The sequence below is a fragment of the Brevibacillus sp. FSL L8-0520 genome, assembly GCF_037963895.1.
Lineage (GTDB): Bacteria > Bacillota > Bacilli > Brevibacillales > Brevibacillaceae > Brevibacillus > Brevibacillus borstelensis.
This window is the reverse complement of record NZ_CP150171.1, coordinates 710,001-1,170,000: the sequence shown is the minus strand read 5'-3', so window position 1 is coordinate 1,170,000 and position 460,000 is coordinate 710,001. Positions and strand designations below refer to the sequence as shown.

Genomic DNA, 460,000 nt, shown 5'->3' with positions numbered 1-460,000 from the left:
AAAGAATGCGTTCCTGGGGCAACTGGAGCATGGGAATCGGCATTTTGTCGATGTATACAGGCTACGCGTTTTTCGCGGGATATCTCGATTTTATCCCTTTCCTGGGAACTTTGTTGAAGGGTTCTTATGTATTTATGACTCTCCTTTTAATCATCGGTTTTTTGCTGACTATGGGGGCGACCGTTATGTTTATGATTTCCGGAATGGTCTCCACCTCGGCACCGCAAGTGGAATGCCCCTCCTGTAACAAGGTAACAAAGATGCTCGGAAAAGAAGACGCTTGTATGTTTTGTGGACAGCCTTTAAAGCTGGACGATGAACAGCCTCAGCAAAACCACACCTGAGGGGCTCGACACGAAACAAAACATCACAAAAAACCACCCGTCACAGTCAAGTGATCCAGGTGGTTTTTCGCATTTTTCACCGCTTTCCTCTTATTCCGCCGCATTCAAGCTTGCATCGATCGCTTCCCAGATAGCCGGCTGCTCATAGCCCCGCCGCCATGAGGCTACCCCCGCGAGATCGTATTTCTTTACAAGCTCCATGCGCTTTTTCATCGACGAGACATCCTCCATCCACATCTTGTAGACAGCTCCGTCAGCCGGGTCCTTGTATTCAACATAGAGCTGACCGGTTGCTTCATCCGGTTTTGGCGTCAGCTTCCTCTCTTGCACCCATTTCTCAGCCGTCGGCATCGACAATGCCTTTGACGTTACTTTAATGCTGCCATCCTGCTGTTTGGCCTCTTTCCACAAGCGCGTATAGAATGGAACGCCCAGCAGCACCTTTTCCGCCGGCACTTCTTCCAAGACTCCCTTCAGTCCGTTTTCGGTCCACGGCAGTGAAGCGACGGAACCGGCCTTCGGACTCGATGCCCAGTGCTCGTCATAGGTCATCACAGCCATGTAGTCTACGACTTCGCCCAAAGCCTTCCGGTCATAAAAGCGAGACCACATGTCACTGGTCGATTTAATCGTGACATCCACAGAGACGACCAGCCCCTGCTGATGAAGGTATGGCGTCAGCTCCCGAACGAATTGGACAAGCTTGTCCTTTTCCTCGATGTAGACATTTTCAAAATCGAGATTGATCCCATCCAAATCGTACAGATAAGCGTAGTGAAGGATTTGGGAGATGACCTTGTCACGTTTTTCATAACTGGACAAAACGGACCGCGTCCAATCCGGATTAAATCCGTTGGTTACAAGCCCCCACACCTGATAACCCCGCTTGTGGGCCCATTGGACGTACGCAGGATCAGCCTTGTTAATCAGTGTTCCTTCGGCATCGCTTAGCTCAAACCAGGTCGGGGATACGACATTCACGCCTGGCATGCTGCCGATCTCGGCCGTATTCGGATTTCGCTTGACGACTTGTTCCCAGGTGAGATTGACCTTTTTCCCTTTCGGTGTCCATAAAACAGGCAAGGATTCTGCCGGCTGTTCCAAATTGACCTTTCTTACATCCCCTTGCTCGACGACCTTCTTGGGCAAATAACCGGATATGCCGTCAGCGGACAAGACCTGGTACCACTCCTCTTCTTGTCCCAGCACGTCCACTACGGCTCCTCCCGGCAGTTCTGCCAAATAAGGGGAACGATGCGTCGGCTCTAAACGAAGCCGGACCTTCTCTTCATCCTTTAGTACATGTGCCTGCTGGATTTCGTACTCGTTTTTCTCTACGCGCAGCACCCCGCTTGTCTCATGCCGCGTAAAGGCATACGGATACAGCTTTTCCAGAGGGGCAAGCGGGATGTAGCGGTGGCCGCCAATGATGGAGACTGGCACCTGCAAATCCACCGGCTTCTTGTTCAAATAGGCCACCAATTGGCCGCTCTGCATGCGGAGAACCTTGTCCTTGGTTGTAATGATCAGCATCTTGGTCGGCTCTTCCCAATGAATGTGCGGGTCGAGGCGCTCCTGGATAAATTCAAACGGCAGCAAAATCTGATCGCCTTCCATTGCATACGGCTGCTTAAAAGGCTCGCCCTCGAAGACGATGGGACGTTCGTTTCCTAAATAGGGCAACACCTGTTCATTCGACGGCTTCAGTTCAAAATACCAATACCCAAACCCGGCAGCCAAAACCAGGAGCATCAAAAAAAGGAGCGGAGCCCTGCGCTTTCGTCTCTTGCGTCGTCTCGCTCGTCTATCCAAGGCTACTTCCAGACTCATCGACTACTCCCTCCGCTCAACCGCTTCTTGACTTGACCATATGTATAACATGCATTGACGGCTGTATTCCTCTTATCGTACCTTCTGTTCACTCTATTCACAACCTTCGAGAAACTGGAAATGGCTAAAACCTTCATTCAAAGATGACGTGGCAATCGCCAAAAGGTTACATGTCTCGCCCTAATTTGCATAAACATCTCAGCGCAACAAAAAAACACCCTCTCTCCAACGAAAGCCTGTTGGAAGCAGAAGGTGTTCTTTGAGCGACACATTCCTCAATGCGTCTTCTTTTGACAATCTTCGCATACCCCGTATACCTCCATCCGGTGTCCGGTTACACGAAATCCAATGGTTTTTGCGGCCGAAGCCTCGGCATCTCGGAGATAAGGGTAGTGGAAATCCCGGATCGAACCGCATTCCGAACAGATCGCGTGGTAGTGATCTTCCTCCACATTGGCGTCAAAGCGGCTGGACGCATCTCCGTAGGTAAGCTCGCGCACCAGACCCGCATCCTTAAAGACGCGCAGGTTATTGTAAATAGTCGCCACGCTCATATTGGGGAATTTCCCCTCCAGAGCCTTGTAAATCTCATCAGCTGTCGGATGGGTCATCGTCCCCAACAAATAGGATAGAATGGCATGACGCTGAGGTGTCATCCTTACCCCGGTGTTCTTTAGGATTTCAACAGCTTTTTCTACACGCTGTGACATTGTGCTACACCTCACAGTCTTTCGCACGATGAATGTACATGGTTTGTCAAACCCTTTGATTAGAATTACTTTAAATTAAGTGTACTTCTAATCAAGGAAAACTGTCAATATACATTCACCGGAAATCGGAATCGATGATTCAGACATTCATCAGCCCTGCGATGCTGCCGTTTTTTTCGCCGCCGGCTTCTTTGCCTTTTCCTTCGTGCCTGCTGTTCCCGCCGATTTTGACTTGGACGCCGTTTTTTTGGCGGTGGCAGCTGTTTTCGCCGTCTCTTTTGTCCGCGATGACTTCGCCTTCTTCTCTTCGGCCAGGGCGTACCTGCACATGTCCTTCAAAGGACAGATGCTGCACTGTGGAGTACGAGCGGCACAGATGCGTCGTCCATGCCAGATGAGCCAATGATGGGCATCCGACCACTTTTCCTTGGGGATCCGCTTCATGAGCTGACGCTCCACCTCGTCCACATTGTCGCTTTTGGCCAAGCCGAGGCGATTGGCAACCCGAAACACGTGTGTATCGACTGCGATGGCTGGAACTCCAAAGGCGTTGGACAAAACGACATTGGCGGTCTTTCTGCCTACGCCGGGAAGCGCCTCCAGCTCCGCATGGTTTTGCGGAACCTCGCCGTTGTACTTTTCGTAAAGGATCCGGCAGGTCTCCAGGATGTTTTTACTTTTATTTTTATACAATCCCAGCCCTTTTATATGCTCCTCCATTTCCTCTTGTGTCATGTGGAGAAAATCTTCCGGTTTATTGTGTTTTTGAAACAAGGGCGCAGTAATCTCATTTACCCGTTTATCTGTGCACTGGGCTGACAGGATCGTCGCAATCAACAGCTCAAAAGGCGAGGTATAGTTCAACTCACAGTGAGCATCTGGGTATGTTTGGTAAAGTATTTCCAAAATGTCATCTACGGGTACTTTGCGTTGAGCCAAAGCTTGGACCTCCTCTCTTTCTATTAGTATTATACGCTCTTTTGTCAATCCACCGGGAGAGCGCATCAGCAATGGAGCAAGCTGTCTATCTGGTGTACAATGGAACCTGGGAGTTTTTTACTTTAGGGGGGATATGGATGAAAGTGTTCCTGACGGGCGGTACCGGCTTTGTAGGAAAGGGTATTTTGGCAAAACTGGCAGAAGACGGACATGAGGTCGTTTGCCTGGTTCGTCCCGGTTCGGAGGAAAAATGGCGCAAGCAAAACCAGGCAAGTGAAAATGCTAGAGTCGCCGCCGGTGATCTGTTCGACCCCGATTCACTTTCCCGGGCGATGGCTGGCTGCGACGCCGTTATCCATCTGGTAGGCATTATCCGTGAACAAAAGCAAAAGGGCATTACATTTCCCCGGATTCATGTGGAGGGGACCCGAAATGTTTTGCAAGCCGCCAAGAAAGCAGGCATCCGGCGCTTTGTTCACATGAGTGCGCTTGGAGCGAGAGCCAATGCGACGAGCGGGTACCATCAGAGCAAATACGAAGCAGAACAGCTCGTGAAGGGCAGCGGCATCCCTTACGTCATTTTCCGTCCCTCCGTGATCTTCGGTCCGGGAGATGAATTCGTCAACATGCTGGCCGATCTTGTCCGTATGCCTGTGACCCCCGTGATTGGAGACGGCTCCTATCTCCTGCAGCCCGTTGCCAGCCAGACAGTAGCAGATGTATTTGTCCAGGCTCTCTCCCGAGAATCTGCTGTCGGACGAATTTTCGAGACGGGCGGACCGGAACCAGTCTCCTATGGAGCGATTCTCGACGCTATTGGCGAAGCCATCGGCAAGCGCAAAGTACGGAAAGTGCATATTCCGCTGGGATTGATGAAGCCGGTCATTAATCTGATGGAAGGTTTCTCCTTCTTCCCGATCACCAATACCCAACTGACGATGCTGCTGGAAGGAAACGCATGCTCGGATACGGAATCGCTGTACGACATATTTGACACAGAGAAAATTCCTTTTTTGCAAGGTATCAAAGCGTACTTGCGCTAAAATGTTAGCGGAATATCAACGGAGATGTTCAAACCTCCTTCCCGCCCGAGAAGACATAAAATACGGCCGGCCACCCCGAACTAAACCGAGGGCAGGCTGGCCATCGTGCTCCTCTCCCCTTTTCAAGATCTCTAACCGCTTTTGGTTCCTTTCATTACCTGGCCTTTTATACTCCATGAACCTTCCGGGTTTCAAGAATTTGCCCGATATGATGCAAAGCATGTCCCATGAGCGGCTCGATCCGCTGGCGAACGGATACGATGTGTCCCGATGACAGAGAGACCGTTCTGTCCATCGCGTCGGGCAGGTGCTTCAACAGGCCGCCGATATGAGAGCGGATCGCGCAAAACAGCTCGACCTCCGCTTGTATGCTGCGATGGGCATAATCCAATCCGGCCGCCCATACGTCAGGGTCGTAAGCATTCCCGTGAAATACCCTCCCTGGCTCCGCCAGAGCGAACTTCACCATCGCCAGCGAGGTTGCGTCCGAGTCTACCATATGTAAAACGATTTGGCGAATCGACCATTTTCCGGGAGCACGGGACAAGTCAAGCTGCTGATCGTTCAGTCCCTCCAGCGCTTTCTTCAGACGAGTCGGGGCTTCGTCGTAAAAGGCTATGATCTGCCCGTCACTCAGATTCCGCCCGCCCCAGAATGTGATCACATAGCCTTCCGGATCAGTCACACTGAGACGTTCCCAGCCCCATTCCGTTTCTACCCATTCCGCATTGTGCTGCTTTTGAGCCAGTACCCGATCGCGATATTCATAAAATGACGAAGGTGCGGAAAGATAGAAGCTCTGTCCAAGGATTGGCTGGTCAAACACTTCCGTCAAATACAAAGAAAGGTCTTTTTGCTCTGTTCCCGCCAGTAAAATCCGCTCACCGCCAGGGGCAATCAAAAATGTCAGCTGCTGCTCTCCCTCCACCTGCTCAACGTCAAATCCCATCAATCTGCGGTAAAATTCCAACTGTTCAGTAAATTTATTCGTCCGCAAGCACTTGTCCGCTTTCTGAAACATACGAATCCCTCCTTTTCAAAAATGGATTGCCTCGGGAAATGTCTGGTTCCCTTTCATGGCTTTAGAAAAGGGATGCAAGCTGCTCTGGATTAGAGAGCAGCCTCATCGGAATTTGCATCGGAATATACGTTACAAGCATGCTGCGACGTCCATCATTTTTGTATCGGACTAGAGCAGAACGCTGCCCGAAAAGCAAGCCGGAATCGGAACCCCGGCGCAAAAGCTTGGTTCAGAAGTCTGGATCGGGAGCCTGGTTCAAAAGCTTCGGTCGAAGCCTACTTCGGAAACCCGGTCGAAAGTATAGTTGAAGTATGGTCAAAAGCATGGTTCGAAAACTGGTTCAGAAGCCCGGACTGGAAGCCCGCATTGAAAGCCTGGACAGGTACACGCCGCCCTTCTCTATTCGTGCAATTGAAGCTCTTCATGCCCTGTCTCGCGATTGACATACCTCGCCACGACAAATAAATAATCGGACAAGCGATTCAAATATTTCACGACAGCGGCGTTTACCTCTTCCTGGTTTGCGACCATTACTGCCTTGCGCTCAGCCCTGCGGACTACGGTGCGGGCTATGTGAAACGCGGCGGCAGCCGGATGCCCGCCCGGCAAAATAAAGTTGGTCAGTTGAGGCAAAGCAGCGTCAAGCTTGTCGATTTCCCCTTCCAAAAAGAGTACATCCTCTTCCTGGATCGGCCATCCCACCTGTTTTCCCACAGGGGTGGCAAGCTCCGCTCCAATGTGAAACAGCTTGGTTTGAATGACGTGAAAAACTTGACGAAGTTCCTTCCATTCGTCCCCGGCAGGCAGGAGAGAAAGTGCAAGGCCAATGCTTGAATTGGCTTCGTCACATGTTCCGTACGCTTCTACGCGATCCGCAAACTTCGGGACGCGAACGCCAAACACCAGTGACGTTTCGCCCTTGTCCCCTGACTTTGTATAAATTTTCACCGTCAGTCCCCCATTCTTCTTATTTCCCCGGAAATCGACACGGGGACATCCCGCTTGCGCTTTATCCATTCGCTCCCTTGAAAGCAGTTCGGTCGCTCGAAAGAAGTTCGCTCCCTTGAAAGCAGTTCGGTCGCTTGAAAGAAGTTCGCTCGCTTTAAAGCAGTTCGGCGACTACTATCAATTCGCTGCTGGAAGAATCGAACGGCTTTTTGTCAAAGGAGCCGTAACGCTGCGTCACCTTGAACCCATTGAGCCGAAGCAAATGGTGCAGCTCGGCGGGGAAGATGTAGCGCAGCGTAAATCGCCCGACAACTCTTTCGGTCACGACACCGTCCGGTGAAGTCCGTTCATAAGTCCGAGTCACCTCGGATAGCTGCTGGAAATGGTCGTAGCGTGTGTAGTCCCACATTGCAACCTCTTCTCCCGTTTCCAATCGGAAAGTGCCGCGGAGCGACATCTTTTCGCTCTCCTCATACAAATGGCTGATTTTGGGCACAAACACATTAAAAACCAGCTTTCCTCCAGGTGCCAGGTGCTTTCGGATGCAAGCCAGCGCCTTCATCTGTTCCTGGATATACAGCAGATGCAAAAAGGAGCGAAACGGGATCATAATCAGTGAAAACGTCTTTTGCAGATCAAAGGAGCGCATGTCTCCCTGGATCAGCCGAAGGCGATCCGCTACACCGTGTTTTTCCGCCTTTTCCTGCGCTCGCTTCAGCATCTCGGACGACAAATCCAGCCCGGTGACGGACAATCCTGCTTCTGCCATCGGTATGCTGGTACGGCCAGTCCCGCATGCCAGATCCAGCACCTCGCCACCTGCATGACGAGCCATATCGAGGTAAAACTCCACGTCACCTGCCATGCCGCGCTGTGTCAAGTCGTAGTAGTCGGCCCAGCGGTACATATCACTCATAGCAAAGTCCTCCTATGCTTGCAGCTCTTCAGACTGGATGTAGGCCAGGACCAGTTTTCCCGTATTCTCCAGCGCCTCTTTGTGTGTTCTTTCATGGGAGTGAGAAGCGTCCACGCCCGGACCGATCAGGCCGTGAACGATGTCGTATCCGGCTCTCAGCGCCGCGCTGGCGTCCGAGCCGTAATACGGATAAATATCGACCTGGTAGTTGAGACCCTGCTCCTCGGCCAGGCGCACCAAATGCTTGCGCAAGCCGTAATGGTAAGGGCCGGAGGAATCCTTGGCACAGATGGACACGCAGTATTCATCTGTCGTCTGTCCGTCTCCGATCGCCCCCATGTCGACAGCCAGATATTCGACCACTTGTGCCGGAACGCTGGAATTGCCGCCATAACCGATTTCCTCGTTGTTGCTGATCAGGAAATGCGTCGTATACGGAAGCTCGATGCCGCTTTCTCCGATATGCTTGAGCACCCCGAACAAAATCGCTACGCTCGCCTTGTCGTCGATATGGCGCGATTTGATAAAGCCGCTCTCGGTAACTGTTACACGCGGGTCAAAGGAGACAAAATTGCCTACGCTGATGCCAAGCGCAGCCACGTCTTCCTTTGTTTTTACTTTCTCGTCCAGCCTGACTTCCATGTTGCTTTCGTTGCGCTCCATTTTGCCAGCTTCCCGGCCATACACATGTACAGATGCCTTGGTCGACAAAATGGTGCCGGTAACAAGTCGGCCGCTGTCTGTCTCAATCGTGCAGTGCTCCCCCTCAATGGCATTGAATTCAAAGCCGCCGATCAAAGCGAGCTTCAGCCGGCCATTGCTCTTGATTTCCTTTACCATCGCGCCCAAGGTATCGACGTGAGCCGTCAGCAGACGATGCTTTTCCTTGTTTTTGCCCGGCAGCGTCGCCAGTACCGCTCCTTTGTTGGTTTTTACATAGCTGACGCCCAGTCGATCGAGCTCGTCTGCCACCCAGGACATCACCTTGCCCGTATTTCCCGATGGGCTTGGCGTGTTGGCCAGTTGGCAAAACGTTTCTACCATATATGCAGTGGACAAAGTCATTATTTGTTCCCCCATTGATTTATTGGTTGTCCCCCGGATTACGGCCTGTGCAGCTCTTCCCGGATAAACGCGAGCACCTCCTGGACGTGCCCTTTTACCTTAACCTTGGGCCAGACCTTGGCGATGTTTCCTTCCGCATCGATGACAAAGGTCGTCCGCTCGATGCCCATGTACTCGCGCCCGTACATCTTTTTCAAGACCCATACGCCATATGCTTCCGCGATCTGATGGTCAGTGTCGGCAAGCAGCGGAAAAGGAAGTTCGTGCTTGGCGACGAACTTGTCATGGGATTTCACATCGTCGGGGCTAATGCCCAGTACGACCGTATTCAGCTTGGCAAAATCGGGATGATAATCCCGGAAATCGCATGCTTCTGTCGTACATCCCGGCGTCATGTCCTTTGGATAAAAATAGAGCACCACATTTTTTCCGCGAAAATCAGCCAGAGAAAGCTCCTGACCGTTGCTCGCCTTGAGGGTAAAATCTGGTGCAGCTTGTCCTGCAGCGACCATTTTTGATCCCGTCCTTCCACTAAAAACTGCTTTTCATTTGGTCTCATTTTACCACAAGCTTACAGCTACTTCATCCGCTTGCACGTTGCGCTTTTGCACAGAAAACGATAATATGGATGGATAGTAATGATAAAGAAATATAAAATTTGCGTAGGTAGCTGGATGGTGAAGAATGGCGATGAAAGAATTTTTTAACGTAACAGACCCGGAAGCCCTCAAATCCCTTGCTATACCAGAACGTGTAAAGATTTTGGAATTGTTTGAGGATCTTGAGCCCCGTACAGCCAAGCAGATTGCAACCGAGCTCGGGGAAAACGCCGCCCGTCTTCACTATCATGTGAAAGAACTTGTGCGCGTAGGCTTGTTGCAGCAGGTAGACACGAGAGTAAAAGGCTCGATCGTGGAAAAGTACTACGAGCCTGTAGCCAAAGTCATTCAGGTGAAGCTGCGGCTGATGATCGAGGAAAACGCACAGCAGCTGAGCGATATCATGTTTACCCCTTTCCGCACGACGGAAAAGGATCTGGTGCGTACGCTCAACCGGTTTGTAGCCAGCGACGTGGATGTGCGCAAGGAGTACAAGGATACGTTCGCTTACAACCTGACTGAATTTTATTTAAGCCAAGAAGAAAGAAATGAATTGGTTGCCGAGATTAGCGACCTTCTCCAAAAGTACAAAGGACTGAAAAATGAAAACGGACGACGGAAGTTTAAGTTCTTTGATGTCTTGTTTCCCGTTACTCCTCCTGACCCGAGTGAAGACGACGAGGACGACGACTTTGAAGACAACGAGGCATGAAAGAACTCATCTTCGCATAAGACTGAACGAACAATCAGAAAACGCAGCAGTATGCTGAAGCTGACCAGTATGCAAAAACAACCATGAAAACCATCCGCTGTGATGGTTTTCTCCATTTTTGACCAAGGAGGCTTACGATGCGCACCATTCTATTCGATTTCGACGGGACCGTAGCCGATACGCTGCCGATGATTTTCAATTCCTTCCGCTCTACCTTTCAGCACTTTCTTCAGCGCCACTACACGGATCAGGAGATCGTCGCGATGTTTGGCCCGCCTGAGATGGGGATTCTGGAAAACATGATTGCCAGCGAGCAATTGGCGGATGCCGTGACCCATTTTTACGACTTCTACGCAGCCGAGCATCAGCGCGTGTCCAATCCGCCGGAAATGATCCGGCTGCTCGACCGCTTGCAGCAAGCCGGCATTTCGATGGGGATTGTCACAGGAAAGGGCAGACGAAGCGCAGATATCTCTCTGAAAGAGTGGGGGCTTGCCCCTTATTTTGATGTGGTGATCGCCGGGGATGAGGTGACAAATCCGAAGCCCGATCCGGAGGGGATTTTGCTTGCGATGGAGCAGCTTGGTGCAACGCCCGAACAGACCATCTACGTCGGCGACAGCAACGCGGATATTATAGCCGGGAAGGCTGCCGGACTGGTGACAGTAGGAGTCACCTGGCTTCCGGTCACGCAAAAAACGGGAGGCTTTCAGCCGGAACCGGATTACGAGTTTACGGATACGGATGCGTTTGCGGAATGGGTATTGGGGCGTCAAAAATAAGACGCCCCCTTTTTCATTTCGTATTTGTTGGTCTAGCTTGGCCGTAAGCGTTCTTTCGTCGGGTTTGATTTTGGCCTGATGGCCTTGCCTTAGTAAGCCCGGGCAAACCAGACCGTGTGCATCGCCTCTTTGCCGCAGCAGATGCATGCGGATTTTTGTGCAGGCGGCTCGAACGGGATGTTGCGGGAGGTGAACTTGGTCTCTTCCTTTACCTTTGCTTCGCAGCCATTGTCGCCGCACCAGCCCGCAAGCACCCAACCCGCGATGCCGTTTTCTTTCTCGGCGGTCTCCGCGTGCTGCTTCAATTCTTCGAGCGTGTTGATCTCCAGATGCGAATGGGCATTGCGGAATTCGACTGCCCGCTGGTACATGTTTTGCTGGATTTCCTCAAGCAGGTTTACGACCGCCTCTACTGCATCCGCAAGCGGAGCCGTGATCTTTTCCCCGGTATCGCGGCGGGCCAGAATGACCTGACCGTTCTCGACATCGCGCGGACCGATTTCCAGACGGATCGGAACGCCGCGCATCTCCCATTCGTTGAATTTCCAGCCGGGAGTCTCCTCGCGCAGGTCAGCCCGGACCCGTACGCCTGCCGCTTTCAACTGATCAAAGAGCGGATCGAATGCTGCCATCACCCTTTCACGCAGCTTTGGCGGTCCAACCGGAATCATCACGACCTGCGTAGGCGCTACACGAGGCGGCAGCGACAGCCCCCGGTCGTCCCCGTGCACCATGATCATCGAGCCGATCAGGCGGGTAGAGGTCCCCCAGGATGTCGTATGCACGTATTTGAATTGATTGTCGCGGTCCAAGTACTTGATCTCGAAGCCCCGCGCAAATTTTTCTCCCAAATAGTGCGAGGTGCCGGCCTGTACGGCCTTGCCGTCCTTCATCATCGCTTCGATGGAGTAGGTGTCGACAGCTCCAGCAAACCTCTCGCTCGGCGTCTTTTGCCCCTTCCAGACCGGGATCGCGAGCAGTTCCTCCACGACCTCGGCGTAAATGTCCAGCATCTGCATCGTTTCCTGACGGGCTTCCTCCTCTGTGGCATGGGCGGTGTGTCCCTCCTGCCACAAAAATTCGGAGGTGCGCAGGAACGGCATCGTCCGCTTTTCCCAGCGGAATACATTTGCCCACTGATTGATGAGTACCGGCAAATCTCTGTAGCTTTGAATCCATTGACTGTACATATGGCCGATCATCGTCTCCGAGGTCGGCCGCAGCGCAAGGCGCTCCTCCAACTGTTCCCCCGCAGCTTCCGTAACCCATGGCAGTTCCGGGTTGAAGCCTTCTACGTGCTCTTTTTCCTTCTGAAAAAAGGATTCGGGAATCAGCATCGGAAAATAGGCATTGCGGTGGCCGGTTTCCTTGAACCGCTTGTCCATCGCCTCCTGGATCCGCTCCCACAGCTCAAATCCGTCCGGCTTGAAAACGATACAGCCGCGCACAGGCGTATAATCCATCAGATCCGCTTTTTTGATCGTGTCGATGTACCAGCGCGAAAAGTCTTCAGACTGCGGCGTGATTTCTTTGACAAATGCTTTTCCTTCTTTCAATGCCCTTCACTCCTTCATGAGCTTCTTTTCAAAAACGCAAAAAACCCCCATCCCAAAAAGGGACGGGGGAAACTCTCCCGCGGTACCACCCTGATTGACCGCTGCTGCCACAAGCATCTGCGATCCGCTCTGACCCGTTAACGGAGGGAATCCGGCATGGCTCGTCGCCAGCAGCTCCAGGATGGGGAGCAGGTACATTTGTGCATCGACCTTTCAGCCAAGGGCCGACTCTCTGCGCCACATTCGCTACCTGCGGGTCCTTTCACAGCCATTTTCGCCTGTTTCTTGGGCAATATGGTAGCAGACCCGCCGGGCAATGTCAATTTCTTGCATAAAGGCTGAGTCTCGGTGCCAGCTTCACGTAGAGCGGATAAGCGACTACGGAGACCATGATTCCTTTTATCAGGTTAAACGGCACGATGCCGTACAGGATCAAAGACCATACGCTCTCAGCCTGGAATTGCGCGACCAGCTGCTCCAGCGACACCTGATACAAAGCCGCATAGGCGGGCAGCAGGAAGTAGGCGTTGGCTACCGCCATGACAGCCGTCATCAGTACAGTACCGATAGCAAGACCGGCCATGAAGCTCATTTTCCCCTGTTTCATCCGCTGCAGCCAAACCGCTGCGACGATGAAGCTCGCACCCGCCACTACGTTGGCCAGCTCGCCGATCAAAAGGCCGTCCGTATTTTTAAACAGCATGTGCAGCGCATTCTTCATCACTTCGACGATAACGCCTGCCATTGGGCCGTAGAGCAAGGCGCCGATCAATCCGGGCAGCGTACTGAAATCGAGCTTCAAAAACGTAGGCATGAGCGGCACCTGAAATTCCAGGTACTGCAAGACAAATGCGACCGCCGCCAGCATGGGAATCGTCACCAGCCGCTGCGTCGCTTGCGATGTGGGAATCGCGGTTCCTTTCATCTGTACCATCTCCTCATTGGTTTCTTCCTTCTTGAGGAATGGCAACAGCATACACCCGGACGTGCCCGCGTTCGGTCCTTGCACAGCAAAAAGCCCTGAGAAACAACATCTCCTCAGGGCTTTGGCACACATGCAAAGACAACGAAACAGACCTGTGCTCTTAAAAAAGGGTACGTAAACAGAAGGGCCGAAAAGCGGCACCCAGCCCGTCGTGCAATACCCATGCACAAGCAAACAAGCACGCACAGCGTACGTACTGTCGTCATCCTTCTCCCATCCAGACTGTACTGTCGGCTCTGGATTTGCACCAGATCCTGCACTCCGGAAGCTTTCGCATCGCGGAGGCTCGCGGGCTTACGCGCTTTTGGCGCGATCACCGCCGGTCGGGAATTTCACCCTGCCCCGAAGGAATGTATGTGATTTTACATGGATATTATACAGTGCCGCACTCGGATTTGACAATGCTGGAAGTGTTCCCTGCTATGGTCGTTGCGAATCTCCTGCGTAGCTCCCATCGCTTTTGGGAAACCTGCCGCAAATTTCGGCTATCATTTGCGGAGCAAACATGATCAGCCAGGGGAACATAGCGAGGTAGAAAGAAAGCAATTTTTCCCAATACGACAAAAGCATGCAAAAACCCTCCCCCAAGACGGAGGAGGGTCAGGCAGCAAGCCGATTACGACCCTGCTCCGCTGTATTTGCGCACACCCCAGTTCCAGACGACCAGTCCGATGCTGAAAAAGACGATTCCCACGACGGGAGTAAACGCCGCATACGCGTACCACGTTTCCTTGCGGAGAAAATACGCCGCCGGATACACGCCGACAAAGGCAAAGGGCAGCACGTACGTGAGCACAAACCGGATTACCTTGTTGTACACGTCGACCGGGTAACGCCCATACTGCTGAATATTCCAGATCATCGGCGAAATCCCTGTCCGGGAATCGGAGAAAAAGCTGATGGCCGCAATGGCCGTGTAGACCCCGCCATAGATCAGCATGCCGCTGACGACGAGACCGACAAACAGGAACGGGTCGTACCACGTAAAGGACAAATCCAGCTGAATAGCCGCATAGCCCATAATGATCAAACCGGTGATGACGCCAAAAATCCGGTCCGGTGCGATCGACTCAAGACAGACCTGTGCGAGATTGTGCAGCGGCCTGGTCAGGACGCGGTCCATCTCTCCGCGAATAATGTACCGCTCGTTGAAATCCCAGAAGCCGAAAAACATCGAAAACAGCGCGTACGGGATGAGGAAAAAGCCGTAAATGAAAATAATCTCGTCGCGCGTCCAGTCATTGAGCAGCGGCACGTGCTGAAAGACGACGACGATAAACACGAGGTTGATCAGCTCATTGATCAGATTGGACACGAGCTCCCCGAAAAAATCAGTCCGGTACGCGAGACGCGTTTTGAAATACTGTCCCAAATAAGTGGCAAAAATGCCCAAGACATGCTTGATTTCACCCATTGCTTCTTATCCTCCCTGCACGACCAGCTTGGTCTGGGCTCTGCGCCACAAGACGAAGATCGGGATGAGAATGACCGCGACCCAAATCGCCTGGAATCCGATCATTTGCCACGCGCGGGACGCCGGTATAGCCCCGGTGAAGATGACGCTGGGATAATAGTTGATCGCCTGAAACGGCAGATATCCCATCAGCGTCTGGGCCCAGCCGGGGAAAAAGCTGATCGGCAGCACCAGGCCGGAAAGAAGGTCGACGACTACCCGCTTGGCCCGCATCATCCCGTCATTGCGGAAGAGGAAAAAGGTAACGAGACCGGTCAACAGATTCAACTGCGTGTTGATGACAAACGCGAACATCAGGCTGAGCAGATACATGCCCCACGCTTCGGGCGTGCTCGGGAATTGAAACGGAATGAACAGGCTGATCAGGAAAATGCCCGGCGCGGCGAAAAACAGCATGCGGAAAATCCCTTCGCCGAATGCCTGCGCCGTCTTGACCGAGAGATAATTGTAGGGGCGGATCATCTCGATCGCCACTTTTCCCTCCCGGACCTCCTGCGCCATCTCCATGTCGATGTTATTGAAATAAAACGCCCGCGACATCCAGGCGATGGCGACATACGCCGTCATCTGCTCTACCGAAAGACCGCCGAGCTGCTGCTGTCCGCCGTAAATCGCCCCCCAGAGGAAGTAGTACGCCCCGATGTTGATCGCGTAGATGATGATGCCGCTGTAGTAGTTGACGCGATACGCCAGCAAGGTCAGAAAGCGGATGCGGATCAGTTCCAGGTAAAGCTTACCCATGGCTGACTACCTCGCTGTCTGTAGAGTAGATATTGCGGACGATGTCCTCCGTGCTCGCTTCCATAATTTTGACGTCGCTGATGTCAAACGAGGCCATCACGGTGGACAGGACGAACGGCAGCATTTCCTGGCTGCGCGACACTTTTACGCGCAAAGCAAAGTCGTTTTCCCGAATGATCTCACAGGGCAGCTCGCCGAGGACAGTCCGCAGCTCTTCGGCTGACGTCCGCTTTTTGAACTGAAAGGCCACTTCCGTCCCATTTCCCCATTTTTCCTTCAGGTTTTCGAGCAGCCCGTCAAAAATAAGCTTGCCTTTGTCCATGACCAGCACTCTTTTGCACAGCGCTTCGATGTCGGTCACATCATGTGTGGTCAACAGAATCGTCATATGCTCGGTATCGTTTAAATTTCGCAAAAACTCGCGAATCTTTTGCTTTACGAGTACGTCCAGACCGACCGTAGGTTCATCCAGAAACAGCAGGCGAGGCTTGTGGATCAGCGCCGCCGCCACCTCACAGCGCATCCGCTGGCCGAGGCTCAGCTTGCGTACAGGCTGGCTGACGAACGAACCGATGTCGAGCTCCTCGATCAAACGGTCGAGCCAGCGCTGTCCTTCATGCTCTTCGACCTTGTAGACGCTTTTCAGCAGACGGAAGGACTCCAGCGGGGACAGGTCCCACCAAAGCTGCGAGCGCTGGCCAAACACGACGCCGATGGAGCGCACGTAGTCCTCCCGCTGTTTTTGCGGGATAAAGCCGTTGATGACGATCTCCCCGCCGCTCGGGTTCAGGATGCCCGTCAGCATTTTGATCGTGGTCGACTTCCCTGCCCCATTTTCTCCGATCAGGGCGAACATTTCCCCTTCTTCTACGGAAAAGGACAGGTCGTCGACCGCTTTGACCGTCTTGTATTCCCTGCTGAACAGGTCGCGAAACGCGCCTCCCAGACCGGCGCGGGCTTGATGAATGCGAAACTCCTTTTGCAAATGGTTGACTTGAATCATGATTAACCGCCCTTTTGTCGCTTTTGAGTAGGATTCCACTGCTTAGTGTATATGAGCAGGCTGATTTCTGCAAAAATCAATGTGCTGCCAACTGCAACCTTCAATCTAAAGCCTTGGAAGACCATACGGCTCAGTCGCAGGCTCGTTCTCGGGAAGGCAAATGACGACACCGGTTTTGTCATCGGCAGGCTTGAACCGCGGGTAGGCGATGCACTCCGGATCGCTTTTCTCCAACTGGACCAGTTCATCTGTATACGCCTGCAGCCCTTTTTCCAGGATGGGACAGACCGTTTTCTCCCAACCGATGCTCCCTTCTCCGCGCGCGGCCGGCCAGAACAGTCCATCTGTCAGCAGGAGCACTGCCTTCAGGCCGATCCGGTTGATCCTCCCGTACTCCAGAAAGTCTCCGCTGAGCGGCTCGCCGTTCAGCACGCCGTATCCTCCCGGCGTATTTGCCTGATAGCGGTTGTGAACGAGGATGTCGCGAACGCTTTCAATCAGTTCAGCCCTTGTGCTTAAGCCTTGGCGAATGCCTTCTTCCCACTTTTCCATCGCGGCTGCTTCCAGGTGATTTACCTGCAGATGAGTCAGGACGCGGATCGAATCGTCGGCATACACGGCAAAGATCATGCAGTCTCCCGTCTGGGCATAGTGAAGGTGTGTCCCATCGAGCTTCACTACGGCGGCGGCTGCACCCCACAAAGCTTCCTTTTGGCTCAAATCGATTTCTTCGGAGATCATATAATCCCGAAGGCGCTCGTTGGCTGCGAGCAGTACAGACGGCAAGTCGGCGTCTTTTCCGACAGCCGCCAGATGATCGTGAACGATCCGGGCCGCCATTGCCCCTCCACTCTGCCCGGTCCTGGTGACAAACGGCACCAAAGACGAAACTCCGTCAATCACGGCAAATATCTGCTGAGCCGTGTTTATCAAAAAACGATCCTCATTATTGCCGCTGTAACCGGGTATGGACAACGCTTCGACGTTCATTCGCCCTCTTCCCTTCCGCTCTTGTTTTTACAATCCGTCCAAGCCGGAACAAGTCGTTATCAAAGGCTGGCTTGGAAGCTGACAGGCTGAATTGTATCACTTTTCCAAATACGGTTCCAGCTGCAGCTCTGCCGATTACGCCAACCTTCAAGTGTGATAAGATGAGGATGGACTTATGGACGAAAAGAGGGAATGAACATGAACCGCGAAAAATCTGCCCGCCTGCATGAACAGGCGATGGACGTCATCCTCGGCGGGGTAAACAGCCCCTCCCGCTCTTTCAAAGCTGTCGGCGGCGGCGCTCCTGTCACGATGGAACGCGCGCAGGGAGCCTATTTTTGGGATGTCGACGGAAACCGCTACATAGATTACCTGGCTGCATACGGTCCGATCATCACGGGCCACGCCCACCCGCATATCACAAAAGCCATCTCGGAAGCGGCTGCAAACGGGACGCTGTACGGGACCCCTACTCCTTGGGAAATCAAATTTGCGACGATGATTCGCGAAGCCATCCCGTCGATGGAACGGATTCGCTTCAACAACTCCGGGACGGAAGCGGTGATGACCTGCATCCGCGTGGCTCGTGCCTATACAGGCAGAGTCAAGGTAATCAAGTTTGCCGGCTGCTATCACGGCCACTCCGATCTCGTGCTGGTCGCTGCGGGTTCCGGTCCATCCACACTGGGCATTCCCGACAGTGCGGGCATCCCGCAAAGCATCGCGAGCGAAGTGATTACCGTACCGTTCAACGACACGGAGGCGTTCAGAGAGGCGATCCGCGTCTGGGGAGCGGAGACGGCATGCGTGCTCGTCGAACCGATCGTCGGCAATTTCGGGATCGTCCCGCCGAAACCGGGCTTTTTGGAAAGCGTAAACGAGATCGCCCACGAGGCAGGTGCGCTCGTGGTTTACGATGAAGTGATCACGGCCTTCCGCTTCTGCTACGGCGGCGCGCAAAACCTGCTCGGCGTTGAGCCGGACTTGACGGCTCTGGGAAAAATCATCGGCGGCGGACTGCCTATCGGCGCTTACGGCGGGCGACGCGAGATCATGGAGCAGGTGGCACCGCTCGGCCCTGCTTACCAGGCCGGGACGATGGCCGGTAATCCTGCCTCGATACGCGCCGGTATCGCCTGCCTGGAGGTACTTAAGCAGCCAGGCGTATACGAGGAATTCGAACGCCTCGGAGCCTTGCTTGAGGCAGGAATTCGGAAATCGGCAGACGCCCACGGCATCAAGGTGCAGGTCAACCGCGTAAAAGGAGCGCTCGCCGTATACTTTACGGACCATCCGGTATATGACTACGATACGGCCCAGGCGGCAGATGGCGAACTGTTTGCCCGATTCTTCCGGCTCATGCTGGATGAAGGCATCTGCCTGGCACCATCCAAGTACGAAGCGTGGTTTGTCACGACCGCCCATACAGAAGCGGATATTCGGGACACGATCGCGGCTGTGGATCGCTCGTTTGCCAAGCTCTAAGATCGTAGATGTTGCTGTCGCAGCATGCGGTTCAACCCCGTATCATACAACGCAGCGGTGCCAGCGGGAATAGGCAGGTGCCGGAGAGAATAGCCCGATGCTTGCGGGAATAGCCCGGTACTTGCGAAATAGCCCGATCTTGGTTGTATAGGTCTCCTGCCGGGGAAGATTTTCCTGAACGAAAACCGCAGCTTCCTCCACATACTAAGCGGGACAGCATACCACCGCAGGAGGGATTTTACGTGTCCAAAGGGGAAAAAACCTACCCGCAAGCGCCGGAAAAAACGTTGGACCCCAAAATGAGCTCCAAGATGATGGAAGTCGTCGGCTTTCAAAATCCGCGAAAGACGGAGCACCACAAAACGCAAGACCACGACCGCTAGCATTTCATACCGCAACGCAAAAAGCATGCTCTGCCGCGGAGCATGCTTTTTTCCTTTTGAAAACGCTATATTCCATGAATAAAAATACATTTTTTATCGAGAAAAAACATTTTATTCTAATTAAAACGCTTACATTTACATGATTATCCAAACCCCGATTGTGTACTCCATTCATTCATGTTATTCTTAGCACTACTATTTTGAAGTTTCCGACTATTGGTAAAGGAGGTGGAGGGTCAGTTCGTCTGACCGCAACCATGAGAAACTACCTGCAAAGAGAAGCAATCGAAACGTTTCAAAACTATCACAGGATTGAGCACGATAGCTGCGGAATCATCTGTGTCATCGAAAAAGCGGGAGCCCCTACGCGAGCTAACGTGGATGAAACCATCCGGTCGCTGATTCAAATGGAGCATCGTTCCGGATTTATCGACGGGGAAGGAGACGGCTGCGGCATCCTGACGGACATCCCTCGTGCCCTCTGGTCCACATACCTCCATCAGGCAGGGCTGGACGGCGGTTTTGCCTACGACAAACGATTCGCAGTGGCCCATCTCTTCGTGCCTCAAGCCAGTCATGACCCTGAGGAGGTTCAAAGGCAGGTACGGCAGCTTTTCGCCGAGTATTCCATCGACATTATGCTTGAGCGGGTACAAGAGGTGGACTCTGCCGCTCTCGGGAAAAACGGCAAACGCGACGAACCGCTTTTCTGGCAATTGGCCTTGTCCTCCCAAGAGGAATTGACTGGCTACCCGTATGCCCAGCGGCTGTTTGAATTGCAGATCGCCATCGAGACGGCTCACCATGTTCATGTCGCTTCGCTCAGTCCGTACACTGCCGCGTACAAGGTAATGGGCGCCGCCTCCATCCTGCCCCGCTATTTCCGCGATCTGGCTGATGATCGCTTCGCGTCGTCCGTGACGATCGGACACAATCGCTACTCGACCAACACCCTGTCCAACTTCTTCCGTGTCCAGCCGTTTTCGCTGCTTGGCCACAACGGAGAGATCAACACCATCAGCAAGCTGGAGGAGGAGGCGCTCCTGCTCGGCGTTCCGCTCGTAGACGGTGGAAGCGATTCGCAAAATGTCAACCGGACAGTCGAAACCTTCATCCACCGTTATGAACTCAGCCTGTTTGAAGCGATGGAAATTGTCTTCCCTCCGATCCATCACGAAATGAAAAACCTGCCTGTCCATCTGCAGGACCTGTATGCCTATCTGCGCCAGGCCTGGGGACATTTTGCCCAAGGTCCGGCCGGCATCGTGTCGCGCTACGGAAATGAGTGCCTGTTCAGCGTCGACGCGCTTGGCCTGCGGCCGCTGTGGATGGTGGAAAGCGCAACCTCCTACTACTTCTCCTCGGAGCAGGGAGTCATCCCTGTCCACCAGATGACGGCCGAGCCGAAGTCCCTGGCCCCTGGCGAAAAGGTGGGCGTCCTTCTGCACCCGGATCGGGAAGCGGAAGTCGTGCCTCACCACAGCCTGCAGCAACTGGTCCATGACCGTTTCACGAGCAAGGTCAAGACGGATGGCTGGCGGCAGCATCTCTATTTCGCATATGAGGCAAATGCGCTCGTCTCCGAGCCGGATGCAGAACCCCCTGCCTCGTCGGTGTACAGCGCATTCGGCTGGGACCGGGAGCAAATCCAGTTGGTCGAGCAGATGTCTGCCAACGGCGTCGAGCCGATCCGTTCCCTCGGACATGACGGCCCCCTCGGAGCTCTGTCCAAGGAGCGGCAAAACCTGGCCGATTACCTCAAGGAGAGCGTTGCAGTCGTCACCAATCCGGCGATAGACCGCGACCGGGAAATGGAGCACTTCTCTACCCGCGTCGTCGTCGGCTCGCGCGTCCCGCTCTCGGCAAAGCCGGTTCCCGGATTGCGCCTGGAGCTGCCTTCTCCCGTACTGTTTGAAGGCCAGTCGCTGCAGGCCGCCGCTGCGCAGCAGGGCACCTTCTCCTTGGAGCAGGTCCTCCACTATTTGAATAACCACCCGTCCAGCATTTCGCTGGTGTCCACTTCTTTTTCCAAAGAGGAAGGGCTGGAAGGCGGTCTGAAGCGAATAAAGCAGACGGTTGTGCAAGCTGTGCAGGACGGTGCAGTGCTGGTCGTTCTGGACGATACGGAAACGCATCGCAGCGACAAGTTCTGGATCGATCCGCTGCTGGCGGTGGCAGCCTCTGACCAGGCGCTGAAAGCCGTTTTTCTCGAAGACGGAGACAATTTGCGCCGCCGCGCCTCTCTCGTGCTGCGCTCCGGCTCGATCCGCTCGCTGCACGATCTCGCTCTGGCAGTCGGCTTCGGTGCGGACGCGGTGTCGCCGTATTTGATGTTCGCCACAGCCTTTGCCAAGGATGGGGTGACATCGGCAACAAACTTGTACAGCGCGTTGAACAAAGGGCTGGAAAAAGTAATTTCCACCATCGGCATTCACGAGCTGCGCGGATACGGACGATTGTTTTCTTCTATCGGTCTGCGCCAGGAGCTTGCTTCCGCCCTGTCCATCATCAATTTCTGCGGATCGGCCGAGTCGGGGCTTTCCTTTGCCGACCTGGAAGCGGACAGTATCCAGCGCTCGCGCGATTACGCAAGCGAGACGGCCCGTGAAGCCAAGACCTTCCACATCTTCCCGCGCCTGTGGAAGCTGATCGGACAGGTCGCGGCGGGAGACATTCCCTACGCCGACTACGCGCAAAAGCTGGAGGAAAACGAGCGGGAGAATCCGATCGCTATTCGCCATACAACCGACTTCGCCTTTGACAAGAACGCTCGACAGGAGCAGGGCAGGGTCGAAGCGGAACAGGTGGATCTCAGCGTAGGCAGCCATTCCCTGCCGTTCCTGATCTCCTCCATGTCCTTTGGTTCACAGAACGAGACGGCATTCCGCGCCTATGCCGAGGCAGCGGAACAACTGAATATGATCAGCATGAACGGGGAAGGCGGCGAGATCAAAGACATGCTCGGCCGCTACCGGAAAACACGCGGAATCCAGGTTGCTTCGGGCCGTTTCGGCATCAATATCGAGCTGGCAAATGCGGCAGACATCCTGGAGATCAAGATCGGCCAAGGCGCCAAGCCAGGCGAAGGGGGACACCTTCCCGGCTCCAAGGTAACAGCCAAAATCGCCGCTGCCCGCAATGCGACGATCGGCTCTGACTTGATCTCTCCGTCCAACAACCATGACATTTACTCCATCGAAGATTTGGCGCAGATGATCACCGAGCTGAAAACAGCCAATCACGAAGCAAAAGTATGCGTGAAAGTGCCAATCGTCCCCAATATCGGCACGATTGCCGTCGGGATCGCCAAAGCAGGTGCAGATTTCATCACGCTTTCCGGTTTTGACGGTGGTACGGGAGCGGCCCGCGTCCACGCCTTGCAGCACGTGGGACTCCCTGCGGAAATCGGCGTCAAAGCCGCTCACAACGCACTGCTGGAGGCGGGATTGCGCCACAAGGTGGAGCTGTGGGCGGACGGCGGCGTGAAAAGCGCCGCTGACGTCGTCAAGCTGATGCTGCTGGGGGCAAACCGCATCGGATTCGGCACACTGGCTATGATCGCAGTCGGCTGCACAACCTGCCGCGGCTGCCACCTCGATACATGCCATGTCGGGATCGCCACGCAGATTGACTCGCTCGAAGAAGCGCATGAAAAAGGTCTGCGCCGCTTTGTTCCCCGCCAGTTTGATATGGCGGTGGAGGGCCTGAAAAACTTCTTTACCCTGTTCGGCGAAGAGGTCCGGCGGATTACAGCCGCACTCGGCTTTAGCCGTACACAGGATCTGGTCGGACGCTCCGATCTATTGGTGCAAAGCCGTCTGCTGGAGAAGATCGACCTTTCGTCTTTGCTTGCGCTCCACCCGCAGTTTGGCACTGCCGAAAGCGTTGACGCGGAACAAGAGGAAAGCCGTGTGCTCGTAGCTGCCGGTGCCCACGCAGGAGAGGCGCAGGGGCGCTATTATCAGGCGGATAGGCCCATCCAGGAAACCTTCAGCAGCGTTCTCTCCGGGCAGCGGGTCCTCGGCAGCCGCTGGTCGGGGGCACGGGTGAAAGACCATCTGGACGGAAGCTATGCCTCCCTGCCGGAGGTGTCGCTTCACTTCACCCACGGCAGCGTTCCGGGCAACGGTCTGGCTGCCTACAATGCGCAGGGCGTCAACATCCGCGTCCAGGGCGGTGCACAGGACGGGGTAGGCAAAACCAGCTTTGGCGGCCGCGTCTCGATCCTCAAGGCAAAGGGATTGAACGGCGCTTACATCAACGGCTCAGTGGGCAAAAGCTTTTGCTACGGGGCACAAAAAGGGCTCTTTATCGTCCAGGGCAACGCCGACTCCCGCGCCTGCATCCGCCTTTCTGGCGCCGACGTGGTCTTTGGCGGCGAAATCACCCAGCCGATCAGCGACCAGCTTGGAGGCATCGGGGCTCGCGCCAACCTGAAAGGCTTTGCCTTTGAATACATGACAAACGGCCGTGCTGTGGTGCTCGGTGATCCAGGGCCGTGGATCTGCGCCGGGATGACCGGAGGCGTCGTCTACGTGCGGCTTCAGCCGGAGCTCGGCTTTGACCGCGACGCATTGGAGCGCCGAATCGCCAAAGGAGCCAAAGTGTTTTTGTATCAGCTCGACGACAAAGGGACGAGCGATGTTCAAGAGCTGCTTTCCGCTTACAAGGAAGAGCTGCTCGCTACCGAGCAATATGAAACAGCCAGCCGCATCCAAAAGCTGATCGAGAATCCGGCGGACAACTTCCTGATGATTTCGCCAAAGAAAGAGCAGGCCGATCCGTCTGTCTCGACCGAGTGACGCTCCGCCATACCCTTTATTCCCAACTCTTCCCCTGCCAGGGAGGAGTTTTTCTTTTTTGCACATATAAACGTCCATTTATATTGTCAAAGATAGTCAGAGATTGTACAATAGAAGGAAAGATGCGATCATGAACTGATCATGTCTTGCATGTTTCAAGGGTCAACAGCAATTTTCCGACAGTCAGGCAGCTAATGGCATTCGCCTCGGCCAGGGAAACACGCTCCCGGGAGAAGCAGGGATGTTTTGCACAGAAAAATGAAACTAGCGCCCGCCATAATCGTAGATGTAGGTAATGGGCACAATAGATGGATGCTTTTATTCATGGAAAAATTCATTATGAGAAAATGAGGAGTGATCACTTCATGCTGTTGTTTCACCCCATGGATTTCCTGATTTTCATTGCCTTTGGTCTTTCGCTGTGGGCCCAGTTCCGCGTGAAGGGGACCTTCAACCGCTTTGCGGATGTGCCCGCATCCTCTGGTCTGACTGGGGCCGAGGCTGCCCGCCGAATGCTGGACGAAAACGGCTTGACCAATGTCCCTGTCGAACACATTCCCGGTACGCTTACCGACCATTACGACCCGATTTCCCGTGTCGTTCGTCTGTCCGATCCGGTATATATGGGCAATTCGATTTCCGCTATCTCGGTCGCCTGCCACGAGGTAGGCCATGCGGTCCAACATAAGGTGTCCTATCCGATGCTGGTTGCCCGCCATCGCATTTTCCCTGTCGTCAACCTGGTATCCGGCGTTGCGCCTCTGCTGCTGTTGGCCGGCTTCTTTTTCAAGGCTGCCAATCTGCTGCTTCTGGGGATTTTGTTCTTCTCCGCAGCAGTAGCCTTCCAGCTGATCACACTGCCGGTGGAATTCAACGCCAGCAGCCGCGCGAAAACGATGATGGTGAAAATGGGCTTCATCCGCAACAACGAAGAAAGCGGCGTAAACAAGGTCCTCGGTGCCGCAGCCCTCACTTATGTGGCGGCAGCTCTGATCTCTGTGCTGGAACTGGTCAAGTACGTCATGATCTTTACCAACACGAGAGAGGAATAACCAGCGCTTTGACTTGACGCCTATGACGCGTTAGGCTTTGACCGTTGCGATCATTCACTCAAGGTACAGCTCCCTTTTTCGGGACTGTACCTTTTTCATTCCCGATTTGTTAGGATAGGATTGGAAGGAAGGGAAGCAAAATGGTCATCGGAATTATCGGATTAGGAAACATTGGGCAAATGCTCGTCAAAGGTCTGTCCAAGAGCCGGGTTGTCTCCCCCAGCGATATGATCGTCTTTAACCGCAGCCGGGATAAGGCCGCGGAATTGCAGCGGCTTTATCCGTTTGAGCTCGCCGCTACCGCCCAGGAGACAGCAGACAAGGCAGACATGCTGTTCATTTGTACCAAGCCTCTCGATGTGCTGCCCGTCCTGCGGGAGCTGACTCTCCCTGCAAGGCTGCATCTCGTCTCCGTAGCTGCCGGCGTCAGCCTGCAAGACCTGGAGACGGTACATAGCGGCCCTGTCAGCAAGGTAATCCCGACTGTCACCTCGGAAGAGCTCCGCGGGGTGTCCCTGTTTGCAAGCAACCGCCTGGTGAACGATACGCAGCGAGATAGCCTGCGGCTCCTGCTCGACGCACTCGGCACGGCTGAAGAGGTTTCCGAGGAAAGCATCGAGACCGCGACAATCCTGACAAGCAGCGCTCCCGGGCTGATCGCGGGCATACTGGAAGCCTTCGCACAAGCCGCGGTGAGGACATCCCCTGAGCTTGGGATTGATACCGCACGGCGGATGCTGACAGAAACACTGGCCGGCACCTCTCTGTTGCTGAAAGGCCAGGAGCTTGGATTTGACCAGCTCATTGAGAGAGTCGCTACAAAAGGCGGCATTACCGAGGAAGGTCTCGCTGTTTTGGGGCGGACGCTGCCGCAAGCTTTTGACGACCTTTTTGCAATGACAAGCGAGAAGCACGCCTTGTTAAAACAGAAAGTACAGGCACAAATTATCGATCGCAAAGGAGAACAGTGATGAAAGTCGGATGGATTGGACTTGGCAACATGGGCATTCCGATGGCGAGCAATCTGCTGGCGGCCGGGTATGACGTTTGTGTATGGAACCGGACTCCCGCAAAGGCAGAGCGGCTTGTGAGCCTTGGGGCTGTCATCGCCGAGTCGATGGAGAAATTAGTAGAGAATTGCGACATCATTTTTACGATGGTAAGTGACGACGATGCCGTTCGATCCATTTATACAGGAGCTGGCGGATTGCTGTCTGCCGCTGTCCGGGGCAAGCTGGCTGTGGACATGAGCACCGTTTCGCCGGAGACCTCCCGTTTTCTCGCACAGAAATGCCGGGAAGCCGGTCTGCGTTTTCTCGATGCACCCGTTTCCGGCAGTGTGGGGCCAGCAAAGGAAGGAAAGCTCGTCATCATGGCAGGAGGAGAGCAGCAGGATTTTGAGCAAGCGAAGCCTATGCTGGACAAGCTGGGAAAAACGGCTCTTCACCTCGGACCGAACGGAGCCGGAACCTCGGCCAAGCTGGCGATCAATCTGCTGCTTGGCATTACTGTGCAGGGCGTGGCGGAAACGCTGCTGTTCGCACGTGGAATGGGCATCACTACCGAACAGATGCTGACGATCATCTCCGAGAGCGCTGTCGGAACGCCGCTCATACGCGGGAAGGCCGCTTCCATTTTGGCCGATGACTATCCGGCTGCTTTCGCTTTGAAGCACATGGCCAAAGATTTGCGCCTGGCACGCGAAGCGGGAGTCTCTTCCCCTCTGGCAGAGTCTGTAGCAGCCAGCTACCGGACCGCACTGGAGGAAGGTATGGGGGATCTCGATCTGATGGCGATCCTCCGTTTTCTCGATCCGGAGAAAATCGAGTAGGAGGGGGCGACTAACCCCCGTCCTCTCACACCACCGTACGTACCGTTCGGTATACGGCGGTTCACCAAGCTTGACGAATTTGAGAATATCGTTGCACTAAGCTTTTCAGCCCTTGTTGTTGCCAGTAGGCAATGCCGAGGGCTTTGTGTATATGCGGAGATTTTGTGGTACGCCATGCACCCTTGCGGGTATTTGCAATTTCAATGGCTTTTACGTGAGATATGCCAAGAGAACGAAGTTCTCGATATCTGGTTCTCACGCGTTTCCACTGCATCCACAAACAAAGACGGAGCCTGCGCCTTGTCCATTCCTCAATGGATTGTAGAATGCCCTTCGCGTCTGCAAGGGCGAAATATCCAATCCAGCCCATGAGGTACTGATTTATTCTTTCAATCCGCTTCTCCATCGAGATGCTCCACACCGGATTCGTGATCGTGCGGATTTTCTCTTTTAGCTTGAGGAGGGATTTGGGGTGGATGCGAATCCTTGTCTGTTTTGCAAAGGTAAAACTAAAGCCCAAGAATTTTCGTTTCCATGGTCGGTCTATCGCGCTTTTCTCCTCATTTACTTTTAGCCTTAGTACCTTCTCCAAGTGGTTTTGAATACTCTTCTTTACTCGTTCCCCTGCCCGTTTTGTTTTCACGTAGATATTACAATCGTCTGCGTAGCGGCAGAAACGGTGGCCTCTCTTTTCGAGTTCCTTGTCCAAATCATCAAGTAGGATATTTGCCAAAAGTGGGCTTAACGGCCCACCTTGCGGTGTTCCTTCACTTGATGTTGTACAGACGCCATTTATCATGATCCCCGCATTCAAGTAGGAACGAATCAGTCTTAAAATTCTCTTGTCCTGAACTTTTCGAGCCACACGGCTCATTAGAATATCATGATTTACGCGATCAAAGAATTTCTCTAGATCGATGTCCACCACGAAACGATATCCTTCGGAGATATACGCTTGCGCTTTCCTTACTGCCATGTGAGCGCTACGTTTTGGACGGAACCCATAGCTAGATTCCGAGAAGGTGGGGTCGAAGATCGGCGTTAACACTTGGAGGATGGCCTGCTGAATAAAGCGGTCTACCACGGTGGGAATGCCTAATAACCTTACACCACCGTCAGGTTTCGGGATTTCGACTCTGCGAACAGGTGAAGGTCTATAGGTTCCCCTTTCCATCTTCTCGCGGATGGCTTGCCAGTGTTCACGTAGATAATCGCGTAGTTGTTCGGTTGAAACACCATCGACTCCACCGACACCTTTGTTTTCCTCCACTCGTTGGAGTGCCATCCGTAAGTTTTCCCGTGATAAGACTTTTTCCAGCAAATCCATAATGATGTTCCTTCCTTCGCACATGCGGACTCCGTGCTTGCTGTACGATACTCAGCCCTCTTTTGTACCCTCGGGGCTTCACCCCTGCTCTTCAAAAGTAGTTCCTTGACAGAATTCTGCTTCGACGTACCGTATCAAAAGACATGGATCGCATGCTGACTTGATGTTCGGCCCTTCCCCATTCAAGCGTCCTCTACTCGGGTACTATGGCCTCTGCTGACTTCTGCATGTTCAGCGTCTCCTTACGGAGACGGTTACCAACAGTTGAAGGCGTTTCATGCAGACCTCCCCAGGTAAGAACGATAACTTTCATCCCATGTACCTGCCCAAGTTTACTACTGTATCCCTTGGCTGTATGGGGCTTTGTCTTGTTTGGCAGACTCGCCCGGATACAACAGCCTCAAATTGGGTTCGTGTACCTCAGGTCGGGATTTTGCCGCCGGCTTCCTTCAGATTCGACCTCGCGGTCGACACCCTTGCCTTGAGCTAACGGTTGGTACAGCCAACCCCCGTTCGGGACTTTCACCCTATAGCTATCGCCCATGCTGGGCGCACCAAGAAAAGGCCCTTTAGGACAAGGGCCTATTAAACAAGGGCCAACTAGCAACGGTTCCATCAAGTCAACACGCTGGAGACAAGTAGCAGGAGAACAAGGAGAAAGAATGCAGCGAGAAAGGAATAGCCAAAGACTCTCAGCCATTTCGGCATGGAGCGCATATCCACTGGCTTTGGCGGTCCCCCTCCTTCTGCTGCCTGGGCCTGTTCCAGCAGCGGATTGACAGGCTGATCAGCTATCGGGGGATTGCCTGCAGGCTGACTCTCATGTATTTTGGTCTTTCCCGTCATCCAGACTCACTCCCTTAAAAAAAAGCTGGGGCAAACACCTCAGCTTTTTCTATTTTTCACTCCATTCGGCTTGAGCGGAAAATGCTCCATTTCTTCGCAGCTTTATTCCGACAACAGCCGATGTGCCGAGCAGGACAAAGGCGAGTATATATACGGAGCGGACACCGGCCAAATCGGCAAGTCCCCCCATGATCAGTACGGATAAACCAAACGTAACCGAGTCCAATGTTCCCTTGGCTGACAGTACGAGCGGCAGGGAAGCAGGCGGAGACGCTTCCTGCAGCATCGTTTGCTTGGCTACCTGCTGGAGCTGGTAAAAAGGGCCGAGGGCAAAGGACAAAAGAAGCGCACTCCACGCCCATGTGCCAAGACCGAACAAAAGCGTGATCAGCCCGGAGAACAGCGTGCCTGTCAGAACAGCAGCCAGGAGCCGCGTGCGCATGCGATCAGCGCAAGCCAGCACTACAGCTCCGCCAGCGACCGAGCCCAGCATGTAGGCAGCATTGATGTATCCCCACCACTCTTCGCCTCTCTCAAGTACCGTATGAACGTAAGGAAGCAGGATGGCGGCCATCCAGACGGCTCCTGCCAAGCCTTCCAGCACTTCCATCTGCACGAGCAGCCGCAGCGGCCGCTGATTTGTGATCAGACGCCAGCCAGTCGTCCAGGACTGGGCTGCGTTATCATGCTCTTGCACAGCGCCTTTCAACGCTTTGTCGGGGTTGTCGGGTGTGGTGGCGGTGGATTTGTCGACGCTTTTTCCAAGCGGCCAAACCGCAAGCGTAGCTGCCACATAGGCAAAAAACGTTCCCCACAGCACATGCGCATATCCGAGCATAGCCACCAGCAATCCGCCAGCCGCCCAACCGGCAAACTGCAGCGTCTGGTCAGAGGTCGCCATCAGTCCATTCGCCCTTACCAGGCCGTCGCGCGGCACCAATGACGGAACCATGGCATTTCGCGCAGGGGAAGCCCAGCCGTCCAAAAAGGCGTTGGCAAAGACAAAGCCAAAAACAAGGAGCAATTTTCCCGTACCGAGCTGCTGGTCCGCCGCACTTGCATAACTGAGAAACAACGCGAGCAGGCCGAGCAGTATCGTTTTCAACCCTTGCGAAGCAAGCAAGGCCCCAGCCAGCGTGACCCGCCTGAAGAGCAGCGGCGCGAGCAATCCGCTGAGCGTTTGTGCCGCGACAAAGAGAATCGGGACAGCCCCCGTGTAAAGAGCCGATTGGGTCGAGACGTACACGGCTGATACGACTGCCACCACGTAAAATACATCGCCAAGATTGGCCAAAGACTGCCCGGAAAACAGCAGCCAATACCGTTTTGTGAACATGACAAATAAACCTCCTGTCGGTCTTCCAAACAAATTATGCTTTTGATAGCTTCTGTTTGGGTGAACAAGCCGACAAGAGGTTTACAATGGAGGAATACTCCTTTCACGAACAGTGTTATGTAAATCAATCTTACTTGATCAGGTCCCTTCCTGCAAGACTTCCTTTTTCCGGAAAAAGCTGAAGTATACCCAGCCTGCATTGATGAGCAAAAACGCACTGGTCATCCAGAAAACGCCGTTGATGCTCACGTAGCCCGCCATAAAGCCGCCGATCATCGGCCCCAGCATGCTTCCGATGCTGACAAAGCTGTTATTGTATCCGTAGACCCGGCTGACCATATGAGTCGGGGTGGCACGGCGGAGCAAGGCATTGACCGATGGGAGCAGTCCTCCGAGCGACAAGCCCAAAAGGAAGCGCAGCAGCACCAATTGCCATACGGCGGTGACAAAGCCTTGAGGGATGAACAACAGTCCGGCAACCAGCAAGCAGCCGAGAAGCACTTTTTGCGAGCCGAATCGGTCGCCAAAACGGCCCAAACGAGGAGCTGCCAGCACATTTGCCGTTCCCATCGCGGCTTGGACGATCCCCGCCCAGAGGGCTACGTTGCCCGCACTGCCCAAGAGAATACCGATGTAGACTGGCAGGATGGGGATGATGCTAAAGAGAGCAAACTGAATCATGACCGTCACAAAAAACAGAACAGGGAGCTTCTTGGATGAAAAAATCATGCGAAAATCATCGCGCAGACTGGTCCGCTCCTTTTCTTCCGGCGGAACGAACGTCTCTTTTACCGTAAAGGTGATCACGAGTGTAGCCAGTAAAAGCAGGGAGCCTGTAACGACAAATATCATCCGAAACCCGATACGTGGTTCCAAAAGCCCGCCAAACAGCGGACCCATGATGGACCCTGCTGTAATAAAGGATTGCAGAAGTCCCTGAGCCCAGCCAATCTGCTCCTTCGGCGTTGAAGAAGCGACGAGGGCGGTACTCGCCGGGATAATACCGCCAACCATCCCGTTCAACAGCCTGAGGCCAAGCAGCATCCACAGGGAGTTGGCAAAGCCAGTCGCTGCGATTATGATGGACATGAAATAGCCGGAGCGCAAAATCATGATTTTGCGCCCGTACTTGTCAGCCAGATTGCCCCAGATCGGAGAAACGAGACCAGCCGTCAAAAAGTTGGCGCCAAAAATGACTCCTGCCCAGGCAGTCACTTCATGAGGGTCTTCGACGCCAAAATCCTGTTGGATGTACAACGGCAAAAACGGCATGATCATGCTCATTCCCATCATCACGACAAAAAGAGCCCCGCACAGTACGTATAAGTTGCGTCGCCAAGATTCCATTGGCGCTTCCCCCCTCCTTCTTACAAGGCCGGCTGCTGCTCGCCGGGAGTGCCCAGATCCTGCACGTGCCACAGATTGTGATACACGCCTTTTTGCTCCAGCAGCTCTTCGTGGCGACCCTGTTCCACAATTCGTCCTTCTTTCATCACGACGATCTTGTCCGCGTGGGTGATCGTCGACAATCTGTGCGCCACAATGATTGTCGTCCGTCCATTAGTCAGGCGGGCGAGCGACTCCTGGATCATATGCTCCGACTCCAGATCGAGCGCCGAAGTCGCTTCATCCAGGATGAGAATGCCCGGGTCCCGCAAAAAGACGCGGGCTATCGCGATCCGCTGCTTTTGCCCCCCGGACAGCTTTACACCACGCTCGCCAAGCTCCGTGTCATAGCCCTCCGGCAGGTCCATGATAAAGTCATGCGCATTGGCAGCCTTGGCCGCTTCGATCACGGCTTCCTCCGTTGCATCCGGATTGCCCATCATGATATTTATGCGTGCCGATTCGCTGAACAAAATATTGTCCTGCAGCACCATGCCGATATGGCTGCGCAGGTTTTGCTGCTTGACGTCCCGAATGTCGACGCCGTCAACGGTAATGCGCCCTTCCGTCACATCCCAGAAGCGGGGCAGCAGGCTGATCAAGGAAGACTTGCCTCCCCCCGACATCCCGACGATGGCTACTGTTTCGCCAGGCCGAATCGTCAGGTTTATCTTTTCCAGCACCAGCGGCCCTTCATCCCGATAGCGAAACGAAACGTCTTCAAAGCGAACCTCCCCGCGAATTCTGCCTGTCTCCGGATTGACGGGGAGCACACCAGCATCGGGTTTGTCTGTAATATCATAGGATTCATCAATAAATTCAAACATCCGGTCCATCGAAGCCACGGCTTGCGTCAATGTCGTCGAGGAGTTCACGAGACGGCGCAGCGGTGTATAGAGACGGTCCAGGTATGCGTAAAAAGCGACCAGTGTCCCGATCGACATCGTGCCGTTGATGACCTGATAGCCCGCATAAGAAATGACGAGCAGCGGGGCGATATCCGTAATCGTGTTGACAACGGCAAACGTATTTGCATTCCAGCGTGTCAGCGCCAGCGCCTTCTTCAGAAAATGATCGTTCTCTTTGGCAAACTGTTTGTTTTCATGCTCTTCGAGAGCAAAGCTCCGAATCATCGACATCCCGTTGATCCGCTCGTGCAGATGGCCTTGCAGATGAGCCAGCGCTGCCGATCTTTCCCGCGTCAACTGACGCAGCCTTTTGTAGAAATACTTGACGGAAAATCCGTACAGCGGGAAAACGAGGATGGACACTACCGTCAACTCCGCGTCCATGTAAATCATCACCCCGAGCGTCATCCCGATGGTGATCAGATCCAGCCACAGATTCATCAAGCCCGTATCGATAAAGCTCTTCGTCGACTCGACGTCGTTTATGACCCGCGAAATGACCTCGCCCGTCTTGTGATTGTTGTAATAGCGCATCGACAGTCGCTGCAGGTGATCAAACAGCTGGTTGCGGATGTCAAACAAAATGCGGCTGGACACCCATTGGGCAAAGTACTGACGATAGTATTCCACAGGGGCGCGGATTACAGTAAAAACGAGAAACGCTCCTGCCATCAGCCAAAACAGATGTGTCAGCTTTTCCGACTGGGGCATCGGACTGGGCAATAGATCATCGATTACATACTTGATGATCAGCGGCAGGAGCAACGGTATGGAAAACTTGATGATGCCGATAAAAATCGTCCCGATAATTTGCTTGGCATACGGCTTTACATACTTCATGTAGCGACGGATACTCAAAGCCCGTTCCTCCTTTTACATGCTCCGTCTAATCGAAAACCTGCCGGATTTTATTTTTGCCATTCATAGAAAACCCGAAAGCAGGCCGCCAAACAAGGAAATCCCTCCCCCGTCAATCGGGAAAGGGATTATTCCTCGTCCTCACGCACCAAAAGGTAGCGCTCATACCAGCGTTGGACAAATCCGTTTTGAAAAGGGCCTCGTCTCAGACGCACCCATTCCAGCACCTCCCGCAATGCGCTTTGTACGCGCTCAACGACTACAGGCGGATAATTCATCTGCTTGCCGTGCAAGAGAAACTCCTCTTCGTCGAGAATCGTGTACGTCATATCGGGAAACACCTTTACGTCCAGATCGTAATCGATGTAGCTCAAGAGATTCCCCTTCAGGCTAAACGGGGAACCGATGTTGCAATAGTAGTAAATCCCATCGTCCCGAATCATGGCGATGGTATTAAACCACTGCCCGCGACCAAACGTGCAGATTGCCGGCTCACGTGTACGCCACTCCCGGCCGTCAGACTCTGTCACTTTTACTCGATCGTTGCCGCCAATCACTACTGCATCACTGGTGTGGATTAGTGTCGTCTTATCCCAGATGCGATGCAGGGAGTGGTCGTGTTTATAGCTTTCAATGCGGATAATGGAGCCCGGAGCTGGCGACATGACCCTCCCCTTTCTTCTCTTCTCTATCTGAATGGGGACAGCCTCCCTTAGGAAGAGAGCTTTTTGGAAAGTGTAACATATTTTTGCATCTCATAGCCAAGTGAATGATAAAAAGGAAGTACTTCAGGATTGCCTTGATTCACCATAATCAGGACGCGATTGACCCCACGCTGTTTGAAGCGCTTCTCGATCGCCTCCACCAGTTTCCGGCCTATACCTGCACCCTGCAAGCGGGGGAGAACTGCCAAACGGTAAAAATAAGCCCGTGTCCCGTCAATGGTACCGACAACCACACCGACCACTTCACCCTCTTTTTCTGCTACCATTACCAGATCGCTGTCCCATGCAAGCTGCTTGGCCAGATCATTCAGCGACTCTGCTTCTTGTTCCTCCAAACCGGTTTCTTGCCAAATGCGAGTAATTGCGGAATAGTCACCGAGCCGAAACGGACGAATCAGCATAAGTTGCCTCCTTCGATGCCTTCTTTTTCTATTGTACACCAAAAAGGACAAGTTTGTCTCCGTATGAAGATGCAAAAGAGGGGTGGAGGCTTGCTTGCCTTCCGATCCCCTCTGGCTTTTTTTGAATTATGTCAGCAGAGAAATGCCTCCATCGACAATCAGGGTTTGTCCCCGAACCATCGATGCTTTGTCGGAAAGAAGGAACATGACCGCATTGGCCAGGTCCTCCGGTTCCACGATCCGTCCCGCAGGCGTGCGCTTTGCAGAATCCGCGAGAAGTTCCTCCCGGTTAGGGAAATGGCGCAGCGCGTCCGTATCAACCGCACCGCCCGACACTGCGTTTACGACAATGTTGTGCGGCGCCAATTCTACTGCGAGATAGCGGGTGAGCGCCTCGACAGCCGCTTTGGATACGCCCACCGAAGTATAGTTGTCCAGAACGCGGATCGAACCCAGGCTGGAAAGGCTGACGATCTTTCCGCCTTCGCCGGTCTTGATCATCAATTTCGCCGCTTCCTGGGCGCAGAACAGAAGCGCTTTGCTGTTGATATCCATCGTCCAGTCCCAGTGGCTCTCCTCCAGCTCCATCAAAGGACGCAGCACCCCGGAGGCTGCATTGTTCACAAATACATCGAGACGGCCAAATTCACGGTCGATTTCCGCAAACAGCTCTTTGATTTTTTCTACATCCCCGACATTGGCTTTGACCAAATGGACGCGAACCCCTTTTGCCTCCAGCTCTGCTGCCGCTTCCCGGGCGGCGGAACGGTTCCGCAAATAGTTCAAGACGAGATCATAGCCCTGTTCGGCGAGCTGCAATGCAATCGCTTTGCCGATCCCGCGCGTTCCCCCTGTCACCAGTGCCACCTTTTTTGTTGTATTCATAAGGTTACCCTCCTGCTACACCAACTATTAATATCAGGTACTAAATATTTCGTACTTATTATACATCTCCGCTTTGGCAATTGCCACCCGTCAAAAGACATAACGACAGAAGCCCGCTCCGTCCGGGATGGAAACGAGTCAGGTCAGCCATACTACGATAAGAACGGTTTGAGCGGAAAGGGGACTGTATTTCTATGTATATTGGCCGAGATTTGTCCGAATTAACGATGACATCGCTGGACGACTGGGAGTTGAATGAATTGCTTTACTACCACCACTCGATGTCGCAGTTGACTGCCTATCTGAACGCAGAAGGAACCTCCATGCACGCCAAAATCATCAAAGAGCTGGAATCCCGAGGTCCTGTCGGCGGAGACGGCGGAGGCTGGGATCATTCTTCTGCCCCCATTTACGACTAAACGAAGGGAGGTCAGTTTCAGTGAAAACCAGGAACCGACAGCTCGGCGCCATTATTGCGATCGTCGCTTTCAGTCTCGCGGCAATGATCGGCTTGATTTTCATGTTTTGGGTCTAAACCTGGCGCCCGTGCAGCAGCTAAAGCTTTTCGGCTGGCAGCAAGCAGAAAAGGCCGAGGAATCCCCGGCCCTGCATCTTTTTTATGTCTGAAAGCGGGCGACCTGCTCCTGCAGATGAGCCGCCATTTTCTCCAGTTCCACCGCAGCCAAGGCGATTTCCTCCATGGATGCGAGCTGTTCCTCCGCTGCTGCAGACACGCTTTGTGTACCCTCTGAGCTGAGTAGAGACAGCTCCGCTATACTGCGAATGGATTCGCTTACCTGACGGGTACGGGCGGACATGCGCTGGGTCGCTTCGGAAACCTCGCCGATTTGTTTTGCTACTTCCCCGACAGATATACGGATTTGGTCAAAGGACTGTCCAGCAATGGAAACCTTCTCGATCCCGGCAGTCACCTCTTCACGGCTTCGCTTCATCACTTCGACGGCTGTTTGCGTCTCTGACTGGATTGACTGGATCAGCATGGCGATTTGCTGGGCGGAATCCGACGACTGTTCCGCCAGTTTGCGGACCTCATCAGCCACGACGGAAAAACCGCGTCCAGACTCGCCTGCCCGTGCCGCCTCAATCGCAGCGTTCAAGGCGAGCAGGTTCGTTTGCTTGGCAATATTGGCGATCAGCTCCACGATGCTGCCGATTGCCTGGGAACGGCCGCCCAAGCTCTGTATCACTTCAGCCAAGTCCTGAATGCTTTGATTGGAGGCTTTCATCTGCAGAACAGCTTCCTGAACCGATTGATCGCCCTCGCTGGCAAGCCGGGCTGTTTGCCGGGCGGCAGAGGACACCTGGCTCGCATAGCTGGCAATTTGGTCGATCCCTTGTGCAAGCTGCTCCGAAGCTTCCGAGCTTTTCTGTGTGTGCTGCACCTGCTGGTCCCCTCCGACGGCCATCTCCTGGATCGTCGTGGCGATCTGCTCCGTTGCCTTGCTCGTCTGGTCTGCACTGGCTGACAGCTCCTCTGCAGACGAAGCCAATTGCTCTACCGAATGTTTGATCGTGGCAAGCAATGTTCGCAACGATTGCGCCATGTGGTTAAAACTGTGGCCAAGCTTGCCGAATTCGTCTTCGGCTTCAACGGTTACCTGCTGGGAAATGTCTCCCTGACCCATGCGTTCTGCTGCTGCAGTCAAGCGCTTGAGTGCGCCAAGCATCCTTCTTAAAATGACAAAGACGAGCACGCTCCCGAGAGCCAGCGCCATTGCCGTAATCCACAGCGTCTTCTGAAAAATCGGGCTGGCTACCCGATCGGCCTCTGCCTGATACATCAGCCCCATCAGCTTCCAGCCAGTTTGACGGTTCGTCACATAAACAGCACCTGCCGACTCACCAGCGTCGGCAAGATCAAACCGCCCCGTCTCTTCCGCATACAAGGAGTCCATCCACGGCTCCTTGTTTTCGTCCTCTGGCTTGAGTGAAGGATGGACGAGAATGCGGCGGGCTTTGTCATAAATGGCGACGTATCCCGTCTCGCCGATCTTCGCTTGCTTGACAGTCTCCTCCAAAGTACCGAGGTGCAAATCCATCCCGATTACACCCGAGCGGTCTGTCAGAGCCTGTGCAATACCGACGACGATGCTGCCTGATGCCGCATCTACATACGGATCGATGATAATCGGCTCATTCGGATTTGCCATGGCCGCCTGATACCAGGGCCTCGTTCGCGGATCGTATCCATCCGGCAGCTTCGTATCCGATCCCATCAGCATAATGCCGGTCTTTGTCCCGATGTATATCTCGCCCACCTCCTTATGGGTGGAAAGAAAGCTTTTTAATCGTTGCTTCAGAGCGGCAAGCTGGCCGGGTGCCAGTTGACTTTCCCCTGTTGTCTCGGCAAAGAAATGAATCGACTGCTCTTGTGCCGTAAGCATTCGCTCAAGCAGCTCGTCAACCAGCCGCACGTTTTCGTGAGCTGCGCTCAGCAGCTGCTCTGCGAGCTGTTCCTTTGCGCTCTGATACGATAGCAGTCCCAGTACGAGTGTCGGGATCATCAGTATCGCTGCAAATGTCGCTATCAATTTCGTTCTGACCGATGTCTTCCTCTTCCGCAATGGCGAACGCCCCTTTGTCTCTTTTGTCCTCTTCTATCTACCCTTTTCGTTGAAATGAAAAACTGGATAAAAATACTAATTACCTCCATATATTTTGTAAGCATATATAAAAAATTTGATCTGACTGAAATTGCTGAATTTGTTGTCAGAATTTATTTTCTTTTATTTTTTTGGCAAAAAGTCCTTTACAATGAGAAAAATTTGCCATATTCTAAGAGTACGATTTTTATCAACCATTTTAAGGAAGGAGGCAAACAACATGATGATGGTAACTATCGCAGCACTCGATCTAGCATTGGTTTCCAAAACTTCATATGACAGCGCCTCCTGGACGAACGAATCGTAGCATTGTAAGAACTGCCTTTCTTACTCATACCCTATTCGTTGCATACCAGACCGCAGGCGTTGTAGCTTGTGGTCTTTTTGATTCCCATTTTCTTCGTTACAAAGACCGTAGGCCCTGGCCCGCGGTCTTTTTATATCCATTTTCCCCTTGAGAGGAGGTGATTCGAGATGGTAGTCAACTTTTTGTTCTTCACGATCAAAATCGAGCGTAACAACGCTGCACAGCGCATGGCTGAGTACAACTGTGAACGCTACTTGCAAGAACGCGCAGACGCGCAAGCGATGCAAGCTGCCCAGTACCCTGATTTTGCGATTCGCGGGTAAGACTTTGAAAGGATAACCAAGGAGGGATGTCAGATGAGAAATAAAATTCGCCGTCAGAAAATGAGATTCACAGGAGTCAAATCGATAGAAGGCGGCTGACTGACTATATTCGTCCCTGTAGGAGGGGTAGCACCATGTATATTCCAATGATTTTCTTCAGCATTATCATCGAGAAGCGTGTATTGTCTCCAGAGGAAGTCGAGGCGCGTTACCAGCAGGAGCAATTCATCCGGGAATGGGAAGAGAAGCGCTTGCTTCAGGCGGCCCAGTTCCCTGAATACTGCCGCTGGTAAGCCATAAATAGCGAAAAAAAGCGACCATCAGCGGTCGCTTTTTAGCTTTTCCACAATTTTTTGATGGGCAACAGGGAGCGCGAGGGACGAGATCTCTTCCAGGGTAACAAAACGGGCATCGGAAGGGAGCTCCCCTCCGTCAATCCAGTCGCAAAGCCATACCTCCATGTTCCAATGCAGATGCGAGAACGTATGCTGCACCTCCATCAATGGCTCAAGCACCTCCGCATCCTGGCCAAAACGGCTGCTCAAGCCATCCAGCAGTGTTTGCTGCTTGACTGACGGCGCGTCTGCATCGGTTTCCACCATCGGAAACTGCCACATCCCGGCAAGCAGCCCCTGCTCCGGCCGCCTGTTCATCAATACGCGATCCCCGTGCCGGACAACGGCTACCTGCAGATTGACGGGGCGCGGCGGTTTCGCCTTGCCTTTTACCGGCAGTTCTTCCTGGACGCCTTCGCGACGGGCCAGACAGTAATCAAACACCGGGCACGTCAAGCACTGCGGAGTCCTCGGCACACACACAAGCGCGCCCAGCTCCATTAGCGCCTGATTGAAATCTCCCGCTCTGCCTTCGGGTATGACCTGTCTGACGAGATGCTCGACTTTTATCCGCGTTGCCGGTTTGGCAATGTCATCGGTCATGAGCAGCAGACGCGAAAAAACGCGCATGACATTGCCGTCCACGGCCGGCTCCGGTTTTTCGTAGGCGATACTGAGAATCGCGCCCGCCGTATATGGACCGATTCCTTTCAGTGTCGCGATTTCTTCGGGCTTGTCCGGCACGACGCCGCCGTAGCGGGTCTTGACCTCCCGGGCAGCGCTTTGCAAATTGCGGGCACGCGAGTAATACCCCAGCCCTTCCCATGCCTTCAGCACCTCTTCCTCAGGTGCGTCGGCCAAAGCCTCTACGGTCGGGAACTTTTCCATAAAGTTTTGGTAATACGGTTTTACCGTTTCGACTCTCGTTTGCTGCAGCATGATTTCCGAAACCCAGATCCGGTACGGGTCCCGATTGATTCGCCAGGGGAGATCACGCTTCTGGCCGTCGTACCAGGCCAACAGATCGCGTGAGAATCCAAAAACATGAAATTCCTCGGGTAGTGTATACGTCAATGCTTTTTTTTGCTTTCCTGCCATACTTGTCTGCACAAACTCCTTTTCTCACGCCAATTGGACAGGCTGAAACGCCCATACGTGCAATTTGGCTGCCCCTCCCGCTATACAGGCGCAGAAGTCCTGATCGGCAAGTCGCCATGCTTTTATCGCTTCGTATTGTTCGACACTCTCTACATGAAAGGCTTCGACGTACAATCCGGGCTGGTCATATCCTTCCCAGCAGCGGTATTCACGCGCTCCCTTCTCGCCGATTCTGTCCGGCATTTCTGCCAACAGGCGAAGATACTGGTCGCGCATGGATTCTTCGATTTTGTATTCGATGAAAACGATGAGCACGTTGTCCCTCTCCTTTCCGGTCCCTTTCATCATACCTGCCCATTTCCAAAGGAACAAGGATACTTTTTTTCAGCCGAAAAGGGAATTTTCCCATCTAACACGCTATAATAACTGATAAGAAACCTCAATGGAGGCACTCTCAAGATGCGCTACCGCGTTTGATGCGGCAACATATTTTTGCCCGAACGAAAAGGAGGGAGCATCCGCACCTCATGGATACTGCAACGCACTTTGCAATGGGCTTCGGCTTGGCCGGTCTCGCCCATCTTGATCCTGTCGTGGCTTCGACACCGGGATTGGCAGAGGCGGTCATGATCGGAACCGTCATCGGTTCACAAGCACCTGACTTGGATGGATTCACCCGTATTCGAGGAAGTGCCGCTTACATCCGCCACCACCGTGGAGTCTCTCACTCCATTCCGGCGCTGTCTATCTGGACAGCCGCGGTCTTCGCCCTCGTGCAGGCCATTTCCCCGCAAGTTCATTGGCTGCACCTGCTCGGCTGGATTTTTGTCGCTGTCTGTCTCCACGTATTCGTCGATCTGTTTAACGCCTACGGAACAAAAGGGTTGTATCCGTTTCACAACAAGTGGATCGCCTGGAATGTCATTTTTATTTTCGATCCGTTTATCTTCGCCGCCCATGTGACCGGCCTGATGCTGTGGGGCGCGGGGGCTGATCCGGGACATGTTTTCTTATGGGTGTATCTGTCGCTTATTCCGTATTACTTCTGGCGCTGGCAAGTGAACAAACGAACGACCGAAGCGGTTCGCGCATACATCGGCAAAGCGGGAACCTACACAGTCATTCCTACGCTCTCCTGGAATCAGTGGACGTTTGTCGTCCAGACAAATCAGCATTGGTACGTCGGGGAAGTCCACGGCGGCGAGGTCAGTATCCTGGATGTTTTCACCATCAAGCCGGAGAATGAACTGATTGCCGTCGCCAAGACTGACAAGAAGGTACAGGCGTTTCTTTCCTTTGTGCGTCATGCGCATGTCGAGACCAGAAAGCAGCCGTTTGGCTACGAAGTAAGATGGTTTGATCTGCGTTATCGGGCCAGGTATTCCGGAAAAAGCCATTATATGTTCGTAGCCGTGGTCTATTTGGATAACGATATGAATATCCGCGACTCGTTCGTGGGCTGGATTCATCGCGGGGAAGAGCAGCTTGCCAAAAAGCTCGATCCGGACAAAGAAATTCAAATGGGATAATCGTCAAGCAAAGCGCTTGCTCTCGGGCAGGCGCTTTTTATTTGCCCAATCTGACCCGATGCAAAAAGAATAAATTGACCCTTTCCGAAAGGTCAGAATCCTCCTATCATGGACGTACATCCTACATCGAACGGAGGAGATCCTTTGTTTCCCATCCGCTATTCCAAACGCACAGTTACTGATCAAGACCAAATCGATGCCTTTCTCACGCAAGCCAGGATCGGCCACCTCGGTCTGACTGACGGAGAAGAGCCTTATGTCGTTCCGCTGAATTTTAGCTGGCTAAACGGCAATATCTACTTTCACGGAGCAGATTCCGGCAGAAAAGTCGAGATGATCGCCAAAAACGCCCGCGTCTGTTTTAGCGTTTGCGACGAATACGGAACGATCGCTGATCCGGTGCCGGCTCTCACCGACACAGCCTACATGAGTGCCATGGTTTTCGGCAAGGTGGAGCGGGTCGAGGAGCCGGAAGAAATGCGCGATGCCCTGCAAGCCATGCTGGACAAATACGTTCCCGGCTACTACCCGGAGCCGCTTTCCTTGCAGCATGTAGTGAAGTACCGCTCTTCGATGGGAAGCGTCGCAGCCGTTTTTCGGATCAAACCCGATGCGATCACCGCGAAAGGAAATCCGCTGCCGGAGAAGAATGCCTTTTATCCCGGCCGTACCCGGCAGATGGATGTGTAAACAACACCTCTACATCAAAAAGACACGTCTGATCCCCGGGCGCCGCGACCTGTAAGCTCGGTCGCCGCACACTGCAGGACAGCGTGTCTTTTTTGTCATTCATAAACATCTATCGCGTAGGGCGATTCATCCATTACCGTACCGGCAAGTCAGCAGGGGCGCTCATTCCGGTAGCAATCGCCAACCGGTTCCAGGAGTTGATCGTGTTGATAGCCATCAGCAGGGAGACGGTTTCCTCCTCGCTGAAATGCTTCTGTACGTTCTGGAACACCGCTTCCGGAACGCCCTCTTTTGCGATCAGCGTAACGGCTTCCGTCAGAGCCAGTGCCGCCCGCTCTGCTTCGGTGTACACATCCGCTTCTCTCCAGGCATTGAGCAGATAGAGGCGCTGCTCAGTCTCGCCGTTTTCTCTCGCTTCACGAGTGTGCATGTCAAGGCAGTATGCGCAGCCGTTCAACTGGGACGCCCGCGTTTTCACCAGCTCCAGAAGCTTGTGGTCCAACCCGCTGCTGCGGACGAATTTCTCCATTTGCAGCATTGTTTGGAAAGCCTGGGGATTTGCCTTGCGATATTCCATTCTCGGTTTCATTGCCATCGATCCTCTCTCTTGTGATTTCTCGTTCGTACTTGAAACGAGAAACCCCTCGAGTTTGTGACCGGTTTTTCGAGATTTTTTTATTTCGCCCCAAATTTCCAGATGACATGGCTGAGGCTGCCATAGCGAAAGCTGATATGCTCCCTGGCTGCCGTTCGGTCTTCATCGGCAGCGCCCATCGCATAGAGCAGGGGAACGAAATGCTCGCTTCCGTGCAAAGGAACAGCCTGCCGGGCATACGGAGCAAGCGTATCGTAGCGGAACAAGGACTCCAGATCCCAAGCCTCGATCCTGTCCCGCAGCCATTCTTCAAACGCAACGGCCCACTCGTCTCCCTCCTCCGTATCGGAGCGCATACTCATGTAGGCAAAATTGTGTACCGTTCCTCCGCTGCCGATGATCAAGACACCGTCCTCGCGGAAAGCTTGCAGGGCTTTGCTAATCGCATACTGCTCTTCCGCTGAAAGCTGCGGATTGACCGAGAGCGAGACGACTGGAATATCTGCTTCCGGGTACATCATCCGCAAGACGACCCATGCCCCGTGATCCAGCCCGCGGACCGGCTCTGCCGTTGCCGGAATGTTATTCTCTGCGAAAATGCGCAATGCCTCGGCAGCCAGAGCGGGATCGCCTTTGGCCGGGTACTGAATTTCATACAGCTCACGAGGAAAGCCGCCAAAATCGTGGATGGTAGCGTTGAGCTTTGTCGTCCCGACAGCCTGAACGCGGCTCTCCCAGTGGGCGGAAAAAATCAGGATGGCCCTCGGACGAGGCAGTTCCTCCCCCAGTTGCTTCAGTGCTTCCGTATATTGATTCCGCTCAATCGCAAGCAGCGGCGCTCCATGAGCGAGGAAAAGCGATGGCATTTTCATGGTGCAAGACACCTTCCTTTTGTACACTTAATTACCTTTAGTAAGTATTATATCTCATTCCTTCCATACTTTCTATCCTTTCCTTTGCAGGCCGCTTTCCGACAGAGACCAAGTGTCAAATCGATCAACTGTCCCGGCATGTTTGATTTGCTTTTCTATTCCACGATGACGATCATCCCTGCGGTCGCCTGTACGGGGTAGGATTCGGCGACAGGCCCGTCGAAAGAAACCTCCACCCTGGTTCCCTCCCGCAAGTCATCCAATGTCGCCGGCACGAGCGAATCCCCTTGCTTTTTCAGCAGCTCCGGCGACTTTCGGAGAGAGACAGAGGCTTTATCATAGGGCGTTTTGCCGCTTTGGGAATCCGCCTCAACCATGATCGCGACAATCCCGGTCGGCTGAGCCGGATCGATACCATTGGGAGTGTCCTTGCTCGATACAGACGCGCTCGGATCTGCTGATTGATCCGGCTGCCCCCCGATCGGTCCGGTGATGACAGCGGTGACGGTTCCTGCGATGTCGATTTGCTTTTCTGCCTGCGGCGACTCGCCTGGCAGCATTTTGCCCGCAGCAACCACTGAACCCACCACCACCAGCAATAGCCCCAGCGCAATCCCTACCTGCTTCAACATTTTATCCACGGTGATCAACGACCCTTTTCGCTTATTTTTTCTATTCCTATGGCTAAGACGATGGCAGTTGACGTTTCGTTGCGAAGGCGAGGAAACAAACAAAAAAGGCATGCCGGTTTGTCCGACATGCCTTTTGTTCGTAAGCAGTAATGCTATCGCGTTGATTTCCGCTTAGCGGGCAGCTTCAAAGCGCTTGCTGACTTCGTCCCAGTTTACAACGTTCCAGAATGCACCGATGTAGTCAGGGCGTTTGTTTTGATACTTCAGGTAGTAAGCATGCTCCCAAACGTCCAGACCGAGGATTGGCGTTTTGCCTTCCATGATCGGGCTGTCTTGGTTTGGAGTGGAGGTGATGGCCAATTTGCCGCCATCTACGATCAGCCATGCCCAACCGGAACCGAAACGGGTAGTTGCCGCTTTCGCGAATTCAGCTTTGAAGTTGTCAAAGCTGCCGAATGCTGCGTTGATCGCATCTGCCAGTGCTCCAGCAGGTGCTCCGCCGCCGTTCGGGCTCAGGATTTGCCAGAACAGAGCGTGGTTCGCATGACCGCCGCCGTTGTTGCGTACAGCAGTGCGGATCGCTTCTGGCAATGCATCCAGGTTGCTGATCAGCTCTTCTACAGATTTCGCTTGCAGGTCAGCGTGGCCTTCCAATGCAGCGTTCAGGTTGTTTACATAAGTAGCATGGTGGCGTCCGTGGTGGATCTCCATGGTTTGCGCGTCGATGTGAGGCTCCAACGCATTGTGTGCGTAAGGCAGTTCAGGAAGTTGATGTGCCATGATAACATTCCTCCTCAATGGTATGTAGTTCAAGCTCGCTTTTTATTATAATGCAAACCGCTCACTTTTACAACAAATCGGTATGCTAAGTATCGTAATCTTCAAAATCCCCCTATATCAGTAAATAGTATCTTGCAATGTACAAAAGCCGTGCTAGACTTGGATTATTCATGAACCCAATTCAACAAGCAAGGTGATCTTCTATGGACTTGGACTTATCAACGATTCTGTTTCTTGCCTTTTTTGGTTTTGTCGCTGCCTTTATCGACAGTACCGTGGGCGGTGGAGGCTTAATTTCGCTCCCTGCACTGCTTGGGCTTGGCATTCCGCCGTATTTGGCTTTGGGAACAAACAAGCTGGCAGGCACCATCTCCTCGGCCACCAGCTCCGTCACCTTTATTCGCATGGGTAAATTTGACAAGAAACTGATGGCGATCCTGTTCCCCGTTTCGCTTGTGGGCGCCTATTTCGGGGCGAAAACAGTACTGTTTGTCCCGCAAGAATTTCTCAAGGTGCTGGTCATCATCATGATGGCCGCAATTTTTGTCTATACCCTGCTGAACAAGCGGTTTGGCGAAAACACCACGTTTAAGGGATACACCAAGTTTACGCTCGGTCTGGGGATTCCGGTCACGTTTTTGATCGGCTTTTACGACGGCTTTTTCGGACCCGGCACCGGATCGTTTTTCGTCTTTCTGATGGTTCTTCTCTTTGGCTATGATTTTGTCATAGCCGCCGGCAATGGGCGCATCCTGAACCTGGCCAGCAACATCGCGGCTCTGCTGGTCTTTATGCTGGAGGGCAAAGTGATTTTCATTACCGGGCTGACCATGGGTGTGGCGATGCTCCTGGGGGCCACGCTGGGTGCCCGTGTTGCGATCAAAACAGGTGTGCGCTACGTTCGTCCCTTGTTTTTGCTGGTGTCCATCACCTTGATTACCAAGATGGTCTATGAGTTGTTCTTTACAAGCTGAAAAATGGATAGGGCAGCCGAGAAATCTCTGGCTGCTCTATCCATTTTTTGTACTGCGTATGCTCCTGTCAGCTCTTTTACGGCTACTCATTTTTCCCCTTGCGCTGCTTTAGGCGCAAGATGATGCCGTCAATCAACAAACCAAGCCCCGCTCCGTAAAAAGGAAAAGCAAAGCGAACTCCTTCACTGATCGGAAGCCCTTTTAAATAAACAACGACGACGCCGACAATGAAGCCGATCATCGTATAACGCAGACGGGTCGGACCCATGTCGACATCCCCTTTGCCAATTACTTGCCAAACTTTTTAGGCATCTTCATGTTTTTCATGTTGCGGCTCATTTGCTTCAGTTGTTTTTGATTCAGGTTAACGCCCATGGAACGAGCCATCGCTTGTAATTGTTTGTCATCCATCTGCATATTTTCCACCTGCTTGCGCAGATAGTACGTGCCGCCGAAAAATCCTCCGGCAAGGCCGATAATCAATGTCACGATCGGGATTACCCAGTTGTACCAAGCCATCAATACATTACCATCCTCTTTTGGGAATTAAATCTCTCCTATTGTACCACAACTGCGTGCTCTGTACATCGCCGCCCGGGGAAAATGAGCGAACTGTCCTTCGGCATGTTCGCACCTTTTCGCATATGCTGAAACAGGAGGTGACTTTATATGACCCCCATTTTGGTGATAGACCCGGGGCATGGCGGGATCGATCCGGGCGGCGGCTCCAATCAGCTCTTTACAGAAAAAGAGAAAAATTTGCAGATTTCCCTTTACCAATACTCGAGATTTCAGACCCTGAACATTCCTGTTGCCATCACCCGAACCGGCGATACCACCCTGACGAGCGATGATCGCGCCACTCTGGTCAGAAACAGCGGTGCCCGCTATTGTATCTCCAACCACGTCAATGCCGGTGGAGGACGGGGTGCGGAGGTTATTTACTCGATTTACTCCTCCCCTACATTTCCCCGTCTGATCCTCGATGACCTGGAAGCAGAAGGGATGCCGGGCCGCCGCATCTTTACCCGCACACTCCCCAACAACCCGAGCAAAGACTACTACTTCATGCACCGGGAGACCGGCAGTGTGGAGACAGTGATTATCGAATACGGCTTCGCCGACAATCCGCTGGATGCGGAAAAATTGGACCGGGATTGGCGAGAGCTCGCAGAGGGCGTGGTCCGTTCCTTTTGCGAATACACCAACCGTCCATACAAGCCGCCAACCCAGACAAATCCAGGAGACGGAGGAGGAGCAAACGTGCCTGAATGGAAGCAAGAAGCGATAGATTGGATGTTTAAAGAAGGCTTGCTTACAAACGAAGATTGGCGCCATGAGCCGGATAAACCGCTGCCTCTGTGGGCGGAAGCGGTCATCCTGAAACGGCTGTTCGAAAAATTGCGCACACCTTGAGCAAGGAGGGATTCTGATGGGTTTTGACCTCGGTCTGATCATTGCGCTGGCTTTGGCCGCCGCTGCAAGCATGTCGGATTTTCTCCGCATACCAAAAAAGCTGCGCGGTTGGGTCGCCATGGTGCTCATCCTCGGTCTTTACATGGTCAATCAATGGATCTACAGCACGGGATTCGACTGGCGAATTGCCTTGCTGGAAGGCGGGACGGCTGCTCTGGCCGCTGTCGGCATCCACTCGACTGCCAAAAATACGATGCAGCAGGTCACCTTGCTCCGCAAGCGAAACGGTCAAAGCAGCCCCCCGGCAAAGGAGCAGGGGGAGACAGCCGCCTCACCCGGGTCAACTTCAGCCGATTGGAGAGTGTGACTCATCCAAACTCGGCCAAATAGCGTGTCAACGGCGTTTCTGCCAAGCCTGAGTAGTTTTCACGTGCTGGTACGCTCACAATCTCGTCCTCCGGGAAGCGATAGGCGGTAAGCATCCCTCCAAACACGCATCCCTGGTCGATATTGAGCGTGCCATTCTTTCTTTCCGGCTCGGGACGAGGATCATGTCCCCAGACGATAAGCGGCTCGGCTTTTACCCGTTCGGCTGCCCAATCCCTGCGGATCGGTCTCCCGTCGGCCCCTGTCCCGGCTACATCTCCGTACCGACAATAGCTCTGGATGGAAGGAGATTCTTTTCCGATGTAATCATCGCGTATCCCCGCGTGAACCGCAACGAGGACTAGCCGTCCCTGATAGTGCACCATCATGTGCGAAGGGGAGGAAAACAGGAGTCTCCTGCTCTGCTCCTTTAATTGATCGGCCCTCCTGGCCCCGTACTCCCGTTCGAATATTTGAAACTCGTCAGCTACCTTCTCGTCACCATGCGCCAGCATGACAGGGCGTCCATCCAGCCAGCGGGCAATTTTCCACCCGTGGTTGCTGTCCACCATCTCCGCCAGGCCCGCTGCCACATGCCGGATGAAAAACTGCAGCATCTTGATCGATTGTGGCCCGCGGCTTGTAATGTCTCCGAGAGAAAGGAGCTTCCGGCCCTCAGGATGCCGGTGGGTCCCGTCGTGACAACGTTCATATCCCAAGCGCTGCAAGAGTTCCATAAACTCGTCGTAACAAGCATGGACATCGCCGACAATGTCGACACCCTGATCGGCAGCCATCATCCTGGAGCGTGTACGCGGTTTGTGCCTCATAGCCCGTTCTCCTTTCCGCATCTTCTACATTCTATGATTGCCAAATTCAAGCAAAAAAACTCACCCAAGGGGGTGAGTCCGAATTAGCGGAAAACGGGATAGCCTATGGAAATAGAGGAGAAGGGCAAGCAACTAATCCAGATGATGCGTATGTACGTAGATGGCCGCCTGTGTGCGGTCCTCGACGCCCAGCTTGGACAGGATGTTGCTGACGTGGGTCTTCACGGTCTTGATGCCGATGATCAGTTCGTCCGCAATCTCCTGGTTGGACTTGCCTTGGCCGATCAGCTTCAATACTTCCAGCTCGCGCGGCGTCAACTGTTCATGCGGCTGCGCTTCTTGTCCATGACGGAAGCGGGCCATGATTTTGCCGGCGACGCGAGACTCCAGGACCGGCTCGCCTGCGGCTGCCGCCCGGATCGCCCGGGCAATTTCGGCTGCACGCGAGGTTTTCAAGAGATAACTGAACGCTCCTGCCTCAATGACGGGATATACCTTTTCATCATCAATGAAGCTGGTCAAGACGATGACTTTGCTAGCGGGGCAGGTTTCACGTACCCGCCTGGTCGCTTCCACGCCGCCGATCCCCTCCATCACGAGGTCCATCAAAACCACGTCCGGCTGCAGCTCGACAGCCAGCTTCACTCCTTCTTCACCGCTGGATGCTTCGGCTACTACTTCAATGTCGTCTTCAGTAGACAGATAAGCAGCCAATCCCATTCGCACCATTTCATGATCGTCCACGAGCAATACGCGTATCATGTCAGCTCTCTCCCTTCCATTTCCGCTTGCAGCATGATCGGGATGCGCACCTCGATCTGCGTCCCTTTTCCGACTGCCGAGTAAATATCCAGCGAGCCGCCGAGCTCTGCCACCCGCTCCCGCATGCTTCTCAATCCGTACGAAGTCAGCTTCTCTCCCTCCGGATCAAAGCCGACGCCATCGTCTACGATGCGCAGCCTGACTTGCCCCTTCAGCGTAAACAGCTTGACCGCGATGTGGTTGGCACGGGCATGCCGGAGCGTGTTGGAGAGTGATTCCTGCAAAATGCGGAACAGATGGTCCTCGATTCCGCTCGGCAGGTTGTCCACTTCTTCGATCTCCCAGCTAATTTCCATCGCATTTTTGCGGGTCAGCTCTTCCAGCAGATCTTCAATGGCTTCCTTCAGTGCCTTGTTCTGCAAAGTCGCCGGGCGGAGGTGCAGCAGGAGCGCCCTCATCTCCGCCTGCGCAGCCGCGGCCATTTCTTCCACCAGCTCGATCTGCTGGGCAGCTCGCTGCGGATTTTTTTCGATCAGTCTTTTTAAGGCTGCAGTGGTCATCGCGATGGCAAACAACTGCTGGCTGACCGCGTCGTGCAGCTCGCGGGCCAGTCGCTGCCGCTCTTCGGTGACCGCTGTATGCTTCAATTGTTCCGCCAAAGCGGCGTTGTGATTGGACAGCCGTTGCAGGGAAGCGACCTGTTCTTCCCACTGGGCCGCCAGACGGTTCAGCTGCCAGCCCAGTTCACCGATCTCGTCCTCGCCCAGCTCAGGGACGCGCGAAGACAATATGCCGCGCCCCAGGCTGGTGGCTGCCTCCCAAAGCACCTGCAGTCTCTTTTTCAGCAAATTCCCGAAAATGTAGCCTCCGACCAACCCGACGACACTTGCTGTCAGGATCGCGAATGCAAACGAGGCCAGTTGTGTTTTCCAATCCAGCTTCTCCGGCAAATAGAGATGCAGGTAGGTCGCAAGCCATCTCGTGACGTCCGGGTCCCCGGCCACCACGCAATACAGAATCAAACTGCACAAAAAGGAGGCGGTAACCGCTCCTACGGCCAGCAGCAAACCGTAGCGCACGTACTGCCATTGGATACTTGCCAACCGCTGTCGTCGCATTTGTCAGTACCCCCTAAATGTACTTGACTTTAACATCGCCGACGAGCAGCGAAATCTGTACATGGATTTTTTGCGCTTCCTGTTCGTACTGTTCGGAGCGGATCATCACGCTGCGATTGATGCCCCCCTGCCTATGGCCAAACACTTCCAGATCGCCGATGCGCACCTCCGCAGATACGGCTACTGGCATGTCTACCGGAACGTAAATAGTGACGTCCCCCACCCAACCGTCGACTATCAGAAACGCTTCATCATCCATCAGCATCGCCCGGGACAGATCTATGACAACATTCCCGACTCCGTGCCAGATATGCAACTGGCTTAGCTCAAAGCGGCCGGATGTCAAGTGAAAATCACCGATCAGCGAACTGCGGGAATCTTTGGGCGACAAAATGCTGCCAGGGCCCGCGGATGAAGCAGTCCATCTGCTTCTTTCCGTTCCAAATGGATTGCGGTATCCCGCTTTCTGTCTCCAATGCCCTGATTGTTTGCCTGTTGCCGTATCTTCCGCTGAAGCAAAATTCGGATCAGCATCGGCTGCTTCGGCAGCCTCCGGTATTGTCGGCCGGATTCCTTTGTCAGCCGAACGCCCACGGATCAGCCGAAATCCAAAGTAAATGAACAAAAGCGGGATTACAAGCTGGAACAGATCATCCATGCCGATATGAAGCCACATGTCCAAAGCAATCATGATGCCGAGCCCGGCCAGCAGGCCTCCCCGAACACGCTTGTGATTTCCCCACATCTGTACGCCGAAATACACGAGAACCATCGGCCACAAATCAAAGAGGCCAAACGTGATTATATGCAAGCTGTCAAGAAAAAGGCCAATTCCTGTCAAAATGATCAAGACACCGACCGTCATTTTTTGTAAGCGGGACAATTTCACAAAGGTCTCCTCTCTTACGCCCCATGTCGGCTAATTTCCTACACTTCCGTCACGGCAAGTATAAATAAACGCAGGCGGAATATTCAACGGCGTAAATGTGGTTTCTACCCGCTGAAAGCGCGTCTGCAGCTCAGCTTTCAGTTGGAGGGAGTATTGAAACGTGATGAACAGGCCACCCGGAGCAAGGGCAGACTGGACTTCATCCAAGATCCCCGTCCGCAATTCCGCGGGAAAGTTGGCAAACGGAAGTCCGGAGATAATGGCATCAGCCTTGCCAATCCCGGCCTTACTCATGTACTCTTGCAGCTTCAGTGCCTCATCCCACATCGTGATGCCGGGAAATCGGCGAGTCAGCATTTCGCGAAACAACGGATCTCTCTCCACCAAAATGTATTTGGTATCGAGCCTTTTTTTCTTTAGAATGCTTTCCGTAAAGGCGCCTGTTCCAGGCCCCAGTTCTATAATCACGTCAGACTGATTCCAGTCCACGCTGCACAGCATCTTTTCGCATAAAAAACGAGAGCTGGGAATGATGCTTCCTACACGTCCTGGCTCCGCAAAAAATCGACGTAAAAAGACCATAAAGTCTGCCAAGGATAGAACCTCCTAGGGGAAAAGCAGCCTGCTTGGACAGGCTGCCTGGTTGCCACTTCCTATTCTACACGAGATGCCTGATTCCTGTCGTTACTCCTGAACTTTCGCAGGCTCGGCATCCTTTTTGCTTTGCAAAGACGCTTTGATTTGGGCCAGCTCCTCATCCAGATCATTCTTTTCAAGGGACTCGAGAGCTTGCTCCAAACCAGCGCTGGTCTGGCGCCACTGGCCGCTCAGATTGGCTTCCGCTTCCATCCGCAGCACTTTTTCTTCCATCCGGGAAAAGCCTTTGCCGGCAGATTGATTGCCCATGCCGACAATTGCATGGTTCACTTGTTTTTGCGTTTTCGCTACTTGCGCTCTTGCCATCAGAGTGAATTTTTTCGCTCTCATTTTATAAAATTCTTCTTTCAGCTCGGCCAGCTTCTCGCGCATTTGCTGAGCGGCTTCCGATGCTGTCAGATAAAGGGCTTCGTATTCTTGGGCACGCAGTTCGTATTGCTTCTTGTCGGCCAAAGCCCGGCGCGCGAGCAGGTCTTCCCCTTCGGTCAGCGCCAGCTTTACTTGACGATCGCGTTTTTCCGCAAGCGCCACTGCCTCTTCCCATTGCTGGTGGAATTTCTTCTCCAGGGCCACTTGCTTGGCTACTGCCACTTCTACTTGTCCGATCTCCACTTCCATGTCACGCATGTACTGATTGAGCATAACCACCGGATCTTCCATTGAATCCAAAGCGTCATTCACAGAAGCCACCGTCAAGTCACGCAGTCGTTTAAAAATACCCATTTTTTAGTCCTCCTTATCATATCACAAGAAATTTGATTGTCATGTACCTTGCACTTTTCAGGTTTGTTTCATCACTTGTCATCGATATCAAGGTTGTTGCTTCTTGGCTATTCTGTGCTCCCAGCTGTCCAGAGTATCCTCTTTCAATACCTGCCTTGCCCACTGCCTCTCCCATACTGTTGGCATGGAATCATGCGTCTTGTCACTGCGTCGGATAAAGCGGTACCCGAGGTAAATCACTCCGATAGCCAGTACGACATTGAACAGTAAATGCAGCTTGCCGATCAACATTAACAGCCCGAACAGAAAGATCAGTATCCCCCAGAAGCGGGAACCGGAACTGCCAATCACTTTACGGGCTCCGTATAACATGATCAGCCCGGGGATCAGCACACCGAGGAAATCGCCGCCGTCGATGCCGAGTTGGTCCAATAAGACAAACCCTCCGGTCAGCAGCAATGCGAGTCCAAGGAGCACCTTGCCAGACCGCTCACTCATGAAATGCTTCCCTCCAATCGACTATTTGTTGGTGTGTCAACCTTATGCCTTTATTCTAGACGGGGCCAGTGTTCGACATAACGGGCGAGCGGTTGGTTTTTGCCTCCGTCCCTGGACGGATAAAGTGTCGTCCCCCAATCGGACAAGGGTCCCTCCTGATTAGGTTCAGCCCTTTTCCGGCGTGGGGTGAAGCCGTCTTGTAGCGGGAGAGTCCGACACATCGTTTCCATTACTTATAGAAGAAAAACATCGCTTGCACGGTACTGCCGAAACGTTACAGCTTATGACAAAATATTGTGACGAAATCGTGAACAAGCATGGGTATAAAAAGGAAAAGTGGGACAAGTGTTGAATTGTGTGGAGGTGCGTGTAAAAAAACATCGAAAAATAGCCGAGTTCCGCTATGCGGAAACGGGGGACCCATTATCTTTGGGGTGAATGGCTGCGCTCTCGCAGTCTAGGGAATTCCTTTCGACCGAACCCTTCAGCTAACCTCGTAGGCTCAGGAGAGGAGCAGTATCTTTTGCGCAAGACAGTAGTTTCTTTGCTTATTGCCGGGTTGCTTGCGATGGGTGCCAGTGCGGCGCATGCTCAGGAGGGAACCCCCCTGATGAATGTCGTCAATGATCTGTACGGTGTCCCTTACAAGTCTTCCGGTACCACGAAAAAGGGCTTTGACTGCTCCGGTTTTACACGCTATGTGTTTGATGCGCTAGGTGTAGATTTGCCTCACAATTCTTCTTCTCAGTACCAAGTCGGCCAACCGGTTAGCCGCAAAGATTTGCAGCCCGGCGACCTCGTCTTCTTCAAGACGAATGGAAGAAGCATTTCCCACGTAGGAATCTACATCGGCAATGACACGTTTGTGCACTCGGAATCTGGCAGAGGCGTCGTCAATACCAAATTGAGCGACCCTTACTACTGGAGCAAACGCTATGTAGGAGCCAAGCGAATCGCTGCTCCGGCACTCCAGGCGAAAGCCACCGACACTCCTCCAGCCAAGAAAGCGGTACAAGCGGCTTCCTTGCCTGAAGCACAACCAGAACAACAAGCGAAAGCGCCCGAGGCAGCTCAACCAGAGCAACAGCCTGGGCAGCAGGCAGCAGCTGCAGCTGAGACACCAGTTGAGACACATACAGTGCCACAGCCGGAACAACAGCCGGAAGCGCAGCCTAGCAAGTAAGTGCAAGCAATCGAGTAGGAGGGGGCGACTAACCCCCGTCCTCTCACACCACCGTACGTACCGTTCGGTATACGGCGGTTCACCAAGCTTGACGAATTTGAGAATATCGTTGCACTAAGCTTTTCAGCCCTTGTTGTTGCCAGTAGGCAATGCCGAGGGCTTTGTGTATATGCGGAGATTTTGTGGTACGCCATGCACCCTTGCGGGTATTTGCAATTTCAATGGCTTTTACGTGAGATATGCCAAGAGAACGAAGTTCTCGATATCTGGTTCTCACGCGTTTCCACTGCATCCACAAACAAAGACGGAGCCTGCGCCTTGTCCATTCCTCAATGGATTGTAGAATGCCCTTCGCGTCTGCAAGGGCGAAATATCCAATCCAGCCCATGAGGTACTGATTTATTCTTTCAATCCGCTTCTCCATCGAGATGCTCCACACCGGATTCGTGATCGTGCGGATTTTCTCTTTTAGCTTGAGGAGGGATTTGGGGTGGATGCGAATCCTTGTCTGTTTTGCAAAGGTAAAACTAAAGCCCAAGAATTTTCGTTTCCATGGTCGGTCTATCGCGCTTTTCTCCTCATTTACTTTTAGCCTTAGTACCTTCTCCAAGTGGTTTTGAATACTCTTCTTTACTCGTTCCCCTGCCCGTTTTGTTTTCACGTAGATATTACAATCGTCTGCGTAGCGGCAGAAACGGTGGCCTCTCTTTTCGAGTTCCTTGTCCAAATCATCAAGTAGGATATTTGCCAAAAGTGGGCTTAACGGCCCACCTTGCGGTGTTCCTTCACTTGATGTTGTACAGACGCCATTTATCATGATCCCCGCATTCAAGTAGGAACGAATCAGTCTTAAAATTCTCTTGTCCTGAACTTTTCGAGCCACACGGCTCATTAGAATATCATGATTTACGCGATCAAAGAATTTCTCTAGATCGATGTCCACCACGAAACGATATCCTTCGGAGATATACGCTTGCGCTTTCCTTACTGCCATGTGAGCGCTACGTTTTGGACGGAACCCATAGCTAGATTCCGAGAAGGTGGGGTCGAAGATCGGCGTTAACACTTGGAGGATGGCCTGCTGAATAAAGCGGTCTACCACGGTGGGAATGCCTAATAACCTTACACCACCGTCAGGTTTCGGGATTTCGACTCTGCGAACAGGTGAAGGTCTATAGGTTCCCCTTTCCATCTTCTCGCGGATGGCTTGCCAGTGTTCACGTAGATAATCGCGTAGTTGTTCGGTTGAAACACCATCGACTCCACCGACACCTTTGTTTTCCTCCACTCGTTGGAGTGCCATCCGTAAGTTTTCCCGTGATAAGACTTTTTCCAGCAAATCCATAATGATGTTCCTTCCTTCGCACATGCGGACTCCGTGCTTGCTGTACGATACTCAGCCCTCTTTTGTACCCTCGGGGCTTCACCCCTGCTCTTCAAAAGTAGTTCCTTGACAGAATTCTGCTTCGACGTACCGTATCAAAAGACATGGATCGCATGCTGACTTGATGTTCGGCCCTTCCCCATTCAAGCGTCCTCTACTCGGGTACTATGGCCTCTGCTGACTTCTGCATGTTCAGCGTCTCCTTACGGAGACGGTTACCAACAGTTGAAGGCGTTTCATGCAGACCTCCCCAGGTAAGAACGATAACTTTCATCCCATGTACCTGCCCAAGTTTACTACTGTATCCCTTGGCTGTATGGGGCTTTGTCTTGTTTGGCAGACTCGCCCGGATACAACAGCCTCAAATTGGGTTCGTGTACCTCAGGTCGGGATTTTGCCGCCGGCTTCCTTCAGATTCGACCTCGCGGTCGACACCCTTGCCTTGAGCTAACGGTTGGTACAGCCAACCCCCGTTCGGGACTTTCACCCTATAGCTATCGCCCATGCTGGGCGCACCAAAAATGAAAGCCAGGGACGTTAGGTCTCTGGCTTTTTCTGACGAAATTTAGTACCTGGTGTCAATAGGAAGTAACACCCGCTATTCTTCATTATATGTCCTTTTTCCTGCCGGAACACGCTGGTAACGTTTGGTTTCTTTGTCCTTCACCAGTCAAACCGTGTTATGATAGGAGAGAATACAAATATTCAGGAGATTTGAGGTTACTGGGGGAGTACCTGTGAAAGACCATATTTTGCTTGTAGACGACAATCAGGAAATCATAGAGCTTCTTGAAGATATTTTGGAAAACGAAGGGTATGAGGTCACTTTTTCAGAGAGCGGGGAGCATGCCCTTACTTTGTTGAAGCAAGGCTTGAAGCCCAATTTGATTCTTTTGGACATCATGATGCCGAATATGAGCGGCTATGAGCTGTGCTCGCAAATTCGCCGCGAATCGGACCTGCCGATCCTGTTTCTCAGTGCGAAAGGAAAAGCGGTCGACAAAGTCGTCGGTTTTGAAATCGGCGCCGATGACTATATCACGAAGCCATTCGACACGGAAGAGCTGCTCGCCCGCATCCGGGCGCATCTGAGAAGGTACGAGCGGATTCGCAAGCATACCGAAGAGCACAGCGAAAAGGACCCATCCGGCTCCTCCATTACCGTTTTGAAATTTAAAGGACTGGAAATCCACAAGGAAACGTACTCGGTGTATGTAAATGAAGAAAAAATTGACCTTTCCACCAAAGAATTTCAGTTGCTCACCTTTCTGGCCGAAAATGCCGGCATTGTGTTTACCCGCGAACAAATTTACGACCGGGTATGGGGATACGGCTACGGCTCCCTCAATACTGTGACGGTTCATATCAAAAATTTGCGGGAAAAGCTGGAACGGGAGCGGCAGTACATCAAAACGCAGTGGGGGACGGGTTACGTTTTCATCGGGGAGAAGGTGTAGATGAGCATCCGCAACAAGCTGTTCCTCTCGTTCTTCGCACTGATTGCGCTGAACCTGTTCGTTTTCAAGTTTGTCTTCGAGGATATTATTGTCGTTCAACTGAAAACGGATCGCCACAATCAATATCGCTATGAAAAGGAAACGGCTGAAAAGGTTCGCGTCAATCAGCTGCTCAGCGCCAGCAATTTCAAGGACCCGACAGACCGCAGCGAGTTGGAAAAGCAGTTGCCGGAGGATTTGGTATACAAAATGTTAGTCAAGGACGCCAACGGCAACACGATCTTCATCAAGACATCCCAGGCATACAATTTGAAAAATCCGCCGAGGAAAATAAAAAAGGAAAATACCGATCTGAAGGTTGTGGCGGAATACCATTTTCAACACGAACCGCCGAAAAAAGGCGAAACCATCATCTACTTCTACACAGATGACTCCGATATTATGGCAACAAAAGGGGTCAGCATGATGCTCTGGTACATCTACGGGAGCATTGCCCTGGTCGGACTTGTCCTGCTCGGCTTCTTCGTCCGCTGGATTCACCGGCCGGTAAACGAGCTGTCCCGCGTAACGCAGGAAATTCGCGAAGGAAAACGGCTGGTTTCGTTTACGTACCATTCAGAAGACGAATTTGGCCGTCTGTTTCGCTACTTCTCCGACATGGTCGATCAGCTCCGGTTTTCCGAAGAGCGTCAATCCGAGCTGATTTCCGCGATCGCTCACGATTTCCGGACACCGCTGACAACAATCAAAGGATACGCCTCCTACATCGCCTCAGGGCGGGTAACCGATCTGGAACGGATCAAGAAGCAGATGAAAAAGATCGAACAGAAGACGGACGATCTCGACAAGCTGCTCGACGAACTGCAGGACTTTACCCAGCAAAGTACGGAGCTGAAGCTGAACCTGAGCCGCATCCACGTCAAGAGCTTTGCAAAAGGAATCATTGAGGACTACCTGGTCAAGATCAAGGAATCGGGACTAACACTCCAGTGGAAGCTGCGCATCTCCAATGATCTGTACATCGAGGCGGACGAGACCAAGCTCCGCCGCGTACTGGAAAATCTGTTAAACAACGCCATTTACTACAACAAGCCGAACGGATCGATCCTGCTCACCTGCGACCAGCGGGAGGGGCATGTGCTCTTTTCCGTGATCGACAAGGGTGAAGGCATCTCGCAGGAGGATTTGACCAAAATCTTCACCAAGTTTTACCGCGCGGAAAAATCGCGCAATCGCAACAATGGCGGAACCGGCCTGGGCCTGACGATCTGCCAAAGCATCGTCCAGCGACACGGCGGTTCGATTTCCGTCAGCAGCGAGCTGGGGAGGGGGAGCTCTTTTTCCTTTACGATCCCCTTTTTCCAATCTTAATTTATATAGATTTATTCTCAGTTAATATATCCTTTATAATTGTCTGGTAGATTATCTTGTATAGCATGTTGCTTTCAGTGATAAATAACCCCAGTTCGGTATCTAACACCTTAGCGGAAATTGCAAAAATGGTGGGCAGATGCCTTTTTTTTATGCAAAAAGACACGAACCGTCAATGGTCCGTGTCTTTTTCTGTGCCCTTTCGTTATTGCGACCGCGCCTCCAGCCTCATCATCAGACCGCCTTTCGGGCGAAGGGTGACAAGCGGCTCCGCTTCCACGGGCTTGCCCGGGTCGGCGAGCTGAAAGCGATACTTCTGTGCGAACGTAGCGAGCAGCAGCGCGGCTTCCATCAGGGCAAAGTTGTTCCCGATACAGATGCGCGGACCTCCGCCAAACGGAAAGTAGGCGTATTGCGGGATACGCTTCAGCAAGTCCCCCTCAAACCGTTCCGGGATGAAATCCTCCGGCCTGTCGTAGTACTTCTCGCTTCTGTGCATGACGTACTGGCTCATCATGAGCGTATCTCCGGGCTTGTACGTATGCCCCCCGATCTCCACTTCTTCGGCGACTTCCCGGTTGATCGTCCAAGCCGCCGGGTACAAGCGCAGCGTTTCGCTGATAATCTGGTTTACATACTTCAGATTCGGAATATCCTCTACCGTGGGCAGCCGTCCTCCCAACACCGCGTCCAGCTCGGCCCAGAGCTTTTTTTCCGCCTCAGGGTTGGTCGCCAGCAGATACCAGATCCAGGACATCGTGTTGGCTGTCGTCTCATGGCCTGCGACAAAGATGGTCATGACTTCGTCTCTTACCTGCTCATCCGTCATTCCTTTGCCGTCATCCTCATCTCTTGCCGCCAGCAGCATCGCCAATAGGTCAGTGCGCCCCTGATCTCCTTCACGGCGGCGCTCTTCGATGATGTTGTAAATCGTCTTGTCGAGCAGCTCGGCTGACTCGCGGAACTGCCGGTTGCTTGAGGTCGGAACGGTGAGCGGAATGTCGATGAAGGACGACGCTTTCGTCGAGACGTATTTCAGGCCCACATCGATGGCCCTGGCGATCTGGTCGGCGCCTTCCTTGAGACCTTTGCCAAACATCGTCTCTGTGATAATCGCCAGCGTCACTTTCATCATGTCTTCATGCACATCGCGTACATCTCCTGCTTTCCAGTCATCCATCAAGCTTATCGCCTGCTGGACCATGGACTCGCCGTAGGTCGCGATCCGCTCGCGGTGGAATGCCGGCTGCATCAGCCTGCGCTGGCGTATGTGCTTCTGTCCTTCGCTGGTGAGGATGCCGTCACCGACGACCGCCCGGGCGACCTGCAAGCCTTTTCCTTTGCGAAAATGGGCCTGCTTGCTCACCAGAATTTCCTTGATCATGTCCGGATTGCTGATCAAATACACATGCCGCGAGGGGCCAAAGCGAAAGTGGGCCACATCGCCGTGTTCTTTCGCAGCTTCGCGCAGGAAGCGGAGCGGGTCCCGGCGAAAGGCGAGCAGGTTGCCCGAGATCGGCAGTCCTTTTGGGCCAGGTATGGTGGTTATATTCACGATCATTCCCCCATTCTCAGTCGTGTTTTTCCCAATACTGTTTGTAGTATCCAACCAATCTGGCCGTTTATACCATGAGTGCCATGTCTGAGAGAAATGACTGTCGATGTTGCTGTCGGAGGAGGTCTCGCAACCACCGAGGACACGGACAATGGACTGAACTGCCGTAAACCATCAAAATGTGGATACAAGGATTCGGGCAATAAAAAAAATCGCCCGAACTCGGCGAGCGATTTGGATTGTTTCAGGATAGCGGTCTGCTGTGTGCCTGAAGCAGATTTGAGGATACGAGCCGCTCTCGCACCTTGATGCCGATCCAGGCAGCCAGGACGGCTTTGACGACACCTACCAGCAGGAATGGTACGGCTCCTCCGGCAAAAGCCTTGTCCCACGGAATGTCCAGAACGTACTTGAGCTGGACCGACCCGAAGATGAGCGTAATAATCATGCCGACAATATTGGCGACCAGAGCCCATGTAAAGGTAAAACGCGTTTTTTCGAGAATGAGACCAGTGGCAAAAGCCGTAAAAATAAAGCCAAAAATGTAACCGCCGGTTTTGTCCACCAATACCTGTGGTCCACCGCTAGCACCTGAGAATACAGGAAGGCCTACTGCACCCAGCAGGACGTAGATGAGAATCGCTACGGTCCCCCACCTGCTCCCCAGAATCGTCGCGGTAAAGCCGACAGCCAGCGTCTGACCCGTAATCGGAATAAGCGGCAGCGGAATCGTAATTTGCGAAAAGACAGCCGTTACAGCGGCAAAGATGGCAGAAAGCACCAGCCATTTCAATCGTTCGTTTCTCATGATAGCCTCCATTTTGTCAACTTAAAAATAAAGTGCGTTAACAAAATGATACTGCCTGTTTTTCTGCTTGTAAACAGTTACTTCACGATCTTTTCGCAAGGACGGCATGCAGTTGTGTGAGCGATGCGATTGTATGATCCACCAAGCCGCGGAGATCCTCGATGTTGCCCTCGTCGATTTTGCGATGAAAGTCGAGTGTGATCTGGTTTTCGTACTGTTTGGGCGGCCAGTGGAGCTGATACTCGTCCAGCTTGGCTTTAATGGTTTGCGTTATGTACGGCCGATTCCCCCAGATATCATTCAGCATCTGCGCCACGGCTTCTGTCTCCCGCTGCACATCGGTGACTGTCATGAAAAAATGGATGCAGATCGTACAGCCGATATGCTCTGTCAAAGGCTGCTCCAGCTGTTCGGCCGCAATATCGGCAAGCGACGTACGCAGCTGCATCTGGGCGAAGACACCCTTTGCCTCCCCGAATTCGTCTGCCAGCCGAAAATCGATCTGAAACTGCCTGTGGAACGTCGCCAGATCCATGGTGTCCGAACGCCCGATAATCGTGATGCTGCCTTCAAAGTCCCTGTCGTACACGGCTCCTTCCAGCACCACTTTGATATTGTCAAAAACAAGCGGGTGAAACATGTCCGCTCCTCCTTTTCCCTTGCACCTCTTTCTCCATAGAGTGCCCCTAAATTCTTTTCATTGCAAGCGAAGTCTCAAGTTCAAGAGCATGCCAGCTTTACGCTCTGTTATAATAAGCTCATTCATCACTGCGATCCCTGAAAAAGAGAATCCGTTGTTGTGAGGAGGTTTTTTCATGAATGCATTCGATACCATGCTGGACCGGTATGCGTCATTGGCGGTAAAAGTCGGCGTAAATGTGCAGCCTGGACAGACTCTGGTGATCACCGCTTCCCTTTCCTCCGCCGATCTGGTGCGAAAAATTGCACGAAAAGCGTACGAAGCAGGGGCAAAAGACGTACATATGGAATGGCGCGATGACGAGCTGACACGGATGAAGTACGATCTCGCACCGGACGAGGCCTTTCATGAGTATCCGCTGTGGAAAGCAAAAGGGATGGAAACGATGGCAGAAGAAGGGGCGGCCTTTCTCAGCATCATCGATTCCGATCCGAATCTGTTGAAGGGCGTTCACCCCGAGCGTCTGGCTGCCGCGAAAAAGTCAGCCGGTCAAGCGTTAAACAAATTCCGCAGCTATACGATGAGCGATCAGGTGAGCTGGTCCGTGATCGCCGCACCGAACCCTGCCTGGGCGGCGATGGTCTTCCCCGACCTTCCCGAGCAGCAGCGAATCGTGGCGCTCTGGCAGGCCATTTTCCGCGCTACCCGCGTCGATCAGGACGATCCGGTTCAGGCCTGGAGAGAACATCAGGAGAATCTGAACCAAAGAGTCGAATATCTCAATGCGAAGCAGTACTACGCCCTGCACTACAAGGCGCCGGGTACCGACCTGACGATCGAACTGCCAACATCTCACATCTGGATCGGCGGAGGCGGCGTAAACGCCAAAGGGGTCCCCTTCATGGCCAATATGCCGACAGAAGAGGTTTTCACCGCTCCGAAGAAGACGGGCGTTTCCGGTGTCGTACGCAGCACGAAGCCGATCAGCTACAACGGAAATCTGATCGAGAATTTTTCGCTCACCTTTGAAAACGGTCGGATTGTCGATTTCTCTGCGGAAACGGGCTATGAAGTATTGCAGCAGCTGATCGAGATGGACGAAGGCTCCCATTATCTCGGGGAAGTCGCCTTGGTTCCGCATCAGTCTCCGATTTCCCAGTCAAATATGATCTTCTTCTCCACGCTCTTTGACGAAAACGCCTCCAACCACCTCGCGATCGGGAATGCCTACCCCGTCTGCATCGAGGGAGGAACCAGCCTGTCGCCTGAGGAGCTGGACAGGCGAGGCATCAACACCAGCCTGGCTCATGTCGATTTCATGATTGGATCAGATGAAATGGACATCGACGGTATTGCTGCCGACGGTACGAGAGAGCCTCTGTTCCGCGGCGGCAACTGGGCCTTCTAGCATGTTTTTAATCGGAATATTGGTCGTAGTCGCGATCGTGGCAGAAATTTTCCACCGGTTGAATCCGTGGAAAAAGCCGGAGCCGCCCTACGAAGAGCTTATCGAAAAGATCAAGCAGGCTGACTGGTACCAGGAGCTGTGGCAGGATGAAGCGTGCCGCCACGTGCTGGAAACTGATCCTCACGTACTCGCTTATTACTCGGGAACGTATGAAGCAAAACGGCTGCTCGAAAATCGCGGTTTTCAGCTCGGCTTGATCGATTACGTCAAGGAACAGGCAGAAAAAGTCGTTTTGAACAAAAGGTAGCGAAAACGAGAAGACTTGTCTTCCCCAAACCGATTTGAAAAAAAGATGGATAGAGTCGACAGAGACATTTCTCTGCTGCTCTATCCATTTCTTTGCAAGCGCTGAATTCTTTCTATATACAATATACATGGCAGTTGCTCCTCATATGCTATCGCGGGGCTGCCTATTTCTTTGTGTGATAATACAGGTATGCATCGTGTGTGGCCTTTTCCTGGCAAGCAAAGCACTCTGTCATATAAGACTCGGCCTGCTCGACCATCGTTTGGCCGCAAGCTGCGCAGCATTTCGATTCGAGATTGCGAAAGAACGTTGTGATTGGCGTCATGACCATAACCCCCCGATTTTGTTCGTTGAGGTTATTGTATTATAACAGCACTTGTTTTATAAAACTTTGTTATAAAACATTATGCTGTATTATCACAGACTTGCTCGCTCTCGCTTCTGTTTGCTCCTGTTTTCTCTGTATTAGCACTTTTTTGACTATTCCTTACTGTATTACAACAATTGTTTGTACCATAATTTCAGGCATCCCGGGCCTAGATCAGCAGATTAAACAGATACGGATCATGGGTAATTTCCACATAGCGGATGCCGTGCTTTTTCATCCGATCGATCAAGGGCTCGTAATCCTCCTGAGACTTCAGTTCGATCCCGACCAGTGCAGGGCCGTTGTCCTTGTTGTTCTTTTTTGTGTACTCAAACCGGGTGATATCGTCATGCGGCCCCAGTACCCCGTCGATGAACTCGCGCAAGGCTCCGGCACGCTGCGGGAAGTTGATGATGAAGTAGTGCTTCAGCCCCTCATACAACAGCGAGCGTTCCTTGATCTCCTGCATCCGGTCGATATCGTTGTTGCCGCCGCTGATGATGCAGACGACGTTTTTCCCTGCGATTTGCTCCCGGTACAGATCAAGAGCCGCAATCGGCAGGGCTCCGGCTGGTTCCACGACGATGGCATTTTCATTGTACATCTCCAAAATAGACGTGCAGACCTTCCCCTCCGGAACAAGCACGATGTCGTCCAGCACTTCCTTGCATATTTCCCGCGTAAGCTGTCCCACCTGCTTGACCGCCGCTCCATCCACGAACTTGTCGATTTCGTCAAGCGTAACCACATCATCGTGGGCCAGCGCTTCTGTCATGGAAGCCGCTCCCGCAGGCTCCACGCCGATGATCCGCGAGGACGGGCTGATTCCTTTTACATACGTTCCCACACCTGCGGCAAGCCCTCCGCCGCCGATGCTCATGAAGACATAATCGACAGGCTCGTCCATGTCGTTCATGATCTCTGCCCCTACCGTCCCCTGTCCGGCCACTACGTACGGATCGTCAAACGGGTGGACGAAGGTCATGTTTTCCTGCAGACAAAATGTCATGGCTTCCGCAAACGAGTCGTCAAACGTGTCTCCGCCCAAGACAACATCCACGTAGTCTCCGCCAAACAGCTTGACCTGTGTTACCTTCTGCCTGGGCGTCGTGGCCGGCATGAAAATCGTGCCGCGAATCTGCAGCAGTTGGCAGGAATAGGCCACACCCTGCGCATGGTTGCCTGCGCTGGCGCAAACGACACCCCTTTGGCGTTCTTCGTCGGACAAATTGCGGATGAGATTGTACGCCCCTCTGATTTTGAAGGAACGGACTACCTGCAAATCCTCTCGTTTCAGATACACATGACAGCCGTACCGTTCCGACAGCCGCTTGTTTAGCTGCAGCGGCGTTTTTGCGATCACATCCTTCAGTACGTGATTGGCAACGATGATATCTTCCATACTTACTGTTTTCATGGTCTTGCTCCTCTCCTGGTGCACACCCTGTTTCTTTTTCGAAAAGAAGAAAGCCCCCGCCGTCGGCCAGCTGTGCAAAAATTGCGCACGACTGGCTGAGGCGAGGGCATCGCGGTACCACTCAGCTTCTCTGTTTCCTTGCGAAAAACAGACTTTGAGAGTCTCCGGTGAAATCTAGAGACTCCGCCGGATAACGGTGGCGGCTTCCGTTGTCCTTTACTCGAATCGCATCCGCGAAACTTTCAAGAACACAGCTCCAAGGTGATTTTCACAGCAAGCTGACGTCCATCCTTTCAGCACAGGGGGATGGCTCTCTGCGCGTCGCCTTTGCTCCTACTCTTCCTTTTCTACGCTTCTTTTCGTCCTTACGTAATATTTTAAATTAGTTAAAAATTATAGATTTTTGTCTGCTCTTTGTCAATAGGATGTGCTTATTTCAAGGGAACAGGTCTATCATGAGTCCGAGCAAAAGGGAGCCACTCAAAAGGGCTCAACTTAAAAGGCTCAACTTAGAGGTCGCAACCAGCTTTTTATAAAAAGCGGAGAATGCTTGCCGCATCCTCCGCCTTCTTGTGCGCTCAGTTGCTTCCGGGGTTTCCCCTCGGTTTGCTTACACTGCCTTGCTATTTGCTTACACTGCTTTGCATCTTGCCTACACCGCTTCGCAATTTGCTTATGCGGCTTCACAATTTGCTTATACGGCTTCGTAAATCGTTTCGTAGCGCTTGCCGATTTCTTCGTCGGTCAGGCCTGCTTCACGCAGACGATTGATCAGAGCGGTCGCCCAGATTTCGCAGCGCTGTGCCATTTTGGCGTACTTCTTGGCTTCCTTGGTCTTGCGCTTGGAACGGTCTTCCCCGTTGGACTTCAGGTTGTCTAGGATGAACAGCATATGCATGGTGTCGTCCTCGCCCAGGCCGGTCCAGTTGTCGTTCAGGAACGCTGTCACCTTTTTATAGTAACCGTCAAACTCTTCAAAGGAAATTTCCGTGTCCATATTCAAGTATTCCTTCATTTTGTCAAACAGCTCTTGCATCCTCCGTCACAACTCCCTCAATTTTCTCTGCCCTATTATAGCAAAAAGAGAGAGCGCACGAAAGCTGGCATTACTTGTCAAGCTGGATGGGAACTTCCCAATTGAGGTCGCGGTACTGACGTTCCTGAATGCCGTAGGTGATGGTCAGCTCCTTCGGCTGCTTCTCGAGGCCGCTTATGAATAGAGCACTCTTGATTTGCACGCGTCCGTCTTTGTCGCGGGTATACTCTCCGTCGCCGTTGTCCATGCTCATACGGTATACGTTGCCTTTGTCGTCTGTTGCCTTCCAATCGGTAATATATACGATGTCATTCGGCAGGGTTGCTTCAAACTCGATGATTCCGCCTTTGCCACGAGACTCGTGCCTTCCGAACCTCTCCTTTTCTTCCGTCGTCTTCAGGTGGAATTTGCTGAATGTAAAGGTGCTTCCGCTGTTTTTAACCGTCACCGGCTGTTTGCTTAATTCATCGAGAGAAATCTTGGCCTCAAAGGACGCCGGTTCATTCAGATAAATCGAGTGAAGCTTGAAGGTCAGCTTTTCATGGCCTGTAAACGGTGCAAAACCGTCCCACCACACCCTTCCTTGTCCTTCGCCTTTTCCTTTGCCTTTGCTGGTGTTGCGCACCTCATTTTTTCTAATGCCGTTCAAGGTTTCGAACATGGTATCATCCCGACCTGCGATCAGATTCCCCTTTTCGTCAAGAATTTCATAGGCCAGACCGTAATCAGTCAAGTAGTACTGCATCAGTTCTCCAGGAGTTAACCGCATTTCCTTCCTGGGCCCCTCAGGCGCATCATTCCAGCCTTTCTCCTCGATCAGCTTCCTATACTCCTTGTTTTTCTGTTCGTTCCAAGCCGTCTCTAGGGTAAGCAGACTGGCGCTGGGAACGGTCATGATGTTATCCAGCTTGATGACGACCCCCTGCGGCGAAGTATACTCCTGATTGATCACTACCGTTTTCGCCACTTCTTTAGCCTTTTTCATATCGATGGGAATATCGAGCTTCCACGAGCCTTCGGTGTCCATGATTTTATTGAACTCAACGCCGACCCTAAGCTCGTCTGGCACTTTCTCTACTGAGTCAAATATGTCATACAAATCCTGTCTGACAAGCATGTAATCCCCGTATTTCCCACGTGCCCAGCCATCTCCCTCGGGATTCAGGTCGTTGCCGGCCTTGTCTGTAAGCGTAAAGCTCTCTTCGTAATTGCCCGCCTTGAAATCCAGCTTCTTTCCATCCTTATCGACAATCTCAAAGATCAGGGCAATGCGCGTCGGATCGGCGAGCACTTCCTTGACGGTCACGGTGTAGCCTTTATCCGTTACCTGCTTGTTGATTTGCTGGGCGTAGCCCTCGACCGCTGCTTGTTTCAAGCCCCCGTCCACATCTTTAACAGTATTGAACAAACTGTTTACGTAATTGGCAAACGTCGGCGAAACCATCGTTCCGAATGTAACGGCAGCCGTAAGACCGGCTACGGCAATCGCTGTCTTCTTCATAATATCCATGCTCCTTTTTTTCCACGTTTTTCTTTTGTTCCTGCTTTTCTCTTGCCTGGCAATATCCTCCATGACCAGCTCTGTAAAGCGAGGAGAGAGCAGCTCCTCTGCCAGCAGTTCTTCCGCTTCTGGCGTACCCTCCATGATGTGAGCCAATTCTTCCTGACAAGGGATGCATAGATCGACATGCTGCTCCAGCCTGGCTGATTCCAGCGGGGAGAGCTTCCCGTCGAAATACGGCTTCAACTGGTCAGATTTGTGACATTTCATACAAGGAAGTCCCCCCTTTCTCCAAGCTCTCCCGCAGCTTCTTCTTCGCCCGGTGAATCCGCATCTGGACAGTCGTCATCGGAAGCGCCAGCGCCTCGCTGATCTCCTTGTAGCTGAGCTGGTCGATGTAGCGCAGCACGAACACTGACCGGTATTCCTCTTCCAAGTCCATAATCCGGCGGAGAAGCACCTGTTTCTGCTCTTTTTGCAAGAAAGCTTCCTCCGGCGTCTCCATTTCGATCAGTTCCACTTCTTCGCCAGTGGTTTTAACGGTGCGCTTCCGCCGTCTGAGTTCATCCAGACAGTGGTTGGCAGCAACACGGTAGAGCCACGCTGAAAAATTGCGGTCCTGTTGAAACTTGCCTAGTTGGAAATACGCCTTCGTAAAAACCTCCTGGGCCAAATCCTGGGCATCCTGCTTCTGTCCAATCATCCGGTACAGGTAGGCAAATATTTTTCCTTTATACTTGTCGACAAGTCGTGTATAGGCTTGCTGGTTTCCCCCTAGCACCAGACGAACGAGCTCGTTATCGTCCTGCATGTTTTTCTTTTCCTCCTATGCAAAAGGCTTGCTGCGCAGCGATTGCCTTTTTGCCAAAACAGGTCTGCAAATTTTCCCTAACGGAAATGCCGCTGTTCCAGACGCCATTGTCCCGCTGGCTTCCGATAACAAATTGGCTGATCCCTTTTTGCATCCAGGTTATCGTCGCCGCTCCTCAGGCATGCGGCTGATACTGGCAGACTGTTTGGCTGTGTTCATGAAGTATAACGAACGTTTTCATCCTTTTCTTTCAAATCTTAGGGAAATTTTTAGGGAGGCTCTTGAACGAGTATGCTTTCTGATGTTTTAACGTTAGGGGGGAGTAGGAGGATTACAGCAGGTGGAGGCAGTTCGCTTGCCGGTGCGGAAAGACAATAACAAAAAAAGAGGGACATCACGCCCTCTTTTTCGTCGAAATTTGATATTCACGCGGGAGGGGAGAAATTTTACAACTCCCCCCGCAATTTCGCTGCCCTATTCTTGCAAAAAGAGAGCGAAAGCTTGCCTTACTTGTCAAGCTGGATGGGTACTTCCCAGTTGACGTCGCGGTACTGGTGTTCCTGAATTCCGTAGCTGATCGTCAACTCCTTCGGCTGCTTTTCCAAGCCGTCTATGAACAGAGCGCTTTTAAACTGCACGCGTCCGTCTTTGCCGCGGATGTACTCACCGTCGCTGTGGTCCATGCTCACACTGTATACGTTGCCTGCCTCGTCTTTTGCTTTCCAATCGGTGATGTAGACGATGTCCTTTGGCAGGGTTGCCTCAAACTCGATGATCCCGCCTTTCCCCTCCGACTTGTACCCTCCGATCTTTTCCTCTGCTTCCGTTGTCTTCAGGTGGAATTTGCTAAAGGTAAAGGTGCTTCCGCTGTTTTCAACCGTCACCGGCTGCTTGTTCAATTCATCGAGGGCAATCTTGGCCTCGAAGGAAGCCGGTTCATTCAGATAGATCGAATGGAGCTTGAAGGTCAGCTTTTCATAGCCTGTAAACGGTGTAAATCCGTGCCACCACTCCATTGTTTGGCTATCGCCCTCTCCTCTTCCTGAACTTATGCTGTGTACGCTATTTTTTTCAATACCGTTCAAAGTCTTGAAAAACGTATCATCCCGACCGGCGATCCGATTTCCCTTTTCGTCGAGAATTTCATACGCCAGATTATAGCTAGTCAAAAAGTCTTGCATAATCTCTCCAGGGGTTAACCGCATTTCCTTCCTTGGCTCCTCTGGCGCATCATTCCAGCCTTTCTCCTCGATCAGCTTCCAATACTCCTTGTTTCTCTGCTCGTTCCAATGCGTCTCCAGGCTGAGCAGACTGGCGCTGGGCACGGTCATGATGTTGTCCAGCTTGATGACGACTCCCTGCGGGGATGTGTACTCCTGATTGATCTCTATCGTTTTTGCCACTTCTTTTGCCTTCTTCATATCAATAGGGATATCCAGCTTCCATGATCCTTCGGTGCCCCGGATTTTATTGAACGCAAATCCAACCGTAAGCTCGTCAGGTACCTTCTCTGCACTGTCGAATACGTCACGCAGGTTTTTGCTAATAAGCATGTAATCCCCGTATTTTCCCCATCTCCAGCCATCTCCCTCGGGATTCAGGTCTTTCCCGGCCTTGTCCGTAAGCGTAAATTCCCCACCGTATTCGCCTGCCTTAAAGTCAAGCTTCTTTCCATCTTTATCGACCATTTCAAAGATCAAAGCGATACGCGTCGGATCGGCGAGCACTTCCTTGACAGTTACAGTGATGCCTTTGTCTGTCACTTTCTTGCCTACTTCCTGTACGTAGCCTTCGGCCGCCGCATTTTTCATGCCGCCGTCCGCTTGATTTACGGTATTGAACAAACTGTTTACGTAATTGGCAAACGTCGGTGAAACCATCGTTCCGAATGTAACGGCAGCCGCAAGACCGGCTACGGTAATCGCTGTCTTCTTCATAATATCCATGCTCCTTTTCTTCCAATTGATTGGTTTATTCAAGGCAACCTGCATTCGTTCATCCTGCGCCTGAAAGGGAAATGGAAGATGCGCAAGCTTGTTTGCCACTTCCTCCGTGAACGCATCCGGCAACGGCGGGATGTCCCCCAAAACCCGGATCTCTCGCAGTTCTCCTCCGATCTTTTCCAACTCGCTTTGGCAATAGCTGCATTCTTCAACATGACGTTCTACCAGCAGGCTCTCCGAGTGAGGCAGGTCGTCGCTCAGATATGCCTTCAGTTGATTAGACTTCACGCACCTCAACAGGACCACCACCTTTCACGGGAATCATATACTGTCGCAATTTTTTATGTGCCCGAAAAATCCGCATCTGCACCGTCGTTACCGGAATGGACAGGACTTCTGCAATTTCCTTGTAGCTTAGCTGCTCTACATAACGAAGGAGCAAAATGACCCGATGATCGTCCTCCAGTGCCAGCAGTTTCTCGTGCAGCACTTCATGTTGCTCTTTGGCCAGCAAAATTCGTTCAGGTGTATTCTCATGAACCAGTTCGCTTTCTTCCGCTGTTGTCGCAGGCAGGCGCTTTCGCTTTCGCAGCTCATCCAGACAATGATTGGCGGCAATCCGAAACAGCCAGGCAGAAAAGCGGAAGTCCGGCCGATAATCGCCAATTTTGCAATACGCCTTGATAAATACCTCCTGCGTCAAGTCCTGAGCATCCTGCGAGTGGCCGATCATTCTGTACAGAAATGCGTAGATTTTCCCTTTATAGCGCTCGACAATCTCTGTGTACGCCTGTTTGTTTCCCCTTCGAAGCTGTTCGATCAGCTCCCATTCCTCCTGCATGTGGTATCCTCCCATCCAAAAAGGTGACTGCGCAGTTTTTAGCCTTTTTGTCTGTTCATCAGCTATAACGGATAAACCGGCATTATCTTTCTCCCTATTTCCATCATTTTTTTCTGCAATGGATCAAATAAGTACGAAACAGCTTCCTCCCTCCCGAGGAAAAAGCCATTCTTGCCCTGCCTGCTTGCCAAGCTTGGGTCAGAGGGCTGAGACAAGGTATAATAGAATCATCACAAAGTAAGGAGAGCTGCACCCCATGAAGTCACCTGGCAAGCATCAGAATAACACTCGTCCCAGAAATGATAAACAACCGGACGCAAAACTCGCGGTCGGCCAGCAGATGACCCTGACGATCAAAAGTCTGGGCATCAACGGAGAAGGCATCGGCTATTTCAAGCGAAAAATTGTGTTCGTAGAAAAGGCGCTGCCAGGTGAGGTAGTCCATGCAGAGGTAACCGAGGTAAAGGAAAAATACGCAGTCGCCAAGCTGCTGCGTGTCGTAGAAAAATCGCCGGCTCGCGTCGAACCGCCCTGTCCCGTGTATGAACAGTGCGGCGGATGCAGCCTCCAGCATATGGACTATCAGGCACAGCTCGCCTCCAAACAGGAGCTGGTCATCGAATCGCTGCGAAAGTACGCCCGTCTGGAAAATCCCCCGGTAGCCCCGACAATCGGTATGGACAACCCTTGGGGCTACCGCAACAAGGCACAGTTTCAGGTCGGCAGACAGGACGGAAAGCTGGTGGCCGGACTGTATCAGACCGGGTCTCATCAGCTTGTGGACCTGGAGACCTGCCAGGTGCAGCACGAAGCTACTACGATCATTGTTCGCACGGCAAAAAAGGTCATCGAGGAACTGGGAATCCCCGTCTACGATGAACGGAAGCGGACGGGCGTGATCCGGACGGTGGTGGCACGTGTGGCGTTTGCCACCGGTGAAACGCAGCTGACGCTTGTGACGGCCACACCTGACATTCCGCGAGTCAAGGAGCTCATCCTCGAGCTGCGGACGCGCCTGCCTGAGCTGGTCAGCATCGTGCAGAACGTCAATCCGAAAAAGACTTCGGTCATCTTTGGCGATACGACCCGCGAGCTGTGGGGGCGGCCGTCCATCGCCGAAAAGCTGGGCGAGCTTTCGTTTGACCTGTCGGCCCGGGCCTTTTTTCAGCTGAATCCGGAGCAGACCCGCAAGCTGTACGACGAAGTAAAAAAAGCCGCCGGACTGACCGGCAGCGAGCTTTTGCTGGATTTATACTGCGGGACGGGAACGATCTCGCTTTGGCTGGCCCCGTATGCACGTGAGGTTCAGGGTATTGAGCTGATCCCCGAGGCGGTGGAGGATGCCCGGACAAACGCCGAGCGCAACCGGGCCCAGAACGTACAGTTTCATGTAGGCCGCGCCGAGGTGCTGATGCCCAAGTGGGCCAAGCAAGGGATAAAGCCGGACGTCGTCGTGGTGGACCCGCCTCGAACGGGGCTGGACGACGCTTTGATCCGTTCGCTGCTGGAGGTACAGCCGAAGAAGCTTGTTTATGTATCCTGCAATCCGTCTACACTGGCGAAGGATATTGCCAAGCTGTTGGCCGAGTATGAGCTGGTGCAGGTGCAGCCGGTGGATATGTTTCCGCATACGGCGCATGTGGAGGCGGTATCTCTGTTGGTGAAAAAAGAAAATGGGAGATGGATCGGCGGGAAAATGCAGAGGGGGAACCAGCGTCAAAATATCAAAGGAGGCAAAATATGATGAAAATCATTGTCACCAGCATATTCGTAGACGACCAAGACAAGGCACTCGAGTTTTATACTGAAAAGCTGGGCTTTGTAAAAAAGCATGACGTTCCCGCAGGAGAATTTAGGTGGATAACGCTTGTTTCTCCCGATGTACAAGACGGTACCGAGCTTGTACTCGAACCGAACAACCACCCTGCCGCCAAAGAATACCAACAGAAAATATTTGCCGATGGCATACCAGCAACAATGTTTGGCGTTGCAGATATTCGAAAAGAGTACGAACGATTAATGGAAAAAGGTGTGAAGTTTACAATGAAACCGACAGAAATGGGCGAAGTCACAATAGCTGTTTTCGACGATACATGCGGCAACCTGATTCAGATCTTGCAGCAGTAACTTCATGACGAAGCAACCTGAATAAATAGGAAAGCACTTCAGGCGTGTACGCTCTCGTGCTTTCCTATCAGACGTAAATATTATGAGGGAAAGTATCCCTTTTTAAATATTTCGTACCATTCATTCAATTCATCGCCTTTTAATACACCCAATCTTTCTAAAATATGCCTTGAAAACTCCAATGCACCGCTTCCATTCGCAGTGATGAGATTCTCGTCACGGACAGACTGAGCATCTACATAATGTTGATCTCCTCTGTAATTCGGAGCTCCTTGCTTCAAATAGGGTAGCGTATTGCCTGTATGTCTATGATTATCCAAATATCCGTGGTTTCCCAAAAAAGTGGTCGCATCGCAGATCGCTGCGACAGGAATATCCTTGCTCACACAATAGTCAACCATTACTTTTGCTTGCTGATTCTTTGCTTCTCTCCATCCCGTTCCGCCAGGTATGATTAGCATCGCAATATCGAGATTCGGATTGAATTCTTCTACGCTGTAATCTGGAAGGACCGTTAACCCTCCCATCGAAACCTTGGGCTCCCGATCAATCGCGATTGTCTTTACACGATATCCTGTTTCTGGCTTGTTTAGCTCTGAACTGACGTAGCTTGCCTCCCAGTCGGCAAAGCCATCCGTTATAAAAATCAACACTTCCTTCAAAGTGATTCCCTCCTTGTAAAGTTCTGTACAAATTGATTGTAAACCAGCTTCACTGACAAGCATGGTCAGGAAAGATAAGTTTTCTCTGAGCCGATGTCATTCCTCTTTTCCAGGACTGGAGACGCTAGATTCTGCTGCGCCCTGCTATCCATAATTATAGGCGAGCTTGAACGCGATATTGGACGTCAAGCGGTTTTTGGCTTGTCTTCTGCCCCTTGACGGTTCAGCGCTGAAGCGGTAAAGCGAGATCAAACTCCTTCTGAAGACCGATGCCAAAATACATCGGACTTCGGATGCAACTTTTCCCACTTGGTGTATTGTGGAAGTTAATGGAAGAAAGTGTATCCCAGCTGATCGCAGAGGCAGCGCCCTAGTTGTCGTCATGTTGCGTCCAGGATTCAATAAACCCGATACGAGGAGATGTCATACGTGAAAAAGTTAATCCAATTCAAACAAGTAACGAAGGAATACAAAGTAGGAGAAGTGAACATCAAGGCGCTGGATGGTGTTGATTTTTCCATATCCGAGGGAGAATTCGTCGTTATTTTGGGTGCAAGCGGCGCAGGCAAAAGTACGATTTTGAATATTCTCGGCGGTATGGATACGGCTAGCTCAGGTCAAGTGTTTGTTGGCGATCAGGAAATCACAAGATTGGACGAAAAAAAGCTGACACAATATCGCGGCGAGAAGGTTGGCTTTGTCTTTCAATTCTATAACTTGATTCCGAATTTAAACGCGCTGGAAAATGTTGAATTTGCCACTGAAGTATGCAAAAACCATCTGGATCCGAAAGATATTTTGCATAAAGTCGGATTGTCGGATCGTATCCAAAACTTCCCTTCCCAGCTCTCTGGAGGAGAACAACAAAGAGTGGCTATCGCTAGAGCCGTGGCAAAAAATCCTTTGCTTTTACTCTGTGACGAACCAACCGGAGCTTTAGATTATGTGACAGGCAAGTCCGTCTTGAAGCTGCTTCAAGATTTGAACAGGGAAACGAAAAAATGCGTCGTTTTGGTCACACATAATTCGGCCATCGCGCCTATGGCCGATAAAATTATCAAGGTGAAAAGCGGAAGGATAGAAAGTGTTGTGATTAATGAAGAAAAACAAAGTGTAGAAGGGATTGAGTGGTGATTTATGAAATTATTTGTAAAATTATTCAGGGATATTAAACAATCTGCCGGGCAATTTTTGGCCTTTGTTTTGCTTATTGCCGTAGGAGCTTTTTTCTACGCGGGGCTGGCAACCTTGAGCGATAATCTTAGCGCATATACAAAGGTTTACTTTAAAGAGCATAATATCAGCGACTTATACGTATATTACCGTCACATTTCCAAACAGGAGGTGGCTGGTTTAAGCAAAGTCGAAGGCATCAATAAAATGGAAGGCCGCTATACATTTGAGGCCACGCAATCCTTTGAAGATTATAAAGCCTCATTAAAAATTCATTCGATCCCTGCAGATAATGAAATCAATACGCCTGCGATGATTGAGGGCAGCATCCCGTCCAGGAAGGGGGAAATTTTATTAGATTCTCATTATGCCAACGAACATCAGTATCGTGTCGGGGATGAAATCAGCATACGGACGAACGATAAAAACTTGAAGCTTACCATTAGCGGCTTGTGCGAGAATGTTGAATATGCAAAAAAGAACGAAATACAAGACCATAAATCATACGGAGTAGCTTATATTGCCGAAGCGACCATACCTGAAGTCGCAAATGGCTTTTTCTATAATGAAATCATGATTGATGCCAAGGATGGTTACGATATCAACAAAATAGGCGAATCCATTGAAAAAAAGTCCAAACAGCTGACTTACGTAAACCAAGTAAGCAAAGAACGGACCTTCAGTTATTCGCAGCTAAATGCCACGATACATAATAATTATTTGATGAGCAAGGTTATTCCTTTGGTTCTCTTTTTGATCGAAGCGATTATCTTGTTTCTAACCATGTCGAGAATGATCGATTCTCAAAGAAATCAAGTAGGCATTATGAAAGCTTTGGGAGTGAAAAACAGTAGCATCATGCTTCACTACATGGGATACCCTGTGCTGGTCGGTATTCTAGGCTCCATACTGGGCTGGGCCCTTGCTGCTTTTGTATTTGTTCCGTTCGCAGCTGCGTCGAATGCAAAGGCCTACTCTCTGCCCGGCATTCAGTTTTCGCTTTCTTTTTATTCTGTCATTCCTCCTCTGATGTTCTCCTGCGCTTTTGGGATGCTCTCTTGTTACATAAGCGGCAGAACCATATTGAAGGAACGTGCGGCTCATGCGATGCGTCCGAAACCGCCGAAAACGATGAAAAAAATACTCATAGAAAGAATACCGGGTATTTGGAGTCATATCCCTTACAGCTACAAGCTTATTTTGAGAAATATATTCCTGCATAAACAAAAAGCGCTGGCGAGCTCAGTGGGCGTTGTGGTAAGCACGGTTTTATTGATAACCGCTTTCGGTACGCAAGCGGCTTTGCAAAAAGTAGCAAATCAAATTGAAGATGTGTATACCTATGATGTCAGAGTAGATTATAAAACGGGAGTATCTGCGAATTCTTTGAAACTGCCCTCCGGCATAAAACACAGTTATTTTTTATCCACCCTTCCAGTTGAATTCAGAAAAGGCAATGAAACAGAAAAGGCTGCTTTAGTTGTGACTGAAAAAGAAAACAATCTGATTCATTTCTTTGACGAAAATGACAATCGGATATCTATAGAAGATAATGGCGTGCTGGTCCCCAAATCTTACGCCGACAAATATCATATTTCAGAAGGGGATCTCATCCAAATCACGTTTATTGCACCAGAGCTTGCAAATAAAACGGTAAACATGAAGGTCTTACAGATATCTACACAGTATTCGAATCCGTCGTTTTATATCACACCCGATTATGTAAAGAGTTTTGAGCTAGATTACAGCCCCACATCACTTTTGGTTGAAGCAAATAGCCCGACAGATCTTATCGCCATCCGCAACTTCTTTGAACAAGATCCTCAAGTAGATGCCATATCGGATAAGACGGATCTAAAGAAATCAGCTCAGTATATTTTGAAACAAAACAGTTTTATCTTTATCATGTTTATCATTTCTGCCGTCATACTCTCCTTTGGCGCCATCTATTCGATATCCTCCATAAACATTTATGAAAGGAATCGTGAGCTTGCAACGCTAAAGGTATTAGGCTATCCAAAAAAGAAAATAAACAGACTTATCTTCTTGGAAAATATCATCCTGACCACATTTGCGGTCATTGTTGCCTTGCCGATAAGCGGCTATGTGTATGCCATTATTGTGAAGGCATTGTCCAGCACCCACCAGCAAATCCCGGATAAAGTAAATATCTTTGTCATGTTGGTTTCGATAATCCTTGCCATCTCCCTTACCATTCTGTCTAACTTGCTGCTCAGGAAAAAAATTACAAAAATAAATATGATTGAATCGTTAAAAAGCATAGAGTAAAACTGCGGTATAGCCAAGCAGAGAAGCTTCGCTCCGGGCTGTATTGTCATTGTTCAGCCATTACAGCCCCCCGGTTTTGCTCCCCCCACTGCTTCATCTGGAGAATGATCGGCGTCAACGTTTGACCTAAGTCGGTTAAGGAATATTCCACCTTGGGAGGCACCTGCTGATGAACCTCCCGGTGAATGATGCCATCCTCTTCAAGCTCGCGAAGCTGCAGCGTAAGCATCCGCTGGGTGATATTCGGGCAGATGCGCCGAAACTCATTGAATCTTTTGGGCCCGTCAATCAAATGATTTGACACTCCCCATGCCTAAAGGCAGGGGATTCTTGGGTAGTCACTCCTAACGGAGTGAAATTCACCAAGCTATCCCTGTGTGTCCCACAGTTCAGTTAGCTATGCCAACAGTCGAAGTCCTTCTTGCTCAATATTGATGGCTGCGTTTTCGTCACGATCATGCTTCGTACCACATTTCGGGCAAGTCCATTCTCGCAAGTTCAGGTTTTTCACGTCTTTGTTGCGGTATCCGCAATTTGGAGTGGAGCAAAGTTGGCTGGAAGGGAATTGCTTCCCGACGATGGAGATCGTTCTACCATACCATTCCGCCTTATACTCCAGCATCGTGCGAAATATAGACCATGAAGCATCCGCAATGGATTTTGCCAGCTTGTGGTTTTTGACCATATTTTCCACCTGCAAGTCTTCCAAACAGATCACTTGGTTTTCGTTAATCAGCTTGGTTGACAGCTTATGTAGGAAGTCATTGCGGGTATTTGCAATCTTCTCATGCAAACGAGCTACTTTGATGCGTGCTTTGTTACGGTTTTTACCGCCTTTTTGTCTACGTGATTGAATTCGTTGCCACTTCGCCAGTTGTTTTTCATACTTACGATAGTACTTGGGATTTGCTACCTTCTCACCAGTAGACAGAATGGCGAAATCCTTGATACCAAGATCAACTCCTACAGTCTGTTCGATTTGCGGATGTGGTTGAATATCAGTCTCGCACAATACCGACACAAAATATTTTCCCGAAGGATTTCGTCTGATCGTAGCCGATCGGATACGTCCCTCGACTTCTCTTGATTTTGCAAACGCAACCCATCCAAGTTTAGGGAGTTTGATGCGATTTCCTTCCACTTTGATATTCATTTTGCATGTGTAGGATTGTTTCGGGTTCTTCTTGCTTTTGAATTTGGGATAGCCTTTTTTCTCTTTGAAAAACTTTTTGTAAGAAGAATCCAAATCTTTCAATGTGGATTGCAGGGCAGTCGAATCCACTTCCTTCAGCCATTCGATCTCTTTTTTTAGTTGTGTAAGCATGGCAGAGCATTCGTGGTAGTTGAGCGTTTTCTTTTCCTGTTTATAAACATTTTTCCGTTTTGCAAGGAAGTGATTGAATACAAAGCGAGTACAGCCAATTGTTTTATTGATGAGCATCACTTGTGCTTTGTTTGGGTATAGACGAAATTTGTACGCTCTGTGCATATTCAATCACTCCTTTCCTTTTGAGACGCAATGTATTTCGTAATCACATCCAGTTGAACAGTTCCAACGGTGGCAACAAAGTAGGAGTTTGTCCATAGCGAAGGGAGCCTGCTTTTGAGATGTTTGAATTCCGTTCGCAACACTCTGGATGTATAGGCCTTCAAATGTTTTACGACTCGGTGAATTCCGAATTGTGGGTCACACTTGATGAGTAAATGGACGTGGTCAGGCATGATTTCCATTTCAAGTACGTAGCTCCATCGCCTTTTCAAGAAACAGCTCTTTTAATCGAATGTCTACAGGCTCTATCAAAACCTTTTTACGATACTTTGGACAAAAGACAACGTGATATTTACAGTCAAATACGATATTGTGGTTGCTTTTCACTGATCTGCTCAAAACCATCACCTATGGTTAATGATACCACATCTCGTTAGATATATGGTACACATCTAACAACGATGTAAAAAAGAACTATTTTTTGCTTGTTCTTAGCATCCCCTAACGAGGATACAGAGCAAAGTTCCTTATATCCCCATAGCTAAAGCAAGGAGTTTTACGGCACGAATGATAATCGACTGTGAAAAGATGGATATCCAAACAGAAATGGAGTGGATGGTTGCATGAATTAAGAACAAATTTTGGAGGCATATCGCTTCCGGCACGCCTGCAAAGAGCTCGATCCCGGACGGAAAATTTCCGAGGAAGATTTCGCTTTTATACTGGAAACAGGACGCTTGTCCCCGAGCTCTTTCGGTTTTGAGCCCTGGAAATTCGTCGTACTGCAAAATCAAGACGTACGGGAAAGGCTGCTGCCGGTCACCTGGGGAGCACAGCGGTCACTTCCAACAGCGAGCCATTTTGTCATTATCCTTGGCCGGACGAAGGAGGATCTGCTGGCGGATTCACCATACATCCAGCATATCATGAAGGACGTGCAGCAGCTGCCTCCGGAAGTTGTTCAGCGCAAAGGGGAGATTTATCACAATTTCCTGGAGCATGACTTCCATCTCCTCGATAATGAAAGGGCTATGTTCGAGTGGGCCTCCAGACAGTGCTACATCGCTCTCGGCAATATGATGACAGCCGCCGCTCAGATCGGCATCGACTCCTGCCCGATTGAAGGCTTCGATAAGGATAAGGTCGAGCAGGTTCTGCGTGAAATCGGCGTCATGGAAGACGGCCATTTTGGAATCGCATGCATGGTGGCTTTCGGCTACCGTGTCCAGGAACCACGCGAAAAAACACGCAGGCCTATCGAAGAAGTTGCGCAATGGGTACGCTAAACAGGGAATTGCACAAAATAAAAACGACCTTGGTCTATCATGGTCGTTTTTATTTTGGATTTCCGTAATCTCCTGTGAGCTGTTCGGTGAAAATAATGCCATGGGAACAGATTTTCTTTGTAACAAATGCAACAGATCAGCCGAAGCAGCCACGCACTTTATTTTCTGTGACAGCAAGTAACCATCTTATACAACACCGATTTATCCAGATTAGGGAAAGCTGGCACGTTCTGCCGTTGACAAATATTTATGCCTGCACTATTATTTGATGCGTCAACTATTGACATGGTCAACGATTGGCTGCACGTGTTTACGGGGAGGTGTTTTGTTGACGGATTCAAAAGAAACTTCCATTATTGATAAACTTCAAAATCTCTACCTCCTGCTAAGCGCCCAATTTGGAAATTGCACAGGTGTCAGCCCGTCCCGGTTTCGGCTGCTTCAACAGCTCTACCATGCCGATGAATTCAGCCAGGCTGCTCTGCAAAAGGAATTGCAGATCGACAGTGCGGCAATTACCCGGCATCTGAAGCAACTGGAAGCCGACGGCATTGTCGCTCGCCGGATGAACCCGAGCGACAACCGGGTCACTTTGGTCCGCCTCACGGATCATGGGCGGAAAGAAATCGTCCTTTACCGAAAGGAAATGGAGCGTTTCCTGGCGCAAATGCTCCAGGATTTCAGCATGGAAGAACAGCAGCAGCTTTCCCGGATGCTTGCGCGCATGCAATCCAACATACGAAACTACACAGAAGGGGAATGACAGATGAACACTTCAGTACTCAATAACGATTTTCAAGAAATCGTCACCGGACGCCGTTCCATTAAAAGATACGATCCCACCGTCAAAATCAGCCGCGAAGAAATGACGGAAATTCTCAGGAAAGCCAACATGGCTCCTTCCTCTGTCAATTTGCAGCCTTGGCGTTTCCTGGTGATTGACAGCCCTGAAGGGAAGGCGAAGCTTGCTCCCCTCGCCCGGTTCAACCAGACCCAGGTAGAAACATCATCTGCCGTGATTGCCGTCTTTGGAGATCTCGACAGCTTTGCCTATGCCGAGGAGATTTACGGAAAAGCCGTGGAGCTTGGCTACATGCCGGCTGATGTCAAAGAAAGACTGATGGAATCCATCACCCAGTATTACGCCAACATGACTCCCGAGGTCAATCTGCAGACCGTCCTGATTGACTGCGGCCTGGTATCCATGCAGCTGATGCTGGTCGCCCGCGCCCACGGATATGACACGAACCCGATCGGCGGATACGAAAAAGACAAGATTGCCGAAGCTTTCGGGCTCGATCCGAAGCGCTACTTCCCCGTCATGCTGATCTCCATCGGGAAAGCGGCCGATAGCGGTCACCCGTCCTACCGTTTACCGGTGGACAAGGTCGCAACCTGGAAGTAACGAATAAACGACACGCTGAGAGGATGAACGCACCATGATCATCATTCACGCCACCATGCACGTAAATCCGGAGAAGACCGAGACATTTTTGCAGGAAATCCAGCCGCTGATCGAAGCCTCCCGAGCGGAAGCTGGAAACATCTCGTACAACCTTTATCAATCCGCGGAAAAAGAGAATACCTTCTTGATGGCCGAAGTCTGGAAGAGCCCTGACGCGGTCGCTTCCCACAATCAAAGCGATCACTTCAAAGCCTTCACAGCTAAAGCCCAGGAATTTCTCTCAGCCCCGTTGCAAGTCGACCTGTATCAGGGAGAGCCGTTACAGACTTCCCGCTAATCAGTTCAAAAGGTCCAGCCCGCTTGATGGCAAGCGAGTTGGACCTTTTTTCTAATTTGGCAAGCGAGTTGGACCTTTTTTCTAATTTACAAAGTGTTACAGTGCCTACGTTGGGGGATTTTTCTCCCTTCATCTCCATCCGCAAATCCACAGCTTTTGCCGCCGCAATCTCTTCATCCGTCAGGGTCGTCGGTACGCCATGTTGTCTCAGAAGATCGTAAGGGTCGCCCGTTCCCTCACCTCGCAGCACAGCCTTCAGACTATCCTCGACCTGCTCAGCACCACTCTTCACCACAGCCTGTACCGTTTCCTGCCCGGTAGAATACGCTTTGTTTAGTCCAATCGATCCGCCGGTCACCAGCAGCGCCCCGATGGCCGCAGCAATCACGGCTTTGCGGTAATTCACCTTTTCCCCGCGCGCCCGGTCATCCATCACGCTAACCGCAAAGCCTTCGCCAGCCCCCGCCGTTTTGCTCCGCAGGACCGTCGTTGCCAAGCTCCGCGAGATCGCACTGCCGATTTGCCGGAAGCCCTGGCTGATTTGCGTGCCTGCTTTTCGCGTGAACCCTGCGATTGCCCGGACGGGTGCCGTGTTTTTCACGGTCTGGACCGAGATAAAATAAGAAAAGTTAATATAAATCGAGTAGGAGGGGGCGACTAACCCCCGTCCTCTCACACCACCGTACGTACCGTTCGGTATACGGCGGTTCACCAAGCTTGACGAATTTGAGAATATCGTTGCACTAAGCTTTTCAGCCCTTGTTGTTGCCAGTAGGCAATGCCGAGGGCTTTGTGTATATGCGGAGATTTTGTGGTACGCCATGCACCCTTGCGGGTATTTGCAATTTCAATGGCTTTTACGTGAGATATGCCAAGAGAACGAAGTTCTCGATATCTGGTTCTCACGCGTTTCCACTGCATCCACAAACAAAGACGGAGCCTGCGCCTTGTCCATTCCTCAATGGATTGTAGAATGCCCTTCGCGTCTGCAAGGGCGAAATATCCAATCCAGCCCATGAGGTACTGATTTATTCTTTCAATCCGCTTCTCCATCGAGATGCTCCACACCGGATTCGTGATCGTGCGGATTTTCTCTTTTAGCTTGAGGAGGGATTTGGGGTGGATGCGAATCCTTGTCTGTTTTGCAAAGGTAAAACTAAAGCCCAAGAATTTTCGTTTCCATGGTCGGTCTATCGCGCTTTTCTCCTCATTTACTTTTAGCCTTAGTACCTTCTCCAAGTGGTTTTGAATACTCTTCTTTACTCGTTCCCCTGCCCGTTTTGTTTTCACGTAGATATTACAATCGTCTGCGTAGCGGCAGAAACGGTGGCCTCTCTTTTCGAGTTCCTTGTCCAAATCATCAAGTAGGATATTTGCCAAAAGTGGGCTTAACGGCCCACCTTGCGGTGTTCCTTCACTTGATGTTGTACAGACGCCATTTATCATGATCCCCGCATTCAAGTAGGAACGAATCAGTCTTAAAATTCTCTTGTCCTGAACTTTTCGAGCCACACGGCTCATTAGAATATCATGATTTACGCGATCAAAGAATTTCTCTAGATCGATGTCCACCACGAAACGATATCCTTCGGAGATATACGCTTGCGCTTTCCTTACTGCCATGTGAGCGCTACGTTTTGGACGGAACCCATAGCTAGATTCCGAGAAGGTGGGGTCGAAGATCGGCGTTAACACTTGGAGGATGGCCTGCTGAATAAAGCGGTCTACCACGGTGGGAATGCCTAATAACCTTACACCACCGTCAGGTTTCGGGATTTCGACTCTGCGAACAGGTGAAGGTCTATAGGTTCCCCTTTCCATCTTCTCGCGGATGGCTTGCCAGTGTTCACGTAGATAATCGCGTAGTTGTTCGGTTGAAACACCATCGACTCCACCGACACCTTTGTTTTCCTCCACTCGTTGGAGTGCCATCCGTAAGTTTTCCCGTGATAAGACTTTTTCCAGCAAATCCATAATGATGTTCCTTCCTTCGCACATGCGGACTCCGTGCTTGCTGTACGATACTCAGCCCTCTTTTGTACCCTCGGGGCTTCACCCCTGCTCTTCAAAAGTAGTTCCTTGACAGAATTCTGCTTCGACGTACCGTATCAAAAGACATGGATCGCATGCTGACTTGATGTTCGGCCCTTCCCCATTCAAGCGTCCTCTACTCGGGTACTATGGCCTCTGCTGACTTCTGCATGTTCAGCGTCTCCTTACGGAGACGGTTACCAACAGTTGAAGGCGTTTCATGCAGACCTCCCCAGGTAAGAACGATAACTTTCATCCCATGTACCTGCCCAAGTTTACTACTGTATCCCTTGGCTGTATGGGGCTTTGTCTTGTTTGGCAGACTCGCCCGGATACAACAGCCTCAAATTGGGTTCGTGTACCTCAGGTCGGGATTTTGCCGCCGGCTTCCTTCAGATTCGACCTCGCGGTCGACACCCTTGCCTTGAGCTAACGGTTGGTACAGCCAACCCCCGTTCGGGACTTTCACCCTATAGCTATCGCCCATGCTGGGCGCACCAAAACCAGGTCAATTATAGTGGTATCTGACCATAATCGACCTGGTTGATGTAACGATGTTAAGTTAAAAAGAGCGTGCCTTTTATTCCTAGTTGCACATTCAAAATTACACAAATTTCCTAAAGGTATAATAACAGAATGTTTTATTCGGTACAGCAAAGCACCAACTCATATTTTCAAGTACACATTTGTCTTTATTTATAGTTCATAAAAATTGATTTCTATTAGGTTTTCCTTCCTGATAAATTTTTCCCAACGAGCAAATATAAAGATAGTAAAATTGGAACTTAAGAATTTATTCAACTCATTCTTGGTGGATTATAACCCTCGAAGGCTATTTTTCGAGCTATGTTACGGGTTTCTTCATCAACTAAAAAACTATAGTAAAGACCATTTTTTTCAATAACGAAATATTTCCCAAACAACTTATCTTCTTGAACCAAAATTACAAGGTTTTTACACCATGGGTAATTTTCATTAAGGCTAAGAGGTTTGGAATACATACTTCTTCGATCCCATATATGCACTCTTTTATACTCCAATTTTAACCAATTAACAATATTAAGCAGGACACCTCTTAGCATATCACTGCCTATCTTCTCTTCTGCTGTTTCTAATAATGAGGATTTTTCACCATTTTTTAGGTAAAATAGCATACTCCGAACAAATTCATCCAATTTTTATCACCTACTCGTACGGATTATATGGTTTATTTTTATAATTAAGATATATGTGCATTAGCATGTCTTCAATTTTCTCAAACTCAACTTTCCCACCTGTTGCTTTCTGGAACTGACGTTCATAAAACCATGCACGTTTTTCCCATTGCCATTCTGTCTTCGTTCCTTCAAACCCATACATATTTCTGAAATCAAGAGCATGCGTTCCCTCATGTACTGTTTCACTTAACAAGCTACCCGAACTTTTCCGAAGATATATCTTATCACCTACTGCCAATGCCAATTCTTCCCCAAAATACCTGTCAAATAGCTCATCTCCAAGTATGCTAACTTTAATGTCTCCATTTTTAATAGCCTGAGCAATTTTAGTAGACTGAGTGGTGGTCCCCTCAAGCGCTTTAATGATATTATTCTTGTTTATATTGTCTCCCGTAGGAGCTTTCGCTCCAATCTTGGCAAGATCAACTTGCCGCTCGACCCGCAGCATCCCCTCCAAACTATCCTCGGCCTGCTCAGCACTGCTCTTCACCATAGCCTGCGCGGTTTCCTGCCCGGTAGAATACGCTTTGTTTAGTCCAATCGATCCGCCGGTCACCAGCAGCGCCCCGATGGCCGCGGCAATCGTCGCCTTGCGGTAATCTACCTTTTTCCCGCGCGCCCGGTCATCCATCACGCTGACGGCAAAGCCTTCGCCAGCCCCCGCCGTTTTGCTCCGCAGGACTGTCGTTGCCAAACTGCGGGAGATCGCACTGCCGATTTGCCGGAAGCTCTGGCTGATTTGCGTGCCTGCTTTTCGAGTGAACCCTGCGACAGCCCGGACAGGTGCCGTCTTTTTCACAGTCTGGACGATGGACTGCATTTTGCTGCCCGTCGTCTTCGCCACGGTACGCAAGCCGCTTCCCACGTTGCTTGCCAGCTTCCCGATGCCTTTCCCCGTATTTCGTCCGAGGCTGGCCACTGCCCGGTACACACTGCTGTTTTTCACAGCATTTCCTGCGCTGCTGACAGCACTTCTTACATTCTTCGCTACAGACGCTGCGCTCTGGGCCAGGCGCGTTTGCCCGATGCGTGCTGCAACAGCTCTCAGAGCGCCGCCTGCTTGCTTCGCTGTGCTTGCCAGAGCGCTGCGAAGAGCATTCCCCGCCTTGCCTGCCGCGCTCGTTGCCGACCGTACCGCATTTCCTGCTTGGGTCCCCAAGCGGGCTGCGGCACGGCCAACCGAGGTTTGCCGCACCCATCTGGCTGCCGCCCCTGCCGCTTGCGCTCCTTTGCCAACGGCGGTCCGGACAGCGCTGGTAGCCCGGCTCGTCAAAGCGGATGCTTTGCCAAGGGCATTTGCCACCGGTTTGAGGCGAGCGACTGCCGTAGCCGCCTTTCCAATTAAAGCGCCAGCACCAAAGCCCGCTGCCGACAGTACGCCGCCAAGCGCCATTTCCCGCAGCAGCTCATCGCCGCGCATGCCAAAGGCGTACCCGATCACACCGGATATCCCTTCGCCGACCAGGATCGAGACGCCAAACGGCAGCAGCGGCGGAAAGAACACGCCGCCCACGGTGAGGGCGACACCTGCTGTCGTGACCAACACGACCTCCCAGTGGTCCGCAACCCATTTTCCTGCATCGACGACCGCGTCTACGACGGTAGTTACGACGTCCTTCACAGTATCTACGACGGTGTCAATAGCGTCCCTCACTGTTTCCTTTACGCTGTCCACGGTGGACTCCCAAAGCTCCAAGCCTTTGTCGAGCGCTTCGGAGGCTCCGCCGATCAGCCAATCCCAAAAGCCTGGCTTGCCCTCTTTTGCTTTCAACTCATTGCCTTTCCCATCGGAGTCGCCGCTTTTTGGGTCATGATCGCTGGCTGTGGGGTCAAAAGGAGTGCGGGTGTTTTCATGGGTCGGAGTACCGTGCTCTGGGTCTCCCCCTTTCCCCAGGTTGTCTCCGTCTCCACCTAGGTCGTCTCCGCCTTTGCCTAGGTCGTCTCCGCCTTTGCCTAGGTCGTCTCCGCCTCGGCCTAGATCGTCTCCACCCTTGCCCAGGTCGTCTCCACCCTTGCCTAGGTTGTTTCCGCCTTTGCCCAAGTTGTCCCCATCCCCGTGCAAATGGCCCGGTATCCGCCCGTCCCACATACTTTCCGCATATGTCGCGTACATGATCCTGAATCTCATCAGTTCGTCGGGAGGTGCCCCAGCTCTTGCTGTTCCGCCCGAAATCGCATCATTTCGCTCATCTGCTCGCAGCATGTTTGGCTTTGGCTTGTCTGCTGCATACGTGGCCAGCGGCAGGCAAAGAATCATTGCCAGAATCAATAACAAATAGTGCTTCCGAATCACCAGTGCCCCTCCTTTTCCCTGCCGGACATACCTCTTCCGCAATCGTCTCTTTTTCATATGGTAGTATTTGGATGGAGAGGCTACATCCAGCAAAAGTACGAAAAACTTGTAGGCACTATGGATTAGGGGGGACAACGGCTCCCTGCAAATTATCATATGTTTCCGCTCAACCCTCCTTGGTCATCTCCAGACAGCAAAAACGATAGTTCTCTCGCAAACCTATAGTTAATACCTATCGAATTAATAAAAGTTTAATATTTTATCTATACCACTCGCAGGGGTAGAATAAGTGGAAAAATCTGATTGGTCACGGAGGACTCCACATGGACACAAATACTGCTCGAAATCGTGCGGAATTGTCGGGAAAGCTGACCAATGTTTTAGATTCGCGGTCATTGGCAACATCCCACAGAAGGCTTGCACAAATCCTGACGGAAGGAATGACCGTTCTTGATGTTGGCTGCGGTACTGGAGCCATTACACGCGGAATCGCCGAAGCGGTAGGTCCGAGTGGACGTGTTGTCGGAATCGACAGCAATCCGGCCCTCATCGAAAAAGCCCGGAAAGCTCATGGCGATACCCCGGGGTTGACTTTTGAAACAGGTGACATTTACACGCTTGCCTGTGAGCAGGAATTTGATATTGTTGCCTCGGCTCGCGTTTTGATCTGGCTGTCTGATCCGCTAGAGGCTTTGAAATCAATGGTATCGGCTGCAAAAATAGGTGGAAGGATTGTGGCTGCCGATTATAATCATGAAAAAATACAATGGGAGCCGCAGCCGCCCGCGAGTATGCTCGCCTTTTACTCGGCATATTTGAAATGGCGTTCCGATGCAGGAATGGACAACGGAATTGCCGACCGCCTTTCAGATTTGTTCCAAGCAAGCGGCCTCAAAGAAATCACGATAACGCCCCAGCATGAAGTCATGAAGCGATCGGACCCGGATTTCCAAAATAGAATTGGCATTTGGGCGGATACCGCTTCAAGCAGAGGCGTCCAGATGGAAAGAGACGGATATATAACGGAAAAGGAATATGTAGCAGCGGAAAGCGAATACCGGGAATGGATAATCCGGGATGCCCAAGCTTTAACGATGTATATGTTGGCTGTTGAGGGAGTAAGGGATAAATAAGCTTCCGCGTTGAAGAAGGATTTTGATGCTGCCTTTCGAGATGTGGCTAAACACGTCGCAGAAGGTTCCCTCTGTGGCGTTGTTTTGTGGTAAAGATCGTTCATGAAACGAAGCCAGTCTCAAACTTTTTTCGTGTTTGGACTGGCTTTTTGTTTGGAAGGATGGAGCAGTCGACGGTGGATTGTCCACTAACCATCATGTTTGAGACTCACTTGAATGATTGCGCAAACGGGCAAATTCATTTAGCAAGACATCCATTCAAATTGAACAAAGTTCATGTTTCAAATCTTATAACTGATGCCTTTGCGATCAAGAAGTTCGGTTTGCCCCCGTTCCACCATGTATTCAATGCCGATCTCCTGCATGATCAGTACCGCGTCCAACAGCTTTCTCCCGCGTTCAGTAAGAAAGTACTCTACATGCAACGGATACCCTTCCGTTTTGATTTTATCGACGATCCCACAAGATTTGAGTTCTCTTAAATGCTGTAACAACATCTTTTGGGTTATCTGGTCGATTTCTCGCTCCAGTTGAGCCAAAGACATATTCCCGTCTTTCAATTGATAGATGATCATTGTTTTCCATTTCCCTTTTATAATGTCGTGAACAATTTCCAAAGGGCAGGTGCATACCTCTCGAATGATCATGGAACTCACCTCTGTGTAATCATATCAGACGCAAAAGATCCTTTCCCATACCCACAAAAAAGTGGGTAATTCATCATTTCATTTACTGAAATTACAATGCTGTTTAGAAACAACTTTAACCTGCGGAAGGGAGCCATGTACCATGAATACAGCGTTGGTATTGGTAGACATTCAAAATGATTATTTCAAAGGAGGGAGAAATGAATTATTCCAACCCGATAAAGCGGTAACTCACGCAGAAGAAGCATTGTCGCTGTTCCGCGAAAAGAATCTGCCTATTGTCCATATTCAGTGCATTCTTCTGGAGAAAGAGGCTGCCTTTTTTCTGCCCGATACCGACGGGATAACCATTCATGAACGCGTAAAGCCCCAATCTGACGAAAAAGTGATTGTGAAACATACGCCAGACAGCTTTTTTCAAACTGAATTGCAAAAACATCTTGAGTCGATGAAAGTAACGCGGTTAGTCGTTTGTGGCATGATGAGCCACATATGTATTGACTCGACTGTGAGAACCGCGCATCGTTTGGGCTATGAAGTGATATTGCTCAGTGAAGCGTGTGCCACCAAGGATTTGGTATGGAACGATACAGTGATTCCTGCAAAAACCGTTCATGATACTTTTATGGCATCATTGCAGGATACCTTTGCCCGGGTAATTGACACTAGCAGCCTTTATGACATGGTTTAAGTTTTTCCATTATAATCGTTCTGCCGCAAATTTGGCAGTCGGCATTCTGACAGCTTTCTTCCTTCTCACTCCGAAAAAAAAGAAAATGGCAAAGCACAGCTGACAAAGCCCGCTCGGAACATACACAAAGAACGGCCAACTGTAAAAAGCTGCGAAGCTGGCCGTTCTTTTTTATGGATTCCCTATGCGCTTTTTTCAATTAACCTGCACAGTGTTAACTGTGGTGACTTTCCGCGTATACCTGGAAGACCACGCCGAACTTGTCCGTGACGATCCCGTAGGCTGGACTGAAATGCGTTTCTTGCAGAGGCATGTTGACTTGACCGCCCTGCTGCAAGGCTTCATACAGTTGCTTTGCTTCCTCCGGGCTGTTCGTTGTAATGCAGATCGTCACTTGATTTCCAACGTTGTGCGGCTGACCCGGGAACGTATCGGAGAACATCAACTCGGATTCGCCAACTTTGATTGTTGCGTGCGCTACCCGGTCCTTTGCCTCTGCCGGCATCGGGAACTCCGGATTTTCCGGCATTTCACCGAAGGTCTGGCTGAAAAGCAACTGCGCTCCCAAAGCAGTTTGATAGAATTGAATCGCTTCCTTTGCATTTCCGTCCATCATCAAATAGGGGATCAGTCGTTTTGCCATCATCAAACAACTCCTCGTTATCCGAATTTTCCTTCTTTTATCTACTACTATATCCGAAGCTCCTTCATTTTAAACGCTCTTATCTTCTTACGTAGCAAAAAGATATTTACAGTCCGATAGTCGCTCGGCCGTATAGTGCAGGCAACTGGAAGGTTTAGGGAAAAACATCTTTGCTAGTCTATCTGTTCGAACGTTCGACGAAACCCCCCCGACTTTCCTGCCTTAAAAAACAGGGGGACGAGCCCCCTGCGTCCATGCCTGTTAGCCACTATTCAAAGGAACGTTCCAGCTCGTCGATAAGCGATCCGATGTAAGCGACAGCTTTACGGATCGGCTCCGGGTTCGACATGTCCACACCGGCATGCCGCAACAGTTCCAGCGGCTTCATCGTTCCGCCTGCACGCAGGACGTCCAGCCATCTTTCCACGGCCGGCTGGCCTTCTTCCCGGATCATCTGGGCGACAGTCGTAGACGCTGTCAATCCGGCAGAGTACGTGTACGGATAAAGGCCCTTGTAGTAATGCGGCTGGCGCATCCAGGTCAAGCGGGCGCCTTCGTCCAAGTCGACAGCATCCCCCCAGAAATCGGAGAGAACCGATCCTTTTATTTCGGAAAGCGAAGCCGCCGTAAGTGCTCCACCCTTTTCTGCCAGGCGGTAGACGCGACGCTGATACTCCCCTTCGAGGGCGTGGGTAACAAAGTTGTGGTAGTACGTCGCGAGCAGTTGGAGCACAATCCAGCGGCGCATTTGGCTTTCATTCGTACCTGCCAGCATATGCTGTCCCAAGAGAAGCTCATTCAGTGTAGACGGCGCTTCGATAAAATAGAGCGACGGCCGGGTATTCATGATTCTTTGGCTCTTGTTCGCCAAGAAGAAATGACCCGCATGCCCCAGCTCATGCGCCAGCGTGAACGTATTGCGCATCGTGTTTTGCCAGGTTATGAGGATGTATGGATGGGCTCCGTACGGGCTCGAACAGAAGGCCCCCGTCGATTTGCCGATGTTATCAGAGCGGTCCACCCATCGCTCCGTCAATCCCCGTTCCATGATCTGAAGGTACTCCGGCCCCATTACCTGCAAAGCATCCAGGATCATTTTGCTCGCTTCCTCGTAGGAGACCGAGGGATGATAATGCGGGTCCAGCGGCGCTTTCAAGTCGCAGAAGCGCACGGTCTCGAGGCCGAGCACTCTTTTCTTGAGTCGGGCGTATCGGCGCATATGTGGAGCAAGCTCGCTGACAATGATATCGAGCTGATTGTTGTACATCTCCAGCGAAACCTTTTGCGGCTCCAGCAGCATTTCCGTGACCGATTCGTACCCTCTGAGACGGGAGAGGGCCACTTGTTTTTTCACTTCCGTCGCGTAGACGGCGGCAAATGTATTTTTGTACTGCTGCAGCGTATGGACAAAGGAGTCGTACGCTTTTTTGCGCAGCTCGGCGTCGGGCGAGAATTCATAACGGGTTTCAAACAAGGCAAACGAAACGGGCAATTCATTCCCTTTCTCGTCTTCTACCGGGGAAAACTGCATATCCGTCAGTTTGCTCATGCTGAAGATGTGATACGGCGCTTCCAGAACTTCTCCGAGTGCAGCGAGGGCTTCTTCCGTTTCCGGGGAAAGCCTGTGCCTTTTCTGCTCCAGAAGCTCATGCAGGCTTCGGCGGAAAGGCTCAAGCCCTGCTTCTTGCTGGATGTAGGCTTCCACTGTTCCATCCGGCAGCCGAAGGATTTCGGAATCGATAAAAGACAAGGCGGCGCTTACCTTTGTCCGAACTGCGGAAAGCTTGGACGAGTTCGCCTGATTGACAGGGTCTGTTCCATCCGCTGATTGCCGCAGGCTGGCAAAAGTCCAGGCCTTGATCAGCTTCATCGAAATCTGTTCCTGGGCTTGCAAGCATGCGAGCAAGACACTTGCCCCTTCTTTCAGCTTCCCTTTGTACGCTGCCATTTCCGCTGCGGCTTTTTCGATTTCTGCCAGCTCAGCCTCCCAGGCTTCGTCAGACGCGAATAAATCCCGGAGATCCCAAGTCAATTCGACAGGCACTTCGGAGCGGGTCGGACGCGTTTCTACCGTTTTTTCCATGTGAAATGTCTCCTTCCGTCAATTTAAACTGCCCATGCAAAAGCGTTAGATATTTTCCCTGATCCTGTCCAAAACAGCCTCCCAATGTTCTTTCATCGCTTCTCTGACCTTCTCGTCAGCGAGGTGCTCCTGATGAAAGCTGATTGTCGTCTTGTTTGCCTCCTTCGCTATTAGGCGAACCTGAACAGTAGAAGGCCGCTGCCACCCTTCTTTCTGCCAAGTAAGGCGGAGCTGCTGGAGCGGTTTGACAATCCGGAATTCACCTGTCCCTTCGTCAGAATAATATTTCTGCCCCGGCTGCAGCATGACACTGATGCCCGCTCCCAGCCAAGATTCCAGCCCTTCTGCCGAGGTGAGAAGCTCCCACGCTTTCTCCTGCGAGACGGGTAGCGTTCTCCTTACGCCAATTTGGAACCCCACCGATTTTGTCTTCCCGACGATTTTCTGGTTCATTTCGCCTTCTCCCGTCTTTTTTCGAATTTTCCCCCAATCATCTCCTCTTTCATTTCCATACAAGGCGTATCCTATCCTGTTTTCTTCCTGCATTTCGCACGATCATTTTCGATTGAACCTATGTTTGGGAGAAAAAGTGGGGTGGCTTACAAAAATGTAAGATTAACGCGGTGTTTTGTAAGAAAGTTCGATTTCACAAGCAAAGCTCCATCTGTAAATTATTAGGTAGGAAAACTGCTGAGCACGCGTTTTCCTAAAAGTTGCGTATTAAGCATGAGTTTAGGAGGAATCTAGTCATGCCCTTTGCGGAATTACATATCGAAGTGTTTCGATGGATCAATGATTTGGGGAAGCATTACGCCGCGCTGGATCCGATCGCCGTCTTTTTTGCGGAATATATGATGTACGTTTTGGCAGCGGGAATGCTCGTGTATTGGTTCACGAGATCGAATCAAAACCGCATGATGGTTATTCAGGCGGTCGCAGCCTTTGTTTTGGCTGAAATCCTCGGAAAGTTGGCAGGGCAGTTTTACTTCCATAACCAGCCGTTTGCTGTATTGTCGGACGTCCATACGCTGATTGAACACGATATCGACAATTCCTTTCCGAGCGACCATACGATCTTGTTTTTCTCCATTTGCATATCCTTCCTGCTCGTTCGCAAAAAGGAAGGGTGGCTCTGGCTTGCAGTCGCTATCTGCGTGTCCCTCTCCCGGATTATGGTAGGCGTCCACTATCCGATTGACGTCGCAACAGGTGCGCTTTTCGGCTGGCTGGCCGCTCTGGTCAGCTATTGGGCTGTACCGAAGCTCTCTTTTATCAAGCAATTGCTTTCGTTTTATGAAAAAGTGGAAGGCCGCATTCTGCCCGCAAAAAAGAAGTCGACGAACTTTTAGAAGCAGATGGGCATTTATGATTGGGCTCCAAAAGCGGGTTGCGTTATTGCAGTGCATCACATAGCATCGCAGCAGCTACTGGCTGCGATGCGCCATAGCCCGGGAGTGATTGAGGAAGGAATGCGGATCGGGGAAAAAACGGTTACGGGCCCTAATTGAATCGTATGTGTCACTGGTCGGTTCTAAACGTTTTTTCATGCTGAATCAGCCATTCCTTTCTCCATATTCCCCCCGCATATCCGGTCAGCTTTCTGTCCGAGCCAATCACGCGATGGCAGGGCACAACGATGCTGATCGTATTTTTGCTATTGGCATGTCCCACTGCCCGGATCGCCTTCTCATTCCCGATGTCGGCTGCAATGTCTTTATACGCAACCGTTTGGGCATAGGGAATTCTGGTCAAAGCCTCCCACACTGTTTTTTGGAAGCCAGTCCCGTCTAGCGTATAGGGAAACGTAAACTCCCGGCGTTTTCCTTGAAAATACTCCTCCATCTGCCGATAGCAGTCCTTCAACACCTGAGGGGTATCATCGCTGGCTGCATACCGCGGCTCGCCTCCCTCACGAAACATGATGGAAAGCACACTGTCATCCGAACTGATCAGCTCCAGCACACCAATCGGCGAATCGTAATCCAGTTTATACAGCTTGCTCATACAGAGACCTCCACAGATAAAAGGTAGCGTATGCTTGCCACCCTTCCCAATTTGCTCCCAAGTCCATGATTTCATCGACAGTAGGCTTGCGCTGCAACCCGAGCCGGGACTTCAATGCGTTTTGCAGTCCGACGTCCGCTACGGGAAAGGCTGCCGGATCAGCAAAGCATTTCATCATGACATAGTCCGCCGTCCACAACCCCACTCCGCGAATGCCCAGCAGCGTTTTCTGCACATGCTGGCGATCATTCATGTGCCGCAAGCTTTCTTTTGTTACTTGTCCCGTCGCCATCGCTTTCGCGACCTCAATGATGTATTCCGCCTTCCTGGTCGTAAATTGCAGGCTTCGCAGCTCATTGATGTCAATAGCTGCGATCTTGTCAAAGGCAGGATACAACCAAAAGACTGTCCCCTCGTAAACAAGCTTTTCTCCAAACTGCTCAACAAATCGCTTTTTCAACGTGTAGGCAAACGGCAGATTGATCTGCTGACCGATAATCGCCCACGTGAGCGCTTCAAATAAATCGGGGATGCGAATGATCCGCAATCCGTAATAGTTTTGGACAAGCTGATGCAATACCTTGTCCTGACGGGCCATTTCATAAAAGCCGCTCAAATTTTGCTCCAAATCAAACCATTCCCATACGTACGCCGCCACTTTTTCACGCACCTGCTCGGACGGGGTTCCCAAGGGAAAATCAACGCGAATCGTCTGACCCGCACACCCGATTTTCAAGAGAACAAGCTCTTGATCGACTTTCACCAGCTTGTACAAATACCCGTCTTTGATCTGATGCAGAACCTCCAGCTCTGATCTGCCCAAGAAAACGAGGCATTCGCCGAAATGGAACTCCCTGGGCGGAAAGAGTTCAATGGAAGATTCATGACAACTCCAATTCATAATCGTTCCCCCTCGCGAAGACGTTGACTATGCAAAGACATAAAAGTACGTGCTAACTCCCGAGCCTGCGATACTCGCTCGGAGAACACTGTTTGACATGGCGAAATGCCTTGTAGAAGTTGGACGGACTTTGAAAACCGACTTCGTAGCAAACTTCGAGGTTCGTAAGCCTTGTGTTGGCAAGGAGGTGTGCCGCTTTATCTACTCTGATTTTCTCCAAGTAGCTGCGGGGAGTTTCCGCCGTGACCTGTTTAAACAGTCTTTCCAAATAGTGCGGACTGACGCCGACGTGCCTGGCTATATCCTGCAAAATAAGCTTTTGCTTATAATGCTCCACTAAAAACGCCTTCACCGCGGTTACCAACTCGATCTGCGGAGAATGCTCGACATCGGGCTGGCATCTTTTGCACGAGCGAAAGCCTGCCTTTTCTACAGCATCGATGTTTTGGTAGAAGACGACGTTTTCTTTTTTCGGCTTTTTCGACCGACAGGACGGACGGCAATATATTTTCGTCGTTTTGACTGCGTTATAAAATAACCCGTCATATGAGCGATCACAGGCCAAAATAATTTCCCACTTCTCGTCAAATGTGAGATTCATATGATTCGTCATCGTTCAACTCCTGCCTTTTTGGGAAGTTTCATGCGACGTGGCACCCCGGCCTTCTTGGGAAGTTTCATGTAACGCGGCACCCCGGCCTTCTTGAGAAGTCTCATGCAAACGTCGCACCTCGGCCTTCGCTCTTAATCAAAACCTCTCAAGGATGCAGCAGATATGAACAACTTTACCAAGGAAGATCATCACATTCATCCTTTTTCTTGCTCTTATGATCGAGCTTTCCTAGGGATTCCCGTTGCAGAAAGAGCTTGCGCTTGAAAAACGACATCAGTGTCGTTTATAATCACAAAAACGACACTAGTGTATATTTTGTTTGCACAAGCGTTTTTTCCCTTTTTACAAACATGATCCCCTACGAAAGGAGGAGTGCTTATGGCTCCAAGAGTAAGCGAGGACTATAAAAATCGAAAAAGACTGGAACTGCTCCGTGCCGCCAAGCAAGTCTTCATGAAAAAGGGCTACACCCGGACAACGATGCAAGACATCATGGATGAAGCCGGAGTTTCGCGAGGGGCCTTGTACGCCTACTTCGACAACATCGAGCATGTCTACCGCGAGCTGCTGCGGCACGAGGATGAACAAGAACTGCACTTCTTCGATCCGGACGATACGTCCACAGCCTGGCAGCAACTGACCAGCTGGATACAAAAACAGCAAAAAGAGATCGAAGCCATCGAACGCTCACTGCTGCTGGCCAATTCGGAGTTTTTTCTATCCACCCACAGCCAACCGGAAAATGAAAGCCGCCGCTATTTGACGGCCCGCTACCAGCGTATGGCCGAAGCGATCGTCGATTTCGTCCAAAAGGGGACCGCCAGGATGGAGCTTCAGCCCCGCCTGCCTGCCGAATCGATTGCTCTGTATTTGATCTCGTTCATCGATGGCTTGATGCTGGACACTTTTCAGTTGGGCCCGGAAAAGACGCGGGTGAGCGCTCAAATCGATGTGCTTTTGTTTTCGCTGAAGGAAATGCTTTGCCCGGTCGAAGAAACAGCAAGCCCTTCATAAAACAGAGGAAAGGAAGAAAGCCTGATGCTATTTGAATCCGCAAGAGTTCGCCTGCGAAAAATGACCCCCGATGATGCAGCCGTCTATCATACATGGAGAAACGACCTTGCTGTCATGCAATCAACCAGTCCGACTCTCGATCTGTTTACATTCGAGGAGACAGCCTCGTTTGTAAACCAGGTGATCTTGGGGTCGCCTTCCGGAAAGAGCTATATCATCGTCGACAAGGAATCGGGAAAACCGGTCGGGATTACGTCGCTGATCAACCTGGATTACAAAAACCGCAACGCGGAATGCATCATCGATATTGGAGAAAAGGAATGTTGGGGCAAAGGCTATGGAAGGGAAGCCTTGCAGCTCCTCCTCGACTACGCCTTTTTGGAATTGAATTTGCACCGGGTATCCTTGCGTGTTTTTTCCTTTAACGAAAAAGCGATCAGACTGTACGAAAGGCTTGGTTTCAAGGACGAGGGCCGCTCACGTCAGAGTCTCTATCGAGATGGTCGCTGGCATGACATTTGCCATATGGGGATTCTTCAGGAGGAATATGTGACGAGCAAGCGATCCGTCCCGGGCAGTTGAAGGCTCCCTCTTTGTGCGTTCGGTATCGTAAGCTCGACTGTCAAGCTACAGTCATTTTCTGCTTGACAAGACACTCTCTGCTGCAGCCTCATTTTATTGAGCAAGACGTTACTGACTACGGCCGCCCTTTTATGAAAGCAGCATCATTTGCGCCGAGAAGCTTTACCTGTTATCATACAATTTAGAAAACGCGAAAGGAGAGTGCCGCTGATGAAAAAAAGATCGCTTCTGTCGTTGTCCAAAGGCATCGGGTACTCGACTGCCGTTTTCTTTTCTGCAGCTAACCAAGGGAGAAGTCTGTCCAAAATTGGATATACATGCGACTCGTCATCCTTTGATTAGCATTTTCTCAAAAGAAAACGCCACGGGTCGCTTCCCTGTGGTTTTCATCGTTTTGCTGTCCGGCATCACAGGGAGTACCTGTGGTGTTTTTTATTTCTTTGAAAAAGGGAGGCCGACCAAATGAAACGAAAAGGCAATCTGATTTTTGTACGACCGTTTGAAGCCGAAGATGCAGAAGCTCTGCTCGACCTGGAACTGCGGAATCGGGACTTTTTTCAAACCTACACAGCTCTGCGCGAACCGGAGTTTTACACGTTGGCAGGACAGCTTGACCGGATAAACAAAAACAATGAAAGGATGGCTCTCGATCAGTATTACTCCTTTGGCATTTTTTTGCTAAAATCAGGAGAATTGATCGGAAGCGTATTTCTGTCAGAGGTTGTACGCGGCCCTTTGCAAAGCTGCTGGATCGGCTATTATCTCGACCAGCAGTACAATGGGAAAGGGTATACGACAGAGGCCGTCCGTCTCGTAGTATCGTATGCTTTCGACGAGCTGAAGCTGCACCGGATTGAGGCCGGCGTCATGCCGCACAACCTCAGATCGATGAAGGTTTTGGAAAAGGCAGGATTCCACAAGGAGGGCATCGCCAAGGAAAACGTGAAGATAAACGGCAAATGGGAGGATCATCAGATCCTTGCGATTGTGAATAAGGATGACAGCAACTGAAGAAGCGCATAGCCGCTAATAGAAAGACAAGAGACATTACCGTGATTGCCTTCCAAAGCAACCCATACAAATAGCAGGACGTGAACCCTTGGTCGATACTAATGACCACCGGGCCGCGTCCCTTTTCTTTTTATACCATCAGTCCTAAGTAAGTAGAACCAATGAAAGGTACTAGGTTACGAAATTTTATGGTTAAAAAAACCACTTCTTTACAGTTATTTTGCCAAATAATGAAGGTTTTAGTATTATTTTGACGAACCATGTAATTTGAACTAGTTTTTTTATGAACAATAATTCCCTCTGCACTACAGGGATGTATTTCAGGAGGAAGGAAATGGGTAATACGAAGTACATTTCAACAACCGCTCTTTCAAAATTAATAAACATTCCCACCAGTGAGCTTTTTTCTCTATTAATGAAAATGGGCTGGATTGAAAGAAAAAATGATACTTGGTGTTTGACGGAAAAAGGAAAAATGAAAGATGGACAATTGAGATCGGACTCTATACGAGGAACCTGGATTGTATGGCCAGAAAACATTCATGAAGACAAGGATTTTCTAGAGTCATTTCATAAACCGGAGACAAAATTTATAAACGCCACTGCATTGAGTCAAATTTTTAACATCTCCAAGTTTCGTATTAATCCGATTCTGTCGGAACTAGGATGGGTAGAAAGAGACAGGAAAGGATGGATATTAACGAATTTAGGCAAAAGCATTGGCGGAAAGCAGTTGGAGTACGAAAAAACCGGAATCCCCTATGTAACCTGGCCGGAGAGCATCCTAAAAAACAAGCGTCTTGTTGAAACCTTTCAGCAATTGATTGGTGAACCTATGGAAGAAAAAGACGAGGTGCAGGAACAAAACGATGTAAGTTTTCGGGAAAAATTTGAAGCGAAGCATCGAACCGCTGATGGCCATTTTGTGCGTTCGAAAGCGGAGATGATCATCGATAATTGGTTGTATATGTCGGAAATCGTCCATGCCTACGAACGAAAATTGCCGATCGAAGAGGATGTGTATTGTGATTTCTACCTCCCCATAGGAAAGGTTTATATCGAATATTGGGGGATGGAAAATGACCCAAAATACCTCGACAGAAAAAAAGCAAAGTTGGACATCTATCAAAAATATGGGTTTCATCTTATCGAACTGACGGATGCAGATATTCAAAATCTAGATGACGTTTTTCCAAAAAAATTACTGAAATTTGGTATACAAGCTTATTAATTTCCCGGGATAACAAACGTTGCTCCCATTGAAGCCTTGATTTTTTAGCAGCTTTCCATTGACGCAATGAAAGTTTGGAGGCACAAACATGGCGTTTACTTATACGCTTCTGATAATTCTGCTGATCATCGCCTTTATTTTGAAGCATCCGTCGGTAAAAGGATTTGTCGGAGAAAAAACTGTGCAACTTCTCCTAAAAAAACTCGATCCAAATGAATATTATCTCGTTAATGATCTACTCATTCCTGGTACAAAAGGAAAAACAACACAAATCGACCACGTTGTCATTTCAGCTTACGGTATTTTTGTGATTGAAACAAAAAACTATAAAGGTTGGATCACCGGTACGGAGAATTCCCAATATTGGACACAAACCATTTATAAAAAGAAAGCACGACTATTCAATCCAATCTGGCAAAACAAAGGACATGTGGAAGCACTTAAAGCTCTCTTATCGGAGTTTGAAAACATCCGTTACATCCCCATCGTAGTATTTAGCGGCAGAGCTACTCTGAAAGTGAGTGTTTCTTCAACAGTCATTTATACTAGTCAACTCGTTAAAAATATCCTTTCGTACAAAGATCCCGTCCTTTCGAAAGCAGATCGAGAAGCCATTGTTCGGAAGCTCGCCGTATATAATTTGCAGGATAAGGATGCGAGAACAAAACACGCCAAAACATTGCAAAAAGAAAATGAAATCCGTAATCAACGTATAAAAAATAATCTGTGTCCCTCTTGTGGCGGAGAATTAGTTGAACGGAATGGAAAATACGGAAAATTTATTGGATGTTCAAACTATCCAAGTTGCAAATTCACCCTCAAAAATCGTGCCTGACGACAGATGATTAACTTGTTCAGTAGCACCGGAAAGGCTGACATCTTATGGCGAAATGGTCAAAAAAAGAATTAACGAATATTGAAAACCTGATACGGGGGATACTCGTTATTTCCTCGGCATCAATTTGCTTTGCCTATAATCTTGGCTACCTATTTTTCTTCGGTTCTATTGGCGTTAGTCTCGTCTTGTCTGTAATCATTGGAAGTTGGTTAGCTAGGGTAAACAATCAAGGAAAAGCAAAAAAAGAATGGGGCAAAGAAAGAACTAACCAAGAGAAATCACAAAACTGAAAAACAATCTCGTAAGCCACTTTCGGATCAAGAGTTGTTAACCGCAGATATTGATTCCCTTTCCGGACCGGACTTTGAAAGATTAATGGAAGCTTATTACCGAGACAAGGGGTATCAAGTAGAAAGGGTTGGAGGTTCAGGGGATAACGAGGTTGATTTGATTCTCCAAGATAAGAAAGGCTACAAGATCGCCGTACAGTGCAAACGCTGGAAAAAGAACGTAGGAAATGACATAGTGCTGCGATTAAAGGCTGGCAAGCAGGTGTACGGTTGCTATGACGCTTGGATTGTCACAACAAGCCATTTTACCAAGACAGCAATAGAAATCGCAGGTCCCCTAAATATTACATTAATTAATGGGGCTCAAGTCCATGATATGATTCGACGTTGGAGAAAGGAAAAAGCAAAAAATATGAGCTGACGTTCGTCACCCTTTCCTTATTGTGGAAAGGGCTTTTTTTTCACTTATACTAAGAACGTACATTCCCACCAAGCTGCTCTACTCATCGCAGATCACAGGAGGAACTTTTCATGCAGCCATATGATTTGCCATTGGACCAATTGCAGACATACCGTCCGGCGCTTACGCGAAAAGACGATTTTGCAGACTTTTGGGAAGCCACCAAAGCGCTTCTGGATCAGGAACCGCTCACCTATGAACTTGCGCCGCTGACACATCCCGCAGACGGTGTTCGCTTGTATCAGCTCAGCTACCGTGGATTTGGAGGTGCAAGGATTCAGGGGTATTTCGCCGTTCCGGACAAGCCGGGCGCACATCCGGGGCTGATTCTCTATCACGGCTATGACTGGTGCTTCGACGGCGGCATCCATGACGTGGTCAATTGGGCGTTGCACGGCTATGCTGCGTTCGGCATGCTCGTCAGGGGGCAGCACAGCAGCGAAGACAACAGCTGGCATTTTTGCGTGATCATTTGAAAAAGTAACGTTTGTCTGCACGGGCCATTTTCACAATCCAGCCAAGCGGCAGGAGGTATTGGCTTTCCATGCAAAACGAGCAGATCGAGAATCCCAGCGTGTTCGCGGCTGTCCCGCAATAGAAGAGGCGAAAACCTGCTAATGAATACTCCAGGTTTCCGCCTCTTTATCCTTTATCCTTCCTCGTCCGCAACCAATTCCTTGGCAAGCGCCACCATCTGCTTCTGCACATTTTCGTCAAACTGATTCCCGTTCACCAAATAACCGATTTGATACATGACCCCGTTGTGGTAGAAATCGATTTCATTTGCCATGGTTTTCACCATTTGGACAGAGCGCTTCTGCTCATCCCAGTCATAGTAGGAGTACACGTAGCCGCCTCCTGTTTGCAGGATGTGATGGTACAGGCGTATATTGTCGTCGCCAATGGTCTCCACTTCAATCCTGTTTCCCATATCATCCGTCCCTGACTTGCGCCCGACGAACCCCACAAAAGGATCGGAAGCTGTTTCCGTCATGCGGACGATAACGAACTCGTTGCCATATCTGCCGTATTCGTCCTTGTCTTTTAAATAGGAGAACTGCACCTGATGCAAATGTCCGCTTTCTTGTCCACTTTGAAAGCTGACGAGATAAGCGTTTTGTTTTCCCACCGGAAAAGGAAGCTTGCCCGGGTCGATGAGCTTTGCATTTTGCTTCAGCTTTTCAGGCAGATACGGAAACACCTGATTGAATTCAACCGGCCGGTAGTACATTGCCTCCGTGTCGCCTCCGTATACATGGTAATGCTCGCTTTGCGCCAGATTGCCCTTTCCCGCTTTGGGCAGCGAGCTGTCCGATTCACACCCGGTAAGGCCAACTGCTAGATACATGCACAGGAATAGCCAAAAAATTTTCTTCACGTCTACTGCTCCCTTTCCTCCCGCTCTTGCAGCGTTTCCACTACCGCTCCCTTGCCCGCGGATTTGTCGATGATGCCTGCGACCCATGCATAGCAGCTTTCCAACTGTTCATCATCGATCAGGTCAGAGCGGTGCTCGAACATGATTCGCACGCTGTCGTTCTCTGCGGCGATGATGTTCAAATACTCTTCGATGGGAGCCCATCCGTCCGCAGGATTCTGATCAGGGAGCACGGGGTAATGATAGTGCTGTAAATCCCCTTCTTCATTCACCCGAAGCGTCCATAGATGGATCGTCGCTGCATATTTGGCGTACTTTTTGATGACCTCTTTGGCCCGGAAATGCGGATCCAGCTTTTCCTGAAAAAAGAGCCGTCCCGTATCCAGGCATAGCTTGATGGCCGGATAGCGCACGAGCAAGCTTTCCAAAAAATCGGCCTCGTACACATACCGATTGAGCGCGTCGAACTCAAGCACCGGAACGAAGCCGTACTGTACGCTTTTCTCCGTGAGCCACTGAAACAGCTCCTCGCTTTTCGCCGCTGTCTCTTCAAAGCTGCAGGCACTTTCATACATGTATTCCGCCGAATCGTAAAATCGCCATTTTTCCCAATCTACCCTGTCGTCCAAGATAACCGGTTTGGGGTAATGAAACAGCACATATTCTGGCTGGACCGAAGCGGATAAATACGCCAGCTCGTTCTCGATATAGGCGTACGCGTTGGCTCGAATTTCATCATCAGAAGACAGGAAAAGCGCGTCTCTCAGCGGGGAGAAGCCGGAGCGAAACGGAAAGTGCACCCCGATCCGAAAGCCCCTGCGCTTTGACTCCCCGACCAGTTTGGCGATATCCTCCGGTGCGGAAAACAGACACGCTTCGATTCCGTAAAAGCCGTCCCGGAAATCACGCTTGTATTTTTTCTCGTCAAAACCTGCGTATTGGCCAATCAAAAAACGGTTCATCACGGTCACCTCATCGCGAGAGATAAGCAGCCTTCCCCTTCATCCCTCTTCTGTGCACACGTATGGATCGAACGGCTTGCCTATCACTTTGGGTGTTGATCACACTACCGTTATTCATCCCTCTCCCGTATTCGACAAGTTCCGACCTTTCCCTTTTTTGTAGAGTAGAGAACTGAAACTTTCGGGCGACCGTATGGTCGCCTTGCTCATTTCAGCTCCCCCTCATCAAACCGTACGTGAGGTTTTCCCTCATACGGCTTTCCGATGTTCTTCTTTCTTTGGCATTCGGCTTACTTTATCCGGCTAATTTCAATAAACTACCCTGCGTGTTTTGTATGACCTTCAGCTTTCCGGCATGTTTATTCCGCTTGCTTCTTTTCTTGTTGCAGAAGATTGTAAGGCGTTCAATCACATACCAGTCTATCCGTCTTGCCCATCGTTTGGCGATGGGCGAGATGAAGTAGTAGTTCTTGAACCCCCTTAGCTTGCGATTTAGCCCTTTCACTAGCTCTTCTAGAGACAGAAACAGTTTGTTCCTTGGTGCAGTGTATTCCTTAATTTTACGTCTCATTTCCTTCATTGCTTTCTTAGCTGGTACATGAGACATAGCAAATACCTTGCTCCCCCCTTTGTTGAACACGGGGAATTTGCGATGGTGCAGCCCAAGAAAGTCAAACCCAGTGGAATTGTCCCAAATATTAACGAGTCTAGATTTCTCTTTACTGAGACTAAGCTCCAGCTTGTTTAGAATAGCCATCAGCACTTGAATGCTTTCCAATGCTTCTTGTTTGGTTCTGCACATGATAACGAAGTCATCCGCATAGCGGATAAGTGTGCCAAGATGGGAGAATTGATTTTCCCAAATGGTGTCCATGTAGTTTAGATAGATGTTTGAAAGAAGAGGCGAGATTACCCCTCCTTGCGGAGTTCCCAGTTCTGTTTCATGGAATTGATCATTTTCCATGACCCCAGCCTGCAGCCATTGTCGGATAAGTTTCAGAACACGTCTGTCGCTGATTCTCATTTCGACCAGTTTCATCAACTTCTCATGGTTGATGTTGTCGAAATACCCTTTAATGTCAACATCTACGACCCAATAACACCTCTTGCTTGCTTTGCGTATCTGTGCAATTGCCTGGTGAGCATTTCTTCCTGGCCGAAAGCCATAAGAACAGTCCCGAAAATCAGCTTCAAAGATCGGTTCAATGACTAGCTTAGTAGCCATTTGGACCACCCGATCCTTGATCGTCGGGATGCCGAGTGGACGTTTCTTGCCATCCGGTTTAGGGATGTAAGTTCGACGAACCGGATGTGGACGATACCGCTTTTCTTTTAAATCTAGATAGATCTCGTTAAGAAAACGGCTCTCCCCATACTCCTCCACAATCTGTGCGATGGATTGTCCGTCGATTCCTCCGCTCCCTTTATTTGCTTTTACTCTCCTCCAAGCTGTCGCTAGAATATCCGGGCGGTAGATTTTGTCATACAAGGCATGAAATCGCCGTTTTGAGTTTGCCTTGGCACAAAGATATAGGGTTGTCCAAAGTTGTCGAGCTTTTACATCGGTGTAGTTAGCAAGTTTACTTGCATTCACTCACTCTTACCTCCTTCGACCCGTGAACAAAGCAGGGCTCCTTCCCTCCATAAGGTTGTGTTGTCCTTATGTTCATCGGTACTATGAACCCCTCCGACTCCCTCTCTGCCATCCACCACTTCCCTTACGGTTATAGGTTTCCGTTTTACGCTCCTGACGGGGCGTGCAGAGTAGGGTCTCCCCAGTTCCGTTAACTACTTTCTCAACATACCGCTCCCCATACCCCGAGGGATTCATAGGTGCTGTATTCCAAGTTCTCCACACCGTCCTTGGCCTTCGCCCATATGAAACAAGCTCGGCTTCCCTTTGTCCACCTCTCGGTGGTCTTTCTTAACGAGGCTGCAGGATTCACTTTATGTTACGGCCTGCTGATTTGCTCGCACTCTTTCGAGTTACTTTGTCACAGGGCTTCAACCTTAGGATTTCTCCACCAGTTGCCTGTCAGCTACGAGGTGACTTGGCTCCTGCCTCGGTTGGACTTTCACCAACTAGCAATTAACGGCTTGCTGGGCACGCTCCATAAAAGAAAGCCCCTGCACTTGTTCGTTTGAACAAATGACAGAGGCTTCAGCCTTCCTTGTTGCATCAATCGCTTTTATACTCGCAGCGCCGCCAGATCGAACTTCGGTACGAGTCCTTCCTCGGCAGCGCGGCCCAACAGCGCCGTCACCGCGGCATAGCCGTCTTCTCCCAAATTTGCCGTGAAGCTGTTCACATACAGATTGATGTGAGCTTTGGCTACCTCAGGGTCCATTTCTTGTGCGTGGCTCATCACGTAGTCTTGAGATGCCTCGGGATGCGCCCAGGCGTACTCGACAGACGCCCGCGTCCACTCCGCCAGCTTGTCCAGGTCGAGCGAACGGCGGGCAATGATCGCACCGAGCGGAATCGGCAGGCCGGTGTCCGACTCCCACCAGCTTCCCATATCAGCGAGCATTGTCAGCCCATACGTCTGATACGTAAAGCGGGCCTCGTGAATCACCAGTCCCGCATCGATCAATCCATCGCGGACGGCGGGCATGATTTCGTGAAACGGCATGACCACGATTTCGCCCACGCCTCCGGGTACATTCTGGGCTGCCCACAAGCGGAACAGCAGATACGCCGTGGAGCGTTCGCTAGGGACAGCCACGCGTTTGCCCGACAGCACGGACGGATCGTTCGTTCCAGCGAGACTGCCTTTCGTCAAAACAAGCGGGCCACAGCCCCGGCCAAGCGCCCCGCCGCATGGCAGAAGAGCATAGTCATCGAGCAGCCACGGAAGAGCCGCATAGGAAACCTTCAGCACTTCCGGCCCCTGTCCGCTTGCCGCAAGTCCGTTGGTAATGTCAATGTCTGCATACATCACATCCAGCTTTGGAGCGCCGGGAACCAGTCCGTGCACCCAGGCGTGAAAAACAAATGTGTCATTAGGGCAAGGAGAAAACGCAATCTTCATCATAGTACCTCCCGAATTACTTTGCATGCGGCTTCGAGCGCCTCAAAGGCCTCTTTCATACGCCATGCCGCCTTGTTTCGCGGACCGACCGCATTGGAGATTGAACGGATTTCCAGGACAGGCAGGCCGCTGTCCTTTGCAGCTATTGCGACGCCGTATCCCTCCATCGCTTCGGCGGCTGCTTCCGGGACTCTGGCCTTCAGCTCAGAGGCGGTAGCCGCTGTCCCCGTTACCGTCGACAACGTCAAGATCGGACCGTGACAGACGGGAAGTCCCGCTGCCCGCAAGGCCTCGGTCAGGCGGGATGCGAGCTTATCTTCGACCTGCACGCGGGCGGAGCCGAAGCCGAGCTCGTCCACGCTGCAAAAGCCATCCGGCGTCTCGGCTCCGAGATCGGCCGCGATAATCTCGGCAGCCACGACCAGAGAGCCTACCTCCGCCTGGCCGACAAATCCGCCGGCGATTCCTGCGCAGATGACCAGGCTGTAACCGGACTCTGCTGTTGCCAGTCTTCTGGCCGTCCTGGCAGCAGCCGCTACGGAACCGACGCCCCCTACCAGGACGTCAAACCGGCTGTCGCCGCCCAGTCCGCGCAAGACCGCTTCTTTTTCAGGCTGAACAGAGACAACCACGAGAATTCTCCCCGCTCCTGCCTCTCGATCGGGTGATGCCCAAGAGTTTTCCGTGTTCTTATCAACATTCATCTGTGTAGCTCCTTCGGGTTGATCCACAGGATCGATAATCGTTCGATATAAAACTCCCATCCTTTACGTTATCTTTATCTCCCTCTTGTGTAAAGGGATCGAGTGCATGGAAATAAGGCCTATTCCTGCCACTGTCTTCTGATGCGAATCCGGGCTTCCGCCGATATGGAAAAAATGGAAGCAGCCTTGCAATTCCATCCGCTTCCAGCTATACTATGAATAACTTTACTGAAATTAAGGGGATGTCTTGATGTCCGCGTTGGTTCTTAACTAATCAAATTTGATAGGGTGTTTTCCTGCTTTCCTTGCAAAAAACCCACATTTTTCGTGGTCTATTTGTGCTGGGAACATGAGGGGATACCCAATTAGTTAAGAACCGGCCATCCCATTCAATATCTTTGTTGACTGCAGACGACCGTGCTCTTATGCGCGGTTTTGTTTGTTTACACGCATGTCCCGGAGGAGCGTTTATTTGTCGTACCCTGCTCCCTGGAATCCGTGTATCGTCAACACATGCCCAAACAGGCAGAAGATGGACGCTGTGTTCATTTTCTGCCTGTTTGTTTTTTTGAAAAATAACGATGAAAAGAGTGATCCGATTGAAAAATTATATAGAACTCGCAAGCAAACGCATAACCCTGCAGGAAGGTGTACAGGCGATCGAACAGCTCCTGCTGGAGTCTTTTGTCAATCCCGGCATCTCTACGAAAGAATTGGCTCGCAAGCTCCTGCTGCCTGTTCCCGTGACGGCTGCAATCAAAAAGGAGCTGATCAAATTGGGCGCGCTTCGCCAGGATCGCGGAGTTTGCTGCACCGAAGAAGGGGCAGAATACGTTCGGCAAAAGTGGGGCTTCGACGGTTTGGACATGGATTTGTACCGCAAGCTGCTGGAGGACTGCGATTGGAAGGCCGAGCTCGCCGACATCCTGTCTCGTCTCTACGAATGGTTCCCTGCTCGTCCGCAGGTAAATGTAGAGATTGACCAGTCCAAATGCACGCCGGAGACCAGCTTGAGGCGGGCGATTCTTTGCCTGAAACATCATGCGCTCATCGGCAGCAGGATTCTGTGCGTCGGCGATGATGATCTGGTGAGCGTATCTCTCGGACTGCTGCTCAAGCGTTTGTTCCCGGAAGCGGTCCAGCACAAGGCATGGATCACCGTCGTCGACATCGATGATCGGTTCCTTGCGTTCATCGCGGACATCGCTTGGCGCGAAGGCCTGCCGATCAGCGGTCACCGTGCAGACCTCCGCAAGCCTCTGTCCCAGAAGCAGCTCGGCACATTTGACTGTTTTTTCACCGACCCGCCCTATACGCTGCCAGGCATGAGCCTTTTCGTTTCACGGGGAATCAGTTTGCTCAAGCAAAAGACAGGACTGCCTATCTTCCTGTCCTTCGCCCATAAATCGCCTGGCTTTATGCTCGATATGCAGCGCGAGTTTATCCGGATGGGGCTGATGGTCAGCGAGATCATTCCGCATTTCAATGAATACGAGGGGGCGGAGATGATCGGGAACAGAGGCCAGATGATCGTACTGAAAACGACTGAGCAGACAACTCCCAAAATAAAAGGAGGCTTCGACGATGCGCTGTATACCGGCGAGGTGAAAAGGACGATGCGGACATACCGCTGCAGGGAATGCAATGGAAGCGTGCAGGTCGGCTTTCAGCAGCGCTTTTCTACGATTGAAATGCTAAAAATGCGCGGCTGCCCGCGCTGCCAGCATCATACGTTTGATCTCGTAAACAAGAAAAGCGTTTGACGGATTGCCTGACGAAAGATAAGAAAAGATAGCTCCACCTCTTCCAAGCATGTCTTTGCCGAAGGGGAAAGCTATCTTTTCTCGTTTTTTAGCCCGACTGCGCGGCGTTTTACGCTTACGCTCGCACAGCCGGGCGTTTTCTTTCTAGATGATCAGCTTTCTTTCTGTTCATCAGCGTTCCTTCTGCTTCTGTTCAGATGCCGCCGGGATTTCTCCCTTCTCGATGACGACAGCATGCCGGTTTCACTTTCTCCCGGAAAGCAGCAAGAACAAAGGGATTCTCATCCGCCGCTCATACGTCTCCTGATGAAGAAAGTTTTCCCTGAGCGGCCGGGATTCCCTTAGCTGTTCTACAGTAAAGCCGGCCTTCTGCAGCCCGAGGAAGTAGTCTTCGATCGTACGATGGTACTTGGAAACTGTTCCACCCATCCAGTGCTGCTGCCTCGGTCCGTTGACAAAATACTGATCGACCAGCCAATTCGTCCGTTGCCCTGCTGTCTGCAGCGTAGACGTAATGACGGGGTGTTCGACAGAAAAAAGAAGTCTCCCGCCCGGCTTCAAGGCTTGATGGATACGGCAATAAAGCGAATCGAGATCTTCGATGTAGTGAAGCACCAATCTGGAGAGCACAAGATCAAAGCGGCCTGCAGGAAATGGCCAATCCTCGATGGTGGAATGGACCACCTTTGCGGGATAGCCATGCAAATTTCCTGCTGCCGCTTCGACCATGTTGTGTGATCCTTCCACCCCCAGATAGTCCGCACATCCCGCTTCCAGCAGTTCGATGCCGAACCGGGCGTCGCCACAGCCAAGATCCAAAACCGACAAGCCGCTCACGTCACCCATCATTTCCCGTATCAGCGGTTTTTCCAAAGTATCGTTGGCATTCTCCTGTCCTTCGCGCCGCGCCATATAGTTTTGAAAAATGCAATCGTCGTCAAAAAAATCAGATCCTCGAAAGCCCACGGCAAGCCCCTCCCTTGTCCGCTCCGGTTTTTACCAACCGTGCATATGCCGGGTTGATTCCCAGTCTCTTCTACTTCCACAGCAGACGCCATCTCCCCTTTTCAAGCACCGCGAGACAGCGGCCGCTGGTCAGGAGATGTTTTTTCGGCAGGCTCCATGACTGCGTATGCAGACGCGAATGATTGTACATACACTATCAAGAGTTTTTTTGAAAGGAGGGCCGGTTTCATGAGCCAAATCACCGATGGCCATCCCGCTCCAGACGGTTTCTACCGAACGATGGGGGAATGGGTAGCCTACCATCTGGCGAGAGGCCGATCCATGGACGGGCTGTTTCAGGAATATTACGCCGACCATGAGAGCGACTTCGCGCTGCCCATTGGCCTGGATCAGCCTGCTCCCTGGGAATTTAGAGAAAAACCGTTTACCAGCCACCCCAGCCCCTTTGTAGGGATCATCCCGGACGGACGGCTCTGGGGGACAAAAGGGGCGGTGGTTACGCCGGAAAACAAGCTGGTGTGGGATGTGTCGGTCGAGCATTCGTCAGAGCCTCCGGAGCAGCATTCTGTTTTTCGCCAATCCTCTCTGCCTGCCCCGCAGCATTATGATGAGACCTGGGCAGTACTTACCTACACCGCCAGCGACAGCTATTTTCACTGGATGCTGGACGTGCTGCCCCGGCTTGATTTGATCCGGAAAAGCGGCCTGTCGATCGACAGGTACGTCTTTAACTATATGTCCATCCCGATCCTTCCCTTTCAGGATGAGACGCTGAACATGCTCGGCATTCCAGCCGGAAAAAGGTTCCAACCGCAAGCGGACAGCCATTGTCAGATAAAGCAAGCAGTCATCCCGTCGCTGATCGGCTATACGTCCCATTATCCCAAATGGGCTGTCGATTTCTTGCGCAAGGAACTGCTGCCCTCTTCCATTGGACAGACAGCGCCGAGCAAGGAAGCGAGCGAGTCTTTCCGTCCAGGTCCATCGGGGGCCCTGAACCACAAGCGTATTTACGTCAGTCGGGCAGATGCATTTCACCGGCGCGTATCCAATGAACAGCAGATTGTCAGCCTGCTTGGGTCTCACGGTTTTGTCACCATTACTCCGAGCGAATACAGCGTGTCCGAACAAATACGTCTGTTTGCCTCCGCCGATGTCATCATTTCCCCTCACGGAGCCAATCTGACCAATATCGTCTTTTGCAAACCGGGGACACTCGTGATCGAGCTGTTTTCACCCGGATATGTGAATCCGATCTACTGGGCATTGAGCAATCACGCACAGCTACGCTATGCCTACCTGATCGGCAGCGGCAGACGATCTCCAGAATCGGTGCACGAGCTGCGGGGGAAGGAAGACTTGACGATCCCGCCGGATTCGCTGCAAAAGCTTTTGAGTTTGCTGGGCGTTGTATGACAGAACAATAAAGCGGGTCTGTAACAAATATGCAAGGAAATTTGCATAAACCGAAAAAGCAGCAAATTTCCGCTGAAGAGTCAAAAAGAAAGCAGGTGATACGTGTGAAAATCCTGTTTGCCACCTATGGCCAAATTCCGCAAGCTGGCAAGCTCCCATCGCCTTTTTCCTTGCTGCAAAAAGAGCTGGAGCAGCGCGGGCATCAAGTCGATGTCCTGGGCCACCATCCTGACATGCAGCGCGTCTATTTGATCTCCCAGACAAGATCGGGTCCATGGACGCTGAATTTGCAAGGCCAATCCGTCCCAAAAGCGCCAATCAAAGAGCGGGTGTACGATGAAGTATTTCGTTACTATCAAAAATATCTGCCCCATGTCCATCCATGGATTCGCTGGAGAGAAATCGAACGGTACACCTTTGAGCTGATCCTGTCCCTCTTTGATCTGGGGAAGTACGATCTGATCCATACCCATGACGCGCTGGCGACAAGGGCTGTTTGGCGGGTAAAGCCTTCTCATGTCCCGCTATTGTATCAGTGCGGCGGACTGCTTCGGCACGATCCGGCGGTGGCGGCGGAAGTCACATCCCCGGACAGTCTGAAAGCGCGGTATGTCGCCTGCGAGGAGTACATGGCTGTCACTTCCTGCAATCAGGCCATCGTTCCCAGCGCATGGCTGAAAAAAGTATGGCAGGAGGAGTTTTTTATACCGGACGGGCATTCAGCCGTGATCCATCGAGGAATGGAATTTGCCCCTTTTCTTCAATGGCTCCAATATGAACCGTATCCTCCCGTCGAAAAAAAGAAAGGTGTGCAGATCATTGCCTGCCCGCCCGGACTGGATTTTCAAAGCGGATCTGCTACGCTGCTGGACGCTCTGGCAAGGCTCAAGCAGCAGCGGGACGATTTTTTGTGCTGGATGGTTGGAGACGGTCCGTGGAGAGGGGAGCTTGAAGCGTATTGCAGGGAAAAAGACCTGACTCGGCATGTGCTGCTTCTCGGCGAACGGACAGACTGGCCATCTCTCTTGGCGAAAACGGATATTGTCGTGTGGCCCGCACCTGCTGTCGACTTCCCTCTTCCGCTTATGGAGGCACAGGTCGCTGGAACAGCGATCGTAGCTTGTGACAGCAGCGTGATCCAGGAAATGGTTCGACACGGCGAAACGGGCTTGCTGTTTGAAGCCGGCAACAGTCTGGAGCTTTCAGAGAGGCTTCTGCAGCTTTTGGACACCCCGGAGCTGGCAAGTCATCTGCGAAACAGCTCCAAGACTTACGGGATGAACGAATGGTCGTCTACCAAGTGGGCCGAGCAGGTCGAGCAGCTCTACCTCCAGATGAAGAGGAAACACCGGGTCGCTGCGCCTGCGGGGGAGAAGAAAAAAAGCCGGGATTCAGTTGCGCAGCTCTTCGCCTTCCGCCTCCGCCACCGCTTGGATGAGGGCGGATGGAATGAGTTTGCACACCGTCTCCCGGCTTCCTATCTCGTTCCTGATTTTGACTTTTTGCGCGTCTTGACCGAAACCAATCAGTTTGACGAGTGACTGGCGCCTTTGTCGGAAGCGCCTTGCCTTCTCATCTGTTCACAGCAGGTGTTGTTTTGGCCGGGGCTGTCGTGCTAGCCGGAGTTGTCGTACCGGCCGCTTTTGGCATGCTGGCCGCAGCACTTCTCGCAATCACGGCGTGGGCATGGGGCTCCAGGTCAAACCAGAAGATCAGGTCTCCCTGGTCCTTCTTTTGCGGAGGCTTTTTCCCGTTTACGTACACCTCCGCACCTCTTACAGCCATCGAAAGCCCGGATATTTTCGCGGGTCCGTCATTGTAAACCCGCACCGTACCGTTTGCATCGTACTCCATCCGCACCTGCTCCAGCGCCAGCCAGTACTTCATCAAATCCCGCACGGTAGTGAGATAGAGCTTTTGCTGATCGCGGAGAGAAGCCATCTTTTTCAGCAATTGATCAAAGCTTGGCTGGATGACCAGCGCTCCTTTTTGATCCCGTTTCAAAATTTTCCCCGCGGCCTTGCCTTGCGGGATTCTGGCGATATAGGCATGGCTGATAAAAACACCGCGATCATTGATTAATTGAAGTAAATTTTGTTCATTGTACCTATACATCGTATTTTCGGGAACGATCGCTGCCGCCCATGAGTAAAACGGGCCTGTCACTGTCGGATGGGCCCAATACAGGGGCGTTCTTCTGCTGTCTCCATTTCTCGTTTGCAACAGGTCAAATGCCTGGTTGACGTTGGTCACGTCCTCCGAGCTGTAGTGCCAGAAATACCGGGTGTCGTACTTTTGCCACAAATCGGCGATATAATAGGGAGTTTTGATGTCCAAGCCTTGAAAGCCAAAGCTGTATTTTACGTAGCCATGATCAATCCAGGTCACGCTATGAAACTCATTTTTCATAAAAGCCAGGATGTTCTCCGCCACATCCCGGTACAGGTGCAAATCGAACGGATAAGCCGTGTGCAGCCCGATTTCTATTCCGCGCTTGTGCAAATCCTTCAAGAACTGCAGGAATTCCTGGTTCTCATGGAGCGCTACATTCATCGGCTGCTGCAGACGGTAATACGGGTTCGAATAAAAGACGCTTTTGGTCACAGGTATCTTGTATTTGACAAAACCACCCACTGCTTTATCCGGGCTCGCAATCTTCTCCGAGCCGTAGTAAGCCGCCCTGTTGCTTGCCAGCGACTGTTCATCCGCATGCTCCGTCCAGACGTGCGTCGCGAGAAACCCATGAGGCTGGTTCATCAGCCGAGGCATCAGTGACGGTTGAAAACCGACTATGAGCGAAAATGTATTGATCCGCTGTTCCTGTGGCTTGTATTCGGAGGCGTGTCTCACCTTCCCGACCTGCTTGCCTACGGTCTCCTCTACGTATCGGTGATCTCCCATATGATCCAGATTGACGACCAGCTGATTTTGGACCGTGTTCAACTCCAGCGACGATACGTGCGGGGTGTGGTACAGAAAAGCCGACTGCTTTCCTTGCCCGAACCGGACGCCTTCCCGGTCCAGCCAGTATTGCTTTTGAAAAGAATGCGTATCTACCTTCCTGTTTTTCCGATAGACCTCTGACACCTTTGGCGCGAAGCTGAGTGTCAGCGCCTCGCGAAAAACCTTGATTTGACGCTTGTATGTAGTCTTCACTTCCACATCGACGACCGGGCTGTTTTGGCGCAGCAGGTAATTCGTTTCTACCTGGGCAGCCGGAGTATCTCCGATCACCTTGACGAGCAGGCCGTCGGGCTTTTGCTCGGTAAGCACCGCTGTCTTCTGATACTGGCGGACAATCGTATGCTCCCGCCGAATAAACATATTGGTATCTATCGGTTTTGACACCGGCGGCGAAAAGGCGAGTTCATTTCCCTGTACGCTTGTTACCTTGGCCTGATGAACGAGCGGCGCATTCAGCCTGCCCGCGAACGATTCCGAGCGAATTTGTATCATGCTTCCCACCGGAATGGCTGGCGGCGCGTCCAGTTTGATTTTGCTGGTCCCAGCGGGAAGCTGCGGAACGAGCAGATTGTAAATGTCCCCGTACTCAGCCACATACTGGACTGAACGAAGAATCTCCTTGCCTCCAGCGTCCGTAATCCTGAGTTGTCCCTTTGCGTCCCACGCAGCTTTGTAATACGGATTTTGAAAAGATGTCTGCCCCTCGCTGGAATGTGTCGTGAATGGACTGAACGCAAACAAAAGCACACATACCAGCCATGCTGTCATTACCTTCCGAATCATTGTTGTACCCTTTCTCCTTTTCTATGGTCTTGCTCCGCTCCATCCTCTCGTCGTTTGGCTAAAATGGCAAACCGGATTTCGAAGCCAAGGTAAGCTTATGCCGCGGGTTCTGTCCACTTTCTCTTTTAAAGCAGATGTTTCCACTAATTTTTGGAAGTTTCTTGCAGAACTTACGAAAATGTCCCTATAATACCAAAAGAATGATAACGTATATCGGGGGTACCTTGTGAAATTTACATTAAAAAAAGCCGCTCTGGAAGAAAAATCAATTATAAGCAATTTGCTTGAGCTGTACAATCACGACTTTAGTGAATATATGGACTTGGATGTGGACGAACAGGGACGATACGGATATCCTTATTTGGACAACTATTGGACGGAACCGGATCGCTTTCCGTTTCTCATCCAGGCCGAGGGCAAATGGGCCGGGTTTGTGCTTGTGAGAAAAATCGCAGACGAGAATCACTTGGGCAGCAGTTATTTTTCCATTGCAGAATTTTTCATTATGCGGAAATATCGCAGGTCCGGGATTGGCAAAGCCATTGCTCACCAGGTATTTCGCATGTTCCCTGGCCACTGGGAGGTTGTTCAGTTGGCTTCCAACGTGCCTGCCCAACTATTCTGGAGGAAAACAATAAGTGAGTATACCAATGGCGACTTTCAGGAATGGGAAGAGCCCGGAAAAGTGTATCAATCCTTCGTTTCACTGGAAAAAGCGGATTGCTCGTAAACGGTTTCACCTGTCAGCCATGCAACAGGTATCGGGTCCGCAATCTGTAGAAAGGGGGCCTGAACGATGAAACTGGACAGACTTCTTGCCATCACGATGATCCTCATCCAGAGGAGGCGTATACCTGCCAAAGAGCTTGCCGACATGTTTGAGGTATCTGTCCGAACGATTTACCGGGATATCGAAGCGATCAATCAGGCAGGCATCCCGATTGTCAGCTATCAGGGAGCCAATGGCGGCATCGGCATTATGGAAAACTACCGGCTCAACCAGCACATTTTGACCCAGGAGGAGCTGGCCTCAGTCACGATGGCTCTGAAAAGCGTTGCCTCGACCTACCGGGATGCACGGGCTGAGGTAGTACTCGGGAAGATTCGCGGCATAGTGGAAAGCACACAGTCCGAGGCGTTCAAGATGATGTCCGAGCAGATCTATATCGATTACAGCCCATGGGGAGGAGATGCTCCGCAAAAAGAAAAGATCACGCGGATCAAGCACGCAATCCAGACATCCAGCCTGCTCTCCTTTACCTATCACAACGTCTCCGGGACGATTTCCGAGCGAATCGTGGAGCCGCACACTCTCGTTTTAAAAGGACGCCAATGGTACCTTTACGCTTACTGTACAAACAAGTGCGAATTCCGTCTATTCAGGCTGTCACGGCTGAAGGAGCCCGTTCTGCTGGAAGACGCCTTTCAACGCAGACCGATCAATCTGGAGGAGCTGCCATGGGACAATGAATGGAGAAAACCGGGGCAAACCGTCCAGCTCGTCCTCCGGTTCGTTCCCCAGATCCGTTCCATCGTGGAAGAAATGTTTGGCGTCGATCACATCCGTATCGACGAACAAGGGTATTGCTGGGTCTCTGAAGCTTATCCCCTCGACGACTGGCTGTACGGGTTTGTCCTCAGCTTTGGTCCCAGGGTAGAAGTCGTAGAGCCGCTCTTTTTTCGGGAAAACATTCAGAAGCTGGCTCACGAGATCGGGAGCGTCTATTCGGGCAGTTCGTCACCGACATGTTCTTCCATCTCGGCAGAACAAAAAGCTGGAGGAAAAAAACGCGACGAAACATGACAGACAGTTGTCAGGTTTGCTTCATTATCATGGAGACATCCCCAATAAAAGGAGGCAGTTGTTCAATGACGAAAACCTTTTGCCAAAGCTGCAGTATGCCCATGGTGGATGCCCACATCCTCGGAACCGAAAAAGACGGCTCCAAAAACAGCGAGTATTGCCTCTACTGCTACGAAGAAGGAGCCTTCAAGCAGCCTGACATCACGATGGAGCAAATGATCGAGATTTGTGTTCCCTTTTTAAAGGAAGAAGGCATGGAAGAAAATGCGGCCCGCGCGATGCTGCAAAAACATCTTCCCGAGCTTGCCAGGTGGAAAACAGTCAGCTAATCCGGGTTTGGTAAAGCCAAGCTTGCAGGCAGGATATCCTCTTCTCAGGCGGAGGGTATACTGCCTGCAACAGTTTGAACATTCCGAACTTTACATGCAGCTAAAATGTTGCCTACAATAAATGGTATAATAAAGCGAAGAGAAAATCTGGACATCCGGGAGGAGTTGCCTTTGGAAGGTGTGCAAGGAAAGTCATCGCATCATCAAAAACTGTCTGTTGCCAAACTTATCAAGCGAATACTCTTTATCCTGATCGGATCCGCCTTATTTTCTGTTGGGCTGGAAATTTTTTTGGTCCCCAATCATATTATTGATGGCGGAATAGTCGGTATCTCCATTATTATCGCGCATCTGTCGGGACTGCCGTTGGGGATGTTTTTATTTCTGTTGAACCTGCCTTTTCTCGTAATTGGCTACAAACAGATCGGAAAAACCTTTGCGATTTCCACACTGCTCGGAGTCAGCACGATGTCGATTGTGAGCTCCCTGCTTCACGATGTGAAAGGAGTCACCGAAGATCCCCTGTTGGCTGCTGTCTTTGGCGGAATCATCCTGGGCATTGGTGTGGGGCTGGTGATTCGTTACGGCGGGTCTTTGGACGGAACAGAGATTGTGGCTATCTTGATCAACAAAAAGACTCCGTTCTCTGTCGGTGAAATTGTGATGTTTTTTAACCTGTTCATCCTGGGTAGCGCAGGACTCGTATTTGGCGTCGATCGCGCCATGTACTCCCTGATGGCTTATTACATCGCATTTAAAATGATCGACTTGACAATCGAAGGATTTCAAGGGTCGAAATCAGTCTGGATCATCAGCGACAACCACAAAGATATCGGTGACGCCATCGTCGCCCGCCTGGGCCGCAGCGTTACCTATTTGAAGGGCGAAGGCGGTTATTCCGGGGATGATAAAAATGTGGTGTTCTGCATTATTACCCGTCTGGAAGAAGCCAAGCTCAAGTTGATCGTTGAAGAAGTCGATCCATCGGCATTTTTGGCAGTTGGCAATATTCACGATGTACGGGGCGGACAGTTTAAAAAACGTGACATTCACTAAATGGCATAGTGTGAATGCAAAAAACGCGGAGGCAGTTCAAAGCTGCTTTCGCGTTTTTTCGTTTTATGCAAGCCTTGCAATTACATTGCTCCCCTTTTCAAGAGCTTGTGGAGTCAGCTTTAGTGTCCACGTTGGGTGCCCTGATCCCCCATATACTTCAGGGTAGTTGAACAGTTCTTCATCCAGAATGACCGGCAAACCGTGCCCGATGAGCGGAATACTGCCTGGCTCGTACCCGGTCAATCCCTTTACCTCATCCATCCGGGTCATTCTTATGCTTTGGTAGCCAAGTTGAGCGGCGAGGGACTGGAAACTTATGCGCCCACGCTTGCCCGACAAAATCAGGGCGACATGTGAATCATCAGCTATTGCGATCAATACCGGTGCAGTCTGCCCCATGTCAATGCCGAAAAGAGCTGCTCCCTCCTTGGCCGAACGAACCGGACGCTCGTGTTCAATCAGCTCATACTCCAATCCCAGCTCTTCGAGGATCGCTTTCACACGTTCCATCTTACACCTCACTATGGGAAATATTGTATACTTTCTGTATAGATGAAAATTGGAGGTCCTGCCATGATTATTCGTTCTCCCCGCCCGGAAGAAACACCTGCACTCAGCGACCTGGCATTTCGCTCAAAAGGATATTGGAGCTACGATGACGATTTTATGGAGGCATGTCGGCAGGAGTTGACGATTACCCCTGCGTTTCTTCAGACCTCCCATGTGTTTCTGGCCGAGGAGGCTGGAAACATTCTGGGATTTTACCGTTTATCCGTAGACGAAACCGGGGCAGAGCTTAGCGATCTGTTCGTAGACCCTGCTGCCATCGGCAAGCGGGTCGGAAAAGCGTTGTGGAACCACTTGATGGATACCGCCCGCTCCCTCAGCATTGACCATTTTCTCATCCACAGCGATCCGTACGCAGAAGGTTTTTATGAAAAGATGGGAGCTGTTCGGATTGGCGACATCCCTTCCACTGTTTTTCCGGACCGTCGACTCCCCTTGATGAAAAAACAAGTCGCCCCCTGACGCCTGCTGCTTTCGCCACATGAGACACGGCAACCAACATGCCCGTGTCTTTTTTGTTCCTACCAGTTTTGAAAGGCGCTTTTGAAATTCCACTCTGCTTTTGTCCTCTTTTCAGGCACCCGCTCAAGCAAAAATAATCTGCGGACATATAGTGTTACTGTTGAAAGGGGGGAGGAGAATGGGGCTCTTTAACGGATCTGACGACTTTACTCTCATCCTGGTACTGTTCATCTTGCTGGTCATCGTAGGCTGCGATTGTGATTGATGATGACCTTTGGAGCAGAAAGTGTGTGCAAAGGGAGAATGAACAGGCTTTCTCTCTTTGCATTTTTTCATTTGCGAATCGAGGTGAAAAGAAGATTTGGCTAGACGAACAAACCAAAAAAGCGACTCATTTTCACCGGAATTTATGGATTGGCTAAAGGGAAAGAAGGTTTCAAGGAGAAGGCTGCAAAGAAATCCCGAACTGTTCGATCAGTATTATCAAGAGTGGTCGAAAACGCAGCGGAAAAATAGGCCGCGAAGACGGTCGCTGTTTCAGCTTCCGAACCTAAACATTGATCTTGGAACCATTCTCAATGGCATGCAAATGGCAACCGAGGTCATGAGAACATTCCAAGGGACAAAACTGCTCAATCATTCGTCCAGAAGCGATGATTAGGCGGGAAAATACGGAGCAGCCATTACCGGCTCATGGAAAACAGGCCAAGGCGATGGAAGCTCTGCATCGCTTCACTTTTCGGAACGCAGGTCTCATGGGATCTGCGTCCTTTACGTTTACTGGGCAACTACGGTCACTGCTTGCTTTTTTCACAACACGCTGCAATTTTTCCGCTCCGCCCCCCCTCCCTGTCATCCTTCCACGGCTGCTGACACCGAGCGTTAAGGAAATGGTAAGGCAGACATTCGGTGCTGATAAGGTTGCTCCTTTACACTGACGGTGAAAGGAGAGTGGAAACCATGTGGGCTATCTGCATTCACGAATTTATCCGACTGTTTCGAAGCGTCAAATCCCTGATCACCATCGCTTTTATTGCCGGCGTATCGTACTGGGTGTCCGATCTGGTCAACCAGGCCGCCGGCTTCATCTCCCAACATGAGCTGACAGAGGGCCATGCGCTCGGCGTTTTTGCCTTGGTCATGCTGTTTGGCCCTTTGTTTGTCTTTGGATTATCGCATGACATGATCAACCGGGAAGTATCCAGTCGGACCGTCCGTTTTTTAGTCACCCGCACTTCCCGCTTCCGCATTGTGCTGGGCAAATGTTTCGGCGTTCTGCTTTTCTGGCTGTGCTGCATGCTGGTCACCTTTGGAACAGTCTTGGCCTCTGTCCATACTTTTGATGTGAAGACCTTCCTGGAGTGCATGTCCATGCTGGTGTACAGCGTTTCGTTGTGCCTGTTGCTTTCTGTGCTGATCGCCCGTCCCAGCTACACCATGTTCGGGGGGATCATTCTCGGTTTATTCCTCCCGATTCTCGGCATCTGGACGCTTGCCTCCAGCCAGCCTGCCGCCAAGTGGATCGGCTATTTGCTGCCTTATGCGTATTTGGAAAAAGGCGAAGCGTACATCGGCGTGATCTGGCTCTATGCGCTTCTCTTTCTCGCCGCCTCTGCCTTGCTGTTTCAAAGGAGGGATTTTTAAATGCCGCTTATAGAGACTGTCCAGTTAACCAAGCGATTCGGGGAACGAACGATTGTCAATTCCGTGTCGCTCACCGTACAGCAAAATGAAATTTTCGGCTTTCTAGGAAAAAACGGAGCCGGAAAATCAACCTTTATCAACATGCTAACCGGTATTATCCGCCCCTCTTCGGGGAGCATTCGCCTGTTTGACGGAGACGGGAACACCGAGGAGTGGAAACGCAGGATCGGTGTACTGCCGGATTACTCCACCTTTTATGATTCACTGACGGCCAGAGATCATCTGTTGTACCTGAGCCGTGTGAAAGGAATACGCGTCACGAAGAAGGAGTGCGACCGCATCCTGGAAGAAGTAGGATTGGCCGAGCATGCCGGGAAGAGGGCCAAGGCTTTTTCCTTCGGTATGAAAAAGAAGCTCGGCATTGCGCAAGCGCTCCTAGGTGACCCGGAGCTGCTGTTTTTAGACGAGCCTACCTCTGGAGTGGATGTGGAGTCCTCGCTTCAAATCCAGCAGTTGCTGCTGCGTTTGCAAAAAGAAGGACGGACGATCTTCATGACCTCGCACAATCTGCATGAGGTCGAAAAAATCTGCACCCGCATCGCGATCATGAAAGCCGGTACGATTGCTGCAGCGGGCAGTCTTTCCGAGCTGCAGGCCAAGCATCGCAGCTGGCGTACCGTTACTGTGCGCCATGCAGCGTTGGCCGACAAGCCGTATGAACTGGTTTCGTTTGTGGAAGGACTGGGCAAACACCTCGAATGGCGGGAGGAGGCTCTTTCCCTTGAGGTCGATGACAAACGAAAGGTGGCCGCGCTGATTCGCGCTTTCGTCCATGCGGGAGTCGATATTTACCACGTCTGCGGGGACGAGCCTTCGCTCGAGCGGATCTTCCTGGAGGAGTAGCTTCTTGGATGGAGTAGCTTCCTAGAGGAGTAGCCAGGGGGCACTGCCCCCTTTTTCGTGACATTTCAGGTGAGGATGTCCGCCAACTGTTCCAACCGCTCCACGACAGCGAGCGGCACGTGGCCGGTAGCCGGCTGAAGCTTGCCCGGATTGATCCAGACTGCGTCCATCCCTGCCTCAATCGCTCCGGCGACGTCAGCTTCCCAGTTGTCTCCGACAAACAGCGTCTCTTTCGGTTTGGCGTCGAAAAGCCGCAATGCCGCTGAAAAAATCCGCCAATCCGGTTTGTGATAGCCGACGACTTCAGAGATGACGATCGTTTCTTTCGGAAAGAGCCTGGACAGGCCGAGCCGCTCCAGCTTGGTATAGGCCATATCCTCCGGTCCGTTTGTCACGATGCCGAGCCGGCAACGTTCGGCAAGCTTGCTCAAGCATTCCTCCACAACCGGAACTGGCGCGATCACCTCAAAGCAAGCCGACATAAACATATTCTGAAAATCATCCATCTCCTCCGGCTTCGCAGCACGTCCAAAGTCGGCAGTGGCCTTCTCCATCCGTTGGTGGCGATACTCCCGCAGCGAAATCCGGTTCTCTGTGAAATCCGGCCACAGCTCGTCGCTGTATGTTTTCAGCTTGCAGTAAAAGTCGTCTTCATTCAGACCCGCAGTCAAAGGATGGCGGCGGATGGTCAGGCGCATCCCCGCCTCCCAGCTCTGCGAATAGTCAAACAGCGTATCGTCGAGGTCAAACAGGATCAGCTTGTATTCTTTTTTGCTCACAGAAATACGGCCCCCTTGCTTCCAGGTTTGCTTCTTTCATTCTACCATTTCGCCCGCACCGGATCGCCGTTTCCTTTTTCCTCCCAGAAAGCTTCTATCTCTCCTGCTCACCCTCCGCAGCCTTTGCCAATTCGCCCAGCCAATCTTCCGGCAACGCTACCGAGCGGCGCGTCTTCGCATCGATCATCACCATCGTCACATCGGCATCGGCTGCAAGCTCCCCCTTCTCCTTGTACAGCTCGTGCCGGATGACATAGCTTTTCTCGCCGATCCCCAGCACCCGCGTCCGCACCTGCACCTGCTCAAGCATGCGAAGCTCCCTGCGGTAGTTGATATTGATGTTCACCACTACCGGCATCAGTCCTCTTCGCTGCAGCTCGTCTAGTGTAAACCCCCTTTGGCAAATCCAGTCAAAGCGGGCCCACTCCATATATTCCAAGTACTTGGCGTTGTTTACGTGCCCGATAAAATCAATATCGGTAGAACGGACAACCAGATCAAACAAGTGCTCCTGCATACTCATCGCTCCCTTCTTTTCCCCTAGTATACCGAAACAAAACAACTGAGTGAACATTCACTCGGAATGTATTTCGGAATATTCCGAAGGATGCGGCTGTATTTTGTTTCAGTCTTCACTATAATAGAGCTAACACAAACGCTTACAGTACGGACACGGAAGGGAAGATGCCGATGTTTGAACAAATGCTGCTGCCTGCACTGCAGATGGCGCGCTCCCGCTACCAGGATGCTCTCGCCAATCTCACCGAGGGCGAGCTGGTCTGGAAGCTGGCTGACGGCTCCCATTCTGTCGGGTTCCTGATCCGGCACATCGCAGAAGTCGAGTATCGTTTTTGCCTGATGTTTTTTGGCCGCCCGCTGCCAAATATGGTAACCTTGGACACGATTGGACCGGTAAAGGATGAGGGTCAATTTACCGACCTTTCCGCTCTGCTTGCATTCCGCGAACAGTCGTATGCATACTTGCTGGAATCACTTCGTCAACTGCCCAGCGAAGCCTGGGACCACCCTGTGGAAGCTCCGATCGGAACATTATCCCCCCGGCAAGCGTTGGGCCGGCTGATCTACCATACAGGGTATCACGCGGGCCAGATCGGGCTGATCCGCAAATACGGAGGCAAACGATGAGTCTTTTGCTTCAAGGAAAACATGTATGGCTTCGGGAGATGACCCCGGATGACCTGGGTGCTGTGCTGGAAGTGTACAACAGTCACCCCGCCTACAATCTTTGGCGAAACGGAACTGCCGCGCTTAGCCTGGCAGAGCTTGAGCAGGAGTACAAGGCGATGCTGGATATTCCTTCCGGCCATTGGATGATCGTAAAGACTGTAGAGACTGCTCAGACCGCAGAAACTGCACAGACCGCTCACGCCGCCAAGCCGGAACCGAAGATTATCGGGGTTGTTCACTTCTCCACAGCTCATCCTTCCCCGGGAAAAGGGTGGATTGGCCTGTTTCTCATTCACCGGGATTGCCAAGGCCAAGGCTTTGGTCGCGAGGCTTGCTCGCTTTTGGAGCAATACTGTGCAGAGCAAGGGTGCTCACAGCTCCATCTCGGCGTAATTGCCGAGGACGAGCAGACTCTCCGTTTTTGGGGAAAGCTCGGCTTTGAACAGTATCGCCAGGTCACGGCTCCCGTCGGACGCTTGACCCAGCCTGTCCTGCTCCTGGCCAAGCAAATTGCGGATTGACCGCGTTCCCCAGCACAGCTTTGTCCTTTAAAGGAGGTGAAACCATGCTCGCACGTCCGCGTTTTGAATGTGATGTACCCGTCGTTCTCCTCACCTAGTCGGAGAGGGAATGTGTGAAATCGTCCCCCCGGCTACGGAAAAGAAACAGTACCATTTTTCCGGGAGGGGCACGTTGATATGAATGCGATGTGGAAACAGCAGTTGTTTGGAGCACTTTGCCTGACTTTGGCAGCAGCCATTTGGGGCGGCGTCTATGTGGTAAGCAAGGTAGTGCTGGAAGAAATTCCGCCATTTACGCTCTTGATTATCCGTTTTGCCATTGCTTCCGTCGTGTTGGGGGTATTTGTAGTGGCACGGCGCGAGTTCATCGCCAAACAGGATTTTCCCATGATTATGGCGATCGCGTTTGTCGGAGTGACAATTTCGATTGGCGCGCAGTTTTTGGGGACCAAGCTTTCGACGGCGCACATGGGAGCGCTGATTACCGCCGCTTCCCCGGCCTTCATCGCGCTGTTTGCCGTCTGGCTGCTCAAGGAGCGCATCCACAAGCTGCAGCTCGCAGGCATCCTGCTGGCTACGATCGGCGTCCTGATTGTGATCGGCATTCCCGACGAGGCGGATGCCCAGTCTTCCCTGCTCGGCAACCTCATTCTTCTGGTCGCCGCGGTGAGCTGGGGGCTGTATACGGTCATGAGCAAAAAGGCGACTTTGCGCTACTCCTCTTTGGCGGTAACGACGTATGTCGCTCTGTTTGGTCTCATCTTTACCTGTCCGGTCATGGTGTGGGAGTTGTCCGTCACAGCGGTATCCTGGGATTTCAGCTGGAAAATCTGGGCCGGTGTCCTGTACATCGGGATTATCTCTACAGCAGGCGCCTTTTACCTGTGGAATAAAGGCTTTGAACTGCTCCAGGCGGGCAGCGGAGCCGGATTTTTCTTCGTTCAGCCGATCGTCGGCGCTGCACTGGGCTGGCTTCTTCTTGGGGAGCATCTCGGCATTGGATTTTTCGCCGGCGCAATCTTTATCTTTTTGGGCGTCGCGCTTTCCAATCTCCAACAATCTGCTGCCAAGCAAAAAGCAGGCACACCCGATTAGGGTGTGCCGCAGGCTGTCGAGAAACCCCACAATATGTTGGAGTTTCTTCTTTCATAACAATAAAATTGAGCACGAAGTGCTGGAAGTCTTAGATAGCACCACACCTAACATGCCTTTGCAAGGTGGAGTGCTATCTTTTTTATATTTTGAACGGTTGCTGTCAGCAACGCTTGCTCTTGGACATTTTCACGTCCGCGCAACCTACAATAGCGAAGTCCATGCAGTTCTTTGGCATCTGCAAAACTTCGCTCTATCGTTTGGTATCTCAACCTGTATAGGTATTTTCCTGACTTACTTAAGCGGTTCTGTCGAACCCATTCTTTACTCTCTTCCCATACATGCCTGGTTATCACCTTTTGGTGATTTTTTGACCGTGTACACATAGTGAGCATCGGACATGCCTTACATATTTCTTTATTTGACTTATACATTCTGTATCCGTTACGGTCAGTTGTCGAATAAGCAAGCTCATGTTTTTGGGGGCAAATATAGACATTCTTTTCGGGATCATATTTAAACCGCCATTTGGCGATAAGGCCTTTAACAGGTGAAAAAGCTCGATGGCCAATGACGGCAAAGATATTTAGATCGTGCAGAGCCTTGCAGATTGGAGTAGTTAAATAGCCAGCATCCAATGCAACGGCTTCAATGGTATCTGTAAACCCAAACTTCTCAATTTGGTGTTGTAGCCGATCTACATAAGGAACAGAATCATGAACGTTACCCGCAGTCACGTGTACATCAGTTATGATATTGTACTTATGATCGACTGTCCGATGATCGAGATAGAAAAAGCCTTCAGGCTTTCCGTCACGAACCATGTAACCACTGTCCGGATCAGTAGTACTCACCTTGATTTCCTTTTCTTCCTTCACATCCTCTCTAGGCTTCAATCCTTTTTTCCGTGTGCTTCACGGTCTTCATTAATGGCTGCTTCTAAATCACTAAGGTAGGCTCGACTAGATTTTTCAATAACATGCTTCTTAAATTTACGTTTGTTCGCATTTGCTTTCAGATGAGTGGAATCACTTATCAAAACACGTCCGCCAACCATGCGATGTTGGATAGCAAGGCGAACGATTTCATCAAAAATCTCTTGGAAAACATTTGTGTTTTTAAAACGAGTTCGACGATTCCAACTGATGGTAGTGTGGTCTGGAACTCGATCTGTTAGTGAAAGGCCAAGAAACCAGCGGTAAGCGATATTCGTCTGAATTTCCTTTTCGAGTTGTCTTTCTGACCGGATACCGTAAAGGTATCCAATGAAAATCATTTTAAATAAAACCACCGGATCAATGGCTGGTCTACCGTTATCTTCACAATAGTATTGGCGTACTTTTTCTCGGATGAAAGAGAAGTCTACATGCTTTTGAATAACTCGTAGCAAATGGTCCTCCGGGACCAACTCATCAAGGCATACAAATTCATATTGCATTTGTTGCTTTTTTTCATTAGAGGAAAGCACAATAATCACCCGCCAGTAAATGTAATTACAAGAATATTATAACACATTAACGCGGTGTCGTCATAAAATACAGGGAAATAAAAATGGCTGTCGACTTTCTCGACAGCCTGAGGCACACCCGATTAGGGTGTGCCGTTTGTTTTTTCCTAGTAGATGGTTCTCTGTTTCGCACTTCCCTGGCGAAGGCTTCCCCAAAGGTAGCCAAGCATTCCTCCGACGATTGCGGGCAGAAGCCAACCGATCCCCTCCGCGTAAAGCGGCAGGTGTTTATACAGCGCAGTTATCGCGTCCATCGGAACGCCGAGCTGCTTCAGTCCATCCGTCAGGCTGACAGCTGCAGTAGTGACGATTGCCCCGATGTAAACCGAAGAATATCCTCTGAATACCCGGTGCAAAAAGGACAGCAGCATCAGCACGATTGCCAGCGGATAGATGGCAACAAGCACTGGTACGGACAAGGCAATAAGCTGGGTCAACCCTACATTGGCTACGGCTGTGCTGAACACGCACAAGACCGCGACCATTGTTTTGTAAGATACAACCGGAAAGCGATCCGAGAAAAATCGGCTGCAGGCAGTCACCAGACCGACCGATGTCGTGATGCAGGCGAGTGTAACAGCCAGGCCAAGCAGCAAAGATCCCATCGAGCCAAACAAGTGTTGGACGACAGCAGTCAGGATTTGCCCTCCGTTGTCCGAGGCACCCAATGTCTTGCTGGTAGCGCCAAGGTAGCCGAGCGCCAGATAAACCAGGGCCAGGCCGGTTGCCGCAATAATGCCGGCTTTGATCGTAGACAGAGACAATTTCGCGCGGTCAGTGATGCCAAGTTCCTTGATCGCAGTCGTGACGACGATCCCGAAGACCATTGCAGCCAGCGCATCAAGGGTCAAATACCCTTCCAAAAAGCCTTTGAAAAACGGTGTCGATTGATATGCTTCGGCAGGTGCTCCCACATCGCCGATCGGATGTGTCACTCCCTGGAAAAACATGACCGCAATAATCAGCAGAAGCGCCGGTGTCAGAATTTTCCCGATGCGATCCACCAATTTCGACGGATGCAGGGAAAGCCAGTAGGTCAGGGCAAAGAAGACCACGGTGCAGATAAACAGCGGTACCCAACTGCCTTTCACCGACTCGGGCAAAAACGGCAATACCCCCATTTCAAACGTAACCGTCCCTGTGCGGGGAAGCGCCAGAAACGGGCCGATCGCCAAGTAAACGACAACCGTAAACAGTACGCCAAATACCGGATGAACGCGGCCAGCCAGTGCGGACAGACTCCCTCCGCCGAGGCTGACAGCCACCACGCCCATCAGCGGCAGCCCCACTCCGGTTATGATAAAACCGAGCATGGCAATCCAGACATTTGTCCCGGCGGATTGCCCCAATGCCGGTGGAAAAATCATATTCCCCGCTCCGAAGAACAAGGCAAATAGCATGAGTCCTATCGATATGGTTTCTTTTTTGGATAATTCTTTCATATTTTCCTCTCCAATTGCCTTTCTTGTTTTTAAATTTTGCGAAAGTTTTTTATAATGTAACTGAACACAGATTATAGTACGTATTAAGATCTTTTTCAAATATATTTTTTTCCAACACACGGACAAACGCTGTCATATCAACAAAAAAGCCTGCATCCGATCAAGCGGCTGCAAGCTTTGCTTCACTGACCGATTTGATGATTACCAGGCTTCTTTCCGCTTCAGAGCCCCGACTGTTTCCCATACGTACAAGGAGACATAGCTGCGCCAGGGTGCCCAGCTCTCCCCGATCCTTCTCATTTCAGCTTCATCCGGTCTTGCCTCCAACTGGTAAACAAGCTGCATCCCGTTTTTCAGTCCGATATCTGCTACAGGAAGCAGATCGGGCCGCCCCATGCCGAACATCATCATGCACTCGACAGTCCACTTGCCAATCCCCCTAAGCGGGGTAAGCGTGGCCATAATTTCCTGCTCGTCCATTTTCCACAGTCCCTCCAGGTCTACACGGCCATTCACGACCGCTCGTGCCAGATCGATGATGTATTCCGCTTTTCTCTGGCTAAACTGCAGGGGGCGCAGTGCCTCCGGCTCCATGACTGCAATCCGGTCAGCGGCGGGAAAGGCATAGTGGAGAGTGCCCTCTGCATCCTGGACGCTTTCACCCGCAAGCTCCAAGAGCCTCTCGGTCAATGTCGCTGCAAAAGCGAGGTTGATCTGCTGCCCGATAATCGTCTTGACCATCGATTGAAACAGGTCGTCATCCAGTACAAAACGCAGTCCGCGAAACCGTTCTGCGAGCGGAGCCAGTTTGGCATCTGCCTGCATAAGCGCGTAGAGTGGAGCCAGATCCACATCTGCACTGAACATATGCCGGATGTGTTTCTCCAGCCCCGCTGCCTCGGCGGCACTCAATGCCGCGCTTGTCTCCCAGGAAAGGCTCGGATGGTCCAGCTCGCCTGTGAAACGGATGCTGGCCAAAATGGGACGGTTGTTTACACGAAATACCCGCTGAAGCGATTTTTGCTCGAAGACTACCTTTATTTGCGGGTCGGGATGGGTCTCAAGCCGCCTTAAAAGCCGCTCAAACGAATAGGGGGCCTTTAGTTGAATGATTTGGCTGCTCACGGGTAGATTACACCTCTCTTTTCAATCCATTGGAAAAATGAAACAGGAGCAACTGGGCATACTATGACAGGCATTTGCCGGACTACTGCCAGAAGGAGAGATTTTGCATGCGCCTTGCCTCTCATGAAGCAGCCGAATTAAACGAACTGCTGATGAGCTGCACCAACTCGATCCAAAGCATGGCCTTGTTCATCAACCAGGCTCAGGACCCGGAGCTGCGCTCGATGATTCAGCGCCATTACTCGGTTCATGTACAAGACTACAACATGAAGGTAGAATTTGTCACACAGCAGATGGGCTCCCGCGATCAATTGAATGTCCCGGCGATTACAGGACAAGCCTTCACACCTGCTCCCGGCCATCAATATCAGCCGATACAGCCCCAAGTAAAGCTTGCTCAACTGGATGACCGCGCGATTGCCACCTCGTATCTGCTGACGTTGAAGCGGGCAGGACGGGAATACGCCTGGTCAGCCTTTGAGACGACGACTCCGCAGCTGCGCATTTTCCTCGAGGATGCATTCCGGATGTGTTCCCATCAATCGTTTGAAGTGTGGCAGTACATGGTCAAAAAAGGCTGGTACGCCGTCACGATGGCACCTCCGCAGGCTGTCTCGACACTCGGGCTGGTGTACCAGCAGGTTCCGTATCATCAGCCGATGGAAGCCTATCAGCAACAGCCATAAACGGCAAAAAACGCACCCTTTGTCCCCTTTTTTGGAGACGGGTGCGTTTTTGCAAAGCAACGATAGCTGTCCGATTACTTCGTGAACATCCCTTTCAAGACAAAAGCAACGTTAGCCGGGCGTTCTGCCAGACGGCGCATGAAATAGCCGTACCAGTCGCTGCCGTATGGCACGTATACACGCATCTTGTAGCCTTCGCGCGCCAGATCGATCTGCGATTGCACACGGATGCCGTACAGCATCTGGAATTCAAATTGCGTGCGCGGAATGTTGTATTCCTTTTCCAGCTTTTTCACGTAGTCGATGATCGCGTCATCGTGAGTGGCTACAGCAGCATAGCAGCCATTCAGCAGGTGCTGCTTGATGATTTTTTTGTAGTTCTCATCCACATCGGCTTTGTTCGGGAACGCTACCTCAGGCGATTCCTTGTACGCCCCTTTTACGAGACGCAGGTTGACCTTTTTCTCTTTTACACCCTCGATGTCAGCAGCGGAATCGTACAGGTACGCCTGAATGACAGTTCCGACGTTGTCGTAATCCTGCAAAAGCTCGTGCAGGATTTCCAGGGTAATATTTTTATGGGCATAGTCCTCCATATCGATCCGGACAAAAATATTTCCGTGGTTCTTGGCATAATCGAGAATGCGGCGCATGTTGGTCATGCACAGCTCGCGGCTGATATCCAGACCGAGACTCGTCATTTTCAGAGAAAGGTTGCAATCGACACCGGACTTGTGAATCGCTTCCAATGTTTTGATGCAGTAGTCAGCCGACTCATTTGCCTCTTCCGTGCTGAATACGAACTCGCCCAAATGGTCCAGCGTGCAGACAAGCCCTTTCTGATTCAATTCGCGGACCTTCTTGATCGCCTCGTCAATCGTTTCACCCGAAACAAAACGGTTGGCTCCGAACCGCAACCCCCATTTTTTCGCAGCAGCATTCAACGCTTTGTTCTTGGAAAGGAACAGGAAAAAGTCCTTCATAAGTTGTTCCATCGTAAATCTGTCTCCTCCTCAACAATACATCTGCGAGATTTTATTAGCATAAACCGTGCCAACACCACAAATTCGAAAAAAAAACAACAATTTCTTTCCTGGTTGTTCACCATTTTTACACATATGTACAGAATGTGTTTATTGTTGTACACTTTTGCTTAGACAAGATCCGACATAAACGTACATGAGAAAATTGAAACCGTTTTCCTATCTCTTAGTGTGGATTGGAAGTGAGGATTTGAAACCGCTGTTTTCATTGGATGCCCCTATTTCCAGCCTGGCAAAGCCCATCGACCCTGCTCTGGTCAGTATACGCGAGGGAATCACGCCGGGTGTAGGTTTGCTGCGGATAAACGATCAGGAGTCGGCCGTGCTCCTCTTGCCGGAAGCGATGTCTATGGCTGATGCCGGAAAAAGACTGTTGGCTGAAGCCGACGACAGCGCCTTTGCGCCCGACATTGTCATCCTCAACAGCGAGGGCCATGTGAGCGGATTTGTGGAAGCCAGGCGCTTGCTTGGAGCCTTCGTCTCCATCGCCGGCAATCAGGCGATCCTGCTCAAAACCTTGCTCGATACGATGAGTGAAGCGATCACGATCGTGGATACCGATAACATCGTCCAGTATTGGAACCCCGCCGCCGAAAAAATTTATGATATCGATCGGAGCCAGGTGGTCGGCACCCGTCTGGACGTGCATTTTGCCAGCGAATCGATCCGTCTGCTGGATGCCCTGCAGCAAGGGGAGACCGTCTATCGCCTCTACCACGTTCCGAGGCCAGACCGCCATGTGCTGATCAATGCCGCTCCCATCCGCCGGGAAAACGAAATCATCGGCGCCATTTCGATCGAGCAGGACATTACCGAACTGGTCCGCTTAAATGAGGAGCTGGCCCATACGACTGCCCACCTGCACAACCTGCAGCAGGAGATGAGCCGTTTTCATCCTGCCGACGATCCGTTTTTTCCGATCAAAGGTCACTCCGCCTCTATCCAGACTGCGATACAGGCTGCCCGCAAAGTGGCGCAGACGGATGCAACGGTCCTGATAAACGGCGAAAGCGGTGTAGGGAAAGAACTGTTCGCCCAGGCGATTCACCAGGCCAGCCGCAGAAGAGACAAACCGTTTATTGCGATCAACTGCGGCGCGATCCCTGCAGCGCTGTTCGAAAGCGAGCTGTTCGGCTATCAGGGCGGCGCTTTTACAGGCGCGGAAAAGAAAGGAAAGCCCGGGAAGCTGGAGCTGGCCCATGGAGGGACGCTGTTCCTCGACGAAATTGGAGAGTTGCCGCTCGAGCTTCAGGTGAAGCTGCTGCGCGCCCTGCAGGAGCGTCAATTTTATCGCGTCGGCGGTACGGAACCGATCACGGTCAATACCCGTATCGTCGCCGCTACCAACCGGAAGCTGGAAAAAATGGTCGCAGACGGGCTTTTCCGCGAAGACCTTTACTACCGGTTAAACGTCTTTACACTGGAAATCCCATCCCTGCGCGAGCGGCGCGAGGACATTCCCGAGCTGGTGCAGATCTTTCTGCACGAGTATGCAATTGCTCACGAACATCCGGTGCCACGGGTCTCCCCCGAAGTGATGCAAGCCTTGTACGACTACAACTGGCCGGGAAATATCCGGCAGCTGCGCAATGTGATCGAGCGGCTGTCCATCCTGCAAGAAAACGGTTTGATCCTATACGATCAGCTCCCCTCCTCGATCAGGATGCAGCAGCTCGAACAGCCTGTCATTCCGCAGCCGAGGTTCTCTTCCGCAGACAATCATCCCATCGCTTCTGCGTCGTATGCTGCATCGCGCCCCGGCTTCGAGCATGGCGGGAGTGAAAAGGAGCGGATTCTGGCTGCATTGGAACGAACCTACGGGAACAAAAAAGCGGCCGCGGTTCTTTTGGGATTTTCCCGGGGAACGCTGTACAACAAAATGAAAAAATACGGAATTGACGAGGGATTCTGAAGTGGAGACGCTCCATTTTTACGATGAAGCTTATGAAGTGTGCCTAAATAGCGAGAGAATTGCCCTTTTGCCAAAGGAGTACGCGCTTTTGCGCTTTCTCTTTACCCGGCGCAATCAGGTCTTCCGCCGCAGCGATCTGCTCGATCTGGTATGGGGACAAGACGAGATGCCGACGGACCGGACAGTGGATGATCACGTTTATCGTCTGCGCAAAAAACTGCATGGGTGGCGGCATCTGTTGACCATCGAGACGGTGCGGGGGATGGGCTACCGGCTCACCTGGAAAGAGCCGAAAGGGCAAAATCTGCTCGAGAACAATCCTGAATTCGCGGGACATGTCAGGCACATGCTGGAGATGTATCACGGTCTCGGGATGGGGGCTGCGATGCAAACGCTGTCGGCAAACAAGGACGTGCTCGGGTTTGAGCTGGACCCGTTCTACGCTGTTTATTTGCGTTTTGTCTCAGGGGATTTCCGGTGGTTTTTGACCACATCGGACCTCCCCTTCAACGAGAAGCTGTTCTATTTGGCCCATCTCTACTTCATTGCAGAGGAAGACTCCGCAAAAGTATTGGACCTCTACAAGCGGATCGTTGACGGCAAGCAGCAGTTGCCAGGCTTGTGGGAAGAAGAGCTTCAGATCAACATGATTTCGCTCCTCGTTGAGGCCAAGCAATGGCAGCAAGCTGCCGACCAGATTCAAAAGGTTGAGAAGATTGTCGCCAGAATTCAGTCGCCTAGCTATACGTTGACCTTTCTGTTTCAGCACATCTGCTATCTGCTGGATCGGCAGGATGTAGCCGGGGCAGAGGAAGCCTTTACGCAAGCAAACGCTTTGCTCGCTGCAAAACCGATGCAGCGCGAGCAGGGAATGCTGGTCATTTTAGAAGGCATGTGGCAATATCTGCAGGGTCTTCCTGAACAGGGGCGGCTGTCTTTGGATAAAGGCATCGAGATTTTGCAGCGGACCCGCTTTATTCCCCACTACCTTTTTGCTGTCCGCAAAATTGACCGCTTCTTTCAAGCCTTCCCAGTCGACAGCGTCTGGCAGCAGAAGTACAAAAAAGAGTGGGCCCGGGTAAGCGAAGAGTACCAATTTCCACTTCTGCGGCGTCAATTAGTCGATGTCTTTGCCCGCCATCTCTGATATTGCTCTGACAATTCCCCCTTATACTAACGTCAAGGAAAAGGGGGAATTGTTCATGATGCTTTTGAAAAACCGCGTATTTGCCAAAATGTTTGCCGCTTACGGGCTTTCTACGCTGGGCGATTGGTTCGATTTCATCGCCCTGTCCATGCTGCTCGGCTACGTCTGGAAAGCCGAACCGATGACACTCGCCTTGCTGCCTCTGGCGTACGCGCTGCCCAGCGTTTTTTTGAGCCAGTTCGCCGGGATTGCCGCAGATCGTTTCGGCAAGCTGAAGGTGATGATCATCACGGACTTGATTCGATTTGGTTTGACTCTTCTGTTGATCCTCGCGCCCAACCCCTGGTGGCTGCTCGGCATCGTGCTGATCCGCTCGACGGCTGAAATCTTTTATGCTCCAGCCCATCAGGCGCTTACCCGTCATGTCGTTTCTGAAGACCAGCTGCTCCAGGCGGCTTCGCTGAACGGGAGCGTGTTTCAGTCGGGAAAGCTGATCGGTCCGCTTTTGGGCGGGATCGCTGCCGCCTTTGTCTCGCCTGCTGTCTGCCTTCTGATCAACGCGCTCAGCTTTTTGGGCTCTGCTGCCTGCTTGCTTGGGATCGGGAGCATACGCGAGTCTGCGCAGGGGGAAACCAACACCGCAGAGCCCCCGGAACATACAAGCTGGATCGCGACCTGGCTGGAGGGCTGGCGCATTCTTTTGCACAACCGTACGCTATTTTTTAGTACGCTCTTTTTTCTCGTTTCGCTCACGGCCATCCAGCTCGTTGACGCGCAGTTTGTCGTCATCCTGCGTGAAAAGGCACCGGGTCAGCCCGAGCTTTTGGGCTATATGATCAGTGCGATTGGAGTAGGAGCTTTGCTTGCCGTGATGTGGCTTTCCCGCTTAAAAGAGATTGTTTCGTACGGCTGGGTCCTCGGCGGAGGCGTGCTTTTGATCGGCGTCATGGTAACGTGGGCCGGCTTGTACCAGCCTGGAAGCGGGGTCTCGTGGCTCTTGCTCGCGGCTTTCCTCGGAGGGATTGGAACAGGTCTTGCCTCCGTCGGCTCCAATTACCTTCGGCAGAAAGAGACGCCAAAGGAAGCGATCGGCCGTGTCACCGGCATTCTCGATTCACTTAGCAGCTCTATTTTTATCGTCGCGCCGCTGCTCGGCGGGGCCCTCATTCAAACATGGGGCGTAAGCCTGAGCTTTCAGTGGACGGGTATACTCATCGGAGGCATCGGCGCAGCTGGCATCCTCCTGCAGAAAGTCATTTGGAAAAGAAAATCGGTGCAAAACGAAAGCCTGCAAGGCTGGGGCTGAGAAAGAGCTACAATCAAAAAAATTGGTCCACCAGGAACCAATTCTGAAGTCTGCTTATTTTATTCCGGAAGGAAATGGCGTCGTTCTTCCAGTTGTCTCTGCAGGATATACTTGCGCAAAGCATGGAAGTAACGCGCTTGAATACGGACGATTTTACAGCCGTAAAAGTAAAAGCCCCCTTCCATTCTCTCGTGTATGACTTGCAGTTCGGCCAGGACCACGCCGTCTTCCCGATGGCGGCCGTACAGTTCTGTGGAAAAGGTGATCGTTTGTTCGCGCGGGATTGGCCGGTCTACGCGCAGGGCCAGTCCCCCCAGACTCAGATTGATCAAGGCCACCCTCTGTGTATGGAGAGAAAATCTGTGTTGTCCGGGGTCCGCTTTATACCTGATCCATCCGCTCATATCAACGTCGAACCTGGGATACCGACGCCTTTGTTCGCGAAATTCGATCGCCGTCGGGGAATGGAAAAGAAACAGGCGATTCTTCTCTTTCGCCACAACGACCGCCTCAAAATTACTGATTGTCTCGTAATTATCGGTCAATAAGCATGGCAACTGATCGCCCACCACTACCTCTGCAATCTCAGGGAAGACGGCTTCGATCAAATCACCTTCTTCATAGATGACACTGCCTTCGAACAATTGCTTTCCTTTTTTTATTTGTAAGAAGCTGTCCATCCGAGTCTCCACCACTTCACGTAAAGATTTGCTGCTTTCTTCCATGCTAACGGAATTCAATCATTTTCAAGGAAAATAAGGTATAATGGGAACATTGACAGATAGGAGGTTACGACCGATGAATCGATATCAATGGGTTACCTTAACGCTGGCTCTGGGCGTAGCAGCCTGCTTCATCGGGGTTGGTGTCGCTATCGGTGAACGCAGCCCGCTGGGTGTCATCGGAGGAATCCTCGGTGCCTGCGCCCTGATGGGGTATGGCTTTTCGTACAAGCGGAAGCACTTGCGTTAAAACCGAGACCCTACCGCCTGACGAGCAGACTATTCACGTAGAACAATACTGAAGGCAACCCCCTGGCCTGTTTCAACAGTTCTCTGGCAATGGTGTATATGCGCGGCTGGTTCCGGTTTACCTTGCGATCAACCAGGTAAAAGGCGACCAGTCCGTCTACGATCATACGGTGAAAATCCGGATTGGGCAAGCGGTCTACGCTTGCCTTTGCTTGCTTGATAAAATGCCGCAGCCGCTCGGTAGCTTCCCGCTCGGAAGTGTAGTAGCTGACAAAATTCAAATCTCCGCCGAGCCGATCCTCTTCCATATCAATCAAGTAATCAAGCAAAATATGTAAGCCGCTGATCCAGGGAAAGTACGCCCCGTTTATCGCAAGAATTTGCTCATCCGGGACATCCTCGTCCGTCGCCAAGCAGAACAGCGCAAAGATGTTGATCGTCGATCCCGTTACCGCAGCGAATTCCTGCCAGTACAGCTCGGAATTCTCTTCCTTGTGCTCATCCCACCAGGCGAGCAGCCGCGCTTCCCGCTGATCGTGAGCAATATGCTTGTACACTTGCAAATCGCTGTATAGACGAGACAATCTCAGAACATGCGGCTTGATTTTCTCATAGCCGGACAGTTGTGCCGTATACCGCTGACAAGCCAAAACCAGCTCCGCGAGAAAACCGCTATCGTCCTTTTCGTCCCGGTATCGATAATAGTCCTGCAGCGGCGCTCCCGGCGTCAGCGCATCCTGCATGGATACGTGAAGCTGCCTAAAGTCCACGGGATCCAGCGACGTACTCCGGTCGCACAGGTTGTCCAGATAGTCGCTGATCGTCTGGTAGGCCACGATTAGCGGTACAATCACTTCGATGTGAGGTACTACCTGTGCCGCGTAAACACATCCTCCCTGACAGTGAAACTTCTTGCTTTCCATGCTAGCCATCGCCTGTTTGCGCAATTCCGGGTCCTCAATTCTTTGGGCCCGTCCATACCAAGCGTCAAACTCCCGCTCCAAAACCGGCTGCACATGGCGATACATCCGATACAGCAATTGCCACGGATGTCGTAGCTCCCTCACGCAATTCCCTCCTAACCGACAACGCGTTTCCGCCGTGTCACATGCCTTTGCTGCCTGATCGGCATGCGCAGGCTCTCTTTCTATTAATAGTGCTATCTTACCATAAATACCGCCATGATCAAAAAGATTGTACTCTTACGCCGCCTCGTTCTTCTATTGTTATCCCAACAAGCGCTTTGCTTCCAGATAAAGCACCAGCATAAACTTTTTTGTGTTGATTTTCGTCGACGACGGGCCGGGCTCGATCTGGTTTTCCAGCTCCCTCATCCGCTTGCGCACTTCGGTAAAATCAAAAAAAGTGGAGGCGTAGGTCTCGAATTTCGGATTCGCGTAGTCAGTCAGTCCAAGTGAGGCCAGATGGGAAAGCGCCTGGTAAATCGCCCGGCGTACCCGTTGCTCCGCCGCTTTTACTTCCTTTTGCAGCTCATAGCCGCTCGCCTGATCGCCCAGCTTTTTTTGCGCGACAGCCAAAAAGATTTCTTTTAATGCAGGGAATTTGTAAACGCCTGTTTGCATACCTTCTTGACGATGGAGATAATCGAGCATTTCCAGCAGGTCCTTGCTTCCGCTCTCTCCGATCATGCCCAGCTCGGTCAGCAAAAACTTGCCAGGTGTCTGGATTGTCTTCTCGGTAAACGGCTGTTCTCGCGGCTCTCTTGCCGCACCGCCCTGGAGCACGCTGAGCGAGCGTTGAATCCCTTCAATGGAACGCTGCAGCAAGATCCTCTCCTGCACTTTTTGCAAGACGCTCAAAACCTCCAGACGGTTGATCGGCTTTGTAATGTAGTATTCGATTCCAAGCGAATACGCCTCCGCGATCATTTCCTTCGACTCGATCTGGGAGATCATGACGATCCTCCCCTCGAAGCCGATCAACTGCCGGATCGTTTCAATCCCGTCGCGGTTCGGCATCAGAAGATCGATCAAGAGAATGTCGACCTGTTTCAATCGCAAAAAATCTCCGTCAATTTGCGAGCCGTCTTCTGCTTCTCCCGCTATTATTCCCAGATCGGCATCTTCGATAATGTGAGCGAGCATCGAACGCACCGCCTGATCGTCATCCGTGATGAAGTAACGCATGCTATCAACCTTTCTGGACCAGATTTGCAACCGGCAAACGGATCGTAAAAACCGTTGTGTACCCGTCCGTTCCTTCCAACAGCTCCACCTGTCCCCGCAAGTTATCCGCGACTTCCTTGACATAGCAAAGGCCGATTCCCGTAGAAGGATTTCCTGACACGTCGTATTTGGTCGTAAAACCGGGCACGAAGAGAAGCTCCCGATTCTTCGGAGTAATGCCGGGACCATCATCCTTTACTGTAAAAAGAAGAAACTGGCCTTCTTCCAGCTTCACAGTGATGGCGATCGCACCGCGCTCGCGGATCGCTTCCACTGCGTTTGCTGCCAGATTGTTTAAAAGGGACAATGTCGTAAATATATGGCAGGCGAGAAAAGGAACATCCACCCGATAGGTCAGCCTGATATCCTTTCCGAGCAGCCTGGCGTACTTTTCGTTTGCCCGCACAATCACTTTCAGCAGTTCGCCCAGAGGCATGTAATCCCGGTCGTTTTCGTCCGAGATGAGCTTGGAGAGGCCTGCATAGATCCGCTGGTTGTCCTTTTTCACTTCGTGCACCTGTCCGGCAATCCGGAGCGCCTGCTTGGCGTAGCCCTTTCCCTGTCCGTCCGTTTCCTTTAGTCCCCGATAGAGCTCATAGCAGTCTCTGGTGATCTCCTCCACATCCTGGAGCGTCTTTTTGAGATGAATGGACTCCTCGTACAGGCTGGAAACGAGCATGAGCATGTGCTCATTTCGAGTGCGCTGCTGCTCCTCCATCCACTTGGCCTGCCGAAGCTGAATCATATTGAAGAAGCTCAGCACGAAAAAGCTGCGGATCAGAGCGATTACGGCGACAGAGCTGATCACTTCCCACTGAAAAACGGCATCCCACTGCGGAGAGCGGAAAGCCAGCTCGACCAAATTGGCGGCGATTTCGGCAACAGTAGCGAGCAAACCGACTGCTAACGGAACATGATGAAGCTGATTGACGCGAAACAGCGCAAAAATAACCGAAAAAGTGACGTAAAAGAAAAAAGCAGGAAGATGCATCTGGAACGATGCGAGCAAGTCAAAAGGCTCATCGGCGATCCAATCGAGTCCCAGCCGAAACAGGATGACCATGCATCCCGTAAGCGGCCCACTTATATAGGAAGGGATTTTCCTCAGCCATAGCAAAAAAAAGAAAAAGGCCGTCGTTCCAAAGCTGATCCGAAAGTCATCCTGAAACGGGTGAAACTTCAGTTCTCCGGCAATAGGGACGGCTATCAGCATCAGCAGCAAAATGTATACGCTTTCTCTCATAATCGTTCGCTTTCTTTTGTCGAATGGTTTCGACATTTATTTTACTATATTTTCGTATAGTTTTTTGTAGTTTTTTATAGGTATGCGCTTACACTGCTTGATGGTAGTACCTTTGTCTTCGCATAAATATTGTATTCTTGCGAAAAAGAGGTACTATAGGAAATGAACAGATATTTTAAATAAGGGGGAATTTTCATGAAAAAACGCAGTCTCCTTCTTTCTCTGACACTGCTTCTGACCATGTCTTTGGTCACAGCCTGTGGCGGCGGTGGCGGAAACAGCGCCCAAGGCGGCAATGGTGGAAGCACCGGCGGAAGCGGTGGCGGAAGCAACGATCCTTCCCAGTTGATCATCGCAACCGGCGGAACCGGCGGAACTTACTATCCTCTGGGCGGCGGTATGGCTGACCTGATCGGCAAAAATGCCGGCGTAACCGCTACGGCGCAAGCAACTGGAGCTTCGGCTGAAAACATCCGCCTCATTCGCGACAAGAAAGCTGATATCGCTTTCACACAAAGTGACATCGCCGATTACGCCAGCAAAGGCGAAAATATGTTCCAGCAAGATGGCAAAATCGATGCATTCCAGGCGATGGGTGCTCTCTATAACGAGACGATCCAAATTGTTGTTTCCAGCGACAGCAACATCGCAAGTGTAGCTGACCTGAAAGGCAAACGCGTATCTGTAGGCGCACCTGGAAGCGGTACCGAGATGAACGCACAGCAAATTTTGGAAGCATATGACCTGAAGTTTGATGATCTGCAACTGCAGCGCCTCTCCTTCGCTGATTCTGCGAAAGCAATCCAGGACGGCAAACTGGATGCGGCATTCCAAACTGCTGGAACTCCAACCGCTGCGATTACCGAATTGGCTGCGACCAAGGGCGTAAAAATCATCCCGATTGACGCAGACAAGATCGATGCGCTGATCGCAAAATATCCGTTCTATGTAAAAACAACAATTCCGGCCAACACGTATCAAACGGTTCCGGAAGAGATCAACACTGTCTCTGTCAAAGCCATGCTCGTCATTCGCGCTGACCTGAGCGAAGATCTGGTGTACAAAGCGACCAAAGCGATCTTCGAAAACACTGACAAGCTCGGCCATGCCAAGGCAAAAGAAATCACCATTGAAGAAGGACTTGCCGGCGTGAGCTTGCCTGTACACCCTGGCGCGAAGAAGTTCTTTGAAGAAAAAGGCGTAAAGTAATTACCCTATGTTTCTGCAAAAACAAGTAGGAACCGGGAAAGGGCGGACGTCGTTCCGCCTTTTCTCCTTACTGTGTCTCATCGCTGTGCTTTCACTGGTTGTCATCCCCTTCTTCCCGTCTCTGGTCATCCGCGACACGGAGACAAACCGGCCGATCTGGAGCGGCCGCATCGAAGAAAATGGCACATTTTCCATACGTTGGACTCATTCCATTCACCGCACGCCCGTGGTAGAGACCTACCTCATCCGAGACGGGCACATCCTTTTATCCGAAATGTCTTTTCAGGATTACGGCATTGGCATGGAAAGCGAACTTGCTCCCGGAGAAAAGCTGATCAGCCAAGACGGCCAGTTTCGCGTTGTCAATATGAATCGCGCCTTCCCTGCCTTGCACCTGTTCATCGGTCAGGTGAGGGCTAATCATACACTGCTTTTCGCTGGAAGGGAAATACCGCTCGCAAGCGTCGACAGGCCGGGAGCGGCCGTTACCATTCAGGTGGAGAAGCGTTCCATTTTGAATGAGATTGGAGGGTACTAGATTGAGCACACAAAATATGAGTCAGCAAGAGATGGACCAGCTAATTGCTCAGTACGACAAGGAATCGGCCGTACGGAATTACATCGGCCCGATGAAATGGATTACCTTTTGTCTGTTGGTTTTGTTTACGGTTTATCAGCTAGTCAGTACGATCTTTTATGCCCTGCCCCCGCAAATCCACCGTCCGATTCACTTGGCCTTCGGTCTGGGTTTGATCTTCTTGTTGTATCCGCTCAGCACGAAAAGAAATAACCATAAGATTGGCATTTTCGGAATACTCCTGGCAGTCATCGCCTTTGTCCTCCCTCTCTATTGGGTATACGATTACGAGGGACTGGTCGTACGTACGGGGAACTTTACCACGCTCGATCTGGTAATCGGCGGTATCGCCATCGTACTCGTACTGGAAGCGGCTCGCCGCGTTGTCGGACTTCCGATCGCCATCATCGCCTCTCTGTTTTTGCTGTACACATACTTCGGTCCGTATATGCCCGGTTTCCTTGAACACCGCGGAAACGATGTCGACCGGATCATCGGCCACTCGTTCTTTACGCTGGAAGGGATTCTGGGCACACCGCTTGGCGTATCATCTACGTTCATTTTTCTGTTCATCCTGTTTGGGGCTTTTCTTGAAAAGACTGGCGTAGGGCAATACTTCAACGATCTCGCCCTCGTCGTCGCTGGGCGCCGCATTGGCGGACCGGCAAAAGTGGCGGTCTTCTCCAGCGCTCTGCAAGGAACGATCAGCGGCAGCTCGGTCGCAAACGTAGTAACTTCGGGGTCCTTTACGATTCCCATGATGAAACGCCTCGGCTACCGCAGTGAATTCGCCGGTGCCGTCGAAGCCGCTTCATCTACTGGCGGACAGATCATGCCGCCAATCATGGGGGCGGCAGCCTTTCTGATGTCCGAGTTTTTGAACAAGCCTTACTTCGAAATTGCCAAAGCAGCTGCACTTCCAGCCATTCTCTACTTCACCGGAGTTTGGATCATGACCCACCTGGAAGCAAAACGCCTCGGCTTGCGCGGGCTGAAAAAAGAGGAATTGCCCGATAAAAAAGAAGTATTGAAACGGATTTACCTGCTTTTGCCGATTTTTGTGATCATCTTTACCTTGATGAGCGGTGTTTCACCTGAGATGTCCGCCATTATCGGGATTGCTTCTACGGTTGTCGTAGGCGCCTTCCGCAAAGAGACACGCATGTCTATTTCCGATATTCTGGAAGCCTTCGCTTCCGGCGCCCGGACGGCGTTGGGGGTAGTTGCCGCTACCGCTTGTGCGGGAATCATCGTAGGTACAGTCACCCTTACCGGTATCGGTCTCAAACTGGCAAACGGTCTGATTGATATGGCAGGCGGCATTCTCTTCCTGACCCTGTTCTTCACGATGATCGCTTCGCTGATTCTTGGTATGGGTACGCCAACGACAGCCAACTACATCATTACGTCGACGATCGCAGCACCTGCCTTGATCCAGATGGGTGTTCCCGATCTCGCCGCTCACATGTTTACGTTCTACTTCGGTATCGTTGCGGACATTACGCCGCCTGTCGCCTTAGCGGCCTTCGCCGCCGCCGGCTTAGCCAAATCAAAGCCGATGCAGACCGGGGTACAATCGACCAAGCTGGCGATCGCCGCCTTTATGGCTCCGTACATTTTCGTCGTCTCACCGCAATTGCTGTTGATTGATACCACCTTTATGGAATCGCTCTGGGTAATGATTACTTCTGTACTCGGCATGATTGGTGTCGGTGCCGGAATTATCGGTTTCTGGATGTCCAAATTGAATCCGTTGGAGCGCATCCTGGCAGCAGCCGGCGGCATTCTGGCTGTTATTCCTGGATTGACCACGGACATTGCCGGTCTCGCTCTTCTGGCAGCAGTCTTCGCTTATTCCATTTACAAAGGGCGTAAAGAAAAGCAGGTTACTGCATCTGCCTAAAAAGCGAATAAACCAACTGCATGTTTACGAAAAGCGGGCTCCTCTTTTAGAAAGGGGGCCCGTTTTTCGTATCAAGTTGAGCATAAATGATCAGGTCTGGCAAAGCTTGATCATCAGCAGCCGTTTTTTATCACCCCGGCATTCTCTCAGGGCTTCATTCTCTACGGCCTTCACTTTCTCATGCCTTGAAAAACGCCTTCATCATCGGCGGGGTTACCACCGTTGTTACTAACACAACGATCACGATGACCGGAAACAACTGCTCCGCCAATAGCCCGCTTTCCAGTCCGATTGCGGCAATGATCAATGCCACCTCGCCTCTGGAGACCATCGCCGAGCCTATGCCAAATGAGCTTCTCCAGTCAAATCCGGCAAAAAAGGCGCCGACAGCCGAGCCAAGCAGCTTTGTCAATATCGCCAAAAGGCTGAGCGCTGCAATGACCCCTATGTAGCTGCCAAGTCCTTCGAAGTCGACCGCGATCCCGATAGAGGTAAAGAAAACAGGCACGAATACCGAGTAACCAATCGTTTCCACCTTTTCGAACACTTCATGCTTGAAATCGGTCAGGCTGATCGCCACTCCCGCGATATAAGCTCCAATAATATCTGCAACACCTGCGTATTCGGCCATTGCGGCATAGAGAAAACAGATGATCAAGCCTGCAGAAATCACCGATTCTGTCACGCGGAGAGGGGCAAATCGTCTTAACAGCCAAGGAACGGCGATCCACCCCAACAAAATGGCGACCACAAAAAAACCTGCCTTTTTGGCAATCAGCATGCCCAGGTTCACTTCGCCTCCGGCCGCACTCATGAGAAACGCCAGGATGATAATCACCAGAACGTCATCGATTACAGCGGCACCCAGAATGGTCATGCCTTCCCTGGACTTTAATTTGTCCATCTCTTTAAGGGCTTGCACGGAAATGCTCACACTTGTCGATGAGAGCAGCAGTCCGAGAAAGATCGCTTCAAAGGTCGACATATCCAGAAACAGTCCGGTTGCATACCCCAGCGAGAGGGGGACGATGATGCCGATAACGCCCACATAGGCGGATGCCTTGCCAGTCCGCTTGAACTCTTCGATATCCGTCTCTAGCCCAGCGAGGAACATAAGCAAAATAACGCCGATTTCGCTGAGCTCATCGATAATTTCCGTGCTTGTGATGATGCCCAAAACCGCAGGGCCGAGGATAATCCCGATCAGAAGCTTTCCGAGAACCGATGGCTGTCCGATTCTGGCAGCGAGATCACCGGCTATTTTCGATGCGAGCAAAATAATCGCCAGCTGAAAGATAATCATGCGTACGACCACCACTCCTCCATGCCTAGCTTTTGAAATCGGGACCATTATTATGTCCAGATTCAGCTATCGAGACTTGGCAAATACAGCAATAGGCAACGCCGCGATTCCAAAAGAAAAACGGGCTCCTTTTTTAGAAAGGGGGCCCGTATCGTGTGAGATATGTTTTTCAAGAATGAGGCGGTGTGGGGATGTCCACCAGTCTCGTCCATCCATTTGCCTGCTCTACTCTCCGCTCTTTCATCAATTTTCCCAGCGCTCGTTTGAAGGCGGATTTGCTCATGCCAAACTTCTCCTTGATGACATCGGCAGGCGTATCATCTGTATACGGCATAGCTCCATCCCGATTGTTCAAATACTGAAGCAGCTTGTCGGCATCTTCTCCGTACTGCACTTCTTTGCGAACGCGCATCGATCCGTTGATCCGTCCGTCTTCGCGAACGTAGCTGACTCGGCAGCGGATGGATTGGCCCAGGCGGAGAGGTTCCGTCATTTCGTCCCTGTGAATGAACATGACGTGTTCTTCCTCGGTGAATAAAAACGCCCCGGCCGCAATTACTTTGTAGACTGTTCCCTCTACCCACTGATTGTGCATTTCGCTCGTCGCAGGTACCGAGATTTTGGTGATTTCTTCCTCTGTGACCGGCTTGGCCAAAAGGCGCCCCAGCTTGTCCCGCTTCAATGTAACCAGCAGCCTGTCGCCGATCCGCGGCCACTCCGCCTTCAGCTTGGGCAGATCATCTGTGAACAGGAGCAAGTGCTTTTCGATGCCGTTGTCCAAAAATACGCCCATCCGCGGCATAATATCCACTACTTCCAGCCAGCCGTATTCATTCAAGCCTACATAGGGCATGTCCATGGTGGCCGCCAGCCGATTCTCGTGGTCATGATACAGAAAAACCTCTGCTGTGTCGCCTATGGAGAGCCTTCCTTCCGCTTCTCTGCGGTGGAGGAACACTTCATCTTCTCCGGCTCGCAGAAAGTAACCCGGCTCGATCTCCCTTTCCACGGTCATGGTCAAGAGCATCCCTGCCTGCAATCCGGCGGGAGGCGTGTAGGCCTTCTTTTTTGCCGCTGAGCTGATCAGCCTGCCGCTCAAATCGCGCAGCGGCCGTTTATTTCGTTGACTCCGCTGGTCTGGACGATTCCTTTGATTCCTTGGGTTTCGTTGGTTCATTTTCGTTTATCCTCGCTTCCGTGCATGTGCACCCTAACTATACCTATTTTCCTTTGGTAAATTCCACAACTTTTTACAACAGACAAGCACGATCCAGTGAAAAGAGGCAAGTCTCCCTTTTTCCCACATACATATGGTGTACAAGGGGGCAGTATTTTGTCCTTTTCCCCCTAACAACAATGTACATGTAAAGGATGGGAGCGAACAGACGATGTTGGTTTTGCTTGAGCATATTTTTCTCGGAATCGTACAGGGCTTAACCGAATTTTTGCCGATTTCCAGTACAGGCCACCTGGTTTTGTTCCGGATGCTGTTTGATATGCAGGAAGCCGGGCTGCTGTTTGATACCATGCTTCACTTTGGCACCCTCATCGCGGTGGTGATCGTCTTTTGGTCCGAGGTTCGACACGTTTTATTGAATCCGACCGGCAAGCTGGCACGATTGCTGTTCGTCGGAACGATTCCTACGGCCGCCATCGGTCTTCTTTTTGAGGACTTCTTTGAAGAAATATCACGGACTGGTTTGACGATCGGCTGGGAGTTCCTCGCTACTGGAGCGATCCTGTGGGCGGTAGAATCCATGCGCAGAGGAACCCGCACCTTTGAACAAATCACCTACGCCGACGCCCTGATAATCGGAACGCTGCAGGGTGCCGCCATTTTGCCTGCCATCTCCCGTTCCGGACTGACTATCGCAGGATCACTGATGCGCGGGATTGCCCGTGCGGATGCGGCCCGTTTTTCGTTTCTCCTGTCGCTCCCGGCTATTTTGGGGGCATCGGGTTTGCAAACGGTGAAGCTGATAAAAACTCCACTGGAAACAATCGATCTCATACCGATGATTGTAGGAACGGGATTTGCTGCAATTGCCGGCTATGTAGCCATTCGCTGGATGCTGAAAATTATCAGCAACGGTTCGATGAAGGGCTTCGCCGTCTACGTATGGATACTGGGAGCCGTCATCCTTGCCATGCAATTCATGGGACATTGATCGGACAGACAGGTGGCCGTGTAACAGGGTCCGACCTGTCTGTCCGACCGCCATGCAGCGCCGCCACACAGCCTTGCAACGGATCGAAACCGCATCAAGCGGCCTGAAAAACGGCATCAAAACGGCCTCGAAACGGCATGAAAAAAGCCGGCCCTAAGCCGACCGACTCCTTCATTTGCTTTCTTCCCTGTCGTCATAACGGCTGGCGACCAGTTTGGCTACAAGCAGGACAATCCCGTAAAACGCCGTGGCTAACAGCGAGGTAGCGAGCCAGGTCGCCGTTCCCAGAAACAGATACAGCAGTGCGTGAGCGGCAAAGATGCCGATCAACCAGACGAACACATTCATTCGGTTTATAAAGGACGCCAGGCTGTGCAAACTACGACACCTCCAACAAGAGCATCTCTTGTTGTTATTGCCGTTCCCGACTGAAGTTATCCCCGCCCATAATCACTTTCCTCATTTCCCCCAACCACCGAAAAGCCCGCCCGCTCGAGGATGTTTGCCAGCACGTCCAGCGGAGTGTGCGCCACCTGGGCGTAAAGTGCCTGGGTATGCAGGTGAGTGGCATTCGGAAAATCCTCCTGCAACTGGGAGCGCAATTTCTTGCCGCTGTCATCCTCGTCCGTAAAGATGTAGATCTCTTCTTCCTCTTCCAATTGCTCTTCCAGATGGGCAGCTTTTTCGGCGCTGTATGACCCGTACGTACAGACGATCAGGACCGGCTCCGCCAATACTTTTCGGAGCCTTTCCCGGTCTGTTTTTCCCTCGACGATAATAGCCCGTTCGTGATCCATCCCGGAGGCCTCCTTTCCCGGTTGTTCCACAAGTTATTTTATAGACTTAGTATACCTTACTTGTGTAAAGCGGGAGCAATATTGCGGCAAAAAGTGGCTGAGTAACGAGGTGATCGGGATGGAAACGTAACAGTGAGATGACCCCCGGAAAGGAATGAGTGCCACATGGCAAAGTGGAAAAGCGCGAAAAACCTGAACCAAAAAGGCTTGGCAGTCACGGGCTTGACGAGCAGCACAGTAGCTGACGACACGCATACAGAAGACAATCAGGGCCATTCCAAAGCGCATAATCAAGCGGATCGTACAAACGACAATCGTCCCATGTAGCAGGGACTGCTGGCTGAAGGAGCCTGACGGAACCTGAATAAACCGATCATAAGCAAAGAAGCCTGCTATCAAACAGGCTCCTTTGCTTTTTCATAAATTACCGCAGTATAGACGCGGCTTCACCCACCTATGCCCAGCAAGCGAACCGTGAATAAAAAGCGATGAGCAGCGTCTGCGGATATTCCTTTACTTTATCAAGGCTGCCTGCTATTCTGATCTGGTAAAAATATTTTGTCTGAATATTCGCAGGACGGAGAGATGGGTGTGGAATCGTCAGCATTGTGGAAAAACCGTTCGTTTCTGCTGCTGTGGCTGGCTCAGCTGACTGCCAATATCGGCGACCAGTGCTACAGCTTTGCCTTGCTGTGGTATCTCCTGCAAGCCACCCAATCAGGGACAGCGCTGAGTCTGCTGGCCATCCCTGAAATGACAGCGGGCTTGTTGTTCTATTTAATCGGAGGCGTACTGGCGGACAGATACAATCCTCGTTCGCTCATGGTCGGAGCTGACCTGGCCCGCATCAGTGTCGCTGTCCTCGTTGGAATCATGACAGCACTCGGCGTCAAGCAGTTCGCTTTTTTCCTGGCCGCCCAATTTTTGATCGGTGTTTTCTCCAGCCTGTTCCACCCAGCTCGTACGGTCGCATTGAAGGCAATCGTCCCTATTGAACAGTTAAGCCGTTCCAACGCCATCCTGGATACCACCTTCCGGACCGTGCGTATCGCCGCGCCAATGACGATCGGTGTAATTGCAGCGTGGGTGCCCTTGTCCACCCTGTTTTTTATCAATGCGTTTGCTTATCTGCTGTCCGCATGCTTCCTCTATGCCCTGGGGAAAATCCCGCGAAGCGGTCAGGAAACGGTGACGAGCCGTTTATCTGCGGGGCAGTACATTCGCGACATCGGATATGGCTTAAAAGAGCTTCAAACCAATCGCTTGTTGTTCGTTATCCTGCTATTCAGCAATATGGGCTTCCTCGTCTGGCAGGTGTGCTGGAACGTAGGATTTCCTTTTCTCGCAAACGAGATGGGGCAAGGCGACAGCAGTATGCTCGCAGTCCTGATCGGCTTCTACGGGATAGGAAATCTGCTGGGCAGTCTCTTTATGGCCCGCCTCCAGTATCAGCGCCACCTGCTGGTCATCATCGCCGGTTGGCTTGTTCAGGCGGTCGGATTTCTTCTGCTGACGCAGGGGCTCGCCCTCCATTGGCTCGCTTTTTTGGCAGCCGCCATCGCGGGCGTTGGCGGACCTTTGATCGGAATCCCCACCGTTACCGCCATCCAAACAAAGGCGGCCGATTCCAACACCGGCAAAATCTATGCGCTGAATATGCTGATGTTCACCGGATTTTCCATGCTCTCCAGCAGCATGGGGGCCCTGTGGCTCGGAACATGGCCCGTCAAAGAGCTATTTTTCGCAAGCGGATTGTTCCTGGCCATTATGTGTGCGCTCGGATTGGCACTTGAGCGGAAGGCCAGACAGGACAAACACCAGTCATTCTCGGCATGAGCCGGGGGCTGGTGTTTTCTTTTTGCAGTTTTCAGAAAAAACGGATTGCATTCTTTTTTCTTATGTCATATAATCTGACACAAATATACAATGTCAGATAAACTGACATAAAAGGAGTGGAAAGGATGGAACCGACATTCGCTTCTCTTGCCTCTGCGATTGATGCTACATGGGTCATGGTCGCAGCCATACTGGTAATCTTGATGCAAGCCGGCTTCGCCCTTTTGGAGGCAGGCTCGACCCGGATGAAAAATGCCGGCCACGTAGCAGGAAAAACCGTGCTCACCTTCGGACTTTGCACGCTTGCGTTTTGGGCCCTCGGTTTTGGACTTACCTTCGGAAACGGCAATGAATTTATCGGGCTTGGCGGATTTTTCTTCGATCCCTCCGGCGAAAACGCTGCTGATTCCTTCAGCAATGCCTTTGCCGCCGACATTCCCATCTCCCTCTTTTTTCTGTTCCAGCTCGCTTTCGCAGCCGTGTCGCTGGCCATCGCCTGGGGCGGCTTTGCCGAGCGGGCAAAGCTCTCCATTTACGTCATTTTCAGTTTTTTGTTTACCATTGTCATTTATCCGGTCATCGGCCACTGGGTATGGGGCGGCGGCTGGCTGGCAGAACTCGGCATGCAGGACTTTGCCGGGTCTACCGTTGTTCATCTCCAGGGTGCCGTTGCGGCTCTGGCGGCCACCATCCTGCTGAAACCGCGGATCGGCAAATACAACCGAGACGGCAGCTCCAACCCGATCCCCGGACACAACCAGGTGTACACCGTACTTGGCGTGATTCTCCTCTGGATCGGCTGGTTTGGATTCAACGCCGGCTCGACACTGGGCAGCACCTCGGGCTTTTTTGCGTATGTCGCATTGACGACCAATCTCGGGGCTGCCGCCGGGGCTGTTGCCGCCATGGCGATCGCCTGGTCCGTCACGGGCAAGGCGGATATTCCGACCATGTTGAACGGCGTCATCGCCGCACTCGTAGCGATTACTGCTTCCTGCGCATTTGTGGAGCCTTGGGCCGCCGTAGTCATCGGTTCTGTGTCAGGTATTCTGACATACTTTACTGCAATCTGGTTTGACAGAAAAGGAATTGACGATCCGGTTTACGCCTTTTCCGTCCATGGCGTGGCGGGTATCTGGGGGACATTGTCCACTGGATTCTTTGCCACTCCCGAATTAGTCGAACAGGCAGGCGTAGGCGCTCCCGGCCTGTTTTACGGCGGCGGCTGGCACCAGCTCGGCGTTCAGGCGCTTGGTCTGGTCGGGTCCCTCTTGTACGTCTTTATCGTTTCGTATGTCATTCTGGCAGCCTTAAAAGCGACTATCGGCCTGCGAGTAACCGAGGAAGAAGAGGTGATCGGTCTTGACCTTAGCGAACACGGGGGATACGGATATCCCGAGCTGCTTCCCGCAGAACATATCTCCTCCTTCAAACGAAACGGCTCTCATTCTCTCACCCGATGATGTCCACCGGATCAGCGAAGCCTCTACTTTTCGCGAGCTTGCCCTCCTGTGCGGGGAGCTGCTGGAAACGTCGCGGCTGGAGGGCATCCGGAGAGCTGCCGAGCTGGCTCCGTTTGCCGTACTCGTCAATCTCATCCACGAGCGTCTGATCCGGCAGGGTGTTCTCCTCGCCGTCCGACAGCTGGCAAAAATGGGCGTAGGTACCCCGCCCGTCCCCTTTGCCTATCTGCAATTCGGCAGCGGCGGCCGGTGTGAACAGGCAGTCGCAAGCGATCAGGACAATGGACTCGTTTATCAATTGCCGCATGGCTTATCGACAAAAGAACGGGAAAATATCGAAGGCTATTTTCATCTTCTGGGAGCCGTCATTGTACAGGGGCTGGAGCAGGTAGGCTATCCCCCCTGCCACGGGAATGTCACATGTGTCTCCGCCCGCTGGCGCGGAAGTACGGAGCAATGGATGGAGCGCCTGGAGCACTGGGCCTCTCACCCTACCTGGGAACATTCCCGCTATCTCCTTCTTTTCAGCGATGCGCGCGTCATTTGGGGGGAGCCTTCCGCCTTCGCCACCGTTGCCGGTTATTACCGGACCCTGCTTACCAACAATCCTCTTCTGATCGAAAGGCTGGTGAGCAATACGCTGTACCATCGCATCCCGCTCACCTGGCTTGGACGGCTGGCGCCTGATCAGAGCGGGCGGTATCAGGGGGCCGTCAATGTAAAGGAGGGCGTCTACCTGCCTTTCGTCAATTGCGTCCGCCATTTCTCCCTCGCCCATGGAATTTACGTCACCTCAACGCTGGAAAGACTGCTTGCGCTGCGTACGCGCAGGATTTGGCCAGAAGCGTTTTGCCGGGATGTCGAACAGCACTTCCGCTTGTTGATGGGACTTCGGCTGATCACCCCCTTGCATTGGAGAGACGGGCAATACGGCAGCAACAGCTATGTCAAATTGGGGGAGCTGTCCCAGGACACTTTGGCGATGCTGCGCCGGGCGATGAAGCTGGCCTTGAAGCTGCACGGGAAGACGAAGAATCTGCTCGATGTCTATCGTCAATAGGGGGGCACCTGCATGGCAAAATGGAATGGCCTCGGCCGCTTGTGGCACCTGAGCGGCCGAACCTGGGGAAAGGGAGTTGCTTCCTGGTGGGAAAACAGCGGAGATCTGGGGGCACATGCCTTTCTGCGTTTTTTGGAAAGAGAACAAGAGCACGCTCGCAAATGTATTGATCTGCCGCTTGCCAATCTGGAGGTCGTCGTGGTGGATCTGGAGACGACCGGCTATGATCCTGACCGCGGTGATGCGATCTTGTCTATCGGCGCCGTTGCCATGCGAGGTGACCGGCTTGTACTGGGCGATTCTTTTTACAGTCTGATCGACCCTTGCCGTCCTATCCCGCCGCACGTCTCCTCGCTTACCGGCATTCGCGAGGAGATGGTGCGTTCGGCACCCGATTTGGCTACCGTGCTGACTCGCTTCTTCCAGTTCGTCGGCGACCGGCCGCTGGTCGCCCATCACTCTCGCCACGAACGCAATTTTTTGCGGGCGGCGCTCTGGAAGACGAGCAGGCGGAAGTTTACCCATCGCTTGCTGGACACGATGCTGCTCATCCGGCTGTCGGGCGAGGTGATTGGCAACGGATCGCTGGACGCTTTATGCGCCAGACACAATATTGTTATCTCCCGGCGGCATCATGCTTACTGCGATGCGTTCGCTGCAGCCTCGCTCTGGGGAATCTACTTGTCGCTAGCCCGCCATAACGGATATACGGATTTGCGGCAGGTCTATGAAGCATTGCGCTAAAAAGAGGGACCACTCTCGTCTCACACCCAGACACGAGAGAAGGTCCCTCTGCTGTTCAACGTCTTAGAACATACACTTGTTACTCGGCAGACTGAGCGTCAATGACCCGGGCTCCCGTCATCTCGACGAGAGCTTGAAAAGAGACCGGCAGCAGCGATTCCGCAATCCCGGCAGCCGTATAGACGACCGGAAACCGCTCCAGAGAGGAGTCGACGAACACCGGCACCTCTGTTTGCAATGCAAACGGGCAGACCGCCCCCACCTGAAAACCGGTTATCTCTGCTACTTCATCAGGCGAAGCCATCTTCGGCTGACCGCCTTCCAGACACTTTTTTACCCGCTTGGGGTGAATTCTCACGTCGCCTGCCGCCACAAACAATCCGTAGCGGTCACTGCAGCGGAACAGGATGGATTTGGCAATCTGGCCTGCCTCCACACCCAATGCCTGGGCTGCTTCCTCCGTTGTGTTCAGCTTCTCCTGAAAGATCAGAGGTTCGATAGCGGGATCATATTGTTTTACAAAACGGGACACGCGTTCCAATGGATTAGACATAAAATACAACATCCCCTTCGGTCACTTGCCCCGGTCGAACGACAGACGCATACACCCCGAAATGATTGTCATGCCGTTTTACGCAAGTTTTTAATACAGCCGGATTCATCTGGAGCGTATCCGGATCGATGTTGACATAATGGCAGCGCTCACAGTGCTTGTTTACCTGCAGGACAACATCGTTGATCTGCAAGTGCTTGCCGATCCATTCGTCCTCGGCAAACGGACGGTCTTCGTCCAATGCGACTACCAGATTGGCCCGGAACCGTCTCGGATCGATACTTTCCCAGCCGATCAGTCTGGCGATTTCCCTCAGGGAAGCGTCCGTCACCAGCAGGATATGGTCTTCCCAGTTCTTCCCGCCTTCTTGCGGCGTGCTCATCAACGGCGTGATCTGGCGATTGGCAGTACGCGCGACATCAGCGAACAGCGCTTCCTCCCAGCCGTACTCCGCCCCATTCGGCGTTTGAATCCGCACCTCGGGATAGGCGTCTTCACCAGACTCGCCCAGCAGACGTGCTGAATACCCGAGCAATCCGGGGATGATATCCGCACTCAAGTATTTTCCGTTGCGGGATTCGTCCAGAAAAGCATATCCTCTGTCACCGTACAAGCCGAATCTGTCCACCAGGCTGGTCTGAAGCTGCTCGCCTTTCATCGCCTTGACAGGATGACGGAAAATGTTCGTTACTGCCCCGACTCTCTTCATCCCCATACTCCTCCCCACAAGCGTTCTTTTTTTATCCGGTGATAAACGATTTTCTCACCCGACTCCAGAAGGTGAGCTTCTTATACCTGGCAAACTTCACTTTCTCTCCCCCTACCCGACAAGTAATCGAGCGGACGTCTTTCCATACCCCTTGCTCCCTGTCCAGCCCAATCATGATCTCCGGGTTCATGACAATCAATTCTACTTCGTGATGATTGGGCAGGACGAGCGAGCTGTTTACCGTCCGATAAGCCTGATTGTTGATAGAAGCAATCTCCGATAACTGAATAGCCTCGATAGAAGGATGCACCAGCGCCCCGTTGACTGCTTTGTTGTAGGCGGTACTGCCTGACGGAGACGAGACGATCAGGCCGTCTCCGCGAAAGGTCTCAAACTCATCCCCGTTTATGTACACACAGGCAACCAACGTAGAGAGCGAGGCATTGCGGATCACCAATTCGTTCAGCGCCCATTTGTCATAGGTGATGCCCTGTTTGGTATGAATCCGGCATTGAACCGTCGGATATTCGACGATAACCGGCTCCGTACGCTGTGTCAGCACCTGTACGAATTCGTCCAGCTCATCGGGGTGCCAATCCGCGTAAAAGCCCAAATGACCGGTATGAATGCCGACATAGGCCGGTTCAAAGCCGTATTGGTGGACGGCCTCCAGAAGCGTTCCGTCACCCCCGATGGACAACACCATATCCGGTTTTTCTTCGGGACTTTCGACGAAACGAAATGGACAGTCCGGCTGCAGCAATTTTTCCCGCAATTGACGGCAAACTTCCCTTGTATAATCATCTTTCCGCAGTACGGTAGCTATTTTCATGGTGCAAACCCTCGCTTTACATAGAACAAAAAGCCTCTTCAAAAAGGCCCTTTGGATATCCTCATCTTGATTTGTCGTTACTAGCCTACGCTCGCTATCACTATATCACAGCTGATGCCGGGATGCATGTTCTTTCCAGCTTTACCATCGGTCTGTCGTGTATTGCTGTCGGCAAAATTCCTGAAGCCGCCGTTTTGTCGCCGGCGTCAGCTCCTCGGGAAGCCCATCCCACGTAAAAAAGCGCATTTCCTCTACCTCGGGGTCACTCGTGTCGCGTTCGTGCAAACGGTATTCCCCGACATGAAAAAGGGCAATGTAATCCCGTTTTCCTTCTCTTTCGCTGTAATACAAATGGCATAGCGACAGCGACTCTGCTTCTGCGCGGCACTCTTCCCACAGCTCGCGTCTCGCCGCATCGGCAAATGATTCCCCTCGCTCGACACCTCCCCCTGGCAAGTACCATCCCTGGACATAGGTGTGGCGAACCAGCAGTACACCCTTGTCCCTGTCTGTCACGATGATGCGCACTCCCAGTGTCAGAGGCTTTCTGAGACGCCAGTACCATCTAAGCAGCGAATGATACCATGCCACGGTCCTCCACACTCCCTGTCTTTGAAAACTTGCTTTCATCTGTCACCATTTTACATTACCTTTCTTCTCCCTGCTATGCGGACAGAAGCAACAAAAAACGTCGGGCCCTTGGAGAAATCGTCACATCGAACAAGAAAACGGGCCAATCGTGTCGATGGCCCGCCGCATGTCTGCGATTCACGCAAATCTTCTTTCCAATTCCCTTACCATGGCTTCCGCTTTTCGCATCCAGTGCTCATCGACTGCGGCATCCTTGTCTACCGGCTCCTGAAATTGATTCATGGCCGCAGACGCAACGGCAGAGTAGTAGCCGATGTCCGATTCAATCCCCTCTCGGTAGACGTGCTTCAGGACAAACGGCGTTCCGAGCTCCAGCCAGGCGTCTTCGCTGTCCAGCTCGCCCTCCTGCACCTGAACGGGAATCCGCAGAAAGACCATGCCCGCTTCGTCCAGCTTTTTATCCAAATAACCCGCATTGTAATCCCAGTTTGCCAAGGTAAAGCCGTCCGGCTCCAGAGCTTCCCGAAAAAAACCATACGTCCCTCTCGTTCCCGGCAAACTGCTTTGAATGGTTTGCATCCAATCCCTGCCTTTCCGACATTTTGCCGTTAGTGTGTGACAAATGGGGGAGAAGTAGTCATTGAAGGACGTTTGGAAAACCTGGCTTTGCCAGGCTTTATGGCGAAGCCTCAGTTGGACCAAAAAAAGCCTCAAGGCGGCTTTGCCTGGAGGCTTTTTGCACTTGGATGCTCACACCTGTACACTCGCCTAGATCAGCGCGATGGACAGCAGAGAGAACAGCGTCAAAGGAATGACTCTTTTCCGGCAGCGGCGACGTGGAATCGGTGCCACGCAGGATGATTCCAACGTTTTTACGACGGGCGGACATGGTACGGGTGGCGGCGGTGGCGGCGGAGCTGGTGCGATCGGTCTGTACGGCGGAAATGGCGGATACGGAGGAAATGGGTACGGAGGGTACGGTGGATATGGCGGGAAAGGACTGACACCCGGGCGGACATCCTCGGCCGGACTGACCCTTTGATCTTTCGGTTTTTCCGTTTCCGCCGGACTTACCCGTGTCGGTCTTTCTAATGGCGCCACCAAGGGAACGCACGGTATGCAATAAGGCTGTACAGGCGGCTGTATGAAAGACTGTACAAAGGACTGTACAAAAGGGAATGGTCTTGTGACACTTTCCGGAGAAACCGCTGTGTAGGGGCTGACCTCAGAATAAGGCATCATTCCGGGATACAGACGGGCGTTCGGTCCCGTCGCGAATGGACTGACTGCTGTATACGGACTTACGCCAGGATAAGGACGACTGTTGGGCCCTGTTTCATACGGGCTTACCGCCGTATACGGGCTAACCCCTGGATACGGTCGGGCGTTGGGCCCCGTTGCATATGGACTGACTGCTGTATATGGACTAACCCCCGGATGCGGTCGGGAATTGGGTCCCGTTGCATATGGACTGACTGCTGTATACGGGCTGACTCCGGGATACGGACGGGCGTTCGGCCCTCCGCTCGCAAATGGGCTGACCGCTGTAAAGGGCGGACGCATATTGGGATCGGCCGGGTCGTACGGGGAACTGTAGGACACTTGCTCTACATCCAACTCATAGCCATCCCAGTCTACTTCCTCCGCCTCGTCGTCATCCACCTCTTCTTCGACTTCCAGATAGACGTGGTCGTTGTCCCAGTCTACGATCTCTCCTTCGTATATCTGTCCATCCAGCGCTTCGATCCGAACCTTTTGCCGGGCATGCTCCTGGCAAACGTTTTGGACCGTATGGCGGATATCCTTGATCATGCTGACAGCGGCAGTGTCAACATGAAACAATTGCTTCTTAGACTCCTCCATCTATTTGACTCCTCCCCTCTGGTGTTTCTTTATTACCATATACGCCAGCCTATGGGGAGGTGTCTATTTTCCAGAGGGGACCAGCCCATTTTCCGATCAGGCCGTACCCATGAGCCTTATCTGTTTGTTGTCGACCCGAGGAACCGGGATGGCAAAAAGGGTTGCAGCGCATCTTCGCGTCCGCTCTCCACATAATCCGCCATCACCTTTGCTGTGACCGGAGAAAGCAAAATGCCGTTCCGAAAGTGGCCGCCCGCAATGGAAACGCCCTGCCATCCCGGTACGGGTCCAAGCAGCGGCATGCTGTCTGCTGTAGCGGGACGCAAGCCTGCCCACGCCTGCTGGAAGGCTGCTGAATGCAGAGCGGGCACATACGGCATCACACCGTCCAATACTTTCGCAAGACCGCTCAGCGTGACATGCCGCTGAAAGCCCGCTTCATCCTCGGTCGCTCCAAGGACGATCTTCCCATCCAGCTTGGGCGTGATGTACCCGGATGTGCCGAAGATGACGGTACGCAAAGGGATTCCGCTGGACGATACCGATGCCACCTGCCCGCGTACCGGTCTGACGGGCACAGCAAAATCGAGCCATTCGGCCATAATCCCGGCCCATGCGCCAGATGCGATCACGGTATGCCCGGCTCGCAGAGGCCCCGTGGTCGTTTCTACACCGACGATCCTGCCCCCTTCTTTTGCCATTCCGGTTACAACAGAGCCGGAAAGAAGCGTCGCTCCCATTTTTTTGCAAGCGGCTACCAGAGCATTCAGCAGCATGCGGTTGTTGATGTGCCCTTCTTCAGGCGAGTAGATCCCCGCGATCGCCTGCTCGGTCAAGAGCGGCTCGACTCTCCGCATCTCTTCCCCTGTCATCCACTCAACCGCATAGCCCGATGCCTTTTGCCACTTGTATTTTTCCAGCAACGCGCCCGACTCCGGCTCGGTAAGAGCTACTGTCAGCAGTCCGGATTTGCACGCCTGCACGTCAATGCCTGTCCTCGCTTCCAGCTCCTCTGCCCATTTCGGATAGAGCTCCAGCGACTTCATGCCCAGCTCCAGCATCGGCCCTGGCTGCGAAAATTCCTTCAGCGGCGCCAGCATTCCCGCTGCTGCCGATGAAGCCTGGCCTCCCCATTCTCCTTGCTCCACTACAGTCACGGCCATTCCTCTACAGGACAATTCATAGGCGAGACTGAGTCCGATGATGCCTCCGCCAACAAGTAAACAGTCGGTCATGCTGCTTCCTCTCCTTATCAAATGGAAAAGCCCACCCTCTCCGGCAGGAAAAGGTGGGCACAACACGCATCCAACGCATCAACGGGCGAAAAAATATCCGCCTGTAACCACTTCCCTGCGCCAGCATGATCTGGATCAGGTGCAAAGGGTCGACGGTCATCGCTTCCGTCCTCTCAGCCCAGCAAGATGGACTCCCCCAGTTACTTTTCATTCTATCAGTTGTCTTCTTCAGTATAGTCCTCTGGCCGCAAATCTGACAAGGGCTGAACTTAATCTTCGTCCTTCACGTCGTAGCTCTCCGGGATCGGCTCATGCTTCTGTTCATCCTCAAACTCCCGGAGCTTTCGGATCTGTTCCAGATGATGCTGAAACTGCTCCTTGTTGATCAGATACTCTTCCCCGTTGTGAACGGCACGGATTCGCCCTTCGCGGATTTTTTCCAGAATGAACGTCTCCGGCAATTCCAGATACTCGGATGTTTCGGCTACAGTCAGGTAGGTTTTAGTCGTCTCCACGAATTCTCGCTTCCAATTCTTCTTTCATTTTTTCAAAGCCGGGCCGCCCGAGCAATGCAAACATGTTGGCTTTGTAGGCCTCTACCCCGGGCTGGTCAAACGGATTGACCCCCAAGAGGTAGCCGCTGATCGCACAGGCTTTTTCAAAAAAATACACCAGCTCACCAAAATGATACGCTGTCAGCCTGGGAATTTCCACTACGAGATTCGGAACACCCCCATCTACGTGGGCCAGCATCGCTCCCTGCAGCACCTTTTGGCGGACGAAATCCATCCCTTTTCCAGAGAGATACTGCAAGCCGTCCAGATTGGCCGGGTCGTCTCCGATGGTGACGTCAACGTCAGATTTATGCACGGTCAAGACGGTTTCAAACAAGTGCCGTGTTCCGCTTTGCAGATATTGGCCGATGGAGTGGAGATCGGTTGAATACTCTGCGGATACAGGAAAAATCCCCTTGTTGTCCTTCCCTTCCGACTCGGCAAAGAGCTGCTTCCACCATTCCGCGAAAAAACGGAACCGGGGTTCGTAGCCGACCAGCACTTCAATCAGCTTGCCCCTTCGATACAGAATATTGCGGACAGCGGCATATTGGTAGCAAGGATTGTCTGCCAGCACCGGCGACAAAAACCGCTCTCTGGCATCTGCCGCTCCTTGCATCAGCTCATCCATATCGATTCCGCCGACAGCGATCGGCAAAAGACCGACGGGAGTAAGAATCGAAAAGCGTCCGCCCACATCCTCGGGAATGACAAAGGTCTCATACCCCTCGCTCTCGGCAAGCTGGCGGAGCGCTCCCTTCGCTCTGTCTGTCGTAGCGTAAATCCGGCTGCGGGCTTTTGGTCGTCCGTACTTTTTCTCCATCCAGCTGCGAAACAGGCGAAAAGCGATAGCCGGTTCCATTGTCGTTCCCGATTTGGAAATGACATTCAAAGAGACTTCTTTTCCCTCCAGCAGCTCCAGAAGATGAGCGAGGTAGACCGGACTGATGTTGTTGCCGACAAAATAAATCTCCGGTACCCGTCGTTTGCCCGCAGGCAGAAGATTGGTGAAGTGATGCCCGAGCATCTCCAGCGCTGCCTTGGCTCCAAGATACGACCCGCCAATGCCGATGACCAAGAGCACATCCGAATTCTCCTGGATTCTCGTCGCTGCCTGGACGATACGTTCCCGTTCACTTTTCTCGCATTTGATCGGCAAGTCCAGCCAGCCGCGAAGCTCGCTCCCTGCTCCCGTCCCCTGATGGAGCTGTATGTGCGAGCGCAATACTTCAGGAGCTAGCTGGTCTAAATCTGTCTGCTCGAAAAATTTGCACGCATGGGAGTAGTCAAAACGAAGCGTCTGGTTCATAGCTCCCTCCCTTGGAAATCCTGCTATGCTCCCTACATCTTATCGCTTCGGCCGGGCAAGGGTTCGACAAAGACAGCGCCCCATTTTTCCTTCACTTCTCCCTGCTCCCATGGTTTTGTGAAATTGTGAACATTCCATGAACAAAAAGGTTACCTTGTTACTTTTTTACTTGCCCCCCGTAAAACAGTTTCGTAAAGAAGGTATACATTATTTGGCAAGGGGATTAGAAGACATGAAAAAACGATGGTGGATGATCGGGTCCGTCGCCGCCGTACTGGTGATCGGAACCGTTAGCGTAAATCTTTTGAGTCCCGGTCAGGCGATGGGCATGCCTGTCCAGATCGGGACAGTAGCCACATCTGCGCTGGAAAGCCGCATCCTGACCTCCGGCAGTGTAGTCGTGGAGGATAAATACAGGGTGTACGCAAATGTGAACGGGACGCTGCGTGAATTCTCCGTCAAAGAAGGCGATCTCGTTAAAAAAGGGCAGGTTATCGGGAAGATTGACACCTCTGACGTAGAGAGCCGACTCCTGGAGCTGGACGCACAGATTGAACTGGCACGAGCGAATCTGTCCAAAGCGCAAGCAGGAAATGAACCGGAAGAGCTGGCACAGGAAAAAGAACGGGTCGCCCAAGCCCAGCGCGAGCACGATGCCGCTCAAAAGGAATACGATCGGCTGCAGCAGCTGTTCGCATCCGGGGCCACTACGCAGCAAGAGGTGGACAAGGCAAAAAGCCAGCTCGATTCTACGCTCTCGTCACTGAACGTCTCCAAGCAGCAGCTGGCATTGAAGCAAAAGGGACCGCGCAAAGAGGAGCTCGCTTCTCTGCAAGCGCAAATCAACAAGCTTCAGGTGGAGAAGGCACAACTGGAGAAGGAGCGCACCCAAAGCGTGTTGGTCGCTCCCGAAAACGGCACCGTCATCAGCCTGGCTGCAGACAACGGCCAGTACGTAAACAAAGGAACGGAGATCTTTACACTCGCGAACCTGAACAACCTGCTCATCCAGGCCGATATCAGCGAGTCCGACGTAAGCAAAATAAAGCTCGGTCAATCGGCAGTCATCGAGGGCAGCTCTCTTGGAAAGCAGAAGCTGAATGCCAAAGTGGTGCGAATCTCCCCGATTGCCGTAACCACGCAAAACAGCTCCGGGCAAGGTGAAAAAACACGCGTCAAAGTCACTCTCCAGCCTGATGGCGACGTCTCGGCTCTCAAGCCCGGGTTTCACGTCGACATCAATATCCTGACGGAGAAAATCGACAATGCCATGCAGGTGCCGATCGAAGCGATTCAACAGGAGGCGGACGGCAGCACATTTGTTTGGGTAGCCGACAATGGCACGGCCAAGAAGGTAAACGTTGAGGTCGGCATGGAAAATGAGCTTTCCTCCCAGATCAAGTCGGGACTAACCGGCAATGAGCAAATCATCCTGAGTCCTCTGGATGCGATCCAGGAGAATGCGCCAGTCACCCCGTCCCCCATGGCAGGAATGTAACTACTTTGCAAAAAAGGAGGTCGGCCCATGCTTTACGTGGAAGGCCTGACGAAAACATATAGGACGGGCGATTCGGAACTGCCCATATTGCGAGGGGTAAACCTCTCCGTGGAAAAAGGGGAATTTGTCGCCATCATGGGACCGTCCGGCTCCGGAAAATCAACCTTCATGAACATGCTCGGATGTCTCGACCGGCCGGATTCAGGAACCTACGTGCTGGACGGCATCGAGGTCAGCAAGCAGAACGACCAGCAGCTTGCTCTCGTCCGCAACCAGAAAATCGGCTTTGTGTTTCAATCGTTCAATCTGCTGCCTCGCTCCACTTCCTTGCATAATGTCGAACTGCCGATGATGTACGCGGGCATCAGCCGCTCCGAACGAAGAAAGCGGGCGATGGAAGCATTGAAGCGAGTCGGGTTGGGCGAGCGGATGAACCACAGGCCGACACAGCTCTCCGGCGGACAGAAGCAGCGGGTGGCAATTGCCCGTGCGCTCGTAAACCGGCCAGCCATTTTGCTTGCAGACGAACCTACGGGAAATCTGGACAGCCGCTCCGGTACGGAGATCATGGCCATGTTTCAGGAGCTGCATGAGCAGGGTGTAACGATCATTCTCGTTACGCACGAGCTGGATATCGCCCAGCATGCAGAGCGCATCGTCACCTTCAAGGACGGTGTCATTATGAAGGACGAGCGCGTGGAAGAGCGCCTGACCGCCGTCCCGTCCGATGAGGTGATTCTGACATGAATTTTTGGGAAGCGCTGCGTACCGCCATCGATGGCATCTGGGCCAACAAAATGCGCTCCGGACTGACCATGCTCGGCATCATTATCGGGATCACATCCGTCATCGCCGTTAACACGCTTGGCGAAGGCGGACAGAGGGCCATCACCAGCGAAATGGAGAAATTCGGGCAAAACAGCTTTAATATCTATACCGATTATGAGAGCAAGGAAGAGCACTCCAATGACGACCTGACAGTGGAAGACGCCGAAACCTTGAGCCGTATCAGTCCCTACATCGAGCGGCTCGTCCCGTACAATCAATCCAACTCGATCGTGAAGGGTCCGAAAAAGGAAGAGCGGGTGAATGTTTATTCGACAACCGCTCACTACCTGGAGATTCAGCCTACGGTAAAAATAAGCAAGGGACGCTTCTTCAGTGAAGCTGACGACAAGGAGCTGCGAGCCGTCATCGTGCTTGAGGATGAATTGGCAAAGAAGCTGTTCGGACAAATGAACCCGCTCGGCCAGCGGGTACGGATGGGAGACAACTCGCTTGTCGTAATCGGCACCTACAAGGAAGAAAAGTTCCGCTTTGACATGAGTCAAACGTACGGCGCCTATATCCCGATCCGCTACGACCTGAGTTTTCAAGAGGAGCCTTTTGTCAGCACGCTGATCGGAAAGGCAAAAGACAAGGAGTCGGTCGAAGCCGCGATGAAGCAGGCTACCCAATATTTGTCCCGCAAGCATCAAAAGGAGAATCATTACCGCTCCTTTAGCATGCAGGAGCAGGTCAATCAGTTCAATCAACTGACCGGAACGCTGACGATTATTTTCAGCGTCATCGCCGGCATTTCCCTGGTCGTAGGGGGAGTCGGCGTCATGAACATCATGCTCGTCTCCGTTACAGAACGAACGCGGGAAATCGGCATTCGCAAAGCACTGGGGGCCCGCCGCCGGGATATCCTGATGCAGTTTTTGATCGAATCGCTGATCGTCTGTCTGATCGGCGGCCTGATCGGGGTACTGCTCGGGCTCGGAGCCGCAGCGCTGGTTTCTTACTTCGCCCAGCTCCCGCCGCTGTTGTCCTGGAACAGCATCTTCATCGCATTTGGCTTTTCCAGCGCCATCGGGATCTTTTTCGGATTGTACCCCGCAAACAAAGCGGCCAAGCTTGATCCGATCGAGGCGCTGCGCTACGAGTAAACTTTAACTTTACTTGCAAACATGAAAAGCAGCTGATCAATCACCTCACGATTGAGCAGCTGCTTTTTTACGTCTGCCAACCTGTATCATCGTTCAACCGGCACAAAGACTGGATCGGCCATCAAAGCTTTCTCATGACAAGGTCGGGGTATCCGCCACGAGCTTCAGGACAAAGAACAGCGTAATGCCGAAGCTGGCTACCGCCCACCACAACACTTTTCCACCGGGTCTGCCCGCTTTGTAGATGCGAAGCAACCGCCAGGTACCCACCGTTACACAGATGACACTGACAAAGAGCAGGATGGTCCCCACGGTCATTCCCCCTTTCCCCTTCTACTAGCTATATGGGAAAAGAGGTGTAAAAATCCCTGTTTATGTTTTCTTCTTCCCCAGACGGGAGAGGATTGCTCTACCCCGCTCCTTGATGGCATCGTCCTTTACGTGAAGCTCCCGGCGCTTCAGCATGCCGTTTTTTGACGTGTCGGGCCGGCCTTCACGCTGATTTTTTTCCTCGGTCATCAGCTGTACTTGCCTCCGCCTTTTTTCTCATACTCTTCCAGGAGCTCGCCAAAGCTTTTGTTTCGCTCCCGCTCCTCTTGCTCACGCCGCTTCCGTTCGGCGGCTGCCTGCTCCGCTTTTTCCAGTTCTTCCTTCATCTGGCGCTCCAACTGCTTCAATTTTCCAAGCGCGTCGTCACTCAACATTTCCTTTACGTTCACACCGTTTTTTTCAGGGGTTTCCGCCTTGGCGAATTTCGGCGCCTGGCGTTCTTGCTTGCGCTGTTTCTTTGCCATACATACGTGCTCCTTTCACAATGCTATGATCGAATCTGCCCGATTGGGCCATACTAAGCCCATGTGACAATAGAGGAGGGCAGACAATGGTACGAAACAAAGCTAAGGATTTCGGGAAAACTGCCGAGATTCGCGGTCCCAAAGCCCAGTCGGAGGCCGTTCGTTCTGATGGCTCCATCAATAGTGAACCACAAGAGAGACTAAAAGAAAACCGGTAACTCCACCAAGGAGGGCACCTGCATGGCTGATCATACTTCCAAAGAGGTAAAAGACGTGTCCCTTGACGGCACGCTCCCCCATCAAATCAGCTCCCCCGACTACAAGGACTCTTCCCGCACCATGCAAAAGCCATTTGTAAACGAGCACGGTGTGGTCATCGGGGACAGCTACTACAACTCCGAGGATTCTCCGCTCAACCAGTGGAGCACAGACACGGACCCATCCGTCATGGCTGGGGACGGCTGGGTCCATCCGACCAACGACATCGGGTGGAACACGACGGAGAACAGGGAGCTGCTTGAGGACGTTCCGCCCAATAGGGCCCGATTCATGCACCCGACACTGGATGTAAGCAAAGGAAAAGATTAGGAATTCGTTTGAAGCTGTCCAAACGTGGACCAAAGAAAACGCCGCCACCACCAGCGGCGTTTTTCCCTTTTTCCAGGCGGAAATTGGCGGAACCGCGTTTTCTAATGGTAAACTAGACGGATAGACAGATGTTTGAGAGGAGTCGCGTCATGAGTATTCACCTGCAAATTCAACCGGCATTCGCCCTCGCCTATCAGCAATACGCCGACTTTCGTCCCGGAGACACGCTTCGGCTGTACGTACGCACCGGAGGCCCGGGAACAGGAGGCCTGTTTTTCGCGATTGAAAAGGACGAGGTCGAGCCAGGCGACGCTGTTTTCGAAGTAGAAGGGATGCGGTTCGTCATTCGCCCGAACGATTTTTGGTATTTTGACGGCGGCGAGCTGCGCTACGACAGAAGATACGGGGAGTACGGCTTCTCCTTTGTCAACCCTCGTCTGCTGGACGAATAGGAAACTTTCCGCTGCTCTGTACGTATGAAAAGGATGATCGGCACTTTGCTTATCCTCCTTTTTGCACATGCACGTTTTTCCCGGAGGGCAGCTTTGAAAACCGTACAGGAGGAAATGGCATGAATAAAACCAGGTCGGCGCTGCTGGCCATCGGCGCTTTTCTCTTGACCAACCTCAAGTGGGTATTGGGTTTGTTGAAATTCTCCAAATTTGGAACCACGCTTTTGTCGATGGCTCTCAGCCTCGGCGCTTATGCGATGTTTTACGGCTGGAAGTTTGCCGCTGCGCTGGTCTACCTCATCTTTGTCCATGAGATGGGCCATGTGATTGCCGCGAGACAAAAAGGAATTGCTACCTCACCGGCCGTCTTTATTCCGTTTGCCGGTGCCTTTATTGCGATGAAGGATCATCCGCGGGACGCGAGCACCGAAGCGTATCTGGCCTACGGCGGGCCGTTGGCAGGCATGCTAGCCTTTCTTCCCGCTCTGCCGCTGTACTGGTGGACACAGGATCCGTTTTGGGCATTGGTGATTTATTTGGGGGCGCTGTTGAACCTGTTCAACCTGCTTCCGGTCTCCCCGCTGGACGGCGGACGCATCGTCTCCGTCTTGTCGACAAAAATCTGGCTGATCGGACTGATCGGACTGGGAGCCATGCTGTTTGCAAGACCGGGACCGATCATGGTCTTTATCTTTATCCTCGGCCTGGTTACCTGGTGGAACCGCGCCCGGGAAGGGTATAAAAAACAGGTGCTGGCATACGAAAAAGAGAAGCTCCACACCCTGCTGGAGACGATGGCCGGCTGGCCGCAGCTTGAATCGACATGGGAAACGCGGGAAAGCCTGAACGCCAAACATCTGGAGGCTGCTAAAAAGAAAGCACCGGAAGGCTTTGCCATTCCCTTTTTGCAGGACGAAAAACGGTTTGCCAAGGATCGGGTACGCCTGGACAAATTGTTCGCGGAACAAACCTGGGAGCTGTTCCGCAAATGGGAGCGGGAACCGATGGAATTCTACGACTACGAACGGACGCAGCCTGTTCCCTCCCGCCTGCTGACCGAGGCCGAAAAACAGGCCCGGGAACGGATTGCCCAGATCGATGAGCTCCTGCACCGTCTGACGACCTATTACGAGGCACCCGCTTCTACCAAGTGGAAGGTACTGGCCGCCTATCTCGGATTGGCAGCCGTTCTGTCGGTCTTTTTCGTTTACGCGCAGCAGCTGCTTCAAATTCGATGAGGCTAAAGAACTCTGTTTTGACCTCTCTGGCCACCCCAGCGCTCAAAAACGTGTGAGCCGGACACCCTACTGCCGTTTTTCGGTCGGAATGAGGGTGAATTGCTCACAATGGACGGAAATCGCCTTTGAGCAAAAAGGGAAAAGGCTGTACCATAGTAGTATACATTCAAAATAATTCCAGAGAGGATGACTTCTTGCTTGGACAGTATTCCGATAGTGCTTAACCTGCTGCTTGTATTGTTTCTGGTTGTGTTGAATGGCTTTTTCGTAGCCGCCGAATTCGCACTCGTCAAAGTACGGCAGACACGCTTGACTCAGCTCGTAAACGAGGGGAACAAGCGAGCCGCTTTTGCCCAGAAGGTTACACAAAAGCTGGACGCGTACTTGTCTGCCTGTCAGGTAGGGATTACGCTCGCATCGCTTGGTCTCGGATGGGTGGGTGAACCCGCGATCGCTCACATGATCGTGGAGCCGCTGCTCGGTTCGTACCAGCTGCCTTCCTACCTTGTGTCGACGATTTCCTTCGGCGTGGCGTTTGCGATCATCACCTTCCTGCACATCGTGCTCGGTGAGCTCGCTCCGAAATCACTCGCTATTCAAAAAGCAGAAACAACTTCGCTGTGGGTTGCTGCACCATTGATGCTTTTCTATAAATTGCTTTACCCGGCTATTTGGGTGCTGAACGGAACCGCCAACAGACTGCTCAAATGGGTAGGCCTGGAACCGGTATCCGAACATGAAGCGGCCCATACGGAAGAAGAGATTCGCTTGCTGGTCAACCAGAGCCACCAGAGCGGCCATATCGATCAGACAGAATTGTCGCTCGTGGAGCACGTATTTGATTTTTCGGAAACCCTCGCACGGGAGATCATGATCCCCCGGATCGATATGGTGTGTCTATATACGACGAATACGTTTGAAGAAAACCTGGAGATTATCAGCACGGAGCGTCACACCCGCTTCCCTGTGGCCGCAGAGGACAAGGACAATCTGATCGGTTTCGTGCATGCGACCGACTTTTACTTGTCTGCCCTGCAGGATGAAACCGCTCGTCTGGAGGATATGCTTCGTCCCTTGCTGACTGTTCCCGAATCGATGGAAATCAGCCATGTGCTCCGTCTGATGCAGAAAAAACGTTCGCAGATGGCGATCGTCATCGATGAATACGGTGGCACTGCCGGCCTGTTGACGATGGAGGACATTTTGGAGGAAATCGTCGGCGACATTCAAGACGAATTCGATACCGACGAACGCCCTGAGCTTGAGAAGCTGGAAAACGGCCTGTCTGTCGCAGGCAAAATGCTCCTGAGCGAACTCAATGACCACTTGCCGTTTGAGCTCGTTTCCGAAGACGTCGATACTGTCGGAGGATGGCTCTACAGCCAGTTGGAAGAGGATATCGCCGTCGGAGCGTCCGTCGAGCTTGAGGATCACGTGTTCACAGTCGCTCAAATGGATAACCACCGCGTCACCCGGGTCACGATCAAACAACTGGTCCGCCCGCAGGCCGAAAAACAGGAAGAACCGGAAATGAGCGCTGTGTAACAGCGACCACGATATGGTTCAATCGCGTTACCATATAAAATAAGTGCCAATCATTCAACATTGCTGAAAAAGCCGACGCCTCCTCTGGGGCTGTCGGCTTTTTCTCTGTCTTTCCGTATATTCTGTCTCTCTTTTTCCGGGACCACGCAATGACCGTGCACCCGCGATGGATTCATGCCTTTCAGCCAACAAAAAACGAGGGGAGCTCCTTCGTCCTCAGCCGAAAGTCGGTTCGTCAAAGTTGATTCTCCGCGTCGCTACAATCCGTACGCCTTCCGCTGATTTCAAGACGCTCGGTCCCTCCGGAAACACTTCGTCCAGCAGGGTCTCCGCCTCCTGGGCGTACTGCTCGCGAGCGACTTCGGCGATCTCTACTGTTTTCTTGCGCTTCCATGTCACATCCGTCTCGTCTGGACCAAACGGGTGTCCTGTCAATGTCAATCGCATGGTTTTACCTCTTTTGCGTGGATGGTTGTTGGCTAGCATACAATTCCACCCCCCTCTCCAGAAATACATTGAATGTATCAAGAAGTGGCTTATTCACTGTCGTAAACTGTTCGAGAAAGTGATCGTACTCGGACTCGGCTATCTGCGTGTGTGTTACGAGATGGAACGTGATCACGTATGTTTTCGCAATGGGGATGGAGATGATGTACTCGTATTCGCCAAGCAGACCAAACTGTCCCTTGCAGCCCATCACTGACTCATTGGACAAAAATGCGGCTACCATCCAGTTCTGGTTCTGCGGGAAAAGTTCATTGTGATCCAGGCGAAAGCGGTGGTCTTCATCGACGTCCCGGGCGTGACCGATCTGAACAAGCTCACGGCCGACCAGGGAAAACAGCGTGGCTGCCGAAGGACTGAACGTCTCCGGGATGTGACAGGAGCCGAGCATTTTATCCAGAATCCGGTTGACATGATTTCTCGTCTCCACGGTATGCTTGCTGTACTTAATCAGTGAATACAAAAAGTGCAATTGTGCCTCTAGTCTCTCTTTTCTTTCAATAATATCACGAATCTCTTGCCTGCGTCCCCATTTTTTGATAATCCGGGCCAGCTCGCCCGTGAAAACGCCCAGCGCGGCAGAAAGATTCCCGTCATCCCGGTCGGCCTCGTAGTCTCCTGCCTGGATGCCGAACAGATCGGTGGGAATGCGGAACATCGTCATCCCGCGAGGCTTTACAAAAAAGGCCCGGTTCGGTCCCAGCTTGCCCATGGACAGCCCGAGCTCAAACAATACATTATCGCGAGCCGTTGTCCACTCCTCTCCGCGCAGACGAACCTGATCGTCGGGGGAAAAGACAAACACGGCAAAATCGGTTGATTCCAAATGTTCCAGCAGACTGGCAAGCGCCGTTTGGTTCAGGGCAAATACGCCCTGTGACCAGAGTGTAACCTGTGCAACGTATGAGAGATTGGCCTGGATCGCTTGCGCCAGAGATAACCCCTCGACCGAGGAGCCGACAAATACCCGCGGTTTTGCACTAGGGCTCATGGTTTTGTACCCCCATCATTTGATTCCATGTCCGTACGCCTATGTTTGCCGTCTCTCTATGTATATTAGCAGACCATCCAGATTCATCCAACAAATTTTCCGGTCCGAGCATATTTTGTTGGCGGAGACAAAACAGACGTTTCAACTTGCTGATTTGGAGGATAACTCCTGTTGGGAGCTGTGCGTGCCGGACGGCGGCCTCGATCACCCCTTTCGTTTTTGTTGAAATGAAAAGAAGCGCATGATATGATACATGTAATTTACTGATATGGAGTTGAAAAGAATGTAATTTTTCTTGCTTATGAAATGAAAACAATAAAGCGAATCATGTTTCGCATCAGGTTGCAGACAAACTCCCTCGCTGAACGAACAGCAGAGGGAGTTTGTTTAATAATTTGATGAAAATACCGAAGGTGTTTTGATCGTTCACCTTTTGGCGACCTGATTTCCATAGCCAGGTCGCCATTTTTTTCAAGTTCATGGCAGCGAAAACAAGCATCGCCTGCATCGTGACCTTCTCCAGTCCTCGTAAGGTCGTCCAACGCATGCCATGCTTTTCCTTCATATCAGCGAATACACGTTCAATCGTTTCTTTCCGTTTGCTATAGATTTGTTTGTTTTCCTCGGTATGCCGGAGGTGGTCTACCTCTTCGAGGTAATCAGCCCAGATGTGGCGACTCACTCTCTTTGTGTAGTCTTTACTTTCCGTGCATTGTTTCAAGAACGGACAACTTCGGCAAACTTGAGAATTTGATCGATAGATACGGTACCCATCCTTGTTTGTTGTCTCATATGTTAAGATTTGCTCGTTCGGGCAGATGTAGCAGTCGAAATATTCATCATACACATATTCGTGCTTTTTAAAAAAACCTTCTTTGGTGCGTGGTCTTGTGTAGGGCATAACGGGGCGAATCTGGTCATCAAGGAGTGTTTTACTGATGTAAGGCGTCTTGTATCCCGAGTCCACTGCCACAGCTTGAGGCTGTGCAAACGTCTTTCGCACTTGATTCAAAACATCCTCAAAAACCTGACTGTCATGCACATTGCCTGGCGTTACCTTGGCACCAAGCACAAATCCATTTCGATCACATGCTGTATGAAAACTATAAGCAAATACACGTTCCTTTTCCCCTTTTACAAACAATCCGCAATCCGGGTCAGTTGTGCTGACTTTCACCTCCTTCTTCGAAGTTTCTGTCTTTTTTTCAAGGGGCTTCTTTCCATGTGCAATACGATCCTGATTGATTTCTTCGTCCAGCAGCTCTTGATATTTCTTCGCTTGTTCTTCAACGATTTCTTTCACGTATTTATGCTTATTCGCACTGGCTTTTACATGCGTAGCATCAATGAAAAGCACATCAGGCTTCACGAATCCATGATGAACCGCCTCCTCCAATATTCGAAGGAAGATCGACTCGAAGAGTTGAGTATCCCGAAAACGGCGAACATAGTTCTTGCCTAGGGTCGTGAAATGGGGAATGGGCTGACTGAAATCATAGCCAATAAACCACCGATAGGCAACATTGGTTTCGATCTCTTTAATCGTTTGTCGCATGGAACGAATTCCAAAAATATATTGGATGAAAGCAATTTTAACTAAGACTACAGGGTCAACACTGGGTCTGCCATTGTCATGACAGTAGAGGCTTTCCACCAAGTCATAGATGAACGAAAAGTCGATTGCATTTTCAATTTTTCTTACGAGATGATCTTCTGGCACCAACTCATCTAGCGAGAATGCAGATATCTGATAACGCCCTTCGGCCTCTTGCTTATTAAGCATAATGCCACCTCTAAAAAATAACTTTTGAAAACGTAACATGTTCTATATTCAACAAAAAAGCCTGCAGACCCTGTTCCTTACGGAACTTTGTCTACAGGCTGAAGCGAATCATGTTTCGCATGTTTTATTTCGTATGTGCAAGAAAGTTACGATATCTTTTCACTCAAATCATATATCCTCATCCGACTCCGAAGCGGGTTGGATTTGCTGTATGTTTTTTGAGCTGCAAGAAGGTAACTTTCTTGCGGCTTTTCTATTTTCCATACAGGGGGATATGTTCATGTCATTGATCAAAGTGGCAAACCTGACGTTTGCCCATGACGGCAGCTTCGATCACATATTTGAAAACGTAAGCTTCCAGATCGATACCGATTGGAAATTGGGATTTACGGGAAGAAACGGCAGAGGCAAGACGACCTTTCTCAACTTGCTGCTCGGAAAATATGAATACAGCGGAACCATTTCCGCCGCTGTCAGCTTTGAATACTTTCCTTTCCACGTCGACAACAAGGAACATCATACGCTCGATGTCATCAACGAGATGATTCCCGACTATCAGAACTGGCAGCTCATGCGCGAGCTTTCACTTTTGCAGGTTTCAGAGGATGTATTGTACCGGCCCTTTGCCACATTGTCCAACGGGGAACAGACGAAGGTGCTATTGGCTGCTCTGTTTCTCAAGGAAAACAGCTTTTTGCTGATTGATGAACCAACCAACCATCTGGACATGGCTGCAAGAAAACTGGTCAGCGACTATTTGGGTACAAAGAGCGGTTTTATTCTGGTGTCCCACGACCGGGCATTTCTCGATAACTGCGTGGATCACATCCTTTCCATCAACAAGACTAACATCGATATTCAAAAAGGCAACTTCTCCGATTGGTGGGAAAATAAAAAGAGACAGGATCACTTTGAGCTTGCAGAAAACGAAAAGCTGAAAAAAGACATCAAGCGCTTGTCCGACGCCGCCAGACGAACGAGCATCTGGTCCCATGAAGTGGAAAAGACGAAAAACGGCACTAGGAATTCCGGTTCAAAGGTGGATAAAGGGTATATCGGCCACAAGGCAGCCAAAATGATGAAACGCTCAAAAGCAATTGAGCAGAGGCAGCAAGCTGCGATCGAGGAAAGGAGCAGGCTCCTGAAAAATATCGAGACCGCAGACAGCTTGAAAATAACGCAGCTGCCCTATCATAAAAACCAGCTTGCCGAGCTCAAAGACGTTTCGATATACTATGGCAAAAAGCTGGTGTGCAGCGATGTCAGCTTTACGATTGAGCAAGGGGAGCGAATTGCCCTGTCAGGCAAGAACGGCTCCGGCAAAACAAGCATTCTCAAACTGCTTTGCGGCGAGAACATCGACTATACGGGGACGTTCAACAAGGGAAGCCAGTTGAAAATCTCCTATGTTTCCCAGGATACCTCGCATTTGCAGGGCAATTTAAAGGACTATGCCCGAATGAACGGGATAGACGAAAGCTTGTTTAAATCCCTGCTGCGAAAGCTTGATTTTTCCCGGGATCAATTTGAAAAGGATATGGCAGCCTTCAGCGGCGGCCAAAAGAAGAAAGTGCTGATCGCCAAAAGCCTTTCCGAGAACGTCCATTTGCACATTTGGGATGAGCCGCTTAATTTTATCGACGTCATCTCCCGCATGCAAATCGAGGAGCTGCTGCTTGAATACGCGCCCACCATTCTGTTTGTGGAGCACGACAGTGAATTTTGCAAAACAATAGCGACGAAGACGATTGAACTTTGACCAAATAGACGGCTTGTCTTCAAAAAACAGGCGGCGGAAACGAGCATCGCTCAGCTTCCAGCCGCCTGCGGCATTTTTCTTTCAAACGTTGATACTAGAATAGCAAAAATCCGAGGCTGATGATGGCTCCTGTGACGAAGAGCATCATCAGACAATAACCCATAATATCCCTTGCCCCGAGTCCTGCCAGAGCGAGGACGGGCAGCGCCCAGAACGGCTGGATCAGGTTGGTCCATGCATCGCCCCAGGCGATGGCCATGGCTACCTTGGCATGCGATACGCCCAGCTCCGTCGCTACGGGCATCATGATCGGCCCTTGTACAGCCCACTGGCCGCCGCCCGAAGGAATAAACACGTTCAGTAGACCGGCGCTCCAGAAGGTAAAGAGCGGGAACGTGGTCGGAGTCGAAATGCTGATGAACCATTGGGAAATGCTTGCAGCCAGTCCCGAAGCGGTCATCATCCCGATAATGCCGGCGTAAAACGGAAACTGCACGACAATCCCGGTCGTGGTCTTGATCGCCTCTCCCATCGCATCGAGGAATTTGCGCGGCGTCCCGTGCAGGAAAATTCCCAGGAACAAAAAGGCGAGGCTGACGATGTCGAGATTGAGCTTGAAGCCCTTTTCCACAAAATAAGAGATCAGATACACAAAGCCGATGGCCGAAATCAGATAGGAAATGATGCGGCTGTTCTCCATCTTTACTGCCGGGCTGTTTTCATCCGCTGCCGGAGCGGCAGTGGCAGCCGTTTCCTCACGCCCCAGGTCTGCGCCCTTGAAGACGATTCTGTCCTTCTCGGCTGGCAGCATCAGTCGGTTGACCAGCGGCAAAATCACCATGATCGCGATTACAATGGTCAGGTTCATCGCGGAAAACATCGTTTCGGACGTAGGAATGACGCCGATCACATCCTGAAGGCTGTGCTTTTCCGTCGCTACCGTGAGCGGAACCGAGCCGGCAAGGCCGCCATGCCAGACGACAAATCCGCCGTATGCGCTGGCTACCAGCAGGCGGTAGTCGACTTTCTCCACACGCTTGGCGATCTCGCGGGCCAACAGAGCGCTGACGACAAGTCCGAAGCCCCAGTTGATCCAGTTGGCGATACAGGAAACCAGCGTGACGAGAACAATCGCCCGTCCCGGAGTCTGGGCCATGGAAGCGACTGCCCGCAGGCCCTTTTTGCAAATGTCTGTCTCGGCCAGTGTATGTCCGGTGACCAGAATCAGCACCATCTGCATGGTGAAGCTGAGCAGTCCCCAGAAGCCGTCTCCCCAGAAGCTGACCATTTCCAGAGGCGATTTTCCGTTGACGACAATACCTGCCACAAAAACGAGAAAAGTAAGAATGACCGCGAATAAAAAGGCGTCAGGCAAATAACGCTGCACCATCCGGACGGAGGCGTTGGTCAACGCTTGAAACACAAGGCATTCTCCTCTCCAAAAAAGATTGATGACTTCTTTGTCAGGAGAATGCAACTGGCGTGCCAGTCTTTTCAGAGAGCCAACCCCACGCCATGTATGCGCTTTCATAAAGCATCTGACATCGAACTGGCTACTTTTTGCGCACTTCGCCTCCATTTTGCACACCGTCTGTCCCGTTCAATCCGTACATCTCCAGCTTGTACAACAGCGCCCGTCTGGAAATCCCCAGCCGTTTCGCCGTTTGCAGCTTGTTTCCCCCCTCCTTTTGCAGCGCTCTGACAATCGCCTCCCGCTCTACCTCCTGGATAATTTCCCGCATCGTCCGATCCTCCCAACGGAGCATGCTCCCCATCCTGCCCGTCTCTGCCGTTTCTGTTTCCTGCAAAGGACCCTCGACGTGCTCAGGCAAAATAGCGGAGCCGCCCGCGATGACCAATGCCCGCTCAATCGTATTCTCCAATTGGCGGACATTGCCCGGCCAATGATAGGACAGCAGCGACTCCATCGCAGCCTTTGACAGATAGCACGGCCCCTTGCCCATCTCCCGCCCGTATTTGGCTAAAAAGTGCTCAGCAAGCAGCGGTATATCTTCTTTTCGCTCCCGCAGCGGAGGCATGTGGATCGGAACGACATTCAGCCGGTAGTACAAATCCTCACGAAACAGCCCCTGGCGGATACGCTCCTGCAAATCGCGATTGGTCGCAGCAATAATTCTCACATCTACGGATACCGGCTCTATGCCGCCCAGCCTGACGAAGGTGCGCTCCTGGAGCACTCTGAGCAGTTTTACCTGCAGGCTTGGACTGAGCTCGCCGACCTCATCCAGAAACAGCGTCCCTCCATCCGCCAGCTCGACCATGCCCGGCTTCTGCCCCGTCGCTCCTGTAAAAGCGCCGCGCTCGTACCCAAACAGCTCGCTCTCCAGCAAATTTTCCGGAATCGCGCCGCAATTGACGGCGATCAGCGGCTTTCCTGCCCGGGGACTGTTGCTGTGAATCGCTCGGGCAATCAGCTCTTTTCCTGTGCCGCTCTCGCCCTGGATCAGGACCGTCGACTTTGTCATACTCACCCGTCCGACCAGTTTGTATACCTCTTGCATGGCCGGGCTGAGACCGACCAGACCGGGGCCCTCCCACGGCTCGTCGAGAGATGCCTCGCTCAGCCGGTTGGCCTGGTCGCTTTCCCGCTGGCGGAGCGCCTGTGCCACTACTTGTTTGACCCGTCCAAGATCGAACGGCTTTTGCACGTAGTCGAATGCGCCCAGCTTGATCGCTTCCATCACGTCCTTGGCCGAGCCGTAGGCCGTCATCATCACTACGCTGGGACAAGCGTCTTCCATCTGCTGCATGTCTCTGAGCCGCCGCAAAGTCTCCATTCCGTCCTGCTCCGGCATGCGCAAATCGAGCAGCATGACTTCAGGGCGGAAGTCTTTCAAAAGCTCCAGCGCTTCTCTTCCGCTGGATGCTTCTTTCGTCTCATATCCCACCTTCCGAAGCGCCGTGGTCAGCGCTTTTCGGACATTGATTTCGTCATCGACCAGCAGCACTCGTTTTTTCATCGCAATGCCTCCTCCTTATTGGCGGGCAGCACCACAGTGAACTGCACGCCCATGTCCACATTGCGGGCGAAAATTTGCCCGCCGTACGCCTGCACGATCCGTTGCGATATGGCAAGGCCGAGCCCGGTTCCCGACTTTTTGGTCGTAAAAAACGGCTCAAACACGGTCAACAGATGCTCTTCCGCGATAGGCGGTCCTTCGTTGGTGATCTGAATGCAAACATGTCCATCCACTGCCTCTGTCTCCACCAGCAGCAGTCCCCCGTCCCTCAATGCTTGCAGGGCATTGATCAAAATATTGAGAAATACCTGCTTGAGCAGCTCGGGTGAAGCCAGAACAGTTGCAGGCGCATCCCGATACACCTTTTGCAAGAAGACTCCTTGGCTGACGGCGCGGCGCTCGATGAGCAGCAGCGTCTGATCGAGCACCTCTCCGACACGCGAGGGCACATGATGCTCTTCATTGGGCCGGGAAAAGAGCAGCAGCTCATCGGCAAACCGATTCAGCCGTTCCACCTCGTCGACGATGATCCCCGTGTATTCCCGACTGTCATGCCCGGCAGGCAGCTCCTCCTCGATGATTTGCGCAAAAGCCTTGATCGAGGTGAGCGGGTTGCGGACTTCATGGGCAATGCTGGCCGCCAGCTCCCCGATCACCGCCAGCCTTTTGGCCTGAGCCAGACTCGACTCCATCCGTTTCCATTCGGTTCGGTCATCCATCACAATGATCGCGCCAAGCACCTGCTCCATCGGACTCTTCCAGATAAACGTGCCGATTTTTACGAACAGTCTGGCTCTGCCCGCGCCCCGAGGGCTCCATTCCGCATCCCGTGTCGTTTTTCCCTCGCCAAGCGCATCGGACAGCGCTTTCAAAATCTCCTCTTCTCCGCGAAACACATCCTCGTAGTCCCGGCCCATCGCCTGTTCCAGACTGACCCCTGTAATGCGGGTCGCCGCTTCATTCCATGCCGTGACGCGGCCGCGGTGGTCCAGTGCGATGACACCGCTCTCCATGCTGTGAATGATCGTTTCCGTATGGCTGCGGCTCGCCTGCAGGTCGCCTGCCATTTTGTTGATCGCCTCGAATATCTCGCCCGGTTCGCCCTTCGCCGGTTTCATCCGAAAGGAAAGGTCGAGACTGAGCCGCCGCAAGCCTTCTTTGATTTCCTGCAAAATGATCTCGCCTCTGTGTATCATCAGTCCGCTGGCTACGGCTGCAATCACACAGCCAATCCCTACGATGGAGTAGATGCCTTGGCGCATTCCGGCGAGCTGTATATCAATGCTTTGCATCAGTTCATTTGCCCATGCGTAGCCGATCACCTCTCCGTTCCGTTCGATCGGATACATCGCATTCATAATTTCGCCGCGCACCTGCGGACCGACGACAACATCGGCTGACCGCCGGCTCATCACCTGTCTTCCCGGATGATCCGGCGCGATGGGCATGCCCACATGCTGGCCCATTTCCCGGCTGGGGCCGTATGTAATGATCGCGTCCAGCCGCCTCGCATAATAGCCGACACCGATGCCCGGATGAGCGGTTGCGATCTGATCGGTTAGCTGCTCAAGCTTCCGGTTCAGCGCTGCGATCTGCTGCTCGCGCGAGGCGTTCTGCAGCCCCTCTTCACGCAATACGTTTTCAAAATCTTGCGACAGGGCAAAATCAAGCTGCTCTGTGATCGCCAGCAGCTTTTTCTCCTTCTCCTGCAAGAGCGCCTGCTCCGCCGCTTTCAACAGCACAACTCCTGTCACGATGATGGGCAGAACGGTAACGGCGATGACGGACACGATAAAGCGGATGCGGTACACATATGACTTCACAATAACCTTCCCGTCCCTCTCTTTTTGTCCCTCTCTATGGTATTCTATCATACAGAAGTTTCGAGAACGTTTTGCAAGGAAAGGAGCAACAGCCATGACACATGTCCTATTTGTTTGCCTGGGCAACATCTGCCGCTCTCCGATGGCCGAAGCCGTTTTTCGCCATATGGTCGCGTCGGAAGGGATGAGCAGCCAGATCTCCATCGACTCGGCGGGTATCGGGGGCTGGCACGCAGGCGAGCCACCCCACAGCGGTACGCGCAAGGTCTTGTCCGGAAAAGGAATCGCCCACGAAAGCCTGAAAGCTCGGCAGATCACCCAAGACGACTTTTCCACCTTTGACTACATCGTCTGCATGGATGAAGAAAATCTGGCGGCTCTAAAGCGGATGGCCCCTCCAGGAGTGCACGTCCACCGCTTGATGGACTTTGCCGCACACTTGCCGGAGAGAGACGTCGAGGACCCGTATTATACCGGACGGTTTGAGTACGTATATCAGCTAGTGGAAGCTGGATGCCGGGGGTTATTGGAGGAAATCAAAAAGAGCGAATCCCCGGCTAGATGAGAGATTTCACTTGGCATAGGTATCGCTTCTTGTCTATAATCATGTGGTAAATCCTGTAACTTCAAGGCTGTTTTTCGGGAGTGGAGTGTTACAGATGAAAAGAGTCTTTTTGGAAGCTGCTTTTTTTCTGGCGCTGCCTCTCCTCGTGTGGTCTTACGGCAGGCCTGTCCTCGGGGACTACAGTGCGATTCTCTTGTCAGGGCTGCCAGGCTTTTGCTATGGCCTTTACGTGCTGTTCAAAGACCGGCGCTTCACGTTTACGGGTGTCTTTTTGCTCGCGACACTGCTTATCCCCCGTTTCCTCGACCTACTTTCCGATTCCCCTGAATGGCTGCTGCGGAACAATATATACACCGATGCAGCACTCGGCCTGTTCTTTTTTCTGTCGATTGCAGTAAAAAGAACCCGCCGCTATGCTCTTTTCTGTTGATGTCGCTGCTTCCATGGGCTATCCCGTTCAGAGCAGCCTGCGGTTATTTCGACACCCGGAGGCATATCGCTGGTTTTTGTTGCTTACCTTCCTTATGGGACTACCGGTCTTTGTCAAAGCCGGGATCCGGGCGCTGCTCATCAGCCGGTTCGGCATCGAGGGCTACGGCGTGTACCTATCGGCGCTATCCCTCGGAAGCTGGCTGACCTACGGCATCATCTTGGCCGCTTACGGATACATTTTCCGCAAGCATATCTATCCATTGGCTGAACGGCTGGAGAAGGAAGGCTACTTCAGCGGCTAACCCCGTCATTTCTTCCTCTGAAACACCATCTAAAACAACGTCCAGGTCTTGAGCTCCAGACATCACATTTACGAGCGGCTTCAGATTGCGAAATGCCTCCATGTAACGGATTAAATCTGTACCCTGTGTCAGTAAAAGGAATGCGTACTGCTTCTTTCTCCCGATCATATCAGGACCGGCAGTGCATATATTGATCCAATACGGGCTCCTGGCCTTTTTTGATCTTTTCCATCTCTTCCATCGAGGAGATCAAGCTGTCAGCCTGTCATACATGACCTCACCGCCTTCCTCAATGCACAAGTAAAATTGTATGATATTTTCCCTATGCACGAACATAATGGACGTCATTTTCCAAGTATTGCAACTGGAACGAAAATCTGTTAGAATTAAACAATCTTACAGGAACGGAGGGTTACGTGTGTTAGACCATTTTTCCCGCTTGCGAACTTTGCGCCACTAAAAAATCATAGTGCTCAAAGGCTCTGCCTGTGTGCAGGGTAATCGGGATTGGTCTGCCTATTTTTCGTAACCTAATCTAACTAAGTTGCAAAATGAGATGGCCTTGCAGCCTCCTCTTTGTACTCATTGTTTCTACACGCATGATCGAATAATTGAACAATTCCAGGTTTTGGTCTTGAAGGCCGTGTCCTCATCGCTTTTTTGCACCTCGCATCGCAGTAGGGATGGTGTGGACGTCAGAGGAATCGTGCCTGTCAACATACCGCACTTGTCGGTGGTTACTGTTCATTTCATTTGATCTCGGCCAATCAGTCAGCCGTCAGGAGTGTTTTTCGCTTTCCGTAAACAAGCGACTCCTCCTGCAGCTGTCCCATCCCTTCCGATTATCCCAAACACAGGCAGCAGCAGCCTGTGTTTTTTCGTTTTGGCGCAGTTCTCGGGCAGCCAAGAGAGCAAGTTTTACTGCCAGACAAGAGCAAAATAAAAGGAGGACTCGCCCTTATGAACCCCATTCAACCAACAAATCATGAAACAGTTGTCGCTGATATGCTGCGTATCGCCAAAAACAACGGTCTTCGGATTGATCCGAGTCGCGTAGAGATCAATGAGTCCGGCATGGACTTTCAAGTCGCATTCGTAACCGATGAAGACGGCAAGCCTTGGGTTTTACGCAAGCCAAGACGGCCCGACGTAATGGACAGAGCGGATAATGAATACAAGGTTCTGCAGCTACTCCAACGTCATCTGGCTGTTGCCGTTCCTAACTGGCGTGTATACACGTCTGAGCTGATCGCCTATCCGTTGCTGGAGGGAACTCCCGCTGCAACGGTAGATCCGGTGTCCAATGGATACGCTTGGAAAATGGAGCACGACCCGCTGCCCGCCGCTTTTGTCAGCTCTCTGGCCCAGGCACTCGCCACCCTGCATGGGGTTGACCATGATCTGGCGGCTTCTGCCGGTATCCGCGTGAAGAGTCCAGCCGAAGCACGAGAGACCTTCGCTAAAAATATGGATGACATCAAGCGCAAGATCGGAGTGTCTGATACGCTGTGGGACAGGTGGCAAAGATGGATAGCTGACGATAGCTACTGGCCTCAGCATTCCGTGCTGGTTCATGGCGACCTGCACCCGCCGCACATTCTGATAAACGAGGGTAATCAGGTGACGGGACTTCTGGATTGGACAGAAGCAGAAGTAACGAACCCCGGAACGGATTTCACCATTTATTACGCGCTGTTTGGAGAAAGCGGACTTGATGTCTTGTTGAACCAGTACCAGGCTTTTGGCGGCCGAGTGTGGCCCCGCATGCGCGAGCATATCGCCGAGCAATGGGCCGCCTATCCGGTGCTGATCGGCATGTTCGCCTTGCACACGGGCAAAGAAGAACACATGGAGATGGCTCAGAGAGCGCTTGGTCTGCTCGAACAAAAACAAGAGTAACCTCACTCGAGAGAGAAGCTCTTTCCAGATTGGTACTGAAGACAAAGAGGATTATAAACAAAGAGACAAAGACCGTTCCCTGCGATCTTTGTCTCTTTCTCTTTTGTGTCAACCTCTTTTGTACCAAAATCTTTTGTGCCAAGGCAGAATCTCTTCAGCCAAACCCCTGGCCCTTTGCTTATATCGCCACGGTTTCGCTTCCGGCAAATACGCTCAGCCAGCTGCTCGTTCTCCCGACCAGCCGCTGGTAGGCGTCTTGCGCCGAAAAAGTATGATCCCCCCGTACGATAATCTCCGTCTCGCAGTGTCCGCTCTTGCGGAGACGAAATTCGCGTTCATAGTGAAAGAGAGAGTCCAGCGGGATGACTTCGTCCCTGTTTCCGTGAAGCAGCAGGACATCGCCGTCAAATTGACCCGCTTGCTGCAACGGGTCGTAGGCATGGAGCGACTGGAAGAATGTCTCCTGCAAGGAGTACCCCCGGTGATCGGTCCGGCCGTATTGCACAGCCTCCTCGTACCCTTGCTCGCCCACAATCCGCACAATATCCTCAAACGGACGCGGGACAGGGGCCCAGAGGATCAAGCCGTCGATGTTCTGCTCCAATGAAGCCGTAATGACAGAAACGGCTCCGCCCAAACTGTGTCCCAGCAGAATAACTCTGCGGGCAGCACGGCCCTGCTCACGGCAGCGTACATAAGCAAGCACCTCACGAGTCTGTCTGACCAAAAGCTCCAGTCCTCCGGCACCGTAATCTCCTTCGCTTTCCCCGCATCCGCCGTAGTCAAATCGGACCACTGTCAGACCAGACACTGCCAGATCGCGGGCCGCTTTGACGAAGAGCCGGTCCACCCCAATCCGGTTGCCCACAAATCCGTGACATATCAACAATGTTGTATCAGCAAGGCTGTCGTCTTTCCGTACCAGCTCAGGCTCATGAATAGTGGCAGCCAGCTCATATTGGTCAAAAGGAATCCGAACCGACCGTTCTACATATCTCACCTGAACTCCCCCTCTTTATTAAAAGTATTCCGATTAATTTACTTTGTTATACATCTGTATTATTCCTTTTTCCTCTTTGATTGTCAAGGCTTCCTGCCTGGTCAGCCAAGCCCTTCAAGAAAAAAGAACAGCGGCGAAAAACCGCTGTCCTTTAGCCAGTTGGTCTTTTGTTTTCATCTACTCGGTCGCCGGCGGAGGGCTGCTCTTTGGCGGCGATGCCAGATCACGCAGGATCGCCACCTCTACGCGCCTGTTTTTCGCTCTTCCCTCCGGTGTCGCATTGGATGCCACCGGATGGTACTCGCCCATCCCCGTCGCGCTGAACTTGGACGGGTCCAAATTGCTGTTTTCGAGCAGGACCTTCAAAAAGTTGACGGAGCGCTTCACGCTGAGATCCCAGTTGGACGGAAATTCGGCACGATGGATCGGAACGTTGTCCGTATGGCCGGTAACCGTCACCTTTTTCGGATGCGGCACCAGCATGGAAGCCATCTCTGCGGCCAATTTGCGGGCCTCCGGCTTGAGGTCTGCTTTTCCGGAATCGAACAGGGCATTGTCCAAAATCGTAATCAGCAGGCCTTCGTCCGTCAGCTGAGTCTGCAGCTTGTCTCCCAGATTGTTTGCCTTGATGTAGTCTTCCATGCGCTGCTGAAGCTTCTTCAGATCCTCCGTCTCTTTGCGGATGGCCTCTTCCATCTTCTTTTCTTCCTCGGTCTTTTCCTTGTCATCCGTCTCCTTGCCCATATGCAAGGTCTGCTGGGGCAGCGACGGGTCGAGCGGCACGGGGCTCGGCTGGTTAAACACGCCGATCCCGCCATTCAGCGCCACATCAAAGGAACGAACCATTTGGTCGAATTTTTTCGCGTCCATCTTGCTGGAGGCAAACAATACGATAAACAGGGCCAGCAGCAAGGTCAGCAGGTCCGCGTAAGGAATCAGCCAGGATTCATCCATGTGCTCTTCATGATTGCCGTGACGTTTGGAATGCTTAGCCATTTACTGCGGCCTCCTCCTCCTTCTTCTCCTCCTTCACTGCTGCACGTTCCTGCAAAGGAATGTAGACAAGGAGCTTCTGCTCGATAGCCGCAGGGGAAACACCCGCTTGAATGGAAAGGAGTCCTTCCACCATAATTTTTTTGATCTCGATCTCGCGCTTGGATTTGCGCTTCAGCTTGGTCGCGAACGGGTGCCACAAAACGTACCCGGTGAAAATCCCCAGCAGCGTCGCCACGAATGCCGCCGCAATCGACACGCCGAGAGCATCGATATCGCTCAGGTTCCCCAGGGCGGCGATCAAGCCGACTACCGCACCCAATACCCCGAGCGTCGGCGCGTAGCTTCCCGCCTGGCTGAAGATCAGTGCGCCGGACTGGTGCCGCTCTTCGATGGCGTAAATCTCTTCATTCAAGACGTCCCGGACAAACTCCGGCTCTCCGCCGTCGATGATCATTTTCATGCCGTTTTTCAGAAACGGGTCCTCGATCTCGTCCGAGGTGTTTTCCAGCGCCAGCAGGCCTTCGCGGCGAGCGATGGAAGCCCAGTTCATAAACTGGTCGATCAGCTCCCGCTTGGACGGCAGCTTCTGTTCGGTGAACAAAATTTTGAAGAGTGCAGGAATCCGTTTGATTTCCGAAAGGGGAAACGCGTTCATCAGAGCCGCAACCGTACCGACGATAATAATCATGAAGGCTGCCGGATTCAGCAAGGCACTCGGACTCGCGTGTTTCAAGATCATCCCGACGACAACTGCAATAATCCCTAATACAATACCGAGCAAGGTCGATTTTTCCATTGTGACACTCCCTAACTACCGTGTTCGAAAAATATCTCTATATATGGTTTCGGTAATTCTGCCGTCGGTTGTGAGAGAAAGTTGCGGAAAATCGGGACAGTTTTGTGAAAAACCTCATCCAAACCATCTGATCAGGCAAATCATCACGAGCAGTCCGACGATAAAGGAAAAGGTAGCGGAGCGCTCATGGCCGTCTCCGTGGCTTTCGGGAATCAGTTCCTTGTACACGATAAACAGCATCGCTCCGGCCGCAAACGCCAGTCCGTAAGACACCAATCCCTCTACGAAGGACGTCAGGTAATACCCGGCAAACGAAGACACAATCTCGACTGATCCCGTCAGAGTCGCGAGCAAAAAGGCTTTAAAGCGGCTGACCCGCTGATTGATCAAAAACAAGGCTACGAGGAAGCCCTCCGGCGCATTCTGGACGCCGATGGCAAAGGCGATCAGGCCGCCCAAGCCGCTCTGTTCGGATGAATAACTGACGCCGACGGAGAGTCCCTCCGGAATGTTATGCAGCGTAATGGCCGACAAAATGAGCAATGACTGCGAGTCCATCGAGATATTCGCCCGCGTGTGTTCGAGATCGATGTGCGGAATGACGCTCTCAAGCAGCGTCAAGAGGATGGTTCCCGTCAACACCCCGAGACAGACGACGATCAAGCGTTCATTTGCCAATGCCTGCGGGATCAGGCTGAACGTAGAAGCAGCCATCATGATTCCGGCTGTAAACGCCAATAAAATATCCCGCCAGCGATGGGTAACCTGTTTAAAGAAAAGAATGGGAAGAGCGCCTGCTCCCGTTGCCAATGCAGATAATAAACTGCCCACTACCAGTTGTTCCATGAATATACCCCCAGGGCCGAGTACGATGATTCCAACATCATATCACGGATGCACAAGTCCGTGGAAAAACTTGCAAATATGCCAAGGTCCTGCACTGCCATCCCTGTACTTATACGACGAAATCCCGATTTTATACATGTCGGGGACCTATCAGTGAACAAAACTAAAAACAGTGCCGTCATCAGACAGCACTGTTTATGATCGTAGTGGCAATGCTTAGTGGCCGAGCGCGAGAATCTGCTCGACGCGCTGGGTTTCATTGAGGTGCGGACATGTATAGCAGCATCGCCCGCCCTCCAGCCGGTATTGGAAGCAGCATTGGTGCCGGATCTGGATCGGCTCTCCCTTGCCCGACGGATGGGGAATCATCGTATAGGAAGTGTCGAGGGGCTGGCCTTTTTTCAGGCCAAACACGGACGGATCGGCTGCTTTGGTCAGGTAGTGATAGTCGTCGGCAATCTGCCTCTTGAGCTCTGCAGACTCCGCCGCATCCTGCCAGCGCTTGTAGTAAAAATGCACAAGGTACGAAGCGTGGGCCCACAGAACATGGGCTTTAACAGAAGTAGCTGCACAAAGTGCCGCAATCAATGGCTGGATCGTACCCGCAAACAGTTCGCGGACGACCTGCTCCCGCCACTGTGCGCGGCTTCCGTCTTCCGGTCTGCTGACGGATTGATCAAGCAGGACAAATCGCGGAATGCTCCAGCTTTTTTCTCCTGTTAACACAACATTGGCAAGAGAAAGCTGCAAGCCCACCGAATCATGGGACATGGCATGCAGAGCGCCGGTCATCAGAGCGAGGAACCGTTTAAAGAAGAGGGATGCCGTCACAACGCTGCCGGGAGATCCGATCTGTTCTCCTACCTGCCGCAGAAACATCATGCTTGTCTCTTTTCGAAGCAGACCTTCGGCTGAAAAGACAAGCGGAGCATTGATCTCATCGGCAAACGAGATGCGGTATTTCTGCTCAAGTACGGCTGTATTCCAATCGGTCCCCATCGGTTCCATCCTTCCACTGTGTTAATTCATGCCGTTATCAATGATTTTCATTATCAGTTACAACTTATTATATGCCTCCGTCTTCTCGGTTACAAGTGTTTGCGAAAAAAACTTGAAGATCTTGCCGATTGTACCTGTCTGCAAAGGCTCCGCCTTCTGTTGTTTTTTGAAACAAGCTGTTATCATCCGGATTTACATGAAAAAGGCCGTAGAGACTTACCGCCCTACAGCCCTACAGCCTTACACCAAACTATTCACCAAACTATTCGCGTTCTATGCAGCAATCTGCATCCATCCAGCTCTTCAACCAACGACTGGCGCTATATTTTAAATGCGGAGACAGTATCCTGCAGCTCCTCCGCCAGCTTGGACAGCGATGTCGCCGAAGCGGCTATCTCCTCCATGGAAGCCAGCTGCTCTTCCGTAGCGGCCGAGACATTTTGCGTGCCGTCTGCCGTGACGTCGGATCCTTCGGCGATCAAGCTGATCACTTCGACTACCTGATCGGTATGGGCTGACACCTGCTGAACTGCGGCGGAGACATCCTGGATCTGCTCGGTGACGTCCTGGATCGAGTACTGGATTTGTCCGAAGGTTTCTCCTGCCTGATGAACGGCCGCGATGCCGGACTGCACTTCCCGATTCCCCGCCTGCATGGAATCGACTGCCCGCACGGTCTCCTCCTGAATCGTATTGATCAACTTGGCAATCTGTGCGGCCGACTGGGAAGACTGCTCGGCGAGCTTGCGGACCTCGTCCGCTACGACGGCAAAGCCTCTTCCGTGCTCACCGGCCCGGGCCGCCTCAATCGCCGCATTCAATGCCAATAGATTGGTCTGTTCTGCAATTCCCGTAATCACTTCGATAATGTGGCCGATCTCTTGGGAATGTTTGCCCAGTCCTTCTACAGCCCCCGTCAGATTGCGTATGGAATCGTGAATGGCGCTCATTTGCTGTACCGCGGCTTGAATAGCCTGATTTCCTTCGCCTGCCAGCTCCGCCACCTGAACAGCTGTAGAAGACGCACTCTGCGCATTGGCCGCGATATGCTGGATGCTGGCTGTCATTTCACGAACCACTCTGGAGCCTTCATCGACGCTCCTGACCTGCCTGTCCGTTCCTGCTGCTACCTCCTGAACGGTCACGGCAATTTGTTCTGTCGCCTTGCTCGTTTGTTCCGCGCTTGCCGTCAACTCCTCGGCAGACGCCGCCACCTGCTCTGATGACGTGCTCACCTGACGGATCAAGGTTTGCAAGCTGGCTGTCATTTCATTAAAGGACTGCGTCAGGCTGGCAAACTCGTCCCGATTCTTGATGATCAACGGTTCCACGCGCAAATTTCCAGACGCCACCTCTTTTACGTTTGCCACCAGCTTAACGAGCGGATTGCGGATATTTCTGGTCAAACCAATCGCCAGAAGAATCCCGCCAGCGAGCGAGATGACAAGCAGGAGCAGTGTATCCCGCATGCCGTCCCGATAAAGCTGATAGCTTTCCGCGACCGCTTGATTGGCCCCCTCGCTGTTTCGTTTCTTTAATTCATCCACGTATTGCTGCCGTTCCTTGAACAGCATGTCGGCTTGCAGGCGTAGCTCTTCCAACCGCTTCAAATCCTCCGGCGTAGCCACGGTGGACACGTCTATTTCCTTCCCGGACTCGACAATGCGATTATTGAACGTCTTATAAACCTCAAGGGTTCTTTGCAGGTTCCCAAAAATTTCAGCATCTTCACTGGTTTGAACCGTCTTTTCGTAATCCTTGGTTTTTTCCTCCACATAGAGAAACTGCTCTTCGATTTGTTTGACGATTTTCTCTTTGTCGGCCGCATTTACTGTGGCATACAGGCTTTGATCGTAGGCGTAGATCGTCTGGAGTGCGGCATTTATTTCCAGCACCGCCTGCAGACCGGGCATCCAGCCGTCGGTAAACTCCGAAACCTTCTCGTTCAGCTTGTGCATTTTGTATACGGCCAAAAAACCGGAAAGGATCATGATGACAAGCAAGATCGAAAAAGCCCCGCTTAATTATTGAAGTGCACCCCTTAGAATGGACATTGGATTAAACCCCTGGTAAATCCGATGAAATTTAAGGGGTGCATTTTTTATGGTGAAAAAGGGGCAAACGTTTAGAAGTTATTCTCACGAATTAAAGGTGGAAGCCATACGACTGCATATCGAAGAAGGATGGACATACCGTCGAATCATGGAGCATCTGGGGATTCCGGACCGCCACCGGCTTAAAGTATGGATGAAAAAATATAAACAGTTAGGCGAATTTGGGTTGATGGATCAACGAGGTAGACGTGAAGAATATGTTGATCAAGATCGATATGTTAAAAAGCTAAAACGAGAGAACTCGATGCTAAAAAAGTGTTTGAAAATCTGGATGCGGGAGGTGCAGCCCATAAGTATGAGGCGATCAAGCAAGTAGCTGGTGAGTATACGACTAGTGAACTTTGCAAGCTGTTTGGAGTCTCAAGAAGTGGATACTATGCATACTTGAAACGGCAACAAGCGGACCGGGACAAGCCCGTGAAAGACCTCATCAAAGTAGTTTATAAGAAGTATGATGGTAAATATGGGTATCGACAAACCCAGCTGTTTCTCTTACGAGATCACGGGGTATGGGTCAACCATAAGAAGGTACTACGTCTGATGCAAGAAATGAAGCTCCGTTCTCGAATACGCCGCAAATATCGAGGTCACTATGCTTCAACCGAAGGTGGACGAGTCGCTGAGAATGTGATGCAGCGGAATTTCAAAGCGGATGCACCTAATCGAAAATGGGTAACCGATGTCACACAGTATCGTGTCGCGGATACGTGGCTCTACCTGTCTGCTATTAAGGATTTGTTTAATAATGAGATTGTGGCTTACCACATTGGAGTTCGCAACGACAATCAGTTGGTCCTACGGACCTTTGAGAAAGCCTTTAAAAAGACGAAAGACGTGACTGGACTGATCGTTCACAGCGATCAGGGATTCCAGTACACGTCCTACGCTTACCACGACATGTTGCCGAAGGTTGGCGCCCAAATCAGCATGTCTCGGAGAGGCAACTGTTATGATAATGCCTCGATGGAGAGCTTCTTCTCGCATCTCAAAACGGAAGGGCTCTACCCTTATGATATCCGAAGTGTGGATGAGGCACAAAGGCGAATTGAGGAATATATTCAATTCTACAACCAAAGTCGACCACAACGAAAATTAAAAAGGCTGACGCCTGTTGAATTCAGACGTCAGCTGTCGGTCTAACGGTCGGGTTTTTTCTTACTGTCCACTAAATGGGGTCTTGACCATTATTTCCCTATGGTCATTTTCATGCAACCACCCGCTTCGTTCGGTTAAATTTTTTGGTTTAGCTTGCTATGTATTTCCCGATTTTTTTACAAATGAAACCAGAGGGAGAAAACTTTCTGAAAGTACCAACAATGCCGCCTCGACCTCGCGATGCATCTGTAGGATAATAGTTTGAAAAACAGTATGAGTCAGCACTGTGGGAAGAGGAGGAAGCCACTGTGAAACACTATGATGTCATTATTGTCGGGGCCGGTTCCATGGGAATGGCAGCCGGCTACTACCTGGCCAGGCAAGGGGTCCATACCTTGCTGATCGACGCCGGCGACCCGCCGCACCAGATGGGAAGCCACCACGGCGACACGCGCATCATCCGTCATGCATACGGAGAAGGCGAGCTGTATGTGCCATTGACGATTCGGGCCATGGAGCTGTGGAAGGAGCTGGAGGAGGCATCAGGAAAGCGCCTGTTTGTACAGACAGGCGTACTAAGCGGCGGTCCTCGCGACTCTCGCTTCGTGCAAAATGTGCAAAAGAGTGCAGAGCGCTATTCGCTTCCGCTGGAGGTTCTCAGCGCGAAAGAGGCAGCTAAGCGTTGGCCGGGGATACACATGCCAGACGATTTCACCGGGTGCTACGAGCCTACCTCCGGTGTCCTTTACAGCGAAGACTGCATCCGGGCCTATCGCCAGCAAGCGCTTCTCCACGGTGCAGAGCTTCTGGTCAACGAACGGGTAAAAGAAATTTCTGCGGCGCCGGATGGAGCGGTGGTCGCAACCGAACATGGCACCTACGCCTGCGACAGGCTGCTGATCAGCGCCGGAGCATGGAACCCGGATGTACTGACTTCTCTCGGCCTTTCCCTGCCACTGACGCCTACGCGAAAAACGGTCTCCTGGTTTGAAGCAGACGAGAGCCTGTACCGTTCCGACCGGTTTCCCGCATTTATTTTTGATTTGCCGGACTCGATCTTTTACGGCTTCCCCAGCTTTGACGGGGCTGGTGTCAAAATCGGGCGCCATGACGGCGGCCAACCGGTGCACCCCGATCAACTCGACCGCACGTTTGGGACGTGTCCTTCCGACGAAGCGGATACCCGCTCGTTTCTGGAAAAATTCATGCCGCAGGCAGCCGGGCCGTTGCGTCAAGGCAAGGTATGCTTGTACACCTTTACTCCGGACGAGGATTTCATCATCGACAAGCATCCAGAGTACCCGCACATCGTCATTGCCGCCGGTTTTTCCGGACATGGCTTCAAGTTTGCAAGCGCGGTCGGAGAGGCTGCCAGTCAGCTGTTGACCAGCGGAACTGCGGTCCATGACCTGTCCCGTTTTGCCATCGGCCGCTGGTAGGCGCCCCATAACAACAACAGGCCGGGAAGAGTCGAAACCTCTACCGGCCTGCTTTCATAACGGCTTTCATAACGGCTTTCATCACAGCTCCCATACTGCCGACCCGATCTCCGCCCTGATTTTCCCGGCTTCTGTCTCCGTGCTTCCAGACATGAAGCGGATTCCCCCGGTATCCTCAAAAGCAGCCAGGTATGCAAAACCAGGCCGCGTCGCCTGGCTCAGCAGTTGGGCGCGTCTCGTCGCTCCGGGTCTGCGCTTGCCGTTCAGATGATGGAGGATCCCCTCCGCGGTTTCGACACCGATCCCATGCCCAAAATATCTGCCATTGCCCAAGTCGACGGCATTTTCCCCCTGCCACTCCGGCTCATCCAGCCGGTACTCGGGATTTTCAAAGTAGAGAATATCCCCTGGCAAAAAGGTGCGCGTTTGCTCTGTAGTCAGCCGAAGATCCTGATCATACCTCCAGTCATAAAGCAAAATGCCTCTGAACAATTGGTCAAAATCTGCCCTGCGAATCGTCTGCAAAACTGCGTGATACAAAATAATGACCATTGCGGTCGCGCATTCAAACGCATAGGCATGGCCGTTTCGGAAAATGTCTTCGATAGCGATGGACGGAGGCACCTCGGGCCGGAGCATGCACCCTCCGTAATCCGTCCGCACCCAAAACCTTTCGTTGCATCTCGTCTCCTCAAAGGTGGCAAAAGCCAGGCCGCTCCGGAACAGCTGCAGGGAGGAAACGACAATTTGATTGCGCAGTCTGAGCTCGTAGCGGAGCAATTCGGCATTTGGATAGTCAAACACTTCCCCCGCCCGAGCCATTCTGTCGACAGTCTCGCGCTGGACGCTGTTCAAACGCCATTCGCTGGCCAATGCCGCCGGGTCGACTGGCATTCCTGCGATACTGATCACGCCTGATATTCCCCCTTCCTGACGCATTGCTACACTGTATGCAGGCTGGGCGGGATTATCACTTTTCTGGCTCGGCGTTGGGAAAAACGTTCGTAGTTCCGGCTGCAGTGGAGGAGATGAAAAAGGGAGAAAACGCTTCAGGTTCGGTGGGACACCGCATGGGGCTGACCTGCCTGGGATTGTGTCCCAAAGACCTTCGCTGTTTTCTCCCTTTTTCATCTCTACAGCGTTTGGTGTTTTCTAGGTTTATGACAGCCGATTGATCCACTTTCCCATGAAAAATACGTCATCGCGGGTGAAGCCTAGCTTTTGATAGAACGCTCCGACTCGCACGTTATCTTGCGCCACCAATAAATTCATCTTATCGCAGCCGACTGCCCTCATCCGCTCCTCCAGCTCGTTCATAAGCAGGCGTCCGATTTGTTTGCCCTGGGATTCTGGATCGACGGCCAGGTGATAGACCCATCCCCGGCGACCGTCGAAAGCACCCATGACGGCACCGATTAACTGGTCTTGCTCGGTGGCTACCAGAAACAGCTCCGGGTCGCGCTGCAGTTTTTTTTCGATCGCTTCCCGGCTGTCGGAGGGCGACAGGGTCAGCCCTGCACGCATCCATAGCTCTACTACCGCCTCATAGTCTGTCATCTGGAAAGAACGAATGTCCATCGTCTCATCACCTTGGTGGAAGATTTGAAATATTGAATGATTATACTACAAATTTTGGCGGCTTATCGGCCAAGGTTTGGAATAGAAGGGACTTTAGACTTTATTCCGCTCGTTTGGTTAATCGTAGATGCGGCATAATAAGGCTCGGGTGATCACAATGGTACGGTTTATGAAGGGAAGCTTGACGGAGATGAGATCATCATCGGTTCTTTTGTGGCAACCACCTCATTCCATACAACCTTGTACAGAATGGAAGACGGACATCTGCTTTTTACTGACCTGAATAAACAACTTCATGGGGCAGATAGTGTTCGCGTAACCGATGACCTTTTCTTTGAAGTGCGTCAAGCGACAGACTCGAGTCCTGACATGTACAAATACAGGAATAAGAAGCTGATTCCTATTTTTTAGCGTGATTTTCTGAGCTATGGGAACTTGATTCTGAAGAGGCAGAAGTCACGGAAAGAGAAATCTAATCCGGTAAACTGGAAGATCGAGATAATGACTGCTCCCCAGCTTTTGAATTTCTCCCCCCATATTGTCGAACATATTGAACAATGTAGTTATCAAGTTCTTGACTTAATTCAATTACAGAATGATGGGAGATGCCTTTTTCCTTTGCAAGGTTGCATAATTGCATTCGTAACTGTTCTATTTGGAATATTAGTTTATTCTGTTCCAATTTCAATTCCCCCAAAATTGGAGTCTTCTCATAGGTTCTAGGACATACTTAGTTTTTATTATAAATTCTGTCGCAAAATTCATTTAACAATCGGATAATTATAGACGTTTTACAAAATTCAACAAAATTCGTCTAATTGATAAAAAAATACCCCATCTCCTAATGAAGTGCACCCCTTAGAATGGACATTGGATTAAACCCCTGGTAAATCCGATGAAATTTAAGGGGTGCATTTTTTATGGTGAAAAAGGGGCAAACGTTTAGAAGTTATTCTCACGAATTAAAGGTGGAAGCCATACGACTGCATATCGAAGAAGGATGGACATACCGTCGAATCATGGAGCATCTGGGGATTCCGGACCGCCACCGGCTTAAAGTATGGATGAAAAAATATAAACAGTTAGGCGAATTTGGGTTGATGGATCAACGAGGTAGACGTGAAGAATATGTTGATCAAGATCGATATGTTAAAAAGCTAAAACGAGAGAACTCGATGCTAAAAAAGTGTTTGAAAATCTGGATGCGGGAGGTGCAGCCCATAAGTATGAGGCGATCAAGCAAGTAGCTGGTGAGTATACGACTAGTGAACTTTGCAAGCTGTTTGGAGTCTCAAGAAGTGGATACTATGCATACTTGAAACGGCAACAAGCGGACCGGGACAAGCCCGTGAAAGACCTCATCAAAGTAGTTTATAAGAAGTATGATGGTAAATATGGGTATCGACAAACCCAGCTGTTTCTCTTACGAGATCACGGGGTATGGGTCAACCATAAGAAGGTACTACGTCTGATGCAAGAAATGAAGCTCCGTTCTCGAATACGCCGCAAATATCGAGGTCACTATGCTTCAACCGAAGGTGGACGAGTCGCTGAGAATGTGATGCAGCGGAATTTCAAAGCGGATGCACCTAATCGAAAATGGGTAACCGATGTCACACAGTATCGTGTCGCGGATACGTGGCTCTACCTGTCTGCTATTAAGGATTTGTTTAATAATGAGATTGTGGCTTACCACATTGGAGTTCGCAACGACAATCAGTTGGTCCTACGGACCTTTGAGAAAGCCTTTAAAAAGACGAAAGACGTGACTGGACTGATCGTTCACAGCGATCAGGGATTCCAGTACACGTCCTACGCTTACCACGACATGTTGCCGAAGGTTGGCGCCCAAATCAGCATGTCTCGGAGAGGCAACTGTTATGATAATGCCTCGATGGAGAGCTTCTTCTCGCATCTCAAAACGGAAGGGCTCTACCCTTATGATATCCGAAGTGTGGATGAGGCACAAAGGCGAATTGAGGAATATATTCAATTCTACAACCAAAGTCGACCACAACGAAAATTAAAAAGGCTGACGCCTGTTGAATTCAGACGTCAGCTGTCGGTCTAACGGTCGGGTTTTTTCTTACTGTCCACTAAATGGGGTCTTGACCACTAATCGAGAGGGGTATCCATTTTTTATAGGGAAACACTATGCTTACATTATTAATTTCAGGGCACCGATCTTCTCAAAGTAATAGATGCTTTGCATATAGGCTTCCATCCCTTCATCAATAAGTCCATTCGTCATGAAATAATTACCTTTTAGCTTGTAAAATCTCCCTAACTCAGAATATTGATAGGGGTCGTTATCGAAAATCTGAATTTTTTTCTCCTCTTCCTCAAGAAAACTTTTAATCGAATTAAGGTCACTCACTTTGCACAGTGCATCAAATAACTCGGTGAGTCTAAATATCCGGTTAACTTCTGTGGTCTCAACCAGACATTCCCTTAACAAGGGAATAGCTTCCTCATATTTGCCTGTTCTTGAATAAACAGTCCCGCGAAAAAATTTAATCCGTTCAATGATAAATCGGTAATTTAGCTTTTCAAATAAATCAAGGTGTTGTTCTAAAGCCCTATAATCTCCCAGGAACATATATGAATTGCAGATTGCCAAGGCTACTCGCTCTTTTAGCTCATTGTGTGTAAGATCTGCGGCGTGTCCCATCTTTCCGAACTCAATACATTTTTCATACTTTTTCATAGCATGAGCATGAAAAGCCATTTTGTAATAAATGGTTACCTTTTCCTCATTACTCAAAAAATCAACATAGTGCAAGATTTCTTCTCCGGTGTTATAGGTCTCTTCTAATCGATTGAAATCATCTCTTTCTATCAGGTATTTGTTCAATAGTCCTTTTGCCAGAAACCGCTGCATTCCACGTTCTCTGGCATACTTTATAATTACGTGGTATAGCGGCAGCTGAAATCTTAGATCTGATAAAGAGGAAACAAAGTTGTACAGTCGTTCCATTAAGGAATAGCTTTCCTCATAAGGTGTCTCAAGAATCCGCTGAGCAACTCTTGCGGCCAGTGGAACATTGAACAACCGAATTGGGTCTGTCAAGATTTTTGTGTAAACTCAATCAACCAATATATGAAAAGGTTTCATCCCCCTAATTGGGCCATTTTTCGAAACCAATAGAGTCAAGGGCGAAAGGCGAAGCGAACCCTTGACGCGTTGGTGGAGAGAAAGATAATCCCTTCGGGGATGAAGCCTTTCATTTGTTAACGGATGTACGGCTGTACCCGATCTTCAAAGAAAACGGATAGCTGTAAGAGAATCTGGCCCCAGTTCTGAACTCGTCCCGTCCACTTTCGTAGAACATCCATGGTTACGAGATATAACATCTTCAAAAGGGCATCATCTGTGGGAAACATGGCTTTTCCTTTTGTCACCTTTCGAAGCTGTCGATGATAACTCTCGATCACGTTAGTTGTATAAATCAGCTTTCGAATCTCTGGAGGATATTTAAAGAAAGTGGCAATCTCGTCCCAGTTATTCCGCCAGGAACGAACCATCAAGGGATATTTACTGCCCCAGGTTTGTTCAAACTGCTCAAGCTCTTCCAACGCGGCTTGCTCCGTTGGAGCTTTATAGATGGGTTTTAGCTCGGACGTGATCTTTTTGAGATCCTTATAGGAAACATACTTGATGGAATTTCGGATTTGATGGATAACACATTTCTGAATCTCCGTCTTCGGATAACATGCAGAGATGGCTTCTGTAAAGCCACGAAGATTATCGACGCTTGTAATGAGAATATCCTGGACTCCACGATTTTTCAGTTCGTTGAGGACATGCAGCCAGAATTTTGCCGATTCATTCTCCCCAATCCAGATCCCAAGCACATCTTTATGACCGTCAAGGTCAATACCAATGACCATATAGGCGGCTTTATTGACGATAGCTCCGTCCTGTTTTACCTTAAAGTGAATGGCGTCAAGGAAAACAACAGCATAAACCGCTTGCAAGGGGCGATTTTGCCACTCTTTGATCATCGGTACAATCTTATTCGTTACATTTGATATGAGCGTTGGTGAGACTTCGATGCCATAGAGCTGCTGCAGATGGTCTTGGATATCGCGTGTGGATACGCCTTTGGCATAGAGAGCAAGAATTTGATCTTCGATCCCTGTAACATTGGATTGATGTTTCTTTACAATGTTTGGTTCAAAATCACCCTCTCGATCCCGAGGGACTTGGATGTCGACATCCCCGTACTCAGAACGGACGGTTTTCTTGCTATACCCATTGCGACTGTTGGTTGTCCGCTTGTTTTTCATGTCATGCTTGGCGTATCCAAGAGAGGACTCGATTTCAGCTTCCAGCATTTCTTGGATTGTGTCTGCGAATAGATCCTTTAACGCTGACTGTACGTCGTCCACTGACTTCATGTTTTTCTCTTTGATCCACTGCTTGATCTGCTCTTTTGACATCATAAAAATCTCCCAACCTTTCTACTCCTAATTGTAGTTTAGAGGTTGAGAGTTTACACAAAATATTTTACAGACTCACCGAATTGCCTCATTAAGCAGTCCAAATAACACCTCAGGACGTTTATCGATTTCAATATAGAGTTCAACAATCTTATCAGTCGGAATATTCAATACCTTAGCTAAGGGCATTGTTATTTTTAATCCCGGACGCCTGGTACTTCCGTTTTCAATCTTTGCAATGACTCCTTTGTGAACACCCGTCAATCTAGCTAGTTGTGAAATACTTAAGTTAGACTGTTTTCTATATTTTTTTAGGACATCTCCGATGGTTGCAAATTCAAGTGTATGTACACTTTCCTTCACGACTGCCACCTTCCAATAAACTGTTCCCATTTCTCTAACAGTCAGTTTTCACCCAAATATTAACATTGGTGCATTTGTTTTGTAAATTGAAGGTTTCTTTTATTACCCAAGTTCAGTAAAGCAAAAGTATAGAAATGAAAACTATCATTCCAATCCTAAAAAATAAAAAGATAGAGCAGCAAGAACTTTCCCCTTGCCTCTCTATCCTTAACTACTCTTATCTTTTTCCATCCCTCACAACAACCACGACTGCACGACAGGGAAAAACACGTACGCCCAAACAACCGTGATCATCGCCCCGGCGATGACCGCCAGCGTGGCGCTGCTTCCCTCGACATCACCGCGCTCGAACGCTTTTGCCATGCCGAGCGCATGGGCGCCCATCCCGTACATCAGCCCGACGGCGAGCGGATGCTGGAGCCGCATGCGCTTGATGATTTTCGGTCCGAGAAAGACACCGGCAAAGCTGGTCAGCATGACAAATGCTGCAGTCAGCTCAGGCTCTCCGCCCAACGCCTTCGATAGATTGACCGCTACCGGCATGGTAATCGAGCGAGGAATGACGCTGACGGCGGCTTCACTCCCCAATCCGAGGAAGAAGGTGCTCACCACCCCGGCCAATACAGCCGACAGAGAGCCGAGCGCCAGGCTGCCGACGATCATCCGCCAATTTGCCGCAAGTATCGGCCAGTTCCGATAGAGCGGGATGGCGAAGGCGACCGTCACCACGTCGAGCATGTCTGCAAAGAACGACGTCGCTTCTTTGTATCTTGCAAAGGGGAGATCGAACAGCAAAACGAGCAAGACGATTCCCAGCGGTGCCAGGATGGCCGGAGAAAAGAGCAGACCCGCCTTTTTGGCGCTGATGCGCTTGGCTCCCCAATACAAGGCGAGGGTAACAGCAACGCTACAGATTTTCCACAGAATCACGCTGCTCGCTCACCCCGCTCCATCGGAACAGCCGCTGGGCCAGAACTCCTGTGGAGATCATCACCAAGGCCGTTCCGCTGACGACCACGGCCAAAACGAGAAGCCCTTTTACACCCAGCATCCACGGGTATTGGACAATGCCCGCAATCGAGGGGATAAAGAACAGAATCATTTCGGACAGCAGCAAAGCCGCTCCCGCTTCCACCCATTTCAGGCGGATCAGGCCCGATTGCAGGGCCGCGAACAGCAGGCCAAGGCCGATCAGGCTGCCAGGTATATGCAGTTGGAAAAACGCTGCTGCCGCTTTTCCCAGCCAGGCAAACACAAATAAAATCAATATCTGCGGCAATGCCGTCAGCCATTTTTTCATCGAGACCACCCCCGGTGCCAGCTAACTGATAGCACCATTGTAAGGGGCCCTCTTGCTATTCGTACAATATATAAACATCATCAAATCTATGCAAAAAAGTTATACATAGGCGTGCTCGCGGACAAATCCGATAAACGCCCGGGCGGCGTGGGACAAATAACGATCTTTGCGGCAGATCAGCGCATACGTCCAATCGATGGGCGGCCAGGAAAGGGCGACGACGTGAAGGCGGCCTTTGTTCAGGCGCTCGGCCACGGACCGCGGTACGAGGGATATGCCCATCTGCGCGGCGACCATCTCCCCGACAAAATCCCACAGCGAGCTCATGTAGGCGACCTTCGGCTCAAAGCCGGCCCGCAAGCACGCTTGCCGGACCACGTCATGCATCGCGTACTCCTCTGTAAACAAGACGAATGACTCGTCTTCAAGCTCCTTCAGATCGACGCTCTCTCTCCCGTACAGCCAGTGCTCCTGGTGCACGATGGCGACCATCTCCTCGGACCGCAGCGGGATTGCCTCGAAGCGTCCCTCGTCCACGGGCAGCACGGTCAAGCCGATGTCGATATGGCCTTGCTCGACCTGTACTTCCAATGGCCTCGCGCTGTACTCCCTCATTTCAAGCTCGATATGCGGGTAGCGCTTTTTGAAGCCGGCAATAGCCGCCGGCAGCAGAAACGCACCTACCGTCGGCAGCAAGCCAAGCTTGACGAATCCCCGCTCCACCTGGCGCAGCTCTTCGATGGAAGCCGTCAAGTCGCCCATGATCTGCAGGACTCGCTGGGCGTACTCAAAGACGAGCTGTCCGGCATCGGTCAATTCGATTTTCCGCTCGGTCCGGTCGAGCAGGATAACATCCAGTTCCGTCTCCAGGCTCTTGAGCATTTTGCTGATGGACGGCTGCGAGACATGGAGCACCTCTGCCGCCCGGGTAAAGCTTTTCTGCTTCGCCACCTCGGCGAAGTACTGAAGCTGCTTGATGTCCATGACAATAGCTCCGATCAGGAGATGGTGAACACTTCATGCTTGCCGGACAGCTCGACAAAGAGGTTCATGCCCGCGATCTGTCCCGCTTTCAGCTTGTCCGCCACCCCGTAATGCTCCACGCAGGTCTTGCATCCGTACACGGGGACTCCCTGCTCCTCCAGCTCCTTTAAATGAAGATGGGCGAGCGATTGCTCTGTCAGGTTGAAGACGCCGCGGTTCATGCAGAAGATGGCGGCCGGTTTTTGCTCTGCCTGTTTGACGTGTACGAGAAAGGTCTCCATCACGATTTCTCCGAGCTCGGGCTCTCCTTTTCCGAATTGGTCGGAAGCGAGCAGGATGACCTTGTTATGCATGGTTTGTTCCTCCTTTTGCAGGTATCGTTGTTACCAGCTTACCATACATGAGCGGTGGATCAGAAATGCTTTGGCTGGTTTTGACCAGTTGATGAAAACGAACATGACAAATTTAACATGCTTGTAAAAAAGACCGCTCCGAAATAGAAAATTTCTACTCGCGGAACAGTCTCTCATTTTACGGATAGATAGTCGCATCACATGCAATTCTTAAAAAAGTTGCAGCAAGTTGACTATAACAAAAAAATTTCAATTTGGTAGTTATCGTTTCAATATGGTAGTAAGGTTTCAATATTCACTACCTTACCTATTCCCTCTCAACTTACAAATCCTCGTTAGCCAACTCATACATTGCCCGCGCATACATCGCGGCGGACTTGAAGAGATCGTCCAGCCCGATAAACTCATCCGGCTGGTGGGCAAGCGACACTTTGCCCGGGAACAGCGGTCCGAAAGCGACGCCGTTCGGAATGTGGGCGGCATATGTGCCTCCCCCGGTGGAGAGCAGCTTGGGCTCTTCGCCCGTGGCGTAACGATAGACGCGCTGCAGCACCTGGATGACCGGATGCAAGCGGTCTACGTGGTGCGGCTTTTTGATGATCGGCGGCTCAACGATGAAGCCGTACTTGCCGACGCTCTTTTCGATCTGCGGCAGGATGCGGCTGTCATCGTCGCAGACGGGGAAGCGGAGGTTGATATGGAAGAAAGACTCGCCCTCCGGCTCGTACTGGATGATCCCCGAGTTGATCGTCAGCGGACCGGTAATCTCGTCCTCGCTGGCGATTCCCAGCGCCCGGCCCCGCCAATCCTCGAACAGATAGGCATCCGTGCAGGCCAAAAAGCGCTGCGCATCCTCCTGGAACGAATAGTCCTTGAGAAAATGAATCAGCAGAAGGCCCGCGTTGATCCCTTGGTCAGGCTCCATCCCGTGGGCTGATTTGCCCTCCAAATGAAAGCTCGCTTCTCCGTCTTCCAGCAGCACCTGTCCGGGGCGGCCGCAAGCAGCCAGATAGGAGCGAAACTCCTCTGCCAGCGCCTCCAGCCTCTCCTCTGGACCTGCTACCCTGGCCCGGGCCGCTTCCGGCACCATATTGGGAACGCCGCCTGCAAAAAACGATGCCAGGAAAAGCCCGGATCGGTCGTTTTCATTTGCCGAGGCGCTTGCCCCTATTTGCCGCAATACCACTCTCGTGTTGATCTGCCCTTTCTCCGCATGGACGATCGGGAAGTCCGCATCGGGCGCAAAGCCGGTCAGCGGCTTCTTCTCCATCACCTTGTAGTGCTCGATGCAGCGGCACTGATTTTCTTCATTGGTCCCGAAAATGAGGCGGATGTTCCGCTTGAGGGCAAGCCCGGACTCCTTGACGATTTTCAACGCGTAAAAAGCAGCCAGCGTCGGTCCCTTGTCGTCGATAGCGCCGCGCGCATACAGCTTTCCGTCGCGGATGGACGGCTCATACGGCGGGCTTGTCCATTCTCCGGTCGCCGGTACGACATCCAGATGGCAGAGGACGGCGATATAGTCGTCATCTGGCGCTCCCGGGCCGTACTCGGCGTAGCCGTAGTAGCCCGCCTCATTTTTTACGCGAAAGCCCTCACGGCTGGACAGCTCGAGCATATAGCTCAGCGCCCGCGCCACCTCGGCCCCCATCGGCTGATCCGGTCCTGCCGTCGACAGGTCGTACGTGCTCGGGATGCGCAAAAGGCCGCCCAAATCCTCCAGCAGCTCCTCTTTTCGCCGTTGTACCTCATCCATCCAGTCCATGCTCTTCACCCTTTTCCGTCTCGTTCCCTTTATCTGTCAGGTCAAGCTTCGTTCTCTCCAGCCGACCGTGTCATCCATTTTCGGCGCCCGCTCATCCAAAAGCCAGCAAGCCGCCTGATGCGTATCCGAGCAGCGCATGTGCTCCGGCTGATACGACAGGCAGATCTCCAGCGCGTACGGACAGCGCGAGGCGAATCCGCAGCCCTTCGGCGGGTCCAAGAGGTCCGGCGGCGTACCCGGAATCGCCATCAACTGCTCCTCTTGCATGTGCAGCTTGGGCATGGAGGCCAAGAGTCCCATCGTATACGGGTGCTTTGGCTGGTAAAAGATTTCGTCCACCGTGCCGACCTCGACGATTTTTCCCGCGTACATCACCGCCACGCGCGAGGCCATGTTGGCGACGACCCCCAGATCATGGGTAATCAGGATGATGGCCGTCCCCGTCTTTTCCTGCAAATCTCTCATCAGGTCGAGAATTTGCGCCTGGATGGTAACGTCGAGTGCGGTCGTCGGCTCGTCCGCGATCAGAATTTTCGGGTTGCAGGCCAGCGCCATGGCGATCACCACACGCTGCCGCATGCCCCCGGACATCTGGTGGGGATACTGCTTGTACCGCGTCTCCGGCTGCGGGATGCCGACCAGCGCCAGCAGCTCGACCGACCTTTTTGCCGCCTCTGCCTTGCTTACCTTTTGGTGCTTCAAAATGACTTCGTCGATCTGCTTCCCGACGGTCATCGTCGGATTGAGCGAGGTCATCGGGTCCTGGAAAATCATCGAGATTTCCGCGCCGCGAATGTCCTGCATCTCCTTTTCCGACAGCTTGGCCACATCCCTGCCCTCGAACAGGATTTCTCCGTTCTTGATCCGTGCCATCGGGCTGGGCAAAAGACGCATCAGGCTTTTGGAGGTGACGGACTTGCCTGAGCCGGATTCGCCCACGATGGCGAGCGTCTCTCCCTTGTCAAGCTCCAGGCTGACGCCGCGCACCGCCTTCACTTCCCCGACATACGTCGAGAAGGACACTTCCAAATCCCTGACTTCCAGTAGTTTGTTCATGTCGCTTCGCTCCTCGTCATGATGCTATTTGCGCATTCTCGGGTCAAGCGCGTCCCGCAAACCGTCGCCCAGGATGTTAAAGGTAACCATGATGGCGATGATCACGATAGCCGGATACAGGAGCAAATGGTACTGCGTATTGATCGCCTGATATCCGTCGTGAATCAGCACGCCCAGTGAAGCCATCGGCTCTTGCAGGCCAAGGCCGATAAAGCTCAAAAACGCCTCGGTAAAGATCGCCGACGGAATCGTAAACATCGTATTGATCACGATAATCCCGATCGTGTTGGGAATCAAATGCTTCAAAATAATTTGCGTATTGGATGCTCCCAGGGAGCGAGCCGCGAGCACATATTCCTGCTCCTTCAGCTTGAGGATTTGCGCACGCACCAGACGGGCCATGTTTACCCATCCGGTAATGACCATCGCCAGCATGATCGTCATGATCCCCGGCTCCATCACCATCATCAGCAAAATGATGATGATCAGGCTCGGAATCCCGATGATGATCTCGACGATCCGCTGCATGACATTGTCCACTCTGCCGCCGATCAGGGCGGAGATGGCTCCGTACGCGACACCGATCACGAGATCAAGCACCGCTGCCAGCACAGCGATCAACAGCGAAATGCGGGTGCCTTCCCAGATGCGGGCCCATTGATCGCGGCCGAACTTGTCCGTCCCCAGCCAGTGATCGGCGTTCGGCGCCTTGTACACTGCACTGTAGTCGGTATCGTAATACGTATAGGACGTCATCCACGGCCCGATGATGGCCAGCACCCCCAAAAGGATCAGGATGATCAGACTGACGATGGCCGCCCGGTTTTTCCGCAGCCTCCGAAAGCTGTCCTGAAAGGCTGTGAGAGGGGGCCGTGAAATTTTTTCCGGTTCTTTCGCGCTGACGCTGGCGGGTCGAAATAAATGGTCCAGACTCGCTTTTTCTTGCTGCTGCATGTTCTCACTCCCCTCCCGAAGCCAGACGGATTCGCGGATCGATCACGCTGTACAACATATCGACGATCAGCATGATGAACACGTAAAACGCGCTATAGAAAATGGTGATACCCATGATCGTGGAATAGTCGTTCATTTTGATTGAATCCACAAACAGGCTTCCGATGCCGGGTACCCCAAAAATGTTTTCGATAACTAGTGATCCGGTCAACAGATTGACGACGATCGGACCTAAAATGGTGACGACAGGAATCAGCGAGTTGCGAACGGCGTGCCGCATGACTACTGCCATATTGGTCAATCCCTTCGCCTTTGCCGTCGTAATGTAGTCCTGCTGCAGTACCTCCAGCATTTCATTGCGGGCAAATCTGGCAATGATCGCGACTACGCCCACGGAGAGTGCGACGGACGGCAGGATCGAGTTTTCGTAGCTGTCCCAGAAAGCGACAGGCAACAGCCCCCACTTGAGACCGACGTAGTATTGCAAGAGTGCTGCCAGAACGAAGTTGGGGACCGAGACCCCCAGCACGGCGATAAACATCGTGAAGTAATCCCAGGCGGAATTATGCCGGTAGGCTGCGATAATTCCCAAGATCAGGCCGATCGACAAACCGAGTACGACCGCCTGCAGACCGATCAGGGCGGATGGCCCGATCCGGTTTGCGATAATGTCTTTGACGGGCATGTTTTTATAGGTAAAAGAAGTACCAAAATCGCCTTGAACGACGTTCGCCAGGTAGCGCACATATTGAACGTACACCGGCTGATCCAAACCGTAGCTGGCGTACAAGAGCTGCCGCTCCTCTACGGGCAGTCTGTTCAGTTTTTCCTCGTCAAACGGCGTACCGGGAAGCTGTTTCATCAGAAAAAATGTAGCCGTCGTGATGACAAACAGGGTGATGAGGAGATACACCAGCCGCATGCCGATATATCGTTTCATGCGTACACCTCCTGTAGCAGAAAGATAAGGAAGAAGAGAAGGGGCTTCTCTTCTTCCCGCAAGTCAAGCTGTTATTCCACAGTTGCGTACTTGTATTCCACCGGGGAACCGTACGGATGGAAAATCAGGTTTTTCACGTGCGGCTTTTGCAGGAAGGAGTTTCCTCTGTAGAACAGCGGAGAAACTACCGCGTCTTCGGCCAGGAGGATTTTTTCTGCTTCCAGCAGCATGTTGATCCGTTTTGTTTCATCGACTTCTTTTTTCGCGGATGCGATCAGCTCATCGTACTTCGGATTTTCGTAGTTGCCGCGGTAAGGCGTATGGTTCGCCCACAGGTCGAGGTACGTCATCGCATCGTCGTAGTCCGCTCCCCATCCGGTTACGCCGAACTGGTAGTTGCCTTCGTCCATTTGCTGGTTGCGTGCTTTTACGGTTTTCGTTTCAACCGTTACGTCAATCCCGAGGTTTTTCTTGTATTCGCTTTGCAGGAAGGTACCCAGGTCCTTGGAAAGGGAATCATCCGGTACCAGAAGCTTCAATTGCGGCGCTTTGCCCAATTCCTTCACGCCTTGCTCCCAGTACTCTTTCGCTTTCGCCGCATCGGCCTTGATCAGATCGCCCTGCAGGTCGCGGAACGATTTGTGGTCGACACCGCTCATCTGGACCGGAATCATGCCGGTTGCCGCTTTGGAGCCGTTGTTTAAGATCACTTGCTCCAAAATGGTCGCATCATAGGCAAGCTGCAGAGCCTTGCGGATGTTCAGGTTAGACGTGCCTTCCCCTTTGGTGTTGAACTGGATGTAGTTGGTACGGAACTCGATGTCTGTCGTATACTCAGGGTCGTTTTTGAAGGTGTCAACGTCTGCAGAAGAGAGCATGACGCGGTCGAGCTCGCCTGCCTTGTAAGCGTTAAGCGCTGTGCTTTGCTCCTTGATGACCTTCAGGTTGATTTTTTCCACTTTTACATTGGCATTGTCCCAGTAGTTTTCGTTTTTCACGAGCGTCGCTCCGGAAGCCGGGTCAAACGAGGTCAGCTTGTACGGGCCTGCATACAGCATGTTTTCCGGTTTCAGTGCGTAATCCGCGCCCTTCTCTGTTACAAACTTCTCGTTGAGCGGGAAGTACAGGATGAAGGTAGTCAGACGCAGGAAGTACGGTGTCGGCTGGTTCAGCGTAACCACCAGTGTCTTGTCGTCTTTCGCATCGATTGCGACAGCATCCGCGCTGCCTTTTCCGGATGCGTATTCAGCGCCGCCCTTTATGTAGTCGGACAGGATGAAAGCATAGCCGCCTTTGGAGGTTTGCGGGTTCATCGCTCCGAGCCAGGCGAATTTGAAGTCGGCTGCGGTGATCGGATCGCCGTTGCTCCACTTGATCCCGTCACGCAGGGTAAATGTATAGGTCAAGCCGTCTGGAGAGACTTCCACGCCTTTTGCCAATGCAGGCTGCGGCTCGTGCTTCTCATCGAGGCGGTACAGACCTTCACTGACGTTGTTCAGCACGGAGAACGAAATGTTGTCCGAGGTAGAGAACTGGTTCAGGTCTTTAATCTCGTTTTCAAAGGAAAGGTTGATAACGCTTTCTTTTTTCGCTTGCTGACCGTCTGCCGCGGGTGCTGTTCCTCCGGGAGCACTGCCCGATCCCTTATCGCCGCTGAAGTTGCATCCCGTGGCGACGAGGCTGACCAGCATCAGTAGACATAGCAAGGATGTGGACCACTTCTTCTTCATTGATCTGTCCCCCTATTTTTGGTGTCAGAAGTATATTTGCATAAAGACGGCGCTTTCACTTTCATGACGAAGCGCTGTCTCATACACGAGTAACAGCATCGCACGGCTCTTTTCTCAAGCGGAGAAAGCCAGACGATCAGCAGGAGAGAAACAGGCCGACTGCCTCATGTAGCCAACTGCCTTAGGGAACCGACTGCCCTAGGCAAAATCGGCTCCGGCCAGCGGGGCGAAGTGCTGCAGCGCCAGAGCGCCCGCGCCGATCACGATGGCTTCTGCCTTCAGCTCCGAAGCGATGATGCGGAAGGTTCCCTTGAACGGCTCCCAGATCACTTGCTCGCAGTGCTCGTGAACCAAATCCACGATTTCGGTGTAGTTCTCGATCAAGTCTCCGCTGAGAATCACCGTATCCGGGTTGTACATGCAGACGATATTGTTGATCGTAATCCCGATGTACAGGGCTGTGCGAGAGACGATCTCCTTGGCCCAGCGCTCGTCGGCACGCGCCGCTTCGAACACTTGGCCGATGTCAGTGATCTCCTTGACGCGCCGCGCTTCGGTGATGAGGGCGTTTTCGTCTACATAGGTCTGCAGGCAGCCGCGCTTGCCGCATTCACACAAATTGCCGTTGGGGTCCAGGGTCGTATGCCCAAGCTCCCCGGCACTGTTCGATCCTCCTCGGAAGATCTCCCCGTCGATAATCAGTGCCGAACCGATACCGGTACCGATCCCGATCAAGGTCGTCTTCGTCGACCCCTTGGCCGAACCGTACAAGTATTCAGAAAGGATTTTCACTTTCAGGTCGTTGTCGATCACCGTCTTGATCCCGAGGATTTGTTCCACCAGAGCTGCAAACGGCACGTTTTTCCAACCGAGCGTACTGGAAAACTGGACAATCCCTTTTTCGTAATCGATCACGCCAGGGACACCGATTCCGATGCCTACGACTTTCTCGGGTGAAATCTTGCATTTCTTGATCAGGCCGGAAATCTCTCGGCCAATCAATGCTGCCGTTTCCTCAGGCGAGGACTCCAATGCCGTGTGAGCGACGCGGTGATGCTCTACCACCGTTTCGCTGAAATCCATCATCCCGAATTTGATGCGCTTTTTTTCGATTTCGACTCCCACGGTATAAACGGCGTCCGCTATGATGTCCAGCTGGACCGCCTTGCGTCCGACACCCGAGGATGTCAAATCCGTCTCCTGCACCAAGCCCTCCTCGCACAGCTCGCTCACAAAGCGGCCGACGGAGGTGGCGCTCATTTTGGTGATCTTGGCCAGTTCGGCCCGGGAAATCGGACGCTGCTTTTTAATGATGTCCAGGATCATCTGCTTGTTGTGCTGCTTGATGACGTCCTGGTCCTGCTTTACGATTTTTTTCATCACGGACATGCTCCTCTTCCACATATTCGCGTTTCAAGGTTTATTTATCCAACAGTGTTATAAATTGTGTGATTAAAGATGGATAATACTCCGATCAAACACGAGGAGCAGACGATTTTTGCTTTATTTCGGTCGGATAGCTTTTTTAATTTCTCCATTGGTGTTAATAATGAGTTTATCTGGCATCCTGTATGAAGTCAACTGTTATTTCCAAATGGTGCGACGCTTTTTATTTTTTTGAAAATGCCTCTCACGCCATCCCTCCCCATACTTGATTTTGAGCCGACCGACCGCGTCTTTTCCTCTCTTGACCGCAGAAAAAACCACCCGGCAAATGCGGATGGTTGGCAAGCCTTATTTGATCGAATTCCAATCGTAGGGCGTTTCCTGATACACATAGTAGTTGAGCCAATTGGAAAACAGCAGGTTGGAATGAGCGCGCCACCTGACCACTGGCGGTAGGCTCGGGTCATCCCCCGGGAAATAGTTTCTGGGAATGGCAATCTCGAGGCCTTTGCTCACATCACGTTCATACTCTTCCCGCAGCGTGCACGGATCGTACTCGGAATGTCCGGTGACGAAAATTTGCCTGCCGTCTTTCGTCGCAACGATGTACACACCCGCCTCCTCCGATTCGGACAATATCTCCAGCTCCGGCACTTTCTCGATGTCCTCCCGCCGATTCTCCGTGTGACGGGAGTGCGGAATGTAGAATACGTTGTCAAACCCGCGGAACAGCTTCACATTCTGCTTGTTCAAGGTGTGCGGAAAAACGCCGAACAGCTTCTCGGGAAGCGGATGCTTCGGAACGCCGAAATGATGGTACAGCCCTGCCTGTGCGCCCCAGCAAATATGCAGTGTCGACGTCACGTTGGCCATCTTCCAGTCGAGAATTTGCTGCAGCTCCTCCCAGTAGTTCACCTCGCAAAAATCCATCTGCTCCACGGGCGCTCCGGTAATAACCATTCCGTCAAACTTCTCGTGCCTGATTTCCTCAAAGGTCTTGTAGAAGGTGGCCAGATGCTCTTCCGGCGTGTTCTTGGAGGTATGGCTGGACGGGTGCAGCAAAACGACCTCCACTTGCAGCGGGGTATTCCCCAAAAGGCGGAGCAGTTGGGTCTCCGTAGTCTGTTTCACTGGCATCAGGTTGAGAATGACGATGCGCAGCGGGCGAATGTCTTGGGTAAACGCCCTGCTCTCCTTCATCACAAAGATGTTTTCATTCTCCAATATCTCTGTCGCCGGCAACTCATCAGGCAATTTGATTGGCATGTTTCTCCCCCTTTCAGTCCGTCACAACGCTGTCGCCAGACAATAATCCGACTAATTCGCCATGACTACTTAAGATTCCTGCTTCACTTTTCCCTGCATTCAAAATGTTCTGTCTCTACTATAGCAGGAAAACGGACCACAGGGGGTACTGTCTTAGGCAGGCATTCGCTTTGGCTTGCATTTTTTCCGCGTACGTCCCTATCGCTTTCATTTCTCCGCCGTCCGCTTTTCATCAGACTCAGACATCCGCAGCCGTCAGTGCACAGATACTCGCTTCCCGCCTGGCTCTTTTTCCGGTGCGGCTGCCCGTCTGAGAAACAGCGAGCAGGCCCAAGCGACGGCAATCAGCGCGAATGCCAGCAGGAACGCGCTTTTCATCCCGGCAAGCATAGCCAGGATTTTTCCCGTAGCATCATTTTGCGCGCCTGACGGACTTTCCAGAAACCGCTTGGAGCCATTCGTCATGACCGTTACGAGAAGCGCTGTCCCGACCGCACCCGATACCTGCTGGAGCGTGCCGATAATCGCTGTGCCGTGGGGGTATAGCGGCGGCGGCAGTTCATTTAGGGCATTGGTCATCACGGGCATCATCAGCATGGAGATGCCCAGCATGAGCAGCGTGTTCAACAGCATGATCATCCCGTAAGAGGTAGACAGCGTAATGATGGCAAATTGCCAGAGCGTATTTCCGATCAGCGCCAAGCCGATGACCGCCAGCCACCTCGCGCCGAATTTATCAAACAACCGTCCGGTGATCGGAGACATGATCCCCATCACCACTCCGCCGGGCAGCATGACCAGACCCGCTTCCAGCGGACTGTATCCCAGCGCGTTTTGCAGAAAAATCGGCAGCAGCATCATCGCCGAGAACATCGCCATCATGACGATCATCATGATCAGCGTCGAGATGCGGAATACCTTGTATCCAAACGCCCTCAGATCCAGCAGCGGCTGCGGAATGACGAGCTGTCTCCATACGAACAGCCCCAAAGAAACGGCCCCGGTGACGATCGGAATGAGGACGCCATTGCCCGTCCATCCCCCGTGACTTTCGCCAGCGCTGCTAAAACCGTACACAATCCCTCCGAATCCGAAGGTCGAGAGAAGAAGCGAGATGACGTCAATTTTGGGATTCGTCGTCTCTGTCACATTCTTGAGCTTGGCATAGGCAAAGCCAATTACAAACAAAGCGATAGGCAGCACACCGTAAAAAAGCACCCTCCAACTGAAATGCTCGACGATGATGCCGGACAGCGTAGGTCCGATCGCAGGGGCAAAGGTGATTACAATCCCGATGGTCCCCATCGCTGAGCCTCTTTTTTCAATAGAGACGATGGCAAATACTACATTGGTCAGCAAAGGAAACAACAGTCCAGTCCCGGCAGCCTGCAGCACCCTGCCGGTTACCAGCAAGGCGAACCCTGGCGAGATCGCCGCGATGAATGTTCCCACTGTGAACAAGCCCATCGCCGACAGGAACAGGCTCCTTGTCGTGAACCGCTGGAGCAAATAGGCGGTAATCGGTATGAGGACTCCGATCACGAGCAAGTACCCGGTCGTCAGCCATTGCGCTTTGCTTGGTGAAATGCCGATGTCGGCCATGATTTTGGACAAGGCAACGTTGAGCAGGGTCTCGTTCAAGATGGCTACGAACACGCCCAGAATCATGACCATGACCACGACAAAATTGCCTCTGCTCCCGAAAGTCCCTCCTGTATGCTGCACTTCGCGTTTTTCCACAATCGCTCTCCTCTCCTTGGCAAATGCGCCCTGTTTCATGGACTCTCTTGAACCGTTGCCGCCCTCCCGCTTCGTTTTTAGAACCTTATTCTAGCCTGAAATGCCTGCACAGATTTCTTACCGATTGCTATGTTGCTGACGGCGGTATGCATGCCCGAAAGCTCTGAAAATACGCTCCACCGAAAGCATGCGGGAAAGAGTCCTGCCAAATGAGGCCAGCGTGGCTCCAATCTGGAAATCACCCTTTTTTTTGCGTATGATAGAGGGTAATGATCTTTTGCTAGAAGGGAGACAAAATGGCCCCCCGCTCAAAATGGTTGATATATAAATGGATTCTCGCGATAATCATCGCTTGCTTGTGCATGTTCCCGGCGACCCCCTCGCCAGCCGATACATTTGCTTCCGATGCAACGGCCAAGTACACGTCCGTAAAAAGCGAAGCCGTCCAGATTGTCAGCTACCGGCCTCATTTTACGGTCAAGTTTTTGAAGCAAAAGCTGCAAGGCTCCCTGTTCATGGACCAGTTGCGGAATTTGCAGCAAACGTACGCCGCCCCGCTCGTGACATTCCTGTTTGTGATCCAGACGCTGCTAAAATGGACCTTGCTAATGCCGATCCGATACGGGTCGATCTTCGTGGGCAGCTCCCCTTTTGGAACGCATTACATTCCAGAGAGGGGAAAAGCGGAACATGAAACATACAAAACAAGATGCCGAAATGATTCGGAGAACCGTAAAAGATTTGAAAATATTTGTCATCTTCATCGGGTTCGTGGTGGCAGGTTTGCTGGCCGCCAAATATTACTTGGGCTAACATGCAAATCCTCCCCTTGTTTTTGGGGGAGGATTCATTCATTGTCACGACGAGCCTATCATCAGAGCAAAAAGGAGTCTGTTCCGTGGAAAAATCACTTTATTTCGTCGTTAGCTGGGCGGACGCTAAGCAGTATTCGGACGCACTGAAAAAGCTTGGTATCGAACATATCATTGAAACGCCTGAAGAGATTCCTTCTCTCGTGCCGGGAGAGCTGGCTTTTGTATTTCCGAGCTTGCCCGTGCGCGTTTACGCCAAAGTCAGGACGCTTTTTTCACATAACGGCAAAAGATATTAATGCTGTGCCTGCCATGTAGAGCGTATTCGTCCTCCTGTTTGCGTCCCTCACACGCCATTCCTCCGCAATCAAAACCAGATTGTCAAACATCCCAAGCCGGTCCCGGCAATGTCTCCCATGATCGCAAATTTGGAACAGAAATCATTTTCCTCCCCCTCTATAATCAAGCCGGGAGGGAAAGAAATGAAGCCATTGCAAACAAGAGATCCATTTCACGTATACATCTATACGTGTTTCCTGTCACAGCTATTTTTCACCTTTGTATTTACGGTGAATCTGCTCTATCAAGTACAAGTCGTGAAGCTCGATCCGTTTCAGCTCGTTCTCGTTGGAACGGTATTGGAACTATCCGTTTTTCTTTTTGAGATTCCAACGGGAGTTGTTTCAGATTTAAAAAGCCGGAAGCTTTCTATCATCATTGGCTATGCGTTGATCGGCATTGGCTTTCTGGTAGAGGGGCTCTTTCCGCATTTTATACCCGTGCTGTTGAGCCAAGTCCTTTGGGGGCTCGGCTATACATGTACAAGCGGCTCGCAACAAGCCTGGATTGCCGATGAAATAGGGGAGGATCGCGCTTCACTTGCCTTTATGAAAGGGGCTAAAGCGAACAGGCTTGGGGAAATCATCGCGATCCCTTTAAGTATGGCCACAGGTTTTTTTATGGTTAATCTGCCGATCGTTATCGGCGGGAGTTGTATGATTGGGCTTGCTGTATTTTTGAGTTTTGCCATGAGAGAAGAAAATTTCAAACCTGCGACTCGCGAGGAACGAAAATCGAGTTGGCAGAGCATCAAGGTGAATATGAATACGATCATTCATTTTACGAAAACAAGCGCGATCATCCGCATCCTATTTCTCATTGCCTTGTTTGTCGGATTTTATAGTGAAGGATTCGACCGGCTGTGGATATCCCAGTTTTTGAACGTATCCCATTTATCGGACGTAATGGATGGTAGTTTCGTGGCGGTAGTTGGCAGCATTCAGCTCATCATCGTGCTCATTTCCTACGTGATCCTGCACTTTGTAAGTCGAAGCCCGATCCATCAGCATCTGCGCCTGATTTATGTATCGCTGTTTATCGGGAGCAGCGTGATTATCGCCTCATTGCTCGGTTTTGCGTTCTCTTCGCTTGGCGCTGTTTTAATCGCATTCTACGTCATCATCCAGGTGACGCGATCTGTGATGCATCCTTTGGAGGACATCTGGTTAAATAAAATCATTCCCGACTCGTCCACGCGTGCGACCTTCTTTTCCGTCAAAGGGCAAGTCGACGCCATCGGGCAAATCAGCGGCGGACCCGTAATCGGCTATATCGCTTCGAGCTTTACCATCAGGACGGCTATTGTGGCAAGCGCCATTCTGTTGACCCCTGTTCTAGTTTTCTACCATAAGCTCTTGAAAAAACGGAAAGGGTGAATCGATCACCCTCTTTCTTTTTCGATAATGGGAATATGGATTTCCATATAGATTTTTTCGTAATCCCAGTAATGGCAGTGTTCATCGTAGTATTCGAAATCAAAGCCGGCTTCATCTATTTCGTAAGACGATTGCGGCAGCCAATCTTCAAGGATGTATTGCCACGTTCCTTTAATGGAGGGGACGAACTGTGCGGGTTCCACGAGCGGCGTCCGAAAGATTGCGTACGTGGTTTCCGGGATGAGAAAGGCCGTCAGTTCCTTTGGAAGAGGGCGATCGTTATCGTAGTGTACGGCAAATAAATACGTAAATCGGTCCTTGTCCTGCTCGTTGCTTATATTGATGCAGTACTCGCCATGCTTTTCAGGGGATAATAATTGATAGAGAAACCGTTCTATCGAGCCATCGGTTAACCCTCGTTGCTGCCAAAATGCCGGGGCGTCCCTCGTATAACGGACATTTTCAAAAGCGCCTTCGAACGCTTTACCCGCTACATAAAACGCGCTCCGCTTCGCGATCTTCGGCTGCATAATGATTCCGCCTGTATTTTTTTCATGGAGGCTTAAGAGATTTAATTTTTGCGGCAGCGATAGCGGACAATGCAGCTTGTATAAGCTTGGAGGGCTGCCAAAGCATTTCTTGAATGCCTTCGTAAAGCCGGAATGGGTCTCGAAGCCATAATCCATCGCGATTTGAATGATCTTTTCGCCGTTCGCCAATTCATACATCGCGTATTGCAGCTTTCTTTTGACAACGTAGTCCATGATCGTGAAACCGGTATGCTTGTGAAAAATCCGATAAAAATGGTAGGGCGAATATCCAGCCATCGCCGCCAGCTTTTCCGGATCGATTTCATCTTTAATATGATCTTCGATATAATCGATTGCTTTTTGAAGCAAGAGTAATTGGTGGATACAAGCACCCCCTTGTAGACATACGATGGGCCCTATTCAGATACCGGGCAATCCGTTCATTGTCTAGAGTATCAACAGCATCGGCAGACGTCCGCGTCCAGGCCGGCTTTCAAAGCGAACTAAAATAAAAATAACAGATAAGCGGCTTGATCGCATCAGGCTGCTTATCTGTCGTAGAACATGTTTCTCTGGCGCAAAAGCAAACTGCTTTTCCTATTTTTTAAACGTCACGATTTCACTCGTATCTCCAAACCGGAGAACAGGCTGGCTCGGCTCCGTCTCGGCGATGATCTTCCCGTGCCGAATCGAGTAACGGACGGTAGCCTGGCGGCGAATCGCATCGTATTCGTCCTGTGCGTTGAGAATGATCAGATTGCCCGGCTTTCCTTCCTCGATGCCGTACTCCGCTTCGATATGCAGCGTCTTCGCGCTGTTGACGGTAATCAGATCAATCGAGTCGACGATTTGCTCGTAGCCCATCAGCTGGCAGGCGTGAATGCCCATGAACAGCACCTGCAGCATATTCCCGGTACCGAGCGGATACCACGGATCGAAAATGTCGTCATGGCCGAAGCAGACGTTGATGCCCTCCTGCACCATCTCTTTCACGCGCGTGATGCCGCGGCGTTTTGGATAGCTGTCAAACCGCCCCTGCAGGTGGATGTTGACCAGCGGGTTGGCCACGAAGTTGATGCCGGACAGCTTGAGCAGACGGAACAGCTTCGACGCATAGGCATCATTGTACGAATGCATGGCCGTCGTATGCGAAGCCGTCACCTTTTCCCCGATCCCCAGACGGAGTGCCTCGGCGGCTACCACCTCGACGAAGCGGGACTGCTCATCGTCGATTTCGTCGCAGTGAATGTCTACGAGACGGTCGTATTTCTCAGCCAGGCCAAAAGCGAGCCGCATGGATTCGACGCCGTATTCGCGGGTAAATTCGTAATGCGGGATTCCTCCGACAACGTCAGCGCCGAGACGAAGCGACTCTTCCAGCAGCTCCGCTCCGTTGGCGTAGGAAAGAATGCCTTCCTGCGGGAAAGCGACGAGCTGGAGATTGACGTACGGAGCCATCTCCTCCTTAACCTCCAGCATGGCGTGCAGCGCGGTCAGGCTGGGGTCTGTGACGTCCACATGCGTGCGAACATGCTGAATCCCCTGTGCCACCTGCCATTTGAGCGCTGTTTTGGCCCGCTCTTTGACATCTTCCTTGGTCAGCGTCTGCTTGCGCTCCGACCAGCGTTGGATGCCTTCAAACAGCGTTCCGCTCACATTCCAGCTAGGCTCTCCTGCTGTCAAAGTCGTATCCAGATGGATGTGCGGCTCGATGAACGGCGGCAGAACAAGCGCCCCACCCGCATCCAGTACTTTTCCTTCGAAACCTGTGATCTCCGTGGCGATTTTGACGATCTTGCCGTCACGGATGGCGATTTGCCACAGCCCTTCGCGTCCGCGAAGCTTTGCGTTGGTAATAAGCACAATCTTTCACCTCTTCATTTTTGTCGCTTGCTTCTGTGTCTGCTTTATTTTACCTGTTTTCCGTCAGATTCGCTGAACGGTGCGCTCCCATGGCTCGCATGACGACGACATAGATCAGCGCCGAGCCGATGATTGCATTGAGCGGCGGAATCCCCGGCACGAATGTCGCGAGCAGGACACCGGCTACCCAGGCAATGATTGCGACTACATTGACGCTGGCAAATGTTGCTGTCTCAAAATGCTTGTACTTCTCCCGGTTGACGAAGAAGTAATCCGCCAGAATAATGGCTCCGATCGGCGGCAGGGTGGAGCCGAGGAAGGTCAGGAAATCGACGAAGTTGTTGTAGAGCCACCAAGCCAAGGCGGTCCCGACCACGCCGTTGAAAATGACCACTTTTTTGATTTTCACTTTGGTAATGTTGGACAGGCCAAGGCCTGAAGCGTAGAGCGCATTGTCGTTGGTCGTCCAGATATTCAAACCGAGAATGATAATGGCCGGCAGAATCATTCCCTGCAAGAACATCACTTCAGAAACATCGGACTGTCCCGTCGCGATGGCCCCGATCGCCCCGAAGAAGAACATCAGCGAGTTGCCGATGAAAAAGGCGATCACAGTCGCGATCACGCTGTTTCGCTTGGAGTTGGCAAAGCGGGTAAAGTCCGGCGTCAGCGTTCCGCCGCTGATGAAAGACCCGACGCAGATCGTCAGGGCTGTCGCCATGGAAATCGCTTGCGCCGGTTGATATTGCAAAAGTCCCTGCAGTCCCCCCACAGAGTTCGCTGCATCAGTAACCGAAATCATGCCCAGTACGGCAATGGACGGACACGCGATAAAGCTCAGTATGGCCAATGCCTTGATGCCGAAATAGACAGTAGCCGTCATCACAATACCGAACACCACGATCAGCAAAAGCGTATCGATTCCCGTCACCTTGTTGACTGGCAAAGCAAACATCGCTACCCCTACGCCGAACCAGCCGATCTGCGTCGCCGCCAGCATGAACGAAGCGAGGTACGAGCCCTTTTCCCCGAAGGCAAAGCGGGCCAAAAGATGCGTGGACAGGCCCGTATCAGCGGCCATATACGCCAATGCCCCGGTGTAGATGCCAAGAATCAGATTTCCTGCAAGTACGGCCAGTACGAACTGGGTAAAGGTAAGCCCCGTCCCGAGCTGACCGCCCGACCACATGCTGGCTGAGAAAAACGTAAAGCCGAGCATCACGACGAGAATGTGCCAAAAACTGCTGCGCTGCGATTTCGGAACCGCTTCGAGTGAATATTCCTTATCGACGGATGAAGTGCTCATCTGTACCACCCCTGTTGTTATTTTGTAGACCGGCACCCAACCAAAAAGAGGCCTCCTGCCGTATTTCCTGACAAGAGGCCTCTTTCACCCACAACGACAGAAAGGGACACAAAGATTCCCAGCCTGCCATCAGCGGATTTCCGACTTACCTTGTCAGCCTCACGGGACTGATTTAAAGGTACCGTATCTAGTTCATTGGAATTATCTGCGATTCTTGTCCATCTGTCAATGAAAACCTGCCGACGAGACCCCGCTAGTTTTTTCACAAGTGTATGCGGACCCTTTCATCGCTATGACAAGAACTTATTTTCCTTTGTCGATATAGCGCTGCATCAGGCTCGCTCTGGTCAGCCAGACCTGGTCACTCAGATGAATCCGGTAATGCTCGGGATTCATCATCCGCAAGTACTCCGGCCAGAACATCTGCAGTTGCTCCTTGTGATGACGGCGGATTTCTGCCAGATCAGGCAATTGATACACACGCTTGCCTTCCACAAAGACAGGGACGAGCAGCGGCTCGGCCACGTAGTTTTCCACCAGCTTGCTCAAGTACGTGTGGCTCGGGTGAAACAGCTTGATCGGCGCCTGCTCCTGGATGTCCGTCTCTGACGGATAACAGAGATAGTCCGCGATCGCTTTTCCGGTGCTTCTGTCGATCAGCCGGTAAATGTCTTTCGCTCCCGGAGTCGTCACTTTCTCCGGGTTGGCCGATATTTTGATCGTCGGGATGTACTCGCCGTCGTCACCTTCTCGGGCGACCAGCTTGTACACACCGCCCAAGGTAGGCTGATCTGCTGCCGTAATCAGCTGCGTCCCCACTCCCCAGGAGTCGACCCTCGCCCCCTGCACCTTCAGGCTCAAGATCGTATGCTCGTCCAGATCATTGGACGCGACGATTTTCACGTCGGAAAGCCCTGCCTGATCGAGCATCTCCCGCGTTTTGATTGAAAGAAAGGCAATATCGCCGCTGTCGAGACGAACAGCCCGCAGCCGTTTGCCCTGCCGCTGCATCTCCAGGCCGATATTGATCGCATGCGGCACCCCGCTCCCCAGCGTATCGTACGTGTCCACCAGCAATGTCACTTGGTCAGGCAGAGCGGCTGCATAACGGCGGAACGCCTCCTCCTCGTTTTCGTGCGACTGGACCCAGGAATGGGCATGCGTCCCTGCCGTCGGGATGCCAAACAGCTTTCCTGCCAGCATGTTTGACGTAGAGTCAAACCCGGCGAGATAGACAGCCCTCGTTCCCCAGAGCGCAGCGTCCGCTTCCTGGGCGCGCCGGATGCCGAATTCCATCAGCAAATCGTCTTTGGCTACCTGACGGATCCGCGACGCCTTTGTGGCAATGAGCGTTTGGTAGTTCATAAAATTAAGCAGCGCTGTCTCCATGAGCTGCGCTTCAAAAATTCTGCTTTCCACGCGAACCAACGGCTCGTTTGGAAACACCAGCGAACCTTCCTTGACAGAATGGAGCGTCCCCGTGAAGCGAAAATTGCGGAGCTCCTCGAGAAAGCCGGGATCGTAATTTTCCTCCTGCTCGCGCAAATAATCCAGATCGCTTTCTTCAAAGCGAAGATCCTCCACGTATTTGACGATCCGCTCCAAGCCCGCAAATACGGCGTAACCGTTTCCAAACGGAAGCTTCCGAAAAAACGCCTCGAAAACCGCTTTGCGATTGTGGGTGCCATTGATCCAATGCGCATACATCATGTTTATTTGATACTTGTCTGTATGTAAAGCCAATCCTGGTGAAAGCAAGCTGCTTCGCCTCCTGTTGTTGCAGCGCCTGTGCGGAAAACCGGCGGACACCGCGGCGCTGGACGCCCTCCTCGAATCTGGCGTATACGAAAAACGCATGAATACTTCTCTCTATTTTAGCCTTTGTCGATGACAAGGTATAGCTTTGAAATGCAAAAGAAGGCCTGCCGGACGACAATGCGCCATCGCATCCGTTCGCCAGCAGGCTTTCGCTTTGATCTAGTTTTGATCCGTCAGCACGATTGGTCCGTCGCTCGTGATCGCAATCGTATGCTCGTACTGGGCTGACAGCTTGCCATCCAGCGTCCGGGCTGTCCAACCGTCCGCGTCAATCTTCATCCGATGGGTTCCTGCATTCAGCATCGGCTCGATGGTTAGCACCATTCCCTCTTTCAGCCGGAATCCTTTGCCTGGCACTCCGACGTGATTGTAGTTGGGCTCCTCATGCAGCTCCCGGCCTACTCCATGCGCCAGCAGATCACGCACGACAGAATACCCGTTTTCCTCGGCATGACTCTGAACCGCGTGCATCACGTCTCCGATCCGGTTTCCCGGCACAGCTTGCGCGATCCCTTTGTACAGGCATTCCTTGGTCACCCGCATCAATCTTTTCGCTTCGTCGGAAACCTCGCCCACCGCATAGCACCAGCAAGAATCTCCTACCCAGCCGTTGTACGTGGCGACGATGTCGATTTTGACGATATCCCCGTTTTTAAGCGGCTTTCTGCTCGGGAAGCCGTGTGCAATGACGTCGTTGACCGATGCGCAGATCGCTGCCGGGAATCCGTTGTAACCGTCCGTGTACGTCCCTCCACCTTGCTGCCTGATCAGCTTTTCGACAAAATCGTTGATCTCCTGCGTAGTGACGCCCGGCTTGATTCTTTTGGCGATTTCCTTGTGGCATGTCGCCACGATCCGGCCTGCCGGTCTCATCTGCTCGATCTCTTCGCGAGTCTTCAAGTAAATCACGCCCGGCTCCTCCCTTTGCTCTCTCCGCTCTCTGAGAGGCGGCGCTCACTTACGCTCTTTCGGATCATCAGCAGCACTCCCTCCGGTGAAAAGTCTGCATCCTTGTGGTACATGGAGATGCCGAAGCATCCGACCATGGTGCCGATGATAAAATTGGCGATTCGGCCGGGATCGGTCCCCGTCGCGAGCGCTTCCGACTGAACCTGCATCTGCGTGATACACTCCAGCAGAGGCTGATACAGGGTATCGTCGAATCTCTGTTTGGCTGTGCGGCGAAGCTGCTCTTCCATTCCCACGAAGTTTTCCGCGGCCCATTTGTAGACGATAAACGCTGCGGGTGCCTCCAGCCACAGCCGCAAAAGCCCGGCACAGAACTCATCCAGCAGTTCCGCCGACTTTTCTTGCCGAGAAAAGAAAGCGCTTGTCAAAGCTTCCGACAGTTCAAAGCCTCTATCCAGCAAATCACTGACGAGACTGTTCTTGTTGCTGTAATAATGGTAGACAGTGCCATAACCGAGTCCCGCTTTTTTGGCGACGTCGCGAATATCAAAGAGAAGGCCTTTCTCAAAATAGATCTGTCCTGCAGCCTCCATGATCTGTTGAATGCGCTTTTCCCGCAACTCTTCACATTGTTCCTTTGTTCGCGGAGACATGGATATCCTCCTTATTTTTAGACCTACAAGTATGTCGATAATAAAATACCACTTTTTGGACTGAGCTGCAAGCGATTTGGCCAGCCAAGTCCGCCCTTTTGAAAAAATGCAATAAAAATCCCCCTGGATTCATGAAAACCGCGTGAGTTTTCGATGAATAGCAGGGGGAAGGAAGTTCTTTTATTTACGACGCCGCAACATCCTTCGCAGCGGCAGCCTCTTTTTGTCCCTCGAGATACTCCGTTGGACCGATAATACCTTTTTCACGATCCTGTTTCTCCAGCTCCAGCGCTTTTGGCACGGACAGCCAGTAGGCCAGACCGATAGCGATCACGCCGGCACCGAATTTCCCGATAATCAGAGGCAGGATGATCGTAGGCTGGAAGTTGGCGGAGAAAGACAGGTGGTCGCCCAGCAAGAACGCCGCACATACCCCAAACGCGATATTGATCACCTTGTCTTTTGGCGGCATGGAGCGAACGAGTCGGAACATCGCCAGGATGTTGGCGATCGTCGCGAGCAAACCGGCGCTTCCCGTCGGGCTCAGGCCCATCCGGTTGCCCATCGCCTGCAGAGGCTTCGCCGCGTATTTCCGCAGCATGTACACCATCGGGAAAGCACCCGCCAGCATGATACCGATATAACCGGCCGTTTCCAGGGCGCGGAACTGATCGGTCGGATCGGCAATGATCGGATCGAAGCCCCAGGAGCCAAATACCTTGGAAAAGACGCCTGTGAAGTATTCCACGATCGAGAATACGAGGACGAGCTTGATGCCTGCATCCATCGTCTTCCCGAAAATCATGAATGCCTTGATCATCAGGTCGGGCAGGAAGCGCAGACCGAGCGCAATGGCGACCACAAACACCAGGATCGGCGACAGATTGATCAGAATTTTTCCGTATCCGATGGCAAAGGCGTAGGTGGATTCCGCATCAGTCGAGATTGTTTCGCGCACCTTGGTATTCGTCATTACGAGGATAGCACTGGTGATAAAGGCGCCGATAGGAACCGTCAAAATCCCGGACATCACGCCAAGCGCCATGTATTTGTGATCCCGTTTGTCGAGCATCGCCAGGCCCATCGGAATGGAAAACACGATGGTAGCTCCCGCCATGAATCCGACGATCATCGCCATGATCCAGCCCTCATAGGAGCTTTTCAGCACGTTGGCCAACTGGTAGCCGCCCATATCGCTGGCCAAAATAGCGGTGGCCGCAAGCGCCGGATCGGCTCCGATCTTGTTGAAAATCGGCCCGCAGACCTTGTCGATAAACCAGGAAATATACGGAATTGAGGCCATGATACCTGCTGCCGGTACGAAGATATAACCGGTGGAATGAAGACCTTCCATAAATTCTTTGCCGAGCCCTTCATCACTGTTGCGGATCGCTGCGATTGCGCCGATCACCGCACAAATCATGATAAAGTAAATGACGTAACTGCCGATTTGGTCCATGTATCAACCCCACCTTTTCTCGCGCGTTCTATCGTCTGTCAGGCATAAAACGATCCTAAACCAGCGTGACACCCCATTTGCCTGCGGGCTTCCCCGGCTGTCGGGGGCTTCCGTCGGCAAGCCGCACGGACTTGGACAGCGGCTGCTTGCTTTCTCCCTCATGGTTCTCCTCCTTCGCAAAGGCATGGGAAAAATTAACAATAAAGGCGCCTAGTAATCTGGTAGCAGATTACCCAAGCGCCTTTGCTTTTTCGTATACACTTGTGAATTGTGAACAAGCGGGACAAAACTGGAACCGCTTACAATCAGGCAAAAAAATAAAAGCGGTACGCATAATTTATACTTCTTCATATACTCTGAAAATTCATCAGTAAAGCTCCATTGCTTTACTCCCATCGTAACCCAATTATATGGGCGGTAAGTCACGATGTCAACACTCGTTTTTTGCCTGACTCACAAACCTCGCCCCCACCATGCCGCCTCGAAAATGATGGGAAAAGCACCCCTGCCAGCTTTTGAAGTGCACCCCTTAGAATGGACATTGGATTAAACCCCTGGTAAATCCGATGAAATTTAAGGGGTGCATTTTTTATGGTGAAAAAGGGGCAAACGTTTAGAAGTTATTCTCACGAATTAAAGGTGGAAGCCATACGACTGCATATCGAAGAAGGATGGACATACCGTCGAATCATGGAGCATCTGGGGATTCCGGACCGCCACCGGCTTAAAGTATGGATGAAAAAATATAAACAGTTAGGCGAATTTGGGTTGATGGATCAACGAGGTAGACGTGAAGAATATGTTGATCAAGATCGATATGTTAAAAAGCTAAAACGAGAGAACTCGATGCTAAAAAAGTGTTTGAAAATCTGGATGCGGGAGGTGCAGCCCATAAGTATGAGGCGATCAAGCAAGTAGCTGGTGAGTATACGACTAGTGAACTTTGCAAGCTGTTTGGAGTCTCAAGAAGTGGATACTATGCATACTTGAAACGGCAACAAGCGGACCGGGACAAGCCCGTGAAAGACCTCATCAAAGTAGTTTATAAGAAGTATGATGGTAAATATGGGTATCGACAAACCCAGCTGTTTCTCTTACGAGATCACGGGGTATGGGTCAACCATAAGAAGGTACTACGTCTGATGCAAGAAATGAAGCTCCGTTCTCGAATACGCCGCAAATATCGAGGTCACTATGCTTCAACCGAAGGTGGACGAGTCGCTGAGAATGTGATGCAGCGGAATTTCAAAGCGGATGCACCTAATCGAAAATGGGTAACCGATGTCACACAGTATCGTGTCGCGGATACGTGGCTCTACCTGTCTGCTATTAAGGATTTGTTTAATAATGAGATTGTGGCTTACCACATTGGAGTTCGCAACGACAATCAGTTGGTCCTACGGACCTTTGAGAAAGCCTTTAAAAAGACGAAAGACGTGACTGGACTGATCGTTCACAGCGATCAGGGATTCCAGTACACGTCCTACGCTTACCACGACATGTTGCCGAAGGTTGGCGCCCAAATCAGCATGTCTCGGAGAGGCAACTGTTATGATAATGCCTCGATGGAGAGCTTCTTCTCGCATCTCAAAACGGAAGGGCTCTACCCTTATGATATCCGAAGTGTGGATGAGGCACAAAGGCGAATTGAGGAATATATTCAATTCTACAACCAAAGTCGACCACAACGAAAATTAAAAAGGCTGACGCCTGTTGAATTCAGACGTCAGCTGTCGGTCTAACGGTCGGGTTTTTTCTTACTGTCCACTAAATGGGGTCTTGACCACTTTGTAACAGGGGTGCTTTTCCTGCCGAGAACGAACTAGTCCGCCTTCTTCAGCAGGTCGATGATTTTCGCTTGTCTGTCCCGCAATACATCAGGCGTCCACTTTGCATGCTGCTCGATAAATACCTTGTTGGCGTGGAAAGCGTCGATCCTCTTTTGCAAATACAGCTTCTTCTTGTCCTCGAAATCGTGATTGCCAAGCGCGCTGTTTTTCTTCTGGCTGATGAGTACGAGATTGGCCAGGCGATTGGTCCAATATTCTCTCTCTTCATCCGTGAAATCCCGTTTCCACTGACTCGAATCAGCCGGGTTTTGCGGCAGCACGTGCTCCACTGTTATGTAGCTGTGTCCGGAGAGATGCACGGTGTTGTCGCTCAAAAGGTATTCGAGCTTCAGCAGCAGATGACGGGCGAACTGCTTTTTGTACACATGTCCTTCAATGTTCCGGACAAATTCATCCTCATCAATCTCGAAGAGCTCTTTTTTCTTGAACAACTCTTCCACCTGATTCGCAGGGGTGCTGTCAATGGCCTTCAAAATGCTGTTCATTGCTTCCAGACGCAGCGTCGGTGTGATTCCGCACACCCAGTCGCCCGTAAATTTATGCTCCAGCTTTTTCAGGAATCGTTCCAGATCGGCGGCACCGAATTTGGAATAGTAGTGCATGAGCGGCGGTATCCAATCCTCCGAGCGAAGGCCGATCCGCATGACAGTGATGAGGTTCTTGTAGCCATTGCTCAGGTTTGAGCCTTGCAGCTCGATGATCTCTTCGTAAATCGCATTGTATCGCTCAATCAGTTCAAACGTGTCTTTCCCCATCCTCAGGCTTGGCTGCTTCGGCGCTTTTGGGTGATAAATGTGGTCGTGGAACTCTTCCAGCAGATTCGCGCGCGCTTTTTCCTGCACCAGAATCGTCCGGATGAACTGGAGAAAGCGGTCAAAATTTTCTCCGTGCTTTCCTTCGATCTCTTCCCAGACCTTGGCGTATTTGTTTACTTCCTTTTCCGATGCGAGAGCCCCGATGTTTTGCGATTTGAGAATGTCCGCGTTGGTCAGGGGAATGCCCCGGTTGTTCAGGATTGTAAACATCCGAAACGCATCTTCCGTATTGTCCGTGGAGACGTAGATAAACAACGCCTTGTTAAAAATGAAGCGTACGAACTGGGGCAAGTCCCCCGCCGCAATTTTGTCCTGCAGTTCGGCACGAAGCACGAGCGTGGCATTCGCCATGTTTTCCAAAGAGACGTTTTCGCTCTCCCGCAAGGCCTGCAGCTCTTCTTCCTTCGCTGTTCCGCCGTGGGCGATCAGATGCGATTGAATGAAGTCTTCTACCTTGTCGCGGATTTTGTATGTAATTCTCATCCTGGCCGGAACGTTCTCCAGCAGGTTCTCTTCCTGATAAATCTTCTTTTGCAGCGTCTGCTTGAATTGATCACTCCCGATCAAATCGCGCAGTACGGCCATCATGATAAAGAAAGTGGTCAGCCGCTGCTGCCCGTCCAGCACCTCGTACTCCGGATAGGAACTCGCCTTGATCCGCTTCAGTACGAGCGACCCCAGGAAGTAATCATTGTCCGGTTTGTTTTCAAACGCAAACACGAGGTCATCGACCAGTTCGGTCAGATTGTCTGTTTGCCATACGTAAGACCGTTGGTACTCGGGAATGACAAACCAAAAATCCTCTGAAAAGATTTTCTGCAGAATCTCTTTATTTGCATCAATCGTCCCTGCCGTCATTTCTGCCGCTCCCTTTTCTATTATTTTCACATACTGCCAGTAGTACTATATTCCTATCATATACGAGCGGACAGCTTTGCTCCAGGTGCAATTCGGCAGGATGCCAAGAAGGGGGCCGCCATTTGCAGCTAAGCTTGAGACCGCGCTTCCCCGAGCAGCTTCTCGACCGCGGGCACTGTGAAGCAAGCCAGGTTTTCCGGCAGCTCGTCCAGTGCAAACCAGCCGATCGCCCCGATGGCTCCGCCCTCTTCCCTGTTCCGCGCCTCTCCTGATACGATGCGGGTCACATAGATAGCGGAAATCCAATGCTCGCCTCGCTCCGGTCGAATCGTTTCCGCCATGCAGAGCAGCCTCTCTACCTGCACGTCCAAATCTACTTCCTCTCTGATTTCCCGCACCACTGTCTGCTCCAACGGTTCGTAGGGATCTACCTTCCCTCCCGGAATGCTCCAGGTCCCTTTTTCCGGTTCGCGGTTTCTGTAGACGAGCAAAAGCCTGTTGTCTGAATCGAGGATGACGGCGCCGACGCCGATCCGGGGTGCTTGTTGGGTCATATCCAATCTCCTGTCCATTTTTTCGAGAACGACTACAGCGGTTCGTTCACTGTCCTTATCAGCCTTATGTATCTTAACTATCTTATCTATACGATATTGTACACTTCACACACGAGCTTTGTCTTTCTTGGGAATCCTCACGTTTATATGAACAAAAATCCTCCAACCATATTTTGGGCAAAAGCTGCTTGACAAAAAATATAACCATCGGTTACATTATAACCATCGGTTAGTAACCGTTGGTTATGAATTTTGTCTTTCTCTTATGAAATGGACTTCGAAAGGGATTGTGATCATATGACAAACAAACAGGAGCAGCGTTCGGAGGAGACCAAGCGATCGATACTGACAGCGGCGGGCAGGCTTTTCGCGGAGCGGGGCTACGACGCGGTGACCATGCGGGAAATCGCCAAAGCGGCGGGATGCTCACATACGACGATCTATATTTACTTCAAGGATAAAGAAGCACTGCTCCACCACCTCGCTATGGAGCCTCTGCAAGCCTTGTTTGCGGAAATGGAGGCGGGCGTGCAAAATCACTTGCTTTCAGCAGACGAAAGACTTTTGGCTGTCAGTACCAGCTTCGTTCGTTTTTGTTTGCTGAATCGAAGCATGTATCCGCTTTTTTTCATGGCGAAGTCCTCCCGCGTGGACGAAAAAGAGCCTTCGCTTGAACTCCAGCATTTGCGAAACCAATTGTTTGGACTGCTGAAAGACGCCGTGATCGCTTGCCTTCCGCCCCACCTTACAGAAGAGCAGTCATGGGCCTATGCCCGCGTCTATTTTTTCACGCTGCACGGCGTGATCGGCACGTATTCCCAGTCGGACGAAACGTTTGACATGCTGATGGAAAGACTCGCTCCCACCTTTGAGCTGGCTCTGCGGGTCGCTCTGGCTGGCTGCAAGCAAATTGCACATGAGGAGGCTGCTGCGAAATGAAAGTGGAGAGAATCTCGGAGCACATCTGGAGCATCCGTTCCTGGATGCTGATTCCCGTACACGTATGGGCCGTAGCGGATGAAGAAGGGGTAACGCTGGTGGATGCGGGGATGCCGTTTATGGCAAAAGGGATTGAAAACGTCGTGGATCAGTTGGGGGCGGGACCTCTCCGGCGAATTCTCCTGACTCACGGTCATTCCGACCATACCGGTTCCGTCAAGGCACTCGTGGAGCGCCGATCCATTCCTGTCTACGCTCACCGTACGGAGATTCCGTACATGGAAGGCCAGCTTCCGTATCCGCGCCGCAAGAAAGCGGAGAAAAATGTAACCCCCGGCCTCGCGCAAGCGCTCGGCGAGAACGAGCATGGACAGTTAATGACCGTAGCCGGTCTGCGGCCGTATCTCACCCCGGGGCATTCGCCCGGACACGTCGTCTACTTTCACGAAGAAGACCAGGTGCTGTTGGCTGGCGATTTGTTTACCTCGAAGAAAGGAAAGCTTCACAGACCAATGCCGATGTTCACGGCTGATATGGGCGAGGCCATTCAAAGCAGCGCGATCGTCAGGGAATTGGCCCCTCGCCGTCTGGAAGTATGCCACGGTGGGCCCGTCATGAATGCAGTTGAACAATTGGATGCGTATATGGAGAAGACGGCGCGGGCCTACTCGGTTGATTTGCGGACTTCTTAAAAAGGGGGAGTGTGAAAAACACTCCTCCTTTTGCTGTCTGGTTGTTCAGGTCTTTCAGACAAGAAGCAGGACTGGGCTCCTCTATCTGCACGCACTCTCGTCGCGTCTAGTCGCGTCTACCCCAGCTGTTTGAGCAGCCAGTCTCTCCGATCGGCCTCGGCCTCCCCGCAGCCTGTGAAAAGATGGTCGCTCTCATACCATTTGACCTCTCGGGGAGTGCTGGCGGCAGCGATATACTGATCCGCCTGCTCCTTGTCGATAAATTCATCATTGTGCACAAATTGAAACAAGACAGAAGCTGGTGCCGTATTCTTTATGTAATGGACCGCATCCAGCGCTTCCAGCTCGGCAAAAACCTGCTCAAACCGCTCCTTGGGCAAAATTTGCCGGACCAGATCGGCTACCGGGTGCCCGCTCGTCCTGTGCCAGACTGTGGACCGGGAGTAGCCAGCCATGAGAACAAAGGCCTTGACCCGCTTTTCCACACCTGCAAAGACACCGCCCCAGGTCGCTCCATAGCTGTGGCCGACATAGCCGATCCGATCCGCATCGACGATGTCCAGGCTGGTCAAAAGGTCTACCGCTCGCTGCAAATCGACCACGGTTTGGATATACAACTCTTTTTTTACCATCATCTCGACGAGCTGCACAGCTCTTTCCGCCTGAGACAGCTCCGAGGAAAGCTCCTGCCGTAAAAACGGAGCGTCAATCAACAAAGAAACGATCCCTTGGGCCGCAAGTCTTTCCGCTTCCGGCAAAAACGAAGAGCGGTTCCCTTGTCCCGGATGCAGAAACAGTACAGCCGGGAGCGGTGTTTGCCCTCTTCCGTCCGGTGTCACCAAATATGCAGGAACCTTCCCTCCGTGGGGGCTGTTGTAGGAAATATCCCGTACGCTGTACCCTTCTTTTTCCGCAACAGAATGTTCTTCCCAACTGAGCGGCAATGTTTTGTCATAGAAAAACATCGTTCTTTCCTCCCTTTACTCAATGAAAGCCCCGGGGCATTTTCGGCGCAGCTCCGTCAAAAACGCATCCCGGTCCTTCGGTGAAATCAGGACTATGCTGCCGTTCCCGTATGAGATTTCCAGCCGTTTCAGGGACAAAGCCGGACTTGAAGCGGGATTGGAGGTTTTTCGCACTGTTTTTATGCTGTCCAGCGGAACTGCTCGGCGAAACGGGCCATAGCGGATGAGCAGCTCCTTGTCCCCGATGACGTAGTACGTGGAGGAGAACAGCCACAGGATAAAGCAGGGAACGGCAAAATGAACGATGAAGAGCACTGCTCTTTCACCCGTGCTCATCAAGCCTCCTGCAAACATGGTCCGCAGTCCCTCTAAAATGACTAACAGCATCGTTCCCACGATCAGTACAGCCAGCCACATATCTACCTTGGAAGGAAATTTCACGTTTTTGCTTTGCCTCCGTTTTTTCATGATGAGGACGATGAGCCTCGCAAGCGCAGTCTTCCACTTATTGTAACATATCGCTCATCCGTTTTTTACCTGATGGCCCATCTCCTGGGTTTGCTGGACTTGACCCTTTGACGTATAGTAATTGATAAGACAGAGTTGTAGATATATTCCGAAAAGAGGTGGAGAGAGCCCTGCTGCGTCTGGTCAGGGATCTCGCAACAAATGAAACTGGTATGCGTGAATTGTAGCCGGGAAGTGGCTTTGGATGCGTTCGATTATCAGTGCGGATGCGGCGGTTTGTTCGACATCGTCCACGATATGAAAGACTTGGATGCCGACCGACTGAAGCGCGTTTTTGACGAACGCCTTTCAGAACGCATGACCCCTTACGCAAGCGGAGTATGGCGCTACAAGGAGCTGATTTTCCCCGAGCTTCCCGAAGAGTTTATCACGACGAAATACGAGGGAAATACCGGGCTGTATTCCTCCGAGCTGCTGCAAGCCTATACAGGGATTCGCAAAATTTGGCTGAAGGCCCAGAGCGAGAATCCAAGCGGCTCCTTTAAAGACAACGGCATGACCGTGGCTGTCTCGCACGGGCGCTCGCTCGGCTATAAGCGCTTTACTTGCACTTCGACAGGCAACACGTCTTCCTCTCTGGCGATGTACGCCGCGCTTGCGCAGGGCTCATCCTACGTGTTTGTTCCGAACAAGAACATCTCGCTGAACAAAGTGCTGCAGACACTGGCCTATGGGGCAAAGGTGATCAGCTTTAGCGGCACCTACGACGACGGCATCCGCTTTTATGAACAGTACAGCAAGGAGCTGGAGCTGTACATTTGCAACTCGATCAACCCGTTCCGCATCGAGGGACAAAAGAGCATCATTTACGAAATCTCGCAATATCTGAAGTGGAGCCTGCCCGACTGGGTCGTTATCCCCGGCGGTGCGCTGAGCAATGTAACGGCACTCGGCAAAGGGCTGCACGATCTGAAAACGCTCGGCTTGATCGACAAGGTGCCAAGGGTAGCCCTGATCCAGGCTGAGGGGGCAAGCCCGTTCCACAAGATGGCGGCTGCCGGAAAGCAGGAGCTGACTCCCGAGCCAAGCCCGTATACCCGCGCGTCCGCCCTCAACATCGGGAATCCGCCAAGCTGGAAAAAAGCGCTCCGTACGCTGGAGCAAACAAACGGCGTGACCTGCTCCGTGACCGACGCGGAAATCCTCGACGCCAAAGCGAAGGTAGACCAGAGCGGAATCGGCTGCGAGCCGGCCTCTGCTGCGACTGTAGCCGGACTGCGCAAGCTGGTCGCACAGCAAATCATCGACAAGGACGAGACAGCAGTATGCATCCTGACCGGCAACATGCTCAAGGATACCGATGCTCTTCACGAATATCATCTCGGCGAAGCCTCGGCGGGCAACTACCGGAACGGCATCTTGTCGGCTGACCTTGCCCTGGAGGACATTCAGCGCCTTCTGTGATTGTCAGCTTGCGATTTACCCTTTGTTGATTGACCCCCGGGTATCGGCTCTCAGGTATTGGCTCACATTTTCCGGGCAATATTGCTCCCGGCTGGCGATCCTTCTTACAAACAGGCAACAAAAAACAGGCGTGCGCGAAATTGCATGCCTGTTTTTCTTTACCTGCGGGCAATGCAGACAAGTACATCTTGAGCTGTAACGCAGCCACGAAGAGTGGTACGCCGACCACTTCGCCGCCTATTTTAGCGGCATGCTCATCGTGACGTTTCTTTCTGTGAAGCCCAGCTTCCGATAAAGCCCGACAGCGTGGTTTTCCACAAAAACGCTCAAGCGAACCTCCGGCAACCCCGCCTCTTTCAACTGCTCGATCGCCCGCTCCATCAACTGCTTGGAGATTCCCCTTCCCCGGTACTCCTCGATCACATACAGCTCGTAGATAAATCCGAACGGAATGTCGGTGAACTGATCCCTGCTCGTCCCGAGCAAAACCCAGCCCATCAGCCGATCTTCCTCTGTCGCGATGAGGTAGTAGCCTCCTTTGGCCAGCAGCGGCTCAACCAGCTGTCTGACCTTCTCTTCTGTCGGTCTCGCTCTCCCGATGGTTCCATCGAACAGCGCTTGCACAGACAACTCCAGAATCGCTGCAAGCTCGTTCCCGGTTGGCTTTCGAATGTCCATTACTCTTCTTTCCTTCCTTTTTGCTTCAGCAAAACTAAGTTAAAAACAATAGATAAACAGCCATAATGCCGCCATCGGCCAGAATATGGCTGACGATCCCTCCTGCCACAGCATCGCTTCTCGCCCGCATGTATCCCCAGATCAAGCCCGCCGCAAATACCGGAACGACCATAAACACGTTATACGGCCAGGCAAACAAAGGAATGACGGACAGGAAGTGATACAAGGTGTAAAACGATGCCGTAAAGAAAATCGCTGTATGCTGTTTGTATGTATTTGCTAATCTATGAAATATGTACCCTCTCCAGTACAGCTCTTCCAGAAAGGGATTCACCGATAAAAGAATCAAAATGAGCCATATGAGATGATCGCCTGAAAAATTCCACTCGATCAGCAGGCTTTGCAGCTTCTCCCGATGGAAAACATGCGAGTGAAAGAAATAACCTCCCAAAAGAATAGCCAAAAAAAAAGAAGATTCCCGTACTCATTCCACTATACATATTTTTCCGTCTAAACACGAGCCCGCAGTCTCTCATCGCTTGCGAAAGCTTCTTTTCCTTCCTCAGCAGCATGTCCACGAGAGGAACCAGCAGGAGCCAGCTATAGAAAAGGACAAACGTAACCGGCACGCTCCCCACTCCCTGCAGTCCAATCAAGATCATGACAGCAGGTCCGCACAACAGCAGCAACAGCTTCATCCCAGCACCACCCATTTCCGCATCAGATGTATCTTCACAAATTTTATCTCCTCAAACAAAAATAAAGCAGTACCAAATTCTTGTGGTACCAGCGCAACCGGTGGAATCAACTTCCGACACTCGACAAACAATAGACGATTTAGTAAAATGTTTATATTAATACAAACGAAAAATAGGATGTGTTTATTTAATGACTGTTTCCGAACGCTTTTGGAATGCGTCACTGGATGAGCTGAAGCGCGGATATGTTCAAGAAGAGGATCGCTTTGTTTGCCTGCTCTGCGGAAAGGCTTTTGAGAAGGGAATTATTTATCCGGAAGATGGTGTCTTGTATGAAACAGAAAGATACGTGCGCCATCATATTGGGAAAACGCATCAATCGGTGTTTGACTACCTGATCAAGCTCGATAAAAAGCTGACCGGTCTAACCGAGCACCAAAACAGCCTGCTTCACCTGTTTTACCAGGGTAAAAGCGACGCCGAGGTGCAAAAGGAGCTGGGCATCGGCAGCGCCTCCACAATCCGCAACCACCGTTTTGTCCTGAAGGAGAAAGAGCGGCAGGCCAAGGTATTCCTCGCATTGATGGAGCTGCTGAAGGAAAAGGACAAGCACGCTCCCGCTTTTATCGACGTGCATCAGACCGCCACCATGGTGGATAATCGGTACAACGTAACCGCGGAAGAAAGCCAGGCCATTTTGAAAAAATACTTTCCCGAAGGCACGGACGGACCTCTCAAGACGTTCAGACTGAGGGAAAAGCAGCGGGCAGTCGTTCTCCGGCAAATCGCCACCAGATTTGAGGCGGATCGCACCTATACCGAGAAGGAAGTCAATGAAATTTTGAAGGCTGTTTATGACGATTATGTAACCGTCCGACGTTATTTGGTTGATTACGGTTTTTTGGACCGAAAAGCAGATGGCAGCCAGTATTGGCTGAAGAAATGACGATCTCCCTGTGCACGTTGTGGCGCTGCATGGCAGTAGTCGACAGAAAGAAAGGAAGGTATTTCCCATGAACCGCAAAGAGGAATTGAAGCAGCAATTTAAAGAAATCAAGACGGAAGCAGGCGTTTATCAGATCAAGAACATTAAAAACAACAAAATTTTGATCGAGAGCACGAAAAACTTAAAAACGATAAACGGCAAAAAGTTTCAACTGAAGGCGGGCAGCCATTTTAACAAACAGCTCCAGAAGGATTGGAATGAGTACGGCGAGGACGCCTTTGTCTTTGAAGTGCTGGAAGTGTTGAAAAAGAAAGAAACGGGCTATTTTGATGAAGCCGACGAGTTGAAAAAGCTGGAGCAGAAATGGCTGGAAGAGCTTCAGCCGTACGGTGAGCGCGGGTATAACTGATGAGACTTTACATGGAGAGACGGGCATGATGGCTTGCTGATCATGCCCGTTTCCATGTAAGGTCGGCACAATAGTTGAATGATCCGGTTAGTTCGTTCTCTTGGGGTCTGTCAAGATTTTTGTGTAAACTCAATCAACCGATATATGAACAGGTTTCATCCCCCTAATTGGGACATCTTTTTCGGAGCCAATAGAGTCAAGGGCGTGAGGCGAAGCGAACCCTTGACGCGTTGGTGGAGAGAAAGATAATCCCTTCGGGGATGAAGCCTTTCATTTGCTAACGGATGTACGGCTGTACCCGATCTTCAAAGAAAACGGATAGCTGTAAGAGAATCTGGCCCCAGTTCTGGACTCGTCCCGTCCATTTTCGCAGAACATCCATGGTTACGAGATATAACATCTTCAAAAGGGCATCGTCTGTGGGAAACATGGCTTTTCCCTTTGTCACCTTTCGAAGCTGTCGATGATAACTCTCGATGACGTTAGTTGTATAGATCAGCTTTCGAATCTCGGGAGGATATTTAAAGAAAGTGGCGATCTCGTCCCAGTTATTCCGCCAGGAACGAACCATCAAGGGATATTTACTGCCCCAGGTTTGTTCAAACTGCTCAAGCTCTTCCAACGCGGCTTGCTCCGTTGGAGCTTTATAGATGGGTTTTAGCTCGGACGTGATCTTTTTGAGATCCTTATAGGAAACATATTTGATGGAATTTCGGATTTGATGGATGACACACTTCTGAATCTCCGTTTTCGGATAACATGCTGAAATGGCTTCTGTAAAGCCACGAAGGTTATCGACGCTTGTAATAAGAATATCCTGGACCCCACGATTTTTCAGTTCATTGAGTACATGCAGCCAGAATTTTGCCGATTCATTCTCCCCAATCCAGATCCCAAGCACATCTTTATGACCGTCAAGGTCAATACCAATTACCATATAGGCTGCTTTATTGACGATAGCTCCGTCCTGTTTTACCTTAAAGTGAATGGCGTCAAGGAAAACAACAGCATAAACCGCTTGCAAGGGGCGATTTTGCCACTCTTTGATCATCGGTACAATCTTATTGGTTACATTCGATATGAGCGTTGGTGAGACTTCGATGCCATAGAGCTGCTGCAGATGGTCTTGGATATCGCGTGTGGATACGCCTTTGGCATAGAGGGCAAGAATTTGATCTTCGATCCCTGTCACGTTGGACTGATGTTTCTTTACAATGTTTGGCTCAAAATCACCCTCTCGATCTCGAGGGACTTGGATGTCGACATCCCCGTACTCAGAACGGACGGTTTTCTTGCTATACCCATTGCGGCTGTTGGTTGTCCGCTTGTTTTTCATGTCATGCTTGGGTATCCAAGAGAAGACTCGATTTCAGCTTCCAGCATTTCTTGGATTGTGTCTGCGAATAGATCCTTTAACGCTGACTGTACGTCGTCCACTGACTTCATGTTTTTCTCTTTGATCCACTGCTTGATCTGCTCTTTTGACATCATAAAAATCTCCCAACCTTTCTACTCCTAATTGTAGTTTAGAGGTTGAGAGTTTACACAAAATATTTTACAGACTCTTCTCTTGTAATGCCCAGAATCGGCGGTGCTGGGGATACTTTATCAAAACTTCCTTTTGAACTCTTTCACTACCCATTTGTCTTTTTCTTTTACTAAAATAATTTGTCCGTAGCTTATTCTTTCCATGCCAACATCATTGATAGATAACGGAGTCTTTGACTGTTTTGTGTAAAGTTTTGCCCCCACTAGAAAACTATGGTCGCTCCCTTCACCATCATCCGAAATGCTCAGCACGATCTGATTGTCTTTAACTACCTCACCATTTTTTCGCAACCACTCTTTTGCAATATTTACTTGTTCAGCATTCTTTTTATCGGCAAGCTTGACTGCTGGCAAAACGTCGTGGATTTCAGAGAATATGGAATCCACTTCATCCATATATTGCAGGATTATTCTTTGGGTTATTTCATCATTTACATTGTCGGAATCTGCGGCTTCGACAGAAGCAGGAGTGGCAGCAGTAGTATTATTATCTCGTGGGATCACTAGATAAAAAACAGCCCCAAGTAGAACAATCAATACTAATATCCCGTACATTTTTTTCACAGTTTCGCGCCTCCCTAATTAAACAATATATAGTGTCAAGGTTACCCTCGACACTATATATTGTTTAATACTCTTCTATATTCCACTTATTTCCGTAAATAAACACGAATTTCATACCTAATTTGTCTGGAGAAGCTCCCCCATAGAGTGCTTTTAGATTTTTATCCTTTTGGTTATTTGTATGAGCACTAATATAAATTTCTTCATAGTCAGTTATCGAATTATCATTGTCGTCATCAACCCGTGTAACGAACATCACGTGCCCTGGTACATAAATATAGTCACCAATTTCAATTAAGTTTGGTTTTTTTGACTCCCGTCCATGTATTCCATAATCCTCATTAGCGTCATTATAAGTTATCCAATTGAAAAAATACTTAGTCCCTGTCCAATTCCAAGTATTTGTTTCCCCTTTTGTATTTGCCCACCAATCTCTTCTCATTGGGTAATCCTTAGAAGAGCTATCTCTGCCTCCTAAGCCATACCAAATAGCTTGGGAAACATAATTTTGACAGTCGGTATCTCCATATGCTTTAAATTGACTATTATTGTAGTTTTTTGTTGATGTTGAATTTGTTGCATCTGTATATTTTCTCGCATAATAAACAGCATCCTCTCGGGCAGATTGGTCAAATCTATCCCACTTATCTCCTGGGACACCTAATACTGATACATTATCAGATGACCTATGTCCTGATACGTTTCCTTCAATTTTCAATCTTTTTTCCTCCCATGTTTGAGGGACATCCGCATCTTCAGCCTGTGACATCACCTCATTTCCTAACTTACTAATACTATTAAAATCTGTTCCAAAGCCGAACAATTCTTTTAAATTATCCGAATAATCATCTTGTGAAATTAGCCACTGGTCATTTTCTTTAACTAATTTCACCTTATGATTTATTTCATTTTCGAATGGCTCTTTTAAAAAGTTGTAATCAATACTTTGATTAAGAGAAAGCTCAACGCTTGCTTCCTTATCCTTAATACTAATTGACAAGATGTCAATTTCATTGTTGAAGCTACTAATTTCAGTCCCATCCTCTTCATGAGAATTAATTAGAAATTCGGAACGATTGATCTCATACTCTAAGAATTTCCGGCTAATAATGTCATCATTATTAAACAATTTGCCCAAATCCTGTAGAGCATCTTTGTCTTTATCTTTAATAGAGGATAGTTCTAAATCAAAATACTCCTGTAGTTTTGATTTAATTTTTGTTTCCTCAGATTCATTCTGAGTTTTTGCAAAAACCGTAACTGGACTTAAAGCAAGTGTCAAAACCATAAGTATAAAGATACTTTTTTCATAAATACTAAGCCTCCTTTGATTCTTTTTTGTTATAATAAAAAATCTACTCTATTTCAAACACCTCCTTTATGAGAACTATAGAAGACATTCGCCCCCTTTACCTAAGTGGTAACTATTGGAAGTGATTAGACAAATTTTACCAACAATAAATCGGTTTTTCAAGTTTATTTTTTGATTTTTAACCCTTATACAACTTTAAAAAATTATTTTTATTCACCAACTTGTATTAGTTTCACTCCCATGAAAAAAGAACGAAACAATACTTCTCTAAATCTGCCTTTTAACATCGAACATCTCCTGCTTTTGTAATAGTCAGTAAAGTTTTTCTACTCTAAGATGGGAAAACTTTTAAAAAGTATGAGTGGACTCTGAAAAACATGTTCTGATGACCCATTGTTACCGTAGCAAACAGCATAGTATAACCGATTAGGAGCTTTTACGAGTAAACAATGAACAATAATCATATATTGACCATTAAAAATTCGAATCGTAAAAAAGCCGTACACGACATGAAAGCAGTTGCGTACGACTTTTTTTATGAGTGCATTCACTTTTCATTTCGACCAAAAGATCACGACCTCTCGAAACTTCACTCCACTTTCTTTACAACCTGCGTAAAGAAGCGCTCCACATAGCTTGCATCTGCCAAAGGATCTCGTACGATTTGGTTCCACTTTTCCTTCTCTTGAAGATCGGCAAAGGAAACCCCGTACCATTTTTCTGCCGCATCTCTCGAGATGGAATAGGCACCATCGGTAAAGCTCATTTGATACGTTTGCAGGTTGTCGATGAGGACAAAATTGGCTGTCGCATTGTAAAGCAGCGCTTGCTTGAGCAGCCTTTCATCAATGTTGGCGGCGTCCAGTTCGAAAATAAGCTCCACCTTGTATTCCTCAGGAAAAAGCTGAAAGGTCTTGGGTATGTCGGAAAGCGGAAGATGGTAGTTCAAGTTGCCCAGATTGCCCGCGTCCCCCATATATTTATGTTTATAGGGCAGGACACTTTCAAAATCATGAGTCAAAGGGTTCTTCTGCTCCATTCTGTACTGCTCTTCCTTTGCTTCTGCTTCAGGCTTCAGGTAGCCTTCTACCATTGTCAGTGAAACGGCGCCTACGAGGAAAAGAATCACAATCCATACGTTTTTGCTTTTCATCTCACTCTTTCACCTCGCATTTCTCCGCCAAATGGGACGCCTTCCAAAACATCAGCGGCACGATAATCAGAAGGAAAGGAGGCGCATAATCCGCGATGAGAAGCCCAAACTGATACGGCCCGTCGATACTGATCGGGCGGCCAAACCAGAGGTGGCTGCCAAATTTGATCGCCGTCGTATACAGGGTCATGATTGCTGCATACAGCCCCCATACAATCCATGCCGCTTTCTTCGTTTTTTCCAATCTGGCAACGTTCATGACAGCGACGGCCTGAAGATCGTGGCTCTTTCTCAGCAAACCCGCAACGTAGATGCCCCCGCAAAGCAGCACCGCCATCGTAGCCATATTGTTGAACCACATGCCCGACAGGGTAAACCGAAGCGGTATCGACAAAATCCAGACGACCAGCATGTAAAGCAGCACGGACTGGGCAAGCTCGACTTTGTAGCGGTTGACATAGATCGGCTGGCTGCCGTCCACGAGAAAATCAACGGTATCCAAGCTTCTTGTCGCACGCGAAAAGGCTTCGGGAAAGGGCAGTCCCTCTTCCATCAAGTCTGCTACCTTCGCTTCCAGATTGCTGATGATCTCCTCTTTCAGCTCACGGGTTTCTCTGCTCTCTTTATGGGCAGCGAACAGTCTGTCTACGTATTCCCGTAATTCTTTCATCGCTCTTCCACATCCTTTTCCACACGAATCAGACGATCGATCAGATTGCGGGCCAGCTCCCATTCCGCGCAATTGGTGCGGTACAGCTCCCGGCCAAGCTCCGTAATGCTGTAGTACTTCCTGCGCCCTCCCTGCGTTTCTTCTCCCCAATAGGACTCGATCATTTTCTGTTTTTCGAGGCGGCGCAGGCTTGAGTAAAGGGTCGGCTCCTTCAGCTCAAACCGGTTTTGGCTTTTTCTATAGATTTCCTTGATGATTTGATAGCCGTAGTTATCGCCCGTCAGAAGCACAGACAAAATGATCGTATCAATACTTCCACGGACTAGATCGCTATTGTTTAAGGTTTCATCCAATCGCACACGCCTCCAATCAGTTGCTGAGTATAGCATAACATATATTACTATGTGTGACAAAGTACATTGGCACAGATAGGCGGTTTTGTTCTTCGCTTCGTTTGATGTTTAGTGCTTATGGTTGGAAAAAGCGTGTTGGACGGGCTTTTTTGAGCCCATCCGGGAAACGAAAGGAATGCTGCTTCCGGTGTCAGAACCATGCCACCAGCCGATTGAAAAAACGGGTTTCCGCCGTATGAACAGTAAGAGATAAGCTGCTCCATTACTACTCAGGAACAAGTTTGTTCGCCATGTTCGTTTTGCTCAAAAAGAAAACCGCCCTTTATTTAGATAGGCGGTTCATGCAGCGCTTCCATACTTGTCGTTACTCTACTGTGATCCTGTCACCTTTACTGGTTGGCTGCGAGATTACCAAGAATTCAATTTCCTCGTTTGAATTGTTACACATTTGATGCGAAATCAGTGGTGCAATCTCGATTCCCTCTTGTTGATTGAGAACAAACTCCTTGTCGCCAATGATCATCGTTGCTGTGCCCGACAGGACAAAGAAAACTTGGCGAGCCTTTTCATGGTAATGCTTTACTTCCGAAGTATTTGCTGGCATCCGTTCGTGGATAACGCTTAGATCCTGGCCTTTCACTAAATGCCAGCCGTCACAATTATCGCCCCAAATATAATGTTCGGCACGGTGTTTGCTTATTTTCATTTGAGCAACTCCCCTCATCCGCTTTTCTTGTTAAACAGATTATAGAAAAAGCTATTCCGACAGTGGATCACATAGAAAAATGCTTCTTGGCGCAGCGGTACGATTCGCTGTTTGCGGCCAAGAAGCATTTATTCTGCATTTTTCCGTATGACCGGCCTGGATTACGGCATCCTAGCCCGAATGGTTATTGATTCTCTGCCGAATAGTATTGCTTCAGGCTGGAGCGGATTCCGGCGGTATCCTTCATCAGCGTTTTTGCACTGAAGAAAATGCTGCCCTGCACTTGCGGGAAGGCTTTGTTGAACTGGAGCTGCTGGATGATGGCGTTGCTCGACGCCCAATCTGTCGTGTTGGTGCCGACCTTGTACGCGCCTTGCCCGATGTAGAGCTTGACCGGCGTACCGTTCGTCTCCATAGACCACCATTGAACCAGCTTGTCATAGGCTGCCGGCTTGTAGCCGATGCTCCAATAGAGCTGCGGAGCCACGTAATCAAGCCAGCCGCTGCGAATCCATGTACGGACGTCGGCATACAGGTTGTCGTAGGAGCTTTGACCGTTTGTATCCGAGCCGGTTGGATCATCTTTTGCATTGCGCCAAATGCCAAACGGACTGATTCCGAACTCCACCTGCGGCTTCACGCTTTTGATCGACGCATACAGGTCTCTGACAAAAGCGTTGACGTTATCGCGGCGCCAATCTCCTTTGGTGGCAAAGCGCCCCTGGTTGTAGGCGGCAAAGGTGGCGGCGTCCTTGAAATCTTCTTTTCCGTACGGATAGAAATAATCGTCCAGATGCACGCCGTCAATATTATAGTTGTTTACGACCTCCATAATGGTGTCGATGATATGCTGCCGAACCTCCGGCATGCCCGGGTTGTAAATCAGCAAGTTGTTGTGAGCGACGACCCAGTTTGGATGGAGCCTGGCTGGATGCTGTGGCGCAAGGGTTTCCTTTGCTACCGTAGTGCTGGCCCGAAACGGGTTGAACCAGGCGTGGAACTTCATGCCGCGCTTGTGCGTTTCTTCGATCATGAACGCGAGCGGATCGTAGCCGGGGTCTTTCCCCTGTGTGCCAGTCAGCCACTTGGACCATGGAACGAGCTTGGACGGGTAGATCGCGTCTGACTCCGGTCTTACCTGGACGATAATGGCGTTCATACCGGTCGCCTTCAGCTCGTCCAGCATGCGGATGTACTCCGCTTTTTGCTGCTCTACAGGGAGGCCCGCTTTTGACGGCCAATCGATGTTGAACACCGTGCTTACCCATGCTGCACGCATTTCTTGCTGCTGACCTACTGCGTTGATTGGTGCGGTGTTTGTTCCGTTCGCCGAAGCGCCAGAACCAGCATTGATCGCAGGAGCTGGAGCTACTACAGAACCATTGCTCACGATGTCAGGCGGTGCTGCAGACAGACCCAGCTGTACATTGCCCGCTGCAGACGCGGCGATGGAAGCGCCTGCCGCCGTTTGCGGCTGAGCTGCTGCAACGACTGGCGTAAGCCCTAACAGCAGTACGAACAAACCCATGAGAAAGCCTTGTTTCTTCAATTTCTAATCCTCCTAACAGCCAAAAAAATTCCCCGATATGTACTATACGAGCTTGTCTGTTTTATCTATCAATCTAGTAGACGCACCAAGGAAGATTTTGTTGCTTGAAATGGCTGAAAAAAATGGATAGAAAACGCGAAGGGTGTCAACATGGAACCAAACATGCTACTTATTTCCCAATTTTCATCAGATTCAGGAAAAAATTGATGATTTTCGCTGGAAGAAACCCGTATACTTCATGGTAATGCGGGCTGCAGGCTCCTATCATGAACTTCCGATTTTTTTTCGCAAGTCGTCACAAAGAGGTGATTTCCTTGATCGAAATGCAGCGAAAAACAAACCGCCTGTTTACCAATGAACTTCCGAAATGGGCCCTCATCGTACATAAGGTGATGATTTCCCTTCTCTTTCTTATTGCCGTCCCCCTCTGCGTACTCAGCCTGATCGCCTTGTTTACCGAGGACGACCTGTCTATTTTTCTGTTCTTGGGCATTATCGGCGGGGGGGTTTTCTGGTTCGGGCGTTTTTGCTACAAAAATTTGCTTCAATATACGCAGCAGCGGTTGATCGTGGAGCTGCGGGAGGACGGGTACTTTACGTCTTTTTCCAACCAAAAAACGAACGAGAAGCAGACCATCTTTCTCCCGTTTGCCGGGATGGAGTACGTTTTGCTGGGGATGGATTATCAGTATGCGGTGAAGGCAACCCCCCGCTCTACTGGCCCCGGCGGCAAAGTTGTTTTTTACCGGGTCGTCAAACTCATGATAAGCGGCATCAGTTCAGATAGGAAGCATGAAGTGGTCAGCTTTCCCATCGGTGATCAGCCTACGCTTGACGAATGGGTGAACGTGTTTCAAGCCAATCAAGTCCCGGTCCTTGTTACAGATAAAGCATTGAGCGCTGTTCCTTATACAAAAGAAGGGATCGATGCGGTACCGAAAGCTCCATACCAGGGTACCCTCCCGTTTCGGATCGGCTCGGAAGCAAAAGAGCTCGACAACGTGTTCCTGACAGAAGAGCAGCAGAAACAGCAGGCGGAGAAAAAGAAAAAAAACCGGAAGAGAATGCGCGGCTTTCTCATCGGCTTGGGGATTTTGCAAATGTTGATGGTCCGTTATTGGTTTATCGATTGGCGCGTTGTAGACGAATCTGTCTTTAGCGATAAAGCGGATGATACCCTGGTCTTGTTTCTCACTTTGATCGGATTGCTTGTGATCAGGTTCTTCACGCAGTCGAGCCGGTGGTTCGACCCGTTAGTTGACATGCTGGTGCTCTTTGGCGGTTTGACTGTCGGCCTTCTCTGGACTCTCGTCAGTGTGTCAGTGCCGGATGGTTTTTCGTTCGCTGTCTACTCGCATTGGCTTTTGAACTGCTTTCTCTACGCGCCGTTTGCCATTTTCATGATCGTTCGGCAGCTCTTGCGCGATCGAAAAGAAAAAAAGCAGCAGCGCGAGCAAGCTGTGTAATGCACAAAGGAAAAAAAGGCTTGTTTGACGTGATCATGCAAGGTATGCCTGCACAAGCAAAGAAAGCTTGCAGAATCACCAAATGCCTTCGGAATTACAGAATGCCTGCAGAATCACAGAATACTCGCCTCTTTTATGGGCAGCCGGTAGCTTTTTACCAAGGTCGGACCGCTTTGAATATCCTTTTCGGGAGCGCGCTCAAAACCGAGGCGTTCATACAGGCTGATGGCAGATGCCATGATGTCTGTCGTGTGCAGATGCAGTGCGGATGCACCCAGCTTGCGCGAACGCCTGACGCTCTCCTTGATCAATTCAGTGGCTACCCCTTTTCCTCTCGCTTTTGGCAGAACCGATAAATAGCGAATAATCGGGGTGTCGATCTGCAGCTCCGGCAAGCCATATGCCTCTTTGGCTGACATGTACAACTGCACGGCGCCAACGATCTCTCCATCGTATTCGGCTACGATGCGCGCGAGCGGACGGTCATCTGCCGCCGACTCGCGCAGCTCTTCCCGATACTCCTCCCATCTTCCTTCCGGCAACAGGTGCTCATACTCTTCATACGCTTCCACCAAGAGCTTCTGAATTGCTTCCCGGTCCCCGGGAGCGGCGACGCGAACACGAATTTGACTTGAACCGCCCATCTGTCACACCCACCCTTCCTCTTTTCGTCCATGCTTTGCCTGAGACCCGCGAAAAAGGAGTCTTCGCTTGGAAGCTGTCGTAATTATAACCATAAATTCATATAGGTTATATAGGAATTATGATTGTAACTATACATGCGCCATTTTTCGGCGTCAATGCGCATTCTAATAAAGTTATTCCATCATAAAATAGAAAGAATTTATAACGAGGCTGACTCAAGCAAATACTTGGGGGAGAGAGTCTCACACTATTTTTCCTGCCAGGAGGTTTACGTAATGGGGGGCCTGCACGTTTATTTGCGCGATCGTGCCGAGCGAACGCCTGATGCGGAGGCAGTCGTTTCCGGCGACAAACGTTTTACTTATCAAGCTTTTTTTGAGCGTGTAAACCAGCTTTCGATGTATTTGCAATCGATTGGAGTGCAAAAAGGAGACCGTTTCGGAATCCTGTGCAAAAACAATCACCCCTTCCCGACGATTCTGTTCGCCGTCTTGCAGGCAGGAGCGGTGGCGATGCCGATCAACTGGCGACTTACCGCCTACGAAATGGAAGGAATCATTCAGACAGGAGCTCCCAAGGTTTTATTTTACGACGAGGAATTTGCCCATTCTCTGTCTCATGTCAAAGGAATGATCGAGTTTGCGATCGCTGTCGAGGCAGGCGGCGAGCTGACCGATGCTTTCGCTTCTATTTTTGAAAATTCTCCTCCTCCCGAGCCCCCTGCCGTTCCCGTTTCGGATGAAGATCTCGCTTTGATTCTGTTCACCTCGGGAACGACCGGGATTTCCAAGGGCTGCATGATTTCCCACGGATGCTACGACGCTTATTTGCGGTGCATTGATCCCGATCTGCGTTCCGGCTTCCGCTTTCTGGCCGTTCATCCGCTCTTTCACATGAGCAGTACGTCCATGATCCTGTTCAACGTCTACCTGGGAAATACGATGGTGTTTCTCGACGACGACGCTCCGGTTTCGATCCTGAAGACAATCGAAAAGGAAAAGATCAACGCGATGTTTGCCTTTCCTTCCGTATACACCTATCTGCTGGAGGAGATCAGGCAAAATACGTGGGACCTCTCCTCTCTTGTCCACGTGGCATCGGGAGGCACGCGTGTTCCTGCCTCGCTCATCCGGAGCTATGCCGAACTGGGGATCCCGATGGGGCAAGGATACGGAAGCACGGAGGCATCCTTCGTCAGTCACTGGAATTTGCAAATGGGGCTGGATACGGCAGAATCCGTGGGCAAGCTCTTTCCCGGCGTCCAGCTGAAGATCGTCCATCCCGACACAGGCGAAGAGCTGCCACCGGGACAAACAGGAGAACTGATGGTGAAAAGCCCCTATATTTTCAAGGGCTATCTCAACAATCCGGAAGCTACACAAAAGGTTTTAATCGACGGCTGGGTACGTATGGGCGATGCCGGCAGACTCGACGAAAACGGGTTTTTGTACATCTCCGGACGGTACAAGGAGATGATTCTCTACGGGGGAGACAATGTATACCCGGCTGAAATCGAAGAAGTGATTCACCAGATCGAGGGCGTGATGGAAGTGGCCGTCATCGGAGTCCCGCATGAGACGATGGGCGAGGCGCCCCGGGCGTACGTAATCAAAAGCGGAAACAGTCCGCTGACGGAGTCGGACATCGTTCGCGCTTGCAAGGAAAAGCTGGCGGAATACAAAATCCCCGAGGTGGTGTTTGTCGCTGACCTCCCTAAAAACGGACTGGGAAAAGTCATGAAGCATGTGTTGCGAGAGCAAGCCCTGTCCGAAATGCCAGTACGTTCCACCTGACGAAAAAACCGTCCCAGACTTTAGAGTGGGACGGTTTTTCACTATGGCAAGCAAACCATATTGGACGTGTGCCTCTCCCGGCCCGCATTGCAGCGCTCCATGGCGGCAGTCGGGCCAAATGGAGCGGTCTCTTCCGGCCTTGCCTGTATATTAATCAGGTATCGGAAAATGGACATAAAACGTACTGCCTTCTTTGCTTGTCTCCACATCAATTCGCGCCTGATGCCGGTTTGCGATGCTGTAGCAAACAGCCAGCCCCAAGCCGGTGCCTTCCGCCTTTGTCGTAAAGAACGGAGTCCAGATTTTGTCCAAAAGGTCTTCCGGGATTCCAGGTCCTTGATCCGCGACTTCCAAAACAGCTTCTCTGCCCTGCACATATGTCTTGATGGTCAAGGTGCCGCCACGCTCCATCGCTTCGAGCCCGTTCAATGCCAGATTGAGGAAAAGCTGGCGAATTTCTTTGCCATCCAAATAAAGCTCGGGACAATCCTCCAGCATCGTCTGCATGTTTTTTCCGCTCAGAGCCGCTTCCGCCTGAACGAGCGGCAGCAGCGGTTCAATCGTATGGAACAAATGCTGCTTTTTCAGATCGCTTGTCTTGTTTTTGGCGAGAGTAAGAAATTCGGTAATGATCGTATTGGCACGATCCAGCTCGGTAATCATAATATCGACGTATTGGAGCGACCCTTTCTCCTGATTTCCTTTTTCCAACTGCAAAAATCCCCGGACAGTCGTCATCGGATTGCGGATCTCGTGGGCAATCCCGGCTGCCATCTCGCCGATCAGATGCAAGCGATCCAGGCGAGCGATCTCTTTTTCCAAATAGACTCTCTCGGTAATATCGGTGACCACGCTAAGGATGCACCGTTCACCCTGAATTTTGATCGTCTCGGTAGACAACAATCCTTCCCGGATGTCACCCGTTCTTGTCATGTACGTAATTTTTTCGTTTCGGATCGCGTCCTCCAGATCGATGGCCCGCTCCCGTTTGCGCAAGTCCCCCGCCAAAACGAGCCGGTCTTCAGAGACATTCTTTACTTCCTGATAATCATAGCCGGTGTAAGCCAGCCAGCTCTTGTTGACATCGATATATCTGCGGTCCTTGCATGACCGGATCGCGATCAGACAGGGGCTCGACTGGAAAATCTTCTGAAACAGCTCCTGCGAGAGCACCAGCTCCTGTGTCCGTTCGCTCACCAGTGCCTCCAGGTGCTGGTAATGCTGTTTCCGCTCAATCTCCAGCTGCTTTCTCTCCGTAATATCCCGAATCGAACAAACGTAGACGTGCTTCTGCTGAATCGTCGCCTTCCTGATCTGCACATCAACCGGAAAGACACTTTTATCCTTCCTGCCGGCAACAGTTTCCACGATATTGTCTACCGGAATCTCATCGGCCCCTCCGAGAGCGGATAGCAAAAGGCCGATCGGCTTTCCGACAACCTCCTCCACCCGATAGCCAAACATGCTCTCGATGATCGGGTTTGCAGATAAAACAATCCTCTCCTGATCAAAGGTAAGAATGGTGTCGGCAGACGTTTCGACGATCGTCCGGGAAAGCGCTTCGCTTTTTTGCAGCTCCAGCATGGTGTGCTGGTGGCTCTTGTTCGCTTCCTGAAGCTCCAGCGTGCGAATGCGGAGCATTTCCCGCTGGTACTCGATCTGCTTCTGCTTCCGGTACAATTGGATAAATCCTTCTACCTTCATGCGCAAAGTGTCCGGGTGAAACGGCTTGAAAATGTAGTCAATCGCTCCTGCTTCGTATCCTTGGACGACGTGCTCGGTCGCCTTGCTGATCGCCGTGATGAACAAGATGGGAATATGCCTCGACAGCTCCCGCTGCTTGATCAGCTTCGCTGTCTCAAAGCCGTTTATCCCCGGCATCTGCACATCGAGAAGGATGCAGGCAAAGTCCTCCTTCAGTACCCAGCGAAGCGCCTCTTCTCCGGACTGGACAGAGATGAGATGATACCTGGGAGAATCAAGCACGGCCTCCAGCGACAGCAAGTTCTCTCTCCGATCATCCACGAGCAGGATATTCACCTTGTCTTCCGGCTCCCCCGCTCCCTCACTTTGCTTGACAAGCATGCTTGCAAAAGGGTCATGGCAATTTGCGATAAAGCTTTTCCGTTCCGAAAACTTCCTCGTAGCAGTTCGCATGGGTTGTAAATACAACTCCTTCCTTATCCCCAAGACCGAGAAAACCATTGGCGCAAAGGCTTTCATAAAATAACTTGTGAACGTGGTTCTGAAGAGTCTCATTGAAATAGATCATGACATTGCGGCAAATAATGACGTGGAACTCATTGAAGGAACGGTCCGTAACCAAATTGTGCTGGGCAAATACCATGTTATCCATCAAAAAGGGCTTAAACTGGACGGAACCATTGATCACGTTGTAGTATTCGGAAAAAGCCCGCTTCCCCCCGGCACGCATATAGTTTTTTGTGTACTGCTGCATTTTTTGTATCGGAAAGATGCCTTTTTTCGCTTTTTGCAGCACCTTTTCATTGATGTCGGTTCCATACAGCCTCGTTTTCGGCAACAGTCCTTCTTCATGCAGCAGAATGGCCATCGAAAAAACCTCTTGTCCGGTAGAGCAGCCAGCATGCCATATTCGAATAAACGGAAGTCTCCGCAGCTCAGGCACAATTTTTTGCCGAAATGCGAGAAAAAAGAGCGGATCGCGAAACATCTCCGTGACGTTAATCGAAAAGTCCGATAACAGCTTATCCATCATCTTCGGGTCATGCAGCACCTTTTCTTGCAGGGCTGAGATCGTGGGGACTTGTTCGATCCGTATCCGGTGCCAAATCCGGCGCCGGATCGATGAGTAGTTGTAATTTCGGAAATCGTATCCATACTGACGGTATATTCCCTCCAGCAGCAGGTTGATCTCGATCTTCTCCAATTCTTCAAATTCGTCTGGTTTCAGATCCGGATGACTTTCGCCAAGAATGGATACTCACTCCTTTCCTTCCATTGGACTGTACAGCCATACTCGCATAAGCGAGATCAGCTGTTCCATTTCAACTGGCTTGCTGATGTAGTCGGAAGCCCCTGCTTCGATGCATCTTTCCCTGTCGTGCTTCATCGCCTTGGCTGTCAGGGCGATGATCGGGAGCTTCTCCATCGAAGGCATTCTGCGGATCGCTTCGATAGCTTCATACCCGTCCATTTCCGGCATCATGATATCCATCAGCACGATGTCGACGTCGGGATTGTCCTCCAGAGCCTGGATGCCTTCCCTTCCATTTTCCGCATAGATGACCGTCATTTTGCGCTCTTCCAAAGCGGCGGTCAACGCAAATATATTTCGCATGTCATCGTCGACCACCAGTGCCTTTTTCCCGATCAGCCCTTCGCCATCAACACTGACAGGCGGCTGATCCTCCGCCGCGGTCATCCCCGCCGCGACTGGCGGCAGGGAATAGGGGTCGGAGCCGGTACTGATTTGCTCCTCAATCGGCAGATACAGGGTAAACGTGCTTCCCATCCCTTCGACGCTCTCCACCTGGATGAAGCCGCCCAACAGCTTGGCCATCTCCCGGCTGATCGAAAGTCCCAACCCCGTCCCTCCATACTTGCGGCTGGTGGTACCGTCAGCTTGTTGAAACGCTTCAAAAATAATTTCCTGTTTTTCCGCAGGTATGCCGATTCCCGTGTCTTGTACCGCGATGGAGACGTACGCAATGTCGTCGATTTCCTCCCGCGATAGCTTGAGGCGAATCTCGCCTTGAGACGTAAATTTAAACGCATTGGACAGCAGGTTGGTGATGATTTGCTGCAGGCGCTGCTCATCGGCCCATAGTTTGTCTGGCACATCGTCAGCAATCTCTACGGAAAACCCGAGTCCTTTTTGAATGGCGAGCGGCCGAAAACCGCGTTCGGCATAAATGGCAATCGACTTGATCGACACCTCGCCTCTGTTGATCTCCATTTTTCCCGATTCGACCTTGGTCAGGTCCAGAATTTCGTTGATCAAGGTAAGCAGGTTTTTCCCTGAGGTAAAAATGGTGGTGGCATATTCCACCTGCTTGTCTGTCAAGTTTTTCTCCTTGTTCTCGGACAGGATTTGCGACAGGATCAGCAGGCTGTTTAAAGGCGTTCGCAGCTCATGGGACATGTTGGCGAGGAATTCGGACTTGTACCGTGATGCCTTTTGTACCTGCTCGGCCTGCTTCTCCAGCTCTTCCTTCACCTTCTCCAGCTCTCTGGCTTTCAACTCGGAATTTTTGTACTGTTCCTCCAGCTTTTCGTTGATGCTGCGCAGCTCTTCCTGCTGCAGCTGCAGCTCCTCGGACTGGCTTTGCAACTCTTCTGTCAACGTCTGTGACTCCTTCAGCAGCTTGCGGACCTGCATGTGAACAAAAATACTGTTGATGGCGGTTCCCATCGTACCGGCGACTTCCTCCAGCAGATTTCTTTGCAGCTCCGTAAACGGGAGAAACGAAGCGAGCTCGAGAACAGCCAGCACTTGTCCTTCGTGTGAGACCGGCACCAGGATGAGCGAACTGGGGGCCGAGCTGCCCAGTCCGGATGAAATCTTCACGTAATGCTCCGGCAGCTTGGAGATCTGGATGACCTTATTCTCCACTGCGCACTGCCCTACCAGCCCTTCGCCTTCCTCAAAAGCAAGGCTCCCGATTTCTTGTGAATCCCTCGCGAAAGTGCCCGCCTTTACAAAACGCCAATGATCGGACTGTCCTTCCCTGATGTAAAATACGCCGTAACTCGCTCCGACCAAGGGGGTAATCTTCCGAATCAACAGCTCCGCCAGCTTATTGATGTCGTGCACGCCTTGATAGGTGGCTGTGATATCGGCGAGCTGTGTCTTCAGCCAGCTGTGCTCCTGCATGGCCAACGTGAATTCTTTTTCCTGCTCGGCATGCTCTTCCAGCGTCTGGGCCATTTCATTAAAAGCTCTGGCTATGTCTCCGATCTCATCCCGACTCGTGACGGGAATGCGCGGGAACTTGTCCGTTGACCTGTACCCGACTGACGAAATAATGGAAGTGATTCCCGTCAGATTTTTGCTGATCCCTCGTATGACCCAGGCCGTTACAGCGCTCCCCGACAGCAGTCCGAAGATCATCAGGTAAAAGGATAGCTTTTTGATAAACTCGTACTGTTCCATGGAGCGGTCGTAAGCGTCGTCCAGGAGCGATTCCTGCAGGGCCTTTACGTTGTCGATCATATGGAATAGCTCGTCCTTCTGACCTTTCATATCAGCGTTGATCAGGGCGATCGCCTCTGTTTTCTGTCCGGCTTCTGCCAGCTCGCTGATCCTTCTGGACAATTGCGTATAGATTTGATATTCGGATGCAATTTGGCTCAGCAATACCTTTGTACGGTCATGTTCCGTTTTTTGCGTGAGGACATCGAATGCGGCGGACGCTTTGCTAATCGATTCTTCCAAAGCCCGCTTGTCTTTATTAATGCTCTGCGGCGTTTCATCGATGACGATCCCGGCTACCAGTCTGCTCATGTTGTTGACATGATTTTGCATATTATTGGCCGCTTTCAGCTTCATGTACCTGTCATCGACTATCTCATTGATGTTTTGAGTCAGGTGTGTCAGCGCATTGGAAATGGTGCCCAAAAGCACCAGCATGAGCACTAGCAAGAAGCCAAAGCCAATCAGCAGCTTCGTTTTATATTTCATGGAAGGTTCCTCTCTTCCTCGAAATGTGTAAAGGTTTTGACAATTTTCTATTCTTCTCTATCACATTAGTGAATCCTTCCAGTCCTTTCAATTCTTCTCGTTTTTTTGTTTCGCAATCCGAAATTGTGCATAAAAAAAGCCAGTTGGTTTCCCAACTGACCTTGTCAAACTTTATTTTGTTCCTTATACGCCCATTTTTCTGCGCTGATTGCTGATTTTCTTTGTTTGCTGGCTCTTCATCATTTGATTGCCCGCCGCTTGATGCTTCTGTTGGCCTTTCGCACCTTGCTGCGCTTGCTTCTTCTGCTCCAGCATGCGCTTTGCGGCTTCGGCCAGACTTACCTTTTTCACTTCTTCTCCTGCTCCGGCAACGCTCGATTTGTCGTTTTGCTCCATCTACTTTTCACCTCAAGGTTCTTGTGCCATATGTCTGAAATTTTACCATCTCCGGGGTAAAAGTTCCAGCCATGTTGCCCTGAGATTGAGCGGATTTTACAATAGCCGCTACTTTAATGACCGGTGCAGGAACGATTTTGTCCGCTCGTGTTTGGCATTGTGGAACAGCTCGTCCGGCGAGCCCGATTCGACGATCTCGCCGTTGTCCATGAAGACGATTTTGTCCGCCACCTCTTTGGCAAAGCCCATTTCGTGCGTGACCACGACCATCGTCATATGTTCCTCGGCCAACTGCTTGATCACCTGCAGCACCTCGCCTGTCAGCTCGGGATCGAGGGCGGAAGTCGGCTCGTCAAACAACATGATGGCCGGATTCATCATCAGCGCCCGGGCGATCGCCACCCGCTGCTTTTGGCCGCCTGACAGCTTGGCCGGATACGCCTCTTTCTTGTCGGTCAGGCCTACCTTCCGCAGGAGCTCATCCCTTTTGCGGCGACTCTCTTCTGCCGGCTCTCCCCTCACAAGCCGGGGAGCCAGCTCAAGATTCTCCTGTACCGTCAGATGGGGAAAGAGGTGAAAGTGCTGAAATACCATCCCCATTTTCGATGTGATGCGCTTGATCCCCTGAGGATTTGCATAAACGCCGTCCTTTACGAGGTACTCGCCTTCCACAGCGATGCTCCCGCCGTTCACCTGCTCCAGGTTCACAAGGCTTCTGAGCATGGTGCTCTTGCCCGAGCCGGACGGACCGATCACAGCGACGACCTCGCCTTTGCCGACCTCAAAGGTAACATCCTTCAGCACATCCAGCGTACCGAATGATTTTTTCAAATTGGTTACTTCGATGATCCCCATTCGTCTCCAGTCCCTTACTCAAATTTGAACCGTCGCTCCAGCGATTTGAAAAACAGTGTCAATACGAAAGCCATGAGCAAATAGATAATGCCGGCTATGAAAAAGGGAGCGATGGTAAAGTCGCGGTTGACGGCGGTCTGCGCGAAATAGAGCAGCTCGGGCACAGCCACGGCATACAAAAGCGCCGTATCCTTGACCAGCGTAATCGACTCGTTGGCGATCGCCGGCAGTGCGACGCGAACCATCTGCGGAACAATAATCTTGGTAGTGGTTTGCCATCTGTTCAAGCCGAGCACCTGGGCAGCCTCATACTGCCCCTTGTCAATCGCCAGCAGCCCGCCTCTGAAAATCTCGGCAAAATAGGCCGCGTAGTTCAGGATGAAGCCGAGACAAGCGGCGACGAAGCGATCCATGACGAGGTAGTCGCCGATGACGGGAATGATCGGCAGCCCGAAGCAGATGAACAGCAGTTGCAACAGCAGCGGCGTTCCTCTGACCACGTATATATACGTGTGGGCAAACCAGGCAAGCGGCTTGCTCTTGCTGTTTGCCATGAGCGTCAGTACAAAGCCGAGCGGCAAAGACGCGATGATCGCGATGAAGAACAGCAAAACCGTCATCTGTGCCCCTTCCAGCATCGGCACCGTAATATTGATTAGATAATCGATGTTCATCTTTGATTGGCTCCTTGCGATACGCAGCCCGCCTTCTTTTTCCCTTGAAGAAACATGACTGCGCGAAATCTTCCGTTCGTACAAATGGCAAAACCGGATTTGAAAAACAATCCGGTTTCCCTATTATTTTAAAACCTTGTCCTCGCCAAACCACTTCTCGGAAATCTTTGCTGCCGTACCGTCCTGGTTCATGGCATCGAGCGCTTTTTGAAGCTGCTCCAGCAGCTGTTCGTTTCCTTTTTTCACGCCGACTCCGTACTCTTCAGGCGCCAGGCTTTCATCCAGCAGTTTGAAGGTGTCTTTTTCCTTGGACATGTAATAGCGCGCCACCACTTCGTCGATGACGACCGCATCGACGCGGCCGATCTTCAAATCGCTCAGCGCCAGTACATTGTCTTTGAATTCCGTGACGCTGTTCAGCTTGTCCTTAATCGCGCTTGCATTCAGCGCATCGGCGGCAGAAGACTGGGCCTGCAGGCCGACCTTTTTCCCTGTCAGGTCGTCCAGCTTGCTGATATCGGATTTCGCCAGAACCGCTACCACCTGCGCATTTTTCAGATAAGGCTTGGTGAACAGCACCTTTTGTTTTCGCTCGTCCGTAATTGTATATCCATTCCAGATCAGATCAATGCGTCCGCTGTTCAGCTCTGATTCCTTCGCATTCCAATCAATCGGCTGGAAGGTCGCCTTGTAGCCCATCTTTTCTGCTGCCGCCCGCGCGTAATCAATATCAAAGCCGACAATCTCGTTTTTCTCATCGCGGAAACCCATCGGCGCAAACTTGTCGTCAATCCCGATCACCAACGTCTTGTCGTCCCCATTGGCGGAATTGGCGCCGGAACATCCGGTGATCAGCGAGAGGATGATCCCGCATGCCAGCCACAGTGCTCCTATTTTCTTCATCTTGTATACCCCCTGAATAATGGACCGTGTTTAGTAGTTATAAACATTTTTAAGTGCTTCACGTTTAAGAGTGTATACTTTATTACGGTAAAATGCTAATTCGATAATATACTAAAATATCTTCTTTTTGCTGTTTTAGTTCTATCATTCTCGTGATTTCTTCCGTTTTCTTTTGTTTTCACCTTTATTGAACTCCTTAAAGGAAAAACTCCCCCATTGATTTACAAGGGAGGAGATGCATTTGCTATTTGTGATTGTGGTTCGACTATCGCCATGCAGCACCGGCCGACAGCTTCTTGCCGGAAAAAAGCAAACAGGCCCGTTACCCGGAAACCTCCTTGGCAAAAGCCAAAGCGCTGCTTGAGGAAGCGGAGCGAGCACGGATCATCGACCGAATCGAGCAGCTGATCCGGGATGAAAACTGGCTCCTGTACGGCTTTCACAAGCAGAAAGAAGCACGCTATCACCCTGCACTGAAAGGATTGTCCATTGAGTCGTTCAGCTGGGTAGACTTTTCGAAATTGTGGATCAAGCGTTGAGGGAGTTGTGGCTTTGCATAGGATAAAAGAACTTTATAAAATTTTACAAATTATGAGAAATGTGCTATTTTCATAAATGGGAAAAATCAGGAAATCAAAAGGTATAATCGGAAGGTGAAAGTATCATGGGGGACAGTGTAGGCGTACTTCACTATACGACCATCGGTGATATGATAAAGAGATACCGTGAACGGGAACAACTGACTATCACACAACTTGCCAATCTATCCGGAGTTCACAAAGGTGTAATTTCAAAAATAGAATTGGGCGACACGAAACGCCCTGAACTCAGAACGATCAAACCCATTGCAAATGTTCTGGGAATCCCCTTTCCGGAAATAGTCGAGCAATACATCGAAGTAGAGCGGCGGGTCGATGTGCTACGTGAGCTTTTATTGGAGGTCATTCGTTTTTCGAACCAGACATTGATTTCAAAGGTGGCTCTGAAACTCCTCGAATCGCCTCTAGAAGATACTAATACTGCAATTGAGCAACTGTACGATCTAGCTGATACCCTTACCGATACTGACTCGAAATTAGCGCTGTTTAAATTGATTGTGAGATACTCTCGCGAACGAGGAATCCCTCTATTTATTGCAAAGGGATTGCTGCAAACCTATATGATCGAGCGCCTTGATCTGAAGCGCATGGACGAATCCTATAAAGATGGAGAAGAGATATTACATTATATTGAGTTTCTTTCCAAAGAACAAAAAATTAATTATTACTTCAGAATGGCGCTCCAAGCCTTTGCAATCAAAAAATACAAGCAATGTATCAAATTATGCGAATCGGGTCTTGCACTGGAAACGAATGATACTGAGCTCAAAGCTAGAGCTTATCTGGCTATGATCAACTCCTACTACTTCCTGGATCAATTTGATGCCGTAGAAAAACATCTGGATGTATTTGAAAAATTTGAGTACGACTTTGTTAGCGACTCGACCAAGATCAATCGTGCCGCTACCAAGGTAAGAAAGAAAGAGTATGACGAAGCGATCCCAATGTTGAAAACGTACTTGTGGGAGCTGGCACAAGAAAACAGAATCCATATGGCGAACGAGTTGCTTGATATTTATTTAGAGACCGGAAACTTGGATAAAATCACCGAGTTAATAAAAAAAGAGAAGGACCTACTGCCAAGAAAAGTAGAGACACCCTACAAGCATTTGTCACTAGGGATATATTACCAGAGAAAAGGCTCCTACCAGGTACAAACCGGATTGATTCCCGAAGGAATGGAAAGCTTCATCAAAAGCCTGAGCATACGGAGAGATTTATGCGCTTGAGGAGATCATGAAATGCATAAATGACATCTTCTCCTTTTTCTCGAAAAATTCCATATCTATTGACATTCAATATGTCACGGAACTAAGCAATGTGTATAATAGTATTACAGGTAAAATTAGGAAGTAGGGAGGAAAGTGAAATGAAAAAAGCACTGATGACTATGTTCTTATCTCTAGCCCTGATGGTAACGGTAGGCTCGTTCACCGCGGGGAAAATTGTCGTTTCCCCTCCTGCCAATTCTGCACCGATTGTTAAAAATGTAGCAGACCCAGGTTATTAATGCGAAACAGTTTTTAGACGAAACGATTGTCGAACGTTCCGTAGAATGTAGGTAAAACTCCCTCGGTGTACCAATAACTGAGGGAGTTTTACTTTATTTTTATATATAGGGTAGAAACCGGGAAAGTAGACGAGAATTGTTGTCCCTCTTCCTGCTAATGTAGTACCGATTGTTGGGCGGCACCTAGGTTATTCATTCAACTATCTTTTTACGGAACGCTTGTCAATGCGTTCCTTTTTGATTTACTCCCTTGTAGATTCTCGTCGAATATTGTAAACAATCACCCATCTCCAATTTTTGTAAATAAATGTGCGACGGCTTGTATACTGGCAAAGAAGATGCATTTATTTCTGTAAAGGGGATGATCCTATGACCGCTCGATGTATCAATGAAAAAATGAAAGAGACATTCCTCATTTCGCCACGCAGAAAAGAAACGTCTCATTTTGTTGCAAGTTTAACCAAATTAGCGAGATGAAAACAGGCAAAACCTCCAAATCTAAAACTGTAAAGAGTGACGATATGGATACAACAGATGAAGTAAAGATTAGTAAAATCATTGAGGACTTAAAAAAACAACTGCTTCATTTGGTCAAAAACAAGGGACTTCAGGATGAAGCCGTCATTGAACTGAGTCAGAAGTTGGACAAATACATCGTGCTGGCTCAACGCAACATGAAAAAGTACAGCCGTCGCTGAAAACTCCCAACCTGCTCCATCACCGGATTGAAAACAGACTGGGAGTTTTTCATCCATTCTTCTGATTAACTTATGAGTTTATATTCCATTGGCCGGGATGTTTTTTCCGTAAAAAATCTCATCCATCTCGATTGTCAAACGATTGGTTATTTCCTCCTGTTGCCGCTCGCTCAACTGCTCCTTTGTCCGTCCGAACAGGTAGTTGTTCAGGTCAAAATTTTTCAGCTTGCATTTTGTATGAAAAATATTCTCCTGGTACACGTTGACGTCGATCATGTGGTACAAGCTTTTTACTTCATCCGGTATGTAATTTTGGATCGAGCTGATGTCGTGATCAATAAACAGCTTGTGGCCGCAAATATCTCTCGTAAAGCCTCTTACGCGGTAATCAATCGTCATGATGTCCGTATCAAACGAGTGGATCAGGTAGTTGAGCGCCTTCAACGGCGAGATTTCCCCGCAGGTAGATACATCAATATCGGCGCGAAATGTGCTGATCCCCTCATCCGGGTGGTACTCCGGGTACGTATGAACGGTAATATGGCTCTTGTCCAGCGACATGACGACAGATTCAGGGAGGGGGCCCGGCGATTCCTCGAATGACTCCTCAGGGACTTCTACGACAGGGCCTTCCGATACAAGAAAAGTCACACTCGCTCCCTGGGGAACATAATCCTGTTTTGCGATATTCAAAACGTGGGCCCCGATAATCTCTGCTACGTTGTTCAAAATCGTCGTTAGCCGGTCGGCATTGTACTGCTCATCGATATACGCCAGATAGGCTTCGCGCTCTTCTTTCGTTTCTGTATAGCAAATATCGTACATGTTGAAGCTCAACGACTTGGTGAGATTGTTGAAGCCATGCAAAGTAACGCGCTGCTCAGGTGTCAGATTCATGTTTTTGCTCCTTTGACTGATCTGATGGCTGCGGTTGATATTCCGTCCAGATTGTGGCCATTGCTGTCTGCCGAAAAAACACATTATTTGGTAGGATACCCCGCCTTACCATGAAAATACCACGATCAGCATGTATGGAGAAAAACCGTACCGGTCTGGTGTCTTTAATGCCTGCTTTATCGGAATCTCCTGCGCCTGACAAGAAACGCCGTAAATGTCATCAGGGAAGGGACAGCCAAAGCAAAGCACAGTGTCGCCAGAACGAGAAACACATTTGACAACAGTGTAATCCCCTGCGCTTCGACAATCTGACGGTAGATCAGGTGGAAAACGATACTGAAAATGACGAAAACCGCAGCGAGCATCCTCCAGACACCGATTACCCGATTGTACTTTTCATACATCGTGTTTTTATCCGAGTAAATCGGCACTGTTCCGGGAGGCGCTGAAAAGATATGAAGTTTCCCTTGCGTGCAAACGTGGGACCAGCCGCCCGCTTCGAACAGCTCAAAGTACTCGTTCTGTTCTGACGGCTTGAGTTCATGGACGTCCAGGCTGTATTGCAGTTTTTGCGCTTCACCCTTCCGGAGCCTGTACCCCAAGAAGGCAAATGATTCAAGCAGCCACCCCTGCTCAGCCATTTCGCCAAGCTTTTTCATTTCCTTTTCCTCGGCAAATGCGAGGCCCATCGAACTCATGTAGCGCGTTTTGCCTGTCCTATTCATGATTGATCCCCTCCGTCGCTGATTTCCATGCTGCTTTCCCGTGATCCACCATCCTGGAACGCCGGTTGATCTCGCCTTCGATGATGGTCCTTCCCTTTTCTGTGGCAGTGTAGGTTTTTCGCCGTTCGTCCTCGCCTTCGCCGAGAACGATGTAGCCTGCTTCCTGCATTTTTTTTATCAGCGTATACAGGGTCGCCGGTCCGATCGTAACCTCTCCCTCTGTCAGCTCCTCCACGTATTTCATAATGCCGTAACCATGCCTGGGAGTGAGCAGGGACAACAGGATATAGTAAGCAGAGTCGGTAAGCTGCTCTGTGGCAAACGTATTATTCCGCGACAAGAAAGCACCTCCTATCGTATATCCATTTTCAATGCATCCATTCAGGATATATCCATTAACGATATAGTAAACCACCGTTTTTTCTTTGTCAATGGACGCCTTGCCAAAAAAAGAAGACACCGGCTCCCGCTCCGGTGTCTGGTCCATACCGTATTCATGAAATATCCGCTTTGGCCGGTTATTTAAACCAGCCCTTCTCCTTGAAATGCATAATCGCTTCGATCCGGTTGCTGACCCCCAGCTTATCCAGGATGACGGAGATGTAATTGCGGACCGTCCCTGTTGTCAGGTACAACTGGCTCGCGATTTGCTTCGTATTTTTGCCGTCGGCGATCAGCAGCAGGACTTCCTTTTCACGCTCGGTCAACGGATTTTCCTGACCGTACGCCTCATCCATCAGCTCCGGCGCGTAGATGCGTCTGCCCGCCATGATGCTGCGGATCGAGCTGGCCAGCTCCTCGCTGGGACTGTCTTTCAGCAGATAGCCGTCCGCTCCCGCTTTTAATGCACGCTCAAAATATCCGGCTCTGGCAAACGTGGTGAGGATCATGACCTTGCAGCCGGATGTCTTCAGCTCCTCCGCCGCATCCAGCCCGCTCTTCACCGGCATCTCAATATCCATGATGCAAATATCCGGCTGATGCTGATGGACGAGCTTCACAGCGTCCTCGCCATTGCTGGCTCTGCCAACGACCTTCATATCCTCTTCCAAATCGAGCAGGGACGCAAGAGCACCCAACAGCATCCGCTGGTCCTCGGCAATGACGATCCGAATCATATCCCCGCCTCCTTTTCCGGTTGTTTGAAGACGTTTGGCACACGCAGGACGATCGTCGTCCCGCCGTCTGAAACAATTTCCATGCTCCCGTTTACGAATTCGAGCCGCTCCCGCATGCCCCGCAGACCGTTTCCGCGGTAGCAAGCCGACTCGTCGGCGATGCCGATCCCGTCGTCCTTCACTTTGACCACCAGATCGGTCCGCGATGGCTCGATTACGACCGAACAGGCTGACGCACTGCTGTGCTTTACCACATTCGTCGCTGCCTCCTTTATGCACATCGAGAGCACCGTCTCGGTCATCAGGGAGGTTTTCGTCAAGTTGGGGTCGCCCTCTAGCTGAAAATCAATTTGGGCCGCTTCGAGAATCTGCTTGATGCGAAACATCTCTTCCTCAAGCCGCGTACCGCGCATCTGGGTTACCATTTCCCTGACTTCCTTCAATGCGATCCGCGCCGTCTGGCGAACTTCATTGATTTCAACTTTCGCCCGGTCCGGGTCCTTGCTGATCAGCTTGCCCGCCAGATCGCATTTCAACCCGATCAAAGAGAGCTTCTGTCCAAGCGTATCGTGCAGATCGCGTGCGATCCTCTGGCGTTCCTCCAGCTTGACCAGCTCCGATATCCGCTTATTGGCGTCCTCCAGCTGTCCCTCCAGCTTTTCCCGCTTGTTCCGGTTGTAGGTGGTGACGGGAAGGAGGATCACGGCGATCATGCTGACAAGCACAAACGGCAGCTGGTTGATCATCTGCGCGTTTTTCATGATAAACCCGAGATTGATCGTGACCACGGTACTGACGAGATGAATCGAGTACAGCGTATAAAAACCGACCTTGTTCTGAATATTCCCGATAAAAAACGCCAGGAACAGCGAGAAATATACATAGCCGAACAGCAGCGTCATCGTGATGGAAATGATGATTTGCACACTCGTCCAGAAGTAGATCAGCCATCCCTTGGAGAGAAACGAAAACACGTAGCAGACAAAGAACACGAGAATCATCACAATTCCGCTCACAACCTCAAGTGTAGAGGAGGAGCGGAAGATGAAATAGAACGGAAGGATATAAAAGACGACCCACACATAAGGGCTAAGACCGGTGTTTTTGTGAAGAATTTGATACCACTTCTGCATGATCGCCCACCTTTTCCACTACACTGTCTACATTAAGTGTATATGAAGAGAAAGGTTTTCGCAGGTTTATTTTCCTTCCAGACTGGGACTTCTTCTTGGCAACGGCTCTGGAGCAGATCCTGTTTTATCCAGCAAGTCCTTGATCTCCTTAAAGCTGACAAACGCCTTGTTGCGCTCATCCCACAGCCGGAACTGAAGCGATTTCAAGCTGGTGGCAAGTGTAATCGTTGTGGCCTTTTGCAGCGGAGGCGTGGCATTATGCGCCTTCTCCAGATTGTAGTTCGGAACTTTCGGACTTAAATGATGGACGTGGTGAAACCCGATGTTTCCCGTGATCCATTGCAATGGCTTGGGCAGCTTGTAATAGGAGCTCCCCTCCACGGCCGCTTTCACGTAGCTCCACTCTTCCTCGTTTTCAAAGTAGGAATCCTCGAATTGATGCTGCACGTAAAACAGCCAGATGCCGAGCAGGCCGGAGATGAAGAAGATCGGGCCTTGGATGAGCAGAAACGCTTGCCAGCCCACCGCCCAAATCATCAGTGCATACAGCGCGATGATGGCAACATTGGTCAAATACGTGTTCATCCGTTCCTTGGCTCTCGCTCCTTTGCGGTTAAAACGGTACTGGAGCACGAAGACGTAGATCGGACCGAGCCCAAACATGACAAACGGATTGCGGTAGATCCGATAAGCGATCCGGAGCCACAGCGGGGACGACAGGTATTCTTCGACGGTGAGAATCCAGATGTCGCCGACACCCCGTTTGTCGAGGTTGCTGCTCGTCGCATGGTGGATCGAATGACTATGCTTCCACTGCTCATACGGACAGAGCGTGATCACACCTGTAATGGTGCCAAGTATATCGTTCGCCAGGCGATTCTTGAAGAACGACTGGTGACAACAGTCATGAAAGATAATGAACGTCCGAATCACAAATCCGGCAGCGATAATCAAAAGAGGAAGCGTCAGCCAATACGAAACGGCCAGGCTTTGATACGCTGCGAACCATAACAACAAAAAAGGAACCAGGGTGTTGAAAAGCTGTCTGATACTCGACTTCGTATCGTTCTTCTCATAGGGGGCGACATTCTTTTTCAGAGTAGCTATGTTGGATTCGTGCATTGCGTATTGCCTCCTCGATTTGACGCTTAGAAAACGTTCAGGAACGTAGGGCGCAAATTTTTCTTACTTTCATTATAGAAAGCGCATCCTGTTCACTGTAGTCATAAACGTCAACTTGAGGATATGACATTTGTCATGGTTTTTCAGATTTTATTTCCTGTTGTGGAATTAATTGCTGGTTTGCGGTTTTGAGCAGAGCCGTTCCTTTTTATTTTTGAGCGAGAAAGCATGCATGACGAAGAGACGCTTGTCTATTTCAGCCTTGTCTGTTCAATGGAGAAGGTATCTGCGCCATGGCTGACGGCGAAAGTCTGCAAAGCGTTCAATACCTGTTTTTTCAGTGGTCCGGTGAATTTTACATGAGGTTCGATTTGCAGCAATTGAACCGTCAAATGGCGGCTTTTTTTATCCAGCCGGGGGTCCATGCGGCCGATCAGCCTGTCTCCCGCCAGTATCGGCATCGCGTAATAACCGTACTTGCGCTTTGCGGCCGGCGTATAAATTTCCCAGCGATACTCAAATGCAAACAGGTCTTCCAGCCGCTTGCGGCTCCATAACAAATTGTCCAGTGGCGGCAGGAAGTAAACGGAAATGTCTTTGTCGTCATCGGCAATCCCGTCCTGCTCTGCTTCGATGTGAGAACAGAGGCGGCCGCTGTCAGAAGCGAGGATAAAATACGGCTTGGCAAGTCCCTCCACCTCTACTCGCACCACGTCACCCGCATGAATACGCCGATCAATCGCCTCCCGCCGTTCGCTTGCACTCAGCCGCTGCCAGCCCAGCCGCGGATCGCTCGGTTCGAATACCCGGTACGCCCGGAAATACTTGTCCAAGAGCGCGCTTAGGGCCTCTCCTTTTTCCATCTTCCGGCCCTGAAGCTCGCCAGGAACGATCCGGCTGGACAGATCAAACAGGCGCTGGTTCCCTTCTCTGTCGACGACTGCAATTTGCGCCGCATCCAAAAGCAGATTGAGGACATGAGACGTCGCCTTTGTTTTGGCGCTCACATTGTCCCAATAGCCGTGGACCCGCAGATCGGATTCAAATGCTTTGGACGGCAGCGGGCCTTCCTCGCCCAGCTTTTGCAGGACGCCGTCCGCAATCGCTTTGAACTGGTCGAGCTGAGGCTGCACGCGCTCGCGCAGCCGCTGGCGAGTCGGTTCAAAGATCGGGTAATCCTCCATCGGAATGATGCAGGCGGCATTCGCCAGGTATTCGAAAAAAGCTCCGGCCCGAAGCAGCTCATCCAGAACCTCTGGCCGGTAGCCGGGAATCCGCGCTGCCAAGACCAGATGTTGATTAGGGCGGACGGCATTCACCGGATCGATCTGTACACATTCGAGACGCCGGATTGTGTCCCGTACGCGGTCTTGCAGGACTTGTGGCGAGTCAATGGGGGTGCCCTTTTCCGTTTCCGGGCTGCCGAGCAGCATTTGCGTCTCCAGCAGAAAACGCCGGAGCGCTCGTTTGGTTGATTTGATCGTTTTCATTAAAGGAACCTCCGAGGCTGGTCATTTCGTTATCCTAGCTCTTTTACCTTCGGGTTTGACAGCTTCTTTTTCTCCGCCACTTCATCCAAAAATTGCGTAAAGGTTGAATGGCCACTGTAAGTTAAAAATAACCATTCCAAAGCTCGGGTCATGGCTATATAAAGCAGTGATACCTCTCGTTCTTCTATTTCTTCCAGCGGGAATGGCATATTTTCGACTGCCACGATAAAAACCGCTCGGAAATCGAGACCTTTGGCACTATCTATGGTAGATATTTTCACTTTGTTTTCTTCACGCGAGAAGTTTCTTTTCGTTTCGGCGTTTTCTGTAACCCATGTGTACGGCAGCCCGTGTTGTTCCAGACTGTTTTTGATCTCATCAATATAGGAGACTCGATGGGTATTTTTCACTCGGTATAATATGGCAATTTCACTATACGGTATATTTTTCTCTCGTGTTAGAAAGTTAATGGACTTGGAAACAAAGTTCATCTCTTCTTGAATGTTTTGAAATCGTTGAATGAACGGTTCTGGACCTTTCCTTTTGGTTGACTGCGGAGGAATGATCTCCACACCTTCTGTCGTCCCGCTTTTTACTTTGTTCTGCAGATGGGAGTGTGCCTGAAAAAAGTTCCAAGCAAATTGCACGATTTGAGCCGTATTTCGATAATTAATCGTCAGTATTTTTGACCGCCCACGAAAATCAAGGCCAACATCTTGAGCCAAACTCGTTTTTCTCCTGAAAATAGATTGGGCGCGATCCTCTACCAGCAACAAAGACTGCGTGGTCGGGTTCAAACATTGGCACAACAATTTCAGCCAATCAGGCTCAAAATCTTGCCCCTCGTCGATTAATATTGCGTCGTACATCGGAAGGACCGCTTCTTTACGCTGCGCCTTTTCCAAAAGGATGGGAATATCAGTGTCGCTCATCTTCAGATGCTGGGTGAGCCATTCATGAAAATTGTAAACCTCTATATTGGCAGCGGAAGGAGTTCCTGGGGCATTCATCATCTCATACAGATCTTCCGGTTCATTCAGCATTTTTTCAATCATTTGCTTTAAACTTTTTGACAATGTAATCCCGTAGCAGAGAACGAGAATTCGCCAATCAGGATGTGCTTTCGCAAGCAGCCTGGCTCGACTAGCCAAGACAAGTGTCTTGCCGCTGCCAGCGACCCCGCGGATTAAACGATGCTTATCTCCCAACTGCTTTGCTAGGTTCTCTTGATGCAAATCCATTGTTTTGATATTGTGCAGAGATAAAAGAAGTTGGTCCTGATGGCGAACCGGTGATGTAAACCTGGCACCAATTCGAACCTCGGGAAACAGGTGGAAACGAATTGCCTGAATGTCTTCATTGGTCAATATATATCTCTTCGTGTTGCGAACAGTGAACATCCCGCGTATTTTCTCCAATAGTATTTCAGGAGAAAATCCGTCCTCATCAGGGTCAACCTCGTCTTGGCAAAGAACAAACTGTGGTTCAATCACATGATAAAGATTATGCTTCAAAAAATACTCCTGTTTTAAGCGGGTAAAAACCGTACCATAGCCGTAGGAAAATTTTAAATATGAGCTGTTGTCCTGTAGCAAATTCCGATCTTTTTTCAAGTGATCAGTAAGCAAACGGGCATTGTCCCTCGCTTGCTTTAAGGGACTTTTCGTTGTGACCATCCCACCGCCCTCTTTGTGCAGTATCCAGTCATCGTTATTTATTTGATAGATGGTGTTGCTCTTGTAATCTTTCACTTCTAAAACTACAAGACCAAGGTCAGGCCCTATTATGACAAAATCCGGCCTTCTTCCCCGTATCTCCGGTTCGTAGTAAACGATATAATCACTTGGTAAATGGTTTTTCAGGCACTCAAATAACATTCTCTCTCCAGCCGTCGCTCCCCTTGGGATTGTTTCCGGTACCATATAAGCCACGATCTGTCTCTCCTAGTACATTATTCCTAATTTCATTTTATTATAGTATAAGTGACAGCAAAGAAGCAGACGAAAATACAGATGAGCCGGAACGGGCCACTGGCTAGTCGCAGAAAAAAACAAAAAACACGAGCCCGCCCAAACCAGCGCAAACTCGTGTCCATTCCGCTTCGCCGCAGCAGGCAAAGCGCTTACTCTTTCACCACAAAATCAATACCGCCCAGTCCGTCCCAGTGTGCGGATACGACGTCACCTGCAAACAGCTGATGTGCGCCTGTAATGCCGCCGGATAAAATGACCTGCCCCGCCCGGAGCTTCTCCCCTTTTCTTGCCAGCATATTGGCCAGCATCGCGACAGAGTGGGCCGGGTGCCCAAGTACAGCGGCTCCCGCCCCCAAGTCCTTCATCTGTCCATTAATCGAGAGAGTCACTCCGACGAGGTCCAGCTCCAGTTCGTCCGGCCTTTTCAGGCGGGAGCCAAAAAAGACCCGGGATGACGACGTGTTGTCAGCGATGACATCGGGAAGCGTGAACTCGAAGTTTTTGTACCGGCTGTCGATGATCTCCAGCGCCGGCAGCACATACTCCGTCGCGGCCAGCACCTGCGCTCCGGTGACGCCCGGTCCCGCGATGTCTTTGCCCAGAACAAACGCGATTTCCGCCTCCACCTTTGGATGAATCAGCTCGCCCAATGGGAGAATGCCGTTGTCGATCGCCATATAATCGAAAATGACGCCGCAGATCGGCTCATGCACGTTCATCTGCTTCATTTTGGCCTGGCTGGTCAGGCCCATTTTCAGCGCCAGTACACTGTGTCCCTGCTCGTTCTTGAGCTTGATCAGCTCTTCCTGAATCAGGTAGCCGTCCTCAACGGACAGCTCGGGATACTCTGCCGTCAATTTCACGATCTCCTGCTTGCCAAGCTCGGCGTCGACCAGCTTTTGCGCGAGCGCTCTGCATACTTGTTCCGCGAGCATGCCGCTTCCCTCCTATCTGCTTTCAACCGCTGCCTGTCGCTTCGCGATCTCGGCGGCGACATCGATGATCATATCTTCCTGCCCGCCGACAGCCTTTCGCGCTCCAAGCTCGATCAAAATGTCGCGGGAATCGATCCCGAAGCGCTTTGCCGCCCGTTCCGCATGCAGGCGGAAGCTGGAGTAGACGCCGGCATAGCCGAGCACGAGCGAGTTTCTCGTAATCTCCTGGGGCACCTGGATCAGAGGCGCCACGATGTCTTCCGCCAGGTCCATCATTTTGTACAGATCGATTCCGGTATGGATGCCCATCCGCTCCATCACGGCAACGAACACCTCTGTCTGCGTGTTGCCTGCCCCGGCCCCGAGGCAGCGGACACTGCCGTCGATGCGGGTAGCGCCTTCCTTGATCGCGGCCAGCGTATTGGCCATCGCCAGAGACAGGTTGTTGTGCGCGTGAAAGCCGACCGGGACTTCCAGGCTTTCCTTGAGCGCCCGGACTCGCTCCGCGACCTGGTCGGGGAGCAGCGCTCCTGCGGAATCGACGATATAGACGACATCTGCTCCGTAGCTTTCCATCAATTTTGCCTGCTCCGCCAGCTTGGCGGGCGGGGCCATATGGGCCATCATCAGAAAGCCGACCGTTAAAAGCCCCAGCTCCTTGGAACGGGCGATGTGCTGTGCCGAAATGTCCGCTTCGGTGGAATGGGTGGCAATCCGTGCCATGCCTACACCAAGCTTCGCGGCGGCATTCAAATCCTTGATCGTGCCGATCCCCGGCAGCAGCAAAACGCCGATGGTCGTCTGCTTGCAGACGGAGACGGCCGCTTCGATCAATTCCATCTCATTTGTACGCGACAAGCCGTATTGCAGAGAAGAACCGGCCAGCCCGTCTCCGTGAGAGACCTCGATAAAGGGCACGTTTGCTTCGTCGAGCGCACGAGCCACACGGACGACCTGCTCGACGGTAAACTGGTGGTTGATCGCGTGACTTCCGTCGCGAAGCGCTACTTCGGTGACGAGAATCTCCCGTTTATCAGTCATTTCTCTTCCCTCCCTTTCAGACAGACGCCGCCCCGACGTGAGGCTTGGCGAATTCCTCCGCCACTTTGACCGCAGTCGCAGTCATGATGTCCAGATTCCCTGCGTATTTGGGCAGGTAATCTCCCGCGCCTTCCAGCTCCAGTACCACCGTTACGCGGTTGCCGTCAAACAGCGGCTCTGTACGGAGGCGATAGCCGGGCACGTATGACTGAATAAAGGCAACGGTCTGCTCGATGGAAGCGGTTATTGCCTGTTCGTCCACCTCGCCCTCCACCAGCGCGTACACCGTGTCCCGCATCATGATCGGCGGCTCGGCCGGATTGAGAATGATGATCGCCTTGCCCTGCTTGGCCCCGCCAATCACTTCCAGACCGCGGGCGGTCGTTTCGGTAAATTCGTCGATATTGGCACGGGTGCCCGGACCTGCGCTTTTGCTGGAGATGGCTGCGACGATCTCCGCATAGCTGACAGGGCAAACCCGGTGGATCGCATGGACGATCGGGATCGTGGCCTGCCCGCCGCAGGTGATCAGATTGATATTGCATTCATGCAGATGTTCTCCCAGATTGACGCTTGGAACGACATACGGGCCGACTGCTGCCGGAGTCAGGTCGATGGCAAGCTTTCCGGCCTCCTTGAGCGCCTTGGCGTGACGGATATGCGCTTTCGCCGAAGTCGCGTCAAAAACGATGTCGGCAAGCTCCGGGGCATTGTCCAAAAACTGCTTCAGCCCTCCGTCAAACACCTCGTACCCCGCTTTTTTCGCGCGCAACAGTCCGTCTGAGTCGGGATCGATCCCGATCATCGCCGTAACCTCCAAATATTTGGAACGCTCCAGCTTCATCAGCAAATCCGTGCCGATGTTCCCCGATCCAAGGATCGCAACCTTTTTCCTGGACATGGCTCTCCCTCCCTTGACACTTAGCTTGTAAACCGGACACCGACTTCGCCCAGATGGGCAATCCTGGCGCGGAACGAATCGCCCGGCTCCGCCGCGATGGCCGCAGACAAAGCACCGGATAGAATCACTTCCCCCGCTTTGAGCGGAATATCGAATTCGGCCAGTTTGTTGGCGAGCCAGGCGACGCATACAGCCGGATTGCCCAATGCCGCCGCGCCCACACCCGTATTCATAACTTCGCCGTTTTTGTACAGCACCATGCCGGCCATGACGAGGTCGATCTGGTCTGGCTTCACCGGACGCCCGCCCAATACGTAGAAGCCGGAGGACGCATTGTCCGCAACGGTGTCCTCCAGCTTGATCTTCCAGTCGGCGATGCGGCTGTCCACGACTTCGAGTGCTGGGACCACATATTCGGTCGCCAGCATGACATCGAGAGCCGTCACGCGCGGGCCTTTCAAGTCGCGCTTCAGAAAGAAGGCGATTTCCGCCTCTACCTTCGGCTGCAGCACTTTTTTGCAGGAGATGTGACCGTGATTTTCCACAGCCATGCTGTCAAGCAGATGGCCGTAGTCCGGCTGGTCTACCCCGAGCAGGGTTTGCATCGCCAGCGAGGTTAGACCGATTTTTTTACCCGTAATCACATCGCCCGCATTCACTTTCCGCCCGACGGTCAAAAGCTGCACGCGATACGCGTCTTCGACCGAAATCTCCGGCTCTATTTTCGTAATCGGCTCGACAGCCAGGCCGCTTCTCTCCGCCTCCGCCAGATGGTCGGCGAGCCGCTTGATTTTTTCCTCGTCCATTGCCGTATCCCTCCCGCACGTTGTTTCCGACCGCTATCTTTTCATCGTGATCGTCTTGGCTTCCGTATAAAATTCGAAGCTGTGCCGTCCGCCTTCCCGGCCGATTCCGCTCGCTTTTGCTCCACCAAAAGGCGTTCGCAAATCGCGCACATACCAGCAGTTGATCCACAGCAGCCCGGACTGCACCTGATCCGCCACGCGGTGAGCGCGTCTGAGGTCGTTCGTCCAGACGACGCCGGCCAGCCCGTAGATGGAGTCATTGGCGATCTGGATGGCTTCTTCTTCTGTTTCAAACGGAATGATGACGATGACCGGACCGAAAATCTCCTCTTGGGCTACCCTCATTTTGTTGTCCACATCGTAGAGCACGGTCGGCTCGTAAAAATTGCCGTCCCCCAGACTGGTGATGCGCTTGCCGCCAAAAGCGAGCTTGGCTCCCTCTGACAGTCCGATCCGGACGTATTCATCCACTGTGGCCAGGTGGCTGCGGGAGACAAGCGCCCCCATGTCGGTATCCGGGTCGAGCGGATTGCCAACCTTGATTTTTTTCACCGCCTGCACAAATTTGTCCAGGAATTGATCGTAGATGCTCTTTTGGACCAAGAGGCGCGATCCGGCCAGGCAAATTTCGCCCTGGTTGCGGAAAATCGCCTCGATCGACCCTTTCACCGCCTCATCCAGATCTGCGTCCGCAAAGACGATGTTGGCTGATTTTCCGCCCAATTCGAGCGAAACGGGAATGAGCTGGCTAGCAGCGTTCCGCATTACGGTTTTGCCTGTCGTGGTCTCCCCGACGAACGATATCCGGCGGACATGCGGGTGTGTGGTCATCGCGGTGCCGACTGTTCCGCCCGGCCCCGTCAGGATGTTCAAAACGCCCGGCGGCAAGCCTGCCTCGTTGGCGATTTCGCCCATCATGACCGCGCTCAGCGGCGTATAGGAGGCGGGCTTGACGATGACCGTATTGCCCGCCGCCAGTGCAGCCGACGCTTTCCACGTCATCTGCATAAACGGCAGATTCCACGGAATGATCAGGCTGGTCACGCCTGCGGGAGCGTATTTGGCGTAGGACATGAAGCCGTTCATTTCGTAATGTTCATGTACGAGATACTTGGCCATTTCGGCGAAAAAGCGCAAATTCCAGGCGGCTCTGGGGATGTCAAAGCCGCGGCTCTCCTTGATCGGCTTGCCGACGTCAAGCGTCTCCACCAGCGCCAATTCCTCCACCCGCTCCATGACGAGATCGGACATTTTGCAGAGAATCTTCGCTCTTTCTTCGACGGGCATCCTGCTCCAGACGCCGCTTTCAAACGTGCGCTGGGCTACCTCGATCGCCTTTCTCACATCCTCTTCGCCCGCATTTGCCACCGAGGCCAGCTTGAGATTGGTCGCGGGATCGAGCGTGTCAAATGTCTCCCCGGAGATCGCGTCCACGTATGCTCCGTCGATAAACAGCTTTGCGTCCTTCAACTTTCGCTGATTTGCCTGTGTAGTCTGACTCATGTGAAAGCCTCCTACTCTTCGATTTCCAGAATCATTTCGACTTCCACCGCATTATTGTGCGGAAGCTGGGCCATCCCGACGGCGGAACGCCCGTGCCTCCCCTTCTCCCCGAAAATCTGCACCAGCAGATCGGACGCTCCGTTCATGACCTTGGGCTGATCCGTAAAATCGGGGGCGCTGTTGACAAACCCGAGGATTTTCACCACCCGCTTTACGCGGCTCAGCTCGCCGATCTCCGCCTTGACGACAGCCAGCAGGTTGAGCATGCATTGCCTGGCTGCCATGTAGCCTGTTTCCACCGACACATCATCGCCGAGCTTGCCGCGGTATTCATCTGTCCCTTGTCCGGCGGTAAACAACAGGCTGCCTGCGCGGACACAGCCTACGTAGTTTCCTGCTGCCTGCCGTGGGGCCGGAAGCGATAGCCCCAATTCCTGCAATCTTTGTTCCGGTGTAGCCGCATGCGTAGTCATCTCCCTCTCACCTGCCCTCGCTCATATTCAGGAAGCGCAGCGCGTTTTCGCCCAGCATCGCCCGCTTCTGCTCCTCGGTGAGCGAAAGCGCATTGTCTATGACCTCGCCCGGAGGAATTTCCCGCAGCAAGAACGGGTAGTCCGACCCCATCAAAATGCGGTCGGCGCCAAAGCGGTCCACCATGTATTGAATGTTCAGCGGATCGTAGTTCAGCGAATCGAAATAAAAGCTCTTGGCGTAGTGGCTTGGCGGCTGCTCGGTCAGCCTCAGATGCGGCCATACCTTCCAGCCCTGGTCCAGGCGGGGAAGAATGTAAGGAAATGACCCTCCGCCGTGGGCAAAGCAAATCTTCAGCCGAGGGAATTTTTCCATCACGCCGCCGAGAATCAGGCTGGCAGCAGCCAAGGCCGTCTCGCTCGGCATCCCCACCGTATACATCAGGTTGTGCCGCGGCATCCGCTCTCGGCCGAGTGTCTCCCACGGGTGGACAAACAGCGGCACCTCCCACTTCTCGCACATTTCAAAGAAGGGAATCAGAGACGGATCGTCCAGGTTGTTGCCATTCACATTCGTACCGATCTCGATCCCCTTGAGGCCGAGCTCATGCATGCAGCGGTCCATTTCACGAATCGCAATCTCCGCATTTTGCAGGGGCACGGTCCCAAGCCCGAGAAAGCGCTCGGGATGCTGCCTGACCGTGTCCGCGATAAAATCGTTTTGGATGCGGGCCATCAGCTCCGCTTCTTCAGCAGGGGCCCAGTAGGAGAACGTGACCGGAATCGGCGAGATGACCTGCATGTCGACCTTTTCCCGCTCCATGTCAGAAATCCGCTTGGCAGGGTCCCACACCTGATCGGTCACTTCCCGGAACACTTTGCCCGCGACCATGATGTTGGCGCCGCACGCGCAGGTCCGCTGCAGGACGGGCCAGCGCTCGCCTTGAAATTTCTCAGCCAGATTGGGGAGGTCTTCCGGAATGATGTGCGTGTGGAAGTCTACTCGCATTTCCACTCACTCGCTTCCGGAGGCATGACGTGCCCGCAATTTTTGCATGTCCGCAGCTCCAGATTGCTGTTGAAGCCGTGAATCGCTTCTTTCACCTGAACCTCGATATTGGTCAGCTGCACGGTGGCGCGATGCATTTCGCTGTCGCACTCGTCGCAGAACCAGACGAAGTCCTCCAGCTCTCCTTCCGCCCGGTTTCGCTCGATGACCAGCCCGATCGTATCGGCTACCCGGTGCGGCGAATGCGGAACGTTGGGAGGAAGCAGGAACATCTCTCCCTCCTTGACCGTAATTACTTCGCGTTTTCCCTCGTAGTTGATGATCTCCACATAGCAGTCGCCCTTGATCTGATAGAAAATCTCCTCCGAGGGGTCCACGTGGAAGTCGCGCCGTTTGTTGGGGCCGCCGAGCAGCATGACCATCAGCTCGGCGTCTTTCCAGATCACCTTGTTGTTGACCGGCGGCTTGAGCTGGTCTTTGTTCTCCTCAATGAACTTCGCCAAATTTATCGGTGCCAGGATGCTCATGCAAATCACTCCCGTTCGCTTTTGATGGTTGCTTTTCAGCGGATTACCGCTGCGCTGACAGATCGGCCGCGCCCTTCAGCGCTTTTTGCAGCAGTACGACTTCTTTTGCCAGATGGCTGATGCGGCTCAGAACATCCTCGTCCACAATCTCGTTTTGCTGATTGAAATGGTCCGGGTGGGCGTAGACGAAGCCCGGGGCCACATAGGCCCGGAAATATCCTGCGATAGGCTTCAGTTGGTTCTCCACCACCAGGTAATGCTGGTACGTCCCGCCATTGGCGACAAATCCCATCACCTTGTTGCGCAGCGCCTGCGGCGGAATGTGGTCAAACAAGTTTTTCAGGGCGCCGGTCAGCGACCCTTGGAAAATCGGCGTTCCAATGATGTAGCAATCAGCCGACGTTACGAGATCAATTACCTTTTTCGTGTCATCGGGATAGGTGGACGGATCTCGCCCATCACACAGCGACATTTTGAAGTCCCTCAGGTCCAGCAGCTCTGTCTCAAGCTCAGGGGCTTCCTTTTTCACTTCTTCCAAGACTTTATGCACGAGGATGCTCGTCTTTGCTCCGATAATGGTTCCGGATATACCCAGCACTTTCACCGGAAACCCTCCCTTCAGGCAGATTCTTTCGGTAGACTTACACTACGTTTGCGGCTTTTGCGGCTTTTGCGGTTTTTACCGCTTTTACCGCTTTCGCCGCTTTTACCGCTTTCGCCGCTTAGTCAGCTCCGCTTGCCCGCTTGACCGGAAGCACCGACTCCGCTGTCTTTTTCCCCTCAAACACACTGAGAGCGTCATCCACAAGGGAAAAAGAACGTTCGCGTTTGTAGTTGTTGTAGAAAATCGCCCTTTTTCGGATCGGGTCGCCCGTGTAATAGCGCTCGTACTGGAGCAGCCGCTGCCCGAACGCTTCGCCGCACAAATCCCAGGCCAGCTTGAACAGTCGGACGCGCTCCGATCCGGAGATGCCCGCCCGTCCGGCGTAGTACTTCTCCATGTCCTCGGCCAGTTCCGGGTGAACCATATCGGCATCCGTCGGAGACATGAGCAATCCGCCTGCGCCGATGATTTGCAGCACTTCGATCGCCCGCGGGTACATTTTCGGGAGCAGTCCGCGAATCGTCTCGAGCGGCACCCAGCCTGGCATCATTTCACCCGAAGGCAGCACATCGCACTCCCGCTCGGCTGTCCGCAGCAGCGCCCGGATGCACTCGACGGACTGAATCAGCTCTCCCAGGTCATTTTGGACGTTCAGATACACGTCTACCCCGATGGAGTCAGCCAGGCGGACCGCCACCTCCGTGGCAAACTGCAGCTTGATCAGCCCTCTCACTCCGGTCTGGTGCGCCGGCTGCTGGGCGATTCCCGTTTTCGGATAGAGCCCGTTCGCCGCTTCCACGTTGTTGTACAAAAAGACGCGATCCCATGGAACCAGCACATCGTGGAAGACGAGCACCGCATCGCTTTCCTCGAACCGCGACGCCAGCGGATGATCGTAGACGGAGCGCTTTCCGTCCTGCATCGGCTCGCGGCACAGGATGCGCAGTCCCGGCGTATCGATCGGGATGGCAAACGCAAGCGCGTAACGCTCGTCGCCTGGCTTGAAGCCGGGGAACGAGTAGATGATCACTTCATCCGTGATCGGCGCCAGCGTGGCCAGCATTTTCGCCCCTCTGACGATCAGCCCTTCCGGTGTCTCTCTGACTGCACCCAAATGCGTAAACATGTCCTGCTGTTCATGCGAGGTCTTGCTCCGGTCATTTTGCGGGTTGATGATCGCATGTGTAAGGAACAGGTCATTGTCGCGAATGTACCGGTAGTAGCTCTTTACATTTTCCGCCCATTGTCGGTTGTACTTTTCCAGAAACGAAGCATTGCTGTACAAGGAAGTCAGAACGATATTGAGAAAATCCGGCGTTCTCCCCATCAGGCCGAACGTTGCCTTGGCGTACGCCTCATACAGATTTCTCCTTGCTTCCAGATCCTCCGCGCTTTTTACCGGGAGGAAGGCGTTGTTTACTCTCTCACCGGTTTCCTCGCAAATGTGCGTGATCTTGTCCTGATACTCCGGGTCATGCTGCATGTCGTACAGATTGGCGATTTCGAGTATAGGCTGCTTGAAAACCGCCTCATCGTACACACTTGTCACTCTGCGCCCCTGCAGCCAAATCTCCGGCTGCCGGGATTGCAAACCTTTGATGTATTCAGCACCTGAACGAATTCCCATAAACAATCCTCCCCTGGCAATGTTGTTTTTTCACCTTGAAACGGATTATAATATCCAATTTTTTCGAAAATTGTAGCGCATTTAACGTTTTTCACCGTTTTTTGGCGGGCAGATGAAAATCTTGGCATCAGCCTGACAAAGGGGGGGTTATTGGGACAAGCCCAATATTTTCGGCACGAACAGGACGGCATCTTCCCAATAGGTGATCACAAACAAAATGGCAATCGCCATCACCAAAAACGGCATTGTCGCTTTTACAAGCCGCTCAAATTTGACCTCCGCAATGGAGGAGACGATAAAGAGTCCCGTACCCACCGGCGGTGTCAACAGACCGATCGTCAGGTTGATGCAGATGATCACGCCAAAATGGATCGGATCGATCTGAAATGCAGTGACGAGCGGCATCAGCACCGGCACCAAAATAATCAGCGCGGCAATGCCGTCCAGGATCATCCCGAGCAAGAGCAGCAGCAGATTGACCAGCAGCAGAAACACAAACGGACTGTCGGACACGGAAAGCATCGTACCCGCGATCAATTGAGGGATTTGCTCAAAAGCGATCATCCAGCCAAAAATGTTGGCCATCGCGATCAAAAAGGTGACCGTAGCCGTGCTGATGACGGTATTGATCAAAATTTGCGGCAGCTTTTTTACGTGCAGCTCCTTGTACAAAAACGTGCCGACAAGGAATGCGACGACACAGGCAATCGCCGCCGATTCAGTCGCCGTGAACGCCCCGCTCAAAATCCCGAAGATGATGATAAAGGGCACCAGCAGCGCTGGCAAAACTTGAACCGTACTTCTCAGCATCTCTTTTCCCGACGCGCGTTTGCTCTTCGGAAAATTGTTCTTATACCCCAAATAGGCGATCAGAGCCGTGAAGCCGATCCCGTAAATAATGCCGGGAACAATCCCCGCCATAAACAGCCCGCCAATCGAGGTCCCTGACAGCGTCCCGTAAATAATAAAGATCATGCTCGGCGGGATAATCGGTGCGACGATGGACGACGCCAGCGTCAAGGCCGAGGAGAATTCCCGGTCATAGCCCTCCTTTTCCATTTCCGGAACCATCACCTTGCTCATCATCGCAGCCTGCGCATTGGCCGATCCGAGAATCGAAGCCAGAAACATGTTCGACACAACTGTCACATAAGCCAGCCCGCCGCGAACATGCCCCACGAACACCTTGGCGAACTGGACCAGCCTGGTCGTGATGCCGCCTCCGTTCATCAGCTCCCCGGCAAGCATAAACAGCGGGATCGCCAGCAAGCCGAAATTCTCCAGACCGGAGTAAAGCCGCATCGGTGTAGATGTGAGCAGTGTTGTGTTCCCCATGAGTAAGAAATAGACGATCGTGATCATGCCCAGGACAAGGGAAATCGGGATGCCCATCAATAAAAAGAGCAGAAACAGCAGGATTACCAATGTGGTCAACGGAATTCCTCCTCTCGGATCAGCTCGATCAGATTGGACAACAGATGGATGGCGGCAAACGTCAAGCCGACCGGCACCGCGCTGAACGGAATCCACATCGGGAGGAGGATGGCTGTCGACTTTTGAAAAGCAACGCCTGGCGACAGCACCCATGTATAGCTGTAATAGAGCATCACCGCGAGAAATACGAGCATCAGGATATGCCCGGCGATGCCTGCCATTTTCTTTACCTTCGCCGTCGCGTACTCAAGGACAATGGTAACGGCGGCCTGAGACTTGTACTTCAGTCCCAGGCTGCCGCCGATAAAACTGCTCCAGATCAATAAAAAGATCGACACCTCCCCCGCCCATGACAGGGGGGCATTCAGCACGTAGCGAAACACGACTGCGAGTGCAACAATGACAGCCATCGCAAACATGAGGACAATGGCTAAATACTTTTCCACCGTAGAAATGAGGTCGCTCAATGCTTTCATGGTCTGTTCCCCTTTGGCTGCCTATTTGCGGAATGTATCGATAAACTCTTGGATGAGCGGGTTGGTCGGTCCGTATTTTTGGTCAAACTCCTTCATGATGGGACCAAACAGAGCCGGATCGATCTCATAGATTTTCATTCCTTTGTCACTGAGCGTTTTTTTGAACTCTTCTTCCTGCCCCGCTCTGGTCGTTGCGGAAAAATCAGCCGCCGCGGCAATGGCGTCGCGAACAATCTGCTTGTCCTCATCCGGCATCTTGTCGAACGTCCCTTTGCTGACCATCGCGACCGCAGGCCACACCATATGATTGGTCACAGCCCCGTACTTCACGACTTCGTAGTATTTGTTGGTGATGGTCGCATCGAGGTCCATATCCATTCCGTCGATCACGCCGGTTTGAACGGCCGAATACACCTCGGGCAGCGGCAGTCCTTCCGTCGATGCGCCTGCAAACTTGTAAAAATCCTGCAGCGGAGGGCTCGGGGTGACCCGCAGCTTCAGTCCCGCCATGTCTTCCGGCTTCAGTACCTCTTTGTCTTTAAACAGCATCACGCGCTGCCCGGCGAATAAATAATCAAGGCCCACCAATCCCTGCTGCTCCAGTGTCGCGAGAATTTTTTTGGCTACGTCCGTATGCCTGGCTTCATTTGCCGCCTTCAGATCAGGAAATGCATAAGGCGTAAACCAGGCAGAAAATGAAGGAGACCTGGAGCTGAGATAGGCCGCTGTAATCAAGCCGAAATCGACCGAACCGGCACCGATTTGCTGAACCATGTCAGCTTCCGTTCCCAACTGGCTGGACGGATATATCTCCAGCTTCATCTGGCCTCCGGAACGCTTGTCCAACTCTTCTTTAAACTTTTCCGCCGCCAAATGCCATGTGTGTGTAGGCGGCGTAATATGGGCCAGCTTGAAGTTGTAGCTCGGCTTGGAGTCGCCGCCTGCTGCCGCAGGCTGATTGGAAGTACCGCTTGGCGCCGCATTTCCGCCGCAGCCTGCAGTCATGACAATCATCAGACAAGCCGTCAAAAGGGATGCCCCCCATTTTTTTACCTTTTTCATTGACTACCCCTCCATTTTTTCATGTACGAACCCATTCATGAATCATTGAACAAGCTGCTTTCGTCTAACCTGCCGGATCGTTTCGCCGGATAGTTCCCTTACCCCCTATCCAATATCGGAATGTTTCGATAATTTTGTGCCCGCTTTCCGTTTCAGGCAAAAAGGACGGTGCTATGATTTTACTAAATGGGAAGCTGGAGTATTGTAAAGCGCTTAACGTTTCAACCACATTTTTTGACAAAAAACGGCTTGATATCGCATCTGAATGTAAACCATTTAACATGATTTCTGTTTTTTTGTTTTGTCCATGCTCCATAGATTGAAAATACTCTTTTTCTTCATCTATAATATCCGTGGAAGGTTCTGAAAATTTAGAATTGGTGTGGCAAAACGATACGGAAAACGTTTTTGGTGAAGGGGTTTGAAGGCAATGAGCCTGTTGGAAAATGTCGTCCGCGTTTCTTCTCTCATGCATAAAATGGTCTTATGCTTTGAAGAAGACTTTACGCTGGGAGTAACGGATCGGGAAAAATTTATAACCTATATTCCTGGAAAAACCCTGCAGTTTGGCTTGTCTCCTCACGCTCCGATCAAGGAGGGCAGTCTTGCCAAGCACATCCTGGAGCAAGGCATGCCCGTCAGCAAAGTCATGGATTCCTCCGTATACGGGATTGCCTATCTGGCCGGCGGACTTCCCATCAAGGAAAATGGAATCATTGCCGGTGTCCTTGTCTTTGGAGTCGGCCTGGATCGACAAAATACGCTGACACAGATCGCCGGGCATTTGTCGTCGATCGTCGAAGAGGTTTCTGCACAATCCATCGAAATGCAGAAAGGCTCTGAAGTCTTATCCTTGCACAGCGAAAAACTGCATACCGTCACGACCGGGATGCTGGAGCAGTTGAAAACGACTTTTACCGTATTGAAATCGATCTCGCAGATTGCCAAGCAGTCCGAAATTCTCAGCCTGAATGCCTCGATTGAGGCCGCACGGGCTGGCGAACACGGCAGAGGCTTCAACATCGTCGCCGGAGAAATGCGCCGTTTGGCAACGATGTCCGGAGATTTTGCCAAAGAGATTTCTCAGAACCTCTCTTCACTCCAAGCAGAAATGGCCTCGATCTCGGAAATGGTCCTGGACTCGAAGAATCTGACCCAGGGACAGACAGAAGGCATAAGAGAGCTGGCTTCGGCCATACAGGAAGTAAACCAGGAAGCCACCCTGCTCCAGCAGATGTCAAAAATTCACTCAAGCTCCCCGACCGGGTAGTCGAAACCGCCAACCGAGCCCGTTTTTCGAGCATCCACAATTCCAATTGTAAGGAGTGTTCGATATGGTATCTCCGTTTGAAACCGATGTGAAATGGGAATCGTTCCTGAAGTACGGGACCCGGCAATTTTGTAAAGGAAAAACGATCATATACAAGCAAGGCACGATGGGAGAAGGTTTTTACTACCTCCATAAAGGTCTCGTAAAAATCATTTCCACAACGGCAAAAGGGAATGACCGTCTGTTAAACATCGTCGTTCCCGGCCAGATCATGGGCGTCCAATCCATGGATCGTCATACGCACTTCACCACAGCCGTTGCCGTAAAGAACTCGGTCGTCTACCACTTCTCCTGTGCCCAATTTCAAGAAATGCTCAAGGCTCAACCTGAATTGCTCTCGCTGTTCACACAAACTGTCAGCCAGAAACTGCGTATTCTCCTTTTTGCCATCAACATGAAAGCGCTTACTTCGGAAGAACAGATCGCCTCCCTTCTTTTGAATCTTTGCGATGATTTTAAGAACTACGAGGTTCCGCTCACCCAGCAAGACCTGGCCGACTGTGCCGGTCTGACGCGGATCACCGTCTACAAGATTCTGAAGCAGTGGAAAGAAAGCGGAATTATCGAGATCAAAAACCGGACCTTTGTCATCCAGAAACCGGAATTGCTCCGCTATCCGTATCGATACACCCAGACGGCGTTGACTGTCTAGCTTCCGCTGTCCAAGGCAGATCACGAGAAAAGGAGATCGCCATGACCAATCTGCGCTACAAATGGGCCCCGTTTTTGATGTATGGCCAAAAGCTGGAGTATAAAAAGAACGCCACCGTCTATCGCCAGGGCGAACAGGGAAACGGTTTTTACTACCTGGATCGCGGCGGTTTAAAAATCATCCTCTTATCCGCGAACGGACACGAGCGCACCATCGACTACGTGCCAACCGGCGGATTGTCTGGCGAGCACGGGGCCTTTAAAGGGCCCTACGTGACTTCCGCCATCACCACCTCCCCTTCCGTTTTGTACTTCTTCTCCGATGAAGCGCTGTCCAATATATGCAAAGATCACCCCCAGGCCGCCGTCCTTTTTACCAATTCGCAAATATACAAGGTTCGGCTGCTGGCTGAAATCATCGCATTCCAGGACTGTCCGGTCGAACAGCAGATGGCCCATTATTTGATCAGACTATACACCGTTCATGAAAATGAAAACGTCCCGATCGATCAAACGTCATTTGCCCGCTACATCGACACCTCCCGCATTACCGTAAACAAGATTTTGCAAAAATGGCGGCAGCAAGGGCTGATCGAGCTTTCCAACCGCGGTGCGATTCGCATTGCAGATGTCGAAAAGATCAGGGAAATTGCTTATAAAACCGGGGAGTTGGAGGGAATGAGCCTTTGGCAGTAGGCCGCTTCCCTCCATAAAAAAACCCCCGGGAAATCGGGGGATTTTCGCTTATGCTTCTTTCGGCAGGACAATTCCTTTGTAAAGCTGTACCGTAATCCAATAGTAAAATGTGTAGATGACCAGGAAAATGCTGATCGGTACCCAAATGCCCACATACGGTTCTTCCAGGATAAACGAGAACATGTTCATCCCTACGAGAACGTGAACCAGACCGATCAGGGCAGGAAACACGAAGACGACGAACAGCTCCTTGTAAATCGAACCGACAAGCCATTCCTGGCGAACTCCGATTTTGCGAAGCATGCTGTAGCGGTCTTTGTCCCGGGTAGCCCCGGACAGGATTTTAAACATCAGGCAGCTAGCCATCATCGCCAAAAAGGCAATTCCGAGGAAGAAGCCCATGAACATCGTCCCGCTCGTAAAGGCATAGAGGCTGGCATATGTGGTGTATTTCGAATAAAGCTGGGGACCCTCGGCTCCAGTCTCATCAGCATACAACCGGGTTTGCCGCTCATCGATTTCTTTCAGCTCCTGCTTGTACTTTAAAAAGTCATCCACCTTGGCGAGCACGACCGAGCGCTCTTCTCCCTGGATACCGCTATACGTCGTTTGATCGACGATGCGGACTGCCTTGCCGTTGATCATCTCGTAGCTGTTGATAAATTCGCCCGTGACCGCTTCCTGCCAGTCAGGGGGCATCGACTCGATGTCCGGCCCCAGGTTTTCCTCAGGATGATCATACACGCTGTACACCTTGGACGGGAGAGACGTTGACACGCGCTTGACCCGGTTGTCCGGATCGTAGTCCTCCAATCCGATCGTGTTGATTAGCGGCGGATCCGCCAGCAAATCGTCCTTCAGGTAGTAAATCCCCGCATCATCCACCTTGTATCGGTACGTGTTTTGTTCCTCGACCGTCATTGCTTTCAAGGCTTCATAGTCTGCAGGCACAGGCTTGTGAATAATGACGTCATAGACTTTTCCCATTTCCGCCATCAGGCTCACGTTTTTCTGAAAAGCCATGCCCCCAGCCATTGCCCCAACGCCGAGCGCGATCAGCATCGCTACCGTTCCGAGCACCTTTGTCAGGTTGTTTACGCGAAAGCGAAGCTGCGCGAATGTGAAAGCATTTAGTTTACGCTCATTCCACACCCGATTCTTTTTCAACGCATTTACAAACACCGGCAGCAGGGTGATGAAAATCAAATAGGTTCCAATGGTGGTAGCTGATGCCGCGATGAAGAGTCCGATTTCCCTGAGCTCTTCCATATGGACAAGCGCATAATAACCTGCTGCGAGTCCGGCAAGGCCGATCAGTGCAAGCAGAACCGTAGCGAAGCCCTTTCGCTGTACCCTGTCATTTTGCTGTTCGGCCCGGATGAGGTCCAGCTCTGTCGTACGGGCCAGCTTGATTGCATTGACCGATGACGTCAGCAGAAAGAGCACCAAAAAGAACCCGCACGTCATCATGATGGAAGGGAGATAGAAGGGCTGGTAGCCTTCAAGCGAGATATCGAGCTGCTTCATCAGCAGGCTCCCTACCCCGCTCGCCAGCCCTGCTCCCGCGATGGTGCCGATGACCAGGGAAATGATCCCGAGCACAAGCGTTTCCAAAAACAGGATTTGGCTGATCTTCCTCTTCTTCGCGCCCAATATCATATACATCCCGAGTTCTTTGCGTCTGAGCGACAGCAAGAACGAGTTGGCGTAAAAGATATAGAAGAAGGTAATGAACGCCAGCAAAACAGAGCCTACATTAAAAACGAGCTGGATCGAACTGATCACCGAATTTTGTTTCGTAAAGTCACCATTCAGCGCCAGCGTCTGGAACATGTAAAAGATCGTAATCGAGATGACCAGACCGATCAGGAGAACCAGATAGTCCTTCATCATTTTTCGCATACTTGAAAGCGAAAGCTTCAACAGCATGTGCATTCCCTCCTAGCGCACATCATGCGATGCACCCAGCTCGGCAAGTACATCCAGGATTTGCTTGAAGAATTGCTGACGGTCTTGTGTCCGGTGAATTTCCGTATACAATTTTCCGTCCTGAATAAAGAGAATGCGCCTGCAATAGCTTGCACTGAAAGCGTCGTGCGTGACCATCATGATCGACACGCCGTGGTTCTCGTTCAGATCGGTCATCGTCTCCAGCAAGCTTTTCGCGTTTTTGGAGTCAAGCGAACCGGTCGGCTCATCAGCCAGCAGAATGGCCGGATCATGCACCAGCGCACGTGCGGCCGCAGCCCGCTGCTTCTGCCCGCCGGAAATCTGGACCGGGTACTTCTGCAATATCTCCTGAATCCCCAGCGTTTGCGCCACCTTGTGCACCTTGGGGGCAATCTCGCTCGAAGAGACGCCTTGCAGCGACAGGGGCAGGGCGATATTTTCATACACCGTCAAGTTTTCCAGCAGGTTGAAGTCCTGAAAAATGAAGCCCAGCTTTTGCGAACGGAAGTCCGCAAGCTGATTCTGTTTCATCTGGGTGATGTCCGTTCCGGCGATCTGAATGAATCCGTCCGTGGGGCGATCCAGTGTGGAAATGACATTCAGCAGCGTCGTTTTTCCGGAGCCGGAAGGACCCATGATTCCGACAAATTCGCCTTCCTGGATAGTCAGCGATACTCCTTTCAACGCATGCGACTGACTTTCTCCTCGATTTCCGTATATTTTTTGAACGTCTCTGACTTCAAGTACAGATGCTTTCACATTTATTCCTCCCAAGCTTATTCCCGAAACTCAAATGGCAGTCGGTTTGCTTCTCGTTGTATTAACTGTAACCAGTTTCCAGACAAGTAGCTATTGATCTACCTTACATTTTGCTTTCGGTTTTGTAAGGAAAACTTTGTTCGAGCTTGGGTGGAGAGATGAAAAAGGAGAAAACCGCTTAAAGTACGGTGGGACACCTGCTCGAGGGTTGTACTGGCCGGCTGCATTCCAAAAGCGGAACCGCGTCCAAAAGCAGCCGGTTCCCGGTGCTTTTCAAAGGTTGGACTCTTAAAAGAGTGTTCCGCTTTTTCCATTTCGCCTAGGTAGGTGTCCCAAAGACTTTCGCGTTTTTCTCCTTTTTCATCCCTATCGCTTTTCGTGTTTTTCTTGCTTTGTTTTAAAGATTATTTCTTTTGTTTTGGGTTTTTTAGCATCCTTGGCTTTGATATCTTTGGCATTTTTGGCTTTGGCATCTTTGGCGCCTTCGCCCTCGGAATCTTCGGCATCTTCTTCTTTGGCACCTTCGGCCATCGGCTTGGGTCAACATACCGGAGCATCGAGTGAAAGAGCTCCCCCCACTGTTGCTCATTTAGAGAAGACACCGCTTGATTCCGCTCCAGTCTCAACGCTTTTACCACATGCTTGATTTGGGAAGGGGTAAAAATTCCCTGTAAGGCCGCAAAGACAGGCGCTTGCGGCTGCTGGAGGATATAAGTGGCCAACGCCATAAACCTTGCATGAGCTTGCAGTGGAACCAATGGACTTTGCTTTCTGAAGATCGTTACTATTGCTGACTCGACCTTTGGGGGCGGTGAGAAATGGTCTGGCGATACCGTCCGGACGAGCCTGAGATCAAACCACATCCGCCATTTCAGGATTCGTGGATTCGTAATCCGCACACTGGTAAACCGTTTGGCCGCCCCTTTTTCCATGATGAGCACGGCTCTCTGCAACGGAACAGCAGGGTCGTCCAGAAGCTTCCCGAGTATCGGCGTGGTGATGGAGAATGGAATATTGGCTACGACACTGAACGGACTTTTGGGAAGGTTGAACTGTAAAAAATCTTGCCTGTTCATCCGAATATTCGCTACTCCTTGCATCTTATCGAGCAGCTTCTCGGCAAAAACCGGATCGTTCTCCACAGCGATGACTCTTGCCGCTCTTTTTGCCAACGGGAATGTTATCGCCCCTTTGCCGGCGCCGATGTCTATTACCGTATCATTCGGCGTTATCTTCGCCATGTCGATCATGTCTTTGCTCAATTGTTTATTAATCAACAAATGTTGTGCAGAGAAGTTTGAGGAGATCCGGGATTTTCCCCTGGATGTCCGTCTATTTTTGGGCATAAAAAGCACCTCATTCATTCGTAGTAGGGAATGAAAAAGGCACAGCACAAATAAACCTGGACCATTTCTAAAAAAATGGACAGGTTATACATGTTCTGTACCTTACATTACCTTGTACGCATGAATGCGATGCAACACATAAAATCGGGTCCTCCCTAATGGGAATTCATAAAGGATGTACATCTATCGGTTAGCAACATCGTTCTACATGAGTGCAGTTTTTTCGGGGCGCACTCAAGTTATAGAGTAACTTACGGGAAAGAACAAGTCTATTCTTTCCTTTGAATTCCCGATTTATTTTCTATGCTGCTTCCGCGGGCCAGCAATCTTGCATATCACTGTGCAAAAAAGGGTGCGTGTAGAAATCTTCAGGGTTTCACTGATCCGCTGCTGCTGTTGGCTCCTGATCGGACCGCCCGTTTTGGTGAAGCGGCAAAAAGCTCAAGTATGTCAGGCTTGAGCTTTTTGTCATGCTGTTTGGAGCTTGTTGTTCAGACTTTTCCCGGCCGCTTACACATGGGCCCTTCGATTTCTGATCTCTTCCCTCGCACGGTCATTCATTCGGGCCGGACTCCATCTTGGCTCAAAAACGAGGTTGACATGAACGTTCCCTACCCCTGGAATGCTTTTGGCTTTGGCTTCCACATTGCTGACGATCATATCGCGAAGCGGGCATTCGGGAATGGTCAACGTCATAGTGACAGTCACATTGTTTTCCTCATCGACCGCAATGTCGTATACCAGGCCCAGATCGACAATGTTCACACCTACTTCCGGATCGATCACTTCTTCGAGCTCTGCCCAGAGCTTTTCTGTTACATCCATCATTCCATCCCCCTTCATGAGGATAGGTTTTCCTTTGTCGCCCTGTTTATTGCATTGGCCGCGCGATTCCATATCCATATGCTTCAAGCCGTAGCATTCCCGCAAATAAAAAGAGGCTGCCCCGCCAGCAGTACAACTACTTGCGAGACAGCCCCAAGCAGGCTTATGGTTTATTGATGTCCGTTTGAATGTGCGTAATTCCGTTACATGTTGCGCATGGAACGGGTTCTTCTGTAGAGCCACGCTCCAAGAACAATGAGGCCGGCTCCCGCCAACTGAAGCGGGAGGTGGCTCTCTTCTCCAGTCTTCGGCAGGACCTTTTTGGCTGCCTTGTCCGGATGGATGCCGCCAGTCGGAACATCTCCATCTACCTCATACAGCATTTCCTCTTCATTGCCGTCTTTATCTTTGACAATAATCGAGAACGAATCTTTTTGTTTTTTACCGCCGTTAGGCGTGTATACCCATTTGCCGCTCGGATCGACTGTGACAGTACCATGCTTAGGCTGTTTGCCGATGGTTGGCGTTCCGCCTTCTGGCACTTTCACCGAACCGACAGGCTTGTCTACTTTCTCAACGGGCTTCGTTGGACTCGTAGGCACGCTCGGGCTTGGGGTAGTTGGCTCCGGATCTACCGGTGTCACCGGCGCTGGATCTACAGGTTTTTCCGGTGTTGGTTCTACCGGAGTTGGCGTGACAGGCACCTCCGGCTTGGAAGGCTCGCCAGGCTTGGACGGCTTGGACGGAACGCCCGGTATTTCTGGTTTCTCTTCAGGCTCGTCCCGATCCGGTCTGTCCGGCTTGTCCTTGCCTGGTTTCTCAGGCTTTTCCGGTTTCTCCGGGTCTACCGGCGGATTGGGTGGGTCTACCGGTGGCGTTCCACCGCCGCCTCCGCCAGAGTAGCGGACGTTCCCGATCGTTACGGTTGTAATCTCATTCTTTTTAATCTCGAATTCAGTTAGTCTGTCTTTGATGACATAACCGCTGGGTGCTCGTGTTTCCTCGAAATAATAAAGGCCAGGTCTGAGATCTGGAACGTGCAATTCACCGATTTTGTCCGTGGACAGTCCGCTCAGGATCGGCTTCTTGTTCTCGTCCAACACTCTGAACTGCGCACCTTCCAGCTTGACGTCTGGTCGATTGGAATCGACTTTGGTCAGTGTTGCAGAACCCGGGATCAGCTTGTTCGTAAAGATTTTCTGTACGACTTCGCCTTCATTTACGATCTCGAACTCCAATGTTTCCTGACTGACCAGATAATCAGTTGGAGCTGTAATTTCGACAAATTGATACTTTCCTGCCTTCAGGTCTGGTATCACCAGTTTGCCATTTTCATCTGTTGAAAGGTTCGACTGCAGCGTTTTGCCGTCTGCATCGCGGAGCTCAAATACCGCTCCTGCCAGCGTAATGTTATGGTCAAACTCGTCTACCTTCACGAGTTCTACTGAACCGCGATTCGCAACATTCTTCATCGTCCATGGAATCACGGCAGTCTGATTTGGCCGAATCGTGAAAGGAATCGGTGTTTCATCCAGCTTGTACCCTTTCGGCGCACTTGTTTCGATTAACTGATAATCTCCAGGCTCCAATTTCGCGAGATAGAGCTCTCCGTTTGCGTCAGTTACAAGCGAAGTGTGGTCAGCAACGTCTTCAAACTTATCGCCGTTTTTCCGCTGGAGTTTGAAGACAGCGCCTTCGAGCTTCTTCTCGCCATCCTCCGAATCGACTTTCGTCAATTTAAAGCTCCAGTCGCCTTTTTGGTTTGTAACCGAAATTTCTTTGTCTTCTTTGAAAGCAATCAATTTGCCGCTTGCGTACGCTTCATCGACGAGATACCCAGATGGGGCCGATTTTTCTTTGAGTACATACTCTTTAAAGCTGTATTTTTTCTTTGTTACTGCTACTCCCTGTTCATCGGTTACAAGCGTTTCAAGCAGCATTTTGCCTGTCTTGTCATACAGTTCGAATGTGGCTCCTGCCAATAATTCACCTGATGCGGCATCCGTTTTCACGATTTTGATGAATGCTTTCCCAGCAGGGAACGCCCCTCCGCCAGCTCCTGACAAGCTGACTTTGATTCCACCTTGTCCACTGCCATCGTCAGCCAGGGACGTTCTTCCGGCAAAAGCGGCGCTGTTCTTGATGTATTCTCCATTTTCCGCGATGATGAACGACTTGTATTCCAAAATATAGGCGCTCTCAATCGGCTTTTTGAAGATCAATTCAAAGCTATGCTCCCCATCCGCTGGCGTAAGAACTTTCAGTTCGTAGTCCGCGGGATCGGCTGGTTCGCCTTTGCTCACTACCCCGTTGGCATCCACCACCGTCTGATAGAGCTGGAAGGATTCCGGAAGGAGCACTTGATTGTCAGACAGCTTGTCCGTTACTTTCGCACCGGCATCGATCCAGGACTGATTTCGATTCAGGTAAATGGTCCAGAACGCATTTTCTGCATCTGCCCCTGTTCCCTGCTTGCCTTGTTTAAGGATATACTCCCCACCATGCTTTGGCTTCACCGAAGCGGATTGGGCAAACAACGCCGGCCCGCCGCCATCGCTCATGGTTGCATCGTTCATGTATTCTGCCAAGACCTCATGGCCTTTCAGGCTCGTCTGGTACGTGATGCGATATGCAGAGTCGATGGGATCTTTAAACGTCAGTGCAAAGCCTTCGTGACCTTCACTGTTCTTCAGCCCGCCTTCAAACGAATACGCACTGCTAGGCAGCTCTTCTTTAACCTCTACCTGGTCGGCTCCACCCTGGAGGTTCAAACGATTCACCTTCAGGGATTCCTTGACAAATGTTTGCTCTCCCTGATAGAAATCCTTGATCACCGCCTGGTTAATCTCTTGCAGATTGTAGTTTACATCGATGATCCAGGTGATGGTTTTCGTTTTAGGGTTATACGTCCCCGTTTTATTCCCGTTGTTCTTGGTGTAACGGTCCGAGGAAACCGTTGCCGAATCTTCCCTCTCGTATGACACTCCGTTTTCAAGCCATGTCAGCTTTCCATGGTTGGTAATGTCATGGGCATTGAAGTAGTTCGGGTCAAACTTTGTCTTGTACTCGATGTCCACTTTCGTGCTGATCGGATGATTGAACTTGATCGTAAACCCTTCGCGATAATTGTTGATGGGCTCGATCGTGTAATCTGTCCCCTCTGTCAATCCGGAAATTTTCAGGCTATCTTTGTCAAGCTCAATCCCTTGGCCCTTGTAGTGGTCGGTGATGACAACTTCGTCCATTTGATAGTTGTCATAGTTCAGATACATCTTCCAGAGAATGGTCTTGGTGCTGTAGTTGATGTCCTCGTTTTTGGCGTCCTTCCAAAAGATGACCTGGTACATCCCTTTCGTTGCCTGTTTAGTCGTGCCATCGTACATCTCTGCCTTGTTCGTCACATTGACACTCTTGCGAACACGGTCCTTCGCTTTTGTGTCGTAAATGATTTCATAGGCAGACTGAACGCCGTTCGGAAAGTCCAGTTTAAAGCCGTTTGGAACCGTATCGTCTATGATGTATTCATTAGAAGCCACTTGGTTTCCCCGGGTCGCCTTACCGTTTTCGTCGATGGTAACCTCGTAGACTTTCAGTGTGTCCTTGAGGAATTCCTGAGTCTGCTCAGTTTCAAAGGTATCGACAATCCAGGCACTTCCCGGTGCGATCACTTGCTCATTGTAATTGTACTCAATGGACCAAGTGAGGGTTTGTGTAGAAGACTTGTAATCAAGAGACTTTTTCGCGAGCGGTTCGCTGAATGCCACACTGACGGATGCTGAATCGTCCTTTGCGTACGAACCGCCCGTAACCGACACATTGTTGGTGTATGTCGTATTTTTGGCCTCAAGGATATTTGTTTTGTACTTGACGCGATACGCTTTATCGATATCTCCAAAGACCAGCTGGAACTGATTGCCGGAGACTGTTGGCTGTATCGTCACAGCACTTCCCTGCCTTACGCTTCCGTCCAGCATGACCTCCAGCTCATATACCTCGACAGAAGAAGAAACGAGTTCAAGTCCGGCAGGTATGCTATCCTGGAAGGTCGCGCCTGTAATCTTTTGCTCGCCCTTGTTAAAATCGACAACCCAGTCGATCTCGCTTGGGTTCATTTTCTTGGCTGTTCCTTGCTTGTCCATTTCTTCCCGGATATTGGCTTTGAAATGAACGTTGATCGTTTCTCCGAACGGAAATTCGATCTGCTGCTTCGTTCCCCCGGAAAATTTGCTTTCGTCAAAGGTTCGCCAAACCTCAAACGTACCGACGAATTCGTCATTCTCCACATCTTCGCTAAAAGTGAAGGTAACGGTGCCTTCCGGTGTTACTTCAAATGTCCCTACGTCCCCCGTGAGAGGTCCATCCAAAAGTCGGTCTACCTTAAATTTGTCCGGCAGATCGAAGGTAAAAGTGTCGCCACCCTTATAGGTGTGCCCCTCCGGAAGATGCCAGTCGAAGATGATCTTTACCATTGATCCCTGATCAGGACGAATCTCGGTAATGTTATTACCTTCCTCATCCTTCATCGCCACTTTTGTTATGATGTTCTCTGGTGATTTTTCGGGCTCTACAGGTGGTGCTGGGGGTAGTGGCGGTGGTGGCGGTGGCGGGTCTGGCACCGGATTCGTTCCGGTTCCTGGATTTTCCGTGCCTGGCTGCGGATTCTCCGTGCCTGGCTGCGGATTCTCCGTACCTGGCTGCGGATTCTCCGTGCCCGGCTGCGGATTCTCCGTGCCCGGCTCTGGATTCTCCGCACCCGGCTCTGGATTCTCCGCACCCGGCTCCGGATTCTCCCCACCCGGCACTGGATTCTCCCCACCCGGCTCTGGATTCTCCCCACCCGGCTCTGGATTCTCCCCACCCGGCTCTGGATTCTCCCCACCCGGCTCTGGATTCTCCCCACCCGGCTCTGGATTCTCCGCACCTGGCTCTGGATTCTCCGCGCCTGGTTCTTGATCCGTTCCCGGCTCGGACACCTCGCCACTTGTTGGGGCACCTTCTTCACTGGTGATTCCTGCGTTCATCGGTACTTCATTGGCACTGACAAACGCGGATGGCAAGAAGAGATTCACCAGCAAAGCGAATACTAAGTAAACAGATAAAAGCTTCTTTCGATGCCACATCTTAACTACGTTCACCTCGCATGTTTAAATTGGCAAGGTCGTACGACTCTAGCAGCGATTACCCATATGAAGTTTTGATAATGCTGCCAGTCCCCTTTTCGCCGGGGAAGAAGAATATGACACCTTGCACAATCCTGAGAGCATGTTTTTTTCGTTGCTTCCTCCTCTCCATTGTTCTTTATTTGTAAGTGTCTAAAGCTGTTCTTTCTTGGTGGCGACTTACATCAAAATTTGTATGGTTTTGGCTGTTAAGCCACAAAACACACTATAAAAGATCACTCTGAATTTATTCTGAATAGGAGAAAACGAAAAGCCGCCCGCCTCTTTTATGAGAGGGAGCGGCTTCTGAGCAGTTCCTGCATCGTGTCCTAATACTGCTTTTCTATGACATATTCACTTTTATTCTTGATCATGGCCGGCTTTTTCGTTCCCTTTACCATAATCGAATCATATGTTGTATCGACCGTAATCCATTCGTTCGTCTCTTTCAAGTAAATCTCATTCCAGGCATGGTATTGCGGGATGTCGTTTTTCCGTCCCATCACCAGCTTGGCAGGAATCCCCTGGCTGCGCAGCATGGCGGCAAACACCGATGCGTAATCGTAACAGATGCCTTGCCCTGCAGTCAATGTCGCATCTACCGAAGGGATGTATTCACTCGTAACTTGATTGGCTTTTGCGTAATCGTACTGGACGTTTTGGATCACATAATTGTAGATAGCTTGTACCTTTTCCTTGTCGGTCTTCAAGCCCTTGGTCAGCTCTCTGGCTTTTGCGGTCGCATTCGTCTTGTCGTTCCAGTAGATCATCTGGATCGGTTGCAGGAAAACGGCCTGCGGGCTTGATGCCGTCAGGTTCACTTCCTTGCTTTCTATCGAACGGTATTTATTGTTCGCAACGTGTTGCAGGAGTGTAATCGTATATTTGCCATCTCCTAGCTGTAGTGGGAAACGGTTGTTGTCTTTTACGCTATAATAGAAGTTCTGGTTGTCTTTCGTGATTTTTACTTTTTCATTGACTGGCTGTGCCGAATGATGGTGTTGAACTTTGACGATTCCATTATTGAGCTCGCTTACATCAATAAAGGAAGGAGCGGAGCTCGCCCACGCAGTCGCTGGAGCCGCCAGCAAACACATGCCTACCACTGTCATCGAAAGTCGTCGAAAAAACACAAAAAAACTCCCCTTTCGGTAGCTGGCTGCCATCTTGCATACACAAGGAAGGCCCTATAGCTTTGCGTCTCTAATTTTCATTAGATTTGCCATTATCGTTTGAAAGTTTTAAAATCAAATATACTAAAAAAATAATAGCATAACTTTACTAGAAAAGGGAGCCTCATCCTATCTTTTCTTGAAAAATATCAATCACTCTGTCATTTTTCCCCTAATAATCAGTCGGTGTGTCGGATTGTGCATCGGATGGCAGGTGATGAGCGTAATCTCCTTATCTTTTCCGTTCCCTTCCAAAACCCACACCTCTTCGGGCTTTACATACAATTTTTCTGTAACGGTATAGGAAAATTTGCTCTTGCCTTTGTCAACCTCGATCTTGTCTCCTGCAGCCATCTCATCCAATCGATTGAAATTTCGACCGTATGTAAAGTTTCTGTGTCCAGCGATGGCATAATTGCCGACTTCCCCGGCCCTCCCGGTGTTTTCGATGCTCGCAACCGTCGTTTTCATATTGTTATCTGATGCACCGTGCAAAATGGGCAGCATTAGACCAATCTTTTCAATCGTCAAAATACCTTCCATATTCTTATAGCTGCCAAAGTCCGGTGCCGGCTTTTTCCCGTTCTCCTTCTCGGTCGCAGCATCGGCACTTTCTATCGCTGTCTCGCTATCTTCTGTTGAGGAAGGAATTGCCGGTGCAGGATTTGATCCAGCGGCCTCTTCCCCATTGGAAATATTCTGCAAACTGTTTTGCCATTCCTCGACAAGCTTTTGCTGCCGGTAGTCCTGATACTCTTCAGCCAGTGTTGGATAGCTCAGCACAACGATTCCGGCCACGATCAGAAGCATTGATAACAGTCTCATTTTCATGGTTTGCCCGTCCCTGTCCGTTTTAGGTTTGATCCCCTTTTTTCCATTGTTCATACCACTCCGTCAGTTCCTTGCTGGGAGCAACATCGAATTCCTCTCTCAGCTTGGTCGAGATCAGCTTGAACTGCTTGCTCACCTCGCCTTGGTGGTTCAACATGGCGTATATCTTCATTAAATAGAAGTAGCCCTCTTCCATTACTGGAAACTTTTCACGTATCTTTTGATAAATCAAAATCGCCTCGGTATATTGTTCAACCGATACGTAATATTCAGCAATTTGCTTGACATGGTTCAACCAGAGCAACCGCAAGCGCTCCTGCTCGTACTCTGCCCACAAATACGGATGCTCCTCCAGAAAATCGCCTGTGTACTTGGCCATGATAGACAAGTGCTGTTCCAATGTCTCTTCTGTAACTTTGGGAGCATCTCGCACCAAGGCTTCCCATTCCTCAACATCCAGCTTCACATCTCCCCACACCAGTCGATACCCTTCATCCTTGTATTTAATCTCCAAATCGAAGCCAATGCTCTTAATCATTTTCCGAATCTGATAAATGGCCGTATGCAGTTGTGTCCTCGACCGGACTGAATCGTAATCAGGCCAGAGCAAATCTATCAAAACCTGCTTGCTCACTGTCTTATCCCGATAGTGTACCAGATACGCAAACAGCTCCTGCCCCTTCAGTGTTTTCCAGGGAAGATATTGTTCGTTGCCTTGTTGATCGAGATAATGCAAGCTTTGCAAGCAGCAGAGTGTCATATGTTTTTGGCTGCTGTAGCTGACCGAGGTCTTCCCGGCGGATTCTGCCACCCGTTGCAGGGTCACAGCCAATCTGCCCTGATGGACAGGCTTCAACAAATAGTCGAGTGCGTTCATTTCAAAGGCTTTCACGGCATACTCTTGAAAGGCGGTAACGAAAACAATGTGAAGTTGCGGCTGAATGTTCAACAAGTGCTCAGCCAATTCAAATCCATCCATATCGATCATCTGAATATCCAGGAACGCTACATCCAGTTTTTCTTGCTTCGCGGCCTCCAATGCGGCATGCGGATCTTGAAAAGACCCCATCAAGTGAATGGGAGTGTTCGCGTTCTGTTCCTTCAGGAGCTTTTCCATTCTTCTCAATGCAAGCCTCTCATCGTCTACGATAATCGCTTTCAAGCATATCTCTCCTATTTTGCTTCAGCTGTAACTATTTTTGGGACAACAGCCGCTAACAACTCTCCCATATTATTGTAGCAATAGGTCAATGAGATGTCCAAGCTGTATAAACCATTTTGGCGGTTGCTGGCAAAGGGGGATAAATGCTGCCGATCAAAACCAAGACACAAAAAAGCTACCGACCATGCAACAAGTCAGTAGCTTTTCCCGTCATTCGTCCCATTCAACGTAAATGCCTGAGATATCGCCGATATGTAAATCATGAATGATAACCCTGATAACCGGCTTCCCTTCGCTGGTCAACACATAGCCTCCCCAATCTTTGCCGCCATCCGCCTTGTACCCGGCGATATCGATTCCAAATATGCTTGCAATCAGCGGCTTAGTCACTGAGATCGCTTCTTCTTTCGAGTTTATTTTATATCGGTCCGTTACGTGGTCAACCTTGTATATTCGGGAGGATTTCGCACCGATCCGGACAGTATACCGCTCGTTTTCATTCTTGAGTGTCCACACTTCTTCTACTTTACCCGAACGTTTATTGGCATGCGAAAATGAGAAGCTCTGCTTGCCCGTTAGGAGCATGAGCGCTTTTTGGGCCTGATACACATACTTTTTATCCACATCATCCAGCTTGTAATCCAGGGAGTAATCGGTCACTCTGTTTGTATTCACATCGACGCTGACGTATTGTTGATTTTCTAAATAAAATGACAGGTCTGTTCCTTCATCGCTTTTAAAGAAACGGGCTTGTTGAAAAACGACTTGTTGATTGGCCTCTTTGAATGCCTTTTGGGCGGTATCGACATATTTTTGATAACTCGTCGGCAACTCATTGACCGCACACTCTACCAAGATGGTACGAACTTTTGTCGTATTCGGGTAAAATGTCACAATGGCCTCTCGATCCGCTTTCCGGATAATATCGTAATCTCCATCTTTCTCAAACTCATCAAAGAGAATTTCCTTGTTGATTCCTGCCGATTTAATTGCCTTTTGGGCAGCCTCAACATAGGCCGGGTCGATAGAAGCATGACTCGCCGATGTTTCTACCGGAGTAGAGAATGGTTTCATCCAGATAACGAAAAACACCGCTGCGCATGCGACAAGCCCGTTCGCCACCCATACGTATTTTGCTCGCTTTTGCTGCTTGCTGATCTTTCTTCGCTCTTCGCGAATGTTCTCCAACATCACTTGTTTTCGCTCCCAAGAAAGTTTTTGATCAGGAAAACTCCTTAAATCCTCCCAGATTCTCTGTTCATCTCGTGACGGCATTTTTCATCGCCTCCATAACAGAAACTTGCCTGCTGCTCTGAACAGCTTTCATCGCCCGATGCATAGTGAGATTCACTTTGGCTTCGCTCCATCCCAATATCTCCGCAGTCTCCTTGCTGGACAATCCCTTGATCCCGCGCAATATCAACACATCTCTGTAAGAGGGTTTCAACTGATTGATGATGTCATAGAGCATGCGCTTGTTCTCGCTCAACTCTAAAGACTCTTCGGGTGTCTTGTCCCGGGAAATAAGATGCTGCAGGAATGTTTCCGGCAGCAAGCTGATCAGTTTTTTTCTGCGCCTCTCATCAATGGCCGCATTTCTGGCAATGGCAAACAGCCATGTTTTCGGGTTTGCAATCTCTGTTTGCTGAGGTGATTTCAGGGCGCGAATAAAGGTCTCTTGTACAAGATCGTCTATATCCGTGCGTCCGGTATAGTAAACGAGAAAGCGATAAATATCGCTGCTGTATGCCAGAAACCATTGCTCGATACGTGCGCCGACATTATCATCCAACTGGGTTCCACCTCCTTGTCACTGTATAGACGGAGGGCCTTCCGACTATCTTTCACTTTTATCGTAAATTTTTTTGGCTTTTCCTATTGCTGAGTTTTTCTTAGCTTCTTTTCAACAGCTTCCTGTTTATATGGCAATAGCAATGACACTGACAGACGATAAAGCTATTGCAACAAAAAAGACACCTGCCCGAATCATAAGCCCCCCAATCGCAAGACCTGTGTTCAACAATTGGAGACCTGTTCATTCGAGTGGTATCTTCTGGATTTTGGTATACGATAAGATCGATGTGAACCGCGTCTATAGATATTTTATCCGTAGAATGCACTGCTGGGTGTACGGGACCGTACGCTTGCCTTCAATTCGGCCAACCCGACTTTTTGGACCTCGTACCGAATGTCCGCTCCTTCCTCTCGCTCTACCGCTGCCGAAACCATATACCCTTCCAAAGGTGCACATGTATAATAGGAAAACGGCTGCTCGTCGACTCTGCCCCGGGCAAGCGGCACGGAAAAAGACAGAGGCGGCAGCGAGAAGCCTTTCCCAAGCGCCTTCATCACTGCTTCCTTTCTCGTCCAAACCTGATAAAATGCCTCTCGCTTCATGGAAGGTGTCTCTTGCTGCTCGACGCAGGCTATTTCCTCTGGCACGAAAACAGTCCGCATTACTTCAAAACAGCAATCCTTTTTGACCGCTTCGACGTCGATCCCCGTCTTCTCGATCTCGGAAAAGGCGCATACCAGCATTCTACCTGAATGGGACAAATTAAAAAACAACGGTCGCTTGATGCTACCCGCCACGTGGCGGCTGTCCAGGAACAACTTCCCGTATTCATTTTTGATAAACCTGACTTCTTCCGGGAGGACTCCCCTTTTTTGTCCGATCATGCTCTTGAGCAGCATCCGTCCAAGCAAAAACTCTACTTTTTTGAAATCGACGAGATATCTCTCATACACCGTTCTTTCTTCTTGGTCCAGTACTTCCAAACAGCTCTTCAGATGTGCAGGCTGCATTTCTTCATCGACATGAAGCCAATAGATTTCAACCCTCTTTTCCATTGGTTCCCGACTTCCTTCACGATAGTTTGCATGTAGAAGCGTTCTTTATCTGAAACGGCTTTGCCTCCTTAACCCGGCAATTATCCGCATCCATGAAAAAAAGGGGGAGGCCCCCCTTCTTTCTGCGATCATTTTGACAATTGTGCGCCCTTTTGCTTTTCAATAAAGGCCACAATGCTGTTAATCGTTTTAAACGTGTCTGTATTGACAGCACCAATGTCCAGATCATATTCCTTTTTGATCAGATTGATGAACATCAGAACATCCATGGAATCAAGGCCATAGGGCGAGTCGGGACCAAACAATGGCTGATCATCCTTCACTTCTTCCAAAGAAACGTTCAATTTATATGTTTCCAAAAATTTTTCTCTTACCGTTTGTTTAATCATAACCCATTCTCCTTTACTCGTTTTTTGTATATTGCAAACATAGTGAACCCCATAAAAATCCGGCGCCAATGGCGGATATCACCAGATAATCCCCTGGTTTAATGGCTTTTTCCTCCAAAGATTTATGCAGAGCGGAAAAAATGGAAGCAGCCCCCGTATTTCCATAGTCCTGAATGGTTACGGTCGTTTTCTCCATCGGCACGTCCAATGCCGCCATCGTTTTCTTGATGATATTCAGGTTGGCTTGATGCAGAATAAAGTGATCAATATCCGATACTTGCAATCCGGCCTTATGCACGGCATTTTTAATCGAGAGGGGCAAGTTTCGGGTGGCCGTCTTCCAGACCTCTCTGCCGTTCATCCTGATAAAATGGCTGGTTTTGAGGTCTGCTCCCTCTGGCATCCGTGCAGTACCTCCGCCGTGCAGGGTGACTGCCAGATTTAAATAAGAGTCTAGATCCCATGCCAGCAGTCCGCTGCCTTCACCTGTTTTTTGAAGGAGGATCGCTCCGGCAGCGTCCCCAAAAAACGTCTTGGTAATCCGGTCCGTCGGATCGATGTATCGCGACAGGACTTCTGCCCCGATAACCAGCACATTGTTGATGAACTGATTCTGCAAAAGATGGGAAGCAAAAAGGATGGAGTAAATGCCTCCTGCACAAGCCCCCTGCGTTAAATCAAAGGGAATCGCGTTTTTTGCACCTATTTTTTCCTTGACGATCAGCGCGGTAGAAGGAATCTGTTGATCCGGAGTCGTGGTACACAGGACAATCGCATCGATATCCTCACTAGTAATGCCTGCATCACTTATCGCATCTAAGCTGGCATGGACGCACATATCAGATGTGGCCATATCGCTTTGCAAGTACCTGCGCTCGCGAATCCCGGTTTTATCCTGAATCCATTCGTCAGTCGTGTCCAAGGTTCGCGTGAGCATTTCGTTTGTCACAATGTCTTCTGGTACGTAAAAGCCTGATCCTTGAATGCTAAAGGAAGTGGCCAGCCCACTTTGGTTGACAGTGGATGGCTTCGTTAACGTTCCCGTCTTCATTCACACCAGCTCCTTTGCGGGAAAATCCCCATGTAGTCTTTTTATGGGATCGGGTACGTCATCAAGCGACACAATCGCTTCGATCACGACGATTTGATTTTTCTCATACGCTTCCAGAGCTTGCACAACAACATGTGTGATCTCTTCGCTTTTTTGCAGCGGTATCACTGTCAAATGTGGATGAAGAGTGTCGATCATCTGCAAGGTCTGGTTTAAAAATCGGGGGTTCCCCTGTCTTCCCGTATTGATATGCTGGAATTCAAGCCACCCGTACCCGCCGTTTTTCAACACGACATAGATGAGTGGAATCTGGTACGTTAACGCTGTTGGCAGATCGCTTCGGAACAGGTTGAATGCGCCATCTCCTACGAATGCAACGACAGTCTGCCGCGGCTTGGCCTTGGCTACCCCGATGGCGGCAGATGCCCCAAAGCCCAGGCTTGTCTGTTCACTCGGGACAAAAGCATTTTGCTCTTTGCCAAGCCCGAGATACGGAAAGAAATAAGACCACATGTCCTGCAACCCGTTTTCATGCACATAGATGCTGTTGGAAGGAAGGCGGGCTTGCAGTTCATCGAGAATATCCGCGATTCTCAACCGGGAGGAATCTCGCTGCCTTTCCGCCTTTTCCAAAAACATGTCTCGCTTGCAGCCCTCTATCTCCGCTTGCCATTGGCGATTAGCCGGCTGCTCCCGAACTTGCGCGAGGAGCTCATTTGCGACTGCTTCCACATCACCAACCATGTACATGCTGCTGTAGTCCAGATGAAAATGCTCTTCGTTTAGATTCACTTGAATGCTGTCTATGGCCTGGAGCTTCTCCTCCCAGCCAAACAGAGCCGTTTCCTCCAGCTTGCTGCCCATGGCAATCACCAGATCCGCCTCGTGCAATAGCGTTTTGACACGCCGGTGCAGATACAGCCCCGCCAGCCCGCAAAAGAGCGGATGTTCTTCATCAAAACTGCCTCTGCCTGAAGCAGTGACAAGAACCAGAGCTCCCAATCGTTCGGCGAGTGCTTCCAGGACGCCGCGGGTTTTGATCCGTTTGCATCCTCCGCCCAGCAATAACACCGGCTTTTTGGCAAGCATGATCTTTTCGCAAGCCCGCTTGATGCCAGATGGTTCTGGCAACGGCCTTAAGACAGAAAGAGGAAAAAAGTTCAGCTTTGCCTCATCAAGCAGCTGGCTGCCAATATCTTCGGGAATCTCGACGTATACCGGACCGGGTGTTCCTTGTTCAGCCATAAATATCGCTTTTCGCAAGACCCATCCGATCGCGTCTTTGTTCTCCAAGCGATGACTCCATTTCACCAGTGGGGAAACGAATGCCATTTGGTCTGCTTCTTGAAATGCTTTTTGGTTTCCGTAGGAGCGCGTTGGAGTGCCTGATGAAATGATCAACAGCGGGCAGCTTTGGGAGTTTGCCTCCAACAAGCCTGTGATCGCGTTGGAAACGGCAGGTCCTTTTCCCACGATGCAAACGCCCGTTTTTTGCGAGGCTAATGCGTAGCCTGTCGCCATAAACACGGCGTTGCGCTGATCCTTGGCAACCAAAAATTCAATCCCGCAATCCTCGATGGCATTCATCATGTAAAGCTCGTCATTGGGAAGCCCAAACACCAATTCCACTCCATACGCTCGCAGTCCCTGCGCTATTGCGTCGTATACACTGATTTGGTTCATTGGTCACCTCGTTGCCAATATTCATGCAAGATTTGCGAAATCAAAATGGGTTTAATGATCAATTCCCCCTGGTAGTACACAAAGTTGGCCATGGGACCGTAGCCTCCGAAGGGAGCGTTGCCATTTTCAATATCAAACAGTGTTTCATTGACGGAAACGGTATGTTTTTTCCGAAGAAGCTCAATGATCGGGCTGTCTGATCGGCCGTAGAAGGTAGCCCCCAATGCTCTTTCCACAAAATACTCCTGGGTTACGATCCGTTTTACATCCTCTTCCTCGCTATAGATGACTACATTAAATACCGGCGAAAAAAACTCGAGGATTTTCAATTTCTCTGCAATTGTGCTTACGAGAACTGTCGGCTGAATGATCCTATCCCGGTAATCGATCCTCCCCCCGTACACAATATTTTCGCTGTATTGGGTCAGATGCTGACCTACCATTTCCAGCGTTCCGGTATAGTGTATGGGACCGTATGCCGCGTCCTTGTCCACATTGCTGCCGTATTTGAGCGCGTCCAGCTTCTCTGTCAATAAAGACAGAAACGAATCCTTTATGGTTTCCGGAACATAAATGACATCCGGTCCCATGCAGTCTTGTCCTGTGTTGTACAAACGGGCTTGGATGAGATCGTGAACCGCTTTTTCCAATTCAGCCGTTTCGGATATGATAAAAGGATTGATTCCCTGACCAAAAAAGATAAACATTTGCGTTTTGGCCAATTGGAATTTGATGCTTTCCGCATTTTGATACGTACCGGTAAACACGACGACATCTGCATGCAAGACGGACGCTTTCATATATTCTCTGTGGGAGAGTTCCAATAGTTTCAATGGCAACTGGTGTATGTTTTGCAGCAAATGATGAAGTTTCCTTACTTGGGGAAGCACCGAAGCAGAACTCCGAAATTCAATACTCTCGGTATACAGCGAGGGAATCAGCAAATACAAAACGTAAGAATACAGAATAACATTTGAAGGCATAAATACGGACATTCGATTGATGAGGGGAGGCCGATTGTTGTGCACCTCGTTGAAGGCATTTTTCAAAGCCCCCAATGATGCTTGAATCTCCAGTTCCGCCGTCTGGTACGTCGAGATTTCCGTCAGGATCTCTCTGATCATTTCCGGATTGGACTCGATGAAATGAATGCAGCGGATGATCGCTTCTCTGCGCTGGCCAAGCGGGATAGACAGCTCCAGGTCTACTGTTGTACCATGCACTTCCCTTCCTCCTCTCTAGCGTTCTTCCATTGAATTGCCTGATTTTGCAATGCCACAAAATCAACCTTTCCGTTTGGACGATAGGGAAAAGCGGGCAAAAACATGATTTTGTCCGGTTTTAAAATAGATCCGAGTGCCTCATTGATCGCATTCTCGATCTGCTGCGTAAATGGTTGCCGGGTTTCAACGAAAAGGATCATGTATGCGCCCTTTTTCTCATCCTGAAGAGATACAACTCTCGCCCGCAGCTTCAGTTCATTCTCCAGCCTGGTCTCGATATGCGCCGGGTAGATGACATAGCCTTTGCGGACAATTTCATTTCCCTTTCTCCCCAAAACATGCAGATTTCCGCGTTCATCCAGGTATCCCAAATCGTTGGTTTTGAACCAACCATCGGCCAACACTTCTTCCGTCTTTTCAGACAAATGAAGATACTCTTTCATGACGCCTGGACTATTGACATAGATTTCGCCTGTTTCCCCTGATGGAAGCTCATTTCCCCTGTTGTCCACCACCTTGATCTTCACGCTGGGCAGCGGTTTTCCGCAGCCATCCCGATAATCTCCCGTGTTTAGAGCGACATTGCCGACTTCGGACAAACCATATCCGTCCAGCAACGGCTGTTTTATCAAGTCGTAAAAGCTTACAGCCAATTCCTCGGATAGCGGCGCCCCGCCCACACACCACATGCGAACCGCGGAATCCCTTACTTTTGCACACAGCTTTTCCCGCTTTTTGCACATTTGGGTCAGCATATAATAGGTCGAAGGAATGCCGTCTACAACGGTAACTCCTCTTTCCGTTACTGCTTTCAGAACGGTGCGGATGTTTTTGTAATTGCATAAAATCAAGTCGCATCCCGCAAACCACCAGATGAAAACGATCGACAATCCGTAAAAATGCGTAAACGGGATAAGGGGCAGCAGCACGTCCTCGCTTTTGTATTTCATGACTTCCATGCTTTCCTCCAGGTTGGAAAGAAAAGAATGGCCGGACTTTACAATCCCCTTTGGCTTGCCGGTCGAACCGGACGTATAAAGGATGAGGGCATCTTCTCTTGTTGACCAAGTCGAAAATGACAGTTCGCTGGCTGGATTCCCTCCCCCGTCTCTCACGATTTCCGAAAGCAGAAACGTCCTGATCGGATCCGATAGCAGCAAAGGACGGTCGGAAATGCATATTCGACTCTCTGAATCCAGGGCAATTTCATTGATTTCCCGCGCATCTGCCATACAATCAACCAAAGCAATGGAGCAGCCTATTTCAACCAGGGCGAAAAAGGCGACTAAAAATTCATAGGAGTTCTCGGCTGTGACGATTACCCTGTCCTCATCAGTGATATGACTGCCTCTCAATTGGGCGACACAGCTTTGTACATCCCCCAAAAACCTTTCCTTTGAGCAGCTTGTCTCATCCAACTTTATAATATGAGCCATGGATTGCACCTCATGAAATTCCCACCTGATGCATGACGGTGTCAGGCGATATTCCAATCGTTTCAAATTCGTATTTCAACAACTGTGTAAACAAATTCCGTGGACCAACCACATACGCGGTCTCGATATGCTCTTGCTTCATGGATTTGCTGACGAGATCCCACCTGACGGGATGGTCGTAGCCATCCAGAAGCATTTGCTTCAGCTCTTCGGATTGTTTGTAAATATGTCCGTCAACATCGGAAATAATAGGGACTTGCAGCGGCTTGAAGACAACCTGGCTATAGAATTTGTCCCGCAGCTGGTGCTTGAGCTCCGTCAGCAATCGGCTGTGAATGGGCTGTTTCATCGTATGTAACGAAAAGCACTTGCTTCTTTGATTGATGACTTCCTTTAGAGATTGGACAACGCTTTTCTCGCCACATAAGCAAACGACTTTTTCCAGATGCCCGACCAACTCCAGCTCCATTCCCTTTGCTTGGAAGTCGTTTATTAACTCCTCCGTCTCCTCAAGGGACAAATTGAAAATAAAATGAGTGTGGTACTCCGCATCCATTTGCTGGAAGTAGGTTTTTGAATGTTTTGCGCTTTCGTGTGTCAGCCACAAACATTCCCCAAAGGTCAAGCCGCCTGACTGAACGGCAACGGACATGCCGCCAAAACTTGCTCCAATCGAATAATCCGGGTGCAAACCGTATCGTTCGTAAAAATAATCGAGCAAAGCAATCGAGTTCGCCAAAAAGGCGGATTCAATCACTTCGTGCTGGTCTTCTGTCGCCTCTCGAAACGCCTCGGCCAAGGAGTACCCGATGATGTCGCTTGCTTCTTGGAAACGCTTTTTCGCAAACGGGTTTGTTTCAATAAAATCCTTCACTTCTTCATAGCTTGAAGGAGCTAGACCGGGCAATACCAATCCAATCATGTACGGGCCTCCTTACTTCTGCTTTGCTGTCAGGGCTGCTTCAACATCATGACTGTCCAGCAGCTTCTGAACGGCAAATGGTATATCCGTGAATCCCAAAGATTTGTGAATAAAGTTTCCGGGACCGAGCATGATTACTTTTTCCACACCCTTACTCCACAATTGCTGCAGGCATTTATACCAGCAGACACTGTTGGTATATTGCTCTGTCAGTTCGGTTGCCAGGCCGGCAGCATCGGAAATTTCCTCGGCATTCACATTGCTGATCAAGGGAACGTCGGGAGAGCGGAAGGTAATATGCGGCAGCACCTCTTTTTCCATACGCATCCTGACGTTTTGAAGAAGTGAGCAATGTCCAGGCGGGCCATACGGAATCGTGACACCCAGACCACCGTAAGGACTTATTTTTTGGTGAAGCAGCTCCAAGCTCTCCTGATCACCGTTCACGATCATTTGCGTGGCGTTTACCGTCACACAGGGCTCGACAAATCTGCCCTCCGCTGTAAGCTCTTGGATCGATTGCTCCAGAATAGCGATATCAATGTTGTAGAAGAAGTAGACGCCGTATCGCTTGTCAGGAAACTCCTCTTCCTCCATTTCACACATCCTTTTCAGCATGCGAAGCGTTTCCGGGAAGGGCAATCCCCCTGCGCAATGAATAGCCGTTACTTGACCCAGGCTTGGACCGAGGAAGTACGCCGGCTGCCCGATCTCCTCCCGCAGCAATTCAAACAGAGCCGTGCTGATTGTGACGATGCTGGGCCTGGCAATCACGCCGAAATTCGTCATCGCTTCACTCTCAAAAAAGAATTTGGCGGCAAGATCGACTCCCATAATTTCGCTTGCCTCTTCAAACTTGGCCCTTACGCTGGGAAAGCTCTCGTAAAGGTCCAAAAAGCTCCCCTGCTTCAATTTCACCAAAGGCGGAAAGATCAGTGCCGTTTTCATTGTTTCTCACGCTCCTTCTTTACATAAAGCCTCCATCGACGACTAGCGTTTGCCCAGTTATATAGCTGGCCTTGTCCGATGCTAGAAAGGAAACCGCCTCTGCTACTTCTTTGGCAGTTCCCAGCCTTCCCATGGCAATGCGCTTCCTGAAATTGTTCATCTGGTCTTCAGGAATGCGATCCACCATGCCTGTATCTTCCGTATAGCCGGGAGCAACCGCATTCACTCTCACGTTGTACGGGGCGTACTCTTTCCCCAATGAACGCGTCAGCCCGACAACCCCTGCTTTACTCGCGCTATACGCGCTTAAACGATCCACCCCGATCAAGCCAGCGACCGATGCGATGTTGACGATTGCTCCTTTTTGTTCCAGCAGCATGTGAAAAGAAACGGCGTGGATGCAATTGATGGTCCCCATGACATTGATCTGGACGATTTCCTCCCATTTTTCGAGAGGATTGCTCGGAATCAGCGCCCCTCCGTAGCTGACTCCCGCGTTGTTTACAAGAACGTCTATTCTTCCAAATTGCCCAATGATTTCTTTCACGGCATCCTGTACTTGCTGTCTGTCAATTACGTCGAGTTTGACGAATGAAACTGCCTCATTGCCGGTTTTCGCCTTAATCTCTTCAACTGCTTGGGCAGCTTCCTCCAATGAACTCCTGTATCCCAAGATGACCTGATCTCCGGACTCGGCGAAATGCTCTGCAATCGCCTTGCCAAGACTCTTCGAAGCGCCGGTTACAAGCACGACATTTTTTTTAGCTTCCAACCTTCTCACCTTGCCTCAACAAATTTGGCAAACACACTTCCTTCCAATACCCTTGAAGATACTCGTACAGCTCCTCCCGGATTTGCTGCTTTTCGCTTTTCGGAATCATATCTTCTGGTTGCGGCTCACCGTAACTGTAGTATTCCTCGCGCAAAATGGATGAAATAACCGCGTCATGGTATTCTCCATCCAAAAAGAAGTAATCGCGCAGGATCCCTTCAATCACCACTTTGTTCTTGATCAAAAAGCGGATGGATCTCATGTTGAATAAACCGTTAATGAATTGAATCTTATGCGCATTTTTAAAGTGGAACAGGTAGTCCATGAGCAATACCGAAGCTTCCGCACCGTAGCCCATGTCCCATAATTCCGGATCTCCTATCACGCCGCCTAGCATGTAGCTCCCCTCGTATCTCAGCGTTTGCCAAGATACGAACCCGATTTTTTTCCCGTCGTGGGTTACCACTGTGGCGTAGCGTGTATTTCCGTTTGCGATATCTCTTCTGACCTCTTCCTCAGTCACAAAGTCTTGCCCCCCTCTTGCCAACGCACTGACTTTGGATGGGCAAACCCATTGAGAGAAGAGCTTGTAATCTTCTTCTTCGAGAGCTTGCAATCTAACGAAATTACCCCTCATCGATTCTTCTCCTCCGCTTTAGAGTCGTATCTTCATCATAAACAAGCAACCCGGAGAGTGCCCCCGTAATTCCCGCAAAGTATGAACAGCTCTGCCATTTTTCATGACAGAGCTGTTCATCGTCGGCACCGCTACTTTGCGAAACCTGTTAAAGTATTCGTTTATTCAATATTTGTCTAAACAAATTGGCTTTTGTCATTTTCACAGCTAACCCTACCCTGCTTTTTACCCCTAATTTTTGCATGCATGCAGCAATATGGTACTCCACCGTTCTTTTGCTGAGATAGAGCGTGTCTGCTATTTGCTGATTGGTTCTGTCATTCGCCAATTCCTCAGCCACACGAAGTTCCATTTCTGTCAACGTTTCCGGCAAATGGAGATCCATCTCGATATCATCTTCGATCCCTTCTCTTCCCCAGCTAGAAAAGAGAGATTCCATGAACTCACTGGAAAAATAGCAGCTTCCTCTTTCCACAGCATTGATCGCGATCATTAGTTCACTGGGGCAGTCCTTCATCAAGATGGCTTGTGCGCCTTGTATATATTTTACGTAGTGCTTATATTTATTGCTCAGCAGGATAATCGTCCGAGTGTGCTTATTTTTTAAATGGAACGAGAGATTATCCTTCGTGAGACTCAAAATGACCAAATCGAATTTTTCCAAAAAAACGGGATCCGAGAGCAAATATTCATTGTTCAAAAAATGGCAGTCATATCTATTTTCGGACAGTAAATTTGAATAAAATGGCTGTTTTCCTTCTCTCTCATCTACGATTAAGATGTTTCGGACACCCATTCTTTATTCACCTCTACTTGATTGTAGCTAGTAATCTGATGTCGGTTCCGCAAACAGGTGTTTGCTGAAACAACGGGAATAACTGAAGCGAATTTACTAGTATTTTTTTCCTACCCATCTTATTCCTCCCATTTTTGAAAAATTATACTTCAAATATACGGGAGAATTCTGTTAAAATGTATATGCAAACATGCAATATTTGGTAAAAGAGGATATACAAGGGAGACTGGTCATGAAAACGCTTGGGGATAAAATTCAGTATTTTCGAGAGAAACGAGGCTATTCCAGAAAGTATGTCGCCGAAGACATTTGTGACGAGTCCACTCTGTTTCGGATTGAAAAGGGGAGCCATATACCACGTTTGGACATTTTGCAGAGCATATGCCGGAAACTAAAGATTCCCGTGGATTATCTGCTTTCTTATGAAAACGAGACGCTCATTCATTTTGTTGCAAAGATTCATCGGTTGTGCCGGGAAAGTCTATATTTTCATGATTACACCACTCTCCAGTACCTCGTCGAGGAAGCTACCGCTTTTATCAAAAAGAACCAAAACTTTCGAGACAGCAGCTTCCTGAGATTTATCGAATGGCAAAAGGGCATTCTGTATTACCGGATTGACCGCCATCCGCGAAAAGCGGAGCAAACATTTCGAAAGTTGATTTCCAACAACAAAATCGTCAATGAGCTGGATATCAATATTGCCAACACGCTTGCGCTGTTACTGATCGAAATGGATCAAAAAGCGGAGGCATACCAACTGTTAACAAGCAGCATGCATGTATTGGAGAACCTCCCTTTTGTAGAGGACAAAACCCTTTTCCCCAGATTGGGCTACAACTTGGCCTACATGCACTACCACCAAAACCGATTTGATCTCTGCCTGGAGCTGGGCTATCGATTGCTCAACTACTTATATTCTCATCACTTGCATTATTCGGCAGGAGAAATCTATCATATGCTGGGCATTGTTTATGGCCATACGGGCAACCTTGAACATGCCAGAGAATATCTGGAGCATGCTGTTTCCATCTTCAAATATGAGCTTCGCGAGCGATTGTACGCCCGAGCAGGAAGAAGTCTTGCAGAAATCCATTTCCAGCTTGGAGAAAAAGAAGAAGGCCGCATCATTTTGCAAAAAACCCAGAAAATATGCAAGCGTCTTGCGGATCGAAACCACTTGGATGAAGGGGAACAAAAAATAGAGCATACCGAGAATCAGTATGCTATGACGGGCCTTTCTTCATCATCTCTTCTACTAATTGAACCGCTCTATTAATATCATCACTCGTTATATGCCTGTGAACAACTGCTCTAATCCTCCCATAGCCCATCTCTGAAAAAATCACGCCATGAGACTTGGCCATCTGCAAAAATGAATTCCATGTATAACGAGGATCTGTTACGCGAAAGATGACGATATTTGTTTGCACTTCTTGGGCATTCAATTCGATTCCGTTTATCTTTGCCAATCCATCGGCCAATTGTTTCGCATGCCTGTGGTCCTGATCCAACCTCGTAATCATTGTTTGCAAAGCTACAATACCAGGCGCTGCGGCGATTCCCGCTTGCCTCATTCCTCCGCCCAACATCTTTCTTACTTTTCTCGCTTTGTTTATATGGGACTGAGTTCCCGCTACAATCGAACCAATTGGGGCAGACAATCCTTTTGATAAACAAAATTGAACCGAATCGGCATATTGTGTGATTTCCCTGACATCCACATCAAGGGCAACTGCCGCATTAAAAATGCGGGCACCATCCATGTGGACAGGAACATTGCGTTCTGTTGCAAATTCCTTTACCTCTTGCAAATAAGCGATCGGCAAAACTTTTCCACCACAGCGATTGTGGGTATTTTCCAGACAAATTAAAGCAGGCAAAGCAAACTGAGGGTCCTCTTCATCAACGGGGAACGCTCTTTCAAGATCCTCCAGCAACAAGCGTCCATCCGCTTGAGTCGGTATGGGCTCATAAACAATCCCGCCGCATACGGAAGCGCCGCCTGCTTCATAAATGTAGATGTCTGATTCATTGCCTACCAAAACCTTTGATCCACGAGGGCAATGGGCCATGATCGATGATAGATTCGCCATTGTGCCGCTGGGCATAAAGCAAGCAGCTTCCATCCCCAGCATGCTGGCGGCTAATCGCTCCAATTGATTTACGGTTTGATCCTGTCCGTACACGTCATCTCCCAGCATGGCATGTTGAATGGCATCCATCATTTCCTGCGTCGGCAAGGTAACCGTGTCACTCAGAAAGTTTAGCAACAGACACACGCTCCTTCATCTTTAGTTCGACTTTTTCAATTAGATTCAGCAGCTGATGAAGCTTGCTTGCGTCTGCTTCCACTGCGATTATGTAACCCAAGCGTCCGTATGCATTTACGATTCTATCCACCAGCTTTCCCGGCTCTGCCCTGCATACGACTTCCTTCACACCTGGCATTTGCTGAAGCTGTTCGATACCGGTCACTTCCTCAATTTCGCCTGTTTCTTGCGGGATCAGAAAGCGAATCCCTGCATATTGAATAGGCGGACGGCCAAGCTCGGGGGACAAGCCAACCGCTGCTTTGAGCTGATCCTTCAACACGTCCATACCGGTCGCATGCCGGATCAGTTCCGGAATCATCCCCCCGGCCAATCGTCCATTGCACTCAACCAGGAAAACCTTTTGATTGACGATTTTTATTTCCAGATGACACGGGCCAAAACGCCAATCCAGCTTTTCCAGCAGGGACAGCACACCCGTTTCCACGATTGTTTTGATCTGGTCGGTAGACAAGGATGGGAAAATATGGCCTGTTTCTATGAAGTAAGGCTCTCCCCCAATGCTTTTATCTGTAATTCCGATGATCGAATGTCGGCCTTCATAAGAGAAAACTTCGACACTGTACTCAGGTCCTTCCACGTATTCTTCGATCAAAGCAACCCCAGCCGCCGGTTGCCTACGGACATTCTCTTTCACAGCCAATATGTCCGTCACCCGCTGATACAGCTCTTCGTAGGAGAGACACTTTACCACCTGATTGGAGCCACTGTCATCCACTGGCTTCACGATGCACGGGAATTGTATCTGCTGCTTGATCTCCTCTAGTTTCTGCACGTTGTCGACTGTAAAAAACCAGGGCTGATAAAGCTCGGGAGTGTCCCTCAGCAATGCGCGAACAGCAGCTTTGCTCCTGCACGTTTTCACCGTATCGGGAGAATTGCCACGCCAACCGAATCGCTTAGCCAGAAGCGCAACGGTATAAATATAATATTCGCTTGTCGTCGTAATTCCTGCGATATCCTCCAGGGTAAAACGGAGCTGAATTGTATCAGCCAGCTTTTCCGTATCGTTTGTATCGCAGATGACGATTTCGCAGCTTTGGTCAGACAAGCCCTCATAGCGGCTCGGCTTATTGGTCAACAGCACGGGATCATATCCCAATTCCTTTGTTTTGTCCAAAGCAAGCATGCCTGTGCCAGTCGTATTTGACTCAATAAACAGCAGTTTTCTCTTCATGCCGAAATTTCCCCTTGTTAAAGTGAAAGTAGGTCCAATCGGAGACATCCTTTAATTCTTCCATGCGATTGGGTGAAAGACGCAGGTTGTCCTTATTCAGATGATGGACATTGAAAAAATCATCGTTGTAAATCGAGTGAATATATCGGTCCCCCCTGTCCGGGAAGATGCACGCGATCACTGAATGTTCGGATACCTGGCTGCTGAGCCACCTTGATACGGCGTACACGCTGCCTGAGCTGTTCCCCGCAAAGATTTTTTCCTGTTTGGCGAGCTCACGTGTCCATGTGAAGGCTTCTTCATCGTTTAACCAGTGAACTTCGTCGATTACGGAAAAATCAACATTGGGTGAGCGCAAACTGTTGCCCAGGCCGCTTTGCAAACGCTTCGGATTGTCTGTTTGGTAGAAGATAACGCTGCCTACGGCATCTACAGCTATGACCGTCAAGTCGGGATTTCTTTCCCGCAACGCTTTGGCAGTCCCGCATAAGGAGCCTCCACTTCCAACCGATCCGACAAGATAATCGACGCGTCCCAGCTCTTTAACCAGGTCATCGGCCAGTTGTTGATAGGCCAGCGGATTTTGCGGATTTTCGTACTGTTTTGGCCAATAGGCATTTGGATATTTGTCCAGCAAACCTTGCAAGTAGTTCAGCCTTGCTTTTTGCCAGCCGCCATCCTGCTCCATTTTCTCTACAATATGGACCTGCGCTCCCAATGCTCTGAGTTTTGCCAACGTTAGTTCATCGATGCGCGGGTCGGTGACAATGTGGACTTCATGTCCCAAATAAGTGCCGATCATGGTTATGCCCAAAGCCAGCGTTCCTGACGAGCTTTCCACAATCGGTGCATTTTCTTGCAGCTGCCCGGTTCTCTTGGCATCCATAATCATTTCTTTCGCTACCCTGTCTTTCATGCCGTAGGGATTAAGCAGCTCTAGTTTCGCATAGACAGGGGCTTTGCTGTTCTCGTCCAACCGCAGCCGAATTAACGGCGTTGTTCCAATCAGTTCGATCAGACTCTTGTCCATTACACCAGAACCTTCTTTCTTTCTATAGTGGACATGGAATGGAATATTTCTGTCGGGCAGCCAAGCTGTTTCAACAAAGACAGTCCTTCTTTTACTTTTTCAGAATACGCACTGTCGTTTTCAGAAAGGAGGATCCCGATAAATGTTCCGCTATGAGCCGTTACAATCCCCGTTCCTTCAATTGAACGGCATATTCTTTTCACCTCGGCAAACATCTTTTTCGGATGCAGCTTCTGGTTTAATTCCGCGCTTCTGGTAGCGACCTCGCCAATTGCCTCTGCATCTTGAGCACGTATGGCAGCTGTTATCTTCTCAAGCAGCATGCCATATTCTTGCTTCTCTTCATCAGTGAATGGTTTGGGCTTGCAATTGAAATCGACTGTATTTACTTCTCCTCCCTCATCCAAAGCAATCACAGTCAACGGTGGGCATTCTCCTATCCATTCTCTCAGTTTCACTTCTTTGTGATAATAAGAGACGATGCCCGGGTACATGATGCCGTCGGATGGTTCGATATCGCGAAGGATCTCCTCGATCACCTCGGTAGGAACGTTTATGTCATAACAGGATTCAATTGCTTTCACAGTCGCCATCATATCTGCTGTAGAACTCGCCAATCCCTTTCCTTGTTGAAGCTGGCTTTCCAGATACAATGTGCCTTTGATGGGCAAGTGGTAATAATCAAGAATTCTCTGGCCAAAATACAGAGATTTCCTCTTCCAGGAAGGATGTACACACAGATCTTCGTCCTGAGCGGAATAGACAAACTGGCATGTCGAGTACCTGTCAACAGGAAACGTTACCAAAAAGTCCTGACCGCTTGGCAAAACGCCTTGCAACAACTCACCAAATGTGCCATGAGCTTCCCCTTTGCCTACTTTCAGTCTCATCGGCTATACTCCTTACCTTCAGACATCATCCATCTATCCAATTCTTCCAATCTCCGTTTGACCTCGGTGGAAATCCCATTGAATACCTGCTTGCATTGGGCGGCCTCCTGCATTTGCAAGGCAATCATGTCTTTTACGGCATCCGGATTTGTGGACCCTGTTGATCGCTTCATGGTTAAGGCAGAATGGACCGCAAAGAGCGCTTGCAACTCTTGCTGTGTAATTTGGTTTTCAAAGCCGTACTCATGACAAATCTCTTGCAAGGTCTCAACCGAAACATGCTGAGGGGAGTGTCCGGCTTGGATCGACTGTGTGATAAATCGTCCTGCTATCACCTGCGCTTGGCGATACGGTATCCCGCTTTTTTCAGTGATTCGATTTGCCAGTGAAAAACCTCCGTAGTAATCCTTTGTGCAGCATTGCTGCATCTTTTCTTTCTGAAAAGAAATGTTTTCAAACACCAGCATCAGTAAATCAAACAATACGTGCGTCTCATTGAAAAGGGAGAGGAGATTTTTGCTTGATTCTTTGGAAACTTCGACCAGATTGCTATAGGCCGTATTTCGTTGTCCCAGCAAAAAATCCACATGGTAGGTGATGAGATGGCTCGTTTTTCCTCTCGCTCTTTCCAAGATAGGAAAATTGCGTTTTTGTGGCATCGATGATGAAATGCCAGCGAGTTCATCAGGAAAATCAATAAATTGGTACTCGCTGCTCCCCCAGTTCATCAGGTCAGTCAAGAAGCGGCTCATATTGTTCGCAAAGAAAGTCAGGCAGCTTCCAATGTCCAATAGCCAGTCCCGCGAAGCAACCCCGCTCAAGGCGTGACCTATGTATGATGAAAATCCCAAAGCATTTGCCAATTGCAGGTTGTCCACTGGATACTCCTGACCAGACATAGCCCCGGAACCGAGTGGGCAGTACCTGTTCATTGATTCTAATGCGCCCAGCATCCTCTTTTCTGTTTCAAGAAGGTGTTTGCTGACTGCCGTAAGATAAAAGGCAACACTAATAATTTGAGCTGACTGAAAATGTGTGTACCCGGGCATGATTACGGAATCATATGTCTTGGCTTTGTCCAGGATGACATCCCGCAGTATTTCAACTCTTTCAATCAGATGCATCCATTGCTCCCGGGCAAACATCAGTTGGGCACATGCCTGAAAATCGTTGCGGCTTCGATCAATATGCCATTTCACCACGGGTTGTTCCAACTGTTTCTCTATCGCTCTTTCCAACGTCAAGGCGATGTCTGTTAGATTTTCTTTCGAGTTTTGCAACAAAGCATCTCGCTCAATCCTGTCTATTGCTTGCAAGAGGGAACGGACCTCATCCTTTGAGAGAATGTTCGCTTTCTCGTAAGACTGCAAGAGAGCCTTTTCTATGTGGATATAATGCTCTGTGTAGTTTTCCAGTTCATATTCAAACTGCGGGTAAAGAACAGCTGCTGTATACGTGTCATGCGGTGCTTTTTTCACGCGCCCGGTCACCTGTGTTTTCATGAGCTTATCCCCGTTTCAAAGTTTCTGAGATTTTCTGTCCGAGATACTCGACTTGAGGAGACGACATGAGATTATTGTGATGCCCCATTATCGGGTAGGTGTACACTTTCCCTGTTGTTCTTCCCCTCCATTTATCAACATCCACCAGCTCATGGAGTTTTCTGGGATCGACTTCCTGACAAGTGAAGGCATGTAAATCTGTTTTAATCGGAGCAGAAAATGTATAGTGATCGCTTGCCATGTTATTTGCTGCCATTACCGTAATAATTCGAAATACGTCTTCCAATTCAGCCGTTCGAGGCAATAGCTTTTTTTGTTTGGCAGCTTCCAAAATAATCTGGCATTTTTCCAATTTCGGTTTGCTGCTAAACTGCTCGATTTCTATGGACAAGCTGTCTGCCCACACGCTTAACGGATCCAAGCGGTGCTTTTTTTTCGCTACTTGATCAAACGGGTAGGCATCCAGCAATCCCAGGAACGACACCTTTTCCCCTTTTGATTCAAAAATTCTCGCCATCTCAACCGCGATTGTTCCTCCAAAAGACCACCCTGCCAACTGATAAGGGCCCTTCGGTTGAATCTTTTGTACCTCATGGACATACAGCTTTGCCATCTCCCGTATATCTTGCAGAGGTTCAACATTTTTTTCATACCCTAGTGATTGAATGCCGTAAATGTTGATATCCCGAGCTATATTTCTTGCAAGAGGAACGTAGCAGATTGCTCCCCCTCCCCCTGGATGAACAAGAAACAGTGGGGGATCACCGGAACGGCCTTCTTTTAATTTGAGAATCAGTCCGCTGCCAGCTTGAGATTGATCACTCTGTATAAACTCGCTTAACGTTTCGATTGTTCGATAAAGAAATAATTGAGAAGGGGACAGCTGAATGTTCATTCTTTTTCTCGTTAGACCCACGATCTCGATGACCTTGATGCTATGCCCACCCAAATCAAAAAAGTCTTCGTTTATTCCAATGTCGTCGATAGCCAGAACTTCCCTCCAAATATCAGCTAATTGTTGCTCAATCTGATTGCGAGGCGGTATTTTCTCGCCACTTGCCAAGTCGCTGACGTCAAATGACAACCGCTTTTTATCCAGCTTTCCATTAATGGAAACCGGCAATTCCGTGAGCCACCTGATTACATGCGGAACCATATAATAAGGCAGCTTTTTGGCCAGGCGTTTTTTCAATTCATTCGCAGAAATCTCCACGCCGGGCTCCTTCACGGCAAAAGCAAAGATCTTTTTATCCCCTTTTACCTCTTCAACAAGAACAGCGGCCTCTTCAATCTCAGGCTGTTGCTGCAATACATGACGAATTTCATCTAGCTCGATACGGAAACCCCGAACCTTAACCTGCGTGTCCTTCCTTGAAATGAAGAGGTAATCTCCTGTATCCAGCTGTTTAACCAAATCTCCCGTGCGATAATATCGACGTGTCACACCTGCCACGTCTAATAGGGGGAAGGCCTCAGCCGTCAACTCTGGATTGTTCTCATACCCCTTGGCAACACTATGCCCGCCAATAAACAACTCCCCGACGACACCTTGTGGGACTGCCTGCAAGTTTTCATCCAACACAACGAGATGATAATTCGGGAAGGGGATGCCGATTGGAGCGGTAGGGTATTGTTGCTCAGGATGACATCTCCAATAGGTTGCGGCCACACACGCTTCTGTTGGTCCATATAAATTGACGAATGCAACCTCCCCTTTCATATTTTCATAAAATTTCCGAACAAGCTGATTAGGCAATGCTTCGCCCCCGGTAAATATATACTTGAGGGTTTTATTTTGCCTGAAGGAGGGAAGATCCAACAGCTTTTCTATCAAGCTATGGAACAAATGTGTTACCGTAATTGCTTCATGCGCTATCACATCTGCTAAATAATCAATGTCAAATTGCTTGTCGGGATGAGTAATTACCAATGTTCCCCCACTTACCAGCGAGCAAAAAATCTCACTCATGGATGGATCGAAGCTGGAGCTGATGTTTTGCAGAAACATCTCGCCTTCCCCGATCTGGAACTCCTGAATAAATCCTTGAACGTGGTTGATTAAGGCCGCATGCGTAACGCTGACACCCTTGGGTTTGCCTGTTGTTCCCGAAGTATAGATGACGTAGGCAACTGCCTCTTCCGGCGGCAGAGAAAGTTCCACTGCATCTTTGGCAGTCTGATTGTTAAAAACCACATCGGGTTCCAGGATTGTTTTCTCTTTCCATTCATTGAATGAAAGATCGTCTGTAATAATTACGGCCGCTTTGGAATCCTCTACCATCATTTCAACCCGTTCAACCGGCAAGGAAGGATCAATCGGCATATACACGCAGCCGCTTTTCAAAACACCCAATATACAAGCAATTTGGTCGGGGGAGCGTTTCAACCGGATTCCCACGATGCTCCCCGGCTGAATATCGCGTCGAATCAGCTCATGGGCTATTTGGTTCGACTTTTTATACAATTCCTCGTACGTAAACGAATGATCATGTCCCTTTACTGCAATCTTGCTTGCGTGTTTGAGGGCTTGTTTATCTACTAGATGGTGTATGAGATCTGTTCCCATTTCGGCAAGAATGACGTTATTTTCAATAACATGGTTTTTCTCTTCCTCTGTCAAAATGTTCAATTTGCAAATGGGCTTGTCAGGATTTTTCAAGATTTCTCGGATCAACGTAATATAGTGTTGAGCGAAACGCTCCATTGTTTTTCGATTGAACAAATCCGTGCTGTATTCGATCTCACCCGACATCGTTTGTTTGCTGCATGACATGTACAGCACGAGATCAAATTTCGAAGTATTTGTGCTGATTTTTTCATATTCCATCGTAAACGGAACTTCTACTTCCTTTTTCTGATAGTCTTGGAGAGTGAACAGCGCTTGAAAAATGGGATGGTAGCTGCTGTCCCGATCAGGTTTTAACTCCTGAACTAATTTTTCAAAGGGAACCTCGCTATTTTCATAGGTCTGCAGAAATGATTTGATCGTGGTTTTCAAGATATTCAAAAAGCTGCTATACGGTCTGATAAACGTCCGCACCGGTAGTGTATTTACAAAAAAACCGATTAAATCTTGAATCATCTGATTAGGCCGATTGGTGATCGGTGTCCCGATCACAATATCTTTTTGTCCCGTATACCGGTAAAGCAACACATTAAACGTGGCAAGAAAGAATGTATAATGGGTAGCTTGATGGGTCCGGCAAAAAGTCGTTATGGGCTCAATTACATCCAATGGCAAGTCAAATTTGACAATGTCTCCTGCGTAAGTTATTTCTTTAGGCCTCGGCCGATCCGTTGGAAGCTCCAGCAAGGAGGGGATATTATCCAAATGCTGTTGCCAAAAATTCAACTTTTTTTGCAGCGTTTCTCCCTCGAACATTTCCTTTTGCCAGTTTGCGTAGTCTGCGTACTGGAGGGGAAGTTCCCCGCATTCAGCTTCTCGGCCTTGTTCAACCATCGTATAGATGGTAACAATTTCCTTCTGCAATACTTCCAAGGACCAAGCATCAAAAATAATGTGGTGAATATTCACTAGCAAATAATATTGGTCAGCGCTTAGCTGGACAAGCTGGAATTTGATTAACGGACCTTTTTCCAAATCAAATGGCTCAAGAGCAAATTCCTTGAGATGCTCCGTCAAAGGCTTCTCTTCTTCCAGCTCCTCTTTTGTCTTCACGTCTAATCGAAAAGAAGGGAAGTGAAGGGAAACCTTTTGTTTCAGTTCCCCTTCGACTTCTAAAAAAGTAGTGCGAAGAACTTCATGTCGTTCTATTATTTTTTGAATCGTTTTCTCTAATACGGCTGGCTGTAGATCTCCTGTTATTTTCAGGAGAATCGGTATATGGTAGGTAGGACTATTTGGAAGCATTTGCTCGAAAAACCAAATTCGGTTTTGACCATAGGAAGACGGAAGCAGATAGACTTCATTTTCTACGGATAGCGAACCCATGTTATCCCTGCCTTCATTCATAATGAAGTTTATAACTTTTGCTTAATCCGTGTGACTTTTCGAATAGATAGATCCTTTTTCTTTCTCTCTGGCATGAGGGCAGCTAAGCCTCTGATCGTGGGATATTCGAAGACATCCATTAAGCTGATCTCATAACCGAGGCTGTCTATGCGTGATATCATTTTTACAATGAGCAGAGAATGCCCCCCGCATTCAAAGAAATTGCTGTTGGGCCCTACGGATGACACAGGCAACAACTTTGTCCAAATTTTTCCCAGCTCCATTTCCAAAGGAGTTTGGAAAACGTCATCTGATTCTGCCTCTTCAAAAACTTCAAGAGCCGCCAGTTTTTTTCGATCGATTTTGCCTATGGAGGTTACAGGCACCTCATCAATCTGGATAAATCGGTTCGGAATCATAACCAGTGGCAATTCATTGCGCAAAACTTTCCGCAGCTGATCCGGATAGAGCTTGTGGCCGTCCTCCATTACGATATAGGCATTCAACTGGATCTCATCTGCTTGTTTTGCATCTAAAATGATGCACTGTTTCGTGTATGGCTGTCTCAGAATAGCTGCGACAATCTCGTTTTTATCAATACGGACGCCCCTTATTTTGATTTGATCGTCTGCTCGACCTATGATTTCCAAGCTTCCATCCGGTCGATAGCGTCCCATGTCACCGCTGCGATACAAGTAAATATCATCTTCTGGATCAAAAAAGTTGGGGATAAACGCCTCTAGTTCCTTATTCAAATATCCTTTCGTCCGATAAGGAGTGCGAACCATTATCTCTCCAGGTTCCCCAATCCCGCATAGCTGTTTTTCCTGATTGACAATCAGCAATTGCGTGTCTGGCATTGGATTGCCTAGCGGCTGGACCTCTTCGGCAAGCTCCTTTGGAACTACATAGAAGCACTTGATCAGAGTCGTCTCTGTCTGGCCATAGAAATTATTCATTTGGGCATCCGTGATTTCACGCCAAGCATGAACGAGACTGGCAAGCAAAGGTTCTCCTGAAAAAAATACATGTCGCAATGACGGCAATGACTTTGTCTTTGCTGATTGCTTGAGCCAATGGCCCGCGAGCGATGGGACCGTATGGAGCATCGTAATCTCTTTTTTCGCCAGCCAATCGAGCATATCTGTTTCTTGCTTCGAAGGAATGAAGAGAGACGCTCCACTTGTCAATGGCAAAAAGACATCTCGCAGGTACGCATCAAATGTAATGTGAATGAGCTGCGCGTTGCGATCCTTAGTCGTGACACCGAATTCTTGCCGCTGCCAGTTCAAGAAGTGAGAGATACTGTTGTGCGTACCCAGGATTCCTTTCGGCTCTCCCGTTGTTCCTGATGTAAAGAAAATATAGGCATCCGGACAAGTATACGCTGGAGGCAGATCAGTGCCCGTCTCCGCTTCTTCTTTTAGCAGGTCGCTCACTTCAAATGATTGGACTCCACTTGCTGCCAGTGCGTCTTTGTATGTTTGGCCCAGTGTCTCGCTCGTTACGATCACGCGTGCGTTTGCAATCTGTAGCATGGACTCGAATCTTTTTTCCGGTACTTGCGTGTCCATGTTCATAAAAATGGCATCTGCCAAATGTACGCCCATCATCGAGATAATCATTTCATAGCTTCTATCTCCATATAGAGCTACTACATCTCCGGAATGTACATTTCGGCGGCGCAAACCTTTTGCAATCCGCAGGGAATCTTGGAACAATTCCCGATAGGTATACGATTTTTCGTTATCTTCTACGGCAACCTGATGGGGAGCCTGCTCACTCCAGTACTTCACTTGTTCAATAATACGTGGATAATCGATCTGTTGAAGTCTCGCCGTTGGGTCAGGCAAAATGCGTTTGGCTTGTTCAGTGACCAATGAGTAGGATTGGATGGATTGATCTGCCAGTTTCATCGCCTGCTGCAACAAGTGGATATACTGATTCAGAAACTCAGCCATCCGCTCTTTTTCAAACAATTGATTTTGATAGGCGAGCGTTAGATGGAATCCGTCTGCGGCTTCCTCAATATAGAGCGTCATGAAGAACTTCGATTCAATTTCATCCACTTCGATCTCTTCCACGACCACATTATCGGCTGCGTATGTCTTAGGTTCATCGAAGCTGCGATAGTTAATGGACACATCAAATAACGGATTGCGGTTAAGGTTCCGCTTCGGATTCACTTCTTCCACAATTTTTTCAAAAGGAATATCCTGATTGGCAAACGCCTCCAGCACCGTCTGTTTTGCCTGATCCAACACATCTCTGTATGTCGCATTTGCATCAAGTTCCATCCGCAATGGCAATGTATTCAAATAGAGACCTACGGACTTCTCCAATTCTGAGGTATTCCGATTGACTACGGGAGTGCCGATGATCAAATCGGTTTGCTGGGACAGTCTGGACAGCAGTACGCCGAATACGGATAGCAGCGTCATAAAAGGTGTGACTCTCTGTTCCTGACTGAAAGCTTTTATGTCGCTTGATACTTGCATGGACAAAGATTTTCTCAGCGTTTCATTTCCCGTCTTGCCCTCCCTTTGCCGGCTTCTGCTAATGGGAAGCTGAAGCAAGGGAATCTCTCCGTCAAACTTTTTCTTCCAATAGGAAAGCTGCTCCTGATATTCCGCCTGATTGATAAAATCGTTGTGTCTTAACAGGTAGTCCACATATTGCACAGGCTTTTCCTCTAAAAATGTCCGTTCACCCGCATACAGCTTCAGAAGCTCTTCTTTCACAACCTTTAGAGACCAGCCATCACTGATAATATGATGGAAGGTAAGCACCAGGACATCCGCCGACTTCCCTTTCACCAGAGTGCCTCTGACCAAGGGTGCCGCAGCAAGATCAAACGGACTGGACATTTCTCGTCGCACGATCTGTTGCAATTCCCGATCTCCCCACTCTTCCACCTGCAAAGATATTGTGGCGTGGGGCAAGATGCGTTGGATTGGCTCGCCGTTTTTATTGAGAAAAGCGGTGCGCAATGATTCATGCCTGTCAATCAGTTGGTTCAGGCAATCCTGCAATCTCTCTGAATCGACAGATCCATGGAATTTTAAAACGAGCGGCATATTATGTTTTGTGTCTTGGTAGAGCTGGTCTAAAAACCAAATCCGCTTTTGGGCATCCGAAAGAGGGAACGGTTGATTGCGATCAGCCAATTCCATAACCGGGCTGCTCGCATCACTGTTCTTGCGCTTTTCCAAAACGCCAGCCAATGTTTCAATCGTTGGATTTTCGAACAGGTCTTTCACGTAAAGCCTTGACTCAAACTTTTTATTTACTTCCGAGATAATCTGAACCGCTAATAAGGAATGTCCGCCTAACTCGAAGAAGTTATCTTGGACTCCTATTTTTTGTACGCCCAATTTCTCAAGCCAAATGGACAAAATAGCTTGTTCCTTGTCGTTCTTGGGGGCAACGTAAGCGCCAACAGCAGCAAGATTTTGCTCGGATGGTTTTGGCAGCTGGTGCCGATCGATTTTCCCATTCGCATTTAACGGGAACGCCTGCAGTTGAACGTAATAGCTGGGAACCATATAATCAGGCAGCACCTTTTTCAGCTCATGCTTTAATACGCCGGGTTGTATGTCGCCTTCTGCGGACGTATAGTAGGCAGCCAAATATTGAATGTCAGACTCGGTTTTATGGACGATGACGACAGCTTCGGAAACCCCCGCGATAGCCCTCAGCGTGGTTTCGATCTCACCGAGTTCGACACGCATTCCTCTTAGCTTGATTTGATTGTCCTGGCGGCCGAGGAACATAATGTTTCCATCTGGTTTCAAGTACCCTCTATCACCGGTTCGGTACATGAACTCCCCCGGATAAAACGGATCGGGAATAAAGGACTGAGCCGTTCTTTCCGGATTGTTGATATACCCTCTGGCCAGGCCGATGCCGGCAATGTATAAATCACCAGGGACGCCAGGCGGAACCGGTTCTAAAAACTTGTCCAGTACATAAATGCGGTTATTGTCGATCGGACGTCCGACGGAAACAATTTCAGAGCTGTTCTCCACATCCGGCTCGCAATCAAAACATGTGGAATCAATCGAGACCTCCGTAGCTCCCCATGTGTTGAACAGCTTGCCTGGCATCTTTTCATAGAACGAGCGGACCACGTCGGCATGCAATGCTTCCCCGCTGGATACGACAATGCGCAGGTTCGTCAACTGCTGTCTTTGAACCGGTGTGATTTGCTCCAGCACCATTTTCAGCATGCTCGGAACAAACTGAAGCAAGGAAACGTTGTGCTTGATTGCATATTCGATAATACTGACCGGGTCCCGGTGCGCTCCTTTGGGCAGAAACGCGATCTTCGCTCCGACTGTCAACGGCCAGAAAATCTCGACGGCGGAATCATCAAACGTCAGGATTGTTTTCTGCAATGCGACTTCGTGTGCCTGTAGACGATGCTTGTTCTGCATCCAGTTCATCCGGTTAACCCAGCCTTTATGCGTGTTGCTGACGCCTTTGGGTTTTCCCGTTGAGCCTGATGTGTAATAGATCGAAACGAGATGGTCAGGGGTGACTTGAACATCCGGTTTCGTGACTGGATATCCTTCCAAAAGGCTCTCCTGCATCAGATAGGAAAGCAGCTCGATATCTTTTGTTTCCTGCAGCCTTGTCCCTGGCTGCGTTATGCAAATCGAAGCCCCCGCATCCCGCAAAATGGCGTAAGCCCGTTCCCAAGGGACTTCCGTATCAATCGGCAGAAAAGCACCGCCCGCTTTCAGGATTCCCATCATGGACACGACCAGTTCCAAAGACCGTTCCATGCATAAGCCTACCGGCGTGTCGGGAGCTACGCCCTTTTCACGGAGCAAGTGAGCCAGTTGATTCGCCTTCTCATCAAGCTCCCTGTAGGTCAGGCACTCCCCTTCATACTCGGCGGCGATGTTGTCCGGCGTTTTCATCGCCTGGGCTTCAAACCATTCATGCAAGGCAACATCCGGAAATTCGCATGCTGTCTCATTTAACGTGTGAATCATGAACGCCTTTTCTCTCTCGCTCAGCACGGGAAGCTGTTCAACAGCAGTAAATGGCTGTGCCAATACTCGCTCACATAGCTGCAGGAAATGCGAACTAAATCGTTTGATCGTCTCTTCCTCAAACAGGTCTGTCCGATATTCCCATTTTCCGATATATTCTTCGCCACTCCGTTCCATGAACAGCGTTAGATCAAACTTGGCGGTGTCGTTATGGAGCGAAATCGGTTCGCTGACCGCCAGTTGATTTCCCTGCGCCGGGTCAAACGCGAAATCCTGGAAGGTGAACATATATTGAAACAGAGGCTGCTGGTTGACTGAACGATGCGGTTGAAGCTCCTCCACCACTTTGTCAAAAGGAACGTCTCCATGGGAGAACGCTTTTACCGCCGTATCGCTTACTTGCTGGACAAGTTCAACAAAGCTGGTGCCTTCGCGAATTTCATTTCGAATCACCAATGTGTTTACAAAAAATCCGAGCAACCCTTCCAGTTTGGCGTGATTTCGCCCTGCAGCCGTTGTCCCAATCGCAATGTCCTTTTCCTGTGACAAGCGATAAATCAACAATTTAAAGAGCGAAAGCATCGCCATGAAAAGGGTCGTATTGTTCTGTTTGCAAAACGCTTTCAGTTGCTCTAACACCTGGTTCGGAATCTGGAACGTGCTGACGGCCCCATTATGACCATCCGGATGCGTCTTCTTCTGATTCGCCATCAACTTGATAGAAGGAGCCTCGGTGCCCAGTTGTGTTTTCCAAAAGTCCATCTGCTCCCGGTAAACCGGGGAATCAATAAAAGCATTCTGCCAGGTCACGTAGTCACTATATTGGACCTGCCCTTCCATAGCTTCCTGTACTTCACAGTCTGTGCCGCCTACTATTTCGTTGTATTTCTTGAGAAGGTCTGATTGGAAAACATAGTTCGACCAGCCATCCCAGACGATATGATGAACATTGTAATAAAAGAGATGCTGGTTATCAGACAGCTTATACAGCTTAAACCGATACAGCGGGTCGGATGTCAGTTCGAATGGAATCTTCGCGTCTTCTTCCATCGCTTGCAGCGCTGTTTGTTTCGCTAACTCATACGGCTGATCAGATAAAGAGATCCGTTCCAAATTGCTTTTCTTCGAATCATCAATCACTTGGAAAGGACGACCGTCCTCTTCGATAAAGTTGACCCTTAATACTTCATGCCGCGCAAGCAAATGCTCCAGACTGGCAAGAAAAGCATCGTACTGCAAGGGTCCTGTTATTTCGAAATAGGTAGGCAAGTTGTACAAGGAGCTGGTTCCCTGCCATTCATTAATAAACCAGAGCCGCTTTTGCGCAAACGACAACTCTCTTTTCTTCTCGTCGTTCTTCGCCGGCAGCAAAGTCTGCTCTTCCGAGATAAAAGATTGTGAATCGATAAATGCACTCAATTGACGAATGGTAGGATGCTGAAAAACATCTTTCAACGTAAGATGGATTGGCAGCCGCTGCTTTAAGCGAGTCACAAAACGGGCAGCAAAAAGCGAGTTGCCCCCCACATGGAGAAACGGTGTATCAATACCTACATCGTCTAAAAACAGAAGCTCTTTCCAAAATGAAGCCACTATTTTTTCGGTCTCCGTTTGTGGTTGACGCTCTGCAGGAACAATCCTGTTTTTCTGGGGAGCAGGCAGACTTTTTCGATCAACCTTTCCATTGGACGATAAGGGGAACCCATCCAAGCGGACAAAAAATGAAGGAATCATATAATCAGGCAGCTGCTCCTCCATTTGTTTACGAACGCTATTTTCTTCCCATTTCTCGTCGTCCAGGACGGTCACATAAGCAACAAGGAAGGTGTGGTCGCCTTCGCGAACGGCAGTAACGACACACTGCTTGATATTGGGCAAGCGCTCCATGGCTGCTTCAATTTCACCCAGTTCAATCCGGTATCCGCGTATTTTTACTTGGAAATCGATCCTGCCGATATATTCGATGGCACCGTCTTCGCGGTATCTGCACAAATCGCCCGTTTTGTACAGACGCTCGCCTTCGTGGAAGGGATCAGCAATAAATTTTTCCTCGGTCAGCTCCGGTTTGTTATGGTAGCCTCTTGCAAGTCCGATTCCGCCAATATGCAGTTCGCCTGCGACCCCTGGCTCCGTTATCAGGTTTTCCCCATCGATAATATGCAAGCGAATATTGCTGATCGGAAACCCGATGGGCACTGCCTTTTCACGTTTATCGCCTGTGCACTTCCAGTAGGTGACATCGATAGCCGCTTCTGTGGGACCGTATAAGTTGTACAGCTCAACCTTGTCAAATTTTGAGAAAAAGGCGAGCTCCATCGACTTCGTCAGTGCTTCCCCACTGCAAATAATCCGCTTGAGAGACGGGAGCGGCGTTTCTGTTTGATACGTATCGAGAAAAATTTGCAGCATGGACGGTACGAAGTGCATGGTCGTAATGTTCATCGCTTGAACGGTTTGGATCAGATATTCGGGATCTTTATGCGCTTCTGGTCTGGCCATGACAAGGGTTGCCCCGGCAAGCAACGGCCAAAAAAATTCCCAGACTGACACATCGAAGCTGAACGGCGTTTTTTGCAGGATGCGATCAGAACTGTTTAATTGAAACTCTTTTTGCATCCACTGCAGACGGTTGTTTAAAGCCCGGTGTGTATTCATGACCCCTTTGGGATTTCCAGTGGAGCCCGACGTATAAATCATGTAGATGAGGTTGTCGCCTGTCATTGGTATGTCAAGATTACGGGAGGGCTGCTTGCTCCATTCCTCCCCTTTGTCGACAACAACAAGCTTTGCATCTCCCAATTGCTGATCCGCAAAGATCATTTCTCTGCTCTGCGTCGTAACAATGATGGGGGCCTTCGCATCCGTCAACATATATTCCAAACGTTTTTTCGGATAGTTCGGGTCAATGGGAACGTAGGCGCCTCCGGCCTTTAGCACTCCCAGCAATACAATGACCATCTCCAGAGAGCGGTCCATGCAAACAGCGACAGGCTCTTCAATTTGCAGCCCGCATTGTACCAGGTAATGAGCAAACTGATTGGCTTTTTCATTCAACTGCTGATAACTGAGCTCACTTGCTTCATAAATGACTGCTGTCTGATTGGGTGTCATCGCCGCCTGCTGTTCGATCAAATGATGAATGCATGCGTCCATGTTGGAAAACTGCTCTAGCTTCATGCGATTTTCTTGTATATGAATCACGCTCATAGCTCTCCCTCCCACAACTTACCCTTGCCATTCCTTAACAACGATACAAGCATTGTACCCGCCAAAACCAAACGAGTTGTTCAAAACGGCCCGTACTCGATGCGCCTGCGCCTCATTTGGCACATAGTTGAGATCGAATCCTTCATCGGGCTCGTGGAGGTTAATCGTTGGCGGCACGATTTGATGCTGCAGAGTCAGGATGCAGGCAATCAGCTCGACTGCACTGGCCCCTGCCAGCAAATGCCCTGTCATCGACTTTATGGAGCTGACGGGAATGGACCTGGCCTTTTCACCAAACAGCTTCTTTATCGCCAGCGTTTCGATTTGGTCGTTCAATCGCGTACTGGAACCGTGGGCATTGATGTAGTCGATGTCAGCAGGTGCAAGATTGGCATCCGCAATTGCATTTTTCATCGCCATAATCGCGCTTTTCGCTTCCGGATCAGGTGCCGTGACGTGATAGGCATCTGTAGTGGAGCCGTATCCGGCTACTTCCGCGAGGATCGTGGCTCCTCTTTTCTTGGCAGACTCCTCCGACTCCAGCACAACAATTCCCGATCCCGCACCAATCACGAAGCCGTCCCGGTCCTTGTCAAAAGGGCGGCTGGCCGCTTGCGGATTGTCGTTCCGAGTGGATAAAGCCTTTATTTTACAAAAAGAGGCCAAGTCAATAGGCGTGAATTGGCCTTCCGTTCCGCCGGCAATCATAACATCTGCTTCTCCGTATTGAATCGCTCGGCAGCCTTCGCCAATACAGTTGTTTCCTGTTGCACATGCGGAACCCCAGGCCCCGCTTTTGCCTTTTGCCCCTACCATGATCGAAACTTCGCTTGTCGGGGCATCCACCAGCGAGGCAAATGCCAAGTAAGAGCTGACTTTTCGATACCCGTGCTGAAGCAGGTCCTGATAGTTTTCCAGAATGAGCCTCGTTCCACCCATGCCTGTTCCGACAATCACTCCCACGCGGTAGGGGTCTAGTTGACGCATGTCCAATTTTGCCTGGGAGATAGCTTGCCTGGCAGCCACGATCGCATACTGTGTAAAAGTTTCCATCCGGTTTTTTTCTTTTGGGGTAAACCATTCATCGAGGTCAAGGCCTTTTACTTCTGCACCGATAGTCGTCGGAAACCCTTCGGCATCAAAAGCTTGAATGTAGTCAACCCCGCTCACGCCCCGTACAACGTTTTCCCAAAAAGTTTTGACACCTACTCCTATTGGCGTAACGACACCCATCCCGGTAACAACTACACGTTTTTTCATGATGAGTCCCCTTTATTCCAACAATTTACACCTATCATACAAAGGGAGGTTTTCTCAGACATCCGTAAATCCCGCAACAATTCACAACCCAACGATTGCAAGGGAAGTAATTCATTCATCCCATAGCTGGGAGCATACAAAGTATCTAAATCCCTATTTTTACATTATTTTCTTGATAAAAGCACCATGTGGTGTATACTCTCAGTATATAAATCGTGAGCAACAGCCAATGATTACTGCAAAAAGCCCGGCCACATACAATTCAGTAGGGAATGGCGAAAGGATTGCTCCATTCCTTGAAAAAAGGAACAGTGCCTTCCTGGCAAGTTCATCTATGTTCAGGGAAAAAAGGATGGGAGGGATTGTTTACCTGGTTATATCAGCATGTTGAATAAACACAGCATGTACTCGCACACTTTTTTTAAAAGGAGGCAGCAAATGGATTATATTTTAACGCATAAATGGGCTTTCCTTATTGTCGCGGAAGTCATCTTTTGGGTTTCCATCATCACGTTCTTGATCGCCAGATATTGGTTCGGCAAAAAAACTCTCAGCTTTGTTTTTTTTCTGCTGTTTATCGTCAATGACCTATGGATCGCTTCTTTAGGTTTTTTTGACTACTTGCATACAGGGCAGTTTTCCAGTTATCAAATCGTTGTGCTGGTTGTTTTTGTATATGCCATCACGTATGGAAAAAGCGACTTCAAAAAGCTTGATTACTATATCCAAATCTATGTTGCCAAGTGGAAGGGACTGCCTGCTCCCAATATCGAACCGCCGAAGAAGCTGGTGGGAAGGGAACACGCCCAAAAAGAACGGAAACATTTTTACATTCACTTCTCTGTCTATGCAATAGCCCACCTGGTTTTCTATTTTTTGTTCGGGCTGTCCTCACGGTTCTACGAAATAACAAGTATGGGCGATTTTTTCCGTGAATTTTTCTCAGCCAAGGAAGGCCTCCTGCCTTTTGCCAATCCGACAGTCAATAACCTCAGCAGGATTTGGACCTTGATTTTTGTCATCGACAGCATATTCGCTCTGTCGTATACCGTATTTCCGAAAAGCGAGAAGTCTCGTGGCCTGTTATGAACACACATTCCATACTCCAAACAGAAACAACCGCCAAGAAATGTCCTCTATGCTTCTTGGCGGTCGCTTTTTTTCATGCAACTATCTCAAGAAGCAAGAGTTTCCACTCTATTTCAAGAACACTCCAGTGGCCAGAAGTCTAACGGTTTTTTAAAGAATTTTTTAAAAGTTTTTATATTTTCAAATAAATTGTTGTTCTTACCGGAATTGCAATGTAATATATATACATATTTGTGATGTTGTTACAAAATAAAAAGGAGTGTTTTCTATTCATGTCAAAGAAAAAGAAGTTGTTGCCACTGGCAGTCAGCGCCTTGTTGGTAGGTGTACTCACCACTCACTCTTTTCTTTTGCCATCGCATGCATCTGCACAAACACCTAATCCTGATTCTCAGATCGGACAAGACCTCGACCAAGAGGATGATCGTGTCGGAGATTCTGATACCGCAGAAGATAGTCTCGGAGATTCCATTACTGAAGAAGACAGCCTGGAAGATTCCGTTACCGAAGAAGATGGCGTCGGAGATTCCGTTATCGAGGACGGCAGCCTCGACGATTCTGTTACCGAAGAGGGCAATCTCGAAGATTCTGTTATCGAAGAGGATAACGAGTCTTCCGTTCGTTCCAAGTATGATCACACCAAATTTTTAACACTTTTTGACAAAGATAAAATCATTAAAAACTTCCGATCCATGAATAAAATTTTTCCCAGCCACAAGATCAAAAACGATAAGAAGAACACCTTTACGTTCAAAAAGAAGCTCCGCGATTTGCCCAATTTCACCTATACCTACAACAAGCAGCAGCACAAATTTGAAGATCTGCTGAAGCGAACGGTAACAACCGGCCTGCTTGTCATCAAAGACGATAAAATCGTTACCGAGCGATATTACCACGGAAATAGCCAGAAAACATTGAATACATCCTGGTCCATGTCCAAGTCGTTTACCTCTGCGCTGGTCGGCATCGCCATTGACGAAGGCTACATAAACAGCGTCGATGATCCCATCACGGATTATCTTCCGGAGCTGAAGGATTCCGGTTATGACGGCGTATCGATCAAGGATATTCTCAACATGGCTTCCGGCGTCAAATATCCGGTCTATGAAGAGCCTTTTATCACCGAATGGTACAATCGACTATTTGTGGAGAAGGAATCCTTCAATGAGATGATGACGACCCTGCCTTCGGACGCATCCCCCGGCACCTTTACCTACAAAGGGTCCGATACGCAAGTGCTTGGCATGCTCATCAAGAAAACAACAGGCAAGCAGCCATCCAAATATCTGGAGGAAAAAATCTGGAAGCCGCTCGGCATGGAACACTCCGCATACTGGAACACCGACCTGCACGGCGATGACATGACGTTTGCCTATCTGAATGCCTCCCTGCGGGATTACGCCAAGTTTGGCCGGCTGTACTTGAATAACGGCAACTGGAACGGAAAACAGATCATCTCCGAGGATTGGGTAAAAGAAACGTATATCGGCAGTGAAGGCTTCCCATTCTACAAGTATCAATGGTGGATTCCGCCAAGCCCCGACCCGGACAATAAGGAAATTTTGGCCAATGGCATTTATGGACAAAATATTTACGTCAACCAGAATGAAAATATGATTATCGTGAAGACTAGCGTGAATTCTTCTGAAGAGGATTTGGGAGAAGAGATTACGGTCTTCCGGGAGATTGTTGAATTGTTCAAAGACGAGTAGGATTATCTTTTCGTATAACAGTTCAAGCATTTTGAGACAAACAATCTGAACGTTGGATTTATGCCGCTTCGCTACTCGCAAGATGTGCAATGTGAAGGAAATACGATGGCAGGAAAAAAGGATTCAGCCTCTTCTCGTTTGAAGAGGCTGATTTGTTTGTCAGCATATTATGGGAGGGTGAAATTGCCGGCTGCCAAGAAAAGGATCATGAAAGATTGGTAGATATTTGGTATCGGGCTGTAGTTCCACCCACACTTTCCTGACAGAAGAAGATATTCAGTTTTACAAAAACATCGTTCAAAACGAAGCAATGAAAGAACTTGAGGTCTGGGTGGCAGTAAACGAGCTTCAAGAACCAACCGGATTTATTGGACTGAATGGGCCGAAATTCGAGATGCTGTTCGTCGACCCTGATCAGCACGGGAAGGGAATTGGTACGCGCCCTTTTTTCCCCGCTTTCCGTTTTTTTGTGTCAAATACATATCAAACCCTTTTGTTTTATTCATTTTTATACTCATTTTTTAGAATGCTGTAGATCTCCAGGTCAACTACGCCCTTCCCCGACCATACGGTTGCTTGTCGCAGTGTGCCTTCTTTGACAAACCCATTCTTTATCAATACCTTCTTTGAAATTTCGTTTGGAGGCATGACTTCGGCCTGTATTCGGTTTACGTTCACTTCATGAAACAGAAATCGTACCAATGCTTTCACAGCCTCTGTAGCAATCCCTTTCCCCCAGTGCGCTTCCGCCAAAAAGTACCCGATCGTCACCATATTCACCTTCTGGTTAAAATCGAATGCTTCGATGATGCCAACCAGTTTGTCGCTTTCAACATGAGTGAATATGCCCCATTTTACGCGAGACTTTTTATTGAAGTCCCTCTCAAAATGCCCGATCATCGACTTCACCGTCTCTTTATTGTGCTTCGGGATGATTCCGCAATATTCAAACACCTTGTCATTGCTGTAAATCTCAAATACATCCTCCAGATGATTGGCATCAATCTTTTTCAGGATGAAACGGTCGGATTTTATGATCGGAAACTCATCGAAAACGGCATTCGTATCCATACGTGATCCTTCCCTTTCGGCGTCGTTGGTATCGTGCTACAAGTATTGAAACAGCAGGCTTTTCGCAATTGCCTAAGATCATCCCGAGAATTACGGTGAAATGGCTGATTGGGATAATGTTACTTTCGCTCACTCTCCACTTTTACCCTTTTCCTTTTTGCTGCAACACGCTATATTCCACGCAAGTAATCGTCAATCTTCATAAGCCGGCGAGGTGTGACAGTGGTAAGCTAGGAGAGAAGCTTGCTCGAACTGCCTGTTTATCCTCAACTTTTTAATTCAGGGGGCAACTGAAATGCGTGAACTTGCATTTATGAAGGATTATAAAACCAACGAGGCACTTCGAAGGAGTTTATCCGAACTTGCTGCCAGCACTTTTGGCATCCAATTTGAAACGTGGTATCAAAAAGGGTTTTGGAATGAACGGTACATACCCTTTTCATTTGTTGAGGGAGAAACCGTTGTCGCAAATGTTTCTGTTAACCTGCTTTCGCTCATTATGGATGGCGAGAAGAAAAAAGCGATACAAATCGGAACGGTCATGACTCATCCGGAATATCGAAAACAGGGACTGTCTGCAAGGTTGATGAACAAGGTTTTAGAGGAATATGAAAATCAGTATGATTTCATGTACCTTTTTGCGAACAAAACGGTTCTCGATTTTTATCCCCGGTTTGGATTCAAACCGGCAGAAGAGCATCTCTTTTCGATGGATTTTACGCCAAGTCCGAGCCCTAGTGCGGATACAGGCATTCGAAAGCTTACTGTAAATGATGAAGCTGATCTTCGTTTCATTTACAGGCTTGCTTCAGAAAGGCTGCCTGTTTCTCAGCGTTTTGGAACGGATGGCGCTCAAGGAATCTTCATGTTTTATTGCCTGAACGTATTTGGCGACGATCTGTATTACTTGGAAAACGAGGACGTTCTTGCGATCTATAAAAAGGAAAACAATCACCTCGATCTTTTCGATGTCATTAGCACGAAGGAAGTCAACATTCACGATATTTTGACCAAGATTGCAGGCAGCGATACGGAAAAAGTAACGTTCCATTTCACTCCTGACTATGAGGGGATCGAAGTAAAAAGCGAGATCTATGATGGCGGTTTATTTGTAAGAGCAAATGAGGGGAACATCTACCCCCCATACGTTAAACATCCGATCACATCCATTGCTTGATGTCAAAACTGCCCGCTTTTGGTCGGGCAGTTTTTTTGAAGCATAATTTCTTTCGAGGGACTTTCGGCTGCCTTTCAGACCAGCAGTTCCCCCGCTTTCTCCCCTGCTGTAGTGTAAACCTCTCAGTTGTTCCATTTGTCGACCCGATCATTCAGCAATACACTCTGGCGGGAGGGCTCCGTGTACTAGAATTGTAGCTTCTCCATAGCTTCGTCTAGTATTTGTTCTTTCACATTCCTGGACAGCTCATATGTGTCATGCTTCAAAGCGTAAGGGTTTACTTCTACCTTTTTTCCTGCCTCTGCCTCTTTTTGAACGAAGAGAGCTAATGAATCCACTGGATTCGATGATTCTTTCAGCAGTTGAGTCTTCAAGGTCTCCAGCAAGTGATGGTGGCTCATATCCTGGAACTGCAACAGCCCGTCTGTACACCTGCATTGCGATTCGTAATCTCCATAATGATTGACAACCTCCCAATCAGACCATTTCTCTTGAAGTTGTTGGGAGATGTTTGGGATTACATTTGCATGCCAAAATTCCAATCTTCTCCGTTCCATATCAATATGGAAGCCTCCGATCGGAAAATCATGGGACCATTCACTTAAAGATATACGTGGATACCCATAGGCTTTATCTATTCGATTTACCAAATCAGGTCCATATGGCAAATAATTATCGATCCCTCCCCATAATGGAAACAGTAGCATTTCGTTTGGAGAAAACTTTACGCTTGCCACTGTATCAACCCAGTCTTTCTCCTCCGGAGGAGCTAAGCTCGTATGAGCGCAATCGTTTTTACGATCCGTTAGCACTTTTTCCTTTGGGTAACCCACGTAGGCTGCCAGGTCTACAATACCTTCGTAAGCCCATTTGATTTCCCACCCCTCCCAAATGTATCCCATAAGTTTTACATAGAGATCTCTTAGCGGAATGTTGTAGCGTATATCTTCGCCCCCATAGAACATTACCTTTTTTTTATCTGCATCAAGAATGGCTCCGCCTTCAGCCCAAGCATCATTCAACCATCCAGACTCATCTACCTTCGTCTGCATTTCGATAAATTTGATAGCGTATTGTTCTCCCCAAAATATATTTTTTGGCAAGGTGTTTGCACACCAGTGGCTGTAATACAACTCGTATGAATGATTTCTCACAATGATCAGATTCGCTCGGTGTCCCATTGTACTCCTCCGTTCAATCGGCTTGACTTGGACTATTATTCCATTTTAAAGACAAAAACCCTTCCAATGGTTGGAAGGGGCTCGCACCGGTAGAACTTGTTATGAATCATTCCTGACGCATAGTAAACAACACAATTGAAGCGTCCTGTCCAATAAAATAGCCTGATTCTAGTAAAGATGTTTTCGTTTAGGTTTGGGCAATAGAACATCAAAATAGTAGCGCCACACTCCCCACATGACTTGTGTACGTAAATATTGGGAAATTACCTATATCTTTGGTCTGTGTGGTGAGACAAGGGAGAATCTAACCCTAAACCGTATCGTTGCCAGCGATGCGATCTCCCGCTCACCAATTTCACTACCATAAGCTGGTTCACGTCGCACCGGGGGAGTGAATTGTATTTTGCTTGAATCCTTCCAAGAAAACAGAAAGAACCTCCATTGTTTCATCCAAAGCTTTCGGCTGCGCGGATTCATTGGCAAGCCAGAGGGCCGCTTCATTCAAACCGCCCGAAATAAAATGGGTCAGGACATCGAGGGGAATCATTCGAAAATGTCCTTGTTTCTGCATGATAGCAAGCTGCTCTCTCAATAAACGCATGGAGTGGTTCTGGTCCATTTCCCTCCAGGTTTCCCAACCGAGAACCGCCGGACCGTCTACCAACATGATTCGCCTATTGCTCTCTTCAACAGCAGCCATAATGAATGCCCGGCAACCTAAGTAGAGCTGCTGCCATGGATCTTCGCTCGTCGAGGCTTCCGCTTCCACTCTCTTGGCAACTTCTCGTTGGACATCTTCCAATACGGCTCGAAACAATTCCTTCTTGCTGCGAAAATGATGATAAACCGCGCCTCGCGTTAGTTTCGCTTCATGGACAATCGATTCCAATACCGTATTCGCATAACCATACTCGGTAAAATGGGTTCTGGCGATTTCAATCAATTTACGTATCGTTTCCGTTGTCTCCGCTTTGCTTCTCCTCATGTTAAACAACTTCTCCATTCATCAGCACATATGCTCCCAAGATTACTACAGTTCCTTTATTATTGCCAACGCATCCGGATCTCCGGACTTCACTTGCGACCTTAATGCAAGGCGGACCACGCTCGGACCATGTTCCCACCCCCTGCACAGCTTATCGGCTATCCATGTTATAGTGACCCGTTTGTAATCCTTCGTCAAATCATTCACATGATTGGCCACAGACCGTCTGACATAGCCCAAACCGTCATTCAACAAAGGCTCAAGCAAGTCAAGATTTCGCAAGGGATCTCCGCCGAGTGCGTTCATCCGCTTCGCCCAAGGAAGACGAGGTCGAGTTTCTTCACTGACCAAACGACGCACATGAAAATTGGGATCGTACGACCAGGTTTTAAGTGTCTCCATACATTTCTCCGGATAGCAGTAGAGATAAGGGCGGATTGCATATTCCGCGGTATGGCGTTTTGTAATTTCATACAAGGCGTCCATTGAAATCTGGAAATGCTCACCCCATATGGTTCCACGAAATTGGCGACAGGCATCAGGAAGTAACCTTCAGTGAACATTCCCTGCTCACTCCCAATGTTGGCGGCCCCTTATTTCCAGATTTCTTCGACATATTGGCTGTTGAAATCACCTGTCGGAGGAATGACGGTTATGACATCGATCAAGACTCCGTTGGGGTCGGAAGTAATGAAATGCCGCTGTCCAAAATCCTCGCTTCGGATCTCAAGCTCGAGGGGAAGCTTGGCTCCCCGTATCAGACGTTCGTATTCGGCATCAACGTCGTCAACTTCAAAGTTAAGGATTAACCCTTTTACTTTCTTTCTATACTCGTCGGGAATGGTCGGATGAGCTGCGTCGAGAATTGCCAACTCGAATGGGATGTCATTGCCGGACATTTTCAAGCTTACATACCAATCCGCCTCGAAGACCTTCTCAAATCCAAAGTGTTCTATGTAAAATGCGGCCGTGGTTGCAACTTGCTCTGTTAGAACGACGGGATAAAAGCTGGATACTTTCATGATAAAACCCCTCTCGGTATGGTAAGCTCATTATACATACATACAGAATGTATGTAAATGAGTAATTCTGACTTCTGGATCGTCTCGTATTGTTGCACCCAGCAATTTCATCGACAATTTCGTTGTCTTGCTCGTCCTGCCAGGCAAACTACGTGTGGAACGAAGCATCCGATCTGCCCCTTCATCAACTCCACGAACTGCGAAAAAAAACACAGCCGAATTGGCTGCCTTATGTATACGTATGGTGGAGTTTAGAAATGTATCTCGTCAAACTTAACAGTACGTTTAAACTTGGTTGCTCATTCATGATGATCTTTCGTCAAGATGCGTTGAGTAGTATAATAGTCCTCGTTTGAAATACTGAAGTTTCTCATCATTTGTGGTCTCCAGCAAATTAGTCAAAACGATTTCCATTGCTTCCTTGTAACGTTCCGTATTGTACAGAACCATCGCGTACAAAACCTGGATCGCCCGGTTATGCGGAAACTCTTTCACACCTCGTCGCAGTACCTCCTCCGCTTGCTCGTAGTTTCCCAAATAGCGGCAGGTGCTGCCCAGACCGAGCAAGCATCTCTCCAGGTCCGGTCCCGAGAGTCCCAATTCAAGGGCACGTATATAGTACGGAACGGCCTGTGCCCCCAACCCGGAGTTGTCATGCGCCACTCCGGTCTGAAAGAGTATCTCCGCGTCATCGGGGTATGCTGCCGCCAACTCTAAAAGAAGTGTTCTGGCTTCCTGCAGAATCACCTGGTCTTGCTTGGCCCGCCCTTCTTCCCGCAGGCGAATGGCTTCTGCTAAACGATCTCTTGTCATCGTTTACCTCCTGTTCTGCTCAGCCCATAATGCCTCTTTTTTATAGTGGGGAATATATATTTTTTAGTTTACAGCAATATCCCTCCGCACTAACAGCGAGCAACACTCCACATGCCCCGTATGCGGAAACATATCCACCGGCTGCACTTCCTTCACCTCATACAACTCCGCCAGCACCTTCAAATCCCTCGCCAGCGTCGACGGATTGCAGGACACATACACTACACGCTCCGGCTTCATCTCCAGGATCGTCGTCAGCAGCGCCTCGTCACAGCCCTTGCGCGGCGGGTCGACCACGATCACATCCGGGCGGATGCCCTGCTCCTTCCAGGCCGGGATGACAGCCTCGGCTGGTCCGGTCTCAAACGTCACATTTTCAATCCCGTTCAGCTCGGCATTGCGATTCGCGTCGGCAATCGCCTCTGGCACGATCTCCACCCCGTACACATGGCGGGACTTCTGCGCCAGAAAGAGCGATATCGTCCCGATCCCGCAGTAGGCGTCGATCACGGTCTCTGTTCCCGTAGCCCCGGCATACTCCAGCGTCTTGTTGTACAAAACCTCGGTCTGCACCGGATTCACCTGATAAAACGAGCGGGCAGAGATAGCGAACTTGATCGGACCGATATAGTCGTAGATGACCTCGCTTCCCCACAGCGTAACCGTCTTGTCCCCGAAAATGACATTGGTCCTGGCCGGGTTGATGTTTTGCACGATGCTTTTCACATCGGAAAGCTGCTCACGGATGGACGCGACCAGCTTTTCCTTTTGCGGGATAAATTCCTCCGTCGTCACCAGGACGACCATGACCTCGCCTGTGCGAGCGCCGACCTTGACGACCACGTGACGCAAAAGTCCGGTATGGTTCACTTCGTCGTATGGCTTGATCTGCAGCCTTGCTGCGAGCTTCTTAACGGCTGCTACCGCTTCGTCGTTGGCGGGATGCTGGATCATGCACTCGTCCATATCGATGATCTCATGGGAGCGCTCTGCGTAAAAGCCGCCGACCAAAGCCCCGTTCTGCTCGCCGATCGGGACCTGTGCCTTGTTGCGGTATCTCCACGGATCGCTCATACCCAGTGTCGGATGAACCGTCACAGCACCCTCCCCTTCTACGGAGAAGCCGCCGATGCGGCGCAGGTTGTCCTTGACGATCTGCTGCTTATGGACGAGCTGCTCCTCGTAGGCGAGATGCTGCAGCGAACATCCGCCGCAGCGGTCGTACACCGGACAGGGCGGGAGAGCCCGGCTCGGACTCTTCTCCACCACTTCCAGCAGCTCGGCAAAACCGAAATTCTTTTTGACGTGATTGACCTGGACGCGAACCCGTTCTCCCACCAGTGCTCCCGGCACAAACAAGGTGTACCCTTCCACCCGTCCGACACCGGCTCCTTCGTGGCTCAATCCGGTAATGTCCACGTCTACGATTTGCCCCAATTGCACGGGCAATCCCGCTAGCTGCTTGGGTTGCTTTGGCCGCGCTGGCTGTTTTGCCTGATTTCGTTGCTCTGCAGGATTGTGCTGGTTCCTCTGGTTTTGCTGCTTCGCATCGCTTTGCTGTTTCGGCTGCTTTAGCCTCCCCTGCTCTATTTGCCTTGGCTGCTTCGGCTGTTTCGCCTTGGCTGCCGCCTGTTTTCCACGCTGATCCTTTGCTGTCTTAGCCACAAATCTTTTCTCCTTTTAGAAAACGGAAGCGGCGCCATTTCGCTGCATGACGCCCCGTCATTTTTGCACGTTTGACCCACATGCCTGTTACTGCTTCATTATTGCTAGTTCACTGTTCATTTTTCTCTGTTCACTATTCACTTTTCCTTGTTCACTGTTCATATTCTCTTCTTCCCTGACATTTCCGCTACGGCACAAACAACTCCAAATGCCCCGGCAGCGCCTTGATCTCGCAAGGAAGCTGTCCTCCGAGCTCGCCGTCCATGTTGAGCTGCACCGTTTGCCCTCCCGGCGTGGTCGCTTTCAGGTAGTCGGTCTGAAAATACAGGATGGACGGGTCTTTCAGGTGTTCCCCTCGCATAGCCTGCGTCGCCAGACGGATAAACTCGGCGATGTTCGTTTTCTTCACGACGATGAGGTCGAGCTTGCCGTCGCTGAGATTGGCGTTTGGCGCCAGGCGGTCGAAGCCGCCGAACGAATGGCTGTTGGCGATCAAAAAGACCATGATCTCTTCGTCGATGAGGACTTCATTTTTCGTCTCCAGCCGCACGTGAATCGGGTGCAGAAAAGGCAGTTTTTCCAGCCCTTTGACGTAATAGGCGAGCTGGCCCATGACGGTTTTCAGCTTGCTCGGCACTTCATACGTCAGGTTGGTCAATGATCCCCCGCCGGCAATATTGATAAAATAACGGTTATTGATCCGTCCGATGTCGACTTTTTTCTTTTTTCCAGAAGCGATGATGCGGCATGCTCTGCCAACAGAGCGGGGGATGCCGAGGGCTCGGGCGAGATCGTTGCTGGTGCCGCACGGGATGATCCCGAGGGCAGGGCGAGTCTTTTTCTCGGCCATGCCGTTGACGACCTCGTAAATGGTACCGTCTCCGCCTGCAGCGATGATGACGTCAAAACCGCGGGAAACGGCACGAGCAGCTTCCTCGGTGGCATCGCCTTCTCCTTTTGTCGCGTGGCACGACGTCTCATATCCAGCCGATTCCAGCAGATCCAGTATCTCCGGAAGACGGCGGCGAATGATTTCCCGCCCGGAGCTGGGATTGTATATCAATCTGGCTCGTTTCAACGCATTCCCTTCTTCCTGTCACGCTCTTGGTATTCTCTCTACTCATCATATCCTGTATAGCCATTTTTGGGAATCGCTATGCTGCTGGCGGCATGATAAGATAGGAAAAGATAACCTTCGGGTATGAATGGAGGAGCTTGATGTGAATACGGTCATCGTAGGCGTCGACATCGGTGGCACTGCAATCAAAATGGCTTTGCTGAACATGGACGGGATTATGCTGGTCAAAACACAGGAGCCTACGCCGGTAGCAGAAGGCGAAGACGGAATCGTCCAAAAAGTAGCCGATATGATGGATCATTTGCTGCAAGGCCAAGGGTTGCATAGAGAGCACGTGGCAGGAATTGGCGTCGGGGTGCCTGGCACTGTAGACGGAAAAAACGGAATCGTCCGGGAAGCGGTCAACCTGAACTGGCGCAGCCCTGTTCGACTGCGCGACAAATTGGCCGCCTGTACAGGACTGCTGGTAGCTGTAGAGAACGATGCCAACACCGCCACTTTGGGCGAAATGTGGCAAGGCTCCGGCCAAGGCGCTCAAGACCTGGTGATGATTACGCTCGGAACAGGTGTGGGCGGCGGCGTCATTTGCAATGGCCAGATCGTCGAAGGCATCAACGGCATTGCCGGAGAGATCGGCCACATCTCGATGGCACCGGAGGGCGGTCCGCTCTGCAACTGCGGAAAAACGGGCTGTCTGGAGACCTACACGTCAGCTACTGCTTTCATACGCGCTGGACGAGAAGCGGCTGAAAACGGAACAAGCCCTTATCTGGCCGAGCTGCTTTCCCGCAACGGAGAGGTCAAGGCTAAAGACGTTCTTGATGCCGCCAGGGCAGGAGATAAAGGGGCGCTTGCCATCGTTGACCGGGCGGGACTTTATCTCGGGCTGGCATTGTCCCATTTGGCGATTCTGCTGAACCCGGCCAAGCTGATTATTGGCGGAGGGGTTGCGGCTGCGGGCGACTTTCTCTTTGCCCGCGTTCGCGAGTCGTTCTGCCGCTTTGTGCCGTTCCCATATGTCGTGGAGGCGACGGAGATTCTTCCCGCGACCTTGGGCAATGACGCCGGTGTGATTGGCGCGGCTTGGCTGATCCGTTCCCGTACGTAACTGTTCCCGGGAACGAAAAAAGGACGCTTCGAGGGCTTCTGTTCTCCCGGCGTCCTTTGCATACATAGGAAGCTAGTCCTTCCCTTTACGACTGTCTTCTTTCTTGCCTCCGTCGTTGTTTGGCCCGCGATACTTGGCACTTAACAATGAATAATGAACAATGAATGATGAATAGAAAAAAAGGAGAGTTCTCCCATGCCGATCCGTTCACAAGCAAAAACAAAAACGCCAAAATTGCCGCTGACCGAGGCAGAACGAACCCAACTGCGCCGCGCCAAGCTGCTGCTGACAGAGGTCGGTTCACAGCATCCCGAGCACTTGTCGGCTCAGCTCGGCACTTCTTTTGAACGAGCAAGGGAGCTGATCGCTCTCGCCGCCTTCCAGTCCGTTCCCTCCATTGGCCCGAAACTGGCCGAGGATTTGGTGCTGCTCGGCTACTACAGCCTAAGCGAGCTGCACGGTCTAAAAGGCGCCGACCTCATCGACGCCTTGGAGGGCAAATACGGCTGCCAGATCGATCCGTGCGTCGAGGACCAGCTCCGCTGTGTCATCCACCATGCGGAAAATCCCGGAAGCGATAAACAGTGGTGGGATTTTACCGGGGAGCGAAAAGCATACCGGGAGCAGCACGGCTATCCGCCGAACCGTCCCAAGCCCCGGTAGATGCCGATACACTGAATGCCCCGGCCAGCCCCTAACCCCGGCAAACGCCGATAGACCGAACTGGCCCGTCACTAGCCTCGGCAAACACCGATAAACCGAACTGGCCAGCCCCTAGCCCCGGCAAACACCTTTAAACTGCCTCTGGCCCACCTCTAGCCCCTCGCAAACACCGATAAACGGACCATACCACTCCTAGGGAGCAGGGGAAATCTGTTAAACAAAATTCGTACAAGGCCTTTTCTCCAGCTAACCAATATCCCCCAGCCAATCACGTAATCTGTTTTGCATCTGCTTCCTCCGTCTGCTGGCCTGCCTGCCTGTTTTGGCTGCGCACGATCAGAACGGCTCCGAGGAGAACCGCAAACCCGCCCAGCATCTGCAGCCACCCCAGTCTCTCCCCGAACAGCAGTGCCGAAAAACCGATTGTCACCACGGGCTCAAGCGTGCTGAGCACGGACGCCCGCGTAGAGCCGATGAGCTGAATTCCGCGAAACAGGCAGCCCATCGCGAGGATCGTGGAAAAGAGAACGATGCCCCCCAATGCGAGCCACCCCTGACCGCTGAAATCCAATGCCGGCTCCCCGTCCTTGAGCGCCAGCCCAAAGGTAGAGATGGCCGCAAACAACGACACATAGGCGCTCGTTACATATGGAGAAAGACCTGTCACGACGCGGTTGCCGACGATGAAGTAGACGGAGTACAGTACTGCCGCAGCCAGAGCCAGTCCGACTCCGAGCGGCTGAATGCCGTCAAATGAAAGGCCGAGAACCAGAACAAGTCCCGCAAGCGATAAAGCCATGGCACCGATCGTCTGCTTTCGCAGCGCTTCTTTATTGACGAAATAGTTCAAGACCGCCACATAGACGGGAAAGGTGTACAAAAGCAGGGCCGCCATAGAGGCCGGAATGTACTGCACTGACGAGAAAAAACTCAGTGACTGCAGCGTGTACAAGACTCCTCCCAGGCAAAACAGGGCCAATCCCTGCTGCCTGCTAATCCTGAGCGGCTCCCGCTTTACCGCCATCCAGACAAAAAACAGCAGCGCCGCCAGCAAAAAGCGCAGGAACAACAGGGTAGACACCGACGCCCCTGCCTCGTAGGCGTAGATCGCAAAGATGGACATGACGCCAAATCCTGCTGCGGACGCAAATACGTAGAGCACTCCTGCATAGAGCGCGTTCATTTTCTGTCACCAGCTTTCTGCGTATTGATCCAGCTTGTGAAAAATATCCGAGCGATGTCGCCCGTCATTTTGCCTTTCTGAGCGTTTCACCTCTCCCGGCCTACGCTGGGGCACTGCATAGCGGCGTTGGCCGAACAGCCTGCCTATCCTTTAATCACTGCACCCTCCCGGCGGAAGAGGCGGGCGGACAAGGCCAGAATGCCAGCCACATACAACAGCGAGGTCCCTAATCCGACGATCACGTGCCAAGGGTCAATCGCTCCGTAAAAGACCTCTTTGCACAACGCAACACCGCTGAAAACGGGAAGTACGTAATACCACTCGGGGATGTCCACGGGATTGAGCGGCATCATCATGTAGGAGGGGATCATGGCCAGAACGACCACACCAGTCATATAGGTCTGTCCTTCTTTAAACGATTTGGCTATCGTGCTCAAAGTCAGCTCCAGACCGGCAAACATCGCCGCCAGCAAGAGAATGGTTCCCGCCAAAACCACGAGCGAGCCAGGCTCCAAAAAGCTGAAGGAAAACGCCGCTTCCGCTTTGGTCAGCGGGCCCATCCGAAACACAAACGAGAGGGAAAGCAGCGATGCTGTCGCGCTGATACAGCTCATGACCATGACCGCGAGAAGCTTCGCTGTCAGCAGTTGATTCGCCGCGATGGGAGCAGTCAACAGCGCCTCGAGTGTCCCGCGTTCCTTTTCTCCCGCCACCAGGTCTGTAGCAGCAGCGATTCCGCCAGAGGCCAGCGACAGCACCAGCATCAAGGGGATGATCCCGGCCAGCATGCCGCCCGCCTGACGGTCCTTGGACGCCGTATTGTCATATACGGTCTCGATCGGCTTGATCGCCTGCTCGGACAAGCCCGCCTGGCGCAACCGCTTGGCCACAATCTCGGAGCTGTATTTTTTTACCGCTTCTTCAATGATGGAACGGGCGTACACTGATTTTTGGTTGGTGGAATCGTAAGCGACCGCCAGCTTTACGGGCTTCCCCGCTTTTACCTGCTGATCGAAGCCGTCCGGGATGGAGATGATGGCCCGCAGCTTGCCCTGCTGCAAGTCCGCTTCCGGATTCGGCGAGTTCAACAGTTTCACACCAGGAGTCTGTTTCAGGTAGTCGACAAGCACAGACTGACCGCTGATCGAAATCGGTACGTAGGAGCGTGCTTCCTTTTCAACGTTGTTGTAAGACGTGCCCAATAAAAAAAAGACAAAAGGAATAACTACCATGGGTATGACAAATGTGCCAATCAAGGTTTTGCGGTCGCGAAGAAGATCGGTCAGCTCTTTGCGGAAAACGGTCCAGACGATGTTCGTTCCCACTACCGCCCCCCTCCTTCTACCATGGTCATGAAGATATCGTCCAGATCATTCATCTTCACCTGGTCACGGAGGGCGTCAATCGTCCCCGCATAGCTCAGCCTGCCCTTGTGCATAATGGCGATCCGATTGCACAGCCTCTCGATTTCCCCCATGTTGTGACTGGAAAACAGAATGGTCTTGCCCTCCTCCTGCAAATGGGCCACCATCCGGCGAAACATGTTGGCGGCAGTCACATCAAGGCCGGTCGTCGGCTCATCCAGCAAAATGACATCCGGATCGTGCACCAGCGTGCGGGCAATGGCTACCTTTTGCCTCATCCCGCGTGAAAAGCCGCCCACCCGGCGATCCATAAACTCGCTCATATGCAGCATTTCGCCCAACTGTTCGACCCGCTTTTCGAGGGCATCGTCGGCCAAGCCGTACAGCTTGCCAAAATAAGCAATGTTTTCCCGAGCCGTAAGCCTGCTGTAAAGGCCCACATCTCCGCCAAACAATATCCCGATGCGGCGGCGGACCTCCACCGGCTCGCTCAGAACTGAGTAACCGCGAATCCGGATATCACCTGACGTCGGTCGGAGGATGGTAGCCATCATCCTCATCGTCGTCGTTTTGCCCGCTCCGTTTTCTCCGAGCAGCCCGTACACTTCTCCCTTTTCCACGAAAAAGGAGACGTCATCGACCGCTGTAAGGTGTCCAAACCGCTTGCTTACCCGGTCTACTTCGATCACCTGTATTCCTCCCGCCCTTTTTGGTCAAGGTTCAAAAAGAAAGATCTCGCTCCCGAAAGAGGAGATCCTGCTCTTATAGTCTACCCATATCCAAACAAAATCAGAATCTTGCAAACACTTTCATTTCTCCTCCCTAAGCGAGGGAGAGAACCGGGTATTTCTCCTTCCATTTGCTTAGCGAGAAGCCGGAGAACAGCTTCAAAAACGCTTCTGTATCATTGATGTAATGGCGGTTTTCCCTGGCCTCGCCGTGGTGCTCCAGATAGAGGATGGCCACCAGTCGGTTGACCGGCACCCCTTCGGCTTCCTGGTCGTAGATGCCTTTTTCCGCCAACACTTTTTCAAAATAACGCACATACGTGACTGTTATGCTTTTTTGCTGGCCGTCTTTTTCATAGCTGGCCATCGAACGCTCAAAGGTATCGGCAGGCGATCCGCCCTTGCTCGGCGGCACGCTTTCTCCCGCCACAGACAGGATTTTCATGCTTTAGAAACCTCCTCCACGCAATCTACTTTCCATTATAGGGGAGCACTTCCATTCTTACAAACGAAACAATCTCACCCGTACAGTCTCTTGGCCGGGTCTGTTTCGTCGCCGTTCAGGCGCTTTTGAAAGGTCTTGCGCCAGTTTTCGGACAGCTCCGCCACTGCCAGGATTCGTTCGGCCGCTTCCCGGTTATTCTTGTCCCGATGCATGATATGGTTTGCCTCCGCCACGGTGATGCCCGCCGGATGGCGTTCGATCAACGTGATCTCGCTGGCCGGAGATACGTTTCCTTCTTGCAGTACACGAAAATAAAAGCCGGTATATCCCGTCTCCTGGACCCACAAGGCCAGCTGTGGCAAATCGTAGCGCTTTGCCAGCTTGTGACAGGGCTGTCGCGGCTGGGTTACTTGCACAATCGCTTCGCCAAGCTGGTAGGTATCTCCGATGCACACGTTCGTTTCCAGCATGCCTGCAACCGTCAAATTTTCTCCGAAAGCGGCGTATGGCAGCTTGCGGTTCAAGCGTTCCTCCCAGTATGCATAATGCTCATGAGCGTATACACAGACCGCCTTTTCCGGTCCGCCGTGGTGGACGAGATCAGCCTGTCCGTCTCCCGTCAGGTTTACAGCCGAGAGGAAGAGTGTCTCCGCTGCCGGCTGTTTAAACATTCCCGTCAAAACCTCTTTGCCTTGGTAAAAAAAGCGCTCCGGCTTTCCTACATTGAGCGAAACAAGCTTGATTGGACCATGACTCATCGAGCCATACCTCCCTGTTTCATCCTGTGATGAATTCCTATACAATCATGTCAGAACTGAAAGTTTCTGTAAATGACAAAACACGCACGATTTTGTTCATTATTTTTGATAGAACGCAGTCATTTTGTCAGAAACTCTTCTTTCGAGGAGTCTATGTCGTAGGTCAACTTACTTGCGAGGTGTTTGTTTTGCAAAAGGAGCTTTTCCAATCCGAAATGATTGAGGCGCGGGAGGAACAGGAAGATTCGGCTTTGGTCGAAAAAGCCCGCAATGGGGACAGGGAAGCCTTCGGTGAGCTTGTCAGAAGGCATCGGGCCAAGGTGTACGGGTATGCCCGCTCGTTTACAAAGGAGCCGTTTTTGGCGGAGGACATCGTCCAGGATGCGCTCATCCGGGCGTTCCTCCATCTCGGCACACTGGTCGACAGCCGCCGGTTTTTGCCCTGGCTGCACCGGATCGTCCGCAATCAGGCATACACCCGTCTGAAGGCGGCGCCTCAAGCCAAGGAGCAGGTATTTTCTTCCTGGCATTCACCTGCTGAGGAGGAGGGAGAAACGGACTGGCAAAGCCTCGACAGCATCCTTTACCGGTTGGGCCGGCAGCATGCCCAGTCGCTCCGCGAGCAAACGGCTGCTCCAGAGGAGACCTTGATGCGTCGGGAGCTGCTGGAGACGATCATGCACATGCTCCGGTGCTTGAATCCAAAGGAGCGGCGAATCTTCGAGTCCCATTTCTTCGACCATCTCTCCCCACAGGAGATTGCCGGAGTATTTGGCATGTCGCAGGCCAATGTCTACCAGATTCTGTCCCGCTCACGGAAAAAGCTCTTGCGGGAAAAAATTCGTCTCGCTGTTGACCAATACGTACTCAATCGAAAGGATGAGGGACTCATGAATAAGGTCACGTTGAAAAAGCCCGAAGCATTCTCGCAGCGCGTATGGACGACTGCTGCAGCAGCGATGTATGGACTGACGGAATACACGGAAAAACGCTTTTCCCTGCCCATGGTGATGGGACTTACCGGGCACGCTTTTCGGATCAATGTCGTTCCCGGCGAGATTCACATTGCCGGACCAACCATGTTCGACTTTGACAATGTGCTGTCGGAAGGAATGCGGAATCTCGGCTTTGAGGTAAAAGTCGTTCAACAGCATACGCAAATGGCCCCCGGTCCTAATGCCAATCAGGCGGACCCATCCTTGTTGACGGCGGCGGCGCGTGAAAAAAGAAAGCTTCCCGAGGTATTGCCTGTAGCTCTTTCGCTCATCCACGACGCCATCGACCGGGGACATGCCGTGCTTTCCTGGGATTTGTTCATACCCGAATTCGGCCTGATCTACGGCTATGACACCGAGACCCGCCAATTTCAGGCGGGAGACAACTGCGGGCATGATAAGCCCATTGCCTACGACCATCTCGGACGCGGTCTGGTTGAAGAACTGTTTGTGCTGGCCATCGACAAGCAGTTGGACATCGACCAAAAGACGATGCTGGCAAACGCACTCAGAACGATCCTGCATCACTATCGTCAAGAGACGAGCGGGCCTGCCTGCGCTCACGGATTGGCCGCCTACGATGCTTGGCGGGAAGCGTACCTGCAAAAAGGCATCGAGCCAAACGGCAACGCCTACACGACCGCTGTGGTCGGAGACGCTCGCCGTCACGCTTCGCTTTTCTGGAAGGAAATCGCGGAAACCTGGACCGACGCCCAGTTTGACAAGATTCGCCCGCTAGTAAAGGACGCCGGTGAGCTTTACACCCAAATCGCGGATGAATACGCCACTCTTGCCCATAGGTTCCCGTTTCCAACCGGAGGCAACCCCAATGATCCCGATGAGTCCCGGGAAGCCGTACAGGTGCTGGATAGGATCAAAAAGCTGGAGGAACAGGCTGTCGCTGTGCTAGAGCAAATGCAAGAGAAGCTTTCGGTGTAAGGCGAACGCCAGATAGCCACGCAGCAAGTCATACGCATATGCAAAAAAATTTGCACAGCAGATCAAATACGAAATGGCTCTAGCTGCAAGTTAAAGGATTTAGCCGTAAGTTAAAGGCTTTAGCCGCAAGTCAAAAGCTTTGGCCGTTGGCCCAAATGAAAGAAGGCCCGCATTGCCGTATCTTTGGCAAAGCGGGCTTTCGTGTTGCGATTTTTTGCTTCTGCTACATATTTTTCAGTGCTTCTACAAGCAGCTTGTTCACCATGGGCGGGTTGGCTTTTCCGCGGGTTTGCTTCATCACCTGTCCGACGAAGAAAGCGACTGCTTTGTCGTTTCCTGCCTTGTAGTCGGCCACGGCTTGCGGGTTGTTGTTCACCACTTCTTGTACGATGGCGAGCAGAGCGCCCTCGTCGCTGATCTGGACGAGACCCTTTTCCTCGACGATTTGCTTTGGCTCTTTGCCTGTCTCGACCATTTCCTTGAAAACGGTTTTGGCAATCTTGGAGGAGATCGTGCCGTTTTCGATCAGCTTGATCATTTCGCCCAAGCCGTGCGGCGTGATTTTTACATCAGCCAACGTCAGGTTGCCAGCATTCAAATAACCGAGCAGCTCGACCATCAGCCAGTTGGCTGCCGCTTTAGGATCAGCCCCTGTCTTGACGGTTTCGTCGAAGAAGTCGGCCGTATCCTTGGACATCGTAATCACGCCGGCATCGCTTTGCGGCAAGCCGTACTCGTTGACATAGCGGGCCTGGCGGGCGTCAGGAAGCTCGGGAATCGTAGCCCGGACCGCCTCGATCCACTCCTCGGAGATTTGCATCCGCACCAGATCCGGGTCCGGAAAATAGCGGTAGTCGTGCGCTTCTTCCTTGGACCGCATGCTTATCGTTTTTTTGTTGGCCTCGTCCCAGCGGCGTGTCTCCTGCACGATTTTTCCGCCGGAGGTCACCACCTCTTTTTGCCGCTCGACTTCATATTCCAATGCCACCTGTACGTTGCGGAACGAGTTCATGTTCTTCAGCTCGGTTTTGGTACCGAACTCCGCTTGGCCTGCCGGACGGATCGATACGTTGGCATCGCAGCGCAGCGAGCCTTGCTCCATTCGGACATCGGATACCTCGGTGTACTGGATGATCGCTTTCAGCTTTTCCAGGTACGCGCGAGCCTCTTCAGGCGAGCGGAGGTCCGGCTCGGAAACGATCTCGATCAGCGGCACGCCCACACGGTTGAAGTCGACCAGGGATTCGCCGCCGAAATCGCTGTGCGTCAGCTTGCCCGCATCTTCCTCAAGATGGAGGCGGGTAATGCCGATCCGCTTTGTCACCCCGTTGACCTCAATATCAATCCAGCCGTTATAGCCGATCGGCTGGTCGTACTGCGAGATCTGGTACGCTTTTGGCGAGTCCGGATAAAAGTAGTTTTTCCGGTCAAATTTTGTCTCTCTGGAGATTTCGCAGTTGAGCGCAAGCGCCGCCTTCATCGCGAACTCCACCGCCTGCCTGTTGGTCACAGGCAAAACGCCCGGATGTCCGAGGCAGATCGGGCATACATGTGTATTTGGCGGCGCGCCGAACTCGGTCGGGCAGCCGCAAAAGATTTTGCTATTCGTCGAAAGCTCGGCGTGAACCTCAAGGCCGATGACGGTTTCAAACTGGCTCATGACTCTTACCCCCTCACCCATTCCGGCTTGCGCTGGTAAAATCCAGCCGTTTGCTCATAGGCATGAGCGACGCGCAATACCGTGGATTCGTCAAACGCCTTCCCGACGATCTGCATGCCGATCGGCATTCCGTTTTGCGCAAATCCGCACGGAACGCTGATGGCTGGCAAGCCCGCCAGGTTGACCGGAACGGTGCAAATATCCTCCAGGTACATCTTCACCGGATCGTCGACGTTTTGGCCGATCTTGAAAGCCGTGGTCGGCGTGGTCGGATGCAAAATGACGTCGTAATGGGCAAAGACATCGTTGAAATCCTGGATGATCAGCGTACGTACCTGCTGTGCCTTTTTGTAGTACGCATCGTAGTAGCCGGACGACAGCGCGTACGTGCCGAGCATGATGCGGCGTTTTACTTCCGGTCCGAAGCCTTGGCTGCGGGATTCCTTGTACATTTCAATCAGGTTCTCGGCGTTGTCCGCACGTACGCCGTAGCGCACCCCGTCAAAACGGGCCAGGTTGGAGGATGCCTCCGAGGACGAGAGCAGGTAGTAAGCCGGTACCGCGTATTCCGTATGTGGCATCGACACCTCGCTCCAGGTGGCGCCCATGCTCTCCAGCTGCTTCAAAGCGGCCAGCACGGCATCGCGCACCTCGCTGTCGATTCCTTCGCCGATCAGCTCTTTCGGAACGCCGATCCGCAGCCCTTTGACATCGCCGGTCAAAGCAGACAGGTAGTCGGGAACGTCTACCTTGGCGGACGTGGAGTCGTACTCGTCGTGTCCGGCAATCGCCTGCAATACGTAAGCGGAATCCTCCACGTTTTTCGTGATCGGACCGATCTGGTCAAGCGACGAGGCAAACGCCACCAGACCAAAACGGGAGACGCGGCCGTATGTCGGCTTCAATCCGACGACTCCGCAAAAAGCTGCCGGCTGGCGGATCGAGCCGCCCGTGTCGGAGCCGAGCGTAAAGAAGAAGTGGCGGGAAGCCATCGCAGCTGCAGAGCCGCCGCTGGAGCCACCTGGCACGTATTCGGTATTCCACGGGTTTTTGGTCGGGTAAAACCCGGAGTTTTCATTGGAGCCGCCCATGGCAAACTCGTCCATGTTCAGCTTGGCGACGATCAGCGCATCGGCGTCCTTCAGCTTCTTGGAGACGGTCGCATCGTAGATCGGATCGTAATTGCTCAAAAATTTGCTGGCGCAGGTCGTACGCAGACCGCGGGTTACGATGTTGTCTTTCAAACCGACAGGCAAACCGTACAGCAGCCCCATCTCTTCGCCTGATCCTGCCAGACGCTCGTCCAATGCCTTTGCTTGGGAAAGAGCGCCTTCCTCGTCCACATGCAGGACCGATTTGATTTCGCCGTCGTGCTCCTTGATGCTGGCGATGGACGCTTGCACCAGTTCAGCAACGGACAGCTCCTTTGAGCGCAGTGCGCTATGTATTTCCGACAATCGCTTGTCAAACAGCGACACGTGGGTGTCCTCCCTTCAGGTGATAACCGTTTCGTCTATTCAAACACAGCCGGTACTTTAAACTGGCCTTCCTCATGCTCTGGGGCGTTTTTCAACGCTTCTTCATTGGAAATGCTTGGACGATTGACATCTTCGCGCATGACGTTTTTCACGTCTGTTGCATGACTGGTCGGGACGACGTTTGACGTGTCCAGCTCATTCAGCTTGGCTGCGAATTGCAGAATCGAGTTCAAATCCTTGGTATACCGCTCCGCTTCTTCTTCTGTAAGGTTCAGGCGGGCGAGATTGGCTACGTGCTCTACTTCCTTGCGGCTGATCGCACTCATGGTTCCACCTCCGAATCTATCACATAATTTTGATCTTACTTGAAAAGAGCGGGTGCAGTCAATTTTCGGGGGGATTTCTTCCTTTGGTGATATGTGGGTCGGGCTTTTCGTATAACGCTGGTCGGGTTTTACGTTTTGCGTAGACCGGTTCTTTGCGTGATGTTATCGGGCTTCGGTTGTGACGTTGGTCGAGCTATAGTGCAGGAGATGAAACAGCTGATTGGTTTCATTCGATCTCGATGAAAGAAAGCATATTCAAAGCGGATACAATCTCTAAAGCCTTTAGAAGTCGAACAACGTTACATTATGATTTGCGTGCCGATACTCCTTGTTAAGGATCACCGGCCTGGCCAGTAGCCGAAGATATTAAAATTTTTGACACGTGACTGCAGGATAGTTGAGGCTCGTGCGGAATGTAAAGGAAAACAGTTTGCTTACAACCCGTTTGCCGCCTCGCAGTACGCTGATATTCATTCAGACAACCCAAGCAAAGCTGCCTGCGGATCGTTCAGTGTCCCTGCCTTCTTACGGGCTGATTTTCAGAATAGCAATCGAAAAGAAATCTCGTTTGCGGCTTTCGGTTATAGTAGGTGTAGGCAGATTGTTCTTCATCTATTACGGAAGGCATTATTACACTTTCCATATAAAGGAGGCTTTTTTCATGGCAAATGTGAATCCGGCAACGATAACAGTAGAAGCGGTCGTTCATTCCCCCGTGGAATTGGTGTGGGAGTATTGGACAGACCCGAAGCATATCACGCAATGGAATGCGGCTTCGGATGACTGGCACACGCCATATGCCGAGAATGATCTAAAGGTCGGCGGCAAGTTTGTTTCGAGAATGGAAGCGAAAGACGGCAGTATTGGATTTGATTTCAGCGGGGTATACGACGAAGTGAGCATAAATGAGCGTATAGCCTATACGATCGCCGACGGCAGAAAAGTGCAGATCTCCTTTATTCGCCAAGGTAACGACACGTTAATCATCGAATCGTTCGATGCGGAAGAAACCCACACAATCGAGATGCAGCAAGCCGGCTGGCAAGCGATTTTAGACAATTTCAAAAAGTATGCGGAGTCGGTCGAAAAGTAAATAGGGACGTTTTAGTCATAGAAGCGCGCATGCCATCATTGGCATGCGCTTTGCATTGCATATTTTGTGGAACCAAAAAGGCCTTTGCAAGCGCAAATTGCTTGCTTGGGCCCTCTGGTTGTCGGTTAACGTTTACGCCTGGTTATTCGCTTGGTTTCAGTTGTGCCAGCTTTTGGCCCATGAGAACCGGGCTGCCGATCTTTACGTCGTCGGCCCATTCCAGTTGTCTGGATTCAAACAGCAGGATGACGGTGGAGCCGAATTCGAACCAGCCGAGCTCGTCTCCCTTTTGGTAGTGTGGGGTTCCGGGGATGTCCTCGCTGGTTTTGCAGCCGCGTTTGACGTTGGTCGTCGCTTTGTTGTACATGACCTTGACGCTGCCGACAAAAAGGGCGCCGACCTTGACGACGGCTACTCGCCCCAGCTCGCTTGTTTGGACGTGAGTGACGAGGCGCTCATTGCGGGCGAACAGCTTGTCGACGTGCTCAATGCCGAGCTGATTGACTGGGTAGAGTCGGCCCGGCACGTACGTGTAACGGATGAGGTCTCCTTCCACCGGCATGTGAATCCGATGGTAATCGCGCGGGCTTAAATAAATGGTAATAAACTTGCCGCCGTAAAAGCGCTTGGCCGCCTCCGGCGTATCTCCGAGCAGATCAGCCAGACTGTACTGTTTTCCTTTTGCCTGGATCAAGGTACCTTCGTGAATATCTCCCATCTGTGAAACCGTACCGTCGACGGGACTGGCTACTACGTCGTCGCCAGGAGCAATCGTCCGGACTCCGGGCTTCAGCCTGCGCGCAAAAAATTCTTTTAACGATCTGTATTCACGTATCGGCTTTTCAACGATCGAGGGGTCGATATCGTAATGTCGTATATAGTGGCGGATCGCCAACCGGCTGAAACGCGAAGCGGTAATTTTGCCCATGGTCCGCGACATGACGTTCTGCGGCAGCCGATGAATGAGTCCGGGAAGGATTTTCTTGTTCATAAGCATCCCCTTGTTCTTTCCGTTCAAAATCTATCCATACTGTACCATCTCGGGGTACCGCCAGTAAAGCCCACTCCGACTATGGCCTCATCATTTTCTTGTCCTTCATTTGCTATACTAAGATGGAAATACAGCATGACTTACAGGAGAGACAATCATGACAAAGCGCGATATTGAGAACCTCATCCATCAATACGGCGATGTATTATCCTGCTTTTTTCAATATATGTCCGATATGGTTTTTCTTATGTCGGTAGAAGAGGGAACCCGTTTTCGCTACGTCCTGATGAACCCTCCTGCCATGCAGGCCGCCCGGCTGACAGAAGAAGCCTACGGCAGGCTGATCGAAGAAGTGTATTCCGACGAAAAAGCAGCCAATTTGAACAGCATGTATCGGGAGGCAGTGGCAAGCGGCAAACCGACACATTATACGACTTACGACGAAATCATTGGCGAGTCCGTTCTCACCCCGATCTATAACAGTGAGGGTGTCTGTACCCATGTGTTTGCTGTGACCCGGGATATTACAGAGCGCAAGCAGTTGGAGACCCAGCTTGAATTCATGGCGTACCATGATGTTTTGACTGGCCTTCCCAATCGCCGCCTTTTGCTGGATCGGATGCAGCAGGCGATGTCTCAGGCGACCCGAAAAGGCAATCAGCTCGCCGTCCTCTACCTGGACTGCGACTACTTTAAAGAAATCAACGATACCTGGGGACATGACGTGGGAGATGAGTTTCTTCGCGTACTCGCCAAACGGCTCACCTCGTGTGTACGGGATGTGGATACTGTTGCCAGGCTGGGCGGGGATGAATTCGTCCTTTTGCTCACCTCTTTGGATACGGCCGAGGAGGCAGCCAAAGTGGCCAGCCGCGTACTGGAGGCGTTGAAAAAGCCTTTTCTGATTCAGCAGCATCGTTTTCACTTGACGATGAGCATCGGCATTGCCCTTTTTCCAAATGACGGCCCAGATTCCTCCCAGCTCCTCCGCCACGCAGACAAAGCCCTTTACCGAGCCAAGGAAGCCGGACGCAACCAATTTTGTTTTTACTCTGCTCCTACGGAATAATCCAGAAGAACAACAGCAGCGAAAGCGCAGAAAAGATAAAGCTCACCACATACAGGACGACAACCGTTTGTTTGGCGGACAAGCCAAGCGACATCAAACGATGGTGCACATGCCGACGGTCGGCCTGGTACATCGGCGACCCTGCCAATGCTCGGCTGATCATCACTTGGACGGTATCAACGACCGGCAGTCCCAATGCGAGGACCGTCACGACCAGTGTGATCAGAGTCGCTCCCTTCATCGCACCCTCCAGAGAAATCAGAGCCAGGGCATATCCGAGAAACATCGAGCCCATATCCCCCATGAACATTTGTGCAGGAAAAAAGTTGAATCGCAAAAAGGCAAGCGCGGCACCTGCCAGAACGACGGCAATCAAAGCTGTAAGGCCCTGTCCTTTAACATATGCGAGAAAAAACAGCGTGATCGCGGAAAAGACCGTCGCTCCGGAAGCCAGACCGTCAACGCCATCCAGGAAGTTGACCATGTTGATCAAGCCCGTAATCCAGATCACTGTTGCCAGACAGGAGAGCCAGACGGGAAACAGATAATAGTCACCCGTGTCACCGCCCAGCCACGGAAAGGATATGCCGCGAAAACGGATATCGCAGACGAAAGCCAGCAAACCTACCAATACCTGTACCAACAGCTTGGGCAGAGCAGGGAATTCCTTTCTACGCGCCTTATACGCGTCATCGGCCCAGCCGACCGCCATCAGGAGCAAGCTGCCAATGATCAAAACTGCCACCAATTTTTGCAGTCCTGCAAAAAAAATGGTCACCACTGCGACTCCGACGAACATCGCCAGTCCCCCGGACAACGGCATTGGCCGGGTATGACCTTTCCGTCCCTGGGGAATATCGAGCAGCTTTGTCTTCCATGCTATGGCTCTGGCTGCAGGCATCAGCAGCCAAACCAGAAAAAACACCGCTACCCCCGGGACCAAATAAGATAGCATGCCTTTCACCCACCTAGACCATTTTTGCTTAGTGTGAACAAAAACGGGATGAAATAGCGATGCAAATCGCGATTGGGTCACAGGCGCAACATAAAAAAGCTGCCCGTAAAACAGGCAGCTTTTTGTAAAGCAGAACGAACTACAGTTTTTCGGAAACAAGCTTTGCTTGCGTGAACAGCAGCAGGTAATCCGGGCCGCCAGCTTTGGAATCCGTACCGGACATGTTGAAACCGCCGAACGGATGCACGCCCACCAGTGCGCCTGTACATTTGCGGTTGAAGTACAGGTTCCCTACGTGGAATTCGCTGCGTGCCTTCTCCAGATGTGCACGGTTGCGGCTGAACACGGAGCCGGTCAGGCCGTATTCGGTGTTGTTGCCGATTTCCAGCGCATGATCAAAGTCTTTTGCTTTGCAGAAGGCCACGACTGGTCCGAAGATCTCTTCTTGCATGATGCGGGCTTGCGGCTCTACATCAGCAAATACGGTCGGCATGATATAGTAGCCGTTTTCTGGCCCTTTCTCTCCGCCTGCCATCAGCTTGCCTTCTTTTTTCCCGATCTCGATGTACTCGAGAATTTTGTTGTACGCCTTTTCATCCACAACCGGACCGGTGTAGAAATCAGGGTTTACCACATCGCCGACAGTCAGCTGCTTGGTCAGCTCAACCACCCGGTTCAGGACCTTGTCGTACACGTCCTGGTGAACGATGGCACGGGAGCAAGCAGAGCATTTTTGGCCGGAGAAACCGAATGCGGAAGCAACGATTGCTTGAGCAGCCGCTTCCAGATCGCAGTCATTGTCTACGATGATGGAGTCTTTTCCGCCCATTTCCGCTACGAGACGCTTCATCCATTTTTGACCCGGACGGTGTTTCGCAGCCAGTTCATTGATGCGCAGACCGACGTCACGGGAGCCTGTGAAGCTGATAAAGCGGGTTTGCGTATGTTCAACCAAATAGTCGCCGATTTCGCCGCCGGAGCCTGGTACGAAGTTGACAACCCCTGCAGGTACGCCTGCGTCTTCCAGGATCTCCATGAATTTCGCAGCAATTACCGGAGTGGTGGACGCCGGCTTCAGCACGACAGTATTTCCCGCTACCAGAGCTGCAGTCGTCATCCCTACCATGATCGCGAGCGGGAAGTTCCAAGGCGGAATGACAATCCCTACGCCAAGCGGCACGTAATACAGCTCGTTGTCTTCATCCGGGATGCGGGTCAGCGGATGGCGCTCGGCGAGCTTATCCATTTGACGGCCGTAGTACTCCATAAAGTCGATTGCTTCAGCCGTGTCGGCATCTGCTTCCGCCCAGCTTTTGCCTGCCTCTTTTACCAGCCAAGCAGAGAATTCATGCTTGCGGCGACGAAGGATGGCAGCCGCTTTGTACAGATAGCGGGAACGCGCTTGCGGCGGTACAGCCTTCCAGGTTTCAAATGTCTGAGCGGCAGTCTGGATTGCTTTTTCAGCCAGGGCTTGGTCAGCCTGGGATACTACGCCGATTACTTGCTCTTTATTGGAAGGGTTGATGGAGCGGGATTTCTTTTCGGTTTTGATGCGCTCTCCGCCGATGATGATGTCGTATTCACGGCCCAGCTCGCTCTCTACCTTTGCGAGCGCCTCTTGAAATGCCTTTTTATTTTCCGGCAAGCTAAAATTGGTAAACGGTTCATTTTTGAATTCGACTTGCATCTGGAAAACCTCCTTATCATTCTTCCATTCTTGTCATCCAAATTTATATGCAAGGATCATACCAATTTGGCTGGATTCTTTTCGCCGTGTTAGTGTTTGCATTTTTCTCGAAAAACAACAGGGTTTCTTATGTATCGGGTTATGAACATTCGTGTCCAAATCACTGAACACTTCTAAACAAATGTGTTCATATCATCTGTCATTCTACGCGAAAAAACGCCCTCTCCGTTCCGAATGAAAAGGAAAGGGCGTTTTTGCTCTTTGTTATTTTCTGTAAATATGCATGTATGGTTCCCCGCTGGTTGGCCGAACATACAAGGCCAGCGGCTGATTAATCGTCTGAACATACAGATTGACGTGGACGTTCTTGTCAAAGGTCTGTTCAATTGCGGAAGCTGCAAATTGCGTAAATTGCAGGACTTGCGTCCGGGAATCGTACTCAGCCGTAGCCGTAATCGTCAACTCGGTGAGTCTGCCGCCCATAAAACGGCCGATTCCGGTCATTCCGATATACTCTTTGAAGTAAGACTGCGTTTGACGCTTCAGCTTGTCGTACTGCAGGGCTTGCTGGGGATATGCTTTTTCGGCGTCGCTGCTCGGGAACAGGTAGAATTCTTCGTCAATGGGCTGCCATTTTCCGATTGAAGACTCACCTGCATTCACCGTACCGGACATGATGAACTTGCCCGGAATCAGCGTGGAATTTGGCTCTGGCACCTGGAACAAAGCGATTACAATCGGGACTTCTGTAGAGTTGGCTCGAACACTCTGTACGATTTTTGACGCCAACTGCTGTCCCTTTGCCCGCAGTTCGTCCGTCGTATAGGTTTTCTCCTGCCCCGTCGCATCCTGGTAAACCGGGGACAGGGAGAGTCCGAGTACCATTCCGGCCAGTTGCTGCTTGTCCTTGCTCAGATAATCGTGCTCAAGCACGTGAACAAGGCTGCTGGTTTTCCCCTTGCCGTTGGGACCCCCGGCCTTTTCTTGCGCGATCCAGTCCCTTACCTGATCTTTTGTGATGAACTGGCCTTCCTGGAACAAATAATCGGACGTAGGGAAGGTATCGCGCGCAATCTCCATCAGTCCGAGCTCCAGGTGGCTGAAGTCGATCCGATAAATCGTGCTGGCCAGTATTCCGCGCGTTTGGTTTGGTTGGTAGGGCGGAATGCTGCCGTAATAATCCTCCGAAACTTCCACAACAGGGGAAAGCGAAGGGCTTGCGGGCTGCGATTCCTCTTGACCTTTTCCTCCTGGCAGAAGCGAGCAGCCTGCAGCCGTCATGGCCAAAATCAACGTCAGCGGCAACATGTACATCCATCGTTTTGCTTTCATCCATCCAAACTCCTTACACAACGAAAGAGGCCGAAGCCTCTTCATGTTTTATCAATTCCATTTCTTCCATTTGCCGTTCGACAATGTATAGACAAAGGCCGACTCACCGATCCCGACCCACCTGTAATCACCGGCGCCGGGAGAGATCACGATCAGCGTCTCAGGAGACTTGGCATCCAGCTGCTGCCAGCTGCCATCTATTTTTTCCATAATCCCCTGATCTGTTGCGACAGCGAGGATTCCGCTCGTTCTGTCCACCGTGAGCGAATATACCTGCTGGGCATTCGGGACGACTTCTGTTTTCCACTGCCCATCTTCATGATAGAGAAGGTTGAATTGGGCAGCCACATACAGGCGGTTTTCCATCGGATCGTAATCCATCGCATACACTTCCTGATCAAGCGGCAGCCATAGGCTCCACTCGTTGCCCCCGTTCGACGACTGGTAAATCCCCTCACCCGTTACAAATGCGAACAGGCGGATCTGATCGCCTTCCCGAATGCCTGCAAAGCTGCGGATTTCGGCAGGCTCAGGCAAGCCTTTCCCCAATTTGGCCCACTTCTTCCCGCCGTCAGTCGAGCGCAGCACACCGTTGTTTCCAGCGGCAAAAATGTGCTGGGGATTATTCGGATCGACAAACCAGCCTGTCACGTCCTTCTGCTCAAGCTCGGGAGACAATAGTCCCCAGACTCCTCCGCCTGCCGAATGATAAAGTCCGGCATGTGTTCCTACCCAGATGTGCTGGGCATCCGGAGTCATGGATAAGTTGTGTACGACCTCGCCCTTTTGCAGAACATCCTGATAGGTCAAATCTCCGGGCAGAGCCGCGGCAGTTACGGGCGGCTGTATCGGCTTGCTCCGCCCGCTTTCGCCGCAACCTGCCAAAAGTGCCCCTGCCATCAAGATCATTCCCCATCGCAGCAAGCCTTTCATGCCGACTACACCCCTTCCCGTTCTCTCCCACTAGCCAGGTCTTATCCTTGACTCTCCAGCAATTCTCTAAAGCCTGCTTCATCCATGACAGACACTCCCAGCTTTTCCGCTTTCTCCAGCTTGGAGCCTGCCTTTTCACCGGCGATGACCAGGTCCGTTTTCTTGCTCACGCTGCCCGTCACCTTTCCGCCCAAACGGGCAATCGCTTCTTCGGCTTCCTGCCGCGTCATCGTCGCAAGCGTACCAGTCAATACGACAGTCTTGCCGGAAAGCGGCAAATCCGCTCCAGCCTCGACACGAATGCCTTTGTAGCTCATATTGACACCGGCAGCCTTCAGCCGCTCGATTACCGCCTGGGCCTGCGGCTGGCGGAAGTAGCCTACGATGCTGGACGCCATTTTCGGTCCGATCTCATCAATCACGGTCAAATCTTCTTCGTTTGCGGCCATGATGCCGTCCATCTCGCCAAAGTGCTCGGCAAGTACGCGCGCCGCCTTGGCACCCACGAGGCGAATGCCCAGTCCGAAGAGCAGCCGCTCCAGGGAATTTTCCTTGCTGGTCTCGATGGCGGTAAGCAGGTTGTCAACCGACTTTTCCCCCATCCGCTCCAGCCCGAGCAAAACGTCGCGCTGCTGGTGCAGATAGTACAGGTCGGCTACGCTGCGGATGATGTCCTTTTCAAAAAGGGAAGCGACGACCTTTTCTCCCAAGCCCTCGATGTTCATCGCCTGACGGGAGACAAAATGAATGATGCCTTCGCGGATTTGCGCCGGACACATCGGATTGATGCAGCGGAGCGCCACCTCTTCTTCCAGGCGCACCAGCTCGCTGCCGCACTCAGGGCAGTGCGTGGGCATTGCAAAAGGCGTCTCGCTTCCGTCGCGTCTCTCTGGCAGGACAGCGATAATTTCCGGGATGATGTCGCCTGCTTTTTTGACCATGACATGGTCGCCGATCAACAGTCCCTTTTCCCGGATGATGTCCTCGTTGTGCAGCGAGGCCCGCTTTACCGTGGTGCCAGCCAGACTGACCGGCTCCAAAATCGCGGTAGGAGTAACCGTGCCAGTGCGTCCGACAGATACTTCGATCCCTTTCAATACGGTAATCGCTTCCTCTGCCGGGAATTTGTACGCCACCGCCCAGCGCGGGCTTTTCGCCGTAAAGCCAAGCTCCTGCTGCTGAACGTAGCTGTCTACTTTAATGACCATACCGTCGATATCGTATGCGAGCTGCGGTCGTTTTTCCACCCAACTGTTCACAAAATCAATCACGTCATCAATGTTGTCAAATGTGCGCCGTTCTTTATTTACTTTGAAGCCGAGCGACTCCAACAGATCCAGCCCTTCGCTGTGGGACTCGACATCGACTCCCTGCAAATCGCCGATGGCATAGATGAAGGTGTCCAACTGGCGGGAAGCCGCAATCCTCGGATCGAGCTGACGAAGCGATCCGGCTGCGGAGTTGCGCGGGTTGGCAAACAGGGCTTCTCCGCGTTCCTCCCGTTCCTTGTTCAGCTTCTCAAAGGCTGCACGCGGCATAAACGCTTCACCGCGCACCTCGATAGTCACTGGGCGGGTCAGCCGGAGCGGAATCGAACGGATCGTCCGCAGATTTTGCGTAATATCCTCGCCTGTCGTCCCATCGCCGCGAGTCGCTCCCTTGACAAATACTCCGTCCTCATAGTGCAAGGAAATCGCCAAGCCGTCAATCTTTAATTCGCAGACATAGCGGACGTTTTGATTGCCTACCGCCTGGCGCACACGGCGGTCGAAATCGCGCAAATCCTCCTCGCCAAAGGCATTGCCCAGGCTGAGCATCGGCGTTTTGTGAACCACTTTTTCAAAAGCGGCCAGCGGTGCGCTGCCCACCCGCTGCGTCGGAGAATCGGGCGTGACCATGTCGGGAAAAAGGTCTTCCAAGCCTTGCAGTTCCCTTACCAGATTATCGTATTCCTGGTCGGTAATTTCCGGGCGGTCTTCTGTATGATACAGACGGTTGTGATGCTCAATTTGTTTCCGCAATTCAAGAATTCGTGCTTCCGCCGTCAATCGATCCATTTCGTTCATCCTTTGCTATTCCGTATCAAGCCCGAGCGCTTCCCGGGCAAATCGCTTTCGTGATTCAGCTTGCTTGCAAAAGATTCTGTACCGTATAGAATACTATCCCCGCTCGATCGGAGCAAATTTTGCCAGCAGCTTTTTGATTCCGGTCGGACTCGGGAAAGCGATATCCAGCTCCGTATCGTCTCCGCTTCCTTTCACCTTGACGACCGTACCGGTGCCCCACTTGCCGTGCTTTACCTTGTCGCCTACCTTCCAATCGATGCCGGAGCCGCCGCCATGGCCTTGCAATTTGGTCGGAGCGGCCATGGCCGGACGGGAAAAGGCAGAGGTGCCTGTAGTGCCGGTGCGTTGTCCAAAAGCGGACTTTGTCCCCGCATCCGCCTGACCCGCTCCATAGCGGCCAAACCCGTCTCGCTGGCCGTAACCGCGCTGTCCAAAGGAGCCTCCCTGCATCCCGCCTGATTCTTGAACAGGGCTTCCTTCCAACAGCTCGGCAGGAATCTCCTTGAAAAAGCGCGAGGGCGCATTCACATTGGTACGGCCAAACAAGGTCCGCATCCGCGCCGATGTCAAATACAGCCGCTCCTCGGCCCGGGTAATCCCTACATAGGCGAGGCGTCTTTCTTCCTCCATCTCCGCGTCGTCGAACAGCGAACGGCTATGAGGGAATACGCCTTCCTCCATTCCCGCCAGAAAGACGACCGGAAACTCCAGACCCTTGGCGCTGTGCAGCGTCATCAGGACGACCTGGCCTTCAGCGGATACCTCCTCCTCGGTCTGGCCGTCATCCGACAAAGTGTCAATGTCGGCTACCAAAGCGAGGTCGGTCAGGAAGGCAAGCAGGCTCTTGTCCTCGTTCTTCCGCTCAAACTCCTGGGTAACGGACAAAAGCTCCTCGATGTTCTCCAGCCGCGCCGCGGACTCCAGCGTTTTTTCTTCCTTCAGCATCTCGCGGTATCCGGTTCGCTTCAGCACTTCCTCCACCAGCTCGGTCACGGACAGATAGTCGGTCATCTGCATCAGGTTGGTGATCAGGTCATTAAATGAAAGGATCGCATTGGTCGTGCGTGCCGGCAGTCCCATATAGCCCGCCTCCTGGATCGCGCCGTACAGGGATTGGCCATGGGCATTCGCGTAAGCCTGCAGCTTTTCCACTGTCGTATCGCCGATATTTCGCTTCGGCACATTGATAATCCGCGTCAGGCTGATGTCGTCATCCGGATTGGAGATCACCCGCAAATAAGCCAAAATGTCTTTAATCTCTTTGCGGTCGTAGAACTTCGTGCCGCCCACGATGGTGTAAGGGATATTCGATTTGATGAACACTTCCTCGACCACGCGGGACTGGGCGTTGGTCCGGTAAAGGACGGCGAATTTGTCGTACCGCTTGTAAATGGGCATCTGCTTGCGGATCGTATCTACGATGAAATACGCTTCGTCGTGCTCGGAATCCCCCTGGAAGCAAGTGATTTTTTCCCCTGCCTCGTTTTCCGTCCAGAGCTTTTTCTCCTTGCGCATGACGTTGTTTGCGATCACCTGGTTGGCCGCCTGCAAAATCGTTTTGGTCGAGCGGTAGTTTTGCTCCAGTTTGATCAATTTCGCTTCCGGATAATCCTTTTCAAAGTTCAAAATGATGGATATATCCGCCCCGCGCCACTTGTAAATGCTCTGGTCGGCATCCCCGACGCAGCAGACGTTGCGGAATTTGTCCGCGAGCATGGAGATGAGCATGTACTGGGCCCGGTTCGTATCCTGATACTCATCGACATGGATGTAGCGGAATTTCTTTTGGTAGTATTCGAGAACCTCCGGCACTTCCTTAAACAGCCGGACAGTTGTCATGATGAGGTCGTCAAAGTCCAGGGACTGGTTGTTTTTCAGTTTCTTTTGGTACAGCTCGTATACCTTCGCGACGACCATCGAGTAGGCATCTCCGGCAAGATTCGAGTAACGGATTGGATCTGTCAGCTCGTTTTTGGCCCCGCTGATCGCCGCCAGGAGGCCGCGCGGCTCGTACTGCTTCGGATCTATGTTCAATTCTTTCAGACATTGCTTGATAACGGACAGTTGATCGCCGGCGTCGAGGATCGAGAAGCTCCGGTTTATGCCCAGACGGTCAATATCTTTTCGCAGGATGCGGACGCAGAGCGAGTGGAATGTAGAAATCCAGGTGTCCTCCGCTTCGCGGCCGATGATGGCGGCCACGCGGTTCTGCATCTCCCTGGCCGCCTTGTTGGTAAAGGTAATCGCCAGAATGCTCCAGGGGGCCACGCGCTTTTCCTGGATCAGATAGGCAATCCGTTGGGTCAGCACCTTGGTCTTGCCGCTGCCTGCACCTGCGAGTATAAGAACCGGCCCTTCTGTTGTGAGGACCGCTTCCCGCTGCTGCGGATTTAGTCCGGCGATAATTCGGTCAACTGTAGACATATGTATAACTTCCACCTTTCCTGCCTCTCAAAACGCTCCCGAACGAAAGCATATGTTCCTATTTTCTCACAGATCGAGGGAGAGTTCCAGTCAAACCAGAGGAGGGATTGCTGGCAAACAGAGTAAACATTTGAAGTCTTACCCTGCAGGCTCGCGGCCGGGCAAAAGCGGCTCATACATCATATACGCGCGGTTTTCCGCAATAAACTCGTCTCCAATCAGTTCGCCCTCCAGGTCATACACGCGCCGGTACAGAAGGTTGCGGCGTTCGTAGCCGCCCCAGAGCCCTGGAGTGATCGCGTGTTTCTTTTCATATACTTCGTATCGCCGCGTCGGCGGGTACTCGCCCAGCCACTCTCCGACGAGGCAGCCACCCCCAAGCGAAAGACGCAACTGAAAGGCCTGGTTCGTCTGATTGGCAATTTGAAGATCGAGGTAGTTGTAAAAACACGTCGCTCCGCTGCCAAATGGCTGCGTGCGGCTCGCGTCAGGAAAGACGTCGTAGCTGTGCCGGTGGCGCTCTGTCACGGTAAGGGGTGTAAACAGCGTCATCCAATAGATCAGGTTGGACAGCTGGCACAAGCCTCCCCCCACACCAGCCAGCACCTGCCCATGCGACAGCAGCATCCCTTCCAGATACCCTTTGCGCCGCGTCGGCTTTCCGATCAGCTTCCAGTACGAGAACGTCTCTCCCGGACGGACGACGATTCCATCCAATCGCTCCGACGCAATGCGGAGGTTCGTTACTTTGTTGTGCTGCATCCACATCTCGACGTTTTGCAGTTGCCTTAGCAAAGGGGTCTGATGATGTTTATGCAGGCAAGGAAGTCTCTCCGGTTTTCTCAGTCTGGCATACTTTTTTCGGCCAAAGAGCCATTCTCTATAACGTTTGATGCGGTAATAGCAGATACCCGCTGCCAATCTCCAGCGGCTGCGCTTGATCGGTCTCATGGAGCCCCCTCCTTTTTTGTTGATGAACAGGTTCAAAAGACCTGCATCCCCCCTATCTTCCGTCATGCCAGCAGCATGAGAGTTTAGGCTATAAGGATGATTTTTCCAAACCGTGTAGATTTGAGGGAAGACTTCGTGTAAACTGGAACTCAGCAGAATATTTTGAATATTGTGATGGAGAACAGGAGATTCGCAGTATTCCATTCAGCTTACACGCTGGGGGGAATCTGTGATTTTTTGTTTTTGGGGCCCCGAAAACACCATCGCATATTCCAGCCTGCAGACCATGCTCCCTCTTTTCTTTGTCATCGCCTGTGGGAGCCAAAAAACGTCGAGGAGGAGATTTACATGATTCGCTTGGGAAAAACGTTGATGGCCGCAGTACTTGTTGCCGGATTGCTCCAGCCGCTGGCAGCTGTGGCAGCACCCAATGAACATGCCCACCGCGTAGACACCGTCGCCCACCGTGGCGCTTCCGGCTATGCACCCGAGAACACCATGGCGGCGTTTCGCAAGGCAGTGAAAATGAAGGCTGACTACATCGAAATCGACGTGCAAGTGACAAAGGACGGGCAAATGGTCGTCATACACGACAATACCGTGGACCGCACTACCGACGGCACCGGAAAAGTGAAGGATTTGACCTTTGAAGAAATCCGCGAGCTGGATGCTGGCAGTTACTTCGATCCGGAATTTGCGGGCGAACAAATCCCCACTTTTGAAGAGGTGCTCGATGAATTCCGCGGCAAAACCGGCATCTTGATCGAATTAAAATCTCCTGAGCTGTATCCGGGCGTAGAAGAGATGGTAGCGGATGCCTTGCGCGAGCGAAACATGGACAAGCCCGCAAATAACAAGATCATCGTGCAATCGTTTAACTTCGACTCGATGAAAACATTCCACGAGCTTTTGCCGGACATTCCTGTCGGCGTTTTGACCAACAAGCCAGAGCAGTTGACCGATGAGATGCTCGACGAATTTGCCACTTATGCAGATTATGTGAATCCCAGCCTGAAAATGTTTTCCCCGGAATTGCTGGAACGCGTGCGCGAACGCGGAATGAAAATGTCGGTCTGGACCGTGCGGAAGCCGGAAGAAGCGGAACCGCTGCTGGACGCCGGCGTTGACGGCATTATCACGGATTACCCGGATTACGTGCCGCGCAACAAGCACAAGTAAAACCTGTTCAAAAGATCGTTCATTTGTCTGAACGCGCCTGTTTGTCACGGAAGACAGATTGAATCGAGCGCGTCAGCCGATTATACGGCCTTAGTCCTTGTACACATGGACGCAAGGCCGTTTTCATTTTGCATGGAGCGAAACATGCATGCTTCCAATTTCAAACACATGCTCCCCAACAAAACAGGAGAGACCCGTTTCTGAGTCTCTCCTGCTGAACACACTATGCCTGTTTCCAACTACAGCCCTTCCGCCTACCTTTTCACAGCGCGAACGGTAGACAAAGCCGCCTGCAAGTCTTCGTAAATCACATTGCCCACGACAATCGTATCAGCCAAGGCCGCCATTTCCGCTGCCTGCTCCGCCGTCCGGATGCCGCCGCCGTAAAACAGATGCGCTTCCCCGGCGCCGCTTTTGCATGCCCGGACTACAGCCGGATCTCCATAGGCCCCGCTGTACTCCAGATAGACAATTGGCAGGCGGCAAATTTTTGCGGCTGTCTGCGCATACGCCTTGGCTTCCGCAGCGCCTTCTATCGGGCGGGCTTTTGTCAGTCTGGCAACACCCGAATCAGGGTTGGCTACCAGATAGCCTTCGGCAATGATCTCGTCCCAATGTATGTACTGGCCGAAAGCCTTGAGGCCGCTGACGTGCGGGGCAAACAGCCAATCTGCATCCCCCGCGTTGATCACCAGCGGAATAAAATACGAATCGAAGCCGGGTACAACCGCATCCAGCGAAGAGATTTCCAGGACTGCAGGTACCGCATAACGCCGGATCCGAGACATCAGCTCAAGCGTGTTGTCATATGTCACGCCATAGGTGCCGCCGACAATAATGGCATCCGTACCGGATTCGCATAAAGCCTCCAGCTCATCGTCTCCGATGGTTTTATCCGGGTCCAGTTTAAAGGTATGGCGCCAACTGCGATAATCAATCAACGGTGCTGCCTCCTGCCTATTTTCCGATCCGCTCAAGCGCCAGCTGATAACCGTCGTTGCCGTAGTTCAAGCAGCGCTTGACGCGTGAGATGGTCGCCGTGCTCGCTCCCGTCTCCGCTTCGATCTGATTGTAGGTGTAGCCCTTGCGCAGCATGCGTGCCACTTCCAGACGCTGTGCGAGCGACTGCATTTCATTGATGGTGCAGAGATCATCAAAAAACTGATAGCACTCTTCCATCGTCTCCAAGGAAAGAACGGCCTCAAACAGCTGCTCGATCCCTTTTCCTTTTAGTTTTTCCAATTGCATCAGGATCACCCCGTCATAGGGAAGTTTTTTCACTGTAAAATTTTTAAGCGTTAAAGCTTACAAGATTATCTTAGAAGAAACAGGGCCACCCTGCAAGCCCCTATTCTCCGAAACCTATTCAAACTTGAGGTAGCTCGTCATCGCCGGGGCATTCGGCACGATCGAAACCCATGTATTGCCGCGCAAAAGCGGCACTTCCTTGGTCATGGAAGCGTCCTCGTAAGCCCGGATGACGCCGCCAGCCCGCTTCCATTTGATTTTTTTCGCCTTGCCCTGCTGGAACAGATATCCATCTCCCGGACCGACGACGTCCACCTGACGGCGGCCTTCACTATCCAGCACGCGATGCTTTGCGGCAATGACCAGCAGATTGGTCGTCGAGAGCTGCTCGTCTGTCGTCAGATCAAGATGCGGTTTGCCCTCTGTAAGCCGCATGTACTTTTTCTTTTCTGCATCGTAAACAAAGCCTGCTTTGTTGAGCGAATGAAAGACGAGATCGACCTTTGTCGCCGGCTCCCCTTCCGTGATCTCGGCATCTTCCGGCAAAAACGGAAAGTACGGCAGCTCGCCTGTCATGCGAATGCCTTTGTCCAGCATCGCCTGCTCAATCAGCTCCGGTTTGGTATACAGATTATGCGGGGCGTGGCGAAACTTCTCCCGCCAAAAATAGCGGCCGTTGGGAATTTCGTCGAGGTGGCTGTAATCGGAACGAGCCAGCGTGTTGAGCGCATCCGGACTGCCGCCGGCATGAACCAGCATGGCATCGATCCCAACTCCAAGCTGAATAAAATAGGGACGGATGCTGCGCACCGGTCCGATCACTTCCGGCCTTTGACTGTGGAAAACGGCGAGAAGGCGGGTCATTTCCCCTTCTGCCAGCACTTCGTATACCAGATCCGCCTTGTTAATCCCTGATTGCGGGCGTGCCTGCGGTGCATTGTTGATCATGACCATAATCGGCCGCTGGTCCAGCCTTGTCTGGCTGCCCAGGCCGGTAAACGGCGCAGTGTAAGGAAGCTTTGGCGGTTCCGCCGAGGGCGGCTGCACAATCGGAGCGGGCGGCTGCTCGGGCTGCGGCGTCGTGTCAGCCGGTTTGTTCGAACACGCTGCAAGCAGCGCCAGAGAAAGCAACATGAGAGTTCGTGTGATGCGTCTTTGCATGAAAGCGCTCCTTTCCGGTTTTCTCTCGCACCCTCTTTTTTTCTCTGAAAGGAAAACAGAATCCTGCTTCCACACGTTTTCCACGATTCTCATACGCCGCTCCCACACATCCGGCCCGCGACTGTGCTACAATTTATGCAAACTCAGATGAAAAGCGAGGAAGAAGCCATGCAAACTCCCTACCTCGTCTATCTGGTAGATGACGAAACCAGCCTCTTGGAGCTATTGCAATCGTATCTGCAAAACGCCGGTTTTCAGGTTCGCGCGTTTCAAAGCGGCGCCGAGGTTCTCCCCGTCCTGGAAGAACCGGAGCAGCCCCATATATGGATTCTCGACATCATGCTCCCGGACATCGATGGCTATGAGCTGCTGCGCCTGATCCGGGGCAAATCCGACGTGCCCATCGTCTTTATTTCCGCCCGTGATCAGGACATGGACAAAATCATCGGGCTTGAGCTGGGTAGCGACGATTATCTCGCCAAGCCGTTTCTGCCGCGTGAACTCGTCATTCGCGTGCAAAAGCTGCTGCAGCGCACCTATGAAAAAGGAGGGGCCGCAGTCCCTGCTCCCATTCAGGCTTCCTACGAGGACTGGGTGACGATCGGGCCGTACCAGATCTCCGAAAAGGGACGGCAGGTAAAAGAAAACGGGAACCAGATCGAGCTGACTACTAAAGAATTTGAGCTGATCGTCTACCTCCTCCACAATCAGGGCCTGGCGCTCAATCGCGAGCAAATCCTGACAGCAATCTGGGGAGAGGACTACATCGGTTCCGATCGGGCTGTGGACGATCTGGTCAAGCGCATCCGCAAGAAAATGCCCAAGTTTCCGCTGGAGACTGTCTATGGCTTCGGCTACCGGATGACCCGCACATGAGCAAATTCCGACTGAAAAACCTGCCGCTCTCCCGGCAAATCCTTATCCTGTTCATGCTCTTGACCAGCGTGCTGGGGATCGGAGTCGGGATTGTTTTTCCTTTTGCCGTCAAGCAGTACCTGGTCAACAATACGTATTCGCTTCTGGAGCAGGAGTTTTACACCCTGTCCGACCACATCTCCTTTAACGAGCACAACGAGCTGTTACCGGTACCGGCAGCCGCCCCTTACTTTTTGCAGGTGCTGCTGTCTCGTTATGAATACTCGTTTGACATGATCGTCTTTTCGACCGACGGCGTAGAGCTGGGCAGCCGCATTACGGAGAGGGAACGGTTTTCCTATAACGACGCGGCCGCACTCTACAAGAAAGCGGCCTCCTATCCCGGCAACAAGCTCCAGCACGGGACCCTGGAGCGCGGGGGAGAAGACTATCTGTTCGTCAGCAGGCTGATGGACTACCACGGCTTTCCCTACTATATGGTGCTGTTCTCCAAAGAACGCGAGCTGAATCAAATCAACTCGCTGCTGACCAGGCAGTTTCTCATGATCTTTGTCGTGCTGCTCCTGATCAGCTGGCTGCTGGCCGTCTGGTTCAGCCGCTACCTGAGCAAACCGCTCCGATCGCTGGACGAATCCTGCCAGAAAATCGCCCGGCGACAGTTTGATACGCCGCTCACGCTGGATCGCGGGGACGAGATCGGCCAATTGGCGCGCTCCTTTGAAACGATGAAGGATCAGTTGAAGGAACACGACGAATCTCAGCGCCATTTTGTGCAAAATATTTCCCACGAGCTGAAGACACCGATCATGGCGATACAAGGCTACACGCAGGGCTTGCTGGAGGGAGTCTTCCAGGGCCCGCAGGCGGAAAAAGGATTGCAAACGATCATGCAGGAAAGCAAGCGACTGGAAAAGGTCGTGGGACAGCTCTTGTACTTGACCAAAATCGAATCCGTCTCGCAAATGATGCAGATGGGCAGAGTCGATGTGACGGAGATGTTTCAATTGCTGGAGCAGCGGCTCTCCGTGCTGAACCCGGACATTTCCTGGCAGCTTGATCTGCCGCCCGCCCTCATCCTCGAAGGCGATGGCGAGCAGTTGAGCACTGCCTTTGTCAATATCCTGGAAAACCAGCTGCGCTACGCAAAAAGCCGGTTGGTCGTGACCGGCCGGCAAGCGGACGACAGGGTCGTCATCACCATCGCAAATGACGGTCCGCCGATCGAAGAAGCTCTGCTCCCGCAACTGTTCCAGCGGTTCCGCAAGGGGAAATCGGGCAAGCACGGACTCGGTCTGGCCATCGCCCGCGCTGTCTTTGAAGCCCACAAAGGCAGCATCGCTGTCCGCAATGAAGCGGAAGGCCCCTGCTTTACGATTACGCTACCCGTAAAGAGATAGCAAACCAGCAGAAAAGCTCCGGACCTCCCGGAGCTTTTTGGCCTTTCATTTATTTTGGGTCTTACATTTATGTAACCGGGGGCGGCCGAGTTGTTTTTGCATGGAATAATTCTATTTTATCGTTTTGTATTTTTTTATTATTTCAACTAGAAAGAATATTCGTTGACGCGGCCACTATCAGTTGATATGTTTATAAAAAATATATATTATTCACAAATTACTTGGGGGTCTCATTGTGAAAAAGAAAACGATGCTCTTACTCTCCGCTCTACTGACCAGTTCGCTCGTTGCCGGATGTGGTACGGGCGGCGGCGGGAATACCGCTTCGTCACCTTCCACCGCTCCATCTTCTGCTCCATCAGCTCCGTCTTCCGAAGGAGGGGCCGGAGGCGGAAGCTCGAACGTGATCAAGATTGCCACCCAAAGTCCGTTGTCCGGAGCCCAGTCGCTCGAAGGCGACGGCATCAAGCTCGGGGCGCAAATGGCCGTGCAAGAGCGTGCCGAAGCGTTTAAAAAGCTTGGTTTTGAGATCCAGCTCTTCCCGCAGGACGACCAGGCAGACCCGAAAATCGGCGTATCCAACGCGGAAATGCTGATTTCCGACCCGGACGTGTACGCGGTGGTCGGCCACTACAATACAGGCGTCGCCATCCCGTCCTCTGTCAAGTATGAAGAAGGCAAGCTCGCAATGATCTCCCCTGCAAATACCGGGGTCGAGCTGACGGAAGCGAACAGAAAGAGCGTAAACCGGCTCGTCGCTCGCAACGACCAGATCGCTCCTGCCGCAGCCAAATACGCAAAAGACAAGTTGGGAGCCGCAACGGTCTACCTCGCTCACGACAAAACGGCCTATGGCCAAGGCTTGACCGACGAGGTCCGCAAAGCATTCAAGGACCTGGGGGTAACCGAAGTCGGCTACGAAGGGGTCACCGCAGGCGAAAAGGATTACAGCGCAATCGTCAACCAATTGGTGGCGAAAAAGCCCGATCTTGTCTTCTACGGCGGCATGTACGCGGAGATGGGCATCATCGCCAAGCAAGCCCGCGAAAAGGGCTTCACCGGCAAATTCATGGGCGGCGAGGGATTGGAGTCGGCGGATATGTATAAAATCGCCGGACCCGCTGCGGAAGGGATCGTTTATGCGACTGTCGTAAGCGACATCCGTTCGCAGGAGCAAGGCAAGCAATGGGTAGAAAAATTCAAGGCAGCCTTCAACAAAGAGCCAGGCGCGTTCTCTCCTTTTGCTTATGACGCTACACTGGTCGCCTTGAACGGAATTGAAAAGGCGATTCAAGAAAACGGGGGCAAAAAGCCTACCCGCGAGCAGGTCATGAATGCAATCCGCGCCACGAACGAGTTCAGCGGTCTGTTTACAAAGGTCACCTTTGACGAAAAAGGCGACAACAAGCACTCCCAGGTTTACATCTATCAATACGGAAAAGAAAAAGCCGAATTTTTGGGCGAAGCAGGAAATTAAGGGGACACACGAAAAAGCACCTGTCTTGAAAAAAAAGACATGGTGCTTTTCTTTTTTTATGGAACGAAACGGCCCTCTGCCGCCAAAACTAAACCCCTCATCCTTGTCGCCAGGATGAGGGGTTTGTCTGTTATCATCTTTCAGCAGTCTTACCAGAAGCGCCGACCGGACTGTTATCAGCATCTTTCGATCAATCTCGCCAAGAGAGCCGACCGGACTGGGATCTGGTCGATCTCGATGAACTCGTCCGGGGAATGGGCATAGCCCCCTTTGGCCCCCAGCCCGTCAAGCGTCGGGACACCGCATGCGGCAGCAAAGTTGCCGTCGCTGACACCGCCCGTACCGGACTCCTCCAGCTCGATCCCGATTTCTTGCTCGGCAATGCTTTTTGCCAAAGCGAACAGCCTGCCGATCTTGTCTGTCCTCTCCATCGGCGGTCGTCGCATGCCTCCGGTCACGGTCAGGCGGGTACCGGGAAGACTCGGCTGCAAGGAGTGGAAAAGCTGTTCCATCTGCCTTGCAGCCTCCAGCGTCATCACCCGTACATCCACCTCTGCCTCGGCAAAGTCCGCCACGACATTCGAGCCGATTCCTCCTTTGACAAGCCCGACATTCACCGTCGTGCCCACCTCGTAATCGGTAAAGGTATGCAAGTATTGAATGATCCGGGACATCTCCTCGATAGCCGATACCCCTTTGGCGTGATCGACACCGGCATGCGAGGAGACCCCGTGCACGCGAAGCTGGAAGTGGGCGCTCCCCTTCCGCCATGTTTTGAGAGCGCCGTGCGGTTCTGTTGGCGGCTCCAGAACAAAGCTGGCTACCGCCCCTTCCGCCTCCCGTTCTACCAACCGTCGCGAGGTCGGACTGCCGATTTCTTCGTCGCTGTTCAGAAGGAGAACGACCTGCTTGTCAGCGGGGAATTGCCCCAGCTCCTGCAGGGCCCGCAAAGCGTAGAACGCCTGCAGTACGCCTGCCTTCATGTCGTACACGCCGGGGCCGTACGCTCTGCCATTTTTTATCGCAAATGGCCTGCGGTCCGCCTCTCCCTCCGGCCAAACGGTATCGTAATGTCCAATGACGAGCACCCGCTTCTCGCCGTTTCCGAGCACACAGCGCAGCTGATCTCCATACTGTTCATTGGCGATACGCTCCGCTTGCCCGCCTGTCAGCTCGACAAACCTTTTGCCAAACCAGTCTGCCATCCGGTCCCCCAGCGCTTTGCTGCGCGAAGGCGAATCCATATTGACACACTGCCTGAGATCCTCGATCAATTGCTGTTGATACTGTTGCAATAATAAGTGAATGTCCATTGTGCCTCTTCCTTAGTGGGATTGAGAATTGAGTCCAAACAGCCGTTCCAGTCCGTACACCTTTTCCAGGATGACGATAAACAAAAGACTGAGCAGGATGACCACTGAAGAGATGGACGCAACCAAAGGATCGAGCGTCTCCTGCATGTAGGTGAAAATAGCCAGCGGCAGCGTTGTCGTGTCAGGCGCCACTAAGAACAGGGATACCGTCACGTTGTCAAAAGAAGTCAAAAAGGAAAAAATCATCCCTGACACAATAGCCGGACGCAGCAGAGGCAGGGTAATGTCCCAGAACACCCGCAGCGGACGCGCTCCCAGCATGTAGCCCGCCTTCTCCAGCGTATAGTCAAACGTGCTTAATCCGGTCAACACGAGACGAACGACATACGGAATGGAAATCAGTATATGCGCAAGCAGCAGCCCGGTAAACGTACCGGCTATCCCGATACGCGTAAAGAACAGCAGCGCGGCAATCCCGATAATGAGCGATGGAACGGTCAAAGGAGACAGCAGCAGGCCGTTGATGATTCCTTTTCCGCGAAACTTGTATCTGTGCAGGGCCATCGCTGCCAGCGTGCCGATCAGGGTTGCCAGCACAGCGGTGATGGCCGCGAGCTTGATGCTGAACCAGAACGATTCGATAAATTCCGGCCGTTCGAGAATCATCGTGTACCACTGCCAGGAAAAGCCTTCGGGAGGAAAAGAGAGATATCCCGCCGCGGTAAATGAACTCGGTATGATAACCAGAAACGGCAGGTTTACCAGGATGAGTACAAAAAAGGTGATAAGGCCAAGCGGTTTCAGTTTTGTCATGACGAAAACACCTCTTTGTATCGCTTGGTCTCAATCAGCCTGGTGTAGAGAGTCACAAGCAAAATCGTACTGCCCAAAAGCAGAAATGCCAGCGCCGCTCCCAGCGGCCAGTTCAGCGTAGCCATTATCTGTTCATAAGCAATTACCGGCATGACTTTCACCGACGTTCCCCCCATCAGTGCAGGTGTGACGAATGCGCTCATGGACAGGCTGAAAACGAGTGTCGTCCCGGCGACAAGCCCCGGCAGACTGAGCGGCAGCGTCACGGTAAAAAAGGTCCGCACCCGGGATGCCCCGAGGATCGAGGCGGCCTTGGACAAGGACGGATCAATCGCATACAGGCTGGTCGCAATCGCCAGTACCATATAGGCGATAAAGGAGTCCGTCAGACCGATTACGACGCCTAGCTCGTTGTACAGCAACCGGAGCGGCTCTTTGATCAGTCCGAGCGCAAGCAAAACCTCGTTGATCCAACCCTTTTCCCCGAGCACGACCACCCAGCCGAAATTGCGGATGACGACACTGATCAGGTGGGGAGCGAGGATCAGCATGGTCACGATGCCCCGCATCTTTCCCGTCGCCTGAGCCATAAACATCGCCACCGGAAAGCCGAGGACCAGCGAACAGAGTACGGTCCAAAGGCTGACCCGTATCGTCCTCCACATGATCTCCGCATAATACGGGTCCTTTGCAAACAACAAGTAGTTTTCCACGCTGAAGGCTTGCTCGTCATTTTGAAAGCTGAGCAGCAGCATGAGCAGCATCGGGAGAAGAAAGACGCCGAGCAGAACGATCATGCTCGGTGCCGTCAAAAGAAGAATCGACAGCCTTTTGTTCATCGTCATCCCCTCTCCGCCGGCATGACCAGCACATCTTCCGCATCCCAGCTGCAAGAGACAGCCTTGCCGGGGACGAGCTCCACGCCTTTATCGACCGTTTGCAGCTTGACAGATATGCTGTGCCCGTTTGCCTGCACCTCGCATTCCGTATAGGAACCGAGGAACGAGCTGAGCTTCAACTGACCGTTGGCCCGATTTCTTCCTTCCGGTGCCGTATCGGCAGACAGTCTGATTTTTTCCGGACGGATAAAAACGGTTGCTTTTTGCCCGGGGAGAAGCATCAGGTTTGCAGACTTTGCCTCTACCAGAAGACCGCCGATTGTCTGGATGATCAAGGAGTCGCCTTCATGCCCGGCGACTTCTCCCTCGAGACGGTTGGTCTTGCCGATAAACGTATGGACAAATTCGGAAGCAGGCCGGTTGTAAATATCCTTCGGTGTGCCGATCTGCTCGATGAAGCCGTGGTTCATCACGACGATCCGGTCTGACAGGGAGAGCGCCTCTTCCTGATCATGTGTCACAAAAATGGTCGTAACGCCTATTTCCTGGTGCAGCCGTTTCAACTCATCGCGCAGCTCTTCTCTCAGCTTCGCGTCGAGATTGCTGAGCGGCTCGTCCAGCAAGAGCAGGGACGGCTCGATGACCAGCGCACGGGCGATGGCGATGCGCTGCCGCTGCCCTCCGGACAATTGCTTCGGGTAGCGGTCTGCGACATGCGGCAGCTTGACCAGATCAAGCACGCGTCCCACCCGCTCCTGGATCTGCGATTTGCTGATTTTTCGCAGCTTCAGCCCGTAGGCGATATTCTCCGCTACGGTCATGTGCGGAAAGAGCGAGTAGGTCTGGAACACCATTCCCAGCTCACGCTTGTAGGGAGGGACACCGTTCATCCGCTGTCCCTTGATCAGCAGATCGCCGCCATCCGGGTCAAGGAAACCGGCGATCATATTCAGCGTGGTCGTTTTGCCGCAACCCGACGGCCCTAAAAACGAGACGAACTCTCCCTGCTCCACTTGCAGGTTGAAGTCCTGAACCACGATATTGTTCTGAAACTTCTTCATGAGGCTGCGCAGTTCGACATCAATCACCTTGCTCAAACAGACACCTACTTTCCTGTAATGGGTGCGATTTCTTTATTGAAGCGGTCCAGCCAACTGGCCGTTTCCTTCCCGATGACATCGTAGTCGAAGTTTACGACCTTGCTGCGGTCAAACTCCAATTGCTTCGCCACATCCTCCGGAAGCTTCACAGCAGTGGCAGGATTGTAGTACAGCTCCGTCGCGTACATGGTCTGTACCTCGTCACTCAGCAAAAAGTCGATAAATGCCTTTGCCGCATTCGGATGCTTGGCCCCTTTTACCAATGTCGCTACGTTCGGAACGATGTTTCCGCCCTCTTGCGGGAAGACGAATTCCAGCGGAAGTCCGGCGTCTTTTTGGGTCAGGCTGCGAGCCATCGTCCAGGTAGTGTACGCCGCGCTCTTGTTTTGCAGGTTTTGCTGCAGCTGGGCCGCGCTCTTCGCAAAGGTAGGCATATATCCCGCAATCGTTTTCATTTTTTCAAAGCCGGGCTCGATGTTTTTCTCGGAGCCTCCGTTTGCATAGGCCATCATGATCATCGCGGAGCGGCCGAAGTTGCTTGCTACATCAGTCATCGTAATATAGCCTTTTACTTCCGGCTTGGCGAGGTCATTCCAGGAAGCCGGTACCGGCAGATTTTTTTCTTTGACCAATTCGCTGTTGTAGGAAATGCCCATCGGGGTAAAGTTGACGGTTACGCCGCTGTTTTCCGCGATCTTCAAGTCATCCGGGACATTTTTCATATTCGGAATGTCCGCTTCGGAGATCGCTTCCCAAAGCCCCTCCTGGCGGCCTTTTTCCTGCTCGCCGCCCTCGATGACGGTCATGTCAATTTGAGGCGAGTTTTTCTGCGCCTTCACCTTGGCGACAATTTCCGTGGAAACGCCGGATACGTACGTCAGCTTGACATTCGGATATTTCTCGTTGAACTTTTTGAAGATCACGTCTTTCATCAGCTTTTCGACAGTGGCCCCGTTGCCCGCGATGACCAGCGTGTCCTCCAATTGAGCCTCGGCTTGTCCGGCACTCTTGTTGTCTGCCGGTTGGCCCTGTGGCGCAGATGATTGCGGTGCAGAAGTGGAAGAACCACAGCCTGCGAGTAGTGAACCTGTCAATGCAAGAACAGAGAGCAGCGATAATGTCTTTTTCTTCACTTGTCTTCATCCCCCGTATCTCCAATTTTTGTTCACGAATAGAGAACGATGTTTGCTATTCAAGAACATTGGTGTTATACTACCATAAGTATACTGACAATTCAAGATAGTCTGAGTAGAGGGAGGATTCTCCCCTTTCCTTTTGAAAGCTTTTCGATTATGCTTGACTACTATCAATGCCTGTTACGGAGGAATGACCTATGGATCAGGTTTTGTCTTCAGTACGAAATGGCTGCAAGCTATTGAAAATGTTCCTGGACGGTCCCCCGGAGATGGGAGTGACAGAGCTCAGCAAAAGGCTGCAGCTTTCCAAGGGGGCTGTGCACAAGCTGCTCACCACATTGGAGTCGGAGGGATTTATCCGGAAAAACGAAAAAACCAAGCAGTACACGCTTGGCTATACATTGCTGGAATTAGGGGACAAAGTGATCAAAAACCATGACATCGTCGCATTTTCAACGCCGTATATTCAACGGTTGCTGGCCCGCACCCAGGAGCTCGTTGTCCTTTGCATACAGGATGGAAAAGACGCCATCTATGTGAGCAAAGCGGATTCGCCCCATCCGATCCGGTTTACGCTCGAGACCTACCGGCGCTTTCCCATGTATTCGACTTCCGCCTCCCGCGTACTTTTGGCATACCGGACGCCAGAATTTCAGGATGAAATTTTGCGGGAGGAGATCAAGGGCTACACGCCGCATTCTTTTACCTCCGTCGAAGAAATCAAACAAAATTTGCAGGACATCCGGGAGCGCGGCTATGAATTCAGCTCTAACCGGCGAAACGTCGGAGTAACCGGCATGGCCGCGCCGATCTTCGATTCGACTGGCGAGGTGGTTGCCTCGATCAGCGTAATTGGACCTTCAGATCGCGTGCTTCCTCAGCAAGATGTGATTCGCAATGAGTTGCTTACAACCGTACAGGAGATGTCTGCCGAGTTGGGATACAGGTATCAACTGACAAGACCAGTCTTATGATTGGTCTTCTTTTTTTTAGGAAAACTAGGAAAAGTACACGTTTCATAACCTTTCCCATAGTTTTACGTTTACGTCAACGTTAATGTCTGTTAAGATAGGAGATGTCATTTTTTATTTGTGATTGGAGGAACCTTTCATGTATCAAATCGAGGAGGTCGCCAAAAAAACCAATCTCACCAAACGGGCCCTCCGCTACTATGAAGAATTGGGCCTGGTCAGTCCGTCCGGCCGAACGGAAAGCGGGTACCGCCTGTACACGGACGAAGACGTCACCCATATTCTGCACGTCAAAAACACCCGTGATCTCCTCGGCGCTTCCCTGCAGGAAATCAAGGAAATCATGGATCTTGGCAAACGCTACGAGCTTTTGAAGCAGGACTACTTTTCCGATAAGCATGCGAATGACCAGCATGTGGGCGAAAAGCTGCGCTTGCTGACAGAGCTGGAGGTAACGCTGAGAGCACAGCGGGACGTTCTGCAGGAAAAGCTGAACAAGCTGACGGAGATGCTGCAGGGATACGATGAAAAGCTGACTCGCATTACGAATAAGAAGCGGGAATTGGAAAAAGAGATCAAGGAGTGAACATCAGTGAGCAGTCATGGAGCTTCTTTCCAAACCTTGTTTAAACAGCCCAAATCGGCCTGGGCTGTCGCTTTTGCTTGTATCGTCGCCTTTATGGGCATCGGTCTGGTCGACCCGATCCTGCCGGCGATTGCCGAAAAGCTGAACGCCACCCCCAGCCAGGTATCCCTGCTGTTTACCAGCTACATGGTGATGACCGGGATTACGATGCTCGTAACCGGGTGGGTATCCAGCCGGATCGGTCCAAAGCCTACGCTGTTGTTCGGTCTTTTGGCGATTATCGTCTTTGCCTTTATGGGCGGAATGTCGAATTCCGTTACGGAGATCGTTTGGTACCGCGCCGGTTGGGGATTGGGAAATGCCTTTTTCATTTCCACCGCACTTGCCGTGATCGTCAGTGTAGCCAGCGGCGGTACGGCCGGAGCGATCGTTCTGTACGAAGCGGCGATCGGACTGGGCATGTCCGTCGGGCCGCTGCTGGGAGGATTGCTTGGCGGCATTAGCTGGCGGGGACCGTTCTTTGGCGTTTCCGTACTGATGGCCATCGCTTTTCTCGCAGTTTTTGTCCTGTTGAACGAAGTGCCCGCTCCAAAACGGCGCAGCTCGATTTCCGATCCGTTGCGGGCCCTGACCCACCGGGGACTGTTTACCCTGGCCGCCACTGCCCTTTTGTACAATTACGGATTTTTTACGCTGCTGGCCTTCTCTCCCTTTGTTCTGCACATGGATGAACACAGCCTCGGCTTCGTCTTTTTCTTCTGGGGCGTAATGCTCGCGATTACCTCGGTGATCATAGCGCCGCTGCTGCAAAGGAAATACGGATCGATCCCGACGCTGAACATGATGCTGTTCTTGCTGGCCATCGTCCTTGCTGTTATGGGATTCGGCGTAGAATCGCAAACGACTCTGGTCGTCGCCATCGTCATCGCCGGCGCCATACTCGGCATCATCAATACGGTTTTGACTACCGCGGTGATGGATGTAGCCCCGGTCGAACGGGCAGTCGCTTCCTCAGCGTACAGCTTCGTCCGCTTTTCCGGCGGAGCGATCGCACCGTGGCTGGCAGGGAAGCTGGCCGAATGGTATTCGCCGCATGTGCCTTTCTATGCGGGGGCGGTTGCGGTGATTGTCAGCATTCTGGTGCTCGCCGTGGGGAAAAAGGTTTTGGCGCATGTCAATTGATCCCTTTTGCTGAGGATTTGCGAGTGTTGCTTACGCCCATGAAATAAGATATTAACCGGGCAGCTGCATTTGAACAAACACTGGGGCATTTTTCTCACTTCCACTCCGAAAGCTGCTGCGGTGAAGAGAAGCCTGTTTCCATTCTCTGCTCCGGTCTACGTCCCACAAGGATGCGGAAACTGTCCGCTCCGCAATGATCCCGAGGGAATCGCAAAACGGCGCGCAGCTACGCAGTGGATTCATGGGTTGCGATTCTGTTTCCCCGGGACCACTGCTCCGCTGGGCTGGACTTCGCTAGTCGCTTCGACTGGAAACAGGCTTCTCTTGCGAACCAGTGGTGACTCATCGAGCTTTAAAAAGCATGCAGGATATTTCAAGGTTGTCCAAGGTTCATAGCAGCCTCTCCCAAACCGTTCGGGCGTACGTCCGAACGGTTTTTTGATGGAAACCAGCAGCTATTGAGATGAAAAAGGAGAAAACCGCGAAGGTCTTTGGGACACCTCCCAGGCGAAATGGAAAAAGCAAAACACGCCTTTAGCGTCCAACTCTGAGATGCTTCCTTGAGCAGGCTGCTTTTGGACGCGGTTTTGCTTTTGGAATGGAGCCGGACAGTCAATCCCCCTCGCAGTGTCCCACCGAACCTGGAGCGGTTTTCTCCTTTTTCATCTCCTCCCCCAAAGCCTGTCCAACCGCCAAAAAAAAGCTGCTGCGGTGAAGAGAAGCCTGTTTCCATTCTCTGCTCCGGTCTACGTCCCACAAGGATGCGGAAACTGTCCGCTCCGCAATGATCCCGAGGGAATCGCAAAACGGCGCGCAGCTACGCAGTGGATTCATGGGTTGCGATTCTGTTTCCTCGGGATCACTGCTCCGCTGGGCTGGACTTCGCTAGTCGCTTCGACTGGAAACAGGCTTCTCTGTCGAGCGGAATTGCTTCTTCCAGCTTTAAAAAGCATGTGGGATATTTCAAGGCTGGCTAAGGTTCATGGCAGCCTCTCTCAAAACCGTTCGGGCCGAACGGTTTTTTGATTTAAACCAGCAGCTGTAGAGATGAAAAAGGAGAAAACCGCGAAGGTCTTTGGGACACCTCCCAGGCGAAATGGAAAAAGCAAAACACGCCTTTAGCGTCCAACTCTGAGATGCTTCCTTGAGCAGGCTGCTTTTGGACGCGGTTTTGCTTTTGGAATGGAGCCGGACAGTCAATCCCCCTCGCAGTGTCCCACCGAACCTGGAGCGGTTTTCTCCTTTTTCATCTCCTCCCCTAAAGCCTGTCCAACAACACAAAAACCAAAAAAAGTGGCTGCGAAAGAAAGAAGCCTATTCCCTGAAAAACGAAAAACCCCGCTAGCACGCAGGGCTTTCCAAACAATCTGAATCATAGGGAAACACTCAAGCTCCCAAGCCGTCTCTGCCGCTTGGCTCGCTAAACCAGAATCGTCCCGTTCTCCACAACCAACCGATTGTCAATCCACATAGTTGGCTTCAGAATCATCCCGTCAGTATGGAAAGGCGCATCGACATTCCCACCGATGTTCAAGCTTTTGCCAATCCCGACATGGAAGGCCCCGAGAATCCGCTCGTCCTCGATCAGCTTTCCGCTCAGTACAGCCTTGTCATTGGTACCGATACCGATCTCGGCAATGTTGTAAACATTCGGGTTGTTGAAGGAACGCAAGAGAGCCTCGAATTCCACCGCTGTGTTGCCGCCCTCAATTTCCGTGATCATGCCGTCGGCCACTTTCAGCACGACCGGCTTGTCGACAATGCCGAACGGCGCCAGGCTGCCGTCAAACACCATGGTTCCGTTGGTGGCTCCTTCAAGCGGCGCAGTCGCAGTCGTTCCGGCCGGGGCGAAATTCCATTGGCCTGCTTCCTCGCAGATGCCGTCTACCGCCATCGTGGAGCGTCCTTTGATCGGGAAGGTGATGTCCGTCCCGTTGGGGCAGGTCACGCGAACGGTCTCGGCGGATTCGAGCATAGCGACGAATTGGCTGGTCAATTCGCTCATTTTTTCGTAATCGGCGTTGACGGCTCCCGTCATCATCCGTTCATCCAGACCGCTGCAGACGAGCACGCGTGTCCCTTGCTTGCGCGCCTGGCGAATGGCCTCGACGTGCGTAATCGAGACAACGGGCAGCACCACGGCCGCATCGGCGCTTTTCAGACTCTCTGCTACGATTCCCATCGGTTCCTCGTTTTGCGTGGAGACAACCGGATAGATCACCTTGCCCGTTTTCGCTCCCAATAGCGCTCCCGCTGTGGTGAATGCGTCGACGAGCTGCTCGTTTTGCTTGTCATCCGCGACAATGACGACCTCTTCGCCCGGCTTCACCTTCAGCCCGTTTTTCATCACATTGAAAGCAGATTGAATGATGAATTTATTCATTGCTGCCCCTCCTTCTGCAAAAGGTCCAGAATCAACTGCACCGTTTTGTCAATCTCTTCTTCGGTGTTGAAATAATGGAGCGATACGCGGGCCATTTTATTGATGCCGTACTGCTGCAGCATCGTGTTGGCCATAAAGGTGCCGGATTCGATGATGATGCCGTTCTCTTCCAGATACTGTGTAATCCGGTCGGGCGACAAGCCCTTTACGTTGAACGGGATCAGCGCCAGTCTGTCTTCCAGCCGCTCGGGTCCGTAGATGACCATGCCCGGAATCTTTTCCATTTGTCCCACCGCGTACGCCGTCAGCTTGCGAACCCGCTCGTAAATCGCTTCGACGCCGATCGCTGAAGCGTATTCCAGAGCCGCTCCCAGACCGAGAATGGAAGGAACGATCGGGCAGCCGGCTTCGACCCGCTTGGCGATGGGCAGGAAGCTGTACTCGTTGGTGTCAAAATCCCAGCTCGTTCCGCCCCATCCGATCAAGGCGGGCGTGATGGACTCGATCCATTCGCTTCTGATAAAGAGAATCCCTGAGCCTTCCGGGCCGCGCAGTCCTTTGCGGCCACATGCGGCGAGGAAATCGCATTTCACCTTTTTCACATCGATGGGGACCATCCCCAGGCTTTGCGAGGCGTTTACGAGCGTCAGCACGCCGTGCCTCTTGGCCATTTCGCAGATCGCTTTGATCGGCTGGAGGGCGCCTGAAGCATTGGGCAGGTGAGAAACAGAAATCAATTTCGTCCGGGGAGTGATCAGCTCTTCCAGGGCGGCTGGGGAGATAACCCCGCTTCTGTCCGTCTTGAGAACCTTCAGCTTGATCTTGCCCTCGCGCTCCAGCCGCAGCCACGGTACAAAATTGCTGTGGAATTCCAGATCGGCGATGATCACTTCATCTCCTTCCGACCAAGTCAGGCCGCTGGCGACGAAATTGATCGCTTCCGTTCCGTTTTTGACAAAGGCGATTTCATTGGCCCCCGCTCCGATGTAGCGGGCCGCCTCCTCGCGGATGGCATCCACCCGGGCATAGGTCTCCCTGCGAAAAGAGGGCAGATAGGGGCCCAGCTCTGTTGTTTTGCGCAAATAGTCGGTCATGGCCTCAATCACTTGGCGTGGAGGTGCAGATGCTGCCGCAGTGTCCAGGTATGCATAGCGTTCATGCAGAGGCGTATCCTGTCTGATCTGTTGGATATTCATGATTCCACTCCCTCTTTATTGGGCGTTTACAGTGTGATCAGTTCCTTGGAGGAGGTCATGAGATTGAGATAACCGTCCTTGGTGACGATGATGTTGTCTTCGATCCGTACGCCGCCTTTGTCAGGCAAATAGATTCCCGGTTCGACCGTAAACGCCATGCCCGGCTCAAGCACGAGCTGGTTGTTCTGCATCATGTACGGCGCCTCATGCGCTCCCAGTCCGATTCCGTGGCCGGTACGATGAGTAAAGTAGGTGCCGAAGCCCTTGCTCTTGATAATGCTCCGCGCCTTGTCGTCTACCTCGTGAGCGGTAATGCCCGGCTTGATAATGTCAATGGCAGCCTGCTGTGCTTCCCGGACCGTCTCGTAGATCAGCTTCAGTTCGTCCGAGATCTCTCCTACGGCGACCGTGCGTGTAATGTCCGCCACATATCCTCCGTAGATGGCGCCGAAATCAAGAACGACCAGCTCGCCGGCTTCGATCTTCTTGGAGGCGGCGCGTCCGTGCGGCAGTGCTCCGCGATAGCCGGAGGCGACGATGGTTCCGAACGGCGTGCCCTCGGAGCCGCGTTTGCGCATTTCGTATTCCAGCCGCGCAGCGATCTCCAGCTCGATTGCCCCAGGCTTGATGTACGGCAGTGTCGCTTCCAGACTTTCTTCCACGATTGCTACCGCTTTTCGCAAATACTCGATTTCCGCTTCGTCCTTGCACATGCGGAAGGAATCGAACAGCTTGCTGACATCCTGAGTGTCCGTGCTGCCCAGTTGCTCTACCGCTTTCAGCTCGGCAACCCGCATCGTACCGAACTCGACGCCGACCTTGCCCAGCTTGCCCTTGGCATCGACCAGCTCCTGCAGCGCCTTGGCGGAGCCTTGTTCATCGGTGTACCAGAAAATATCTCCTTTTACCGTGGACTGGACCTTGCTCAGCTCCACCTGCGGAGTCACGAACAGCCATTTTCCCTCCGCCGTCACAATGGCGAGTGTAAGCCGCTCGCTCTGCTTCAGCTGCAGGCCGGTAAAGTAGTAGAGGTTGGGACCGGGAACCAGTACGGCTGCGTCCACCCCTGCTTCCCGAATCTTTCCTGCCAGAGCTTGCTGTCTTTTATCGAACATCTTTCCTCATCCTCCTGTTCGTTGTTGCAGGGACTTGCCGCCCCCGCCTACAGTTTTTTCAGTTTAAATACGGAGCTAAAGAAGCTGTACAGCGCATCTCCGGCGATAAACCCTGCCGCGAGAATGCTCATGGTCGTCTCAGCCTGCTTGCCTCTCACCTTCAGCACGACAGCGCGGATGACGATGCCCGCCAGCACGGCCCAGCCTGCCGGCACGTTGAGCAGCAGCAATCCGGTCGCGAACAGGACGCCCATCTGACGCTTGGAACCGCCGACGATTTGCAGGATCGCGCCAGGAATCGCCCACAGGAACAATTGACGGGCAATGTCGCCGGAGACGCCTGCCTCAATCGTCGCCGCATATACCTTGTCGACCGGCGGCACAAGGTTTTGGGCAAAGTAGCCTTTGTATGCGATCAGTACAGCGATCGCCGCTACGCCAAATGCGATCATCCCGGCGATAAATTGCTGTTTGCGTCCATCCAGCTCATACGCCATATCCTCTCCGTTGCCGCGAAGAATGTAGCCTGTCTTCAGGTCGTAGCCCATGTCGGCAAATGCCGGACCCGTAGCGGCGCTAAAGCCGACCAGAAGGCCCAAAGCAAGCGGCGGGAAGCCGATCAAAATCCCGATGATCAAGGTGATCAGCGCGACTGCGAAAGCCGGAAACCAGCCGGAGTGCATGGCGGCAATGCCGACGATGACTTCATGGACAAATGCGGCAAAGGCAGCAAACAAGAGAAACAAAAGAAGCATGCCAAAGGACATTTTTGTAATCACGCCGCCGATGATCGCGATGATGAGGGCGATCACCAGATAAGCGATAAATCCAAATCCGAGCGCTCGCGAGGTATCTTTCTCTGTACGCGTATACGGCTCTTCTTTTTCCACTGCAGAAGCTGCGTCTGTTTTCTTTTTCTTTAAAATGATCGTCGTTACTTGAATCAGTGCAACAACACCGGCACCAATCATAAAGCCGTGGGGAATGTAGAGTTTGTTTACGTCTACGCCGAACAGCGGAACGGAGTAGCCGCGAAGCAGAAGACCGACCCCAAACATGAGCAGAGCCCAGATGTTTCCGATGAAGGCTACGCCAAACGCTGACATCGGGATGCCCATTGCCGAACCGGCGATTCCCCCGAGGGCGCCCAGCCCGAGCCAGCCAGCGCGCTTGCCTCCCTGATCGCCTGCTTTGATCGATTCAGCCGTGGCAATGCCCGGAGGCCATGCTCCGCTGGCGGGAAATACTTTGGAGTCAAAGAGGCGATACAAAATGGCGGCGTCTACAAACATCGCCAGGACCGCGCCGATCAGCATCGGGATGATCAGCTCGTGATGGCCCATCATAAACGGGATGCCGATCGGAATCATCAGGCTGTTCCCGGCCCCGAAAGTCGCCGAGGAGATCGCCGTCTGGATCAGGTTTTGTCGATGGACAGAGCGGTATTTGCGAAAGAGAGTTACCGGGATGCGAGAGATAACCATGGCGATCAGTGCCCCGATAATGGCCGTGTTCGCTGATATGCCGAGTGTCACGATCAGCTGCATGCCGATAATGGCCCCGATTACGGACAAACCGATGGTAAGGAGAAGCGTAAACGGTTCCAGAGCTCTTGGATGCTTTTTGTTTTCCGGCTGCTTTTCCATATTTTTTACCCCCAAAATTGATTAAGTGTTGTACGGAACCATTTTTATCTGGGTTGATGCAGCTGCTTACAAGTAACGGAAAGAGTAATCATTCAGCAGTTGTTGAATCTCGTCTCGTGCTTTCATCAGATGGTCCAATAACTCGGGCACTTTTTCTTCAGCCAGCCGGTGATCCGGGCCGGCGATTCCCAGGGAGCCGAGGATTTTGCCATTTTTGTCAAACAGAGGCATATGCAGCCCCGCAACCCCTTCGTTGTACTCCCCTGCCGAATAGGCCCAGCCGTTTTTGCGAATCATCTGCAACTGTTGCCGCAAGACTTCGGGATTTACGATCGTCCTGGATGTAAGCGGATTTAATCCTCTGGAGATAATCTCTTCCTGCTTGTCTTCGGGGAGATGCGCCATCATAACCCGGCCAATCGAACCGGCGTACAGCGGAAATCTTCTGCCCACGGTTACGGAATACTTCAAAACATGAGAGCTTTCCACGATTTCTACATAGACCCCTTCGAGGCCATCCAGCCAGCTCAGGAAGACGGAATCCCCCGTCTGTTCTGAAAGCCCTTTCATAACCGGAACCAAAACATCCCCGGGCTGAATGCGTGCCTTGACTTTCTGGGCGATCTGCAAAAACTCCAGTCCCAGCTCGTACTTCTTGTTCTCCGGATTTTGCCTCAGGTAGCCAAACTGTTCAAAGGTCGCCAAAATGCGGTGGACAATCGTATGGCTCATGTCGAGCTCTTTTGCGATTTCCCTGACTCCCCAGGCTGGTTTTTCCTCAGAAAAGCATCTGAGCAGTTCCAAAGATTTTTCCAACGTTTTCAGAGACAACGACTTCATACCCCCTTCGCACATTGTACCGATAATCGAACCATTGTACCTTTTTATAAATTTATTATATTGAATGACTTTGCCGATTTCAATCATTATTCTCAACATTCAGGCTGGAAACGATCCCCTTTTGCAAAAGGCAACGAAAAAAGCAGGAATCGCAAAGGTTTTTCCTCTGCAACACCTGCTTATGCTACTTTCCCTCTACAATCCCAAAAAAAGCCGCCAGCCAATCAGCACCGCTACTCCCGCGAGCAGCGCCCAGACGATGTGTTTCCTCCACAATCCCACCGCCAAGGCAATGACTCCGGCTGCCAGATACTCGGGACTCCACTGCCCGTCTCTCAGATGAAACAGGATCGGCGGTACCGTCAGCGAGCTGAACACCCCGACCGGCACCATCGCGAGCCCTCTTTTCAACCAATCGGGCACAGACCAGCGGGTACTGATCAGCAGCATCGGGAAACGCGTCAAATACGTAACGAGAGCCATCAGCAAAATGTAAAGAACGACATTATCCATCCCGCTTCACCGCCCCTATAGCTACAGCCGTCAGCGTACCCCCGATCACCGCGGCCACCCCTCCTCCCAGCCAGTAGGCCAGACAAGCAACCAATGAAGCGGATACGGCTACCTTCACGTGAAAGGATGAGATCAGGTTTACGGCAAGAAACCCTAAAAACGTCGCGATAAAGGCAAAATCGAGACCAAACGCCTCGGTCTCTGTAAATACTGTCCCGAACCAGGCACCAGCAAGGGTACTGGCATTCCAGATGACGTAATCCGCGATGCTCGCTCCGGCGAAGTACGGAAGGCTCGGCTTGTTTCCCGCTGTCAGGTACGTAATTTTCAAGGCATAGGTCTCGTCATTTAATGAACCTGCCATCAAGGAAAGCTTCCACGGAGGGGTTTCGCGAAAATAGGGACCGAGAGACAAACCGTATAACAGATGCCTTGCATTTAGTAGCGCGGTTGAGACCAAAATCGGCCACCCTACAATTCCCTGCGAGATCAGGCCTACTGCCGCAAACTGGGACGAGCCCGCATTTACAAGCAACGACAAAAGCATGGCCTCCGTAATTCCGAGCCCTGCTTGTCTGGCCAAGATCCCGAATACCAACCCGTCAATGATGCCGGCAGACGCAACGGGCAGGATTTGTTTCATCCCTTGTACGAACAAATTTTTCGATGAATGCAAGCAGTCCACCCTCCTGACACACCCACTCTATTATTGTCTGTACATTCTGTCAATTACTGTGCAAAGGCGCTTCTGCTTGTGTATGCCGATCGGGTTCGGGTCGGATGGATCTCGGCTTCGTACCGAATCGTCCACAAGTACGGAATCGTCCATGAGTACGAGTAGCTCATTTGTCACCTTCGTCCGGGATACCGGGCAGACTCAATCAGCGTAAGTGCGTCAATCTCTTTCATGGCTGGTCAAATACGGCTTCCACACTTCTTCAAGCAGGCATATCCCCTGCTCGATAGCTTCGGCGGACATGCCGCCAAAGCCAAATTGAAAGGCAGGCAAGCTGTCCTTTGGCTGATGCAGCCATTTTCGGGTCGTAGGATAGACGCGGATTCCCACTGATAACGCGTGCTGCGCCAGCTCCTCTGCCGAGAGGTCTGATACTGCTTCCACCGTCACGGATAATCCGGCATTCTGTCCGGTCACATGAATCCGCTCCCCGAAATACGTATGCAAGCTTTTGAGCATGGCCTCATGTTTTTTGCTGTATAAAGTCCGCATTTTGCGTATATGCCGCTCCCATTCCCCGCTTTTCATGAAGAGAGCCAGCGTCTCCTGATGGATGCGGGATGCGGTTTGATCGTATTCATACAGCTGACTTCCGTAGATCTGCAGCAGCGCCGGGGGCAAAACCATATAGCTCATGCGAATCGACGGCAACAGTGATTTGGAAAACGTGCCGAGATAAATGACTCGTTCATGCGTGTCCAGTCCCTGAAGCGAGGGAATCGGTTTCGTCTGATAGCGAAATTCTCCGTCGTAATCGTCCTCAATGATGTACGCGCCCGATCTGGCCGCCCACTGCAGCAGTCTGATTCGCCTTGCGTAAGGCATAACGGCTCCGGTAGGCTCCTGATGGGAGGGCGTGATGTAAATCAGCGTCGCTCCGCTTGCCTCCAGCACCTCTACATCGATGCCGTCTTCGTCCAATGGAATCGGGGCTATTTTATATCCGAGATGCTGGAAAACAGTCCGCACCCCGTCGTATCCCGGCTCCTCCATTGCGACCACGCGTTCCTCCAGGGTGAGCAAAAAGCAAAGCACCTGGACCAGCACCTGCGTTCCTGCCCCGATGACAATCTGATCTGGCGTGCAAGCAACCCCGCGGGCCCGCTGCAAATAACGGGCAATCTCCTCCCGCAAGGCGCGCTCCCCTTGGCGGTTCCCGTAATTGAGAATATTCCTGTTTTCCGGCCGCATGCACTGATTGCTGTACTTGCGCCACAATCCGTACGGAAAATGCTCGGCATCGACCCGGGCCTGATGAAAGTCGTAGAGAATATTCGGGTTCTTCCCCGCTGGCAGACCGGCCGTATCACTTTTGGCGATCGCTTTTTCGGGAAGTGGAGTCGTGCCTGTACCAGGTAACGTATGTGCAGCCGCATGCTTGGCCCCGGCTGTATGCCCGACTCCAGCCGTATATCCGGCTCCGGCTGTATCCTCAGCCCCAACTCTATATCCGACTCCTGCTGGCTCCGCTTCGGCTGCATGTCCGGCCGTATTCCCAATCTCGTTCATAGCGCCGTTCGCGGCCGCTTTTCCTCCGTGCTTCCCGGGTGGAACGGCTACCTCGTCCTCTTCCCACTCCACCACGTAAAAACCGCTTCTTTCCCTGCTCTCGATGTATCCTTCCGCCAGCAACTGATGGTAGGCCGTTTCTACCGTTGTTTTGCTCAGTTGAAGATTGCGGCTGATCGATCGAACCGAGGGCAGCCGGGTTCCCGGCAATATCCGTCTAGTCTGGATTTCCTCGCGAAAGTATGCGTAGAGCTGCAGGTAGAGCTTTCCTGATCCGGCCTTCGTCCAATTCGGGTGAATCTCCATCAATAACCTCCAGGCTGACCCGCTTTCTATTTTGGAATCTGACCATTCGTAGAAGGTCAGCTACTTCTTATGATGATAGTAGCAAAAACATAAAGATATGGGGAGAGCGCATTCTTGTTGCACATTCGTTTTCCTCCAAAAGCCGTCGGTCAGTATGTCGGAAGCGACTCCCTTTAGAAAAAACAAGACCCGACGGAAGTCCATACACTCCATCGGGTTTTCTTCGTTTCCATCAAGCAAGATACGCTTCCCGCACCTGAGGATTGGTCAGCAGATTTTGCGCTTCATCCTGCAGAATGATTTCGCCTGTCTGAATGACGTAGCCGCGATTCGCTACAGAAAGGGCCTGGTTGGCGTTTTGCTCAACCAACAGGATCGTCATGCCTTCGCGGTTCAGCTCTGTCACGATGTCAAAAATTTGTTCCACCAGAATCGGGGCAAGACCCATAGACGGTTCATCCAGCATCAGGATTTTCGGCTTCATCATCAGACCGCGAGCAATCGCGAGCATCTGCTGCTCACCGCCGGACATCGTTCCGCCCTTTTGATCGATCCGTTCCTTCAAACGGGGAAAATAGCGAAATGCACGCTCGATGCCTTCTTCAATGATCTGTTTGTCCTTTACGGAAAATGCACCCATCTCCAGGTTTTCCCGAACCGTCAGCTTGGGAAAAATCCGCCGTCCCTCCGGCACATGGGCGATCCCCATCGCTGCGACATCGTGCGTCCTCATCTGCGTAATGTCCTTGCCGTCAAACACGATCCGGCCTTCCCGGGCACGGGTCTGTCCGCAGATCGTTTTCAGGGTGGTCGACTTCCCGGCGCCATTGGAGCCGATCAGCGTCACGACCTCCCCCTCGTTTACTTCAATACTTAATCCTTTCAACGCGTGGATACCGCCGTAATAGGTGTGAACGTTTTGCAATTCAAGCAACGGCATTGTTTCTCCTCCCCCTCTTACGACACTTCCGTCGCGCTTTTGCCCAGGTAAGCCTCGATGACGTTCGGATTGTTTCGAATCTGTTCCGGCGTACCCTCGGCAATCTTGCGTCCGTAGTCCAGGACGTGAATATACTCGCTCAATCCCATGACGAGCTTCATATCGTGCTCGATCAAAATAATCGTCAGGCCCAGCTCATGCTTCAGCTTGCGGATAAATTCAGTCATTTCTACCGTCTCGCGCGGGTTCATCCCGGCTGCCGGCTCGTCGAGCAAAATGATTTGCGGATTGGTCGCAAGCGCCCGGGCGATCTCCAGACGGCGCTGCAGTCCGTACGGCAGGCTGCCTGCCGCTTCGTTCGCCACATGGGCAATGCCGACGTATTCCATCAGCTGGTAGGCTTCAACCTTGGCCCGCTCTTCTTCCTCGCGAACGCGTTTTGTATTGAACATAATGCCCAGGATCCCTGCCGACAGGCGGCTGTGCGTGCCCACCATGACGTTCTCCAGGGCTGTCATCTCCTTGAACAGGCGAATATTTTGAAAGGTCCGCGTAATCCCGCGCTCCGCGATTTGATCGGGGCGCAGCCCCTTGATGCTTTTTCCGTTCAGCAAAACATCTCCCTCGTCCGGCTCGTAAAAACCCGTCACCATATTGAAGAAGGTCGTCTTGCCCGCACCGTTAGGGCCAATGACGGCGGTAATCGTTCCTTGTTCGATTTTTACGGTCACATCCTGATTGGCAACCAGACCGCCGAAACGCTTGGTCAACCCATTGGCTTCCAATAATGCCATCGTGCTCCCTCCTTCTTCGCTACGACTGTTTCCCCTGGGTAAGCTTGCTCAAGATGCCAAGCTTGCCTCCAGCGTATTTGCTTCCTTTGATGGCCTCCAGATCGTTCTTCTTGCGCCTGGCCGGGATCAACCCGTTTGGCCTGTAAAGCGCCACCAGGATCAGCATAATCCCGAAAATCAAACGCTGGAATTTGGACGGGTCAAGCTGGTTGGGCAGATTGATGACTCCCGATTGCTGCAGCGAATGCAGGAAGTTGGAGAACTCTTTCAAGAGCTGTACCTGAAGCACTGTGACAAAGGCGGCCCCGAGAATAACCCCAGGGATGCTGCCGCTGCCCCCGAGAATGACCATCACGAGAATCCCGATCGACTCCATCAGGGTAAAGGACGTCGGATCGATAAACGTCTGTTTGGCAGCAAAGATGACTCCCACGACACCGGCAAAAGAGGCGCCTGTCGCAAACGCAGCCAGCTTGGTGTTCAACAGGGAAATACCCATCGACTGCGCGGCCAGCTCGTCCTCCCGCACCGCCACCCACGCGCGGCCCAGACGGGAGTGCTCAAAGCGGATGTTGGCGATAACGATGAAAATGATCACGAACAGGACGATAAAGTAGAAGTAAAACGGCGTCCCCATCTTGACCCCGAACAGCTCCGGAGACGGAATCGGCGTAATCCCTTGGGGACCGTTCGTAATATTGATCGGCTTATCCAGGTTGTTAAAAATAATCCGAATAATTTCACCAAAGCCCAGTGTAACGATGGCGAGGTAATCGCCTTTTACCCGCAGTACCGGCAAACCGAGCAAAATCCCGAATATAGCCGCCACGATCAGGCCGACGATGAGAAATGGCCAGAACCAGTCTCCTGACAACGGAAACAATCCGCCAGGAATAAACTCGTTTGCCTGAGAGGTGGAGAAAATTGCATACGCGTAAGCACCCGCTGCAAAAAAGGCGACATACCCCAGGTCAAGCAGACCGGCAAAACCGACTACGATGTTGAGGCCGAGCGCCATCGCCACATAGATGCCCACCTGCGAAGCCACTTCCATATAGTAGCGGTTGTCCCCCGCCACCAGCGGAATGATCAGAAGCAAAACGGCGGCACCCAGGATCAGGCGAACCCGCTTGTCCGTGTTTGTATAGTAGATCAGAATAATCGAGAACAAAATTCCCAGAAACGCGATGACGGACTTTTCCATGAAGTGCAGGGCTGCTGCAGAGACAGCGATCCAGATCAGTGTAACGACCAGCGGGATTCCTTTCATCGACTTCCATCCGATGTTTGCCATGATTCTCACCTACACTTTCTCTTTCACTGCTTCGCCAAACAGACCTTCCGGCTTGAACAGAAGCACGAGAATTAAAATACTGAACGCAAATACATCCTTGTATTCGGCACCGAAGGCTCCGTTGGTCAACGGTCCCATATACGCGCCGGACAGTGATTCCAGAAGGCCCAGCAGCACGCCGCCCACCATCGCTCCGCGGAGGTTTCCGATACCCCCGAGAACCGCAGCGGTAAAGGCTTTCAGGCCGAGGATAAAGCCGATGTATGGGTCAATCGTACCGTAGTTTTGCGAAAACAGAACACCCGTTGCTCCGCCAAGGCTCGAACCGATCAGGAAGGTAAGCATGATGACCTTGTCCACGTTGATTGTCATCAGCGATGCCGTCGACTGATCCTGCGCGACCGCCCGCATTGCGATGCCCCACTTCGTCTTGTTGATGAACAGCGTCAAAGCAATCATCATGACAATGGCAAGAACGATAACGATAAAGCCTTTTGTCGGAATCGAAGCGATCCCGAGAGAAATGCTGCCCGAGAAAAGTGCGGGAGTATTCAGATAAAATTCGTTGCGGGCAATCGCCTCGGTAAAGCGAACCAGGTCTTGCAGCAAAAAGGAAACGCCAATCGCCGAAATCAGAGGAACCAGACGCGGCGCACCCCGAAGCGGCCTGTAAGCGACCCGTTCTATGAGCACACCGAGTCCCCCTGTCAGCGCCATCGCGATGACGAGCGTCAGGAAGAAAGCCACGTACGGGTTCATTCCTTCAAGAGCGCCCAAGGAGTCGGAGATCAACAAAACCTCTGTCCCTACGAAGGCACCCACCATGAAAATTTCCCCGTGGGCAAAGTTGATAAATTCCAGAATACCGTAAACCATGGTGTAGCCGAGAGCGACGACGGCGTACATGAATCCCAGTGTCAACCCGTCAACCAACACCTGAGGCAAAATGTTGAGCAGCATGCTTCCCATCCCTCATTCCTTCGTAAACTTGTGGTGAATTTCAATTTTTTGCATGCGACAACGCCAATAAAGAGGGACCGCACGGAATGTGCCGCCCCTTTTGCTGAATGAGGCTCGTCAGATGCGTCTATGATGCTGTTTCCTCGCGCCCTATGAACCAATACAGTCCGAAAGCGAATCTTGTCCATTTGCGCAACAGTCGCCTTTCTTTTCGCCTATTACGAATGGCCTGCTTCTATCCGCAAAATAGTGTGATTTGACTGAAAAATCAGCTACCACTATCATATCAAAAGATTCAGTAAGCTCGCTACCTGGAATTACCGGTATCTCCCTTCATGCCAATTGAATCCCCCTTTTATTTCTCTTTATGTTTTCTTCATCATCAATCAAGCTGTCTGATCTGCCAGTTTGAACCTATGTAAACACCGGATCAATCAGCCTATATCATTGACGCAGCTTGATTCTTTTTCATTTTAAAAGAAATTAGAAAATTTACAAGAGAAAAAATTATTTTTTTACGCTACATATAATTCCAATACATAATCGTAAAAAGCAAGCGAGGAAAGAATATATCAATGCTATGTCACATTAAAGAATGTAAGTATTTTCCATTACAAGAACTCAGAAGGAACGAGGATCTTCCCCGACTTTACCTCCACGATTCCTTCTGCTGTTATCCGCACATACGGCAGATGAGTAGCCGTAAAGAACAGCAGGGAATAGAGCGGGTCCAGATGCTCGTGGCCTTTTTCCCGGATCAATCCCGTAAACCTCTCAGCCATGTCAATCACTTCCTCCATCGGTGCGGGGGAGAACTTGCCTCCCAGCGGAAGCGGGCATTCCAAGACTGCCTTTCCTTTTTCGTACATGGCTACCCCGCCGTCCATTTCCATGACCCTCTGCAGCGCCTGCGCCATAGACTGGGCACAACGTCCTATCACCAGCCAATCGCTCGATGCCGTATAGGTGCTGGCCAGCCCCTTTAGATCCCTGCCATATCCCCTGACGACTGCCCGGGTCAAACGTTTTTGCACAGGGTTAATCAGACAGAGCAGCGCGAGCTCCGGGTCGTTTTCCAGCGAAACATATCCCTGCGTATCCACGGGTAAGCTCGCTTGCTCCATTTTGGTGATGACTGCGTTCAGCATGCAAATGACAGGGACCGGCACTCCTTTGTCCTTCATGCGGAACCATTCTGTTTTCACCTGCATTTCCTTCATTTCCCGGGAGACGGACGGAAAATCGTAGTCTGTCCATACTGGCTGGACCGTCGGGACGAGCAGCTTTCCATCTTTCCCCGAGAGCTGTCCGTTTGCGATGACCGCTTCCGGCGTCGGCTCCCCGGGTTGCGTCAGAAGCAGAATATCGGCCAGCCGTCCGGGAGCTATGCCGCCCACTTCGCTGTCGATCCCGTAGTAGACGGCCGGATTGAGCGAGGCCATCACATACGCTTCGACTGGCGGCATGCCTGCTTCAATCGCCACGCGGATCGTATAATCCATCAAGCCATGACGGTACATCGGCGGCGTGCTGCCGTCTGAGGTCAGCATCATCCGGGATGACCAGGGAATCCCTGCTTCCAGCAACCCTTGCACCAAAGTCGGCAGGTCGGGGCGAATCGATGAATGGCGGAGGGTCGCGTACATCCCCACTCGCAGCCGCTCCAGCACATCCTCGGCCGTAATGCTTTCATGGCAGGCAGTAATGCCCAGAGCCGCTGCCGCATTCAGCGTTTGCACAGAGGCGCCGGGGTGATGCCCCTCCATTCGCTTGCCCACATCCAGTGCTCGCTTGATGCCGTACAGCAAGGTTTCATCCTCGGCCAATACGCCTTGCCAGTCGGTCAATTCTCCGCCCTGAATGACACGGGGGTGCTCCAGCATCCGGCCAATGCCTTCCCGGTCGAACGGCGGCGATGCCATTGTGCGTCTCATCTGGGGATCAAGCCTTGCCCAGAAAAATTGCTTTACGGGATGCTCCGCCAGTTTTTCCATGATGTCAGCCACTTGCGCAAAAGGCAGCGTCATAAGCATCAAAGAGTCCGATATCAACGTCGTCGTCCCGCGCGCCAAAGCAAAATCCGCCATCGTGAACGGATTGTACCATTGAAAGGGATGCGCATGAGGTTCAATGTATCCGGGAACAGCGTACTTGCCATCGGCCTCCACAATCGTCGTCCCCTCGCAAGTCACCGGCTCTTTTTCCCCGACATACGCAATCCTCTCGCCGGAAACGGCTATGTGGACCTCCCGCCATTCCTTTGTATAGACATGCAATACTTTTGCTCCCCTGATCCACATATCTGCCGGCTCTTCCCTTCTTGCCACCCGCAGAAGCTTTCGATGAGCAGCCTCATCTATCGAACGAACTCGCATGAATATCCCTCCTGTTTCCCTTTAAAAACGATTTCAGTCATTTCTTCTGATGCCCTTCTTGTTACCTTAAAGCTTCGCCATCTTAGAAACATTTTCCTTGGCTGTTTTCCCAAGACCCGCACACACTAACCGGTAGATACAAGTTGGACAGGAGGAATCCACATGCGAAGGAACGTCGGAACTGTAGATGCCATGATTCGCATCACTGCCGGACTTGTTGGACTTGCATACGGGGTCGGCAAAATGAGCCGTCGCCCCTATCGTACCCCCTGGCTGCTCATGACCATGTCGGCCATGAAGGTAGCGGAGGGTGCGACCCGATTTTGTCCGATGCTGTATGCGATGAATACCGATACGGTGACCAAAAAGGGAATGAACAAGATTGTCGGAAAAATGACCGAAGCCGGCGTCCGCGCAGCCATGCGGCAAATGACGGGGTCAAAGGGAGGCGGCAAGCAAGGCGAGAATGCGGCCATGACCTCCGAGATGTCTCAAGCGATGGCAGCCGGGATGTCGCCTGAGAAAGGGGCAGCCACTGCCACAAGGGAGCTGTCCCAGGAGGATAAACAACTGGAAGCAGCCCTGCGAGAACACGTCACCTATCCGACAGCCGATCAGTTCATGGAAGACGAAGACAGCGATCTGGAGAAAAAACCTTCGGAACGGTACAGTCGGGACGAGCATCTGTACCCTACCTATTCATAAGAGGAGGACTGCTTTATGACGATTGTCGGCCCTCCCCTGTACGAATGGTTTTCCCACAATGTGTTTGTCATCGCCATCATCATAGCCTGCGTGGCGGCGATGGGATACTTTTTTTACAACACGCGCAAAAACAAAGGGAGATACCGCCAATAACAGGCGTATCTCCTTTTGTTAATTTTGGTTTACAAGAAAATATGTTATACATATAATTGTTATGACAATCATTTTGGATAGGAGCTGTCCCTCATGGTTTCTACGCCTCACTATCAATCAATCGGATTTCTTCTCGGTATCACTTATCGGCGGGTGAGCCATCTTGTCACCATCCGCCTCAAGGAGCTGGATATTACACCGGAACAGCTGGCTGTGTTGCTCAGGCTGTGCGAGCAGGACGGCATCAACCAGAAGGAGATCGCCATCCGCACAGCCAAGGATCAACCGACGACTGCCCGGATACTCGATGTTCTTTTGCGGAAGGAATTGATCGAGAAAAAGGTGAGTCCTGCTGATCGGCGCGCTTTTTTAATCTATCTGACCGAAAAAGGAAAATCGTTTGTCGAGCAGGCTATACCTCTGGAGAAACAAGCGATTGATGAAATGCTTGCAGGCATAGACCCGGAACGGCTTGAGCTGTTGAAGGACACTCTTTTGACCATTCAAAACAATGTCAACCAAGTCATCATGGAGTAGGAGTGGAATAGGTGGAAGAGAAACCAGAGACAAATGAAAAGCTATGGACGGGCAAGTTTGTCCTCCTGACGCTTTGCAACCTGCTGTTGTTTTTGAATTTGCAAATGATGACGCCATCATTCCCGGCGTATGTAAAGGAACAATTCGGCGCGAGTGATTTCACGGTGAGCCTGGTGATTAGCCTGTTTGCCTTTGCGGCTGTGGTCGCCCGGATTTTTACAGGCAAGGTCTTGCAACCGAAAAACAGCAAAACGATTTTGCTGCTCGGACTGTCTATCGTTATTCTTGCGACAGCCGGTTACGTTTGGGCAGGGACAATCGCCTTTCTGCTGGTCATGCGCATTGTATTCGGCGTCGGATTCGGGATGACGAGCACGACCTTTCCTACTCTTGCGTCCAATGTCATCCCGCCCAAACGGATGGGGGAAGGCATGGGGTACTTTGGCCTCTCGTCCAGTCTGGCGATGTCGATTGCTCCCGTGATCGGACTTTGGATATTGGGACAATTCGGGTTTGTCGCCCTTTCCGCTTCGGCTGTTGTGCTCGTAATCGCCATCATCCCTATGCTGCGGATCATACAGCCGGCGGCACCGGTCCATGCCATGCGTGAAAACAAAGAGGGGCAGGCGAATCAAACCGGCACGCCACAGATTCCGAGTAGCAAGCAACAGATCAGCAAGCAGCCATTTCCAACCGGCAGCGGTACCAGTGGAGCTTCCGGCCGGGGCATTTGGCTTCCAGCCTTTTTAAATCTTTTGCTCTCCATCACGTACGGAGGCCTGATCAGCTTTTTGGCGCTGTTCGGAAAAGAGGTTCATATCGACAACGTCGGCTGGTTTTTTCTTTGCAACGCCTTTGCCATGGTATTGATCCGGCCTGTCTCAGGGAAAATATTTGACAAAAAGGGGCACTGGGCCGTTCTTCCTCCCGGAGCCCTGCTGACCGTGATCGGGCTTGTGCTGGTCTCCCAAGCATCCTCTGTCCCGACGCTGCTGACAGCCGCCTTATTTTACGGTCTCGGCTACGGAATTATTCAGCCGTCGATTCAGGCCTGGATGATCAAGCAGGTCTCTCCGGCAAAGCGCGGGATGGCCAACGGGCTTTTTCTCAATTCGATTGATTTGGGAATTGCGCTGGGGGCCATGCTGCTGGGAGCCGTCGCTTCGGCATCCAGCTATGGAGTGATGTACCGCCTGTCTGCAGGGTGCATGGTGCTGTTTCTCGTCGTTTATTTACTGTCTCAGCTTTTGGAGAGACGGGCAAAGGCAGCGGCTTCCCGGGAGGAGATTGGGGTTTAATAGCGTTGGTTGGGTCGGGAAAGCGTGTTCCCCTTTTTCCATTCCGCCTGGGTTGTGTCCCAAAGACCTTTCGCGTTTTCTCCATTTTCATCTCTACGGCTTTTGGCTTTTGCCGGACTATCACAAAACAAGACAAGCCTTCAATCCGCTTCTCGGGATTGGAGGCTTGTTTGCTTTTGCACAAGCTTTTTGGAAGCAGGTCAAGCCCATTCGAACAGACCCGTTCTCGCTTCTCGTACCCCCTTACCTTACCGGTTTCCCAGCGCCTTGGCAGCGATGTCGGTGCGGTAGTGGGCGCCTTCGAAGGAGATGGAACGTACCGCCTCGTAGGCAGACGCTCTCGCTTCCTCCAGGTCTTTGCCGATGCTGGTCACGCCGAGTACGCGGCCGCCGCTCGTGACTGTGCCCTCTGGCGTTTGCTTGGTGCCGGCATGAAAGACGGCTACGCCTTCTGCTTGCTGCTCCAGTCCGGTGATGAGCGAGCCCTTCGGGTACTCACCGGGGTAGCCGGGAGCAGCCATGACGACGCAAACCGCACTCTCCTGCTTCCACTCAACATCCAGGGAAGCCAGTTCGCCGTTGACCGTCGCCGTGCAAATATCCACCAGATCGGTCTTGAGGAGCGGCAGAATGACCTGCGTCTCCGGATCGCCGAAGCGGGCGTTGAATTCCACAACCTTCGGCCCCTCCGAGGTGATCATCAAACCGGTGTACAGCACGCCGCGAAACGGAATGCCGTCCCGCACCATGCCGGATGCCATCGGCTGGACGATTTTTGCCACGATTTCATCTACCAGCTCGGCTGACATGTGCGGTACCGGCGCATAGGTGCCCATTCCCCCGGTATTCGGTCCTTGATCGTTGTCAAACACCCGCTTGTGGTCCTGGGAGGTGATCATCGGCTTGACCGTCTCTCCATCGACAAAGGAGAGGAGGGACAGTTCTTCTCCGCGCATGCACTCTTCGATGACCACACGGGCTCCTGCCTGGCCGAATGCGTTCTCTTCCATGATGCTGTACAACGCCCGCTCCGCTTTTTCCAGCGTCTCCGCCACCACGACCCCTTTGCCTGCGGCAAGTCCATCCGCTTTTACCACAATCGGCGCTCCCTGCTCACGCACATAAGCAAGTGCAGACTCATAGTCGATAAAGGATTCATACTTCGCTGTCGGTATGTTGTAACGCTTCATCAGATATTTGGCAAACGATTTGCTTCCCTCGATTTTCGCAGCTTGGGCAGTCGGTCCGTAGATCGGCAGGCTGCGCTCCAGGAAAAAGTCGACAATGCCTCCCAGCAGCGGGTCCTCCGGGCCTACAATCGTCAAATCGATGCCTTCGTCCTTGGCAAACTGTGCCAGTGCGGCAAAATCATGAACGGGAATCGGCACGTTCTTCGCCAGCAGGGCTGTTCCTCCATTGCCGGGGGCACAGAAAATCTTTTTCACCTTGGAGCTTTGCGCCAGCTTCCAGACAATGGCGTGTTCACGGCCGCCGCTGCCGATTACCAGTACGTTCATCGTATTCCCTCCTGTATTCTCTCTCTTCTAATGCTTAAAGTGTCGCACACCAGTAAAGACCATGGCAATCCCAAAACGGTTGCAGGCATCAATCGATTCTTGGTCCCGTACAGAGCCGCCTGGTTGGATAATCGCCGTAATTCCCGCTTTTGCCGCTGCCTCGACGGTATCGGGCATCGGGAAAAAAGCATCGGAAGCCATTACGGAACCGCGGGCTTTTTCACCAGCCTGCTCGATGGCAATCTTGGCAGAACCGACACGATTCATTTGACCGGCTCCTACCCCGATGGTCATGTTATCTGCGGCCAGTACGATCGCGTTGGATTTGACGTGCTTGACCACCTTCCAGGCGAATTTCAACTGCGCCAGCTCCTCGGCTGTAGGCTCTCTGTCGGTAGCGACGCGAATCTCCTCATCGGCGAGCTGCTTGAGATCGTAATCCTGAACCAGCGCTCCGCCCGCTACCGGCGCTACCCGGAGAACAGCTGCGGCATCTTTTTGGACAGGCGCCAGATCCGGCAGGCGCAAGAGGCGCAGGTTTTTCTTTTCAGTCAGGACATTCAATGCCTCCTCGGTAAAATCGGGAGCGAGGATAATTTCCAAAAAGGTTTCTTTCATCAACAGGGCCGTCTCTTTATCGATCGGCCGGTTGGCAGCGACGATCCCGCCGAAAATCGAAACCGGGTCGGCTTCAAACGCTTTTTGATACGCCTCGCGGACATCGCCGCCAATGCCGACACCGCACGGATTGGAGTGCTTGATCGCGACGACTGCCGGCTCTGTAAATTCACGGACGATAGCGAGAGCCGCATCCGCATCATTAATATTATTGTAGGAAAGCTCTTTTCCATGTAATTGCTCAGCGCCAGCGACAGAAGTCAGCCCCGCAAGCGGTTCCTGATAGAAAGCTGCACGCTGATGCGGATTTTCGCCGTAGCGCAAATCCTGTACCTTTTCATACGTCACGGTCAGGCTTTCCGGAAATGCTTCTCCCACCTGATTGTTTAGGTAGCGCGCGATCAGGGCATCATACGCGGCCGTATGCCCGAATACCTTGGCAGCCAATAGACGGCGTGTTTCCAATGTAGTATCGCCCGCTGCTTCAATTTCTCCGGCCACTTTCTCGTAATCCGCTGCGTCCACAACCACTGTGACGAATTGGTGGTTTTTGGCGGCAGAGCGAAGCATCGTCGGACCGCCGATATCAATATTTTCAATTGCGTCGGCATAAGTAACGCCGGGTTTCGCAATCGTTTCTTTAAATGGATACAAATTGACTACGACCAGATCAATCGTGTCGATGTTCAGTTCTTTCATCTGCTGAAGATGCGACTCGTTGTCGCGAACAGCCAAGAGACCTCCATGAATATTCGGGTGCAGCGTCTTGACGCGTCCGTCCATGATTTCTGGAAAACCGGTCACATCTGAAATGCCAATGACGGGGATGCCCGCTTCCTTGAGCAGAGAAGCTGTCCCGCCGGTAGAAATGATCTCGACCCCAGCGGCAGCCAAGCGGCGCGCAAAAGGTACCAACCCAGTTTTGTCCGAAACGCTGATCAGTGCTTTTTTCACACTCACGAATAGAACCTCCTGACTTTTTTCAAAAAGGTTGTAAAAACACGAACATTACATATACATTAAAACATAATTGTACGTTTTTATCAAGATTGTTCGGACAAAACAAAACGCAGCCTTCGGTGCCGGGGCACAGTCGGCTGCGTATCTTTTTTGTTCTCGTTATCGATACAGCGTTTATCCTGTCATGTCCGCTTCTTTTTGCGGCTTTGCATCTTTTTGATCCGTTCCGCCAAAGAGAGGTTTTTCACTTTTCCGCTGCCCTTCGGGGACGATTTTTTCTTTTCTCCCGATTCCTTCTTCTGACTGGTCGTCATCAGCTCCCCGATTGTATCCGCGGAAAGAGATTTGCCGTCTTTTACCTGCTGCCTGACTTTGTCTTTCGTTTCGTCCGAAAGATCAAGTCCCATATCCGACAGCTCACTCAAGACGGATTCAATATTTCCGTTCCCGTTTTTAGGGAGTTTCTCCGCAAGCTTCATAATGTCGGTCAGCGTCCACTCCCGACCCGTTCGTTTACTCAGCTTCCCCAACAGATCGGCTACGAAGTCCCCGTTCATTTGGCCCCTCCTTATTTCCACCTTCCCTTTACTGTATGTCGGGGCATGCGAAAAGTTTTTGTTGACGAGCGTCTATACGCTCGGTTTTTTTGGGGGACAGCTTATAGGTCCAACCGTTCTGAGAGGATCGCCGTTTTTTATTCACAGCACTTTGCGACCGGCTGCGCACTCGCGTACTTTTCAAGCCCGGCCAACGCCATGTTCCATGCCTGCTCAAACCAGCCGCGTGCAGCGTCCCATTCTTCTGTGCTGCCCCATCCGTTATGCACAAGCTGCACGTTGGTTCCTTCTCCGTCCGGAATGAAGGATACGACGACATGGGTGAGCGGACGCGCTTCGTTCATCAGTGAGGCAAACTGCCTTGTCCCCTTCCATTCAAAGACCAGCAGTTTGTTCTCCTCGATGGCCAGCACCTTGCAGCCGATAGTGCTGTCGTTTTCGCGATCGTCCGGTGCCCAGAACAGCTCGTATTTGCCTCCCGCCACAGGCTCCACCTCCGCCGCATTGGTCAGCCAGCTGGCCAGATGCTCGCTCCCGGTAAAGAATTGAAAGGCTTGCGCAGGGCCGCAAGATAGCTTTACGCTTTTATGTATGACCTTATCCATGTTATTCCTCTCCTTCCAGGTACTTTGTTTGATTATACCGGAAAGACTGAACATTCCGCTTCTTCTTGTTTGCTCTTTTGAGCGAGATCGCGAAAAGTTTTTTGAAGAGTGTCTGAGTGTTTTGCCAAAATCGAAACGTAGTCATTGATACATAGATGAAACGAACGTTGAAAGGGGCCCGGCGTGGATCGAAATGAACATCAGCGAAGAGAACCTTGCAAGCGAACTAAAGAACCGCAATCCGATTGCTTTGGAATACGCAATGAACGTATACGGAAAAAACGTCTACACCCTCGTGTACCGGATCATCGGCGGCATCGGGAGCCGGGAAGACATCGAAGAGTGTGTAAGCGACGCTTTTATCACCGCGTGGAAAAAAATTGCCGAATTCGATGAAAGCCGGGGAACATGGAAAACGTGGCTGCTGATTCTCGCCAAATACAAAGCGCTGGATTATCGCCGCAAGCTTCAGGAGCGGGGCAATGGAGCGCCATTGGCTGCAGAACCGACTTCCCGTACAGACCTGGAGACCGTTGTCCTCTCCCGCGAGCGTTCCGCACAAATTGTCGCTCTGATTCGCTCCTTTCCCGAACCGGACAGACGCATTTTTATCAAACGGTATTTTTACTACGAGACTTTGGAGAACATCGCGGCTGAGACGGGGTTGACCAAAAAGGCGGTCGAGAATCGGCTGTTTCGCTCCCGGCAAGCCCTCAGGCAGCAGATGCACCTTTTGGAACAGGAGGATACGTATGAAGGGAAGAGATGAACAAGCCGTATTTGACCTGATTGATCAAATAAGCGAAGAAGACTGGCGTGACTTCAAGGACTTCCGTGATTTCCCGGACTTCCGAGAATCCCCGGACTTCCGAGAATCCCCGGACTTCCGAGAATCCCCGAACTTCCTCGATTTCCCGGACTTTTACGATTTGCATGAACCCCCTTCCCATGCGGCTCTTCCTCTGGACAACGCTGCGTTGGACCGGATCAAAACGAGAACATGGCATGAGCTGGGCATTCATCCGCATGCCCAAAGCTCCGACTCTGTCCAAAAGAAGCCCGCAACGCCCCGAAGACGCTATCATAAAAGGGCTTTCGCTGCAGCCATCCTGCTTGTTTTGCTGGGAGCCGCTATCGGTTTATCTGAAGAGGTACGGGCAGAACTCAAAAAGATACTGCAGTTCCTCCCGGGATTTGGCACAGTAAGCGAAGGGAACGGGCATCCCGTCTATGTGCTGGAGAAGCCTGTCTCGGCAGAAGCGCGCGGTTCTGAATGGAAGGTGGACGGCATCATGATCGGGGAGCAGGAAGCCTCGATCAGGCTGAGGGGAACAGGCGGACATGCCCCCGACAAGATCACCCTGTCTACGGGCCAATCCGATAAGGAGCGCTATGAATTTAAGCACGGCACGTTCACCAGCTCAAGCAATGGGTGGAAGGCATCATATACGTATCGGGGAGCCATTCCGTTTTCCGGTCATGAGGCCGTATTCGTAGAGCTGCCAGTGGCTGTTATCGGTCCCTTGCCGCTTGTGTTGGCCAAGCAGGCTGGCAATCTAGACGGTCTTGGCCCGACCGCAGCAAAAAACGGCGTCACGATTACGGCAGTGACGACCCCGATGGCGCAGAAACGGATCAGGGTAAACCTGCTGTCCATCCTGCCTGACGGTCTTGAACTAGACTCCTTCGGCATAGATCCGCTCAATAAAAGCGAGGAGACAAGGCTGAAGCTGACAAATGAACGAGGCGGCAACCTCGAGATCCAAAAAGATTCAATTTTTGCCAATCAGAACGAGTTTTTCTTCACAGGGTCACCGCAGGATTTAGAGCGTTACCGCTTGTCGATCCCGTATATTCGCGTCGCCGATAAACATGCACCGCAACAGCAGGTAACAGTGCCTGTTCCTTTACAGGAAGGATCGGCAAATATTGATCAAACAGTGCTCCTGGCAGGCTTTCCTGTCGATTTTACAAAAGTGGAGCGAGTCGATTCCGAGACTGTCCGCGTGCACGTAAATGTCCGCTTTGATTCCGGTCTGGCGAAGACGCTGCAAAGCTTCAAGGTCTATACACAGAACGCCGACCGGATGTCCTATATGTGGAAAGCAGCCGAAGATACGGGAGCGATCGAATACTTGGAGCTGGAGGTGCAGCCTGGCATGGAGGAGCTGACCTTTTCCATCGGGGAACCGCGCTACCTCTTGAAGGGCCCGTGGCAAATGGTGATAGAATAAGAGCCTGCCCTTTCATCTTCCCCCTTCTGCAACGCAAAAATGGGTGCCCATTGTCAGATCTGACTTGTGGGACACCCATTTTATTCAGATTGTACTGTACAGTGAAACACTATTTCGTTCCTTGTCGTACATGACGCCCTTCCACTTTTACCCGGCCTGTGAGCAATTTGTCGATGACGTCAACGAGCAATCCATGCTCCACCTGATGAATCCGGGCGCTCAGGCTCTCGGCTGTGTCATCCTCCAGCACCTCTACAGGTGTCTGCGCGATGATCGGACCGGTATCCAGTCCGGCATCGACCATATGCACCGTTACCCCCGTTATCTTTACCCCGTAGGAGAGTGCCTGGCCGACGGCATCCTTGCCCGGAAACGCGGGGAGCAGCGACGGGTGAAGGTTGATCATGCGCCCCTCGTATGCCTGAAGCAGCGTATCTCCGACCAGCCTCATATATCCGGCCAATACGACAAGCTCTACTTCTCTCTTCTGCAGCTCGGCGACGATTTCCCGCTCGAAAGTGGCCTTGTCCGGATATGCTTTCGGATCGAACACAAACGCATCTACGCCAAGCCGAGCAGCCCGTTCCAAAACGCCGGCGCCCGGTTTGTCGCATACGAGCAGGGCAATCTCGGCTCCCGCCAGACGGCCGCTTTTTGCCGCTTGCACGACCGCTTCAAAATTGGAGCCGCTGCCAGATGCAAAGACGGCTATCCGCTTCACCACGCCACCCCGTTGTATACGACCTTTCGTTCCCCGGCAGCGATATGGCCGATCCGGTACGGCTGCTCGCCCGACTGCTTCAGCGTCTCCATCGCCCGCTCGGCATCCTCCGGCTTGACGACCGCGATCATGCCGATCCCCATATTGAAAGTGCGGTACATGTCGCTCCAGGAAATATTCCCGGATTCCTGCACCAGGGAAAAGATCGGCAGCACCGGCCACGTCCCGACGTCGATGACCGCCTGCGTCCCTTCCGGCAATACGCGCGGAATGTTTTCCGTAAAGCCGCCGCCGGTGATGTGGGCCATCGCTTTCACCTCGACCGCATCCAGCAGCGACAACATCTGTTTTACGTAGATGCGTGTAGGAGTCAAGAGCTCCTCGCCCAATGTTTTGCCGAGGACGTCCATATGGTCGCTCAGAGAAAGGCCGCGGTCAGCCAGCAGAACCTTGCGGACAAGCGAAAAGCCGTTGCTGTGGACTCCGCTTGCGGCCAGCCCGATCAGCACGTCGCCCGGCTTCACCGAAGCGCCGGTAATCAGCTTGTCTTCGTCAGCCACGCCTACCGTAAACCCGGCGATGTCGTACTCGCCTTCCGCGTACATGCCTGGCATTTCCGCCGTTTCGCCGCCGATCAGGGAGCAGCCTGCCTGGGCGCAGCCGTCGGCAATCCCCTTGACGATGGCTTCGATTTTCTCCGGAACGACCTTGTCGCACGCCAGATAGTCGAGGAAAAAGAGCGGTTCCGCTCCTTGCACCACTACGTCGTTGACGCACATGGCCACCGCGTCGATCCCGATCGTGTCGTGTTTGTCCATGGCAAAAGCCAGCTTCAGCTTGGTGCCGACTCCATCCGTTCCCGAGACGAGCACCGGCTTTTTGTATTTGGTCGTATCGAGACGAAACAGAGCGCCGAACCCGCCCAGATCAGTGAGCACCTCCGGCCGGAATGTCCGTTTGACGTGCTTTTTCATGCGCTCGACCGCCTGATTGCCCGCCTCTATATCTACTCCCGCTTGCTTGTATGCATCACTCATGGTTTCTCCTCCATCGGTAGAGGTTGGTTGTTCGCTTTGCAAAAACACGCAGCTTGCCTGTCAGCACTTATCTGCAGGCAGCGCCGCTTCGTATTCCACTTCTGTCGGGTAGTCTCCGTTGAAACATGCCAGACAGTGACCGCGGTTGGGAGAGCCATCCTCGCGGCCGATCGCGTCGATCATGCCTTCGATTGTCAAAAAGCTGAGCGAATCGGCGCCAATGAATTGGCGGATTTCTTCCACCGATTTGGACGAAGCGATCAGCTCGTCGCGCGTCGAGGTGTCGATGCCGTAAAAGCAGGAGTTCATGACCGGCGGCGAACTGATGCGGACGTGGACTTCCTTTGCCCCCGCGTCGCGGAGCATTTGCACGATCCTGCTGCTCGTCGTCCCGCGGACAATCGAATCGTCAATCATGACCACCCGCTTGCCTTCGACCACCTTGCGAACGGCTGACAGCTTCATGTACACGCCGCGCTCGCGCAGCTCCTGGGTCGGCTGGATAAAGGTGCGTCCCACATAGCGGTTTTTGATCAAGCCCAGCTCGTAAGGAATTCCCGTCGCCTCCGCGAAACCGATTGCGGCAGAAATGCTCGAATCGGGAACGCCGGTCACGACGTCGGCTTCCACAGGCGCTTCGAGAGCGAGCTGTTTCCCCAGACGCTTGCGGGCCATGTGGACGTTGATGCTGTCGATGTCGCTGTCCGGACGGGCAAAGTAAATATATTCAAATGTGCAGATCGAGCGTTTGGTGTTTTCGGCAAATGTGGACTCGCGGACGCCGTCCTCGTCGACCACGATCAATTCGCCCGGCTGAACGTCCCGCCAGTACTCTGCGCCGATGATGTCAAACGCGCACGTCTCCGACGCCACGCAAATCGCATCGCCGAGACGCCCCAGCGAAAGCGGACGCAGGCCGTTGGGATCGAGCGCGATGATTAGCTGTTTTTCATTCATGACGAGAAGTGCGTAGGCTCCCTTGATATGCTGCAGCGCCTCGCGGACAGCCTCGGTCAAATCGCTGCTTTTGGAACGGGCGATCAAGTGCGCGATCACCTCAGTGTCGCTGGTCGTCTGAAAGATCGAGCCTTTTGCCTCCAGCTCCTTTCTGAGAACCGAAGCGTTGACCAGGTTGCCGTTGTGAGCCACAGCCATGCTGCCGTGAGCGTAGCGGAAAAAGAGCGGCTGCGCGTTCTCGATCTTGCTCGAACCCGCAGTGGTGTAGCGTGTATGACCGATGGCAATGTTGCCGCGAAAGGTTTGCAGATCCACACCGGCAAACGCCTCCGCCACCAGCCCCATCCCCCGGTGTTTGTACCAGCGCTCGCCATCGGAGGCGCAGATGCCTGCGCTCTCCTGACCGCGATGCTGCAGGGCGTGCAGCCCCAGATACGTCAGCGGGGACGCTTCCTTGTGGTTGTAGATGCCAAAAACGCCGCATTCTTCGTTCAGTTTGTCCCAGATTACCCGATCAAACATGGAATCGCATCCTTCCATGCGGCCTTCAAAGCTGTCAGCGGTGCGTGTACAGCTTCGACCCCGTTGATGTTCACCACCAGTTGCTCTCCGCCAGTCTGTCCGATTGCCTGCGCAGGCACGCCCATTTCGCCGGCCAGAGCCAGCACCTCATCGGCCTTTTCCGTGGCGACACTGATCAGGATGCGGGACTGCGATTCGCTGAACAACAGCACATCCGCTCTCAGATCAGAGGACAGGGAAACTGTCGCGCCGATGTTTTCGCCAAAGCACGCTTCCGCAAGAGCCACGCCGAGGCCGCCTTCCGACAAGTCGTGTGCCGATTTGACCAGCCCGTTGCGGATGGCGTCCAGCACCAGCTTCTGCACAGCCGCCTCTTTTTTCAAGTCCAGCTGAGGCGGACGGCCGGAAATCGCGCCAGTCGCATATTTTTGATACTCGCTTCCGCCCAGCTCGGCAAAGATTTCGCCGAGCAGGATGACGACATCTCCCTCAGCCTTGAAATGCTGCGTGGTGATATGATCCACATCCGTGATCAGGCCCACCATCCCGATCGTCGGGGTCGGGTAGATCGCATCGCCGCTCCGCTCGTTGTAGAAGGAGACGTTTCCTCCGATGACAGGCGAATTCAGCGCCAGGCACGCTTCGCTCATGCCGTCAACGGCTTTTTCAAATTGCCAGAACACTTCCGGCTTTTCCGGGCTGCCGAAGTTCAGGCAGTCTGTGACCGCGAGCGGCTCGGCACCAGAGCAAACGACGTTGCGCGCCGCTTCCGCCACGGCGATGGCACCGCCCACCTGCGGGTCCAGATACACGTAGCGTCCGTTGCAATCCGTGCTCATCGCCAGCGCCTTGCGGGTACCGCGCACCATCACGACAGCGGCGTCGGAGCCTGGCTTGACGGCTGTGCCTGCCCGGACGATGTGATCGTATTGTTCATAAACCCATGCTTTGCTCGCGACCGTCGGCTGGGCCAGCAAAGCCTTGAGCGTTTCATTCAAATCCTTCGGCTCGCTGATCGCCGCCACCGGGTCCACCTTGGCATTCGCCTCGTAATAGGCGGGAACCCTGGAAGGGCGATGGTACACAGGAGCGTCATCCGCCAGCGTTTTCACCGGCACCTCTGCGACCACCTCGCCGTGATGGAGCAGTCTGAGCAGGCCGTCATCCGTCACTTTTCCTACGACGGCAGAAGCCAATCCCCATTTGTCAAAGAGAGCGATTGCCTCTGCTTCTTTGCCCTTTTCCACGACGACGAGCATGCGCTCCTGGGATTCGGACAGCATCATTTCATACGCGGACATGCCCGCCTCCCGCTGCGGCACCAGATCGAGGTTCATCTCGATTCCATTGCCCGCCTTGGAAGCCATCTCCGCGCTGGAGCAGGTCAGGCCGGCCGCCCCCATATCCTGAATGCCGACGACGATTCCGGTGTCGATCAGCTCCAGGCATGCCTCGAGCAGCAGCTTTTCCATGAACGGATCGCCTACCTGCACAGCGGGGCGCTTTTTCTCCGATTCTTCATTCAATTCCTCGGAAGCGAAGGTAGCCCCGTGAATGCCGTCACGGCCGGTGCTCGCTCCCACGTAAATGACCGGGTTGCCGATCCCGCTGGCCACCCCTTTTTGAATCTTGTCGTGGTCGATCAGACCGACGCACATTGCGTTGACGAGCGGGTTTCCTTCATACGTAGGGTCGAAGTTGACTTCGCCGCCTACAGTCGGAATCCCGATGCAGTTGCCGTAGCCGGCAATCCCGGCGACTACGTTTTCAAACAAGTATTTGACGCGCGGGGTTGTCAGTTCCCCGAAGCGCAGCGAATTGAGCAAAGCGACCGGACGCGCTCCCATCGAGAACACATCGCGGATGATGCCGCCTACGCCTGTTGCCGCTCCCTGGTACGGTTCGATGGCAGAAGGGTGGTTGTGGCTTTCGATCTTGAAAACGACAGCCTGATTGTCGCCGATGTCGACGATGCCGGCGCCTTCACCCGGTCCTTGCAGGACGCGCGGGCCGGTCGTCGGGAAGCGGCGCAGGACAGGGCGGGAGTTTTTATACGAGCAGTGCTCCGACCACATCACGCTGTAGAGCCCTGTTTCCGTCCAGTTGGGCTGGCGTCCCAGAATGTTGACAACGCTCTTGTATTCTTCGTCTGTGAGACCGATTTCGCGATAAAGCTTTTCTTCGGCAATTTGCTCGGCAGTCGGTTCTTTATGAGTGAGCTTGGACACTGTTTCGTTCCCTCCATGTCTGTAGAATCGAGGTAAACATGCGCCGTCCGTCGGCAGAACTCATCCATTCGTGAACAGCGCGCTCCGGATGGGGCATCATGCCCAGCACGTTGCCTTTTTCGTTGCAGATGCCGGCGATATCCTCCAGTGAGCCATTCGGGTTTTCCCCGTGATAGCGGAACACGATCTGATTGTTGGCTTTCAGTTTTTCCAGTGTTTCTTCGTCACAGTAGTAGTTGCCCTCGCCGTGTGCGATCGGGATCTGGATGACTTCACCCGCCGCGTAATCGCGGGTAAAGGCGGTGTCATTGTTCTCGACGCGGAGCGCGGACAGCTTGCAGCGGAATTTGAGCGAACGGTTTCTCAGCAGCGCTCCCGGCAGAAGCCCTGCTTCGGTGAGAATCTGGAAGCCGTTGCAGATGCCCATGACCAGCTTGCCTTGCTCGGCCGCCTTGATGACCTGCTCCATCACCGGGGAAAAACGGGCGACGGCGCCGCAGCGCAGATAATCGCCGTAGGAAAAGCCGCCCGGCAGCAAAATGACATCGTAGCGGGACAAGTCGTTTTCTGCGTGCCATACGTAGTCGACCGGCACTCCCATCACGTCTTCCACTGCATTGTACAAATCCACGTCAGCATTGGAACCGGGAAATACGATAACGGCTACACGCATCGCTCAGCCCTCCACAATCTCGAAGCGATAGTCTTCGATGACAGTGTTGGCAAGCAGCTTCTCGCACATTTCGGAAACCCGTTCCTCCGCTTTGCTCAGGTCGGAAGTATCCAGCTCCACTTCCAGATACCTTCCGATGCGCACGTCCTTTACCTCGTCGAATCCAAGCGAATGCAGCGCTCCTTTTACTGCGTGGCCTTGCGGGTCCAATACGCTTTGACGCAATGTAACGTAGACGACAGCTTTATACATGTGCCTCTCCTCCCAATCGTTTGAGCATTTCCTGATACGCTTCCTCTACTTTGCCGAGATCGCGGCGAAAACGGTCCTTGTCCAGCTTTTCTCCCGTCTCGGCATCCCAGAACCGGCACGTGTCCGGCGATATTTCATCGGCGAGGAGAATCTCTCCTTCCGGTGTACGACCAAACTCCAATTTAAAATCGACGAGAAGGATGCCCCTCTCCCGCAAATACGGCTGCAATACGTCGTTGACCATCAATCCCAAACGCTCCAGTGCAGCCAAATCTTCTTCGCTGGCGATACCCATCACCTTGATGTGAGAAGGATTGACGAGCGGATCTCCGAGCGCGTCGTCCTTGTAGTAAAACTCGACGACCGGCTGAGGAAGCACAGTGCCTTCCTTCATGCCCAGGCGCTTGGCCAGAGAACCGGCGGCGATGTTGCGCACGACAACTTCCAGCGGAATGATCTCCACCTGCCGTACCAGCTGCTCCGTGGGCGACAACAGGCGTATGAAGTGATTGTCGATGCCGCGCTGTTTCAACATCGTGAAAAAGATTGCGGTAATCCGGTTGTTCAGTTCTCCCTTGCCGGTGATGGTCGCTTTCTTTTCTCCGTTAAAAGCAGTGGCGTCATCCTTGTACTCCACCCAATACTGATTGTCCAAAGACGTACGATAGATACGCTTTGCCTTGCCTTCGTAAAGTTGTTCTCGTTTTTCCACTTCCGGAGCCACCTTCCCCCGATGATATGGGTTTGATCAAACCAATTCACGAACGATTCAATTTCATTTAAACATAATTATACGCCATTATCAACGGAAATTAACAAATATACCTTCGACAAACGTTCGGGAATTATTGTATAAAAACATCATTTTCTCTCTTAATATTCGTTTACATTACATCCACACCAGCTTTACATTCCTTCACTACAATGGAAACGGGACTATCTGACTACGCAATTTTTCAGGGGGACAAACATGATCAAGAGACAATCCGTTTTTACGCCTCTCGCAGCTCCATTCGCCCGCCTGCACAGGAACATACGGCTACAGACAAAGATCACCGTTCCGCTGCTGTGCCTGCTGCTTTTTTCCTCCATCATCATCGGCGGCGCGTTTTATTCCCAAGCCAAACAGATGATTATCTCCCAGATGGAAGCAAGACTGGACTCTGAAACCGAAAAGATTACGGAAAAAATCGCGCTGATGAAGTTCACGTTTGCCTCCGACGACAAAACATACAAAAAACGGCTGCAGTACGAGCTGCGACAGCAGCAGGCCGGTCTGGCCCAAAAAGGATTGGACATCCAGCAGTTTGTGGTCCGTGACGGCCTTTTCGAACCGATTGAAAACATTACGAAAAGGGCGATTGACTTTCCCGGGGAGCTCGCCGCGCAAATACAGGCCCAGCGCTTTGGCGTTACCCATATAAATGCAGGCGGGGCCGTACATACACTGGCTTTCAGTCACTCGCCCGAAGAAAATTTCATCTACATCATTGCCGTTCCGCAAAAGCAGTACCTCGCTCCCCTGGACCAAACAGGGACATTTATCTTGTTTACCATCGCAGTTTGCCTGATCCTTTCCTTGATTCTTTGCTGGTTCATTGTTCGCGGCATCACGGCACCCTTTCAGACTCTGATTGCCAACATGCGCCGGGTTAGCTCCGGAGATCTGACCCAACGGACCGACCTCAGCCATGAAGGGCCGGAAATCCGCTCCATCGCAGACAGCTTCAATCACATGGTCGAACAGATGGCGGATATCGTGACCGAGATCAAGCGGATGATTGTCGAATTAAACAGAGACGGTCATGAAATTCGGCTCGCTGCCGAGGAGGCCGGAGAGCGCTCTTCGCTGTTGGCCCTGCGCCTCGATACGGTGAACAAGGGCGTCGAGGAAACGGCCAGCTCCACAGAATCTGCCACCGCCTCTTTTCAACGGATGAAGACGGACATGGATGAACTGTTTAAGGAGATCGCCTCTGTCCTTGCATCAGGAAAAGAGATGGAGCAAGTGGCGCTCAACGGCCAGGAAAGGATCGACGATCTAACCTCCATGATCCGCCGCTTTTCCGGGAGATACGAGCAGCTTTACAACCGGATGTCCGCCCTTCGGGAGCAGTCTGAATCGATTGGAGCCGTCGTCGGGCTGATCCAAAACATTTCCAAGCAGACAAAGCTGCTGGCGCTGAACGCCACGATCGAAGCGGCAAGGGCAGGTCAATACGGCCGGGGCTTCGCCGTCGTCGCGGACGAAGTAGCCAAGCTGGCCGGGGAGTCGGAAACAGCAGCGGTCGAAATCTCCCACATGATGCAAAGCATCCGGGGTGAAGCGCACTCCGTTTCTGCGGAAACGACAGAGGCTGCCGGACAATTGCAGCAAAGCATGGAAAAGCTGCACGAAGCGGAGAAAGCCTTTCTTCTGCTCAGGCAGACGATCGACCGGACCGCCGTACAACTGGAGGCTGCAAGCAAAGGCTTGTCCGGTATCTCAGATGATTTGGATGAAGTCGATGCTACACTCGAAACGTTCGTCGCTGTCTCCCAGGAGACCAGGACAAGTACGGAAGAGATGCTGCACACGTCCAGGGAGCAGCTGGCCTCGATCGAAAAGTCGCGCAGACTGGCAAGCGAACTGTTGGCCCTGTCTGGCCGCCTGCATGAGCTGAGCGACAAGTTTCGGGTTGCGTCATGATAATTTCGCTTCCAACTGCAAACAGTAAGAGGGAAAATGGACAGATCGGGAGGGAATATCATTGCGGGATACCTATATTCCGGTTACTTCGGCGGCAAGCGGCATCGGCCAGAAGATCGCCTCTGACGTGTTTGCCCTTTGCATACAGGTCGTAAACCTCTGCTTTGTCGGAGAACCTCAGTCCGGGCAGTGGGTGCTCGTCGATGCCGGGATGCCCAAGTCGGCTCCCGACATTGCGGCTGCGGCTGAAAAACGCTTTGGCTCGGGAGCGCGACCAAAGGCAATCGTCCTGACCCACGGCCATTTTGACCACGTCGGCGCGGTGATCGATCTGGCCGATCGGTGGGATGTCCCTGTATATGCCCACGAGCTGGAAAAGCCTTATCTAGATGGCACCTCCGATTATCCCGAACCGGATCCGGGCGTAGAAGGAGGTCTGGTCGCGAAGCTGTCGCCGCTGTTCCCGAACGGAGGCATCGATCTGGGCAGCCGGTTGCAGACCTTGCCGGCAGACGGAACCGTTCCGTTTATGCCGGGGTGGCGCTGGATTCATACGCCCGGCCACTCCCCCGGCCATGTCTCTTTGTTTCGGGAGCAGGACCGGGTGCTGATCGCCGGGGATGCTTTTGTCACAGTGAGACAGGATTCTCTCTATAAAGTGCTGACGCAAATGACCGAGATTACCGGCCCGCCCCGGTACTTTACGACTGACTGGGAGGCCGCCCGGGAGTCAGTGGCAAAGCTGGAAGCGCTGCGTCCGTCGATAGCCATCACGGGTCACGGTCTGCCCGTCTCGGGTGAAGAGCTGGCAGAAGGACTGGCGCGGTTGGTGCGCGACTTTGACAGCATAGCGCTTCCCGATTACGGGCGGTATGTGCCTGAGCGCTCCGTTCAGACCGACTCTGCGGGCCAGGGGGATCATGCGCTTTTTTAGCAAACAGAAAAAACGCGGGGAATTTCCCGCGTCAGATTCAAAAAGCCCCTTTCGGATGAAACGGGGCTTTTCAATGGTTTAGTATGAATCTGTTTTGATTACAAATCCAAATGGGTGTTCTTGATCATCCTTATAGGCATTGATTCGAAAACCTCTGTAAACTGTTTTACTCTTCTTAGGATTCGAATCCAGCGCAGAAGCGAAGTGCTTCTCTAATTTGAATTGATAGTGATTGTCTTCATGGGTATAGGGCACCTCCTTGATCTCTTTATCCGTATATAATTGTTTCCCCTCTGAATCGAGGAGAACGTCCAAAATCGCTATATGATCGAATTCTGTACCGCCAAAATCAATGGTAACTGTCTCGCCGCTTTTGTAGTATGCAATCTCTGGATGAACCGTTGGATCAAACGCAAATGTGAATTGGTCTTTGAAATTTTGTACACCTTTCAAATCATGCAAGGGAAAAGTATCCTCTCCGATCATTATATTTTTTGCCTCTTTCCCGACTGGATTCTCAACGACTGCACTGTTTTCTTCCTTCGTCTCAGAGGCATCCCCGCATCCGCTGATTCCTGCCAGGATCAAAGCCACTAGCAGGAAGCCTTTGAAGCTGTTCATTTTTTTCATCTCCCCTTCTATTAATTTATTCCGAATTGAAATGAGCCCCTGCGATAAGTCTGGCGACCTATCTGTTTCGATTGCGTCCCACGATATCCAAAGCTGTACCGTTACCAGAATCATGCTCCAGAATTTTTTCCGAATTTCTATGGCTTCCTCGCCACTGATGTATTGTCCCGGCAGCTCGTGAAACAGCAGGAGATATTCCAGAAGCTCCGGATCGTCCGGCGACAACTCTGCTGCCTTTCACGTGTGAGAAAGAGCCGACTCATAATCGCCCTCATAATGATTGAGTGCCATCGTTCTCCAAGCCCGCTCCCTTTTTGTGATACACTATCTAATAGAAAGAATGCGTGAAAGGATGGGATTTGTCATGTTGCCGTTTGAATTGTCGTTTCCGACTCGCATATTGTTTGGAACCGGGGAAATCGCAAAGGTTGGACAGGAAGCAAAGAGTCTCGGGCAAAAGGCGCTGCTCGTCACCGGCGGAAGCTCCGCAAAGCGAACAGGCTTGCTGGACAGAGTGCAGGCCTTCTTGAACGAACAGCACGTTTCCCATGTGCTCTTTGACAAAATCGAACCGAATCCCCGTACTTCGACCGTCGATCAAGGAGCTTCCCTTGCCCGCGAGCACGGTTGTGATTTTATCATTGCCCTCGGCGGAGGTTCGGTGATGGACGCGTCGAAGGCGATCGCGGCTGCCGCTTTATCCGGCCGCCCGATTTACGATTACATGCGCGGAAATCCGAGCGGAACCGCAAAGGATCTGGTCCCTGTACAGGAGGCCTTGCCGCTCATGGCGATCCCGACAGTCGCGGCGACCGGCTCCGAAGCCAACAACATCAGCGTACTGACGCACTGGGACACACATGAAAAATCGTCGATCAACGGGCCTGCCCTGTACCCGCGGGTAGCGATCCTGGACCCCGCCTTGACGTACACCGTACCCGCGCATGTGACGGCTGAAGCGTGCGCCGATATTTTTTCGCACATGTTTGAATCGTATTTGATTAGCGCTCCGGGCACACATGTGCAGGATGGAATCACCGAGTCGCTCATCCGTCTCGTCGTCGAGCACTCGCTGACAGCGATTCGCCAGCCGGATCACGAAGAGGCCCGTGCGACGCTGCTATGGGCCAGCACCCTTGGGATCAGCCCCTTTGCCATCGGCGGACGCGGGGCAGGCATGCCGCTCCACCAGATCGAGCATCCCCTGAGCGGCCATTACGACATGGCTCATGGACGCGGGCTGGCGATCCTGTCGCTGCCTTATTTTGAGCAGATCATTCTGCAAGACCGTCCGGAACGGCTGGCGCGAATGGGACGGGAATGCTTCGGCGTATCCGAAACGGATGAGCTGGCAGCAGCGCGGGCAGCGATCAAGGCCGTACAACGTTGGTATGAGGCGATGGGCATCACACAGCGTCTGTCCGACTTCGGCGTCGACAAACATGCTCTGGAGGAGCTCGCCCGCGAGTCGATCGTCATTGGCGGCAGAGGAGCCGGCTATCTCCCAAGCTCCCGCCCTCTGTCCGAGCAGGATGTAATCTCCATCTACGAAGCATGCTTGTAAACGCCTGACGCTGGCGTTCGGACCAGGGCCGCTTCGCTATGCATACCTCACGAGCGGTTTTTTAGCGGCCCGGTAAATCGTAAATATGCTCGTCCTAACGACTGGCACGGCTGTTTCGGCTATGCGATAATATGATGGATAAAAATTTTTTTACTATGGAGGTTACACACAATGGCAGATCCGCGCATTAACGAGCTAGCCAGTCGCCTCATCCGTTACTCGCTCAACCTGCAAAAAGGGGAAAAAGTCCTCATTGAAAATACCGGCATCCAGGTGCCGCTGGTGCGCGCACTGGTGCGGGAAGCGTTCGCTGTAGGCGCACTCCCTTTGGTAACGCTGAAGGATCAGGAGATTTTGCGTGCCTTGAAGCAAGGGACAAGCAAAGAGCACATGGAGCTGATCGCCAAGCATGAGCTCGCCCGTATGAAGGACGTCGATGCCTACATCGCCGTTCGCGCTTACGACAATATCAATGAATACGCAGACGTGTCCGAAGAAAAGATGGGCCTGTATTCCCGTCACTGGTATCAGCCGGTTCACACGAACGAGCGTGTACCGAACAAGCGCTGGGTCGTGCTCCGCTACCCGAACAAGTCGATGGCCCAGCTGTCCAACATGAGTCTCGAAGGCTTCGAGGACTTCTACTTTGATGTGTGCAACCTGGACTACTCCAAAATGTCCAAGGCGATGGACCCGCTCAAAGCGCTGATGGAGCGCACAGACCGCGTCCGGATCGCCGGACCGAAAACGGACCTGTCCTTCTCGATCAAAGGCATCCCCGCGATCAAGTGCGACGGAAAGCGCAATATTCCGGACGGCGAGGTATATACCGCACCGATCCGCGATTCTGTGGAAGGAACCATCTTCTACAATGCCGCCTCCAACTACCACGGCATCTCGTTTACCGATGTCCAGTTTACGTTCTCCAAAGGAAAAATCGTCGAGGCCACCAGCTCCAACACGAAGGCCCTGAACGAAATCCTGGATACGGATGACGGTGCCCGCTATATCGGCGAATTCGCGATTGGCTTTAACCCGCACATTCTGCACCCGATGCTCGACATCCTGTTCGACGAGAAGATTGCCGGCAGCTTCCACTTCACCCCCGGCAATGCCTACACCGTGGCAGACAACGGCAACCGCTCCTCGATTCACTGGGATTTGGTGCAAATCCAGCGCCCAGAGTACGGCGGCGGTGAAATCTGGTTTGACGATGTACTGATCCGCAAAGACGGACGGTTTGTCTTGCCGGAGCTGGAAGGTCTGAATCCGGAGAATTTGGTGTAAAACTTTTTTACACAGCAGAAGACTGCTCGCTTGAGGTGGCGTGCAGTCTTTCTTATTCTCTTTCTTCTCCGTTTCTTTTGGCTTTTTTCGGGCCTTTTGCTTTTTTGAGGCCTTTTTCTTTTTTGGGGTCTTTTTCCTTTTCGGGGGGTCCTTTGCCTTTTTTTAGCTTCTTTAGCTCTTTTAGCTTTATTGGCTCTTTTGACTCTTTTGGCCCTTGAGGCCCGCTAAGGCCACTTTTGCTTTATTCCTTCCCTTCCGTCTGAACCAGCTTGCTCCCTTGACTTACCTGCTCCTCCCCCGCGCTTGCCTCTGACACCGCACCGGGAAACATGCTTGCCAGCTTCTGATAGGTCGGCGGAAACTCTGCCTGGTAGCGAAGGTAGGTGGGAATCGGGTAGCGAATGCCGCCCCGGTTCGTACCCTCCAAGCCCTCGACCAGCTCCGCCGCGTCGCGGAAATGAAAGCTGAAAGCCATCTCGTGATCCTGTGTTTGCGCAAACAGCCTGTCGCCATAGCAAGGGACGATCACCTGCGGCTCTCCGGTCTGCAGCGGCTTGATCGCTATATCGGCGCAGTCGGCCCGGCTGGAAAACGTCGACGGGATCGATCCGCCCCGTTTGTACAGCATTCCCGCCACCAGACGCATGACTTGGGCGGAGTTTCCGTAAATGACGACCACGTCCGGGTCAAAAGGAGCACGCTCCAGCGGAAACGAGACGTAATACCCGCTCTCTTCCCGCGAAAGCTTGGGTACATCCTGCTCGCTTTTGGCGCCAGCCTCCAGAGAATCCGTGTACATGCCACAGGCGAGATGCCCTTCGGAATAAAACGGAAGCTGCTCCTCATAGCCGAATGCCACCTGAGCGATCGGACAGGAGAGATCCGCGCCGTTCATGGCAATCGTCCAGCCGTATCGACGGGAAAAGCTGACCGCCTGGCAGATGGTGATGAGATAGCCCAGATCCTGTGACGGGCGCTTTGCTTTTGCAGGCAGCTCGCTCTGGCTTTTGACAATTTTAATCCCCACCGGAAAAGTGTCAGGACGAATAAACGATTGGATGGCTTCACGCAATTGCTGTATGCTCATAACTTTTCCCCCCGGTCGCTTTTTTTGAATATTTCTGCAATGTTAGTCAAAAAACCTGTTTCTTCCCCACAAATTACGGGATGATGCCAAAACATATGCACATTACAGAATTGTAAGGTGAGGGAAAGGTAAATCGATTTATTGTCGGCTGTTTGTATAGTACCTTTGTTAGTAGAGAAAGTTTGACACTTGGTGGAGGAAACGAAAGAAATGAAGAAGTTGGGGATTGTCGTAATAAGTATCGTATTGTTGCTGCTGACCGGCTGCGGGCGCCAGTCCTCCCCTGAGCAGGTCCAGGGCCTTGGAAAGGCTGAGGCTGCCGCCATCGCCCAAGCGGCGGTGAAGAAATTCTTTCAAGCCGAAGTAGATATAGAGGACCGGGAAGTGACTTTGGAAGATCCCGACTCCTTGATTGACAGCGATACGCACCAGCCTATCTACCGAGGAGTGCCCGTCCATGCCGTTCTCAAGCGAAAGCCGCAGGACGGAGAAATCGCGGCCTTCCATGCGGTTATAGACCCAAAGACGAAGCAAATCCTTTCCCTTTCCATAGATCGAATGAACAAACAGACAACACAGACAACATCGCTGTCGACCGAAGAGCTGGAGCGGATCGCGGCTGATTACGTCCGCTCTCGGGCGCTTTTGAGCCCGCAAGCCGTGAAATTGGTGAAGTGTTCTCCCGTCAGCACGGGCGACCGAAAGCAGTACTTTTATTTTACAGACGATCAGTATACCGTGGCTGTCGGGGTTGATACAGAATCGCGGCAGATCGTAACCTTTACGTTTGACTGACGGCTCCCGGAGGGCCGTCAGTCGTTCACTTTCCAATAGCGATCCTATTTTTTTGAAATCCACGGCTCGATAAGCGCATTTACCACAAAGTCTCATCACCTCTCCTCTGCACTACGCATCCTGTACAGAAAAAAGGACGCGACTGCTCGCGCCCCCTCCCTTTTACTTTGTTTACCACGACGCGATGCAGCTGTCCGTCCGCATGTCGGTCCCGCCGATCAAGACGCCGTTTTCATCCCGCCAGATGATCTGGCCTCGGCCAAATCCGCCGAAGCCCGTCACCCGCTTGATGTCATGGCCCTTTTTCTTCAGCTCCTGTGCGATCTGTTCGGGAAAATGCTGCTCGACCTCCACCGTTCTTCCTTCCACCCAGCGCCATCGCGGAGCATCCAGGGCGGCCTGCGGATTCAAATGAAAGTCGACAGTGCTCATCACCACCTGCACGTGACCCTGCGGCTGCATGTATCCGCCCATGACCCCGAATGGTCCAACCGGTTTCCCGTCTTTGGTCAAAAAGCCAGGAATGATCGTATTGAACGATTTTTTCCCCGGCTCCAGCCGATTGTCGTGCGCGGGATCAAGCGAGAAGTTGTTCCCCCGGTTTTGCAGAGCAATTCCCGTACCCGGAACGACAATCCCTGATCCGAATCCCATGTAGTTGCTCTGGATAAACGAAACCATATTTCCCTCGCCATCCGCTGTCGCCAGGTAAACCGTACCGCTGGCAACCGGTTTGCCGGGTTCGGGTATTCCGGCATGCTCCCCGATCAGGCTGCGGCGGTACACTGCATACTCCTCGGCCAACAGGTCCTCCACCCTGACGCTCATCCTGTCCTCCTGCGTGATGTAGCGCAGTCCATCGGCAAAAGCCAGCTTGATCGCCTCAATTTGCTTGTGGCAGGTTTCGGCCGAATCCCTGGCGTCAAAATCGAAGCCCTTCAGCATATTCAGCGCCAAAAGCGCGACCAGCCCCTGACCGTTCGGCGGTATTTCCCACACATCGTAGCCTCTGTAGTTGACGCTGATCGGCTTGACCCACTCGGGCCGGTACGCAGCCAAGTCGGCCAGACGAAGATACCCGCCAGATTCGCGAGAAAAGGCGTCGATCCGCTCAGCCAATTCCCCGCTGTAGAAGCTTTCTCCCTCGGTCTCGGCAATCTTCCGAAGCGTCTTTGCGTGTCCGGGCGAGCGCCAGATTTCCCCTGCTTTCGGAGGACCTCCTGCGGGAGCAAACGTGGAAAACCAATGGGCGAATTCCGGGCCCGTACAGAGCTGCTTGAATTTGTGATAGGCCACTTCCCAAAAATGAGCGAGTGTCGGCGACAGCGGATAGCCTTGTTCCGCATAGTCGATTGCCGGCTTTAGCACGACTGCAAGCGGAAGCCTGCCGAATCTTCTGGAAAGCTCGACCCATGCTGCCGGCGCACCTGGTACTGTTACCGGAAGCCATCCGTACGTCGGCATTTTCTCATGCCCCTCCGCTTTTACGGCCTCGATGGAAATGCCGTTTGGCGCCGGGCCGCTTGCGTTTAAGCCGTGAAGCGTGCCTTTCGTCCAGACTAGCGCGTACGCGTCGCCGCCAATCCCGTTGGAGGTGGGCTCTACGACAGTCAGACAGGCGGCGGTGGCAATCGCGGCATCGATGGCATTTCCGCCTCGCTTCAGCATATCAAGTCCCGCCTGGGCCGCCAGCGGCTGCGAGGTTGCCACCATCCCGTTTCTGGCATAGGCTGTCATCCGGCGGGACGCATACGGGTATTCCATCGGGTCAAAGAATGTCATAAGACGTGCTCCTTTCAACTGGTCAGTTGATAAAGAAAAACCCGTACGCCATCGCGAGCAGAATAACCAGGGCGGGATGCAGCTTCCACTTTTCCAAGAGGAGAAAAGCGGCGACCGAAAGGATAGCGGTCTGCATCCACCCGATCCCTTCGACGGCTCCGAGCAGGAACTCGTAGGTCATGATCCCCAGCAGCACCGTCACGATCGGACGAACCGATTGCGTCATCGCCTTTACCTGGGGGGCATCGCGAAACAGGTTGAGAGCGCCGAGCAGCGCAATCATGGCGATAGCTGTCGGAGCTACGGTAGCGAGAAGGGCGACCGCCGCTCCGGGGACGCCTGCCACCTGGTAGCCGACATAGCCCGCCAGCTTGGTCGCGATCGGGCTTGGAAGCGCATTGGCGACGGCCAGCACCTCGCCGAACTCCTGCATCGTCATCCAGCCGTAGTGGTCGACGACTTCATTCTGAATCAGCGGGATGCTTGGCGGCCCGCCTCCGTACCCGAGGATGTTGGAGATGAAGAACGCCCAAAACAGTTGCAGGTAGATCATGCTTCTCCCTCTCCTTCCCCTCTGCTCCGCTGCTTGCGGACCGCCCAGGTGGCGTAGCCAAAGGAAAGGGTCAGGGCGATGCCCACAACGATCCCTGGATGCAGATCAAGAAACAGCAAAGCCACTACCGATAAAAGCAAAGCGGCAGCAGCTCCGCTCTTGTTCTTGCTCCCCTGCCAGCCCTTTTGCAGAAACTCCCAGGTCAGTACGGCCGTCATCACAGCAATGACTGGCTGGATCGCCTGAATCATGCCGTATATGCCCGGGGAATCCTTCCACTGATAGATCACCTGCAGCAGCGCAATCATCGCCAGCACAGTGGGCAGCACCACCGCACAGTTGGCGACCAGCGCGCCCATCCAGCCTTTTACGCGGTAGCCGATATATGCGGCCAGCTTGGTTGCGATCGGGCCTGGAAGCGCGTTTGCCATCGCCAGGTTGTCGGTAAAATCCTCTTCGCTTACCCATTTGTATTTCTTCACGCATTCGGTATAAAACAAGGGGACCATCGTCGGTCCTCCTCCATAGCCAAAAATCCCGATTCGAAAAAAGGCAAGAAACAACTTCCAATAAATCATGCTGTCCTCCCTTTCTGTTTTCTGCCTTCCATTTCAACGAAGATATGTATGAGATGATTTCAATAATTTCAATTCATGAATGACATTCATGCGGACAATACCGGAAATCTTGTTCAGCCTGCCCAGTAAAAAGCCGGACAGCTCCTCGTAATCCCTGTGCAATACCTGGATCATGATCTGATATTCTCCCGAGGTCAGGACGATCTGCCGGACCTCTTCAATAGCCTGCAGCTCGGCTGCCGCTTCATCGAGCCTGCCTGTCTCGACTGCCAACTGGATCAACGATGACAGCGTCAGTCCCGCCTTGGCCGGATTCAGTACGCCGATCAGACTGAGCACTTCTTCCTCCTGCATCTGCTGTACCCGCATCCGAACTGTCTTCTCTGTCACCCCCAGTTCCTTGGCGATCTGGGTAAACGGCAGCCGCGCATTCCCCTGCAAAGCTTTGGCGATACCGTAATCCAAATCGTCCAACTCAAAATATCGTGAACCTTCCAAACTCGTTGACATGCTCCCCCTGCCTTTTTCTACTCGTTTTCGCTTGATCAGCGCCTATCACACGAAGATATGCGCCGGACAAGGACGATAATCAGATTTTTAGTTAGCATAATATGGAACCTGCCCAAGCGCAATATTTTCCCTAAAATTCTGATAAGCCCGCCTGCCTGAACAGACGAAAGCAGGCGCCGCATGCGGAGCCTCTCTCCGCTGCGACGCCTGCATATCGTAGCTCTTGGACGTTACTGCATGGACCGCTTCAGGTTGAACAAGTAGCGGTTGCGAATAATCCAGAAATAGACAAATTGTACGAGAACAAAGCTCGCCAGCACGATCGCCGTCGGCTTTACCACGGACGCGATCATCATCAGCTTCAGAAGGCTGTTTAGCGAGACAAACGCGACGGCACTGTGTACGATGGCCACGATGATCGGAACGAAGAACAGCAGCCCGATCTGCGTCGTCACGATGCGGGAAAGCTCCTTCTCGGAAAGGCCAATCTTTGTAATCGCGCCGTATTGTCTGCGGTCGCTCTCCAGATCAGTGTACAAACGGAAGTACAAGAAGCTTCCTGCCGCTACGAAAAACAGAACGCCGACAAACAATCCGATGAACAAGCTCGTGTTGGCCATTTGCTTCAACTCTTGATAGATCGGAGCGCGGGCTCCGAAGGAATACGCCCCGTCATGCTCCTCGGAAATTTCTGCTTCCAGCTTTTCGCTCAGTTCTTTCGTCTCTTTCCATCTGTCCACTTGGTAGAAATAGTTGTGTTCAAAATTGCTCTCTTTTGCTTGGGCATAAACGCTGTCTGCCACAATCACCAACTGATTGCCGCTCAAGGATCTTATTACCGAAAACCCTTCGATACCTCTGGGCTTCAATTGTTGACCGGCGACTGTCAACGAGCCGTCTTCTGCACCGCTTACATCCTCGCCCGGCCAGCGTTGATAGTAGACAGCTTCTCCGTCGCCTACCTGCACCTCATCCGCGTCCGCGGCACGGGCCGCGCGATTGTACTCGGTGACCCCGACAATCGATACCCCTTGATGCTCTTCTTTGTTAACGGACAGGTACTTTGTTGTTACCTCCCATTTTTCAAACGGAAAGCCGGCGTCTTGCAGCGCTTTCTCAATCCTGGCCGTTGTCGCTTCCCGCTGTTTCGCGTCTGCGGTGGTCAGATATTCAAACGCATACGGATTCGTCCTCACTGTCGTCTCCGTGATCGAGGAGGCCAGGGCAGCCAGTGTCCCGATCGCGCAAAACGCCACGGTAGAGACGATGCAGACGAGGAAAAACATGCGGGCGTTGTCTTTCATCCGATAAGCCAGGTCAGACAAGGTGACCAGGTTGGTCTTGTTCCAGTAAAAATGTCGGTTGCGCTTCATCAGCCTGATCAAAAATACACTGAGCTGCGTGAACAGCAAATAGGTCCCGGCGATCGTCAGCGCGATGACTGGAAACATCAGGACCATCACAAACGCGCCTTTGGCCCAGATCGCCAGCGCATACGCCATCACGAGGAGAGCAGCTGCGAGCAGAGACAAGAAAACCGATGCTTTTGGTTCCTGCTTCGGACGCTGGCTTCCTTGCAAAAGCTCCAGCAGGTTGCTTCGTTTCAAAAACAGCACCGTAAAGACGGAGATCGCCACAAACAGGCACAAGAAGCAAACAATGGTCAGCACCATGGCGTCCAACGGAAGATAAAAGGGCAGCGGTTCCACATCGAGCAGGAACCCGGCAAATTGGAAAAACAGTTTCCCCAGAACCATCCCGAGCCCGATCCCAAATACAATGGACAGCGATCCGATCATCATGTTTTCCATGAAGATCAGCTTGTTCCTCTGGCCTTGCGTCATGCCGTGCATCATTAAAATGCCGAACTCTTTTTCCCTTTTTTTCAAAAACGCTCCGACACAATAGAAGAGAAAGAAGAAGGCAAACAGAAAAATGATGTATTCAGCCGCCACCATCCCCTGGGCGACAAAGCGGTGAATCTCGCCGTTTTCAACGCCAGGATGGTAGATGAACATCGCGTAGATGAAAAAAATCATCACCGAAAACACACTGCTCAGAAAAAATGCGGCATAGGTTCGCTTGTTCCGGGAAACGTTGTTAAACGCGAATTGACGAAAGGTCATGCGTATTCCCTCCCAGAAGCGACAGCGCATCGATGATTTTCTGGAAGAATGCCTGTCTGCTTTCTCCGCGATACATCTCGTTGTGTAGCTGGCCGTCCTTGATAAAGATGACGCGGTGGCAATAGCTGGCCGCAAGCGGGTCATGCGTGACCATCATCATCGTCGTGCCGTCGTTTTTGTTGATCGTCTCCAATGTTTCCATCACGTTGCGGGATGCTTTGGAGTCTAGGTTGCCGGTCGGCTCGTCAGCCAGCAGGAGGGAGGGCGTATGAATAATCGCCCGGGCGATGGCTGTCCGCTGACGCTGGCCTCCCGATATTTCGTACGTCCGCTTTTCCAGAATGTCCACGATCCCGAGCTTTTCCGCGACGGTCTGAAGCTTTTCGTCCATTTCAGCGACGCTTTTGCCGTCGAGGGTCAGCGGCAGCACGATGTTTTCGCCAACTGTCAGCGTATCGAGCAGATTGAAGTCCTGAAAGACAAATCCCAGCTCTCTTCTGCGGAACAAGGCAAGCTGGTTCCGTTTCAATTCATGCGGATTGGTGCCATTGAGCAGCACCTCGCCCGATGTCGGGGAGTCAATCGTCGAAATCATGTTCAGAAGCGTGGTTTTCCCGCTTCCGGACGGACCCATGATGCCGACGAACTCCCCTTTTTTAATTGTAAAGTCGATGTCGGTCAACGCCCGATACGTGACCCTGCCGCCGTATATTTTGCTGAGGCGCTTTACATGCAGCATATCCATGTGCGCTTCTCCTTTCATTTCATGCCTGATCTTATAGATTAGGTAGCATCCTTTACTGCTTACCACTATACGGAAAGCGCGCATGTTCATCCATCGAATTAGCTTTCATCCAGCTTACGTTCTTGTAAGGTTGGCACAACAGCCGAAAAGACGATGCGGACTTTTGTTCCCACACCAACCTCCGACTCCAGCTCTACGGAATGATGAAGGCGTCCGCAGATCTCCTTCACCAAGTAAAGCCCCATACCGGTCGACTCCGCGTACTTGCGGCCGTTTTCTCCGGTGAAGTACGGTTGATACACGCGCTGGATATCCTCCGGCGGAATGCCGATACCGCTGTCCTCTACCTCCAGGACTGCAAGCTGTCCCCTGGTATACGAGCGGATCGTCACCTTGCTGCCCTTTTTGTCCGAGTAGCGCACTGCATTCGTCAACAGCTGGTTTAGCACAAAGGAGAGCCATTTTTCATCCGACTCTACCACCAAGTGTTCATCTACAGCCAGCTCGGGATACACCTGATTGCGTATAAACAGCCGCTTGTTCTCCGACACAACGCTCTGCGCCAGCTTTCTGAGAGACACCGGCTCGATCAGGTAATCCTGCTCAAAACGGTCCAACCTGGCGCTGTACAGAACCGTCTCCAGCCCCCTTTTGATCCTGTCCACTTCTTCACGCACGCTTTCAATCCGCGGATCGTCATCGTCCTGCAGCAGGAGGTGAATGACAGAAATCGGGGTTTTCATCTGATGGACCCACTGCTGGATAAAGGTCGTATGGTCCCGCTGCTTGGTCTCATACGTATGGAGCTGCTCTTTGAAGAGCCGGTACTGGTTTTGGAACGTTTGATCCATCGCCTGTCCGAGCGGAGCATTGCCATGCGTCAGCGTCAGTTCCTCGAGGTTTCGAATTGGCGTGCTCAGCCGCTTGTATACGTACCGGTTGGCCAGATAGCGGATCACTAAAAAGCACCCGGCGAAAAAAATGCACAGGAAAATCGCATAGCTGATCAAAGAAGGATTCCAGTAGCCGTCCAGGCCGAAAATCAGGATCAAGAGGAAGAGCTGAATGAAAAACATCGCCAGAAATGCCCATTGGTCGCGCAAGAACAGCTTCATTCCGCATCCTCCCACGTGACCTTCAGGCGGTACCCGGAGCCGCGGACAGTTTCAATCGCCCCGTCCAGCCCCAGCTCCTTCAGCTTGCCGCGCACACGCGTGATGTAGACGTTGAGCGTATTTTCATCGACGAACTGCTCATCCCACAGCTTTTCCAACAGGCGCTCGCGGCTGACCACCCGGGGATATTGATTGAGCAGCGCCTCCAGAAGCAGTGCTTCCTTTTTGCTCAGCTCTACTTTTTCGTCCCCCATCATCAATTCCATCCGCTCCAAAAACAGCCGCAAGCCTGCTACCTCAACGGTTCGCTCCGTTTCCTGGGGAGCGTACATCCCGTAAGCGCGCCGCAGCTGACTGCGAATCTTCGCCAGTACGACATCGTAATCAAACGGCTTGGTAATGTAGTCGTCCGCTCCATTCTCCAATGCCATCACCTGATCCATCTTGCTTTCCCGCGCGGAAATGAACAGGATCGGACAGTTCGACACCTGGCGAATCTGGCGGCACCAGTAAAACCCGTCAAACTTGGGCAAATTGACATCCAGCAGGACCAAATCAGGCTGGCCCTGGGAAAATACATCCATCACCCGGTCAAAATGGTCCACGTTTATCGTTTGGTACCCGTATTTTTCCAACTGCCCTTGAAGCAGCTGGTTAATCTTCGGATCGTCTTCCACGATCATGATTGTCGACATTGATCATCCGCCTCACTTCCGTCATCTCTATTTTTACTATACCAAAAAATCGGATGAGCCCCCAATGAACGAAGCCAACTGTATGGGTTGCGAGAATCGACTCCCATCCGATCCCAGCCTTTTTTAAAAAACTCCAAAAAACGGGACAGATCCTGTGATCCATCCCGTTTTTTCTATGCTGCCTCCCGTTCTCTCATACACGAGACATCATTTTTTGCAGCTTTTTGATCCCGCGGAAATGCAGAATTTTTACTGACGCTTCCGTCTTTCCGAGAATCTCGGCAATTTCGTTCATCCTCAAATCGGCCAGGTACCGAAGTGAAATTACATTTCGCTGGTCGGCTGTCAGCGTCTTAACGTTTTTCCACAGGTCTTCATGAGACTCTTGGTTCAATACCCGTTCCTCCGGCAGCTTTTCGCTTGTGACCAGGCTGGAGAACACCTCTTGGTCCGCCGGATATTCCCGTTTTTTGCGCAGGTAGTCGATCAATGTATTGTGGGCGATCCGGAAAATCCATGCCCCGAAAGGATGGCGTCCGTCGTACTGGTCGAGCTTGGAGTACACCTTGACAAACACAGTCGTCGTCAAGTCCTCCACGTCCCAAACATTGCGGACGCGGTAGCGGAAATAGCGGTAAATTTTCGCCGAATATTCTTCATATATGTGCCCGTGGTCGGTTGACTCAAGTTTTCTCACAGTATTCATGGTCCTTGCTCCCGTATGTTCGTTTTTTCCTGTATGAAGGTTCGTATGAATTGTCTTTATTGTAAAAGGCCCGGGAGATTGGAACCATCGAGTTACATTTCATCTTCCTTACAGTTTTGTAAGGTGGGAGCTGCGTTGAAGGCCGGAGAGTTATTCCACTTCACAAACTGGGATTCTCCTTGGACACTCGCTTGCATGGGGCTTAAAGAAATCACTGTTAAGCTGAGGAAGCTTAAAAACGCAAACGTGAAATCTGTGTGAATGACAAAAAGCGACATTCTTTTATGATGCAAATATGTTAATTTATTTTTGTAAAATATTTGAAAGGATGGTACTAATGAGAAATAACTTTTTGAAAGCATCGTTACTCTCTTTACTAGCAGTGGGCCTTTCCGCAAGCTCCTTGTTTAGCAGTACACCGATTCTAGCCAAAGATACCCCCTCAACATTTGAGGATCTCCCACAATTCGCAACGAAACAAAGCGTAAATATTATGCTTTACGATGAAGACGGAAAAATCGAAAAAGAGTTTCATGCCGATGGGCTTGAAGTGACTTATCATTATCAAAACGGGATCATGACTGAATCCGTGGATAACAAAGGGAGAACACAAAGATACAAAAAGCGGGACAACTTCGTCGAAATAACCGAGTATGAAAACGGAAAGGAACTTTTTACTCATAGTCTTTCTCAGAGCGATTATAATTTTCCGGAATTTACAACCCTCGATCACGAAGACCGTGAGAAAGAAAAATTGGACAACCAGATCAATCTGGAAAACAAACCAAACGATGAAGACTCCTTACATATCGAAAGTAAAACCACCTACGAAGATTATTTTGTGAATGGAGTCCTTATGAACAACCTAGTTCCTGGTTCTTGCCCCTGCTCATCAGGTGCATCAGACAAATTTATCAACCATAACTCTATGACAGAAAGGGAGATTCAGTCGTTTTTTGAAGAGAAGGGTTCCATTTTGAAGGATCCTGTGCAAATTTGGAGGAAAGATTCCAACGGAAAAGTTTATAATACCAACAAAACCATCCTTCCATCCAAAGCTATCTACGACGCTGCGCAAACACACAGAATGAATCCGAAAGTGGTTATTGTCACCCTCCAAAAAGAGCAAAGCCTTGTTTCCGCAAAGCCCGGAAGCGAACCATACTCGTCTCGCCGTTTTTACTACGCGATGGGGTACGGTGCCACTGATGGTGGAGATTTGAAGGGAACCAGCGGTTTTGATATTCAGATCGATAAAGGAACAAAACTGTTTAAGGATTTGTGGTATCAATCTCCAGGCGGTAGTTACCCCGTTCTGTTTGAAAACATCAATTACGGAAGCACCAAAACCTCCAATGGTGTCACTTATAAAAACTACATCTGGGTTAAAAATTATGGAACATGGGCTCTCTATAAATACACGCCTCATACCCTGGATATTAAGCAACTTCCAAATATTAAAGGAGGAAACTATTTGTTCCAGAGTCTCTTCAAATCATATTGGGGAGCAGACTGGGATTGAGTTAATAAGGCATGCCCTTCGCTATAAGCGAGGGGTGTTTTCAATATGAGGGAGGTAATATCTGTGAAAAGTAAGCTCTTGCTAATTTTCATATTCGTACTGTTCCTATCGGGCTGCACTTCCCAAGAAACTACACCAAATAATGCCCCACAAGAGACACCCGCCCAATCCTTGGCAAGTCAATTTCCGGGGACAAACTTACACGCCATACAGGAGCATATTTACAATTCAGACTCTATAAAAGCCCAGCCGGAATTAGCCGCGATATGGTTTGAAGAAAATGAGAAAAAAAGTATGCTCCAATGGTTGGAAACAGCCACAGAAATTACTACTCTTACTCAAAAGATTAAGAAGATTGGATGGTATGACTTCGAATATCAAATTGGCAAACAGGTAGTAGATAGAAAATACCTAGCATACGTTCAAGATGAGAATGGCCGATTCTATGTCAAGCCCTTTGAAGTAGTGAAGGAGTTGAATCTGGAGGAATTTACAGAAGAGTCTATTGAGCCGATTTTACAGATACTAGGCAAAGATAACTGGTTTGTTGTAGAAGAGGCACCCTTTTAGAACAATACAGATTAGTGCCTGCAACCAATTTTTTGAGCTGTCATAGCAACGCCAGAATGTAAAGCAAAGGAGGTGTCCCTTGGTACCAAAGACACCTCCAACAATTGCAAAGCATACTGGTATTAACGTCAACATTACCCCCGACATTTGCCGGGGGTGTTTATATTTTTCTTTTATTCCTTCACATTGCCTTAAGACAACCTTCTCAAAGCTTGAGCCACTCCGCAAAATACGTCTCCGTCACCGGAAAATACGCTGTGGCGAACCGGACAAACTCCTTTGTATCCACCTCTTGGTAGGAATACCGCTCGCAGTAGGCCTTCAGAAAACGCCAGCCGTCCTCTGCAGTGCCATAGGTGGAGATCAGCTCCCATAGACGCAGGGGCGGCACGGAGTAGAAATAAGCATAGGTTTCGCCCTCGTATTGGTCCAGCGGCAGGTTTGACGGTTTATCAACGGCAGCTCGGGCGGCCTGTTTCATGGCGGCAAACACTTCGTCCTCCGATTGCTTCCGGTAGTCGAGGAAAAACATCGCGGAAGCCAGCTCGGTCAAGCCTTCATCCAGCCATCTGTCATGATAGGCGTCATTGGCGATCATGCCGTAGAACCACTGGTGCCCGATCTCGTGGACGACGGTATGCTCCAGCGACGAGCCGGTCTTGTTCGCGGCTACCGCGACCACTCCGGGATACTCCATATCCACCCTGCCATCGAGCAGAATGTCCAGCTGCTTGTGCGGGTACTTGCCGATTTTCTCTGAGAAAAACGGAACCGCTTCCGCCGCTGTCCGCAGGGCTTCCTCCATTTTCTGCCGATTTGCCTCCTCGCCGATGACGCGTATCTGTACGCCATCCACCGTTTCCGAAATGGACGTGACATCTTTGACCACGGCCGCAAATGCTTCCCGGACGCGTGAAATGGCAACCTCGCCGCTTTGCCGTGCTTCCGCCGGGTCTTCGTCCGAGGAGCTGACGAACTGATAGCCGGGCGGCAGATCGTAGGAAACGGTGAAGTCGGAGTAGCCTGTATGATAAGACTCCCCGTTGATCCGGTACTCTTGCTTGTTCCAGCCATTGCGGTACGTGGCGAGCATCGGATAAGCCTGGGCCAGAAAATAGCGCTGCCCCATTTTGTCGAAGCGCAGTCCTTCTTCCGGCACAGTAAACGAGTACGATACGTGCACCGTCCTGACTTCGCCCGGAGCCATTTTCTTATCCAGCGGGATCGCCAGTGTATCGGAGGAAAGCTGGTATGCCGCCTGCTTTTGATCCAGCTCGACCTTGTCAATGCTCACATCGGCAGTGCCCTTCACCGCTTCAGGCTTGTTTTGTTTCGTAAAAACGTTGGGGATAAAGTAAAACACCAGCTGATCCCAGTTATCTTTGGAGAGGTTCTCCACCCGTATGTCCGCTTTCGCCGCAAACCTTCTTGATTTGTCCATGCGGAAAAACAATTGGTAGCTGGCCTTGCTGCCCTCCGGTACGGGCTCGGGAGCAAAGCCGGTCAGGTCGCCAGCTGCTTTCTCCTGCTTAGGCGGCGTCCCCGTTCCCTCTTTCCCCTGATTGGACCCTCCCTGTGCCGGGTCTGGATTTGCAGATGGCACTGGCTGTTCACCGGGTGCTTGCCCGGGCTCTGCCCCTTGCTCAGTCGAAGACGCTTGCCACAGCCGAATCGCGCTGATCGTCGCCCCGGCCACACTGCCGATGAGGAGCACTGCCATCATGACGCGCAGCACACGCTCTGTCCGCCTGCGGTTTTTCTGGGAACCGCGCAGCCCTTCTGCCGGACGGAACCGCACGGCCATGACGGCTGGAAATATAGCCCCAAGCACCCCTACCAGGACGGGAATCAGCCCGGCACTGAGCAAGAGCCACATGTCTTCCGCCGGAAACTGCCGATACAGCACGGCGATCACGAGCACTCCCAGCCCGATCCCGCCGATGGCCGCCAATAGCCCGCAGAGCAGCCCTTCCGATAGAATCAGGCGGAATATCGCTCCGTTGCGCCAGCCCATCGCTTTGAGCAGCAGCAGCTCCGCTTTTCGATCCATGACGTTCTGCCAAATGATTTCCGCTGTCGTCAACACCGCTATCACCAGCGCGAGCACCATCGCCACGTAGTGCTCCTGTCCGATCTCCACTGCCACATATTGCCCGAGCCATGACGTATACATCATCCCTTGCAGGCGGAAAGTGACGAAGCCGAAAAACACCAAAAGACCGGTCGGCACCGCGATGGCAAACACGGAAAGGAGGCTGCGGCGAAAGCGAAGCAGCAATTGGCCAAGCGCCAGCGAGAAGCTGCTTTGCACCCGAATCAGGCGGCGTGAACCCGGCTTTAGCTCTCCCGTCCGCATGAGCACCAACGGGGATACCCTGCTCACGAAAAAAGCAGCCGGAATTGCGGCCAGTACGTAAATAACGATCCCGCACAAACCGATGCCGATCACACGCTCTAATGGAACGTTTGCTCCCTGCTGCAGAACAATCATCCCGACAATGGCCCAACTGATGAGAGTCACAATGCCTCCCAAGAGGCAAGCCTCCAGAAACAGGATTCCTGCCACGTGCCCGGGACGCCACCCGACTGCCAGCCACAGTCCGAATTCGTTGGTACGGGCGTACAGCGTCACCAGGTTGGTCGCGAAAACGTAGGTGACAGCCATCAGCATGACAATGCCCATGATGCCGGAGAAGCCAAGCGAAACCTCGCGAAAGAGCGTAAACACGCTGCCCAGCTTCACAAAAAATTGCTCGATCCAGCCCATTGCCGGATAGCTGCCGTTGGCGGGAACATGCACAAGGACAGGCTGCGGCGAGGAACCAAGCGTAATGTCGGCGATCAGCCCGGTTCGCTGCTCAATCTCCCTGGCCACTTCCTCCAGCTTTTGCTGGCTGGCTTCGCTGACACCCTCCACTCCCTTTACCTTGATCCGAATCGATGCGATCGGCTTGTCTCCCATCAGCTGTGCCGCTGCATCAATGGTCGTGAGCATCAGGGGCGGATTGGTGAGCAAACCAAACGGGTTGAGCGAAGGACGAACGGAAACAGGCGGATTCACCGGCCTTCCGTCTTTGTCCAGGACCAGGCGAGCCTCCGCAGGCCGATACGTTTCCATCGGCAGCTCGTCAATCGGATCTTTGGAAATGGCCAGCTTCTCCGGGTCGTAAAAGCCTACCCAATACGGCTCGATCAGGTGGCTCCAGTTCCAATTGTCCACGAACCGGAAAGGGCGAAAGGAATAGCGGAAATCGTCCGGCATGTACCCGTAAAACTCTTGTATGTCCTTGGGAATCTCCGGCTTGACAGCTTTTACGCCATAAGCGTAGTTCCAGCGCTCCGGATAGGGACTGGCTGTCTTTTCAAATGCAAGCGGGCCCGGCTTATCATTTAGCGTGTTGCTCATGTAGGCCCAGCGATTGTTATTTTGATAGCGGAGAAACGGTTTTCCCGTTTGGCTGTCAACTCCCGAAAGACTTGCGAACAGCAGTGCATGGGCTTCTTTGGAACCGAAGGCGTATTCGATCGGCTCTCCTTCCGTCTCTAACTGATCCAGATACGACGCGCCGCCCTTGCTCGCGACCTCCTTCATGGTCTGGTCGGCCTCTTCCCTGGTGGAAAACGGCAGCTTCAATCGTTCATATCTGCTCACAAAACTGAAATCGGCGTCTATCCGGTTGCTCATCAAAATAGGGAGCTTGGTCACCTTCTGCCCTTCCCCGGCATCGTCCGTCTCCGCTTTGTCTTTCTCTGTGAAATAGCGGCTTTCCCCGATTGGCATGACAGCCTGGTCCAATCCGACCAAACGCGCTTCTTCCACGGGATCAATGCCCACCAGAAGTTGATTGAAAAATCCCCAGAGATCGAGGATCCATGACTCTACACCATAAAGTCGGCGTGTTTCTTCTTCGTCACCGGGCATACTCCAAAGTCCATTTGTATAATATCGGGTACGTTCAACTGAAGGAATGACATGCACTCCGTCGTTACTGTAGGTTACCATAACGTGGCGATAAATCCCCGGCTCTTTTGGCTTTTCAATTACTTTTCCATACGTAAATGTGGTCCCCGAATAGCCAATCGGCGCAAGCGGAGCGGCAACCTCCACGTCCGGCAAACTCTTGATCCAGGCGTAGTCGTCAAGACTGATCCCCCCGTACAACCCGTTCAAATAATTCGGCTCCAGCAGTTGGTCCTGTTCCGTCACGCTGCGTGTCCCTTCCGGCCGAACCACGATATGGTACGCGGCCTTCCAGCGCTTTTGCAAAATTTCCTGGGTTGTCCCGTTGTTGCTCTCGGTGACGCCCACAAAATAGCTGAGCGTCGAGCTGATGATGAGCATGCCGACGAGCAGCAAAAGAAAGCGCTCCGGGTGGCGCCACCAGTTTTTCCATATATAACGAATCATGAGCTCACCTCATCGTGTCGGCTATCATACTGCCATCCCGCATTTCGATCCTCCGGTCGGTCCGGCCAGCCAAATGCTCGTCATGGGTGACAAAGACAATCCCGCTTCCATGCTCCTGCTGATATTTTCGCAACAGTTGAAAGACCATCTCCCCGTTGTTCGAATCGAGATTGCCTGTCGGTTCGTCGGCCAGCAGCCATTTCGGCCGATTGACCAAAGCCCGGGCGATTGCCACACGCTGCTGCTCGCCACCGGACAATTGAGAGGGCAAGGCATTCTGTTTATGCGATAGGCCCACCCAATCAAGCAGCTCCTGTGCCCTGCCCTTTTTGTCGTAGCCGACTTTTCGCGGAAACAAGGGGGACATGACATTCTCCAAAGCCGTTAGCGTCGGGAGCAGATGAAAGTGCTGGAATATAAAGCCGATCTGGGCAAAACGGAAGTCGGCCAGCGCATTTCCTCTCAGCTTGCTGACATCCACATCGTCGTAGAAAATAGTCCCTGCAGTAGGCACGTCGAGCGTTCCGATCAGTTGCAGCAGGGTGGATTTTCCGGAGCCTGACGGACCGACGATGGCCGTAAACTCTTTATGATGCAGGGTAAGATTTACATCGCGGAGCGCGGTGGTTGCTACTCCGTCTCCGCTATAGGTTTTGGCAAGGTTTTTGATTTGGATGGTCATGGTCATGGCGTCACACTCCTCTGCTTTTTCATCTGTAGCTTTCAGGTCGCATTTTCCGGAAAGCCGATGCGGTTTTATCGTGCGGATTGCTCTTCATCGGGTCATTGCGGTAAGCAAAGGTACTGCTCACATACGGAACCTGTTTTCCATCTGTTTCATTTCCATGTAATAGCAGAGTAGTCCAATCCCCAGAAATTGTAAATACCTTATTCGTCCTGCTCTTGTGGCAGAAATGGTGAACGCTCCCGAGAATGCAGTCGGGAGCGCCTCTTATGTATGGAAGGTTGATCCACCTGGTTTCCTTTGATCCATGCAACAGCCGGACAAGTCCGCGACCGTTCTTCCTAACCCACTTTAACGACTGGCATATTGAACATGGATTCGATATCCCGATAGTCTTTCACTTGCTTGATGTCACGGATCATTCTGTTTTCACCGACCAAAATAGCAGTCGGAACGATATGAATCTGGTATTTCTGCATGATCTCCTCTGAACGGATGAGATGAATACCCTCCGGAATCTCCATGCCCTTTTCATAGTAGATCGGGTTTGCGACCACAATAATCCTCACATGCGGATACTGGTTTCTCACATGCTGCAGCTCCGATATGACAGCCTTGCAGGTCCCGCAATGATCGTTGGTAAAAAGCAGCAATGTTTGTGCTATCTGTTGATCATTCAGTTCGACGATGTCTCCCTGCTGATTTTTTTCCCGAAAGAACGGCGCTGAACCGCCAATGGATAAGGACGCCATTTCCACCTGTTTGTCGCTGATTCGAAACCGGTTTAAAAATTGAACGACCAACCGAATAAAGAAAAGCAAGATGATGGATTGAACAAACACAACAACCCACAGCAATACATTCGAGATCGCCAGACTATTCATTTTGATCCCCCTTCTCTGCTTACTGCCTCCGCAAAAAGAGCCGAACCTTGGCATATATTTCCCAAACCCCGTTGATCATCGCAAGAAACAACAAGGCCACCCACGCCATCAGCACATTTTGGATAACGGAGAGGTTGAATAACCGGCTAACCTCGCCTATCCACAAGCTTTCGATGCTGCCCCATTGGGACGGTGAAAAAAACACCCACCCTGCCAGCAGCATCAACAGCAGATTGCGAACAACCAAAAGCCACGAAATGCGATGATTGCCAGCCACACCGCCGCAGCCGCATGAAATCTCTCTTCGTCCGCGAAACAAATTCAGGGCAATCGCAAACGAATAGAGGATCAGCAACAGAACGGCAAGAGAAGCGCCAAACGTTTGGAACAACCCCAAAAACAGCAATACCCCCGCCAAAAGCTCTACCGCTGTCTCCGCACGAACGAATAAATGGATGGAAGAGGCGGGAAGAATGCGATACTCTTTCACGATCACGCTATGCTCCTGCATGTTTTTCCACTTGCTCATGCCTGTACTTAAAAAAAGCGTGCCAAGAAACACTCGCAACACAAATGTCAGCTCGTCCACCCGACTGCCTCCCTTTCCCCTTCCCTTTCCGATGAGAACCATTGCGCCTGCATCTGGTACATCTGGTAATACTCCTGTCCAAGCGCCATCAATTCCTCGTGGGTGCCCATTTCGACGATTTTCCCTTCCTTCATGACGATGATTCGGTCTGCCATCCTCGAGGCGGCCATCCGGTGGGAAATAAAAATCGCGATTTTGTTTTCCGTAAGCAGCTTGAACTTGCTGAAAATATCCATTTCCGCGATCGGGTCCAGCGCCGCTGTCGGTTCGTCCAGAATGACTACTTGACTGTCACGAAAAAGCGCCCGCGACAGCGCCACCTTCTGCCATTGCCCGCCGGAGAGGTCTTCCCCGTCGGCGAGCAGCCTGCCCAAGTAAGTCTCATACCCTTCCGGAAGCTGGCGAATGAAGGCGTCCGCCCCGCTCAGCTCTGCAACTTTTCGGATGCGGTCCAGATCATCTATCCCCGCGATGTTGCCAATCGCGATATTTTCGCGAACCGACAGATCATAGCGAATAAAATCCTGGAAAATTACAGTGATATTTTTATGCAGCTCATTTTCGTCGATGTCCGCAATGCTTCTGCCATCGATTTTGATTTGCCCGCTCGTAGGAGGATAAAGCCCCATCAGGCACTTTACCAATGTGGTTTTCCCCGAGCCATTCTGACCGACAATCGCAATTTTTTCATGCGGGTGGATATGAAAGGAAATGTCGGAAAGAACCTCTTTATCACCCTGTACATAGCGAAAGGAGACCTGATTGAATGTGATCCCCTGCCGGATCGTGGACGGAAAAGGCTCGTTTCCGGCAGCAATCAGGATTCTCTCATCCTCGCGCTCAAAAAATTGATAGAAGTCCTTGATAAACAGCTTTTCTTCATATAGTTTGGCAAACAGCATGGAAATTCTCGTGAACGTTTCCTGCGCCCCCTGGACCGCCTGTATGATTGCGACGAATTCGCCAATGTTCATTTTTGCTGTCCGGGCCAGCCATATGACCGAGACAGCAATTCCCATGTAAAAGAAAGCGGAAAACGCCTCCAAGCCCACTTCGGAGCCCTGCTGCTTCTTTTCCAGGCGAAGCGTTTCTCCCGTGTTCTGCATAAATTTTTCCGCCCATCTCTCGCGAAAAAAAGAAGCCAGGCCGAACAATCTGATTTCCTTTGCCGACTTGCGATCCTGCAACAGATACTTGTAGTAATCTGCCGCACGGGCTACCGGGCTTTGCTTGAGATGCAGGCGATATCTCCTCTGGCCGAACTTCGCCTGGATATAAAAGATAGGGATCGTAGCCACCAGACTCAGGATCACCAGGCGCCAATCGATCACAATCAAAAAAAGCGCGTAGGAAAACAAGCTGATGCCGGCTTGCAACATATCAATGACACTTCGCACCGGAGATAAAAATCTGGCTCCCCCGCCCGAGATGCGCTGCAGATGATCATGGTAGTCGGGCAGGTCAAAATACATGACCGGAACAGACGAGGTTTTGTCCAAAATCATCTGCTGCACGTCGAAATCCAACGTGCATTCCATTTTCTTATCCAGGTATTCCCGAATATTTTTAACTGCTGATGATAGAATACTCAGCATGAATTGTCCAACCAACAACAAGAGCAAAAGTGCGTATTCCTTCGTGCTGCTTTGAATAAACCGTGTGACCTCGTTGATCAGTTCCTTTGACACCCATAAGGTGAGAAACGGGAAACAACCGGTTACGACGCTCAGTGTGACAGATAGGAAGAGCCACCACTTTCCTTTTTGCCACACGTACCGTAATGCCTTGGCAAGATATTTATTGTCCATCTTTTCCACCTGTCTCAAGGCTGACGCGAATTTGTTCGACATACTTCACCAAAAAATGAACCAGCAGAAACTCGCGCTGTATAACCCCTTTTGGATCGATGACAAAGAAAGTGGGAAACCTCGTGATGCCCAATCTTTTTAGAACCGCTTCCTTGACCGGAACAATCTCGGCCCATTTGCTATAGTCGGCCCGGAATTTTTCAAAGTAATCAGCCTGATCTGCTTCCGCCAGGCAGACAAACGGAATTTGCAGACTCCGATTCTCTTTCAAAAATTCAGCCAACGCCTCATGACAAGGATGGCAGGTAGGCGATGAAACCAAAAGGACCGCGTACGTATCTTTTACGACATCAGGCAGCTCAATCGCGTCATGGATCGGCATGCCTACAGAGTGATTCACGGTTTTCGTTTGCTGTGCAGGTTCCGGAAGGTAGGAAATCTCCAGCTTCAATCTTTTTACATAGTTTAAGATATTCAGCGATAAAAGAGTCCATCCCAAGGCTAAACCTATATACGCAGCGATCATGTCTACCCCCAAAAGAATGGCTGTTGCCACTTGCCAATGATGAAAAGGAGGCCACATCTGAAGGCTCTCCTTTTCATCAGCAATGCAACTTATGAAATTTCCCTATGAAAGCAAATCTGTCAACTCTTGCTCATCCAATCAAATCTAGCAGCATCTTACCTTTGACTCCGAACACCGTTCGCCATTTCTGGTGTCGTATGTGTACTTGATGTAGGTTTTGTTTCCCGTAGTTTGGCAACCGGACCAAGTGACATACTCGCAAACATACTTCGGGCCAGCAATGAAGCCGGAGTCAGCGCAAGGCACGTACATTGGCGACACGCCAAACAGATTGGAAATTTTTTGGAACATGATGATTCACCTCCCTGATTTTTATACTAGTACAAAAATACTGAATTGTAAATAAATTGAATCTATTCATTTATTTACAATTTCTATCATTTTTCGACATATCCTTGCTAGATTTTAATCATCCCACCATGTACGGGATGAAATCCTTTTGCCAGAGAACGTTTAAAACATGAAAAACACCCCTTAACGCAGCAGTGGCTTACTGGTTACCCAATGGCTGCTGATCAGGAGTGTCTTTATCCTTCTTCTTTATTATGTCAGGTCTTCAAATCACTTTGTTCTTTTTCAAATCAAGCCTAACCGCTGGAAAATCGTATCCACATGCTTCAAATGGTAGCGGTAATCGAAACAATCATCCAGCTCTTCCTTGCTCAGCGTCGAGGTCACGGTCTCGTCCTCCTCCAAAATCGCTCGGAAGGAACGCTGCTCTTCCCATGCCTGCATCGCCCGCGGCTGTACGGTGTCGTAAGCCTGTTCGCGGCTCATGCCCTTTTCGATCAGCTTCAGCATTACTTGCTGCGAGTAGATCAGGCCAAATGTGCGGTCCATGTTGCGCTTCATGTTTTCCGGGAATACAGTCAGGTTTTTCACGATGTTCATGAAGCGGCGCAGCATGTAGTTCAGAAGTTGTGTTGCATCCGGCAAAATGACGCGCTCGACCGACGAATGGGAGATGTCGCGCTCATGCCAGAGCGGAACGTTCTCGTAGGCGGAGAGCATATGTCCGCGAATCACGCGGGCCAGACCGGAGATGTTCTCGCAGCCGATCGGGTTGCGCTTGTGCGGCATCGCGGAAGAGCCTTTTTGGCCCTTGGCGAAAGCCTCCTCCACCTCGCGCATCTCGCTTTTTTGCAAACCGCGAATCTCGGTGGCAAACTTGTCCAGCGAGGTGGCGATCAAAGCCAGTGTCGCCATGTACTCCGCATGACGGTCGCGCTGCAGGGTCTGGGTGGAGATTGGCGCCGGTTCCAGGCCAAGCTGCTCGCATACGTACTTCTCGACGAACGGGTCGATGTTGGCGTAGGTGCCGACAGCGCCGGAGATTTTGCCGTACGCGATTTCTTTTTTCGCCGAGCGGAAACGGGCGAGGTTCCGCTTCATTTCCTCGTGCCAGAGCGCCAGCTTCAGCCCGAACGTAGTCGGCTCCGCGTGGACGCCGTGGGTGCGGCCCATCATGACGGTATCCTTGTGCTCCCGGGCCTTGTCTGCCAAAATCTGAATGAAGTCCTCCAGGTCCTTTTCCAGAATCTCGTTTGCCTGGCGAATCAGATAGGAGAGTGCCGTATCGACGACATCGGTAGAGGTCAGGCCGTAGTGGACCCATTTTTTCTCCTCGCCCAGCGTCTCCGACACAGCACGGGTAAAGGCCACCACGTCGTGACGGGTTTCTTCCTCGATTTCATAAATACGCTTGATGTCAAAGCCGGCGTTTTCACGCAGCTTTTTCACGTCTTCGGCGGGGATGACGCCCAGCTTGGACCACGCTTCGCAAGCGAGAATCTCTACTTCCAGCCATGCCTTGAATTTGTTTTCCTCTGTCCAGATGGCACGCATCTCCGGTCTTGAATAACGTTCGATCATTGTTGTCCCTCCGCTTTATTCGTCCATATTTCCAGCCGTTCGATTTCTGCCAGCGCCTCTTCCACTGTGGGCGCCAGTACGTTGATATGGCCCATTTTCCGCTTGGGCTTGCTGTCCGCTTTGCCGTACAGATGCAGCTTGGCGGTACGGGGCAGGCGTTCGATCCGCTCCAGCACAGGCTCCAGGTGCTCTCCCAGTATATTGGCCATGACCACCGGTGACAAGAGCTCCGTCGATCCCAGCGGCAGATTGCAGACGGCCCGCACATGCTGCTCGAATTGCGATGTGACGCAGGCGTCCATCGTATAGTGTCCGGAATTATGCGGGCGAGGCGCCAGTTCATTTACATAGAGTTCCCCGTTTGCTGAAAGAAACATCTCGACGGCGATCAGTCCGACCACGTCGAGCTTTTCCGCGATGGTGCGGGCGATCTCTTCAGCCCGTACGCGCACCTCTTCGGGAACGCGGGCCGGTACGATGGAGAGGTGCAGAATATTGTCCACATGCACGTTTTCCGCCGCCGGGAATACAGCCAGCTCGCCGGATGGATTGCGGGCGGCGATGACGGACAGCTCCATGACAAAGGGGACGAATTTTTCCACGATCAGCTCTGTCCCTGCTTTGGAAAGCGTTTCGTACGCTGTGTCAATCTCGTCCATGGACCGCAATACCCACTGTCCTTTCCCGTCGTATCCGCCGGTTGCCGTCTTCATCACCGCTGGCAAGCCCAGTTCCCCTACGGCCTGCCGCAGGCTGTCTGCGCTGTCGACGACGCGAAACGGCGCGACCGGGATGCCCAGATCGCGGATCGCTGTCTTCTCGCGAATGCGATGCTGCGTAATGCGCAGCAGGCGGCTTCCCTGTGGCACATAGGAACGGGATTCCAGCACCTCGGCCACCTGCGCGTCCACGTTTTCAAATTCGTAGCTGATGACATCGCTCGCCTGGGCAAGCTCCAAAGCCGCCTCCACATCGTCGTAGCGGGCGACAATTTGTCTGTCTGCGGTCTGTCCGCACGGCGCATCCTCCGTCGGGTCCAGCGTAACGAATCGATAGCCCATGGCTCGTCCAGCAAGTGCGATCATGCGTCCCAATTGACCTCCGCCCAAAATGCCAATGGTCGCTCCGGGCTTTATCGGATTGTTCTGTTTCGGTAGTGTCTCGGTTCGTTTCATCATGCCAGATCACTATCCCCCAATACCTTGTCGCGCACGGCCTCTCTTCTGGCCACGAAGCGCTCCTGAATTTCGGGGTACTTGATCCCGAGAATTTGCGCGGCCAGCAGTCCCGCGTTGACTGCACCGGCTTTGCCGATGGCAACGGTAGCCACTGGTACACCGCCCGGCATCTGGACGATCGAGAGCAGAGAATCTAGTCCGTTCAAGGTAGACGATTTGACCGGAACGCCGATGACAGGGAGTTCGGTCTTCGCTGCCACCATGCCGGGCAGATGGGCCGCACCGCCCGCTCCCGCGATAATGACTTCCAGCCCCCGCTGCTTCGCCCCTTCGGCATAGGCAAACATCAAGTCAGGCGTTCTGTGAGCGGATACCACTTTCTTTTCATACGGAACCTGCAGCTCCTCCAGAATAGCGCAGGCATCCTGCATCGTTTCCCAATCCGACGTACTGCCCATGATGACACCAACCAACGGTTTGACCATTGTCTACTTCGCCCCTCTTCCGTCAATGTCCTATCTTATCATAGAAAACGGGGCCACTGCTTCACATAGAAATGAACTTTGGCCACTCGTTTCACGCCCATTCAACGACAAAACCCAACCGATCCTTTCACAATCATGAACAGGAGCGCCTGGGCTTGCTATCTTTTTCAACATGTTTAGTGTAACAGGGGAAAAGCTGGACTGTCAACAGACAAACCGAACGATAAACAATGGTAAATGAAATAACATTCGCCTTTAGAACATCCGAGAAAGCCTTCCTCTTTTCATCCAGGCATCCGCCTCGCTCTTTTTTTCCAAATCCAGCCTGAGCCAGTAGTCGACAAACGGCGCCGCATTCTCTCCGGCAGCTTCTGAGAGCATTTTGACAAGCTCCCCTCCAGTTGCCTGGCTGTATTGATGGTTTTGGACGTACTCGCGCAACATTTGATGCAGCCGGTCTTTCCCCCACTCCGACCGCAGTGTCCACCACATCATCCCGCCTCTGGCATAGACCAGATCGCTGTAGCTCTTCCAGTCGGGAAAACGGTCCAGCGGCAGCCAGACATCCAATCCTTGTTTTGCGTAGGCATCCGACTGCCTGGCCCGTTCCCTCCGGTAGGCCAAATAGCTTCCGCCGCCAGACACCGGACCATCCTCCAGGAACGCCATCGTGGCATAATCGGCGAGGCTTTCGTCTACCCACGCCTCGCGAATCTCGTCGCTCCCGACCAGACCGTAGAACCACTGATGGGCCGTTTCGTGCGCCACTACCGCTGTCCCCATCCCGTTTGGACCATATTGTGAAACAAAAAAGTCCCCCTGGATAAAGGAAATCCCGGGATACTCCATCCCTCCGAAAAAGCCTCCTGTCTTGACCACGTCGTATTCCGAATACGGGTACCTGCCAAACTGCTGGCCAAAATAGCGGATTGACTCGGCCGCTGTCTCGTGAAGACGGGCTACTGTTTCCGGATCGTCCCCCTCCTGCCACCATGTCCGGATGGTGGTCCCGTTCACCTGACTGGTCGTCTGCCTGTAGCTGTCATCCATCACGACCAATGCAAAATCCCTGATATTCCAGGCATCAATCTCGTAGGCTGCTTCTTTTTGCGGACGTTTCCGCGTGACGACAGCCTGGCTTTCCGTCCCGCTCGTCGCCAAAAGGTAGCCCTCCGGCAGATGGACCTTCAGATGGTAATGAGCCATCTCGCTATAGAACGGGTCGCCCATCGGATAGTACGGGTCCAACCGCCATTCTCCCTTTTCGCGCACTGCCAGCATCGGCAGCCAATTGCCCAGCCACATGGCGTGACCGTTGTAGGACAGGCGCCCATTGTTGCGAGGGAGTTTGAGCTGAAATTCAATCTCTACTTCCCTCAGGCGGGAGGTTTGCTTGCCGGATTGAACCGTTCCAGCGGACCTGACATCGGACTGGTTCGGGTTTACTTGCTCTTGTGTAATTTGCTTATCGCTGGTCTGCCTGGCGTTGGTCTGCTCTTCATTGCTTTGCTGCTCTTCATTGCTTTGCTGCTCTTCATTGGTCAGCCGCTTTTCATTCGTCTGCCCGCCATTGGTCTGCAAAGTCTCAGGCAACGCTACCTGCAAAATGTTCTCCGTCGGTCCCGCCGTCCGAAATGCAGCAGTCTTTCCATCTGCACGGACATCCATGATCCGCATTCTTCCCGGTTCTGTCTGCTTTCCGAGAATCTGCTGCCAGTTGGGATCGCTCAAATCTGCCTGGGGATGAAACGCATTGGGGTACAGGTGAAACATCGCCTGACTGTCCGTTGAAAAAAATCGAACAGACAGCTTCCCGGAAACGGTGTGATTTTTCGGATCAATCCGGACGTCTCCGGTGTACGTCGTATGCGCCGGAATCTGCTCCGGCTTCACGGTATCGGCCCTCGCCTGATCCTTCCACGGCTGTGCCAACAGAAGAGCCGTCAAACCTGCCCCTGCTGCTGCCAGGAGCATCCATCCCTTCCGTCTCATGAGCGATCCCCCTCATATCTTACCGCTTTGCTGCCCGCTGCCGATCCAGCCAGGCCTCCGCCGCCTGTTCTTGACTTCTGTCCAGCAGCAGCCAGTATTTGATAAATGGGCTGGCATCTTCACCGGCTTCTGCCGTCAGCGCTTCCACCCATCCTTTCCCCGTCGCGATCCCGTGCTGATGGGCAGCCACAAAGCGCCTCAGCATTGCGTGAAGACGCTGTTCTCCCCACGCTTCCCGGAGCAGCCAGAGCATGGTCGTCGTCCGGGAATAGACCAGATTGCTGTAGCTCTCGTTATCAGGGAAACGGGACAGCGCCATCCACGGCTTGAGCCCTTTTTTGTCATAAAAGCCTGTCGTCCCTCTGACCATTCGGCCCACTACCTGCTCGCCGGCCAGCTCCGGATAGGCATTTACCATAAAGGCGAGGGAGGCGTATTCTGCCAAGCCTTCGTCAAGCCATGCCTCTTCTACCTGATTGTTCCCCACGAGACCATAAAACCACTGATGGGCCGTCTCGTGAACAACTATGGGGATCGATGACAGGTGATCGCCTTGGTAGTGGGAGCCGTCCAGAAAAACGATGCCTGGATACTCCATGCCATTGATATTGCCGCCGATTCTCACCGTATCGTACTCCGGATACGGATAGGCGCCAAACTGAGCCTGAAAGTATGCGAGGGCTTTCACCGCCGCTTCGTGGTTCCGCTTCACTTGTCCCGCCGAATCACCCTGACGCCACCAGCTGCGTACCCATGTATTCCCTACAGGCGTCTCCGCATGCTGATAGGTGTTGTCCATAATGACGAGCGAAAAGTCTCGAACCCGCTTTGCCTGCAAGCTGTAGGTGATTTCACCCGTCTGAAGCTCTTTTCCCGCTATATTCCGGTCCGTCGCCGTACTGACGAATTGGTACCCGGCAGGGATCGTCAGTTGTACCTGGTAATTCGCCGTTTCCGTATAAAAAGGATCACCCACCGGTCCATAAGGGTCCAGATGCCAGCCAGAGGCATCGTACACCGCCAGTACCGGCAGCCAATTTCCGAGCCAGATCGCATGCTCGTCATACGACATCCGCCCCATGTTGAGGGGCAGCGTCATCTCGAAATCCAGCTCCAGGTCGATTGGTTGGGTAGTTGCTTGGGCAGTCGCTTGGGCAGTCGCTTGTAAACCTGCTTGTGTACTTGCTTGTGCGTATTGTAGTTCGCCTTCTTTAGCGCTGACAGCCTTTCCGAGCCCTACCTTCACGACCGTTCCGTCGATCTGATAGGAAGCAGGCTTTCCTTGGACGACCAGTTTGGTAATATGATACGTTCCGGGCACGGCATTTTTTCCTAAAATTTCTAGCCAAAGCCCCCCTGATTTTTTCTCGGTAAACGCCAAAGGATACAGGTGCAAATACACATAATCCGGGTCTCTCGGCGCAAACCGGATGTGGACGCTGCCGGTTGCTGTCTTGCTTGCCGGATCGATTTTCACATCAGCCGCATAAGAAGTCATGTCCTCCGTCGCTTGCCCCGCCGTCGGGGACACGGCAACGCTCTTTTCCAAGCTGTCGGCAGCATTCTCGCTCTCGCTCATACCGCTATTTTTTGCCGCAGCAAGCCTGGTGCCTCCAGGAGTATCTCCCGCACCTGCCGAAGCCGCGGCCCGCTTTGCAAAAGCCGCTCCTCCGGCAGGAAAAATACCCACAAAACTCATACTGACGACCAATACCACATAGACAGCTTTCACCGAAACGAGCCTCTCCACCCGGCTTCTCACCGCATCTCCCCCTTTTCTTGTCTTCTATCCTACACGATCTCCACTGTTTCGCTAAGCCTGCATTTGGGTAAAAATGGAGGGCCAGTCCTTTTCATCTTTGATGCGAATTGTCCGCTCCTCGCCGCTGATCATATTCTTAACGACCACCGTCCCGGCAGCCCGCTCATTTTCCCCGAAAATCAGCACATACGGGATTCGCTCCTTGTTGGCGTAGTCCAGCGCTTTTTTCAAGCGGCGTCCCATGAGCTCTACCTCTACCCGCAGACTGGTCGATTTGCGAATGAGGTTTGCCAGTCCCAACGCCTCTGCTTCTGTCCCGAGCGGAATGACAAAAACATCTGCACTGCGGGCTTCAAAAGGGCTGTCGCCCATCGTGAGTGCCGTCAAAATGACGTCCAGTCCATATGAGATGCCCACGGCCGGATACTCCCGTCCGTCCCCCAGAAACTGGCCGATGATCTTGTCGTACCTCCCCCCGCTGCCAATGCTGGAGGTGATTCTGCCGTCCTTCAAAAAGATTTCGTACACCGTACCCGTGTAGATGCTAAGGCCCCGGGCCAAAAAGGGGGTAAACCGAACCTCTCCGGCCACACCCGCTCCTTGCAAAAGGGCAAACAGCTCCTGCAGCTCGGCTGCGCCCTCCTGTACCAATTGCTCGTCGTACCTGTTTGCCAATCCATCGAGACTCCGTTCCCCATTGCGCAAAAAATCGGCGATCTTCGCTATTACCGGCTCCTCGATTTGCCGCTCCCGCAAATCGTCGCAGACGCCATCTACTCCGATTTTTTCCAGCTTGTCGAGCGATAGCATCACATCTGCTGCCTGCTCCTCCGCGATCCCCATCACCTGAAGCAAGCCGGACAACAGCTTGCGGTTGTTCACCTGGATGTACACGTCCAAACCGAGCCGCGCAAAAGCCTCAAATGTCATGCTGATCAACTCGGCTTCGGCCAGCATGGAGGTCGTCCCGACGATATCTACATCACACTGGATGAACTCGCGGAACCGCCCCGGCTTGACCGGACCGTCGCGAAACACCTTGCCGATTTCATACCGTTTAAACGGCAGCCGCATTTCAGGATTCATCCCGACGACTTTGGCGAGAGGGACGGTCAAATCATAGCGCAGCGCCAAATCGCGTTCCCCCTGATCGGTCAGCCTGTACACCTCTTTGAGGATTTCCGCCCCTCCCCCGTATTTCGAAGCGAGCAGATCGTAATGCTGCAGCATCGGCGTCTCCAGCGGCTTGCAGCCGTGCGAGGCAAATACTTCCTCCAGCGTCCTCCGGATCGTATTGCGAAGCCCCTGTTCCTCCGGCATAAAATCCCTTGTCCCTTTGACATTGCGCAAAATCCCTTCCATAAACTGTTCCTCCTTTTCATTTGCTTCCCAGTCTGCTTCTTTTCCTTCTCCGGAAACGGCAAAAAAGCCATGCGGAGACATCAAATGCCCGCATGGCTTTCCTTCTGCCACCGCAGGCACCAAGCACAAACAGCGCTTGCACCTGCGGAAAATTTCATTTCCGTAGATACAAACGCTCTAATGATGGTGATGCAGTTGAAGGAATGTGCGAAGACCGATCATCGGTCCATCCCTCCTGAGCAGAATTTTTCCTATCATACAACACGCAGTAGCCGCGGCGCAAGAATCAAGCTTGTCCCCTGCACAATAAAAAACCGGCTGCCGCCACTCAGGCGACAACCGGTTGACCTTTTGTCCATCTATTCTCTCAGGAAGATAAAATACGCCAGGAAGACGAAGAACAGCCCGTACATGACTGGATGAACCTCGCGGCCTTTGCCCTTCAACACCTTGATCACCGGGTAAGTGATGAAGCCTGCCGCGATTCCGGAAGCGATGCTGTAGGTCAGCGGCATCATCAGGACCGTCAGGAACGCCGGGAACGCTTCGTCCATTTCGCTCCACGCGATCTGGGCCATGTGAGACGCCATCAGTACACCTACGATCACGAGCGCTGGCGCTGTCACAGCTTCCGTCACGACGGAGAGCAGAGGGAAAAAGAACAGAGCCAGAAGAAACATGATCCCGGTTACAACTGAGGCAAAGCCTGTCCGGCCGCCCGCTGCGACGCCTGCCGTCGATTCGACGTAGCTGGTCGTAGTCGACGTTCCGAGGATCGCTCCCGCCATACCGGCAATCGCGTCGGAAGCCAGTGCGCTTCCCGGACGAGGCAGCTTGCCATCCTTCAGTAAGCCTGCCTGGCTCGCTACTCCAAGCAGTGTTCCTGTCGCATCGAAAAAGTCAACAAACAGGAAAGTGAAAACGACAATCAGCATTTTCGCGCTAAACAACGTAGAAAAATCGCCAAGATACTGGAAAGCTGCACCAAAGGTTGGAGCAAGGCTTGGCGGCGTGTCGACGACCTGTTTCGGAAGTTCCACAATCCCGAAAATCATCCCCACGATCGCCGTCACAACCATCCCGACGAAAATCGCGGCATTTACCCGGCGAGCCATCAGGACTGCCGTCAAAACCAGACCGAAAACAGCCAGCAAAGCATTTTTCACAGCCAATACCTGCGCGGCATCCATATCCGGATGGAAGGTCAAATGGCCGAGTGTCACGACTGTCGAGTCACTGGCGATAATAATACCCGCGTTTTTCAAACCGATAAATGCGATAAACAGCCCAATCCCAGCGGACACCGCGTACTTTAGCCCCTGAGGGATGGAGTTTACAATCGCTTCCCGAATGCCAGTGAGCGACAGGAGCAAGAAAATCGTACAGGAGACAAAAACCCCCGCCAAGGCCTGCTGCCAGGGAATCCCCATCGTCAGAACAGCTGTATACGTAAAGAACGCGTTGAGTCCCATCCCCGGCGCCTGGGCGATCGGCAAACGGCCGACAAACGCCATGACGAGTGTACCAATCGCTGCTGCCAGCGCTGTGGCTGTAAAAATGGCGCCAAATTCCGGATAGTTCGCTTTCAGCTCAGGCGGCAGATCGGCCCCGCTGAGGATGAACGGATTGACAGCCAAAATGTAGGCCATTGCGAGAAATGTAGTGATACCTGCAATCGTTTCACGACGATAATTGGTGCCTAGCTTGTCAAATTCGAAGTACTTCCGCACCGGAATGTCCCCCCAGATATTTTTCGGTAAATAAAAAGCCGAGGCGCAACCATACACCTCGACTACCGAACAAAACAGACGGGAAACCATAAATAAAATGAGTACCTTAACGTTTCAATATCCCCGTTGATGTCTTGTTCGTAGCCAGGTCGTTTGCGGCGACCTCGTAGAAACTCCCGAGCCCTATTCCCGAGAATATACGAACCTTCCTTATTTACCTTTTCACAACGAAAAGTTTAGCAGGAAGAAAAGAGGTTGTCAACGGAAAATACGAACGTTAAAAATCTCTGATCAATCAATATCCGGTTTTATTGCATTTCAGATGAGGACCTTCCTGCCATTCTCACAGCTTGTCCCCAATTCCGAACGAAAATTTACTCCCACTCGATAGTTGCTGGCGGTTTGGACGTGATGTCGTACACGACTCGGTTCACGTTCTCCACTTCATTGACAATCCGGGTGGAGATTTTCTCCAGCAGATCCCACGGAATCCGAGCCCAGTCTGCAGTCATTCCATCAATGGAGGTAACGGCCCGAATCCCGACTGTGTAGGAATACGTACGAACGTCACCCATTACTCCGACACTTTTCATATCCGGCAGTGCCGTGAAGTATTGCCAAATTTCTCGATCCAGACCTGCTTTCGCGATCTCTTCGCGCAGGATAGCATCCGATTCACGAACGATCTCCAGTTTTTCTTCTGTAACTTCGCCCAATACACGAATGCCAAGACCTGGTCCCGGGAACGGCTGACGCCATACGATTTCATCCGGCAATCCGAGTTCTGTTCCCAGCTTGCGGACTTCGTCCTTAAACAGTGTTTTCAACGGCTCGATCAAGGTGAAGGTCATATCCTCTGGCAGCCCGCCAACGTTGTGGTGAGACTTGATGGTGTGGGCAGTAGCCGTACCGCTTTCCACGATGTCGGTATAGAGTGTGCCCTGGGCGAGGAAATCCATGTCTTTCAGCTTGCTTGCTTCCTCGTCAAACACGTAAATAAATTCGTTACCGATGATTTTGCGTTTTTGCTCTGGATCGGTTACGCCTTTCAATTTGTTTAGGAAACGTTCGCGAGCGTCAATTTTGATGACATTCATCGAGAATTTATTCGCGAATGTCTCCATGACGCCTTCCGCTTCTCCCTTGCGGAGCAAGCCATGGTCTACGAACATGCAAGTCAGTTGATCGCCGATCGCCTTGTGAATCAAAGCCGCTACGACCGAGGAGTCGACCCCGCCGCTCAAAGCGCACAGAACCTTTTTGTCTCCAACCGTCTCGCGGATCTTTTTGATCTCATCGTCGATAAACGTGGTCATGCTCCAGTTGCCTTCGCAACCGCAAATCTCAAACAGGAAGTTGGCGATGAACTCGTTTCCTTTTACCGTATGGCGCACTTCCGGATGGAACTGTACCCCGTACAGCTTGCGCTCAGGATGGCTGATGGCTGCCACGGGACAGCTGTCGCTGACTGCATCGATCCGGAAACCGGCCGGCAGCTCCACGACCTTGTCGGAGTGGCTCATCCAGACCACTTCATTTTCTCCCCATTTTTCGTACAGGCTGTGCGGTTGCTGCAGACGAAGCTCGGCTTTTCCGTATTCCCGTTTGCCGGCGCGCTCCACTTTTCCTTCCAGCATGTGGCTCATCAGCTGCATGCCGTAGCAAATCCCCAGTACCGGCACATCCAGATCAAAAATAGCCGGATCTACTTTCGGTGCGCCTTCCTCATACACACTGGCAGGTCCGCCGGAGAAAATAATCCCCTTTGGCTGCATTTCCTTGATTTTTTCAACAGGTGTATTGTAAGCGACCAGCTCGCTGTACACCCCAAGATCCCGTACGCGACGGGCGATCAACTGGTTGTATTGTCCCCCGAAATCCAGTACGACGACCATTTCCATTGGCTTGCTCATGTGATCCTCCTTCTCCTGTTTCCGCCAGGTTGTTACCGATAATTTCACCTTGGCCAAGCTCATGCACCGCGAAATTGGGAACGTAAACGCATTTTCGTTTCCCAACCGTCCAAGGTTGTAAAAAAACCGGGACCATTGCCTCCGATAAAACAAAACGGAGGCAGAGTCCCAGTTTGTGTACACTTTTGCGGTTGCATGTACAAAAATCCGAAGTCCTCACCTCGTAGTCGCCCGATTTACGGTCGAGCGGTAGAAACTGTCAGGCCAATTCCTGATACTATACGAGTATTCGAAGGAAATTCTAGCAGACTGAAGGTAATAGTTCAAGGCTTCAATTGCTGGGTAAGCCGATCAATCAGTTGCTGTGCAATCGAACGGGCCTTTTCCTCCATTTCCCTGCACCCATAATAGAGACGCTCATACAGGTGAGTGAGGTACTGCAGGTCTTGACGTTTGTCACCGGTCAGAGCAATTCTCTTCACGTACTCCCGCAAAGTCTCACCCGGTTCCCGGCGTGAATGCAGATGCTGAATCATCTGAAGCAGCAGTTTATATCGATCCGAGTAGTGCTCGTTTGGATGACTTCTCATTTGACGCTGAAGCCACCAATACGTGATAACCCGTTTCTTCCTCCAGGCCAGATAAGCACCGGCTGCCAGCAACACAAGCGCTGCCGCTTTTGCTTGCCACGGCATTTTCCAGCTTGCCTGTGTGGGGCTGTCGGCGCCCTCAAGCTCGTCTAGTCGGTTGTTTCTCCGTTCGGCTGCCGTATTTTCTTGCAGATTCGGAACCGGCAGGGTTACCGATTGTTCCGATGAGTTCAGATCGTATTTGATGCGAACAGGGGACAAGAAAGTGCTGGTCGCTTCAAACGGAATCCAGCCTTGTCCAGGGAAGTAGACCTCTACCCAGGAGTGAGCGTCCTTGTTTCGAACTTCGATGACATCGTTGCCATTGCTGTCAGTGCCTACGCGGCTGCCCGGAGCAAATCCCTTGACCCAGCGTGCCGGTATCCCGATCGATCGCAGCATGACCGCCATCGAGGTCGAGAAATGGTCGCAGTAGCCCCTGCGGCTGTCAAACAGAAAGTGGTCTACGAAGTCCTGCCCCGGTGCCGGTACGGGCACATCCTTGGTCTCGTATTTATAATCTCCTCCCGTACGGAGGTAATTCTCGATCGCGCGCACTTTTTCATACGGAGTGTTTGCGTTCTTGGTGACATCCTGAGCCAGCTCCTTCACTCTGTCGGGCAACTCGCCAGGCAGCTGCAGGTAGCGTTGCTTGATGTCAATCGGATAGGTGGAACCGGCTTGCATGATTGCCTTTTCGCTGACAATCGGCACTTCCGCTTCCAATTCATATTTCTCCGGCTTCAGCAGAAAACGGCTCGGCAGTGATCGCTTCTGTCCTGTGCTTTGAGATTCTGTCGCTTGTTCACCCTGTTCTTCTGTCGGCTGTACTGCCCGACCACTTGCAGGCTGCCCGGTTGGAGCTTCTCCCGGCTGTACCGCCTGACCACTTGCAAGCTGCCCGGTCGGAGCTTCTCCCGGCTGTACGGCCTGGCCACCTGCGGGCTGCCCGGTCGGAGCTTCTCCCGGCTGTACGGCCTGGCCACCTGCGGGCTGCCCGGTCGGAGCTTCTCCCGGGTGTGGCACGCCTCCCTCTTCTGGCTCGGCTTCCTCCCTCGGAGCTCTCATATCTACTCTGCCGGCCCGTACCTCCACTTGCTGGCTTGCTCTGTCATAAACCATCGTGGCGTTATCAGGCTCGATGCTTACAACCTTTTTCAACTGCCCTGGATAAAACATCGTAAAATACGGTTCCCCTCTGGAAAAATCCATTGTAGCCCGCACTTCCTTTGTTTCCGTTCCATGAAACAGCATTTGCTTCCACTGATGGGTTTGCAGGTTCAAAATAGGCTCATACTCCCGCTCTCCCTTTTGCCAGCCGCGTCCTGTGTAAATATCCTTGGAGTCGCCGCGCCAGTACGTCCGCTCATTGGTGATAGCAACAAAGACTAGCGCCTCATCCTGTTGGAAGGGGCCACCGAGGTTTTCGTCATTATTGTCGTAGCCGACCTTTTTCATGGTGCCAACTGGCCCTTCCTCGCCTCCGGTTAAAAAGGCGATCGGATCCGGCCAGACGGCATCTTTTTTCGGGCCGGCGTAGGCGACACTTACTACGATGGCCAGAATCAATACCGGGGCGATCAACGTATTCCACAGCGTCCAACGCTTTTTGCCCGCAATCGGGGCCCGCTTGGATATGGCTGTCAGATGGGCGACAGCCAGCAGCATAAACCCGTAGATCAGCGTTCGGATGATCGCACCGTCCGCCTCATAAGGCAAAAACGTATCCAGCACTGCCAAGTACAGCTCTGTCAAAAAGACAAACCAAAGGCCCTGCCGCTGTTCCAAAACTAGATAGGTGACCATCGAAATCAGTATGGCCAGCATGAGATCAAATAGCAGGTTGCGGGAGATCAGAGACATCGAAATCCAATCCTGCTGAAAAGCCAACGGCACATCGCGCACCAGGCTTGCATACATGTTGTAAAGCCATTCCGTACTCAAAAACGACGATGTGAAAAAGTCGGAATGAATGATCCATAAAATACCGAGCAGCTTGAAAGGAAAGGTCAGCCATCGGTATGGAACGACCAGATCGAGTAACAAAACACCTGCAACGATCATGTAGAATGGCCAAAGTGTTCCGGTATCGGTCAGCTCGCTTAAAGGCAGCAGCCACTCCCTCAGCATGAGAAAAAGAAACAAGGCAGCAAGCCATTCCATTCCTTTGGGGCGTCTCCAAACACTCATTACGAGGCACCTCCTATCCGCTTCCCGTCTTCCACATCATCCAGGTGCACCGATTTGCACGTTACCTTGCTCGCCATCAGCATTTGAATAGCTTGCTTCTCCTCCGGTGCCGGAACCGCATGTGCATGAATCCGCAGTAGATGGACATGCCGCCCTTTTTGAGACAACTGTACCAACCTGGCTACCAGTTCCTTGTCGACGCGTGGCGTGATCACGACCAGTGTGACGCCTGGAGGCTGCTCCAACGCTTCCCGCCCCACAATCCGGGCAAAGCTGTCCACACCTTCCGCCATCACCCGTGCCAGTTGGTCAAAAATCCGGATAAAATGCGTATGCGAACAGGCTGGTTGTATCGCGATTCGCTCTTTTTGCTTGTACGTCAAACCGTAATGATACTGATTGCGATTGGCATAAGCGACGAGACTTGCGGTCAGTTTTACGGCGGCCTCGAACAATTGCGGCGTTTGATCCTGGTAGTGAGCCTTTTCTACATCCAGAAAAAAGACCACCTGGTTCATCGCCTGGTGTTCAAATTCTTTTGTCTTGAGACCGGTCCCGCGTGCCGATGCGCGCCAATGAATTTGGCTCAGTCTGTCTCCACGGTGATATTCACGGACACCTCGCACTGCCGCTACGTCATCAGAACGGCGATGAGCGACGTGTACAGTCCCGCTGAAGCTCCCGTCACCCAGTGCCCAATGCGTCATCTCCTGATAGGACGGGTAAACGAGGAAATCATTGAAGACCGAGACCGTCTTTTTCCGTTCAACAAATCCAAAGAAGTCTCCCCCGCCCAACACACATTCGGTCAAACAATAATAACCCCGCGGCAGTCCGGGTATGACGTATTTAAACTCTATTTCTCTTTTAAACCAAGGAAAGATTAATTGCCGATGCGGCTCAAATACACCAGCCAGCCGGTCTGGCAGCGGTTCTATCACTACGTTCCAGCCCAAAGGAAACCAGAAACGGCGGCGCAAACGCACCGTTACAACGACGTCTTCGCCTTCCTGAAGGCGGTTTCGGTCGATTTCCCTGACGACCTCTAGCGAGCGGAACATCATGAAAAACACACACAATTCATAAGCCAGAAACACCAGGCTGCTGTAAAACAAAAACCAACTGGCAAACCCGCCCTGGAACATGGCAAACACAAACGTAATGAGGACAAGTGCAGCGGTTTTGATTTTCCCGTAGCGTTGTTGTTTCATGCACGTTCACCGCCTCAGCTAACCGGAACACGCGTTTCCGATAGAATCGCCGATAGGATCCGGTCGATCGTAGCTCCCTCCAGCCGAGCCTCCGGTTTCAAAATAATCCGATGAGCAAATGTCACCGGCACCAGTTCTTTGATGTCATCCGGAATCACATAATCTCGCCCACGCACGAAAGCCAACGCCTGGACCGCACGGAAAAGGGCAAGTGACCCGCGTGGGCTGACGCCCAGGTACACCTGATGGTGTTCTCTCGTCCGCATGCACAAGCGTACCAAGTACTCCTGAACGCCTTCAGACACTCGGACAGCGGCGACCTGCTTCTGGATTTGAGACAGCTCTTCTGTTGTAACGACGGGCTCCAGGCTGTCGAGCGGGTTTTCCCCGGAGAACCTGTTTAACATCCGCACCTCTTCCTCCAAGGTCGGATAGCCAAGACGCAGCTGCATCAAAAAGCGGTCTAACTGCGCTTCCGGCAAAGGAAACGTACCCTCGTACTCCAAAGGGTTTTGGGTTGCCATTACAAAAAACGGGCTGTTTAATCGGTAGGTATTGCCGTCAACGGTAACGGAACGCTCCTCCATTGCCTCAAGCAGCGATGACTGTGTCTTTGGAGAGGTACGGTTGATCTCGTCAGCCAAAATAACATTGGCAAAGATCGGTCCGGGACGGAACTCGAATTCCATCGTTTTTTGATTGAAAATCGCTACGCCTGTTACATCTGTCGGCAGCAGGTCGGGAGTAAACTGGATTCGTTTAAATTCGCCGCCAATCGATCTCGCCAAAGACCGAACCAGCATGGTTTTACCGACTCCAGGGACATCTTCCAGCAAAACATGGCCATTTGCCAATATGGCTGCCACGCATAGTTCAATAATGGAGCGCTTTCCAATCAGTACTTTTTCAATATTAGCAATCAACTTTTCCACAGAGGGATGTGAATGATCGAGTTTAATCGAGTTCATGGATGACAACTCCTGTTCCAACGTATTCTACCTTTTCGGCAATCACGTGTAATAAGGGCCTTTTCATCAAATAGGAACGGCCGATGGTCGACTCTCTCTTCATTTTATCTGATACCTTCATCCAGTGGAGAGGAAACCTATTCCTAAAGTAAGATAATGCGCTTGAAGTTACAAGGAAAAAATCGTTAATATTTGTAAAATTGTGAAATGAACTATGAAAAAAAGGGTAGGATGCATTCCTACCCTGTTGTCGTAATCTACACATATGGCGTGCCCTGAGAGATTCGAACTCCCGACCTTTTGATTCGTAGTCAAACGCTCTATCCAGCTGAGCTAAGGGCACAAAATGGAGCGGACGACGGGGCTCGAACCCGCGACCTTCGCCTTGGCAAGGCGACGCTCTACCAATTGAGCTACGTCCGCATAATCGTGATTACATATAAAACGTATAAACAGTCTCAAGGTCACTATGGTGCGGGTGAAGGGACTTGAACCCCCACGGTCTCCCGCCAGAACCTAAATCTGGTGCGTCTGCCATTCCGCCACACCCGCATGCACATTGAGAAACTGTTATTTTTGAAAAACTGGTGAGCCATGAAGGACTCGAACCTTCGACCCTCTGATTAAAAGTCAGATGCTCTACCAACTGAGCTAATGGCTCAAACAAGTGGCTGGGGTACTAGGATTCGAACCTAGGAATGACGGAGTCAAAGTCCGTTGCCTTACCGCTTGGCTATACCCCAAAAGTGGTGCCGGCGATAGGACTTGAACCCACAACCCCCTGATTACAAGTCAGGTGCTCTACCAATTGAGCTACACCGGCATGATATTGTTGGCAATAATGGTGGCTCGGGACGGAATCGAACCGCCGACACGAGGATTTTCAGTCCTCTGCTCTACCGACTGAGCTACCGAGCCAAAAAATGCTAATCCGCAAATGATATCCGCTAGGGATAAAATGGCGGAGCTGACGGGACTCGAACCCGCGACCTCCGGTGTGACAGACCGGCGTGAACTCCAACTTCACCACAGCTCCATATTTGGTTGCACCCAAGAGCACTTTGATCCTACTTGAACGGAAAGTATATCGAGGTAGTACAAGTAGAAAATTTGGTTGCGGGAGCAGGATTTGAACCTGCGACCTTCGGGTTATGAGCCCGACGAGCTGCCAGACTGCTCCATCCCGCGGCGATTTTAATAAATAAATGGTGGAGGCTGACGGGATCGCTTCCACTTGCGACGCTGCGTCGATTACTCTTCACATGCGAGCAAGATCTGAAGTACCCGAGCAATACTCCTTTGAACTTCTTCGAGGGTGAACCGGCACGGTGAGATCCCGTAACCGATAGCAACGAATAAAGCATATGGTGGAGGCTGACGGGATCGAACCGCCGACCCTCTGCTTGTAAGGCAGATGCTCTCCCAGCTGAGCTAAGCCTCCAGAATCCTTCGCAAAACTCCCGGATGTTACCGAAAATTTGCGAAGCACTTGTATGGTGACCCGTAGGGGATTCGAACCCCTGAATGACAGCGTGAAAGGCTGCTGTGTTAAACCGCTTCACCAACGGGCCATATTTTTTTCATGGTGCGGTCGGCGAGACTCGAACTCGCACGGGTCGCCCCGCCACCCCCTCAAGATGGTGTGTCTGCCAATTCCACCACGACCGCAACTTAGGTTGGTAGCGGCGGAGGGGATCGAACCCCCGACCTTTCGGGTATGAACCGAACGCTCTAGCCATCTGAGCTACACCGCCACTATTTATAAAGGTTAAACATGGCGGAGAGTGAGGGATTCGAACCCTCGCTACGCTTACGCATACTAACGGTTTAGCAAACCGTCCCCTTCGGCCTCTTGGGTAACTCTCCGTATATGGCTCCTCGGGAGGGACTCGAACCCCCGACCGATCGGTTAACAGCCGATTGCTCTACCAACTGAGCTACCGAGGAACAATGATAAAGGCACTAACGCAATTCATGCAGCTTCGCGCCTTCAAAACTGGATATGCATGCTGTAAG

423 protein-coding genes, 15 tRNA genes, 5 pseudogenes, 6 riboswitches and 1 other annotated feature (1 of these 450 running past the window's edge) are annotated in these 460,000 nt (G+C 51.5%); of the genes and pseudogenes, 138 read left to right on the top strand and 305 right to left on the bottom strand.

What is annotated here, in order from left to right; translation table 11 throughout:
- Window positions 1-344 carry the 3' portion of a YgzB family protein gene (locus tag NSQ24_RS06075; RefSeq protein ID WP_003391641.1) on the top strand. 31 nt of this gene lie to the left of the window's left edge, so 344 of the gene's 375 nt are visible here — the last part of the coding sequence; its start codon lies beyond the left edge, outside the window; its stop codon occupies window positions 342-344.
- Between the two features lie 90 nt (window positions 345-434).
- On the opposite strand, the gene NSQ24_RS06070 is transcribed toward NSQ24_RS06075, so the two are convergent.
- The 3 genes from NSQ24_RS06070 to nth all read right to left on the bottom strand — a co-directional run bounded on the left by NSQ24_RS06070 (window position 435) and on the right by nth (window position 3,823).
- Window positions 435-2,174, bottom strand: a complete 1,740-nt coding sequence (locus NSQ24_RS06070; RefSeq protein WP_003391640.1) for a glycosyl hydrolase family 18 protein — start codon at window positions 2,172-2,174, stop codon at window positions 435-437.
- A gap of 275 nt (window positions 2,175-2,449) precedes the next feature.
- Window positions 2,450-2,884 carry a peroxide-responsive transcriptional repressor PerR gene (gene perR / locus NSQ24_RS06065; protein WP_003391638.1) on the bottom strand — a complete coding sequence of 145 codons (435 nt, stop codon included), beginning with the start codon at window positions 2,882-2,884 and terminating at the stop codon, window positions 2,450-2,452.
- Between the two features lie 150 nt (window positions 2,885-3,034).
- Window positions 3,035-3,823, bottom strand: a complete 789-nt coding sequence (nth, locus tag NSQ24_RS06060; protein WP_031933175.1) for an endonuclease III — start codon at window positions 3,821-3,823, stop codon at window positions 3,035-3,037.
- A gap of 137 nt (window positions 3,824-3,960) precedes the next feature.
- On the opposite strand from nth, the gene NSQ24_RS06055 reads away from it, so the two are divergent.
- Window positions 3,961-4,866 carry a complex I NDUFA9 subunit family protein gene (locus tag NSQ24_RS06055; protein ID WP_227278508.1) on the top strand — a complete coding sequence of 302 codons (906 nt, stop codon included), beginning with the start codon at window positions 3,961-3,963 and terminating at the stop codon, window positions 4,864-4,866.
- Window positions 4,867-5,032: 166 nt separating this feature from the next.
- On the opposite strand, the gene NSQ24_RS06050 is transcribed toward NSQ24_RS06055, so the two are convergent.
- The 5 genes from NSQ24_RS06050 to bcp all read right to left on the bottom strand — a co-directional run bounded on the left by NSQ24_RS06050 (window position 5,033) and on the right by bcp (window position 9,328).
- A complete protein-coding gene (locus tag NSQ24_RS06050) occupies window positions 5,033-5,887 on the bottom strand; it encodes a DinB family protein (RefSeq protein ID WP_003391631.1) in 855 nt (284 codons plus the stop codon).
- A gap of 399 nt (window positions 5,888-6,286) precedes the next feature.
- Complete coding sequence (locus tag NSQ24_RS06045) at window positions 6,287-6,835, bottom strand: cob(I)yrinic acid a,c-diamide adenosyltransferase (protein ID WP_024984685.1); 549 nt, start codon at window positions 6,833-6,835, stop codon at window positions 6,287-6,289.
- A 154-nt stretch (window positions 6,836-6,989) separates the two neighbouring features.
- Window positions 6,990-7,751 carry a class I SAM-dependent methyltransferase gene (locus tag NSQ24_RS06040; RefSeq protein ID WP_251237727.1) on the bottom strand — a complete coding sequence of 254 codons (762 nt, stop codon included), beginning with the start codon at window positions 7,749-7,751 and terminating at the stop codon, window positions 6,990-6,992.
- 12 nt (window positions 7,752-7,763) lie between these two features.
- Window positions 7,764-8,816, bottom strand: coding sequence for a M42 family metallopeptidase (locus NSQ24_RS06035; RefSeq protein ID WP_024984687.1), 1,053 nt, complete (start codon window positions 8,814-8,816; stop codon window positions 7,764-7,766).
- A gap of 38 nt (window positions 8,817-8,854) precedes the next feature.
- Window positions 8,855-9,328, bottom strand: a complete 474-nt coding sequence (bcp, locus tag NSQ24_RS06030; RefSeq protein ID WP_003391624.1) for a thioredoxin-dependent thiol peroxidase — start codon at window positions 9,326-9,328, stop codon at window positions 8,855-8,857.
- Window positions 9,329-9,506: 178 nt separating this feature from the next.
- Between bcp and NSQ24_RS06025 the strand changes: the two genes are divergently transcribed.
- Both NSQ24_RS06025 and NSQ24_RS06020 read left to right on the top strand, forming a co-directional pair.
- Window positions 9,507-10,127 (top strand): helix-turn-helix domain-containing protein, encoded by a 621-nt coding sequence (locus NSQ24_RS06025; protein ID WP_024984688.1) that lies wholly within the window; start codon window positions 9,507-9,509, stop codon window positions 10,125-10,127.
- Between the two features lie 137 nt (window positions 10,128-10,264).
- Window positions 10,265-10,909 carry an HAD-IA family hydrolase gene (locus NSQ24_RS06020; RefSeq protein ID WP_003391620.1) on the top strand — a complete coding sequence of 215 codons (645 nt, stop codon included), beginning with the start codon at window positions 10,265-10,267 and terminating at the stop codon, window positions 10,907-10,909.
- Between the two features lie 89 nt (window positions 10,910-10,998).
- On the opposite strand, the gene proS is transcribed toward NSQ24_RS06020, so the two are convergent.
- From proS to NSQ24_RS05990, 6 genes are all read right to left on the bottom strand, one after another.
- A complete protein-coding gene (gene proS, locus NSQ24_RS06015) occupies window positions 10,999-12,465 on the bottom strand; it encodes a proline--tRNA ligase (protein WP_003391618.1) in 1,467 nt (488 codons plus the stop codon).
- A gap of 319 nt (window positions 12,466-12,784) precedes the next feature.
- On the bottom strand, window positions 12,785-13,390 hold the full coding sequence (locus NSQ24_RS06010; protein WP_024984690.1) for an ECF transporter S component: 606 nt from the start codon (window positions 13,388-13,390) through the stop codon (window positions 12,785-12,787).
- 261 nt (window positions 13,391-13,651) lie between these two features.
- Window positions 13,652-13,804: riboswitch (FMN riboswitch) on the bottom strand.
- A gap of 262 nt (window positions 13,805-14,066) precedes the next feature.
- The gene (locus tag NSQ24_RS06005) at window positions 14,067-14,864 is read right to left on the bottom strand and encodes an ABC-2 family transporter protein (RefSeq protein ID WP_003391613.1); all 798 of its coding nucleotides are present in this window, start codon (window positions 14,862-14,864) and stop codon (window positions 14,067-14,069) included.
- A gap of 6 nt (window positions 14,865-14,870) precedes the next feature.
- On the bottom strand, window positions 14,871-15,665 hold the full coding sequence (locus NSQ24_RS06000) for an ABC-2 family transporter protein (RefSeq protein WP_024984691.1): 795 nt from the start codon (window positions 15,663-15,665) through the stop codon (window positions 14,871-14,873).
- On the bottom strand, window positions 15,658-16,668 hold the full coding sequence (locus tag NSQ24_RS05995) for an ATP-binding cassette domain-containing protein (RefSeq protein ID WP_339167431.1): 1,011 nt from the start codon (window positions 16,666-16,668) through the stop codon (window positions 15,658-15,660). Before NSQ24_RS05995 ends, NSQ24_RS06000 begins: the two co-directional genes overlap by 8 nt.
- 105 nt (window positions 16,669-16,773) lie before the next feature.
- Window positions 16,774-17,658 (bottom strand): PP2C family serine/threonine-protein phosphatase, encoded by an 885-nt coding sequence (locus tag NSQ24_RS05990; RefSeq protein ID WP_024984692.1) that lies wholly within the window; start codon window positions 17,656-17,658, stop codon window positions 16,774-16,776.
- Window positions 17,659-17,856: 198 nt separating this feature from the next.
- Here NSQ24_RS05990 and NSQ24_RS05985 point away from each other — a divergent pair, with 198 nt between their 5' ends.
- The 6 genes from NSQ24_RS05985 (at window position 17,857) to NSQ24_RS05960 (ending at window position 27,211) form a co-directional block, all read left to right on the top strand.
- Window positions 17,857-19,143 (top strand): glutamate-1-semialdehyde 2,1-aminomutase, encoded by a 1,287-nt coding sequence (locus NSQ24_RS05985; RefSeq protein WP_003391602.1) that lies wholly within the window; start codon window positions 17,857-17,859, stop codon window positions 19,141-19,143.
- A gap of 242 nt (window positions 19,144-19,385) precedes the next feature.
- A complete protein-coding gene (locus NSQ24_RS05980) occupies window positions 19,386-19,526 on the top strand; it encodes a hypothetical protein (protein WP_170208403.1) in 141 nt (46 codons plus the stop codon).
- Window positions 19,527-19,783: 257 nt separating this feature from the next.
- Window positions 19,784-24,328, top strand: coding sequence for a glutamate synthase-related protein (locus NSQ24_RS05975; protein ID WP_122958748.1), 4,545 nt, complete (start codon window positions 19,784-19,786; stop codon window positions 24,326-24,328).
- Window positions 24,329-24,696: 368 nt separating this feature from the next.
- A complete protein-coding gene (locus NSQ24_RS05970; RefSeq protein WP_024984694.1) occupies window positions 24,697-25,380 on the top strand; it encodes a zinc metallopeptidase in 684 nt (227 codons plus the stop codon).
- 140 nt (window positions 25,381-25,520) lie between these two features.
- Window positions 25,521-26,351, top strand: coding sequence for a pyrroline-5-carboxylate reductase dimerization domain-containing protein (locus NSQ24_RS05965; RefSeq protein WP_243014983.1), 831 nt, complete (start codon window positions 25,521-25,523; stop codon window positions 26,349-26,351).
- On the top strand, window positions 26,351-27,211 hold the full coding sequence (locus tag NSQ24_RS05960) for an NAD(P)-dependent oxidoreductase (RefSeq protein ID WP_172920241.1): 861 nt from the start codon (window positions 26,351-26,353) through the stop codon (window positions 27,209-27,211). Before NSQ24_RS05965 ends, NSQ24_RS05960 begins: the two co-directional genes overlap by 1 nt.
- 61 nt (window positions 27,212-27,272) lie before the next feature.
- On the opposite strand, the gene ltrA (NSQ24_RS05955) is transcribed toward NSQ24_RS05960, so the two are convergent.
- From ltrA (NSQ24_RS05955) to fabL, 8 genes are all read right to left on the bottom strand, one after another.
- Entirely contained in the window at window positions 27,273-28,538 is a 1,266-nt protein-coding gene (ltrA, locus tag NSQ24_RS05955; protein WP_024985202.1) for a group II intron reverse transcriptase/maturase, read from the bottom strand.
- 615 nt (window positions 28,539-29,153) lie between these two features.
- Window positions 29,154-29,384, bottom strand: a complete 231-nt coding sequence (locus NSQ24_RS05950; protein ID WP_003391591.1) for a hypothetical protein — start codon at window positions 29,382-29,384, stop codon at window positions 29,154-29,156.
- Window positions 29,385-29,433: 49 nt separating this feature from the next.
- Window positions 29,434-30,720: an MFS transporter gene (locus NSQ24_RS05945; protein WP_171506092.1), complete on the bottom strand. Its 1,287-nt coding sequence runs from the start codon at window positions 30,718-30,720 to the stop codon at window positions 29,434-29,436.
- 138 nt (window positions 30,721-30,858) lie between these two features.
- Window positions 30,859-32,067 carry an MFS transporter gene (locus NSQ24_RS05940; protein ID WP_003391587.1) on the bottom strand — a complete coding sequence of 403 codons (1,209 nt, stop codon included), beginning with the start codon at window positions 32,065-32,067 and terminating at the stop codon, window positions 30,859-30,861.
- Between the two features lie 20 nt (window positions 32,068-32,087).
- A complete protein-coding gene (locus NSQ24_RS05935; RefSeq protein WP_024984698.1) occupies window positions 32,088-33,872 on the bottom strand; it encodes an ABC transporter ATP-binding protein in 1,785 nt (594 codons plus the stop codon).
- Between the two features lie 128 nt (window positions 33,873-34,000).
- Window positions 34,001-34,537, bottom strand: coding sequence for a DUF402 domain-containing protein (locus tag NSQ24_RS05930; protein WP_003391584.1), 537 nt, complete (start codon window positions 34,535-34,537; stop codon window positions 34,001-34,003).
- 47 nt (window positions 34,538-34,584) lie between these two features.
- Complete coding sequence (locus NSQ24_RS05925) at window positions 34,585-34,998, bottom strand: GNAT family N-acetyltransferase (protein ID WP_003391582.1); 414 nt, start codon at window positions 34,996-34,998, stop codon at window positions 34,585-34,587.
- Between the two features lie 126 nt (window positions 34,999-35,124).
- Window positions 35,125-35,883 (bottom strand): enoyl-[acyl-carrier-protein] reductase FabL, encoded by a 759-nt coding sequence (gene fabL, locus NSQ24_RS05920; protein ID WP_024984700.1) that lies wholly within the window; start codon window positions 35,881-35,883, stop codon window positions 35,125-35,127.
- A gap of 194 nt (window positions 35,884-36,077) precedes the next feature.
- On the opposite strand from fabL, the gene NSQ24_RS05915 reads away from it, so the two are divergent.
- Complete coding sequence (locus NSQ24_RS05915; RefSeq protein ID WP_243014774.1) at window positions 36,078-36,302, top strand: hypothetical protein; 225 nt, start codon at window positions 36,078-36,080, stop codon at window positions 36,300-36,302.
- Window positions 36,303-36,500: 198 nt separating this feature from the next.
- On the opposite strand, the gene NSQ24_RS05910 is transcribed toward NSQ24_RS05915, so the two are convergent.
- Complete coding sequence (locus NSQ24_RS05910) at window positions 36,501-38,468, bottom strand: methyl-accepting chemotaxis protein (protein WP_339167427.1); 1,968 nt, start codon at window positions 38,466-38,468, stop codon at window positions 36,501-36,503.
- 513 nt (window positions 38,469-38,981) lie between these two features.
- On the opposite strand from NSQ24_RS05910, the gene NSQ24_RS05905 reads away from it, so the two are divergent.
- Window positions 38,982-39,137 (top strand): hypothetical protein, encoded by a 156-nt coding sequence (locus NSQ24_RS05905; protein ID WP_170208397.1) that lies wholly within the window; start codon window positions 38,982-38,984, stop codon window positions 39,135-39,137.
- 134 nt (window positions 39,138-39,271) lie between these two features.
- On the top strand, window positions 39,272-39,430 hold the full coding sequence (locus tag NSQ24_RS05900) for a YrzI family small protein (RefSeq protein ID WP_003391572.1): 159 nt from the start codon (window positions 39,272-39,274) through the stop codon (window positions 39,428-39,430).
- Between the two features lie 27 nt (window positions 39,431-39,457).
- Here NSQ24_RS05900 and mutY read toward each other — a convergent pair whose 3' ends face one another.
- Both mutY and NSQ24_RS05890 read right to left on the bottom strand, forming a co-directional pair.
- Window positions 39,458-40,570, bottom strand: a complete 1,113-nt coding sequence (mutY, locus tag NSQ24_RS05895) for an A/G-specific adenine glycosylase (protein ID WP_024984701.1) — start codon at window positions 40,568-40,570, stop codon at window positions 39,458-39,460.
- A 24-nt stretch (window positions 40,571-40,594) separates the two neighbouring features.
- Window positions 40,595-40,885 carry an MFS transporter gene (locus NSQ24_RS05890; RefSeq protein WP_024984702.1) on the bottom strand — a complete coding sequence of 97 codons (291 nt, stop codon included), beginning with the start codon at window positions 40,883-40,885 and terminating at the stop codon, window positions 40,595-40,597.
- Window positions 40,886-41,097: 212 nt separating this feature from the next.
- Here NSQ24_RS05890 and NSQ24_RS05885 point away from each other — a divergent pair, with 212 nt between their 5' ends.
- Window positions 41,098-42,099: a metal-dependent hydrolase gene (locus NSQ24_RS05885; RefSeq protein WP_003391566.1), complete on the top strand. Its 1,002-nt coding sequence runs from the start codon at window positions 41,098-41,100 to the stop codon at window positions 42,097-42,099.
- Window positions 42,100-42,243: 144 nt separating this feature from the next.
- Complete coding sequence (locus NSQ24_RS05880; RefSeq protein WP_003391564.1) at window positions 42,244-42,789, top strand: pyridoxamine 5'-phosphate oxidase family protein; 546 nt, start codon at window positions 42,244-42,246, stop codon at window positions 42,787-42,789.
- A 133-nt stretch (window positions 42,790-42,922) separates the two neighbouring features.
- Here the strand turns inward: NSQ24_RS05880 and NSQ24_RS05875 are convergent, their stop codons facing one another.
- The 4 genes from NSQ24_RS05875 to NSQ24_RS05860 form a co-directional block, all read right to left on the bottom strand.
- Window positions 42,923-43,378, bottom strand: coding sequence for a carboxymuconolactone decarboxylase family protein (locus NSQ24_RS05875; protein WP_024984703.1), 456 nt, complete (start codon window positions 43,376-43,378; stop codon window positions 42,923-42,925).
- Between the two features lie 86 nt (window positions 43,379-43,464).
- Complete coding sequence (locus NSQ24_RS05870) at window positions 43,465-44,256, bottom strand: class III extradiol ring-cleavage dioxygenase (protein ID WP_339167424.1); 792 nt, start codon at window positions 44,254-44,256, stop codon at window positions 43,465-43,467.
- A gap of 155 nt (window positions 44,257-44,411) precedes the next feature.
- Complete coding sequence (locus NSQ24_RS05865; protein ID WP_227278023.1) at window positions 44,412-44,888, bottom strand: DUF3221 domain-containing protein; 477 nt, start codon at window positions 44,886-44,888, stop codon at window positions 44,412-44,414.
- Between the two features lie 171 nt (window positions 44,889-45,059).
- A complete protein-coding gene (locus tag NSQ24_RS05860; protein ID WP_003391556.1) occupies window positions 45,060-45,668 on the bottom strand; it encodes a superoxide dismutase in 609 nt (202 codons plus the stop codon).
- 203 nt (window positions 45,669-45,871) lie between these two features.
- On the opposite strand from NSQ24_RS05860, the gene NSQ24_RS05855 reads away from it, so the two are divergent.
- Complete coding sequence (locus NSQ24_RS05855; RefSeq protein ID WP_003391553.1) at window positions 45,872-46,642, top strand: TSUP family transporter; 771 nt, start codon at window positions 45,872-45,874, stop codon at window positions 46,640-46,642.
- An 82-nt stretch (window positions 46,643-46,724) separates the two neighbouring features.
- Here NSQ24_RS05855 and NSQ24_RS05850 read toward each other — a convergent pair whose 3' ends face one another.
- Window positions 46,725-46,910, bottom strand: a complete 186-nt coding sequence (locus NSQ24_RS05850; RefSeq protein ID WP_003391551.1) for a hypothetical protein — start codon at window positions 46,908-46,910, stop codon at window positions 46,725-46,727.
- A 20-nt stretch (window positions 46,911-46,930) separates the two neighbouring features.
- Entirely contained in the window at window positions 46,931-47,161 is a 231-nt protein-coding gene (locus tag NSQ24_RS05845; RefSeq protein WP_003391547.1) for a YneF family protein, read from the bottom strand.
- A gap of 150 nt (window positions 47,162-47,311) precedes the next feature.
- Between NSQ24_RS05845 and NSQ24_RS05840 the strand changes: the two genes are divergently transcribed.
- Together NSQ24_RS05840 and NSQ24_RS05835 are read left to right on the top strand one after the other, a co-directional pair.
- Window positions 47,312-48,058, top strand: coding sequence for an N-acetylmuramoyl-L-alanine amidase (locus tag NSQ24_RS05840; RefSeq protein WP_122957792.1), 747 nt, complete (start codon window positions 47,312-47,314; stop codon window positions 48,056-48,058).
- 16 nt (window positions 48,059-48,074) lie between these two features.
- Window positions 48,075-48,425 carry a hypothetical protein gene (locus tag NSQ24_RS05835; RefSeq protein ID WP_122957793.1) on the top strand — a complete coding sequence of 117 codons (351 nt, stop codon included), beginning with the start codon at window positions 48,075-48,077 and terminating at the stop codon, window positions 48,423-48,425.
- A gap of 1 nt (window position 48,426) precedes the next feature.
- Here the strand turns inward: NSQ24_RS05835 and NSQ24_RS05830 are convergent, their stop codons facing one another.
- The 7 genes from NSQ24_RS05830 to NSQ24_RS05800 all read right to left on the bottom strand — a co-directional run bounded on the left by NSQ24_RS05830 (window position 48,427) and on the right by NSQ24_RS05800 (window position 53,901).
- Window positions 48,427-49,254, bottom strand: coding sequence for a metallophosphoesterase (locus NSQ24_RS05830; RefSeq protein ID WP_122957794.1), 828 nt, complete (start codon window positions 49,252-49,254; stop codon window positions 48,427-48,429).
- Between the two features lie 132 nt (window positions 49,255-49,386).
- The gene (locus tag NSQ24_RS05825) at window positions 49,387-50,016 is read right to left on the bottom strand and encodes a response regulator transcription factor (protein ID WP_003391540.1); all 630 of its coding nucleotides are present in this window, start codon (window positions 50,014-50,016) and stop codon (window positions 49,387-49,389) included.
- Window positions 50,013-51,134, bottom strand: a complete 1,122-nt coding sequence (locus tag NSQ24_RS05820; RefSeq protein ID WP_172920811.1) for a sensor histidine kinase — start codon at window positions 51,132-51,134, stop codon at window positions 50,013-50,015. The genes NSQ24_RS05825 and NSQ24_RS05820 overlap by 4 nt, the downstream gene beginning before the upstream one ends.
- Before the next feature lie 13 nt (window positions 51,135-51,147).
- Window positions 51,148-52,023: a cell wall-active antibiotics response protein LiaF gene (liaF, locus tag NSQ24_RS05815; protein ID WP_024984704.1), complete on the bottom strand. Its 876-nt coding sequence runs from the start codon at window positions 52,021-52,023 to the stop codon at window positions 51,148-51,150.
- A gap of 30 nt (window positions 52,024-52,053) precedes the next feature.
- Complete coding sequence (locus tag NSQ24_RS05810) at window positions 52,054-52,617, bottom strand: rRNA adenine N-6-methyltransferase family protein (protein WP_024984705.1); 564 nt, start codon at window positions 52,615-52,617, stop codon at window positions 52,054-52,056.
- A gap of 90 nt (window positions 52,618-52,707) precedes the next feature.
- Window positions 52,708-53,403: a PspA/IM30 family protein gene (locus NSQ24_RS05805; RefSeq protein WP_122957795.1), complete on the bottom strand. Its 696-nt coding sequence runs from the start codon at window positions 53,401-53,403 to the stop codon at window positions 52,708-52,710.
- A gap of 87 nt (window positions 53,404-53,490) precedes the next feature.
- Window positions 53,491-53,901 carry a hypothetical protein gene (locus NSQ24_RS05800; RefSeq protein ID WP_327927538.1) on the bottom strand — a complete coding sequence of 137 codons (411 nt, stop codon included), beginning with the start codon at window positions 53,899-53,901 and terminating at the stop codon, window positions 53,491-53,493.
- A 379-nt stretch (window positions 53,902-54,280) separates the two neighbouring features.
- Window positions 54,281-54,419: riboswitch (cyclic di-AMP (ydaO/yuaA leader) on the top strand.
- 5 nt (window positions 54,420-54,424) lie between these two features.
- Here NSQ24_RS05800 and NSQ24_RS05795 point away from each other — a divergent pair.
- The gene (locus tag NSQ24_RS05795) at window positions 54,425-55,084 is read left to right on the top strand and encodes a C40 family peptidase (RefSeq protein WP_122957797.1); all 660 of its coding nucleotides are present in this window, start codon (window positions 54,425-54,427) and stop codon (window positions 55,082-55,084) included.
- A gap of 79 nt (window positions 55,085-55,163) precedes the next feature.
- On the opposite strand, the gene ltrA (NSQ24_RS05790) is transcribed toward NSQ24_RS05795, so the two are convergent.
- Window positions 55,164-56,429 (bottom strand): group II intron reverse transcriptase/maturase, encoded by a 1,266-nt coding sequence (ltrA, locus tag NSQ24_RS05790; protein ID WP_024985202.1) that lies wholly within the window; start codon window positions 56,427-56,429, stop codon window positions 55,164-55,166.
- A 776-nt stretch (window positions 56,430-57,205) separates the two neighbouring features.
- On the opposite strand from ltrA (NSQ24_RS05790), the gene NSQ24_RS05785 reads away from it, so the two are divergent.
- Together NSQ24_RS05785 and NSQ24_RS05780 are read left to right on the top strand one after the other, a co-directional pair.
- Complete coding sequence (locus NSQ24_RS05785) at window positions 57,206-57,925, top strand: response regulator transcription factor (RefSeq protein ID WP_024984708.1); 720 nt, start codon at window positions 57,206-57,208, stop codon at window positions 57,923-57,925.
- Window positions 57,926-59,296, top strand: a complete 1,371-nt coding sequence (locus NSQ24_RS05780; protein WP_003391524.1) for a HAMP domain-containing sensor histidine kinase — start codon at window positions 57,926-57,928, stop codon at window positions 59,294-59,296.
- Between the two features lie 205 nt (window positions 59,297-59,501).
- On the opposite strand, the gene NSQ24_RS05775 is transcribed toward NSQ24_RS05780, so the two are convergent.
- The 3 genes from NSQ24_RS05775 to NSQ24_RS05765 all read right to left on the bottom strand — a co-directional run bounded on the left by NSQ24_RS05775 (window position 59,502) and on the right by NSQ24_RS05765 (window position 62,299).
- Window positions 59,502-60,857 (bottom strand): cytochrome P450, encoded by a 1,356-nt coding sequence (locus NSQ24_RS05775; RefSeq protein WP_003391522.1) that lies wholly within the window; start codon window positions 60,855-60,857, stop codon window positions 59,502-59,504.
- Between the two features lie 238 nt (window positions 60,858-61,095).
- A complete protein-coding gene (locus NSQ24_RS05770; RefSeq protein ID WP_003391520.1) occupies window positions 61,096-61,659 on the bottom strand; it encodes a biotin transporter BioY in 564 nt (187 codons plus the stop codon).
- 82 nt (window positions 61,660-61,741) lie between these two features.
- Complete coding sequence (locus NSQ24_RS05765; protein WP_003391518.1) at window positions 61,742-62,299, bottom strand: hypothetical protein; 558 nt, start codon at window positions 62,297-62,299, stop codon at window positions 61,742-61,744.
- Between the two features lie 175 nt (window positions 62,300-62,474).
- Here NSQ24_RS05765 and NSQ24_RS05760 point away from each other — a divergent pair, with 175 nt between their 5' ends.
- Both NSQ24_RS05760 and NSQ24_RS05755 read left to right on the top strand, forming a co-directional pair.
- Window positions 62,475-63,707 (top strand): aminopeptidase, encoded by a 1,233-nt coding sequence (locus tag NSQ24_RS05760; protein WP_339167418.1) that lies wholly within the window; start codon window positions 62,475-62,477, stop codon window positions 63,705-63,707.
- Between the two features lies 1 nt (window position 63,708).
- Window positions 63,709-64,014 (top strand): hypothetical protein, encoded by a 306-nt coding sequence (locus NSQ24_RS05755; protein ID WP_003391512.1) that lies wholly within the window; start codon window positions 63,709-63,711, stop codon window positions 64,012-64,014.
- A 163-nt stretch (window positions 64,015-64,177) separates the two neighbouring features.
- Here NSQ24_RS05755 and yhfH read toward each other — a convergent pair whose 3' ends face one another.
- From yhfH to NSQ24_RS05720, 7 genes are all read right to left on the bottom strand, one after another.
- Complete coding sequence (gene yhfH / locus NSQ24_RS05750; RefSeq protein ID WP_003391510.1) at window positions 64,178-64,339, bottom strand: protein YhfH; 162 nt, start codon at window positions 64,337-64,339, stop codon at window positions 64,178-64,180.
- Window positions 64,340-64,550: 211 nt separating this feature from the next.
- Window positions 64,551-65,798 (bottom strand): threonine ammonia-lyase IlvA, encoded by a 1,248-nt coding sequence (ilvA, locus tag NSQ24_RS05745; RefSeq protein ID WP_003391507.1) that lies wholly within the window; start codon window positions 65,796-65,798, stop codon window positions 64,551-64,553.
- Between the two features lie 93 nt (window positions 65,799-65,891).
- Window positions 65,892-66,157, bottom strand: a binding site (T-box leader).
- A gap of 335 nt (window positions 66,158-66,492) precedes the next feature.
- Window positions 66,493-66,834 carry a hypothetical protein gene (locus NSQ24_RS05740; protein WP_003391505.1) on the bottom strand — a complete coding sequence of 114 codons (342 nt, stop codon included), beginning with the start codon at window positions 66,832-66,834 and terminating at the stop codon, window positions 66,493-66,495.
- A gap of 70 nt (window positions 66,835-66,904) precedes the next feature.
- Window positions 66,905-68,605 (bottom strand): DUF4179 domain-containing protein, encoded by a 1,701-nt coding sequence (locus NSQ24_RS05735; protein WP_024984712.1) that lies wholly within the window; start codon window positions 68,603-68,605, stop codon window positions 66,905-66,907.
- Window positions 68,586-69,146 (bottom strand): sigma-70 family RNA polymerase sigma factor, encoded by a 561-nt coding sequence (locus tag NSQ24_RS05730; protein ID WP_339167416.1) that lies wholly within the window; start codon window positions 69,144-69,146, stop codon window positions 68,586-68,588. Before NSQ24_RS05730 ends, NSQ24_RS05735 begins: the two co-directional genes overlap by 20 nt.
- Window positions 69,147-69,652: 506 nt before the next feature.
- Window positions 69,653-71,377 carry a DUF4179 domain-containing protein gene (locus NSQ24_RS05725; protein WP_339167415.1) on the bottom strand — a complete coding sequence of 575 codons (1,725 nt, stop codon included), beginning with the start codon at window positions 71,375-71,377 and terminating at the stop codon, window positions 69,653-69,655.
- The gene (locus NSQ24_RS05720; RefSeq protein ID WP_003391496.1) at window positions 71,367-71,930 is read right to left on the bottom strand and encodes a sigma-70 family RNA polymerase sigma factor; all 564 of its coding nucleotides are present in this window, start codon (window positions 71,928-71,930) and stop codon (window positions 71,367-71,369) included. The genes NSQ24_RS05725 and NSQ24_RS05720 overlap by 11 nt, the downstream gene beginning before the upstream one ends.
- Window positions 71,931-72,186: 256 nt before the next feature.
- Here NSQ24_RS05720 and rlmD (NSQ24_RS05715) point away from each other — a divergent pair, with 256 nt between their 5' ends.
- Together rlmD (NSQ24_RS05715) and NSQ24_RS05710 are read left to right on the top strand one after the other, a co-directional pair.
- Window positions 72,187-73,674 (top strand): 23S rRNA (uracil(1939)-C(5))-methyltransferase RlmD, encoded by a 1,488-nt coding sequence (rlmD, locus tag NSQ24_RS05715; protein ID WP_339167414.1) that lies wholly within the window; start codon window positions 72,187-72,189, stop codon window positions 73,672-73,674.
- Window positions 73,674-74,057, top strand: coding sequence for a VOC family protein (locus NSQ24_RS05710; protein WP_243014766.1), 384 nt, complete (start codon window positions 73,674-73,676; stop codon window positions 74,055-74,057). The genes rlmD (NSQ24_RS05715) and NSQ24_RS05710 overlap by 1 nt, the downstream gene beginning before the upstream one ends.
- Before the next feature lie 80 nt (window positions 74,058-74,137).
- On the opposite strand, the gene NSQ24_RS05705 is transcribed toward NSQ24_RS05710, so the two are convergent.
- The gene (locus NSQ24_RS05705) at window positions 74,138-74,719 is read right to left on the bottom strand and encodes a type 1 glutamine amidotransferase family protein (protein WP_243014765.1); all 582 of its coding nucleotides are present in this window, start codon (window positions 74,717-74,719) and stop codon (window positions 74,138-74,140) included.
- 429 nt (window positions 74,720-75,148) lie between these two features.
- Between NSQ24_RS05705 and NSQ24_RS05700 the strand changes: the two genes are divergently transcribed.
- Both NSQ24_RS05700 and NSQ24_RS05695 read left to right on the top strand, forming a co-directional pair.
- On the top strand, window positions 75,149-75,853 hold the full coding sequence (locus NSQ24_RS05700; protein WP_279041770.1) for an ABC transporter ATP-binding protein: 705 nt from the start codon (window positions 75,149-75,151) through the stop codon (window positions 75,851-75,853).
- Window positions 75,854-75,856: 3 nt separating this feature from the next.
- On the top strand, window positions 75,857-78,181 hold the full coding sequence (locus NSQ24_RS05695) for an ABC transporter permease (RefSeq protein ID WP_243014763.1): 2,325 nt from the start codon (window positions 75,857-75,859) through the stop codon (window positions 78,179-78,181).
- Between the two features lie 46 nt (window positions 78,182-78,227).
- Here NSQ24_RS05695 and NSQ24_RS05690 read toward each other — a convergent pair.
- The 3 genes and pseudogenes from NSQ24_RS05690 to tnpA form a co-directional block, all read right to left on the bottom strand.
- A pseudogene (locus NSQ24_RS05690) lies at window positions 78,228-78,476 on the bottom strand (winged helix-turn-helix transcriptional regulator); the annotation flags it as partial.
- 102 nt (window positions 78,477-78,578) lie between these two features.
- Window positions 78,579-79,670 carry an IS200/IS605 family element RNA-guided endonuclease TnpB gene (gene tnpB, locus NSQ24_RS05685; RefSeq protein WP_339167411.1) on the bottom strand — a complete coding sequence of 364 codons (1,092 nt, stop codon included), beginning with the start codon at window positions 79,668-79,670 and terminating at the stop codon, window positions 78,579-78,581.
- A 2-nt stretch (window positions 79,671-79,672) separates the two neighbouring features.
- Window positions 79,673-80,075, bottom strand: a pseudogene (tnpA, locus tag NSQ24_RS05680) (IS200/IS605 family transposase).
- A 233-nt stretch (window positions 80,076-80,308) separates the two neighbouring features.
- On the opposite strand from tnpA, the gene NSQ24_RS05675 reads away from it, so the two are divergent.
- From NSQ24_RS05675 to NSQ24_RS05660, 4 genes are all read left to right on the top strand, one after another.
- Window positions 80,309-80,956, top strand: a complete 648-nt coding sequence (locus tag NSQ24_RS05675) for an NAD(P)H-dependent oxidoreductase (protein ID WP_243015147.1) — start codon at window positions 80,309-80,311, stop codon at window positions 80,954-80,956.
- Window positions 80,957-81,284: 328 nt separating this feature from the next.
- Window positions 81,285-81,719: a MarR family transcriptional regulator gene (locus NSQ24_RS05670; protein WP_039071387.1), complete on the top strand. Its 435-nt coding sequence runs from the start codon at window positions 81,285-81,287 to the stop codon at window positions 81,717-81,719.
- Between the two features lie 3 nt (window positions 81,720-81,722).
- Complete coding sequence (locus NSQ24_RS05665; protein WP_003391476.1) at window positions 81,723-82,361, top strand: nitroreductase family protein; 639 nt, start codon at window positions 81,723-81,725, stop codon at window positions 82,359-82,361.
- A gap of 34 nt (window positions 82,362-82,395) precedes the next feature.
- Window positions 82,396-82,698, top strand: coding sequence for a putative quinol monooxygenase (locus NSQ24_RS05660; RefSeq protein ID WP_081924438.1), 303 nt, complete (start codon window positions 82,396-82,398; stop codon window positions 82,696-82,698).
- On the opposite strand, the gene NSQ24_RS05655 is transcribed toward NSQ24_RS05660, so the two are convergent.
- The 4 genes from NSQ24_RS05655 to NSQ24_RS05640 form a co-directional block, all read right to left on the bottom strand.
- Window positions 82,622-83,374 (bottom strand): hypothetical protein, encoded by a 753-nt coding sequence (locus NSQ24_RS05655; RefSeq protein WP_339167409.1) that lies wholly within the window; start codon window positions 83,372-83,374, stop codon window positions 82,622-82,624. The two genes, NSQ24_RS05660 and NSQ24_RS05655, sit on opposite strands and share 77 nt — an antisense overlap.
- Window positions 83,375-83,406: 32 nt before the next feature.
- The gene (gene ltrA, locus NSQ24_RS05650) at window positions 83,407-84,672 is read right to left on the bottom strand and encodes a group II intron reverse transcriptase/maturase (RefSeq protein ID WP_024985202.1); all 1,266 of its coding nucleotides are present in this window, start codon (window positions 84,670-84,672) and stop codon (window positions 83,407-83,409) included.
- An 854-nt stretch (window positions 84,673-85,526) separates the two neighbouring features.
- Window positions 85,527-85,904, bottom strand: coding sequence for a hypothetical protein (locus tag NSQ24_RS05645; RefSeq protein ID WP_003391469.1), 378 nt, complete (start codon window positions 85,902-85,904; stop codon window positions 85,527-85,529).
- Between the two features lie 10 nt (window positions 85,905-85,914).
- The gene (locus NSQ24_RS05640; protein WP_339167406.1) at window positions 85,915-88,239 is read right to left on the bottom strand and encodes a hypothetical protein; all 2,325 of its coding nucleotides are present in this window, start codon (window positions 88,237-88,239) and stop codon (window positions 85,915-85,917) included.
- A 323-nt stretch (window positions 88,240-88,562) separates the two neighbouring features.
- On the opposite strand from NSQ24_RS05640, the gene NSQ24_RS05635 reads away from it, so the two are divergent.
- Window positions 88,563-89,372: a methyltransferase domain-containing protein gene (locus NSQ24_RS05635; RefSeq protein WP_339167405.1), complete on the top strand. Its 810-nt coding sequence runs from the start codon at window positions 88,563-88,565 to the stop codon at window positions 89,370-89,372.
- A gap of 281 nt (window positions 89,373-89,653) precedes the next feature.
- Here NSQ24_RS05635 and NSQ24_RS05630 read toward each other — a convergent pair whose 3' ends face one another.
- Window positions 89,654-90,019: a helix-turn-helix domain-containing protein gene (locus NSQ24_RS05630; RefSeq protein WP_003391188.1), complete on the bottom strand. Its 366-nt coding sequence runs from the start codon at window positions 90,017-90,019 to the stop codon at window positions 89,654-89,656.
- Window positions 90,020-90,161: 142 nt separating this feature from the next.
- On the opposite strand from NSQ24_RS05630, the gene NSQ24_RS05625 reads away from it, so the two are divergent.
- Window positions 90,162-90,710, top strand: coding sequence for a cysteine hydrolase family protein (locus tag NSQ24_RS05625; protein ID WP_339167403.1), 549 nt, complete (start codon window positions 90,162-90,164; stop codon window positions 90,708-90,710).
- Between the two features lie 214 nt (window positions 90,711-90,924).
- On the opposite strand, the gene NSQ24_RS05620 is transcribed toward NSQ24_RS05625, so the two are convergent.
- The 3 genes from NSQ24_RS05620 to NSQ24_RS05610 all read right to left on the bottom strand — a co-directional run bounded on the left by NSQ24_RS05620 (window position 90,925) and on the right by NSQ24_RS05610 (window position 93,889).
- Window positions 90,925-91,353 carry a VOC family protein gene (locus NSQ24_RS05620; protein ID WP_003391183.1) on the bottom strand — a complete coding sequence of 143 codons (429 nt, stop codon included), beginning with the start codon at window positions 91,351-91,353 and terminating at the stop codon, window positions 90,925-90,927.
- 268 nt (window positions 91,354-91,621) lie between these two features.
- Entirely contained in the window at window positions 91,622-93,436 is a 1,815-nt protein-coding gene (gene pepF / locus NSQ24_RS05615) for an oligoendopeptidase F (RefSeq protein WP_122957803.1), read from the bottom strand.
- A 45-nt stretch (window positions 93,437-93,481) separates the two neighbouring features.
- The gene (locus NSQ24_RS05610; RefSeq protein ID WP_024985433.1) at window positions 93,482-93,889 is read right to left on the bottom strand and encodes an SRPBCC domain-containing protein; all 408 of its coding nucleotides are present in this window, start codon (window positions 93,887-93,889) and stop codon (window positions 93,482-93,484) included.
- 296 nt (window positions 93,890-94,185) lie between these two features.
- Between NSQ24_RS05610 and NSQ24_RS05605 the strand changes: the two genes are divergently transcribed.
- A complete protein-coding gene (locus NSQ24_RS05605) occupies window positions 94,186-94,785 on the top strand; it encodes an undecaprenyl-diphosphatase (protein ID WP_327970141.1) in 600 nt (199 codons plus the stop codon).
- Between the two features lie 169 nt (window positions 94,786-94,954).
- Here NSQ24_RS05605 and NSQ24_RS05600 read toward each other — a convergent pair whose 3' ends face one another.
- The 3 genes from NSQ24_RS05600 to NSQ24_RS05590 are packed head-to-tail and all read right to left on the bottom strand — an operon-like array spanning window position 94,955 to window position 96,954.
- Complete coding sequence (locus NSQ24_RS05600) at window positions 94,955-95,440, bottom strand: methylated-DNA--[protein]-cysteine S-methyltransferase (RefSeq protein WP_024985431.1); 486 nt, start codon at window positions 95,438-95,440, stop codon at window positions 94,955-94,957.
- Window positions 95,424-96,341, bottom strand: a complete 918-nt coding sequence (locus tag NSQ24_RS05595) for a DNA-3-methyladenine glycosylase (protein WP_039071413.1) — start codon at window positions 96,339-96,341, stop codon at window positions 95,424-95,426. Before NSQ24_RS05595 ends, NSQ24_RS05600 begins: the two co-directional genes overlap by 17 nt.
- 52 nt (window positions 96,342-96,393) lie before the next feature.
- Entirely contained in the window at window positions 96,394-96,954 is a 561-nt protein-coding gene (locus NSQ24_RS05590) for an Ada metal-binding domain-containing protein (protein ID WP_339167398.1), read from the bottom strand.
- Between the two features lie 378 nt (window positions 96,955-97,332).
- Between NSQ24_RS05590 and NSQ24_RS05585 the strand changes: the two genes are divergently transcribed.
- The 9 genes from NSQ24_RS05585 to NSQ24_RS05545 all read left to right on the top strand — a co-directional run bounded on the left by NSQ24_RS05585 (window position 97,333) and on the right by NSQ24_RS05545 (window position 102,856).
- Window positions 97,333-97,968 carry a TetR family transcriptional regulator gene (locus tag NSQ24_RS05585; protein WP_339167397.1) on the top strand — a complete coding sequence of 212 codons (636 nt, stop codon included), beginning with the start codon at window positions 97,333-97,335 and terminating at the stop codon, window positions 97,966-97,968.
- 24 nt (window positions 97,969-97,992) lie between these two features.
- Window positions 97,993-98,550: a GNAT family protein gene (locus tag NSQ24_RS05580; protein ID WP_003391160.1), complete on the top strand. Its 558-nt coding sequence runs from the start codon at window positions 97,993-97,995 to the stop codon at window positions 98,548-98,550.
- A gap of 210 nt (window positions 98,551-98,760) precedes the next feature.
- Entirely contained in the window at window positions 98,761-98,892 is a 132-nt protein-coding gene (locus tag NSQ24_RS05575; RefSeq protein WP_339167395.1) for a hypothetical protein, read from the top strand.
- 120 nt (window positions 98,893-99,012) lie between these two features.
- On the top strand, window positions 99,013-99,561 hold the full coding sequence (locus NSQ24_RS05570) for a GNAT family protein (RefSeq protein WP_031932142.1): 549 nt from the start codon (window positions 99,013-99,015) through the stop codon (window positions 99,559-99,561).
- Window positions 99,562-99,895: 334 nt separating this feature from the next.
- Window positions 99,896-100,792, top strand: coding sequence for a hypothetical protein (locus tag NSQ24_RS05565; protein ID WP_003391154.1), 897 nt, complete (start codon window positions 99,896-99,898; stop codon window positions 100,790-100,792).
- Between the two features lie 88 nt (window positions 100,793-100,880).
- Window positions 100,881-101,627, top strand: coding sequence for an NERD domain-containing protein (locus NSQ24_RS05560; protein ID WP_003391152.1), 747 nt, complete (start codon window positions 100,881-100,883; stop codon window positions 101,625-101,627).
- A gap of 47 nt (window positions 101,628-101,674) precedes the next feature.
- Window positions 101,675-101,920: a hypothetical protein gene (locus tag NSQ24_RS05555; protein ID WP_339167392.1), complete on the top strand. Its 246-nt coding sequence runs from the start codon at window positions 101,675-101,677 to the stop codon at window positions 101,918-101,920.
- Window positions 101,921-101,954: 34 nt separating this feature from the next.
- Window positions 101,955-102,341, top strand: coding sequence for a restriction endonuclease (locus tag NSQ24_RS05550; protein WP_339167391.1), 387 nt, complete (start codon window positions 101,955-101,957; stop codon window positions 102,339-102,341).
- A gap of 110 nt (window positions 102,342-102,451) precedes the next feature.
- Window positions 102,452-102,856 carry an acetylxylan esterase gene (locus NSQ24_RS05545; protein ID WP_122957809.1) on the top strand — a complete coding sequence of 135 codons (405 nt, stop codon included), beginning with the start codon at window positions 102,452-102,454 and terminating at the stop codon, window positions 102,854-102,856.
- Window positions 102,857-103,029: 173 nt separating this feature from the next.
- Here NSQ24_RS05545 and NSQ24_RS05540 read toward each other — a convergent pair whose 3' ends face one another.
- The 5 genes from NSQ24_RS05540 to NSQ24_RS05520 form a co-directional block, all read right to left on the bottom strand.
- A complete protein-coding gene (locus NSQ24_RS05540) occupies window positions 103,030-103,758 on the bottom strand; it encodes a hypothetical protein (RefSeq protein WP_003391146.1) in 729 nt (242 codons plus the stop codon).
- Window positions 103,759-103,760: 2 nt separating this feature from the next.
- The gene (locus tag NSQ24_RS05535) at window positions 103,761-104,720 is read right to left on the bottom strand and encodes a sugar phosphate isomerase/epimerase (RefSeq protein WP_122957810.1); all 960 of its coding nucleotides are present in this window, start codon (window positions 104,718-104,720) and stop codon (window positions 103,761-103,763) included.
- A 295-nt stretch (window positions 104,721-105,015) separates the two neighbouring features.
- Window positions 105,016-106,314, bottom strand: coding sequence for a group II intron reverse transcriptase/maturase (gene ltrA, locus NSQ24_RS05530; RefSeq protein ID WP_024985477.1), 1,299 nt, complete (start codon window positions 106,312-106,314; stop codon window positions 105,016-105,018).
- A 595-nt stretch (window positions 106,315-106,909) separates the two neighbouring features.
- Window positions 106,910-107,752 (bottom strand): 1,4-dihydroxy-6-naphthoate synthase, encoded by an 843-nt coding sequence (locus NSQ24_RS05525; RefSeq protein ID WP_003391143.1) that lies wholly within the window; start codon window positions 107,750-107,752, stop codon window positions 106,910-106,912.
- Window positions 107,752-108,456: a futalosine hydrolase gene (locus tag NSQ24_RS05520; protein ID WP_003391141.1), complete on the bottom strand. Its 705-nt coding sequence runs from the start codon at window positions 108,454-108,456 to the stop codon at window positions 107,752-107,754. Before NSQ24_RS05520 ends, NSQ24_RS05525 begins: the two co-directional genes overlap by 1 nt.
- Before the next feature lie 599 nt (window positions 108,457-109,055).
- Between NSQ24_RS05520 and NSQ24_RS05515 the strand changes: the two genes are divergently transcribed.
- A complete protein-coding gene (locus NSQ24_RS05515) occupies window positions 109,056-110,219 on the top strand; it encodes a bis-aminopropyl spermidine synthase family protein (RefSeq protein ID WP_024985426.1) in 1,164 nt (387 codons plus the stop codon).
- Window positions 110,220-110,462: 243 nt separating this feature from the next.
- Here the strand turns inward: NSQ24_RS05515 and NSQ24_RS05510 are convergent, their stop codons facing one another.
- Window positions 110,463-111,185 (bottom strand): class I SAM-dependent methyltransferase, encoded by a 723-nt coding sequence (locus tag NSQ24_RS05510; protein WP_003391137.1) that lies wholly within the window; start codon window positions 111,183-111,185, stop codon window positions 110,463-110,465.
- A 228-nt stretch (window positions 111,186-111,413) separates the two neighbouring features.
- Here NSQ24_RS05510 and NSQ24_RS05505 point away from each other — a divergent pair, with 228 nt between their 5' ends.
- Together NSQ24_RS05505 and NSQ24_RS05500 are read left to right on the top strand one after the other, a co-directional pair.
- The gene (locus NSQ24_RS05505; protein WP_024985425.1) at window positions 111,414-112,601 is read left to right on the top strand and encodes a glycosyltransferase family 61 protein; all 1,188 of its coding nucleotides are present in this window, start codon (window positions 111,414-111,416) and stop codon (window positions 112,599-112,601) included.
- Between the two features lie 104 nt (window positions 112,602-112,705).
- Entirely contained in the window at window positions 112,706-114,142 is a 1,437-nt protein-coding gene (locus tag NSQ24_RS05500; protein WP_339167389.1) for a glycosyltransferase family 4 protein, read from the top strand.
- Window positions 114,143-114,173: 31 nt separating this feature from the next.
- Here NSQ24_RS05500 and NSQ24_RS05495 read toward each other — a convergent pair whose 3' ends face one another.
- Complete coding sequence (locus NSQ24_RS05495) at window positions 114,174-116,348, bottom strand: hypothetical protein (RefSeq protein WP_172920620.1); 2,175 nt, start codon at window positions 116,346-116,348, stop codon at window positions 114,174-114,176.
- A 226-nt stretch (window positions 116,349-116,574) separates the two neighbouring features.
- On the opposite strand from NSQ24_RS05495, the gene NSQ24_RS05490 reads away from it, so the two are divergent.
- The 4 genes from NSQ24_RS05490 to NSQ24_RS05475 all read left to right on the top strand — a co-directional run bounded on the left by NSQ24_RS05490 (window position 116,575) and on the right by NSQ24_RS05475 (window position 119,537).
- Entirely contained in the window at window positions 116,575-117,078 is a 504-nt protein-coding gene (locus tag NSQ24_RS05490; protein ID WP_003391128.1) for a GNAT family N-acetyltransferase, read from the top strand.
- A 66-nt stretch (window positions 117,079-117,144) separates the two neighbouring features.
- Window positions 117,145-118,152, top strand: coding sequence for a YafY family protein (locus NSQ24_RS05485; RefSeq protein ID WP_003391126.1), 1,008 nt, complete (start codon window positions 117,145-117,147; stop codon window positions 118,150-118,152).
- A 65-nt stretch (window positions 118,153-118,217) separates the two neighbouring features.
- Window positions 118,218-118,481: a zinc ribbon domain-containing protein gene (locus NSQ24_RS05480; protein WP_003391123.1), complete on the top strand. Its 264-nt coding sequence runs from the start codon at window positions 118,218-118,220 to the stop codon at window positions 118,479-118,481.
- 171 nt (window positions 118,482-118,652) lie between these two features.
- Complete coding sequence (locus NSQ24_RS05475) at window positions 118,653-119,537, top strand: YitT family protein (RefSeq protein ID WP_003391120.1); 885 nt, start codon at window positions 118,653-118,655, stop codon at window positions 119,535-119,537.
- Between the two features lie 63 nt (window positions 119,538-119,600).
- Here NSQ24_RS05475 and NSQ24_RS05470 read toward each other — a convergent pair whose 3' ends face one another.
- The gene (locus NSQ24_RS05470; protein ID WP_003391118.1) at window positions 119,601-120,047 is read right to left on the bottom strand and encodes a YbaK/EbsC family protein; all 447 of its coding nucleotides are present in this window, start codon (window positions 120,045-120,047) and stop codon (window positions 119,601-119,603) included.
- 63 nt (window positions 120,048-120,110) lie between these two features.
- On the opposite strand from NSQ24_RS05470, the gene NSQ24_RS05465 reads away from it, so the two are divergent.
- From NSQ24_RS05465 to NSQ24_RS05450, 4 genes are all read left to right on the top strand, one after another.
- A complete protein-coding gene (locus NSQ24_RS05465; protein WP_339167385.1) occupies window positions 120,111-120,566 on the top strand; it encodes a GNAT family N-acetyltransferase in 456 nt (151 codons plus the stop codon).
- A gap of 178 nt (window positions 120,567-120,744) precedes the next feature.
- Window positions 120,745-120,831: a YjcZ family sporulation protein gene (locus NSQ24_RS05460; RefSeq protein WP_031932133.1), complete on the top strand. Its 87-nt coding sequence runs from the start codon at window positions 120,745-120,747 to the stop codon at window positions 120,829-120,831.
- A 695-nt stretch (window positions 120,832-121,526) separates the two neighbouring features.
- On the top strand, window positions 121,527-122,210 hold the full coding sequence (locus tag NSQ24_RS05455) for an ABC transporter permease subunit (RefSeq protein ID WP_003391113.1): 684 nt from the start codon (window positions 121,527-121,529) through the stop codon (window positions 122,208-122,210).
- Window positions 122,211-123,113, top strand: coding sequence for an ABC transporter ATP-binding protein (locus NSQ24_RS05450; RefSeq protein WP_339167383.1), 903 nt, complete (start codon window positions 122,211-122,213; stop codon window positions 123,111-123,113). It abuts the gene before it with no gap.
- A gap of 65 nt (window positions 123,114-123,178) precedes the next feature.
- On the opposite strand, the gene NSQ24_RS05445 is transcribed toward NSQ24_RS05450, so the two are convergent.
- Entirely contained in the window at window positions 123,179-123,892 is a 714-nt protein-coding gene (locus NSQ24_RS05445; protein ID WP_339167381.1) for an HAD family hydrolase, read from the bottom strand.
- Window positions 123,893-123,986: 94 nt separating this feature from the next.
- On the bottom strand, window positions 123,987-124,415 hold the full coding sequence (locus NSQ24_RS05440) for a thioesterase family protein (RefSeq protein WP_227277786.1): 429 nt from the start codon (window positions 124,413-124,415) through the stop codon (window positions 123,987-123,989).
- A gap of 167 nt (window positions 124,416-124,582) precedes the next feature.
- Between NSQ24_RS05440 and NSQ24_RS05435 the strand changes: the two genes are divergently transcribed.
- From NSQ24_RS05435 to NSQ24_RS05425, 3 genes are all read left to right on the top strand, one after another.
- Window positions 124,583-125,038 carry a DinB family protein gene (locus NSQ24_RS05435; RefSeq protein WP_339167378.1) on the top strand — a complete coding sequence of 152 codons (456 nt, stop codon included), beginning with the start codon at window positions 124,583-124,585 and terminating at the stop codon, window positions 125,036-125,038.
- The gene (locus tag NSQ24_RS05430; RefSeq protein ID WP_039071421.1) at window positions 125,035-125,601 is read left to right on the top strand and encodes a GNAT family N-acetyltransferase; all 567 of its coding nucleotides are present in this window, start codon (window positions 125,035-125,037) and stop codon (window positions 125,599-125,601) included. The genes NSQ24_RS05435 and NSQ24_RS05430 overlap by 4 nt, the downstream gene beginning before the upstream one ends.
- Window positions 125,602-125,778: 177 nt before the next feature.
- Window positions 125,779-126,696, top strand: coding sequence for a DMT family transporter (locus tag NSQ24_RS05425; RefSeq protein WP_024985416.1), 918 nt, complete (start codon window positions 125,779-125,781; stop codon window positions 126,694-126,696).
- A gap of 104 nt (window positions 126,697-126,800) precedes the next feature.
- Here NSQ24_RS05425 and NSQ24_RS05420 read toward each other — a convergent pair.
- The 3 genes from NSQ24_RS05420 to NSQ24_RS05410 form a co-directional block, all read right to left on the bottom strand.
- Window positions 126,801-128,131, bottom strand: a protein-coding gene (locus tag NSQ24_RS05420) for an IS1182 family transposase (RefSeq protein ID WP_122958896.1) whose coding sequence is annotated in 2 segments (ribosomal slippage) — window positions 126,801-127,591 and window positions 127,591-128,131 — 1,332 coding nt in all. Because the reading frame shifts where the segments join, the coding sequence is not laid out codon by codon here.
- Between the two features lie 176 nt (window positions 128,132-128,307).
- Window positions 128,308-129,642: a branched-chain amino acid transport system II carrier protein gene (gene brnQ, locus NSQ24_RS05415; RefSeq protein ID WP_003391098.1), complete on the bottom strand. Its 1,335-nt coding sequence runs from the start codon at window positions 129,640-129,642 to the stop codon at window positions 128,308-128,310.
- A 201-nt stretch (window positions 129,643-129,843) separates the two neighbouring features.
- Window positions 129,844-130,767 (bottom strand): DNA-3-methyladenine glycosylase, encoded by a 924-nt coding sequence (locus NSQ24_RS05410; RefSeq protein ID WP_031932130.1) that lies wholly within the window; start codon window positions 130,765-130,767, stop codon window positions 129,844-129,846.
- A 107-nt stretch (window positions 130,768-130,874) separates the two neighbouring features.
- Between NSQ24_RS05410 and NSQ24_RS05405 the strand changes: the two genes are divergently transcribed.
- Window positions 130,875-131,453, top strand: coding sequence for a spore coat protein (locus NSQ24_RS05405; RefSeq protein ID WP_024985414.1), 579 nt, complete (start codon window positions 130,875-130,877; stop codon window positions 131,451-131,453).
- A gap of 74 nt (window positions 131,454-131,527) precedes the next feature.
- Here NSQ24_RS05405 and NSQ24_RS05400 read toward each other — a convergent pair whose 3' ends face one another.
- Window positions 131,528-132,448, bottom strand: coding sequence for a proline dehydrogenase (locus tag NSQ24_RS05400; protein WP_003391092.1), 921 nt, complete (start codon window positions 132,446-132,448; stop codon window positions 131,528-131,530).
- 238 nt (window positions 132,449-132,686) lie between these two features.
- Between NSQ24_RS05400 and NSQ24_RS05395 the strand changes: the two genes are divergently transcribed.
- The 3 genes from NSQ24_RS05395 to NSQ24_RS05385 are packed head-to-tail and all read left to right on the top strand — an operon-like array spanning window position 132,687 to window position 136,861.
- Window positions 132,687-134,408, top strand: coding sequence for a sigma-54-dependent Fis family transcriptional regulator (locus tag NSQ24_RS05395; protein ID WP_039071422.1), 1,722 nt, complete (start codon window positions 132,687-132,689; stop codon window positions 134,406-134,408).
- Between the two features lies 1 nt (window position 134,409).
- Window positions 134,410-135,555 (top strand): winged helix-turn-helix domain-containing protein, encoded by a 1,146-nt coding sequence (locus NSQ24_RS05390; protein WP_024985412.1) that lies wholly within the window; start codon window positions 134,410-134,412, stop codon window positions 135,553-135,555.
- A gap of 55 nt (window positions 135,556-135,610) precedes the next feature.
- Complete coding sequence (locus tag NSQ24_RS05385; RefSeq protein WP_339167372.1) at window positions 135,611-136,861, top strand: MFS transporter; 1,251 nt, start codon at window positions 135,611-135,613, stop codon at window positions 136,859-136,861.
- Between the two features lie 59 nt (window positions 136,862-136,920).
- On the opposite strand, the gene NSQ24_RS05380 is transcribed toward NSQ24_RS05385, so the two are convergent.
- Complete coding sequence (locus NSQ24_RS05380) at window positions 136,921-137,541, bottom strand: PilZ domain-containing protein (RefSeq protein ID WP_003391085.1); 621 nt, start codon at window positions 137,539-137,541, stop codon at window positions 136,921-136,923.
- Between the two features lie 118 nt (window positions 137,542-137,659).
- Between NSQ24_RS05380 and NSQ24_RS05375 the strand changes: the two genes are divergently transcribed.
- A complete protein-coding gene (locus NSQ24_RS05375) occupies window positions 137,660-137,833 on the top strand; it encodes a YlaF family protein (protein WP_003391083.1) in 174 nt (57 codons plus the stop codon).
- 10 nt (window positions 137,834-137,843) lie between these two features.
- Here NSQ24_RS05375 and NSQ24_RS05370 read toward each other — a convergent pair whose 3' ends face one another.
- The 3 genes from NSQ24_RS05370 to NSQ24_RS05360 form a co-directional block, all read right to left on the bottom strand.
- Window positions 137,844-138,899, bottom strand: coding sequence for a tetraprenyl-beta-curcumene synthase family protein (locus tag NSQ24_RS05370; RefSeq protein ID WP_003391081.1), 1,056 nt, complete (start codon window positions 138,897-138,899; stop codon window positions 137,844-137,846).
- 159 nt (window positions 138,900-139,058) lie between these two features.
- Window positions 139,059-139,979, bottom strand: coding sequence for a response regulator (locus NSQ24_RS05365; RefSeq protein ID WP_251237653.1), 921 nt, complete (start codon window positions 139,977-139,979; stop codon window positions 139,059-139,061).
- A 4-nt stretch (window positions 139,980-139,983) separates the two neighbouring features.
- On the bottom strand, window positions 139,984-141,261 hold the full coding sequence (locus tag NSQ24_RS05360; RefSeq protein WP_339167371.1) for a sensor histidine kinase: 1,278 nt from the start codon (window positions 141,259-141,261) through the stop codon (window positions 139,984-139,986).
- 195 nt (window positions 141,262-141,456) lie between these two features.
- Between NSQ24_RS05360 and NSQ24_RS05355 the strand changes: the two genes are divergently transcribed.
- The 3 genes from NSQ24_RS05355 to NSQ24_RS05345 are packed head-to-tail and all read left to right on the top strand — an operon-like array spanning window position 141,457 to window position 144,950.
- On the top strand, window positions 141,457-142,470 hold the full coding sequence (locus NSQ24_RS05355; protein WP_003391074.1) for a TAXI family TRAP transporter solute-binding subunit: 1,014 nt from the start codon (window positions 141,457-141,459) through the stop codon (window positions 142,468-142,470).
- 7 nt (window positions 142,471-142,477) lie between these two features.
- Entirely contained in the window at window positions 142,478-143,008 is a 531-nt protein-coding gene (locus NSQ24_RS05350) for a DUF1850 domain-containing protein (protein WP_003391073.1), read from the top strand.
- On the top strand, window positions 142,989-144,950 hold the full coding sequence (locus NSQ24_RS05345) for a TRAP transporter permease (RefSeq protein WP_031932127.1): 1,962 nt from the start codon (window positions 142,989-142,991) through the stop codon (window positions 144,948-144,950). Before NSQ24_RS05350 ends, NSQ24_RS05345 begins: the two co-directional genes overlap by 20 nt.
- Before the next feature lie 178 nt (window positions 144,951-145,128).
- On the opposite strand, the gene NSQ24_RS05340 is transcribed toward NSQ24_RS05345, so the two are convergent.
- Together NSQ24_RS05340 and NSQ24_RS05335 are read right to left on the bottom strand one after the other, a co-directional pair.
- Window positions 145,129-146,253 (bottom strand): cation:proton antiporter, encoded by a 1,125-nt coding sequence (locus NSQ24_RS05340; RefSeq protein WP_339167369.1) that lies wholly within the window; start codon window positions 146,251-146,253, stop codon window positions 145,129-145,131.
- Window positions 146,254-146,422: 169 nt separating this feature from the next.
- On the bottom strand, window positions 146,423-147,280 hold the full coding sequence (locus tag NSQ24_RS05335) for a S1-like domain-containing RNA-binding protein (protein WP_339168013.1): 858 nt from the start codon (window positions 147,278-147,280) through the stop codon (window positions 146,423-146,425).
- 361 nt (window positions 147,281-147,641) lie between these two features.
- Here NSQ24_RS05335 and NSQ24_RS05330 point away from each other — a divergent pair, with 361 nt between their 5' ends.
- Window positions 147,642-148,421 carry an undecaprenyl-diphosphate phosphatase gene (locus NSQ24_RS05330; RefSeq protein WP_003391064.1) on the top strand — a complete coding sequence of 260 codons (780 nt, stop codon included), beginning with the start codon at window positions 147,642-147,644 and terminating at the stop codon, window positions 148,419-148,421.
- Between the two features lie 171 nt (window positions 148,422-148,592).
- Here the strand turns inward: NSQ24_RS05330 and NSQ24_RS05325 are convergent, their stop codons facing one another.
- Together NSQ24_RS05325 and NSQ24_RS05320 are read right to left on the bottom strand one after the other, a co-directional pair.
- A complete protein-coding gene (locus tag NSQ24_RS05325; RefSeq protein ID WP_003391063.1) occupies window positions 148,593-148,799 on the bottom strand; it encodes a hypothetical protein in 207 nt (68 codons plus the stop codon).
- 56 nt (window positions 148,800-148,855) lie between these two features.
- Window positions 148,856-149,218, bottom strand: a complete 363-nt coding sequence (locus tag NSQ24_RS05320; RefSeq protein ID WP_024985408.1) for a toprim domain-containing protein — start codon at window positions 149,216-149,218, stop codon at window positions 148,856-148,858.
- 165 nt (window positions 149,219-149,383) lie between these two features.
- Between NSQ24_RS05320 and NSQ24_RS05315 the strand changes: the two genes are divergently transcribed.
- The 5 genes from NSQ24_RS05315 to NSQ24_RS05295 all read left to right on the top strand — a co-directional run bounded on the left by NSQ24_RS05315 (window position 149,384) and on the right by NSQ24_RS05295 (window position 154,321).
- On the top strand, window positions 149,384-149,545 hold the full coding sequence (locus tag NSQ24_RS05315) for a hypothetical protein (RefSeq protein ID WP_003391057.1): 162 nt from the start codon (window positions 149,384-149,386) through the stop codon (window positions 149,543-149,545).
- A 264-nt stretch (window positions 149,546-149,809) separates the two neighbouring features.
- Entirely contained in the window at window positions 149,810-151,054 is a 1,245-nt protein-coding gene (locus NSQ24_RS05310; RefSeq protein ID WP_024985407.1) for an MFS transporter, read from the top strand.
- 125 nt (window positions 151,055-151,179) lie between these two features.
- Window positions 151,180-152,517, top strand: coding sequence for an ammonium transporter (locus NSQ24_RS05305; RefSeq protein ID WP_031932125.1), 1,338 nt, complete (start codon window positions 151,180-151,182; stop codon window positions 152,515-152,517).
- A complete protein-coding gene (locus NSQ24_RS05300) occupies window positions 152,417-153,577 on the top strand; it encodes a DUF294 nucleotidyltransferase-like domain-containing protein (RefSeq protein WP_003391050.1) in 1,161 nt (386 codons plus the stop codon). Before NSQ24_RS05305 ends, NSQ24_RS05300 begins: the two co-directional genes overlap by 101 nt.
- 12 nt (window positions 153,578-153,589) lie before the next feature.
- Entirely contained in the window at window positions 153,590-154,321 is a 732-nt protein-coding gene (locus NSQ24_RS05295) for an exonuclease domain-containing protein (RefSeq protein WP_003391048.1), read from the top strand.
- 79 nt (window positions 154,322-154,400) lie between these two features.
- Here NSQ24_RS05295 and NSQ24_RS05290 read toward each other — a convergent pair whose 3' ends face one another.
- From NSQ24_RS05290 to NSQ24_RS05250, 9 genes are all read right to left on the bottom strand, one after another.
- Window positions 154,401-154,874: a YbaK/EbsC family protein gene (locus tag NSQ24_RS05290; RefSeq protein WP_003391046.1), complete on the bottom strand. Its 474-nt coding sequence runs from the start codon at window positions 154,872-154,874 to the stop codon at window positions 154,401-154,403.
- On the bottom strand, window positions 154,867-155,583 hold the full coding sequence (locus tag NSQ24_RS05285) for an MOSC domain-containing protein (protein WP_024985404.1): 717 nt from the start codon (window positions 155,581-155,583) through the stop codon (window positions 154,867-154,869). The genes NSQ24_RS05290 and NSQ24_RS05285 overlap by 8 nt, the downstream gene beginning before the upstream one ends.
- Before the next feature lie 31 nt (window positions 155,584-155,614).
- On the bottom strand, window positions 155,615-156,415 hold the full coding sequence (locus NSQ24_RS05280) for an NAD kinase (protein WP_003391042.1): 801 nt from the start codon (window positions 156,413-156,415) through the stop codon (window positions 155,615-155,617).
- Between the two features lie 141 nt (window positions 156,416-156,556).
- Window positions 156,557-157,006 (bottom strand): NUDIX domain-containing protein, encoded by a 450-nt coding sequence (locus NSQ24_RS05275; protein ID WP_003391040.1) that lies wholly within the window; start codon window positions 157,004-157,006, stop codon window positions 156,557-156,559.
- Window positions 157,007-157,183: 177 nt separating this feature from the next.
- Window positions 157,184-157,585 (bottom strand): YugN family protein, encoded by a 402-nt coding sequence (locus NSQ24_RS05270; RefSeq protein WP_024985402.1) that lies wholly within the window; start codon window positions 157,583-157,585, stop codon window positions 157,184-157,186.
- Window positions 157,586-157,774: 189 nt separating this feature from the next.
- On the bottom strand, window positions 157,775-158,869 hold the full coding sequence (locus NSQ24_RS05265) for a hypothetical protein (protein ID WP_339167367.1): 1,095 nt from the start codon (window positions 158,867-158,869) through the stop codon (window positions 157,775-157,777).
- 116 nt (window positions 158,870-158,985) lie between these two features.
- A complete protein-coding gene (gene thiO / locus NSQ24_RS05260) occupies window positions 158,986-160,104 on the bottom strand; it encodes a glycine oxidase ThiO (RefSeq protein WP_031932123.1) in 1,119 nt (372 codons plus the stop codon).
- 95 nt (window positions 160,105-160,199) lie between these two features.
- Window positions 160,200-160,312, bottom strand: a riboswitch (TPP riboswitch).
- A gap of 61 nt (window positions 160,313-160,373) precedes the next feature.
- Window positions 160,374-160,619, bottom strand: coding sequence for an excisionase family DNA-binding protein (locus NSQ24_RS05255; RefSeq protein ID WP_003391033.1), 246 nt, complete (start codon window positions 160,617-160,619; stop codon window positions 160,374-160,376).
- Window positions 160,606-161,967, bottom strand: a complete 1,362-nt coding sequence (locus tag NSQ24_RS05250; protein ID WP_003391031.1) for a glucose-6-phosphate isomerase — start codon at window positions 161,965-161,967, stop codon at window positions 160,606-160,608. Before NSQ24_RS05250 ends, NSQ24_RS05255 begins: the two co-directional genes overlap by 14 nt.
- A 232-nt stretch (window positions 161,968-162,199) precedes the next feature.
- On the opposite strand from NSQ24_RS05250, the gene NSQ24_RS05245 reads away from it, so the two are divergent.
- Genes NSQ24_RS05245 through NSQ24_RS05235 form a run of 3 tightly spaced genes read left to right on the top strand, consistent with a single transcriptional unit; the run spans window position 162,200 to window position 165,396 of the window.
- Window positions 162,200-163,465 carry an efflux RND transporter periplasmic adaptor subunit gene (locus tag NSQ24_RS05245; RefSeq protein ID WP_031932122.1) on the top strand — a complete coding sequence of 422 codons (1,266 nt, stop codon included), beginning with the start codon at window positions 162,200-162,202 and terminating at the stop codon, window positions 163,463-163,465.
- A gap of 27 nt (window positions 163,466-163,492) precedes the next feature.
- Entirely contained in the window at window positions 163,493-164,212 is a 720-nt protein-coding gene (locus NSQ24_RS05240; protein WP_024985396.1) for an ABC transporter ATP-binding protein, read from the top strand.
- On the top strand, window positions 164,209-165,396 hold the full coding sequence (locus NSQ24_RS05235; protein WP_003391025.1) for an ABC transporter permease: 1,188 nt from the start codon (window positions 164,209-164,211) through the stop codon (window positions 165,394-165,396). Before NSQ24_RS05240 ends, NSQ24_RS05235 begins: the two co-directional genes overlap by 4 nt.
- Before the next feature lie 132 nt (window positions 165,397-165,528).
- On the opposite strand, the gene NSQ24_RS05230 is transcribed toward NSQ24_RS05235, so the two are convergent.
- Genes NSQ24_RS05230 through NSQ24_RS05220 form a run of 3 tightly spaced genes read right to left on the bottom strand, consistent with a single transcriptional unit; the run spans window position 165,529 to window position 166,190 of the window.
- Window positions 165,529-165,708 (bottom strand): hypothetical protein, encoded by a 180-nt coding sequence (locus NSQ24_RS05230; protein WP_035990244.1) that lies wholly within the window; start codon window positions 165,706-165,708, stop codon window positions 165,529-165,531.
- 60 nt (window positions 165,709-165,768) lie between these two features.
- Window positions 165,769-165,915, bottom strand: coding sequence for a hypothetical protein (locus tag NSQ24_RS05225; RefSeq protein WP_339167366.1), 147 nt, complete (start codon window positions 165,913-165,915; stop codon window positions 165,769-165,771).
- Complete coding sequence (locus tag NSQ24_RS05220) at window positions 165,915-166,190, bottom strand: YqkE family protein (protein ID WP_003391016.1); 276 nt, start codon at window positions 166,188-166,190, stop codon at window positions 165,915-165,917. The genes NSQ24_RS05225 and NSQ24_RS05220 overlap by 1 nt, the downstream gene beginning before the upstream one ends.
- Before the next feature lie 86 nt (window positions 166,191-166,276).
- Here NSQ24_RS05220 and sspK point away from each other — a divergent pair, with 86 nt between their 5' ends.
- The 5 genes from sspK (at window position 166,277) to NSQ24_RS05195 (ending at window position 170,013) form a co-directional block, all read left to right on the top strand.
- Window positions 166,277-166,408: a small acid-soluble spore protein K gene (gene sspK, locus NSQ24_RS05215; RefSeq protein ID WP_003391014.1), complete on the top strand. Its 132-nt coding sequence runs from the start codon at window positions 166,277-166,279 to the stop codon at window positions 166,406-166,408.
- A gap of 22 nt (window positions 166,409-166,430) precedes the next feature.
- Window positions 166,431-166,778 carry a DUF3905 domain-containing protein gene (locus tag NSQ24_RS05210; RefSeq protein ID WP_003391012.1) on the top strand — a complete coding sequence of 116 codons (348 nt, stop codon included), beginning with the start codon at window positions 166,431-166,433 and terminating at the stop codon, window positions 166,776-166,778.
- 149 nt (window positions 166,779-166,927) lie between these two features.
- Entirely contained in the window at window positions 166,928-167,230 is a 303-nt protein-coding gene (locus NSQ24_RS05205) for an iron-sulfur cluster biosynthesis family protein (protein WP_003391010.1), read from the top strand.
- Window positions 167,231-167,349: 119 nt separating this feature from the next.
- Entirely contained in the window at window positions 167,350-168,468 is a 1,119-nt protein-coding gene (locus NSQ24_RS05200; RefSeq protein WP_031932121.1) for a site-2 protease family protein, read from the top strand.
- A 198-nt stretch (window positions 168,469-168,666) separates the two neighbouring features.
- The gene (locus NSQ24_RS05195; RefSeq protein ID WP_003391007.1) at window positions 168,667-170,013 is read left to right on the top strand and encodes a hemolysin family protein; all 1,347 of its coding nucleotides are present in this window, start codon (window positions 168,667-168,669) and stop codon (window positions 170,011-170,013) included.
- Window positions 170,014-170,229: 216 nt separating this feature from the next.
- On the opposite strand, the gene NSQ24_RS05190 is transcribed toward NSQ24_RS05195, so the two are convergent.
- From NSQ24_RS05190 to NSQ24_RS05180, 3 genes are all read right to left on the bottom strand, one after another.
- On the bottom strand, window positions 170,230-170,460 hold the full coding sequence (locus NSQ24_RS05190) for a hypothetical protein (RefSeq protein WP_003391004.1): 231 nt from the start codon (window positions 170,458-170,460) through the stop codon (window positions 170,230-170,232).
- A gap of 4 nt (window positions 170,461-170,464) precedes the next feature.
- Window positions 170,465-171,508: a nucleotide-binding protein gene (locus NSQ24_RS05185; RefSeq protein WP_339167365.1), complete on the bottom strand. Its 1,044-nt coding sequence runs from the start codon at window positions 171,506-171,508 to the stop codon at window positions 170,465-170,467.
- A 337-nt stretch (window positions 171,509-171,845) separates the two neighbouring features.
- Entirely contained in the window at window positions 171,846-173,291 is a 1,446-nt protein-coding gene (locus NSQ24_RS05180; RefSeq protein ID WP_024985259.1) for an IS1182 family transposase, read from the bottom strand.
- A gap of 280 nt (window positions 173,292-173,571) precedes the next feature.
- Here NSQ24_RS05180 and NSQ24_RS05175 point away from each other — a divergent pair, with 280 nt between their 5' ends.
- Window positions 173,572-175,050: an Lsa family ABC-F type ribosomal protection protein gene (locus tag NSQ24_RS05175; RefSeq protein ID WP_003391000.1), complete on the top strand. Its 1,479-nt coding sequence runs from the start codon at window positions 173,572-173,574 to the stop codon at window positions 175,048-175,050.
- A 94-nt stretch (window positions 175,051-175,144) separates the two neighbouring features.
- On the opposite strand, the gene NSQ24_RS05170 is transcribed toward NSQ24_RS05175, so the two are convergent.
- From NSQ24_RS05170 to atoS, 3 genes are all read right to left on the bottom strand, one after another.
- Window positions 175,145-176,473 carry a short-chain fatty acid transporter gene (locus NSQ24_RS05170; RefSeq protein ID WP_003390998.1) on the bottom strand — a complete coding sequence of 443 codons (1,329 nt, stop codon included), beginning with the start codon at window positions 176,471-176,473 and terminating at the stop codon, window positions 175,145-175,147.
- A gap of 130 nt (window positions 176,474-176,603) precedes the next feature.
- The gene (locus tag NSQ24_RS05165; RefSeq protein WP_003390996.1) at window positions 176,604-178,031 is read right to left on the bottom strand and encodes a sigma 54-interacting transcriptional regulator; all 1,428 of its coding nucleotides are present in this window, start codon (window positions 178,029-178,031) and stop codon (window positions 176,604-176,606) included.
- Window positions 178,028-179,854: a two-component system sensor histidine kinase AtoS gene (atoS, locus tag NSQ24_RS05160; protein WP_031932119.1), complete on the bottom strand. Its 1,827-nt coding sequence runs from the start codon at window positions 179,852-179,854 to the stop codon at window positions 178,028-178,030. The genes NSQ24_RS05165 and atoS overlap by 4 nt, the downstream gene beginning before the upstream one ends.
- A 94-nt stretch (window positions 179,855-179,948) precedes the next feature.
- Between atoS and NSQ24_RS05155 the strand changes: the two genes are divergently transcribed.
- The 4 genes from NSQ24_RS05155 to NSQ24_RS05140 all read left to right on the top strand — a co-directional run bounded on the left by NSQ24_RS05155 (window position 179,949) and on the right by NSQ24_RS05140 (window position 183,052).
- The gene (locus tag NSQ24_RS05155; RefSeq protein ID WP_003390993.1) at window positions 179,949-180,419 is read left to right on the top strand and encodes a low molecular weight protein-tyrosine-phosphatase; all 471 of its coding nucleotides are present in this window, start codon (window positions 179,949-179,951) and stop codon (window positions 180,417-180,419) included.
- Window positions 180,420-180,513: 94 nt separating this feature from the next.
- On the top strand, window positions 180,514-180,849 hold the full coding sequence (locus NSQ24_RS05150) for a VC0807 family protein (RefSeq protein ID WP_122958445.1): 336 nt from the start codon (window positions 180,514-180,516) through the stop codon (window positions 180,847-180,849).
- Window positions 180,833-181,153: a hypothetical protein gene (locus tag NSQ24_RS05145; RefSeq protein WP_024985389.1), complete on the top strand. Its 321-nt coding sequence runs from the start codon at window positions 180,833-180,835 to the stop codon at window positions 181,151-181,153. The genes NSQ24_RS05150 and NSQ24_RS05145 overlap by 17 nt, the downstream gene beginning before the upstream one ends.
- Before the next feature lie 960 nt (window positions 181,154-182,113).
- Window positions 182,114-183,052: a macrolide 2'-phosphotransferase gene (locus NSQ24_RS05140; RefSeq protein ID WP_279041784.1), complete on the top strand. Its 939-nt coding sequence runs from the start codon at window positions 182,114-182,116 to the stop codon at window positions 183,050-183,052.
- A gap of 178 nt (window positions 183,053-183,230) precedes the next feature.
- On the opposite strand, the gene NSQ24_RS05135 is transcribed toward NSQ24_RS05140, so the two are convergent.
- The 6 genes and pseudogenes from NSQ24_RS05135 to NSQ24_RS05110 all read right to left on the bottom strand — a co-directional run.
- Window positions 183,231-184,052, bottom strand: a complete 822-nt coding sequence (locus NSQ24_RS05135) for an alpha/beta fold hydrolase (protein WP_051925403.1) — start codon at window positions 184,050-184,052, stop codon at window positions 183,231-183,233.
- Window positions 184,053-184,229: 177 nt separating this feature from the next.
- On the bottom strand, window positions 184,230-185,048 hold the full coding sequence (gene motB / locus NSQ24_RS05130; protein ID WP_003390984.1) for a flagellar motor protein MotB: 819 nt from the start codon (window positions 185,046-185,048) through the stop codon (window positions 184,230-184,232).
- The gene (gene motA, locus NSQ24_RS05125) at window positions 185,041-185,844 is read right to left on the bottom strand and encodes a flagellar motor stator protein MotA (protein WP_003390981.1); all 804 of its coding nucleotides are present in this window, start codon (window positions 185,842-185,844) and stop codon (window positions 185,041-185,043) included. The genes motB and motA overlap by 8 nt, the downstream gene beginning before the upstream one ends.
- Window positions 185,845-185,958: 114 nt before the next feature.
- Window positions 185,959-186,690 carry a ZIP family metal transporter gene (locus tag NSQ24_RS05120; RefSeq protein ID WP_003390979.1) on the bottom strand — a complete coding sequence of 244 codons (732 nt, stop codon included), beginning with the start codon at window positions 186,688-186,690 and terminating at the stop codon, window positions 185,959-185,961.
- Between the two features lie 216 nt (window positions 186,691-186,906).
- On the bottom strand, window positions 186,907-187,689 hold the full coding sequence (locus NSQ24_RS05115; RefSeq protein ID WP_003390977.1) for an IucA/IucC family C-terminal-domain containing protein: 783 nt from the start codon (window positions 187,687-187,689) through the stop codon (window positions 186,907-186,909).
- Between the two features lie 320 nt (window positions 187,690-188,009).
- Window positions 188,010-189,701 (bottom strand): annotated as a pseudogene (locus NSQ24_RS05110) (methyl-accepting chemotaxis protein); the annotation flags it as partial.
- A gap of 91 nt (window positions 189,702-189,792) precedes the next feature.
- Here NSQ24_RS05110 and NSQ24_RS05105 point away from each other — a divergent pair.
- From NSQ24_RS05105 to solA, 3 genes are all read left to right on the top strand, one after another.
- Window positions 189,793-190,119 (top strand): helix-turn-helix domain-containing protein, encoded by a 327-nt coding sequence (locus NSQ24_RS05105; RefSeq protein ID WP_024985204.1) that lies wholly within the window; start codon window positions 189,793-189,795, stop codon window positions 190,117-190,119.
- Complete coding sequence (locus NSQ24_RS05100) at window positions 190,059-190,943, top strand: IS3 family transposase (RefSeq protein WP_155808033.1); 885 nt, start codon at window positions 190,059-190,061, stop codon at window positions 190,941-190,943. Before NSQ24_RS05105 ends, NSQ24_RS05100 begins: the two co-directional genes overlap by 61 nt.
- A 263-nt stretch (window positions 190,944-191,206) precedes the next feature.
- The gene (gene solA, locus NSQ24_RS05095; RefSeq protein WP_003390975.1) at window positions 191,207-192,337 is read left to right on the top strand and encodes an N-methyl-L-tryptophan oxidase; all 1,131 of its coding nucleotides are present in this window, start codon (window positions 191,207-191,209) and stop codon (window positions 192,335-192,337) included.
- An 81-nt stretch (window positions 192,338-192,418) separates the two neighbouring features.
- Here the strand turns inward: solA and NSQ24_RS05090 are convergent, their stop codons facing one another.
- The 3 genes from NSQ24_RS05090 to NSQ24_RS05080 all read right to left on the bottom strand — a co-directional run bounded on the left by NSQ24_RS05090 (window position 192,419) and on the right by NSQ24_RS05080 (window position 194,597).
- Window positions 192,419-193,249: a protein-glutamine gamma-glutamyltransferase gene (locus NSQ24_RS05090; protein ID WP_003390971.1), complete on the bottom strand. Its 831-nt coding sequence runs from the start codon at window positions 193,247-193,249 to the stop codon at window positions 192,419-192,421.
- 246 nt (window positions 193,250-193,495) lie between these two features.
- A complete protein-coding gene (locus tag NSQ24_RS05085; protein ID WP_003390968.1) occupies window positions 193,496-193,915 on the bottom strand; it encodes a GNAT family acetyltransferase in 420 nt (139 codons plus the stop codon).
- A gap of 472 nt (window positions 193,916-194,387) precedes the next feature.
- Window positions 194,388-194,597: an aspartyl-phosphate phosphatase Spo0E family protein gene (locus NSQ24_RS05080; RefSeq protein WP_227277798.1), complete on the bottom strand. Its 210-nt coding sequence runs from the start codon at window positions 194,595-194,597 to the stop codon at window positions 194,388-194,390.
- 238 nt (window positions 194,598-194,835) lie between these two features.
- On the opposite strand from NSQ24_RS05080, the gene NSQ24_RS05075 reads away from it, so the two are divergent.
- Both NSQ24_RS05075 and NSQ24_RS05070 read left to right on the top strand, forming a co-directional pair.
- On the top strand, window positions 194,836-195,162 hold the full coding sequence (locus NSQ24_RS05075; RefSeq protein ID WP_024985204.1) for a helix-turn-helix domain-containing protein: 327 nt from the start codon (window positions 194,836-194,838) through the stop codon (window positions 195,160-195,162).
- Window positions 195,102-195,986 (top strand): IS3 family transposase, encoded by an 885-nt coding sequence (locus NSQ24_RS05070; RefSeq protein ID WP_155808033.1) that lies wholly within the window; start codon window positions 195,102-195,104, stop codon window positions 195,984-195,986. The genes NSQ24_RS05075 and NSQ24_RS05070 overlap by 61 nt, the downstream gene beginning before the upstream one ends.
- Before the next feature lie 87 nt (window positions 195,987-196,073).
- Here the strand turns inward: NSQ24_RS05070 and NSQ24_RS05065 are convergent, their stop codons facing one another.
- The 15 genes from NSQ24_RS05065 to NSQ24_RS04995 form a co-directional block, all read right to left on the bottom strand.
- Window positions 196,074-196,796 carry a hypothetical protein gene (locus NSQ24_RS05065; protein WP_339167364.1) on the bottom strand — a complete coding sequence of 241 codons (723 nt, stop codon included), beginning with the start codon at window positions 196,794-196,796 and terminating at the stop codon, window positions 196,074-196,076.
- Window positions 196,797-197,146: 350 nt separating this feature from the next.
- Window positions 197,147-198,361, bottom strand: coding sequence for an IS256 family transposase (locus tag NSQ24_RS05060; protein WP_338462527.1), 1,215 nt, complete (start codon window positions 198,359-198,361; stop codon window positions 197,147-197,149).
- A gap of 72 nt (window positions 198,362-198,433) precedes the next feature.
- Window positions 198,434-198,721, bottom strand: coding sequence for a helix-turn-helix transcriptional regulator (locus NSQ24_RS05055; RefSeq protein ID WP_339167363.1), 288 nt, complete (start codon window positions 198,719-198,721; stop codon window positions 198,434-198,436).
- A 234-nt stretch (window positions 198,722-198,955) separates the two neighbouring features.
- Entirely contained in the window at window positions 198,956-199,651 is a 696-nt protein-coding gene (locus tag NSQ24_RS05050) for an LrgB family protein (protein ID WP_339167362.1), read from the bottom strand.
- Complete coding sequence (locus tag NSQ24_RS05045; RefSeq protein WP_031932111.1) at window positions 199,629-200,021, bottom strand: CidA/LrgA family protein; 393 nt, start codon at window positions 200,019-200,021, stop codon at window positions 199,629-199,631. Before NSQ24_RS05045 ends, NSQ24_RS05050 begins: the two co-directional genes overlap by 23 nt.
- Before the next feature lie 99 nt (window positions 200,022-200,120).
- A complete protein-coding gene (locus NSQ24_RS05040) occupies window positions 200,121-201,005 on the bottom strand; it encodes a LysR family transcriptional regulator (RefSeq protein WP_024985382.1) in 885 nt (294 codons plus the stop codon).
- Window positions 201,006-201,019: 14 nt separating this feature from the next.
- The gene (locus NSQ24_RS05035) at window positions 201,020-201,358 is read right to left on the bottom strand and encodes a DsrE family protein (protein ID WP_003389248.1); all 339 of its coding nucleotides are present in this window, start codon (window positions 201,356-201,358) and stop codon (window positions 201,020-201,022) included.
- Between the two features lie 322 nt (window positions 201,359-201,680).
- Complete coding sequence (gene pepV / locus NSQ24_RS05030; RefSeq protein WP_031932110.1) at window positions 201,681-203,123, bottom strand: dipeptidase PepV; 1,443 nt, start codon at window positions 203,121-203,123, stop codon at window positions 201,681-201,683.
- Between the two features lie 36 nt (window positions 203,124-203,159).
- A complete protein-coding gene (locus tag NSQ24_RS05025; protein ID WP_003389251.1) occupies window positions 203,160-204,179 on the bottom strand; it encodes an ABC transporter ATP-binding protein in 1,020 nt (339 codons plus the stop codon).
- A 24-nt stretch (window positions 204,180-204,203) separates the two neighbouring features.
- On the bottom strand, window positions 204,204-205,133 hold the full coding sequence (locus tag NSQ24_RS05020; RefSeq protein WP_003389253.1) for an ABC transporter permease: 930 nt from the start codon (window positions 205,131-205,133) through the stop codon (window positions 204,204-204,206).
- 4 nt (window positions 205,134-205,137) lie between these two features.
- Window positions 205,138-206,073, bottom strand: a complete 936-nt coding sequence (locus NSQ24_RS05015) for an ABC transporter permease (protein ID WP_024985380.1) — start codon at window positions 206,071-206,073, stop codon at window positions 205,138-205,140.
- Between the two features lie 71 nt (window positions 206,074-206,144).
- Window positions 206,145-207,803: a peptide ABC transporter substrate-binding protein gene (locus NSQ24_RS05010; protein WP_122959020.1), complete on the bottom strand. Its 1,659-nt coding sequence runs from the start codon at window positions 207,801-207,803 to the stop codon at window positions 206,145-206,147.
- Between the two features lie 198 nt (window positions 207,804-208,001).
- Window positions 208,002-209,183 carry an ROK family transcriptional regulator gene (locus NSQ24_RS05005; RefSeq protein ID WP_035980150.1) on the bottom strand — a complete coding sequence of 394 codons (1,182 nt, stop codon included), beginning with the start codon at window positions 209,181-209,183 and terminating at the stop codon, window positions 208,002-208,004.
- 354 nt (window positions 209,184-209,537) lie between these two features.
- A complete protein-coding gene (gene metA, locus NSQ24_RS05000; RefSeq protein ID WP_003389257.1) occupies window positions 209,538-210,455 on the bottom strand; it encodes a homoserine O-succinyltransferase in 918 nt (305 codons plus the stop codon).
- A 255-nt stretch (window positions 210,456-210,710) separates the two neighbouring features.
- Window positions 210,711-212,234 carry an MDR family MFS transporter gene (locus NSQ24_RS04995; protein WP_081924293.1) on the bottom strand — a complete coding sequence of 508 codons (1,524 nt, stop codon included), beginning with the start codon at window positions 212,232-212,234 and terminating at the stop codon, window positions 210,711-210,713.
- Window positions 212,235-212,885: 651 nt separating this feature from the next.
- On the opposite strand from NSQ24_RS04995, the gene NSQ24_RS04990 reads away from it, so the two are divergent.
- The 3 genes from NSQ24_RS04990 to NSQ24_RS04980 all read left to right on the top strand — a co-directional run bounded on the left by NSQ24_RS04990 (window position 212,886) and on the right by NSQ24_RS04980 (window position 214,722).
- On the top strand, window positions 212,886-213,008 hold the full coding sequence (locus tag NSQ24_RS04990) for a hypothetical protein (protein WP_255320373.1): 123 nt from the start codon (window positions 212,886-212,888) through the stop codon (window positions 213,006-213,008).
- A gap of 85 nt (window positions 213,009-213,093) precedes the next feature.
- Window positions 213,094-213,306, top strand: coding sequence for a hypothetical protein (locus NSQ24_RS04985; protein WP_024985480.1), 213 nt, complete (start codon window positions 213,094-213,096; stop codon window positions 213,304-213,306).
- A 183-nt stretch (window positions 213,307-213,489) separates the two neighbouring features.
- Window positions 213,490-214,722: an MFS transporter gene (locus NSQ24_RS04980; protein ID WP_039070008.1), complete on the top strand. Its 1,233-nt coding sequence runs from the start codon at window positions 213,490-213,492 to the stop codon at window positions 214,720-214,722.
- Between the two features lie 5 nt (window positions 214,723-214,727).
- Here the strand turns inward: NSQ24_RS04980 and NSQ24_RS04975 are convergent, their stop codons facing one another.
- The 7 genes from NSQ24_RS04975 to eutH all read right to left on the bottom strand — a co-directional run bounded on the left by NSQ24_RS04975 (window position 214,728) and on the right by eutH (window position 223,260).
- The gene (locus NSQ24_RS04975) at window positions 214,728-215,621 is read right to left on the bottom strand and encodes an AraC family transcriptional regulator (RefSeq protein ID WP_003389265.1); all 894 of its coding nucleotides are present in this window, start codon (window positions 215,619-215,621) and stop codon (window positions 214,728-214,730) included.
- A 228-nt stretch (window positions 215,622-215,849) separates the two neighbouring features.
- Entirely contained in the window at window positions 215,850-217,115 is a 1,266-nt protein-coding gene (locus NSQ24_RS04970) for a cytosine deaminase (protein ID WP_171505745.1), read from the bottom strand.
- A gap of 49 nt (window positions 217,116-217,164) precedes the next feature.
- Window positions 217,165-218,421, bottom strand: a complete 1,257-nt coding sequence (codB, locus tag NSQ24_RS04965; RefSeq protein ID WP_031932101.1) for a cytosine permease — start codon at window positions 218,419-218,421, stop codon at window positions 217,165-217,167.
- A gap of 303 nt (window positions 218,422-218,724) precedes the next feature.
- Window positions 218,725-220,179, bottom strand: a complete 1,455-nt coding sequence (locus NSQ24_RS04960) for a nicotinate phosphoribosyltransferase (protein ID WP_003389268.1) — start codon at window positions 220,177-220,179, stop codon at window positions 218,725-218,727.
- Between the two features lie 219 nt (window positions 220,180-220,398).
- Window positions 220,399-221,148 carry a type I methionyl aminopeptidase gene (gene map, locus NSQ24_RS04955; protein WP_003389269.1) on the bottom strand — a complete coding sequence of 250 codons (750 nt, stop codon included), beginning with the start codon at window positions 221,146-221,148 and terminating at the stop codon, window positions 220,399-220,401.
- The gene (locus NSQ24_RS04950; protein ID WP_122959022.1) at window positions 221,145-221,801 is read right to left on the bottom strand and encodes a TetR/AcrR family transcriptional regulator; all 657 of its coding nucleotides are present in this window, start codon (window positions 221,799-221,801) and stop codon (window positions 221,145-221,147) included. The genes map and NSQ24_RS04950 overlap by 4 nt, the downstream gene beginning before the upstream one ends.
- A 184-nt stretch (window positions 221,802-221,985) precedes the next feature.
- Window positions 221,986-223,260: an ethanolamine utilization protein EutH gene (eutH, locus tag NSQ24_RS04945; RefSeq protein ID WP_003389271.1), complete on the bottom strand. Its 1,275-nt coding sequence runs from the start codon at window positions 223,258-223,260 to the stop codon at window positions 221,986-221,988.
- A 591-nt stretch (window positions 223,261-223,851) separates the two neighbouring features.
- Between eutH and NSQ24_RS04940 the strand changes: the two genes are divergently transcribed.
- Window positions 223,852-224,178 (top strand): helix-turn-helix domain-containing protein, encoded by a 327-nt coding sequence (locus NSQ24_RS04940; RefSeq protein ID WP_024985204.1) that lies wholly within the window; start codon window positions 223,852-223,854, stop codon window positions 224,176-224,178.
- Window positions 224,118-225,002 (top strand): IS3 family transposase, encoded by an 885-nt coding sequence (locus tag NSQ24_RS04935; RefSeq protein ID WP_155808033.1) that lies wholly within the window; start codon window positions 224,118-224,120, stop codon window positions 225,000-225,002. Before NSQ24_RS04940 ends, NSQ24_RS04935 begins: the two co-directional genes overlap by 61 nt.
- 80 nt (window positions 225,003-225,082) lie before the next feature.
- On the opposite strand, the gene NSQ24_RS04930 is transcribed toward NSQ24_RS04935, so the two are convergent.
- A complete protein-coding gene (locus tag NSQ24_RS04930) occupies window positions 225,083-226,783 on the bottom strand; it encodes a DUF262 domain-containing protein (protein ID WP_003389272.1) in 1,701 nt (566 codons plus the stop codon).
- 128 nt (window positions 226,784-226,911) lie between these two features.
- Complete coding sequence (locus NSQ24_RS04925; protein WP_003389273.1) at window positions 226,912-227,337, bottom strand: NUDIX domain-containing protein; 426 nt, start codon at window positions 227,335-227,337, stop codon at window positions 226,912-226,914.
- A 297-nt stretch (window positions 227,338-227,634) separates the two neighbouring features.
- On the opposite strand from NSQ24_RS04925, the gene NSQ24_RS04920 reads away from it, so the two are divergent.
- Together NSQ24_RS04920 and NSQ24_RS04915 are read left to right on the top strand one after the other, a co-directional pair.
- The gene (locus tag NSQ24_RS04920; protein ID WP_024985486.1) at window positions 227,635-228,276 is read left to right on the top strand and encodes a TetR/AcrR family transcriptional regulator; all 642 of its coding nucleotides are present in this window, start codon (window positions 227,635-227,637) and stop codon (window positions 228,274-228,276) included.
- On the top strand, window positions 228,273-228,968 hold the full coding sequence (locus NSQ24_RS04915; RefSeq protein ID WP_003389276.1) for an MBL fold metallo-hydrolase: 696 nt from the start codon (window positions 228,273-228,275) through the stop codon (window positions 228,966-228,968). Before NSQ24_RS04920 ends, NSQ24_RS04915 begins: the two co-directional genes overlap by 4 nt.
- 116 nt (window positions 228,969-229,084) lie before the next feature.
- Here the strand turns inward: NSQ24_RS04915 and NSQ24_RS04910 are convergent, their stop codons facing one another.
- Both NSQ24_RS04910 and NSQ24_RS04905 read right to left on the bottom strand, forming a co-directional pair.
- Window positions 229,085-229,933, bottom strand: a complete 849-nt coding sequence (locus NSQ24_RS04910) for a dienelactone hydrolase family protein (RefSeq protein ID WP_339167354.1) — start codon at window positions 229,931-229,933, stop codon at window positions 229,085-229,087.
- A 15-nt stretch (window positions 229,934-229,948) separates the two neighbouring features.
- Entirely contained in the window at window positions 229,949-230,374 is a 426-nt protein-coding gene (locus NSQ24_RS04905; protein ID WP_157211829.1) for a PH domain-containing protein, read from the bottom strand.
- 228 nt (window positions 230,375-230,602) lie between these two features.
- Between NSQ24_RS04905 and thrC the strand changes: the two genes are divergently transcribed.
- Window positions 230,603-231,865, top strand: a complete 1,263-nt coding sequence (gene thrC, locus NSQ24_RS04900) for a threonine synthase (protein ID WP_031932097.1) — start codon at window positions 230,603-230,605, stop codon at window positions 231,863-231,865.
- A 237-nt stretch (window positions 231,866-232,102) separates the two neighbouring features.
- Here thrC and NSQ24_RS04895 read toward each other — a convergent pair whose 3' ends face one another.
- Complete coding sequence (locus tag NSQ24_RS04895; RefSeq protein WP_003389281.1) at window positions 232,103-232,543, bottom strand: GNAT family N-acetyltransferase; 441 nt, start codon at window positions 232,541-232,543, stop codon at window positions 232,103-232,105.
- 34 nt (window positions 232,544-232,577) lie between these two features.
- A complete protein-coding gene (locus tag NSQ24_RS04890) occupies window positions 232,578-233,006 on the bottom strand; it encodes a CPBP family intramembrane glutamic endopeptidase (RefSeq protein ID WP_338462446.1) in 429 nt (142 codons plus the stop codon).
- Window positions 233,007-233,431: 425 nt separating this feature from the next.
- Here NSQ24_RS04890 and NSQ24_RS04885 point away from each other — a divergent pair, with 425 nt between their 5' ends.
- Window positions 233,432-234,187, top strand: a complete 756-nt coding sequence (locus NSQ24_RS04885; protein ID WP_171505748.1) for a DUF2087 domain-containing protein — start codon at window positions 233,432-233,434, stop codon at window positions 234,185-234,187.
- A gap of 67 nt (window positions 234,188-234,254) precedes the next feature.
- Window positions 234,255-234,596, top strand: coding sequence for a GIY-YIG nuclease family protein (locus tag NSQ24_RS04880; RefSeq protein WP_003389284.1), 342 nt, complete (start codon window positions 234,255-234,257; stop codon window positions 234,594-234,596).
- 277 nt (window positions 234,597-234,873) lie between these two features.
- Here the strand turns inward: NSQ24_RS04880 and NSQ24_RS04875 are convergent.
- The 8 genes and pseudogenes from NSQ24_RS04875 to NSQ24_RS04840 all read right to left on the bottom strand — a co-directional run bounded on the left by NSQ24_RS04875 (window position 234,874) and on the right by NSQ24_RS04840 (window position 242,451).
- Window positions 234,874-236,087: pseudogene (locus NSQ24_RS04875) on the bottom strand (IS256 family transposase).
- A 117-nt stretch (window positions 236,088-236,204) separates the two neighbouring features.
- Window positions 236,205-236,708, bottom strand: a complete 504-nt coding sequence (locus tag NSQ24_RS04870) for a hypothetical protein (RefSeq protein WP_171505749.1) — start codon at window positions 236,706-236,708, stop codon at window positions 236,205-236,207.
- Between the two features lie 64 nt (window positions 236,709-236,772).
- Window positions 236,773-237,996, bottom strand: coding sequence for an amidase domain-containing protein (locus tag NSQ24_RS04865; RefSeq protein ID WP_339167351.1), 1,224 nt, complete (start codon window positions 237,994-237,996; stop codon window positions 236,773-236,775).
- Between the two features lie 613 nt (window positions 237,997-238,609).
- Window positions 238,610-239,173, bottom strand: a complete 564-nt coding sequence (locus NSQ24_RS04860; protein WP_171505751.1) for a DUF4825 domain-containing protein — start codon at window positions 239,171-239,173, stop codon at window positions 238,610-238,612.
- A gap of 1 nt (window position 239,174) precedes the next feature.
- Complete coding sequence (locus NSQ24_RS04855; protein WP_171505752.1) at window positions 239,175-239,843, bottom strand: permease prefix domain 1-containing protein; 669 nt, start codon at window positions 239,841-239,843, stop codon at window positions 239,175-239,177.
- Entirely contained in the window at window positions 239,840-240,196 is a 357-nt protein-coding gene (locus tag NSQ24_RS04850) for a PadR family transcriptional regulator (RefSeq protein ID WP_171505753.1), read from the bottom strand. Before NSQ24_RS04850 ends, NSQ24_RS04855 begins: the two co-directional genes overlap by 4 nt.
- Before the next feature lie 364 nt (window positions 240,197-240,560).
- A complete protein-coding gene (locus NSQ24_RS04845; protein WP_171505754.1) occupies window positions 240,561-240,902 on the bottom strand; it encodes a cupin domain-containing protein in 342 nt (113 codons plus the stop codon).
- A gap of 184 nt (window positions 240,903-241,086) precedes the next feature.
- Window positions 241,087-242,451, bottom strand: coding sequence for a family 10 glycosylhydrolase (locus NSQ24_RS04840; protein WP_031932089.1), 1,365 nt, complete (start codon window positions 242,449-242,451; stop codon window positions 241,087-241,089).
- A gap of 266 nt (window positions 242,452-242,717) precedes the next feature.
- Here NSQ24_RS04840 and NSQ24_RS04835 point away from each other — a divergent pair, with 266 nt between their 5' ends.
- Window positions 242,718-243,917, top strand: a complete 1,200-nt coding sequence (locus NSQ24_RS04835) for a hypothetical protein (RefSeq protein ID WP_216620949.1) — start codon at window positions 242,718-242,720, stop codon at window positions 243,915-243,917.
- 113 nt (window positions 243,918-244,030) lie between these two features.
- Here the strand turns inward: NSQ24_RS04835 and NSQ24_RS04830 are convergent, their stop codons facing one another.
- Entirely contained in the window at window positions 244,031-244,561 is a 531-nt protein-coding gene (locus NSQ24_RS04830; protein WP_003389292.1) for a GNAT family N-acetyltransferase, read from the bottom strand.
- Between the two features lie 276 nt (window positions 244,562-244,837).
- Here NSQ24_RS04830 and NSQ24_RS04825 point away from each other — a divergent pair, with 276 nt between their 5' ends.
- Complete coding sequence (locus NSQ24_RS04825; protein WP_339167345.1) at window positions 244,838-246,355, top strand: class I adenylate-forming enzyme family protein; 1,518 nt, start codon at window positions 244,838-244,840, stop codon at window positions 246,353-246,355.
- A 150-nt stretch (window positions 246,356-246,505) separates the two neighbouring features.
- Here the strand turns inward: NSQ24_RS04825 and NSQ24_RS04820 are convergent, their stop codons facing one another.
- The 7 genes from NSQ24_RS04820 to NSQ24_RS04790 all read right to left on the bottom strand — a co-directional run bounded on the left by NSQ24_RS04820 (window position 246,506) and on the right by NSQ24_RS04790 (window position 254,845).
- Window positions 246,506-248,512: a PAS domain S-box protein gene (locus NSQ24_RS04820; RefSeq protein WP_339167343.1), complete on the bottom strand. Its 2,007-nt coding sequence runs from the start codon at window positions 248,510-248,512 to the stop codon at window positions 246,506-246,508.
- The gene (locus NSQ24_RS04815; protein ID WP_051567392.1) at window positions 248,454-249,311 is read right to left on the bottom strand and encodes a protein-glutamate O-methyltransferase CheR; all 858 of its coding nucleotides are present in this window, start codon (window positions 249,309-249,311) and stop codon (window positions 248,454-248,456) included. Before NSQ24_RS04815 ends, NSQ24_RS04820 begins: the two co-directional genes overlap by 59 nt.
- A gap of 6 nt (window positions 249,312-249,317) precedes the next feature.
- On the bottom strand, window positions 249,318-252,017 hold the full coding sequence (locus NSQ24_RS04810) for an ATP-binding protein (protein ID WP_031932086.1): 2,700 nt from the start codon (window positions 252,015-252,017) through the stop codon (window positions 249,318-249,320).
- A gap of 183 nt (window positions 252,018-252,200) precedes the next feature.
- Window positions 252,201-252,413, bottom strand: a complete 213-nt coding sequence (locus NSQ24_RS04805; protein WP_003389297.1) for a hypothetical protein — start codon at window positions 252,411-252,413, stop codon at window positions 252,201-252,203.
- Between the two features lie 108 nt (window positions 252,414-252,521).
- Entirely contained in the window at window positions 252,522-253,268 is a 747-nt protein-coding gene (locus NSQ24_RS04800; protein WP_003389298.1) for an amino acid ABC transporter ATP-binding protein, read from the bottom strand.
- 14 nt (window positions 253,269-253,282) lie between these two features.
- The gene (locus NSQ24_RS04795) at window positions 253,283-253,942 is read right to left on the bottom strand and encodes an amino acid ABC transporter permease (RefSeq protein ID WP_003389300.1); all 660 of its coding nucleotides are present in this window, start codon (window positions 253,940-253,942) and stop codon (window positions 253,283-253,285) included.
- A 123-nt stretch (window positions 253,943-254,065) separates the two neighbouring features.
- Entirely contained in the window at window positions 254,066-254,845 is a 780-nt protein-coding gene (locus NSQ24_RS04790) for an amino acid ABC transporter substrate-binding protein (RefSeq protein ID WP_024984260.1), read from the bottom strand.
- A gap of 338 nt (window positions 254,846-255,183) precedes the next feature.
- On the opposite strand from NSQ24_RS04790, the gene NSQ24_RS04785 reads away from it, so the two are divergent.
- From NSQ24_RS04785 to NSQ24_RS04770, 4 genes are all read left to right on the top strand, one after another.
- Window positions 255,184-255,384: a hypothetical protein gene (locus NSQ24_RS04785; RefSeq protein WP_141334151.1), complete on the top strand. Its 201-nt coding sequence runs from the start codon at window positions 255,184-255,186 to the stop codon at window positions 255,382-255,384.
- 125 nt (window positions 255,385-255,509) lie between these two features.
- Window positions 255,510-256,673 carry a helix-turn-helix transcriptional regulator gene (locus NSQ24_RS04780; protein ID WP_339167340.1) on the top strand — a complete coding sequence of 388 codons (1,164 nt, stop codon included), beginning with the start codon at window positions 255,510-255,512 and terminating at the stop codon, window positions 256,671-256,673.
- Between the two features lie 140 nt (window positions 256,674-256,813).
- Entirely contained in the window at window positions 256,814-256,954 is a 141-nt protein-coding gene (locus tag NSQ24_RS04775; RefSeq protein ID WP_155807985.1) for a hypothetical protein, read from the top strand.
- Between the two features lie 521 nt (window positions 256,955-257,475).
- On the top strand, window positions 257,476-257,652 hold the full coding sequence (locus tag NSQ24_RS04770; protein ID WP_122957607.1) for an aspartyl-phosphate phosphatase Spo0E family protein: 177 nt from the start codon (window positions 257,476-257,478) through the stop codon (window positions 257,650-257,652).
- Window positions 257,653-257,730: 78 nt separating this feature from the next.
- Here the strand turns inward: NSQ24_RS04770 and speD are convergent, their stop codons facing one another.
- The 21 genes from speD to NSQ24_RS04665 all read right to left on the bottom strand — a co-directional run bounded on the left by speD (window position 257,731) and on the right by NSQ24_RS04665 (window position 278,505).
- Complete coding sequence (gene speD, locus NSQ24_RS04765) at window positions 257,731-258,549, bottom strand: adenosylmethionine decarboxylase (RefSeq protein WP_024984257.1); 819 nt, start codon at window positions 258,547-258,549, stop codon at window positions 257,731-257,733.
- 176 nt (window positions 258,550-258,725) lie between these two features.
- The gene (locus tag NSQ24_RS04760) at window positions 258,726-259,274 is read right to left on the bottom strand and encodes a DUF2812 domain-containing protein (protein WP_122957606.1); all 549 of its coding nucleotides are present in this window, start codon (window positions 259,272-259,274) and stop codon (window positions 258,726-258,728) included.
- The gene (locus tag NSQ24_RS04755) at window positions 259,267-259,614 is read right to left on the bottom strand and encodes a PadR family transcriptional regulator (protein ID WP_024984255.1); all 348 of its coding nucleotides are present in this window, start codon (window positions 259,612-259,614) and stop codon (window positions 259,267-259,269) included. Before NSQ24_RS04755 ends, NSQ24_RS04760 begins: the two co-directional genes overlap by 8 nt.
- A 178-nt stretch (window positions 259,615-259,792) precedes the next feature.
- The gene (locus tag NSQ24_RS04750) at window positions 259,793-260,392 is read right to left on the bottom strand and encodes a response regulator transcription factor (RefSeq protein ID WP_003389308.1); all 600 of its coding nucleotides are present in this window, start codon (window positions 260,390-260,392) and stop codon (window positions 259,793-259,795) included.
- Window positions 260,389-261,525 carry a sensor histidine kinase gene (locus NSQ24_RS04745; protein WP_024984254.1) on the bottom strand — a complete coding sequence of 379 codons (1,137 nt, stop codon included), beginning with the start codon at window positions 261,523-261,525 and terminating at the stop codon, window positions 260,389-260,391. The genes NSQ24_RS04750 and NSQ24_RS04745 overlap by 4 nt, the downstream gene beginning before the upstream one ends.
- Before the next feature lie 66 nt (window positions 261,526-261,591).
- Window positions 261,592-262,647: a fatty acid desaturase gene (locus NSQ24_RS04740; RefSeq protein ID WP_003389310.1), complete on the bottom strand. Its 1,056-nt coding sequence runs from the start codon at window positions 262,645-262,647 to the stop codon at window positions 261,592-261,594.
- Window positions 262,648-262,898: 251 nt separating this feature from the next.
- Window positions 262,899-264,137 (bottom strand): crosslink repair DNA glycosylase YcaQ family protein, encoded by a 1,239-nt coding sequence (locus tag NSQ24_RS04735; RefSeq protein WP_339167337.1) that lies wholly within the window; start codon window positions 264,135-264,137, stop codon window positions 262,899-262,901.
- A gap of 29 nt (window positions 264,138-264,166) precedes the next feature.
- Window positions 264,167-266,068, bottom strand: a complete 1,902-nt coding sequence (locus tag NSQ24_RS04730) for a nuclease-related domain-containing DEAD/DEAH box helicase (protein WP_031932083.1) — start codon at window positions 266,066-266,068, stop codon at window positions 264,167-264,169.
- Between the two features lie 191 nt (window positions 266,069-266,259).
- Window positions 266,260-267,045 carry a fumarylacetoacetate hydrolase family protein gene (locus NSQ24_RS04725; protein WP_003389313.1) on the bottom strand — a complete coding sequence of 262 codons (786 nt, stop codon included), beginning with the start codon at window positions 267,043-267,045 and terminating at the stop codon, window positions 266,260-266,262.
- Between the two features lie 12 nt (window positions 267,046-267,057).
- Entirely contained in the window at window positions 267,058-268,086 is a 1,029-nt protein-coding gene (gene dmpG, locus NSQ24_RS04720; RefSeq protein WP_243014527.1) for a 4-hydroxy-2-oxovalerate aldolase, read from the bottom strand.
- Window positions 268,087-268,102: 16 nt separating this feature from the next.
- Complete coding sequence (locus NSQ24_RS04715; protein ID WP_003389315.1) at window positions 268,103-268,987, bottom strand: acetaldehyde dehydrogenase (acetylating); 885 nt, start codon at window positions 268,985-268,987, stop codon at window positions 268,103-268,105.
- A gap of 20 nt (window positions 268,988-269,007) precedes the next feature.
- Window positions 269,008-269,793, bottom strand: coding sequence for a fumarylacetoacetate hydrolase family protein (locus NSQ24_RS04710; RefSeq protein WP_003389316.1), 786 nt, complete (start codon window positions 269,791-269,793; stop codon window positions 269,008-269,010).
- A 33-nt stretch (window positions 269,794-269,826) separates the two neighbouring features.
- Complete coding sequence (locus tag NSQ24_RS04705; protein ID WP_003389317.1) at window positions 269,827-271,296, bottom strand: aldehyde dehydrogenase; 1,470 nt, start codon at window positions 271,294-271,296, stop codon at window positions 269,827-269,829.
- A gap of 11 nt (window positions 271,297-271,307) precedes the next feature.
- The gene (locus NSQ24_RS04700; protein ID WP_031932080.1) at window positions 271,308-271,769 is read right to left on the bottom strand and encodes a RidA family protein; all 462 of its coding nucleotides are present in this window, start codon (window positions 271,767-271,769) and stop codon (window positions 271,308-271,310) included.
- A gap of 7 nt (window positions 271,770-271,776) precedes the next feature.
- The gene (locus NSQ24_RS04695) at window positions 271,777-272,775 is read right to left on the bottom strand and encodes an amidohydrolase family protein (protein ID WP_031932079.1); all 999 of its coding nucleotides are present in this window, start codon (window positions 272,773-272,775) and stop codon (window positions 271,777-271,779) included.
- The gene (locus tag NSQ24_RS04690; protein ID WP_003389320.1) at window positions 272,766-273,302 is read right to left on the bottom strand and encodes a 3-hydroxyanthranilate 3,4-dioxygenase; all 537 of its coding nucleotides are present in this window, start codon (window positions 273,300-273,302) and stop codon (window positions 272,766-272,768) included. Before NSQ24_RS04690 ends, NSQ24_RS04695 begins: the two co-directional genes overlap by 10 nt.
- 43 nt (window positions 273,303-273,345) lie before the next feature.
- A complete protein-coding gene (locus NSQ24_RS04685) occupies window positions 273,346-273,906 on the bottom strand; it encodes an NAD(P)H-dependent oxidoreductase (RefSeq protein WP_003389321.1) in 561 nt (186 codons plus the stop codon).
- 118 nt (window positions 273,907-274,024) lie between these two features.
- A complete protein-coding gene (locus NSQ24_RS04680; protein ID WP_339167334.1) occupies window positions 274,025-275,533 on the bottom strand; it encodes a 4-hydroxyphenylacetate 3-hydroxylase N-terminal domain-containing protein in 1,509 nt (502 codons plus the stop codon).
- A 147-nt stretch (window positions 275,534-275,680) separates the two neighbouring features.
- Window positions 275,681-276,967, bottom strand: a complete 1,287-nt coding sequence (locus NSQ24_RS04675; RefSeq protein WP_003389324.1) for a TRAP transporter large permease — start codon at window positions 276,965-276,967, stop codon at window positions 275,681-275,683.
- Window positions 276,964-277,443: a TRAP transporter small permease gene (locus tag NSQ24_RS04670; protein WP_338462488.1), complete on the bottom strand. Its 480-nt coding sequence runs from the start codon at window positions 277,441-277,443 to the stop codon at window positions 276,964-276,966. Before NSQ24_RS04670 ends, NSQ24_RS04675 begins: the two co-directional genes overlap by 4 nt.
- Before the next feature lie 21 nt (window positions 277,444-277,464).
- Window positions 277,465-278,505 (bottom strand): TRAP transporter substrate-binding protein, encoded by a 1,041-nt coding sequence (locus NSQ24_RS04665; protein WP_339167333.1) that lies wholly within the window; start codon window positions 278,503-278,505, stop codon window positions 277,465-277,467.
- A 430-nt stretch (window positions 278,506-278,935) separates the two neighbouring features.
- On the opposite strand from NSQ24_RS04665, the gene NSQ24_RS04660 reads away from it, so the two are divergent.
- The 3 genes from NSQ24_RS04660 (at window position 278,936) to NSQ24_RS04650 (ending at window position 281,182) form a co-directional block, all read left to right on the top strand.
- On the top strand, window positions 278,936-279,775 hold the full coding sequence (locus tag NSQ24_RS04660) for a methyl-accepting chemotaxis protein (RefSeq protein ID WP_003389327.1): 840 nt from the start codon (window positions 278,936-278,938) through the stop codon (window positions 279,773-279,775).
- Window positions 279,776-279,839: 64 nt separating this feature from the next.
- Window positions 279,840-280,487 (top strand): Crp/Fnr family transcriptional regulator, encoded by a 648-nt coding sequence (locus tag NSQ24_RS04655; RefSeq protein WP_003389328.1) that lies wholly within the window; start codon window positions 279,840-279,842, stop codon window positions 280,485-280,487.
- Between the two features lie 41 nt (window positions 280,488-280,528).
- Window positions 280,529-281,182: a Crp/Fnr family transcriptional regulator gene (locus NSQ24_RS04650; protein ID WP_003389329.1), complete on the top strand. Its 654-nt coding sequence runs from the start codon at window positions 280,529-280,531 to the stop codon at window positions 281,180-281,182.
- A gap of 48 nt (window positions 281,183-281,230) precedes the next feature.
- Here NSQ24_RS04650 and NSQ24_RS04645 read toward each other — a convergent pair whose 3' ends face one another.
- The 21 genes from NSQ24_RS04645 to NSQ24_RS04545 form a co-directional block, all read right to left on the bottom strand.
- The gene (locus NSQ24_RS04645; RefSeq protein WP_003389330.1) at window positions 281,231-283,111 is read right to left on the bottom strand and encodes an ABC transporter permease; all 1,881 of its coding nucleotides are present in this window, start codon (window positions 283,109-283,111) and stop codon (window positions 281,231-281,233) included.
- 12 nt (window positions 283,112-283,123) lie between these two features.
- Window positions 283,124-283,891, bottom strand: a complete 768-nt coding sequence (locus tag NSQ24_RS04640) for an ABC transporter ATP-binding protein (RefSeq protein WP_003389331.1) — start codon at window positions 283,889-283,891, stop codon at window positions 283,124-283,126.
- A gap of 404 nt (window positions 283,892-284,295) precedes the next feature.
- The gene (gene erm / locus NSQ24_RS04635; RefSeq protein WP_031932074.1) at window positions 284,296-285,237 is read right to left on the bottom strand and encodes a 23S ribosomal RNA methyltransferase Erm; all 942 of its coding nucleotides are present in this window, start codon (window positions 285,235-285,237) and stop codon (window positions 284,296-284,298) included.
- A gap of 510 nt (window positions 285,238-285,747) precedes the next feature.
- Window positions 285,748-286,062 carry a metal-sulfur cluster assembly factor gene (locus NSQ24_RS04630; RefSeq protein WP_003389334.1) on the bottom strand — a complete coding sequence of 105 codons (315 nt, stop codon included), beginning with the start codon at window positions 286,060-286,062 and terminating at the stop codon, window positions 285,748-285,750.
- 203 nt (window positions 286,063-286,265) lie between these two features.
- The gene (locus NSQ24_RS04625; RefSeq protein ID WP_339167331.1) at window positions 286,266-291,182 is read right to left on the bottom strand and encodes a collagen binding domain-containing protein; all 4,917 of its coding nucleotides are present in this window, start codon (window positions 291,180-291,182) and stop codon (window positions 286,266-286,268) included.
- A 368-nt stretch (window positions 291,183-291,550) separates the two neighbouring features.
- On the bottom strand, window positions 291,551-292,354 hold the full coding sequence (locus NSQ24_RS04620; protein WP_339167329.1) for a transglutaminase-like domain-containing protein: 804 nt from the start codon (window positions 292,352-292,354) through the stop codon (window positions 291,551-291,553).
- A gap of 14 nt (window positions 292,355-292,368) precedes the next feature.
- Window positions 292,369-292,455, bottom strand: a riboswitch (cyclic di-GMP riboswitch).
- A 91-nt stretch (window positions 292,456-292,546) separates the two neighbouring features.
- On the bottom strand, window positions 292,547-293,203 hold the full coding sequence (locus NSQ24_RS04615; RefSeq protein WP_339167328.1) for a class D sortase: 657 nt from the start codon (window positions 293,201-293,203) through the stop codon (window positions 292,547-292,549).
- A gap of 43 nt (window positions 293,204-293,246) precedes the next feature.
- Window positions 293,247-294,386, bottom strand: coding sequence for a response regulator (locus tag NSQ24_RS04610; RefSeq protein WP_003389338.1), 1,140 nt, complete (start codon window positions 294,384-294,386; stop codon window positions 293,247-293,249).
- A 210-nt stretch (window positions 294,387-294,596) separates the two neighbouring features.
- Window positions 294,597-295,577: a hypothetical protein gene (locus tag NSQ24_RS04605; RefSeq protein ID WP_227277704.1), complete on the bottom strand. Its 981-nt coding sequence runs from the start codon at window positions 295,575-295,577 to the stop codon at window positions 294,597-294,599.
- A 67-nt stretch (window positions 295,578-295,644) separates the two neighbouring features.
- Entirely contained in the window at window positions 295,645-296,178 is a 534-nt protein-coding gene (locus NSQ24_RS04600) for an RNA polymerase sigma factor (protein WP_003389340.1), read from the bottom strand.
- 311 nt (window positions 296,179-296,489) lie between these two features.
- Window positions 296,490-297,236, bottom strand: a complete 747-nt coding sequence (locus NSQ24_RS04595) for a 4'-phosphopantetheinyl transferase superfamily protein (protein ID WP_339167327.1) — start codon at window positions 297,234-297,236, stop codon at window positions 296,490-296,492.
- Between the two features lie 128 nt (window positions 297,237-297,364).
- Window positions 297,365-297,625, bottom strand: a complete 261-nt coding sequence (locus tag NSQ24_RS04590; RefSeq protein WP_003389343.1) for an acyl carrier protein — start codon at window positions 297,623-297,625, stop codon at window positions 297,365-297,367.
- Between the two features lie 13 nt (window positions 297,626-297,638).
- Window positions 297,639-298,676 (bottom strand): ketoacyl-ACP synthase III, encoded by a 1,038-nt coding sequence (locus NSQ24_RS04585; protein WP_024984244.1) that lies wholly within the window; start codon window positions 298,674-298,676, stop codon window positions 297,639-297,641.
- Window positions 298,677-300,359, bottom strand: coding sequence for a thiamine pyrophosphate-binding protein (locus NSQ24_RS04580; protein ID WP_339167325.1), 1,683 nt, complete (start codon window positions 300,357-300,359; stop codon window positions 298,677-298,679).
- Window positions 300,356-301,582, bottom strand: a complete 1,227-nt coding sequence (locus NSQ24_RS04575; protein WP_003389346.1) for an aldehyde dehydrogenase family protein — start codon at window positions 301,580-301,582, stop codon at window positions 300,356-300,358. The genes NSQ24_RS04580 and NSQ24_RS04575 overlap by 4 nt, the downstream gene beginning before the upstream one ends.
- The gene (locus tag NSQ24_RS04570) at window positions 301,564-303,018 is read right to left on the bottom strand and encodes a class I adenylate-forming enzyme family protein (protein ID WP_052259627.1); all 1,455 of its coding nucleotides are present in this window, start codon (window positions 303,016-303,018) and stop codon (window positions 301,564-301,566) included. The genes NSQ24_RS04575 and NSQ24_RS04570 overlap by 19 nt, the downstream gene beginning before the upstream one ends.
- Before the next feature lie 10 nt (window positions 303,019-303,028).
- Window positions 303,029-303,940, bottom strand: a complete 912-nt coding sequence (locus NSQ24_RS04565; RefSeq protein ID WP_024984243.1) for a hypothetical protein — start codon at window positions 303,938-303,940, stop codon at window positions 303,029-303,031.
- A gap of 12 nt (window positions 303,941-303,952) precedes the next feature.
- Window positions 303,953-304,888 carry an ACP S-malonyltransferase gene (locus NSQ24_RS04560; protein ID WP_024984242.1) on the bottom strand — a complete coding sequence of 312 codons (936 nt, stop codon included), beginning with the start codon at window positions 304,886-304,888 and terminating at the stop codon, window positions 303,953-303,955.
- Window positions 304,889-304,907: 19 nt separating this feature from the next.
- Complete coding sequence (locus tag NSQ24_RS04555; RefSeq protein ID WP_231504325.1) at window positions 304,908-305,669, bottom strand: 3-oxoacyl-ACP reductase family protein; 762 nt, start codon at window positions 305,667-305,669, stop codon at window positions 304,908-304,910.
- Complete coding sequence (locus NSQ24_RS04550; protein ID WP_024984241.1) at window positions 305,650-306,297, bottom strand: GNAT family protein; 648 nt, start codon at window positions 306,295-306,297, stop codon at window positions 305,650-305,652. Before NSQ24_RS04550 ends, NSQ24_RS04555 begins: the two co-directional genes overlap by 20 nt.
- A 148-nt stretch (window positions 306,298-306,445) precedes the next feature.
- Window positions 306,446-307,093, bottom strand: coding sequence for a response regulator transcription factor (locus NSQ24_RS04545; RefSeq protein ID WP_003389352.1), 648 nt, complete (start codon window positions 307,091-307,093; stop codon window positions 306,446-306,448).
- A gap of 232 nt (window positions 307,094-307,325) precedes the next feature.
- On the opposite strand from NSQ24_RS04545, the gene NSQ24_RS04540 reads away from it, so the two are divergent.
- A complete protein-coding gene (locus NSQ24_RS04540) occupies window positions 307,326-308,372 on the top strand; it encodes a helix-turn-helix transcriptional regulator (protein ID WP_003389353.1) in 1,047 nt (348 codons plus the stop codon).
- Here NSQ24_RS04540 and ltaE read toward each other — a convergent pair.
- The 8 genes from ltaE to fabF are packed head-to-tail and all read right to left on the bottom strand — an operon-like array spanning window position 308,320 to window position 327,444.
- Window positions 308,320-309,366, bottom strand: coding sequence for a low-specificity L-threonine aldolase (ltaE, locus tag NSQ24_RS04535; RefSeq protein WP_339167323.1), 1,047 nt, complete (start codon window positions 309,364-309,366; stop codon window positions 308,320-308,322). The two genes, NSQ24_RS04540 and ltaE, sit on opposite strands and share 53 nt — an antisense overlap.
- Window positions 309,347-310,603: an ATP-grasp domain-containing protein gene (locus tag NSQ24_RS04530; RefSeq protein ID WP_024984239.1), complete on the bottom strand. Its 1,257-nt coding sequence runs from the start codon at window positions 310,601-310,603 to the stop codon at window positions 309,347-309,349. The genes ltaE and NSQ24_RS04530 overlap by 20 nt, the downstream gene beginning before the upstream one ends.
- Window positions 310,578-311,633: a cysteine synthase family protein gene (locus NSQ24_RS04525; RefSeq protein ID WP_003389356.1), complete on the bottom strand. Its 1,056-nt coding sequence runs from the start codon at window positions 311,631-311,633 to the stop codon at window positions 310,578-310,580. The genes NSQ24_RS04530 and NSQ24_RS04525 overlap by 26 nt, the downstream gene beginning before the upstream one ends.
- Entirely contained in the window at window positions 311,633-312,523 is an 891-nt protein-coding gene (locus tag NSQ24_RS04520; protein ID WP_003389357.1) for a hypothetical protein, read from the bottom strand. The genes NSQ24_RS04525 and NSQ24_RS04520 overlap by 1 nt, the downstream gene beginning before the upstream one ends.
- On the bottom strand, window positions 312,520-314,001 hold the full coding sequence (locus tag NSQ24_RS04515; RefSeq protein WP_339167321.1) for a lyase family protein: 1,482 nt from the start codon (window positions 313,999-314,001) through the stop codon (window positions 312,520-312,522). The genes NSQ24_RS04520 and NSQ24_RS04515 overlap by 4 nt, the downstream gene beginning before the upstream one ends.
- Before the next feature lie 28 nt (window positions 314,002-314,029).
- Window positions 314,030-317,977, bottom strand: coding sequence for a non-ribosomal peptide synthetase (locus tag NSQ24_RS04510; protein WP_031932064.1), 3,948 nt, complete (start codon window positions 317,975-317,977; stop codon window positions 314,030-314,032).
- Between the two features lie 29 nt (window positions 317,978-318,006).
- Window positions 318,007-326,184: an amino acid adenylation domain-containing protein gene (locus NSQ24_RS04505; protein ID WP_339167318.1), complete on the bottom strand. Its 8,178-nt coding sequence runs from the start codon at window positions 326,182-326,184 to the stop codon at window positions 318,007-318,009.
- A gap of 18 nt (window positions 326,185-326,202) precedes the next feature.
- Window positions 326,203-327,444, bottom strand: a complete 1,242-nt coding sequence (gene fabF / locus NSQ24_RS04500; protein ID WP_024984235.1) for a beta-ketoacyl-ACP synthase II — start codon at window positions 327,442-327,444, stop codon at window positions 326,203-326,205.
- 438 nt (window positions 327,445-327,882) lie between these two features.
- Between fabF and NSQ24_RS04495 the strand changes: the two genes are divergently transcribed.
- The 3 genes and pseudogenes from NSQ24_RS04495 to NSQ24_RS04485 all read left to right on the top strand — a co-directional run.
- The gene (locus tag NSQ24_RS04495; protein WP_003389363.1) at window positions 327,883-328,533 is read left to right on the top strand and encodes a hypothetical protein; all 651 of its coding nucleotides are present in this window, start codon (window positions 327,883-327,885) and stop codon (window positions 328,531-328,533) included.
- 272 nt (window positions 328,534-328,805) lie between these two features.
- The gene (locus tag NSQ24_RS04490) at window positions 328,806-330,245 is read left to right on the top strand and encodes a serine hydrolase (RefSeq protein WP_051925392.1); all 1,440 of its coding nucleotides are present in this window, start codon (window positions 328,806-328,808) and stop codon (window positions 330,243-330,245) included.
- 182 nt (window positions 330,246-330,427) lie between these two features.
- Window positions 330,428-330,687, top strand: a pseudogene (locus NSQ24_RS04485) (GNAT family N-acetyltransferase); the annotation flags it as partial.
- A 56-nt stretch (window positions 330,688-330,743) separates the two neighbouring features.
- Here NSQ24_RS04485 and NSQ24_RS04480 read toward each other — a convergent pair.
- On the bottom strand, window positions 330,744-331,316 hold the full coding sequence (locus NSQ24_RS04480) for a GNAT family protein (RefSeq protein WP_003389366.1): 573 nt from the start codon (window positions 331,314-331,316) through the stop codon (window positions 330,744-330,746).
- Between the two features lie 295 nt (window positions 331,317-331,611).
- On the opposite strand from NSQ24_RS04480, the gene NSQ24_RS04475 reads away from it, so the two are divergent.
- Window positions 331,612-332,493, top strand: coding sequence for a GNAT family N-acetyltransferase (locus NSQ24_RS04475; RefSeq protein ID WP_031932060.1), 882 nt, complete (start codon window positions 331,612-331,614; stop codon window positions 332,491-332,493).
- Window positions 332,494-332,678: 185 nt separating this feature from the next.
- On the opposite strand, the gene NSQ24_RS04470 is transcribed toward NSQ24_RS04475, so the two are convergent.
- From NSQ24_RS04470 to NSQ24_RS04445, 6 genes are all read right to left on the bottom strand, one after another.
- On the bottom strand, window positions 332,679-333,674 hold the full coding sequence (locus tag NSQ24_RS04470; protein ID WP_243014492.1) for a hypothetical protein: 996 nt from the start codon (window positions 333,672-333,674) through the stop codon (window positions 332,679-332,681).
- A gap of 373 nt (window positions 333,675-334,047) precedes the next feature.
- Window positions 334,048-334,659: a TetR/AcrR family transcriptional regulator gene (locus NSQ24_RS04465; protein WP_003389369.1), complete on the bottom strand. Its 612-nt coding sequence runs from the start codon at window positions 334,657-334,659 to the stop codon at window positions 334,048-334,050.
- A 593-nt stretch (window positions 334,660-335,252) separates the two neighbouring features.
- Entirely contained in the window at window positions 335,253-335,681 is a 429-nt protein-coding gene (locus tag NSQ24_RS04460) for a VOC family protein (RefSeq protein WP_003389374.1), read from the bottom strand.
- 303 nt (window positions 335,682-335,984) lie between these two features.
- On the bottom strand, window positions 335,985-336,494 hold the full coding sequence (locus tag NSQ24_RS04455; protein WP_003389375.1) for a tetratricopeptide repeat protein: 510 nt from the start codon (window positions 336,492-336,494) through the stop codon (window positions 335,985-335,987).
- A gap of 63 nt (window positions 336,495-336,557) precedes the next feature.
- Window positions 336,558-337,943: a 23S rRNA (uracil(1939)-C(5))-methyltransferase RlmD gene (rlmD, locus tag NSQ24_RS04450; RefSeq protein ID WP_339168011.1), complete on the bottom strand. Its 1,386-nt coding sequence runs from the start codon at window positions 337,941-337,943 to the stop codon at window positions 336,558-336,560.
- Between the two features lie 403 nt (window positions 337,944-338,346).
- The gene (locus NSQ24_RS04445) at window positions 338,347-339,237 is read right to left on the bottom strand and encodes a diacylglycerol kinase (protein ID WP_003389377.1); all 891 of its coding nucleotides are present in this window, start codon (window positions 339,235-339,237) and stop codon (window positions 338,347-338,349) included.
- A gap of 142 nt (window positions 339,238-339,379) precedes the next feature.
- On the opposite strand from NSQ24_RS04445, the gene NSQ24_RS04440 reads away from it, so the two are divergent.
- Together NSQ24_RS04440 and NSQ24_RS04435 are read left to right on the top strand one after the other, a co-directional pair.
- The gene (locus NSQ24_RS04440) at window positions 339,380-340,345 is read left to right on the top strand and encodes an ROK family glucokinase (RefSeq protein WP_024983571.1); all 966 of its coding nucleotides are present in this window, start codon (window positions 339,380-339,382) and stop codon (window positions 340,343-340,345) included.
- A 195-nt stretch (window positions 340,346-340,540) separates the two neighbouring features.
- Window positions 340,541-341,008 (top strand): helix-hairpin-helix domain-containing protein, encoded by a 468-nt coding sequence (locus tag NSQ24_RS04435; RefSeq protein ID WP_251255302.1) that lies wholly within the window; start codon window positions 340,541-340,543, stop codon window positions 341,006-341,008.
- A gap of 268 nt (window positions 341,009-341,276) precedes the next feature.
- On the opposite strand, the gene NSQ24_RS04430 is transcribed toward NSQ24_RS04435, so the two are convergent.
- From NSQ24_RS04430 to NSQ24_RS04410, 5 genes are all read right to left on the bottom strand, one after another.
- Window positions 341,277-342,191: a DMT family transporter gene (locus NSQ24_RS04430; RefSeq protein WP_024983569.1), complete on the bottom strand. Its 915-nt coding sequence runs from the start codon at window positions 342,189-342,191 to the stop codon at window positions 341,277-341,279.
- Between the two features lie 143 nt (window positions 342,192-342,334).
- Window positions 342,335-343,516: an ABC transporter permease gene (locus NSQ24_RS04425; protein WP_003389382.1), complete on the bottom strand. Its 1,182-nt coding sequence runs from the start codon at window positions 343,514-343,516 to the stop codon at window positions 342,335-342,337.
- Window positions 343,516-344,244 (bottom strand): ATP-binding cassette domain-containing protein, encoded by a 729-nt coding sequence (locus NSQ24_RS04420; protein ID WP_003389384.1) that lies wholly within the window; start codon window positions 344,242-344,244, stop codon window positions 343,516-343,518. The genes NSQ24_RS04425 and NSQ24_RS04420 overlap by 1 nt, the downstream gene beginning before the upstream one ends.
- Before the next feature lie 133 nt (window positions 344,245-344,377).
- Window positions 344,378-344,728: a hypothetical protein gene (locus tag NSQ24_RS04415; protein WP_003389386.1), complete on the bottom strand. Its 351-nt coding sequence runs from the start codon at window positions 344,726-344,728 to the stop codon at window positions 344,378-344,380.
- Window positions 344,729-344,802: 74 nt separating this feature from the next.
- On the bottom strand, window positions 344,803-345,486 hold the full coding sequence (locus NSQ24_RS04410) for an MOSC domain-containing protein (protein ID WP_003389388.1): 684 nt from the start codon (window positions 345,484-345,486) through the stop codon (window positions 344,803-344,805).
- 215 nt (window positions 345,487-345,701) lie between these two features.
- On the opposite strand from NSQ24_RS04410, the gene NSQ24_RS04405 reads away from it, so the two are divergent.
- Window positions 345,702-347,420, top strand: a complete 1,719-nt coding sequence (locus NSQ24_RS04405; RefSeq protein WP_251237520.1) for an RNA polymerase sigma factor — start codon at window positions 345,702-345,704, stop codon at window positions 347,418-347,420.
- Between the two features lie 223 nt (window positions 347,421-347,643).
- Here NSQ24_RS04405 and gatB read toward each other — a convergent pair whose 3' ends face one another.
- Genes gatB through gatC form a run of 3 tightly spaced genes read right to left on the bottom strand, consistent with a single transcriptional unit; the run spans window position 347,644 to window position 350,884 of the window.
- Complete coding sequence (gene gatB / locus NSQ24_RS04400; protein ID WP_003389391.1) at window positions 347,644-349,080, bottom strand: Asp-tRNA(Asn)/Glu-tRNA(Gln) amidotransferase subunit GatB; 1,437 nt, start codon at window positions 349,078-349,080, stop codon at window positions 347,644-347,646.
- A gap of 5 nt (window positions 349,081-349,085) precedes the next feature.
- A complete protein-coding gene (gene gatA / locus NSQ24_RS04395; protein WP_024983566.1) occupies window positions 349,086-350,558 on the bottom strand; it encodes an Asp-tRNA(Asn)/Glu-tRNA(Gln) amidotransferase subunit GatA in 1,473 nt (490 codons plus the stop codon).
- A 35-nt stretch (window positions 350,559-350,593) separates the two neighbouring features.
- Window positions 350,594-350,884 (bottom strand): Asp-tRNA(Asn)/Glu-tRNA(Gln) amidotransferase subunit GatC, encoded by a 291-nt coding sequence (gene gatC, locus NSQ24_RS04390; protein ID WP_003389393.1) that lies wholly within the window; start codon window positions 350,882-350,884, stop codon window positions 350,594-350,596.
- A gap of 661 nt (window positions 350,885-351,545) precedes the next feature.
- On the opposite strand from gatC, the gene NSQ24_RS04385 reads away from it, so the two are divergent.
- On the top strand, window positions 351,546-351,977 hold the full coding sequence (locus NSQ24_RS04385; RefSeq protein ID WP_339167309.1) for an SRPBCC family protein: 432 nt from the start codon (window positions 351,546-351,548) through the stop codon (window positions 351,975-351,977).
- A 142-nt stretch (window positions 351,978-352,119) separates the two neighbouring features.
- Here NSQ24_RS04385 and asd read toward each other — a convergent pair whose 3' ends face one another.
- Window positions 352,120-352,968, bottom strand: coding sequence for an archaetidylserine decarboxylase (gene asd / locus NSQ24_RS04380; protein ID WP_243014205.1), 849 nt, complete (start codon window positions 352,966-352,968; stop codon window positions 352,120-352,122).
- A gap of 157 nt (window positions 352,969-353,125) precedes the next feature.
- Between asd and NSQ24_RS04375 the strand changes: the two genes are divergently transcribed.
- Window positions 353,126-354,037 carry a sensor domain-containing diguanylate cyclase gene (locus NSQ24_RS04375; protein ID WP_003389397.1) on the top strand — a complete coding sequence of 304 codons (912 nt, stop codon included), beginning with the start codon at window positions 353,126-353,128 and terminating at the stop codon, window positions 354,035-354,037.
- On the opposite strand, the gene NSQ24_RS04370 is transcribed toward NSQ24_RS04375, so the two are convergent.
- From NSQ24_RS04370 to NSQ24_RS04340, 7 genes are all read right to left on the bottom strand, one after another.
- Window positions 354,027-354,992, bottom strand: a complete 966-nt coding sequence (locus NSQ24_RS04370; protein WP_003389398.1) for an MraY family glycosyltransferase — start codon at window positions 354,990-354,992, stop codon at window positions 354,027-354,029. The two genes, NSQ24_RS04375 and NSQ24_RS04370, sit on opposite strands and share 11 nt — an antisense overlap.
- A 139-nt stretch (window positions 354,993-355,131) precedes the next feature.
- A complete protein-coding gene (pruA, locus tag NSQ24_RS04365) occupies window positions 355,132-356,679 on the bottom strand; it encodes an L-glutamate gamma-semialdehyde dehydrogenase (RefSeq protein ID WP_003389399.1) in 1,548 nt (515 codons plus the stop codon).
- 264 nt (window positions 356,680-356,943) lie between these two features.
- The gene (locus NSQ24_RS04360; RefSeq protein ID WP_003389400.1) at window positions 356,944-358,011 is read right to left on the bottom strand and encodes a CamS family sex pheromone protein; all 1,068 of its coding nucleotides are present in this window, start codon (window positions 358,009-358,011) and stop codon (window positions 356,944-356,946) included.
- A 51-nt stretch (window positions 358,012-358,062) separates the two neighbouring features.
- Window positions 358,063-358,944, bottom strand: a complete 882-nt coding sequence (locus tag NSQ24_RS04355) for a hypothetical protein (protein WP_003389401.1) — start codon at window positions 358,942-358,944, stop codon at window positions 358,063-358,065.
- A 41-nt stretch (window positions 358,945-358,985) separates the two neighbouring features.
- Window positions 358,986-361,001 carry an NAD-dependent DNA ligase LigA gene (gene ligA / locus NSQ24_RS04350; RefSeq protein ID WP_122957583.1) on the bottom strand — a complete coding sequence of 672 codons (2,016 nt, stop codon included), beginning with the start codon at window positions 360,999-361,001 and terminating at the stop codon, window positions 358,986-358,988.
- Window positions 361,002-361,103: 102 nt separating this feature from the next.
- The gene (gene pcrA, locus NSQ24_RS04345; RefSeq protein ID WP_024983561.1) at window positions 361,104-363,434 is read right to left on the bottom strand and encodes a DNA helicase PcrA; all 2,331 of its coding nucleotides are present in this window, start codon (window positions 363,432-363,434) and stop codon (window positions 361,104-361,106) included.
- A 138-nt stretch (window positions 363,435-363,572) separates the two neighbouring features.
- Window positions 363,573-364,385, bottom strand: coding sequence for a VanW family protein (locus NSQ24_RS04340; RefSeq protein WP_227277826.1), 813 nt, complete (start codon window positions 364,383-364,385; stop codon window positions 363,573-363,575).
- 348 nt (window positions 364,386-364,733) lie between these two features.
- On the opposite strand from NSQ24_RS04340, the gene NSQ24_RS04335 reads away from it, so the two are divergent.
- Window positions 364,734-365,564 (top strand): glycerophosphodiester phosphodiesterase, encoded by an 831-nt coding sequence (locus tag NSQ24_RS04335; RefSeq protein ID WP_227277827.1) that lies wholly within the window; start codon window positions 364,734-364,736, stop codon window positions 365,562-365,564.
- Window positions 365,565-365,818: 254 nt separating this feature from the next.
- Here NSQ24_RS04335 and NSQ24_RS04330 read toward each other — a convergent pair whose 3' ends face one another.
- The 3 genes from NSQ24_RS04330 to NSQ24_RS04320 all read right to left on the bottom strand — a co-directional run bounded on the left by NSQ24_RS04330 (window position 365,819) and on the right by NSQ24_RS04320 (window position 367,973).
- Window positions 365,819-366,505, bottom strand: a complete 687-nt coding sequence (locus NSQ24_RS04330; RefSeq protein ID WP_003389408.1) for a heptaprenylglyceryl phosphate synthase — start codon at window positions 366,503-366,505, stop codon at window positions 365,819-365,821.
- A gap of 16 nt (window positions 366,506-366,521) precedes the next feature.
- Window positions 366,522-366,812 (bottom strand): YerC/YecD family TrpR-related protein, encoded by a 291-nt coding sequence (locus tag NSQ24_RS04325; RefSeq protein WP_003389409.1) that lies wholly within the window; start codon window positions 366,810-366,812, stop codon window positions 366,522-366,524.
- Window positions 366,813-366,926: 114 nt separating this feature from the next.
- Window positions 366,927-367,973: a DUF3048 domain-containing protein gene (locus NSQ24_RS04320; RefSeq protein ID WP_031932046.1), complete on the bottom strand. Its 1,047-nt coding sequence runs from the start codon at window positions 367,971-367,973 to the stop codon at window positions 366,927-366,929.
- A 168-nt stretch (window positions 367,974-368,141) separates the two neighbouring features.
- Here NSQ24_RS04320 and NSQ24_RS04315 point away from each other — a divergent pair, with 168 nt between their 5' ends.
- From NSQ24_RS04315 to NSQ24_RS04305, 3 genes are all read left to right on the top strand, one after another.
- Window positions 368,142-368,849, top strand: a complete 708-nt coding sequence (locus NSQ24_RS04315) for a response regulator transcription factor (RefSeq protein ID WP_003389411.1) — start codon at window positions 368,142-368,144, stop codon at window positions 368,847-368,849.
- Window positions 368,846-370,246 carry a HAMP domain-containing sensor histidine kinase gene (locus NSQ24_RS04310; protein ID WP_003389412.1) on the top strand — a complete coding sequence of 467 codons (1,401 nt, stop codon included), beginning with the start codon at window positions 368,846-368,848 and terminating at the stop codon, window positions 370,244-370,246. Before NSQ24_RS04315 ends, NSQ24_RS04310 begins: the two co-directional genes overlap by 4 nt.
- A 235-nt stretch (window positions 370,247-370,481) precedes the next feature.
- Window positions 370,482-371,723, top strand: a complete 1,242-nt coding sequence (locus NSQ24_RS04305; protein WP_031932045.1) for a branched-chain amino acid ABC transporter substrate-binding protein — start codon at window positions 370,482-370,484, stop codon at window positions 371,721-371,723.
- 176 nt (window positions 371,724-371,899) lie between these two features.
- Here NSQ24_RS04305 and NSQ24_RS04300 read toward each other — a convergent pair whose 3' ends face one another.
- The 5 genes from NSQ24_RS04300 to NSQ24_RS04280 are packed head-to-tail and all read right to left on the bottom strand — an operon-like array spanning window position 371,900 to window position 376,921.
- Window positions 371,900-373,036, bottom strand: coding sequence for a M20 family metallopeptidase (locus NSQ24_RS04300; RefSeq protein ID WP_122957581.1), 1,137 nt, complete (start codon window positions 373,034-373,036; stop codon window positions 371,900-371,902).
- Between the two features lie 12 nt (window positions 373,037-373,048).
- Window positions 373,049-373,849: an ABC transporter permease gene (locus NSQ24_RS04295; protein ID WP_003389417.1), complete on the bottom strand. Its 801-nt coding sequence runs from the start codon at window positions 373,847-373,849 to the stop codon at window positions 373,049-373,051.
- A complete protein-coding gene (locus NSQ24_RS04290) occupies window positions 373,846-374,688 on the bottom strand; it encodes an ABC transporter permease (protein WP_003389418.1) in 843 nt (280 codons plus the stop codon). Before NSQ24_RS04290 ends, NSQ24_RS04295 begins: the two co-directional genes overlap by 4 nt.
- 2 nt (window positions 374,689-374,690) lie before the next feature.
- Complete coding sequence (locus NSQ24_RS04285; protein WP_003389419.1) at window positions 374,691-375,785, bottom strand: ABC transporter ATP-binding protein; 1,095 nt, start codon at window positions 375,783-375,785, stop codon at window positions 374,691-374,693.
- Between the two features lie 8 nt (window positions 375,786-375,793).
- On the bottom strand, window positions 375,794-376,921 hold the full coding sequence (locus NSQ24_RS04280) for an ABC transporter substrate-binding protein (RefSeq protein WP_003389420.1): 1,128 nt from the start codon (window positions 376,919-376,921) through the stop codon (window positions 375,794-375,796).
- 200 nt (window positions 376,922-377,121) lie between these two features.
- On the opposite strand from NSQ24_RS04280, the gene NSQ24_RS04275 reads away from it, so the two are divergent.
- From NSQ24_RS04275 to NSQ24_RS04265, 3 genes are all read left to right on the top strand, one after another.
- Window positions 377,122-377,898 carry an IclR family transcriptional regulator gene (locus NSQ24_RS04275; RefSeq protein ID WP_003389421.1) on the top strand — a complete coding sequence of 259 codons (777 nt, stop codon included), beginning with the start codon at window positions 377,122-377,124 and terminating at the stop codon, window positions 377,896-377,898.
- Window positions 377,899-378,034: 136 nt separating this feature from the next.
- Window positions 378,035-378,481 carry a MerR family transcriptional regulator gene (locus NSQ24_RS04270; protein WP_003389422.1) on the top strand — a complete coding sequence of 149 codons (447 nt, stop codon included), beginning with the start codon at window positions 378,035-378,037 and terminating at the stop codon, window positions 378,479-378,481.
- 6 nt (window positions 378,482-378,487) lie between these two features.
- Window positions 378,488-379,663, top strand: a complete 1,176-nt coding sequence (locus NSQ24_RS04265) for an MFS transporter (RefSeq protein WP_003389423.1) — start codon at window positions 378,488-378,490, stop codon at window positions 379,661-379,663.
- Between the two features lie 1,420 nt (window positions 379,664-381,083).
- On the opposite strand, the gene NSQ24_RS04260 is transcribed toward NSQ24_RS04265, so the two are convergent.
- From NSQ24_RS04260 to NSQ24_RS04200, 13 genes are all read right to left on the bottom strand, one after another.
- Window positions 381,084-382,046 (bottom strand): hypothetical protein, encoded by a 963-nt coding sequence (locus tag NSQ24_RS04260; RefSeq protein WP_003389425.1) that lies wholly within the window; start codon window positions 382,044-382,046, stop codon window positions 381,084-381,086.
- A complete protein-coding gene (locus NSQ24_RS04255) occupies window positions 382,043-383,242 on the bottom strand; it encodes an aminotransferase class V-fold PLP-dependent enzyme (RefSeq protein ID WP_339167302.1) in 1,200 nt (399 codons plus the stop codon). The genes NSQ24_RS04260 and NSQ24_RS04255 overlap by 4 nt, the downstream gene beginning before the upstream one ends.
- 26 nt (window positions 383,243-383,268) lie before the next feature.
- Window positions 383,269-384,357: a Xaa-Pro peptidase family protein gene (locus tag NSQ24_RS04250; RefSeq protein WP_003389428.1), complete on the bottom strand. Its 1,089-nt coding sequence runs from the start codon at window positions 384,355-384,357 to the stop codon at window positions 383,269-383,271.
- Between the two features lie 47 nt (window positions 384,358-384,404).
- A complete protein-coding gene (locus NSQ24_RS04245) occupies window positions 384,405-386,003 on the bottom strand; it encodes an OPT/YSL family transporter (RefSeq protein ID WP_003389429.1) in 1,599 nt (532 codons plus the stop codon).
- A 66-nt stretch (window positions 386,004-386,069) separates the two neighbouring features.
- Entirely contained in the window at window positions 386,070-386,843 is a 774-nt protein-coding gene (locus NSQ24_RS04240) for an IclR family transcriptional regulator (RefSeq protein WP_339167301.1), read from the bottom strand.
- Window positions 386,844-387,038: 195 nt separating this feature from the next.
- Entirely contained in the window at window positions 387,039-387,356 is a 318-nt protein-coding gene (locus tag NSQ24_RS04235; RefSeq protein WP_003389432.1) for an AzlD domain-containing protein, read from the bottom strand.
- Window positions 387,349-388,032: an AzlC family ABC transporter permease gene (locus tag NSQ24_RS04230; protein WP_024983549.1), complete on the bottom strand. Its 684-nt coding sequence runs from the start codon at window positions 388,030-388,032 to the stop codon at window positions 387,349-387,351. Before NSQ24_RS04230 ends, NSQ24_RS04235 begins: the two co-directional genes overlap by 8 nt.
- Window positions 388,033-388,251: 219 nt before the next feature.
- The gene (locus tag NSQ24_RS04225; RefSeq protein ID WP_081924287.1) at window positions 388,252-389,907 is read right to left on the bottom strand and encodes a PLP-dependent aminotransferase family protein; all 1,656 of its coding nucleotides are present in this window, start codon (window positions 389,905-389,907) and stop codon (window positions 388,252-388,254) included.
- A gap of 232 nt (window positions 389,908-390,139) precedes the next feature.
- A complete protein-coding gene (locus NSQ24_RS04220; protein WP_024983547.1) occupies window positions 390,140-390,847 on the bottom strand; it encodes an ABC transporter ATP-binding protein in 708 nt (235 codons plus the stop codon).
- 17 nt (window positions 390,848-390,864) lie between these two features.
- The gene (locus NSQ24_RS04215; RefSeq protein WP_003389436.1) at window positions 390,865-391,641 is read right to left on the bottom strand and encodes an ABC transporter ATP-binding protein; all 777 of its coding nucleotides are present in this window, start codon (window positions 391,639-391,641) and stop codon (window positions 390,865-390,867) included.
- Window positions 391,642-391,660: 19 nt separating this feature from the next.
- Entirely contained in the window at window positions 391,661-392,935 is a 1,275-nt protein-coding gene (locus tag NSQ24_RS04210) for a branched-chain amino acid ABC transporter permease (protein ID WP_024983546.1), read from the bottom strand.
- 9 nt (window positions 392,936-392,944) lie between these two features.
- Complete coding sequence (locus NSQ24_RS04205) at window positions 392,945-393,895, bottom strand: branched-chain amino acid ABC transporter permease (protein WP_024983545.1); 951 nt, start codon at window positions 393,893-393,895, stop codon at window positions 392,945-392,947.
- Between the two features lie 611 nt (window positions 393,896-394,506).
- Complete coding sequence (locus tag NSQ24_RS04200; protein WP_243014216.1) at window positions 394,507-396,270, bottom strand: adenine deaminase C-terminal domain-containing protein; 1,764 nt, start codon at window positions 396,268-396,270, stop codon at window positions 394,507-394,509.
- Between the two features lie 162 nt (window positions 396,271-396,432).
- Between NSQ24_RS04200 and NSQ24_RS04195 the strand changes: the two genes are divergently transcribed.
- From NSQ24_RS04195 to NSQ24_RS04180, 4 genes are all read left to right on the top strand, one after another.
- Complete coding sequence (locus NSQ24_RS04195) at window positions 396,433-396,975, top strand: DUF2892 domain-containing protein (RefSeq protein ID WP_081924285.1); 543 nt, start codon at window positions 396,433-396,435, stop codon at window positions 396,973-396,975.
- Window positions 396,976-396,990: 15 nt separating this feature from the next.
- Complete coding sequence (locus NSQ24_RS04190; RefSeq protein WP_003389442.1) at window positions 396,991-397,128, top strand: EYxxD motif small membrane protein; 138 nt, start codon at window positions 396,991-396,993, stop codon at window positions 397,126-397,128.
- Window positions 397,129-397,221: 93 nt separating this feature from the next.
- Window positions 397,222-397,665: a MarR family transcriptional regulator gene (locus NSQ24_RS04185; RefSeq protein ID WP_003389443.1), complete on the top strand. Its 444-nt coding sequence runs from the start codon at window positions 397,222-397,224 to the stop codon at window positions 397,663-397,665.
- Window positions 397,666-397,676: 11 nt separating this feature from the next.
- Window positions 397,677-398,963, top strand: coding sequence for an MFS transporter (locus tag NSQ24_RS04180; RefSeq protein WP_339167296.1), 1,287 nt, complete (start codon window positions 397,677-397,679; stop codon window positions 398,961-398,963).
- A 248-nt stretch (window positions 398,964-399,211) separates the two neighbouring features.
- On the opposite strand, the gene purD is transcribed toward NSQ24_RS04180, so the two are convergent.
- The 4 genes from purD to NSQ24_RS04160 all read right to left on the bottom strand — a co-directional run bounded on the left by purD (window position 399,212) and on the right by NSQ24_RS04160 (window position 403,220).
- Complete coding sequence (gene purD / locus NSQ24_RS04175) at window positions 399,212-400,480, bottom strand: phosphoribosylamine--glycine ligase (protein WP_339167295.1); 1,269 nt, start codon at window positions 400,478-400,480, stop codon at window positions 399,212-399,214.
- Window positions 400,481-400,507: 27 nt separating this feature from the next.
- Window positions 400,508-402,058, bottom strand: a complete 1,551-nt coding sequence (gene purH / locus NSQ24_RS04170; protein ID WP_327956015.1) for a bifunctional phosphoribosylaminoimidazolecarboxamide formyltransferase/IMP cyclohydrolase — start codon at window positions 402,056-402,058, stop codon at window positions 400,508-400,510.
- Between the two features lie 182 nt (window positions 402,059-402,240).
- Window positions 402,241-402,615 carry a hypothetical protein gene (locus NSQ24_RS04165; protein ID WP_024983539.1) on the bottom strand — a complete coding sequence of 125 codons (375 nt, stop codon included), beginning with the start codon at window positions 402,613-402,615 and terminating at the stop codon, window positions 402,241-402,243.
- A 137-nt stretch (window positions 402,616-402,752) separates the two neighbouring features.
- The gene (locus NSQ24_RS04160; RefSeq protein WP_003389449.1) at window positions 402,753-403,220 is read right to left on the bottom strand and encodes an SRPBCC domain-containing protein; all 468 of its coding nucleotides are present in this window, start codon (window positions 403,218-403,220) and stop codon (window positions 402,753-402,755) included.
- Window positions 403,221-403,413: 193 nt separating this feature from the next.
- Between NSQ24_RS04160 and NSQ24_RS04155 the strand changes: the two genes are divergently transcribed.
- Both NSQ24_RS04155 and NSQ24_RS04150 read left to right on the top strand, forming a co-directional pair.
- Entirely contained in the window at window positions 403,414-403,989 is a 576-nt protein-coding gene (locus tag NSQ24_RS04155; protein ID WP_003389450.1) for a sigma-70 family RNA polymerase sigma factor, read from the top strand.
- The gene (locus NSQ24_RS04150; protein ID WP_279041687.1) at window positions 403,973-405,454 is read left to right on the top strand and encodes a hypothetical protein; all 1,482 of its coding nucleotides are present in this window, start codon (window positions 403,973-403,975) and stop codon (window positions 405,452-405,454) included. The genes NSQ24_RS04155 and NSQ24_RS04150 overlap by 17 nt, the downstream gene beginning before the upstream one ends.
- Before the next feature lie 109 nt (window positions 405,455-405,563).
- Here NSQ24_RS04150 and purN read toward each other — a convergent pair whose 3' ends face one another.
- The 7 genes from purN to purC are packed head-to-tail and all read right to left on the bottom strand — an operon-like array spanning window position 405,564 to window position 412,556.
- The gene (gene purN / locus NSQ24_RS04145) at window positions 405,564-406,178 is read right to left on the bottom strand and encodes a phosphoribosylglycinamide formyltransferase (protein WP_035989871.1); all 615 of its coding nucleotides are present in this window, start codon (window positions 406,176-406,178) and stop codon (window positions 405,564-405,566) included.
- Window positions 406,172-407,212 carry a phosphoribosylformylglycinamidine cyclo-ligase gene (gene purM, locus NSQ24_RS04140; RefSeq protein ID WP_024983537.1) on the bottom strand — a complete coding sequence of 347 codons (1,041 nt, stop codon included), beginning with the start codon at window positions 407,210-407,212 and terminating at the stop codon, window positions 406,172-406,174. Before purM ends, purN begins: the two co-directional genes overlap by 7 nt.
- 60 nt (window positions 407,213-407,272) lie before the next feature.
- A complete protein-coding gene (purF, locus tag NSQ24_RS04135) occupies window positions 407,273-408,691 on the bottom strand; it encodes an amidophosphoribosyltransferase (protein ID WP_024983536.1) in 1,419 nt (472 codons plus the stop codon).
- Complete coding sequence (purL, locus tag NSQ24_RS04130; protein ID WP_339167292.1) at window positions 408,676-410,919, bottom strand: phosphoribosylformylglycinamidine synthase subunit PurL; 2,244 nt, start codon at window positions 410,917-410,919, stop codon at window positions 408,676-408,678. The genes purF and purL overlap by 16 nt, the downstream gene beginning before the upstream one ends.
- Window positions 410,900-411,592 (bottom strand): phosphoribosylformylglycinamidine synthase subunit PurQ, encoded by a 693-nt coding sequence (purQ, locus tag NSQ24_RS04125; protein ID WP_003389458.1) that lies wholly within the window; start codon window positions 411,590-411,592, stop codon window positions 410,900-410,902. Before purQ ends, purL begins: the two co-directional genes overlap by 20 nt.
- Before the next feature lie 3 nt (window positions 411,593-411,595).
- Entirely contained in the window at window positions 411,596-411,844 is a 249-nt protein-coding gene (gene purS / locus NSQ24_RS04120; protein ID WP_003389459.1) for a phosphoribosylformylglycinamidine synthase subunit PurS, read from the bottom strand.
- Entirely contained in the window at window positions 411,837-412,556 is a 720-nt protein-coding gene (gene purC, locus NSQ24_RS04115) for a phosphoribosylaminoimidazolesuccinocarboxamide synthase (protein WP_031932028.1), read from the bottom strand. Before purC ends, purS begins: the two co-directional genes overlap by 8 nt.
- 258 nt (window positions 412,557-412,814) lie before the next feature.
- Between purC and NSQ24_RS04110 the strand changes: the two genes are divergently transcribed.
- Complete coding sequence (locus tag NSQ24_RS04110; RefSeq protein WP_251237514.1) at window positions 412,815-414,533, top strand: methyl-accepting chemotaxis protein; 1,719 nt, start codon at window positions 412,815-412,817, stop codon at window positions 414,531-414,533.
- A gap of 61 nt (window positions 414,534-414,594) precedes the next feature.
- Window positions 414,595-415,467, top strand: a complete 873-nt coding sequence (locus NSQ24_RS04105) for an MBL fold metallo-hydrolase (RefSeq protein ID WP_227277838.1) — start codon at window positions 414,595-414,597, stop codon at window positions 415,465-415,467.
- A 78-nt stretch (window positions 415,468-415,545) separates the two neighbouring features.
- Here the strand turns inward: NSQ24_RS04105 and NSQ24_RS04100 are convergent, their stop codons facing one another.
- Window positions 415,546-416,088 (bottom strand): hypothetical protein, encoded by a 543-nt coding sequence (locus NSQ24_RS04100; protein WP_311067808.1) that lies wholly within the window; start codon window positions 416,086-416,088, stop codon window positions 415,546-415,548.
- A gap of 373 nt (window positions 416,089-416,461) precedes the next feature.
- On the opposite strand from NSQ24_RS04100, the gene NSQ24_RS04095 reads away from it, so the two are divergent.
- Together NSQ24_RS04095 and NSQ24_RS04090 are read left to right on the top strand one after the other, a co-directional pair.
- On the top strand, window positions 416,462-417,661 hold the full coding sequence (locus NSQ24_RS04095; RefSeq protein WP_003389466.1) for an iron-containing alcohol dehydrogenase: 1,200 nt from the start codon (window positions 416,462-416,464) through the stop codon (window positions 417,659-417,661).
- Window positions 417,662-417,832: 171 nt separating this feature from the next.
- The gene (locus tag NSQ24_RS04090; RefSeq protein WP_171506113.1) at window positions 417,833-418,948 is read left to right on the top strand and encodes an aminopeptidase; all 1,116 of its coding nucleotides are present in this window, start codon (window positions 417,833-417,835) and stop codon (window positions 418,946-418,948) included.
- 241 nt (window positions 418,949-419,189) lie between these two features.
- On the opposite strand, the gene NSQ24_RS04085 is transcribed toward NSQ24_RS04090, so the two are convergent.
- Window positions 419,190-420,035: a DUF169 domain-containing protein gene (locus NSQ24_RS04085; RefSeq protein WP_039070059.1), complete on the bottom strand. Its 846-nt coding sequence runs from the start codon at window positions 420,033-420,035 to the stop codon at window positions 419,190-419,192.
- A 210-nt stretch (window positions 420,036-420,245) separates the two neighbouring features.
- On the opposite strand from NSQ24_RS04085, the gene NSQ24_RS04080 reads away from it, so the two are divergent.
- Window positions 420,246-420,830 (top strand): hypothetical protein, encoded by a 585-nt coding sequence (locus NSQ24_RS04080; protein WP_039070060.1) that lies wholly within the window; start codon window positions 420,246-420,248, stop codon window positions 420,828-420,830.
- A gap of 171 nt (window positions 420,831-421,001) precedes the next feature.
- Here NSQ24_RS04080 and NSQ24_RS04075 read toward each other — a convergent pair whose 3' ends face one another.
- The 9 genes from NSQ24_RS04075 to NSQ24_RS04035 form a co-directional block, all read right to left on the bottom strand.
- Window positions 421,002-422,612: a gamma-glutamyltransferase family protein gene (locus NSQ24_RS04075; RefSeq protein WP_039070061.1), complete on the bottom strand. Its 1,611-nt coding sequence runs from the start codon at window positions 422,610-422,612 to the stop codon at window positions 421,002-421,004.
- A 22-nt stretch (window positions 422,613-422,634) separates the two neighbouring features.
- Window positions 422,635-423,165, bottom strand: coding sequence for a chromate transporter (locus NSQ24_RS04070; RefSeq protein ID WP_024984816.1), 531 nt, complete (start codon window positions 423,163-423,165; stop codon window positions 422,635-422,637).
- Window positions 423,162-423,743 carry a chromate transporter gene (locus tag NSQ24_RS04065; RefSeq protein WP_243014223.1) on the bottom strand — a complete coding sequence of 194 codons (582 nt, stop codon included), beginning with the start codon at window positions 423,741-423,743 and terminating at the stop codon, window positions 423,162-423,164. Before NSQ24_RS04065 ends, NSQ24_RS04070 begins: the two co-directional genes overlap by 4 nt.
- Before the next feature lie 33 nt (window positions 423,744-423,776).
- Window positions 423,777-424,253 (bottom strand): AsnC family transcriptional regulator, encoded by a 477-nt coding sequence (locus tag NSQ24_RS04060; RefSeq protein ID WP_339167286.1) that lies wholly within the window; start codon window positions 424,251-424,253, stop codon window positions 423,777-423,779.
- A 230-nt stretch (window positions 424,254-424,483) separates the two neighbouring features.
- Window positions 424,484-426,379 (bottom strand): ABC transporter permease, encoded by a 1,896-nt coding sequence (locus NSQ24_RS04055; protein WP_339167284.1) that lies wholly within the window; start codon window positions 426,377-426,379, stop codon window positions 424,484-424,486.
- A complete protein-coding gene (locus NSQ24_RS04050; protein WP_003389475.1) occupies window positions 426,354-427,124 on the bottom strand; it encodes an ABC transporter ATP-binding protein in 771 nt (256 codons plus the stop codon). The genes NSQ24_RS04055 and NSQ24_RS04050 overlap by 26 nt, the downstream gene beginning before the upstream one ends.
- 98 nt (window positions 427,125-427,222) lie before the next feature.
- Window positions 427,223-428,239 carry a sensor histidine kinase gene (locus tag NSQ24_RS04045; RefSeq protein WP_339167282.1) on the bottom strand — a complete coding sequence of 339 codons (1,017 nt, stop codon included), beginning with the start codon at window positions 428,237-428,239 and terminating at the stop codon, window positions 427,223-427,225.
- Window positions 428,236-428,934: a response regulator transcription factor gene (locus NSQ24_RS04040; RefSeq protein WP_003389477.1), complete on the bottom strand. Its 699-nt coding sequence runs from the start codon at window positions 428,932-428,934 to the stop codon at window positions 428,236-428,238. The genes NSQ24_RS04045 and NSQ24_RS04040 overlap by 4 nt, the downstream gene beginning before the upstream one ends.
- A gap of 193 nt (window positions 428,935-429,127) precedes the next feature.
- Window positions 429,128-429,640 (bottom strand): sigma-70 family RNA polymerase sigma factor, encoded by a 513-nt coding sequence (locus NSQ24_RS04035; RefSeq protein WP_003389478.1) that lies wholly within the window; start codon window positions 429,638-429,640, stop codon window positions 429,128-429,130.
- A 337-nt stretch (window positions 429,641-429,977) separates the two neighbouring features.
- Between NSQ24_RS04035 and NSQ24_RS04030 the strand changes: the two genes are divergently transcribed.
- On the top strand, window positions 429,978-431,162 hold the full coding sequence (locus NSQ24_RS04030) for a hypothetical protein (protein WP_227278014.1): 1,185 nt from the start codon (window positions 429,978-429,980) through the stop codon (window positions 431,160-431,162).
- Window positions 431,163-431,225: 63 nt separating this feature from the next.
- The gene (locus NSQ24_RS04025; RefSeq protein ID WP_024984810.1) at window positions 431,226-431,732 is read left to right on the top strand and encodes a hypothetical protein; all 507 of its coding nucleotides are present in this window, start codon (window positions 431,226-431,228) and stop codon (window positions 431,730-431,732) included.
- 205 nt (window positions 431,733-431,937) lie between these two features.
- Here NSQ24_RS04025 and NSQ24_RS04020 read toward each other — a convergent pair whose 3' ends face one another.
- The 32 genes from NSQ24_RS04020 to NSQ24_RS03865 all read right to left on the bottom strand — a co-directional run bounded on the left by NSQ24_RS04020 (window position 431,938) and on the right by NSQ24_RS03865 (window position 459,931).
- The gene (locus NSQ24_RS04020) at window positions 431,938-436,140 is read right to left on the bottom strand and encodes an FtsX-like permease family protein (protein ID WP_339167280.1); all 4,203 of its coding nucleotides are present in this window, start codon (window positions 436,138-436,140) and stop codon (window positions 431,938-431,940) included.
- Window positions 436,141-436,144: 4 nt separating this feature from the next.
- Window positions 436,145-436,828 carry an ABC transporter ATP-binding protein gene (locus tag NSQ24_RS04015; RefSeq protein WP_122957559.1) on the bottom strand — a complete coding sequence of 228 codons (684 nt, stop codon included), beginning with the start codon at window positions 436,826-436,828 and terminating at the stop codon, window positions 436,145-436,147.
- Window positions 436,829-437,166: 338 nt separating this feature from the next.
- A complete protein-coding gene (locus NSQ24_RS04010) occupies window positions 437,167-437,709 on the bottom strand; it encodes a thioredoxin family protein (protein ID WP_339167279.1) in 543 nt (180 codons plus the stop codon).
- Between the two features lie 19 nt (window positions 437,710-437,728).
- The gene (locus NSQ24_RS04005; RefSeq protein WP_003389486.1) at window positions 437,729-438,298 is read right to left on the bottom strand and encodes a MauE/DoxX family redox-associated membrane protein; all 570 of its coding nucleotides are present in this window, start codon (window positions 438,296-438,298) and stop codon (window positions 437,729-437,731) included.
- Window positions 438,286-440,106 (bottom strand): ABC transporter ATP-binding protein, encoded by a 1,821-nt coding sequence (locus NSQ24_RS04000; RefSeq protein ID WP_251256006.1) that lies wholly within the window; start codon window positions 440,104-440,106, stop codon window positions 438,286-438,288. The genes NSQ24_RS04005 and NSQ24_RS04000 overlap by 13 nt, the downstream gene beginning before the upstream one ends.
- Entirely contained in the window at window positions 440,096-440,689 is a 594-nt protein-coding gene (locus tag NSQ24_RS03995) for a redoxin domain-containing protein (RefSeq protein ID WP_003389488.1), read from the bottom strand. Before NSQ24_RS03995 ends, NSQ24_RS04000 begins: the two co-directional genes overlap by 11 nt.
- A gap of 579 nt (window positions 440,690-441,268) precedes the next feature.
- Window positions 441,269-442,564: an adenylosuccinate lyase gene (purB, locus tag NSQ24_RS03990; protein ID WP_003389489.1), complete on the bottom strand. Its 1,296-nt coding sequence runs from the start codon at window positions 442,562-442,564 to the stop codon at window positions 441,269-441,271.
- The gene (gene purK / locus NSQ24_RS03985) at window positions 442,561-443,742 is read right to left on the bottom strand and encodes a 5-(carboxyamino)imidazole ribonucleotide synthase (protein WP_003389490.1); all 1,182 of its coding nucleotides are present in this window, start codon (window positions 443,740-443,742) and stop codon (window positions 442,561-442,563) included. Before purK ends, purB begins: the two co-directional genes overlap by 4 nt.
- On the bottom strand, window positions 443,739-444,227 hold the full coding sequence (gene purE, locus NSQ24_RS03980; protein WP_003389491.1) for a 5-(carboxyamino)imidazole ribonucleotide mutase: 489 nt from the start codon (window positions 444,225-444,227) through the stop codon (window positions 443,739-443,741). The genes purK and purE overlap by 4 nt, the downstream gene beginning before the upstream one ends.
- 255 nt (window positions 444,228-444,482) lie before the next feature.
- Window positions 444,483-446,219 carry a M1 family metallopeptidase gene (locus NSQ24_RS03975; protein ID WP_339167275.1) on the bottom strand — a complete coding sequence of 579 codons (1,737 nt, stop codon included), beginning with the start codon at window positions 446,217-446,219 and terminating at the stop codon, window positions 444,483-444,485.
- Window positions 446,220-446,238: 19 nt separating this feature from the next.
- Window positions 446,239-447,981: a M1 family metallopeptidase gene (locus NSQ24_RS03970; protein WP_339167273.1), complete on the bottom strand. Its 1,743-nt coding sequence runs from the start codon at window positions 447,979-447,981 to the stop codon at window positions 446,239-446,241.
- A gap of 51 nt (window positions 447,982-448,032) precedes the next feature.
- The gene (locus tag NSQ24_RS03965; RefSeq protein WP_024984802.1) at window positions 448,033-449,343 is read right to left on the bottom strand and encodes a histidine--tRNA ligase; all 1,311 of its coding nucleotides are present in this window, start codon (window positions 449,341-449,343) and stop codon (window positions 448,033-448,035) included.
- A 359-nt stretch (window positions 449,344-449,702) separates the two neighbouring features.
- Window positions 449,703-451,073 carry an NCS2 family permease gene (locus NSQ24_RS03960; protein WP_339167271.1) on the bottom strand — a complete coding sequence of 457 codons (1,371 nt, stop codon included), beginning with the start codon at window positions 451,071-451,073 and terminating at the stop codon, window positions 449,703-449,705.
- Window positions 451,074-451,194: 121 nt separating this feature from the next.
- A riboswitch (purine riboswitch) is annotated at window positions 451,195-451,296 on the bottom strand.
- Window positions 451,297-451,447: 151 nt separating this feature from the next.
- Window positions 451,448-452,986: a glutamine-hydrolyzing GMP synthase gene (guaA, locus tag NSQ24_RS03955; RefSeq protein ID WP_003389498.1), complete on the bottom strand. Its 1,539-nt coding sequence runs from the start codon at window positions 452,984-452,986 to the stop codon at window positions 451,448-451,450.
- 204 nt (window positions 452,987-453,190) lie between these two features.
- A riboswitch (purine riboswitch) is annotated at window positions 453,191-453,291 on the bottom strand.
- Window positions 453,292-453,309: 18 nt separating this feature from the next.
- The gene (locus tag NSQ24_RS03950; RefSeq protein WP_339167270.1) at window positions 453,310-455,805 is read right to left on the bottom strand and encodes a transglutaminase domain-containing protein; all 2,496 of its coding nucleotides are present in this window, start codon (window positions 455,803-455,805) and stop codon (window positions 453,310-453,312) included.
- Complete coding sequence (locus NSQ24_RS03945; protein ID WP_122957551.1) at window positions 455,805-457,016, bottom strand: DUF58 domain-containing protein; 1,212 nt, start codon at window positions 457,014-457,016, stop codon at window positions 455,805-455,807. Before NSQ24_RS03945 ends, NSQ24_RS03950 begins: the two co-directional genes overlap by 1 nt.
- Before the next feature lie 14 nt (window positions 457,017-457,030).
- Complete coding sequence (locus tag NSQ24_RS03940; RefSeq protein WP_227278016.1) at window positions 457,031-457,984, bottom strand: MoxR family ATPase; 954 nt, start codon at window positions 457,982-457,984, stop codon at window positions 457,031-457,033.
- Between the two features lie 266 nt (window positions 457,985-458,250).
- Window positions 458,251-458,327: transfer RNA gene (locus NSQ24_RS03935), tRNA-Arg, on the bottom strand.
- A 4-nt stretch (window positions 458,328-458,331) separates the two neighbouring features.
- Window positions 458,332-458,407, bottom strand: a tRNA-Gly gene (locus tag NSQ24_RS03930).
- 47 nt (window positions 458,408-458,454) lie between these two features.
- Window positions 458,455-458,536: transfer RNA gene (locus NSQ24_RS03925), tRNA-Leu, on the bottom strand.
- A 33-nt stretch (window positions 458,537-458,569) separates the two neighbouring features.
- Window positions 458,570-458,645, bottom strand: a tRNA-Lys gene (locus tag NSQ24_RS03920).
- Window positions 458,646-458,652: 7 nt separating this feature from the next.
- Window positions 458,653-458,727: transfer RNA gene (locus NSQ24_RS03915), tRNA-Gln, on the bottom strand.
- A gap of 4 nt (window positions 458,728-458,731) precedes the next feature.
- A tRNA-Thr gene (locus tag NSQ24_RS03910) sits at window positions 458,732-458,807 on the bottom strand.
- Between the two features lie 19 nt (window positions 458,808-458,826).
- Window positions 458,827-458,902: transfer RNA gene (locus tag NSQ24_RS03905), tRNA-Phe, on the bottom strand.
- Window positions 458,903-458,943: 41 nt separating this feature from the next.
- Window positions 458,944-459,020 (bottom strand) — tRNA-Asp (locus NSQ24_RS03900).
- Window positions 459,021-459,095: 75 nt separating this feature from the next.
- Window positions 459,096-459,172 (bottom strand) — tRNA-Met (locus NSQ24_RS03895).
- A gap of 177 nt (window positions 459,173-459,349) precedes the next feature.
- A tRNA-Val gene (locus NSQ24_RS03890) sits at window positions 459,350-459,425 on the bottom strand.
- Between the two features lie 53 nt (window positions 459,426-459,478).
- Window positions 459,479-459,555: transfer RNA gene (locus NSQ24_RS03885), tRNA-Glu, on the bottom strand.
- A gap of 12 nt (window positions 459,556-459,567) precedes the next feature.
- Window positions 459,568-459,652 (bottom strand) — tRNA-Leu (locus NSQ24_RS03880).
- Window positions 459,653-459,661: 9 nt separating this feature from the next.
- Window positions 459,662-459,738: transfer RNA gene (locus NSQ24_RS03875), tRNA-Met, on the bottom strand.
- Between the two features lie 21 nt (window positions 459,739-459,759).
- A tRNA-Ser gene (locus NSQ24_RS03870) sits at window positions 459,760-459,850 on the bottom strand.
- Window positions 459,851-459,855: 5 nt separating this feature from the next.
- Window positions 459,856-459,931 (bottom strand) — tRNA-Asn (locus NSQ24_RS03865).
- Window positions 459,932-460,000: the final 69 nt, after the last annotated feature.

Excerpts from the sequence above, each read along its gene's own strand:
- NSQ24_RS06070 (WP_003391640.1), bottom strand. The coding sequence starts at position 2,174 with ATGAGTCTGGAAGTAGCCTTGGATAGACGAGCGAGACGACGCAAGAGA.
- perR (WP_003391638.1), bottom strand. The coding sequence starts at position 2,884 with ATGTCACAGCGTGTAGAAAAAGCTGTTGAAATCCTAAAGAACACCGGG.
- NSQ24_RS06055 (WP_227278508.1), top strand. The coding sequence starts at position 3,961 with ATGAAAGTGTTCCTGACGGGCGGTACCGGCTTTGTAGGAAAGGGTATT.
- NSQ24_RS06050 (WP_003391631.1), bottom strand. The coding sequence starts at position 5,887 with ATGTTTCAGAAAGCGGACAAGTGCTTGCGGACGAATAAATTTACTGAA.
- NSQ24_RS06040 (WP_251237727.1), bottom strand. The coding sequence starts at position 7,751 with ATGAGTGATATGTACCGCTGGGCCGACTACTACGACTTGACACAGCGC.
- NSQ24_RS06035 (WP_024984687.1), bottom strand. The coding sequence starts at position 8,816 with ATGACTTTGTCCACTGCATATATGGTAGAAACGTTTTGCCAACTGGCC.
- bcp (WP_003391624.1), bottom strand. The coding sequence starts at position 9,328 with ATGGTCGCTGCAGGACAAGCTGCACCAGATTTTACCCTCAAGGCGAGC.
- NSQ24_RS06025 (WP_024984688.1), top strand. The coding sequence starts at position 9,507 with ATGAAAGAATTTTTTAACGTAACAGACCCGGAAGCCCTCAAATCCCTT.
- NSQ24_RS06020 (WP_003391620.1), top strand. The coding sequence starts at position 10,265 with ATGCGCACCATTCTATTCGATTTCGACGGGACCGTAGCCGATACGCTG.
- NSQ24_RS06010 (WP_024984690.1), bottom strand. The coding sequence starts at position 13,390 with ATGAAAGGAACCGCGATTCCCACATCGCAAGCGACGCAGCGGCTGGTG.
- NSQ24_RS06005 (WP_003391613.1), bottom strand. The coding sequence starts at position 14,864 with ATGGGTGAAATCAAGCATGTCTTGGGCATTTTTGCCACTTATTTGGGA.
- NSQ24_RS06000 (WP_024984691.1), bottom strand. The coding sequence starts at position 15,665 with ATGGGTAAGCTTTACCTGGAACTGATCCGCATCCGCTTTCTGACCTTG.
- NSQ24_RS05995 (WP_339167431.1), bottom strand. The coding sequence starts at position 16,668 with ATGATTCAAGTCAACCATTTGCAAAAGGAGTTTCGCATTCATCAAGCC.
- NSQ24_RS05990 (WP_024984692.1), bottom strand. The coding sequence starts at position 17,658 with ATGAACGTCGAAGCGTTGTCCATACCCGGTTACAGCGGCAATAATGAG.
- NSQ24_RS05985 (WP_003391602.1), top strand. The coding sequence starts at position 17,857 with ATGAACCGCGAAAAATCTGCCCGCCTGCATGAACAGGCGATGGACGTC.
- NSQ24_RS05975 (WP_122958748.1), top strand. The coding sequence starts at position 19,784 with ATGAGAAACTACCTGCAAAGAGAAGCAATCGAAACGTTTCAAAACTAT.
- NSQ24_RS05965 (WP_243014983.1), top strand. The coding sequence starts at position 25,521 with ATGGTCATCGGAATTATCGGATTAGGAAACATTGGGCAAATGCTCGTC.
- NSQ24_RS05960 (WP_172920241.1), top strand. The coding sequence starts at position 26,351 with ATGAAAGTCGGATGGATTGGACTTGGCAACATGGGCATTCCGATGGCG.
- ltrA (WP_024985202.1), bottom strand. The coding sequence starts at position 28,538 with ATGGATTTGCTGGAAAAAGTCTTATCACGGGAAAACTTACGGATGGCA.
- NSQ24_RS05950 (WP_003391591.1), bottom strand. The coding sequence starts at position 29,384 with ATGACGGGAAAGACCAAAATACATGAGAGTCAGCCTGCAGGCAATCCC.
- NSQ24_RS05945 (WP_171506092.1), bottom strand. The coding sequence starts at position 30,720 with ATGTTCACAAAACGGTATTGGCTGCTGTTTTCCGGGCAGTCTTTGGCC.
- NSQ24_RS05940 (WP_003391587.1), bottom strand. The coding sequence starts at position 32,067 with ATGGAATCTTGGCGACGCAACTTATACGTACTGTGCGGGGCTCTTTTT.
- NSQ24_RS05930 (WP_003391584.1), bottom strand. The coding sequence starts at position 34,537 with ATGTCGCCAGCTCCGGGCTCCATTATCCGCATTGAAAGCTATAAACAC.
- NSQ24_RS05925 (WP_003391582.1), bottom strand. The coding sequence starts at position 34,998 with ATGCTGATTCGTCCGTTTCGGCTCGGTGACTATTCCGCAATTACTCGC.
- fabL (WP_024984700.1), bottom strand. The coding sequence starts at position 35,883 with ATGAATACAACAAAAAAGGTGGCACTGGTGACAGGGGGAACGCGCGGG.
- NSQ24_RS05915 (WP_243014774.1), top strand. The coding sequence starts at position 36,078 with ATGTATATTGGCCGAGATTTGTCCGAATTAACGATGACATCGCTGGAC.
- NSQ24_RS05905 (WP_170208397.1), top strand. The coding sequence starts at position 38,982 with ATGGTAGTCAACTTTTTGTTCTTCACGATCAAAATCGAGCGTAACAAC.
- NSQ24_RS05900 (WP_003391572.1), top strand. The coding sequence starts at position 39,272 with ATGTATATTCCAATGATTTTCTTCAGCATTATCATCGAGAAGCGTGTA.
- mutY (WP_024984701.1), bottom strand. The coding sequence starts at position 40,570 with ATGGCAGGAAAGCAAAAAAAAGCATTGACGTATACACTACCCGAGGAA.
- NSQ24_RS05885 (WP_003391566.1), top strand. The coding sequence starts at position 41,098 with ATGGATACTGCAACGCACTTTGCAATGGGCTTCGGCTTGGCCGGTCTC.
- NSQ24_RS05875 (WP_024984703.1), bottom strand. The coding sequence starts at position 43,378 with ATGAAACCGAGAATGGAATATCGCAAGGCAAATCCCCAGGCTTTCCAA.
- NSQ24_RS05870 (WP_339167424.1), bottom strand. The coding sequence starts at position 44,256 with ATGAAAATGCCATCGCTTTTCCTCGCTCATGGAGCGCCGCTGCTTGCG.
- NSQ24_RS05865 (WP_227278023.1), bottom strand. The coding sequence starts at position 44,888 with ATGTTGAAGCAGGTAGGGATTGCGCTGGGGCTATTGCTGGTGGTGGTG.
- NSQ24_RS05860 (WP_003391556.1), bottom strand. The coding sequence starts at position 45,668 with ATGGCACATCAACTTCCTGAACTGCCTTACGCACACAATGCGTTGGAG.
- NSQ24_RS05855 (WP_003391553.1), top strand. The coding sequence starts at position 45,872 with ATGGACTTGGACTTATCAACGATTCTGTTTCTTGCCTTTTTTGGTTTT.
- NSQ24_RS05850 (WP_003391551.1), bottom strand. The coding sequence starts at position 46,910 with ATGGGTCCGACCCGTCTGCGTTATACGATGATCGGCTTCATTGTCGGC.
- NSQ24_RS05845 (WP_003391547.1), bottom strand. The coding sequence starts at position 47,161 with ATGGCTTGGTACAACTGGGTAATCCCGATCGTGACATTGATTATCGGC.
- NSQ24_RS05840 (WP_122957792.1), top strand. The coding sequence starts at position 47,312 with ATGACCCCCATTTTGGTGATAGACCCGGGGCATGGCGGGATCGATCCG.
- NSQ24_RS05835 (WP_122957793.1), top strand. The coding sequence starts at position 48,075 with ATGGGTTTTGACCTCGGTCTGATCATTGCGCTGGCTTTGGCCGCCGCT.
- NSQ24_RS05830 (WP_122957794.1), bottom strand. The coding sequence starts at position 49,254 with ATGAGGCACAAACCGCGTACACGCTCCAGGATGATGGCTGCCGATCAG.
- NSQ24_RS05825 (WP_003391540.1), bottom strand. The coding sequence starts at position 50,016 with ATGATACGCGTATTGCTCGTGGACGATCATGAAATGGTGCGAATGGGA.
- NSQ24_RS05820 (WP_172920811.1), bottom strand. The coding sequence starts at position 51,134 with ATGCGACGACAGCGGTTGGCAAGTATCCAATGGCAGTACGTGCGCTAC.
- NSQ24_RS05805 (WP_122957795.1), bottom strand. The coding sequence starts at position 53,403 with ATGGGTATTTTTAAACGACTGCGTGACTTGACGGTGGCTTCTGTGAAT.
- NSQ24_RS05800 (WP_327927538.1), bottom strand. The coding sequence starts at position 53,901 with ATGAGTGAGCGGTCTGGCAAGGTGCTCCTTGGACTCGCATTGCTGCTG.
- ltrA (WP_024985202.1), bottom strand. The coding sequence starts at position 56,429 with ATGGATTTGCTGGAAAAAGTCTTATCACGGGAAAACTTACGGATGGCA.
- NSQ24_RS05780 (WP_003391524.1), top strand. The coding sequence starts at position 57,926 with ATGAGCATCCGCAACAAGCTGTTCCTCTCGTTCTTCGCACTGATTGCG.
- NSQ24_RS05775 (WP_003391522.1), bottom strand. The coding sequence starts at position 60,857 with ATGATCGTGAATATAACCACCATACCTGGCCCAAAAGGACTGCCGATC.
- NSQ24_RS05770 (WP_003391520.1), bottom strand. The coding sequence starts at position 61,659 with ATGAGAAACGAACGATTGAAATGGCTGGTGCTTTCTGCCATCTTTGCC.
- NSQ24_RS05765 (WP_003391518.1), bottom strand. The coding sequence starts at position 62,299 with ATGTTTCACCCGCTTGTTTTTGACAATATCAAAGTGGTGCTGGAAGGA.
- NSQ24_RS05760 (WP_339167418.1), top strand. The coding sequence starts at position 62,475 with ATGAATGCATTCGATACCATGCTGGACCGGTATGCGTCATTGGCGGTA.
- NSQ24_RS05755 (WP_003391512.1), top strand. The coding sequence starts at position 63,709 with ATGTTTTTAATCGGAATATTGGTCGTAGTCGCGATCGTGGCAGAAATT.
- yhfH (WP_003391510.1), bottom strand. The coding sequence starts at position 64,339 with ATGACGCCAATCACAACGTTCTTTCGCAATCTCGAATCGAAATGCTGC.
- ilvA (WP_003391507.1), bottom strand. The coding sequence starts at position 65,798 with ATGAAAACAGTAAGTATGGAAGATATCATCGTTGCCAATCACGTACTG.
- NSQ24_RS05740 (WP_003391505.1), bottom strand. The coding sequence starts at position 66,834 with ATGCAAGAGCTGTTTGACAAAATGAAGGAATACTTGAATATGGACACG.
- NSQ24_RS05735 (WP_024984712.1), bottom strand. The coding sequence starts at position 68,605 with ATGAAATGTCACAAATCTGACCAGTTGAAGCCGTATTTCGACGGGAAG.
- NSQ24_RS05730 (WP_339167416.1), bottom strand. The coding sequence starts at position 69,146 with ATGCAGGACGATAACGAGCTCGTTCGTCTGGTGCTAGGGGGAAACCAG.
- NSQ24_RS05720 (WP_003391496.1), bottom strand. The coding sequence starts at position 71,930 with ATGCAGGAGGAATGGGAGCTGATCGAACAGCTTCGAAGGGGAAACAAA.
- rlmD (WP_339167414.1), top strand. The coding sequence starts at position 72,187 with ATGAAGTCACCTGGCAAGCATCAGAATAACACTCGTCCCAGAAATGAT.
- NSQ24_RS05710 (WP_243014766.1), top strand. The coding sequence starts at position 73,674 with ATGAAAATCATTGTCACCAGCATATTCGTAGACGACCAAGACAAGGCA.
- NSQ24_RS05695 (WP_243014763.1), top strand. The coding sequence starts at position 75,857 with ATGAAATTATTTGTAAAATTATTCAGGGATATTAAACAATCTGCCGGG.
- tnpB (WP_339167411.1), bottom strand. The coding sequence starts at position 79,670 with ATGCACAGAGCGTACAAATTTCGTCTATACCCAAACAAAGCACAAGTG.
- NSQ24_RS05665 (WP_003391476.1), top strand. The coding sequence starts at position 81,723 with ATGAACACTTCAGTACTCAATAACGATTTTCAAGAAATCGTCACCGGA.
- NSQ24_RS05660 (WP_081924438.1), top strand. The coding sequence starts at position 82,396 with ATGATCATCATTCACGCCACCATGCACGTAAATCCGGAGAAGACCGAG.
- ltrA (WP_024985202.1), bottom strand. The coding sequence starts at position 84,672 with ATGGATTTGCTGGAAAAAGTCTTATCACGGGAAAACTTACGGATGGCA.
- NSQ24_RS05635 (WP_339167405.1), top strand. The coding sequence starts at position 88,563 with ATGGACACAAATACTGCTCGAAATCGTGCGGAATTGTCGGGAAAGCTG.
- NSQ24_RS05630 (WP_003391188.1), bottom strand. The coding sequence starts at position 90,019 with ATGATCATTCGAGAGGTATGCACCTGCCCTTTGGAAATTGTTCACGAC.
- NSQ24_RS05625 (WP_339167403.1), top strand. The coding sequence starts at position 90,162 with ATGAATACAGCGTTGGTATTGGTAGACATTCAAAATGATTATTTCAAA.
- NSQ24_RS05620 (WP_003391183.1), bottom strand. The coding sequence starts at position 91,353 with ATGGCAAAACGACTGATCCCCTATTTGATGATGGACGGAAATGCAAAG.
- pepF (WP_122957803.1), bottom strand. The coding sequence starts at position 93,436 with ATGGAAAAAACGGTAGAAACGCGTCCGACCCGCTCCGAAGTGCCTGTC.
- NSQ24_RS05610 (WP_024985433.1), bottom strand. The coding sequence starts at position 93,889 with ATGAACCAGAAAATCGTCGGGAAGACAAAATCGGTGGGGTTCCAAATT.
- NSQ24_RS05605 (WP_327970141.1), top strand. The coding sequence starts at position 94,186 with ATGCCCTTTGCGGAATTACATATCGAAGTGTTTCGATGGATCAATGAT.
- NSQ24_RS05600 (WP_024985431.1), bottom strand. The coding sequence starts at position 95,440 with ATGAGCAAGCTGTATAAACTGGATTACGATTCGCCGATTGGTGTGCTG.
- NSQ24_RS05595 (WP_039071413.1), bottom strand. The coding sequence starts at position 96,341 with ATGAATTGGAGTTGTCATGAATCTTCCATTGAACTCTTTCCGCCCAGG.
- NSQ24_RS05590 (WP_339167398.1), bottom strand. The coding sequence starts at position 96,954 with ATGACGAATCATATGAATCTCACATTTGACGAGAAGTGGGAAATTATT.
- NSQ24_RS05585 (WP_339167397.1), top strand. The coding sequence starts at position 97,333 with ATGGCTCCAAGAGTAAGCGAGGACTATAAAAATCGAAAAAGACTGGAA.
- NSQ24_RS05580 (WP_003391160.1), top strand. The coding sequence starts at position 97,993 with ATGCTATTTGAATCCGCAAGAGTTCGCCTGCGAAAAATGACCCCCGAT.
- NSQ24_RS05575 (WP_339167395.1), top strand. The coding sequence starts at position 98,761 with ATGAAAAAAAGATCGCTTCTGTCGTTGTCCAAAGGCATCGGGTACTCG.
- NSQ24_RS05570 (WP_031932142.1), top strand. The coding sequence starts at position 99,013 with ATGAAACGAAAAGGCAATCTGATTTTTGTACGACCGTTTGAAGCCGAA.
- NSQ24_RS05565 (WP_003391154.1), top strand. The coding sequence starts at position 99,896 with ATGGGTAATACGAAGTACATTTCAACAACCGCTCTTTCAAAATTAATA.
- NSQ24_RS05560 (WP_003391152.1), top strand. The coding sequence starts at position 100,881 with ATGGCGTTTACTTATACGCTTCTGATAATTCTGCTGATCATCGCCTTT.
- NSQ24_RS05555 (WP_339167392.1), top strand. The coding sequence starts at position 101,675 with ATGGCGAAATGGTCAAAAAAAGAATTAACGAATATTGAAAACCTGATA.
- NSQ24_RS05545 (WP_122957809.1), top strand. The coding sequence starts at position 102,452 with ATGCAGCCATATGATTTGCCATTGGACCAATTGCAGACATACCGTCCG.
- NSQ24_RS05535 (WP_122957810.1), bottom strand. The coding sequence starts at position 104,720 with ATGAACCGTTTTTTGATTGGCCAATACGCAGGTTTTGACGAGAAAAAA.
- NSQ24_RS05525 (WP_003391143.1), bottom strand. The coding sequence starts at position 107,752 with ATGAAGATTGCGTTTTCTCCTTGCCCTAATGACACATTTGTTTTTCAC.
- NSQ24_RS05520 (WP_003391141.1), bottom strand. The coding sequence starts at position 108,456 with ATGAATGTTGATAAGAACACGGAAAACTCTTGGGCATCACCCGATCGA.
- NSQ24_RS05505 (WP_024985425.1), top strand. The coding sequence starts at position 111,414 with ATGAGCCAAATCACCGATGGCCATCCCGCTCCAGACGGTTTCTACCGA.
- NSQ24_RS05495 (WP_172920620.1), bottom strand. The coding sequence starts at position 116,348 with ATGATTCGGAAGGTAATGACAGCATGGCTGGTATGTGTGCTTTTGTTT.
- NSQ24_RS05485 (WP_003391126.1), top strand. The coding sequence starts at position 117,145 with ATGAAACTGGACAGACTTCTTGCCATCACGATGATCCTCATCCAGAGG.
- NSQ24_RS05480 (WP_003391123.1), top strand. The coding sequence starts at position 118,218 with ATGACGAAAACCTTTTGCCAAAGCTGCAGTATGCCCATGGTGGATGCC.
- NSQ24_RS05470 (WP_003391118.1), bottom strand. The coding sequence starts at position 120,047 with ATGGAACGTGTGAAAGCGATCCTCGAAGAGCTGGGATTGGAGTATGAG.
- NSQ24_RS05465 (WP_339167385.1), top strand. The coding sequence starts at position 120,111 with ATGATTATTCGTTCTCCCCGCCCGGAAGAAACACCTGCACTCAGCGAC.
- NSQ24_RS05460 (WP_031932133.1), top strand. The coding sequence starts at position 120,745 with ATGGGGCTCTTTAACGGATCTGACGACTTTACTCTCATCCTGGTACTG.
- NSQ24_RS05455 (WP_003391113.1), top strand. The coding sequence starts at position 121,527 with ATGTGGGCTATCTGCATTCACGAATTTATCCGACTGTTTCGAAGCGTC.
- NSQ24_RS05450 (WP_339167383.1), top strand. The coding sequence starts at position 122,211 with ATGCCGCTTATAGAGACTGTCCAGTTAACCAAGCGATTCGGGGAACGA.
- NSQ24_RS05440 (WP_227277786.1), bottom strand. The coding sequence starts at position 124,415 with ATGAGTATGCAGGAGCACTTGTTTGATCTGGTTGTCCGTTCTACCGAT.
- NSQ24_RS05435 (WP_339167378.1), top strand. The coding sequence starts at position 124,583 with ATGTTTGAACAAATGCTGCTGCCTGCACTGCAGATGGCGCGCTCCCGC.
- NSQ24_RS05430 (WP_039071421.1), top strand. The coding sequence starts at position 125,035 with ATGAGTCTTTTGCTTCAAGGAAAACATGTATGGCTTCGGGAGATGACC.
- NSQ24_RS05425 (WP_024985416.1), top strand. The coding sequence starts at position 125,779 with ATGAATGCGATGTGGAAACAGCAGTTGTTTGGAGCACTTTGCCTGACT.
- brnQ (WP_003391098.1), bottom strand. The coding sequence starts at position 129,642 with ATGAAAGAATTATCCAAAAAAGAAACCATATCGATAGGACTCATGCTA.
- NSQ24_RS05405 (WP_024985414.1), top strand. The coding sequence starts at position 130,875 with ATGCGCCTTGCCTCTCATGAAGCAGCCGAATTAAACGAACTGCTGATG.
- NSQ24_RS05400 (WP_003391092.1), bottom strand. The coding sequence starts at position 132,448 with ATGGAACAACTTATGAAGGACTTTTTCCTGTTCCTTTCCAAGAACAAA.
- NSQ24_RS05385 (WP_339167372.1), top strand. The coding sequence starts at position 135,611 with ATGATGCTTTTGAAAAACCGCGTATTTGCCAAAATGTTTGCCGCTTAC.
- NSQ24_RS05380 (WP_003391085.1), bottom strand. The coding sequence starts at position 137,541 with ATGGACAGCTTCTTACAAATAAAAAAAGGAAAGCAATTGTTCGAAGGC.
- NSQ24_RS05375 (WP_003391083.1), top strand. The coding sequence starts at position 137,660 with ATGAATCGATATCAATGGGTTACCTTAACGCTGGCTCTGGGCGTAGCA.
- NSQ24_RS05365 (WP_251237653.1), bottom strand. The coding sequence starts at position 139,979 with ATGCGTTACTTCATCACGGATGACGATCAGGCGGTGCGTTCGATGCTC.
- NSQ24_RS05360 (WP_339167371.1), bottom strand. The coding sequence starts at position 141,261 with ATGAGAGAAAGCGTATACATTTTGCTGCTGATGCTGATAGCCGTCCCT.
- NSQ24_RS05355 (WP_003391074.1), top strand. The coding sequence starts at position 141,457 with ATGAAAAAACGCAGTCTCCTTCTTTCTCTGACACTGCTTCTGACCATG.
- NSQ24_RS05350 (WP_003391073.1), top strand. The coding sequence starts at position 142,478 with ATGTTTCTGCAAAAACAAGTAGGAACCGGGAAAGGGCGGACGTCGTTC.
- NSQ24_RS05345 (WP_031932127.1), top strand. The coding sequence starts at position 142,989 with ATGAGATTGGAGGGTACTAGATTGAGCACACAAAATATGAGTCAGCAA.
- NSQ24_RS05340 (WP_339167369.1), bottom strand. The coding sequence starts at position 146,253 with ATGATTATCTTTCAGCTGGCGATTATTTTGCTCGCATCGAAAATAGCC.
- NSQ24_RS05335 (WP_339168013.1), bottom strand. The coding sequence starts at position 147,280 with ATGCTCTTGACCATGACCGTGGAAAGGGAGATCGAGCCGGGTTACTTT.
- NSQ24_RS05330 (WP_003391064.1), top strand. The coding sequence starts at position 147,642 with ATGTTGGTTTTGCTTGAGCATATTTTTCTCGGAATCGTACAGGGCTTA.
- NSQ24_RS05320 (WP_024985408.1), bottom strand. The coding sequence starts at position 149,218 with ATGGATCACGAACGGGCTATTATCGTCGAGGGAAAAACAGACCGGGAA.
- NSQ24_RS05315 (WP_003391057.1), top strand. The coding sequence starts at position 149,384 with ATGGCAAAGTGGAAAAGCGCGAAAAACCTGAACCAAAAAGGCTTGGCA.
- NSQ24_RS05305 (WP_031932125.1), top strand. The coding sequence starts at position 151,180 with ATGGAACCGACATTCGCTTCTCTTGCCTCTGCGATTGATGCTACATGG.
- NSQ24_RS05295 (WP_003391048.1), top strand. The coding sequence starts at position 153,590 with ATGGCAAAATGGAATGGCCTCGGCCGCTTGTGGCACCTGAGCGGCCGA.
- NSQ24_RS05290 (WP_003391046.1), bottom strand. The coding sequence starts at position 154,874 with ATGTCTAATCCATTGGAACGCGTGTCCCGTTTTGTAAAACAATATGAT.
- NSQ24_RS05285 (WP_024985404.1), bottom strand. The coding sequence starts at position 155,583 with ATGAAGAGAGTCGGGGCAGTAACGAACATTTTCCGTCATCCTGTCAAG.
- NSQ24_RS05280 (WP_003391042.1), bottom strand. The coding sequence starts at position 156,415 with ATGAAAATAGCTACCGTACTGCGGAAAGATGATTATACAAGGGAAGTT.
- NSQ24_RS05270 (WP_024985402.1), bottom strand. The coding sequence starts at position 157,585 with ATGCAAACCATTCAAAGCAGTTTGCCGGGAACGAGAGGGACGTATGGT.
- NSQ24_RS05265 (WP_339167367.1), bottom strand. The coding sequence starts at position 158,869 with ATGGAGGAGTCTAAGAAGCAATTGTTTCATGTTGACACTGCCGCTGTC.
- thiO (WP_031932123.1), bottom strand. The coding sequence starts at position 160,104 with ATGACCGACTGTTTACTTGTTGGCGGAGGCATCATCGGACTCAGTCTC.
- NSQ24_RS05250 (WP_003391031.1), bottom strand. The coding sequence starts at position 161,967 with ATGAACCAGACGCTTCGTTTTGACTACTCCCATGCGTGCAAATTTTTC.
- NSQ24_RS05245 (WP_031932122.1), top strand. The coding sequence starts at position 162,200 with ATGAAAAAACGATGGTGGATGATCGGGTCCGTCGCCGCCGTACTGGTG.
- NSQ24_RS05240 (WP_024985396.1), top strand. The coding sequence starts at position 163,493 with ATGCTTTACGTGGAAGGCCTGACGAAAACATATAGGACGGGCGATTCG.
- NSQ24_RS05235 (WP_003391025.1), top strand. The coding sequence starts at position 164,209 with ATGAATTTTTGGGAAGCGCTGCGTACCGCCATCGATGGCATCTGGGCC.
- NSQ24_RS05225 (WP_339167366.1), bottom strand. The coding sequence starts at position 165,915 with ATGACCGAGGAAAAAAATCAGCGTGAAGGCCGGCCCGACACGTCAAAA.
- NSQ24_RS05220 (WP_003391016.1), bottom strand. The coding sequence starts at position 166,190 with ATGGCAAAGAAACAGCGCAAGCAAGAACGCCAGGCGCCGAAATTCGCC.
- sspK (WP_003391014.1), top strand. The coding sequence starts at position 166,277 with ATGGTACGAAACAAAGCTAAGGATTTCGGGAAAACTGCCGAGATTCGC.
- NSQ24_RS05210 (WP_003391012.1), top strand. The coding sequence starts at position 166,431 with ATGGCTGATCATACTTCCAAAGAGGTAAAAGACGTGTCCCTTGACGGC.
- NSQ24_RS05205 (WP_003391010.1), top strand. The coding sequence starts at position 166,928 with ATGAGTATTCACCTGCAAATTCAACCGGCATTCGCCCTCGCCTATCAG.
- NSQ24_RS05200 (WP_031932121.1), top strand. The coding sequence starts at position 167,350 with ATGAATAAAACCAGGTCGGCGCTGCTGGCCATCGGCGCTTTTCTCTTG.
- NSQ24_RS05190 (WP_003391004.1), bottom strand. The coding sequence starts at position 170,460 with ATGCGATTGACATTGACAGGACACCCGTTTGGTCCAGACGAGACGGAT.
- NSQ24_RS05185 (WP_339167365.1), bottom strand. The coding sequence starts at position 171,508 with ATGAGCCCTAGTGCAAAACCGCGGGTATTTGTCGGCTCCTCGGTCGAG.
- NSQ24_RS05180 (WP_024985259.1), bottom strand. The coding sequence starts at position 173,291 with ATGCTTAATAAGCAAGAGGCCGAAGGGCGTTATCAGATATCTGCATTC.
- NSQ24_RS05175 (WP_003391000.1), top strand. The coding sequence starts at position 173,572 with ATGTCATTGATCAAAGTGGCAAACCTGACGTTTGCCCATGACGGCAGC.
- NSQ24_RS05165 (WP_003390996.1), bottom strand. The coding sequence starts at position 178,031 with ATGAAAAAACGAGTGCTGCTGGTCGATGACGAAATCAATGTCCGAAAA.
- NSQ24_RS05155 (WP_003390993.1), top strand. The coding sequence starts at position 179,949 with ATGACACATGTCCTATTTGTTTGCCTGGGCAACATCTGCCGCTCTCCG.
- NSQ24_RS05150 (WP_122958445.1), top strand. The coding sequence starts at position 180,514 with ATGAAAAGAGTCTTTTTGGAAGCTGCTTTTTTTCTGGCGCTGCCTCTC.
- NSQ24_RS05145 (WP_024985389.1), top strand. The coding sequence starts at position 180,833 with ATGCTCTTTTCTGTTGATGTCGCTGCTTCCATGGGCTATCCCGTTCAG.
- NSQ24_RS05140 (WP_279041784.1), top strand. The coding sequence starts at position 182,114 with ATGAACCCCATTCAACCAACAAATCATGAAACAGTTGTCGCTGATATG.
- motB (WP_003390984.1), bottom strand. The coding sequence starts at position 185,048 with ATGGCTAAGCATTCCAAACGTCACGGCAATCATGAAGAGCACATGGAT.
- motA (WP_003390981.1), bottom strand. The coding sequence starts at position 185,844 with ATGGAAAAATCGACCTTGCTCGGTATTGTATTAGGGATTATTGCAGTT.
- NSQ24_RS05120 (WP_003390979.1), bottom strand. The coding sequence starts at position 186,690 with ATGGAACAACTGGTAGTGGGCAGTTTATTATCTGCATTGGCAACGGGA.
- NSQ24_RS05115 (WP_003390977.1), bottom strand. The coding sequence starts at position 187,689 with ATGGGGACCGATTGGAATACAGCCGTACTTGAGCAGAAATACCGCATC.
- NSQ24_RS05105 (WP_024985204.1), top strand. The coding sequence starts at position 189,793 with ATGGTGAAAAAGGGGCAAACGTTTAGAAGTTATTCTCACGAATTAAAG.
- NSQ24_RS05085 (WP_003390968.1), bottom strand. The coding sequence starts at position 193,915 with ATGGACATTCGTTCTTTCCAGATGACAGACTATGAGGCGGTAGTAGAG.
- NSQ24_RS05075 (WP_024985204.1), top strand. The coding sequence starts at position 194,836 with ATGGTGAAAAAGGGGCAAACGTTTAGAAGTTATTCTCACGAATTAAAG.
- NSQ24_RS05065 (WP_339167364.1), bottom strand. The coding sequence starts at position 196,796 with ATGCAGCGGTTTCTGGCAAAAGGACTATTGAACAAATACCTGATAGAA.
- NSQ24_RS05060 (WP_338462527.1), bottom strand. The coding sequence starts at position 198,361 with ATGATGTCAAAAGAGCAGATCAAGCAGTGGATCAAAGAGAAAAACATG.
- NSQ24_RS05045 (WP_031932111.1), bottom strand. The coding sequence starts at position 200,021 with ATGAAAAAATGGCTGACGGCATTGCCGCAGATATTGATTTTATTTGTG.
- NSQ24_RS05040 (WP_024985382.1), bottom strand. The coding sequence starts at position 201,005 with ATGGACATCAAGCAGCTTCAGTACTTCGCCGAGGTGGCGAAGCAGAAA.
- NSQ24_RS05035 (WP_003389248.1), bottom strand. The coding sequence starts at position 201,358 with ATGCATAACAAGGTCATCCTGCTCGCTTCCGACCAATTCGGAAAAGGA.
- pepV (WP_031932110.1), bottom strand. The coding sequence starts at position 203,123 with ATGGACTGGATGGATGAGGTACAACGGCGAAAAGAGGAGCTGCTGGAG.
- NSQ24_RS05025 (WP_003389251.1), bottom strand. The coding sequence starts at position 204,179 with ATGAACAAACTACTGGAAGTCAGGGATTTGGAAGTGTCCTTCTCGACG.
- NSQ24_RS05020 (WP_003389253.1), bottom strand. The coding sequence starts at position 205,133 with ATGCAGCAGCAAGAAAAAGCGAGTCTGGACCATTTATTTCGACCCGCC.
- NSQ24_RS05015 (WP_024985380.1), bottom strand. The coding sequence starts at position 206,073 with ATGAAACGATATATCGGCATGCGGCTGGTGTATCTCCTCATCACCCTG.
- NSQ24_RS05010 (WP_122959020.1), bottom strand. The coding sequence starts at position 207,803 with ATGAAGAAGAAGTGGTCCACATCCTTGCTATGTCTACTGATGCTGGTC.
- NSQ24_RS05005 (WP_035980150.1), bottom strand. The coding sequence starts at position 209,183 with ATGAAAAAAATCGTAAAGCAGGACCAGGACGTCATCAAGCAGCACAAC.
- metA (WP_003389257.1), bottom strand. The coding sequence starts at position 210,455 with ATGCCAATCAAATTGCCTGATGAGTTGCCGGCGACAGAGATATTGGAG.
- NSQ24_RS04995 (WP_081924293.1), bottom strand. The coding sequence starts at position 212,234 with ATGAAACAGGGCGCATTTGCCAAGGAGAGGAGAGCGATTGTGGAAAAA.
- NSQ24_RS04990 (WP_255320373.1), top strand. The coding sequence starts at position 212,886 with ATGAAACATACAAAACAAGATGCCGAAATGATTCGGAGAACCGTAAAA.
- NSQ24_RS04980 (WP_039070008.1), top strand. The coding sequence starts at position 213,490 with ATGAAGCCATTGCAAACAAGAGATCCATTTCACGTATACATCTATACG.
- codB (WP_031932101.1), bottom strand. The coding sequence starts at position 218,421 with ATGAGCACTTCATCCGTCGATAAGGAATATTCACTCGAAGCGGTTCCG.
- NSQ24_RS04950 (WP_122959022.1), bottom strand. The coding sequence starts at position 221,801 with ATGTCTCCGCGAACAAAGGAACAATGTGAAGAGTTGCGGGAAAAGCGC.
- eutH (WP_003389271.1), bottom strand. The coding sequence starts at position 223,260 with ATGGACCAAATCGGCAGTTACGTCATTTACTTTATCATGATTTGTGCG.
- NSQ24_RS04940 (WP_024985204.1), top strand. The coding sequence starts at position 223,852 with ATGGTGAAAAAGGGGCAAACGTTTAGAAGTTATTCTCACGAATTAAAG.
- NSQ24_RS04930 (WP_003389272.1), bottom strand. The coding sequence starts at position 226,783 with ATGACGGCAGGGACGATTGATGCAAATAAAGAGATTCTGCAGAAAATC.
- NSQ24_RS04925 (WP_003389273.1), bottom strand. The coding sequence starts at position 227,337 with ATGACCCAACAAGCACCCCGGATCGGCGTCGGCGCCGTCATCCTCGAT.
- NSQ24_RS04920 (WP_024985486.1), top strand. The coding sequence starts at position 227,635 with ATGACAAACAAACAGGAGCAGCGTTCGGAGGAGACCAAGCGATCGATA.
- NSQ24_RS04915 (WP_003389276.1), top strand. The coding sequence starts at position 228,273 with ATGAAAGTGGAGAGAATCTCGGAGCACATCTGGAGCATCCGTTCCTGG.
- NSQ24_RS04910 (WP_339167354.1), bottom strand. The coding sequence starts at position 229,933 with ATGTTTTTCTATGACAAAACATTGCCGCTCAGTTGGGAAGAACATTCT.
- thrC (WP_031932097.1), top strand. The coding sequence starts at position 230,603 with ATGAAACTGGTATGCGTGAATTGTAGCCGGGAAGTGGCTTTGGATGCG.
- NSQ24_RS04895 (WP_003389281.1), bottom strand. The coding sequence starts at position 232,543 with ATGGACATTCGAAAGCCAACCGGGAACGAGCTTGCAGCGATTCTGGAG.
- NSQ24_RS04885 (WP_171505748.1), top strand. The coding sequence starts at position 233,432 with ATGACTGTTTCCGAACGCTTTTGGAATGCGTCACTGGATGAGCTGAAG.
- NSQ24_RS04880 (WP_003389284.1), top strand. The coding sequence starts at position 234,255 with ATGAACCGCAAAGAGGAATTGAAGCAGCAATTTAAAGAAATCAAGACG.
- NSQ24_RS04865 (WP_339167351.1), bottom strand. The coding sequence starts at position 237,996 with ATGGTTTTGACACTTGCTTTAAGTCCAGTTACGGTTTTTGCAAAAACT.
- NSQ24_RS04860 (WP_171505751.1), bottom strand. The coding sequence starts at position 239,173 with ATGAAAAGCAAAAACGTATGGATTGTGATTCTTTTCCTCGTAGGCGCC.
- NSQ24_RS04855 (WP_171505752.1), bottom strand. The coding sequence starts at position 239,843 with ATGAAAGAATTACGGGAATACGTAGACAGACTGTTCGCTGCCCATAAA.
- NSQ24_RS04845 (WP_171505754.1), bottom strand. The coding sequence starts at position 240,902 with ATGAAAATAAGCAAACACCGTGCCGAACATTATATTTGGGGCGATAAT.
- NSQ24_RS04835 (WP_216620949.1), top strand. The coding sequence starts at position 242,718 with ATGAACTTCCGATTTTTTTTCGCAAGTCGTCACAAAGAGGTGATTTCC.
- NSQ24_RS04830 (WP_003389292.1), bottom strand. The coding sequence starts at position 244,561 with ATGGGCGGTTCAAGTCAAATTCGTGTTCGCGTCGCCGCTCCCGGGGAC.
- NSQ24_RS04825 (WP_339167345.1), top strand. The coding sequence starts at position 244,838 with ATGGGGGGCCTGCACGTTTATTTGCGCGATCGTGCCGAGCGAACGCCT.
- NSQ24_RS04820 (WP_339167343.1), bottom strand. The coding sequence starts at position 248,512 with ATGCGAACTGCTACGAGGAAGTTTTCGGAACGGAAAAGCTTTATCGCA.
- NSQ24_RS04810 (WP_031932086.1), bottom strand. The coding sequence starts at position 252,017 with ATGAAATATAAAACGAAGCTGCTGATTGGCTTTGGCTTCTTGCTAGTG.
- NSQ24_RS04805 (WP_003389297.1), bottom strand. The coding sequence starts at position 252,413 with ATGGAGCAAAACGACAAATCGAGCGTTGCCGGAGCAGGAGAAGAAGTG.
- NSQ24_RS04800 (WP_003389298.1), bottom strand. The coding sequence starts at position 253,268 with ATGGGGATCATCGAAGTAACCAATTTGAAAAAATCATTCGGTACGCTG.
- NSQ24_RS04795 (WP_003389300.1), bottom strand. The coding sequence starts at position 253,942 with ATGAACATCGATTATCTAATCAATATTACGGTGCCGATGCTGGAAGGG.
- NSQ24_RS04790 (WP_024984260.1), bottom strand. The coding sequence starts at position 254,845 with ATGAAGAAAATAGGAGCACTGTGGCTGGCATGCGGGATCATCCTCTCG.
- NSQ24_RS04780 (WP_339167340.1), top strand. The coding sequence starts at position 255,510 with ATGGGGGACAGTGTAGGCGTACTTCACTATACGACCATCGGTGATATG.
- NSQ24_RS04775 (WP_155807985.1), top strand. The coding sequence starts at position 256,814 with ATGAAAAAAGCACTGATGACTATGTTCTTATCTCTAGCCCTGATGGTA.
- NSQ24_RS04770 (WP_122957607.1), top strand. The coding sequence starts at position 257,476 with ATGGATACAACAGATGAAGTAAAGATTAGTAAAATCATTGAGGACTTA.
- speD (WP_024984257.1), bottom strand. The coding sequence starts at position 258,549 with ATGAATCTGACACCTGAGCAGCGCGTTACTTTGCATGGCTTCAACAAT.
- NSQ24_RS04760 (WP_122957606.1), bottom strand. The coding sequence starts at position 259,274 with ATGAATAGGACAGGCAAAACGCGCTACATGAGTTCGATGGGCCTCGCA.
- NSQ24_RS04750 (WP_003389308.1), bottom strand. The coding sequence starts at position 260,392 with ATGATTCGGATCGTCATTGCCGAGGACCAGCGGATGCTGTTGGGTGCT.
- NSQ24_RS04745 (WP_024984254.1), bottom strand. The coding sequence starts at position 261,525 with ATGCAGAAGTGGTATCAAATTCTTCACAAAAACACCGGTCTTAGCCCT.
- NSQ24_RS04740 (WP_003389310.1), bottom strand. The coding sequence starts at position 262,647 with ATGCACGAATCCAACATAGCTACTCTGAAAAAGAATGTCGCCCCCTAT.
- NSQ24_RS04735 (WP_339167337.1), bottom strand. The coding sequence starts at position 264,137 with ATGAAAACGATCAAATCAACCAAACGAGCGCTCCGGCGTTTTCTGCTG.
- NSQ24_RS04725 (WP_003389313.1), bottom strand. The coding sequence starts at position 267,045 with ATGCTCGCGGAACAAGTATGCAGAGCGCTCGCGCAAAAGCTGGTCGAC.
- dmpG (WP_243014527.1), bottom strand. The coding sequence starts at position 268,086 with ATGACTGATAAACGGGAGATTCTCGTCACCGAAGTAGCGCTTCGCGAC.
- NSQ24_RS04715 (WP_003389315.1), bottom strand. The coding sequence starts at position 268,987 with ATGTCCAGGAAAAAGGTTGCGATCCTTGGATCGGGGAACATCGGCACG.
- NSQ24_RS04710 (WP_003389316.1), bottom strand. The coding sequence starts at position 269,793 with ATGGACGAGGAAAAAATCAAGCGGCTCGCCGACCATCTGGCGGAGGCG.
- NSQ24_RS04705 (WP_003389317.1), bottom strand. The coding sequence starts at position 271,296 with ATGAGTCAGACTACACAGGCAAATCAGCGAAAGTTGAAGGACGCAAAG.
- NSQ24_RS04700 (WP_031932080.1), bottom strand. The coding sequence starts at position 271,769 with ATGACTACGCATGCGGCTACACCGGAACAAAGATTGCAGGAATTGGGG.
- NSQ24_RS04695 (WP_031932079.1), bottom strand. The coding sequence starts at position 272,775 with ATGCGAGTAGACTTCCACACGCACATCATTCCGGAAGACCTCCCCAAT.
- NSQ24_RS04690 (WP_003389320.1), bottom strand. The coding sequence starts at position 273,302 with ATGAGCATCCTGGCACCGATAAATTTGGCGAAGTTCATTGAGGAGAAC.
- NSQ24_RS04680 (WP_339167334.1), bottom strand. The coding sequence starts at position 275,533 with ATGGGAATTCGTTCAGGTGCTGAATACATCAAAGGTTTGCAATCCCGG.
- NSQ24_RS04670 (WP_338462488.1), bottom strand. The coding sequence starts at position 277,443 with ATGAAAGCATTGAGCGACCTCATTTCTACGGTGGAAAAGTATTTAGCC.
- NSQ24_RS04665 (WP_339167333.1), bottom strand. The coding sequence starts at position 278,505 with ATGAAAAAGGTAAAAAAATGGGGGGCATCCCTTTTGACGGCTTGTCTG.
- NSQ24_RS04660 (WP_003389327.1), top strand. The coding sequence starts at position 278,936 with ATGAGCCTGTTGGAAAATGTCGTCCGCGTTTCTTCTCTCATGCATAAA.
- NSQ24_RS04655 (WP_003389328.1), top strand. The coding sequence starts at position 279,840 with ATGGTATCTCCGTTTGAAACCGATGTGAAATGGGAATCGTTCCTGAAG.
- NSQ24_RS04650 (WP_003389329.1), top strand. The coding sequence starts at position 280,529 with ATGACCAATCTGCGCTACAAATGGGCCCCGTTTTTGATGTATGGCCAA.
- NSQ24_RS04645 (WP_003389330.1), bottom strand. The coding sequence starts at position 283,111 with ATGCTGTTGAAGCTTTCGCTTTCAAGTATGCGAAAAATGATGAAGGAC.
- erm (WP_031932074.1), bottom strand. The coding sequence starts at position 285,237 with ATGCCCAAAAATAGACGGACATCCAGGGGAAAATCCCGGATCTCCTCA.
- NSQ24_RS04630 (WP_003389334.1), bottom strand. The coding sequence starts at position 286,062 with ATGGATGTAACAGAAAAGCTCTGGGCAGAGCTCGAAGAAGTGATCGAT.
- NSQ24_RS04625 (WP_339167331.1), bottom strand. The coding sequence starts at position 291,182 with ATGTGGCATCGAAAGAAGCTTTTATCTGTTTACTTAGTATTCGCTTTG.
- NSQ24_RS04615 (WP_339167328.1), bottom strand. The coding sequence starts at position 293,203 with ATGCTTCTGATCGTGGCCGGAATCGTTGTGCTGAGCTATCCAACACTG.
- NSQ24_RS04605 (WP_227277704.1), bottom strand. The coding sequence starts at position 295,577 with ATGTTGGAGAACATTCGCGAAGAGCGAAGAAAGATCAGCAAGCAGCAA.
- NSQ24_RS04595 (WP_339167327.1), bottom strand. The coding sequence starts at position 297,236 with ATGGAAAAGAGGGTTGAAATCTATTGGCTTCATGTCGATGAAGAAATG.
- NSQ24_RS04590 (WP_003389343.1), bottom strand. The coding sequence starts at position 297,625 with ATGATTAAACAAACGGTAAGAGAAAAATTTTTGGAAACATATAAATTG.
- NSQ24_RS04585 (WP_024984244.1), bottom strand. The coding sequence starts at position 298,676 with ATGAAGACGGGAACGTTAACGAAGCCATCCACTGTCAACCAAAGTGGG.
- NSQ24_RS04580 (WP_339167325.1), bottom strand. The coding sequence starts at position 300,359 with ATGAACCAAATCAGTGTATACGACGCAATAGCGCAGGGACTGCGAGCG.
- NSQ24_RS04570 (WP_052259627.1), bottom strand. The coding sequence starts at position 303,018 with ATGGCTCATATTATAAAGTTGGATGAGACAAGCTGCTCAAAGGAAAGG.
- NSQ24_RS04565 (WP_024984243.1), bottom strand. The coding sequence starts at position 303,940 with ATGATTGGATTGGTATTGCCCGGTCTAGCTCCTTCAAGCTATGAAGAA.
- NSQ24_RS04560 (WP_024984242.1), bottom strand. The coding sequence starts at position 304,888 with ATGAAAACGGCACTGATCTTTCCGCCTTTGGTGAAATTGAAGCAGGGG.
- NSQ24_RS04550 (WP_024984241.1), bottom strand. The coding sequence starts at position 306,297 with ATGAGGGGTAATTTCGTTAGATTGCAAGCTCTCGAAGAAGAAGATTAC.
- NSQ24_RS04545 (WP_003389352.1), bottom strand. The coding sequence starts at position 307,093 with ATGGGTGTCCGAAACATCTTAATCGTAGATGAGAGAGAAGGAAAACAG.
- NSQ24_RS04540 (WP_003389353.1), top strand. The coding sequence starts at position 307,326 with ATGAAAACGCTTGGGGATAAAATTCAGTATTTTCGAGAGAAACGAGGC.
- NSQ24_RS04530 (WP_024984239.1), bottom strand. The coding sequence starts at position 310,603 with ATGAAGAGAAAACTGCTGTTTATTGAGTCAAATACGACTGGCACAGGC.
- NSQ24_RS04525 (WP_003389356.1), bottom strand. The coding sequence starts at position 311,633 with ATGGACAAGAGTCTGATCGAACTGATTGGAACAACGCCGTTAATTCGG.
- NSQ24_RS04520 (WP_003389357.1), bottom strand. The coding sequence starts at position 312,523 with ATGAGACTGAAAGTAGGCAAAGGGGAAGCTCATGGCACATTTGGTGAG.
- NSQ24_RS04510 (WP_031932064.1), bottom strand. The coding sequence starts at position 317,977 with ATGGGTTCGCTATCCGTAGAAAATGAAGTCTATCTGCTTCCGTCTTCC.
- NSQ24_RS04505 (WP_339167318.1), bottom strand. The coding sequence starts at position 326,184 with ATGAGCGTGATTCATATACAAGAAAATCGCATGAAGCTAGAGCAGTTT.
- fabF (WP_024984235.1), bottom strand. The coding sequence starts at position 327,444 with ATGAAAAAACGTGTAGTTGTTACCGGGATGGGTGTCGTTACGCCAATA.
- NSQ24_RS04495 (WP_003389363.1), top strand. The coding sequence starts at position 327,883 with ATGGATTATATTTTAACGCATAAATGGGCTTTCCTTATTGTCGCGGAA.
- NSQ24_RS04490 (WP_051925392.1), top strand. The coding sequence starts at position 328,806 with ATGTCAAAGAAAAAGAAGTTGTTGCCACTGGCAGTCAGCGCCTTGTTG.
- NSQ24_RS04480 (WP_003389366.1), bottom strand. The coding sequence starts at position 331,316 with ATGGATACGAATGCCGTTTTCGATGAGTTTCCGATCATAAAATCCGAC.
- NSQ24_RS04475 (WP_031932060.1), top strand. The coding sequence starts at position 331,612 with ATGCGTGAACTTGCATTTATGAAGGATTATAAAACCAACGAGGCACTT.
- NSQ24_RS04470 (WP_243014492.1), bottom strand. The coding sequence starts at position 333,674 with ATGGGACACCGAGCGAATCTGATCATTGTGAGAAATCATTCATACGAG.
- NSQ24_RS04465 (WP_003389369.1), bottom strand. The coding sequence starts at position 334,659 with ATGAGGAGAAGCAAAGCGGAGACAACGGAAACGATACGTAAATTGATT.
- NSQ24_RS04460 (WP_003389374.1), bottom strand. The coding sequence starts at position 335,681 with ATGAAAGTATCCAGCTTTTATCCCGTCGTTCTAACAGAGCAAGTTGCA.
- NSQ24_RS04455 (WP_003389375.1), bottom strand. The coding sequence starts at position 336,494 with ATGACAAGAGATCGTTTAGCAGAAGCCATTCGCCTGCGGGAAGAAGGG.
- NSQ24_RS04435 (WP_251255302.1), top strand. The coding sequence starts at position 340,541 with ATGCCGATCCGTTCACAAGCAAAAACAAAAACGCCAAAATTGCCGCTG.
- NSQ24_RS04430 (WP_024983569.1), bottom strand. The coding sequence starts at position 342,191 with ATGAACGCGCTCTATGCAGGAGTGCTCTACGTATTTGCGTCCGCAGCA.
- NSQ24_RS04415 (WP_003389386.1), bottom strand. The coding sequence starts at position 344,728 with ATGAAAATCCTGTCTGTGGCGGGAGAAAGCGTGCCGCCGAGCAAGGGC.
- NSQ24_RS04410 (WP_003389388.1), bottom strand. The coding sequence starts at position 345,486 with ATGAGTCATGGTCCAATCAAGCTTGTTTCGCTCAATGTAGGAAAGCCG.
- NSQ24_RS04405 (WP_251237520.1), top strand. The coding sequence starts at position 345,702 with ATGATTGAGGCGCGGGAGGAACAGGAAGATTCGGCTTTGGTCGAAAAA.
- gatB (WP_003389391.1), bottom strand. The coding sequence starts at position 349,080 with ATGAGCCAGTTTGAAACCGTCATCGGCCTTGAGGTTCACGCCGAGCTT.
- gatC (WP_003389393.1), bottom strand. The coding sequence starts at position 350,884 with ATGAGTGCGATCAGCCGCAAGGAAGTAGAGCACGTAGCCAATCTCGCC.
- NSQ24_RS04385 (WP_339167309.1), top strand. The coding sequence starts at position 351,546 with ATGGCAAATGTGAATCCGGCAACGATAACAGTAGAAGCGGTCGTTCAT.
- asd (WP_243014205.1), bottom strand. The coding sequence starts at position 352,968 with ATGAACAAGAAAATCCTTCCCGGACTCATTCATCGGCTGCCGCAGAAC.
- NSQ24_RS04375 (WP_003389397.1), top strand. The coding sequence starts at position 353,126 with ATGACAAAGCGCGATATTGAGAACCTCATCCATCAATACGGCGATGTA.
- NSQ24_RS04370 (WP_003389398.1), bottom strand. The coding sequence starts at position 354,992 with ATGCTATCTTATTTGGTCCCGGGGGTAGCGGTGTTTTTTCTGGTTTGG.
- pruA (WP_003389399.1), bottom strand. The coding sequence starts at position 356,679 with ATGCAAGTCGAATTCAAAAATGAACCGTTTACCAATTTTAGCTTGCCG.
- NSQ24_RS04360 (WP_003389400.1), bottom strand. The coding sequence starts at position 358,011 with ATGAAAGCAAAACGATGGATGTACATGTTGCCGCTGACGTTGATTTTG.
- NSQ24_RS04355 (WP_003389401.1), bottom strand. The coding sequence starts at position 358,944 with ATGAAAGGCTTGCTGCGATGGGGAATGATCTTGATGGCAGGGGCACTT.
- ligA (WP_122957583.1), bottom strand. The coding sequence starts at position 361,001 with ATGGATCGATTGACGGCGGAAGCACGAATTCTTGAATTGCGGAAACAA.
- pcrA (WP_024983561.1), bottom strand. The coding sequence starts at position 363,434 with ATGTCTACAGTTGACCGAATTATCGCCGGACTAAATCCGCAGCAGCGG.
- NSQ24_RS04340 (WP_227277826.1), bottom strand. The coding sequence starts at position 364,385 with ATGAGACCGATCAAGCGCAGCCGCTGGAGATTGGCAGCGGGTATCTGC.
- NSQ24_RS04335 (WP_227277827.1), top strand. The coding sequence starts at position 364,734 with ATGATTCGCTTGGGAAAAACGTTGATGGCCGCAGTACTTGTTGCCGGA.
- NSQ24_RS04325 (WP_003389409.1), bottom strand. The coding sequence starts at position 366,812 with ATGCAATTGGAAAAACTAAAAGGAAAAGGGATCGAGCAGCTGTTTGAG.
- NSQ24_RS04320 (WP_031932046.1), bottom strand. The coding sequence starts at position 367,973 with ATGCAAAGACGCATCACACGAACTCTCATGTTGCTTTCTCTGGCGCTG.
- NSQ24_RS04315 (WP_003389411.1), top strand. The coding sequence starts at position 368,142 with ATGCAAACTCCCTACCTCGTCTATCTGGTAGATGACGAAACCAGCCTC.
- NSQ24_RS04310 (WP_003389412.1), top strand. The coding sequence starts at position 368,846 with ATGAGCAAATTCCGACTGAAAAACCTGCCGCTCTCCCGGCAAATCCTT.
- NSQ24_RS04300 (WP_122957581.1), bottom strand. The coding sequence starts at position 373,036 with ATGGACATTCACTTATTATTGCAACAGTATCAACAGCAATTGATCGAG.
- NSQ24_RS04295 (WP_003389417.1), bottom strand. The coding sequence starts at position 373,849 with ATGACAAAACTGAAACCGCTTGGCCTTATCACCTTTTTTGTACTCATC.
- NSQ24_RS04290 (WP_003389418.1), bottom strand. The coding sequence starts at position 374,688 with ATGAACAAAAGGCTGTCGATTCTTCTTTTGACGGCACCGAGCATGATC.
- NSQ24_RS04275 (WP_003389421.1), top strand. The coding sequence starts at position 377,122 with ATGGATCAGGTTTTGTCTTCAGTACGAAATGGCTGCAAGCTATTGAAA.
- NSQ24_RS04270 (WP_003389422.1), top strand. The coding sequence starts at position 378,035 with ATGTATCAAATCGAGGAGGTCGCCAAAAAAACCAATCTCACCAAACGG.
- NSQ24_RS04260 (WP_003389425.1), bottom strand. The coding sequence starts at position 382,046 with ATGAATAAATTCATCATTCAATCTGCTTTCAATGTGATGAAAAACGGG.
- NSQ24_RS04255 (WP_339167302.1), bottom strand. The coding sequence starts at position 383,242 with ATGAATATCCAACAGATCAGACAGGATACGCCTCTGCATGAACGCTAT.
- NSQ24_RS04250 (WP_003389428.1), bottom strand. The coding sequence starts at position 384,357 with ATGTTCGATAAAAGACAGCAAGCTCTGGCAGGAAAGATTCGGGAAGCA.
- NSQ24_RS04245 (WP_003389429.1), bottom strand. The coding sequence starts at position 386,003 with ATGGAAAAGCAGCCGGAAAACAAAAAGCATCCAAGAGCTCTGGAACCG.
- NSQ24_RS04240 (WP_339167301.1), bottom strand. The coding sequence starts at position 386,843 with ATGAAGTCGTTGTCTCTGAAAACGTTGGAAAAATCTTTGGAACTGCTC.
- NSQ24_RS04235 (WP_003389432.1), bottom strand. The coding sequence starts at position 387,356 with ATGGATAATGTCGTTCTTTACATTTTGCTGATGGCTCTCGTTACGTAT.
- NSQ24_RS04225 (WP_081924287.1), bottom strand. The coding sequence starts at position 389,907 with ATGGAGATTCACCCGAATTGGACGAAGGCCGGATCAGGAAAGCTCTAC.
- NSQ24_RS04220 (WP_024983547.1), bottom strand. The coding sequence starts at position 390,847 with ATGCCGTTGCTTGAATTGCAAAACGTTCACACCTATTACGGCGGTATC.
- NSQ24_RS04215 (WP_003389436.1), bottom strand. The coding sequence starts at position 391,641 with ATGGCATTATTGGAAGCCAATGGGTTGACCAAGCGTTTCGGCGGTCTG.
- NSQ24_RS04210 (WP_024983546.1), bottom strand. The coding sequence starts at position 392,935 with ATGGCAAACATCGGATGGAAGTCGATGAAAGGAATCCCGCTGGTCGTT.
- NSQ24_RS04205 (WP_024983545.1), bottom strand. The coding sequence starts at position 393,895 with ATGCTGCTCAACATTTTGCCTCAGGTGTTGGTTGACGGGTTGACACTG.
- NSQ24_RS04200 (WP_243014216.1), bottom strand. The coding sequence starts at position 396,270 with ATGCGAGTTCGTTCGATAGATGAGGCTGCTCATCGAAAGCTTCTGCGG.
- NSQ24_RS04195 (WP_081924285.1), top strand. The coding sequence starts at position 396,433 with ATGCGAAGGAACGTCGGAACTGTAGATGCCATGATTCGCATCACTGCC.
- NSQ24_RS04190 (WP_003389442.1), top strand. The coding sequence starts at position 396,991 with ATGACGATTGTCGGCCCTCCCCTGTACGAATGGTTTTCCCACAATGTG.
- NSQ24_RS04185 (WP_003389443.1), top strand. The coding sequence starts at position 397,222 with ATGGTTTCTACGCCTCACTATCAATCAATCGGATTTCTTCTCGGTATC.
- purD (WP_339167295.1), bottom strand. The coding sequence starts at position 400,480 with ATGAACGTACTGGTAATCGGCAGCGGCGGCCGTGAACACGCCATTGTC.
- NSQ24_RS04165 (WP_024983539.1), bottom strand. The coding sequence starts at position 402,615 with ATGAACGGGGACTTCGTAGCCGATCTGTTGGGGAAGCTGAGTAAACGA.
- NSQ24_RS04160 (WP_003389449.1), bottom strand. The coding sequence starts at position 403,220 with ATGGATAAGGTCATACATAAAAGCGTAAAGCTATCTTGCGGCCCTGCG.
- NSQ24_RS04155 (WP_003389450.1), top strand. The coding sequence starts at position 403,414 with ATGAACATCAGCGAAGAGAACCTTGCAAGCGAACTAAAGAACCGCAAT.
- NSQ24_RS04150 (WP_279041687.1), top strand. The coding sequence starts at position 403,973 with ATGAAGGGAAGAGATGAACAAGCCGTATTTGACCTGATTGATCAAATA.
- purM (WP_024983537.1), bottom strand. The coding sequence starts at position 407,212 with ATGAGTGATGCATACAAGCAAGCGGGAGTAGATATAGAGGCGGGCAAT.
- purF (WP_024983536.1), bottom strand. The coding sequence starts at position 408,691 with ATGTTTGATCGGGTAATCTGGGACAAACTGAACGAAGAATGCGGCGTT.
- purQ (WP_003389458.1), bottom strand. The coding sequence starts at position 411,592 with ATGCGTGTAGCCGTTATCGTATTTCCCGGTTCCAATGCTGACGTGGAT.
- purS (WP_003389459.1), bottom strand. The coding sequence starts at position 411,844 with ATGTATAAAGCTGTCGTCTACGTTACATTGCGTCAAAGCGTATTGGAC.
- NSQ24_RS04110 (WP_251237514.1), top strand. The coding sequence starts at position 412,815 with ATGATCAAGAGACAATCCGTTTTTACGCCTCTCGCAGCTCCATTCGCC.
- NSQ24_RS04100 (WP_311067808.1), bottom strand. The coding sequence starts at position 416,088 with ATGAACAGCTTCAAAGGCTTCCTGCTAGTGGCTTTGATCCTGGCAGGA.
- NSQ24_RS04095 (WP_003389466.1), top strand. The coding sequence starts at position 416,462 with ATGTTGCCGTTTGAATTGTCGTTTCCGACTCGCATATTGTTTGGAACC.
- NSQ24_RS04090 (WP_171506113.1), top strand. The coding sequence starts at position 417,833 with ATGGCAGATCCGCGCATTAACGAGCTAGCCAGTCGCCTCATCCGTTAC.
- NSQ24_RS04085 (WP_039070059.1), bottom strand. The coding sequence starts at position 420,035 with ATGAGCATACAGCAATTGCGTGAAGCCATCCAATCGTTTATTCGTCCT.
- NSQ24_RS04080 (WP_039070060.1), top strand. The coding sequence starts at position 420,246 with ATGAAGAAGTTGGGGATTGTCGTAATAAGTATCGTATTGTTGCTGCTG.
- NSQ24_RS04075 (WP_039070061.1), bottom strand. The coding sequence starts at position 422,612 with ATGACATTCTTTGACCCGATGGAATACCCGTATGCGTCCCGCCGGATG.
- NSQ24_RS04070 (WP_024984816.1), bottom strand. The coding sequence starts at position 423,165 with ATGATCTACCTGCAACTGTTTTGGGCGTTCTTCATCTCCAACATCCTC.
- NSQ24_RS04065 (WP_243014223.1), bottom strand. The coding sequence starts at position 423,743 with ATGATTTATTGGAAGTTGTTTCTTGCCTTTTTTCGAATCGGGATTTTT.
- NSQ24_RS04060 (WP_339167286.1), bottom strand. The coding sequence starts at position 424,253 with ATGTCAACGAGTTTGGAAGGTTCACGATATTTTGAGTTGGACGATTTG.
- NSQ24_RS04055 (WP_339167284.1), bottom strand. The coding sequence starts at position 426,379 with ATGACCTTTCGTCAATTCGCGTTTAACAACGTTTCCCGGAACAAGCGA.
- NSQ24_RS04050 (WP_003389475.1), bottom strand. The coding sequence starts at position 427,124 with ATGGATATGCTGCATGTAAAGCGCCTCAGCAAAATATACGGCGGCAGG.
- NSQ24_RS04045 (WP_339167282.1), bottom strand. The coding sequence starts at position 428,239 with ATGAAGCTGTTCTTGCGCGACCAATGGGCATTTCTGGCGATGTTTTTC.
- NSQ24_RS04040 (WP_003389477.1), bottom strand. The coding sequence starts at position 428,934 with ATGTCGACAATCATGATCGTGGAAGACGATCCGAAGATTAACCAGCTG.
- NSQ24_RS04035 (WP_003389478.1), bottom strand. The coding sequence starts at position 429,640 with ATGAATACTGTGAGAAAACTTGAGTCAACCGACCACGGGCACATATAT.
- NSQ24_RS04030 (WP_227278014.1), top strand. The coding sequence starts at position 429,978 with ATGAGAAATAACTTTTTGAAAGCATCGTTACTCTCTTTACTAGCAGTG.
- NSQ24_RS04020 (WP_339167280.1), bottom strand. The coding sequence starts at position 436,140 with ATGATTCGTTATATATGGAAAAACTGGTGGCGCCACCCGGAGCGCTTT.
- NSQ24_RS04015 (WP_122957559.1), bottom strand. The coding sequence starts at position 436,828 with ATGACCATGACCATCCAAATCAAAAACCTTGCCAAAACCTATAGCGGA.
- NSQ24_RS04010 (WP_339167279.1), bottom strand. The coding sequence starts at position 437,709 with ATGAATAGTCTGGCGATCTCGAATGTATTGCTGTGGGTTGTTGTGTTT.
- NSQ24_RS04000 (WP_251256006.1), bottom strand. The coding sequence starts at position 440,106 with ATGGACAATAAATATCTTGCCAAGGCATTACGGTACGTGTGGCAAAAA.
- NSQ24_RS03995 (WP_003389488.1), bottom strand. The coding sequence starts at position 440,689 with ATGTGGCCTCCTTTTCATCATTGGCAAGTGGCAACAGCCATTCTTTTG.
- purB (WP_003389489.1), bottom strand. The coding sequence starts at position 442,564 with ATGATCGAACGTTATTCAAGACCGGAGATGCGTGCCATCTGGACAGAG.
- purK (WP_003389490.1), bottom strand. The coding sequence starts at position 443,742 with ATGATGAAACGAACCGAGACACTACCGAAACAGAACAATCCGATAAAG.
- purE (WP_003389491.1), bottom strand. The coding sequence starts at position 444,227 with ATGGTCAAACCGTTGGTTGGTGTCATCATGGGCAGTACGTCGGATTGG.
- NSQ24_RS03975 (WP_339167275.1), bottom strand. The coding sequence starts at position 446,219 with ATGAGACGGAAGGGATGGATGCTCCTGGCAGCAGCAGGGGCAGGTTTG.
- NSQ24_RS03965 (WP_024984802.1), bottom strand. The coding sequence starts at position 449,343 with ATGGAAGGGATTTTGCGCAATGTCAAAGGGACAAGGGATTTTATGCCG.
- guaA (WP_003389498.1), bottom strand. The coding sequence starts at position 452,986 with ATGAGCAAGCCAATGGAAATGGTCGTCGTACTGGATTTCGGGGGACAA.
- NSQ24_RS03950 (WP_339167270.1), bottom strand. The coding sequence starts at position 455,805 with ATGAGTGTTTGGAGACGCCCCAAAGGAATGGAATGGCTTGCTGCCTTG.
- NSQ24_RS03945 (WP_122957551.1), bottom strand. The coding sequence starts at position 457,016 with ATGAAACAACAACGCTACGGGAAAATCAAAACCGCTGCACTTGTCCTC.
- NSQ24_RS03940 (WP_227278016.1), bottom strand. The coding sequence starts at position 457,984 with ATGAACTCGATTAAACTCGATCATTCACATCCCTCTGTGGAAAAGTTG.